At 44.0% G+C, this 461,373-nt stretch carries 391 protein-coding genes, 7 tRNA genes, 3 rRNA genes and 1 pseudogene; 143 read left to right on the top strand and 259 right to left on the bottom strand.

What is annotated here, in order from left to right; all coding sequences use genetic code 11:
- Positions 1–142: 142 nt before the first annotated feature.
- Positions 143–1,081: a malate dehydrogenase gene (gene mdh, locus ALT761_RS17335; RefSeq protein WP_129740136.1), complete on the bottom strand. Its 939-nt coding sequence runs from the start codon at positions 1,079–1,081 to the stop codon at positions 143–145.
- Positions 1,082–1,320: 239 nt separating this feature from the next.
- Between mdh and argR the strand changes: the two genes are divergently transcribed.
- Together argR and ALT761_RS17345 are read left to right on the top strand one after the other, a co-directional pair.
- Positions 1,321–1,785: a transcriptional regulator ArgR gene (argR, locus tag ALT761_RS17340; protein ID WP_013782583.1), complete on the top strand. Its 465-nt coding sequence runs from the start codon at positions 1,321–1,323 to the stop codon at positions 1,783–1,785.
- An 862-nt stretch (positions 1,786–2,647) separates the two neighbouring features.
- Complete coding sequence (locus ALT761_RS17345) at positions 2,648–5,248, top strand: TonB-dependent receptor (RefSeq protein WP_129740137.1); 2,601 nt, start codon at positions 2,648–2,650, stop codon at positions 5,246–5,248.
- Between the two features lie 176 nt (positions 5,249–5,424).
- Here the strand turns inward: ALT761_RS17345 and ALT761_RS17350 are convergent, their stop codons facing one another.
- Both ALT761_RS17350 and ALT761_RS17355 read right to left on the bottom strand, forming a co-directional pair.
- Positions 5,425–6,108 (bottom strand): type 1 glutamine amidotransferase domain-containing protein, encoded by a 684-nt coding sequence (locus ALT761_RS17350; RefSeq protein WP_129740138.1) that lies wholly within the window; start codon positions 6,106–6,108, stop codon positions 5,425–5,427.
- Between the two features lie 180 nt (positions 6,109–6,288).
- Positions 6,289–9,309, bottom strand: coding sequence for a TonB-dependent receptor (locus tag ALT761_RS17355; RefSeq protein ID WP_129740139.1), 3,021 nt, complete (start codon positions 9,307–9,309; stop codon positions 6,289–6,291).
- Between the two features lie 434 nt (positions 9,310–9,743).
- Between ALT761_RS17355 and ALT761_RS17360 the strand changes: the two genes are divergently transcribed.
- From ALT761_RS17360 to ALT761_RS17380, 5 genes are all read left to right on the top strand, one after another.
- Entirely contained in the window at positions 9,744–10,604 is an 861-nt protein-coding gene (locus ALT761_RS17360) for a PhnD/SsuA/transferrin family substrate-binding protein (RefSeq protein WP_232043487.1), read from the top strand.
- A complete protein-coding gene (locus tag ALT761_RS17365; RefSeq protein ID WP_129740141.1) occupies positions 10,597–11,544 on the top strand; it encodes a hypothetical protein in 948 nt (315 codons plus the stop codon). Before ALT761_RS17360 ends, ALT761_RS17365 begins: the two co-directional genes overlap by 8 nt.
- Positions 11,545–11,732: 188 nt before the next feature.
- The gene (gene udk / locus ALT761_RS17370) at positions 11,733–12,356 is read left to right on the top strand and encodes a uridine kinase (protein ID WP_126872864.1); all 624 of its coding nucleotides are present in this window, start codon (positions 11,733–11,735) and stop codon (positions 12,354–12,356) included.
- A gap of 12 nt (positions 12,357–12,368) precedes the next feature.
- Entirely contained in the window at positions 12,369–13,580 is a 1,212-nt protein-coding gene (locus tag ALT761_RS17375; protein WP_129740142.1) for a NupC/NupG family nucleoside CNT transporter, read from the top strand.
- A 184-nt stretch (positions 13,581–13,764) separates the two neighbouring features.
- Positions 13,765–14,604 (top strand): isopenicillin N synthase family dioxygenase, encoded by an 840-nt coding sequence (locus tag ALT761_RS17380; RefSeq protein WP_013782575.1) that lies wholly within the window; start codon positions 13,765–13,767, stop codon positions 14,602–14,604.
- Positions 14,605–14,728: 124 nt separating this feature from the next.
- Here ALT761_RS17380 and ALT761_RS17385 read toward each other — a convergent pair whose 3' ends face one another.
- Positions 14,729–15,898, bottom strand: coding sequence for a tetratricopeptide repeat protein (locus tag ALT761_RS17385; RefSeq protein WP_129740143.1), 1,170 nt, complete (start codon positions 15,896–15,898; stop codon positions 14,729–14,731).
- A 188-nt stretch (positions 15,899–16,086) separates the two neighbouring features.
- Between ALT761_RS17385 and ALT761_RS17390 the strand changes: the two genes are divergently transcribed.
- From ALT761_RS17390 to ALT761_RS17400, 3 genes are all read left to right on the top strand, one after another.
- Positions 16,087–16,593 carry a fasciclin domain-containing protein gene (locus tag ALT761_RS17390; protein WP_013782573.1) on the top strand — a complete coding sequence of 169 codons (507 nt, stop codon included), beginning with the start codon at positions 16,087–16,089 and terminating at the stop codon, positions 16,591–16,593.
- Between the two features lie 145 nt (positions 16,594–16,738).
- Entirely contained in the window at positions 16,739–17,155 is a 417-nt protein-coding gene (locus ALT761_RS17395; protein WP_013782572.1) for an MAPEG family protein, read from the top strand.
- A gap of 120 nt (positions 17,156–17,275) precedes the next feature.
- A complete protein-coding gene (locus tag ALT761_RS17400) occupies positions 17,276–18,235 on the top strand; it encodes a GGDEF domain-containing response regulator (protein WP_129740144.1) in 960 nt (319 codons plus the stop codon).
- 33 nt (positions 18,236–18,268) lie between these two features.
- Here ALT761_RS17400 and ALT761_RS17405 read toward each other — a convergent pair whose 3' ends face one another.
- The 4 genes from ALT761_RS17405 to ALT761_RS17420 form a co-directional block, all read right to left on the bottom strand.
- Entirely contained in the window at positions 18,269–18,952 is a 684-nt protein-coding gene (locus ALT761_RS17405; RefSeq protein ID WP_129740145.1) for a 3'-5' exonuclease, read from the bottom strand.
- A 2-nt stretch (positions 18,953–18,954) separates the two neighbouring features.
- Positions 18,955–20,784 carry a DUF294 nucleotidyltransferase-like domain-containing protein gene (locus tag ALT761_RS17410; protein WP_129740146.1) on the bottom strand — a complete coding sequence of 610 codons (1,830 nt, stop codon included), beginning with the start codon at positions 20,782–20,784 and terminating at the stop codon, positions 18,955–18,957.
- 128 nt (positions 20,785–20,912) lie between these two features.
- On the bottom strand, positions 20,913–22,619 hold the full coding sequence (locus ALT761_RS17415; RefSeq protein ID WP_129740147.1) for a sodium:solute symporter family protein: 1,707 nt from the start codon (positions 22,617–22,619) through the stop codon (positions 20,913–20,915).
- Positions 22,620–22,623: 4 nt separating this feature from the next.
- A complete protein-coding gene (locus ALT761_RS17420; RefSeq protein ID WP_013782567.1) occupies positions 22,624–22,890 on the bottom strand; it encodes a DUF4212 domain-containing protein in 267 nt (88 codons plus the stop codon).
- A gap of 257 nt (positions 22,891–23,147) precedes the next feature.
- Here ALT761_RS17420 and ALT761_RS17425 point away from each other — a divergent pair, with 257 nt between their 5' ends.
- The gene (locus ALT761_RS17425; protein WP_129740148.1) at positions 23,148–26,600 is read left to right on the top strand and encodes a PAS domain-containing hybrid sensor histidine kinase/response regulator; all 3,453 of its coding nucleotides are present in this window, start codon (positions 23,148–23,150) and stop codon (positions 26,598–26,600) included.
- Here the strand turns inward: ALT761_RS17425 and ALT761_RS17430 are convergent.
- Entirely contained in the window at positions 26,597–27,235 is a 639-nt protein-coding gene (locus ALT761_RS17430; RefSeq protein WP_013782565.1) for a mechanosensitive ion channel domain-containing protein, read from the bottom strand. The genes ALT761_RS17425 and ALT761_RS17430 overlap by 4 nt on opposite strands.
- Before the next feature lie 231 nt (positions 27,236–27,466).
- Between ALT761_RS17430 and rimK the strand changes: the two genes are divergently transcribed.
- Genes rimK through ALT761_RS17450 form a run of 4 tightly spaced genes read left to right on the top strand, consistent with a single transcriptional unit; the run spans position 27,467 to position 30,845 of the window.
- Positions 27,467–28,372 carry a 30S ribosomal protein S6--L-glutamate ligase gene (gene rimK / locus ALT761_RS17435; RefSeq protein ID WP_126872872.1) on the top strand — a complete coding sequence of 302 codons (906 nt, stop codon included), beginning with the start codon at positions 27,467–27,469 and terminating at the stop codon, positions 28,370–28,372.
- Positions 28,373–28,378: 6 nt separating this feature from the next.
- A complete protein-coding gene (locus ALT761_RS17440) occupies positions 28,379–29,401 on the top strand; it encodes a succinylglutamate desuccinylase/aspartoacylase family protein (protein ID WP_129740149.1) in 1,023 nt (340 codons plus the stop codon).
- A gap of 14 nt (positions 29,402–29,415) precedes the next feature.
- Positions 29,416–29,850, top strand: a complete 435-nt coding sequence (locus ALT761_RS17445; RefSeq protein ID WP_129740150.1) for an ATP-dependent zinc protease family protein — start codon at positions 29,416–29,418, stop codon at positions 29,848–29,850.
- An 11-nt stretch (positions 29,851–29,861) separates the two neighbouring features.
- Entirely contained in the window at positions 29,862–30,845 is a 984-nt protein-coding gene (locus tag ALT761_RS17450) for an amino acid ABC transporter substrate-binding protein (RefSeq protein ID WP_129740151.1), read from the top strand.
- Here ALT761_RS17450 and ALT761_RS17455 read toward each other — a convergent pair.
- Together ALT761_RS17455 and acs are read right to left on the bottom strand one after the other, a co-directional pair.
- Entirely contained in the window at positions 30,829–31,482 is a 654-nt protein-coding gene (locus ALT761_RS17455) for a response regulator transcription factor (RefSeq protein WP_013782560.1), read from the bottom strand. The genes ALT761_RS17450 and ALT761_RS17455 overlap by 17 nt on opposite strands.
- Before the next feature lie 11 nt (positions 31,483–31,493).
- Positions 31,494–33,443 carry an acetate--CoA ligase gene (gene acs / locus ALT761_RS17460; RefSeq protein ID WP_129740152.1) on the bottom strand — a complete coding sequence of 650 codons (1,950 nt, stop codon included), beginning with the start codon at positions 33,441–33,443 and terminating at the stop codon, positions 31,494–31,496.
- 253 nt (positions 33,444–33,696) lie between these two features.
- On the opposite strand from acs, the gene ALT761_RS17465 reads away from it, so the two are divergent.
- Positions 33,697–34,863, top strand: a complete 1,167-nt coding sequence (locus ALT761_RS17465) for a DcaP family trimeric outer membrane transporter (protein WP_129740153.1) — start codon at positions 33,697–33,699, stop codon at positions 34,861–34,863.
- 126 nt (positions 34,864–34,989) lie between these two features.
- Here the strand turns inward: ALT761_RS17465 and ALT761_RS17470 are convergent, their stop codons facing one another.
- The 3 genes from ALT761_RS17470 to ALT761_RS17480 form a co-directional block, all read right to left on the bottom strand.
- The gene (locus tag ALT761_RS17470; RefSeq protein ID WP_129740154.1) at positions 34,990–36,141 is read right to left on the bottom strand and encodes a Na/Pi symporter; all 1,152 of its coding nucleotides are present in this window, start codon (positions 36,139–36,141) and stop codon (positions 34,990–34,992) included.
- A gap of 218 nt (positions 36,142–36,359) precedes the next feature.
- Positions 36,360–37,412 carry an aldo/keto reductase gene (locus ALT761_RS17475; RefSeq protein WP_129740155.1) on the bottom strand — a complete coding sequence of 351 codons (1,053 nt, stop codon included), beginning with the start codon at positions 37,410–37,412 and terminating at the stop codon, positions 36,360–36,362.
- An 18-nt stretch (positions 37,413–37,430) separates the two neighbouring features.
- Entirely contained in the window at positions 37,431–38,510 is a 1,080-nt protein-coding gene (locus ALT761_RS17480) for a chemotaxis protein (protein ID WP_129740156.1), read from the bottom strand.
- 368 nt (positions 38,511–38,878) lie between these two features.
- Here ALT761_RS17480 and ALT761_RS17485 point away from each other — a divergent pair, with 368 nt between their 5' ends.
- From ALT761_RS17485 to ALT761_RS17510, 6 genes are all read left to right on the top strand, one after another.
- Positions 38,879–41,359, top strand: a complete 2,481-nt coding sequence (locus tag ALT761_RS17485; RefSeq protein WP_129740157.1) for a S8 family peptidase — start codon at positions 38,879–38,881, stop codon at positions 41,357–41,359.
- A gap of 92 nt (positions 41,360–41,451) precedes the next feature.
- A complete protein-coding gene (locus ALT761_RS17490) occupies positions 41,452–42,294 on the top strand; it encodes a DUF6689 family protein (RefSeq protein WP_129740158.1) in 843 nt (280 codons plus the stop codon).
- Positions 42,295–42,319: 25 nt separating this feature from the next.
- Positions 42,320–43,147 (top strand): FHA domain-containing protein, encoded by an 828-nt coding sequence (locus ALT761_RS17495; protein ID WP_129740159.1) that lies wholly within the window; start codon positions 42,320–42,322, stop codon positions 43,145–43,147.
- An 82-nt stretch (positions 43,148–43,229) separates the two neighbouring features.
- A complete protein-coding gene (locus ALT761_RS17500; protein WP_129740691.1) occupies positions 43,230–46,352 on the top strand; it encodes a serine/threonine-protein kinase in 3,123 nt (1,040 codons plus the stop codon).
- Positions 46,345–47,034 (top strand): sensor histidine kinase, encoded by a 690-nt coding sequence (locus tag ALT761_RS17505; RefSeq protein ID WP_129740160.1) that lies wholly within the window; start codon positions 46,345–46,347, stop codon positions 47,032–47,034. The genes ALT761_RS17500 and ALT761_RS17505 overlap by 8 nt, the downstream gene beginning before the upstream one ends.
- Positions 47,031–47,660 carry a response regulator gene (locus tag ALT761_RS17510; protein WP_129740161.1) on the top strand — a complete coding sequence of 210 codons (630 nt, stop codon included), beginning with the start codon at positions 47,031–47,033 and terminating at the stop codon, positions 47,658–47,660. Before ALT761_RS17505 ends, ALT761_RS17510 begins: the two co-directional genes overlap by 4 nt.
- Positions 47,661–47,669: 9 nt before the next feature.
- Here the strand turns inward: ALT761_RS17510 and ALT761_RS17515 are convergent, their stop codons facing one another.
- The 14 genes from ALT761_RS17515 to murB all read right to left on the bottom strand — a co-directional run bounded on the left by ALT761_RS17515 (position 47,670) and on the right by murB (position 60,508).
- A complete protein-coding gene (locus ALT761_RS17515; protein WP_129740162.1) occupies positions 47,670–50,123 on the bottom strand; it encodes a S8 family serine peptidase in 2,454 nt (817 codons plus the stop codon).
- Between the two features lie 237 nt (positions 50,124–50,360).
- Positions 50,361–50,882, bottom strand: coding sequence for a hypothetical protein (locus ALT761_RS17520; RefSeq protein WP_129740163.1), 522 nt, complete (start codon positions 50,880–50,882; stop codon positions 50,361–50,363).
- A 306-nt stretch (positions 50,883–51,188) separates the two neighbouring features.
- Positions 51,189–51,755 (bottom strand): ankyrin repeat domain-containing protein, encoded by a 567-nt coding sequence (locus ALT761_RS17525; RefSeq protein WP_129740164.1) that lies wholly within the window; start codon positions 51,753–51,755, stop codon positions 51,189–51,191.
- 150 nt (positions 51,756–51,905) lie between these two features.
- Entirely contained in the window at positions 51,906–53,468 is a 1,563-nt protein-coding gene (locus ALT761_RS17530) for a catalase (protein ID WP_129740692.1), read from the bottom strand.
- 48 nt (positions 53,469–53,516) lie between these two features.
- Positions 53,517–53,669, bottom strand: a complete 153-nt coding sequence (locus ALT761_RS20685; protein ID WP_172602914.1) for a hypothetical protein — start codon at positions 53,667–53,669, stop codon at positions 53,517–53,519.
- Between the two features lie 381 nt (positions 53,670–54,050).
- Positions 54,051–55,418 carry an alkaline phosphatase PhoX gene (locus tag ALT761_RS17535; RefSeq protein WP_129740165.1) on the bottom strand — a complete coding sequence of 456 codons (1,368 nt, stop codon included), beginning with the start codon at positions 55,416–55,418 and terminating at the stop codon, positions 54,051–54,053.
- Positions 55,419–56,068: 650 nt separating this feature from the next.
- The gene (gene tuf, locus ALT761_RS17540; protein ID WP_013782545.1) at positions 56,069–57,250 is read right to left on the bottom strand and encodes an elongation factor Tu; all 1,182 of its coding nucleotides are present in this window, start codon (positions 57,248–57,250) and stop codon (positions 56,069–56,071) included.
- A 67-nt stretch (positions 57,251–57,317) separates the two neighbouring features.
- A tRNA-Thr gene (locus ALT761_RS17545) sits at positions 57,318–57,393 on the bottom strand.
- A 7-nt stretch (positions 57,394–57,400) separates the two neighbouring features.
- Positions 57,401–57,475 (bottom strand) — tRNA-Gly (locus ALT761_RS17550).
- A 33-nt stretch (positions 57,476–57,508) separates the two neighbouring features.
- Positions 57,509–57,593 (bottom strand) — tRNA-Tyr (locus ALT761_RS17555).
- Positions 57,594–57,600: 7 nt separating this feature from the next.
- Positions 57,601–57,676, bottom strand: a tRNA-Thr gene (locus tag ALT761_RS17560).
- Between the two features lie 112 nt (positions 57,677–57,788).
- Complete coding sequence (locus ALT761_RS17565; RefSeq protein ID WP_232043489.1) at positions 57,789–58,529, bottom strand: type III pantothenate kinase; 741 nt, start codon at positions 58,527–58,529, stop codon at positions 57,789–57,791.
- Positions 58,516–59,505: a bifunctional biotin--[acetyl-CoA-carboxylase] ligase/biotin operon repressor BirA gene (birA, locus tag ALT761_RS17570; protein ID WP_129740167.1), complete on the bottom strand. Its 990-nt coding sequence runs from the start codon at positions 59,503–59,505 to the stop codon at positions 58,516–58,518. The genes ALT761_RS17565 and birA overlap by 14 nt, the downstream gene beginning before the upstream one ends.
- Before the next feature lie 10 nt (positions 59,506–59,515).
- On the bottom strand, positions 59,516–60,508 hold the full coding sequence (murB, locus tag ALT761_RS17575; RefSeq protein WP_129740168.1) for a UDP-N-acetylmuramate dehydrogenase: 993 nt from the start codon (positions 60,506–60,508) through the stop codon (positions 59,516–59,518).
- Between the two features lie 267 nt (positions 60,509–60,775).
- Between murB and ALT761_RS17580 the strand changes: the two genes are divergently transcribed.
- Positions 60,776–61,291, top strand: a complete 516-nt coding sequence (locus ALT761_RS17580; RefSeq protein WP_172602915.1) for an EF-hand domain-containing protein — start codon at positions 60,776–60,778, stop codon at positions 61,289–61,291.
- A 113-nt stretch (positions 61,292–61,404) separates the two neighbouring features.
- On the opposite strand, the gene rrf is transcribed toward ALT761_RS17580, so the two are convergent.
- From rrf to ALT761_RS17605, 5 genes are all read right to left on the bottom strand, one after another.
- Positions 61,405–61,520 (bottom strand): 5S ribosomal RNA (gene rrf, locus ALT761_RS17585).
- A 185-nt stretch (positions 61,521–61,705) separates the two neighbouring features.
- Positions 61,706–64,583, bottom strand: a 23S ribosomal RNA gene (locus ALT761_RS17590).
- Positions 64,584–65,032: 449 nt separating this feature from the next.
- Positions 65,033–65,108, bottom strand: a tRNA-Ala gene (locus ALT761_RS17595).
- Between the two features lie 57 nt (positions 65,109–65,165).
- Positions 65,166–65,242, bottom strand: a tRNA-Ile gene (locus ALT761_RS17600).
- Positions 65,243–65,449: 207 nt separating this feature from the next.
- A 16S ribosomal RNA gene (locus ALT761_RS17605) occupies positions 65,450–66,982 on the bottom strand.
- Together the 16S, 23S and 5S rRNA genes with 2 tRNA genes alongside form the textbook arrangement of a ribosomal RNA operon.
- A gap of 573 nt (positions 66,983–67,555) precedes the next feature.
- Here ALT761_RS17605 and ALT761_RS17610 point away from each other — a divergent pair.
- Together ALT761_RS17610 and ALT761_RS17615 are read left to right on the top strand one after the other, a co-directional pair.
- Entirely contained in the window at positions 67,556–68,281 is a 726-nt protein-coding gene (locus ALT761_RS17610) for a hypothetical protein (RefSeq protein ID WP_442858153.1), read from the top strand.
- Between the two features lie 118 nt (positions 68,282–68,399).
- A complete protein-coding gene (locus ALT761_RS17615) occupies positions 68,400–69,275 on the top strand; it encodes a hypothetical protein (protein WP_129740171.1) in 876 nt (291 codons plus the stop codon).
- Between the two features lie 79 nt (positions 69,276–69,354).
- Here the strand turns inward: ALT761_RS17615 and ALT761_RS17620 are convergent, their stop codons facing one another.
- The 3 genes from ALT761_RS17620 to ALT761_RS17630 are packed head-to-tail and all read right to left on the bottom strand — an operon-like array spanning position 69,355 to position 73,512.
- Positions 69,355–70,761 carry a TolC family protein gene (locus ALT761_RS17620; protein ID WP_129740172.1) on the bottom strand — a complete coding sequence of 469 codons (1,407 nt, stop codon included), beginning with the start codon at positions 70,759–70,761 and terminating at the stop codon, positions 69,355–69,357.
- Between the two features lie 8 nt (positions 70,762–70,769).
- Positions 70,770–71,813, bottom strand: a complete 1,044-nt coding sequence (locus ALT761_RS17625; protein WP_129740693.1) for an efflux RND transporter periplasmic adaptor subunit — start codon at positions 71,811–71,813, stop codon at positions 70,770–70,772.
- The gene (locus tag ALT761_RS17630) at positions 71,806–73,512 is read right to left on the bottom strand and encodes an ABC transporter transmembrane domain-containing protein (RefSeq protein ID WP_129740173.1); all 1,707 of its coding nucleotides are present in this window, start codon (positions 73,510–73,512) and stop codon (positions 71,806–71,808) included. Before ALT761_RS17630 ends, ALT761_RS17625 begins: the two co-directional genes overlap by 8 nt.
- Positions 73,513–73,621: 109 nt before the next feature.
- Here ALT761_RS17630 and ALT761_RS17635 point away from each other — a divergent pair, with 109 nt between their 5' ends.
- Complete coding sequence (locus ALT761_RS17635; protein WP_129740174.1) at positions 73,622–74,536, top strand: LysR family transcriptional regulator; 915 nt, start codon at positions 73,622–73,624, stop codon at positions 74,534–74,536.
- Between the two features lie 84 nt (positions 74,537–74,620).
- Here ALT761_RS17635 and ALT761_RS17640 read toward each other — a convergent pair whose 3' ends face one another.
- From ALT761_RS17640 to rnr, 47 genes and pseudogenes are all read right to left on the bottom strand, one after another.
- Complete coding sequence (locus ALT761_RS17640; RefSeq protein WP_129740175.1) at positions 74,621–77,002, bottom strand: Ig-like domain-containing protein; 2,382 nt, start codon at positions 77,000–77,002, stop codon at positions 74,621–74,623.
- 221 nt (positions 77,003–77,223) lie between these two features.
- A complete protein-coding gene (locus ALT761_RS17645; protein WP_129740176.1) occupies positions 77,224–78,411 on the bottom strand; it encodes a nucleotide sugar dehydrogenase in 1,188 nt (395 codons plus the stop codon).
- A gap of 299 nt (positions 78,412–78,710) precedes the next feature.
- Positions 78,711–79,790, bottom strand: a complete 1,080-nt coding sequence (gene rfbB / locus ALT761_RS17650; RefSeq protein WP_129740177.1) for a dTDP-glucose 4,6-dehydratase — start codon at positions 79,788–79,790, stop codon at positions 78,711–78,713.
- Between the two features lie 18 nt (positions 79,791–79,808).
- On the bottom strand, positions 79,809–80,669 hold the full coding sequence (rfbD, locus tag ALT761_RS17655; RefSeq protein WP_129740178.1) for a dTDP-4-dehydrorhamnose reductase: 861 nt from the start codon (positions 80,667–80,669) through the stop codon (positions 79,809–79,811).
- A 9-nt stretch (positions 80,670–80,678) separates the two neighbouring features.
- Positions 80,679–81,224 (bottom strand): dTDP-4-dehydrorhamnose 3,5-epimerase, encoded by a 546-nt coding sequence (gene rfbC / locus ALT761_RS17660; protein WP_129740179.1) that lies wholly within the window; start codon positions 81,222–81,224, stop codon positions 80,679–80,681.
- A 74-nt stretch (positions 81,225–81,298) separates the two neighbouring features.
- The gene (gene rfbA / locus ALT761_RS17665; protein ID WP_129740180.1) at positions 81,299–82,180 is read right to left on the bottom strand and encodes a glucose-1-phosphate thymidylyltransferase RfbA; all 882 of its coding nucleotides are present in this window, start codon (positions 82,178–82,180) and stop codon (positions 81,299–81,301) included.
- Positions 82,181–82,275: 95 nt separating this feature from the next.
- Complete coding sequence (locus ALT761_RS17670) at positions 82,276–83,121, bottom strand: FkbM family methyltransferase (RefSeq protein ID WP_232043490.1); 846 nt, start codon at positions 83,119–83,121, stop codon at positions 82,276–82,278.
- An 81-nt stretch (positions 83,122–83,202) separates the two neighbouring features.
- On the bottom strand, positions 83,203–83,889 hold the full coding sequence (locus tag ALT761_RS17675; RefSeq protein WP_129740182.1) for an HAD family hydrolase: 687 nt from the start codon (positions 83,887–83,889) through the stop codon (positions 83,203–83,205).
- Positions 83,873–85,489, bottom strand: a complete 1,617-nt coding sequence (locus ALT761_RS17680; RefSeq protein WP_129740183.1) for an aldolase catalytic domain-containing protein — start codon at positions 85,487–85,489, stop codon at positions 83,873–83,875. The genes ALT761_RS17675 and ALT761_RS17680 overlap by 17 nt, the downstream gene beginning before the upstream one ends.
- Before the next feature lie 10 nt (positions 85,490–85,499).
- Entirely contained in the window at positions 85,500–86,579 is a 1,080-nt protein-coding gene (locus ALT761_RS17685; RefSeq protein WP_129740184.1) for a hypothetical protein, read from the bottom strand.
- A complete protein-coding gene (locus ALT761_RS17690) occupies positions 86,576–87,283 on the bottom strand; it encodes an acylneuraminate cytidylyltransferase family protein (RefSeq protein WP_129740185.1) in 708 nt (235 codons plus the stop codon). The genes ALT761_RS17685 and ALT761_RS17690 overlap by 4 nt, the downstream gene beginning before the upstream one ends.
- A gap of 8 nt (positions 87,284–87,291) precedes the next feature.
- Positions 87,292–88,893, bottom strand: coding sequence for a capsular polysaccharide export protein, LipB/KpsS family (locus ALT761_RS17695; RefSeq protein ID WP_129740186.1), 1,602 nt, complete (start codon positions 88,891–88,893; stop codon positions 87,292–87,294).
- Complete coding sequence (locus ALT761_RS17700; RefSeq protein WP_129740187.1) at positions 88,883–89,263, bottom strand: hypothetical protein; 381 nt, start codon at positions 89,261–89,263, stop codon at positions 88,883–88,885. Before ALT761_RS17700 ends, ALT761_RS17695 begins: the two co-directional genes overlap by 11 nt.
- Positions 89,263–90,357, bottom strand: a complete 1,095-nt coding sequence (locus ALT761_RS17705) for a glycosyltransferase family 4 protein (RefSeq protein WP_129740188.1) — start codon at positions 90,355–90,357, stop codon at positions 89,263–89,265. The genes ALT761_RS17700 and ALT761_RS17705 overlap by 1 nt, the downstream gene beginning before the upstream one ends.
- Positions 90,350–91,570, bottom strand: coding sequence for a glycosyltransferase (locus ALT761_RS17710; RefSeq protein WP_129740189.1), 1,221 nt, complete (start codon positions 91,568–91,570; stop codon positions 90,350–90,352). Before ALT761_RS17710 ends, ALT761_RS17705 begins: the two co-directional genes overlap by 8 nt.
- A gap of 348 nt (positions 91,571–91,918) precedes the next feature.
- Positions 91,919–92,105, bottom strand: a pseudogene (locus ALT761_RS20965) (IS3 family transposase); the annotation flags it as partial.
- 420 nt (positions 92,106–92,525) lie between these two features.
- Entirely contained in the window at positions 92,526–95,510 is a 2,985-nt protein-coding gene (locus ALT761_RS17720; protein WP_129740191.1) for a polysaccharide pyruvyl transferase family protein, read from the bottom strand.
- Between the two features lie 55 nt (positions 95,511–95,565).
- The gene (locus ALT761_RS17725; protein WP_172602916.1) at positions 95,566–96,531 is read right to left on the bottom strand and encodes a beta-1,6-N-acetylglucosaminyltransferase; all 966 of its coding nucleotides are present in this window, start codon (positions 96,529–96,531) and stop codon (positions 95,566–95,568) included.
- 56 nt (positions 96,532–96,587) lie between these two features.
- The gene (locus ALT761_RS17730) at positions 96,588–97,544 is read right to left on the bottom strand and encodes a hypothetical protein (protein ID WP_129740193.1); all 957 of its coding nucleotides are present in this window, start codon (positions 97,542–97,544) and stop codon (positions 96,588–96,590) included.
- A 30-nt stretch (positions 97,545–97,574) separates the two neighbouring features.
- The gene (locus ALT761_RS17735) at positions 97,575–100,280 is read right to left on the bottom strand and encodes a glycosyltransferase (RefSeq protein ID WP_129740194.1); all 2,706 of its coding nucleotides are present in this window, start codon (positions 100,278–100,280) and stop codon (positions 97,575–97,577) included.
- Between the two features lie 215 nt (positions 100,281–100,495).
- Positions 100,496–101,839, bottom strand: a complete 1,344-nt coding sequence (locus tag ALT761_RS17740; RefSeq protein WP_129740195.1) for a hypothetical protein — start codon at positions 101,837–101,839, stop codon at positions 100,496–100,498.
- A 122-nt stretch (positions 101,840–101,961) separates the two neighbouring features.
- Positions 101,962–103,272: a glycosyltransferase family 2 protein gene (locus tag ALT761_RS17745; RefSeq protein WP_129740196.1), complete on the bottom strand. Its 1,311-nt coding sequence runs from the start codon at positions 103,270–103,272 to the stop codon at positions 101,962–101,964.
- Positions 103,273–103,448: 176 nt separating this feature from the next.
- Positions 103,449–104,414 (bottom strand): hypothetical protein, encoded by a 966-nt coding sequence (locus tag ALT761_RS17750; protein WP_129740197.1) that lies wholly within the window; start codon positions 104,412–104,414, stop codon positions 103,449–103,451.
- A gap of 21 nt (positions 104,415–104,435) precedes the next feature.
- Complete coding sequence (locus ALT761_RS17755) at positions 104,436–106,718, bottom strand: glycosyltransferase family 2 protein (RefSeq protein WP_129740198.1); 2,283 nt, start codon at positions 106,716–106,718, stop codon at positions 104,436–104,438.
- Between the two features lie 210 nt (positions 106,719–106,928).
- Positions 106,929–108,335 carry a mannose-1-phosphate guanylyltransferase/mannose-6-phosphate isomerase gene (locus ALT761_RS17760; RefSeq protein ID WP_129740199.1) on the bottom strand — a complete coding sequence of 469 codons (1,407 nt, stop codon included), beginning with the start codon at positions 108,333–108,335 and terminating at the stop codon, positions 106,929–106,931.
- Positions 108,336–108,546: 211 nt separating this feature from the next.
- A complete protein-coding gene (rplQ, locus tag ALT761_RS17765; RefSeq protein ID WP_013786212.1) occupies positions 108,547–108,948 on the bottom strand; it encodes a 50S ribosomal protein L17 in 402 nt (133 codons plus the stop codon).
- A 41-nt stretch (positions 108,949–108,989) separates the two neighbouring features.
- Complete coding sequence (locus ALT761_RS17770; protein ID WP_041452624.1) at positions 108,990–109,979, bottom strand: DNA-directed RNA polymerase subunit alpha; 990 nt, start codon at positions 109,977–109,979, stop codon at positions 108,990–108,992.
- 19 nt (positions 109,980–109,998) lie between these two features.
- On the bottom strand, positions 109,999–110,619 hold the full coding sequence (gene rpsD / locus ALT761_RS17775; protein ID WP_013786214.1) for a 30S ribosomal protein S4: 621 nt from the start codon (positions 110,617–110,619) through the stop codon (positions 109,999–110,001).
- 24 nt (positions 110,620–110,643) lie between these two features.
- Complete coding sequence (gene rpsK / locus ALT761_RS17780; protein ID WP_013786215.1) at positions 110,644–111,036, bottom strand: 30S ribosomal protein S11; 393 nt, start codon at positions 111,034–111,036, stop codon at positions 110,644–110,646.
- Between the two features lie 14 nt (positions 111,037–111,050).
- Entirely contained in the window at positions 111,051–111,407 is a 357-nt protein-coding gene (gene rpsM, locus ALT761_RS17785) for a 30S ribosomal protein S13 (RefSeq protein ID WP_013786216.1), read from the bottom strand.
- 174 nt (positions 111,408–111,581) lie between these two features.
- Positions 111,582–111,695, bottom strand: a complete 114-nt coding sequence (rpmJ, locus tag ALT761_RS17790) for a 50S ribosomal protein L36 (protein WP_013786217.1) — start codon at positions 111,693–111,695, stop codon at positions 111,582–111,584.
- A 37-nt stretch (positions 111,696–111,732) separates the two neighbouring features.
- A complete protein-coding gene (gene secY / locus ALT761_RS17795) occupies positions 111,733–113,052 on the bottom strand; it encodes a preprotein translocase subunit SecY (RefSeq protein WP_013786218.1) in 1,320 nt (439 codons plus the stop codon).
- A gap of 5 nt (positions 113,053–113,057) precedes the next feature.
- Positions 113,058–113,492, bottom strand: coding sequence for a 50S ribosomal protein L15 (gene rplO, locus ALT761_RS17800; protein WP_013786219.1), 435 nt, complete (start codon positions 113,490–113,492; stop codon positions 113,058–113,060).
- Positions 113,493–113,495: 3 nt separating this feature from the next.
- Positions 113,496–113,675: a 50S ribosomal protein L30 gene (rpmD, locus tag ALT761_RS17805; protein ID WP_013786220.1), complete on the bottom strand. Its 180-nt coding sequence runs from the start codon at positions 113,673–113,675 to the stop codon at positions 113,496–113,498.
- 6 nt (positions 113,676–113,681) lie between these two features.
- A complete protein-coding gene (rpsE, locus tag ALT761_RS17810) occupies positions 113,682–114,182 on the bottom strand; it encodes a 30S ribosomal protein S5 (RefSeq protein ID WP_013786221.1) in 501 nt (166 codons plus the stop codon).
- Positions 114,183–114,191: 9 nt separating this feature from the next.
- Positions 114,192–114,545: a 50S ribosomal protein L18 gene (gene rplR, locus ALT761_RS17815; protein WP_041453128.1), complete on the bottom strand. Its 354-nt coding sequence runs from the start codon at positions 114,543–114,545 to the stop codon at positions 114,192–114,194.
- A 12-nt stretch (positions 114,546–114,557) separates the two neighbouring features.
- Entirely contained in the window at positions 114,558–115,091 is a 534-nt protein-coding gene (rplF, locus tag ALT761_RS17820) for a 50S ribosomal protein L6 (protein ID WP_129740200.1), read from the bottom strand.
- Positions 115,092–115,104: 13 nt separating this feature from the next.
- On the bottom strand, positions 115,105–115,497 hold the full coding sequence (rpsH, locus tag ALT761_RS17825) for a 30S ribosomal protein S8 (RefSeq protein WP_013786224.1): 393 nt from the start codon (positions 115,495–115,497) through the stop codon (positions 115,105–115,107).
- Between the two features lie 13 nt (positions 115,498–115,510).
- Positions 115,511–115,816, bottom strand: a complete 306-nt coding sequence (rpsN, locus tag ALT761_RS17830) for a 30S ribosomal protein S14 (RefSeq protein WP_013786225.1) — start codon at positions 115,814–115,816, stop codon at positions 115,511–115,513.
- 11 nt (positions 115,817–115,827) lie between these two features.
- Complete coding sequence (gene rplE, locus ALT761_RS17835) at positions 115,828–116,367, bottom strand: 50S ribosomal protein L5 (RefSeq protein WP_013786226.1); 540 nt, start codon at positions 116,365–116,367, stop codon at positions 115,828–115,830.
- A 17-nt stretch (positions 116,368–116,384) separates the two neighbouring features.
- Positions 116,385–116,699, bottom strand: a complete 315-nt coding sequence (rplX, locus tag ALT761_RS17840) for a 50S ribosomal protein L24 (RefSeq protein WP_013786227.1) — start codon at positions 116,697–116,699, stop codon at positions 116,385–116,387.
- A 12-nt stretch (positions 116,700–116,711) separates the two neighbouring features.
- Positions 116,712–117,080 carry a 50S ribosomal protein L14 gene (gene rplN, locus ALT761_RS17845; protein WP_013786228.1) on the bottom strand — a complete coding sequence of 123 codons (369 nt, stop codon included), beginning with the start codon at positions 117,078–117,080 and terminating at the stop codon, positions 116,712–116,714.
- Between the two features lie 345 nt (positions 117,081–117,425).
- The gene (locus tag ALT761_RS17850) at positions 117,426–119,513 is read right to left on the bottom strand and encodes a PAS domain-containing hybrid sensor histidine kinase/response regulator (protein ID WP_129740201.1); all 2,088 of its coding nucleotides are present in this window, start codon (positions 119,511–119,513) and stop codon (positions 117,426–117,428) included.
- Between the two features lie 144 nt (positions 119,514–119,657).
- Complete coding sequence (locus ALT761_RS17855) at positions 119,658–121,034, bottom strand: DUF4397 domain-containing protein (RefSeq protein WP_013786230.1); 1,377 nt, start codon at positions 121,032–121,034, stop codon at positions 119,658–119,660.
- Positions 121,035–121,263: 229 nt separating this feature from the next.
- The gene (locus ALT761_RS17860; RefSeq protein ID WP_129740694.1) at positions 121,264–122,952 is read right to left on the bottom strand and encodes a S8 family serine peptidase; all 1,689 of its coding nucleotides are present in this window, start codon (positions 122,950–122,952) and stop codon (positions 121,264–121,266) included.
- A 549-nt stretch (positions 122,953–123,501) separates the two neighbouring features.
- On the bottom strand, positions 123,502–124,239 hold the full coding sequence (gene rlmB, locus ALT761_RS17865) for a 23S rRNA (guanosine(2251)-2'-O)-methyltransferase RlmB (protein ID WP_013786232.1): 738 nt from the start codon (positions 124,237–124,239) through the stop codon (positions 123,502–123,504).
- Positions 124,239–126,551 carry a ribonuclease R gene (gene rnr, locus ALT761_RS17870; protein ID WP_129740695.1) on the bottom strand — a complete coding sequence of 771 codons (2,313 nt, stop codon included), beginning with the start codon at positions 126,549–126,551 and terminating at the stop codon, positions 124,239–124,241. The genes rlmB and rnr overlap by 1 nt, the downstream gene beginning before the upstream one ends.
- A gap of 212 nt (positions 126,552–126,763) precedes the next feature.
- On the opposite strand from rnr, the gene ALT761_RS17875 reads away from it, so the two are divergent.
- Positions 126,764–128,449 carry an alkaline phosphatase D family protein gene (locus ALT761_RS17875; RefSeq protein ID WP_129740202.1) on the top strand — a complete coding sequence of 562 codons (1,686 nt, stop codon included), beginning with the start codon at positions 126,764–126,766 and terminating at the stop codon, positions 128,447–128,449.
- Between the two features lie 169 nt (positions 128,450–128,618).
- Here ALT761_RS17875 and ALT761_RS17880 read toward each other — a convergent pair whose 3' ends face one another.
- The 3 genes from ALT761_RS17880 to ALT761_RS17890 form a co-directional block, all read right to left on the bottom strand.
- The gene (locus tag ALT761_RS17880; protein WP_129740203.1) at positions 128,619–130,952 is read right to left on the bottom strand and encodes a TonB-dependent receptor; all 2,334 of its coding nucleotides are present in this window, start codon (positions 130,950–130,952) and stop codon (positions 128,619–128,621) included.
- 459 nt (positions 130,953–131,411) lie between these two features.
- Entirely contained in the window at positions 131,412–132,056 is a 645-nt protein-coding gene (locus ALT761_RS17885) for a tetratricopeptide repeat protein (RefSeq protein WP_129740204.1), read from the bottom strand.
- 266 nt (positions 132,057–132,322) lie between these two features.
- Entirely contained in the window at positions 132,323–132,574 is a 252-nt protein-coding gene (locus ALT761_RS17890; RefSeq protein WP_126871752.1) for a TIGR02647 family protein, read from the bottom strand.
- Positions 132,575–132,821: 247 nt separating this feature from the next.
- On the opposite strand from ALT761_RS17890, the gene ubiD reads away from it, so the two are divergent.
- The 4 genes from ubiD (at position 132,822) to ALT761_RS17910 (ending at position 137,651) form a co-directional block, all read left to right on the top strand.
- Entirely contained in the window at positions 132,822–134,309 is a 1,488-nt protein-coding gene (ubiD, locus tag ALT761_RS17895) for a 4-hydroxy-3-polyprenylbenzoate decarboxylase (protein ID WP_129740205.1), read from the top strand.
- A 23-nt stretch (positions 134,310–134,332) separates the two neighbouring features.
- Positions 134,333–135,028, top strand: coding sequence for an NAD(P)H-flavin reductase (gene fre / locus ALT761_RS17900; RefSeq protein ID WP_129740206.1), 696 nt, complete (start codon positions 134,333–134,335; stop codon positions 135,026–135,028).
- Between the two features lie 199 nt (positions 135,029–135,227).
- On the top strand, positions 135,228–136,610 hold the full coding sequence (locus ALT761_RS17905; protein WP_129740207.1) for a M28 family peptidase: 1,383 nt from the start codon (positions 135,228–135,230) through the stop codon (positions 136,608–136,610).
- A gap of 57 nt (positions 136,611–136,667) precedes the next feature.
- Positions 136,668–137,651, top strand: a complete 984-nt coding sequence (locus ALT761_RS17910; protein ID WP_232043491.1) for a substrate-binding periplasmic protein — start codon at positions 136,668–136,670, stop codon at positions 137,649–137,651.
- A gap of 134 nt (positions 137,652–137,785) precedes the next feature.
- Here the strand turns inward: ALT761_RS17910 and ALT761_RS17915 are convergent, their stop codons facing one another.
- Complete coding sequence (locus tag ALT761_RS17915) at positions 137,786–138,820, bottom strand: energy transducer TonB (RefSeq protein ID WP_129740209.1); 1,035 nt, start codon at positions 138,818–138,820, stop codon at positions 137,786–137,788.
- A 270-nt stretch (positions 138,821–139,090) separates the two neighbouring features.
- Here ALT761_RS17915 and ALT761_RS17920 point away from each other — a divergent pair, with 270 nt between their 5' ends.
- From ALT761_RS17920 to ALT761_RS20690, 4 genes are all read left to right on the top strand, one after another.
- Positions 139,091–139,648, top strand: a complete 558-nt coding sequence (locus tag ALT761_RS17920; protein WP_013786244.1) for a GbsR/MarR family transcriptional regulator — start codon at positions 139,091–139,093, stop codon at positions 139,646–139,648.
- An 11-nt stretch (positions 139,649–139,659) separates the two neighbouring features.
- Positions 139,660–141,021, top strand: a complete 1,362-nt coding sequence (locus ALT761_RS17925; RefSeq protein ID WP_126871750.1) for a cytochrome ubiquinol oxidase subunit I — start codon at positions 139,660–139,662, stop codon at positions 141,019–141,021.
- 9 nt (positions 141,022–141,030) lie between these two features.
- On the top strand, positions 141,031–142,041 hold the full coding sequence (locus ALT761_RS17930; protein ID WP_129740210.1) for a cytochrome d ubiquinol oxidase subunit II: 1,011 nt from the start codon (positions 141,031–141,033) through the stop codon (positions 142,039–142,041).
- Between the two features lie 260 nt (positions 142,042–142,301).
- Positions 142,302–142,466, top strand: a complete 165-nt coding sequence (locus tag ALT761_RS20690) for a hypothetical protein (RefSeq protein ID WP_167347530.1) — start codon at positions 142,302–142,304, stop codon at positions 142,464–142,466.
- Positions 142,467–142,499: 33 nt separating this feature from the next.
- Here ALT761_RS20690 and ALT761_RS17935 read toward each other — a convergent pair whose 3' ends face one another.
- Both ALT761_RS17935 and ALT761_RS17940 read right to left on the bottom strand, forming a co-directional pair.
- Positions 142,500–144,095, bottom strand: coding sequence for a methyl-accepting chemotaxis protein (locus tag ALT761_RS17935; protein WP_129740211.1), 1,596 nt, complete (start codon positions 144,093–144,095; stop codon positions 142,500–142,502).
- 174 nt (positions 144,096–144,269) lie between these two features.
- On the bottom strand, positions 144,270–144,743 hold the full coding sequence (locus ALT761_RS17940; RefSeq protein WP_013786248.1) for an Lrp/AsnC family transcriptional regulator: 474 nt from the start codon (positions 144,741–144,743) through the stop codon (positions 144,270–144,272).
- Between the two features lie 119 nt (positions 144,744–144,862).
- On the opposite strand from ALT761_RS17940, the gene cysK reads away from it, so the two are divergent.
- Positions 144,863–145,819, top strand: coding sequence for a cysteine synthase A (gene cysK, locus ALT761_RS17945; protein WP_129740212.1), 957 nt, complete (start codon positions 144,863–144,865; stop codon positions 145,817–145,819).
- Between the two features lie 62 nt (positions 145,820–145,881).
- On the opposite strand, the gene ALT761_RS17950 is transcribed toward cysK, so the two are convergent.
- The 7 genes from ALT761_RS17950 to prlC form a co-directional block, all read right to left on the bottom strand.
- Entirely contained in the window at positions 145,882–146,649 is a 768-nt protein-coding gene (locus ALT761_RS17950; RefSeq protein ID WP_129740213.1) for a hypothetical protein, read from the bottom strand.
- A 136-nt stretch (positions 146,650–146,785) separates the two neighbouring features.
- The gene (cspE, locus tag ALT761_RS17955) at positions 146,786–146,995 is read right to left on the bottom strand and encodes a transcription antiterminator/RNA stability regulator CspE (protein ID WP_013786252.1); all 210 of its coding nucleotides are present in this window, start codon (positions 146,993–146,995) and stop codon (positions 146,786–146,788) included.
- A gap of 281 nt (positions 146,996–147,276) precedes the next feature.
- Positions 147,277–148,905 carry a ubiquinone biosynthesis regulatory protein kinase UbiB gene (ubiB, locus tag ALT761_RS17960; RefSeq protein WP_013786253.1) on the bottom strand — a complete coding sequence of 543 codons (1,629 nt, stop codon included), beginning with the start codon at positions 148,903–148,905 and terminating at the stop codon, positions 147,277–147,279.
- A gap of 9 nt (positions 148,906–148,914) precedes the next feature.
- Positions 148,915–149,550, bottom strand: a complete 636-nt coding sequence (locus ALT761_RS17965) for a ubiquinone biosynthesis accessory factor UbiJ (protein WP_129740214.1) — start codon at positions 149,548–149,550, stop codon at positions 148,915–148,917.
- Positions 149,550–150,335 (bottom strand): bifunctional demethylmenaquinone methyltransferase/2-methoxy-6-polyprenyl-1,4-benzoquinol methylase UbiE, encoded by a 786-nt coding sequence (gene ubiE / locus ALT761_RS17970; protein WP_013786255.1) that lies wholly within the window; start codon positions 150,333–150,335, stop codon positions 149,550–149,552. The genes ALT761_RS17965 and ubiE overlap by 1 nt, the downstream gene beginning before the upstream one ends.
- A gap of 74 nt (positions 150,336–150,409) precedes the next feature.
- On the bottom strand, positions 150,410–151,102 hold the full coding sequence (locus tag ALT761_RS17975; RefSeq protein ID WP_129740215.1) for a DNA-3-methyladenine glycosylase I: 693 nt from the start codon (positions 151,100–151,102) through the stop codon (positions 150,410–150,412).
- A gap of 21 nt (positions 151,103–151,123) precedes the next feature.
- Positions 151,124–153,160 carry an oligopeptidase A gene (gene prlC / locus ALT761_RS17980; RefSeq protein WP_129740216.1) on the bottom strand — a complete coding sequence of 679 codons (2,037 nt, stop codon included), beginning with the start codon at positions 153,158–153,160 and terminating at the stop codon, positions 151,124–151,126.
- Positions 153,161–153,478: 318 nt separating this feature from the next.
- Here prlC and ALT761_RS17985 point away from each other — a divergent pair, with 318 nt between their 5' ends.
- The 5 genes from ALT761_RS17985 to gorA all read left to right on the top strand — a co-directional run bounded on the left by ALT761_RS17985 (position 153,479) and on the right by gorA (position 159,531).
- Entirely contained in the window at positions 153,479–154,039 is a 561-nt protein-coding gene (locus tag ALT761_RS17985; protein ID WP_129740217.1) for a response regulator, read from the top strand.
- A gap of 83 nt (positions 154,040–154,122) precedes the next feature.
- On the top strand, positions 154,123–154,947 hold the full coding sequence (locus ALT761_RS17990; protein WP_129740218.1) for a phosphate/phosphite/phosphonate ABC transporter substrate-binding protein: 825 nt from the start codon (positions 154,123–154,125) through the stop codon (positions 154,945–154,947).
- Positions 154,944–156,644, top strand: a complete 1,701-nt coding sequence (locus ALT761_RS17995; RefSeq protein ID WP_129740219.1) for a sensor histidine kinase — start codon at positions 154,944–154,946, stop codon at positions 156,642–156,644. Before ALT761_RS17990 ends, ALT761_RS17995 begins: the two co-directional genes overlap by 4 nt.
- Positions 156,641–157,969 carry a response regulator gene (locus ALT761_RS18000; protein WP_129740220.1) on the top strand — a complete coding sequence of 443 codons (1,329 nt, stop codon included), beginning with the start codon at positions 156,641–156,643 and terminating at the stop codon, positions 157,967–157,969. The genes ALT761_RS17995 and ALT761_RS18000 overlap by 4 nt, the downstream gene beginning before the upstream one ends.
- A 212-nt stretch (positions 157,970–158,181) precedes the next feature.
- Complete coding sequence (gene gorA, locus ALT761_RS18005; protein ID WP_129740221.1) at positions 158,182–159,531, top strand: glutathione-disulfide reductase; 1,350 nt, start codon at positions 158,182–158,184, stop codon at positions 159,529–159,531.
- A gap of 108 nt (positions 159,532–159,639) precedes the next feature.
- Here gorA and ALT761_RS18010 read toward each other — a convergent pair whose 3' ends face one another.
- On the bottom strand, positions 159,640–161,766 hold the full coding sequence (locus ALT761_RS18010; protein ID WP_232043604.1) for a molybdopterin oxidoreductase family protein: 2,127 nt from the start codon (positions 161,764–161,766) through the stop codon (positions 159,640–159,642).
- Positions 161,767–162,156: 390 nt separating this feature from the next.
- Between ALT761_RS18010 and ALT761_RS18015 the strand changes: the two genes are divergently transcribed.
- Positions 162,157–165,492 carry an amidohydrolase family protein gene (locus ALT761_RS18015; RefSeq protein WP_129740223.1) on the top strand — a complete coding sequence of 1,112 codons (3,336 nt, stop codon included), beginning with the start codon at positions 162,157–162,159 and terminating at the stop codon, positions 165,490–165,492.
- Positions 165,493–165,824: 332 nt separating this feature from the next.
- Here ALT761_RS18015 and ALT761_RS18020 read toward each other — a convergent pair whose 3' ends face one another.
- Positions 165,825–167,369 (bottom strand): hydroxymethylglutaryl-CoA reductase, encoded by a 1,545-nt coding sequence (locus tag ALT761_RS18020; protein ID WP_129740224.1) that lies wholly within the window; start codon positions 167,367–167,369, stop codon positions 165,825–165,827.
- Between the two features lie 381 nt (positions 167,370–167,750).
- Between ALT761_RS18020 and ALT761_RS18025 the strand changes: the two genes are divergently transcribed.
- Genes ALT761_RS18025 through ALT761_RS18045 form a run of 5 tightly spaced genes read left to right on the top strand, consistent with a single transcriptional unit; the run spans position 167,751 to position 172,769 of the window.
- Entirely contained in the window at positions 167,751–169,001 is a 1,251-nt protein-coding gene (locus ALT761_RS18025) for an HlyD family secretion protein (RefSeq protein ID WP_232043492.1), read from the top strand.
- Positions 169,002–169,003: 2 nt separating this feature from the next.
- Positions 169,004–171,214 carry a peptidase domain-containing ABC transporter gene (locus ALT761_RS18030; protein WP_129740225.1) on the top strand — a complete coding sequence of 737 codons (2,211 nt, stop codon included), beginning with the start codon at positions 169,004–169,006 and terminating at the stop codon, positions 171,212–171,214.
- A complete protein-coding gene (locus tag ALT761_RS18035) occupies positions 171,214–171,525 on the top strand; it encodes a helix-turn-helix domain-containing protein (protein ID WP_013786267.1) in 312 nt (103 codons plus the stop codon). The genes ALT761_RS18030 and ALT761_RS18035 overlap by 1 nt, the downstream gene beginning before the upstream one ends.
- Positions 171,526–171,573: 48 nt before the next feature.
- Entirely contained in the window at positions 171,574–171,798 is a 225-nt protein-coding gene (locus ALT761_RS18040; RefSeq protein WP_129740226.1) for a hypothetical protein, read from the top strand.
- 53 nt (positions 171,799–171,851) lie between these two features.
- Positions 171,852–172,769, top strand: coding sequence for an ATP-grasp domain-containing protein (locus tag ALT761_RS18045; RefSeq protein ID WP_129740227.1), 918 nt, complete (start codon positions 171,852–171,854; stop codon positions 172,767–172,769).
- A 52-nt stretch (positions 172,770–172,821) separates the two neighbouring features.
- Here ALT761_RS18045 and hslU read toward each other — a convergent pair whose 3' ends face one another.
- The 4 genes from hslU to priA all read right to left on the bottom strand — a co-directional run bounded on the left by hslU (position 172,822) and on the right by priA (position 177,997).
- Positions 172,822–174,150 carry an HslU--HslV peptidase ATPase subunit gene (hslU, locus tag ALT761_RS18050; protein ID WP_129740228.1) on the bottom strand — a complete coding sequence of 443 codons (1,329 nt, stop codon included), beginning with the start codon at positions 174,148–174,150 and terminating at the stop codon, positions 172,822–172,824.
- A 79-nt stretch (positions 174,151–174,229) separates the two neighbouring features.
- The gene (hslV, locus tag ALT761_RS18055) at positions 174,230–174,754 is read right to left on the bottom strand and encodes an ATP-dependent protease subunit HslV (RefSeq protein ID WP_013786271.1); all 525 of its coding nucleotides are present in this window, start codon (positions 174,752–174,754) and stop codon (positions 174,230–174,232) included.
- A 339-nt stretch (positions 174,755–175,093) separates the two neighbouring features.
- Entirely contained in the window at positions 175,094–175,663 is a 570-nt protein-coding gene (locus tag ALT761_RS18060; protein ID WP_013786272.1) for an SPOR domain-containing protein, read from the bottom strand.
- Positions 175,664–175,792: 129 nt separating this feature from the next.
- On the bottom strand, positions 175,793–177,997 hold the full coding sequence (gene priA, locus ALT761_RS18065; protein WP_129740229.1) for a primosomal protein N': 2,205 nt from the start codon (positions 177,995–177,997) through the stop codon (positions 175,793–175,795).
- Positions 177,998–178,308: 311 nt separating this feature from the next.
- On the opposite strand from priA, the gene rpmE reads away from it, so the two are divergent.
- A complete protein-coding gene (gene rpmE / locus ALT761_RS18070) occupies positions 178,309–178,521 on the top strand; it encodes a 50S ribosomal protein L31 (protein ID WP_013786275.1) in 213 nt (70 codons plus the stop codon).
- A 220-nt stretch (positions 178,522–178,741) separates the two neighbouring features.
- Here rpmE and ALT761_RS18075 read toward each other — a convergent pair whose 3' ends face one another.
- Positions 178,742–179,056, bottom strand: a complete 315-nt coding sequence (locus ALT761_RS18075) for a hypothetical protein (protein WP_129740230.1) — start codon at positions 179,054–179,056, stop codon at positions 178,742–178,744.
- Positions 179,057–179,464: 408 nt separating this feature from the next.
- On the opposite strand from ALT761_RS18075, the gene ALT761_RS18080 reads away from it, so the two are divergent.
- The gene (locus tag ALT761_RS18080) at positions 179,465–180,706 is read left to right on the top strand and encodes a malic enzyme-like NAD(P)-binding protein (RefSeq protein ID WP_129740231.1); all 1,242 of its coding nucleotides are present in this window, start codon (positions 179,465–179,467) and stop codon (positions 180,704–180,706) included.
- Positions 180,707–180,787: 81 nt separating this feature from the next.
- On the opposite strand, the gene metJ is transcribed toward ALT761_RS18080, so the two are convergent.
- Positions 180,788–181,114 carry a met regulon transcriptional regulator MetJ gene (metJ, locus tag ALT761_RS18085; protein WP_013786278.1) on the bottom strand — a complete coding sequence of 109 codons (327 nt, stop codon included), beginning with the start codon at positions 181,112–181,114 and terminating at the stop codon, positions 180,788–180,790.
- Between the two features lie 151 nt (positions 181,115–181,265).
- Between metJ and metF the strand changes: the two genes are divergently transcribed.
- Both metF and ALT761_RS18095 read left to right on the top strand, forming a co-directional pair.
- Positions 181,266–182,150, top strand: coding sequence for a methylenetetrahydrofolate reductase (gene metF, locus ALT761_RS18090; protein ID WP_129740232.1), 885 nt, complete (start codon positions 181,266–181,268; stop codon positions 182,148–182,150).
- A gap of 159 nt (positions 182,151–182,309) precedes the next feature.
- Positions 182,310–183,194, top strand: coding sequence for a virulence factor BrkB family protein (locus ALT761_RS18095; RefSeq protein ID WP_129740233.1), 885 nt, complete (start codon positions 182,310–182,312; stop codon positions 183,192–183,194).
- A gap of 95 nt (positions 183,195–183,289) precedes the next feature.
- Here the strand turns inward: ALT761_RS18095 and ALT761_RS18100 are convergent, their stop codons facing one another.
- Positions 183,290–183,928 carry a DUF2959 domain-containing protein gene (locus ALT761_RS18100; protein WP_126871736.1) on the bottom strand — a complete coding sequence of 213 codons (639 nt, stop codon included), beginning with the start codon at positions 183,926–183,928 and terminating at the stop codon, positions 183,290–183,292.
- Positions 183,925–184,167 (bottom strand): hypothetical protein, encoded by a 243-nt coding sequence (locus ALT761_RS18105; protein WP_013786282.1) that lies wholly within the window; start codon positions 184,165–184,167, stop codon positions 183,925–183,927. Before ALT761_RS18105 ends, ALT761_RS18100 begins: the two co-directional genes overlap by 4 nt.
- 98 nt (positions 184,168–184,265) lie before the next feature.
- On the opposite strand from ALT761_RS18105, the gene pip reads away from it, so the two are divergent.
- The 3 genes from pip (at position 184,266) to ALT761_RS18120 (ending at position 186,669) form a co-directional block, all read left to right on the top strand.
- A complete protein-coding gene (gene pip, locus ALT761_RS18110; RefSeq protein WP_129740234.1) occupies positions 184,266–185,240 on the top strand; it encodes a prolyl aminopeptidase in 975 nt (324 codons plus the stop codon).
- Positions 185,240–185,677, top strand: coding sequence for a D-aminoacyl-tRNA deacylase (gene dtd, locus ALT761_RS18115; protein WP_129740235.1), 438 nt, complete (start codon positions 185,240–185,242; stop codon positions 185,675–185,677). Before pip ends, dtd begins: the two co-directional genes overlap by 1 nt.
- A gap of 83 nt (positions 185,678–185,760) precedes the next feature.
- Positions 185,761–186,669, top strand: coding sequence for a bifunctional GNAT family N-acetyltransferase/hotdog fold thioesterase (locus ALT761_RS18120; RefSeq protein ID WP_129740236.1), 909 nt, complete (start codon positions 185,761–185,763; stop codon positions 186,667–186,669).
- Between the two features lie 120 nt (positions 186,670–186,789).
- On the opposite strand, the gene rpoH is transcribed toward ALT761_RS18120, so the two are convergent.
- Positions 186,790–187,644 carry an RNA polymerase sigma factor RpoH gene (gene rpoH, locus ALT761_RS18125; protein ID WP_013786286.1) on the bottom strand — a complete coding sequence of 285 codons (855 nt, stop codon included), beginning with the start codon at positions 187,642–187,644 and terminating at the stop codon, positions 186,790–186,792.
- Between the two features lie 597 nt (positions 187,645–188,241).
- Here rpoH and ALT761_RS18130 point away from each other — a divergent pair.
- Positions 188,242–189,468: an EAL and HDOD domain-containing protein gene (locus tag ALT761_RS18130; protein WP_129740237.1), complete on the top strand. Its 1,227-nt coding sequence runs from the start codon at positions 188,242–188,244 to the stop codon at positions 189,466–189,468.
- Between the two features lie 141 nt (positions 189,469–189,609).
- Positions 189,610–190,851, top strand: a complete 1,242-nt coding sequence (locus ALT761_RS18135; RefSeq protein ID WP_129740238.1) for an EAL and HDOD domain-containing protein — start codon at positions 189,610–189,612, stop codon at positions 190,849–190,851.
- A 15-nt stretch (positions 190,852–190,866) separates the two neighbouring features.
- Here ALT761_RS18135 and ftsX read toward each other — a convergent pair whose 3' ends face one another.
- The 3 genes from ftsX to ftsY are packed head-to-tail and all read right to left on the bottom strand — an operon-like array spanning position 190,867 to position 194,196.
- Positions 190,867–191,847: a permease-like cell division protein FtsX gene (gene ftsX / locus ALT761_RS18140; protein WP_129740239.1), complete on the bottom strand. Its 981-nt coding sequence runs from the start codon at positions 191,845–191,847 to the stop codon at positions 190,867–190,869.
- A complete protein-coding gene (gene ftsE, locus ALT761_RS18145; RefSeq protein WP_129740240.1) occupies positions 191,844–192,533 on the bottom strand; it encodes a cell division ATP-binding protein FtsE in 690 nt (229 codons plus the stop codon). The genes ftsX and ftsE overlap by 4 nt, the downstream gene beginning before the upstream one ends.
- Before the next feature lie 46 nt (positions 192,534–192,579).
- A complete protein-coding gene (gene ftsY / locus ALT761_RS18150) occupies positions 192,580–194,196 on the bottom strand; it encodes a signal recognition particle-docking protein FtsY (protein ID WP_129740241.1) in 1,617 nt (538 codons plus the stop codon).
- A 66-nt stretch (positions 194,197–194,262) separates the two neighbouring features.
- Here ftsY and rsmD point away from each other — a divergent pair, with 66 nt between their 5' ends.
- Positions 194,263–194,919 carry a 16S rRNA (guanine(966)-N(2))-methyltransferase RsmD gene (gene rsmD, locus ALT761_RS18155; RefSeq protein ID WP_129740242.1) on the top strand — a complete coding sequence of 219 codons (657 nt, stop codon included), beginning with the start codon at positions 194,263–194,265 and terminating at the stop codon, positions 194,917–194,919.
- A 50-nt stretch (positions 194,920–194,969) separates the two neighbouring features.
- On the opposite strand, the gene ALT761_RS18160 is transcribed toward rsmD, so the two are convergent.
- Positions 194,970–195,551, bottom strand: coding sequence for a YjaG family protein (locus tag ALT761_RS18160; RefSeq protein WP_129740243.1), 582 nt, complete (start codon positions 195,549–195,551; stop codon positions 194,970–194,972).
- Positions 195,551–196,153, bottom strand: a complete 603-nt coding sequence (locus tag ALT761_RS18165) for a YhgN family NAAT transporter (RefSeq protein ID WP_013786294.1) — start codon at positions 196,151–196,153, stop codon at positions 195,551–195,553. The genes ALT761_RS18160 and ALT761_RS18165 overlap by 1 nt, the downstream gene beginning before the upstream one ends.
- A 316-nt stretch (positions 196,154–196,469) precedes the next feature.
- On the opposite strand from ALT761_RS18165, the gene ALT761_RS18170 reads away from it, so the two are divergent.
- Positions 196,470–196,652, top strand: coding sequence for a MerR family transcriptional regulator (locus ALT761_RS18170; protein WP_013786295.1), 183 nt, complete (start codon positions 196,470–196,472; stop codon positions 196,650–196,652).
- 80 nt (positions 196,653–196,732) lie between these two features.
- Here ALT761_RS18170 and pepB read toward each other — a convergent pair whose 3' ends face one another.
- The gene (gene pepB, locus ALT761_RS18175; RefSeq protein WP_129740244.1) at positions 196,733–198,034 is read right to left on the bottom strand and encodes an aminopeptidase PepB; all 1,302 of its coding nucleotides are present in this window, start codon (positions 198,032–198,034) and stop codon (positions 196,733–196,735) included.
- Between the two features lie 102 nt (positions 198,035–198,136).
- Between pepB and sfsA the strand changes: the two genes are divergently transcribed.
- The 7 genes from sfsA (at position 198,137) to panC (ending at position 204,273) form a co-directional block, all read left to right on the top strand.
- Complete coding sequence (gene sfsA, locus ALT761_RS18180; RefSeq protein ID WP_013786298.1) at positions 198,137–198,838, top strand: DNA/RNA nuclease SfsA; 702 nt, start codon at positions 198,137–198,139, stop codon at positions 198,836–198,838.
- Positions 198,839–199,055: 217 nt separating this feature from the next.
- Positions 199,056–199,505, top strand: a complete 450-nt coding sequence (gene dksA, locus ALT761_RS18185) for an RNA polymerase-binding protein DksA (protein ID WP_013786299.1) — start codon at positions 199,056–199,058, stop codon at positions 199,503–199,505.
- Between the two features lie 68 nt (positions 199,506–199,573).
- Positions 199,574–200,662 (top strand): tRNA glutamyl-Q(34) synthetase GluQRS, encoded by a 1,089-nt coding sequence (gluQRS, locus tag ALT761_RS18190; RefSeq protein WP_129740245.1) that lies wholly within the window; start codon positions 199,574–199,576, stop codon positions 200,660–200,662.
- A 98-nt stretch (positions 200,663–200,760) separates the two neighbouring features.
- Positions 200,761–202,077, top strand: coding sequence for a polynucleotide adenylyltransferase PcnB (gene pcnB / locus ALT761_RS18195; RefSeq protein ID WP_013786301.1), 1,317 nt, complete (start codon positions 200,761–200,763; stop codon positions 202,075–202,077).
- Complete coding sequence (folK, locus tag ALT761_RS18200) at positions 202,070–202,567, top strand: 2-amino-4-hydroxy-6-hydroxymethyldihydropteridine diphosphokinase (protein WP_013786302.1); 498 nt, start codon at positions 202,070–202,072, stop codon at positions 202,565–202,567. The genes pcnB and folK overlap by 8 nt, the downstream gene beginning before the upstream one ends.
- Before the next feature lie 50 nt (positions 202,568–202,617).
- Complete coding sequence (gene panB / locus ALT761_RS18205) at positions 202,618–203,412, top strand: 3-methyl-2-oxobutanoate hydroxymethyltransferase (RefSeq protein WP_129740246.1); 795 nt, start codon at positions 202,618–202,620, stop codon at positions 203,410–203,412.
- Positions 203,413–203,424: 12 nt separating this feature from the next.
- Positions 203,425–204,273 carry a pantoate--beta-alanine ligase gene (gene panC, locus ALT761_RS18210; protein ID WP_013786304.1) on the top strand — a complete coding sequence of 283 codons (849 nt, stop codon included), beginning with the start codon at positions 203,425–203,427 and terminating at the stop codon, positions 204,271–204,273.
- Positions 204,274–204,469: 196 nt separating this feature from the next.
- Here panC and panP read toward each other — a convergent pair whose 3' ends face one another.
- Positions 204,470–206,098, bottom strand: coding sequence for a pyridoxal-dependent aspartate 1-decarboxylase PanP (gene panP / locus ALT761_RS18215; protein WP_129740247.1), 1,629 nt, complete (start codon positions 206,096–206,098; stop codon positions 204,470–204,472).
- A gap of 276 nt (positions 206,099–206,374) precedes the next feature.
- On the opposite strand from panP, the gene ALT761_RS18220 reads away from it, so the two are divergent.
- On the top strand, positions 206,375–207,094 hold the full coding sequence (locus tag ALT761_RS18220) for an EAL domain-containing protein (RefSeq protein ID WP_129740248.1): 720 nt from the start codon (positions 206,375–206,377) through the stop codon (positions 207,092–207,094).
- Positions 207,095–207,118: 24 nt separating this feature from the next.
- On the opposite strand, the gene trmB is transcribed toward ALT761_RS18220, so the two are convergent.
- Genes trmB through ALT761_RS18235 form a run of 3 tightly spaced genes read right to left on the bottom strand, consistent with a single transcriptional unit; the run spans position 207,119 to position 209,534 of the window.
- On the bottom strand, positions 207,119–207,799 hold the full coding sequence (gene trmB / locus ALT761_RS18225) for a tRNA (guanine(46)-N(7))-methyltransferase TrmB (protein ID WP_126871724.1): 681 nt from the start codon (positions 207,797–207,799) through the stop codon (positions 207,119–207,121).
- On the bottom strand, positions 207,799–208,611 hold the full coding sequence (locus tag ALT761_RS18230; RefSeq protein ID WP_126871723.1) for an ABC transporter permease: 813 nt from the start codon (positions 208,609–208,611) through the stop codon (positions 207,799–207,801). Before ALT761_RS18230 ends, trmB begins: the two co-directional genes overlap by 1 nt.
- 2 nt (positions 208,612–208,613) lie before the next feature.
- Entirely contained in the window at positions 208,614–209,534 is a 921-nt protein-coding gene (locus ALT761_RS18235) for an ABC transporter ATP-binding protein (protein ID WP_129740249.1), read from the bottom strand.
- A gap of 253 nt (positions 209,535–209,787) precedes the next feature.
- On the opposite strand from ALT761_RS18235, the gene ALT761_RS18240 reads away from it, so the two are divergent.
- The 7 genes from ALT761_RS18240 to ALT761_RS18270 all read left to right on the top strand — a co-directional run bounded on the left by ALT761_RS18240 (position 209,788) and on the right by ALT761_RS18270 (position 218,660).
- Entirely contained in the window at positions 209,788–210,009 is a 222-nt protein-coding gene (locus ALT761_RS18240) for a hypothetical protein (protein WP_129740250.1), read from the top strand.
- A 339-nt stretch (positions 210,010–210,348) separates the two neighbouring features.
- A complete protein-coding gene (gene pdsR, locus ALT761_RS18245) occupies positions 210,349–211,038 on the top strand; it encodes a proteobacterial dedicated sortase system response regulator (protein ID WP_129740251.1) in 690 nt (229 codons plus the stop codon).
- A 12-nt stretch (positions 211,039–211,050) separates the two neighbouring features.
- Complete coding sequence (gene pdsS / locus ALT761_RS18250; protein ID WP_129740252.1) at positions 211,051–213,300, top strand: proteobacterial dedicated sortase system histidine kinase; 2,250 nt, start codon at positions 211,051–211,053, stop codon at positions 213,298–213,300.
- Positions 213,301–213,493: 193 nt separating this feature from the next.
- Positions 213,494–215,788 carry a TonB-dependent receptor gene (locus ALT761_RS18255; RefSeq protein WP_129740253.1) on the top strand — a complete coding sequence of 765 codons (2,295 nt, stop codon included), beginning with the start codon at positions 213,494–213,496 and terminating at the stop codon, positions 215,786–215,788.
- Between the two features lie 25 nt (positions 215,789–215,813).
- The gene (locus tag ALT761_RS18260) at positions 215,814–216,494 is read left to right on the top strand and encodes a Fe2+-dependent dioxygenase (protein ID WP_013786313.1); all 681 of its coding nucleotides are present in this window, start codon (positions 215,814–215,816) and stop codon (positions 216,492–216,494) included.
- Positions 216,495–216,696: 202 nt separating this feature from the next.
- Complete coding sequence (locus tag ALT761_RS18265) at positions 216,697–217,440, top strand: methylamine utilization protein (RefSeq protein ID WP_129740254.1); 744 nt, start codon at positions 216,697–216,699, stop codon at positions 217,438–217,440.
- Positions 217,440–218,660 (top strand): hypothetical protein, encoded by a 1,221-nt coding sequence (locus tag ALT761_RS18270; RefSeq protein ID WP_129740255.1) that lies wholly within the window; start codon positions 217,440–217,442, stop codon positions 218,658–218,660. The genes ALT761_RS18265 and ALT761_RS18270 overlap by 1 nt, the downstream gene beginning before the upstream one ends.
- A gap of 6 nt (positions 218,661–218,666) precedes the next feature.
- Here ALT761_RS18270 and ALT761_RS18275 read toward each other — a convergent pair whose 3' ends face one another.
- From ALT761_RS18275 to ALT761_RS18285, 3 genes are all read right to left on the bottom strand, one after another.
- Positions 218,667–219,770, bottom strand: coding sequence for a CNNM domain-containing protein (locus tag ALT761_RS18275; RefSeq protein WP_129740256.1), 1,104 nt, complete (start codon positions 219,768–219,770; stop codon positions 218,667–218,669).
- 158 nt (positions 219,771–219,928) lie between these two features.
- Entirely contained in the window at positions 219,929–221,131 is a 1,203-nt protein-coding gene (locus ALT761_RS18280; RefSeq protein ID WP_129740257.1) for an SO_0444 family Cu/Zn efflux transporter, read from the bottom strand.
- A 314-nt stretch (positions 221,132–221,445) separates the two neighbouring features.
- Positions 221,446–223,134, bottom strand: coding sequence for a carbon starvation CstA family protein (locus ALT761_RS18285; protein ID WP_129740258.1), 1,689 nt, complete (start codon positions 223,132–223,134; stop codon positions 221,446–221,448).
- Positions 223,135–223,471: 337 nt separating this feature from the next.
- On the opposite strand from ALT761_RS18285, the gene ALT761_RS18290 reads away from it, so the two are divergent.
- A complete protein-coding gene (locus ALT761_RS18290; RefSeq protein WP_129740259.1) occupies positions 223,472–223,990 on the top strand; it encodes a hypothetical protein in 519 nt (172 codons plus the stop codon).
- A gap of 239 nt (positions 223,991–224,229) precedes the next feature.
- Complete coding sequence (locus ALT761_RS18295; protein WP_129740260.1) at positions 224,230–225,798, top strand: sodium:solute symporter family transporter; 1,569 nt, start codon at positions 224,230–224,232, stop codon at positions 225,796–225,798.
- Between the two features lie 45 nt (positions 225,799–225,843).
- Here the strand turns inward: ALT761_RS18295 and ALT761_RS18300 are convergent, their stop codons facing one another.
- Entirely contained in the window at positions 225,844–226,905 is a 1,062-nt protein-coding gene (locus tag ALT761_RS18300) for an alpha/beta hydrolase (protein ID WP_232043493.1), read from the bottom strand.
- Positions 226,906–227,071: 166 nt separating this feature from the next.
- A complete protein-coding gene (locus ALT761_RS18305; RefSeq protein ID WP_129740262.1) occupies positions 227,072–228,256 on the bottom strand; it encodes a hydroxymethylglutaryl-CoA reductase in 1,185 nt (394 codons plus the stop codon).
- Positions 228,257–228,433: 177 nt separating this feature from the next.
- Between ALT761_RS18305 and ALT761_RS18310 the strand changes: the two genes are divergently transcribed.
- Positions 228,434–228,688 (top strand): hypothetical protein, encoded by a 255-nt coding sequence (locus ALT761_RS18310; protein WP_129740263.1) that lies wholly within the window; start codon positions 228,434–228,436, stop codon positions 228,686–228,688.
- 89 nt (positions 228,689–228,777) lie between these two features.
- Here ALT761_RS18310 and tuf (ALT761_RS18315) read toward each other — a convergent pair whose 3' ends face one another.
- The 10 genes from tuf (ALT761_RS18315) to rplK all read right to left on the bottom strand — a co-directional run bounded on the left by tuf (ALT761_RS18315) (position 228,778) and on the right by rplK (position 244,365).
- Complete coding sequence (tuf, locus tag ALT761_RS18315) at positions 228,778–229,959, bottom strand: elongation factor Tu (RefSeq protein ID WP_013782545.1); 1,182 nt, start codon at positions 229,957–229,959, stop codon at positions 228,778–228,780.
- A 63-nt stretch (positions 229,960–230,022) separates the two neighbouring features.
- Complete coding sequence (gene fusA / locus ALT761_RS18320; RefSeq protein WP_013786324.1) at positions 230,023–232,128, bottom strand: elongation factor G; 2,106 nt, start codon at positions 232,126–232,128, stop codon at positions 230,023–230,025.
- A gap of 27 nt (positions 232,129–232,155) precedes the next feature.
- Entirely contained in the window at positions 232,156–232,626 is a 471-nt protein-coding gene (gene rpsG, locus ALT761_RS18325) for a 30S ribosomal protein S7 (RefSeq protein ID WP_013786325.1), read from the bottom strand.
- Between the two features lie 74 nt (positions 232,627–232,700).
- The gene (rpsL, locus tag ALT761_RS18330) at positions 232,701–233,075 is read right to left on the bottom strand and encodes a 30S ribosomal protein S12 (protein WP_013786326.1); all 375 of its coding nucleotides are present in this window, start codon (positions 233,073–233,075) and stop codon (positions 232,701–232,703) included.
- Between the two features lie 307 nt (positions 233,076–233,382).
- Positions 233,383–237,549: a DNA-directed RNA polymerase subunit beta' gene (gene rpoC / locus ALT761_RS18335; protein ID WP_013786327.1), complete on the bottom strand. Its 4,167-nt coding sequence runs from the start codon at positions 237,547–237,549 to the stop codon at positions 233,383–233,385.
- A gap of 81 nt (positions 237,550–237,630) precedes the next feature.
- On the bottom strand, positions 237,631–241,659 hold the full coding sequence (gene rpoB / locus ALT761_RS18340) for a DNA-directed RNA polymerase subunit beta (RefSeq protein ID WP_013786328.1): 4,029 nt from the start codon (positions 241,657–241,659) through the stop codon (positions 237,631–237,633).
- 322 nt (positions 241,660–241,981) lie between these two features.
- Positions 241,982–242,356, bottom strand: a complete 375-nt coding sequence (gene rplL / locus ALT761_RS18345; RefSeq protein WP_013786329.1) for a 50S ribosomal protein L7/L12 — start codon at positions 242,354–242,356, stop codon at positions 241,982–241,984.
- Between the two features lie 59 nt (positions 242,357–242,415).
- Positions 242,416–242,934, bottom strand: coding sequence for a 50S ribosomal protein L10 (gene rplJ, locus ALT761_RS18350; RefSeq protein ID WP_013786330.1), 519 nt, complete (start codon positions 242,932–242,934; stop codon positions 242,416–242,418).
- Positions 242,935–243,236: 302 nt separating this feature from the next.
- Positions 243,237–243,932 carry a 50S ribosomal protein L1 gene (gene rplA, locus ALT761_RS18355; RefSeq protein ID WP_013786331.1) on the bottom strand — a complete coding sequence of 232 codons (696 nt, stop codon included), beginning with the start codon at positions 243,930–243,932 and terminating at the stop codon, positions 243,237–243,239.
- A gap of 4 nt (positions 243,933–243,936) precedes the next feature.
- Positions 243,937–244,365 carry a 50S ribosomal protein L11 gene (gene rplK, locus ALT761_RS18360; protein WP_013786332.1) on the bottom strand — a complete coding sequence of 143 codons (429 nt, stop codon included), beginning with the start codon at positions 244,363–244,365 and terminating at the stop codon, positions 243,937–243,939.
- Positions 244,366–244,612: 247 nt separating this feature from the next.
- On the opposite strand from rplK, the gene ALT761_RS20695 reads away from it, so the two are divergent.
- Positions 244,613–244,753, top strand: coding sequence for a hypothetical protein (locus ALT761_RS20695; RefSeq protein WP_013786333.1), 141 nt, complete (start codon positions 244,613–244,615; stop codon positions 244,751–244,753).
- Positions 244,754–245,085: 332 nt separating this feature from the next.
- Here ALT761_RS20695 and nusG read toward each other — a convergent pair whose 3' ends face one another.
- From nusG to ALT761_RS18390, 6 genes are all read right to left on the bottom strand, one after another.
- Positions 245,086–245,634 (bottom strand): transcription termination/antitermination protein NusG, encoded by a 549-nt coding sequence (gene nusG, locus ALT761_RS18365; protein ID WP_013786334.1) that lies wholly within the window; start codon positions 245,632–245,634, stop codon positions 245,086–245,088.
- 3 nt (positions 245,635–245,637) lie between these two features.
- Entirely contained in the window at positions 245,638–246,015 is a 378-nt protein-coding gene (gene secE, locus ALT761_RS18370; protein ID WP_057795659.1) for a preprotein translocase subunit SecE, read from the bottom strand.
- 58 nt (positions 246,016–246,073) lie between these two features.
- Positions 246,074–246,150: transfer RNA gene (locus ALT761_RS18375), tRNA-Trp, on the bottom strand.
- Between the two features lie 152 nt (positions 246,151–246,302).
- The gene (locus ALT761_RS18380; protein WP_172602917.1) at positions 246,303–247,499 is read right to left on the bottom strand and encodes a tetratricopeptide repeat protein; all 1,197 of its coding nucleotides are present in this window, start codon (positions 247,497–247,499) and stop codon (positions 246,303–246,305) included.
- A gap of 75 nt (positions 247,500–247,574) precedes the next feature.
- Positions 247,575–249,416, bottom strand: a complete 1,842-nt coding sequence (locus ALT761_RS18385) for an ABC transporter ATP-binding protein (RefSeq protein WP_129740265.1) — start codon at positions 249,414–249,416, stop codon at positions 247,575–247,577.
- Positions 249,417–249,504: 88 nt separating this feature from the next.
- On the bottom strand, positions 249,505–250,119 hold the full coding sequence (locus ALT761_RS18390; RefSeq protein ID WP_129740266.1) for an RraA family protein: 615 nt from the start codon (positions 250,117–250,119) through the stop codon (positions 249,505–249,507).
- 136 nt (positions 250,120–250,255) lie between these two features.
- Between ALT761_RS18390 and ALT761_RS18395 the strand changes: the two genes are divergently transcribed.
- On the top strand, positions 250,256–250,483 hold the full coding sequence (locus tag ALT761_RS18395; RefSeq protein ID WP_129740267.1) for a hypothetical protein: 228 nt from the start codon (positions 250,256–250,258) through the stop codon (positions 250,481–250,483).
- Positions 250,484–250,501: 18 nt separating this feature from the next.
- The gene (locus ALT761_RS18400; protein ID WP_129740268.1) at positions 250,502–252,562 is read left to right on the top strand and encodes a M13 family metallopeptidase; all 2,061 of its coding nucleotides are present in this window, start codon (positions 250,502–250,504) and stop codon (positions 252,560–252,562) included.
- A 152-nt stretch (positions 252,563–252,714) separates the two neighbouring features.
- Here ALT761_RS18400 and ALT761_RS18405 read toward each other — a convergent pair whose 3' ends face one another.
- The 6 genes from ALT761_RS18405 to ALT761_RS18430 all read right to left on the bottom strand — a co-directional run bounded on the left by ALT761_RS18405 (position 252,715) and on the right by ALT761_RS18430 (position 258,154).
- Positions 252,715–253,116 (bottom strand): ACT domain-containing protein, encoded by a 402-nt coding sequence (locus ALT761_RS18405; protein ID WP_129740269.1) that lies wholly within the window; start codon positions 253,114–253,116, stop codon positions 252,715–252,717.
- Between the two features lie 89 nt (positions 253,117–253,205).
- On the bottom strand, positions 253,206–254,588 hold the full coding sequence (dbpA, locus tag ALT761_RS18410; RefSeq protein WP_129740270.1) for an ATP-dependent RNA helicase DbpA: 1,383 nt from the start codon (positions 254,586–254,588) through the stop codon (positions 253,206–253,208).
- Complete coding sequence (locus ALT761_RS18415; protein WP_232043494.1) at positions 254,585–255,916, bottom strand: substrate-binding periplasmic protein; 1,332 nt, start codon at positions 255,914–255,916, stop codon at positions 254,585–254,587. Before ALT761_RS18415 ends, dbpA begins: the two co-directional genes overlap by 4 nt.
- Positions 255,917–255,936: 20 nt before the next feature.
- Complete coding sequence (gene pyrC / locus ALT761_RS18420) at positions 255,937–256,986, bottom strand: dihydroorotase (RefSeq protein ID WP_129740272.1); 1,050 nt, start codon at positions 256,984–256,986, stop codon at positions 255,937–255,939.
- 28 nt (positions 256,987–257,014) lie between these two features.
- Positions 257,015–257,572 (bottom strand): PhnA domain-containing protein, encoded by a 558-nt coding sequence (locus ALT761_RS18425; RefSeq protein WP_013786343.1) that lies wholly within the window; start codon positions 257,570–257,572, stop codon positions 257,015–257,017.
- A gap of 84 nt (positions 257,573–257,656) precedes the next feature.
- A complete protein-coding gene (locus ALT761_RS18430; protein WP_129740697.1) occupies positions 257,657–258,154 on the bottom strand; it encodes a lipocalin family protein in 498 nt (165 codons plus the stop codon).
- 179 nt (positions 258,155–258,333) lie between these two features.
- On the opposite strand from ALT761_RS18430, the gene ALT761_RS18435 reads away from it, so the two are divergent.
- From ALT761_RS18435 to ALT761_RS18445, 3 genes are all read left to right on the top strand, one after another.
- Positions 258,334–259,284, top strand: coding sequence for an aldo/keto reductase (locus tag ALT761_RS18435; RefSeq protein ID WP_129740273.1), 951 nt, complete (start codon positions 258,334–258,336; stop codon positions 259,282–259,284).
- 49 nt (positions 259,285–259,333) lie between these two features.
- Positions 259,334–259,717 (top strand): SMU1112c/YaeR family gloxylase I-like metalloprotein, encoded by a 384-nt coding sequence (gene gloA2, locus ALT761_RS18440; RefSeq protein WP_129740274.1) that lies wholly within the window; start codon positions 259,334–259,336, stop codon positions 259,715–259,717.
- A gap of 523 nt (positions 259,718–260,240) precedes the next feature.
- Positions 260,241–260,429, top strand: a complete 189-nt coding sequence (locus ALT761_RS18445) for a CPXCG motif-containing cysteine-rich protein (RefSeq protein WP_129740275.1) — start codon at positions 260,241–260,243, stop codon at positions 260,427–260,429.
- A gap of 74 nt (positions 260,430–260,503) precedes the next feature.
- Here ALT761_RS18445 and folE read toward each other — a convergent pair whose 3' ends face one another.
- Positions 260,504–261,187: a GTP cyclohydrolase I FolE gene (folE, locus tag ALT761_RS18450; RefSeq protein ID WP_126873286.1), complete on the bottom strand. Its 684-nt coding sequence runs from the start codon at positions 261,185–261,187 to the stop codon at positions 260,504–260,506.
- A gap of 471 nt (positions 261,188–261,658) precedes the next feature.
- On the opposite strand from folE, the gene ALT761_RS18455 reads away from it, so the two are divergent.
- Both ALT761_RS18455 and ALT761_RS18460 read left to right on the top strand, forming a co-directional pair.
- Positions 261,659–262,723: an agmatine deiminase family protein gene (locus ALT761_RS18455; protein ID WP_129740276.1), complete on the top strand. Its 1,065-nt coding sequence runs from the start codon at positions 261,659–261,661 to the stop codon at positions 262,721–262,723.
- The gene (locus tag ALT761_RS18460) at positions 262,710–263,603 is read left to right on the top strand and encodes a carbon-nitrogen hydrolase (RefSeq protein ID WP_129740277.1); all 894 of its coding nucleotides are present in this window, start codon (positions 262,710–262,712) and stop codon (positions 263,601–263,603) included. Before ALT761_RS18455 ends, ALT761_RS18460 begins: the two co-directional genes overlap by 14 nt.
- A 101-nt stretch (positions 263,604–263,704) precedes the next feature.
- Here ALT761_RS18460 and pdeM read toward each other — a convergent pair whose 3' ends face one another.
- Both pdeM and ALT761_RS18470 read right to left on the bottom strand, forming a co-directional pair.
- Positions 263,705–264,439 carry a ligase-associated DNA damage response endonuclease PdeM gene (gene pdeM / locus ALT761_RS18465; protein WP_129740278.1) on the bottom strand — a complete coding sequence of 245 codons (735 nt, stop codon included), beginning with the start codon at positions 264,437–264,439 and terminating at the stop codon, positions 263,705–263,707.
- Between the two features lie 425 nt (positions 264,440–264,864).
- Complete coding sequence (locus tag ALT761_RS18470; RefSeq protein ID WP_129740279.1) at positions 264,865–267,378, bottom strand: ligase-associated DNA damage response DEXH box helicase; 2,514 nt, start codon at positions 267,376–267,378, stop codon at positions 264,865–264,867.
- Between the two features lie 231 nt (positions 267,379–267,609).
- Here ALT761_RS18470 and ALT761_RS18475 point away from each other — a divergent pair, with 231 nt between their 5' ends.
- From ALT761_RS18475 to ALT761_RS18485, 3 genes are all read left to right on the top strand, one after another.
- Positions 267,610–268,689, top strand: a complete 1,080-nt coding sequence (locus tag ALT761_RS18475; RefSeq protein ID WP_232043495.1) for a ligase-associated DNA damage response exonuclease — start codon at positions 267,610–267,612, stop codon at positions 268,687–268,689.
- Between the two features lie 2 nt (positions 268,690–268,691).
- The gene (locus ALT761_RS18480; RefSeq protein ID WP_129740280.1) at positions 268,692–270,293 is read left to right on the top strand and encodes a cisplatin damage response ATP-dependent DNA ligase; all 1,602 of its coding nucleotides are present in this window, start codon (positions 268,692–268,694) and stop codon (positions 270,291–270,293) included.
- A 155-nt stretch (positions 270,294–270,448) separates the two neighbouring features.
- Positions 270,449–271,246 carry a hypothetical protein gene (locus ALT761_RS18485; protein ID WP_129740281.1) on the top strand — a complete coding sequence of 266 codons (798 nt, stop codon included), beginning with the start codon at positions 270,449–270,451 and terminating at the stop codon, positions 271,244–271,246.
- A 107-nt stretch (positions 271,247–271,353) separates the two neighbouring features.
- On the opposite strand, the gene ALT761_RS18490 is transcribed toward ALT761_RS18485, so the two are convergent.
- On the bottom strand, positions 271,354–272,319 hold the full coding sequence (locus ALT761_RS18490; RefSeq protein ID WP_126873290.1) for a carbohydrate kinase family protein: 966 nt from the start codon (positions 272,317–272,319) through the stop codon (positions 271,354–271,356).
- A gap of 339 nt (positions 272,320–272,658) precedes the next feature.
- Between ALT761_RS18490 and ALT761_RS18495 the strand changes: the two genes are divergently transcribed.
- Both ALT761_RS18495 and ALT761_RS18500 read left to right on the top strand, forming a co-directional pair.
- Positions 272,659–273,882 (top strand): ROK family transcriptional regulator, encoded by a 1,224-nt coding sequence (locus tag ALT761_RS18495; RefSeq protein ID WP_129740282.1) that lies wholly within the window; start codon positions 272,659–272,661, stop codon positions 273,880–273,882.
- A gap of 31 nt (positions 273,883–273,913) precedes the next feature.
- Entirely contained in the window at positions 273,914–274,864 is a 951-nt protein-coding gene (locus tag ALT761_RS18500; RefSeq protein WP_129740283.1) for a homocysteine S-methyltransferase family protein, read from the top strand.
- 39 nt (positions 274,865–274,903) lie between these two features.
- Here the strand turns inward: ALT761_RS18500 and ALT761_RS18505 are convergent, their stop codons facing one another.
- From ALT761_RS18505 to ubiG, 5 genes are all read right to left on the bottom strand, one after another.
- Positions 274,904–275,563, bottom strand: a complete 660-nt coding sequence (locus ALT761_RS18505; RefSeq protein ID WP_129740284.1) for a glutathione S-transferase family protein — start codon at positions 275,561–275,563, stop codon at positions 274,904–274,906.
- Positions 275,563–276,180 (bottom strand): glutathione S-transferase family protein, encoded by a 618-nt coding sequence (locus ALT761_RS18510; RefSeq protein ID WP_129740285.1) that lies wholly within the window; start codon positions 276,178–276,180, stop codon positions 275,563–275,565. The genes ALT761_RS18505 and ALT761_RS18510 overlap by 1 nt, the downstream gene beginning before the upstream one ends.
- Before the next feature lie 113 nt (positions 276,181–276,293).
- Positions 276,294–277,286, bottom strand: a complete 993-nt coding sequence (locus ALT761_RS18515; RefSeq protein WP_129740286.1) for a lipase chaperone family protein — start codon at positions 277,284–277,286, stop codon at positions 276,294–276,296.
- A complete protein-coding gene (locus ALT761_RS18520) occupies positions 277,286–278,227 on the bottom strand; it encodes an esterase/lipase family protein (RefSeq protein ID WP_442858131.1) in 942 nt (313 codons plus the stop codon). The genes ALT761_RS18515 and ALT761_RS18520 overlap by 1 nt, the downstream gene beginning before the upstream one ends.
- Positions 278,228–278,543: 316 nt before the next feature.
- Positions 278,544–279,353, bottom strand: a complete 810-nt coding sequence (gene ubiG / locus ALT761_RS18525) for a bifunctional 2-polyprenyl-6-hydroxyphenol methylase/3-demethylubiquinol 3-O-methyltransferase UbiG (RefSeq protein ID WP_129740287.1) — start codon at positions 279,351–279,353, stop codon at positions 278,544–278,546.
- Between the two features lie 167 nt (positions 279,354–279,520).
- Between ubiG and ALT761_RS18530 the strand changes: the two genes are divergently transcribed.
- Entirely contained in the window at positions 279,521–279,880 is a 360-nt protein-coding gene (locus ALT761_RS18530; RefSeq protein ID WP_041452628.1) for a DUF2237 family protein, read from the top strand.
- Positions 279,881–279,955: 75 nt separating this feature from the next.
- On the opposite strand, the gene ALT761_RS18535 is transcribed toward ALT761_RS18530, so the two are convergent.
- The 14 genes from ALT761_RS18535 to ALT761_RS18600 all read right to left on the bottom strand — a co-directional run bounded on the left by ALT761_RS18535 (position 279,956) and on the right by ALT761_RS18600 (position 296,745).
- On the bottom strand, positions 279,956–281,386 hold the full coding sequence (locus tag ALT761_RS18535; protein WP_129740288.1) for an aldehyde dehydrogenase family protein: 1,431 nt from the start codon (positions 281,384–281,386) through the stop codon (positions 279,956–279,958).
- Positions 281,387–281,395: 9 nt separating this feature from the next.
- Positions 281,396–283,036 (bottom strand): acetolactate synthase large subunit, encoded by a 1,641-nt coding sequence (locus ALT761_RS18540; protein ID WP_013786366.1) that lies wholly within the window; start codon positions 283,034–283,036, stop codon positions 281,396–281,398.
- 131 nt (positions 283,037–283,167) lie between these two features.
- A complete protein-coding gene (locus tag ALT761_RS18545) occupies positions 283,168–283,581 on the bottom strand; it encodes a DUF4112 domain-containing protein (RefSeq protein ID WP_129740289.1) in 414 nt (137 codons plus the stop codon).
- 36 nt (positions 283,582–283,617) lie between these two features.
- Positions 283,618–284,697, bottom strand: coding sequence for a ferrochelatase (gene hemH / locus ALT761_RS18550; protein ID WP_129740290.1), 1,080 nt, complete (start codon positions 284,695–284,697; stop codon positions 283,618–283,620).
- A gap of 157 nt (positions 284,698–284,854) precedes the next feature.
- Positions 284,855–286,456, bottom strand: a complete 1,602-nt coding sequence (locus ALT761_RS18555; RefSeq protein ID WP_013786369.1) for an AbgT family transporter — start codon at positions 286,454–286,456, stop codon at positions 284,855–284,857.
- Between the two features lie 287 nt (positions 286,457–286,743).
- Entirely contained in the window at positions 286,744–287,625 is an 882-nt protein-coding gene (gene hflC / locus ALT761_RS18560) for a protease modulator HflC (protein WP_013786370.1), read from the bottom strand.
- 5 nt (positions 287,626–287,630) lie between these two features.
- Complete coding sequence (hflK, locus tag ALT761_RS18565; RefSeq protein ID WP_013786371.1) at positions 287,631–288,782, bottom strand: FtsH protease activity modulator HflK; 1,152 nt, start codon at positions 288,780–288,782, stop codon at positions 287,631–287,633.
- A 71-nt stretch (positions 288,783–288,853) separates the two neighbouring features.
- Positions 288,854–290,143, bottom strand: coding sequence for a ribosome rescue GTPase HflX (gene hflX, locus ALT761_RS18570; protein ID WP_126873300.1), 1,290 nt, complete (start codon positions 290,141–290,143; stop codon positions 288,854–288,856).
- 17 nt (positions 290,144–290,160) lie between these two features.
- Positions 290,161–290,412: an RNA chaperone Hfq gene (hfq, locus tag ALT761_RS18575; protein ID WP_013786373.1), complete on the bottom strand. Its 252-nt coding sequence runs from the start codon at positions 290,410–290,412 to the stop codon at positions 290,161–290,163.
- A 74-nt stretch (positions 290,413–290,486) separates the two neighbouring features.
- Complete coding sequence (gene miaA / locus ALT761_RS18580) at positions 290,487–291,446, bottom strand: tRNA (adenosine(37)-N6)-dimethylallyltransferase MiaA (protein ID WP_129740291.1); 960 nt, start codon at positions 291,444–291,446, stop codon at positions 290,487–290,489.
- Entirely contained in the window at positions 291,439–293,208 is a 1,770-nt protein-coding gene (gene mutL / locus ALT761_RS18585) for a DNA mismatch repair endonuclease MutL (RefSeq protein ID WP_129740292.1), read from the bottom strand. The genes miaA and mutL overlap by 8 nt, the downstream gene beginning before the upstream one ends.
- Before the next feature lie 35 nt (positions 293,209–293,243).
- Positions 293,244–294,623: an N-acetylmuramoyl-L-alanine amidase gene (locus tag ALT761_RS18590; RefSeq protein ID WP_129740293.1), complete on the bottom strand. Its 1,380-nt coding sequence runs from the start codon at positions 294,621–294,623 to the stop codon at positions 293,244–293,246.
- 65 nt (positions 294,624–294,688) lie between these two features.
- Positions 294,689–295,171 carry a tRNA (adenosine(37)-N6)-threonylcarbamoyltransferase complex ATPase subunit type 1 TsaE gene (gene tsaE, locus ALT761_RS18595; protein ID WP_129740294.1) on the bottom strand — a complete coding sequence of 161 codons (483 nt, stop codon included), beginning with the start codon at positions 295,169–295,171 and terminating at the stop codon, positions 294,689–294,691.
- A 74-nt stretch (positions 295,172–295,245) separates the two neighbouring features.
- A complete protein-coding gene (locus ALT761_RS18600) occupies positions 295,246–296,745 on the bottom strand; it encodes an NAD(P)H-hydrate dehydratase (RefSeq protein WP_129740295.1) in 1,500 nt (499 codons plus the stop codon).
- A gap of 6 nt (positions 296,746–296,751) precedes the next feature.
- On the opposite strand from ALT761_RS18600, the gene queG reads away from it, so the two are divergent.
- Positions 296,752–297,903 (top strand): tRNA epoxyqueuosine(34) reductase QueG, encoded by a 1,152-nt coding sequence (gene queG / locus ALT761_RS18605; RefSeq protein ID WP_129740296.1) that lies wholly within the window; start codon positions 296,752–296,754, stop codon positions 297,901–297,903.
- A gap of 46 nt (positions 297,904–297,949) precedes the next feature.
- Here queG and ALT761_RS18610 read toward each other — a convergent pair whose 3' ends face one another.
- The 3 genes from ALT761_RS18610 to nudC form a co-directional block, all read right to left on the bottom strand.
- Complete coding sequence (locus ALT761_RS18610; RefSeq protein WP_129740297.1) at positions 297,950–298,480, bottom strand: hypothetical protein; 531 nt, start codon at positions 298,478–298,480, stop codon at positions 297,950–297,952.
- Between the two features lie 56 nt (positions 298,481–298,536).
- Positions 298,537–299,628: a uroporphyrinogen decarboxylase gene (hemE, locus tag ALT761_RS18615; RefSeq protein ID WP_013786381.1), complete on the bottom strand. Its 1,092-nt coding sequence runs from the start codon at positions 299,626–299,628 to the stop codon at positions 298,537–298,539.
- A gap of 243 nt (positions 299,629–299,871) precedes the next feature.
- Positions 299,872–300,705, bottom strand: a complete 834-nt coding sequence (nudC, locus tag ALT761_RS18620; RefSeq protein WP_129740298.1) for an NAD(+) diphosphatase — start codon at positions 300,703–300,705, stop codon at positions 299,872–299,874.
- Between the two features lie 170 nt (positions 300,706–300,875).
- Here nudC and rsd point away from each other — a divergent pair, with 170 nt between their 5' ends.
- The 5 genes from rsd to ALT761_RS18645 all read left to right on the top strand — a co-directional run bounded on the left by rsd (position 300,876) and on the right by ALT761_RS18645 (position 304,053).
- Complete coding sequence (gene rsd / locus ALT761_RS18625) at positions 300,876–301,322, top strand: sigma D regulator (RefSeq protein ID WP_013786383.1); 447 nt, start codon at positions 300,876–300,878, stop codon at positions 301,320–301,322.
- A 74-nt stretch (positions 301,323–301,396) separates the two neighbouring features.
- Positions 301,397–301,870 (top strand): transcriptional repressor, encoded by a 474-nt coding sequence (locus tag ALT761_RS18630; protein ID WP_013786384.1) that lies wholly within the window; start codon positions 301,397–301,399, stop codon positions 301,868–301,870.
- A complete protein-coding gene (locus ALT761_RS18635) occupies positions 301,860–302,324 on the top strand; it encodes a chemotaxis protein CheX (protein WP_013786385.1) in 465 nt (154 codons plus the stop codon). The genes ALT761_RS18630 and ALT761_RS18635 overlap by 11 nt, the downstream gene beginning before the upstream one ends.
- A complete protein-coding gene (locus ALT761_RS18640) occupies positions 302,314–302,760 on the top strand; it encodes a secondary thiamine-phosphate synthase enzyme YjbQ (protein ID WP_129740299.1) in 447 nt (148 codons plus the stop codon). Before ALT761_RS18635 ends, ALT761_RS18640 begins: the two co-directional genes overlap by 11 nt.
- Before the next feature lie 90 nt (positions 302,761–302,850).
- Positions 302,851–304,053 carry an OmpA family protein gene (locus ALT761_RS18645; RefSeq protein WP_129740300.1) on the top strand — a complete coding sequence of 401 codons (1,203 nt, stop codon included), beginning with the start codon at positions 302,851–302,853 and terminating at the stop codon, positions 304,051–304,053.
- Between the two features lie 117 nt (positions 304,054–304,170).
- On the opposite strand, the gene dnaB is transcribed toward ALT761_RS18645, so the two are convergent.
- The 5 genes from dnaB to ALT761_RS18670 all read right to left on the bottom strand — a co-directional run bounded on the left by dnaB (position 304,171) and on the right by ALT761_RS18670 (position 308,634).
- A complete protein-coding gene (gene dnaB, locus ALT761_RS18650) occupies positions 304,171–305,556 on the bottom strand; it encodes a replicative DNA helicase (RefSeq protein ID WP_013786388.1) in 1,386 nt (461 codons plus the stop codon).
- Positions 305,557–305,745: 189 nt separating this feature from the next.
- Positions 305,746–306,216, bottom strand: coding sequence for a hypothetical protein (locus ALT761_RS18655; protein WP_129740301.1), 471 nt, complete (start codon positions 306,214–306,216; stop codon positions 305,746–305,748).
- 282 nt (positions 306,217–306,498) lie between these two features.
- The gene (locus tag ALT761_RS18660) at positions 306,499–307,479 is read right to left on the bottom strand and encodes a DUF4097 family beta strand repeat-containing protein (RefSeq protein WP_232043496.1); all 981 of its coding nucleotides are present in this window, start codon (positions 307,477–307,479) and stop codon (positions 306,499–306,501) included.
- Between the two features lie 11 nt (positions 307,480–307,490).
- Entirely contained in the window at positions 307,491–308,066 is a 576-nt protein-coding gene (locus ALT761_RS18665) for a hypothetical protein (protein ID WP_129740303.1), read from the bottom strand.
- Positions 308,059–308,634, bottom strand: a complete 576-nt coding sequence (locus ALT761_RS18670) for an RNA polymerase sigma factor (RefSeq protein ID WP_129740304.1) — start codon at positions 308,632–308,634, stop codon at positions 308,059–308,061. The genes ALT761_RS18665 and ALT761_RS18670 overlap by 8 nt, the downstream gene beginning before the upstream one ends.
- 132 nt (positions 308,635–308,766) lie before the next feature.
- Here ALT761_RS18670 and ALT761_RS18675 point away from each other — a divergent pair, with 132 nt between their 5' ends.
- Positions 308,767–309,420, top strand: a complete 654-nt coding sequence (locus ALT761_RS18675) for an MOSC domain-containing protein (protein ID WP_129740305.1) — start codon at positions 308,767–308,769, stop codon at positions 309,418–309,420.
- Between the two features lie 20 nt (positions 309,421–309,440).
- On the opposite strand, the gene ALT761_RS18680 is transcribed toward ALT761_RS18675, so the two are convergent.
- The 5 genes from ALT761_RS18680 to ALT761_RS18700 all read right to left on the bottom strand — a co-directional run bounded on the left by ALT761_RS18680 (position 309,441) and on the right by ALT761_RS18700 (position 313,221).
- On the bottom strand, positions 309,441–310,523 hold the full coding sequence (locus ALT761_RS18680; protein WP_129740306.1) for an MBL fold metallo-hydrolase: 1,083 nt from the start codon (positions 310,521–310,523) through the stop codon (positions 309,441–309,443).
- Positions 310,524–310,675: 152 nt separating this feature from the next.
- A complete protein-coding gene (gene rplI, locus ALT761_RS18685; RefSeq protein WP_013786396.1) occupies positions 310,676–311,128 on the bottom strand; it encodes a 50S ribosomal protein L9 in 453 nt (150 codons plus the stop codon).
- Positions 311,129–311,154: 26 nt separating this feature from the next.
- Positions 311,155–311,382: a 30S ribosomal protein S18 gene (gene rpsR, locus ALT761_RS18690; RefSeq protein WP_013786397.1), complete on the bottom strand. Its 228-nt coding sequence runs from the start codon at positions 311,380–311,382 to the stop codon at positions 311,155–311,157.
- 11 nt (positions 311,383–311,393) lie between these two features.
- Positions 311,394–311,792, bottom strand: a complete 399-nt coding sequence (gene rpsF, locus ALT761_RS18695; protein ID WP_129740307.1) for a 30S ribosomal protein S6 — start codon at positions 311,790–311,792, stop codon at positions 311,394–311,396.
- 256 nt (positions 311,793–312,048) lie between these two features.
- Positions 312,049–313,221 carry a sensor histidine kinase gene (locus ALT761_RS18700; protein WP_129740308.1) on the bottom strand — a complete coding sequence of 391 codons (1,173 nt, stop codon included), beginning with the start codon at positions 313,219–313,221 and terminating at the stop codon, positions 312,049–312,051.
- Between the two features lie 327 nt (positions 313,222–313,548).
- Here ALT761_RS18700 and ALT761_RS18705 point away from each other — a divergent pair, with 327 nt between their 5' ends.
- Positions 313,549–313,836 (top strand): YebG family protein, encoded by a 288-nt coding sequence (locus ALT761_RS18705; RefSeq protein WP_129740309.1) that lies wholly within the window; start codon positions 313,549–313,551, stop codon positions 313,834–313,836.
- Positions 313,837–313,924: 88 nt separating this feature from the next.
- Here the strand turns inward: ALT761_RS18705 and ALT761_RS18710 are convergent, their stop codons facing one another.
- The 12 genes from ALT761_RS18710 to ALT761_RS18765 all read right to left on the bottom strand — a co-directional run bounded on the left by ALT761_RS18710 (position 313,925) and on the right by ALT761_RS18765 (position 329,833).
- Complete coding sequence (locus ALT761_RS18710) at positions 313,925–315,505, bottom strand: methyl-accepting chemotaxis protein (protein ID WP_129740310.1); 1,581 nt, start codon at positions 315,503–315,505, stop codon at positions 313,925–313,927.
- A gap of 149 nt (positions 315,506–315,654) precedes the next feature.
- Positions 315,655–317,160, bottom strand: coding sequence for a sensor histidine kinase (locus ALT761_RS18715; protein ID WP_129740311.1), 1,506 nt, complete (start codon positions 317,158–317,160; stop codon positions 315,655–315,657).
- A gap of 59 nt (positions 317,161–317,219) precedes the next feature.
- Positions 317,220–318,302: a methyl-accepting chemotaxis protein gene (locus ALT761_RS18720; protein WP_129740312.1), complete on the bottom strand. Its 1,083-nt coding sequence runs from the start codon at positions 318,300–318,302 to the stop codon at positions 317,220–317,222.
- Between the two features lie 79 nt (positions 318,303–318,381).
- The gene (locus ALT761_RS18725) at positions 318,382–319,383 is read right to left on the bottom strand and encodes a LacI family DNA-binding transcriptional regulator (protein WP_129740313.1); all 1,002 of its coding nucleotides are present in this window, start codon (positions 319,381–319,383) and stop codon (positions 318,382–318,384) included.
- A 56-nt stretch (positions 319,384–319,439) separates the two neighbouring features.
- Positions 319,440–320,786: a glycoside-pentoside-hexuronide (GPH):cation symporter gene (locus ALT761_RS18730; protein WP_129740314.1), complete on the bottom strand. Its 1,347-nt coding sequence runs from the start codon at positions 320,784–320,786 to the stop codon at positions 319,440–319,442.
- 52 nt (positions 320,787–320,838) lie between these two features.
- Positions 320,839–322,194, bottom strand: coding sequence for a GH1 family beta-glucosidase (locus tag ALT761_RS18735; protein WP_129740315.1), 1,356 nt, complete (start codon positions 322,192–322,194; stop codon positions 320,839–320,841).
- 346 nt (positions 322,195–322,540) lie between these two features.
- A complete protein-coding gene (locus ALT761_RS18740) occupies positions 322,541–323,269 on the bottom strand; it encodes a HugZ family pyridoxamine 5'-phosphate oxidase (RefSeq protein WP_129740316.1) in 729 nt (242 codons plus the stop codon).
- 21 nt (positions 323,270–323,290) lie between these two features.
- Positions 323,291–324,109 (bottom strand): ATP-binding cassette domain-containing protein, encoded by an 819-nt coding sequence (locus ALT761_RS18745; protein WP_129740317.1) that lies wholly within the window; start codon positions 324,107–324,109, stop codon positions 323,291–323,293.
- Positions 324,096–325,349 (bottom strand): FecCD family ABC transporter permease, encoded by a 1,254-nt coding sequence (locus ALT761_RS18750; RefSeq protein ID WP_442858132.1) that lies wholly within the window; start codon positions 325,347–325,349, stop codon positions 324,096–324,098. Before ALT761_RS18750 ends, ALT761_RS18745 begins: the two co-directional genes overlap by 14 nt.
- Entirely contained in the window at positions 325,346–326,551 is a 1,206-nt protein-coding gene (locus tag ALT761_RS18755) for a heme/hemin ABC transporter substrate-binding protein (RefSeq protein ID WP_129740318.1), read from the bottom strand. Before ALT761_RS18755 ends, ALT761_RS18750 begins: the two co-directional genes overlap by 4 nt.
- 3 nt (positions 326,552–326,554) lie before the next feature.
- Positions 326,555–327,709: an HmuY family protein gene (locus ALT761_RS18760; RefSeq protein ID WP_129740319.1), complete on the bottom strand. Its 1,155-nt coding sequence runs from the start codon at positions 327,707–327,709 to the stop codon at positions 326,555–326,557.
- Between the two features lie 180 nt (positions 327,710–327,889).
- Positions 327,890–329,833, bottom strand: coding sequence for a TonB-dependent receptor plug domain-containing protein (locus tag ALT761_RS18765; RefSeq protein WP_129740320.1), 1,944 nt, complete (start codon positions 329,831–329,833; stop codon positions 327,890–327,892).
- Between the two features lie 338 nt (positions 329,834–330,171).
- Between ALT761_RS18765 and ALT761_RS18770 the strand changes: the two genes are divergently transcribed.
- Positions 330,172–331,416, top strand: a complete 1,245-nt coding sequence (locus tag ALT761_RS18770) for a sugar MFS transporter (protein WP_129740321.1) — start codon at positions 330,172–330,174, stop codon at positions 331,414–331,416.
- 13 nt (positions 331,417–331,429) lie between these two features.
- Positions 331,430–333,988, top strand: coding sequence for a glycoside hydrolase family 3 protein (locus ALT761_RS18775; RefSeq protein ID WP_129740322.1), 2,559 nt, complete (start codon positions 331,430–331,432; stop codon positions 333,986–333,988).
- Between the two features lie 171 nt (positions 333,989–334,159).
- Here ALT761_RS18775 and ALT761_RS18780 read toward each other — a convergent pair whose 3' ends face one another.
- From ALT761_RS18780 to ALT761_RS18805, 6 genes are all read right to left on the bottom strand, one after another.
- Positions 334,160–334,513 (bottom strand): hypothetical protein, encoded by a 354-nt coding sequence (locus ALT761_RS18780; RefSeq protein WP_129740323.1) that lies wholly within the window; start codon positions 334,511–334,513, stop codon positions 334,160–334,162.
- 3 nt (positions 334,514–334,516) lie between these two features.
- Positions 334,517–335,866: a sulfite oxidase gene (locus tag ALT761_RS18785; protein ID WP_172602948.1), complete on the bottom strand. Its 1,350-nt coding sequence runs from the start codon at positions 335,864–335,866 to the stop codon at positions 334,517–334,519.
- A 94-nt stretch (positions 335,867–335,960) separates the two neighbouring features.
- Entirely contained in the window at positions 335,961–336,962 is a 1,002-nt protein-coding gene (locus tag ALT761_RS18790; protein WP_129740325.1) for a YeiH family protein, read from the bottom strand.
- Between the two features lie 5 nt (positions 336,963–336,967).
- Complete coding sequence (locus ALT761_RS18795; RefSeq protein WP_129740326.1) at positions 336,968–337,960, bottom strand: TauD/TfdA family dioxygenase; 993 nt, start codon at positions 337,958–337,960, stop codon at positions 336,968–336,970.
- A gap of 9 nt (positions 337,961–337,969) precedes the next feature.
- Positions 337,970–338,932, bottom strand: a complete 963-nt coding sequence (locus ALT761_RS18800; RefSeq protein ID WP_129740327.1) for an aldo/keto reductase — start codon at positions 338,930–338,932, stop codon at positions 337,970–337,972.
- 403 nt (positions 338,933–339,335) lie between these two features.
- Positions 339,336–340,085 (bottom strand): GntR family transcriptional regulator, encoded by a 750-nt coding sequence (locus ALT761_RS18805; protein WP_013786422.1) that lies wholly within the window; start codon positions 340,083–340,085, stop codon positions 339,336–339,338.
- A 101-nt stretch (positions 340,086–340,186) separates the two neighbouring features.
- On the opposite strand from ALT761_RS18805, the gene ALT761_RS18810 reads away from it, so the two are divergent.
- The 3 genes from ALT761_RS18810 to ALT761_RS18820 all read left to right on the top strand — a co-directional run bounded on the left by ALT761_RS18810 (position 340,187) and on the right by ALT761_RS18820 (position 344,951).
- Positions 340,187–340,948, top strand: coding sequence for a sulfite exporter TauE/SafE family protein (locus ALT761_RS18810; protein WP_129740328.1), 762 nt, complete (start codon positions 340,187–340,189; stop codon positions 340,946–340,948).
- Positions 340,949–341,110: 162 nt separating this feature from the next.
- Positions 341,111–343,213, top strand: a complete 2,103-nt coding sequence (locus ALT761_RS18815) for a glycoside hydrolase family 31 protein (RefSeq protein WP_129740329.1) — start codon at positions 341,111–341,113, stop codon at positions 343,211–343,213.
- A 16-nt stretch (positions 343,214–343,229) separates the two neighbouring features.
- The gene (locus ALT761_RS18820) at positions 343,230–344,951 is read left to right on the top strand and encodes a solute:sodium symporter family transporter (protein WP_129740330.1); all 1,722 of its coding nucleotides are present in this window, start codon (positions 343,230–343,232) and stop codon (positions 344,949–344,951) included.
- A 28-nt stretch (positions 344,952–344,979) separates the two neighbouring features.
- Here the strand turns inward: ALT761_RS18820 and ALT761_RS18825 are convergent, their stop codons facing one another.
- Complete coding sequence (locus ALT761_RS18825; protein WP_129740331.1) at positions 344,980–345,930, bottom strand: cation diffusion facilitator family transporter; 951 nt, start codon at positions 345,928–345,930, stop codon at positions 344,980–344,982.
- 488 nt (positions 345,931–346,418) lie between these two features.
- On the opposite strand from ALT761_RS18825, the gene ALT761_RS18830 reads away from it, so the two are divergent.
- From ALT761_RS18830 to ALT761_RS18850, 5 genes are all read left to right on the top strand, one after another.
- Positions 346,419–346,928 (top strand): hypothetical protein, encoded by a 510-nt coding sequence (locus ALT761_RS18830; protein WP_129740332.1) that lies wholly within the window; start codon positions 346,419–346,421, stop codon positions 346,926–346,928.
- 62 nt (positions 346,929–346,990) lie between these two features.
- Positions 346,991–347,767 (top strand): fimbrial biogenesis chaperone, encoded by a 777-nt coding sequence (locus ALT761_RS18835; RefSeq protein ID WP_129740333.1) that lies wholly within the window; start codon positions 346,991–346,993, stop codon positions 347,765–347,767.
- Between the two features lie 110 nt (positions 347,768–347,877).
- Positions 347,878–351,018: a carboxypeptidase-like regulatory domain-containing protein gene (locus ALT761_RS18840; protein ID WP_129740334.1), complete on the top strand. Its 3,141-nt coding sequence runs from the start codon at positions 347,878–347,880 to the stop codon at positions 351,016–351,018.
- A 406-nt stretch (positions 351,019–351,424) separates the two neighbouring features.
- Positions 351,425–354,097, top strand: coding sequence for a glycoside hydrolase family 16 protein (locus ALT761_RS18845; RefSeq protein ID WP_129740335.1), 2,673 nt, complete (start codon positions 351,425–351,427; stop codon positions 354,095–354,097).
- Between the two features lie 66 nt (positions 354,098–354,163).
- On the top strand, positions 354,164–357,145 hold the full coding sequence (locus ALT761_RS18850) for a TonB-dependent receptor (protein WP_129740336.1): 2,982 nt from the start codon (positions 354,164–354,166) through the stop codon (positions 357,143–357,145).
- Positions 357,146–357,309: 164 nt separating this feature from the next.
- Here the strand turns inward: ALT761_RS18850 and ALT761_RS18855 are convergent, their stop codons facing one another.
- The gene (locus ALT761_RS18855) at positions 357,310–358,629 is read right to left on the bottom strand and encodes an alpha/beta hydrolase family protein (protein ID WP_129740337.1); all 1,320 of its coding nucleotides are present in this window, start codon (positions 358,627–358,629) and stop codon (positions 357,310–357,312) included.
- A 537-nt stretch (positions 358,630–359,166) separates the two neighbouring features.
- Here ALT761_RS18855 and ALT761_RS18860 point away from each other — a divergent pair.
- Entirely contained in the window at positions 359,167–361,539 is a 2,373-nt protein-coding gene (locus ALT761_RS18860) for a TonB-dependent receptor (protein ID WP_129740338.1), read from the top strand.
- A 116-nt stretch (positions 361,540–361,655) separates the two neighbouring features.
- On the opposite strand, the gene ALT761_RS18865 is transcribed toward ALT761_RS18860, so the two are convergent.
- The 6 genes from ALT761_RS18865 to ALT761_RS18890 all read right to left on the bottom strand — a co-directional run bounded on the left by ALT761_RS18865 (position 361,656) and on the right by ALT761_RS18890 (position 369,138).
- Positions 361,656–363,467, bottom strand: coding sequence for an ATP-binding cassette domain-containing protein (locus ALT761_RS18865; RefSeq protein ID WP_232043497.1), 1,812 nt, complete (start codon positions 363,465–363,467; stop codon positions 361,656–361,658).
- Entirely contained in the window at positions 363,464–365,104 is a 1,641-nt protein-coding gene (locus ALT761_RS18870) for an ABC transporter ATP-binding protein/permease (protein WP_129740339.1), read from the bottom strand. The genes ALT761_RS18865 and ALT761_RS18870 overlap by 4 nt, the downstream gene beginning before the upstream one ends.
- 128 nt (positions 365,105–365,232) lie before the next feature.
- Positions 365,233–365,346 (bottom strand): cytochrome bd-I oxidase subunit CydX, encoded by a 114-nt coding sequence (gene cydX, locus ALT761_RS18875; RefSeq protein WP_013786436.1) that lies wholly within the window; start codon positions 365,344–365,346, stop codon positions 365,233–365,235.
- A 10-nt stretch (positions 365,347–365,356) separates the two neighbouring features.
- Positions 365,357–366,493 (bottom strand): cytochrome d ubiquinol oxidase subunit II, encoded by a 1,137-nt coding sequence (gene cydB / locus ALT761_RS18880; RefSeq protein WP_129740340.1) that lies wholly within the window; start codon positions 366,491–366,493, stop codon positions 365,357–365,359.
- Complete coding sequence (locus ALT761_RS18885; protein ID WP_129740341.1) at positions 366,490–368,070, bottom strand: cytochrome ubiquinol oxidase subunit I; 1,581 nt, start codon at positions 368,068–368,070, stop codon at positions 366,490–366,492. Before ALT761_RS18885 ends, cydB begins: the two co-directional genes overlap by 4 nt.
- 450 nt (positions 368,071–368,520) lie before the next feature.
- The gene (locus tag ALT761_RS18890; protein WP_129740342.1) at positions 368,521–369,138 is read right to left on the bottom strand and encodes a Tll0287-like domain-containing protein; all 618 of its coding nucleotides are present in this window, start codon (positions 369,136–369,138) and stop codon (positions 368,521–368,523) included.
- A 222-nt stretch (positions 369,139–369,360) separates the two neighbouring features.
- On the opposite strand from ALT761_RS18890, the gene ALT761_RS18895 reads away from it, so the two are divergent.
- The 3 genes from ALT761_RS18895 to ALT761_RS18905 all read left to right on the top strand — a co-directional run bounded on the left by ALT761_RS18895 (position 369,361) and on the right by ALT761_RS18905 (position 373,306).
- Positions 369,361–370,626, top strand: coding sequence for a sigma-54 interaction domain-containing protein (locus tag ALT761_RS18895; RefSeq protein WP_129740702.1), 1,266 nt, complete (start codon positions 369,361–369,363; stop codon positions 370,624–370,626).
- A gap of 80 nt (positions 370,627–370,706) precedes the next feature.
- Positions 370,707–371,135, top strand: coding sequence for a hypothetical protein (locus ALT761_RS18900; protein WP_232043499.1), 429 nt, complete (start codon positions 370,707–370,709; stop codon positions 371,133–371,135).
- A 77-nt stretch (positions 371,136–371,212) separates the two neighbouring features.
- Positions 371,213–373,306 (top strand): TonB-dependent receptor, encoded by a 2,094-nt coding sequence (locus ALT761_RS18905; protein ID WP_129740343.1) that lies wholly within the window; start codon positions 371,213–371,215, stop codon positions 373,304–373,306.
- 139 nt (positions 373,307–373,445) lie between these two features.
- Here ALT761_RS18905 and ALT761_RS18910 read toward each other — a convergent pair whose 3' ends face one another.
- Positions 373,446–374,216, bottom strand: coding sequence for a sulfite exporter TauE/SafE family protein (locus ALT761_RS18910; protein WP_129740344.1), 771 nt, complete (start codon positions 374,214–374,216; stop codon positions 373,446–373,448).
- 255 nt (positions 374,217–374,471) lie between these two features.
- On the opposite strand from ALT761_RS18910, the gene ALT761_RS18915 reads away from it, so the two are divergent.
- Together ALT761_RS18915 and ALT761_RS18920 are read left to right on the top strand one after the other, a co-directional pair.
- Entirely contained in the window at positions 374,472–376,301 is a 1,830-nt protein-coding gene (locus tag ALT761_RS18915; RefSeq protein WP_129740345.1) for an Lnb N-terminal periplasmic domain-containing protein, read from the top strand.
- 22 nt (positions 376,302–376,323) lie between these two features.
- Positions 376,324–376,770: a DUF3015 family protein gene (locus tag ALT761_RS18920; RefSeq protein ID WP_129740346.1), complete on the top strand. Its 447-nt coding sequence runs from the start codon at positions 376,324–376,326 to the stop codon at positions 376,768–376,770.
- 121 nt (positions 376,771–376,891) lie between these two features.
- On the opposite strand, the gene efpL is transcribed toward ALT761_RS18920, so the two are convergent.
- Entirely contained in the window at positions 376,892–377,458 is a 567-nt protein-coding gene (efpL, locus tag ALT761_RS18925) for an elongation factor P-like protein EfpL (protein WP_013786447.1), read from the bottom strand.
- 146 nt (positions 377,459–377,604) lie between these two features.
- Here efpL and ALT761_RS18930 point away from each other — a divergent pair, with 146 nt between their 5' ends.
- A complete protein-coding gene (locus tag ALT761_RS18930; protein ID WP_129740347.1) occupies positions 377,605–378,462 on the top strand; it encodes an alpha/beta hydrolase in 858 nt (285 codons plus the stop codon).
- A 9-nt stretch (positions 378,463–378,471) separates the two neighbouring features.
- Here ALT761_RS18930 and ALT761_RS18935 read toward each other — a convergent pair whose 3' ends face one another.
- From ALT761_RS18935 to ALT761_RS18960, 6 genes are all read right to left on the bottom strand, one after another.
- A complete protein-coding gene (locus ALT761_RS18935; RefSeq protein WP_129740348.1) occupies positions 378,472–378,885 on the bottom strand; it encodes an MmcQ/YjbR family DNA-binding protein in 414 nt (137 codons plus the stop codon).
- A gap of 26 nt (positions 378,886–378,911) precedes the next feature.
- Entirely contained in the window at positions 378,912–379,418 is a 507-nt protein-coding gene (locus ALT761_RS18940) for an AAA family ATPase (protein WP_129740349.1), read from the bottom strand.
- Between the two features lie 23 nt (positions 379,419–379,441).
- A complete protein-coding gene (locus tag ALT761_RS18945; protein WP_129740350.1) occupies positions 379,442–380,035 on the bottom strand; it encodes a GNAT family N-acetyltransferase in 594 nt (197 codons plus the stop codon).
- A gap of 48 nt (positions 380,036–380,083) precedes the next feature.
- Positions 380,084–380,284, bottom strand: coding sequence for a hypothetical protein (locus ALT761_RS18950; protein ID WP_129740351.1), 201 nt, complete (start codon positions 380,282–380,284; stop codon positions 380,084–380,086).
- A 79-nt stretch (positions 380,285–380,363) separates the two neighbouring features.
- The gene (locus ALT761_RS18955; RefSeq protein WP_129740352.1) at positions 380,364–381,503 is read right to left on the bottom strand and encodes an FG-GAP repeat domain-containing protein; all 1,140 of its coding nucleotides are present in this window, start codon (positions 381,501–381,503) and stop codon (positions 380,364–380,366) included.
- A 71-nt stretch (positions 381,504–381,574) separates the two neighbouring features.
- Complete coding sequence (locus ALT761_RS18960) at positions 381,575–383,485, bottom strand: DUF885 domain-containing protein (RefSeq protein WP_129740353.1); 1,911 nt, start codon at positions 383,483–383,485, stop codon at positions 381,575–381,577.
- Positions 383,486–383,884: 399 nt separating this feature from the next.
- Between ALT761_RS18960 and ALT761_RS18965 the strand changes: the two genes are divergently transcribed.
- The 3 genes from ALT761_RS18965 to ALT761_RS18975 all read left to right on the top strand — a co-directional run bounded on the left by ALT761_RS18965 (position 383,885) and on the right by ALT761_RS18975 (position 385,613).
- A complete protein-coding gene (locus ALT761_RS18965) occupies positions 383,885–384,121 on the top strand; it encodes a hypothetical protein (RefSeq protein ID WP_129740354.1) in 237 nt (78 codons plus the stop codon).
- 88 nt (positions 384,122–384,209) lie between these two features.
- The gene (locus tag ALT761_RS18970) at positions 384,210–384,599 is read left to right on the top strand and encodes a YybH family protein (protein WP_013786455.1); all 390 of its coding nucleotides are present in this window, start codon (positions 384,210–384,212) and stop codon (positions 384,597–384,599) included.
- A 183-nt stretch (positions 384,600–384,782) separates the two neighbouring features.
- Positions 384,783–385,613 (top strand): 5'-nucleotidase, lipoprotein e(P4) family, encoded by an 831-nt coding sequence (locus ALT761_RS18975; RefSeq protein WP_129740355.1) that lies wholly within the window; start codon positions 384,783–384,785, stop codon positions 385,611–385,613.
- 54 nt (positions 385,614–385,667) lie between these two features.
- Here ALT761_RS18975 and ALT761_RS18980 read toward each other — a convergent pair whose 3' ends face one another.
- The 4 genes from ALT761_RS18980 to ALT761_RS18995 all read right to left on the bottom strand — a co-directional run bounded on the left by ALT761_RS18980 (position 385,668) and on the right by ALT761_RS18995 (position 391,582).
- Positions 385,668–387,128: a hypothetical protein gene (locus ALT761_RS18980; protein WP_232043500.1), complete on the bottom strand. Its 1,461-nt coding sequence runs from the start codon at positions 387,126–387,128 to the stop codon at positions 385,668–385,670.
- 83 nt (positions 387,129–387,211) lie between these two features.
- Positions 387,212–388,075 carry an outer membrane lipoprotein-sorting protein gene (locus ALT761_RS18985; RefSeq protein ID WP_442858133.1) on the bottom strand — a complete coding sequence of 288 codons (864 nt, stop codon included), beginning with the start codon at positions 388,073–388,075 and terminating at the stop codon, positions 387,212–387,214.
- Between the two features lies 1 nt (position 388,076).
- A complete protein-coding gene (locus ALT761_RS18990; protein ID WP_129740356.1) occupies positions 388,077–390,662 on the bottom strand; it encodes an efflux RND transporter permease subunit in 2,586 nt (861 codons plus the stop codon).
- Between the two features lie 671 nt (positions 390,663–391,333).
- Positions 391,334–391,582, bottom strand: coding sequence for a hypothetical protein (locus ALT761_RS18995; protein WP_129740357.1), 249 nt, complete (start codon positions 391,580–391,582; stop codon positions 391,334–391,336).
- Positions 391,583–391,991: 409 nt separating this feature from the next.
- Between ALT761_RS18995 and ALT761_RS19000 the strand changes: the two genes are divergently transcribed.
- On the top strand, positions 391,992–392,771 hold the full coding sequence (locus ALT761_RS19000) for a siderophore-interacting protein (RefSeq protein ID WP_129740358.1): 780 nt from the start codon (positions 391,992–391,994) through the stop codon (positions 392,769–392,771).
- A 217-nt stretch (positions 392,772–392,988) separates the two neighbouring features.
- Positions 392,989–393,180, top strand: a complete 192-nt coding sequence (locus ALT761_RS19005; protein ID WP_126874026.1) for a CsbD family protein — start codon at positions 392,989–392,991, stop codon at positions 393,178–393,180.
- A 107-nt stretch (positions 393,181–393,287) separates the two neighbouring features.
- Here ALT761_RS19005 and ALT761_RS19010 read toward each other — a convergent pair whose 3' ends face one another.
- The 3 genes from ALT761_RS19010 to ALT761_RS19020 are packed head-to-tail and all read right to left on the bottom strand — an operon-like array spanning position 393,288 to position 395,138.
- Positions 393,288–393,815, bottom strand: a complete 528-nt coding sequence (locus tag ALT761_RS19010) for a CC0125/CC1285 family lipoprotein (RefSeq protein WP_129740359.1) — start codon at positions 393,813–393,815, stop codon at positions 393,288–393,290.
- The gene (locus ALT761_RS19015) at positions 393,805–394,653 is read right to left on the bottom strand and encodes an anti-sigma factor (protein WP_129740360.1); all 849 of its coding nucleotides are present in this window, start codon (positions 394,651–394,653) and stop codon (positions 393,805–393,807) included. The genes ALT761_RS19010 and ALT761_RS19015 overlap by 11 nt, the downstream gene beginning before the upstream one ends.
- Entirely contained in the window at positions 394,650–395,138 is a 489-nt protein-coding gene (locus tag ALT761_RS19020; RefSeq protein ID WP_013786467.1) for an RNA polymerase sigma factor, read from the bottom strand. Before ALT761_RS19020 ends, ALT761_RS19015 begins: the two co-directional genes overlap by 4 nt.
- A gap of 252 nt (positions 395,139–395,390) precedes the next feature.
- Here ALT761_RS19020 and ALT761_RS19025 point away from each other — a divergent pair, with 252 nt between their 5' ends.
- On the top strand, positions 395,391–396,746 hold the full coding sequence (locus ALT761_RS19025; RefSeq protein ID WP_129740361.1) for a S8 family serine peptidase: 1,356 nt from the start codon (positions 395,391–395,393) through the stop codon (positions 396,744–396,746).
- A 29-nt stretch (positions 396,747–396,775) separates the two neighbouring features.
- Here the strand turns inward: ALT761_RS19025 and ALT761_RS19030 are convergent, their stop codons facing one another.
- The 4 genes from ALT761_RS19030 to arfB all read right to left on the bottom strand — a co-directional run bounded on the left by ALT761_RS19030 (position 396,776) and on the right by arfB (position 400,005).
- Positions 396,776–397,780, bottom strand: coding sequence for a hypothetical protein (locus ALT761_RS19030; protein WP_129740362.1), 1,005 nt, complete (start codon positions 397,778–397,780; stop codon positions 396,776–396,778).
- A 161-nt stretch (positions 397,781–397,941) separates the two neighbouring features.
- A complete protein-coding gene (locus tag ALT761_RS19035; RefSeq protein ID WP_129740363.1) occupies positions 397,942–398,589 on the bottom strand; it encodes a hypothetical protein in 648 nt (215 codons plus the stop codon).
- A 174-nt stretch (positions 398,590–398,763) separates the two neighbouring features.
- Positions 398,764–399,441: a hypothetical protein gene (locus tag ALT761_RS19040; RefSeq protein WP_129740364.1), complete on the bottom strand. Its 678-nt coding sequence runs from the start codon at positions 399,439–399,441 to the stop codon at positions 398,764–398,766.
- Positions 399,442–399,591: 150 nt separating this feature from the next.
- Positions 399,592–400,005, bottom strand: a complete 414-nt coding sequence (gene arfB, locus ALT761_RS19045; RefSeq protein ID WP_126874021.1) for an alternative ribosome rescue aminoacyl-tRNA hydrolase ArfB — start codon at positions 400,003–400,005, stop codon at positions 399,592–399,594.
- 138 nt (positions 400,006–400,143) lie between these two features.
- Between arfB and ALT761_RS19050 the strand changes: the two genes are divergently transcribed.
- Entirely contained in the window at positions 400,144–401,100 is a 957-nt protein-coding gene (locus ALT761_RS19050) for an alpha/beta fold hydrolase (protein ID WP_129740365.1), read from the top strand.
- A gap of 42 nt (positions 401,101–401,142) precedes the next feature.
- Here ALT761_RS19050 and ALT761_RS19055 read toward each other — a convergent pair whose 3' ends face one another.
- From ALT761_RS19055 to ALT761_RS19070, 4 genes are all read right to left on the bottom strand, one after another.
- Complete coding sequence (locus tag ALT761_RS19055; protein WP_129740366.1) at positions 401,143–401,568, bottom strand: hypothetical protein; 426 nt, start codon at positions 401,566–401,568, stop codon at positions 401,143–401,145.
- 92 nt (positions 401,569–401,660) lie between these two features.
- Positions 401,661–402,104 carry a hypothetical protein gene (locus ALT761_RS19060; RefSeq protein WP_129740367.1) on the bottom strand — a complete coding sequence of 148 codons (444 nt, stop codon included), beginning with the start codon at positions 402,102–402,104 and terminating at the stop codon, positions 401,661–401,663.
- Positions 402,105–402,288: 184 nt separating this feature from the next.
- Positions 402,289–402,852 carry a CBS domain-containing protein gene (locus tag ALT761_RS19065; protein ID WP_129740368.1) on the bottom strand — a complete coding sequence of 188 codons (564 nt, stop codon included), beginning with the start codon at positions 402,850–402,852 and terminating at the stop codon, positions 402,289–402,291.
- A gap of 52 nt (positions 402,853–402,904) precedes the next feature.
- On the bottom strand, positions 402,905–403,171 hold the full coding sequence (locus ALT761_RS19070; protein ID WP_129740369.1) for a hypothetical protein: 267 nt from the start codon (positions 403,169–403,171) through the stop codon (positions 402,905–402,907).
- Between the two features lie 289 nt (positions 403,172–403,460).
- Here ALT761_RS19070 and ALT761_RS19075 point away from each other — a divergent pair, with 289 nt between their 5' ends.
- Both ALT761_RS19075 and ALT761_RS19080 read left to right on the top strand, forming a co-directional pair.
- Entirely contained in the window at positions 403,461–403,988 is a 528-nt protein-coding gene (locus ALT761_RS19075; protein WP_041452631.1) for a cytochrome b, read from the top strand.
- 22 nt (positions 403,989–404,010) lie between these two features.
- Positions 404,011–404,589, top strand: coding sequence for a YceI family protein (locus ALT761_RS19080; RefSeq protein WP_013786479.1), 579 nt, complete (start codon positions 404,011–404,013; stop codon positions 404,587–404,589).
- A gap of 96 nt (positions 404,590–404,685) precedes the next feature.
- Here the strand turns inward: ALT761_RS19080 and ALT761_RS19085 are convergent, their stop codons facing one another.
- Both ALT761_RS19085 and ALT761_RS19090 read right to left on the bottom strand, forming a co-directional pair.
- Positions 404,686–405,978: an NAD(P)/FAD-dependent oxidoreductase gene (locus ALT761_RS19085; protein ID WP_126874017.1), complete on the bottom strand. Its 1,293-nt coding sequence runs from the start codon at positions 405,976–405,978 to the stop codon at positions 404,686–404,688.
- Between the two features lie 245 nt (positions 405,979–406,223).
- Entirely contained in the window at positions 406,224–408,272 is a 2,049-nt protein-coding gene (locus ALT761_RS19090) for a TonB-dependent receptor (protein ID WP_442858154.1), read from the bottom strand.
- Between the two features lie 301 nt (positions 408,273–408,573).
- Between ALT761_RS19090 and ALT761_RS19095 the strand changes: the two genes are divergently transcribed.
- Positions 408,574–409,017: a DUF2721 domain-containing protein gene (locus tag ALT761_RS19095; protein WP_013786482.1), complete on the top strand. Its 444-nt coding sequence runs from the start codon at positions 408,574–408,576 to the stop codon at positions 409,015–409,017.
- A 126-nt stretch (positions 409,018–409,143) separates the two neighbouring features.
- Here the strand turns inward: ALT761_RS19095 and ALT761_RS19100 are convergent, their stop codons facing one another.
- Positions 409,144–410,151 carry a 5'-methylthioadenosine/S-adenosylhomocysteine nucleosidase gene (locus ALT761_RS19100; protein WP_013786483.1) on the bottom strand — a complete coding sequence of 336 codons (1,008 nt, stop codon included), beginning with the start codon at positions 410,149–410,151 and terminating at the stop codon, positions 409,144–409,146.
- Positions 410,152–410,512: 361 nt separating this feature from the next.
- Between ALT761_RS19100 and ALT761_RS19105 the strand changes: the two genes are divergently transcribed.
- Positions 410,513–411,397, top strand: a complete 885-nt coding sequence (locus ALT761_RS19105) for a LysR family transcriptional regulator (protein ID WP_013786484.1) — start codon at positions 410,513–410,515, stop codon at positions 411,395–411,397.
- 75 nt (positions 411,398–411,472) lie between these two features.
- Here ALT761_RS19105 and ALT761_RS19110 read toward each other — a convergent pair whose 3' ends face one another.
- Positions 411,473–412,795, bottom strand: coding sequence for a porin (locus tag ALT761_RS19110; RefSeq protein ID WP_129740371.1), 1,323 nt, complete (start codon positions 412,793–412,795; stop codon positions 411,473–411,475).
- A gap of 335 nt (positions 412,796–413,130) precedes the next feature.
- On the opposite strand from ALT761_RS19110, the gene ALT761_RS19115 reads away from it, so the two are divergent.
- Positions 413,131–414,129 carry an NADP-dependent oxidoreductase gene (locus ALT761_RS19115; RefSeq protein WP_013786487.1) on the top strand — a complete coding sequence of 333 codons (999 nt, stop codon included), beginning with the start codon at positions 413,131–413,133 and terminating at the stop codon, positions 414,127–414,129.
- 22 nt (positions 414,130–414,151) lie between these two features.
- Here ALT761_RS19115 and ALT761_RS19120 read toward each other — a convergent pair whose 3' ends face one another.
- From ALT761_RS19120 to ALT761_RS19130, 3 genes are read right to left on the bottom strand one after another with little or no spacing between them, the layout of a single operon-like run.
- Positions 414,152–415,240 carry a GGDEF domain-containing protein gene (locus ALT761_RS19120; protein ID WP_129740372.1) on the bottom strand — a complete coding sequence of 363 codons (1,089 nt, stop codon included), beginning with the start codon at positions 415,238–415,240 and terminating at the stop codon, positions 414,152–414,154.
- 47 nt (positions 415,241–415,287) lie between these two features.
- The gene (locus ALT761_RS19125) at positions 415,288–417,189 is read right to left on the bottom strand and encodes an ATP-binding protein (protein ID WP_129740373.1); all 1,902 of its coding nucleotides are present in this window, start codon (positions 417,187–417,189) and stop codon (positions 415,288–415,290) included.
- Between the two features lie 19 nt (positions 417,190–417,208).
- Entirely contained in the window at positions 417,209–418,231 is a 1,023-nt protein-coding gene (locus ALT761_RS19130) for an ABC transporter substrate-binding protein (RefSeq protein WP_129740374.1), read from the bottom strand.
- A gap of 408 nt (positions 418,232–418,639) precedes the next feature.
- On the opposite strand from ALT761_RS19130, the gene ALT761_RS19135 reads away from it, so the two are divergent.
- Entirely contained in the window at positions 418,640–419,155 is a 516-nt protein-coding gene (locus tag ALT761_RS19135) for a cupin domain-containing protein (RefSeq protein WP_126874037.1), read from the top strand.
- Positions 419,156–419,206: 51 nt separating this feature from the next.
- Here the strand turns inward: ALT761_RS19135 and ALT761_RS19140 are convergent, their stop codons facing one another.
- The 3 genes from ALT761_RS19140 to ALT761_RS19150 form a co-directional block, all read right to left on the bottom strand.
- The gene (locus tag ALT761_RS19140) at positions 419,207–420,199 is read right to left on the bottom strand and encodes an LLM class flavin-dependent oxidoreductase (protein ID WP_129740375.1); all 993 of its coding nucleotides are present in this window, start codon (positions 420,197–420,199) and stop codon (positions 419,207–419,209) included.
- 128 nt (positions 420,200–420,327) lie between these two features.
- Positions 420,328–421,563 (bottom strand): ABC transporter permease, encoded by a 1,236-nt coding sequence (locus ALT761_RS19145; protein WP_129740376.1) that lies wholly within the window; start codon positions 421,561–421,563, stop codon positions 420,328–420,330.
- Positions 421,563–422,321 (bottom strand): ABC transporter ATP-binding protein, encoded by a 759-nt coding sequence (locus tag ALT761_RS19150; RefSeq protein ID WP_129740377.1) that lies wholly within the window; start codon positions 422,319–422,321, stop codon positions 421,563–421,565. Before ALT761_RS19150 ends, ALT761_RS19145 begins: the two co-directional genes overlap by 1 nt.
- A gap of 204 nt (positions 422,322–422,525) precedes the next feature.
- On the opposite strand from ALT761_RS19150, the gene ALT761_RS19155 reads away from it, so the two are divergent.
- The 3 genes from ALT761_RS19155 to ALT761_RS19165 are packed head-to-tail and all read left to right on the top strand — an operon-like array spanning position 422,526 to position 424,343.
- Entirely contained in the window at positions 422,526–423,113 is a 588-nt protein-coding gene (locus ALT761_RS19155) for a DUF3299 domain-containing protein (RefSeq protein WP_129740378.1), read from the top strand.
- Between the two features lie 3 nt (positions 423,114–423,116).
- Positions 423,117–423,572, top strand: a complete 456-nt coding sequence (locus ALT761_RS19160; RefSeq protein WP_129740379.1) for a hypothetical protein — start codon at positions 423,117–423,119, stop codon at positions 423,570–423,572.
- Between the two features lie 15 nt (positions 423,573–423,587).
- Positions 423,588–424,343, top strand: coding sequence for a DUF3299 domain-containing protein (locus ALT761_RS19165; protein ID WP_129740380.1), 756 nt, complete (start codon positions 423,588–423,590; stop codon positions 424,341–424,343).
- 120 nt (positions 424,344–424,463) lie between these two features.
- Here ALT761_RS19165 and ALT761_RS19170 read toward each other — a convergent pair whose 3' ends face one another.
- From ALT761_RS19170 to ALT761_RS19180, 3 genes are read right to left on the bottom strand one after another with little or no spacing between them, the layout of a single operon-like run.
- Positions 424,464–425,591: a CobW family GTP-binding protein gene (locus tag ALT761_RS19170; RefSeq protein ID WP_129740381.1), complete on the bottom strand. Its 1,128-nt coding sequence runs from the start codon at positions 425,589–425,591 to the stop codon at positions 424,464–424,466.
- 21 nt (positions 425,592–425,612) lie between these two features.
- A complete protein-coding gene (locus tag ALT761_RS19175) occupies positions 425,613–426,032 on the bottom strand; it encodes a MerC domain-containing protein (protein ID WP_126874006.1) in 420 nt (139 codons plus the stop codon).
- 40 nt (positions 426,033–426,072) lie between these two features.
- Entirely contained in the window at positions 426,073–426,675 is a 603-nt protein-coding gene (locus ALT761_RS19180) for a ZrgA family zinc uptake protein (protein ID WP_129740382.1), read from the bottom strand.
- Positions 426,676–426,913: 238 nt separating this feature from the next.
- On the opposite strand from ALT761_RS19180, the gene ALT761_RS19185 reads away from it, so the two are divergent.
- From ALT761_RS19185 to ALT761_RS19195, 3 genes are all read left to right on the top strand, one after another.
- On the top strand, positions 426,914–429,382 hold the full coding sequence (locus tag ALT761_RS19185) for a TonB-dependent receptor (protein ID WP_129740383.1): 2,469 nt from the start codon (positions 426,914–426,916) through the stop codon (positions 429,380–429,382).
- Positions 429,383–429,701: 319 nt separating this feature from the next.
- Positions 429,702–431,207, top strand: a complete 1,506-nt coding sequence (locus ALT761_RS19190; protein WP_232043501.1) for a S10 family peptidase — start codon at positions 429,702–429,704, stop codon at positions 431,205–431,207.
- Positions 431,208–431,390: 183 nt separating this feature from the next.
- Positions 431,391–432,071, top strand: a complete 681-nt coding sequence (locus ALT761_RS19195) for a spermidine synthase (RefSeq protein ID WP_129740385.1) — start codon at positions 431,391–431,393, stop codon at positions 432,069–432,071.
- Between the two features lie 9 nt (positions 432,072–432,080).
- Here ALT761_RS19195 and ALT761_RS19200 read toward each other — a convergent pair whose 3' ends face one another.
- The 4 genes from ALT761_RS19200 to glmU all read right to left on the bottom strand — a co-directional run bounded on the left by ALT761_RS19200 (position 432,081) and on the right by glmU (position 436,999).
- Complete coding sequence (locus ALT761_RS19200) at positions 432,081–432,740, bottom strand: hypothetical protein (protein ID WP_129740386.1); 660 nt, start codon at positions 432,738–432,740, stop codon at positions 432,081–432,083.
- A gap of 28 nt (positions 432,741–432,768) precedes the next feature.
- Positions 432,769–434,601, bottom strand: coding sequence for a glutamine--fructose-6-phosphate transaminase (isomerizing) (gene glmS / locus ALT761_RS19205; RefSeq protein WP_129740387.1), 1,833 nt, complete (start codon positions 434,599–434,601; stop codon positions 432,769–432,771).
- A 2-nt stretch (positions 434,602–434,603) separates the two neighbouring features.
- Complete coding sequence (locus ALT761_RS19210; protein ID WP_129740388.1) at positions 434,604–435,383, bottom strand: DeoR/GlpR family DNA-binding transcription regulator; 780 nt, start codon at positions 435,381–435,383, stop codon at positions 434,604–434,606.
- 257 nt (positions 435,384–435,640) lie between these two features.
- Positions 435,641–436,999 (bottom strand): bifunctional UDP-N-acetylglucosamine diphosphorylase/glucosamine-1-phosphate N-acetyltransferase GlmU, encoded by a 1,359-nt coding sequence (gene glmU, locus ALT761_RS19215; protein WP_129740389.1) that lies wholly within the window; start codon positions 436,997–436,999, stop codon positions 435,641–435,643.
- A gap of 200 nt (positions 437,000–437,199) precedes the next feature.
- On the opposite strand from glmU, the gene ALT761_RS19220 reads away from it, so the two are divergent.
- Positions 437,200–438,621, top strand: coding sequence for a sensor domain-containing diguanylate cyclase (locus ALT761_RS19220; RefSeq protein ID WP_129740390.1), 1,422 nt, complete (start codon positions 437,200–437,202; stop codon positions 438,619–438,621).
- A 155-nt stretch (positions 438,622–438,776) separates the two neighbouring features.
- Here ALT761_RS19220 and ALT761_RS19225 read toward each other — a convergent pair whose 3' ends face one another.
- From ALT761_RS19225 to ALT761_RS19235, 3 genes are read right to left on the bottom strand one after another with little or no spacing between them, the layout of a single operon-like run.
- On the bottom strand, positions 438,777–439,667 hold the full coding sequence (locus ALT761_RS19225) for a DMT family transporter (protein ID WP_129740391.1): 891 nt from the start codon (positions 439,665–439,667) through the stop codon (positions 438,777–438,779).
- On the bottom strand, positions 439,658–440,137 hold the full coding sequence (locus ALT761_RS19230; RefSeq protein WP_129740392.1) for a methylated-DNA--[protein]-cysteine S-methyltransferase: 480 nt from the start codon (positions 440,135–440,137) through the stop codon (positions 439,658–439,660). The genes ALT761_RS19225 and ALT761_RS19230 overlap by 10 nt, the downstream gene beginning before the upstream one ends.
- Positions 440,138–440,175: 38 nt before the next feature.
- Positions 440,176–441,588, bottom strand: a complete 1,413-nt coding sequence (locus ALT761_RS19235; protein WP_129740393.1) for a DNA-3-methyladenine glycosylase 2 family protein — start codon at positions 441,586–441,588, stop codon at positions 440,176–440,178.
- A gap of 206 nt (positions 441,589–441,794) precedes the next feature.
- Here ALT761_RS19235 and ALT761_RS19240 point away from each other — a divergent pair, with 206 nt between their 5' ends.
- On the top strand, positions 441,795–442,943 hold the full coding sequence (locus tag ALT761_RS19240; protein WP_129740394.1) for a serine hydrolase domain-containing protein: 1,149 nt from the start codon (positions 441,795–441,797) through the stop codon (positions 442,941–442,943).
- Between the two features lie 83 nt (positions 442,944–443,026).
- Here ALT761_RS19240 and speA read toward each other — a convergent pair whose 3' ends face one another.
- From speA to ALT761_RS19265, 5 genes are all read right to left on the bottom strand, one after another.
- Positions 443,027–444,937, bottom strand: a complete 1,911-nt coding sequence (gene speA / locus ALT761_RS19245; RefSeq protein ID WP_013786515.1) for a biosynthetic arginine decarboxylase — start codon at positions 444,935–444,937, stop codon at positions 443,027–443,029.
- Positions 444,938–445,062: 125 nt separating this feature from the next.
- Positions 445,063–445,503 carry an arginine decarboxylase gene (locus ALT761_RS19250; RefSeq protein ID WP_129740395.1) on the bottom strand — a complete coding sequence of 147 codons (441 nt, stop codon included), beginning with the start codon at positions 445,501–445,503 and terminating at the stop codon, positions 445,063–445,065.
- 241 nt (positions 445,504–445,744) lie between these two features.
- The gene (locus ALT761_RS19255) at positions 445,745–447,133 is read right to left on the bottom strand and encodes an NAD(P)(+) transhydrogenase (Re/Si-specific) subunit beta (protein ID WP_013786517.1); all 1,389 of its coding nucleotides are present in this window, start codon (positions 447,131–447,133) and stop codon (positions 445,745–445,747) included.
- Positions 447,134–447,144: 11 nt separating this feature from the next.
- The gene (locus ALT761_RS19260; protein WP_129740396.1) at positions 447,145–447,429 is read right to left on the bottom strand and encodes an NAD(P) transhydrogenase subunit alpha; all 285 of its coding nucleotides are present in this window, start codon (positions 447,427–447,429) and stop codon (positions 447,145–447,147) included.
- A 2-nt stretch (positions 447,430–447,431) separates the two neighbouring features.
- Complete coding sequence (locus ALT761_RS19265) at positions 447,432–448,589, bottom strand: NAD(P) transhydrogenase subunit alpha (protein WP_129740397.1); 1,158 nt, start codon at positions 448,587–448,589, stop codon at positions 447,432–447,434.
- A gap of 441 nt (positions 448,590–449,030) precedes the next feature.
- Here ALT761_RS19265 and ALT761_RS19270 point away from each other — a divergent pair, with 441 nt between their 5' ends.
- Together ALT761_RS19270 and ALT761_RS19275 are read left to right on the top strand one after the other, a co-directional pair.
- Positions 449,031–449,207, top strand: coding sequence for a DUF6435 family protein (locus tag ALT761_RS19270; protein WP_129740398.1), 177 nt, complete (start codon positions 449,031–449,033; stop codon positions 449,205–449,207).
- Between the two features lie 109 nt (positions 449,208–449,316).
- Positions 449,317–450,015, top strand: a complete 699-nt coding sequence (locus ALT761_RS19275; RefSeq protein ID WP_129740399.1) for a hypothetical protein — start codon at positions 449,317–449,319, stop codon at positions 450,013–450,015.
- A gap of 56 nt (positions 450,016–450,071) precedes the next feature.
- Here the strand turns inward: ALT761_RS19275 and ppiC are convergent, their stop codons facing one another.
- Positions 450,072–450,350 carry a peptidylprolyl isomerase PpiC gene (ppiC, locus tag ALT761_RS19280; RefSeq protein ID WP_129740400.1) on the bottom strand — a complete coding sequence of 93 codons (279 nt, stop codon included), beginning with the start codon at positions 450,348–450,350 and terminating at the stop codon, positions 450,072–450,074.
- A gap of 233 nt (positions 450,351–450,583) precedes the next feature.
- On the opposite strand from ppiC, the gene ALT761_RS20840 reads away from it, so the two are divergent.
- From ALT761_RS20840 to ALT761_RS19295, 3 genes are all read left to right on the top strand, one after another.
- Positions 450,584–450,907, top strand: coding sequence for a hypothetical protein (locus tag ALT761_RS20840; protein ID WP_129740401.1), 324 nt, complete (start codon positions 450,584–450,586; stop codon positions 450,905–450,907).
- A gap of 151 nt (positions 450,908–451,058) precedes the next feature.
- Positions 451,059–452,261, top strand: a complete 1,203-nt coding sequence (zigA, locus tag ALT761_RS19290) for a zinc metallochaperone GTPase ZigA (RefSeq protein WP_129740402.1) — start codon at positions 451,059–451,061, stop codon at positions 452,259–452,261.
- A complete protein-coding gene (locus ALT761_RS19295; RefSeq protein ID WP_129740403.1) occupies positions 452,261–452,950 on the top strand; it encodes a DUF1826 domain-containing protein in 690 nt (229 codons plus the stop codon). The genes zigA and ALT761_RS19295 overlap by 1 nt, the downstream gene beginning before the upstream one ends.
- Positions 452,951–453,078: 128 nt before the next feature.
- On the opposite strand, the gene ALT761_RS19300 is transcribed toward ALT761_RS19295, so the two are convergent.
- The 4 genes from ALT761_RS19300 to ALT761_RS19315 form a co-directional block, all read right to left on the bottom strand.
- Positions 453,079–454,812, bottom strand: coding sequence for a putative bifunctional diguanylate cyclase/phosphodiesterase (locus ALT761_RS19300; RefSeq protein ID WP_172602922.1), 1,734 nt, complete (start codon positions 454,810–454,812; stop codon positions 453,079–453,081).
- Positions 454,813–455,418: 606 nt separating this feature from the next.
- Positions 455,419–457,059: a chaperonin GroEL gene (gene groL, locus ALT761_RS19305; RefSeq protein ID WP_129740405.1), complete on the bottom strand. Its 1,641-nt coding sequence runs from the start codon at positions 457,057–457,059 to the stop codon at positions 455,419–455,421.
- Positions 457,060–457,099: 40 nt separating this feature from the next.
- The gene (locus ALT761_RS19310; RefSeq protein WP_013786601.1) at positions 457,100–457,390 is read right to left on the bottom strand and encodes a co-chaperone GroES; all 291 of its coding nucleotides are present in this window, start codon (positions 457,388–457,390) and stop codon (positions 457,100–457,102) included.
- Positions 457,391–457,609: 219 nt separating this feature from the next.
- Positions 457,610–458,161, bottom strand: coding sequence for an FxsA family protein (locus ALT761_RS19315; RefSeq protein WP_129740406.1), 552 nt, complete (start codon positions 458,159–458,161; stop codon positions 457,610–457,612).
- A 202-nt stretch (positions 458,162–458,363) separates the two neighbouring features.
- Between ALT761_RS19315 and ALT761_RS19320 the strand changes: the two genes are divergently transcribed.
- Positions 458,364–460,274 carry a protein-disulfide reductase DsbD gene (locus ALT761_RS19320; RefSeq protein WP_129740407.1) on the top strand — a complete coding sequence of 637 codons (1,911 nt, stop codon included), beginning with the start codon at positions 458,364–458,366 and terminating at the stop codon, positions 460,272–460,274.
- Positions 460,275–460,323: 49 nt separating this feature from the next.
- Positions 460,324–461,166, top strand: a complete 843-nt coding sequence (locus ALT761_RS19325) for a M23 family metallopeptidase (protein ID WP_129740408.1) — start codon at positions 460,324–460,326, stop codon at positions 461,164–461,166.
- Positions 461,167–461,373 lie beyond the last annotated feature (207 nt).

Consider the following 461,373-nt stretch of genomic DNA (forward strand, 5'->3'; position numbering starts at 1 on the left):
AGGCAGGATTAGTAAGCTCGTAACAAACTGTCAGCAGCATGGATGCTGCTGCCAAGCCTCCATGGATGGATACTCGGCGTGTTTGTGTAGAGCTTACTAATCCTGCCTTATACATGGGAGCAGCGCTCCCATATTCTTAGCCTTAGCCAGTTACGAAATCTACGCCTAGCTTGATGTCGCCACGAAGGCCTTCAAGCATATCGTTTTTCGCTTTTTCTTCAAATGCGCTAAGCTCGCCGTATGGCAAAATTTCTTCAACACCGTTTGCGCCAAGGCGAACAGGGTGAGCGAAGAATGCAGCATCGTCGCTGTCGTCAGTTTGAACGTAAGTGTATTCAACCACGTTCTCACCTTGCATTGCTGCAACCAATGATAAGCAGAAACGTGCAGCTGCTTGACCCATAGATAGGGTTGCAGAACCGCCGCCAGCTTTAGCTTCAACAACTTCAGTACCTGCATTTTGGATACGAGTTGTTAGGCTTGAAACTTCATCATCAGAGAACTCAACACCTTCAACTTGCGAAAGCAAAGGAAGGATAGTTGTGCCTGAGTGACCACCGATTACCGGTACGTGTACAGAAGCAACGTCTACGTCTTTAAGCTCAGCAACAAAAGTCTCAGCGCGAATTACGTCAAGGGTAGTAACACCGAACAATTTGTTCTTGTTATAAACACCTTTCGCTTTAAGCGTTTCAGCAGCAATTGCCACTGTTGTGTTAACTGGGTTAGTAATAATACCAACACAAGCATCTGGACAATTGTCAGCAACACCTTCAATAAGGTTCTTAACAATACCAGCGTTAATGTTGAACAAGTCTGAACGATCCATGCCCGGCTTACGCGGAACACCAGCAGGGATAAGAACAACGTCTGTACCTGTTAATGCACCAGCTAGGTCATCTTTACCGTGACCGGTTACTTTTACTGCAGTTGGGATGTGGCTCAAATCAACAGCTACACCAGGAACAACTGGCGCTACATCGTAAAGCGCTAGCTCAGAACCAGCTGGCAATTGTGTTTTTAACAACAAAGACAGCGCTTGGCCAATACCACCGGCAGCACCTAACACGGCTACTTTCATACCATTTCTCCTATGGGATTACTCACGTATTTAAACGGAACGTCACACTAATGCAACGCGGGGGAAAACTCAATCATCTGATGGTCTTAATACGGCCATTTAAGGCAATTTTACGTCGATATTCACTATCATGCATGATTATGCAATTAAATTGCGCAAAGGTCACCTGTAAGGCACAATATATGATAAATCGTTAATGATCATTTAACTTATTACCGCTAACTAATGTGCAGGACGCTATGGCCAACGCAAAACAAGAGCAACTGATTAAAGCCTTTAAAGAAATTTTAAAAGCGGAAAGCTATGGATCCCAAGGTGAAATAGTGGATGCCCTTAAAACTCAAGGTCATGACAATATCAGTCAATCTAAAATTTCCCGCATGCTAAGTAAGTTTGGCGCGGTACGTACCCGCAATGCCCGCGGCGATATGGTGTACTGCCTGCCGCCAGAACTGGGTATGCCTACCGCGAAAAGCCCGTTAAAGCAGCTTGTTCTCGACATTGTGCATAATAATGTGATGGTGATTATTCGTACCAGCCCAGGTGCAGCGCAACTTATTGCTCGCTTACTTGACTCATTAAGCAAAAAAGATGGTGTGTTAGGTACCATTGCTGGTGACGACACTATTTTTATCGCCCCTGCCGATGTGACACTTATTGAAGAGTTGCGTCAACGTGTAGAAGATTTATTCGAGAACGTATAGCCCGCCCCTTTTCTATTTTCCGTCGTATAAACGACTAAAAGTCGATCATCGGCTAGCATCAAGCACAGTAGTTTTCTGAGCGAACTTTTTTAAGCGCAAAAAAAAAACCGCCATAAAAGTATGGCGGTAAAGAATTTGTACCAGGGAGATACAAAACAACTTGGTAGCTGTGCATTTAAATTACCATAGACTTAGAAAAGAGTAAGAAAAGAAAAGTAAAGAATTCGAAAACTAAAAATAAAATAAGAAAAAGAGATAAACCCCAACAAAAAACAACCAAAATCAAATTTAATGATTAATAATTAAATTAGTAAAATCTCACCTACCTCTATTAAAAAATTTTTCTTAATCAGTACATACATTCTAAGAACCACAACAATACCACTGTTATTAATTCTAATTAAAAACGCTATTTCATGTTGTCATATATATTCAAACGACTTGCCACACTTTTAGTTCATACGGTTTTTAACTACGCTGTAACCGCATAAAAACCTCGCTACACCTGCACCGTTTGTACACTATAACTGCGCTAAGCCTACACCAAACCTGCACACTATTTACACTCTTGCCTTACTCTTAATTTCTATTTTATCTAATCCCTATTTGTACTTTTCAATCAACATCAAATGAGAATAATATAATATTTATTTTACCAATGTATAGAACCGTAAAGGTTTCATCACCCTGCGTATAAATAAAGTAAATTAGGTCTAAATAGAACAAATTATACACTTTGTAAATTGCCAAATAGCACGACGAAGTGCTTAATTCTCCCGACAGAAAACATCTGATCAAAATAAAAACTAATAAACGTCTTTGTAATTACAACTTGTAATCACCTTCGACAAGGGGAATTAAAATGTTTGACACCAATAAACTCAGCACTGCTGTGAAGCGCGGATTATTACTGGCAGGATCCGCTAGCTTGTTAGCCGCGCCAATGGCCTTTGCACAATCAGATGACGAAAATTCAGCTGAACCTGTAGAAAAAATTCAAGTTACTGGCTCTCGGATTAAACGAGTGGATTTAGAGTCAGTATCTCCCGTTACTGTTATTACTGCTGAATCTATCGCGTTATCTGGTGATACATCAGTTGCCCAAGTGTTACGTAACTCTTCAATTAACACCTTTGGTTCGTTTCGTGGTCAATCTGGTTATGGTAGCGGTGCATCAGCTTCTAGTGAAGTAAACTTGCGTGGTCTGGGTGCAGGCGCAACGCTAGTTCTAATGGACGGCCGTCGCCTACCAGGTTTAGGATACGACGGTGGCTCATCTTCTGACATGTCGATGATCCCGATGTCGATTGTTGAGCGCATTGAAATTCTTCGCGATGGCGCATCGGCCATTTACGGTTCAGATGCCGTTGCAGGTGTAATTAACATTATTACCAAAAAACAGTTCGATGGCGTGAATGTAGGTTATAGCTTTGAAGATCCTGGTGCTGATGGTGGCAACTCTAGCAAGTATAATTTTTCTGCTGGTGTCACAAGCGACAAAGGCAGCATTGTCTTCATTGCTGAGCATGAAAACACCCAAGAAGTTAGTGATGTCGCTGTATCAGGTGACTATGCATTAGATAGCTATTCAACCTACAGCCCTGTTGCCAATTTCTATGATGCAGATGCAGGTGCGTTTCTTTATAACGAAGATTTGTGCGGTGATGTTGCTGACACATCAATTGAATCTGATCGTTGTGGTTATTATTACGGAAATACTACTTGGCTCTATGGTGCATCTGAGAAAAACTCTTTAATGACTAAAATCGAGTACGAGTTAGCAGAAAACTTGCAACTTATTACACGCTTCTCAGCGCTACAGACATCTACAGACACCCGTTATGCTGCTACCCCAGTATCTACATCTTCGCTGACTATCGACGCCGATAATGCAATGAACCCTTATGCCCAAGATGGTTCTGTCTATTTCCGTACCTCTAGCTTAGGAACGCGTGACACTAAAACTGAAAAAACCACCTTTGAAATGGTGACGGGCCTTGAAGGCTATACCGAAATTGGTGGCAATGAATGGGATTGGCAAGTTTATTACCAACGAACGTCTGCTAAAGAAGAGGTATTCAATTACAACTTAGTTAACGACACGGTTGTACAAGATTTAATTGATACTGAACAGTTGGATTTATTTAACGTTCAAGGCTTAAGTAGCGACGATTGGGCTAGCTATAACGCCGAGCTTTTAGCAAGCGCTGATCACACTGGCACCTACCAGTCTACACAGATGCGTGACATTATTGACGGCAGCATTTCTGGCGAAGTTTTCTCGAATAACTTCATGACAGTGAGTGCTGTTTTTGGCGCTGAGTACTCTTACCTTGATTTTGAGCAGATATCTGACCCTGAATCGGGTTTGGGTATTATTTCAGGCGGTTCGGGTGGTGACGACGTGTATGCGACTCGTGAGCGACAGTCTTACTATACTGAGTTTGCCATCGAACTACCCCATGAAGTGGAAGTATCTGCTGCACTTCGTTATGACGGGTACGAGCTTGAAGGTGATACGGGTGCAAGTATTTCAACCTCTGAGTTCTCAGATACCGTACCTAAGCTAGGTATTAGCTGGCGTCCGTCTGATTCACTTTTGCTTCGTGCTAGCTGGGGAGAAGCTTTCCGCACACCGACAATGAGTGAAATGTTCGCGACCATCTCTTACGGCTTCCCAAGCGCATACGATACCTATTACTGCGATACATTAGGTAACCCTGGTAGCGACGACAGTTACTGCTCATCAGGTCAGCAACACTTAACCTATTACGGTGGTAATCCAGACCTCAGTCCAGAAAACTCAGAGTCGCTTACACTAGGTGTGGTTTACGATGTCACTGAAGATTTATCATTAGAAGTGTCCTACTACCAATATGACTATGAAAATAAAATCGAAGATATTGATGTAGATGACCTAATTGCCGCTGACTTAGATGGTACATCTAGCAGTATCGTTCGTGATAGCGATGGTAAAATTACATCAATTACCTCTGGCTACACAAACTACTCAGAAGTAAAAACCAACGGTTTTGATATTACCGCGAACTACGATCTAGCCACTGAAATTGGTGATTTTGGTGTCAACCTTGAGTATTCGCATGTATTTAGTTACGAAGAAGAAGGCACTGAGTGGGCGGGCGAATTATTCTATCCTGATAACCGCGCTAACTTGACGGTAGATTGGACCGACGGTGATAAGTGGACTGCATCTTGGAGAACGCTATTCATCGGCGCCAATGGTGAAACCTATTACGATTACTACGATTATGCCGACAACTATTTTAAGCATAATGTGACGGTTTCATATCATGTGAACGATAATGTTAAAGTTTCTGCCGGAATTGCCAACATTACCGATGAACTTGAAGAGTATGCACCGGGCGAATGGCGCGGATATGATGACTCTTTGTATGACCCATTAGGTCGTACTATGAGCTTCAACGTTCAAGCGAGCTTCTAACATTTAACTTATAAAAAACGCCGCATTTCCTATGCTCTATCTCTAATCTGTTTGAGATAAAACACAGCCTGCGGCGTTTTCTTATTTACGTAAACATTAACGCTTTATAAACCCCTTATACCAGCTGTCAATTAGACAACACGGGCAAAGTGAGTAGTGTAAGTGCTTGAAGTACTCTACGAAAGTACCTTAATAAGCGCTTCTGCTGCAGGTCCAGATGATGCTGGATTCTGTCCGGTTACCAACAGACCATCAACACACACTTTAACGCCAAAGTCCTCTGTACTTTCATACTTACCACCTTTACTGATAAGCGCGTCTTCCACTAAATAAGGCACAACGTCGGTTAACCCCATTGCGTCTTCTTCACTGTTTGAAAAGCCAGTAACGGTTTTGCCGTTAATAAAAAATTCACCATCGGCGCGTTTTACTTCTTTAAGTATGATGGGAGCATGGCACACAGCACCTACAGGCTTCTGTGCTTTCACCATGTCTTCGATTAGCATTGTGGAGTGAGTATTGTCAGATAAGTCCCATAGCGGACCGTGGCCGCCCGGATAGAACACGGCATCAAATTCATCTGCACGAACATCTTCCAATACAATAGTGGAGGACATTGCGCTTCTTGCAACCTCATCTTTCGTGTAACGGATAGCATCGTCGGTCATGGCATCATCTGCCAAGCTGTTTGGGTCGATTGGCACTTGACCGCCCATAGGCGAAGCTAAGGTGATGGTATATCCCGCATCTTTGAACGCATAGTACGGTGAAGCGAACTCTTCCAGCCACATTCCTGTTTTCTTGCCTGTATCACCTAACAATTCATGTGAGGTCATTACCATTAATATATGTTTCGACATAAGTTCTCCATGTGAACAATTCATTTAGTTATTCGTTCGTATGGCAGTAATAGTTAGATCAGAAAAAGGCAGGGAATGCGATGAGAAACATTAGGAGAAGTTGATTTGCAAGAAAAAAAAATGCCACTTCCAAAATTGGAAAGTGGCATTTAACACTACAACTGGTTTTTAAACTGTTGCTTAGAAGCGGTAGTCAATACCTACACGCATTTCCCAAAGTGATGCATCACCCTGACGACTTTCAGGAGATGATGTACCTAGCGCAGCAGTATTGAAGTTAACTTCTTCCAAAATACCCCATTCATCGTTGATGAAGTTGGTGAAGTTATTCATAACGAAGTAAACCTGAGCAGAGTGATCTTCACGGAACGCAGGAATATTTTGTCTAACTGCGATATCCATTTTGAACCACCAAGGGCTAGTTTGGTCGTTACGCTCTGCACCAATTGGTAATACGTTGTTACCTTCAAGATACGGCGTATAGCCATATACAGAGTTACCACTGATGGTGTAACTAAACGGACGACCAGACTGCGCTACTGCATAAGCAGAGAAGATAGTGCTGTAACCGTCGATAAGTTCAGTTGTGTAACGAAGGTCAGCAGTAAAGCGGTGTTCAATGTTCCAATCAGACAGTGAAGATACTTCTTCGTTAATGTCAGTAAATGCTCTGTACTGGAAGTTAGAGAATGCTACTGAACTCGTCATTGGTTGTACGTCTTCAGCGTGGCTGTAGTTATAACCACCGGTGAAAGTAATACCATTGTCCCAAGACTTATTCATGGTCGCTGTTAGTGAGTAAGACACTGAGTCTTCATCAGAGTTAGTCAGCTCAAGTGAACCGTAACCTACTGAATCATAGTCAGGGTAACCTTCATCAGTGGTACCTACGCGCTCAAGACCCACATATTTAATCATGGCTTGTTTCTGCGTCACACTTAAAAGGAAATCTAAGTTGAATACGTAGTCTTCATCATTGATGTGAGTCATACCCGCAGAGATTTTCCATTCGCGAGGCATTACGAAACCTGGATCTAGGTTGTTACTTTCAAAGTTACTACCTGCACCAGAAGTCATTGCTTCGTCTAAGTCAGAAGGTACTGAATAACCAGGACCAGCTGTTACGCCGTCTTCTGTGTTAACCCAAGTAATACTGCCGTCGAACAAGTCAGCGTATTCACCATCAACTTCACCACCAACAACGTTCGTATTTTGATAGTTGTTTGTCATCCATACGTTCGGGTTACCACCTGAGAACAAGCCAACGCCACCACGTAATTCAGTTGAGTCACTTACCGTGTAGTTAAGGCCAACGCGTGGTTGTAGTAAGCTAAGGCCGTCTAGGTTAGCAGTGTTGCTGTAACCGTTTTGTGCTACAAAATCAGCATTTTCAACTGGTCTGTCTGAAGTAGTGATCCAGTCGTAACGTAAACCAGCAACCACTTTCAAATCATCAGTTAAGTAGAACTCATCTTGTGCGTAAGTAGAGTGTGACGTGTAACCCCACTCTGCAGCACGGTCTAACAATTCACCAGAATAAGCATGACCATATTCAATTTCAGCGTTTGTGCCTGCAACAAAGTCATCTAGGCTTTCAAAAGTAATAGAGGTTTCAGAATGCTGAACGAAAAGGTTGTAGATATCTAGTTTGTCACTCTCGTAACCGAAAGTTAACGCATGGCCATTGTCGAAGTAATAGTTACCACGGAACATTAGGCTTAACGCTTCGTAATCAAGTTCATTCGCTTGACGGCTGTCATCAGAACCTAAGAAAACGGTTAAGTCATCATCAGAAGCATCTGTATCATTACCAAGTTCGATTTTGATTTCACCGAAATCGTTGCCGCCTGGAGTACCGTCACCGTACATAGAACGCTGAAGGTTATCTAGCTCGATAGATGAAACGCGAATTTCAGTCGAGAATTTGTCTGTCCAGTCTGAGTAAAGTACACCAACAAACGATTGAAGCTCTGCGCCACGCTCGTAAATGTGGCTAGATAGTTCAAACTCATCTGCGTCGCCGTCAGATTCTGAGAAGTTGTTACCATCGTTATAGTTGTACGTAAACGCAAAACGGTGATTTTCGTTGATGTTCCAGTCTAACTTAACAAGAAGCTTTTCATCTTCATTAGGCATGCTAAGAGGCGTTGTACCGGCATCAAAGTTATATAATGACTGAGATACAGACTGAATTTGTTCAAGCTGGGCTTGTGTAAGCGCTACTTCATTAATTGCGCCAGAACCGATAGCACCACGGTCAAATGTGTTTGCGCCTTCTAGTTTTTCGTAAGCAGCAAAAATAAACAACTTATCTTTGATTAGTGGGGCACCCACTGTGAAGCCGTAACGTTTTTCAGTGTAACTACCAAGGTTGATATCATCACCTTCAAGAGAGTCACCACGTAGGCTGTCGCTACCATAGTCGTAGAACGCTGAACCGTGAACTTCGTTTGTACCTGTTTTACTTACCGCACTGATGTTACACGCAGAGAAACCGCCGTAGATTACATCAAAAGGAGCAATTTCTACTGATACGCCTTCGATAGCGTCAAAAGAGAAAGGCATTCTTTCTGTAGGGTAACCGTTCGAGTTAAGACCGAAAAGGTCATTCATGCGAACGCCATCAACAGTTAAGCTGTTAAAACGCGGGCTTTTACCAACACACTGGATACCACCGCTACCGCCTTCATCTACGTAGATACGAGGGTCAATACGAACGATATCAGTGATATCACGGTTAATCGCTGGCGCTTGTTGAAGTGTCGCCAAATCAAAGTTTGCTGAAGGGCCAGTTTGACCGAATGCCAAGCTACCTACTTGAGAAGCCGTTACTACGATATTTTCGTAATCAGCTGCAGATTCAAGTGTTCTTTGGATAGTTGCCGCTTCACCAAGCTCTAGGTAAATATCGCTGATCGTTTGATCTGCAAATTCATCTGAGTCGATTTCAACAGTGTAAGGACCACCTACACGTAAACCACGAAGGTTAAATGTACCAGCACTATTTACTGTGACTGATTTAACCGCACCAGTTGGTACGTGAGTTACTTTAACTACGGTTCCAACAGCAGGGTTGCCGTTTGGACCGACGATTTGGCCATTCATATCTGAAGACGTTACTTGAGCCATTGCAGTCGTGGTTAGACCCACTGTTAGTGCAACTGCTGCAGCAACGCGGCTGAGCTTAGCTGATGAGTACATGTGTGTTTCCCTTTTTGTTTAAAATTCTTTTTTTTAGCGCAGAGGGAATTTATTCCCCTCTACGACCTCTGATATTGACTAAAAGACTTCTTTGAGTGGATGAAATTGTTATAGACCTTCGTGTCATATTTATTACAGTTTTGTATATTTCGTCAATTCCGTGACGTGATTTCATCGCAATTTTTGCACCACACACCTGACCATTTGGTCAAGTTATTTTACTTATCAAAACCAAGGTCGTCTGACTTGTTCTTGTGGTTTATATTGATGACATATCATGGACTAATAAACAGCGTTTAACAAAATTCAGTCTGATTTGTAAAAAACGCTTATTTTTCATAACCATAACCAATTAAAATAAATTTACCTATTGCAATAAATAACCTTAGCTGATGAAATCAGTACATAAATCACTAACTCATTTGGTTATTTTTTTGCCAATAGTCAGAATTATTGCTACCGGAAGGTGGATCATACTCCTTATTGCCGCACTTGTTTGCGGTAGTGCCGGCTATTTTTCAAAGAAAATAGAATTTATTCCGGTACCTCCTCAAACTGGTCGAACTTTAACCTGCCAAACCGAGTTACAAAATAATTTAGATACCTTTTCAGTGTATGTCACAGATGGGTCTATCGCGAATATGGCGTTAGAACGTTTATGCGACAATAAAATCATCAAAAGACAATTTGGCCAAGTCAGGGTCATCGTCGGGCAAAGCGACTATGATACCTTTCGATATATAAACCATGGAGTGGTTGATTTAGCGCTAATTAAACGTAATGTAGTCGATGCTTTCGGTGCAGATCAAATTTATGGTTTAACCCTAATAGCCTCGCACCCCAATTACAGCGCTTTCTTTATATCTCAGCGTGAAAAGCCCCTGCTTGAAAAAGAGTACTTGCTTGGCAAACGAATTGGCCTGCTCGATTACCCTTCCAGCCGCTCAGGACATATAGTTCCAAAAACCATACTTCAAAACCTTGGGCTAACTGAGAATAACGTGGACATTGTGTACTTCAATTCCCACAAAGATCTGCGCAGAGCATTGCTTGCTGGTGAAGTCGATATTATTTCATCGTACTGGGCCGAAGAAGATGAGCAAATTTTGTCTAAGAACTACGCAACGCCTCTACTAAAAAGTGTTAGCGGCATGCAATGGTTTTTGAAGATGCAAATGCAAAACACCGATTTACTCTGCGCCATGCAGTCTGTAGTGAAAGACATAGCCGACTCTCACGCACGTCCCTATTACAAAACCCTAGTTCTCGTGAATGGATGTAGTGAAGATGAGTAATATGATGTCAACTGTTCGCCCGTTTACCCTAATCTGTGCACTTATACTCTTTGCGGCACTTCAAATCATCAGTACGTTTGGCCAGATTATAGGTATTCAGTTTGCTCGTCATCATGCGAAAGACAACGTAGAAAGAAGAATAATATTGGACAGTGCGTTCCTTGATGTTGGGAATGCAACACTAAATACCCCCGTAAATACTTATGCGGTGGGTCGCTATATCGAAACTATTAACGAAGATTTAGCCGCTGACAACTATCCGATTAGAGTCACCTCAATTCAAGGGGTGAATGCTGATGTAACCTATCCTGAATATAGCTTATCCCATACTTTTGTATTCGAAAACGCAGAGCAAAAAATTATGCTAATCATGCAATCGCTCCCTATGTATCAAAACCTTAAGTTTAGTTGGTGGGCTTTAGTAATATCAGTATTGCTTGCGCCTGCGTTTGCTATCCCTAGACAGCGAAAAGCTAAGCACGTTGTCAGTGAAGAATTAGTTGTCCCACCTAAGCCCAAACTTGTTATTAATTTACGCGATAAGACGTTGGGCAATAGCGTAAATGACACCGTTGTTATATTGCAAAACAAGCCTCTTTGCTTTTATACGGCGCTCGTTAAATATTGCACAGAGAACCCAGAGCACCCTCTTCCCCCTCATAAAGATGTTCCTATTGAACTTATTGCGCTTGCGAATAAAGCCTTCGCACGATTGATTGAATTAGGGCACACAAAACGTAAAAGGCCAGACTTTAACGCTAACTTAGATAAAACGTTAAGCGAAATCAGAGCATCACTTGATGAGGTATTTACCTTGTACCCTGAGGAAAAAGAACGCTATTACCCTCCACGTGCCCAGGGTGAAGGTTCTCGTTCAAAACAGCATTCTTATGCGCTTACCCATTTATCCCCTGACGATGTAGAAATTATCGGAAACTAGCTACTTTTTAATCAATTATGACAGTGACATGAAAATAAATTTAGGAATGAAAACGCACTCAAATTAAGCGAATGTTATTGATTCGGCTAGCAAATAGCGATCCATTTGACCAATTGGTATGAATATAACATTGATTCGTAGAGGCTAAACGCGTATCTTTGCTCCAATAAAATCAGCTTTCTAGAATTATGCAATCGCCTTTAATTATTGCCATTTCTGGAGCTTCAGGCTCTGGAAAGTCACTGTTTACCGAAAATTTGTTTAACGGCTTCTCTGCTCAAGGAAGGCCTGTGCAAGTGCTTCGCGAAGATCACTATTATCGCGCTCAAGACCACTTGCCCATGGAAGCACGAGAAAAAAACAACTACGACCACCCCAATGCATTTGAGCATGAATTGCTTAAAGCGCATTTGCAGGCACTGCGAGAAGGTCAGCCTATTGACTATCCTCATTACTGCTTTAAAACGCATACTCGCCTGCCTGACACAGAACGTTTGAACCCGGCGCCAGTCATTATTCTTGAAGGAATTATGCTGCTTGCTCGTGCAGATCTTCTGCCACTTTACGATGTTAAAATCTTTGTCGATACCCCACTCGATATTTGTCTTATGCGCCGCATGATACGAGATATTAAAGAGCGTGGGCGCACTATCGAGTCAGTTGCCAAACAGTACGAAGAGACTGTAAAACCGATGTATCACCAATTTATCGAGCCAAGCCGGTTCACTGCTGATGTAGTAGTTACACAAGGTGGTAAAAACCAAATTGCTCTAGATGTGATCAAATCTCACATACAGCAAGCGCTTCTATAAAGGATTGATATTATGGTGAGTTTACTGGGCATTGCAGTCCTTTTAGGTATTGCATTCGCGCTTTCGTCGGCGAAACGCAGCATTAGTTTGCGTACTGTCGGTGGCGCCTTTGCTATGCAAGCTTTAATCGGCGCATTTGTTCTGTATTCTGAGCCAGGCAAAGAAGTTCTGTTAGCAGCAACAGGGTTTGTTTCCAACATCATTGCCTACAGTCAAGATGGAATTAACTTTCTCTTTGGTCCTATTGGCGATAAATCCATTGCATTTATATTCGCCTTTAATGTGTTGCCCGTTATCGTTTTCTTTTCATCACTTATTGCTGTGCTATATCATTTAAAAGTGATGGGCTTAATTATTAAAGTGATTGGTGGCTTCCTTCAAAAGGTATTGAGAACTAGTCGTCCTGAATCTATGTCAGCGGCAGCAAACATATTTGTAGGGCAGACCGAAGCCCCATTAGTCGTTCGCCCTTTCATACCTCATATGACGCGTTCTGAGCTATTTGCCGTGATGGTTGGTGGTCTTGCCTCTATTGCAGGTTCAGTCATGGCGGGTTATGCGGGTATGGGCGTAGATTTAAAATACTTACTCGCAGCAAGCTTTATGGCAGCGCCTGGCGGTATGTTGATGGCAAAAATCATCTTGCCAGAAACCGAAGAACCTAAAGACGGCTTAAGCGAAATAGATTCGGAAGACACTGGCTACGCCAACGTCTTTGATGCGGCTGCTAGCGGTGCAGCATCTGGGATGACACTCGCATTAAATGTGGGCGCTATGCTACTTGCCTTCATCGCCCTAATTGCCATGTTCAACGGCTTAGTGGGTTGGACAGGTGGTTTGTTAGGGTATGAAAATGTCACCTTTGAAGGGATCATGGGTTACATACTTCAACCCTTAGCATGGGCAATTGGTGTTCCGTGGGAAGAAGCACAAATAGCAGGAAGCTTTATAGGTCAGAAAATGGTAGTTAACGAATTTGTGGCTTACCTAAATTACCTTGACGTACGTTCAGAGTTATCTGAATCAACGCAAGCTATTGTCACTTTTGCACTTTGCGGTTTTGCGAACTTGTCCTCTATTGCTATTTTGATGGGTGGTATTGGTGCTATGGCACCTACTCGCCGAAAAGAAATTGCTCAGTTGGGCCTTAAAGCAGTTATTGCAGCAACGTTATCAAACTTGATGAGCGCAGCGCTCGCAGGCTTTTACTTAACACTTGGCTAAACGACAAGGTTAATTACTAGATTAATTTTTAGGCTAAGATTCCGCCTAAATGTAGACTAAATGGTCTACATTGATTACATTAGGCATCTTAGATGAGGTTGATTGATTTAAGTCAACTACCACAGCTTTTTTGGCGGCCCGTCTACCTTTATAATGCCGCAATCAAAATAAACGGGATAATGTTATGCAATTAGTTGCTGTTGATTACACGGCGGAAAACGCCCAAGAAGAATTCGTTAAGTCACTACGAGAGACGGGCTTTGGGGTATTGAAAAACCACCCAATTCAACAGTCACTCGTGCAAGGCATATACGATAGCTGGCAAGGATTTTTCGATAGCGAAGAAAAAAATGACTACCTTTACAACAAAGGTAAGCAAGATGGATTCTTCCCTCAAAGTGTTTCAGAGGTAGCTAAAGGCTTCACGAAAAAAGATATTAAAGAGTACTTCCATTACTACCCATGGGGACAATGTCCTGACGAACTTCGTCCGTTGCTGTCGCAGTACTATTCAGAAGCTAACACGCTTGCTTCTGAACTATTAGGCTGGATTGAGAAACATTCTCCAGAAGAAGTCAGCAATAAGTACAGCCAACCGTTAGGCGACATGATCAAAGATTCAGATCAGACGCTACTACGTGTACTTCACTATCCACCATTAAGTGGCGAAGAAGAAGTAGATGCTATTCGCGCAGCGGCTCACGAAGATATTAATCTTATTACTATTCTTCCTGCTTCTAACGAGCCAGGGTTACAAGTAAAAGCGCAAGATGGCAGTTGGTTAGACGTACCTTGCGATTTTGGTAGCCTGATTGTGAATATCGGCGATATGCTTCAAGAAGCTTCAGGTCACTACTTCCCATCAACGACACACCGTGTTGTGAATCCAGATGGCGCAGACATGACCAAGTCGCGTATTTCATTGCCACTATTCTTACACCCTCGTCCGGATGTAAAGCTTTCAGAACGTCATACTGCGGGTACTTACCTGCAAGAGCGTTTGAAAGAGCTAGGTGTTATCTAAAGAGCGCTATTCTCTTAAAAAAAAGCCACGTTTTAACGTGGCTTCTTTGTTGGTGTAATTTATTGATACGCTCGCCGCATTTACGTGGCCACTACTCATTTTGTAAGTAGTTATTCATTATTAATTAGTAGTTCAGAGCAATCGTGGAAAGCTTACTCATGTACCGGTTCTCATCTTGTGAATTGGGTGCAAGTTGAATTGCGCGTTTGATGTAACGCTCAGCGTTACTGATATCTCCTATCTCGTAATACACTTTAGCCAACCCAAAAAACACTTCGTGTCTGGTATTATCTAAGCGAAGCGCGCGTTGGTAATGTTCCAATGCATCTGCTAACTCCCCTTCGTCCAAAGCTTGCTCCCCAAGAATGAAATGATAAAAAGGATTTTCTTTTCGTTGCGCTTCTACCTTTGCTTTAATTTGTGCTGATTTATCAAATAACCCTTGGTGGTAATACAAAATAGACAAGTTGTCCCACGCGGTCAGATTGTTCTCATCTAGATTTAACGCAAACTGATAACTTTGCTCTGCGGCTTCAAATGCGTCGACCATACGGTAAAGCACACCTAAATTGACCCAACTTTGTTGTAACTCTGGCGATAATACTGCAGCAGCCCTAAAGTAGCTGTATGCCCGCGTATAACTGTTGGCAATTAGCGCATCGGCGCCTTTGTTGTTATAGAACATAGACAGCACGAGGCGCTTGGTAACCGGCACCCGTGGAAAGTGTGTTCTGATCATTTGTGGGTCAAAATCAACATCTGCACTACTTGGTCCGATGTTGGTCACTAATGGATCTTTCGGGACATTGATAGTTAAGTTTACGTGACCATTTAAAAAACTGAAGCCGTCACGCCTTGTCCAATACTCGGGTATATCTACTTCATAGAATGTGGCATCGTAGCCTGCGTGCTGAGCCATAGCGTAAGTCATGATAGATAAAGAAAGGCAGTTGGCAGAACGATTATAAAATGTCTCACTGGCAACCGAGTTCGCATTGCTGCGGTACAATAGTCCCATTTCAGAATGGTCAAAGATTGACGAGATCAGACCTTTTACGTTGGTTGTTTTTCCTCCCGACTCAAAAACAGCCTCATCGACAAATAACTGAGCATCTTCTTCTAGTGCAAATACCTCCTCTTCCGTTTCAATTGGAAAAGACGCATAACTTGGAAATAGATGGTCGTGTAATGCAGGATAAGGATTCTTGGCAACAACGGGCGTAGTGCTAGCACAACCTAGCATAGCTGAACCGATAAAAACGAGTAGTGCAGTAATAAGATGTCGAAGTAACATAATGCAGCCCTCCCCTATTAACACCTTGGCGAAGTATAGCGCAGCACTCAATAATTTAACATTATTTTTACATATTCATATCTTCCTACTTTTCCCATTACGTAAACTTAATCATCCAAATTGAGGTGGTAGCGTAACAACTTGCGCAACATCAATTAATTTTCTATCTCAATTTAAGGAAAAATTTTATGCGTAAGTTAATCCCATTGGTAATGATGAGTTTGATGAGTCTTTCTGCTTTTGCTGGCCATCATATGGAGTCCGAGAAAACTGATATTGTTGATACTGCTGCTAGTCAAGAAACATTCTCAACATTGGTGACTGCTGTAAAAGCCGCCGACCTAGTAGACACACTAAAAGGTGACGGTCCTTTCACTGTATTCGCTCCTACCAACAAAGCCTTCTCTAAATTACCTGAAGGTACCGTAGAGATGTTATTGAAGCCTGAAAATAAGGCGCTATTAACACAAGTACTTACTTACCATGTAGTATCCGGCAAAGTCATGGCGGAAGATGTTATGTCACTGACCAGTGCAACTACTGTTGAAGGCAGTGATGTGAAGGTGGTTACCGCCATGGGCAAAGTGATGATTGATGATGCAACAGTAACGAAAGCTGATGTAAAAACATCAAATGGTGTGATTCACGTTATCGATACTGTACTGCTTCCTGCTGAAGTTAAAAAAGCGTTATAGTCCAATCATAGTAAGTAGCGGGTTTCCGCTACTTCCCCCTTCCATGTAAGACACTCCGTGCAAACTCATTAGCACTGATATTTTTTGTAATCCAGAACCTTCTTCTAGCCCGTATACCAATTAACTAGCTTACAAGGATGAAGTCATGTTCATTGTTTACACTTACACTATCGCAGGGCTTGCGGTAATCATTTTAACGGTATTAGTTCAAAATATCGTTGCTGCAGTAGCGCATCGCAAACAGTCGTCTTATGTACCAGGAAAAGTCGCAGAAGACTTAAGTCATGACAGTTTTGTATTTAGAAGCCATAGAACGTTTCACAACTCACTTGAGAACGTAAACCAGTTTATTATTCCAGCCATACTTTGCATGTTTATTGGTGTTACGCCTTTTTATCTGGCGATCTTAGTTTGGGTGTATGGCTTATGTAGAATTGTTCATATGGCACTATACTATGCGGTAGCGACAGAGCGTAACCCAAGTCCGAGAACCTATTTTTATATGATAGGGCTGGTAACTAACCTAATTCTGTACGTGCTTCTTTTTATATCGTTAATTTAAATGAGTTAGAATGTTAATTATTAAACTTATGTTTAATGCATTTTTTACACTCGCCGCGGTACTCTGGGTATAACTTTTACAAATTGTTGGAAACAGCTGCGTTGTAGGTAAAGGACTAACATGTTTATTGAGCAAGTAAATAAACGAACATTATCAGACTGCCATTTATTAATTGTAGATGATCAAGCAAGCTCTCGAATGATTTTGGAAGGGCTTCTTGATGAGATGGTAAGTTGTACATCTGTTTCTTCCGGTGCAGCAGCGCTTGCTTACTGTGAAGAAAACACGCCTGACCTTATCTTGATGGATGTTTATATGCCAGACATGGATGGCCATCAAGTTGCAAAAGCCTTGCGTGAAAACCCGAGCAAGTCTGATATTCCAATTATCTTCGTTACCGCAACAACATCTGACGAAGCCCAATCAAAATGCTGGAATTCTGGCTGTGTTGATTTTGTGACCAAACCTATTAATGCATGCACGTTACAAAATCGCGTGAAAGCGCACCTCAATCATAAGCTCAAAAATGATCTGTTAGAAAATCTCATTTATATCGATAAGCTAACAGGCGCCTATAATAGACATTATTTAGAAGACTACCTTCCGCGCTTGATGAAAGATGGCAAGCGGAGTCAAAACCCCCTTTCTCTTGTACTTTTCGACGTTGATTATTTTAAACGCTATAACGACCGATATGGGCATATGGAAGGCGATAGCTGCTTATGGAGGCTTAGCAAGGCAATTAACGATAGCTTGTTGCGTCCCATGGACAAATTGGTCCGTGTGGGCGGTGAAGAGTTTTTAGTTATTCTACCTAGCACTGATGAAAAAGGCGCAAAATTAGTCGCCAATCGACTTTTGGAAACCGTGTTTAATTTAAACATTCCCCACGCTGATTCAAACCTTGCAAGAGTGACAATTAGCGCTGGGGTAGCAACTAAAAATCCAGACGACAACAAAACCATCGACTTCACTATGCTGCAAGCTGATAAAAGCCTTTATGCTGCGAAAGGGCAAGGTAGAAACTGTGTCGTAAGTAGCGTGGAAAAGGCTCACAATGTTATGGAGCCGGAAATTTAAGTGGTATGTTAATGCTTGGCTTAGGGTAATTTATTAAGGCTTAACCACCCCAAGTGTTTTCTTACCAAGCGCTTTAGTATGTGATAAGTCTGCCAAGCAACTTTGTTGTGTTAGCCCTAATGACGCTAACTGTGCATAACATAGGAGTAGCGCTGCCATGGCATCTTCTAAGGCATTATGTTGAGGCACCGCCGGTAAACCGGCTCGTAGTAAGCATGCACCTAAGGATGCACTATTTGAGGGAACGACTTCGTGCTCTTTTTTCAATTCATACAAAGCAAGTTGTAAAGTGTCGATGTAATAAACCTCTTGTGCCGGTAAATTTAATCGCCTAAATACCGCATCTAGCACCGCCAAATCTAAATTCGCATTATGGATAACTAAAACCTTCGAGGGCAACTGTGCGATAAATTCAGTCAGCACATCTTCTATTTTTTCGCCCTTTGCAATATTGTCCTGAATAAGTCCATGGATAACGGGGCTTTGCCCTAAAGACGCCTTGGTTTTCACAACGCTATAAGCGCTAGTTTCTAAAGCAATGCTACTATTACGCCCACATACCCAGCCAAAAGAGGTAATTTCTGACTCATTGGCGTTTAAGGAGGTCAGCTCTAAATCAATAGACATAAGGGTAGTGTCTTGTAAGGTCGCGTTTTTGAACCTATCGAATGATGATGGACCGCGCCCAGATAACCAGTTACTTAGCCATTGCAACATACCTATGCCATGCCACCGGAAAAATTCATGATAATTGCTTTTTGGGCTCTTTCGATAGCTTGAAACGATGCCTTTAGTTGATGCTTTTCTATAGAAGATAAAGACGACACTGACACACTATTATCTGCCACGTTATGCTGAAGTTGGTGCCGCCAGCGTAATCGATTTAAAAATATCCAAATATCCCGCAAATTCGCTGCATCTTTGGTAGAAAGCTCAGAATTTTCGGGCAACAGAGATAGCCTTGCGAGAGTGCCAGGTACTGATATCCCTCCTGCTAGGGCATAAATACGCGCAATATTGTTGATCAGTGCCACCGCACGTACTTTTAAATCGATCGTATCTTTCAGCTTCCCTCCCTTCTCATAAGTAAATTTTTGGAACATAGAAAGCGGTACAGAGACTTCATTTGCATGACGGGACAATGCCGCAAGAAATAAACTTTGTTTAAGCAGGGGCATTCTTTGACGTTGTAGCGTTTTAAACAAGCCCACATCACCCGCAGCGCAGCGTGCATCAAGAAAGATATTAAAGTGCATAATGGAATCTTTGGTAGGCGCATTTACCCATTTCCGCGCTTGTTCAACCGCTTGCTCTAACGTTAACCTCAGCCCGGGATTGCTCGCCATAATATTGCCACTGCATAGCTTAATACCACATTTTGCTAATCCCTTGCAGACATAGTCAGCCATGGCGGCAAAGTAATCGGCTTGTGCTTGCGTGGGCAATTTAGCTAATAGCAACGCGTTGTCTTGATCCGATCCCATTGTCTGATCTTCTCTCGCTTGTGAGCCATAGACTAGCCACGAAAACATCATGCCGGCTTTACCATGTTCTTGCTGAAAGAAGCCAATGAGTTTTCGCGTCATAATATCAGTGGCCTGAGATAGCACTTTACCTGCAATATCATAATCGCCTGCGTGTTTAGCATGTGCAGAAAAGTAATGTGGAAGCTGCCACGCTAAACGTGTTAATTCGTACAAATTGCTCGCTTTCGACAGTTCGCCAATAATAAATAGAACGCTGCCTCGTTGATGGCGAACAATATCACTGGCCGTCACCATCCCCACGGGTTCATGACTGTCTTTATCTAAAATAGGCAGATGATGAATGTTTTTTTCGGTCATTAATGCCATGGCGTCGAATAACGTTAGGTTACTGGCAACGTTCGCTGGCGACGAGGTCATAACACTGCTAACAGGGTTCGTCAGCGCAACACCAGCGGCAACCACTCGGGAACGTAAATCTCTGTCGGTAACGATGCCCACTAGCTGCCCTGCTTCAGTAATGAGAAGAGACGACACCCGGTTATCGGTCATCAGTTGAGCCGCTTGTTGAATGGGCGTATTTACATCGGTGCCAATGGGTGCTTTTTCTGTTAAATCACAAAGTGGTTTGTACAACCACATAGATTTTGACTCTGTTATAGCCTGATTTTGTAGTGCATCATGTCGCAATCCATTAAAAAAAGTATTAATGCTATCGAAACGAAGAAGCGCTTTAAACGGTGCTTCATCGAAGCTGTACACTAAACCTGGGCTCTCTACCGTCACCGACATTGGATAGTCTCTACCATCCAAAACACGCTGGAAGCCAAAGTAGTCCCCTTCACTAACATAACGGGGGGCGTCTTGCTCGGTACTTACCGAAAACTGGCCGCTTTGAATGAGATAAATTCGGCGAGATTGTCCAACTAAGGTCTTTAGGTTTTCTTTTGTTACGTAAAGCAATTCTGCCGAGGTAAGTAAATCAGTTAATGAATCCACATCAAGCGTATCAAAGGGCGCAGATGCAGCAACAAACTCTGCGACTTGCTGGGCAATAGCTGTCATACACAATGCTCCTGAAACGATAAAAACCAACCCGCTTTTAGAGTTTCCTCTTTGAACGGGTTGGCTTAATAAAGGCTCAGTTAATTACTGAGCGTCAGCTTCTTGTTTTAACAATTAACTTCTAGCCGTTAGTGTGCAGATGCCTCGCCCGCCCCTTTCGGATAGCGAATGCTTTCTACTAACTCTTGAATTTCTTCCGGCGCCTCATCGGTAAACTTAAACACGATAAAAGCAACAAGGAAGTTAACTATCATACCTAACGTACCTATGCCCTCTGGCGAAATACCAAACCACCAGTTTTCAGGTACATTTGCCGCAGGATTAACAAACTTGAAGTAAATGATATAGGCAGCAGTGAACGCAATACCTGCAATCATGCCTGCAATAGCGCCTTTATCATTCATACGTTTGCTAAAGATACCCATAATAATGGCAGGGAAGAAACTGGATGCCGCCAGACCGAACGCGAAGGCGACCACCTGCGCCACAAAGCCTGGTGGATTAATCCCAAAGTAACCTGCAATAACAATGGCTACCCCTGCGGCCAGTCGCGCATAAAAGAGCTCAGACTTATCGGTTATATTGGGCGCAAAGTTACGCTTCAATAAGTCATGAGACACCGATGTAGAGATAACAAGCAGTAAGCCTGCGGAGGTAGACAGCGCTGCAGCCACACCACCAGCGGCCACTAATGCAATGACCCATGCTGGTAAATTTGCTATCTCAGGGTTAGCTAATACCATGATGTCACGGTCAACTTTCATTTCGTTGCGCTCATCACCAGAGTAAAACATCACCCCATCACCGTTCTTATCGTTGAACTCGATAAGCCCAGTTTGCTCCCAGTTTTTAATCCACGACGGAGCTTGTTCGTAACTTGTACCAGTTAGTTCAGGCCCGTTAATGGTTTCAATCATATTGACGCGAGCAAAAGCTGCAAGAGACGGTGCCGTAGTGTAAAGAATAGCAATAAATGCTAATGCATAACCTGCCGACTTACGCGCATCATGTACTTTCGGTACAGTGAAAAAGCGAACGATAACGTGAGGCAATCCAGCCGTACCTACCATTAATGCAAAAGTAATAAAGAACACATCGATGGTACTCTTAGTCCCGGACGTATATTCATGAAACCCGAGTTCCACCGACAGACTGTCGAGTTTCTGCAGTATATGCATCCCCGACCCATCTGCGAGCGTGGCGCCGAACCCCGTTTGTGGAAGAATGTGGCCAGTTACCATGATAGAGATAAATACCGCTGGCACAATATAGGCAAAAATCATTACGCAAAACTGCGCAACTTGGGTATAGGTAATGCCTTTCATGCCACCTAGTACCGTGTAGAAAAACACGATAACCATGCCAATAACTACACCCGTCACAATATCGACTTCTAGGAAACGACTAAATACTACGCCCACACCTCGCATTTGTCCTGCCACATAGGTAAAGCAAACGAAGATGGCGCAGAAAACTGCAACGGTTCTTGCGGTTTGGGAATAGTAGCGGTCACCAATAAAATCCGGTACAGTAAATTTACCGAATTTACGTAGGTAGGGTGCTAGACACAAGGCAAGCAATACATAGCCTCCAGTCCATCCCATTAGGTAAACTGCGCCGTCGTATCCCATAAAGGAAATAAGGCCGGCCATTGAAATAAATGATGCTGCCGACATCCAGTCTGCAGCGGTAGCCATACCGTTTAGCACGGGAGGTACACCGCCACCAGCAACGTAGAAGTCGTTAGTAGAACCCGCTCTAGCCCATACAGCTATGGCGATATATAGCGCAAATGTTGCGCCTACAATAATAAATGTTAGTAGTTGAACGTCCATGGTATTACTCCTCGTTTACGCCATAACGTTTATCCATCGCCTTCATCTTTGACATATAAACAAAAATTAGAGCGACGAATACATAAATGGAACCTTGTTGCGCAAACCAGAAACCCAGTTTAAATCCAAAAAAGTGGATATTGTCTAGCACATCGACAAACAAAATGCCGGCGCCAAACGACACCGCAAACCAAACGATTAAAAGCTTGGCAAGGAGAGACAAGTTCTCCTTCCAATATGCTTTTTTGTCGTCATCATTTCTAAATGCCATTGTTCCGTCCTCATGTCAGGTTAATCAATTGTTTTATTTTTACATTTTCCTAACGCCCAGCTTTGCTAACATTATTGCCAAGCTTTTTCATTTAGACCGAACAGGCCTCAGAGCGGCAAAAGTCAAGCACTTAGGAGCACGATGTATACTCTAGACCTCACTATTCAAATTCAAAATGAGACCATGGTCGTAGGTAGACCATGGTCGAAATGATTATAATGCACACAGACTTGTTAACTTTAAGTTAAAGGGGATTCATGACGTTCGGTTGGGTTACGCTTGCGGTACTGTATCTATTTTTGCTTTTTTCTTTGGCGAGTTGGGGCGATAAGAACTCGCCTCGAGCACGCGCGTTAACCTCGCATCCAGCCATCTACTCGCTGGCACTCGCCATATATTGCACGGCGTGGACATTTTTCGGCATGGTCGGTCAGGCTAGTCGCGACACATGGATTTATCTACCTATTATGTTGGGGCCCATCTTGGTCTATGCGCTTGGCTATCGATTTATTTATAAAATGACCTTAGTGAGCAAAAAGCAACATATCACCACAATTTCCGACTTTATCGCGTCTCGTTATGGTAAGCGCCAAACCGTAGCGCTGTTAGTGACCGTTATCGCCCTGCTGGCCACCATTCCCTATATTGCTTTGCAATTAAAAGCGATTGGCTCCACTTTTCAGCTATTAACCCAACAGCCCAATAGTAATTTTATCGTGATTGCTGCCACCACCTTTATTGCCGCATTTGCGATTTATTTTGGCACTAAGCATGCCGATGTAACCGAGTATCGCCGAGGGTTAATGCTCGCTATCGCCTTTGAATCTACGATTAAATTACTGGCATTAGTCTTGGTTGCCTTTGTGGGCTACAGCGCTTGGCGACAAACCGAGACAGGCCCTTTTCTAGAATCCTTTGTGAATACAGCCGCACTCTCTCAATTTAGCTCGTTCAACTTTATCGCTCAAACGATCATGGCCGCGGCTGCCATTGTATGTCTGCCTCGCCAATTTCATGTGGCGGTCATTGATAACCTAAGCCTTTCGCACTTAAAAACGGCCCGTTGGTTGTTCCCACTTTATCTTGCGATTATTTCTGCGGTTATTCCTATTATTGCTATTGCGGGTAAAGCTATTTTTGCTGGTGCCAACGTTGAACCAGACTCCTACGTACTCTCCCTTGCCATGTTCTCCGGCTCAGCTTTACTACAGGTTATTGTATTTGTAGGCGGGTTATCGGCCGCTACTGCAATGATTATTGTGGCAACCCTAACCCTAAGTACCATGTTAACCAATGACGTTATTTTGCCTCGTTATTTAGCATTTCGAGGGAACCCTTCTGAGAAGAAAGATTTCTCGGCGCAAATACGCCTTATCCGACGCGTTGTTATTGCTTTCATTTTACTTATGGCATTTTTATATCATCAACAAATGACCAGTAGCCGCTCGCTACACTCAATTGGGCTTATTGCGTTTTCATTAGTCATCCAGTTAATGCCGGCGATCCTCGGTGGATTATATTGGAAACGTGCCCATGCCCATGGTGTTTACGCAGGCTTGTTAGTGGGAATAATACTTTGGGTACTGTGGTTGGTGTTTCCGCTCGTAGGAAAACAAACCTCGCAATTTGCCAACAACGAACTTATCAGCCAAGGCGCGATGATAAGCCTTGGCGCTAATACCGTGATGTATATTATTTTCTCTTGGTTCGCCCCGCACCGGCTCATCGACAGAATTCAAGCCGAGGCCTTTGTGTCTCCTGCTGTGGTTAAAAACAGTGTGATTAAAGGTCCTAATAGCAATGTGACGGTATCTGACCTCACTACGCTACTATCAACCTTCATGGGTACAGGTCGATGCGAACAGCTTATTGAGCAATATCAGCATCACAATAGTTGCACGCTGAACCACCAAGCTTCTCCCGATGAAGACTTTCTTGCGTTTTGTGAGCGTGCGCTAGGCGGTGTTATAGGTGCATCCAGCGCCAAAGTGTTATTAGACAGCGCACTGCGTGGCAAGAAAATGGACTTCACGGAAGTGATCAACTTTTTCGATGACACCACGCAAGCTATGCAATTTAATATGACTGCGCTTTTGACCTCGCTGGAGAACATGGATCAAGGCATTAGCGTAGTCGATAAACATTTAAATTTAGTTGCTTGGAATAAGCGATACGCAGCGCTATACACCTACCCTGAAGATTTTCTTGCTGTAGGCATACCCATAGAGAAACTTATCCGCTTCAATGCTTCACAAGGAGAATTTGGCAAACTGGACGTAGAAGCGGAAGTAGAAAAGCGCCTAGAGCACTTACGCTCTGGTACCCCGCACCGATTTAAACGGCAGCGAAAAGATGGCCGCGTAATAGAAATGGTAGGCAATCCCCTACCTGGCGGAGGCTTTGTAACCAGTTTTAATGACATCACCGATCATATTGAGATTCAACAAGCCCTTGAAGAATCAAACATCGACTTAGAAGCCAGAATTAAGCGGCGAACCGAAGAGGTGCATACTATTAACGCCGAGCTACGCCTTGAAATAGAGCGGCGCTCTGGTGCAGAAACTGAACTTATACGGGCTAGAAAGGCGGCTGAAGATGCGAATGCCAGTAAAACTCGCTTTCTGGCACTTGCCAGCCATGATGTACTTCAGCCTCTTAATGCCGCCAAGTTATATATCTCGGCACTAGAGGAACAAGAACTATCGAATGGTGTGCATGAAATCATTCAAAAGCTGCATCACTCCGTGACCTCAAGTGAAGCCCTTATCGGTACGCTTTTAGATATTTCACGCCTTGACCAAGGTGAAATGAAACCAGACATTGAGCCCGTGGATGTGCAGGCTCTTCTCAGCCCGCTTATTGACGATATAAGAATGCGGGCACGGGAAAAAGGCCTTTCACTGCGGGTATGGGTTAAACCACTTTGGGTAATGGCCGATAAGACTTACTTATATAGAATTATGCAAAACCTGCTGTCAAATGCAGTGAAATACACCCAAAGCGGCAAAGTTGTATTGGTTATAAAACCCGTAGGATCAGTCGTCTCTTTTCGTGTTTACGACACGGGTATCGGCATTTCGGAAGATAAAAAAGATAACATCTTTAGTGATTTCTATCGCATTAATCAAAGTGCAGAGCACGGTATTGGTCTAGGGCTAGGCGTTGTTCGTAGATTAAGCCAGCAGTTGGGTAGCGATATAACGGTATCCTCGTCACTTCAAAAAGGTAGCTGCTTTACCTTTACCCTGCCAAAAGCTCAACCTGGTTCTTCAATAAGTACGACAGCCAAGCCTAAAAACACAACTTTCACTGGATTGCAGGTACTTTGCGTAGATGATCAACGGGAGAACTTAGATGCCATGCAAACGCTGCTAGCTCGCTGGGGCGTTAAGGTGATGTTGGCGGGGTCTTGGGATGAAGCGCTTGCCCTGATTGAGCAAACATCACCTCAGATATTATTGATGGACTATCAATTAAGCCACGATGAAACGCAAAACGGCTTAGCCTTAATAGATAAAATTAGATACCAGCTTGATGCCATATTACCCGCTGCGCTTATCACAGCCACGCCGGATGAAGATTTAGTGGTTAAGTGTAAGGATCAAGGGGTTAACTATTTATCTAAGCCGCTAAAACCCGCAAAACTTAGGGCACTATTACAAAGCATGACTCGCCATATTCGCGAGTCACACTATACCGATAGCGACTAAATTTGGGGGGCGCTTTTCACCCGGCTCTTTTTCGTCGGTTTATCGGATTGTTCTTCCGTTTTAGTCGCTGCCGTTGTCGGGGTTACTTTACCCATGGTGCCCCACGCTGATTTAGGATTTATAAGCACAGGACGAGTTAAAATTAGGTTATTGGGGTACATGAGGGTTTCGCGCTCAGAAGTAACCAGCCGAGTACTAAATGGCCCTAAGTCGGCAATATAGCCCTCTATAAAATTATCGCCATCGAGGATACGAATAAAATTTCCTCGGCGATACGCAACGTTCGTCAACAGTATGAAATAAGCGGTAATATTGCTTATCAATGACCAACTGGCGAAAAGCGCTACCCCTGTTACCGTGATAATAGAGGTTGATAATACCAATAGGCCTGAGAAGTCTATTCCCCACGCTAGAAGCAGCAAGGCTAACGATACGGTCGCCACAATAACTCGTGCGGCAAATAATCCCTTAATTGCGCTGGTAGACTTTAATTTGGTTTTCTCAATATTGGTTTCAAGTTTGGGAAGAATTTTTCGTGAAGCCGCCAAATAAAACAGTAAAACCAACCCACTCCAAATAAGGTTTGATTGGTAGCTCGTAAGCCAAACCACTACCTCTTGCCACCACTGCACCATAGTAAAAAACTCATTATATCCTCATGTTACCCCATGCTACCGCGTAACGTTTTTGAGTTCATCCAGATATTACTGTCGCCACCACAATAATAATTCGTAAGACCATTAATAAAAGGTGCTTTATGATGCGCGCCAATTCGCTGCAGTCCGACTAAACTGGCTATGCACCCAAAAAGGTGCTAATGATTAAGCAGCACTTTTTTGAAAATTTATAACAACAGGCAATTTACAATGCGCATAGCGATTTTATCCCGGAACCCTCGTCTCTATTCAACTTCTCGCTTAGTAGAGGCTGGACGTGCTCGCGGTCACGAAGTAGATGTTATCGATACCATGCATTGCTATATGGATATCACCAGTTCTCGTCCATCGGTGCGTTACAAAGGTAAAAGACTTCCTTATTACGATGCGGTTATTCCTCGCATTGGCGCTTCTGTTACCTTTTACGGTACTTCGGTTGTACGCCAATTCGAAATGATGGGCACTTACAGTGTTAATGAGTCTGTGGCGATAAGCCGCTCTAGAGACAAGTTACGTTCTCTACAACTGTTATCACGTAAAGGCATTGGCATGCCGCGAACTGGCTTTGCTCACCACCCTGATAAGATAGAAGACGTGATAAAAACTGTGGGCGGCGCGCCAGTGGTCATTAAACTACTTGAAGGTACTCAAGGTATTGGTGTGGTATTAGCCGACACCCATAAAGCGGCTGAATCAATTATTGAAGCCTTCATGGGGTTAAATGCCAGTATCCTAGTGCAAGAGTTTATTAAAGAGGCCGGTGGCTCTGATATTCGATGCTTCGTAGTAGGCGGTAAAGTGGTTGCCGCAATGAAACGACAAGCGGCACCGGGTGAGTTTCGCTCTAACCTTCATAGAGGCGGTCAAGCCAGCTTGGTAAGACTAAGCCCAGCTGAACGCAAAACTGCCGTAGACGCTGCTAAAACGATGGGTTTGAACTGCTGTGGCGTAGATATTTTGCGTTCAAATAATGGGCCTGTAGTGATGGAAGTAAACTCTTCACCAGGCTTAGAAGGCATTGAAAAAGCCACTAATAAAGATGTGGCCGGTATGATCATTGAATTTATTGAAAAAAGTGCAGAGCCGCACAAAACCAAAACACGAGGTAAAGGCTAAGTGGCAGTGGATAATTTAGTCATTGGTGGGCAGAGTATCGCGCCAGGCGAATCAGTGAAAATTGAGCTGGAGATGCCCCCGTTATACACCGCGACAAACATGAGCATTCCCGTGTATGTTACCCGTGGTAAACGCCCTGGCCCAACGATGTTTGTTAGCGCCGCTATCCATGGTGATGAACTCAATGGTATCGAAATTGTAGGCAGACTCATTCGCTCACGGGCCATTGAACGGTTAAGAGGTACCCTAATCGCGGTGCCTATGGTGAACGTGTACGGGGTGTTAAACCAGTCTCGCTATTTGCCTGACCGCCGTGATCTAAATCGCAGTTTTCCTGGCAGTAAGAAAGGTTCGCTTGCAGGTCGACTAGCCAACTTGTTCTTAAAGGAAATTGTGCAAAAGTGCGATGTAGGCATAGACCTTCACACTGGCGCAATCCACCGTAGTAATTTGCCGCAAATTCGCGCCGACTTAGACGACCCTGAAGTACTAGAGATGGCAAAGGCGTTTGGCGTTCCCGTATTATTAAACGCTGAGCTGCGGGAAGGTTCGTTACGTGAAACCGCCAGCGAGAGTGGCGTTAAAATTTTGCTCTATGAAGCAGGGCAAGCCCTGCGATACGATGAGTTCTCTATTCGCGCAGGACTTCGCGGTATTATTAATACCATGCGTCATTTGGGTATGCTTAACAAGAGTCGCAGTAAAGGCCATAGTATTGAGCGGTTTATTGCGCGGCAAAGTGGCTGGATACGAGCGACAGAAAGCGGTTTTGTTACTCATTTAGCCCAACTAGGCGATCATGTGAATAAAGGAGATAAACTGGCGACTATTGCCGACCCATTTGGGGGGTATTTGGCCAGTATTGAAAGTCCAGCCGAGGGCGTAGTGGTAGGTAAACAAAACATACCACTGACTCAAGAAGGAGAAGCGGTATATCACATTGCCTATTTCTCACAACCCGATACAGTGGCAGAACACGTTGAGTTATTGCAAGACAACCTGCTACCAGGTGAAACGGAATATACTTGATTGAAGGCGAATACATGACAAATAAGAAAGTAGTGGGTGCGGTTGAGTTATGCGACCTTCCTGCATTTACCATCACAGATTTAAATGTTCGGGTTGATACCGGCGCAGCAACCTCCTCTTTGCATGTAGATAACATTGAAGAGTTTGATGTAGATGATGAATTGTGGATACGCTTCGATATTCACCCCGATATTCATAATGTGGATAGAGTGGTAAGAAGAGAAGTAAAAGTTGAAGGAAAAAAACGGGTAAAAAGCTCAACGGCCACAAGAGAGAAGCGTTATGTGATAGTAACGCCTATAATCATGGATAGTGTGCAATGGGATATTCAGTTAACCCTAACAGACCGCTCTGAAATGACGTATCTTATGTTGCTTGGCAGAGAAGCCATGAGTGGCCATTTTTTGGTTGATCCCGAGCATGACTTTTTACTTACAGGGAAGGATTAACCGTCGATACAATGATAGGACATACGATCAGCCGAACATTGCTCTCGTCAGCTTTCATATTGCTGAGCGGCTTATTCACTCCACTGGTTTTTGCAGGCGAGGTTACTGACTCGCCTAGTCTAGAAAAAGACGCTAAAGCAGCGTTGCCTCATAAAGTGCTGCGTCTTCCTAATGTGCATCCTGGTCGAGATCCCGTTTACGCATACGCCAAAACATTGCTGTCAAAAGTAATGGAAGTGACAGAAGATAAGTATGGCACCTTTGAGTTACAAGTCAGTAAACAGGAAATTGCGCAAGAGCGCCAATTAAGAAGCCTAGAACACGACATGTTAGATATCACATGGAGCGTGTCTTCTATCGACAGAGAAAAACAACATCGCGCAATACGCATTCCTATCATGGGCGGATTTTTTGGCAAGCGCATCATGCTTATTCGCGCCGATGATAGTCGCTTCGATGCACCGCTATCGCTTGAAAGTCTAAAATCAATGCGCGCGGTACAGGGTTATGACTGGCCTGACACTCGTATTTTTCGCCACAATGAAATTCCCGTGCTTGAAACTACTTATCAAGCCTCTTTTCGAATTGTGTCTGAAGGTTTTGCCGATATGTTTCCGCGCAGTGTAATGGAAATACAACATGAATTGGACAAGCAACCTGACAGCACATTGAAAATTGAGCCACACCTGCTGGTGTCTTATGACAGCCCTTTATTTTACTTCGTTGCATCAGATCAGGAGGCCTTGGCTAACCGAATCAATGAAGGGCTTACTGTCTTGCTGGAATCTGGAGAATTTCAGGCATTCTTAAAGGCGCAGCCTGTTTACCAAGACAGCATGACGCTGATGCGTGGACGCACTGAGATTGAAATTGAGAACCCTTTGTTAAGCGAGCAAAGTAAGGCAGCGCTTAAGCATTACCTTACTTATTATGAATCCGATTTGCTTATTGAACCGATTGAAGTGCCGCTAGAAAAGACTAATGATCACTTGTAGCGGGCGGCTCTAGCTCTAGTTGAGATGCAATTAATACCGCTTGAGTACGATTATTTATGCCAAGCTTTTTGAAAATCGCAGTAACGTGGGCTTTTACCGTAGCTTCGGCAATATCCAAATTATAACCAATTTGCTTGTTAAGTAACCCATCTCGCATAAAGCACAGTACTTTGTATTGAGACGGTGTTAGTGAAGCTACATTATCTGCAAGCTCAGAAAACTCCTCATCAATCTCATCGACACTATCGCTTAAATTAGGTGGTAGCCATACATCCCCATCTAAAATAGCTTGTACCGCATTAGCAATATCACCAGAGCTGGCAGTTTTAGGGATAAATCCCAGCGCCCCGGCACTCATGATTTTTGATATAAGTTGGGTATCTTCCGTGCCAGACACTACTGCTACAGGTACGTCAGGAAACAGTTTACGAATGTGAATTAACCCGAAAAGGTCGTTGCTGCCCGGCATATGTAAATCAAGCAGCAACAGGTCGATATCCTCGCGATTGAGAATATCGACTGTCGATGTTAAATCACCAGCTTCTGATAGCGTCAGCGCTGGTAAAGACAATGACAAAGCGCCTCTTAAGGCATCCCGATACAACGGATGATCATCGGCAATTAACAGGGTTGTCATTGCATTATCCTTTATGATTTATTTAATCGCTCCTCAATGAGTGTATCAACAACTGACGGATCCGCCAATGTAGATATATCACCAAGTTGCTCATGTTCGTTCGCAGCAATTTTACGCAAAATACGACGCATAATTTTACCTGAACGGGTTTTAGGTAAGCCAGCCGACCACTGTATTTTATCAGGTGTCGCAATGGGGCTAAGCTCTTGTCTCACCCAGTTTTTAAGCTCTGTGGTTAGCGCATCATCAACGGCAACACCGTCAATTGGAGTAACGTAGACGTAAATGCCCTGCCCTTTAATATCATGAGGGAAGCCCACTACAGCCGCTTCAGCTACTTTTGGATGCGCCACTAGTGCGCTCTCAATTTCAGCAGTACCTAAACGGTGACCGGATACATTTAACACATCATCGACGCGCCCTGTAATCCAGTAATAACCATCTTCATCACGTCTTGCGCCATCACCGGTAAAGTATACACCTTTGTAAGCACTAAAGTAGGTACTGATAAAGCGCTGATGGTCGCCATATACAGTTCTAGCTTGGCTTGGCCAGCTATCCTTAATCACAAGGTTACCTTCGGCTGCGCCTTCAAGTTCGTTGCCTTCAGCATCGAAAAGCGCAGGCTGAATACCAAAGAATGGCCGCGTGGCAGAACCAGGCTTAAGTGCTGTGGCACCAGGTAATGGCGTTATCATATGGCCACCAGTTTCAGTCTGCCACCATGTATCCATGATAGGACAACGGCTTTGGCCAATTACACGGTAATACCATTCCCACGCTTCAGGGTTAATTGGTTCACCAACTGTACCGAGTAAACGTAACGATGATAGATCGCAGCCTTCTGCTGGCTTGTCACCGTGAGCCATTAATGCACGAATAGCCGTTGGTGCCGTATAGAGGCTATTCACTTTGTATTTTTCTACTACTTGCGCGATACGACGCACATCAGGATAAGTAGGAACCCCTTCAAAAAACACCTGAGAAGCGCCGTTGATCATAGGGCCATACACCATGTAGCTGTGTCCTGTGATCCAACCGACATCCGCAGTACACCAGTAAACATCATTTTCTTGATAATCAAAGGCATATTTGAACGTCATGGCAGTATAAAGCAAATAGCCACCGGTAGTATGCACTACGCCTTTAGGCGTGCCAGTTGAACCCGATGTATACAGGATAAACAGTGGGTCTTCCGCGTTCATCACTTCAGGCTCACACGTTGTGGCGCACTCAGCCACCAGCTCATCCCACCATACATCGTGACTTTCGTTCCACGCTACATCTTCACCTGTTACTTTCTTAACGATGACATGAGTAATGGATGGGCAAGCACCTTTTGACAAGGCCTTATCTACATTGGCTTTTAGAGGTACAGAGCGACCCGCTCGGCGGCCTTCATCTGCCGTAATAACCACTTTGGCATCGCTATCATTAATACGATCAGCAATCGCGTTCGGCGAGAACCCCCCAAAAATAACAGAGTGAATAGCACCAATTCGGGCGCACGCCAACATAGCGTAAGCAGCGTCGGGCACCATTGGCATATAAATAGCGACTCTGTCGCCTTTAGTCACACCTAGAGATTTAAGAGCGTTAGCTAATTTACAAACTTCATCGTGCACTTCTTGAAAAGTAATATCTTGGCTGTCTTCAGGGGAGTCACCTTCCCAGTGAATAGCCACTTTATCAGCGCTGTCTGCTAGGTGACGGTCGATACAGTTGTAACTGGCATTTAATTCACCGTCTTCAAACCATTTTATAGACACATCATTGTCACCAAAATGGGTATTTTTCACTTTGGTCGGCTTTTTAAACCATTCAAGTAAGTTTGCATGTTCAGCCCAAAATGCTTCAGGGTGTGCTACAGAACTAGCATACATCTCAGCGTACTGAGCATCCGTTAAATGGGTGTTACTTTTAATCGCGTCAGGAACAGAAAAAATCTTACTGGCAGTCATAAAAAATTGCCTCCAATATCAATAATGTGAAATGCTTTCATATACTAAACACTGTAATGATTAGACTATAAAGTAAAAATGCGACTTTGGTCTTACGGTTTATGGACTTTAGTCCTAGGAATTCGACTACTCACCAATTACGACTATAGTCGTATGCGACCATTAGCTTATTTCAATTTGCACCAAGGTCGGCAAATCTATAGAAGTTAACTTTGAATTTACATTTATTTAACCACACTTTAGGGCAAATATAATGAAAGCCATAATAAAAAACTCAGTGCTAGCCGTATCGTTAGCACTTGCAGCGTCTAACGCAACACTCGTTAGCGCCGCTGACTTGGGCGATACCAGCGTTAAATTCACCGGCTACATAAAAGCCGACGCGATGGTGAGCAACTACTCTGAAGGCACGCTAGGTTCCGGTAGTATTGGTCGAGATTTTTACATTCCCTCGCTTACGCCGGTTTCAGGCGGCGATGAAGGCACCCAATTTGATGCACATATTCGTCAATCTCGTTTTAGATTTAGCACCAACACGCCAACAGCGGAAGGTGACGAAATCAAAGGAGTATTAGAATTAGATTTTATCGTCACTAGCGGTGGTGATGAACGCATTAGTAACTCTTACACGCCCCGTGTTCGCCACGCCTATATTCAGTATAAAGAATGGTTAGTGGGTCAAACATGGACCACATTTATGGATGTAGGTTCCCTACCAGAATCTCTTGATTTCATTGGTACGACAGACGGCATTACATTCGGTAGACAAGTCATGGTGCGATACACCAACGGCGGTTTACAATTGGCGTTAGAGAATCCTGAAACTACGGTAACACCCAACGGTGGTGGTAGCCGAATTGTGGCTGACGATAACGCCGTTCCTGATTTCGTCGCCGCCTACACCGCTAAACAAGACTGGGGCTACGTGAAAATAGCAGGTCTGGTACGTCAACTTTCATATGATGATGGCAGTGGAATTGACGCCGATGAAACCAGTTATGGTGTCGCCTTGTCAGGAAAATACAAGTTGTCGAGCGGCGATGATATTCGCTTTATGGTGAATACAGGCCAAGGGATGGGTAGATATTCCGCATTGAATGCCGCAAATGGCGCAGTCATCACCGCCGATGGCGATTTGGAGGCTATCGATTCAACGGGTTACGCTATTGCCTATCGTCACCTTTGGAACGACAGAATGCGAAGCAGCTTCATGTTTTCAGCGTTAGATATTGATAACGACACTACTCTTACCGGCCTTAGTGTGACAGAAAGCAGCTACAGCGCGCGTGCTAACTTACTGTATTCGCCTACCAAAGCCCTTACCTTTGGTGCAGAGTACGCGTTTGCACATCGCGAAATTGAAGAAGGTTTGGAAGGTGATATGAACCGTTTACAAGTTTCTGCAAAATACGCGTTTTAATTCGTAGAGAACACTTCGTGTTAAAAGAAAACCGCGCTAAGCAATAGCGCGGTTTTTTTATAGGTTTAGTTTCGCTTTAGAACGCGACTAGCACGCAATATCAGATAGAAACAGAGGTCAATAAAATCAAACTGACATAAAAATGATACCTAGCGGCATGCAGAAAAATAGCCCACCAATATACGCTACCCCGTAAAATTTCTTCTCGGCGACAATAACCGACAGTTTATAAGACAAATCTAACGGAATATTGCGCAACATTGGCGTACCGTAAATTAACACTACGCTAAAAACGTTATATAACAGATGCACAAGGGCAATTTGTAATGCAAACGCGGCATTCACACCCACCACACCAAGCGCTGCAATTAACGCGGTAATACAGGTGCCAATATTAGCGCCAAGGGTAAAGGGATAAATATCTTTTGCCTTTAGAATACCGCTGCCCACTAACGGTACAACTAAAGAGGTGGTAGTAGAAGAAGATTGCACCAGCACTGTCATTAGTGCACCAGAAGAAATACCCGATATAGGCCCTTTACCGATGCTTTTATGCAGAATATCTTTTGCTTTACCTACCATAAGGGATTTCATGATTTTCCCCATGTAGGTAATTGAGGTAACAATAAGCCCAATACCGAGAATGATCTTAACGATACCGGGGTACACTGAAGGCAAACCGCTAACCATGCCTGTTACCACGTTAAGTGCTGGCTGGGTAAGTGCTTTGATAGGATTAAACCCGTCAACGCCCATTGTGCCACCCGTATTGAGCATAGACACTACAAAGGCGCTAGAGTGCTCTAAAATGCCGAAGGCCATTTCTAGAGGCAAGAATATAATCACCGACATCACATTGAAGAAATCGTGAATAGTCGCGGCGTTAAATGCTCGTTGGAATTCATCTTTTTTAGCGACATGCCCAAGGCTAACAAGGGTGTTGGTGATGCTGGTGCCAATATTAGCCCCCATCATCATAGGCACGGCGATGGTGATAGGTAATCCACCTGCCACCATACCAACAATAATAGAGGTTACCGTACTTGAAGATTGAATGAGCGCGGTAGCTACCATGCCGATAATCAGCCCCATGATGGGATTACTAGCAAAAGTGAATAGCGTTTTTGCGTGATCGCCGGCAGCAAGTTTAAAGCCGCTTCCTATCATGCTAACGGCCAACAGCATTAAATACACTAGTGCAATAAGCAATAGCCAACGGCGCCAGTTGCCATGCTGGGTTTCGGTTTCACAAACAAGGGGCGAATCTGATAGGGACATAAAAGGTGACAGTCAATAAATAACAGTGAATTTATACTATGACGAAGTTGTGACAGATAAATGACCAACGTCGACAGTATAAAATCACCGCAATTTATAACCTTACTGCAATTCTAGGCTAAGACAGGCTGTGTTTAGGGCTGGCACCAAGTCGTTGTGACTTGGCCCGTAATATTAGAAACTTACGCTCTAACGTTTGCACCTTTTGTTACCAGTATCTAATAACCTAACGGATGGCGGCGAACCACCTCGCCTATTTGTTTCAATGTGCTTTCATCTAGGTTAAGTGAAAATGCAGACAAGTTTTCAGCTAACTGTTCGGTGGTCGTCGCGCCAATAATGGTAGAAGTCACACCTGGCACTTGTTTACACCACGCTAAAGCCAATTGCGACGGGGTAATCTTTGCTCGCTTGGCAATTTCAACATAACGAGCGGTGGCTTCACGGGCGGGCTCTTTATCTCTGAATAATCCTTGGCGCTGAACCAGTGTCCACCTGGAACCTTTGGGTCTATCACCATTCATGTACTTACCACTTAGCATACCTGTAGCCAATGGCGACCAAGGTAAATAGGCAATATCTTCAAGTACACAGGTTTCAATCAAATACGGCCAATCTTTCAAATGCAGCAAACTAAATTCGTTTTGAATTGAAACTGGAAAAGGAATATTCATTTCTTTGCATAGCGTTAAAAACGTATGAATGCCCCAAGGTGTATCATCAGATAATCCCCAATGACGAATTTTCCCAGCATCGAGTGCTTTTTTAATGCCGGATAAAATATCTCGCATACCCTCAATTTCTTGCTGCTTATTGATCTTTGTAGGGTTAGCACGGTCAGGCCAATGCTTTCCAAAATGCGGGGTAACGCGATTAGGCCAGTGTAATTGATAGACATCTACATAATCGGTATTTAACCGGCTTAACGAATTATCCAGCGCCACCTCAACCGCATGAGATGTAATGGGGCCACCGTCACGGATGTAACTTAAGCCACTGCCGGCAACCTTTGTCATAATTATTAGAGAATCACGGGCGGCTGGATTTCTTGCTAACCAGTTACCCAAGATGCGCTCGGTATCGCCGTAGGTTTTATCGTTCGGTGGAACAGGGTACATTTCGGCGGTATCGATGAAGTTCACACCATGATCAATTGCCATTGCTAATTGCTCATCGGCGTCTTGCTGCGTGTTTTGAATGCCCCATGTCATGGTGCCAAGGCAAATATCCGATACCGATAAGTCGCTACCGCCTAATTTGTTAAATTGCATATTTACGTTCACCTACCTTCAACTTGTCTCTGATTTTCTCTGCTTTTGTGCTAATTCTGCTTCCACAACAGCGAGTCGTTCTTCAATTGCTTGACGAGACTCTACCATTTCATTGGCAAGTTCAGCCAACGATTTGAACTCAGCAAAACCGAGTTTCCTCGGATCCATCCGCTGATATTGGCGCTTACACCGATAGAAGAACATAACGAAATTAGAGAAAGCCCGATGAAATGTTGCAAAGCTCTTCACTAGAATTAAAATTAAAAGCACTGAGGTGAGCACCGCAATACTAATACTGTATATTTTTACTTTTTGCTCTTGGTTTTCAATAATAGGCTGTAAAGCGTTGTCAATTAATGTGAGCTGTTGCTCCACACTGTGAGCTTGTCGCCGAAAGCGCCCTACCAAACCCTCATTATGAGTAAGACCTAGTGTTTGATGGGCTATAGCAAGCGCCCCCACGGCTTCTTTATACACGCTAAGTAGTTCGTCTACCTGTTCTGATTTACCCGCGTTCCGCGCTTGTGCCAGTAGCTCTATACTTTGAACCGCAAGGGTGGCGAAATAGTTATTATGGGTTAGTTGAAAATCGCGAATGGCTAATCTTGCGCCGTCAAGTTGAATGAGCGCATTAGACCCAACATCAAAATACGACTGACTGAGCAATTCCCCCTCAGTATCAATCATTTGCCCTAGCAAGCCAGATGTTGGGGTAAGCCCTATCTTGGTTTGTAGCGCAACGACTTGCTGGAAAAGTTGTTGGTATTCATCCAAGCCTTCGGCTAAATTCCCTAACTGCGACATGGGCATATCATAATCGCTAATTAAAGGCGTAAGCTGATTAAGCCGAGTGCTAAAACTCTCAGAACGCTCGATAAATAACTGAAAGTACTCCTGCTGATGGCGCATCAAAAAGTCTTTCTCGTGGCGCCGCATTTGCAATAAATCTTGCCCCATACGAAGCAATAGGTCTCGCTGCTGGTTTAATTCAATAAGCCGCTGCGTAAAATAATGCTGACTGACTACCAGCATGCCCATTCCAACAACACAAATCAGTGTCATGAGAACAAGCCTAGATTTTATAGAGTCAAACTTCATTCTTGGTATTTCTCCTAGACAATGTTTCCCATCAACGTCAGGGCATATCAAAAGCAAATGCGTTTATTGAAGATAGCCTAAAACCTGCTATTTAGCGCACCCGCTATATGGGCATCTATACCGAGATTTTCATTAGTGCTTTCATTACTACTTCCGCCCGCACTTACCTCTGTACTTTCACCTGCAACTAATCAGTCACCGCAGTCAATATCAATGCTCGCTGACATATAGGGTGAAACCCCTATGTTCGAACAAAAAGCAAACCGACATTATAAGGATGTGCTTTGCTGCAGAGGATATCTGAACAAGATGACAGTCTTAACACGGGAATATCCACATAAATATGCAGTCTCATTTAGGAGAGAATAATGAAAAAGTTTGCCCTATCTACCTTAGCTGCGGCTATGCTCGCAAGCCCAGCGGCTCACACATTAGCTGATGCCTACATTGGCGCTCAGCTTACTGAAACACTCACCACTCTTGATGTTACAGACTCACTTATGGCGGTCGTGACTTACGATCAGCTAGACCCTTTAGCCGAATCTCAATTACAACAACTCTTAAATCTCGGCATTTCAGAAGGTGTTCAATTTAAATCATTGCCAATCGTTGGTGTTATCGCCACGAAGGCACAGATAGATGCTATTGCAAAAATGAACGGCGTCCGCTCTGTATTTGCGAACCGCAAAATGAAGTTATATAACGCAGATGCTCGTGAGATTACCGGTGTTTCAGACCTTCAAAGCAATGGTTTTATTCAGCGCAACGGAATGGAATTCACCGGTAAAGGCTCCACTGTAATGGTGATAGACTCGGGTATTGATGCCTCGCACCAAGATCACTTTTTCGGTGATACCGTAGTCGAAAATGTACAAGCCCTTACCCATGCTTCTGCAATTGGCATTACCGGTGTGACTGATGGATTCACCTTGAAAGGCCAAATTAACACTGACCTCAACTCAGGTCACGGAACCCATGTGGCAGGTACTATTGCGGGTAGCGGCAACATGTCCGATGGCAAATATATAGGCGCCGCGCCTGATGCCGATTTAATTGGGTATGGTTCCGGTGGGGCTGTTCTTTTACTCGATACCATTGGCGGTTTCGACTTCGCTATTAGTAATGTTTACAGCTACGACAACCCAATCAAAGTCATTAGTAACTCTTGGGGTTCTAGCGGTAAATACGAGCCATTAGGGCCCGTGTCTTTAGCTACATACAAGGCTCACAAGCTAGGCATGATAAGCGTTTTCGCTGCTGGTAACGATGGCCCAGGCGAAGATTCACATAATCCATATGCGCAAATTCCTTGGGGCATATCAGTAGGTGCAGGTGACAAATTTGGCGGCTTGGCAGACTTTTCTTCGCGAGGACTAAACAGTGAGTCCGGTGATTTCACTATGCCTGATGGCACCGAATGGACTTATAACAACGAAGTTTCCGTCGTCGCCCCAGGTGTCGATATAGTTTCTACCCGAGCAACAACGAATTTAGCGGCGAATGGTGGCGAAGCAGATATTGATGCTATTGAAGCACAGAACCTGCCGTTCTATACCATGATTTCGGGCACGTCGATGGCAACGCCTCATGTGTCAGGCATCATTGCACTATTGCTAGAAGCAAACCCGTCTTTGGATAACGCTTCAATCAAACAAATTTTGCAAGAAACAGCCACAAATATGCCAGGTTACGAGCGTTGGGAAGTAGGAGCGGGTTACGTTAATGCTCGTTCAGCAGTAGCCGCTGCGCTCGACTATGATATGTCTCACAGCTTAACCGTAAATAATTTACCTTCCAAAACCTTCAAGGCCAATGCATTGGTATCAACCAGTGAGCGTACAGAAGTGTTCGACTTGTTCTACGCGCCAGTAGGAGAGCCTGAAGTAAAGACCTTTGAGGTAGGCGAAAGCGAAGTGCTCGTTAAGGCCTCCGCAAGCACCCTAGCAAATTTAACTAAACTGGTATTAGTCGCGCCCGACGGTACCGAGTACTTTGGAAACTTAACCACACCAGTATTGAGCACTACCATGCGTGTTTCAGCTCCCGCAATGCCGGGGACCTGGGGAATCTATGTCTACGGTTTAACATCTCTTTCAGGTGTTCAAGCGGATCCGCTAGGCATTACTAATGGCCCAGGCATTCCTGAAACCTTTGAGGTGACTGTATCGTTTGAAGAAAGCGGTGGCTATGAAGGCATTGATGATATCGAAGGCCACGCACAGCAAAACGCAATTGAATTTGCAATTAGTGAGCGATTAATGGATGCCCTCAACAACCGTGGATTTTATCCAGATGCAGGCTTAAAGCGCAAAGACTTTGCCCGCTACGCAGTAATGGGCGGCGCAGTAAGACAATACCGTGACCTATTAAACGAAGATGTCCCTAACATCGGTGCCGTTCCAGGTTTTGATAAAGCATTTATTGAGTCGGTTATGGTAAGTGGCGGCGCATTAAAAGACAACTTACGCACGCAATCACCTGTACTTTATAGTGAAGACGGCAGTGCCAACCCGTTTGGCGTAATGAGTAAGTTAGATACGGCTTATGCTATGGTGCAAATGCTAGGGTTAGAGTCGGTTGCCACCAGTTTCGACCCTGATGCCGACATTATTGTCGATTATAGCGGTGAACAAATCGTCCTCGCCGATCAAGACCAAATTCCAGCAGAGTTAAAAGGCTACGTTCAACTCGCTATTACAATGTCGCTAATAAATGTCTCCTTTGGGACTGAACAGAGCCCTTTTAGTGTTACCCCAACGCTGACAGCAAGTTTTGACCCCGAGGCGACGGTAACCCGCGCGCACTACGCTGTACTTTCATCAAGATTGTTTACTCAATATTATGAGTAATAACAGCTAAATGAGAAAAAGAGCCGTTATAGTAGTTGATAACGGCTCCTTTTAGGGTTAATTTTTAAACAAGTTTAATAGAGATTGGTATTATGAAAATATCTCACATGAAGTTTAAGCTCTTAATCAGCGTTGTTACTCTTGCGGTAATGATGTTTTCTACCGCCCACGCTCAAGTCGTTCTACCCAATTTACTTACCGTCGATAACAACCGCATCCAAGCAAAATTATCACTGACTACCGCGATTGAAGTAGACCTGACCATCGAATTTGAAAATAGTATTGGCCTTCATGCTAGCAACTTTGACATTACGGCCGAACTTCTCGACCCAAGTGACTTAGTTATTACTGACCGCCTACCTTCATTATTGACCAGCGCGACATCTGGCTTTCCGGTATTGGTATCAATATCTCCCAAAGCAGATTCGGGTTTTGGTTTTGAAGGTGTTGCCATGGTAGAGCTTTATACCAAGGCGCTTCACTACACTCCTAGCATTCCATTTCGACTCTTTACCTCGCATGCAGATGGCACTTTTGAAGACATCACCACCTTAACGTCGTCAGGTAGCCTTCGTGCCAGAGGTAGCACGGGCCAGTTCTCTGATTTTATTATTTTACTTGATACTCGCGTGCCAAATACAGTCATTGGCGATAAAGTCAGTAATATCAGTCAAACCGTTAATAACAATAGAAGCGATATCTCTTTGGTACTTCAAGGAGTACTAGATAGCGGAATCAACGATATTCAAAATGCGCTCGCGATAGATGACGATGCCGCGGCTTTAACTGCAGTGGATAGCCTAATTTCGGTTGTTGATAATGCGTCTGGCAGTGATATTCCTGATGTATGGCTTGCTGACGGTAGCGTGGTAAACGCAAAAGGGATATTGCTCACGCAATTGCAAACTCTACGTTTTAGTTTACGTACACTGTAAAGCGCAGGTTATACGGAGCCTCGTCATGCCATTGCAAATTGCTGTATCTCAACCTAATGGCAGCGTAGCAGAGCACGTACTTTTTGAGGGTAGACAGTATCGAATAGGTCGTGCTCGAAATGCAGACATTGTTATCACGCACCCTCAAATCTCTCGCTTGCATGCCGAATTACAATCCACTAACGACAGCTTATGGCAATTAAATGATACCAGTTCAACGGGCTGTTTCAGTGGTGGTGTGCCCGTTAAAAACATTGCGATCAATAAACCTCAGCATTTGTTTTTTGGCCCAATTTCATGCCAACTCACACCGGTTGAACATAGCAAAGTCATTCAGTTAGATAGTCAACGCGTATGGCGAGAGCGCCAGCTAAAACGCTATCAACACCAACTTCAAGACTGTAGTGACAGTAGTACATTAATTCATATCGCTCGCGAATGTTTAATTCAATCGTTAGCCTGCGAGCGCGCCTCACTCATGTTATTTAATGAGGAAGATAAAGCATTGTTTGGCTTGGGTCACGAACCTTGGATGAATGCGGAAAACTTCACCGGAAGCCGCACTATTATTCAACGTACGATGGAAACAAATTCAGTGCTGGCGGTAGGCAATATTGTTGCTGATGACTCGCTAAACGCACAACAAAGCATTATCCGTAATGGTATTCAAGCTGCTATCAGCGTACCTGTTTGTATAGACGATAAACCGGTAGGTGTTTTATATGCTGATTCACTGGTGGGAAGACGCTATTTCACCGAAACTGACATCGAGTTTGCCAAGTCTCTCGCGAATTTATTATCTCTTCGTTTGTTATTCCACGCCATTGAGCATAAACTTTCTCTAATTAACTAGAATAATATTGGTTTCACTCGTTGCGATAAGCCCAGCAAAACGTGCGAGATGAAGCCTATGCTGTAGAAATTGTAGTGTGGAGATGCGTTTGACTGGGCCGGGTAATATAGCTTCAACGCCTGAACATTTTCAAACTGAGGCTTTGCTATCAGGGCCTAGACTTGCCTCCGGAACCATACTTTCTGATAGGTTCCGCATAATTCAACAGCTAGGAGCAGGCACTCAAGCCAGTGTTTATGCCGCCAAAGACGAGTTACTTGCGGTTGACGTAGCATTAAAACTCATTCCTGGTGCCGCTACAGACCCAGGCAGTATGCAGGTTCTTCGTAATGAAGTTGTTATTGCTCGACAACTTCAACACCCTAATATTATTCGTGTTCACGATGTATTTGCCGACGACTATTACGCCTTTTTCACTATGGAGTACATAGAAGGAGAGCCATTATTCGAGCGCCTTCAACGCTCTATTTCTCGCGCCACATATCAAAAATGGTCGCACCAATTACTTGATGCTATTGCCACCTGCCAAAGTGTTGATATCAAACACGGTGACATAAAGCCCGACAATATCCTTATAAATGCAGATGATGATTTATTACTCATTGATTTCGGCATAGGCCAATTGGAAAAAAATGGCGAGCAAACGAGCGGCCATTTAGCTTACTCGGCCCCAGAGGTGATTCGCTCAGGAAAGGCTGGGGAATTTTCTGATACCTACAGTGCCGGTAAAGTGCTTAACGATATGCTCAGTTGTGTGGCGTTATCGTCATTTTCGTTATCTGACACCCTGTGGCTTCGAAAGCAAACTCAGTTTATTAGCAACCTTACCCATCAAATTCCAGAAGAGCGCCCTACCCTAACACAAGCGTTGACCCAAGCTAATACGCCTGTTTCATCGTCAAAATTCGTAGCCGCATTCACAATATTTTTGCTTGTGTTAGCAACGATTGCCGTTGTGGTGAATAAAACAAAACCTAATCCGGATGGATTCGGTAGTGAAACCTTACAACTCGCTATCATTCACGATAACAACTATCCACTATTAGGCACCATTAGTGACTTACTTCGCTACCCTCTTTCAACCCACCCTGATATTGCTCTTGTCAGCGAAAACGAAAGCACTAGGCTAATTCAAAATTTAGCACTGTCCCCTATGGATAATGACAATGATAGAGTAGATTTCAGTGCAATCCTTGGTACCGATAGTCTTTTGTTACTTGATGCAACTCCCACTAGCAATCAGTCTTACTTGCTTCACGCCAGCGTACTTAGCATGCCAGCCAATACGCAGATATTTACGATAAGCCATTCTATAACTACCAGCAGCTTGGCTAACGATTTAGATGCCTTTGCTGACAAACTCGTTGAAGCATTGTTTTCTCATTTAAAAACCGAGGTAGGCACCCCAGACTTACGTTACTTAAATGCGTTACATAAGGCGTGGGAGGCGGGTCCGCCCCTCGCTCGTGAAGATGCTATTGAGGCGATGATTACCAGCACCCCAGATTACCCTGGGGGGTGGGTAGCTAATGCTGAACTAGCATTAAATAATAACGATATTTTGGCCGCCAGAGAGTCTCTCGATACCTTAATGGCAATGCCCAATATCGGTAATTATTGGCGTTTGCAGGGAGAGCTACTTCGGGCCCAATTAGAGGATAACCTTTCGTTGGCCCAACAATCCATTGATGCATTAATTAGCGATTACCCTAATCGTGCCAACTTACTTGCCATGCGAGCTGATATCCATCAGTGGGCTAACGAGCCACTATTGGCCATGGATGATTACCAAGCCGCGTTGCTATTACGCCCTAATGATGGGCAACTTTGGTTTGAACTTGCGCGTTTACAAATAATGGGGGGCAACATTGATACAGCCATTAATGAAACCCTAACTCAAGCGCTAATTGCCTTTAGAAAAGTCAAAAATAAAGTGGGTGAAAGCTTAGTACTTAATGCTTTTGGAATCGCTCACTTGCGTATTGCAGAGCATGCTATCGCAGCATCGTATTTTCAAGATGCACTATCACTTAGGGATGCTACATCCCAACCTTCTGAACGAGCCAAAACACTTGCCAACTTAGCGATTGCAGCATCACTTACTCGCAAAACCGAACTAGCCGAATCTTCGTTAAAAGAGGCTTTGTCGCTTATAACGGATATTGGTGATCTGGAACAAGAAGCCCACATCAATGACACGCTAGGGTTTCTCTATGAAGAGCAAGGTGAGTTCGAAAAAGCACTTTTGCACTATAAACGTGGTTTAGATATTCGGGTACAAATCGATGATAAAGTGCTAAAGCCAGAAAGCATGAGTAACGTAGCTTATATGCACTTTTTAATTGGCGATCTGTCCCTTGCTGATATTTATTGGCAACAGGCCAAAACGTTATTTGAGAGAAACAACGACCAGTCTCATCTGCTTCGTACGTATCAAAACCTTGCACAGTTAAGTTTAGTAAAGGGCGACAATAACGCCGCCACCCGCTATCTTTCTGAAGTCGATGGTAAGCTGAACCAGCAAAACGACCAAGAAAAAATGGTAAACCACCTGCTGTTTAGTTACTTCCATTTTGCTAATGGGAAGTTAATTGAAGCGCTTTCCCAAATCGAACAAGCCAAGCAATTAGCTGAACGTGCATCTGACACTCGGGCACTAATTGAGGTGAGTTTATGGCACGGCGAAGTCTGTCTTCGCACCGCAGATTGGCAATGCGTAAAAGAGGTACTTTCGAGTATCGACAGTGAAGCTGCCAAAGAAAGGCGCGATCAGCATGCTGTCATGCAGTGGTTACTATTAGCATCACAGCATCAACAACAACCGATAAATACAACCGGCTTTAGCCCGTCCTTCGACACGTCCCATATTCCCGTAGTCACAGAACTTAAAATTTTGTTGGATATTCAACATCGATTGAATCTTGAGCCTGACAGTGAAGTAATGCAGACTATTAATACGCTTATTAAGCCAACTTATTACCAGCCTTATCTGCATTGGCTATATCTTGAAGTTAAGGCTGGCAACACTGAGCTAGCCAAAACTTTAGCGCAACAATTAGCTGTACGTCCTAATTACTGGCGCAACCATGTTTACTACTCAGTACTTCCAGAATACGAAGCAAAATTACAACCCCTGCGTTCACAATGGCTTGAGCAGCTTTCTGAAACGCAAGCATTAGAATATAGGCAGGCCTACCTTGAGTGATATTGAACAGCAGCTGGCTTCAATTCGAGCGCTTCAAGATTCTTTAAAAAACAGACTCGATGACGAGCAAGCTACACTCCAACTGCTCGCTAAACGTTTATGGGCGCAACAAGAATCTGAAAAGGCAAAGTTATCCCGCGAATTGCACGATGGTATCGGCCAGCTTTTAACTGGGCTAACTCGACGCTTGCAGGCCTTGTCATCAGATTCACCTGAGCTTGAAAATTTGCATGGCCTGGCAGAAATGGCGTTAAATGATGTGCGCCAATTATCGAGGTTGATGAGCCCTACCATTTTAGATGATTTGGGTTTAAAACCTGCGTTAAACTGGCTTTGCCGCAACTTGCTGAGCTCTGAAGGTATCGAGTATGAGTGCACCATCGGTATTCCAGCAGACATTGCTAAAGATGTGAGCATTTTACTCTTTCGCATTGCACAAGAAACCTTGGTTAATACCATAAAACATAGCCACGCGAGCAAAGTAACGCTAATTCTTGCCTTTCACAATAATGTTATTCGATTAGATATTGTGGACAATGGTGACGGATTTGATAAAACAATCGTAGAGCCTGGTGTGGGCTTATCGAGCATTCGAGATCGGGCAAAGGCGTTTAACGCACAATTGGTGTTAACGTCAGCTATAGGTCAAGGCACAAGAACAACAGTAACGGTACCCGTATGACAATTCGTGTAGTGCTCGCAGACGACCATGTATTAATGCGCCAAGGCGTATCCCAAATGTTAAATGCCACCGCTAACATAAGTGTTATTGGTGAGTGCGACGATGGTGTTGAATTGGTTTCAGCGGTGGTTAAACTCTCACCCGACGTTATTCTAATGGACATTTCAATGCCTCGCATGAGCGGTCTAGTGGCCATTGATAAAATACTCTCACAGCGAAGCGATGCTAAAGTACTCGTATTATCTATGCATAATGAAGTTGAGTATGTAGAAGCGATGCGCGATGCGGGCGCTAAAGGCTACGTATTGAAAGAGTCTTCTGGGGATGTACTTGTAGAGGCAATTAAAAAAGTCGCTGCTGGGCAAACGGTTTTCCCCGACAGTGTGAGTGATGGTGAAGATGAACAAACCCAACGATACATAAGCCCATTAAGTGTGCTAACTCGCCGAGAAAGAGAAGTGTTTTTTTTAGTAGCAGCAGGAAATACCAGTAAAAAAATAGGCGAGCTATTAAACATGAGCCTAAAAACCGCGGAAAATCATAGAAGTAATATTTATAAAAAGCTTAATTTAAGCAGTTCGGCTGAGCTAATAAGAATGGCCGGCAAAGCCGGCCTTCTTGAATAAACTTATCGTTTATAATTGATGAAGCTGAGTGACAACAAAGGCAGTTTCGCCTCGCGATACTTCATCGGTAGGGTTAAAGTAAGCCACTAAAGTAGGCTCTAAATCAAAAGGCCCCTGCTCTACTTCCACCTGAACTTGCATTAACCCCATTGCCAAAGCTTGTTGCACGTAGCCTCGCATTTCAGGTGCGATAAGCTCACTATCGGCAACCGGCACAGATTGGTCGAATACCACGGCGAACAGTGTTTCTGTGGTATCGAAAGACTGCGCCTCCTCTTCTAGCCCTAGTGCCTGAACAAATGAATAAGCCATGGCTTCTTTAGTTACCGTTTGGCTAGCGCCGAATTGCTCACTACCGCCGGTAAGCATTAATGGTCCGTTAGACATATTTAAATCACCCAATGAAGCACCTTCTGAAGTTACTGCATTTACTGTTGCGGCTACTGATGCATCTACATCAAAAAATTTCGCCGTGTTACCCAAAAGCGATTGACGCACACTGTTGCTTAACGTGAGTACATCTGCAAATTCAGCACGAGTAAGTGCATCATCTGGTTTAAAACCATCTGTAGTGGCATCCATAAGCTCATTGGCTACCACGTATTCAGCGTAAGGCTGCGCTGGGTGGCCTTCAACATCGTCAATGCCCACATACCCAGAGGTTTCTAGTAATCGAATATTCACGTCTGTGGTAGAAGGAATACCAATGCCATTCGTTACGCCCAACGGGTCAACAGATACACCACTGACGCTTCCAATACCGCTGCTATAGAGTTTCCACTCACCTGCCATGCCAGGTGCTGCAGTACCTACTGAAGAGCCCAAAAGCGGCAAACCAATACCTGACCCGTAACGATTGCCCGCGGGATCTTCCAATACGAAGGCCGTTGCCGTCTCAATGGTGGCACTTGCCAATACCATAGACACGTCTGGACCAACATCGAAGGTTTCTACCGGAGGCTCACCAACAGGAAGGTAAGTGGTTGGCAGAGTAAAGCTTTCGCCTTCCGATACATTGGCAAAGCTGTTAAATTTTCGGTCTAGTTTTAACGTATCACCATATATTTCTACGCCGTTAACAATCGCATTCACTGCGGCATAAGCATTCGCGTAACCCGCACCTACTTCCCACTCAGCCAAGCCCGCCATTGGTGTAGCGGTTTGTTGAATAATTGATTTCACGTCTTCCCACTGCAAACTAGGATCAGCTTCTAGCATTAATGCCACTATGCCTGAAACATGCGGCGCCGCCATTGAAGTACCACTTGATACGGTATAGAAAGGTAAATGGGCAGGCTCTATCATCGCAGCGTCATCGGAAGCGCTAAGTGCACCTAAACTAGATGTTGATGCTCTGGCAGAAATAACGTCTACGCCAGGTGCTGTAATGGTAGGGCGATCTTCCCAAGTAAATACTTCACCATCGACAACCACTTGGCCTCCTTTCCCATCAACGCCACGAGAGCTAAAGTCGGCCAAATTGCCTTCCTTATCGCCAGCCGCTACTGTGATAACCCAAGGCGCTTTTTTAAAGTTACCTGTAATTGTCGATTCACCAGAGCCAGAGTTACCCGCTGAGAACACCGTAATAATACCGTTGTCAGCCAGTGCTTTTGTTGCAATGTTCGTAGGATCATCTGGATTGAAGTCTGTACCTACATCGCCCGTATTACCAAACGAATTGGAAATAACACGAATGTTGTAGTCGTACTGGTGAGTAAGGGCATAATCGAAACCACCAAGGGTGTCCAATATGAATAGAGCAGCACCCGAGCCGTAACCAATGATATCAGCACCTGGAGCCACACCGGCATGCAGGCCGCTACTCTTAGCACCATTACCGCCCACAGTACCTGCTACGTGAGTACCGTGCCCACCGCCGATATCTGAGTTAGGCGCATTTTCGATATAAGAGATGGGTAAAATACTGCTAAAACTATTTAAATTAACTTGGGCTAGTACGTTTTGTACCACGTGGTCAGGATAAGCAATGTCGGAATGTGTTCCATCTACGCCTGAATCATTAACGACTACGCCAATGCCGTTGCCAGAATATGGTACACCGTTATTACGCAAATCTCGGTCTGCTCGTAATGCTTGCACGCCAGTAATCTGGGTAGATTCATAATTTTCTAGTACCAGTGGATCGTTGTTCCACACAGATACGACATCGTCGCGGCTATAAAGGGCTTCAACCTGTGCTTTTGTGGCCATAATGCCAACAATAGGCAAGCTCTTAAGACTAACACCCGATGTGATACCCAATACGTCAAGTGCGTTTAATTGGTCTAGTGAAAGAGGTCCATTTCCTTCAAACGTGACAATAACTTGCTGTAGCTCTGTTGGTACCGCTAGCAATTTATCTGCAAGCGTAGTATCGAAAGTTTTTGCGTTAACCATGCTTGCTGGTAAAGCGCATGCTACCGCAACTGCTATTACGTTTTTCTTATTTAAAATTTTCATAGTACACCTCGTTGTTTTTACCCTTTGAGTATTTCGTAAGCGAGGCGAACACACTATGAGGGGTTCCCCCTATAACCATAAGTCTAATAAAACTAGCTAGCCAACCGCCGAGCTGAGCATAAAAAAGCCCCCACAATAGTGTGAGGGCCGTGGAGGCACCAACATACGAGAAACTTGTAGATTGGCGGAAACGTATTGATGCGCTACAACGTTATTATCAACACCATGCGCGTTTTACTATTTTCTTGTTTTTATAAAAAGAACCATCAACAACAATGGAACAAACATGTGTATCGGAGGCTCGCTTACTGATACAGAGCCATCTTGTGACGGCGCTCTAGTTAAACTAAATAACCCGTTAGCACATAAGTTATCGGTAGTAGTATAAAAACAGGTTTCATCCGCCCCCATACCGCCTTGTCCAGTAGCAAGTACATAATCTCCGTTGAAAAACGTGAATACAAAACCTTCTGGATCATCGTCGCCGAAAATTAGGTCGTCTAGATCAACTATTTCGATATCGGTTAAATGATCTTCATCAAGTAGGAAGGTATCCCCATCATATTCAAAATTGAAACCAAAGCTTTCCCACGCATAGGCACTGTATTCAGAGGCCGAGTCATCAAAAGAGATAGATCCAGAAACAAACGCTTGTGACGAACCGTTGGTTAACGTTAATTCATCAAAGTCGAAGGTAATTAACGCGCCCCATGTAGGTGAGGCAATGGTAAGCAAAATTAACGTAAATAATGTTCTCATAAGGTTTCCAATTTCTAAATCTAGGGCCTATTTCTATTGTTCTATTTTTACTTTTATCTTTAGCGGAGATAAATGCTTCTAGGCTTATCTACTAATACTTAGTATCTAATCATCACTTAACTCGAACCATAGGGGATTGCCCCTACTTTTAATCCATTATTGTAAGTCGGATACCAATCTCGTTAGGCTGCATTTCTATAAGGAAGTAATGGTTTGGCGGGTATCAACAGCAGTGCGTGTGCCTGAAATAGAAAAACGGGGCAATGCCCCGTTTACGTTCTTAAAATACATCTTTTTACTTCACTATTACCGATTCACGTTTGACTCATTTAACGACTTCGCCAAATTATAATTGCCTTGCGATAACGCAATATCGGCCACTGAGTTACCTGCCAAGTCTTTGTGCTGCGGGTTAGCGCCTTGCTCAATTAACTCATTCACTAAAGACTGCCTATCAAACAAACTAGCGAACATAAGTGCCGTTTGGCCTTGAGAGTTAGTTTCATCAATATTGCATTGTGCAAACATCAGTTTTCTAGCCACACTCAAATGCCCTTTGAAGATAGCCCCCATTAGTGCGGTGTTACCTTTGTTATCTTCCTGGCAGGCATTGATATTTTCCTTGCCAAGTAAATAACTAACCGCATCGTTATGACCATGGTAAGCGGCAAGAATAAGTGCGGTGTAACCTTTTTCATCAGCTACGTTTCCATCAAGACCGGCCTGGTAAAAGGCTTGAAGCAATTCAACATTGCCCTCACGCGCAGCATCAAAATAGTGCGCTTTGAGGTCATCAATACTGGATTGCGCATGACATAGACTCACGCTAAGCATTAAAGTAAAAACCAAAAGTGTGCGTTTAACGATGTGCATTGTGGGTCTCCTATGTCGTCGTTAGAAATGATAAATATGAGTAGTTGATATGAAAAAAGGCTACTAGGTAAATTAGGTGGTTCAAACGAAGTATGTGATAACGATAACTGCCCTACCTAAATAGGTAGGGCGAGTTGATACTGGTGTTACTTATTGCATAAGGGCAGTTAAGCTTTCCGCTACTTTCTTAGCTTTAGCTGCGCGGGCTGCTTGCTCGTCCATTAGTGCTTTTGCTTCTGCACGTACTTGCGAGATAGAAACCTTAGCTAGCTTAGCAACGCCGGTACCGTATTCTTTATCAGCGTTGTACATGAATGCACTGATGATAACGCGAATCTCTTCTTCAGGTACCGATGCTAATGCACCACCCATGTTGTTGATTAAGTTCTTACGACCTTGCTTATCAAGGTTGCGGTAGAACTCACCCGCTTGTTTGAAGTTCTGTTCCTTGTAGAAAGGAATTTGCTGTGTCATACCTGCAAGCGGCTTGCTTGAGTAACGGTATGCTGGATCTTCATTCAAGTCTAAGCGACGGCTAGGCTGATAGTTAACATCACGGTTAGTTGATGTAGTACGAAGCTGGCCATGTTGTTCGTGGTTATTAATCTCAACATTTTTAGGCGCGTTTACCGGAATACGGTAAGCGTTAACACCTAAACGGTAGCGCTGGGTATCAGCATAAGAGAACAAACGACCTTGTAGCATTCTATCTTCTGACGGCTCGATACCTGGAATTAGATTACTTGGTGCAAATGCAGCTTGCTCAGTTTCTTCAAAGAAGTTGTCAGGTACACGGTTTAACACCATGCGACCAATTTTGCGTGAAGCAACTAACTTCTCAGGCCAGATTTTTGTGGTATCTAACGGGTTGAAGTCAAAATCATCTAACTGCTCTGGCTCAAGTTCTTGCAAATACAAATCCCATGAAGCGGTTTCGCCTTTCTCACTGATGCGAGTGTAAACGTCAGTAGTGTGTGGCTGGAAATCCATACCTTGCTGTTTCATAGCTTCTTCAGCAGTGAAGTTCTTAATAGGTTGGTTCGCTTTCCACGTAAATTTCACGTATTTAACGTTGCCTTCATCATCAACAAATTTGAAAGCGTGAACACCTGAACCATCCATATTTAGGTAGCTTGCTGGCGTACCATAGTCAGAAAACAGCATGGTTAGTGTGTGCGTAGACTCTGGAACATGCGAGAAGAAATCGAATACACGCTTAGCATCTTGCTTGTTCGTTACCGGAGATGGTTTAAATGCGTGAACCATATCTGGGAATTTAATTGCATCACGGATAAAGAACACAGGGAAGTTGTTACCGACTAAATCCCAGTTTCCTTGCTCAGTGTAAAACTTCACAGCGAAACCACGAGGATCACGAAGTGTTTCAGGCGAAAGGTGGCCGTGTACTACCGATGAAAAGCGCACGAATACTTCGGTCTTTTTACCTTCACCTTGGAAAGGTGCAGCAACTGTATCGTCAGATAAATCTTCGTAGTTTTCATAGTAACCATGAATACCAACACCACGGGCGTGAACTACACGCTCTGGAATACGCTCACGGTCAAACGCCGCTAGCTTCTCAATTAGGTGAGAATCTTGTAAAAGCACAGGGCCCCAAGGACCAGCAGTTTGCGAGTTTTGGTTGTCTCCAACTGGTGCGCCATTTTGACGGGTAAGGGTATCCGCTTGAGCACTTAAGCCCATGCTTAACATACCTACGGTTACACAACTTATAATACTACGGGTAAACGATCGCTTCATTTATGCTGCTCCTGAAATACGAGTTTGAGTGGTCGGGTTTTTCTGAGCGACACAAACTTGGTCGCCATAATAGTTATTTGCATAGTTGCAAACCGATTGTGTTGGTTTAGCAACGAATTTGTGCGGTGTAAGTTTTTTTAAAATTGTGCTCACATCAGCTCTCCTTGTTAGATGCGAGGATTATTACTGTTCTGTGAAAACTATTAAAACGACATAAACTGATTAAGTTAATTGAATTTATAGATGTGACTAAAGAATAGAAAACTGATTGAGGTTTTCGATTGGCATTTTAGACTGGGTGAGCTTGGGAAAATTTGCGATTTGTTCGATAGTTTAATCAACGAGTCAATTTTTAACTTAACACCAAAAGGTTAGTATCTTTGATACTTATTTCAGAGTGACAATGATGGGAGACGAGAGAATACACAAAGGGGTTAAAGGCAGAAGCAAAGGTAGGAAGATAGACAGAAAGGTAATGTACTTCACATACATAAAGCACATTACCGATAATCAGTTACTTGAACATGGTGCTAGTTAAAGCGCCATCCAGGGGCCTGTAATGGCCAAGGTCTTACTGGGAGAGTACATATTCACGAACAATACACTACCGTCGTTAGTGAAGCACGCGCCAGCAAGTTCGGTTTGCGCGTGTAGTTTGGCAACGTTATAAATATCCCCCTCTGGTGTAACCCCGCGAAGGTGATTATCTACAATTTCAGTGTACTGATCTTCGCATACAATCAAATGGCCATTAGGGCTAACAGTCAGGTTATCGCCGAAGTTAAATAAGTTAGCGTCATCACTTTCAACGAATAATTGTAATCTGCCACCTGGAGCCTGAGAGTTTGAAGCAGAGTCGGTTTTAGCGCCTTGTGGCTGATAACGCATTATCTGACCTAATTGCTTAGCTCCGCCGTTGGTGCAACAAAAATACAGCTCGTTGTTGCCCCAATGCAGCCCTTCACCTCGAGCAAACAACGTTGCGCCCGCCTTATAACCTTGAACACGCAAGTCATCATTAGGGCTTTCTGGCGTATGTAAATCGACCCAATCTACATTTAACCATTCTTCCAACTTCATACGCGCCTTATCCCAGTTACGAGAGTCGAACTGAGGCACACCTTTTATGCGTAAAGCCTGTAACTTACCGCCTTTATCCAGCTGGCCTTTAACATTAGGAATAAAGCGATAAAACAAACTATCGCCTCTGTCTTCCGTTAAATAGACAATACCCGTTTCTGGGTCGACACAAGCCGCTTCATGATTAAACCGTCCCATAGCCTTAAGCGGTTTAGCCTCTACTAACGTCTCAGCATCAGCAGGTACTTCAAAGATATAGCCATGCTCTTTCGAAATAACACCGTTAGGTTTATTAACCGATTCTTCGCATGTTAACCACGTTCCCCAAGGCGTAATACCGCCAGCACAGTTACGAATAGTACCGACTAAGCTAACAAACTCTTTTTCAACAACCTTGGTATCAAGATTATAAACCAGCGTGGTGGTGCCCCCTGGCAGCGCGACACCATTTTCAAAATGATCATAAGCAAGCTCAGTAGTATGAGTTTGAATAGATTCAGGCTGGATAGATAGATGAGCGGCCTGTAACTCGTGATTTCGTACTAAAGCAACCTTATTGTTACCTAGCGAGAAACATCCCATACCGTCAGCTCTATCGGGCACATTTAATCCATCGCTCATGGCATCACCCAGTTCAGAGATAACCTGGTAACTAAAACCCTGAGGTAAATCGAGAAGTTTCTTAGGATCAGGCACAAGCGGCCCATAGCCTTTGGTGGTTGGCGTTAACACACCCGCATTCGCTTTACCCAACGCACTTGATGCCAACCCAGCAAATGCCAAGGTACCCGCCCCTTTAAAAAACTGCCTTCTATTAATCATTATTATCACTCTTTGTACTAATACTTACGCACCTGATTTACGTGTACCCGATTAAACCAAATACTGCCTGCATCTATCATCACACACTATTGTTACATTATAACGTTTGTTACCTTTTCTCTATGACAATTACCGATGTTTTTATAGAAGACACCTCCCCTAGTAAACCAGTGGAGTTAAACCGGTCGATGAAATTAGAAGAAAGTTACAACAAAATTTACTTTTGTTGGTGAAATCACATGGCAATAAACCTAGAGATAAGGGATGGGTTCAGAGTGGTATAACTAAAATGAGTCAGCTTTTGAGTGCACCTTAGGCTTCATATCAAACTTCTCATTGTGAAATAGAGCTTTGAACGCTTTGGAAACTCTCTACAGTATGGATGCTTTAGCGAAGGTCCCATGGATGGGTTTACGCCGTGTTTCTGATGGGATTAATCACTATCTGAGTACGATGGTACGTTTAGAAGGAAGGGCTTTGTGCGCCTCGGAAACTCTCTACAGCATGGATGCTGTAGCGAAGGCCCCATGGATGGGTTTACGCCGGGTTTACGAGGCGCGCAAAGCCCTTCCCCACCAGGTACACCAAATTACACGCACAAAAAAGGCGCTCAAATGAGCGCCTTTTTTTTATGCTTTGGTTTGCTTAGATTAAAGAATCTTAGCTACAACACCAGCACCTACAGTACGGCCACCTTCACGGATAGCGAAGCGTAAACCTTCGTCCATCGCGATTGGTGCAATAAGTTCTACTACGAACTTAAGGTTGTCACCAGGCATTACCATCTCTACGCCTTCTGGAAGCTCTACAGCACCAGTTACGTCAGTTGTACGGAAGTAGAACTGTGGACGATAGCCTTTGAAGAATGGAGTATGACGGCCACCTTCGTCTTTGCTTAGTACGTATACTTCAGCTTCGAATTTAGTGTGCGGGTTGATTGAACCAGGCTTAGCTAGTACTTGACCACGTTCAACGTCTTCACGCTTAGTACCACGTAGAAGAACACCAACGTTCTCACCAGCGCGACCTTCGTCAAGAAGTTTACGGAACATTTCAACACCAGTACAAGTCGTCTTAGTCGTATCTTTGATACCAACGATTTCTACTTCTTCACCAACTTTAACAATACCTTGCTCTACACGACCCGTTACTACTGTACCACGGCCTGAGATTGAGAATACGTCTTCGATTGGAAGAATGAACGGCTTATCGATAGCACGCTCTGGCTCTGGGATGTATGAATCAAGAGCTTCACCAAGTTCGATGATTTTCTTTTCCCATTCTGCATCGCCTTCAAGGGCTTTAAGTGCAGAACCTTGGATAACTGGAAGGTCATCGCCTGGGAATTCATATTCGCTAAGAAGTTCACGAACTTCCATTTCTACTAGCTCTAGAAGCTCTTCATCATCAACCATGTCACATTTGTTCATGAATACGATGATGTAAGGAACACCAACCTGACGACCAAGTAGGATGTGCTCACGAGTCTGAGGCATAGGGCCATCAGTCGCAGCTACTACTAGGATCGCGCCGTCCATCTGTGCAGCACCGGTGATCATGTTTTTAACGTAATCAGCGTGTCCTGGGCAGTCTACGTGAGCGTAGTGACGAGTAGGAGTGTCATACTCTACGTGAGATGTAGAGATGGTAATACCACGAGCTTTTTCTTCAGGCGCGTTATCGATTTGATCGAAAGCCTGAGCTGAACCACCGTATGTCTTAGAAAGAACAGTAGTGATTGCCGCAGTTAGAGTAGTTTTTCCGTGGTCAACGTGGCCAATAGTACCAACGTTTACATGGGGTTTCGTACGTTCAAACTTTTCTTTTGCCATTTCTATTATCCCAGCAAAGTTACTTTAAAAATTTATGAAATTCTATAAACATGAGCTGGGGAGAAACTGGTGCTGATAGGCAGATTTGAACTGCCGACCTCACCCTTACCAAGGGTGCGCTCTACCAACTGAGCTATATCAGCACTGATTTGGAGCGAGCAGTGGGAATCGAACCCACATCATCAGCTTGGAAGGCTGAGGTAATAGCCATTATACGATGCTCGCAAATCCTAATTCTCTGGCCACCTCATAAAAAAGTGGTGGAGGGGGCAGGATTCGAACCTGCGAAGGCTGAGCCGTCAGATTTACAGTCTGATCCCGTTGACCGCTTGGGTACCCCTCCAGATTGATGGTGCCGACTGCCGGAGTCGAACTGGCGACCTACTGATTACAAGTCAGTTGCTCTACCAACTGAGCTAAGTCGGCACTACATCAAGTGGGTGCGCATTCTAGAGTAATGAATTACTCAGTGCAAGTGTTGTTTTGAAAAATTTTACTTTTTCTTTTTTGACCGATAAAAACTTATCAATCAAACCAGTTACGTAAGAAGCTCGCTTCTTGCGTAGCGGGCCAAACCTTGCACCACCAAATGAGCGGGACGAATCCTAACATCGCTTTCAAGGAATGCAAACATTTTTTTGTCTCCACCCCCTAAAATTATATCAAAATCGGTTTGTTTGCTGGATAAGTAATCAACAGCGCTCAAATAAACACCATACACTGCTGCATAGCACCCTGTTGCAACACATTCTTCGGTATCGTTGCCTAGGCTGAGACTGGTCGGAATTTCGTCATTTGCATACACTTTCTTAGTGGAATTAAGTAATGCTTGTTTCATTACTTGAAAGCCTGGTGTGATCCAACCGCCTAAATGTTGACCATTCACCACAAAATCAACTGTAATTGCTGTGCCCACATCCATCACAAAAAATGCTTTTTGTGTTTTTTCTGCAGCACAAACCATGGCAAGCCATCGATCGACCCCCATTTTTTTTTCGTTTTCGTAACTATTTTTTATGCCGAAGGCTTCTCGTTCTGTATTTTTCTCTTCAACGGCAATATTTCTTTGTTCGCAGGCGGCGAAAATTTGTTCGACCGCATCGGCTTTTCGTACTGAGGCTAAATATAAGTGGGAAATATTTTGCTGTTCATCGATAAAAGAAAGTAAATCGGATAACTTTTCTGTGGCCGTTGGCTCGTTTTCAGCATCAGATAACAAACAATATTTAAATCGAGTATTACCAACGTCCACTAAAACGATATTTTTATCGGTTACCACGTAAGCTAACCTCTCCACCGTGGAATCGAGTAATGCCATCTTGCGTTTCAACCAACAACGCACCGCTGGCATCTACGCCTCTATCAATACCTGAAAAACGTTTTTCGCCCATTTGTAGCACAATTCTTTTATCTGCATACAAGTCTAGCGCTTCCCAATGGGGTGCGAACGGGCCGAAACCTTGCTGGGTAAACTTAGGTAACAATGTCCAAAGTGATTTTATTATGGCTGCCGCTAAACTATTTCTATCTGGCGTGTGTCCTAAATAAGAGGTTAAGTCACTATGAGGTTGTCCAACGTCATATTGGCTATCAGGTACACACACATTTAAACCTATTCCAATGACAGAATGCGCAGTAGCACCAATTTGGCCTTCAACTTCTATAAGAATGCCAGCGAGCTTTTTACCTTGAAGGTAAATGTCGTTAGGCCACTTCAGTTCGGTATCATCTACGCCAAAGTCTTTCAATGCTTCACATACTGCCAAACCCACCATTAATGACAAACCTGCCATGCTTTGGTAACCATCTGGAAAAGACCAGTACATAGAAAACGTTAAGCTACCGCCAACAGGCGCCAACCAAGTTCTACCATGACGACCACGACCCGCCGTTTGTATTTCAGCAAATATTGCATCACCATCGGCTAATTCATGACGGGCATTTGCGATTCGCTTTTTCATTTCAGTATTAGTGGAAGGTAAAACCGATTCAACATCTATCATGGCGCGCTTAGAATTACCTAAGTGCTTCTTAATACTCTCTGCATTTAACAAAGAAAAACCTCGCTCTAAACGGTAACCCTTACCTTTAACTTTAAAAACATCTAATCCCCAGTCTGAAAGCTGAGAAATATGGCCAGCAACAGCGGTACGGGAAAGGCCAACTTGTTGCGCTATGGTTTCACCTGAATGGAAGTGTCCATCAGACAACAAGGCCAAAATATGTTTTCTTACTGATTTCGATGCCTGTCTCATAATTGCTGTCTCATAATTGAATGAGTCCTTCCTTGCCGACTAAACGCACTTCTGGCTCGAGCGTTATTTTAAATTCACTTTCTACCGAATTCATTATCTCTTTAGCTAGGGCAATTAGGTCATTACCCTGCGCGTTTCCTATATTAGTTAATACTAGCGGCTGTGTGGGATGACACCTAACGCCATTAAGCGCCTTTCCTTTAAAACCCATCTGATCGATAAGCCATGCAGCAGGTACTTTTACCTGATTTTCTGACACCGGGTAACTCGGTATATCAAGATAATGACATTTCAGTTCTTCAAAATGCGCTAATGCAATAACAGGGTTCTTAAAGAAACTACCTGCATTTCCAAGCTGCTTAGGATCAGGAAGCTTGGCTTTTCGCACTTTTATTACCTTATTAAAAATATCTTTCGCACTAGGGGAGTCTATAGCCGACAATTCACCATAACTCGCCACAACGTCGTACGCCTTGGGAAGTGTAAAATTCACTTTGGTGATAAGCGCTTTACCATATAAGGCGTGTTTAAAAATACTATCGCGGTAACCAAACTGACAATCAGCCCCCTTAATAAGAAAGGGCTCTTTTGTTTCAAGTAGTATCGCTTCTATAGAATCTATGAAGGAATGTACCTCTACACCGTAAGCCCCAATATTTTGAATAGGTGATGCGCCTACGGAACCTGGGATCAACGCTAAATTTTCCAGCCCGAACCATTCATTTTGCATACACAGCGACACAAACTCATGCCAATCTTCCCCCGCCCCAACACTAATATGATGATGTGATTCGGTGTCGTAGTGGCTAATACCCTTAATTTTATTTACTAGCACCACACCTTCGAAGTCATCCAAAAATACAGAGTTACTTCCGCCGCCTAAAATATATGTATTAACTTCTGGATTGTAGGCTTGTAAAAATGAGTCTATAGAGTCGAATTCGACGATAGATGTGCAATTCGAAGCTAAAGAAAAAGTATGATATTGCTGTAATGAGGGCATAGCACTTTATTGAAGAATAATAATGCGCTAATGGTAGGTGAAGCTGATGTTAATTAAAAGCGGTTTAGAGGGATTGGTTGAGGTGAAAGTCCCCTGTATATATTTCACACACTGCAGAGTTCTTAACCAGTGCCCGTCGACTTCTTTCTGTTATTAGTCAAAAAATCAGAAAGTTAGGTGGTGGCATAAAATATGAATCTTTACTTGTTACACTGAAACGTTTTGTCTCTTTCTAAGCAGAACGCACTAAAGTAAATGGAGTTTATTATGAAAAAGCTTTCACTTTCTATGTTAATGAGCACACTAATTACGAGTTCGGTAATGGCCTCGTCCAACGGTAAGATAGAAACTAGTTTTACAGGTTTAGATTCTGATGGTGACGAATTACTCACATCAAGTGAATTGGAAGGAACATCATTAGCGCCTTATCTAGAAAATATAGACACAAACGGTGACTCTGCTATAAACCTTTCTGAATTTAACAAATACGTAAAAGCAAACACCAGCAAGTTCAGTGAGGATGTTATCGCGACAGTTGACGAAAATAGTGTAGAAGACGCCGTTAGCGTAGAAAAGGTAGATGACGTAGAAAACAGTGCCATGGTATCAGCAGTTGTTGTTAATTTTGAAAAAGCGGACTTAAATGAAAATGGTACATTGTCATCTGCTGAAGTATCAAAAGCCAATATAGACGGAAACTTCACTAAAATGGATAAAGATGGGGATGGGGCACTCACCAAAACAGAACTTGAACATTATCTGAAAATGAAAGGTAAGCAGTAAGTATCTTTGTTTTCATACAATGAGTAATGCAGATTTAGAACCTGCCTAGCTTCACTTTCTTACACGCATAAAAAAAGGGCTATCCGTTAGGATAGCCCTTTCTTCGAATGGGAGCTTGGCAGTGTGCTACTCTCACATGGGGAAACCCCACACTACCATCGCCGCTAATACGTTTCACTTCTGAGTTCGGAATGGGATCAGGTGGTACCGTATCGCTATGGCTGCCAAGCAAAAACTTTTGCAAACGTTTGTTTGCGTAATACCGACTTATTCAGTCCATATTACTTTAATAATTAACAATTTAGGAATTCTGATATTCACGTAATCAATCTTTTGAGCACTGAGTACTACTACTCTAGTTGCTATTAGCTTTGTCTTACAACACTCAAGATTATAAAGCCTCTTGGGCGTTGTATGGTTAAGCCTCTCGGGCAATTAGTACAGGTTAGCTTAACGCCTTACAACGCTTCCACATCCTGCCTATCAACGTCATCGTCTATAACAACCCTTCCGGACTTTAAAAGTCAGGGATGACTCATCTTTGGGCCGGCTTCCCGCTTAGATGCTTTCAGCGGTTATCCGTTCCGAACGTAGCTACCGGGCAATGCCATTGGCATGACAACCCGAACACCAGCGGTTCGTCCACTCCGGTCCTCTCGTACTAGGAGCAGCTCCCATCAATCATCCAACGCCCACACCAGATAGGGACCGAACTGTCTCACGACGTTCTAAACCCAGCTCGCGTACCACTTTAAATGGCGAACAGCCATACCCTTGGGACCGACTTCAGCCCCAGGATGTGATGAGCCGACATCGAGGTGCCAAACACCGCCGTCGATATGAACTCTTGGGCGGTATCAGCCTGTTATCCCCGGAGTACCTTTTATCCGTTGAGCGATGGCCCTTCCATACAGAACCACCGGATCACTATGACCTACTTTCGTACCTGCTCGACGTGTCTGTCTCGCAGTTAAGCTAGCTTATGCCATTGCACTAACCTCACGATGTCCGACCGTGATTAGCTAACCTTCGTGCTCCTCCGTTACTATTTGGGAGGAGACCGCCCCAGTCAAACTACCCACCAGACACTGTCCATAATCCCGATAAGGGACCAATGTTAGAACATCAAACATACAAGGGTGGTATTTCAAGGACGGCTCCACACAATCTAGCGACTGTGCTTCGAAGCCTCCCACCTATCCTACACATGTAGGTTCAATGTTCAGTGCCAAGCTGTAGTAAAGGTTCACGGGGTCTTTCCGTCTAGGTGCGGGTACACAGCATCTTCACTGCGATTTCAATTTCACTGAGTCTCGGGTGGAGACAGCGTGGCCATGGTTACACCATTCGTGCAGGTCGGAACTTACCCGACAAGGAATTTCGCTACCTTAGGACCGTTATAGTTACGGCCGCCGTTTACCGGGGCTTCGATCAAGAGCTTCTCCGAAGATAACCCCATCAATTAACCTTCCGGCACCGGGCAGGTGTCACACCCTATACGTCCTCTTGCGAGTTAGCAGAGTGCTGTGTTTTTAATAAACAGTCCCAGCCACCTGGTCACTGCGGCCCTCATCTGCTCAAGGAGCAAGTCCTATCACAAACAAGGGCGTACCTTCTCCCGAAGTTACGGTACAATTTTGCCGAGTTCCTTCACCCGAGTTCTCTCAAGCGCCTTAGTATTCTCTACCTGACCACCTGTGTCGGTTTGGGGTACGGTTCATATAATCATAAGTTTAGAAGCTTTTCCTGGAAGCAGGGCATCAACAACTTCACTACCGTAGTAGCTCGTCTCGCATCTCAGCTTTAAGCGTCCGGATTTACCTAAACGCTCGGCCTACTTGCTTTCACTTGGACAACCAACGCCAAGCTTGCTTAGCCTTCTCCGTCCCTCCATCACTGATTATATAAGTACGGAAATATTAATCCGTTTCCCATCGACTACGCATTTCTGCCTCGCCTTAGGGGCCGACTTACCCTGCCCTGATTAGCATGGGACAGGAAACCTTGGTCTTCCGGCGTGGGAGTTTTTCACTCCCATTATCGTTACTCATGTCAGCATTCGCACTTGTGATATGTCCAGCAGACTTCTCAATCCACCTTCATCCACTTACACAACGCTCCCCTACCATACGTGTAAACACGTATCCGCAGCTTCGGTATATTGCTTAGCCCCGTTACATCTTCCGCGCAGGCCGACTCGACTAGTGAGCTATTACGCTTTCTTTAAAGGGTGGCTGCTTCTAAGCCAACCTCCTAGCTGTCTATGCCTTCCCACATCGTTTCCCACTTAGCAATATTTTGGGACCTTAGCTGGCGGTCTGGGTTGTTTCCCTCTTCACGACGGACGTTAGCACCCGCCGTGTGTCTCCCGGATAGTTCTCATTGGTATTCGGAGTTTGCAAAGGGTTGGTAAGTCGGGATGACCCCCTAGCCTTAACAGTGCTCTACCCCCAATGGAATTCGTCCGAGGCTCTACCTAAATAGATTTCGGGGAGAACCAGCTATCTCCCGGTTTGATTGGCCTTTCACCCCCAGCCACAAGTCATCCCCTAACTTTTCAACGTTAGTGGGTTCGGTCCTCCAGTTGATGTTACTCAACCTTCAACCTGCCCATGGCTAGATCACCGGGTTTCGGGTCTATACCTAGCAACTAAACGCGCAGTTAACACTCGCTTTCGCTACGGCTCCGCTATTCGCTTAACCTTGCTACTAAATATAAGTCGCTGACCCATTATACAAAAGGTACGCAGTCACAGAACAAGTCTGCTCCCACTGCTTGTACGTATACGGTTTCAGGTTCTATTTCACTCCCCTCACAGGGGTTCTTTTCGCCTTTCCCTCACGGTACTGGTTCACTATCGGTCAGTTAGGAGTATTTAGCCTTGGAGGATGGTCCCCCCATATTCAGTCAAGATAACACGTGTCCCGACCTACTCGATTTCACAAAAACAAACACTTCGTGTACAGGGCTATCACCTTGTATCGCGCCACTTCCCAGAGGCTTCCACTACGTTCATAATTGCTTAAGGGCTAATCCCCGTTCGCTCGCCGCTACTAGGGGAATCTCGGTTGATTTCTTTTCCTAAGGGTACTTAGATGTTTCAGTTCCCCTCGTTCGCCTCGTTACACTATATATTCATGTAACGATACCTATAAATAGGTGGGTTTCCCCATTCGGACATCTGTGGCTCAAATGCATTTTGTCGGCTCACCACAGCTTTTCGCAGACTTACACGTCCTTCATCGCCTCTAACTGCCAAGGCATCCACCGTATACGCTTAGTCACTTAACCATACAACCCCAAATGGCCTTCTTCATTGGTTTTTATCTTTCACCAAGCTTCCTCGCTCACTCAGTTACATACTGGAAGTATGCGCCTTCGTTCGCTCGTTGCGTGGCTCAGCTAAAACCCAATGTCTCGGCCATTGCACTAATGAACACCGAAGTGTTATTGATACAATGAACAAGAAAGAAAGACTCTCCCGCCTTTTGATATCAGGACTGGATGAGATCTAACTCAGTTGTATGCATGACAAGCTAATCGTGAAATTGCCTTGCTATCAAATAAAGATTGATAACAAGCAATTCAAGTCAAGTAGAGTAGTAAGTACGTCTTTCGACTTCTCAATTACTCAAATTTTGATTGATTTACTAATTAAATATCAGCTTTCCAAATTGTTAAAGAACATTCGCGGTAATCAATACCACTTTTAAATACACTTGTGTAAATGCACTTAAAAGTGGTGGAGCTAAGCAGGATCGAACTGCTGACCTCCTGCGTGCAAGGCAGGCGCTCTCCCAGCTGAGCTATAGCCCCATATGTAAAACTAGTTATCTGAGATTTAACTAGTGACATTTCCTATTTAATAGGAAATGGTAGGCTTGGGCAGACTTGAACTGCCGACCTCACCCTTATCAGGGGTGCGCTCTAACCAGCTGAGCTACAAGCCTATGCTTGGTATTTATCGCTCAACTGCCTCGCTACGAAATAAGCTTAATCATAATCATTGATTATAAACTGAAACAAATTTCTGGCGGCGTTGCCTGACCGACAAATCCGCTGCGTAATAGTGTTTGTATTACATTTAGCGTTCTTCATTTAATAACAAAACAATCTGTGTAGGCACTACACTAACAATGTCACCATCGACATTTTGGTAAGGAGGTGATCCAACCCCAGGTTCCCCTAGGGTTACCTTGTTACGACTTCACCCCAGTCATGAAACACAAAGTGGTAATCGTTCTCCCGAAGGTTAAACTAACTACTTCTTTTGCATCCCACTCCCATGGTGTGACGGGCGGTGTGTACAAGGCCCGGGAACGTATTCACCGCAGTATTCTGACCTGCGATTACTAGCGATTCCGACTTCATGGAGTCGAGTTGCAGACTCCAATCCGGACTACGACATACTTTAAGGGGTCCGCTCCACATCACTGTCTCGCATCCCTCTGTATATGCCATTGTAGCACGTGTGTAGCCCTACACGTAAGGGCCATGATGACTTGACGTCGTCCCCACCTTCCTCCGGTTTGTCACCGGCAGTCTCCTTAGAGTGCCCAACTAAATGCTGGCAACTAAGGACAAGGGTTGCGCTCGTTGCGGGACTTAACCCAACATCTCACGACACGAGCTGACGACAGCCATGCAGCACCTGTGTTTGAGTTCCCGAAGGCACGAAACTATCTCTAGTAACTTCTCAACATGTCAAGTGTAGGTAAGGTTCTTCGCGTTGCATCGAATTAAACCACATGCTCCACCGCTTGTGCGGGCCCCCGTCAATTCATTTGAGTTTTAACCTTGCGGCCGTACTCCCCAGGCGGTCTACTTATCGCGTTAGCTTCGCTACTCACGGCTTAAAGCCACAAACAGCTAGTAGACAGCGTTTACGGTGTGGACTACCAGGGTATCTAATCCTGTTCGCTACCCACACTTTCGCACATGAGCGTCAGTCTTTGGCCAGGGAGTCGCCTTCGCCACTGATGTTCCTCCAGATATCTACGCATTTCACCGCTACACCTGGAATTCCACTCCCCTCTCCAAGACTCTAGTCTGCCAGTTCTAAATGACCGTCCCAGGTTGAGCCCGGGGCTTTCACATCTAGCTTAACAAACCGCCTGCGTGCGCTTTACGCCCAGTAATTCCGATTAACGCTCGCACCCTCCGTATTACCGCGGCTGCTGGCACGGAGTTAGCCGGTGCTTCTTCTGTTGTTAACGTCACGGCTAGCAGGTATTAACTACTAACTTTTCCTCACAACTGAAAGTGCTTTACAACCCGAAGGCCTTCTTCACACACGCGGCATGGCTGCATCAGGGTTTCCCCCATTGTGCAATATTCCCCACTGCTGCCTCCCGTAGGAGTCTGGGCCGTGTCTCAGTCCCAGTGTGGCTGATCTTCCTCTCAGAACAGCTAGAGATCGTTGCCTTGGTGAGCCTTTACCTCACCAACTAGCTAATCTCACTTGGGCCTCTCTTTGCGCCGGAGCCTAAGCCCCGTTTGGTCCGAAGACATTATGCGGTATTAGCAGTCGTTTCCAACTGTTATCCCCCTCGCAAAGGCAAGTTCCCAAGCATTACTCACCCGTCCGCCACTCGACATCATCTAGCAAGCTAGACATGTTTCCGTTCGACTTGCATGTGTTAGGCCTGCCGCCAGCGTTCAATCTGAGCCATGATCAAACTCTTCAATTAAATATATCGAATATGAATCGTCGTTGTGTGACACTCTTAATGAGTGCCCACACAGATTGTCTTGTTATAAATTGTTAAAGAACGTTGCGACCTTGTCGCAATTCACTAGAAGCCTTGGCTTCTTCGTGACTCACCCTGTTCGAGTGAGGTGCGCATTATACGCTTGAAGCTTTCAGTGTCAACACTTTTTGAAAATTTATTTTTTAAAGCGTTTTCTTTAAAACCCCGTCACACTTGGCCTTAAAGGTAAGTAGTGACTTGCTTTGTCAGTGTAAGTTGTTTCACTTTCCTGTCGAAGCGGATGCGCATTCTAGAGATTTCTGAGCCTGCGTCAACCCTTGTTTTAAGAAAAGTGTAATAAACTGAACCATTCGGTTAATTTTCACTCAGATGAGATAATAAGTAGACAATATGGACTAATTACTAATAGGATGGGACTATAATTCCTATAAAGTAGTAGTCCGTTAGTGGTAATAGACTACGCAATAAATATAAGGTGGATATATGTTTCGTATTACTTCATTGCTTTCATCGGCAGTGCTGGTACTTGCAGTAAGTACACCAGCGATAGGTATGAGCGCAAAGGATGGAACTGTTTCACCGGAAGAAGCTACCTCTAATCAATCTAATTATTTTCAAACCTCGTTCTTAAAACGTCAGGTCGATCAAAACATGTCTGTTGGACGTGCTATTAGTTCTATAGCAAGTCATTACCCTCAAGATGTAGTCTCTATTGTTGATATCGCATTAGATACATATCCTGATCAGTATCGTGAAATTATCTTTGCTGCTATTTCGTCTCAGCCTTCTTCTACTGAAGAAATAGTACAGTTGGCTATAGAGAAAGAAGTAAGTTCATGCCCTAACATCGTTCAGTTGGCGATAATGGCAGAACCTACTTATGTCGACTTCGTTGTTCATGCTGCTGCTGTTGCAACGCCTGAAGAACTGAGCGAGATTGTTCGCGTTGCCGTGCTAACCCAACCTGATGCAGCAGACAGTATTGTTCAGACTTTGTCTCAAGAACACCCAAACAAAATTGTCGATATCATGACGAGCGCACTTAATGCAGTGCCTTTTGTTGGTGAATATGTAGTAGATGCACTGTTAGCTGTGTTTCCGAACGATGCAAAAACAGTAGTAGAAACGGCCGTTAGAGAGTCGTCTCAGCAACGTGAGCAAGTTATTCGTATATTAGCCACTGCGCAACATGCGGGTGTTCAAGACGATAAGCTAAAAGAATATGCTTTGGCTGCCGGGTTATCTGAAGAAGACTTTAATTCAGCTATCAATAACTAATTCAGCAAAACTAAACAATCTTTCAATCTTACGTAAATAATGCGTAAAGATAAGACCCTTCGTCACTTTTGTAAGTCAGAGTAGGTAATTCCATATTTACTCTGACTAACGATAAGCCATGACGCAAAACAATGACGCCTTCTCCCCTTCTAAACAACCCATCGTTTGTTTAACCAGCCTATCTCATTCTGGGTCTACGGTATTCTCAATGGCATTAGCGTGTCATGAAAACCTCATATCGCTTGGAGAAATATATCAAGTTTTACGTATGGGCCCGACCTATTGGCTAAACAAGCAAGCGCATCTTTGTAGTTGCGGCGTCCCCGCTGATAAGTGCGAATTTTGGCAACCTGTATTATCACAAATGCGAAGCTTAGATATCTTAAACCCCGCAAAGCCAAATTATTATCCAGATGCTTACGCCACTGTGCTCTCTCAATTTTCTAAATTATATGGTAACGACTATCAACCCATAGATACCTCTAAGGGTGTAAAACATCTAACGTTGCTGGCTGGTTCTGAGACTATTGATGTTAGAGCGCTATTTTTGATAAGAGATGTTCGCTCTTACGCAAGCTCGCAGGCACGGTTAGCCCGGTCGCAGCCTCGCAAAGGATTAAAGAAGGTAAAGGGCCACTATTGGTATCAGATGATGCGATGGCTAAGTGACAATAAGAAAAGAGAATCTCTCTTAAACGAACTCGCTTTGCCCTTCGAAGTGGTAGGTTACGAACCGTTTTGTTTCAACCCCAGTGAAACTCTAGACAACATTTACGACTTTTTAGCGTTGCCAACAACGCCACGTAACGAAAACCTAGGGAAATCGACACATCATGTGTTGTTCGGCAATCCCATGCGAAATTGTGAAACACGTAAAGCTGAGATTCGATATGACGACCGGTGGTTTAGTGAAACCAACTACATGTTAGCAGCTGCACTTATACCTACCTTAATGCAATATAACCAAGCGCGAGTATATTCATCAGGTCAATAAGCGCCCTCATCAAGTTGAAAGCCAGCTTTAAAAGTAAAATAGAACCATAAGATTAAACACCTTTTGGCCGCCTACTGAACTAGTGATTAACCGTGTGCAATGCAGCAACGACACGATAAAGCATAAGCTCAGCATTCAACAAATCGACATTGGTTTCAATCGCTTTCATTTGCGCCTTTATCTCATTGGATGCCCTAGCGTTTAGCGTAAACATATCACTGTCGCCCGCGTCGAAACGTTGAAGCTCCATACTTGATAGTAGCTTGGCGAGTTCTGCATTTTGTTGCTGTAAACTAGCGATCTCTTTTGCTTGCACCCAATACTCATAAGCTTTTTCGAATGCTTGCTCGATGGATTGCTTACTAGATACATACTTGTGTTCAAGCTCCCGTCCTTTCGACACGAGCTTAACTTGCTCAGCTTTTGCCTTTCTATTACCTAGCGGATAGGAAAACGCCAAGGCCACTTTGCTCTCTGTACCGTCAAGTGAATTAGGTCCACTCCCGATATCTCGTGCCAAAGACGCTTTCAGGTCAAGTTTTGGCAGCAACGCATTTTTAGCCAAGACTTGCTTGTTCTGAACCACCGTTCTACTCATGCGCAATAAAGCTAACTGAGGATGTTGAGTAATTTGTTTGCGTAGCTGACTTATTTGCGAAGTACTTACGCTAAAAGGCCAATGAATATCTGCCGATAATTTAGTTTCTGTTATTAGTATCATTTCACCTTGAGTATCCCGCCAATAGTAAGACAAGGTTCGGGCATGTGCGTTGCGTTTTTGCTTTAGCTTAGCCACTAATAAACGCTGTTCTAAAATATTCGCTTTGAACTCGGTAAGCGTGGCTCGCGCTAAATCGCCTTTTTCAACCCGAGTAGACAATGCACGTTCACGTTCAGCAGCGCGGCTCAATAGTGATTCCACCGATATCACTTGCAACGCGCTCTCATACCATAATAAATACTCGGTTAACCCTTTGTGTAAAAAGCTATTCAGCAAGTCTTGCGCTTCGGCTTCCCATTGCTGTGCAGCTAACCTTGCATTTCTTACCCCTACTCTTCGTTTATCTACTTCTCGGTTCTTTAATAACGAAAGTGAAATTCCTACGCTGGCCTCCCCGCCAGAGAGGGTTTCATATTCTTGTTCGTAAACAGGAAAGTCACCATCAGACACACGGTACTCTGTATAAACTGAAGCGTTCAAAGACTGAAGTGGCTTTATTGCGCGTTGCTGCAGCGCTAGGCCATCGTAGTAACCACTTACTCTGCTGGACGTTTGTTGCTCTATAAAAGGGTCGAACTCGCTTAGCGCAATATCGATATCTGCACCGCTTTGAATTTCACCTTCAGCAATGGCCTGAGTATATGGATGGTGATATTGCATTGACTCGATAAGCTCAGTTACCGTAGGCAAAGCGGCAGCTACTGCACAGCTCATCACAGAAATATTCAATGCAAAGGCAAAAGTAACGATGTGTAGTTTTCTCATGCTACCCCTTACCAACTCGACGTTTTAGTTTGAGAAGATTCGGACTCAGCAGTTTGCTGGGGAGGAAAGTTATTCAGTTGTCGCCACAGCTCATAGCCTAACTTCACTTCCTCTAACAATACCCACGCTTTAACACGGCTTCCTAAACGCGTAGCGCTTTCTTTAGGCCATGGTACATCATCCGCGTCAGGCATTATCCATATCTGAAACGTACCAGCGGTACTTGCCACTGGCTCAACGTAAACCACTTCGCCACCGAAAGTACCTATAGAACTACCAGGCCACCCGCTAAATTGAAACACAGGCCAGCCTTCAAACTGTAAACGCGCCTTGGCGCCCTTTTTGACTAGCGGCGCATCTAGCCCTGTTACCGTTATACGTATACTACGTTTGGCGTTCAAAGGGATAAACTGCCCTAACACCGCTCCTGCTTTTACAAACGTTGAGACTCCACCAGAGTAAAGCCTAATAATAGTGCCATCTACTGGCGCCACTTTTGTTTGAATAGACTGGCGCGATAAACTCATGCTTACATCATTGATGGCAGATAGAGAGCTTGCCGCCTTAGCTTTTAATTCCTGCACCTTTATTTGCGCTGCTTCTACATCTTTGCGAGATACTAGCCCCTGCTCTTGTAACCCCATTTGACGTGCTAAATTATTTTCAGCGTTAGCTACTGCAGTTTCATTAGCTTGATGCCCAGCTTTTGCCGCCGCTAGTTGAGATTGCAATTTTTCTAATCGGCCAGCGTCGGTATCAATTAACGTGACGATAGGGTCACCTGCCTTTACTTGCATACCTTCTCGCACATGCCATTGCTTTATTTGCCCGTCAACTAAGGCACTAATCGCTTGCGTTCTATCGACTGGGTCTAAAGAGTCGACCATTCCTGTGCCGTAAGCCGTTTGCATCCAAGGTGTAAACCACAGAATAAGCGAAGCACACACCACCATCGCTAACACTAATCCGCACACCACTTTGTGAAGTTTCGGAATATGTAGTGAAGATAAAGAACTGACATTATCTAAAAATCGCTTTTCTGCACTATTCATCATTCGCTCCTTCCTGCGACACGTTTTGGCTAAGAACGCTTTCTTTTGCAGGTTCAGCTGCCACTACCTCGGCACTGTCTTTTAGATAAATAACACCGTCCAGACAATGGGCTTCAGGTGTATTGGTAAAATAAAGTACCGTACAACTAAGTTCAGACAAACGGTTTAACAACCGTAGCCGCAGTGCTAACGGAATAGCGTCGAAATGTTGATTAATGATAAGCACTTTGGGCTCTTCAATAATGACTGCGGCCAGTTTTAACAATAAGAATTCTAGCGGCTGCAATGGCGCACCTAATACCGAAACCTTAGAATCTACCCCGCTAGGCAGTGCATCGATAACGGTATCTAATTCAACCACCGCCAGAGCAGCTCTAATTTCAGCGAAACTCGCTCTTGGGTTTGCCAGTCGTAAATACTCTTCGATGGTACATTCAACGATAAGAGAGCGATCTAGCGTATTAACTGCTTGGCGTAATTCATAAGTATCGAAATCATACAAGCTTAAGTCACCAAGCAGTAGCTCACCTTTTTGCGGCTTTTCGTAGCGCTTCATTAGCCCAATAAGTTGCTTTTGAACCCAACTCTTATTCGTAGTAATGAAGTACTTACCACCCGCTTCAATTTGCAAATCTATTAAACAGGTATCGCTACCATGGGTGAGGTGTAACTTATTAAAAATTAACTGCGAAGAGTTTGGCACCCGATCTGCTTTTTCGTTAACGACTTCTTGCGGAATAACCAGGGCAGAACCTATCTTTTCAGCGGCGCCATACAATTCATAGTAAAGCTTTAAATATTGCGTAAAACGCGACAACCCGAAGAATACCGCAGACATTATTAATTCTGCCGCCACCAACTGACCGATAGATAACTGGCCTTGTACCACCAGCACACCGCCAATACCTAACAGTGCCGCACTGGCAAACGCATAAAGCAGTAAAAACATTACCACTTGGGAAAAGGTGTAATGAAAGTGGTTTTTATGTTTGGTGATGTAATTATTAATGAAGGTATCGGTACTTCTACCCGCATATTCAACATGGTCAGCCGATTTAAAAAACTCATGGGCCGCAGCAATGTCGTTTAACCATTTGGCCGAATCGTACTTTGCATGAGAAAGCTCGATAGCAGAGCGTTTGGCCCCCGTACCCCATATTTTCCATATGGCATACATCACCAATATAAGTACTAAGTTAAACGCAAATAACATGGGGTGATAAAATGATACTAGCGTAAAGCCCACCAGCATTTGCAATACCAACGCGAACCCATCCACCATAAGTGAAGGCACATTCTTCTGAAAGGTCATAATGTCGAAGTAACGCTGAGTAATATTGGTATTTTGTCTGCCTTCAAAAAAACGATGCTCCGCCATAATGGTTTTTAAACTGATCATAGCGGTAAGGCGTGCATAAACTTTGCGTTCGTAATATTCCATAATGCGCATTCGAAGCGCACTAAAAATACCCGATACGAAGAGTGTTAGAAACAGCACAATAGCAAGTATGACAACCGAGCGAACAGAGCCAATATTAGCAATACTATTAATCAATGTTTGTACCGCAATAGGCACAGCTAATGTCATTAAACTAATAGCAACACCATAAGCTATGGCAACCCAGAAAAAACCTGACTCTGGCTTCAAAATAGCAAACAAGGTTTTCCTCGTTGCGTGTAAATTAATGACTTTTCCCATAATTCCTTCAATAGCGCCGAGTGATACTTCGCATTTTATCTAGTGTAATTCAAATAAAAGAATACTAAACCTGTTATATTCTTATTAGTTCATCGTAAAAACCTTATTTATGCATCACCTCAACTATCATCATCTTTACTATTTCTATTTAGTGGCTCGCGAAGGCAGTATTGCGCAAGCCGCTAAATTACTTCACGTTACTCCTCAAACCGTTAGTGGGCAACTAAGTACTTTTGAAAATCAAATTGGTTACCCGCTTTTCGATAGGGTTAATAAACGCCTATATTTGAATGATAAAGGAAAAGTAAGCTTCCAATATGCCAGTGAGATCTTTCATAAAGGCCATCAGCTAGCAGAAATACTAAACGCCGGTGATGAAGTAAATACTAAAGAATTTGTGATTGGTATTACTAATGGTATACCTAAAGTGCTTTTTTATGACTTCGTTCATGACACTATGCGCAATTTTGCTAACGTTAAATATGTTATTAAAGAAGATAGCTTCGATGGATTACTTAAAGAACTCGCAATTAATGCAATTGATTTCATTGTGGCCGATAGGGGGATTGCTCCGGGCTCACAGGTGAATGCTAACAGTCACTTTCTTGGAGAAAGCGCGCTAAGCTTTTTTGCCAAAGCGCCCCTCTCCAACAGTCAGACATTCCCTGATTGTTTAAATCATATGCCATTGCTGATTCAGGGTAATACATCCGGTATTCACCACGCGTTAATGAGTTGGCTAGAAACAGAGCAACTTTACCCAAAGATAGTAGCAGAGTTTGATGATACCGCATTGCTAAAGCTATTTGGTAGCGAGGACTTCGGCGTGTTTTGCGCGCCGTCGGCCATATCAAATCATGTGGAAGCACAATACGGTGTGTATTGTATTGGGCAGGCTCACTCGCTGAATGAAAGGTACTATGCGATTACGGGGAAAAGTCGAGTAGATTTTACTATTACTGAATCTATTATTAAGGCGGCACGCATTATCTTAGGTTACTCACAAAAGCTTACAGATGCTTAGTTGGAATGAACTTTGAGATTTTCAATACAAAAGAAAGCCGAGCATGTGCTCGGCTTGAGTCATAGTTCCGATAACAACAATACGTTATTGATCAAGCTCTAGTGATGAAACTGACCTATTGTTTTGTGAGTCTGGGGTATTAAGACCATTAATTTCCGTATTTCCCCAAATCTCTGGATAAGCTTCCTCTAGGTTTAGTGGCATAAAGAAGTTAAGCCTTGGAACTGTACCAACTGGCTCAACGCTGTAGCCGTCGCTGTAGTCGATAGTACCTACTTGATATTCAATGGTAGCCATTAACCCTGAATCTGTCACACCAAGTAGTTCCCACTTAAAACGACGCTGAAAGACAAACGCACTGTTCTCTCTAAGACCATCTAGCGTTAAAAGGTCCCCCTCTTGCTGCCACTGAAAGTTATAGAGCGCACTGTCATCCACAAAACGAGAAACAGGTAAATCTGGCTCAGAATAATCTATCTCGGCAAAAACCCTACCGGCAGTACCATCACTATCAAAGTAGTAACTCCACAAATCTTCCGCTAGTGGCAAATCATTAACAAAAAGCGAAGCGCTCAAGGTAGAAGCCCAAACCATTGGTGGCGTAGACGTTACATCAAAACTCTCAGGTAAACTGAAGTCGATACTATGCATATCAGCCGCATACTTTATTACGTTTCCGGCCTCTTCATATTCATACACAGCAATTAAGTAGTCATTCTGCTTTTTAAATGGCGTGACTTTAACTGATTTACCGTTTACAGATAAGCTAATTGTACCGCTGTCGAAAGACCAACTGCCCTGAGTACCAAACAAACGAGAATTGACCGTGTTGTCATCGTTAAAAGTAAGGTAATCGCTTACCATACCTTCTAGAGTAATCGGGTTACCTTCAGGGTCGTTTAAGCTGTACTCAAACTCACTGTTGTAAGCGACTACCCAAGGCGATGCCAACACATCTTCACGAGAAAGCGAAATGGCTTCAGAAGTATCGCTGTAAATAGAGGTATAAGTTTGAGGATACTCTGTAACAAACTTAGGCGCGCCATAACTCTCATCAACCGCTGGCGTTATCGTTAGCTCTATAACTTGTGATACGTAGGCAATCGCATTGCCACCATTTTCGTACACTAATTCGAAACTCTCAGAAACTGGGCTTTTTTCTATTCTCCATTGTGCAGAGTAACCTTCTTCATCTGCTGCAAGAATTTGCAATACTGTTTCTTCATCGAAGTATTCAAGGTAGTTCGATGGGCTTGGCGGAAATTCAAGGCTTGGGGTTGCATCGGTGTTCACCACTACAAGTACCCCATCATCTACCGACCAACTAACACTATCTGAAAAAATGTTGTAGTAGTTTTCGGCTGACGATTTGCTTCCCGTTCCATCGTCATTGAAGGTATAAACCGCCGAACCTTTAGTCGCTAGGTACGCTCCTGCGTTATAGGTTGCAAAGGTTTTACCTGCTATCGATGATTCACTGTAGCTTTGTTGAAGCGTGTCATCTTCTAACGTTTCAACACGGGCTGTGTTAATTGCATCGGCGTACGTATCGGCATAAGTACCGTCTTCGTTTATCAGCCCTAAATCATTTAAATAGGCACGAATGGTAGTGAGAATATTTTCTTCACTGTCGGCAAAGAATGAAACCGTATCCGTACCATCAGGTAACGAAAAATCTTCATTGTCAGCAAGTACCTTTATAAAGCTTGCAAGGCCTAACACTTTCTCAAAATCGGCTTCAGCGACGTATACGTCAAAGCTTGCTTCCCCGCCGTCGTTTACATACTCAGTGTACATAATAGAAAGCGCGGTGCTTACATGGGTGATTTTACTTTCTAAGAGCAGTACATCTGAAAGCTCGTTAGTATCGTTCTCACTTGCAAGCGCTCTTAAATCTAAGAAATTACCCACCCGCGACACTAAACTTACGTGGCTTTGATCACCCGCCCCGTTAGCGTTAAGCACTAAGTAACCAGGGTTTTCACTTACAAGAATTGGAAGTGAATATCTGCCATTGCTATCAGTAGTTGCAGTCGCTAGAACGTCACCATTATTGTTAGTAGCAGTAACCTCTCCATTATTTAAAGGCGCATCGGTCGCAATACCAGTGATTGTGACAGACTGTTGGTTAGTGATCGTAACCGTTGAACTTGATGACAATTCACCATCGGTAACTTCATACGAAAAGCTCACATCGCCCATTGCTTGCGCTGAAGGCGTATAAACCAATGTATTGTTTGTAATAGTGACTTCGCCGACATCAGGCATGCCGACTGCAGAAATAGTAAGCGCATCACCATTTGGATCGCTGTCATTCGCTAACACGTCAACAGTAACTGCTGAATCGTTCAACGTGGATGCAGCATCAGCAGTTAGAATGGGAGCCTGGTTTTTTTCGTCTGAACCACCGCCGCAGGCAGAAAGAAAAGTTGCACTAACAACAAGCGCAATAATGCTATGTTTCATTACTCAACGTCCTTATCAATTTTTATTGTTTTTTTAACAATACCATTTAATTTCCAACGCATAATAGCTTATGAAAATTCGAAATGCATTACTAAGTAAATGGAATGTAAATGAATGGCACTGATAGAGATATAAGTAAAAAGCGTAAGGTACTGTTTAAATTGGAAATAAAAAAACCAGCTTAAAAGCTGGTTTTTTTCATGTTCGAAAGCTAATCAGTGTTAGTCAGCGCCGAATAAATCGCGGCTGTACACTTTATCTAATACGTCTTCAATGTCTTCTGTTACACGGTTAGCAACAATTACATCAGAAATAGACTTAAACTCTTCTAAATCTTTAATTACACGCGAATGGAAGAAATCGTCTTCGGTAATTACTGGCTCGTAAACCACTACCTCAATACCCTTCGCTTTAATACGCTTCATGATGCCTTGAATGGCACTCGCTCTGAAGTTATCAGACCCAGACTTCATGATTAAGCGGAATATACCCACAACCTTGGGCTGACGACTTACAATAGAATCGGCGATAAAGTCTTTACGGGTGCGGTTTGCATCAACAATAGCCTGAATCATGTTGTTAGGCACTTCACTGTAGTTTGCCAACAACTGCTTAGTGTCTTTAGGTAAGCAGTAACCACCATAGCCAAAGCTTGGGTTGTTGTAGTGATCGCCAATACGTGGGTCTAATCCAACACCTTCTATGATTTGCTTTGAATTCAAACCACTACGCTCTGCATAGCTATCTAGTTCGTTGAAGTAAGCAACACGCATAGCTAAGTAAGTGTTAGCGAAAAGCTTGATAGCTTCAGCTTCGGTGCTATGAGTGAAAAGTACATTGATGTCTTCTTTAATAGCACCCTGCTCTAGCAAGCCTGCAAATGTTTTGGCACGCTCACTTAGCTCACCCACAATAATACGGCTTGGGTACAAGTTGTCGTAAAGGGCTTTACCTTCACGTAAGAACTCTGGTGAGAAAATAATATTTTCAGTGCCGTGACGCTCTTTTGCCTCAACAGTAAAACCTACTGGAACGGTAGACTTAACCACCATTACCGCATTAGGGTTTACTCGCATAACTTCTTTAATTACCGCATCTACTGAACTAGTATTAAAGTAATTGGTTTGTGCATCGTAGTCTGTAGGCGTTGCGATAATAACAAACTCGGCATCTTTATAAGCAAGTTCAGTATCTAACGTTGCTTTAAGATTTAGCGGTTTGTTAGTCAAATATTCTGTAATTTCTTTATCTTCAATAGGAGACTTTTTGTCGTTTAGAAGATCCACTTTCGCTGGTACTACATCAACCGCAATAACTTCGTTGTGCTGTGCCAATAAAACTGCGTTCGATAAACCTACATAGCCTGTGCCTGCAACGGCTATCTTTAAACTTTTCGACGTATTATCCATTTACTATATCTCCAATTCTTTTAGGTATAACAATACAAATAAGATTCAATCTGAACATTGTGCATGAGTTTTTTGAAATAATCATGAAAATGCATCATAAAGGTGCCTAGTGAGCTCAAATACTAAATTTCTCTTTACTCTACACACACGTTTTTGTGAAAAATCGTAATTTAGCGATAAAGAAGCAATATACGCGCCTAATATTTAATTTGTATTTATTAGTGATTAATAACCACGAAACCCTACTATCATTACATAGCAGGGTTCCTAAGGCACTTCATTAAGTGGGGTACTAACCTTTAATCGCCAGCACCTAATCGCTCACCTTGGTAGCTACCATCTAAAACAGCTTTCCACCAACCTTCGTTGTTTAAGTACCATTCAACGGTTTTGCGAATACCGCTTTCAAATGTTTCTTGTGGTGACCAACCTAACTCACGTTCAATTTTAGATGCATCAATCGCGTATCGCATATCGTGACCAGGGCGGTCTGCAACATAAGTGATTTGCTCTGAATACTTGCTGTCTTTAGGTTGAACATCATCTAAAATGTCGCAAATTGTATTCACTACTTCAATATTTTGCTTTTCGTTATGGCCGCCTATGTTATAGGTTTCGCCAATTTTCCCTTCAAGGGCCACGAGCACTAATGCGCGGGCATGATCTTCCACATACAACCAATCGCGAATTTGATTACCTTTACCATAAACCGGTAGTGGCTTGCCTGCTAAGGCATTTAGAATAACTAACGGAATTAGCTTTTCAGGAAAGTGATATGGGCCATAATTGTTCGAACAGTTGGTTACCAATGTAGGTAGCTTGTAAGTACGTAACCATGAACGCACTAGTTGATCGGAAGACGCTTTACTTGCAGAATAAGGAGAGCTTGGTGCATATGGCGTAGTTTCAGTGAATAACGGCAGTTCAGTGCCCTCTTCTACTTCATCTGGATGTGGAAGGTCGCCATACACTTCATCAGTTGAAATATGATGGAATTTAAAACCTTCTTTTTTAACATCATCAAGCGTTGACCAATATGCACGTGCTTGCTCAAGCAAGGTATAAGTACCTACAACATTGGTTTGAATGAACTCACCAGGGCCGTCAATTGAACGATCTACATGAGATTCTGCCGCTAAGTGCATAATGATATCGGGTTGATGGGTATTAAGAACGGCTTTTACGCCGTCGGCATCACAAATATCGACTTGTTCGAACGCATAGCGCTCGTTATCTGATACAGACAAAAGCGACTCTAAGTTACCCGCGTAAGTAAGCTTATCTACGTTTACGACTTTATGTTCTGTATCATTAATAAGATGGCGAACTACTGCCGAGCCAATAAACCCCGCACCACCTGTGACTAAAATTGTTTTCATACGTGTGTTACTCAATAATTATGCTTTTAACTCATCCATCATGGCAGACAATTGAGTACGCCAATGTGTAAGATTAAGTGATGAAAAAGTATCTCGTGTGCTGGTTTTATCTAGCACGCTATAGTGCGGTCGTGAAGCCGGAGTGGGGTACTGAGAAGAAGGTATAGGCAATACTGGAATAGCCGAAGACAACAAACCTTTTTCAATACCAAGCTCTTGAATGGCTAGCGCGAAATCGTACCAGCTAGCTACGCCTTCATCAGTCCAGTGATATACACCTTGGGTTTTATTTTGCGCTGCACTTACGCACACTTCTGCCAACCCTTTAGCCCACGTAGGCGTGCCAATTTGGTCATCAATAACCGACAACTGAGGCTTATCTGCCATTAAACGCAGCATGGTTTTCACAAAGTTATTGCCATGTGATGAATACACCCACGCAGTACGAACTAAGCAACTTGCGTTAGGCAGTAATTCCAGCAAGGCTTTTTCGCCATCTGCTTTAGTTTTACCGTAAACCCCTTGGGGCTCAATAGTGTCATCAGTGAGGTAAGGCGAACCTTTGTGGCCGTTAAATACGTAATCTGTAGATACATGTACTAAAAATGCACCTGACTGCTTACAGTACTTCGCTAAATTTTCAACGGCAGTAGCGTTGATCGCGTGGCATAAGTCGAAGTCTTCTTCAGCTTTATCTACCGCAGTATAAGCCGCCGCGTTAATAATAACGCTTGGCGCTAGTTTGCTTAGCGTTTCAGATAGAACAGATTCGTTGGTAATGTCAGTATCTTCAGGGCCTAAACAAATGGTGTCTTCACCTAAAATACGCACCAACTCAAATGACAATTGGCCAGCATTGCCAATAACTACAATACTCATGTTTAATCCTTAAAACGTAGGGGCATCGACAAACGCTACGCCGTTTTCATCTTTTCCAGATAAAGACGGCTTTTCACCGTTAACTAAAGGCCAATCGATGTTTAGAGTTGGGTCGTTAAACTTAACCGACACTTCTGACGCTGGGTGATAGTAGTCAGTACACTTATATACAAACTCAGCAGACTCACTGGTTACATAAAAACCGTGAGCAAAACCTGCAGGTACCCATAGTTGGCGTTTATTTTCAGCCGACAGTAAAACGCCTACCCACTGTCCATACGTAGGTGAATCTTTACGCATATCAACAGCAACATCATATACTTCGCCGCTGACTACGCGAACCAATTTACCTTGAGTTTGTTCTAGCTGGTAATGCAACCCACGAAGAATTCCTTGGCTGGATTTTGAATGGTTGTCTTGCACAAATTCAACGTCTGCACATTCTTTCTTAAACCAGTCAGTTCGGAAGGTTTCAAGGAAGAAGCCGCGTTCGTCGCCAAATACTTTTGGCTCAATGATTTTAACGTCTGGGATGTCTGTTTTAATTACTTGCATTTACTTTCCGTACAAACTGGCAATTTAGATAAGAAGAAAGGTGGCATTGCCACCTTTGGAAAGCCGATTTCAGGCTAGATTTTTACTCGGTCGTTAATTACTTTAAGTAAATAATCACCGTACCCGCTTTTCTTCAGCGGTGCCGCTAATTTTTCAAGCTGCTCTGCATCTATATAGCCCATTCTAAAAGCGACTTCTTCAGGGCAGCATACTTTCAAGCCTTGACGTTTTTCTATAGCCGCAACAAAGTTTGCAGCATCTAACAATGAATCAAGCGTGCCTGTGTCTAACCAAGCTGAGCCTCGGCCCATTAATTCAACCTTCAAGCTGCCGTCTTGCAGATAAAGATTGTTAAGGTCGGTTATTTCAAGTTCACCACGATGTGAAGGCTTCACTTCTTTCGCGAAATCAACAACGCGGTTGTCGTAATAATACAAGCCAGTAACCGCATAGTTAGATTTAGCAACAGCTGGCTTTTCTTCAATTGAAAGTGCGTTCCAATTATCGTCGAATTCCACTACACCGTAACGTTCTGGGTCGTTTACGTGGTATCCAAATACGGTAGCACCGTGCTCTTGCTTATATGCATTTTGCAGCGAGAGCTTTAAATCGTGGCCGTAATAAATGTTGTCTCCCAACACTAACGAACAACTGTCATTTCCAATGAACTGTTCACCAATAAGGAAAGCTTGCGCTAGGCCGTCGGGCGATGGTTGTACCGCGTATTGGATATTCATGCCTAAAGCGGAACCGTCACCAATAAGGTCGATAAAACGTTGCTGCTCTTCTGGCGTGGTGATAACAAGTACATCACGAATGCCCGACATCATTAACGTAGTTAACGGATAAAAAATCATAGGCTTGTCGTACACAGGCATAAGCTGCTTACTTACTACCTTAGTTAACGGATGTAAACGTGTGCCAGATCCGCCAGCTAATATTATTCCTTTTCTCATAAAATACGATAACCCCTGCAAGTGTTATTTAAAGTGCAACGCGAGCGCTATTTAACTCATTAAGAGTTCTAGCTCGATAGTAAATACATCAATATTCAAAAATCACCATAATCCGGCTTTACTTTGCGGCCAAAGGGATGAGGAGCCATATTCGGTATGGACTGAAGAACTATTTTTTTTATCGCTGCGGCGGTTTTTGGTGCTATAGAGCTCAATGAGTTAACAACATCTAACGCAACAAGCGGATACCCTAACATGACTAATATAAAAATTAAGTGACAAGACTTTCTTACGCTACTTTGCTCTAATAAAGAATCAGTGAGGAATTTTCTCTTTACTAATAGAAAATCTCCAAACGCAGCAACTCCGTCGTGGTATTTTGCATTTCCTTTGTCAGAGGTGTTCCAAGATACGACACCGGTATCGACAACCATAAAACCTAAGTCATCAAGATATTTGAGAACATCAAAGTAAAGTGGCGCTGAGGAATAAATATCTAAGAATGAAAGCTCAATTTGAACTGCAGTAACATTTAAAAGCGTTTTTTCACCACCTTTTAATACATCTAACTCAGCACCTTGAGTGTCAATTTTTACAAAATCGATGTTATTTTCAATATCGATTAAATTATCAAGCATATCGGTATCGATCTGAATAACCTCGTCTATATCGAAACGTTCTGGATGCCGATAATGCTTTATAGTTTCAAAGTTTGGTTTGTAAAATGACGAACATTCTCTCTTCTTTGTTAAGAAGAAGTTTTTTTTACACTTACTAGCCCCGACTAATACTCTGTGATGATGATGCTCTCTATAATCAGAAAAATCATTTTCATCTAGGTTGATATCGAAGGTATGAAGTGAAACGGTTTTCTTCAATGATTGAGTTAAAAAAGATGCACGATTGAAAGAACCCACATCAATTATCTCAACTGTGCTCACTAGGTCCTTTTTCAGCATAGCTTCGCATATTGCTCGACGATACTTTAAAGGTAAAAATTTAATGGCCCCCACAGCAAGTCCTCATTTTGGGATACCTATGCTCGAGTTTTTGTGCGATAGTTCTGACCAATCTGAAATACATTCAAAGCCACACTCGCTCGCCTTTTTCTTAAGTTCTTCTCGCACATTGCTAAAAGGCAAATATCCAAGAAAATCTATACCATTGTTAATTGCAGCATCAAGGTCTGACAAGGCATCACCAACCATCAATGGCGTTTTAAAGTGGCTTGACTCAATAATTTTACTAACATTGTCAGACTTTGATGTCGGAGAGCCATATATAGCATCAAATTGCTTGGATAAACCTCGCTTCTCAAACACCCATCGAAGTTCACCCTCTTCCGAGCCACTGGCAATAAACTTAGGTACCTTTATATCATTAAGCAAATCTATGCAATGTGGGGTTATTGTTGAGCTCATATATAACTGTTTGGTTTTATTCGCATATAAATCCAAAATTTCCTGATATAGCTCTTGTTCTTTACCCTGCTCAACTTTAATTAGATTCTCGACAAAGAACTCCACATGATAGAAGCGGGACTTCCCAAAATTCTTTGCAAAAAACAAGCAGCATTGCTCAACGATATCTTGCTTAATAGAGAGAGAATCTAAAGATTCCCTCATTGCATCTATTTTAAGCTTGTTAGAGTCGAAGATTACGCCGTCGCAATCAAATATGATTACATCATATTTAGACAGTTGGTTCATAAATTGAGCCTTTAGCTATGGCATAAGAAGACGGGGTTAACGCTCTAACTTTAGTTGAGCTACATGTTACATGCATTAATTTAAATAACTCATTCACTTCGGCTTGTCTTGGGTCAAACTTCTCATAACCATCAAAACCAACAAGTGATATCGACTTAGGCTTCATTGCAAGTGCTGCAGCCAAAGCATAACAAGCAGTCAGATCATATGGCACAACACAATTTTCGTCGTTCGACTGGAAAATTCCATCTTTGACAATTACCCCATAATCTAATAAACGATTATTTGACTGAACAAAACTCAAGTCTTCTTCGCTAAACCTATGGATTGGTAAAATAACAGAAGTATTGAAGCTACTATATAATTGCTTTTGTGAAAGAAACTTACTGTTATGCGATATCACGTATGAATCTACATACTCGTTCAGTAAGGGTAATGCGTTTACTGCTAAGACGTAAGGCTTATGCTCCTCAATATAGTTTTTAATACCCGTTTCGTATGTTTCAAGACTTGGTCCATTCGCGACAACTAAAATCTCCTTTCCTTCCGCAAGCCCAATTAAATCTGAGCTACCGGAGACTTTTTCATCAACACTATTGATGCTCAAAGCCTTACTATATAGAGACTCATCAAATGAAGCTGTATCGTCAAATTCTTTCAAGAAATCGATGGCTCCTACGACCTCATCCACACCATAGTGTGAGTCAGATAACAGCTTTTGTATGTATGTTGGGTGCACGTTGTTTTGCGCCCCGATGAAATAAAGTAAGTTAGTGCCCCACCCATATTGCTTTTGCATCGGTTCAAAGTAGCGAATAACCAGTTCGTAAATTGGGTTACATTGATAATCTGCAATCCCTTTGAATTTCAACTCAGATATCAATCTTTCAGTTTGGGTATTACCAGCTCCCCGTCCCATTCCCGTTATTGTGGAATCGATCCACTCTACACCATTTCGAATTGATGTAATGCTGTTTGTTAGCCCCAAAGACATGTTGTCGTGAGTGTGTATCCCTAGATCGCCGTTCCACTCTTTTCGCAATGCGGTGATGATCCTAACAACTTCGTCTCCATCCATATTCCCAAGAGAATCAGCAAAATAGAGAGCGTCGACAGTATCCCAGGAACTAATCTCTGCTGCCAGCTCTGAAATTAACTCTGATGCTTTCCCCCCAGATTGCATCAAATTAAACCCGACAATATATCCCATGCTCTTTAATTTCTGAGTAATTTCTTTACATCCATATACTTCAGAGAAATGAGCCGCAACGCGGACTAAGCCGACCTTGCTATCACTTTTGGGTACGAATAAATTATCTATTGCTTCGTTAACGCTCAACCCTGAAGCAAGGATTGTTTTAGCGTCAACCATTACACCGTAAGTAGGTCCCGAAGGCAGCTCAATAGTTTTCAAAAAGGATTCTGTCGTGTAGGCAAACGCACCAAAATAGCCGTTTTTCTTAAAATTGCGTAAACCCAACTCAACATACTCAATGCCTGATTCAGCAACAGCATGTAGATACGCATTCACGACTTCCGGTGAAAAGTCCCAAGAGTTGTAGTACCCGCCGTCTCTCAATGTACAATCTAAAATCTTCATAATTTACCAACTAATCTTTTTTAATATAAATCGCAGCAATTCCAGCTGAAATTTCTCTTTCGTCTACGCTACCTAGTTCACTCATATTAGTAATCTCATCAAACTCTAAGCTAACGTCTAAAGCTAACTCACTATTTTCGACTGTCAAGCCATCTAATTTCATTTCAATTTCTATGAAGTTTTCATCAAAAACAAAATCAACCTTACATAGGTCATTAATAGTAGCGATTCCTCTGCGTTTTATTACTGGAGATACTAATTGCATTACAGCTCTAGTTGCATCTCCCGGCACCAAAATTGAAAACTCACAGTTTTGACTGTTTAACCAAATACCAAACTCTTCCGGAGGATAACAACTAAGGTTACCCGAGATAACTTCAGCAACGGTCGAATCAAAACCAGTTGAATTCTTGCCCCGTCTAAACTGTACTTCGTCTTTAACAAATGGAAGTATCCCTTCATTAAACTGAACTTGTTTGTAACTTGTACTATCTGAGATGTGCCCAAATGCAATTTCTTTTAAACCAATGGCTAAGTTACGCCCCTTTTCATCTTTCGTTAATTTCTCACAATAGATATTGAGGTCTATTTTCACTTTCTCAGCGATGTAACTATTAGGAATAGGGAGTTCAAAAAAATACTCCGTACTAGCTGACAACGTTACATTTAGAATTTCACGATCTTCCATTGTTAAAACCAGAGGGGCAGGAAGGTGCCCATCTGGCATTACAAATAGTACTTTTAATATAGAATCCTTTTCGATTGGTTTTTCCAATTGAAAAGTAATAGTAGCTCTCCCTGCTTCACCAATCCATCGCCCCCATTTTTCCATTGGAAGCCAAGAATTACTAACACCAGAAAACTTGTAACCTTTGTTCTGAGCGCACTTTTCCAGTGTCGCAGTCGGAACAAAGTACTTCTCAGCAACTGCCTCTTGCGAAGAGTAAAACGTACGGTTGCCAGAATAAGTGCGCTCTGAAAAACCACAACCTGAACAAACAGACAATAAGTTCCTATCGAACTCAATGGTATTTAACTTAACTTTACCGCAGTTTAAACAACGATTCTGTTGCGAAGCAGAAAGGCTCATATCTGATTCCTAAATTTGAAAATTTGTTCTGCTAAAATAAAATCTTCCGGCCAATCAATATCGAAACCCGACATCTTATCAACTTCGTACATATAAGGGTTTTCACCGATCCTATCGTTAATAGCAATCATCAAGTTCTTTTCAATAACAAACGCAGCACTATTTGCGAAGTATAAGGGGGGTAAATCTTGAGTTTGGGGCCATTTATTTTGAGCGCGATCGTGAGAAATACACTGTCCTTTGCTATCCCAAGTAAAAGTTTGTTCCTTGGTTACCGTAAACAGGCTATCACAATCTCCATTTACCACTTCTGAATTATATTTTTCAATCATACGGTCCATTTGTTCCGAACCGAAGAATGGGCTGGTTACATGCGTCCAAATACACACGCCTTGAGGCATAATCTGCGAAACATATTCAACAAACTCATCCAGTCTGTCGGAGGTTGCAAATTTCGCCGGACGCTCCTCAATAATCATTTCTTTTGAGATGCTTGCTTTCACACCGTTTGCAATTTCAAGTACAACTTCATCATCAGTAGAGACTATTATGGTGTCAATATACTTACTTTCTCCTAACTGTCTTAACTTTAAGGCTAACAATCCCCCTTCAACATCAGCAAAATCTTTTGTATTTTTGCCCTTTATTCTTTGGCTTCCTCTTCTGCATGGAACCAATACGTTATAAGAAATGTTATTAAGCATCTTAATACCTATGCCAAAATGGGATTAGTTAGAAACGAGGGGTTAGACTCGTCAAAAATATCAATGTTTGAAATTGCTCTGTACACTGGGTCAAGGCTAAGAAGGTTGTTCGTAAAGCAACTGATTAAACTTGGCCATTTGGGAGAGTTTATGTCAACTTGCGCCATTCCAGGGATAAAGGGAGTATTCAGTTTTGTGTATATATTTTCAAAAAAAGCGAAATCGATCGCTTTTTCTAAAACTGTTTCCGATATCTCTGGTTCAAGGCATGCCTTCTCTAACTCACCAAAGTATTCTGCTGTGCTTGTGCAATGAGGTGTTATTCCAAGACGACTATATCTGGCTTCACCTGCTACTACAGTTTTAAGGCCTTGTAGCAGCATTTCATATCCGGGAGTTCCCTGTACAGTACTCCCAACTTCACAAAACTTTGCTACTTCTCTATTGTTTATGTGTTTGGAAACGATACCGAAATTTGATATATCCTTGAACTTGTCATAGAGATAGGTAATCCATGAATCTCGAACATACGTCAAGTCTTTAGGATGAACCTTGACTAAAACATTAATCGATTCATGTTCCGCAAAATGGCTAATTGTCTCTTCAAGCCATGTTGAAAAGTCATCAAACAACATAGGCCCATTAGCATGAACCGCATCCGTCAGAGCATGAGAAAGTAACACAATAGTTTTCTCTCTGGGGCTCTTAATTCCTGTAGAACGGAAAAACTCTTCCTTACTCATTTCAATGTGAAACTGATTAAAGTCGGCGTAACTTCTTGACTTCGTCAACCTATCGATAAGACCTTGGCTGTATTCATCGATCGCACTTTTCAATTCACTTTTTTTACTTAAATAAAACTTTTGATAATCAGACTCGAAGTCTTTTGACTTAACAACTCTTAAATCATCGAGAGTCCTCAGAATACGAACAGAACCAAAGACTAAAGGCCAATGAAACAGGACACACCCGCCATTTTTTAAAACTGCTTCAGCAATAAAATAGTACGGGTTGTATTCTACATGCCCTAAAACAGCGATCTTAATATTGTTTTTCTCTACAATTTTACGGGCAATTTTTCTAAAGGTATAACATTCACCAAATACTTGAATAAATTCTTCATTCAACTCAGTTTCTGTTGGCTTGAGAACAGATCGTAGATAATGATCATATGCAATTCTCAGGAGATCTCTGTCATCTTGCTCAAGGTGATTATGATCGCCGAAAATAAGGTGCTTAACTGATAACTCGTTCTCTGACAGCAACGCTTTGATCTTCAATAGTTTCTCTTGAAAACCATTATCAATATTGCTAAGCGTATCTAAATGGTAAAATTCATTAACACCAAACGCGTTTGCTATCGCTTCATTAGCAATTGGCTGGTAAGAAATAAGAGGGGTTTCCCAGTTCTTAGTCGCTGAAACCAGGCTGCATTTATATTTCTCTTGTACAACTTTCGAAAGGTGGAAATTGAAGAATATATAGTCCATGTTATCGTGCATTGCATCAACAAAGAGGGACCAATCCTGTCCAGCTTTTGTCTTGTCCGACCAAAAAGCCTGAACCGAATCCAAACATTCCTCAAATTTAGTTGAACCATCAAGCTTCATTACTACCTCTCAGCAATTCAATTATTGAGCGCTGCGTATTTGCGAAGTGCGCGCTATCTTTATTCTTACTTGGTGTCTGTGACTCTCGGATATCAATTACTTCACTAAACTTGCGCAAAGATTCGTTTATGACTTCCCCATTATCTTCATCTCGCAAATACAAAAATGAGTTTTGACTTATAAGAATCTGACTAGGAATTGCAACAATCATCACAGAAAAGCGATCACCTCGATTACAAACAGTTCGCCTCTCTACAAGTTGGCCATCAATATAAAGGCCCACTTTTATTTTTCGGTTTACATCAGATTGGTCAAAAACCTTGAAAGCTAAACCACCACAATTGGCAGCATAAACCGTAGAAATCAACATCAGCTTTCTCCAACAATAATGCTTAACTCGTGCATCGCGCGCTCAACAATGCTTTCCCATGTCTGACGTTTAGAAAACTCAGACATGCTCTCTAATAAGCGATTCACAGATTCTGATGGCATAGATTCTAATTTATGAAGCTGCTGAAAGAGCTCGTCCGAGGAGAATGGGTCGAAATAAAAACCTAGTCCGCCCGAGGCCTCCACCAAACTGGAACTTAATGAACAGATCACTGGAGTACCCAAGGCTATAGATTCTAAAACGGGCATTCCGAAGCCCTCATAGAATGAGGGGTATATTGTTGCGCTTGCGTTCCGTATCAATAGAGACTTTTCAGATTCTGTAATTTCATTTATGTAAGAAATCTTTTCCGCAAACTTGCTTATATCAATGCCTTTATCGTGCGCGATTTGAGTTATTGTTTTACCCCATCCGAACTTACCTGCGATAATAAAATCGTAGCTTTCGAGAACCTCTGGGTATTGCTTTATCATCTCGAATATTAATTGATGGTTTTTTCTTGGTTCTACTGTTCCCAATATCAGCAAATAAGGCCTAAACGGTTCGTTAATGGTAGGCTCAGATACGTTGCCCAGGTAACTCGCACAACCAATTGTCACCGAATCCACATCCAGAGAATGAAAGTATGTGTCCACCTGATACTTAGTTGAATCAGAAACCGTAAAAATCAGATCATTTTGAGCAAGAGATTTGTGTATTACTGGTGATAGTTTTTTAACCATCCCTCGCTCATGAAATTCACTGCATAACAAAATGCCTAAATCATGAACTACTTCTACTTCATACTTAAATTGTTTGTCTTTACTTCTTGGAGAAAAATAGATTGCCACTATATTATCATTCGCGATTTTTGCGTAATCTAAGTAATCACCATTTTGGAGAGCTGTTTGAATCGCATCTTCATTCAAAGGTGTATCAGCCAAATCAAAATATCTGTCGTCAACGAATCCCAATAATGAAACAGGCTTAAGCTTCAATTCTTCAACAAATGAAATAGTGTAATTTTTCACGCCAGCAGATGTGACATCTAAAATCGGTTCAAGGTTGATATAAATTTCAGAAATATTACCCATAAATTTTCACCAACCGTTTAGTTGAAAGTTCACCAACTGCGCGATCCGAATACAGATGGCCGATGATTTCCTGACAAACTTTCATTTTACTCTCCAATTCGTCAGGTTCAGCTAATATTGACCTTTCCAAAGCTTGGTATACATCAGACAAGCCAACTTCGTACCAAGTTAAATTTTCAATCTTATGAAAACAAACTTTATCTTCGATATTTATCGGAATTTCTCTTGATTTAATTTCAAAGGCAGATTTGATATTTACGCAGTCACTCATCGCAGTATTCGATACAGAAACCGGGATGCATCCTCGAGCCATTGATTCTTGCAGTGGTAAATTCTGACCTTCACCATGAGATAAGCAGAAATAAAAGTCAGCCAAGTCGTATAATCGCTTAAGCTCTAACTCGTCAAGTCTTTCATTTATGATTATTATATTCTCGAGCAGTGTATCCACGCCCTTCCGGCTTCTTTTCCAAATTAAGTTTAATACTGAGGTCAATAATTTTAAGTCAGTATTACATTTGATTATCAAATATGCGTTTTTATATTTTGCAGAAAAGCTAGAAAAAGACTCTATAATCTTTGAAATATTTTTTCTATGATCATGCGGGTTAAAAACCGTCAAATATATTTTTTTATTTTTTATATCTGGAATATTAAAGTACAGAGGTTTTATCTCTGCTAGCTTATTCGTTCCAGTACTGAAATAATATGCAATAGAGTTCAGAAAACCTAAATTGTCAAAGCTCTTATTAAGTTTATTTTGGAGCGAAATATCTTCTTCATCATCCCAATAAGGGAGCCCTATCGGGCAAGGTATAAAGAGAACATTTGAAAGACCATAGTCTTCAAAAACTTTTTTCAAATGGCTGCTTGCAACCCATATCTCATCTGCCATTTTAAGCATGTTAACTTGATTGTAAAAAATCCCGTCGAATTCATTAGAGTCTTTCTGAAGTTGATTAAACTCCCAGGAAATTACCGCAATGTTGTAAGCCCCGTTAACAGGTCTGAATGCACGAAACTTCCTCATCATCAAATGTACTTCGACGTCTTTAAGTTTTGGTATGAATTCAGGGCGGGGAACAAACTTCATTTTGCAATCTGTTGCAGAGAGACACCTTTCAAAACTCTTAGCAACTACACCGTAAGAAAAATCAATATGACCAATTTCCTTATCAGGTGATGTTTTCATTGTACTAAATAATACGTCCATCTAGTTTGTCACTTATTGTTACTCATATGAGAAAGAGGATCATGGAATGTGGCGGCATTCCTTTATATACACCAATTAAATTATCTTCCTTGTGTAGTTAAATACTACTTATAGAAGCTTTTTACAACCGATTAAGGATAACAAACCTTCGACTAATATAGAACCACTCGTGATAGTTTGAATTTAATGTCAAATGACAGAAGCTTACGATTGAAGGAAACTACGAATAAGCTCTTCAACTGAGAACTGAGTCAGGTTTTGAATCTCACTGGTAAATTCGGAGGTGCATTTGTTTATGTTTTACTGCTGTAACTTCGGCTAATTGTCGATAATAGTTTTCCTCAAATTCCAAGCGGCGTTTTCGTGGATAACTTCAGTTTTGTATAAGCCGTTTATGGTTTCAACCAAAGCATTGTCATAAGAATCTACCACACTGCATACATGACGTACTGAAGCTAGCTTCAGATAATTTTTCTGAATACCAGATAGACGCATATCATATACCGCGATCACTGTGATGGATAACTCCTTTTCGCTTTCCAACTAGCCCATAATGCATGCTCAAGCGCATCAGGGATCCGTCAGATTGGCATTGATTTCATTACGCGTCATCCAATGAATTTTCGTGAGAATACATCGAAGACGAAAGCCTCGTCGGTGACCTGCCATGCAATCTAACTATTGGAACTGTATACATCTTTTTTCGAGTTTATTCTTTAACATCCTGAAACGATACTTCGGCGTTCATTCATGTAATATTGACATCGTTAAAACACATGCGATGCTTGCTCGTATTTACTCATGTTAGTACCCTTTTTGACTTCGCGAAAAAATCAAAGGGAGAGTTAGCATGGGTGGGTATAAGGACAAAGTCGTACCACGCCCCTAGGACCAATCAAGCTTCGCTCTTAATAAAGCCATAAAATGAAGGATTATCAACGTCAATTGAACTGACTCACAGCTTATTTTTCAAAGATTCAATATACCTATAAACAGCTGTCTCACTTGACATCAAGTTGAGAAAGTAACTTAAGTCGTCTTTAGCCTTGGCTTCAGCAAATACCCTTCCACTCATTACAGACATCTTACGACGCTGACGAAGCAATTCTACTCTCCAAAAGGGTAAGTTAACCTTTTTGGGGTCAATTCTTTTGCTTGGAAAGCTGCGCCCTTCCTTTTCATCATCTTGCGTTCTAACTACTAATCCATGTCTTCTATGTGAAATACCACCGAACTGAGTCTGTATAATCTCATTTAAGGATAAATTCTCGGTAGTTAGCTCACCGCTTGTACCGCCACTTTCAAAAAGATCTGTTAATTCAGGGTTCCTTGATACAACAATGTTAGTTCCTCTCCACTCGTCGTTAAACTTTGGCAGCCACGCATCTCCAAAAACGATATCGGCAGTTTCAGCGAAAATGTCGTCGCAATAGTTACACGCATTAGGTTGGAAGAATGCATGCCCCCAATTTCCGCCTAACAGGCTTGTTGGCTGCGCGGATTTCTCCTCATTATCTTTGGAAGTAACCGAAAAGTGGTAGTTGCCTACTTTGGTATTCGGAATCTTTTTCCTAAAGTCTACTTTCTGTACTTCAGAAGGGACAACTCCTAGCTGCCAAGCATTAGATTCTGCAAAAAAACGAGTCTTCATATGGCCACACACAATACCAATAAAGTATTTTAGCGAGTTTTTGAGACCCTCATCGTTTTCACAAAGTAATCGTGCAGACTTTATGAAGCATGGCACTCCAACAATTGCATAGCGTTTATCACTGTTCGAACTAACTTCTTTAAGCACGTTAGCTAACGTAGTTGGGTAATAGTTGCTTTTACGGTTACTATCAAGTTCGTTTTGCGTTTTTGATATGCGGTATTCAAATAAATCGCCGTCACAGGCAGCTTTGCCAACATGTACAACACCATCAATTAAACCTTTCTCTAAGAGCTTCTTGGTCAACCAAGATGTTAGACCGCCCGAACTACTTCCAATCAAACTTTCTTCGTCCGATTGTCGGCCCGCAAATAGTGCATTGTACCTTCCAACAACCTCGTTGAATGGAAGTAAGTTGGCACGTTCATAAGGTGCATCCAGCTGATCTTCACTCAAAGATTTGTCACTAAAGGGGCAAATTGCATTTATTTTGCTCTTCACGTCAGCTGGTAACGCAGACACATCATCTAAAGATACTGTGGGCGCACCAAGCTTACTTTCCTCTAGTCTTAAAGCGCTATCAGTCGCATAGGAGCATCCTCCGCAACCTATACACATATCTGACTTTAAAACGTCCTCAATATTAAACTCTGTTTTGCTTTGCTTAGAAGGGAACTCTCTTACATCTATAGTAATTGGACTTTCTGAGGCAAACCTCTTTATATGCTGAGCTTCGCTTATTTGCGAGGCGTTAATCTGCGATAACTTTTTTTCTGATGTGTAAGTAAATTTGGCTATCAACTCGTCTGGTATACCAAGCGCTTCAACTAGAAACGTTAAAGAGTGGCGCCTCATTTCATTAAGTTTCTGGTTAACTTTTTCCCAAGATATTGGCGCCAACATCGAACTCTCCGTTACTTGGGAGGAGGAAGTGACTAGCCTTTCTTGCAATCCAAACATATTTAACAAAGAGGTAAACCTGGCCATACCCCTTGCCGGGTTTGCATAAGCCAAAAATGGTTTGTTAAACAAAATAGAGAACGCAACACCATGAAAAGAGTCGGTAACGATGTACTTAGCCATATAGAATGAAGCAAGCCACCCTTCAACAGACTGGTCGCCGTCTGAAGAATTAAGCGCATTTACCCTTTCAAAAAGTTTGCCATTTACGGAAAGCGCATTCAATCCCAATGTATTTGACAAGTTTCTAATCACAAGCTCTTTGTCATCGTTTATGTCTAGTACATAATTGAGCAAGTAATCTTTGCTAGTTCTGCGTTCATCAAGATTGAATTTGTTAGCATAGTGCTGTGCATCTAGCAACATTGTGGGGTCTAAGACGTGAGTGGCATTACTGCTTAGCTCTTCAGCACACATTGTAACGGCAGCGTCTTCGCGTACTCCTACAGCATCGAACCGTTTTAAAAGCCTAGACGCCATAGCCTGCCGGCTTTCGTCATATTCCCATTTATCTGAGCCGAAAGATGCAGCATAGCTAAGTCTTTTTATCTCGCTATTTTCAGGTAAGAACTCAAAGAAGAAGTCATTAAGAATCTCTTTAGCATACTGAGGGCGCCATACCTGATCGCTGCCCACAACCAATGCATCAAAATCGTATTCATTGATATCGCTTTCGAGTTCATGAGAATGAAAAAAAGGCTTTGTTATTAAGGGAAAATACGTGTCTAAAAACTTTTTGTTCGCTACAGAAAGAGACAGCCCTACGGACTTAACGTATTTCTGCTTTGAAGGTTTTGCATGCGCGTGGTGAAACCGCCTATTTACAAATACCGCTTTCTGCCCCAACGTTTCTATTACTTCCATCAAAGCATAAGCTTGCAGATTTCCACCGTAGTTCTTATTCATTGGCAAGGTCAAAATCCCCACATTCAGAGGTTTTGTATTAGCTCTGCTCTTCTTTTCTTGTGGGGTATTAACTTCAGCAATAATAGATGCGATGACTTTTTGTAAATTTTGAAAGCAAACTAAGAGCTCTACGTTTTGAAAGAGTTTCTTGTGGGTATTAAACTCACCATTAAGTCTGAATTTCGTCGAGCTAGCTCGCTGAAGCAAATCAACGTGGACAGTGTTACTATTTGCTGCGTATATATTGAATGCGAAATGCACATTTTTATATTTAAAGTCTACAACGGCACATTTAGCTTGGTATATCCAAGCTTTTTTGAAAACTAAATGAATAAACTGCTCTTGTTTTGGTAAATTGCTAAGATACTCTTCAGCGTGCTGCTTAATTGTCTCCAACTTAATTGGAGTGCTACTTTCTTTCATAATCTTATGTGCCTTGAATATTAAACCTTGCGACCTTGAATTATTGGTGCATCCCCTAACTCATCTCTGATATTTTTTCCGAAACTATACTTAGGTCACTTTCGCTTACTGAGGGGTGCAACTTACGGGCAAAGCATGCACCTGAACTTAATATGGTTTTTATATCATTTCGAGCGATACTGATAGGAGAGCCTAGTCCATATCGCAAGTTGTCTTTCGATAACTCCTTTTTGAAAGGGTTCTGCTCCGAAAATAATGCACTTGGATATAAGGTTTCATCTGGCTCGAAGGTTGTTTGTAAATGCTCAAAAATCTCAGTGAATAAGGAGCTAGATACTAACCATTCAACTTGTTTGCGATGCAGAACCATCCATGTCCGTCCGACTGTGTAAGCGTGCTTGGTCCAAAATGCTTTTCGGAAGTTTATTTCATCTTCGGTCAGACTTCGTATGAATAAACGTTTATTGCCTATTTCTTCGCAATACAGTGCACGTCTTTCCATTACCCTGCTTATTGGGTTTAGATTTCCGGTGTGCAATTCTCTATCAACTTCACTATCGCACACAATTTGTAATCTAGAGTACTTTCTTTCTACACGAGAAAATTCTTCACTTTGCTTAAGCCAATAGTGTGGTTTGTTTGGCTTAAACCCAAAGCAAAAAGAGGTTTTATTATTTTCTTTTTGTTCGAACTTCAAACGCTCAAAGAATTGACGCTGTGAAATTAGAGGTATATCCACGCCACTCAAATTAACAAAGTAATCCCAACCAGAAACTGCTAGCGCCTTTTCTATACTTTTCTTCATCTGGTAAATTTGAGAGGGGCCACACCAGGTGACAGGCATACTTTTAGAAGTGCTAAAGCCACAGATACCGCTGTGAAAGCTTTGACTCAATGACTCTAAGCTACTAACGTCGCCATCGTACGTCACATTGATGTGATTACCAAAATGAGAAAGGTGGCTAACTAGCCACCTTAAACGGTCTACATTACCGTGATGCTGTATGTCATAGTAAATCAATGCAATTCCCCTTCAGAAAAGAAAGTGAAGGTCTAAGGTTACGACAGAAATTACAGCTATGCATTTAATGACATCTTATCTTCTATTGAGATTAATGTAGATATGAAGTTTTCAGCTAAGACGCTATTGCTATTTGGAAGGAGATAAACCTTTTTGCTGTCGGAAGCTTTTGCGAAATACATTTCATTTTTATAAGCAAACTTATTTTCGAAAAAGTTAATTGTCCAAGACTCATCAAGCGTGTTTTCGGCAAGCCCATTTTTAACCACTGCAAACGCTTCAGTAACAGAATCATCTTTTTCACTTTTCAGCTTCAAATAGGCATCTCTAACTCTCGTTCGAGGATGTTGTCCAGTACGCTCTTTAAACCTATGATTTAGTAAGCGAATGATTTCTATATCAGCGAGATTCATAGACCTGTTAACTGCAGCAGCTTGCACAGTTAGCTCGACATCTAGGAGTTTACTACACATAGCCTGAGCAATATCTAAGCCTTCTGAAAGCATAGCATCATAATCAAAAACATGGATATGATTTGCTATTATGCTCCAATTATCTATTACACTTGAAGCATTTAGAATTTTAGATTGGAATGGCTTCAGAGCATGATTCAGGAAAAACTCAGACCATGTTTTACTTTCGCCTTGTTTAACCGATTCTTGCCAAGCTGAAACCAATAACTTCGAATACGCTCTCTTAAAGAAGATAACTTCAACAGTGAATTTTTCAGTAAATTTAGATAGGAAGCTAATATCTTCTCTCGTCAAGTCTTCAAAATTTTCACTTGATACTAACACTCTGTCTTCGTCTGTTTCGAAAAACTCTACAATAGTATCTGTATCTCTCTGTTTTATCTTTTCAACTAGCTTGTGGTGCCCCCACTGTGGCCCTATCAAGCTATCTGAATACAGAACGCCTTGGAGCTTCAAAGCATCACTCTGTTCAAACAAGTTTTTTTGTATATAGGTACTTCCCGTTTTATGCGGACCTATATGAATAAATAGCTTTTTCATTTACTTCCTATAAATTTTCTTCAACGCACACTAAATTGAAGTGAATATGCCTACTGACTCAAATATCTTTTTAAATCTCGCCACTCCACTAGTAAACGAGTAATTCTCTTGTGCGAGAAGTTTGCTGTTTTCGCTAAAACGTTTCCACAACGCCTCATCATCGTACAGTTTAATAATTGCTTGGACCCACGCTTCTGAATCGTTTGCGATGAGAGTATTAATACCATTCGTTAAGCCAGTTCCTTCCGCTGCAACATCCGTCAGAACCGTTGGCGTAGCATAGGCTAATGCATCTAGCACTTTACCTTTTATTCCCGCTCCAGATAGCAGCGGAGCAATGAAGATACGGTGTTCGTTATATACTTTATCTAACGACTCGGCGAACCCAACTATATCGACATTCTCACAAGCAAATTTTTCAAATTCTTTTGGTATTTTACTGCCATATACTGTAAATGTAATATCAGGTCTCACCGATTTTAACTTAGGCATTACCTGTTCAACCATAAATTCTACAGCTTCAACATTTGGCTTGTGGCCATAGCCACCTAAAAATGCAATTCCGCTTCTATCTAAGAAGCCTTTGCCTGAAGGCTTAGGATCGACTACCCATGGGGTTATGTGCATGTTGCATGTTTTAGCTAAATGGCTCGAGATTACCGCTTGTTCGGTAGTGTTATAAGTTAAGATAGCATCAACCGCTTCACACACAGCCAACTCTTCATCACGAGTTAATAATGCTTCATCCATTGCCTCTTCATCGCTTTTAAGAAGAGCTGCTCTCATTTCTCTTAGGAAATGAAGGTCGGCATTGTTAAATAAAATAGGTTTATTCTCTGCCTTTATACGTTCTATGTAATTCTTCGCTACTTCATAACGCGTAATGTAGACCGCATCCATTTCCTCTAATCTACGGTCTAGAACATCATCCAATGAGTAATAAAAAGGAACGTAGAGCACCTCTACTCCCATATTCTGTAGTTTTTTGGTATGAAGTCCCATAATTGCAAGATTTTGAGGCACAAAAGTAACTTTGAAACCAAGCGCCAGCATCATTTCAATTTCTTTTAATGCTGCGTGACTTCCAGCATCCACTCCTTCCATTGGTGTTGCATAATCAATTACTAGAACTCTTTGCTCAATATTTCGGTCTTTTTCTAAATGTAAGTTTGATAAAGAAGGTTTTGTTCCGTGTTTGTAGGAGTTGAACCAAGTTCTCCGAAAAATGGCTTCGTTAACTTTTTGATATTGCTTTAAACCTTTCGACACATCTATACCATGTGACTGGCCTTCGAAGTGAATTACTTCTGAGTGCGGAACGTAAAGCACTTTATACCCAGCTTCTCTCACTTTGAATGACAGATCAGTATCTTCGTAGTAACAAGGCGCATATTCTTCGCTAAATCGGCCTACTTTTTCCCAAACATCACGGGAAATGCATAGTGCAGCTCCGGTAACGTAATCAACTTGTCGAACATAGTTCCATGAACAATCGTAGGGATTAGCATTTCTTCCAGCGTTCCAAGGTTCACCGTTAGACCAGACAATTCCTCCAGCTTCTTGGAGAGTGCCGTCAAGGTTTAATAATTTTGAGCCCGTCATCCCTACGTTCGCATCAGCTTCGTGCTGGCTGATAAGTTCGTCTAACCACAAACTTTTTACTTCGGTATCGTTGTTTAGAAATACAATATATTCGCCTGATGCGATCTCTGTAGCTTTGTTACAACTTCTAAGGAAACGTAAATTCTCAGTGTTTCTAGAAACTTTGAGATTAGTTATGATTTCTTCAGCTCGGCTAGTTTCATCTGTAGAACAGTCATCAGCCAGAATGACTTCATAAGGTGTTTTGTTGAAGGCTAGTAATATTGAAGCGATGCAGTGATAAGTAAGTGAAAACTTATTATATGCTGGAACAATAATTGACACTTTAGGGTTTTCAAAGCTAGGCAAGGTTAGATTAGAAAAGTTTTTTCGCCCTTCATAGCCTTCCACTAACACACTGTGCGCCGTGCTTAAGCTCTCAATATCTATTGTTCTTTCTTTATCGCGCAACTGAAGCGTTAATGATTCGTATCTAGAGTCTGCGCTTGGTGGCTTACTGATATAATGAGGAATACTTCTGCTATGGTTCAAGTATTCCCATGGGGTGAGCACGGGGTCGCCCTGAATTTCTAGCTTGCCACAGAAGGCTGGCTCTCCATATATGAAAGCCACAATGGTATGCTTTACATTATCTAAAAACTTTGCGGGAACGTATATATAACCATAGCTTGTGTTTTTGGAGCTATCGCATTCAAAATGACCAATTATCTCACTCCCTACTCTAAAAGCTAGGGTGAATCCCCCTTGAGTCACTTGCTTGTTTCGAATGATAAAAGATAACTTGTTGCCGACAAGACTTTCAAGCGAAACAGCCGCCCTACTAAGGGTATTTGACACTTTGAATTTAGAGGTAGCTATTTTTTTATCACTGGCTTTATCTTTGATTACAATAGCACTTTCTTTTCGCAAAAGTTCATTATTAAGGACTAGACTAAAACCGTGCACACCTTTATTAATATTATTGACACTTAAGTCTTCTCGGAATTCATTGGCAACTCCAGTTCCTAGTAACTGACCAGCTTCATCGCATGCTACGATCTCTAGTGGGTGTTCATCACCTAAGTCCGCAGCCCAACCTCTTAAGATACCACCTTCAAAACTATCTATGTGGCCTGCCAAATTTTTATTTGTCATCGTATTCCTTACAAATTATTTGTTCTGTACTGCAAGAGGCTCTGCGTAATAGAAAAACGGAGCTATTTATTATTCACCAAGCACGAAAACACAATAGTGTATTCATATGTACTGTTTTCTTCAATAAATAACGTGAAACCGCACTTACAGTGGCTCTCGCTTATCTAAACTGAATATCAAAGTGGAGAAATCAATTTGATTTACTGCTACTGACTCTACGGGCTAAGCTTTTTCGTAATTTTTGCTTTAATTTTTTTGATTACAGGGCCATGAGGACGCTCTTTCAGCGCAGCGTTTACAATGTTCTCAGCCTCTGCATATTCGCCTCTACGGTACATTAGGTCTGCAATATCGCGCAGAAACTCGGCTTTCTCGTAGTTCGGCATCCTCTCAATTTGCCCTTGGGAGAACCACTCTGAACTTTTTCCTTCAAATTCTAAATTAAAAAATTCAGCTAGTTTAAATATCTCAAAATGAACTGACCTTTCACTTAGTTTAATCGCGATCATCTTTTTTAACTCATCAAAGAGTTCTGGCTCTCTTTCTGACATCTTTTTAAGCAGCTTGAATATTTGGATGTTCAATTGCATTGCGCTCAGAGGTGACGATTTACCTTTCTCTGTTTTTGACAGGCTACGCACCTTGGAAAGTACCGCCTCAACTTGATATTTGAAATTTGATTCTGTTGTTTGTTCCAAACGATAGTACAAATCCTTTGAAACACGACTCTCTATGTCATGCTGTTCAACATCCGTATCAGCTATTCTCTGCAAAAAAATATCAACCTTGTCATTGATATCTTCAAACTCATCTGATAACACGAAATTCAACATCCGTTTTAGCTCTAATGCGCTTAAGGGATAACTTCGATTAAAAAACTTATTTTCTATAATGAAATTTTTTTCGACTTGTTTATGGTCAAGTCCTAGTGACATTAGAAAAAGCTTTTGAATTGGTAACGTCTTTAAAGTAGCTTCGCAGTAGCTTATTAGTGCTATCTTATTATGGCCATACTTTTCCAACCACCTAGCATGGGCTTCACTAGTTAGGAAACCGTTTGGTTTCTCTAATTGCGCTTTGCAGTAACTGGCTATATCCGTCGTTAAGAAATGCCTTTTTACTAACTGAATGTAATTCGAATATAAAGCCTCTAAAGGGGCTCGGTAGAAAGCGACAAGTTTGAACTTTAAGTCACCGAGTAAAACCGTCAGCTTATCTGGAGAATAGAAAATCGACTCCGCAGAAAGTAGAAGTACGCAATTATTGTCTTTTGCCTCTTTGACATAATCACTGAGAATATTAGCAGCGTCATCTAGCCTATTTTCTATTAAGGCCAGCCCTAATGCAGAGTGGCCACCGGATATACCATTTTTATCCAAAGCGTGTTCAGGATAGTGAAATCCATGCTCTCTCAGGGTTTCTCTGTTATCGAGGCAAAACTTTTGGATTGCGGTCGAGCCAGTTTTTGGAGCGCCAATATGAAAAATAACATCTTCATTCGTTACAGAGGAGAATCTCGGTAACTCAATATATGATTTGCGTGTGAAAATTGACTTCATGTTATTTTTGTAGTTTATAGTTAGACATTTTTTCGAGCTTTTCCCTTCACTAAGTATTGTGATAGATCTAGACCAGTAGACCGCCAATGGAAAATTAGTCGGGCCGACCTACCCCAATTTTATCAGGTAACTATTGATTCGATTTCTTTTAAAAACTCACTTCTATCTACACCATCAAGCCAAGCTTCGCGCTTGTGAGACTCTTTGCCTATCTTCTTTTTAAGCGCTCTGTTTTTTTCTAGCTGCACAGGATTTTTAAAAGTCGGAGCGTCATCAGAAATTAGACCGGTGTTAATTGCAGGATACACCCAGTGCTTTTCCGTACTGCCGTTATATCCCCGTCGAATGAATCTTTCAGTCCACTCTACATGCCCTGCACCGTAACCACTAAACCTTGGGTCCAGGTATCCTATATTCTCCATCGCATCTTTACTGCAAGCTGTACATTGCCCTGTAACCAACTTACACAAGTATGGTGAAGTACTTGACCCTGTGCCAGAAACAACTGCCTCTTCTTTTTTGATTATTCGTTTATGCGCATAATTGATGTGACCCCATAAGAGTGCTGCAATCACCCACTCTTTTTGCCAGTTTTCTTTATTTGGCCGACAGTCGTCCTCTAACAGAATTAAAACATCAACTTTTTTGACTTCATTAAGGTAATACAGGGCTCTGTTTTTATTTCGAACAACGCCTTTATTCGCGCAATTCGTATGAGGAACCTTATTTTTTTCACACCACTCTACTGTATCGTCTTTACTGCCGTCGTCAGCAACAACAAGTTGATAATCACCTGTTGTGAACGCTTTGATGGCTTCGACCGTTTTTGCTAAATGGTCCTTTCTATTATAGGTGATAACTCCGATCCCGACATTGAGCGTAGTAATATATTCATCTGCTATTGATTCAAACAATTCAGATATAACAGGCCCGTCTGAACGAAGCATTTTAGCTCTTGCAATTAACCAAAAGCTTGTACTCTTATTAACACCTCTAAAAAGTATCGCTAAATCTCTAAAAATCTCAGGCGCAAAATTTTCATTCATAATGAATTCATTAACTGGAAAATCTGCATGATTCAATATCAATGTAGCTAGTAAGGTGACGTCTGTATACGATGCACAATTAGCAACTAGTGATTTTGCTGTATCTAAAGAAATTCTTATTCTGATTTGGTTATCAAGGTCCATGCTTTTTAAGCCAAGGAGCCTTGAGAGTTCTTTATTACCCTTTTCTATTTCTTGTTTAACGAAGGCAAGTTCAGAACCCTTTAGGGTAGAGTTCTCTTCTTTTACGAGACTTTGAGCACATATGCCCGTGTTCTCCTTTTTGTCATTAACCTTTTCACGTACGAATCCAAGGTAACGTTTCATCCGTTGTTTTCCTGCAACAACCACACTTCGGAGGGCGATTCTTTGTAAAAAGTTTTTCATTTCAAAGTAAATTTCATAACTGGTATCAGCAAGCTTACTTGCTCTAAAATTGGAATATCGAAGCTAGAGCAATAACAACTCTATATTGCTTTTTTCTAGTATGCGACAACCTTGTATGGTATGTAAAAAGGCCATTAAGTAGCTAATATAGGCTAACAAACACGCTTATATTTAAATTAGCCAACGGTACCTTCAAACAATAGGACATGAGTTTTTTTCTCAACGACTTTAATACTCTGACCCGCACTAAAACTGCTCGGGTATCTATATGTCTTTCCAATAAAACCATTTCTATGAATGTTCCGCTCAGCAGCAACAGGTCTATAGTCGGCGATTCTTATCTCATCTACAATATCACCGTCTAGGATCACATCAGCTTTAAGTGCCTCTTCACTCTCAAAACAACAAGCCCATACATTGAATAACTTCCCTTTATCTTTAGGTGCTATGTGAAGTTCTCCGAAACGGACGATAGGCAACTCTTTTCTAAAGAGACTTTGGTGCAAATCAAATCGTCTTAAAGCATATTCGTATAGCTCATAATCCTGTGCATTTTCTTGTCTAATTAATGAGAGCTCATCTTCACTCAATACATATTCGCTTGAAGACTTTGCTGCGTTCTTGTTTATATCGAGTTCTTTAATATCAGTGCCATAGTAATAATTAAACAGTTCTAATGACTCGCTATAGCGCTCGGTGATTCCGATAAAACCTATTGCATCGTTCCAAATACCACTCAACGCCTTCGATTGCATGTTTGCAAAGCGATTTTCCTTGATAAAGCTTTCAAAACTTCCAGTATAACCATGAAGTCTTGAAAAATGTTCGTAGTGAGAACGAACTTGTTGGGCTGGGTTACGAACAAAAGTAACGACACTCTTAGTATTAAAAAACGGGGCATATTTGGGATAAATAACATGCCCAGACAAAAACTTAGCGTTCTGTTTAAAACTTTGCGCGGCTAAATATCTGTCCCTTAGCTCATATTCATATTTTACTATATCAGGATGGGTCTCTTGATTCCCTTGACCATAATCATAGTAAGTGGCTTCGGAACCAAAGTACTCCTCTGCTGCTACGCGAAAGCTAGAGCCAGCGGTTTTGGGGATGTGGATAAAAAATAATGGAAAATTGTTTTTCATAATACTTCTAAAATTCAGTTACTATTTAAGCGAAAAATTTTCATGGGTATTGGACAAATTTGGGTTATAAGCTGAGTCATTGCACAATAGCTTGTTCCACTTATCCTTCATGTAATCACTTTCTTTGTTAAATCGCGTCACCTTCTCTGGCGTATTTTCTTCACCGCGGCTTATCGACTCGTGATGGTAAAGTTCAGCCCACGGGGTAAATAGGTTTCTATAGCCTGCAGTATGTACCTTCAAGCAAAAATCCACGTCATTAAAGGCCACTGTCAAATCTTGTTCATTTAGTCCGTCTACTTCTTCAAACACAGACTTGCGGACTAGTAAGCATGCTGCTGTAACTGCTGACATATTTTGAACAAGATGCAAACGGGTGAAATACCCCGGTTCGCTCTTATGGAAATATTTGTGAGAGTGACCGGCTACTCCGCCTATACCAAGTACTACGCCCGCATGCTGGATAGTATCGTTAGGGTAATAAAGCTTCGCACCTACACAGCCAATTTCGGGCCTAAGGGCATGCGACACCATTTCTGACAACCAGTCTTCGTTTATAACTTCGATATCGTTGTTAACTAGCCCAACTACTTCACCTTCGGCCTGCGAGACTGCAAAGTTGTTAATAGCAGAATAGTTAAAAGGCTTATCCCATTTTAAAACTCTGAAATTAGCTTTAGTATTAGTGTATTCATTGAAAAGGCCTAAGGTTTTTTCACAGGTCGTTTGATTGTCTACAACAATAATTTCGAAGTTCTTATATGACGTTTTGTCATAAATAGACTCTAAACACTGCTTTAAAATGTCGTAACCATCTCTTGTCGGAATGACTAAGCTAACCAGCGGTTGCTCATCTGGCAACGCCCAATTAACTTTATACGTATTTGGATATTTGCCTTTATCAACTGTAGCATTTTGGCCCGAATGTTCGAGGAAGTGTCTTATTGCTTCAATGCCAGCATCTGTCGTGTACGATTTAGCAGAAGCATTCGAGGCTGTCGAGTTCTCAATAACACGCCAGTGATAAAGAATGAAAGGTAAATGCACAACTTCATCATGATTAAGTCCGGCGGTCGCTCGTAAAAGTAAATCGTGGTCTTGCGAACCTTCTACACCCACCCTAAATCCACCTATCTTTTTAAGCACACTTGTTTTGTAAACTACCGGGTGACATATGTAGTTTTGGCTTAGAAGTAAATCTGGGTTCCAATCAGGTTTAAAGTGCGGCTGATGGCGATTGCCCTGCTCGTCTATTTTATCTTCGTCGCCATAAAGCACTTTCGCGTTTGCGTTATCTGTTATAGCTTTCGCAAAGAAGGATAACGTGTGAGCAGGTAGCGTGTCGTCATGGTCGAGCAGCAAAGTATAATCGCTAGTAACCATGCTTAAAGCGGCGTTACTTGATTTGGATATATGCCCGTTTTCACTTAGCAGATTCAACTTTATGTTGGCGTGCTTTTGTGCGTACGACTTCAATGTGCTGATAGTATCGGCGTTGGTCGACGCATCATCGGCAATACATAGTTCCCAATTTTTGTGAGTTTGTTGCAGAACAGAATCGATACACTCTCTTAAATAAATAGGGTCAGTGTTGTAAGTAGGAAGGATAATAGAAAATTTCACTTCTAACTGTTCTGGGGTGAAGGTTTGCTGCATTTTCTGTAACGCGCGCGGCTCGTCAAACTCTACCCAAAAGGGATAGCTTTTTTCCATGACTCCTGTGGTAAAAGTCTTGTTATATTCTTCGTATACTGTCTCTATTAACTTTCCACCGTTAAGCTTGCGGTTTGTATCAAGATATTCTTCTACATCATCGACATGACTGAGCAGCTTATACAATCGCTGCTTCATGTGTCGCATGGCAATGAAAGACGGCACTTTCGATATCATGAACGTGTTCAGAGTAAACTCAGTTTCTGCTTCACAAGGGTCGAAGCGAAGCATAGTATTGTTATTTTCAAGATAGAAAAGGCGGTTTACAAATTTGGTGCTGTGCCATGGTACGTCAACAGAGGTTAGCTCGCCTTTCTGTAAGTTGGAATACAACTTTCCCACGTGCGACTGATGGTTTTTTTCAGTTATTTTTACGCGAAGAAGATACCATCCTTTCGCAAAGCTTCGTGAAGGTATGCGGCGAGCAGGATGAATAATAAACTGTGGATCATCACCGGTTGACAACCAGCTAGAGCCATTACTTTCGGTCGTGGTTTCATTCAACTGGTGGTGAGGGACAATGATTAACTTTTTGGCTAGCCGATATGCTAATCGTTTTAGATTAGATGGCTTTAGTACTTTTGATAACAAAATGCGTAAACACCCTATTCCTATGCAATGCTAAACTGCTTTCCTTAATATTGCATGGTTCAGCTACTGAGCATGCAAACCAGCTATTACAGCTAATAATAACCTATTTCAAATAGTGGCAACACAGGATATTCGTCATTTTAACTTCTAGACGGTACCCCTGATAAGAAAAAAGCACCTTGCGGTGCCTTTTTGAAATCTTATTCTTAATTATTTGGCAACGCGCCCATATCTATCAGAAAAACGAACAATATCGTCTTCACCAAGATAAGCACCCGACTGAACTTCGATAAGCTCTAGGGGGATCTTTCCTGGGTTTTCAAGTGCATGAACCGCACCAATTGGAATGTAGACCGACTCGTTTTCTGTAACTAGCTGTGTTTCTTCATCAATAGTTACGTTTGCACTGCCCGATACTACTATCCAGTGCTCAGCGCGATGGTGGTGCATTTGGACCGACAGCTTTTCGCCAGGCTTAACAGTAATACGCTTAACTTGGAAACGGGCACCATTATCAATTGAATCGTAACTTCCCCAAGGACGGAAAACTTCACGATGGAATTGAAATTCTGGGCGTTTTTCAGCTTTAAGTTTATTGACTACATTCTTGATGCTCTGTGCATCGTCTTTGTGAGCGACCATCACCGCATCTTTGGTTTCAACTACAATCACGTCTTCTAAACCAATAACTGATACTAAGCGCTGCTCAGCATTCACGTAACTATTTTTTGTATTCTCTAGAATGGTATCACCAACAGAAACGTTACCATTTGAGTCTTTTTCAGCAGTTTCCCATAATGACGTCCAGCTGCCTACATCACTCCACTGTGCATCAAGCGGAACCATAGCAGCACTGTCAGTTTTTTCCATTACAGCGTAATCGATAGAGTCATCTGGGCAGTTAGCAAAGATGTCATGATCAACACGTATAAAATCTAGGTCTGGGGTTTCAGTATCGATGGCGCGTATACAGACATCTAGCATTTCAGGGCTGTATTTCTTAAGCTCTTCTAAATACCTGCTAGCTTTGAACATAAACATGCCACTATTCCAATAATAGTCGCCAGAATCTACATACTCTTTTGCAGTTTCAAGCGCGGGCTTTTCAACAAACTCAGCAACTTCATAACCATCACCAAGTGTACTCCCGGCTTTAATGTAGCCGTAACCCGTATGTGGTTGATCTGGCACTATACCAAACGTCACTAACTTACCTTGATCAGCTAATTTTTCTGCTTTTTCGATTGCAGTATGAAATGCAGGCTCATCTTTAATTAAGTGATCAGCTGCTAGTACGAGTAAAATAGGGTCTTCGCCATTCATCGTTGCATGCAACGCCGCTAGTGCAATAGCAGGTGCAGTATTACGACCTACTGGCTCTAGTAAAATACCGCCATGGTGAATGTCTTTTTGACGTAGTTGCTCTGCAACTAGAAATCGGTGTGCATCATTACATATGAAAATGGGACTTTGGGCTTTAGTCCCATTCAACCGAACAATAGTGTCTTGCAACATGGTGTTATCGGATGTGAGTGACAAAAACTGTTTAGGCAACGCCGCTCTTGATTTTGGCCATAAGCGGCTCCCGGTGCCGCCTGCAAGTACTACTGGTTTCATGCTCATTTCCTTAATGGGTGAGAGAACTCTCACGTCCTGATACTTTATTATTTGCCTAAGTATACAAAGTATTTTTTTAGTATGAAACGGTACTACCTACAATTAACCGGATTAATTATTAGTTGATGTAGATATTAATTTTAAAAAACAAAAAACCCGGCCTAAGCCGGGTTTTTTAATAATTCTGATAACTCAGAATTAAGAGTATTTATTACTCTTCAGTTGCTTCTACTGCTTCTTCTTCAGCTTCAACAACTGGACGGTCTACTAGTTCAACGTATGCCATAGGGGCATTGTCGCCAGCACGGAGTCCGCATTTAAGAATGCGAGTGTATCCACCTGGACGAGCTTCGTAACGAGGACCAAGCTCGTTGAATAGTTTACCAACAACTTCTTTATCACCAGTGCGGGCGAAAGCTAAACGGCGGTTTGCAACGCTGTCTTGCTTAGCCATAGTGATAAGAGGCTCAATAACGCGACGTAATTCTTTCGCTTTTGGTAACGTCGTTTTGATCACTTCGTGCTTGACCAAAGAGCCGGCCATGTTCTTGAACATAGCTTGACGATGGCTGCTGTTGCGATTCAACTGACGACCACTCTTACGATGGCGCATAGTTTTATCCTTCTCTACAAATCAGTTTATTAAAAACCTGATTAATCTTTTTCAGCGATGCTCTCAGGCGGCCAGTTTTCTAGGCGCATACCTAGAGAAAGTCCACGAGATGCTAGAACATCTTTGATTTCAGTTAGCGATTTTTTACCAAGGTTTGGCGTTTTAAGTAGCTCAACCTCAGTACGCTGAACCAGGTCACCAATGTACTGGATAGCTTCTGCTTTTAAACAGTTAGCAGAACGTACAGTTAGCTCTAGGTCATCAACTGGGCGAAGTAGAATCGGATCAAATTCCGGCTTCTCTTCTTTCGCTTCTGGCTCAGACACATCACGTAAATCTACGAATGCATCAAGCTGTTCAGCTAGGATAGTCGCAGAACGGCGGATCGCTTCTTCAGGATCTAAAGTACCGTTCGTTTCCATATCGATAATCAATTTGTCTAGGTCTGTGCGTTGTTCAACACGGGCAGACTCTACACTATAAGCTATACGCTCTACTGGGCTGTATGAAGCATCAACTAATAAACGACCAATTGGACGATCATCTTCTTCAGAGGAGCGACGGGTAGAAGCTGGTACATAACCGCGACCCATTTCTACTTTAATGCGCATGCTGATTTCAGCTTCGCCAGTTAAAGTACAAACTAAGTGGTCAGGGTTAACAATTTCTACGTCGCCATCATGCTGAATGTCACCAGCAACAACAGGGCCAGCGCCAGATTTCACTAGAGTTAGGGTTGCCTCAGTTTTACCTTCAAGGCGAACCGCTAAACCTTTAAGATTTAGCAAGATTTCAATTACGTCTTCTTGCACACCTTCTTTGGTGCTGTACTCGTGAAGAACGCCATCAATTTCTACTTCAGTAACTGCGCATCCTGGCATGGATGACAACAAGATACGACGTAGGGCGTTACCTAGAGTGTGGCCAAAGCCGCGCTCTAGTGGTTCCAAAGTTACTTTGGCACGAGTAGGAGAAACGTTTTCGATCTCAACTAATCTCGGTTTAAGGAATTCAGTCACAGAACCCACAATGCTTCCTCTTTAGTTAGCTTTACTTAGAGTAAAGTTCAACGATCAACTGTTCGTTAATTTCCGCAGACAAATCAGTTCTTTCTGGTAGGCGCTTAAAAGTACCTTCCATTTTAGTGCTGTCTACTTCAATCCAAGTTGGCTTCTCGCGTTGGTCAGCCAGTTCCAAAGCAGCTACGATACGAGCTTGCTTCTTAGCTTTTTCACGAACAGAAACCACGTCTTCGGCAGAAACGTTGAATGATGGAATGTTCACAACTTGACCATTTACCATGATCGCCTTGTGGCTAACTAGCTGACGTGCTTCTGCACGTGTGCTAGCAAATCCCATACGATAAACTACGTTATCAAGACGCTTTTCTAAAAGTTGTAACAAGTTTTCACCTGTGTTCCCTTTTAGACGTGCAGCTTCTTTATAGTAGTTACGGAATTGCTTTTCAAGAACGCCATACATACGACGAACTTTTTGTTTTTCACGCAGCTGAACACCGTAGTCAGACAAACGGCCACGACGGGCTCCATGCTGACCAGGCGCTGTATCGATTTTACATTTAGAATCGATTGCGCGAACGCCGCTCTTAAGGAACAAATCAGTTCCTTCGCGACGGCTAAGTTTGAGTTTTGGACCCAAATATCTTGCCATGATCTTTCTCCAACTGTCCGTCGATTAAACGCGACGTTTTTTCGGTGGACGACAACCGTTGTGAGGAATTGGTGTCACATCGGTAATATTTGTGATCTTATAACCAGTAGCGTTAAGAGCACGGATCGCAGACTCACGGCCTGGACCTGGACCTTTTACAAACACTTCTAGGTTTTTAAGACCGTATTCTTGTGCAGCAACACCTGCACGCTCTGCAGCAACCTGTGCAGCAAATGGGGTAGATTTACGTGAACCACGGAAACCTGAACCACCAGATGTCGCCCATGCTAATGCATTGCCTTGACGGTCTGTAATAGTCACAATTGTGTTGTTGAAAGACGCATGGATATGAGCCATACCGTCTGCAACCTGACGTTTAGCGCGCTTACGCGTACTACGAGCTGGTGCTTTAGCCATAACTTATTCCCCGTTTACTTCTTAATTGGCTTACGAGGACCTTTACGGGTACGCGCATTTGTTTTAGTGCGCTGACCACGTAGAGGCAAGCTACGACGGTGGCGAATACCACGGAAGCAACCCAGGTCCATCAAACGTTTGATGCTCATAGAGACTTCACGGCGTAAATCACCTTCAACGGTAAATTTAGCCACTTCGTCACGAAGCTTATCAATAGTCGCTTCGTCTAGCTCTTTGATCTTTGTATCTTCTGCAACACCAGCACCTACACAAATGCTTTTAGCACGTGTAGGACCAACGCCATAGATCGCTTGGATAGCGATTACAGCATGCTTGTGCTCAGGAATGTTAATGCCAGCGATACGGGCCATTAACAGCACTCCTCTAATTTATTGTTGACGACCTAAAAAGCCCGATAGGATACTTACCCGTCAACTAAATTGCAAATATTTAGGTTCTGAACACTTTAAACAAAACCAGCAGAACCTGATAAGTATAAGTCAGGCCCTGCTTATTAGCTTTGCGAGTATTCAGTACCGCGTAGATTAACCTTGCCTTTGCTTATGCTTCGGCTCTGTACAAATTACGCGCACAACACCGTTGCGTTTGATAACTTTACAGTTACGGCAAATCTTTTTAACTGATGCACGAACTTTCATTACATCACTCCCCTATCTTATAAATTAAGGGGCTAACTTAACGGCCGTAGCCTTTAAGATTAGCTTTCTTCAGAACAGACTCATATTGACTACTCATCAAATGTGTCTGCACCTGTGCCATAAAGTCCATGATAACCACCACAATAATTAGAAGCGACGTACCACCGAAGTAGAACGGAACATTCCAGGCAATTAGCATGAATTCAGGCACCAAACAAATAAAGGTTATGTACAGCGCGCCTGCCAGAGTCAGACGAGTCATTACCTTATCGATATAACGCGATGTTTGTTCACCAGGACGAATACCTGGTACAAACGCACCAGACTTCTTCAAGTTATCCGCTGTTTCACGCGGGTTGAAAACCAACGCCGTGTAGAAGAAGCAGAAGAAGATTATCGCTGTTGCGTATAACATCACATACAGGGGCTGACCTGGAGATAGCATAAGTGCTACGTCCTGCAACCACGCCGTAGATTCATTCTGTCCGAACCATCCTGCGATAGTACCCGGAAACAAAATGATGCTGGAAGCAAAGATGGGTGGAATTACACCAGCCATGTTGACTTTCAGTGGTAAATGCGTGCTTTGCGCGGCAAAAACCTGACGGCCTTGCTGACGCTTTGCATAGTTTACCACAATTCTGCGCTGTCCGCGCTCTACAAATACCACAAGGTATGTAAGCGCAATAACAATCACAGCCATCAACAACAAGAACAACAGGTTAATGTCGCCTTGTCTTGCTTGTTCTGCCGTCTGACCTATCGCTGTTGGTAGACCGGCAACAATACCAGCAAATATCAATATAGAAATACCGTTACCGATACCTCGTTCAGTAATTTGCTCACCTAACCACATTAGGAACATCGTTCCTGTGACCAAGCTCACTACTGCCGTAAAGTAGAATCCGAAGCCAGGGTTCAATACCAGTCCATTAATTAGGTTCGGCAGACCCGTCGATATTCCAATTGATTGGAAGATAGCCAATACCAACGTTAGATAACGTGTGTACTGACTAATTTTACGACGACCTGCTTCGCCTTCTTTTTTAAGCTCTATCATCGGTGGATGAACCACCGAGAGCAACTGCATAATAATTGATGCAGTAATGTATGGCATGATGCCCAAAGCCAGAACGGATGCACGCTCAAGCGCACCACCGGAGAACATGTTAAACATTTCTACAATGGTACCTTTCTGTTGCTCGAACAAGTCAGCAAGTACAGCTGGATCGATGCCCGGAATAGGAACATAAGAACCTAATCTGAATACAACAATCGCACCGAGTACGAACAACAATCTTGCTTTAAGCTCACTCAAGCCGCTTTTCGCGCCTGAATCCAATCCTGGTTTAGCCATCTAGCTTATTCCTCTACTTTACCGCCAGCAGCTTCAATCGCTTCTTTAGCGCCTTTAGTAACCTTTAAACCGCTTACTGTAACAGCGCGTGATACTTCACCGCTCTTGATAACTTTAACGAACTGAATCTCTTTTTTCACAAGACCAGCTGCTTTTAAAGTTTCTAGAGATGCTGTATCACCATCAACCTTTGCGATTTCTGCAAGAGTTACTTCGTCAGTAACAAAGCTCTTACGTGATGTGAAACCGAATTTAGGAAGACGACGCTGAAGTGGCATCTGACCACCTTCAAATCCTGGCTTAACACGGCCACCTGAACGGCTTTTTTGACCTTTGTGACCTGCGCCACCTGTTTTACCTAGACCTGAACCGATACCACGACCAGTACGCTTACCAGAATGTTTAGCTCCTGGAGCAGGAGCAATAGTATTTAAACGCATAACTTACTCCTCGACTATTTCGACCATGTAATTAACACGGTGAATCATGCCGCGTACACTTGGCGTATCTTCCAGTTCACGAACATGGTTGATTTTACGAAGGCCTAAACCTTTAAGCGTAGCTCTGTGCTTTGGCAGACGGCCAATCGCACTTTTAGTTTGCTTTACTTTAATCGTTGCCATGTCTGATTACCCCAAAATTTCTGATACAGACAATCCACGTTTCGCAGCAACTTTCGCTGGAGAATTCATCTCTGTCAGCGCGTTGATTGTTGCACGAACAACGTTGATTGGGTTCGTAGAACCGTAACATTTTGAAAGTACGTTCTGTACACCAGCTACTTCAAGTACTGCACGCATTGCACCGCCGGCGATGATACCGGTACCTTCTGATGCTGGTTGCATGTAGACTTTAGAGCCAGAGTGACGACCTTTAATTGGGTGCTGTAACGTGTGGCCGTTAAGGTCAACGTCAACCATGTTGCGACGTGCCTTTTCCATAGCTTTCTGGATTGCAGCAGGCACTTCACGTGCTTTACCGTAACCGAAACCTACGCGACCATTACCGTCACCCACTACTGTCAATGCAGTAAAACTAAAGATACGACCACCTTTAACCACTTTAGATACGCGGTTAACAGCAATCAATTTCTCTAATAGTTCACCGTTCTGAACTTCTTGTTTAGCCATTATAAACTCCTAGAACTGAAGGCCAGCTTCGCGAGCTGCATCAGCTAATGCCTTAACGCGACCGTGGTATTTAAAACCACTACGATCGAAAGCCACTTTTTCAATGCCTTTCTCTTTAGCGCGTTCTGCAATTGCTTTACCGACTATCGCCGCTGCTTCAGCGTTACCTGTTGACTTAAGATCTTTTGCAAGTTCTTTATCTACAGTAGAAGCCGCTGCTAATACTTCAGAACCGCTAGGAGCGATTAACTGAGCATAGATGTGGCGAGGTGTACGGTTAATTACCAAGCGATGCGCGGCCAGTTCACGAATTTTTGCTCGTGCGCGTGTAGCGCGACGAATGCGAGCTGTTTTCTTATCCATCGTATCACCCACCTACTTTTTCTTAGCTTCTTTACGACGTACATGTTCGTCAGCGTAACGTACACCTTTGCCTTTGTAAGGCTCTGGTGGACGGTAAGCGCGAATGTTCGCCGCAACCTGTCCTACAACCTGCTTATCGGCGCCTTTCACGACGATTTCAGTTTGCGTAGGCGTTTCAACGGTAATGCCTTCAGGCATCTCGTATACTACTGGGTGAGAGAAACCAAGCGTCAGGTTTAGTTTGCTACCTTGTGCTTGCGCACGGTAACCAACACCATTTAACTGAAGCTTTTTCTCAAAACCTTGTGAAACACCTTGAACCATTGCGTTAAGAAGAGAGCGTACAGTACCAGCCTGTGCCCAGCTGTCAGCGAAACCTTCACGAGGAAGTGCTTTCAATTGGTTCTCTTCTTGTACAACTTCTACAGCGTCGTTAAAAACGCGGGTCAAAGTGCCTTTACTACCTTTTGCGGTAATTTCTTGGCCAGCGATAGAAATATCTACACCTGAAACCAAGTCTACTGGGGCTTTTGCTACTCGTGACATTTCAACTCCTCCGTTATGCTACATAACCGATGATCTCACCGCCCATGCCAGCGTTACGCGCTGCACGGTCAGTCATCACACCTTTAGAAGTCGACACGATCGCGACACCCAATCCACCCATTACTTTAGGAAGCTCATCTTTTTTCTTATAGATTCGCAGACCTGGGCGGCTTACACGCTCAATAGTGTCAATTACTTGCTTGCCTTCGAAGTACTTAAGCGTAACTTCTAAAACAGGCTTAACGTCACCAGATGCAGCGAAGTCAGTAATATAACCTTCAGACTTTAATACTTCACAAATTGCTACGCGAAGTTTAGAAGAAGGCATAACTACAGAAACTTTCTCTGCCATTTGGCCGTTACGGATGCGGGTAAACATATCCGCGATAGGATCTTGCATGCTCATTATCAGCTACTCCTTACCAGCTGGCTTTTTTAAGGCCAGGGACTTCGCCGCGCATCGCTGCTTCACGCAGTTTGATACGGCTAAGACCGAATTTGCGAAGGTAACCATGTGGACGACCAGTTACGCGGCAGCGATTACGCTGACGTGAAGAACTTGAGTCACGTGGCAGTTGTTGTAGCTTAAGAACAGCGTCCCAACGCTCTTCTTCAGATACGTTAACATCGCTGATAGTCGCTTTAAGTGCGGCACGTTTTTCTGCGTACTTAGCTACTAGCTTAGCGCGCTTTACTTCACGGGCCTTCATTGATTCTTTTGCCATAACCCTACACCCTACTTTTTAAATGGGAAGTTGAACGCGTCCAGCAGAGCACGTGCTTCTTCATTTGAGTCCGCACTGGTAGTGATAGTAATATCCATACCACGAACTTTATCCACTTTATCGAAATCGATTTCAGGGAAAATGATTTGCTCACGCACGCCCATGCTGTAGTTACCACGACCGTCGAATGACTTAGGGTTCAAACCACGGAAGTCGCGAACACGTGGGATAGCGATTGAAATCAAACGCTCAAGGAATTCCCACATACGCTCGCCGCGTAAGGTTACTTTACAGCCAATCGGATAACCTTCACGGATTTTAAAGCCCGCTACTGATCTTCTAGCAACTGTAACAATCGGCTTCTGACCGGCGATAGCCGCCATGTCAGCTTGAGCATTCTCAAGCACCTTCTTGTCAGCAATTGCTTCACCTAAACCCATGTTTAGAGTGATTTTTTCAATCCGAGGGACTTGCATGACGCTTTTGTACCCGAACTGCTTAGCAAGTTCAGCTACTACTGTTTCTTTATAGAAATCATGCAGTTTCGCCATCGTACTCTCCAATATAATTAAACAAGTTCGCCGTTAGATTTGAAGAAACGAACTTTCTTCTCATCTTCGAAACGGAAACCAACGCGATCTGCTTTGCCCGTTGCCGGGTTAACAATCGCAACATTAGAAACGTGAATAGAAGCTTCTTTCTCAACAATTCCACCAGCTACACCCAATTGTGGGTTTGGCTTAGTGTGCTTCTTGATAAGATTAACACCTTCTATAATTACACGGTTATCAGCAATAAGCACTTTAAGGACTTTGCCTTGTTTGCCTTTGTCTTTACCCGCTAATACGACTACTTCATCATCACGACGAATTTTATTAGCCATTATCGTGACTCCTTATAGTACCTCTGGGGCCAATGAGATGATTTTCATGAAGTTTTCACTTCTCAACTCACGGGTTACCGGTCCAAAGATACGCGTACCAATTGGTTGCTTGTTTGCGTTAAGCAAAACAGCTGCGTTGCCGTCAAAACGAATGGATGAACCATCTGCACGACGAACGCCTTTTCTAGTACGCACCACCACTGCATTCAGTACGTCACCTTTTTTAACTTTACCGCGAGGAATTGCTTCCTTCACAGTAACTTTGATGATGTCACCGATACCTGCATAACGGCGATGCGAGCCACCAAGAACCTTAATACACTGAACCCTGCGAGCGCCGCTGTTGTCTGCAACGTCCAGGTTAGTTTGCATTTGGATCATGTTAGTGCTCCGCTCTATTATGAGACTCTGCCGAGTCGTTATTGCTGCTAAACCCAACAAACATTGTTGAATTTATATACATACCCCCATAAAAAGGGCGCGAAACTATAACAGAAATTTTGAGCTAGAGATAGCGTTAAATTGGATTATTTTTAATCGATGGGGAATTTGAGTGAATTGTTTCTGAAATGCGAGGGGGTCGCACGACGCATAACTTGAATAGCGCCAGAAGCAGGTGCATATTATACGCATGATTTTATAGTTTGTCTTGTGATTTTATATCCCCCGTAATACATCCATAAAAAAGCCCCAGCATTGCCGGGGCAGATAGCCAAAAGTTGGCTATCAAGCAGGATCTTTAAACTTCTCCTGTTTATAAGACAAGTGATAGTTAATACAGTCCCCTAACCGCGAAACGCCTACAGGTTTTGATATGAAGTCATTCATTCCTGCTCGCAAACACTTTTCCTTTTCGCCACTCAGCGCATTGGCAGTAAGTGCAATGATAGGAACGGTTTCACCTAGTGCTCTAATTTCTTTCGTGGCAGCTAACCCGTCCATCACTGGCATGTGGCAATCCATAAAGATAAGGTCGTATGGCTTTTTCCGCGCAATAGCACTTTTTACCTTAGCGAGGCCTAACGCACCATCATTGGCGAGCTCTACCGACACACCAATTTCTTTTAATTGCTCTTTAATGACTATCTGATTTATTTCGTTATCTTCAACCACTAACACACGCGATTCTGACAGCACTCTTTTGCAAAGCGGTGTGACCTTGTTTGCTGCGATAGCTTTTTCTTTCATTACACCGGCATTTGCACAATCTAGGGTCATGGTAACGATAAATCGAGCCCCTTCCCCTATCGCGCTAGATACTTCTACGTTGCCGTCATAATGCTCAACAATATTATTCACAATGGCTAAGCCTAAACCTGTACCGCCAAAGCGTCGCTGTGTCGACTCTTCGGCCTGAAGGAATGGCGAAAAGATGACTTTTTGCTGCTCATCACTAATACCAATACCCGTATCGGTAACAATTAGCTTAACCCTAAAGCGCCCTGCACCATACTTGGTACATCGCGTACTAATTTTAATTGAGCCTTTATCAGTGAACTTCACCGCGTTGTTCATAAGGTTCATCAGTATCTGACTTAATCTTAACGAATCAGCGAGAAATAACGTATCTGAAACCGCCGCCGTTTCGGTGATAAATTCAATCCCTTTTTTATCGGCTAAACGCCTAAACATAGGTATTTGTTGCTCAATTAACTCTTTTAAATTAACAGGCTCAACATCATAGGTCATATGCCCTGAATCAATTTTTGAAAAGTCTAAAATATCATTCACAATATTGAGCAAGGATTCTGCGCTGCGCATAGCTACATGGGTATACTCTTTTTGCTTTTCATTAAGCGATGTACTGCAAAGGGTCTCGAGCATGCCTTGCACACCATGAATTGGGGTTCGTATTTCATGGCTCATGTTTGCTAGAAACTCACTTCGCGCTTTAAGGGCTTGCTCTGCGATCGCGGTTTTTTGTTTCAAAGATTGGGTGGTGTTAAATCGCTCAGTTATATCTCGAGTTGCACCGATAATTTTAAGGCAGGTTCCATTTTTCATAATGGGGTGTGCACGACTCTCCAACCACCGTTTTTCCCCGCCATCGGTAATAACTTCGAACTCGTAAGCCCAGTCATTGCCGTTTATGGCAATTTCTTCCATTTTAGATTCGTAAACATTCCGTACTTTTTTATTCGCTATAAAGTTAAGTGCATGGGATGGGGTGATGTCTTGCTTTTCGTTCATTTGTAACATGCGCTTCAAAGACGCAGACCACTTGAGTGCACCTGTTTCTACATCAAGCTCCCACGTGCCAACACCCGCCAATTCAGTAATCTGGTTTAAAAGCGCGTTTTGTTCTTCTAAGGCATTTTTCTGAGAAATGATTTCACTCAACGCTTGTTCACGTGCCACCTCTGCCCCTATCCAGTCGGCAAGCAGCAGTAAATAGTCATAATCTAAGGCTGTGAAACTGTCGCTCTTCGACGTAGTAGAAGAGAAGTTGAGTGTGCCATATAGCGCAGCATTCACATGTATAGGAGTAGCTAAGTAGCTTTTTAATGTGTAGAGCGCATAACACGGGTGGCTGTTGCCTGGCATTACGTCAATGTCGTTATAGGCCACGATACCATTTGCATTCACGGTATCAGCGCAATACGTATCAGATAATGGAAACTCAGCGCCGCTTACAATTTCATTCAACGGTGAAATGGCCTGCACCACCGTGTAGGTGCCATTTTGCACAAAGCTAACAATGCCGGTTTCAAGGCCTAATACCTCAGTGCCAATTTCTAGCAAACGGGCCACTTTTTCGCTGAAGGATAACCCGCCATCGGTAGTAATTTTGTGAAGATCTTTAATTACACTCATGAGGATTTACGCCCACCTTTAAAAAGCCCTTAAAACAAAAAAAGACCATTACAGGGAAGTAATAGTCTTTTCTAAAGGTAACTGAAACTCTCGGTATTTAAAGCATACCAGCATTAGCAATTAGTATAATTTTCACATAAGTGATTAATACAAAATGTTAATTTCATAGCCAGTTGCGGTATCTGCGGGTTCTACCGTAACAATATAGTTCTCTTCTTCGTTAAATCCGAATAAGGCTGTACGGTCTAGCAGAATTTGTTCTTCGTTATCATCTTCGTAAACGGCAATGATTTCGTAGTAATCAGACGGTAATACTTCACTGTCAGTCTCGCCAAACTCTAAATTTTGTAGGTCGTATTCTGCAGTATCGATAGTTTCATCGTTACGTACTAGGTAGAAATCCACATCATCAAAGTCTTCAACAAGATTAATGAAGTTCACTGTTTTATCGTACGCTTGAGGCAGTCCACTTTCTACGAATGTTACCGCGCCAAGTGCGCCCGCTTTTTCGTAGATTAGAATTGCTTTACTTTCACCTTGGTTCAACGTGATAAGCTTATTGCTTAGCGTTGTGGCTTCACCAGAGGTATCCGTTACTGTTACGCGGTAATCGCCATACCCAATTTCAGTGAATTCAGATAATTCCCCGGCATCCAGTGAAAATGCAACATCCTCTTCGTCGGTGTTGCCACCAAAAGTCACATCAAGTGCAGTGGTAATATTTGTCGAGTTATAAATACGGTACTGTGAGTCTGCTTCAACATCGGTTAACGCCGTCACTGATGATGAATTCAAAATAGTGTCTACAACCAAACCTGATTGAATTGCGCCACTTACATCACGCATGGTGAGTAGGTATTCAGTTTCGTATGCAAAGTCTATTGTCTGTGATTCAAATAGAACTTCAGTACTTCCTGGCTCTGTTAGATAAATGGTGTACTCATCTTCATCAAAGTAGTCGCTGTCATCATCTGGATCCCAGTAGTCAAACTCAATCATTTCAGAGGCCGTTACCGTACCTAAGAAATTTGCCGCTTCAAACGGGTCGCCAGACTCGGCTAAATAGAAGTCGTAAGAACCTTCATCAATGGTTACAGACAAGGCGAATAACCTGAAGTGATCTTCTAGCGTTTCACGGGTATAGCTGTAATCGCTAATAATGGGTGAATCAAAATCACCACTCATTACGATAAGACGCTTGTCACCATTTTTAAGGTTAACGGTGTAAGTATCAATAAGTACTTCTTGGTCATCTGAGTCGGTGCGAATGAACTCAAGTTCAATTTCACCGTTGTCCATTGAGTACATCGCAGTAGTATCACCAAATTGCGCAGAGCCAAAGCTATCTCCATCGACTTCTCGCATTTCTACATTCGCACCATTTGGCGAAGCATTATAGAATTGTATATAAGCATACGAGTAATCGGAGCTGCTGTCAGAGCCACCACAAGCAGCTAACCCTGATATTGCCACCAGACCGATAGCTACGTTTCGTAACCAAGCCGGAAATTGAAATTGCATATACTGAACGTCCTTACTAAATTCGTGATTGTTTGAAGGGAGTTACACTGCCCAGAAAGGCGTGAACTATACTGCCGTATGGCACTACAAAGCTTGTTATAGTTCACACCTTTACGCTGCCTTTACAAAGCTGACAATTCACTACAAAAGTATTTTGTCTTTCTATACAAAAAAGCCCCTATTACCTGTTTATAAGGTAATAGGGGCGAGCTTTTTATTTGTAAGTTAACTATTCATAGGAATACGATAACGTTACGCCACTGTAAGTTGTGTAAGCACGAATTCCGATGTGCCAGGTACCCGCTGCGGGTGCTTGGAACGTACACACTTCGTTATTACCATTCTCATAAGGACGGCAATCAAAGTCACTGGTTTCGGGCTGTGACCCAAATTTCATATACAAATCGGCATCGCCACTACCACCTGACGTTTGTACCGTCATGGTCGTTACACCTTCAGGAATAGTCCACGTATAACGATTCCAATTGCTTTGTGATGCAGATAGTCCGGTAAGTTGACCTGACACCGGCTCAACAGTTGGGTCGGTACCGGGATCTGAACCGCCACTGCCGCCGCAACCATTGGTATTCAAGTAACTGTAGGCATCTTCAAGTTGCATCAGGCCAAAACCATACAAATTGTCTCGCCCATTTGCTCCCTTGTCTTCAGCCGCTGATGTTAACGCATTTCGGATCTGCGTGTTTGAGCACTGAGGGAAGTAACTCCATACTAAGGCCGCGCCACCTGCTACGTGAGGGGTAGCCATTGAAGTTCCACTTAAAGACGCATATGTGTCTGTAGGGTATGTTGAATAAACGGCACTACCCGGAGCGGCTATTTCAACTTGGTCATTGTACTGACTGTAGCTTGCTCTGTTTTCATTTGAATCAACAGCGGCAACCGACATGACTGCATCGTACGAAGCAGGATATGACTTCGCGCTCGTACCTGCATTACCGGCCGCAGCTACTAGCAACAAGCCATCGTCGGTAAAGCTTTGCATGGCGTTTTGCTCGGTTGTAGACGCGCTGCCGCCACCTAAACTCATGTTAACCACGTTAGCCCCGGCACTTTGACACTGTGAAATGGCATCAATAAGATCAGAGGCGTAGGTCCAATCACCACTGTCATTGAATATCTTAACGATATGCAAATTCACGCCAGGGTAAACACCAACAACCCCTTCGCTATTGTCATAAGCGGCAATGGTGCCCGCCACATGCGTACCATGACCATTGCCATCGTTATACCAATTCCCCACGGCACTATTATTCGCCTGACCGGTTACTCCGTTGTTAGTGCCAGGTAAGTCTGGATGCCCTAGGTTGTATCCCGTGTCGATAACACATACACGCCGAGCGGTAGTATCTGCTTGCGAAAGCTGATTAGCTTGTACCATGGTGTAACCGTAAGGCGTGGTTTGCGCCATAGGTGTGCGCTTCACATCTACTTCAATACTTTCTACATTTGCGTTGTTACGCAGTTTATTGAGGGCACTTCGGCTTAAAGACGCCGCCATCATGCGATGCTTTCCAAGCTCTTTACGAACCTCTCCCCCCACCTTCTGTATTTCACTGCGGGCTGATTGCACTTCAAAAGGTCGCTTCACAATAGATTTTGTGGCCTGAACTAGTTCAGCCGAGCCAGATTTGCTGCTATTGGCATTGCTAATAACATCTGTCGTTAATGTTTCTTTGAATTTTATAATATAGCGCTGTTCTTCTTGTGCAGACTCGCCTTTCAAAACAAGTCGTTTACCGAGTAAAGATTGAAGCGATGCTTTTTGCTCTTCCACTTTTACTGGTGCATTGGTTGTGTTTGTTGCTGTCGTGTTTTTTGTGATTGCTGCAGTTGCAGCGTGACTTACTAACCCTACAGAAACTGCAAGGGCGATGGCTGATATACTTGTGTGTTTCATATTCACTTTTATTTCCTGTTATCTGTCTTGTCGTGTTTCAACGCTTTACAGCGCTTTTGAAACTTCGTTGTTATTAATAGACATTCAGGGCAAACGCTACTTCCTACGAAAGCACTCCATGCTCAAATTCGCAAACGGCCCACCTGCCTTTTGATGTGGCATTGGGTAAAACATCAAATGCGCACCATTTAACTATTAAACATAGAATCAATGAGTTAAGTATTACGAAATGTTCCTCACGTTGAAAATATATACGTAAGTTGTAGATTGAATTGTGCTTAAGTAGCGTTGGAATTTTGGTAAATGCAGAGATGGCGCGAGGTTCGAATGTAAAGCGTCAATTTGTAAGAAAATATTAATTTATAATTTAAATTACCTTAAATATTTACTTGTTAATTTCACGCTTTTCCTAACGCTTTTCAGAAACGAAAAAGCCGCTAACGGATACGTTAACGGCTTCTGTGTTTTGCGAATCAGTCTTTTGCAAATATGTCTGTAGCTAATGTAAGTTTGTAGCTAATAGTTATATACCAACTCAATAAAAGCTAGTTAGCCACGTTGACGCACTATCTCGTACAAGCACACACCAGTGGCAACCGATACATTCAGGCTACTTACACTACCTGCCATCGGTAACTTCACTAATTCATCACAGGTCTCTTTGGTAAGCCTGCGCATGCCTTTACCTTCAGCGCCCATCACTAGTGCGGTTGGGCCATCTAGTTTTATATCGTAAAGGGTTTTGTCGGTTTCGCCCGCCGTGCCCACAATCCATAAACCTTTATCTTGAAGGTGCTTTAACGTACGCGCCAAGTTAGTTACTTGAATAAGTGGGATAACTTCCGCTGCTCCGCACGCGACTTTGCGCACGGTGCCGTTAAGGCTGGCCGATTTATCTTTCGGTACTACCACTGCATGCACACCCGCGCCATCGGCGGTACGCAAACAGGCGCCTAAATTATGCGGATCGGTGATACCGTCAAGCACAAGCAATAATGGCTTGCTTTCTTTGTCTAAGATTCTATCTAAGTCAGCTTCATCCATTACACGAGCGGGTTTCGCTCTAGCGACCACGCCTTGGTGCTGTTCGCCGTTAACTTTGTCGTCTAGTGCTTTACGCTGACAAAACTGTACTGATATACCAAATCGACGTGCTTGATTAACAATATTAGTCAAACGCTCGTCGTTACGGCCTTTTAATACCATCACTTCCATTACACGCTCTGGTTCTTGTTCTAAAACCGACTGCATTGCATGTAAACCATATAACCATTCTTGCTGTGCCATTAACGCTTATCCCCTTTCTTCGAACGCGATGGTGCCCCTTTGCCTTTTGGCGCGCCCTTTTTAGGGCCTCGCTTAGCATTTCTAGGCGGCTTCTTCGCACTGGCTACTTTAACCTTCTTGCCGCCGGGGCCGCGCAGCATAGACTTATCCAGCAATAAATCAATTTTTCTTTCATCTAGGTTAACCGCAGCCACTTTTACTTCTACAGTATCGCCTAGTCTAAATTGACGATGACCCGACTCACCCGCCAGTATTTGTTTAACTTGGTCGTAGTGATAGAAATCGTCATCGAGTGAGGTAATGTGCACTAGGCCGTCAATGTGATATTCGGTTAAGCGAACAAACAAGCCAAAGTTTGTCACTGAGCTCACTACGCCTTCGAAGGTATCGCCAACATGGTCAAGCATGAATTCACATTTAAGCCAGTCAGCAACATCACGGGTTGCATCGTCGGCACGACGTTCGGTCATCGAGCATTGTTCGCCTAGCTGTTCGATTTCTTCAACCGTGTAATTCTTCGCACCTGAAACCGTATTGTTGCCTTTTTGCTTGGCAATAATTCCTTTTAATGCGCGGTGAACCACTAAGTCTGGGTAACGACGAATAGGCGACGTAAAGTGCGCATAGGCTTCAAGGGCTAAGCCAAAGTGACCTAGGTTATCGCCATCGTAAATAGCCTGCTTCATTGAGCGAAGCAACATGGTTTGAATCAGCTCTTCGTCAGGGCGACCACGGGTTTTTAATACCACGTCGGTGAAATCTGCCGGTAAGGCTTCATCGGTAATTTTGTGCGGCACGCCTATTTCAGCTAAGTAGCTTGTGAAAGCTGTCAGCCTATCCGCATCGGGTTTATCGTGTACACGATATAGCGTAGGCGCTTCATTTTCAGACAGTGTTAGTGCAGCACTAACGTTAGCTAAAATCATGCACTCTTCAATAAGTTTGTGGGCATCGTTACGGATAAGCGGCACGATGTTTTCAATTTTACGCTGGGCGTTAAATACAAACTTACTTTCTTGGGTTTCAAACTCAATTGCACCACGGTGCTGACGTGCTTTTTTCAACGAGCGATATAAATCGTGAAGATGACGCAAATGCGGCACTTGTGCTTCATATCGTTGATGAAGATCTTTGTCGCCTTGCAGTATTTGCCATACCTTGGTGTAAGTTAAACGAGCGTGAGAATTCATTACGGCTTCATAGAATTGGTAAGTATCTAACTTACCTTGAGCGGTAATGGTCATCTCGCACACCATACACAAGCGATCAACTTCTGGGTTCAGTGAACACAAGCCGTTAGACAGCACTTCCGGTAGCATAGGAATAACTTGCTCAGGGAAATACACCGAGTTGCCGCGCTGCTGGGCTTCATCGTCTAACGCTGTGCCGTTTCGTACGTAGTAACTTACATCGGCAATGGCTACCCATAGTTGCCAACCACCATCATCTAACGGTTCACAATATACGGCATCATCAAAATCGCGAGCGTCTTCACCGTCTATGGTAACAAGTGGAAGCTGACGTAAATCGATTCGCCCTTCTTTTGCTTCATCTGGCACTTGCTCGGTAAGGCTTTTAACCTGTTTGGTAACGCCTTTTGGCCATTGGTGCGGAATATCAAAGGTGCGAAGCGCCATCTCTATTTCCATACCAGGCGCCATATGTTCACCTAGTACTTCAACAATTTTACCCACTGGGCTCATTTTACGACGTGGGCGCTGCGTAAGCTCAACCACCACTATTTGCCCCATACGGGCGCCGTGTACGTGTTCAGGAGGGATAACAATTTCATACTGTAGACGACTGTCATCTGGCACAACCATGCCAAACCCTTGCTCTACAAAGTAGCGACCAACAATAGGCTCTGAACGCGGCTCTACCACCTGCGTAATAAAGGCTTCTTTACGACCGCGGCGGTCAGTGCCACTTACTCGTGCTTCTACAATATCGTCATGCAAAAACAGTTTCATTTGGCCTGCACTAATGAACAGGTCTCCGCTTTTATCTTCCGGGCGTAAAAAGCCGAAGCCATCACGGTGGCCAATGACTTTACCGCGGAACAACTCATCTTGATCTTGAAGAATGTACTTCTTTTGACGGGTGAACTGAACTTGCCCTTCTCGCTCCATGGCGCGAAGGCGGCGTTGAATGCCAATGCGAGCATCTTCTTCTTCGGCATTTACTGCCGTACATATTTCAAGAAAAGACATAGGTCTGTCTTCTTCTTTCAATAAACTCATCAAAAACTCCCGGCTTGCTACCGGATTTTCGTACTTTTCTTTCTCGCGCTGATAATGCGGATCATCACTCATAGAGTTGTTCTGTCGCCTCGTTAGTTTATTCATTTTTCAAACACTGTTGCCCATGTTCTACGCATAGCAATTTTAAAGCGTTCGATTTACGCACAGTATAACAGCAATCTGCACAAAACATTACGTTATAAAACTGCCATGCCAGTGTCATACACTTTCGATATATCTTTAGTTCTCAATCACTAAAAAAATAACCCTTACGGACATGCCTTATGGACAGACGTTCTTTTATTAAATTAAGTTCTATTACCGGTGCCAGTGTTGCCATTGCAACAGGTTTAGCCGGCTGTGTTTCTACTAAAAAGCCACAAGATAGTGCCAGCTTCACTCATGGCATTGCTAGCGGCGATCCTCTGCATAATAGCGTTATTCTTTGGACCCGAGCTTTGCCCGACAAAAACGCAGCAAACGCTAACATTTTATGGGAAGTATCTACTTCAAAAGATTTTAGTACGCTTGTTGCCAGTGATATTGCCCAGGCCCAGCAATCACGAGACTATACTGTTAAAGTTGATGTTTCCGGTTTGAAACCTGCCACCCGCTATTACTATCGCTTTAAAAGCGCAAATAGTATCAGCGATGTAGGTACAACATTAACCTTACCGAAAGAAAACGTAAGCCAGGTAACGTTCGGAGTGTTTTCATGTTCTAACTACCCTGCGGGCTTTTTTACGCCTTATGCTGATGCTGCGTCACAGCAGAATATTGATTTTGTATTACATCTAGGCGACTACATTTACGAATATGATGGCGAAGGCTATGCCACCGAACATGCTAAAGAGTTAGGCCGCATGTTTGCCAAAGACAACGATACCGAGTTGTATACTCTTGAAGATTACCGTAAACGCTACGCGCTCTATCGTACTGACCAAGGTTTATTAGATTTACACCGTGCTAAGCCTTTTATTGTGGTGTGGGACGATCATGAGATCACTAACGACACCTACAAAGATGGTGCTGAAAATCATCAGGAAGATGAGGGGGATTTTTATGCGCGCAGAGCCGCGGCGGTGCAAGCCTATTATGAGTGGCTCCCGATTCGACCTACCTTTGGTGAAAGCAGATTAGAAATATATCGACAGTTTACCTTTGGCGACTTGGTTGACCTATACATGCTAGATACTCGTGTTTTAGCGCGAGATAAGCAGTTAGCCTATAGTGACTTTCGCGACCCTGATGCTCCCGATTCCGAGGCTTTTGATTTACCCGGATTTACCAAGGCGATTAGTGCGCCAGAACGAGGCTTATTGGGCAGTGCGCAACGCACTTGGCTTAATACGGCCATGAACGATAGCAAGGCGAAGTGGCAAGTATTAGGGCAGCAGCTTTTAATTGGCCGCATGATGTTTCCTGCCTCTATCTTCAATGGTGTCCCTTTTGAAAAAATTCCTGCTCATGTGCACGCCCTTGCAAATAGCAAACGCAGAAAGCTAGCCGGAGAAACCATTTCAGCACAAGAAGAAAAGCTGCTAGCCGCTGCCATGCCGTACAACCTTGATGCATGGGATGGCTATCCGGTTGAAAGGGAGCAATTGCTAACTGCAGTGCAACAATTAAATAAACCAGTGATCGCATTAGCGGGCGACACGCACAATGCGTGGCATAACACCTTAACCTTGCAAGATGGCACAGCGGTGGCAACGGAGCTTGCCACATCCAGTGTTTCCTCGCCGGGTATGGAGCATTATTTAAAAATGGATGCTGACACGGCGTCAACCATGGCGGAAGATCTTCCTGTACTTATCGATGATTTAGCATATTGCAATTTGCATCAGCGGGGATATTTAACGGTATCTTTTACTGAAAAACAGGCGGTTGCCACGTGGCGTTATGTAGATACGATTAAATCCATGTCGGCCAGCGCAGTAAATAGTCATGAGTTTGTCATTGAGGGCTGACGAAGGCCTGATTAGTGGCTGAGTAGTGGCTAAGTGAAAAAGTAAGTAGTGGCTGGATTAAGACGAGTAAAGCGCTAGCCGCGTTACTTGCCACCTAGCACCAAGACAAAAAAATCCCGTTATCGCCAAAAGCGAAACGGGATTTTTTATTATTTAAAAGCTACCGATATTAGTAGCTATAGTAGAAGCGCACGCCTGCAATACGCGGCATACCGCGAACATAAGTAGGAATACCTAAACCACCACCGGTATTACCTGCATCAATCACATACTCTTTATCGAAGGCATTTTCTAAATACACTTCATACGCAAAGCTGCTTGCTTCTTGCGAAAACTGTACAGAGATATCTGTCAATGAATGAGTATCTTGCGACAAACCAGGGTAGTTACTGCTTTCAAAGAATACTTCAGACTGGAAGCTCGTTAGCCAGTTTACATTTACAAGCCAGTTTTGAACTTCAAATTCCTTGTTGATATTTATCGCCCCGCTTACCTCTGGCGCTAGGCGGAATTTATTTCCAGCATACTGGAATGGGCTACCATCGGCAGTATTGTCAGCAAACTCTGCGTCTAAGAAACCGATGCTACCGGTTATCGATAACGTATCGCTGTAATGATAAGTTCCCATACCTTCAATACCGGACATGGTTGAATCACCCACGGTTACGGTAATGGATTGTAAAGTTTCAGGATCGGTATAAGACTGCTGATAATCGCTGTATTCATAGGTAAAAACCGCACCGGAGAAGGTGAAATTGTTACTTTGATATTTAACGCCTAAATCGTAGCTATCAACAATTTCAGCTTTAGTCGTCGATACGCCAGAGAAGTCGGCATTAACTACAGGTGAGCGACGGCCTCGGGCGTAGTTCGCATAGAAATTCCAGTTATCGTTCATGTCATAACTTACAGCAAAACGAGGTAGCGTATCGTCAAAGTCGCCTTCCCCCTCAAATTCAAATGTGCCTGAATCTAATGTATAGGTGTTTTTGGTATAACGTGATTCATCAATATAACGTACACCCGCGGTCACATTTACCTTGTCAGTCACAAAGTAAGACACCTCAGCCACATAAGACGTGATATCTAATTCTGCCTCAAAAATATAAGGGCCTTGAATAATAGTAGAGGGAAAATCTGCATTTGAAATTGGCGTGCCATCGGCATTAAACAATGAAGACACCAACATAGCGCGCAAAGCTTCAATTTCTTCAAGCGAGGCATCGGTAGCAATGTTTTGATTTAGCGGAATATTCGAAGACGCTTCTAATTGTGCTTTTACTGCATCGAACGTACCGCGTACAAACGGGTCTACCATAACGTAATACGGCAGTATCGAATCATCTTGGCTTACAGAGGCGCCCACAAAAGCCACCAGCTTTTCGCCCGCATCATAAACCAAGCGCATAGAGCCACCGCTTAGTGTTGCATCGTTATCGAAGTAGGCATCTTGAATTCTAAGGGCCGAACCATCGGCATCAAACCCTTCACTCACTTCTACGTCTTTATAATACGCATCGCCATGAAACATTAAGCTGTTACTAATATCGTAATCTAATGAAATATCGTAGGCCTGCAGTGTACGCTCAATACCAAGCTCACTGCCCATACTAAATTCAGCGGCTGTAAACGGGCTGGTATCGCCGCCATTAGGCGCAATCGAGCCTGATTTAAATGCAATACCTGGCTGGTCGTTATATTCCATTGAAGCACGGGCTATTATTTCAAAGTTGTCGTAGCTGGCTTTCCATGTACCACGTAGGGCTTGTACTGAAATGCCTTGCAGATCTTCACTGTTACAGGGCACTGCATTACCTAAATGATCAATCATGTCGGCGTTGCCATAGTAGCTGTCTTCAGAGCAGGCATTGTTTTCTATAATACCGTCCATCTGACGATATAAGCCGGCAATACGCACGCTATGATTATCATTAATAGGTGTATTGAACATGAACTCGGCTTCTTTGCCCGACTCAGTGTCGTAACCTAGCTGAACCGTTGCTTCCTTTTCATTGGTAGGCAAGTGAGAGTGAATACTGATAGCACCGTTAGCCGCGGCAACACCAAATAGTGTGGGCTGCGGGCCTTTTAATACTTCGACACGAGCAATATCGTAAAGCGCCACACTTGATACCGTTTTCTTACTGATATCGAAGCCATCTTGATATACCGAGATACGTGGAGTAGCCGAAACGGAAGAGCCGTCGTCTGTAACGCCACGAATATTAAATGAAGGTAGGCTTACCGCTTGTTCTTGAATTTGAACGTTTGGCAAAACGCGAGAAAGCTCATCAAGTTCCATAATGTTTGTGCGCTCTAAAAAGTCGCCTGAAATAACATCCATGGTTACCGGAACATCCATTATCGATTGCTCACGCATTTGAGCAGTAACGGTAATTTCTTCAATGTAGTCTTTCTCATCTGCTGGTGAATCTGTATTAGCAAATGTTGGGGCAGCCAATGCGCTAAAAATAGCGGTGGCTAATAGGGTTTTTGAAAACATGTGTGTCCCTTAATGAATATCTCGTTAGTGTGTTCTGCGCTTAATTATGTGTATTTTCATGATTTATTGCAGTAGTGGTCAGAGCTCTGCAAAGCAGATGAATCTAATCTTGTTATAAGACGAAATGATGAAGCGAAGGTGACAGGTAAGAGGCAGTTTTATGACAACATGTTTCAAAACCCAATAATTATCATAGACGTATATAACTACACATAACTGTGATGGATTGGGGTAAGAAGCGCTTGTTAGCCTGCTGGGCGTTTTTTCTTGCGATCTTAATTTATTAAAGTCGCACTATATTACAGTTTAAATGAATTGCGGTTTAAATGAATTGCGGCCGAAGTGAATTTGCTCAAGTATTGTTGCGGTGGGGGAAGTTTTCGAACGTGCCATATGATTTTTAGCAAACGTGCTTAATGGCGAGCGAACCTGCTACCAGCGATTGCTAGCCTAAATGGACTAACTGTCTAATGGGCGTTTTGCTGCGCGTACTGCTTTAGGATGCATTAGCTGTTCAAGTTTGCTTAAATAACTGGCTATTTTTTGATGTTGCGCCTTGTCGTTAGTGACTGAGTTATGTAACCAATGATAGGCATCTTGATAGTCGTAAGGGCTGCCGTAACCGTCAAGAAATAGCTCAACTAACTGCAATTGCGCCTTTAAACTTTTTAGCGCTGCGGCTTCTCGCAAATACACTACCGCTCTTTCTTTATTTTGTTGTACTAAAGTACCGTTCGCATAGTAACGACCTAATTGTTCTAACGCAGCAGGGAAACCTTGGTTCGCCGCATCTTCAATATGGGTCATGCCTCTGGCAGGTTCAGCATCAACGCATACCCCCCACGCTAACATGTCCCCCCATAAGAACTGATAAGCAGGCACTTTAAGTATATCCGCACGGGCTTCTATATCTTGCACCAGCTGGCATCTATCGGCGACTACTTTATCTAAGTGAGTATTGGCATTAATCATATCGATAAGCGCATTTTGATCGTATAACTGTACCGCACGAATTTCATCAATGGTTTCCCCTTCAGCCAACACCAAGGCGCTGAAAAGTGTAGAAAGCAATAAACAAATTGTGGGCAGTGAATACAGTTTCATATCAATGGCTTCTTTATTTAGACGTTGGTGATTTGAGTTAATGTCTTAAGTTAAAATCTGGGGTTAATGTCTTCAAACCATGCTTCTAAAGCGGTTAGGTATAAAAGCCGAGAAACAAATAACGGTATGAATATGACGATATTTGCATCTAGACCTTAATGGCTATGTTTAATTATCGGCCATTAAAGCGAATACTTAATGCTAGTTTAACGGGGCTTGTTTAACGGGGCAGGTTAAACAGCAGCCCCGCTACAAGCGTGTATTCTTTAATGGCTACTTTTGCGGTTACACAGCGCTGATTGCAGATGACGAGAATGATCGGCCAAATCTATTCCTAAATCGGTAAGATAACCGCCATCGGGCTGAGTAATCAGACCCTTTGTATAAAGTCTTGATGCGGCATTCACCATTGATTGGCTGGCATCGTGATGTATCTTTAGGCCTTGTAATAAACTGTCTGTAGGAAACTTAACTAACAAGTTAAGTTCGTCGAGCATGTCCTGGTCAAATATTGTCATACACTCACCTTAGGCAAAAAAGGGTATTATTGTTATTCACTCTTTTATATAGACAGTTCAACTACTTGAAGTTCAACCGCACTAACGCTATCAGACTACCATTTACGTAGGGTGTCCAGATTATTTTATCAACATACGCCGCTAAAACCTGATAAGCCACCCTTTTAGCCCACTGAACTGATCGGACTTTGTGTCGAAATAGTATATTCTTGTTCCTAACTTTAGTCTGCGGATACCCCCTGTTCAAATGAAGTACAAAGATTTACGTGACTTTATTCACCAGTTGGAAGCCAAAGGTGAATTGGTTCGCATTAGCCAGCCAATCGATACCGATTTAGAAATGACCGAAATAGCTGACCGTACATTACGTGCCGGTGGCCCTGCGCTATTATTTGAAAACCCTAAAAACCATAGCATGCCTGTATTGGCCAACTTATTTGGCACTCCAGAACGTGTGGCAATGGGAATGGGGCAAGAGTCGGTTGCGGCACTTCGAGAAGTGGGCGAATTGCTGGCCTATTTAAAAGAACCCGAACCACCTAAAGGACTAAAGGATTTATGGCAAAAACTGCCTGTTTTTAAACAGGTACTGAATATGCCAGCCAAGGTCGTAAAAAAAGCACCTTGCCAAGAAGTCGTACTAACCGGTGATGATGTCGATTTAGGTAAACTGCCTATCCAGCGTTGCTGGCCCGGTGATGCCGCGCCGCTTATTACGTGGGGGTTAAGTGTGACTAAAGGCCCGCATAAAAACCGCCAGAACCTAGGTATCTATCGCCAGCAGGTTATCGGTAAGAACAAGCTTATTATGCGTTGGTTGTCTCACCGTGGTGGTGCTCTCGATTTTCGTGAATGGTGCCAAACTCACCCAGGAAAACCCTATCCGGTAAGCGTTGCACTAGGCGCCGACCCAGCCACTATCTTAGGCGCAGTCACGCCAGTACCGGACACCCTTTCCGAGTACGCCTTTGCTGGCTTGTTGCGAGGCGATAAAACTGAAGTGGTTAAATCGATAAGTAACGACCTGCAAGTGCCTGCAAGCGCTGAAATTGTTCTGGAAGGTTACATTGCACAAGACGAAGTCGCGCCCGAAGGGCCTTACGGCGATCATACGGGTTACTACAACGAAGTTGATGACTTCCCAGTGTTTACGGTAACCCATATTACTCATCGTAAAGATCCTATTTACCATTCAACGTATACCGGTCGCCCGCCTGATGAGCCAGCTATTTTAGGCGTAGCATTAAACGAAGTATTCGTGCCTATTTTGCAAAAACAGTTTCCAGAAATTGTAGACTTTTACCTACCGCCAGAAGGGTGTTCTTACCGCATGGCTGTGGTTACCATGAAAAAACAATATCCGGGTCATGCTAAGCGCGTAATGATGGGTGTTTGGTCGTTTTTACGACAGTTCATGTACACCAAGTTTGTGATAGTGTGCGATGACGACGTAAACGCCCGCGACTGGAACGATGTGATTTGGGCCATTACCACGCGTATGGATCCGGCACGCGATACGGTTATGATTGAAAATACTCCCATCGACTATTTAGATTTTGCTTCACCAGTGTCTGGCCTTGGGTCGAAGATGGGGATGGACGCCACCAATAAAATGCCCGGCGAAACCGACCGTGAATGGGGCGAACCCATTGTGATGGACGAAGAGGTGAAAAAACGGGTGGATGATATCTGGGATGAACTTGGTATCATGGACTTACCAACGGCGAAACGCTAACAGCAAACGTAAGAAGAGATTACATGTCAGAAATTAAATGTAAGGTTGCCAGCATCACGCCGTTAACCGACGTAGTATACAAAATTGAATTAACACCTCCCGCGCCAGTTGCCTTTCAAGCAGGCCAGTACGCACTTATTGATATGGGCGAAAAAGACAAGCGCCCCTTCTCTATTGCCAATGCAGCCTATGATAATTCACGCATTGAACTTCACATTGGCGCAGAGCCTGGCAATACTTTCGCCGGCGAAGTATTAAGTCGTATGAAAGAAGAAGGCGAAATTAGTCTTAGCGTAAATAACGGTGAGGCCTTTTTGCAATCAAACGGCTTGCCGATGGTATTAATCGCTGGCGGCACAGGCTTTTCCTACACCTACTCTATCTTACAGCAGCATCTGAACAGCGGTGATAAAACGCCTATTACCCTTTATTGGGGAGGCCGTCATGCCGGTGATTTATATCTATCAGAAGCGCTAAATGCACTCGCAACCAAGCACGATAACTTTACCTTTGTACCTGTAGTGGAATTTGCCGAAGACGACTGGCAAGGTAGAACAGGATGGGTTCACCATGCAGTATTAGCCGACCATACAGACTTCGAACACATGCAAGTGTATGTAGCAGGGCGTTTTGAAATGGCTAAAACTGTACGTGAAGACTTTACCGTTCGCGGCTTAAAAGTAGAAAACCTATTTGGCGATGCCTTCGCGTTTATTTAAAATATTGTACGTGCTTGCTTCTTAGTTAGCATAAAAGCACCTAGCTGTTGATACACTCGGTGCATACAAGGAGGGCACGCTACCAAGCAGGCCCTTTCTATTTTAGGCTGTTATCGACCATTAACTTCTCCACACGTTAATCCCATTTGTTGCTTTCTCTCGTATCCAGTATGGTGATAAAAAAGAGATGGAGAAAACAATGATAAAAAGCATTCCTACATTCGTAAAAATTTCAGCGTTAGCAGTATTACCACTTTCCTTGACCTTTACAGCGCAAGCGCAAAATGAACAACAACAAGCCTTATACAAAATAGCCGAAGACATTTCCCCAAAGCGCATTGAAAGCGATATCACCACCCTTGTGAATTTTGGAACCCGACATACCTTATCGGAAACCGAATCAGATACCCGAGGCATAGGGGCCGCAAGGCGCTGGATTAAGTCTGAGTTTGAAAAGATATCAGCCGAATGTGGTGGTTGCTTAGACGTGTATTTTCAGTCTGAAACCATTAGCGGTGAAAAACGTATACCCGACCCTGTCGAGGTAGTAAGCGTTATTGCTATTCAACACGGCAGTACCGATCCAGAACGTTACGTGATGATGTCTGGTGATATAGATTCTCGCGTATCTGATGTGATGGATTTCACATCAGACTCACCTGGCGCAAACGATAATGCATCGGGCGTAGCTGGAACACTGGAAGCCGCACGCATACTATCGAAATATAAATTTAACGGTAGCATTGTGTACGCCGCACTAGCAGGGGAAGAACAAGGCCTGTTTGGTGGGCGTATAATGGCAAACCAAGTTCAAAAAGATGGCTGGCGGTTAAAAGCAGTATTGAACAACGACATGATTGGCAATATAGAGGGCGTTAATGGGGTTATCAACAACACCACGGCGCGTATATTTGCTGAAGGCACTCGCGTAACCGAAACCACAGATGAAGCTCGCACCCGCCGCCTCACAGGTGGAGAAGTCGATTCACCAAGCAGAAACTTAGCAAGATACATTGATAAAATTGCCGACCAATACATTGAAAATCTAGATACCATGGTCATTTATCGATTAGATCGCTTTGGTCGTGGCGGGCACCATCGCCCCTTCAACGATTTAGGTTTCCCCGGTATTCGTATTATGGAAACCAATGAAAACTACACTCGCCAGCATCAGGATCTTCGAGAAGAAGATGGTATCAAGTATGGCGATACCTTAGACGGTGTGAATTTTGATTACGCAGCCAAGCTAACTGGTTTAAACGCAGTATCGCTAGCGGCTATGGCTTGGGCGCCCAACCCGCCAGCTAATCTAAAAATTAAAGGTGCCGTTCAGCCTTCTACCACATTAATGTGGGATATAGCAGATACAGCGCAAAACCCTCAACTGTCGGGCTATAAAGTTTACTGGCGTCATACCGATGCACCGCAATGGGAATTTAGTAAGTTTGTTGGTAAGGTGAACGAAGCCACGTTAGAAAACGTAGTAATTGACAACTACTTTTTCGGGGTTGCCAGTGTGAACAACGATGGCATTGAAAGCCCAGTTGTATTCCCAGGCGCTGCAGGCAGTTTTGGCCAGTAACGGTTATACTGTTAATAGGTAATAGCGCCTATAGATAATAATAATGTTGTTTTGGAGATGTCGCCCGTGTTGGTGAGAGTCATCGCTTTATTAAGTTTTATCACCGTGGTGGCGCCGTTAAAGGCAAACAGTGTCACACTTGCCGCAGCGCCATTTGAAACTTACGTAAGCGATGAGGGCGAACCTTCAAGACTCACGTCTATCGTTGAAGCGGCGTTCTCGCGAATGCAAACCGACCTGGAGCTTCAGGTTATGCGCGATGCTTTCTTAGGTAGCGCAGTACGTTCAGGTAAGGTGGATGGCGAGTTCGCCTATATAGATTTGGGTGAAAGAAAAGACGCGGTTACCCTTTCAGCCCCCTACCTTCCCATCTATTTATATGCCACGGGTAAAAAATACGATGTTGAAGAGATTAAGCTGATACCGCATTTAAAAGACAGTCGCGTAGCGATAGAAAACCGCTTTGCTAATACGCCAAAGTTCCGCATGCTAAAAGAAATCAAGTGGTCACGTAATCCCAGCACGTACGACGCTTTTAAGCAGCTAGCCGATGACAGAGCGCCGTATTTAATTACTACCCGCTTGTTGATTGAAGAGTTTAATTTACTTCTTGATAAAGACGGTGAAGAGCTTTTACACGTATCTTCAGCATCGTTGATGAACGCTGGTTTTTCCTTAGCACTTGGCACAAGTACGCCTAACGCTAAGGCCACTATTGAAGCGTTTGAACAAACCATTCAGGTTATGCAACAAGATGGCAGTTACAATAAAATTCTGGGGCTACCTTGGCTATCCAAAGACATTAACAACGACGGTATCGCCGACTATATTGGTCAAACTAGTGTAAGCCTTGTACCCACAGATACACTTACCGCCTACCCACTCGATAAATCGTTACCTGGTGATAAAAGTGTTTACGTTATTGATGGTGTTATCGTTGAAACGAAAGCTGAGGCGATGGCAATGCTTGATGGCGTTAAGGTCGAGCGAGAAAGTTTGCTCGACCCTGATGTTTATAAAACCATGATAAGACGCTGGTAGTTACTTACCTGCGCTTTTTTCCGCTTTTTATTGCGCTTTTTAGCAGCAGATTTTAGCAGAGCCTTTTGCTAGCACTGTAGAAGAGCGCCCTTATAGTCAATCATTTTGCGAAACAGCTCTCGCTTTCTTAATTTTCAACTAGTGATTTCAAGAATATCAAATGTTGAGCCAGCATCACCTCTGATTAACAAGATACAATCGGAAGTTTGCGCCGGAAACTCTATTTTGTTCTCCCAACCTTCTATATATTTTTGTTGATAATCGTTGCATCTAAGCTCCACTGAATCAACATTCCCTTGAGACACTTTAACTTTAAATATTGAGGAATCATACGTTTGAGACCACGCGCCTAAATGACTCAGCTGACCTTTAGTGATGTTTGCTGATCCAGTCGCTTTAGCAGCCTTCAGTGCATCTGCAAATTGTTGATAGGTTTCTTCAGATAAATTAAGGCCACTAACACTTCCCATTCGCGAAAGGGTTTCGGCGGCGCCATTAAAATTTCCGAAATAAAGCTGTGACTCAAAAAGATTCACCGTCGACTTAGCCAATATTGCTATAGGCAAGTGTTCGTATAAATCTACTGTAATTTGGGATTGGCGCATATATTCTAAAAATTCTTCATTTTTATAATAATAGATAGACTTTAACCACGCCGCCAAAGCATGTTCGTTTAAATTTTTAGTATGGTCTTCTACCAAATTGTCTATGGATTTTTTTATGTTAAGCATATCTGCGGTAGGACTAGAAAGCGCATCTATGGTAGCTTGGTATTCTTTTGCAAAGGCAGGCGTCACACTACCTTCGCTATGGCCAGCCTCTGAGTATGTGTGTTTAACAAACAGAGTTTGAGCACTTGCTACTGGCATATTGTTAACGAGCGCAGGAGAATATTGAAGGTTTCTTATGTATTTAGTGACTTTTTTGACATATCTGTCTTTACCTGAATAATCAAAAACAACGATATCTTTCGTTGTGCCGTCTTTGTCTATTATAAATGAAACTCTTGTCCAACCTTCCATGCCTCCGCGCGAGGTAAAGGTCTCTTCCACTTTATTAGCATTTTTTATTATTTTGGCGGCTTTAACTTCTTTGCTGTTACCATTGGCAAAAGAGAAGCCGCTGGACACGATCAATAACACGCATAATAGCGCAGAAAATATTTTCACAATTTATCCCTAATTTTTAGCGTGTTAAAAGTAATAAACCTCAACATCGCGTTTCCTGTTTAATTCTATATTGTTTATAGCACCTATCTTTTAAACTTAACAATAAATCGAAACGTCACGAGACAACTTATCAACGAACATAAGATTCACCATGCCCATTTATGTCGTTTTCGAGTTCCTCCTAACATAATTTTCATCTGATACTTGTTGATCTCAATCAAACTTCGGCATAAACTTTCAGTAATTTCTGAAAGTTCAGCAGGTATAGACATGAAAATGACACCACTTATTACTTCCGCGGTTATGCATTTCGGCGAAATGGGCAGTCGTTGGGGCTTTAACCGTACTGTGGGCCAAATTTTGGCGCTGATTGTACTTGCTGATGAACCCATCTCAGCGCAAGAAATCGCCGACGCGCTAAATATATCTCGCGGCAACACCAGCATGGGATTAAAGGAGCTACAGTCGTGGCGCTTGGTAAAACAGCACCTTGTCCCTGGCGAACGAAAAGAGTTCTTTATTGCCGGCGGTGACATTTGGACCCTAGCAAACCGCGTATTCGAAGAGCGCCGCAAACGCGAAATAGACCCTACCATGAGTTTATTGCGAGATTTATTACTCGATACGCCCGCCAACAAAACTGAAGCTAACGCACAAGATAAGCTGAATGAAATTCATGACTTATTAGAGTCGGTAACCGCATGGTCACAAGAGCTTCAAAACCTAGGCCCAGATAAACTTAACACCTTGATGAAACTCGGCTCGGGTGTTGGCCGTATGTTAGAACTGAAAGACAAAATTCTTCCGGGAAAAAATTCCGTTAATTAAGGAGACTATCTGTGGATGCGTTCTTGCTGTCTCGTTTACAATTTGCATTAAATATTAGTTTTCATATTCTGTTTCCTACTATCACCATGGCAATGGGATGGTTCCTTTTCTACTTCAAATTTCGCTCAAATGTAACCGGCCACCCTGTTTGGATGCGTATGTACCGCTTCTGGGTGCGCGTATTCGCACTAAGCTTTGCACTTGGTGTAGTAAGTGGCGTGACCATGTCTTTCCAATTTGGTACCAACTGGCCCGGCTTCATGGAGCGGGTGGGTAATGTGGCAGGCCCCCTATTGGGCTACGAAGTCCTTACTGCGTTTTTCTTAGAAGCTACCTTCCTTGGTATTATGCTGTTTGGTATTCGCCGAGTCCCTAATTGGTTACACACCCTTTCAACATTGATTGTGGCAGTGGGCACTACCATGTCAGCCTTTTGGATTTTGGCGCTTAACAGCTGGATGCAAACGCCTCAGGGGCATGAAGTTATAGATGGCGTTGTGTATGCGGTAAATTGGAGCGAAATTATTTTTAACCCTTCGTTCCCGTATCGCTTTGTACACATGATGCTAGCTTCGGGTTTGACGGCCAGTTTCTTAATTGCCGGTTTGTCGGCCTACCGTATGTTGAAAGGTGATGACAAGCTAGCGCCAAAGCTTGCTCTTAAAACCGCAACCTATACCGCGGCAGTGCTTATTCCTTTGCAGATTTTTGCGGGCGATATGCATGGATTAAATACCCTTGAGCATCAACCACAAAAAGTTGCCGCAATGGAAGGCTTGTGGGATACCACAGAGGGGGCGCCCTTACTGTTGTTTGCTATTCCCGACGAAGAAAGCAGGGAAAATCACTTTGAAATACCGGTACCCAACGGCGCGAGCCTAATTTTAACCCATAAAATGGATGGCAAAATTCAAGGCCTGAACGACTTTGAAGGCGAGCATCCGCCAGTAGCACCTGTATTCTTCGGGTTTCGGGTGATGGTAGGCATGGGCTTTTTAATGTTGGCGGTTTCGTGGCTTGGTAGCAGTTATTTACTTAGAGGGAAATCTTTCCCACTCTGGCTCAAGCGAGTATTCGCTGGCATGGCATTCAGCGGCTGGATTGCAACCTTAGCCGGTTGGTATGTGACTGAAATTGGGAGGCAGCCTTATCTCGTCAGTGGTGTTTTACGTACTCAAGAAGCGGTAACAACACTTCCTCCCGCGAATATCGCTTTCTCGTTCACCATGTACGCCACGATTTATACTATTTTGCTGTTCGCTTATATGGGAACGCTCATGTTGATGTGTCGCCGCGCCGTTGAAATTGAAGAGATTTCTACGGAAGAGCGCGAAATGGCAAAAGCTAGCAAAATGTCGCCGGCTAACACTTAAGGAGCAGCTATGTTATTCGAAAATGTATCAGCAGAAACATTAGGGAATATTTACGTTGGCCTGCTTGGGCTGGCAGTATTGCTGTACGCTATTTTAGATGGTTACGATTTAGGGGTAGGTGTTTTAATACCGCCCCGAGAAGAAAAGTTTCGTGACGATATGATTGCTTCTATTGGGCCCTATTGGGACGCCAATGAAACGTGGTTGGTATTGGCCGTTGGGCTTCTGCTGATTGCTTTTCCCGAAGCACACAGTGAGGTGCTTCAAAGCCTTTATATTCCCGCAACTATAATGCTATTAGGGCTCATTTTACGTGGCGTCTCTTTTGATTTTAGGGCGAAGGTCGTTCAAGTGCATAAGCGTAAGTGGGATCTCACCTTTAAGTACGGTTCATTACTTACCACGCTGGCGCAAGGTTATATGCTAGGCATTTATGTAACCGGCTTGCGTACCGACTTATGGGCACAAGGCTTTGCCTTACTGTCTGCTATTGGTGTAACGGCTGCGTATGCGTTTATTGGCTCTTGCTGGTTAATATTAAAAGCAGAGAACAACTTACAAGCCAAAGCCTATTATTGGGCGCGCAGAGGATTGTTTGCGCTTTCTATAGGAATAGTAGCGGTTAGCCTAGCAAACTTAACCTTGCATGATGATGTGCGTGACTTGTGGTTATCATCCACTATTGGCTATGTATTGATGGCTATTCCTGTTGCCTGCTTTTTATTACTTAGCTTATGTGGCGTGCTATTGAAAAAGCTACCTGATGCAGGCGGGAAAGGTGAATGGATGCCTTTTGCTATAGCACTAACGGTGTTTGTGCTTTGCTTCACCGCTTTTGGAGTAAGTTACTACCCGTTTGTCATACCAGGACACCTTACGGTACAAGATGCACTTAGCGACGCCAACTCACTTCGCTTCTTATTAGTGGGTGTCGTTATTGTAGTACCTTGCATTCTTGCTTACACCGCGATGGTATACAAAATATTTTCAGGTAAATCGGAAAAGCTTAGCTATTATTAGCGCCTTCCTACTAGTTAACCCTTGAAAACAATAATAGGCTCCTAACCACCTGGTTTCGGAGCCTTTTTTCACCCGAAACATATTCAGCTCCTTGCAACTTCACTAGATCACTTTTTTTCTAATTTAGACCTCACACACTTGTAAACAAATAATTACACCAAAAATGAAACAAAATTCTTATATATTTCTTTTGTGACAGTGTTGACATAATAATTAAATATACGTATGCTTATTTTGGGCAGAATTAAAAGGAGACCATTATGAACAATGTAGTTAAATCATTTTCAAGGTTCTTCAGGCGTGCTCACCCCTATACAGTGGCTTACTATATAGGTCGGAAAAATGCTCAAAATATTTTAGGATGTAAGATCCAAAAGAAATCCAAGATTTTTGCTAGCAAGCAAACTGAAGAACAACAGCATTAGTAACGAAGGGCCCCTAACAGGGCCCTTCTTGCATTAGCCTATTTTAAATTGGTTCACATTAGCACTTAATCCATTTGCAAGTGCAGACAAATCTTCAGCCGCATCGTTTACCTGACTGTTGTTCTGAGACAGTCTATCTCCCAAATTCTTAAATTGATTAACACCATTTTTCGCTTCATTGGCCTGCAACTGTGAATGTTTCGCCAATACGGCCGCTTCTTCACTAACACTCACTAACGCCAAAATGCTTTGCGTTCCTGCTTCAAGGGTTGAGACCAAATCATTAGCTAACCCCACTGAGTCATGTGCCTTGTTTTGATTTGAGCTCATAGTAGATACTGCAGAGGTAATTGAAACCACAATTTTCTCAAGCATGGTATTAATTTCAACCGTGGACTGGTGGGTTCTTACTGCTAGTGTTCTCACTTCATCCGCAACTACCGCGAAACCTCTGCCAGAATCCCCTGCCCTTGCCGCTTCAATAGCAGCATTTAATGCCAGTAGGTTTGTTTGATCGGCAATTTCTGCAATGGTCTTTACTACACTTGAAACGTTGTTCCCTTCAACTTGAAGGGTTTCTAGCATACTCGCCGTTTGCTCAATATCATTGGCCAAGTCAGAAATAGCGTCGGCGGTCTCTTTTACTTGTACACGACCTGCATCCACCTGTTTTGCGCTGTCTTGGGCTGCACTTGCTGCAGTTTGTGAACGCTGAAGGCTTTCCACCATGTCTGACTCTAACGAGTCCATAATGTTTACAAGGCCGGTAATATCGGTGAGTAAACTATCCACCGACGAACTTGACTGTTCTGTAGTTGTAGAGAGAGAATTCACCGCGCCCTCTATGCCAGAAACGGCGCCTTTCACTTCTTTCATACCCGCCTGAAACACAAATACCAAACCATGAATACTGTTGGTCATTCTACAAAGTTCATGGGTGCTTTGTTCTGGAAGGCGCGCTACTAAGTTCCTACTTTTCGCTAAACTATCGAGCTTCTCAGCCATGCCTTCTATCGGCTGCGCAATTTGTTTTTTAGCACTATGGTAACCAGCCATGGCAACAGCAGCTAGAATAAGTACGAGAAAGTAAATAGTGAATTGACTGGTTTGTAACTGACTTCCTATCGCCTGAGAACGCTCACCGGCTTTGCTTGCCACCTGATTTCTTACTTCAATTAATGCGTTGTCAAAAACAGAGGCTAATTCATTAACTAACTGTAAATCGTCACGGGCACGATCCCAATCAACCCGCGAGGCAGACATAGTTGCTTGAAGTGAATCCATACTTGAAACTAGCGAATTGAACTGGGATTTAAGGGTATCACCGGCCATATAGCCTAATGCTTTGAATCCAGCATCAACGTTTTGCTCTAATTCTTGTTTTTGTTCATCAAAGGCATTGCCCGATAACGTTGTGCCATAAAGTGAGAAGCCAATTAACACTAATTGCTTACTGTTACTTTGCACACTATCCAATGTACTTAACGCGGGTAAGGTTTCACTCACAAAAGTATCGACTTGATGCGTGACCTGCTTGTTGTTCAATGTTAACACCACGGCAGCAATTAAGGTTGCGAGTAATATTCCTGCATAACCCGTTAAAATTCTTACTTTTATAGTGTTTAACATTGCATACTGCCTTCGGGGAAAAAATTAACGTAAAGTATTACTGTAGACACTTTGAAGCATAAACCAATAAAAAACTTATAATAGTGTCTTTAGCAACCCATAAGTAACCTAGACCCGAGATCTGCCTTTTTACTTTCGTAAATCACAAAAAACGTAAGCATTATTAGGTAATTATTAAAGGTGAGTAAGCGGAAGTGCAGTGGTATATTTAAGCTGCTCCATGGCAAAACTAGAAGTGACATCGTTAAGATCAATCCCATTAACGAGTCTTTTATAAAAATGATCGAACGCAGCCATATCGGTTACCACCACTTTAAGCAAATAGTCGTACTCTCCAGACATGCGATAAAATTCTACCACTTCTTCAAACGATGAAGCATGCTTGGCGAAATCTGTTAACCACTTCCCGTCGTGACGTGCGGCTTTAATTTGCACAAATACCGTCATTGCCAAGCCTAATTTGTGCGCCTGTAATAATGCTACGCGACGGGAGATAACGCCTTGGGCTTCAAGCCGCTGTATACGTCGCCAGCAAGGCGTTGCCGTTAAGCCCACTTTCTCCGCAATATCTGCAACCGGCACGTCGGCATTTTGCTGCAACAGCAACAATATAGCCTTATCCACCCCATCAAGAGCAATATTTTTCATTATCTTCCTCTAAATTAGAATTATTTACCAAATCCAGCCTATCAAATGGGGAGTAATGAGTAAATTTCTCTTTTTCTAGCTGTCATTATTGAGTAAGACTGACTTATAGGTTTTTTGAAATGCTTGATTACGCGATAAATGCCATGCCTGGTGTGGTTGACGATATAACCCACACCATAGGAAACACACCATTAATACGCTTGAGTAAATTTGCTGCACGTCATAACGTAGATGCAACGCTTTTAGCCAAGGTGGAATTTTTCAATCCTGCAGGGTCGATAAAAGACAGACCGGCAATGGCCATGCTTACTGCGCTAATGGAAAGCGCTGCCTTTAATGAGAAAACCGAGATAATTGAAGCATCATCAGGAAACAACGGTGTGGCCTGTGCTTGGCTTTGCGCGATTTACGGCATTAAGCTGACAGTATGTATTCCAGAACATATGTCAATCGAGCGCCAAAAGCTAATACGCCACTATGGCGCACAGGTAGTGACTACACCGAAAGACCTTGGAACAAAAGGAGCTATAGAACGAGCCGCTGCACTTATCGAGCAAAACCCAAACGCAGTGGGTCTGTCCCAATTTTCAAACCAAGCTAACCCTAACGCTCATGCCCAATCTACCGCTCAAGAACTGCTGCGCGATACTAATGGGCATATTGATATTGTGGTTGCGGGTGTAGGTACTGGCGGTACGCTAACTGGCTTAGCCACAAGCCTGCGAACTCATATTCCTCATTTGAAAGTAGTCGCTGTAGAACCAGCAAGTTGTCCGGTGTTAAGCAAAGGGCATGGTGGCGTGCACAATATTCAGGGGTTAAGTTCAGGCCATGTGCCTGACGTGCTTGATGTAAGCCAGATAAATCAGATAATTACGGTAGAAGACGATGAAGCTATAGCCTACGCTCAGCAAATTGCTAGAGTAGAAGGCTTAGCGGTAGGGATATCTTCCGGAGCCGCTCTGTTTGCTGCCGCTCAATTAGCTCAACAGCCTAGCAATAAGGGAAAAAACATCGTTGTCATTCTTGCCGACGGCGCTGAGCGTTACTTTTCTACCCCGTTATTCGCCGACTAACTGCGAATAACGGCGAGTAACGGCGTAATTATTGGCAACCAACAAAGGTTGCCATTTATGCGTTAACGCCACCAAGGTTGGTTAAAGTCGACATCTTCAGGTGCTATTACAAATTCGTATGGCGGTTCGAAGGCTTCCCAAAAGCGTTCAGCCAAGGCGGCATCGACTACTTTGAACTTACCTGCGCTCGCGTATTCTTTCATTAGCGTTAAGTATGCTTCCACTGGCATGGAAGGATTAGACTGCTCGAATATCACTGCCCCGCCATAGGTGTTATACAGGTGTTTTTCTATCTGCCAGCGCTCTACTTGGGTTGATGCAATCTCATCAATACTGGCAGTGTCTTCAGCGCTAGTACTTTCATTCAACTCACTATCTTCTTGCTGAGCATCTTTCTTAGCAGCTACTTTCTTATTATTTTTTTCATATTCTGACCCAAACTTTTGCTTAAAAGCTTGCACCAAGGACTCGTCCACCTTGATATTGTTTTTGCTAGCATAGTCGCTGAGCACGGCTTCTATAATTTGGTTTGCTAGGTTAATAGCTCTCATCTGAGTAACAAGCTGCGTAACGTTGTCTGGCGCTTGCTTTCGAATTTTTGAAATAGTGTCTTGGTCGGGAGTAATGTCAGCTAAGGTAATCGGTTCACCAAAAAGCATGGCAATAGCATTAGCTTGGTTACTACTGGTTTGGTTACTAGTGGCGCTGCTGGCATTTTGGGTGCCTTGGGAAGTATTTTGTACATTACTGGATGATTGCGCGAATGGCGAAGAAGATATAAACGTGGTAGATAGAACAAAAGCGAAAAAAACACTATTCATCCTTAACATTAGCTAATCCTTTCATTAAGTTTATTACTGAAACAGTAAAGCACTTAATAGCGGGAAAACCAACTATATTAACGAATGTAGTGTTTATAAAAGAAAGAAAAACGGCGGTCTTTTCAGACCGCCGTTTTTGAATTTCTTAGATGGCGTGCACGTTAGCAGCTTGAAGACCTTTTTGACCTTCTTCTACTTCAAATTCCACGCGCTGACCTTCTGGAAGAGTTTTGTAACCGTCAGAAACGATAGCACGGAAATGAACGAATACGTCCTTACCGCCGTTATCTTGAGTTAGAAAACCATAACCTTTATCAGCGTTAAACCACTTAACGGTGCCTGTAACTTTAGACATGTCGTATAGACCTCAAATATCATATTAAATTGCGCAATAAGCGCGTATAGCGAGTGTCTTTAATAGGCGGAGTTGGTCTTACTTACGAATGGGCAACAACTTACTACAAATCACAAGGTAACTTGAGCGGTTTTACATATAGCAAATAATTTCATATCTCGTCTATTCAAAGACATTTGGCTTAAAGCCAAAGCAACTATAACACTCTTCGAACTGATTAATATACAATTTATTCACTAAAAAATGCATTTCATAAAAATTTCACCCGAGCGTAACAGTCGCTACCGGTTCTTACGCCATGCCAATACCCAACAAAGGGATCCTACACTGGCAGAAAGCGCTGGAAAGCACCAATTTAAATCGTACAGTGGTAAAATAGCAGACAATAAAATAAAGGTAGCACCCGTTACGCCCCACTGAATGGATTGTGCGCTCTTTTTCTGCTGTTCTAGTAAAGCAAGTTGTGCACGTTGTTGTTGCAAAGGAAGCCGTTTAACTTGTTGTAGGCTGTCGTAAAGTAAATCCGGCATTTCAGGTAGCTTTTCAGACCAAAACGGCAGGTTTGCTTTTACCTTACCCAGCATGGCTTTCACGCCAATTTGCTCGCGCATCCAATTTTCTAAAAATGGCTTTGCGGTTTTCCATAAATCTAATTGCGGATAAAGCTGACGCCCCAATCCTTCAACATAAAGCAGCGTTTTTTGAAGCAGAACTAGCTGAGGTTGCACCACCATATTAAATCGACGGGCAGTATTAAATAATTGCAGTAACACATTACCGAACGATATTTCCGCAAGGGGCTTTTGAAAGATGGGCTCGCAGACCGTGCGAATCGCCATTTCAAACTCATCAATATTGGTGTCGTTCGGCACCCAACCAGAGTCGGCGTGAAGTTGCGCTACCTTGCGATAATCTCGGTTAAAAAACGCAATAAAATTTTCTGCTAAATAACGCTTATCTTCCCGGTTTAACGTGCCCACAATGCCAAAGTCGATAGCAATGTATTTAGGGTTTTCTGGATGCTCGGTAGAAACAAAAATATTACCCGGGTGCATATCAGCATGAAAGAAGCTGTCGCGGAATACTTGGGTAAAGAAGACCTCTACGCCGCGCTCCGCCAGCTTTTTCATATTAGTGTTTTGTGCTAGCAAGGCATCTATATTTGAAATAGGTAGCCCGTATATGCGCTCCATCACCATTACATTGCTGTGACAATAGTCGCTGTATATTTTAGGTATGTATAATGAATCTGAGCCTTCAAAATTCCGCCCTAATTGAATGCCACTTGCCGATTCACGTAGTAAGTCCAGTTCATCCACTATAGTTTTACGATATTCCACCACCACTTCAACAGGGCGAAGGCGTTTGCCATCTGGCAGCCATTTTTGCAGCACTGACGCTAAACTAAAAAGCAGCTCCATGTCGGCCACAATTGTTTCACGAATATCGGGGCGTAAAACCTTAACCACCACATCTTCATTATTCGCTTTTAATTTTGCAGCATGCACTTGCGCAATAGAGGCTGACGCCAGAGGCGCTTCATCAAACTCACTAAATAATTCAGATAGATGGGTTAGACCAAGGGAGGTTTTAATAATCTGTTGTGCCGCTTCTGACGAAAACGGAGGCACTTTGTCTTGCAGACGAGCAAGTTCATTAGCAATAGCAGGATGGAGCAAGTCTCTGCGGGTCGATAGCATTTGGCCAAACTTGATAAAAACCGGGCCAAGGCTTTGCAGTGCGAGCGTAATGCGCTCACCGGCAGTCTTATCTTTGTGTTTATTGCGGATCCAAAAGATGCTGTGACGCATAAGGCGTGCGTACCATGGTAGCCATTTCGCAGGGATAAGGTCGTCTAACCCATGCTCTAACAACACCTTATTTATCTTATACAACCTAACAATGCGCATGCTTGTCTCTTAAATTGATTTTTGTTCTAGCTGAAGTAAGCGGGCATCTAATCGCGCTACATTGTCACGTAGTGCGTTCACTTCATCACTAAAATGTAATACCGCTAATTTGGGCGCTGCTATTTGCTTTTCTTCTATCAAGGCATTGCTAGCGACTTTATTAAACTCAGACAGGGCCCCCGTAGCTTTACGCTTAATAGCACTAAACCAGCTCATCGTTTGATGGGCAACCACATCGTTGGTTTTGGCAGCCAGAAGTTCTTCTACATCTATATCTAGCTGCTGAAATAATCCGCTAACCTGCTGAGCCACGGCAAGTTCGCCCTCAACCTGTAATTTTTTTTGTTGAATAAGACGGGTTAGCTGATTGGTGTGCTTTAATTCAGGCAGGGTATCTAAGGATGTTTTAATACAGCAGTCTTTATGATTTAGCGTAGCTATTGTGTCTTCGAACGACTCATGTAGGGTCAGCACGTCTACCTGCTCAGAAAATACAAGCACTACAGCAAATGGCAAGGGATCTACATAAGCAATAAGCCGCGCGCCTTTCAGCGAAGCCATTCTGGCAACGCTGTCTGGATCTAACGCTAAAATTTTATTCGCAGCCGTTTCAATAACGGCACTTACCAATGCTGACGTGGGCATTAAAACTTATAGCCTCGGTGCAGTGCTACAATTCCACCGGTTAAGTTTTGGTAGTCACACTGGTCAAACCCCGCGGTTTCGAACATACCTTTCAGGGTTTCTTGATCAGGGTGCATACGAATACTTTCTGCCAAGTATTGATAACTCTCGGCATCGTTGGCCACTAGCTGCCCCATTTTTGGCAATATATGGAACGAATACGTGTCGTAAAGCTTACTTAACTGCTCTGACGTTGGCTTTGAAAACTCCAACACCAACAGTCGGCCGCCTGGCTTTAACACACGGTAAATTGAATTAAGTGCATTTTGCTTCTCGGTCACGTTTCGAAGACCAAAAGCCATGGTCACTACATCGAAATGGTTATCAGGAAAAGGCAACGCCTCTGCATCTGCTTGAACGTAATCAATATTGCTAACTAGTCCGCGATCTCTTAGTTTATCGCGGCCAACTTTAAGCATTGATAAGTTAATGTCGGCCAAGGTTACGTTGCCCGTAGGGCCAACAAGACGAGAGAATTTTGCGGTTAAATCGCCAGTACCACCAGCGATATCAAGCACTTTTTGCCCTGCACGCACACCTGAACAATCAATGGCAAAGCGCTTCCATAAACGGTGCACACCCATCGACATTAAATCGTTCATGACATCGTATTTAGCGGCAACAGAATCGAATACATTGGCTACTAAGGACGCTTTTTGATTTTTCTCAACCTGCTTAAAGCCGAAATGAGTAGTAGGTGCATCCGATGCCTCAGTGGGCGATGTGTTGTTATGGTTGTCGCTCATGGCATTCCTGCATTAGTGATTCATAGTAAAGGCTGAAGTGTATCGGATTGTAGCGCCTAGCAACAGTATTTACCTTATGCTAAATACTGGTTTGTGCCCCAACTAAACGCAATAATAACGCTTATTTCTTGTAACGTGCGGCCACTTTCTTGATGCCACTGTGCAAAAGCCGCATTTGCAGCGCTTAAGCTTTTCTTGCTAGTGAGGCCACCATCGATAATATCGTTCTTTCTTAAGTAGTCTTCAACATCTCGTGAAAACAAGAAGGTATCTACGCCTAACGCCCGCAGCATGTAGGGGCCGGTGTTCCCGCCGAGTCTCGACCCACGTTTCTTTAACGTGGTCCACAATTCGGTAATATTACTGGCGTCGAACTTAGCCACAAACTGACCGAAGCTGCCGTGCTCACGGCTAATATCTTTAATGAACATGGCATTATCGCGAACGGTCATTACTTTTTTGTAATTACGCACTATGCGTTTATCAGACGCTTTTTGTTCTAACATCTCATCAGGCATCAGCAGCACTTTTTCGATATCAAAACCAAAGAACACGGTTTCAAACTCAGGCCACTTTTTCTCGATAACGCGCCACACAAAGCCTGACTGAAACACTTGCTTCGTCATGGCTGCTAAAAACCGATCGTCCGGTATTTTGGCAACGAGCTCAGAGGAAAGCGGCGCTGAAAGCATGCTTTCAAGCGCCTTTTCACCACCTTTTCGCTTACATGCCCGCTGGTAAATGGTGGAGAAAGATTCTATTCCCATGGTTATCTACCCTAATGCTAATTAGCCACGAATGCCGCTATGGCGAAGTAAGGCATCTACGTTTGGCTCCCTGCCTCTAAAGGCAACGAATAAATCCATAGGCGCACGGCTACCACCCATTTCAAGTATATTTTCCAAAAATGCTTTACCCGTGTCTTGGTTAAAAATACCGTCTTCTTCAAACTTACTGTAAGCGTCGGCAGATAACACTTCTGCCCATTTATAGCTGTAATACCCTGCTGCATAACCACCAGCAAAAATATGCCCAAAGCTATGCTGAAAACGGTTAAATGCTGGAGGTGTATTAACAGCGACTTCAGCGCGCACGCTGTTAAGAATGGCTTGTACATCAACATTGTCGCCAGATTCACTATGCAGTAAGAAATCAAACAAACTGAATTCCAGCTGACGCACCATTTGCATAGCGGCTTGGTAATCTCTAGCGGCTAACATTCTATCTAGCAAATCAGCGGGTAAGGGTTCGCCCGTCTCAAAGTGACCCGAGATAAAGTTAAGTGCATCTTCTTCCCAGCACCAGTTTTCTAAAAACTGACTAGGCAGCTCTACAGCATCCCACGGCACGCCGTTAATTCCTGATACACCAGCCACCGACATTTTAGTTAGCATGTGGTGTATACCGTGTCCGAATTCATGAAAAAGGGTAACCACTTCATCGTGAGTGAATAAGGCAGGCTTATCCCCGACGGGTGCATTGAAGTTACAAGTAAGGTATGCAACGGGTAACTGTAATTCGCCGTCTAATTTTTCGCGGCGAACACGGCACTCGTCCATCCATGCGCCACCTCGTTTTTTGGCACGCGCATATAAATCTAGGTAAAAGCTACCGCGCAAGGCATCGGCGCTGTCTGTAATAGTGAAATAGCGTACATCTTTATGCCATGTATCAATACCTGGCTGCTCGATAATTTTCAAGCCATATAGTCTGTGTACTACTTCAAACAAACCCGATAATACTTTGTCTTCCGGAAAGTACGGACGCAGCATTTCATCTGAAATGGTGTACTTTTCCTGTTTCAGCTTCTCGCTATAATAAGGTAAGTCCCACGCGTTAAGCTCTGTTACCCCGTGGGTATCTTTCGCGTATGCTCGTACTTCTTCTAACTCTTTTTCAGCCTGTGGCTTTGATTTGGCAGCTAAATCACGTAAAAATCCGGTAACTTGGTCAGTCGATTCGGCCATTTTGGTGGCAAGGGAGCGTTCAGAATAACTGCTAAAACCGAGCAGCTGCGCAATTTCACTGCGAAGAGCCAGTGTTTGTTGAATGATGTCGGTGTTGTCCCACTTGCCTGCATTCGGGCCTTGATCTGACGCCTTTGTTGCATAAGCGCGATACATTTCTTCTCTTAACGCTGCATTATCTGCATAAAGCATAACCGGTAAGTAAGAAGGAATATCTAATGTGAATAGCCAGCCTTGTAAGTCTTTTTGATGTGCCGCTTGTGCAGCTGCATCTTTTGCAGATTCTGGCATACCCGCTAGCATAGATTCATCGGTCACGTGTTTGCTCCACCCCATGGTGGCGTCCATCACATTATTTGAAAATGTAGATGACAGTTCGCTTAACTTCGCTTGAATATCTGCATAGCGTTTCTTTTCCTCGCTTGGCAGTGCCACCCCACTTAAGGTGAAATCGCGAATAGCATTATCAATAACTTTCTGACGCTGCTCATCAAGGTTGGCATATTCGTTTGAGTCTTTTATCGCCACGTATGCATTATACAAGCCTTCGTGCTGACCTACCCAAGTGCCATATTCTGATAGCAAAGGTAAGCAAGCATCATGAGCTTCTCGCAGTTCGTCGCTACTCACCACTGAATTCATGTGAGAAACCGGTGACCACATCTTACTTAAATTGTCGTCTACCTCTTCTAAGCGCAATACTAAGTTCGCATAAGAGTAATCCTTAGATGCAACCACCTCATCAATTTCAAGCTTACATTTTGCTATCGCTTTTTCGATGGCTGGCTTTATCTGCGCGGGCTCAATAGATGAAAATAAGGGCAAACCATCTACCAATTCAATTGCTGGGGTCGTCATAATCCGTCTACTCTTTTCAGTTCGTATAGCAAGTTATGTTGGGGTTGTTCGCAATAAAAACAAGCGCTGTAATTGCTCTAGATAACAGTGATATTTTTGCGTTCTATACTAGGATTACTATAAATGCCAAGCGTGCAGATCAAATTTTGAGTAATTCTTTCTTTTTATTTGCTACATGAAAAGTTTGTAACTCACTAATTCAGCAGCTAAAAACGCTTTAATAGAGTGTCGCAAATGTCACATTCACTACTTTTGTCTAAATTGTGAACACCCCTATTCAGTGCTATAACGTTACAAGTTGGCATTAGGAATTGAGCAATGAAGACATTAACATCAGGTGAAATCGCAACCTACTGCGATGTAAACCTTCGCACCGTGATTCGGTGGATAGAAAGCGGAAAACTCAAAGGGTTTAAGCTGCCCGGTCGTGGCAACAATCGCGTGCTAGTATCTGACTTTGTTTCCTTTCTTGAACACCACAACATTCCTATCCCAGACGATCTCCAAAGTGAGATATCACCTTCAATTCTTATTGTTGATGATGAAATGCCAGTGGCAAAGTCAATTCAAAGAGTGGCACGCCGTGGGGGATTCGAAAGCCATATTGCTACGGGTGGGTTTCAAGCTGGCATTATGTTGAGCCAGTATAACTCTAAGTTGATGACCCTCGATTTAAGTATGCCTGGCATGGATGGTTACAGCGTTATCCAGTTTGTTAGAGAACAGCCTAAGTATAAAAATTTAAAAATTTTAGTCATTTCTGCACTTGACGATATCAGTCTAGACCGAGCTATCGAACTAGGTGCAAATGCAGCACTTTCAAAACCATTTACTAATAGCGAACTAATCGAAACCATCGAAAAGTTCATGATTGAGTAAGTTCATTATAAGTGTACTTGGCCAGTTTTTTATTAGGGCCTTTTAAATGAGTGAGTTTGGGGTGAATCATAGTGGAAAAGTCAATGTTTCAAGCTGCACGTCGTATATTTGCTTTTTTAGCACTCGCATTGTTCGCCTCTTTTGGTGCATGCAATACGTTAACGCTTGGCATAGTGCCACAACAGTCTGCGAAGAAGCTTGCTGAAACCTGGCAGCCGCTTATCAACTATATCTCTGAACATGCCGACATTGATGTGGTGTTTAAAACAGCGAAAGATATTCCAACCTTCGAACAAAGGCTGGCCGAGGGTGAGTACGATATTGCCTACATGAACCCTTACCACTTTGTGGTATTTAATGACTCGGTTGGCTATCGCGCGTTGGCTCGTCAAAAAGGTAAGCGAATTAAAGGCATTGTTGTTGTGAATGCCAACAGCACTATTACGTCACTTGACGATCTAAATGGTAAACAAATAGCCTTTCCCTCTCCTGCCGCATTTGCTGCCACTATTATTCCTAGTGCGTATTTGAAACAGCAGGGCGTTATTTTTACGCCACGCTATGTGCATTCTCATGACTCGGTGTACCTCAATGTACAAAGAGGCTTTTTTAACGCGGGTGGCGGTATAATAAGAACCTTCAATGGTGTTGATGACAATACACGCAGTGCTCTTCGTGTTTTATGGGAAAGTGACGGGTATACCCCTCATGCAGTAGCAACCCACCCTCGAATAACTGACACTCAAAGAGAGGCACTATTGAATGCGTTGCTTACTCTGTCAGAGGATAAAGACAATCATCAGCTATTGAAAAATATTGGCTTTAAAGGCTTTATGTCGTCAGCAGATGAAGATTGGGACGACGTACGAGCCTTGGGCATTACCTCATTGGCAAGGCCGCTATTGTGAAAAAAGAAGCGTTGCTCTCGTTATCGCTACGAACCAAAACTATTGTTGGGGTAGCACTTATTGCTGCCATTTTGTTTTTAATTCTTATCACAACCGTATTTAAACTATTAAATGACTTAGTCGACACCAGTGTTGATACGTCTGCTCAAACTACTACCAACCTGTTTGTGTCCACCGCAAAAAATGCTTTTTTAAGCTACGACCTCGCTTCGCTAGAGGCAGATGCAACTGAAATGCTTTCAAACCCTAATATCAGTTATGTTCGAGTTCTCGATAACAACAACAATGTATATGTTGAAAAAGGTGAGCCAGAGGCGCTCAATCACCCCTTCCAGCTAGACAGCGATGTAATGAGTGCGATAGATGGTATATACGATACCGCTGCTGATATTAAAGTTGGCGAGACCTTATATGGCAGAGTGGAAATAGGCCTTGATGTTGACTCTATTAACCAGTCGGTAAATCGGGTACGTACTTGGACATTAACACTCGCCGCCATAGAACTTGCCCTTATTGCATTGTGCTCATTCTTGCTTGGGTCGTACTTAATGTCACAGTTAAAGCAGCTACGTGCAGGTGCTAGGCATTTAGGGGCGGCGGTTAAAGATAAAAATTACCAAGATATCTCTGTAAAAGTGCGCGGCAAAGATGAACTCAGCGAACTGGCTGAAGCCTTTAATCAATTGGTTGAGCTTTTAAAAGAAGAAAATACGCATCGCGAGCGCGTTGAAGGTGAACTTAAAGAACTAAATAGCTTGTTGGAGGTGAAAGTAAAACAGCGTACCTCGTTGTTAAATCAAAAAAACTTCCAGCTTGAAGAAGCAAATAAAGACCTAAAAGAAGCACAGGTTCAATTGTTACAAGCAGAAAAAATGGCATCAGTTGGCCAATTGGCCGCGGGTGTAGCGCACGAAATCAATAACCCGATAGGGTTTGTGAATAGTAATATGCATACACTCAGTGAGTATGTAGCAACCTACCAAATGATTTTCCAACAGCTTAATGATGTGCTTTTAAAAGATACCGATACTCATCAGGATGAAGCGATAAAACAGCTGCGCAATATTATACAGCAGCAAGATATGGAATTTATCAACAGCGACATCTCTGAACTCATCACCGATTCGAAGGACGGCCTAATTCGGGTTGCCGAAATAGTTAAAGGGCTAAAACTGTTCTCGCGCGTAGACAGTGATGAAATGCAATCTTACAACTTAAATGATTGTGTTCGCACCACCCTAGCGATGGTGAACAATCAGCTAAAATACATATGCAGCGTAGAAACCCATTTAGGGTCAATTCCCCATATCATGATGAACATGGGTAAAATTTCGCAAGTGGTGACAAACCTGCTTATTAATGCTGGCCAAGCAATTGAAAGCACGGGCGTACAGGGCACTATTACCATTACGACGCGGGAATTAGATGGCTACATCGAGCTTAGCGTACAAGACACTGGATGCGGTATTGAGTCGAGTCATCTAGATAAATTATTTAATCCGTTCTTCACTACTAAACCAGAAGGGCAAGGCACCGGACTTGGACTTTCTATTTCTTTCGGCATTGCTCAAGAGCACGGCGGCACTCTCCATGCATCAAGTAAAGATGGGGAAGGAAGCTGTTTCACGTTATGCCTACCAATACATAACCCGTTAGATGACAACGCCGAAGATTCTTTTCAGGACGATTCACTATGAATGATACCACTGACCAAAACGCCGACGTGTACACTGTTTTATTTGTCGACGATGAACCTAATATTCTTCGCGCCATTAAGCGCGCGCTCTTTTCTTTGAAAGTTAATTTATTGCTGGCTGACAGTGGCGCAAAAGCATTAGAGATCATGAAAGAAAATGAGGTTCATGTGATCATTTCCGACATGAAAATGCCACAAATGTCTGGCGCTGAATTACTGCAACAAGTCGCAGAGTTGTACCCTGAAAGTTATCGGTTGGTGCTAACCGGTTATGCCGATATAGAATCTACTATTAAAGCGGTTAACGAGGGAAAAATTCATCGTTATTTACAAAAGCCCTGGGACAATAAAGAGCTTATATCTGCCATTGAAGATGGGTTAGAACGGGTAAAATTAAAAAATGAAAATACTCGGTTGCAAAAATTAACACGTCTGCAAAACCGTAAATTAAAAGAAGTGAACACATCGCTTGAGCAAATGGTTCATAAGCGTACGCGCCAAATTAAAGCAGCGTTGAACAAGATTGAAAAACATAATCTTGCAATGGAACAGGTACTGTTTAATGTTATTAGCATTAACCCCAACATAGACGGCAAATTTGCTATTGAAGTAAGTGAGCTTGCCACTAAGCTAGCCAAATACCTTCAACTAAGTCCTGAGGACGTTAAGCGAGTGCGCTACGCAGGGCTCATTTGTGAACTTGGCTTGCTAGGGCTAAATACCGACGATTTTCTAGCCCCGTTCTCGAAGCTTAAGTATCAACAACAACAGAACTACTTAGATCAAACTAAACAAGCTGCGCTAATGCTCGCGCCAGCCACTGAATTACAGCCAGTGTCAGACATGATTGAATTTCAATTCGAGCATTATAACGGTGCTGGCCCCCGTAATGTGGTGGCGAAAGAAATTCCCATAGGTGCCCGTATAGTCTCAATAGCTAGAGATTACTGGCGCTTAGTCACTGGCCGAATGAGCGGTGAAGAAATGACACCGCGGGATGCCAAAGCCGAAATGAAAAAACATACCAACACGCGGTACGACGGTGAGATTTTATCCTTCTTACTTGCAGATGACGATGTGAGCACATCAAAATACATTTACAACACGATGAAAGCCTCGCAGCTAAAAGCGGGCATGGTGTTAGCTAAAAATTTATATAATGATAGCCATATTCTTATACTGCCTGAAGGGCATATTTTCACCGACGCCACTATTCAAAAGCTAACTCAATTTGAAGAAGAGCGACGTCGTGCATTCAGTATTTTGATTGAGCCAGATACGCCGTTAGATGAAACCGAAGAAGGGGCTGCGCCTCAAGACACCTGATCTTAAGTGTAGCTGTGGAGGTACCCATAAAACCGGAATAAAGAAGCACTAAGGCAATTAGCGCTTCTTTGTTTTTTGTAACAGATACCCAAGATAATGAAATCTTCTACCTTGCACCGCGGTCTCTTAAACGCGTATACAGTGTGTATTCCTTCGATTTCGTGTCACAATAAATGACAATTTTAGGCCTAACGGATAATAAGGCGGTTAACATGAAACATTTTGATTATATCTGCATAGGCGGCGGGAGTGGCGGCATTGCGTCTGCAAACCGTGCCGCCAAGCATGGTAAAAAAGCAGCCATTATTGAAGCTAAAGATATTGGCGGCACCTGCGTTAACGTAGGCTGTGTGCCTAAAAAAGCCATGTGGTACGGCGCACAAGTTGCCGAAGCTATTCACCGCTATGCACCAGAATATGGTTTTGATATCACTGTAAATCACTTCAGTTGGGATAGCCTAATTGCCAGCCGCCAAGCTTATATCGAACGCATTCATGCATCCTATGATCGTGCACTTACGGCCAACGACGTAACCCTTATTCGTGGTTTTGCTAAGTTTGTAGATAACAACACTATTGAAGTGGATGGTGAAACCTATACCGCAGACCATATTACCATTGCCACTGGTGGCCGCCCTGTCATTCCTGATATTCCTGGCGCTCAGCACGGTATTAACTCAGATGGCTTCTTTGCACTGAAAGAACAACCTAAGAAAGCGGTTGTTGTAGGTGCAGGTTACATTGGCGTTGAGCTAGCTGGCGTACTGCACAGTTTGGGTACAGAGACTCACTTAGTGGTTCGCAAACAAGCGCCACTTCGCCACTTCGACCCTATCATCCATGAAACTCTAGTCGATATGATTCATGCTGAAGGCTGCACATTACACAACCACGCCAGCGTTGAAAAAGTAGAACGCGGTGAAGGTAAGCACCTTTCAATTCACCTTACAAATGGTGAAGTCCTTGAAGCAGACTGCCTAATTTGGGCCATTGGCCGCGAACCATCCACCGATGTGATAGCGATTGAAAATACCGATGTTGAGCTTTCTGAAAATGGCACGGTGAAGGTGGATAAATATCAAAACACCACGGCCAAGAACATTTATGCTGTGGGTGATATTACTGGTGAAGCCGAATTGACGCCTGTGGCAGTAAAAGCAGGACGCTTACTAAGCGAACGTTTATTCAATGGCCAAGAAGACGCGCACATGGATTACACCATGATCCCCACCGTCGTGTTTAGCCACCCGCCTATTGGCACCATGGGTTTAACTGAACCTGAAGCCATTGCAGAATATGGTGAGGATAAGGTTAAAGTGTACTCATCAAGTTTCGCCTCTATGTACACTGCAGTAACTCGTCATCGTCAAATGACCAAGATGAAATTGGTGTGTGCAGGCGAAGATGAAAAAGTGGTTGGCCTTCACGGTATTGGCCATGGTATGGATGAAATTCTACAAGGCTTTGCGGTAGCCATCAAAATGGGCGCGACCAAAGCCGATTTTGATGCATGTGTGGCCATTCACCCTACGAGTGCTGAAGAATACGTTACGATGACCTAGGTCGTCCAACTGCGCTTAGGTTAGCCAAGCTTAGTAAAACGCTAGCGCACTTTTAACGTACTTATAGAATGTAAGGCGATAATCAATTTTTTGATTATCGCCTTTCTTTTACATTCTTTCTAACGAAACAGGCACACCGTTTAACACACTATTACCCGACAAAGTATCTACCTGCATTTCGTCTGTCAGTATATTGGTATTAACGCCAGGGTATTGGCTAGCGACACCCAGCTTTATTCCCTTCTTATTATGCCCCCAACCATGGGGAATAGAGACCACGCCGGGCATAATAGAATCAGTAATTTCTGCCTCTACGAATAGCTCTCCCACTCTTGACGTGACTTTAACCCTATCGCCTTCGTTCACATCATATTTAGCGGCATCTATGGGGTGTAACTGTAGCGTACAGCGATTGTTTCCCTTCACCATTCTAGGGCTATTATGTAACCAAGAATTGTTCGTTTTAATATGGCGCCTGCCAATCAATACTATTTGATTTTCGTTACGCTTCTGGTCGAAAAAATGCGTCTTTACGCGGGCAATATCTGACATAAAGTAATTAAAATTTAAGTCTATTTTTTTATTCTCATGAAAAATAGCGTCAGGCAGTGCAGGTTGCAACGGCCCAAGGTCGATGCCATGTGGATGCGCTTTCAGTTTATCTAGCGACAAGTTATAGCCTTCATTACCAATGCCGTTAGCATTTTCCTTGGCACTGATATTTGCACTAGCATGGGCCCCGTATTGACCGCTTTTTAATAAATCGTCTATCACACCTTTTGGCTGTTTTTGCCATAGTGTTTGATAGTGCGCGGTACTTTTGCCATTTAATTTATCTAGGCGCTCTGCCAGCGATAGATATATTTGCCAATCTGTTAATTGATCATTGTCTATGTCTACCACTGCCTCAGAATAGGTAGCGTAGTTTCTTACCGCAAAGTTGTGAAAAACCACATCATAGTGATCCCGCTCTAATGGCGTAACGGGAGGTAATATAATATCTGCATGCCGAGAAGTTTCAGAAATGTAGAAGTCCACAGACACAATAAAATCGAGTTGTGAAAACGCACGCTCCAGCTGCTCGGTATTAGGTGTCGTTACCACTGGATTTCCAGCACCTATGACCATGGCTTTAATTTGGCCTTCACCAGGCGTTAATATTTCTTCTGCTAAACACGCCACAGGGTATTCTCCAGCAAAAGCGGGTAGACCCCTTACCCGCGAACTATAGCCTGACATGCTGCCCCTGCTTGATACCGGTAAAATATCGGCAGCAGGCTGGGTAAACATCATCCCCCCTTGTCTATCTAAGTTTCCGGTCAACATGTTAAACAGCATGATGAGATATTGAGTAAGTGTGCCAAATGCTTGCACACTCGCGCCCATGCGTCCGTAACATACAGCCGATTCAGCTTCGCAAAAATCGGTAACCAATTGGATTACCTGTGACGCTTCAATACCGGTTTGTTCGCTAACATTTTCGGGAGAAAAGTCTCTTAAGTAGCCTTCAACTTCAAGCAATTCTTCGGCGTAAGGTAAGAGCGCTTCTGCATTGTGCAATTGCTTATCAAAGACTACATGCAACATAGCAAGTAATAGCAATACATCACTGCCGGGGCGAATAAAGTGATGCTCGCAGCTTAAATCAGCAGTGTCTGTTCGTTTAGGGTCGATGACCACAACTTTACCGCCGCGTTTTTGTACGTCTTTCAAGCGCTTTTTAACGTTGGGCACTGTCATGATGCTGCCATTGGAAGCAAGGGGGTTGCCACCGATAATCACAAAGTGTTGGGTGTGATCGATATCTGGAATAGGAATTTGCGACATATGCCCAAACAGCCTACGACTGACAATATGATGAGGGAGTTGATCCACCGAGGTGGCAGAGTATCTATTGTGTGACTCAAGTGCGCGATAAAAATAAGGGCCGAACAAAATAGCCCCCATGTTGTGGGCATTCGGATTACCAAGATAGACGCCAACGGCATCTTTTCCATGCGTAGACTGTGTATGGTGAAGTTTTTCAGCAACGTAATCAAAGGCCTCACTCCACGGTATTTCCTGCCACTCGTCACCTACCTTTTTGACCGGTCGTTTTAACCTATCCGGATCATCATATAAATCTTTCAGCGCACTGGCTTTGGGGCATATGTGGCCGGCACTAAAAGGGTTATCTTTATCTCCCTTGATGGATAGTATGCGCTTGCCCTGTGTGGCAACTTCAATGCCGCACATCGCTTCGCAAAGCGTACAGGTTGAATAATGGAGTTTTTGTTTTGGGCTAACCCCGCCTTGCTTTGAATTGGCACCGCTTTTCTTTGAATTGGCCACGTTTTGCTCTGAATTTACCATGTACAGCACCCACACTAAACTTTGTTAACAGCTTGTTGCAAAATTAGCGTTTATCCATCCTATAGACAAGCATCATCGTGAGTGATGGATAAATAGACGGGTGGGTGGTAAAACTGTAGTTTGGTCGTTAGATTTATGCGTAAAATCTCATAAGTCAGGTAGCACCCCACCATTTTAGGTTAAAGTTAACGACAAATTTACAATTAGGTGAGACGCTCACAGGCATACTCATCAATAGACAGAAAACGCATTTCAAGCAATTGGAAACTCATTATGATAAAAACAACAAAAAGCTTATTAGCCGTCACACTTGTGAGCGCCTTGGGCTTAAGCACCACCTACTCTACGCATGCAGCTGACGACATTAAAAAAGATGCAACGATTAATGAAGAAAAATGGGATGTAAGTAACCCCCCGTTTGCACTTAATGAAGTTACAATCAACACCACCGAAACCACTTGGTCTAGCTTAGATATAGCCCCGAATGGCAAGTACATGGTGTTCGATATGCTAGGTGATATTTACAAAGTAAATATTGATGGCGGCGATGCCACACCCATCACGCAAGATTTCGCATGGAACATACACCCCAGTATTTCACCGGATGGTTCAAAGATTGCGTTTATTTCTGACCGCGATGGCATTAATAATCTTTGGATAATGGACAGCAATGGTGAAAATCTGCGCCAAGTGACCAAAGAAAAGAACAACCTTATTCACTCTCCTAAATGGAGCCCCGATGGTGAATACTTGCTGGTATCCAAAGGCATTATGTCTAGCCGCAGCATTCCTGCAGGTGAAATTTGGATGTATCACAATACCGGCGGTGACGGCTTGCAAATTAAAGCCCGTAATCATGGTAAAAAAGACCAGCAAAACATAGCTGACCCCGTTTTTTCTCACGACGGCAAATATATTTACTTCACAGAGAACACAGTGCCTGGGAGTCGTTTCGACTATAACCGCGACCCACTAGGTGGCATATTCGCCATTACCCGCTTTGACCGTGAGAACGGCGACGAAAGCCGTTATATTAGTGGCACCGGCGGGGCCGTGGTGCCTACGCCATCACCGGATGGTAAATACGTTGCGTTTGTTCGCCGGGTAAAAGAAAAAACCGCTCTGTTTTTAAAAGATATTAAAACCGGTGAAGAAACACCGCTTACCACAGAACTTGAACGTGACATGCAAGAAGGTTTTGGCTCTGAAGGTTACTTCGCCTACTTCGACTGGATGCCAGATTCATCAGCCATTGTGTATTGGACAGGTGGTACTTTCCATAGCATCAATATCGACGATAAGACTATCTCAGATATTAACATTAACGTAGAAGCTACCCTTCAATATGCGGATGCACTTCGCTTTGATGTAGATGTGGCACCGGATGAATTTGATGTAAACATGATTCGCTGGTCGCAAATGTCGCCTGACGGTAAAACACTCTTGTTTCAAGCATTAGGAAAGCTTTACGTAAAAGACGTAAAGTCGGGCAAGATGAAACGCCTGACTAAGCAAAATGACCATGGCGAATATTACCCGCGTTTTTCTAACGACGGAAAAGCCATTGTTTACACCACTTGGAATGATGATGAATTAGGGTCAGTACGCATTGTTTCTGCCCGTGGCGGTAAAGGTAAAGTGATTACCAAGCAACCTGGACATTATATAGAACCATCGTTCTCAAGTGATCGTGAAAAGGTGGTGTACCGCAAGTTTACTGGCGGCTATTTACTTGACCCTAAATACTCGGTAGACCCTGGTATTTATGTAGCAGACCTTGATAGAAAAACCGAAAAGAAAGTGTCTGATGGGGGTATTAACCCACACTTTGCAGGCGACAATTCACGGGTGTATTTCACCGAATCGGTAGGCGGCACGCCGTATCGAGAAACACAACTTTCAAGTGTTAACTTGCAAGGAAACGATAAGCGAACGCATTTATACGGCGCTGATGATGTAAGTGAGTACAAACTTTCACATGATAAAAAATGGGTAGCTTTCGTTTACCAATTTAAAACTTTCGTCACCCCGTTTGTGGAAAATGGTAAGAAAATAACTATTGGCCCTAACATGACTTCACTGCCGGTTACTCAGCTTTCATCTAAAGCCGGTGAGTACTTAACATGGTCGCCGGATAATGAAACGGTGAGCTGGTTTAATGGCCCCACTTTCTACAGTCGCTCGCTTAAAGAAGCTTTTGCGTTTGTAGATGGCGCGCCAGAAACCCTGCCCGACCCTGTGGCCGATGGTATTAATTTATCGTTCACTACCGAAGCCGATAAACCAAGCGGTTACAAAGCCTTAATTGGTGGAAAGGTCGTGACCATGCGTGATGCCGACAACACCCAAGAAGTGATTGAAGACGGCGTTATTATCATTAAAGATAATCGTATTGAAGCTGTGGGCAAGCGCGGAGATATTGCTATTCCTGAAGGCGCTATGCAAATAGATGCCAGTGGCAAAACCATTATTCCAGGGTTAGTTGATACTCATGCTCATGGCGCACAAGGCAGGAATGAGATTATTCCAGATAAAAACTGGAGCCAATACTCGAATGTGGCCTTCGGTGTTACCACCATTCATGACCCATCAAACGATACCACAGAGATTTTTGCCGCCTCTGAACTTCAGCGTAAAGGCGACATAGTGGCACCGCGTATTTACTCTACCGGTACTATTTTGTACGGCGCAGAAGGCCTAGGCTACAAAGCCATCATCAACAACTACGAAGATGCGTACTTCCACGTAGAACGCTTAAAAGATAGCGGCGCAATTTCGGTGAAAAGCTACAACCAGCCACGACGCGATCAACGCCAACAAGTGTTATGGGCATCGAAAAACCAAGACATGATGGTAGTGCCTGAGGGTGGCGGTAAGTTACAACAAAATCTAACCATGTTGGTTGATGGCCATACAGGGCTAGAACACAGCTTGCCTATAGAGCGCGGTTATAGTGATGTAACCCAGTTATGGAAAGCCACCGAGTTTGGTTACACACCTACATTTGTGGTTTCTTACGGCGGTATGATGGGTGAAGAGTATTGGTACGACCGTACCGAAGTTTGGAAGAACCCACGGTTACTTCGCTATACCCCAGCCACCATGTTACATGGCCGTTCTATTAGACGCCCTACCGCGCCTGATAATCAATACAACCACCAAAACGTAGCTAGCTACGCCAAAGAGCTTCGCGATAATGGGGTTAGTGTACATATTGGCGCTCATGGGCAACGTGAAGGCTTAGCGGCCCACTGGGAACTGTGGATAATGCAACAAGGCGGTTTCACCGCATGGGAAGCATTACGCGGCGGTACTATCGATGGCGCGAAACACCTAGGTATGGGTAACGACATCGGCAGTATTGAAAAAGGTAAATTGGCTGATTTAGTCGTGATTGACGGCGATGTATTAGCAGACTTACGCCGCAGTGAATATGTGGAATTCACCGTACTTAACGGCCGTGTATATGAAGCTGCCACCATGAACGAAGTGGGCAGTAAAACCAAGCGCTCCCCTTTCTTCTTCGAAGAAAACAACGCCACCTTTATGCCAAGAACCACCGCGGAAGCGATTGACGCGAAAGCACATCACTTCCATTGGAAACACTAATAATCTAGTGAGTTACTAGCACTTATCAAGCCGGCGTAAATCGCCGGCTTTTTTATGCTTACAGAGCCCTCTAATTTCCCATCTCCCCCATCTTCCCCTTAAGCCAACCACGGATTTAGCTCTGAGGGTAGGAAGCACCATGATAGACCTTCCACCGCATGGATGCGGTGGCAGAGCCCCCATGGATGGGCTTATTGGGAGCTAAGGTTGTAAAAGAAGTGTGGGGCACACAATAAGCAGGCCCTCCCCGGCAGGGATGCCGGGGCGGAGCCTCCAGGGATGGATTTACGGCGTGCCTGTGTTTGTGTGCCCCACACTTCGTATTGTCCCCGTCAGCGGTTGCGTCCGTATTGTTCGTGGGACGACACCCAATCCGATGAGCTAATGGCTGAGGCTAAAGAGATTTCTCCCGCTAAGGCTACCGAGGCAACGATTTCGGCGAATTTATACACCTTGTTTTTGCCATAGCAATCGATAAGTTCTAAGCACTCACGCTGAGTGCCCATTCCAGTGCCACCACCGTAGGTGGCCACTATTAATGAAGGAATGGTGATAGACACATACAAATCGCCTTCATCAGTAAGCTCTGAATACATAATAGCAGCCGATGATTCCGCTACGTTCGCAACATCTTGCCCCGTAGCAATAAACATGGCGGTAATACCATTAGGCGAGTGCAAACCCGTATTGTTCACCCCAGATAGGAATGACCCGACACCCGCCACCCTACCGTGATAATCAATTTGCTTAGGCTCTACTCGCATAATTTGCAGTAAATGCTCGCGCTTTATCGTGGCCTCTGCGGTGACTCGTTTACCACGAGTACGCATAATATTTATTTGTGAGGCTTTTTTATCGGTGGCAAAGTTAGACTCTAAATAGAAGTTCTCGACCCCTTCGTAATTATCTAGAATCCACCCGCACGCCGCAAAAGTAGCCCGCCCCACCATGTTTTGCCCTGCCGCATCACCGGTTAAATAGTTGAAACGCAAAAACGCAAATTTGTTTGATAAGAAGTGGTCAATATAAGTGAGTTTGGCAATGCTCGACGTTGCTTCAGCCTCTTCGCGAATTTTGCTGATGTTTTGGTTTACCCAAGTAACAAAATCTCTTGCCCCACGGGCATCGCTAAAAATGAAAACCGGAGCTCGCTGCATAGCATCATCTACCACCGTAGCCTTTACCCCACCACTCATATTAAGCAGCTTCATACCCCGATTATACGAGGCAACCAAGGTGCCTTCTGTTGTGGCCATTGGCACAACAAAATCGCCCTTCGCATGTTCGCCATCAATAGTTAGTGGCCCTGCAATACCAATGGGCACCTGAGCTACACCAATAAAATGCTCAATATTACCTTTCAATTTATCTGGATCGACCGAGTACTTGCCAACATGATCAATTTTGGCGCCAGTAAAACTTTCAAAGTATGACTGACGCTGCTTAATGATTTTATCACCATAATCGTCGTGATCGTCACGGGGAATATGCAACTTGCGATTGGTAGGAGAAGTCACATTATCTTCTACTTCGAACTTAAGCTTTCCAAAAGGTGACGCCGAAAAACAAATACCTATTTTGCGTTTTTCAGGGCTGACTTCTTCATTCAGTTCTAGGTGTACGGTAATGACTTGCCGTAATGAAAACGGCATACCACCCGTATCATTGAGGGCATCGAAACTAATGTCGCTGTCGTTGCTGCTTTGAATAGAAATTTTATGGCTTGGGACTTTCTCACCATCAAATGAAATCCATTTAAGCTCTTTTAGTGTGGCATCTTTTAAACGGTTTTTAAGGGCGAAAGAAACGCCATTATCAGTTTTGGTTAAGCTTCCATGGGTATATAGCTGTTTAAGCAAAATACTTGGTACAAACATGTGAGTTCCTATTCCGTTTGGGTAAAGCCACTGCGTGAATTAAGTACACTACTTTTTATAGTACATCCTTTGTACAGTATCACTAACCTTTAGTATTTCCATCCACTTTTACGCACATTTAAATTTGAGCCATTTCATTAAAATTTCATCAAATTCTGCGCCAAGCCCTTATGTATAAAGGGCCCTAGACTGCATGACTTCTGTCTATTCGATAATTCTCGATCATTTCTTCTAACGTTAAAAGCGTCAAGGCACTACCCAAGACCACTTTCGGTATTCAGGTTTTCGCTGTTTAAAAAGCATCGATTGCTGATTAAGCGCTATGTCCATAGGGAAATGGCAACTGAATACCATTTTTTTAATTTCATGGGATGAACTGTTATGAGAAAAGGACTATTCCGTCATCAGGCAATGCAGCCTACCTCGCCATTTCAAGGCGATCTATTGATGACGCCTCGACCATCCCATATGGGGATAACGGCGATACTACTTTTATGGATAGTGGGTGTGGGTATATATCTCACAACGGGTAGCTATGCCCGAAAAGCCACTGTCGAAGGATGGTTAGAGCCTTCACATGGTGTACTAAGGTTGTACGCCGACGCCCGTAAAGGCCGCATATCACAAGTGTATGTCAGCGAGGGCCAAAAAGTTAAAAAAGGCGAGCCATTATTGTCGATTGAATACGGGGTTCAGCAGCCACAAGGCGAAACCGTAGAATTAAAACTGCAACAAGAGCTTCTCGCTAAGAGAAAGCGAATAAGCGACTCGTTGGCGCGCACCATTAGTATTCATAAAAGCAACAATGCACAGTTAGTAAAGCAACTTCAGCACGCGCAAAAAGATGCTGAAACAATACGCCATATTTTAGCTATTTCTTATCAACAGTGGCAGTTAGCGCACAATCAATTTACGTCACTTGAAGTGCTACGCAATGCTGGCCATGTAAGTAACGCAGATTTCGATAGTTATAAGCTTGAGCTTTTAAGTAGCCAGCAACAATGGAAACAAGCTGAGCGAAATAATCTGAAAAGCGAAGCTGAAGTAAGCCGACTGACACATGAAATTGCCGGTTCACCCCAGATTCAAGCCAATGAGCGCACCGTACATGAAAACCAACTGAGTGATATCAACCAACAGTTACTGACGTTAAATCGTGATCGCCAGCGAATTCTTTATGCAACGCAAAATGGTGTGGTTTCGAGCCTGCAAGCTAGTGCTGGGTTAATGGTCGATCAAAACAGACCACTACTCAGCTTACTTCCAGAAAATTCTCCGATAGAAGCACGATTGTTAGTACCCGTGCGCGCCGCCGGCTTTATCGCTAACGGGCAACAGCTCGCTATTCGATACGACGCTTTTCCTTATCAGAAATTTGGTTTGCAAGAAGGGCAGATAACTAGCATCTCCGAAACTATTTTACTGCCAGGTGAATGGGCGAACGCGCCTTTAACCGTGAGCGAACCGGCTTATTTGGTTACCGCTCGAGTAAATAGCGACGCCATTATTGCCTATGGAAACCCGGTCATGCTTAAGGCTGGAATGACGTTTTCAGCAGACGTAGCACTTAGCCAGCGTAGCTTACTGGAATGGATTTTAGAGCCGCTACTAAGCGTCACGAAAAGGTTGTAATTATGACTATTGCTCACGGATTTACCTCACCTGTACTCAGCGCTTTGTCGCCTAAAAATAAAGTGCCGGTTGTGCTTCAAACTGAAGCTGCTGAATGTGGCTTGGCCTGTGTGAGTATGGTGGCGCAGTATTATGGCGACAAACGGGATATGACCCACCTTCGCCAGCACATTAGCGTTTCACTTCGCGGTGTCACACTTAAAGATATTATGGATATTGCGCAGCAAATGGCATTTCAATGTCGCGCACTAAAAATTGAGCCACAGGATTTATCTCAACTAACCCTGCCAGCAATTCTGCATTGGGATATGCGTCATTTTGTTGTGCTGACTAAGGTAAAGCAAGAGCGATTGACCATACACGACCCAAGTATTGGCAAACGCAATTTCACCTTTGATGAGGCGAGTAAACACCTAACGGGGATAGCGTTAGAAATTACGCCTAAAGACAATTTTTCGCCACCACCCGCAAAGCCCTTACTAAAGCTAAGAAACTTCTTTACTCGCACGGTAGGGTTTAAACGTAATTTAGCGACCTTGCTGGCGCTGTCTGCATTACTTCAACTGTTCGCTTTAGCGTCTCCTTATTACGTGCAAACCGTGGTTGATGATGTGTTATTGCAAGGGAACCAAGCATTATTAACCGCGCTTGCTATTGGGTTTACTTTTTTGCTACTGATAAGCATCTTCACCAGAGTGTTGCGGCGCTTTCTGATCCTTGCTGTATCAAGCCGGCTTCAACTTCAAATGTCGGCTTCCGTCTTCCAACATTTACTCTCTCTACCGCTGGATTTTTTCGCCAAAAGACACGTGGGTGATGTGGTGTCTCGCTTTGGCTCCCTCGCCCATATTCGTGAGTTCCTCACTACGGGGCTTGTGACTGCATTTCTCGATGGCGTATTGGCCATTATCACGCTCGTCGTGATGGCCCTTTATTCCGTTAAACTTACATTGTGTGTGGTGCTAGTAGTGGCAATATATCTACTTTTCCGCATCGCATTAATACCTGTCACTAAGCGACTCACAACAGAGAAAATTGCGTTAGGCGCCACCGAGCAAAGCCACTTTATGGAAAGTGTTCGGGGTATGCTGCCTATTCGTGTCTACCATCAAGAATCCCAGCGCCATAGTCAGTGGCAAAACAAGTTAGTCGCCACTTTGAACAAAGACATAAGTCTGGGAAAACTCAATATTGGAAGCGATGCGGTAAACCAGGTTTTATTTGGTATTGAAAACATCGTTGTAATCTTTATTGCGGCATCTTTGGTAATGGATAATATGCTGACGGTAGGAATGATGCTTGCCTTCATTGCATACAAAACCAAATTCACTGCCGCAGTAGACGGCCTAGTGTCGAAATTTATCGAATTGCGAATGCTGGCCGTACACTTTTCTCGTTTGAGCGATATTGTACTAACAGAGCCTGCTGACACCACAGTACTGTCACAACAATCTAGCCCCTATACAAACGTACCTTCAGTCTCAGGTGCGACCTCTTCCCATGCAATCGCCTCCAATACCCCAGTCATTCACTTAAAGGCCCACAACCTTAGTTATCGCTATGGTGAGGGGTGTAAATGTATTTTTGAAAACCTCAACTTATCGGTTAACGCAGGGGAAATAATTGCCATCGTTGGTGCAAGCGGCAGTGGAAAAAGCACCCTACTTAAATGCCTGATGGGCCTGTATGCACCCTTTGATGGAACGGTTAGTCACAATACAATTTCATCAAATCATTCCCCAGTCATTGCGTCTGTATTGCAAGAAGACATGTGCCTTTCTGGCTCTATGGCTGAAAACATTAGTTGTTTCGATGAGATACCGAATCAAGAAAAGGTTATACGTGCCGCCCAATTAGCCTGTATCCATGACGAAATTTGTGCCATGCCTATGCAATATCACTCGTTGGTCGGTGATATGGGAAGTAGCTTAAGTGGTGGTCAGAAACAACGGCTACTGCTTGCGCGAGCGCTATACAGAGAGCCCGACATCTTGTTTCTTGATGAGGCGAGTAGCCATTTAGATATTCACAACGAGCACATTATCAATACCCATTTAAAGGCGCTCAATATTACCCGAATCATGGTTGCCCATCGCCCTCAAACGATTGCCCTTGCAGATACCGTTTATCAGTTGGTAGACGGCACTCTACAGCACTGCCCAGCTTCTGAAGTAGTAGAAGAAAATAATATTACCCCACTAGGAGATTCATAATGATAACGCCCGAAGTTAGAGAATCTACACCCTTGCTCACCGATATTGAGCGTCAACAAATCGTTAAGCATGTAGATAACTTAAACAGTAATGCCCTTCCTATCGACACCCTGTCAAAACGCGAGCTTCAGGTTGCGCGAAAGATCATGGAGGGCTTGTCGAATAAAGCGATAGCAGCAGAGCTATTTATTAGCGAACGCACCGTTAAGTTCCACTGCGCCAACATCTACAAAAAACTGAAAATAAGCAGCCGCACCGCGCTCATCGCAAGTTGCTTTCGATCGATTTACCACCCCCTAAGGTTGGCCTAACCGCTAATCTTTTTAACTACACCAAAACGCTTATATAAGGAGCGAAAAATGCAACATAACACGCATAGCTATACACAAGGAAATACACAAGAAAATACACAGAACGGCTCTGGCCTTCACCTTAAAGCCCAAGAACTACTGCAAGTCACTGGCGGGAAATCTGGGGTCTCTGCAGACGCAGACAAAGACCCCATTCACTTTGTTAAACAACCTGTCTACATCACCCTAGCGATTGGTGAGGACGGCGGACAATTACCCGATTTATTGTCATAGCAGATTAAGGAGGTTAAGCAGTCCTCCTTTTACCACTTAAAAAGGATATTTCAATGCAGATTGCATTAATAGGGAGCGAGACTGACCCACAAATTCTACATGTGGCTGAAGCCTTAATTGCCGATAAAAACGACCCCTGTATTATTAATACCAACTATTTTGGTGAGCACTGGCAGCTCAGCTACGACCCAGATTTTAATGATGGCCTATTGCATTTTAACCAGCCGACCCGCAGCGGGCTGTTTCGAATTCCTCTGTCAGACATCACATCTGCCTATTGGCATCAATATATTCCCCCCTCGGTGAAACCCTCTAATAGTGTGTCTTCACAATGGTTAGATCAGGAATATGCCAGCACCTTATTATGCTGGTTTTTATTCAGTGGAACTAAGTGGGTTAATGGTATTGACGCCATTCGCGCCCATCACTGCAAACCGATTCAATTGCGAATGGCAAAAAAGCTAGGCGCTAAGGTGCCATATACCTATATAGGTAACGCTAGTGATGTAGCTTTACAGTTTTGTGCGAACATAGGCGAGGTGGTCTATAAGCCCGTCAAAGGCGGCGAAACAGCGAAGTTTGTGCAACAGAGCAATGATACTCGCAGCTTAGTGCAGGCTTTGTTAAATGAGCGTCCTGTCACTTTTCAGGCATTTATTGAAGGGACGAATATTCGAAGTTACGTACTTGGTGATGAAGTCGTCAGTGTACAAATAGACTCTCACAATCTCGATTTCAGAGACGATGCAAACGCACGTCCTTTGCTAACCCCTCTTCCTAAACCAATGCAGGATTTATCACGAAAGATATGTACCGGCTTAGGCATGCATTGGTGCGCTATCGATTGGCGCAAAAATACCAAGGGTGAATACTATTTCTTAGAAGCCAACCCTTGCCCTTTCTTCTTGTTTGTTGAAAACGAGACTGGTGTTGATATCACCGGCCGGTTAGTGAAATTATTAACCACATAAAAAAGAGCGCATTTAAATAAATGCGCTCTTTTGTGTTACTAGCCTTAGGGCGTTATAGAATGAAGCGCGATAGATCTTCGTTTTCTACAAGCGACTCTAAGTGGCTGTTTACGTAGTCTTCGTCAATCACAAAAGACTCACCGCTTTTTTCAGACGCATCAAACGAGATATCTTCCATTAGGCGTTCAAGCACCGTGTGCAAACGGCGTGCACCAATGTTCTCAGTGCGTTCGTTCACTCGCCATGCAGCTTCAGCAATACGCTGAATGCCTGATTCCACGAAATCGATATTTACGCCTTCGGTCAACATAAGCGCTTTGTATTGCTCGGTAAGCGACGCATTTGGCTCGGTAAGAATACGTTTGAAGTCACCCACTTCTAAGGCAGATAATTCAACGCGAATAGGCAAACGACCTTGAAGCTCAGGAATAAGATCTGACGGCTTGCTCATTTGGAACGCACCAGAGGCGATAAACAAAATATGGTCTGTTTTAATCATACCGTGTTTAGTCGACACCGTTGAACCTTCTACCAGAGGTAGCAAGTCACGCTGAACGCCTTCACGAGATACATCACCTGAATTGTTACCTTCACGCTTACAGATTTTGTCAATTTCATCAACAAACACAATGCCGTGTTGCTCAACCGACTCAATCGCTTTTTCTTTTAAATCTTCTTGATTCACCAAACGTGCGGCTTCTTCTTCCACCAGCATTTTCAGTGCATCTTTAATTTTTAGCTTCTTCTTTTTCTTTTGCGAACCTGACAAATTTTGGAACATGCCTTGAAGCTGATTGGTCATTTCTTCCATCCCTGGAGGCGCCATTATTTCTACGCCTACTTGTGGAAGTGCCACATCAATTTCAATTTCTTTGTCGTCTAAGTCGCCTTGACGAAGCTTTTTACGGAACGCTTGGCGCGTGCCTCTGTCTTCAACGTCTTCTTTCTTACCCCATGCATCTTCAGGAGGTGGAATAAGCACATCAAGAATGCGCTCTTCCGCCGCTTCTTCAGCACGGAATTTCACCTTTTTCATTTCCGTTTCTTTGGTCATCTTCACGGCAATGTCAGCAAGGTCGCGAATAATGGTTTCTACTTCTTTACCCACATAGCCGACTTCGGTGAACTTTGTCGCTTCAACTTTTATGAAAGGCGCATTGGCTAGTTTTGCTAAGCGGCGGGCAATTTCAGTTTTACCCACACCTGTTGGCCCAATCATAAGAATATTTTTAGGCGTCACTTCTTGGCGCAAATCAGGCTCAAGCTGCATACGGCGCCAGCGGTTTCGAAGTGCAATTGATACCGCACGTTTAGCATCTTGCTGACCAATAATGTGTCGGTCTAGCTCATGAACAATTTCTCTAGGTGTCATTTCAGACATGCATAAACCCTTATCTGTTTTGGTGCCACTGCATTAATAGCAGGCACAAGTGGCTGTTAATGATGAATTAAACAGCCACTTAGTAATCGAGTACGTCTACCGTTTGACTATGGTTAGTGAATACGCAGATATCACCGGCTATGGTCAAACTTTTCTCCGCAATTTCTTTTGCGGTAAGTTCGGTGTTTTCTAGCAAGGCAATGGCAGAAGCTTGAGCATAGTTGCCGCCTGAGCCAATAGCGATTAGGTCATTTTCTGGCTGTACGACATCGCCGTTACCGGTAATGATGAATGACGCGGTTTCATCGGCTACGGCCAATAAGGCTTCTAATTTGCGCAGCATGCGATCGGTTCGCCAATCTTTGGCAAGTTCAACCGCCGCCTTGGTCAGGTGGCCTTGATGGGCTTCAAGTTTTGCTTCAAAGCGTTCAAACAAGGTGAAGGCATCGGCGGTACCGCCTGCAAAACCAGCTAATACTTTATCGTGGTACAAGCGGCGCACTTTACGTGCATTACCTTTCATTACGGTATTGCCTAGTGACACCTGACCATCGCCAGCCATCACAACTTGATTTCCACGTCTTACAGATACAATCGTTGTCACGTTTAATCCCCGTTTAAGGTGGGCGCTATCGCAGACTCGGGCGATAACTGAAAAAAGACTTTGTTATGAAATGGGGGAAGGGTTTTCGTTTTCAAGGGGAGCAGATAAAACGGTCAGCTAAAAGGGCCTGTTAAAGTAAAGCAATAAAGACGTATGCAGTAAACGGGCACGTATTAATGCGTTAAGCGCTGCAAAGTAGTATGAGGTGGCTATTATGAGATGGTTGTAGTATGAGGTGATTGTAGTATGAGATGAATATAAGGCATCCACCACATCATGCGGTGAATGCCCTTATTAATGAATAATGAGTAATAGGTAGTGAATAAAAAGCGATTACGCTTATAAATTCCAGTACCAAATTTGGCAGGTCGCAATATTCACTTTACGAAGGCTGTGCTTGGCTTTTTCGGCATCTCGTTTCGATTCGAATGGCCCTAATATAACCCTGAACCATTCGCCGTTGCTGCCAGAACTCTGGCGAATAAGTGCTTCTAAACCTTGAAAGGCAATTTTCGCTTTCATTTCTTCAGCTTGAGCGCGGGTTCTGAACGACGCGCACTGCATAAGATAACGTTTGTCCGATTTTTCCTGTTCGGCAACGTCTACTTCCACTTCATACCCTGGCAGAGTACGAATATATTCCCACTCTTCTTTAGGCAATTCAGGCAAAGCTTCTTGGGTAGGCGCAACAGGGCGTACAACTTCGGTATCTACCTCAGAACTGGCGTTATCTTTAATAGACCATAAGAAAACCGCAAAGCCGATAAGCAATATCACCACAATAACAAGGCGAACAATAGGGAATGAGGCCGTGGGGCCACTCTTCACCTGTGATTTACCGCGCTTTTTATTTTCGGGCTTCTTTTTTTGTGGTGCTTTACCACGAGATACATAATCGCGTTGAGCCATATTCGGCAGTTTTCCTACTACTTATCGTTATTTTAGATGGGTAATGCCATGAGACGAAGACATAGTGCACAACCCTGAAACACTTGTATACATCAGTGTTAAGATTTTACCGTAATAGAAACCTGTGCGCTAACTGAAATCGGTGGGGTCGATATCTACCGACCAACGTACTTTTGCCGCCTGCGGTAAACCTTGTAAATACGGCAGAGCTAGCCGCAATGCGTTATGTAACGGCGCTCTTTTTTCATGACTACACACCAGCATAAAGCGAAAACGCCCTTGTCGTTTTTCAATTAAACAGGGAAACGGCCCACTCATTTGCGGCACTAAGCCCTTAGAATTTGCGTTTGCAGTATGTGAGTTTGAAAGGACGCCCCTAGCCTGTTGCAGGAATGCATAGGCCGATGAGCTCTCGGTTGCCTCTGCCCGAATTACAAATTGACTAATATAAGGAGGCAATGCAGACGCTTTTCGCTCCATCAATGCATGACGAGCAAAGTGGGCATAGCCGTTGTTCACTAAATCTTGTAATAAAGGATGGTGAGGATTGTGGGTTTGCAGCCACATTTCTCCGGGTTTGCTGGCACGCCCTGCTCGCCCTGCAAGCTGCGTAACGAGCTGCGCTAGCTTTTCAGGAGCTCGAAAGTCAGCACTAAATAGCGCCCCATCACAATCTAACACCACCACCAATGTAACGTGAGGAAAATGGTGCCCTTTCGATAAAATTTGCGTGCCTACCAGTATTTGGTGTTCTTGGCGGTTAATAGCGTCGAGGGTTTGATGTAGCTTGTCTTTTCCTCTTACCGTATCACTGTCTATGCGCACGTGCTTGGCATCGGGGAACAGCTTCATTAAGCCTTCTTCTACCTGCTCGGTGCCCGTCCCCGCCGTTACCATTTCATGGCTGTGGCAAGCTTCACACTCTTTGGGCATTGAACGAGTAGCACCACAGTGGTGGCATTGCAGCCTGTTTTGCCCTTTATGCACGGTATAGGGTCTGTCACAACGCTTACACATTGCCGTGGTGCCACAGTGATGACACAAAAGCGCGGGAGCATAACCTCGTCTATTCACAAAAACCAGAATCTGATTCCCTGCATTTACATGCTGGCGCATAATTGTCAGCAAGCCTTCTGAGATGCCGTAATGAATAGGTTGGTCTCTTGCATCTAGCAAATACTGCTTGGTACTTTGCGCCCCTGCGGCACGCCGTGTTAGTTGCAAATGCGCAAAGCGGCCGTTTAACGCGTTATTAAGCGTTTCAAGCGCTGGGGTAGCACTGCCGAGCAACAAAGGAATGCTGTGCTCTTTGGCTCGCATGGCCGCTAAATCGCGCGCGTGATACCTAAGCCCGTCTTGTTGTTTAAACGATTCATCATGCTCTTCATCTACGATGATCATGCCGGGGTTTTTAATGGGGGTAAAAATCGCTGAGCGAGTACCAATGATAATACCGAGTTCGCCTGCCCTTGCCCGCTGCCATACCGATAATCGCGCGGCGTCCGTCAATTGAGAGTGCAATACGCCTACAGGAATATTGAAGCGCTTTTCGAAACGCGAAACGGTTTGCGGCGTTAAACCAATTTCAGGCACTAAAATAAGCACTTGTTTACCGGCTTTAAGCAAAGGTTCAATTGATTGCAGATACACCTCGGTTTTACCGCTACCTGTCACCCCTTCAAGCAAGCTAATCGCAAAGGTGCCATGTTGCTGGTTTAATGCCGCTATCGCGACCCCTTGCTCTTTATCAGGTACGGGCTTTTCGCCAATTTCGAAGGTATCCAACCACGCTTGTGCAGTAAGTTCAGGGGTAATTTCTACGAGCTCAATAAGTGCTTTCTCTAATAACGCTTTCACTACTGCGGGTGAAAAAGTCTTACGCGCTTCGCTAGCAATAATTGATGTGGTTTGAACCGCTTCTAAGCAACTCATTTGCTTTGGAGCACGGCTTAAACTTTTAACATCGGTATCAGCACCTTCTGGTGTGACTTGAATATACTGCGCGGGTGATGGCGTGGCTGGCTCACCTTTTCGAAGCGGTACAGGAAGCATGGCGTGTATCACTTCCCCGGGCGCATGGTGGTAATACTGCCATAACCAATGCGCCATTTTTCTTAGCGATTCGTCGATAACAGGTGCGCTATCTACTACCTCAATGATGGCTTTTATTTTACTGGTATCATCTATGTCTACACCGGATTCAACCACAATGCCTACCAGTTGACGTGGTCCGAAAGGCACTTTTACCCGCACACCCGGTTGTAAAGTATCGGTATGAGAATAGGTAAATAGCTGGCGAAGCGGCACAGGTACAGCCACCTGAATGAATACCATTAAAATTGATGCCCCAAAATTGATGAACGTAAAGTGATTAAACGTAAATTCAGAACCGCTAATGATCTGGCATTTAAACATAATGTCAAATAAGGGAAGGGAATTTATTTTAGCCCGTGAGCTTGATTAATCCCGCCCCTGTTTACTTCGCATACAAAAAGTGCTTGATCACTTTAGTTGCTTCCTTTATTATGCGCCGCTCTTTTGCGGCTGATTGCAATTTCTGCGGTTGGTCATTGAATTTAAAGTTGCGTATGGTGTTTGGCTTCGGGCCAAATAGCGATACGGCCTCATATTGAAGGTAATCCAAAATGAAAGATGGTATCCACCCAGAATACGCTGAAATGACAGCAACATGTTCTTGCGGCAACGTAATGAAAATCCGTTCTACTCTAGGTAAAGATATTAACCTAGACGTATGTTCTGCATGTCACCCATTCTACACTGGTAAGCAACGTAACGTTGATACCGGTGGTCGTGTTGACCGCTTCAAGAAACGTTTCGGTGCTTTGGGCGCTAAATAAGCTCAGTACTCAGAAACACTATGTTTCTTTAAAAAAAGCGCCTATCGGCGCTTTTTTTGTATCTGGAGTTGTAAGTGGGTTTTGTATTTTTTCGTATCTGCGTTTTGCATCCTCACTTCATTCTGTGTTCAACCCATACCGTGCTCGCCCCTTATAGAGCAGCTAGAGCAGCGAAGTGGAATGCTCGGCTAATGCAATGCTTTGTTGGTGAAATGCTCTTTTAGTGAAAAGCTCGGCGTTTTAAATGCCGTTCCCAGTTGCCGTTACTTTGTGCAGAGCATGCTTGCTCGCTGTCATAGCGAACTCCTTTAATGCGTACCTTCAATTCGGAGCATACGTTATCAAGTTCATGTTCGAATGCTTGGTTCCAGTTAGTCGAAAGTGCTTCACTTTTTTGCTTTTCGGTTTTAAACACCGCAATAATTTCTGGTCTGCGCCAGTGACCCTCATGCGTAAGCCATTCAAAGCCAACCGACTCAGATTTTGCCCACTCACACACCGCAGTTAACGCTTCAATCAGTTTCTTTTCAGACATGGTAAATTACGCTTTCTTTCTTCATGTTTACCATTATACCTATTCCGCCAATCAGCGCCTTAAGCTGCCGGTAAAATGACTTTTTTCAAACATAATCCGATTGTTATTTGTTACCAAGCCTGAAGTTATTCCTGCATTTATGCCTGAACTTATCCCTGTACCAGCACCCATAAAATAGAAATAATGTATTAATTCCTTAAGTGTCATTAATACTGTGAATGGCAAATATTCGACGATGTCACTGGTCATACGAGCAAGTCTGTCCTAGATTGACAGATATAAAGGGCAGATCAGATATGTACTCAAATGACCCTGTGATAGAGTCGAAGACATTCTACTGCTAGAACGCAGATTGCCCCTACGGTAACGAAGATTGCCTAACCCCTACATCGAAGGATATGTTTACTAATGTCAGATTTCAGACAACGTGCACTAGATTACCATGCCAAACCCACGCCAGGTAAAATCAGCGTAGAGCTTTCAAAGCCAGCCGATAGTGTGGATGATCTTGCTCTGGCTTACAGTCCAGGGGTCGCTGAGCCGGTACGAGAAATTGCTGAAGATCCTGATAATGCTTACAAATATACTGCAAAAGGCAACATGGTAGCGGTCATCAGTAATGGAACTGCTATTTTAGGTTTGGGTAATTTAGGGCCGTTAGCTTCTAAACCAGTTATGGAAGGTAAAGCACTGCTGTTTAAACGCTTTGCAGGGCTTGATGCTATCGATATTGAAGTAAAGCATCGTACAACAGAAGAATTTATTAATACCGTTGCTAATATTGCAGATACCTTTGGCGGTATTAACCTTGAAGATATTAAAGCCCCTGAATGCTTTGAAATAGAACAAGAATTGATTAAGCGCTGCAGTATTCCCGTATTCCATGACGACCAACATGGTACTGCTATTGTTACCGCCGCAGGCATGTTGAACGCCATTGAAATTCAGGGTAAAAATATTGAGAGCGCTAAAATAGTCTGTATGGGTGCAGGTGCGGCAGCCGTTGCCTGTATGGAATTACTGATTAAATGTGGTGCGCAGCGTGAACGCATTTACATGCTAGACAGAAAAGGGGTTATTCACACTCGCCGTGAAGACCTTACCGAGCACAAGCGCTTGTTCGCTAATAACACTGATAAACGTACCTTAGAAGATGTAATGGAAGGCGCGGATATTTTTGTAGGTGTATCTGGGCCTGATGTATTACCACCAGAAACGCTAGCGTTAATGAGCCCCAACCCAATTGTTTTTGCATGCTCTAATCCCGACCCTGAAATTAAGCCTGAATTGGCCCACGAGGTTCGAAGTGATTTGATTATGGCGACAGGGCGTTCTGATTATCCTAATCAGGTAAACAATGTTCTGTGCTTTCCGTTCATTTTCCGTGGTGCATTAGATGTTCGCGCAACGGCCATTAACGACGAGATGAAAGTGGCTGCAGTAGAAGCACTTCGCGCTATTACAAAAGAGCCTGTGCCAGAATCGGTATTAGCGGCCAGCAATAGCAAAAGCCTCACCTTTGGCAAAGAATACATTATCCCTAAGCCAATGGACCCTCGCCTTTGTGAACGCATTGCTACTGCCGTGTCTAAAGCGGCGATTGAATCTGGCGTTGCAAGACTTCCAGAAATACCTAGCCGCGCAGAGTAAAGGCAATATAAACGAAGAATGTAGCGCGCAGCTTAATCTTCAAATTATTATAAAAAACGGCAATTTTCATTGCCGTTTTTTTTAATCTTCTTGTTCGTTCTCAATAGAAACGTCTATACCCATATCTTCCATTATGCGCCTTGCTTCTGCTGGTACACGATTAGGGTTATCTTTTCTTAAATCTTCATCATCCGGTAACGGCTGACCAGTGAAGGCATGAAGGAATGCTTCACATAACAACTCTGAATTCGTCGCATGACGTAAATTATTTATTTGCCGACGTGTACGTTCATCGGTTAATGCCTTTAGCACATTAATAGGAATAGAAACGGTGACTTTCTTTACCTGTTCACTCTTTTTACCGTGCTCTGCGTAGGGATGAATATACTTACCGTTCCACTCTGCCATAATGCTAACTCTGTCTGATCTTATTTATGTTATGAAGAGAAATTCTAAACAAGTTGACGAAAAGGTCAATTGAGCAGTGTAAACCTCTTGACGTCTAGACGTAAATTCTTTATTTTGGACGTCTAAACGTCTATAAAAGAGCAATTTTATCATGGTTTCTTACGCACAAGGTGTCGATGCACTGAATCAGTCCCTCTCGGAACTGCGTGACATTGATGTGTCATTTGAGTTTTTTCCGCCTAAATCAGAGAAAATGGAACAAACCTTGTGGAAGTCCGTTGAACGTTTGGCGCCCTTAAAGCCAAGTTACATGTCGGTTACTTATGGTGCTAACAGTGGTGAGCGCGACCGTACTCATGATGTGGTAAAGCGTATTCAACAGCAAACAGGGGTTGCAGCTGTACCTCACCTTACATGTGTTGATGCAAGCCGTGATGAGCTTAAACAAATTGCTCAAGACTACTGGGATTCTGGTATTCGTCGTATTGTTGCCTTGCGTGGTGATCTACCGCCTGGTGTGAAAGATACCGAGATGTATGCTTCAGATTTAGTAGCATTACTAAAGGATGTAGCCGATTTCGATATATCAGTGGCCGCTTATCCTGAAAAACATCCAGAAGCGCCTAATGCCCAATTCGACTTATTGAACCTTAAGCGCAAAGCAGAAGCCGGTGCGAGCGAAGCGATTTCACAGTTCTTCTTCGACACCAGTGTATTTTTGCGTTTTCGTGACCGTGCGGCAGCAGCGGGGATCGACCTAGACCTAGTACCTGGCATACTACCAGTCACTAACTATCAAACCTTGGTAAAGTTTGCCGGTTTCACTAACGTGCACGTACCTGGGTTCTTACACAAAATGTTTGATGGCCTCGACGATGACGACCAAGCTACTCGAAACCTTATTGGTGCTAACATCGCCATGGATCAAGTTAAGGTACTCGCCAAAGAAGGCGTGAAGCATTTTCACTTTTACACCCTTAACCGTAGTGAATTGAGCTACGCTATTTGCCACATGCTAGGTGTTCGAGCAGGTTAATTTCGATTAAACCTTTGCTCCTATAGGGCAGACCAGTATACCATTTGCTTATTATTAGGTATTTGAACGACTCGTTTGCCTTACTGTCACTTTTCTCGGCTGTTTAAAAGCCAAGGTAGGTGGCGAATAGCCAAGGCGAGTAATTACTAGGAGTAAAGTGTGAATTGGGATCGGGTAAAAGCCATCTATCATAAGCTCGCACCACAAGTTGTCGATCTTTTCACTATCTTCATCAAGCGCTGCCGTGAAGACAATATTACCATTTCCGCAGGCCACCTAGCCTACGTGACGCTACTTTCTCTTGTTCCTTTTATCATGGTGACATTCACCATCATGTCAGCGTTTCCTGCATTTGCTTCAGTGCGAGGCAAATTAGAATACTTTATCTTTAATAACTTTGTGCCTACCGCCAGCGATACGGTTCATGAGTATATGTCTGACTTTGTTGGCAATGCGTCTGAAATGGGCGCAATTGGTATTCTATCGCTACTGGTAGTGGCACTGATGTTGATATCCAACGTTGATAAAACCCTTAACCGTATTTGGCGTACCCAAAGCGATCGCCCTATTGTGTATACCTTTGCCATTTATTGGATGGTGATTACCTTAGGGCCTATGCTTATTGGCTCAAGCGTTATTATTAGTTCTTATTTAGCAGGGCTTGCTGCTTTTGCGGAAGAATATACGCCAGGGTTAGGCACGTTTTTACTTACTCTTGTACCTAGCTTCGCAGCCATGCTGGCTTTTTTCATATTGTACATGATAGTACCCAACCGACGAGTTTTTGCGCGACATGCTATTTCAGGGGCAGTACTCGCTACGGTAGCGTTTGAATTAACCAAGTCAGGGTTTGCACTGTATATTACTAACTTCCCTTCTTACGAGCTGATATACGGTGCGCTAGCCGTGGTGCCTATCTTGTTTTTGTGGGTCTATATTTCATGGATACTAGTGCTATTAGGCGCTGAGTTTACGTGTAGCTTGGGCCAAGCGTTTGAAAACCGAAAAGCGGAAGACGAGCCAAGGCAAATTCCAGAGGAATAAAAAAAAGGTGTTGTAGGAAACTACAACACCTTTTTAGTATGGTAACGGCTTGTTACTGGTAGTAACAAGCCAGTGACGCTTCAGTCAGACACTCATTAGTTAGACATAGCGGCAATAAACGCATCAGATTCAGCAATCGCTGAATTCATTTGTTCGATAAGTTGGTCAACATCGTTTTGAATCGTTGAGAGCTCACCTTGCAACGCACCAATCGCGCTAGCGTTCAAATTATGCTTTAAGTATAAAACATTGTCTTGAAACGCACTTAATACCGGTGCCATTCTGCTTTCTGCTTTACGCATGGTTTTAATAAGCGCGCTGTATCTGCGCTCTGTATCACGCAACTTCTCAGTGCTTTCGCGTTTTAACGACGCATTTTGATACTTTTCTAGCTCATCTTCCCATTCGTCAAAAAGTGCTTCTGCAACACTTTCAACTTTATCGATACGATCAGTTACATCATTGGCAGCAGAAAGGCTGTTTTCATACTCGCTGTTAAGCTTGTTATAAACATCTTCTAACTCGCCACCTTCAAAGGCAACCACGGCACTAAAAGCTTCCAGCGCAGAACTAAACTCTTCCTGTGCGTCTTCTTGCGACTCTTTTGCGTTTTCAACACGGTCCACAAGGATATCCCGTTTCTCAACGCCTACTTTCTCCCACGCCGCGTAATACGCAGATTGGCAGCCAGTTAGTACCAACATAGCAATAATAGCGGTTGCTATTAGCCTCATAACATCTCTCTCCCTCGATAGCGGGCCGCGCTAATAATACAAATAATGTGCAAAATAACGCCAAGCGGCCAAAATACAATTGCTAATACTACGGTTGCGGCAAGCGCATAGCTCACTCCAACCACAATAAAATAAAAAAGTGCGCCAAGTATTCGCCCTTGTACTAAATGCCCTAACCCTGGAATAAAAAAGTTACAAATTGCAGCAATCACATTGCCGCCAGATCCTTGCCCTGACATATAAACTTCCTCGCAATTGTTATCAGAATATGATTATGTAGTATTTCATAAGAATAAACTAAACTAAAACAGGCACCCGCACAACGCGCGGAAATAAAATGAAACGACTTTACCCAGATGTTACCTGCTATCAGAATGGATTTATCGAGGTGGGATGTGGGCACTCTCTATATTACGAGCAGAGCGGCAACCCTGAAGGTATTCCAGTACTCTTTATTCATGGTGGTCCAGGTGCTGGTTTACCGCCAAATTATAAATGTTTCTTCGACAGTAACCGATACCGTATTATCGGTTTCGAGCAAAGGGGATGTGGTCGTTCAACGCCATTAGCCAGCATCAAAAACAACGATACATGGCTAAATGTAGAAGATATTGAAATATTAAGGCGCCAGCTCAACGTATCGAGTTGGTTAGTTTTTGGGGGCTCATGGGGTTCAACCTTAGCGCTTCTTTATGCTTTTAGGTATGCTGATCATGTCAGCGGCCTTATTCTTCGCGGCGTATTTTTAGCACGCCAACAAGACCGAGACTGGTTTTTGTCGCCACAAGGGGGTGCCGCTCAGCTTTTTCCAGAATATTATCGCCAGTTCGTTAAAGGGATAGACGGTTCGCTAAGTACCGCTGCTATTTGTACGCATTATCTCAATACATTGAAAGCTGATAACGAGGTACAACGCCATGCGGCGTTAAAGCGCTGGTATCAATGGGAGGAGCGACTTTCTCGTGTATCCTTACCTCCAGGCACGGGCGATTCCACCAGTCAATATCCCCTATCGCTTGTCACCAGCTTAGCCACTCTCGAATGCCATTTCTTAACGAATAAATGCTTTATTGATGAAGACTATATTCTTGATAATATAGACAAAATACGCGATATTCCTGGCACTATTATTCATGGTCGCTATGACATGATATGTAAAACTGAAGCGGCGGAATCATTACATAAGTCGTGGCCAGGAAGCCAACTTCAAATCATTCCTGATGCTGGCCATAGCACGTCTGAGCCAGGCATTGCTTATGCGTTGTGCCGCGCCACCAGAGATATGGCAAGATTTTTAAAGGAGCAAAAGTAATGATTGGGTTGGTTCAGCGAGTATCTGAAGCTAGCGTGTCAGTGAACAATGAAATCATCGGTGAAATTGAGCAAGGTATGCTAGTGCTACTTGGCGTTGAAAAAGACGATGGCCCGGAAGAAATTGAAAAGCTTGCTAATAAGCTATGCCGCTACCGTATTTTTTCCGACAGTGAGGGAAAAATGAATTTAAACGTTGAGCAAATTGGTGGCAAAATTCTTGTCGTATCGCAATTTACGCTAGTTGCCGACACACAAAAAGGCAATCGCCCAGGTTTTTCTAGGGGGGCGACACCTGAACATGGCAACGCTATTTACCTGCAATTTATAGAATCCCTTAAACAAAAGGGCATTCCCGTGGAAACTGGGCAATTTGGTGCTGAAATGAAAGTTGCCTTAGTGAATGACGGACCCGCCACCTTCCAGTTTCAGGTATAATGAACATACCAGAATTAATCTTGTGCGGTTTACATGCGTAAGGTTAAATAGATTTTCACTCTTTCATACAAGGCCTCTCTATTGTGTATAAGGTTGTAACTCCTAAAAGCGATACTGAATTCGAAGCCTATTTTCATTTTCGCTGGGCTCACCTTCGCCAGCCATGGAACTTTCCTCCTGGTTCAGAGAAAGATGAATATGAACAAGTGGCAGAGCACCGCACCATAGTGAACGGTAAAGGCGACATTGTTGCCTGTGGCCGTGTGCATTTAAATACCGCTGAAGAAGCACAAATTCGTCATATCGCCGTACACCCTGATCATCTGCGTAAGGGGCTTGGACAGATGATAATGGACGCCTTAGAGAACGTGGCGAAAGAATTGGGTGCTATACGCGCGGTGACAAACAGCCGAGAAGTTTCTATCGACTTTTTCAGCGCATGTGGGTTTGTGGTTGAACGTGAAGCGCCTAACGAATTAGGCATGCTAAGACGCCAGCAGATGGTGAAAAAGCTAACTGAAAATAACACCTTGGTGCTGCACCCCAAGTGGTGTAAATCATTACAGCAAACCTGGACTGATACCATTCCCATTACAGAACATATGGGCATTAAACTATATCAATACACAGGCAGGACATTAGAAACCCGCGCGTCACTTAATAAGAATATTAATGTTCACGGCACTATGTTTGCCGGCAGTATTTTTTCGTTAGCCACGTTAACTGGCTGGGGAATGATTTACTTACAACTGAAAGAGCGTGGGCTAACAGGCGATATTGTATTGGGTGACGGCGATATTCACTATCATAAGCCCATTACTATGAAACCTCGTGCAATCTGTAATATAGAAACCTTATCGGGCAAATTTAAGCCTTTGGAAAAAGGTGAAAAAGCGCGGTTTGCTTTGAACGTAGATATCTTAGATGGCGATAATGCCGTGGCAGAGTTTGAAGGGGTGTTTTGGGTGCTTCCAGAGCAAACTGAAGCATAACGGGCGAAGGTGTATTATTAACCGCTTCTTACTTTTATAAATAACACATACAAAAAAAGCGCCAGTAGGCGCTTTTTTTAATTATGTTTATTTAGGTTGCTCTCGTTTAGCTGCTTTCAGCTAAGCGACCATGGCAGCCTGTAGTTTTTTCATCGCGTTCTTTTCAATTTGACGAACACGCTCAGCAGATACTTCGTACTTATCAGCAAGATCTTGAAGTGTAATTTTACTGTCAGCTAACCAACGAGTCTCGATAATATCTTGGCTTCTGTCATCTAACGTTTTAATGGCTGAATACAAACGCTTGCTCGCATTAGTGTCCCAGTCGTTGTTAATAACGTCCATTTCAACATCAGTTGATTTATCTTCAAGAAATTGAACAGGCGCAAAATTGCCCGTTTCGTCTTCGTCAGCAGAAAGATCGAATGCTTGATCTTGACTGCTCATTCGCGCTTCCATTTGAAGCACTTCTTTCGTACTCACACCCAGCTCGCTCGCTACCGTTTGCACCTCTTCGTGGGTAAACCAACCAAGACGCTTTTTCGCTTTACGCAAATTGAAGAACAATTTACGTTGCGCTTTCGTGGTAGCAACTTTAACAATGCGCCAGTTTTTAAGTACGAATTCATGAATTTCAGCTTTGATCCAATGCACGGCAAAAGAAACCAAACGAACGCCCACTGTTGGGTCGAAACGCTTAACCGCCTTCATTAAACCAATATTACCTTCTTGAATAAGGTCGGCTTGTGGCAAACCATATCCTGAATAAGATTTTGCTATATGCACAACAAAGCGTAGATGAGACATAACCAGCTTACGTGCTGCTTCTAAATCTTCATCTTCACGAAGACGCACCGCTAATGCGCGCTCTTCTTCTGCAGTTAGCATATCAATACGACTTACAGCTTGTACGTAGCCTTCAATGCTACCGCTGTGAGGAACTGATAGTGCTAGGGATTGCAATTTATTGCTCATTATTCACCTCATTCTTTGCAACTTGATATTAGCAAAGTAACATCAGCCGCGCGAGACTTAATTGCGATGAGAAACTAAACCAGTTATTGGTATGTAGTACCCATCTTCTAAAGATCAAGACCACAAATGCAAAAAACAGTTCAATTAGTGTCTATCTCTTTCCAAATCATTCATACATTGTAAAACGTATTTATAATTACGCTACAAGGCATGATAAATATCACCGAAAGCTCCAAAGAAAAATAAGTACTAGCCCGCAGGGAGCAACTTATCGAAGCAGATATTCACGATATATACCTATTATACATTCAAAATGTATATAAAACATGCCGTTCATCTTTCAAAAAGTTATATCAAACTTAAATTAGGGCGTATTCTTGTTATACATCAACTGAGTATTTTACCCGCTCTTAAATACGCAGACTATTACAATTTTTCGATTGCTAGCATCGCTTTTTTACTTACAATGAGATATAAAATTTATGCCTTCAGAGCGCTCGGCACTATAATAAATAACAAAAATAAATAACAAAATTTTCATTTTCTTTTTAACGACTTCAATCGCGTTTTTACGCGGCGAGAGCAAAGAGGCACTCGATGTTCGCATACGTAGCAAGACAACCCATATTCGACGTAAACAGGAATGTTTACGCTTACGAATTACTTTTTCGGATAGGGGAAGATAATTGCTTTCCAGATATTCCGCCCGATGAGGCGACCTCTAAAATTCTAACGTCTACGCATTTAAGCTTGGGTATTGAAGAAATCACAGGTGATAAAAAAGCATTCATTAATTTCCATCGCGATACCTTGATGTACCGATTCCCTACCTCGTTAGATGCAAGCAAAGTGGTTATTGAGATTGTTGAAACCGTTGAAGTAGATGATGCGCTTATTGCTGCGTGCAAGCACATTCGTGGGTTAGGTTACCCCATTGCACTTGATGATTACGATATGGAAGAGAAGTGGGACGCTTTTGTTCCGTTTACCAGTATTGTTAAAATTGATATTACTGAGATTGCCCACGAAACCATTCCTTCATTAGTTAAGCGCTTCAAATCGCATAACATTGAACTTGTGGCGGAAAAAATTGAAACCTACGAAGAGTTTCATAAGTTCAAAGAAATGGGCTTCGACTATTTTCAAGGTTACTTCTTAGCGAAACCAGAAATTGTACGTCATCGCAAATTAGGCCCAAGTGCCCTTACCATGATGGAGCTGCTCACGTTAAGTAGCCAACCCAAACTAAATTTTGATGAAGTAAATCGCATTATTGAGCGCGATCCTTCCCTAACCTATTTGCTATTACGCTTCATTAATAACCCGCTTATTAATAAACGAAATAAAATAACTTCCCTTAGGCATGCGCTAAACTTTATGGGCGAAGTTGAGGTTAAAAAGTTTATCGCCTTACTTGCATTAGCTAACTTAAATGACGGCCAGCCTCAAGAATTGATGCAAATGGCCCTTGTGCGGGCAAAATTTTGTGAGCTTGTGTTTATCTCTTTCAAAGAAAGAGAAAATCCACTTACCGGCTTTTTAACCGGTCTTTTGTCTATGCTTGATGCCATGATGGAACAACACATCGACGAATTGGTAAGCAAGGTACCCATTAGCGATAATGTAAAAGATGCGCTTTGTGGTGAGCCTGGTGTGCTGAAAGACTGTCTTACGTTAGCTAAGTATTTTGAAAGAGCGAACTGGTCTGGTATTAAAAAGTTTTCCGGCAAGTACAACATTCAGCAAACTTTGCTTCACGGTTATTATAATGAAGCGATGAAATGGGCACACCACGTACATGTTTCAGCGCAGGTAGATAAATAACGCTGAGGAATATCCATCCATTAAAATAAGTTACAAAATGTAATGTGCAAATTAACGCGATTTCCGTAAATGCATGTTATGGTAGTGTAAATTGCAATAATATTCGTTGATAATTGTTCAACGTGACAGTAGGGAACTCGTATGTTCGCGTTTATCGCTCGCCAACCGATTTTGGATAAAACAAAGGATGTATTTGCTTACGAACTTTTGTTTCGAGATGGCAAGGCTGGCGCGTACCCCGAGCACTCTCCTGAAAAATCCCAATATATTTCTGAGCACTTTCATCCCCTAGGGCTAGATGATATTAGCGGTGAAAAAACCTCGTTTATCAACTTTTCATCTGAAACCATCATTTCTCGCTTCCCTACCACACTGAACCCAGAGTCGGTTGTGGTTGAATTGGCAGATAACCCTTTTGCTCAAACGGGCTTGTTAGAAGCTTGCCAACACATTAAACGCCTTGGGTTTCGTATTGCTATTGACGACCCTATGATGCTAAGCGCCAAGCATGAAATTCTGCCTCTTGTTGACATTGTAAAAGTAGATCTTTCGCAAATTCGTTTTGAAAATATAGAGAAGAATATTCCTCGATACCTTGATGCCAACGTGAAGCTAGTGGCTGAACAAGTTGATACGCAAGACCAATTCGCGACCAGCATGGATTTAGGGTTCGATTTTTTCCAAGGATATTTCTTTGCTCAGCCGGAAGCCCGCATACTTCGCCAATTGCCGGCTTCTAAAATGAACATCGTCGACCTTATCGGCGAGTGCTCAAACGATAATTTTGATATTGATAAGGTGAGCCAAATTGTTGAGCGTGATGCCGCATTAAGCTACCTGCTACTTAAATTTATCAATAACCCACTAATTAATAAGCGCCATAGAATAACCTCACTTAAACATGCCCTTAATTATATGGGTGAAGTGGAGGTGAAGAAGTTTATTGCGCTACTCAGCCTAACCAACTTAGGGGATGATAAGCCGTTAGAGATTATTCATATGTCTTTGGTTAGGGCCAAGTTTTTCGATTTATTGTCGGCAAAGCGTGGCTTAAAAGCGAACCCACCGGTAGGCTTTTTAGTTGGGTTATTTTCATTATTAGACGCGTTATTAGATCAGTCTATTGATGATGTACTTAAACAACTCCCGCTGTCAGAAGAATTAAATGACGCTATCTTAGGAAAGACGCCTGAATTCAACAGCTACATGAGCCTAGTACGCGCTTTTGAAGGTGCGCTGTGGATGAATGTGATTAAGCAGGCGAAAGTATTGGATATTGACCAAAAGCAGCTTCATATCCTTTATAACCAAGCTATTGTTTGGGGTAACGGTGTGAGAAGCGCCATTTCTACGCACTTCCCAAGTGCTCCCGTTCAAAGCTAGGCAGTGCAATAGCGCTTATTTTGGTTCAATTTGTCTCACATGACGTTGCACTGAAATAAGCGAGCCAAGCAACCCTAATGTAATAGATAATCCCAGCATCGTTAATAATGCGGTACCTGTCAGGCCAGTGATATTGAAGTCTTTTTGGTACATGGCAGCAAAGGTCTCAATACTGCTATCCATCCACCATAGAATGATGATAACGGCAAACCATGCCATCAGCCCACCTAGTAAGCCATACCAAAAACCGGTATATAAAAATGGACGGTGAATAAAAGCATCCGTTGCCCCTACCAGCTTCATCACTACTATTTCATCGTGCTTATTAAGAATGTTCAGTCGAATCGTGTTGCCAATAATCAGTACCACAGCGAAGAACAACAAAATGCCAATAAAGGTGACAAGGTCGCTGGCAATAGCAATAACGGCATACAAGCGCTCCAGCCATTCTATATCTAATTTACCTATATCAACTTCACGCTGCTGCTTTAGCTTATCAAGCAATGTTTTAGCCGCATTCGGCGTGGCATGCTTATCAATCGGTGTCACTAACACAACATCAGGCAAAGGGTTGCTTTGCAGGTACGCAATAGCATCGCCTAGCCCTGATAAATGCTGAAACTCTTTTAGCGCATCATCAGCAGGTATGAACACCACAGAATCAATTTCTTCCCATGTGTTTAACCTAGCGACCAATTGCTGTGAACTGGCGGCGGAAATATCAGGTTTCAGAAATAATGAAATTTCTGATGCTTGCTCCCACCCTGCGGTAATTTTCTCGGTATTTTTAACCATAATATAAAGGGTGCTGGGTAGAGTAATACTTAACCCCAAAACCCCAATGGTCATAAGCGATGCAGCAGGCTGACGCCATAGTTCACCTAAACTTGAAAGGGCTTGCCTTACATGGCTTACGAAGAACATCACGATAGATTGTACTAGCCCGACTTTCCTAGACGACGCCCCTTGGCTTCTACCTTTAAATAGAATACTCATTGCCAGTTCCCATTTAAGTCATCGGTTAAGCCGTCGGTAATCATTTGACCATCTTTCAACGTCAGTGTGCGATATTTCATTCGGGCGATTAGCCCTAAATCATGGGTAGCGATGAACACAGATACACCGGCTTGGTTAAAATCTTCAAACAAGCGAATAATTTCCATCGAAAGCTTCGGGTCGAGGTTTCCGGTAGGTTCATCGGCAAGAAGTAAGGGGGGCTTGTTCACTACAGCGCGGGCTATACCAACACGCTGCTGTTCGCCGCCCGATAACATAATAGGTAAGTTACGGCTTTTATCTCGCAGGCCGACCATTTCTAGTGCAGCATCGACACGCTTGCCAATTTCTTTGTGGGTATACCCCTCTATCACAAGAGGAAGCGCCACATTGTCGAAAACTGACTTATCCATCAACAATTGATGGCTTTGAAAGATCATGCCTATATCGCGACGAATGTAGGCAATATCTCTTCGGGTAATAGCATTTAGATCATGACCATTAATCAGTACACGACCGACGGTTGGGCGTTCCATAATACTGATAAGTTTAAGCAGCGTACTTTTTCCAGCACCAGAATGGCCAGTAAGAAAAGCCATTTCTCCAGGGGCGATGTGAAAGTCGACCTTACTCAGCGCCCGTTGTCCGCCGGGGTAGGTTTTGCTTACTTGCTCAAACTTTATCATGCATGTTTCCTACTACCCTATTCCCGTAATTAGCTATTAATGCTGTCTACTCGCCGCTGTCAATTTCACTAAATAGCGCATCAATAAATTCTTGGCCGTCGAACTGGCGTAAGTCATCAATACCTTCACCAACCCCTATATATCTGATAGGTATACCAAATTTATCAGCAATTGAGAAGATAACGCCACCTTTTGCGGTACCGTCTAGTTTGGTAAGGGTAATACCGGTTAACCCAACAGCCTGATTGAATAACTTCGCTTGGCTAATAGCATTTTGCCCTGTGCCCGCATCGAGAGTAAGCATAACTTCGTGAGGCGCGTTAGGGTTCAGTTTTTTCATCACACGAACCACTTTCTTGAGCTCTTCCATCAAGTTGTCTTTATTCTGCAAACGACCTGCGGTATCGGCGATAAGAATATCTGTTTTGCGCGATTTCGCGGCTTCTAGCGCATCGTAAAGTACTGACGCACTATCCGCTCCCGTATGCTGCGCGATAACTGGGATACTATTTCGCTCACCCCATACCTGCAATTGCTCTACAGCCGCAGCCCTAAAGGTATCACCCGCTGCAAGCATCACTTTTTTGCCTTGCTGCTGGAACTGTTTAGCTAATTTACCGATGGTGGTAGTTTTACCTACCCCATTCACGCCAACCATTAGAATAACGAATGGACCTTCATCGCTATTGTGGGCGTTAATGGCATCGCTCAGCGGTTCATTTACCTTTGAAAGCATGCCCGCCATTTGCTGTTTCAAGATATCCAGTAAGGCCTCAGCGTCTTTGAGATCTTTGCGGCTTGCGCTATCCGTTAGGTGGGTGATGATTTTTTGCGTGGTATCCATTCCCACATCAGCAACCAATAACTGGGTTTCTAAATCTTCGTATAATTCATCATCTATCGCCTTGCCTTTGAAAAGGCTAACTAGCCCGCTACCTAAATTTGCTTTAGTGCGAGACAAACTTTCTTTAAGGCGCGAAAAGAGTGATTTTTTCTCTTTCGGAGCTGGCGCTTCCTCAATAACAGGCTCGCTAACAACTTCAGTAACTTCTGCTTCTGCTTCTGCTTCTGCTTCTGCTTCTGCTTCTGCTTCTGAAACGCTAGCGGTTTGAATAGAAGATTCAACAACAGGTGCTTCGTTTTCTTGCTTTGATGCAAGCTCCTGAACTGGCTCTGGGATTGACTCCTCGGCATCTTCGTTGTGAGTGACTGACGCTGATAAGGTAGCTTCATCGGCGCTTTCAACTGCATCTACCGTTTCTGGTACCACACTTACCGGCGCAGTGTCTTCTTTCTCGACAGGGACTGTCACCGGCTTGTCTGCTACTGGTGCTGTACTTTCTACTGAATCGCTCTCAGATAGCCCTGTTGAAACGCTCTCGGTTTCCGATAATTCGCTCTGGGCTTCTGATACCTCGCTCTGGGCTTCTGATAGATCGCTCTTGGCTTCTGATAGATCGCTCTGGGCAGTTTCCGATAAGTCGCTTTTGGCAGTGTCATTTGCCACTGGCTCGACAGTGCTAGATGACTGCTCGGCGTCTGAAGTTTGTGATTCATCAGGTAAAACTGCGCTTTGATCAACTGACTTTTGATCTTGGTTTTCCTGTGCTTTTTGCTTATTTGCTTTTTTGTTCTTACCGAACCAGCCAAAAAGTTTCGACATTGTTAAGACAAATCCTTATAAATACTGGGCAATTTCGGCTACACTTGCCGAATATTGAATAACCCCATGATACCATTGTCAGCGACTATGAAGCGAGTTTCTCGCCCACTCAGGGCATCTTCAACTGCAAAAAAATCACATTCTACCCACGCAAAAGCGAAAGGCGGACATATTCGCATTATTAGCGGTCAATGGCGGGGAAGAAAGCTACCGGTTCTCGACGCAGAAGGTTTACGCCCTACCACCGACCGAAATAAAGAAACCTTGTTCAATTGGCTTATGCCTTATTTGAATGACGCAAAGTGCTTAGATGTATTTGCAGGGTCTGGGGGCTTGGGGTTAGAAGCGCTATCGCGCTATGCCCTTTCTTGTGACTTTATTGAATTAGATAAATCGGCAAGTACACAGTTGAAAAAGAATTTGGCGTTGTTAAGCGCTAGTAGTACACAAAATGCCAACGTCCATCAGGGCGATGCCTTAGCAATTCTACCCACTTTTTCAGGTAAAAGTTTCGACATTATGTTTGTCGACCCGCCTTTTAACAAAGGACTGGTTGAACCAACCTTATCGGCTATTGCAAGCAATAACTTATTGTCTAACGACGGGGTACTATACGTAGAGCACGAATCAACCCTTGCCCCTATTACCTTGCCGAACCACTGGCAAATTATAAAAGAAAAGCGCACATCGGCGCTTTGCTATTATTTGATAAAGGCAGAGTAGTAAAACGCTTTGTCTCGCGATAAACGCGTTAAGCCCTTACCACGAAAACGTTACGCCAAATCGAGCCCTATATTCGAAATACCTTCTTCTAGCGCAATCGCTTTAAGCGCATCAGCCGTGCTAGCAGGAGACTTTCCTGCTTCAACACAATCAAGTAACGCTTCTTGCACTGCAACTTCAAACACCATTAGTGGGTGTTCTTTTACGGTTTCGTCATCAGCTTCTCCGCTTTCTAACAAGTATGCCTCTACACTACCTTGAGAAAGCTTGCTAACGACCACCGCACCTTGTGGGTCATCGCCTGCAATAAGGTTAAGCACCGCGGCCAACCCAATGGCGGCATCAATAGCCGGATACACGCCATAGGTATCAAAATCGCTAGTATCGGGCGTCGCCACTTCCACTTTTTCAAGTTGTACTGCAAGATTGAACTTACTTTTAGGTGCTTTAACCGACTCCCATACAAGATTGAGACAATTACGAATACCTTCTTTATCACCAAATTCGGTAACCTCACAGAACAGCTCGTAATTAGGGATCATTCGTTCAAGCAAGGCTGCGCTAAACGCAACTGCTTTGTATCCTTCAAGCATGCGCACACGCCCAAATGTATTAAGTTTTTGCTTTGCCATTAATTAGCTCCGGTGGCATGCATAAAGTATTGAGTAGCACCATCAAGAAGCATTTGAATGGCTATCATGACGAGGATCATCCCCATTAATCGTTCCATAGCAATTAGACCACGTTCGCCTAATAGCTTATGAAACACATTTGAAAACATCAAAATTACTGCACTTATTAACCATGCGGCGCCAAGCGCAAGTGCCCAGTCAGACATACGATCTGGGTTTTGGTTTGCCAGAAGAATGAGAGCCGCTAATGTTGAGGGCCCTGCAATCATTGGAATAGCCAGCGGCACCAAGAACGGCTCTTCGCCAACGGCGAGCCCACTAGGGTTACCAGCTGACGGAAAAATCATTTTAAGCGCAATCAAAAATAAGATAATACCACCAGCAATGCTGACCGTTTCTTGTTCAACATTGAGGAAATTTAATACCGACTGGCCACTAAATAGGAATAAAAATAAAATTCCTAAAGCAAACAGTAACTCTCTGATAAGAATCATTTGCCGTCTTCGGGGTTCTATTGACTTTAAAACCGACATGAACACAGGCAAATTACCAAGAGGATCCATGATCAAGAATAACATGACGGCTGCTGACCAAGTATCCATTTTTTCTTATTCTCCAATAACTTGCTGAGTATCACCGACTGCAAGAATACTTTTTATATCTATCATTTTCTGCATTGTACAAAAAAGCATTCGTAATTTGTCAATTTTAGGCTTAAATATTAACTATAACGCTTTGAAACCGTTGCGGACAAAAATACATCTAGTGCAAAGCTTTAAAATTGAGCTATTCTCATATTTCTGTATTGAGTCATTTTATTATTAATGTACCTCAATAATTGAGCGCACCGAGGTATCGCAGCGGTAGCGGCGCTTACAACGAGAGTAAATTTAAAAAATAACGTTGGGAACCAGCAGAATGAGTTTGATGACTGTAAAAGAAGTAGCGGCCTATTTAGGTGTTCAGGAAGTAAGAGTAGAACGCTTAGAAAGAGAAAGTCTATTGGTGGCAAAAGAAAAAGACACTGACGGTAATGCCTTGTTTGATAGCGCAGATGTAGAGCGCTACAAAGTGCTTGCTGAGCGCTTGGGCGGTATTTAATTACCCGCAAATATTTATCTGAACAGATAAACTGAATTAAGTGATGTCGCCACCTTAGGGTGGCGTCATCCGTTTACGACTTATTTAAAGTCTTGAAGCATTCTTGCAATGCTTCGAATTCCTTTGGCTGTTGCACCTACTGGCATTTCTGCTGTTGCACCGCCATGATAAGCCGCCGCTAAATCTAAGTGCACCCAACCTTTTCCTTCGGGGTTTACAAACCGAGATAAAAAGCCTGCCGCGTTAGAGGCACCGCCGCCACCGCCGCCTTTCATTGGTCGGCTGTTTGCGGTATCTGCAAAGGCAGATGGGCAACGATCGGCATGAAACGATTCAATCGGCAGAGGCCAAAAACGTTCGTTTTCAGCGTTTGCTGCCGCTAGCATTTGTGAACGCGCGCTGTCATCCATTGAAAATACTGCGTGGTAATCAGAACCTAACGCCACCACGGCGGCCCCTGTTAATGTGGCTGCATCAATAATTAATGGCGCGCCCGTTTCCGTTGCTGCCATTAACCCATCAGCCAATACCAAACGCCCTTCCGCATCGGTATTAACCACTTCAACGGTCACGCCGTTTTTATAGGTAAGTACATCTCCCAATTTATAAGCATGCCCACTGATTAGGTTTTCTGCACAGCATAAAATGAGCTTCAAACGCTTACTAATACCTTGGCTAATGGCCAAGCCTAATGCACCGGTTACGGTAGCGGCACCGCCCATATCGCATTTCATATCAAGCATACCTTCACTTGATTTAATGCTGTAACCACCACTGTCGAAGGTTATACCTTTCCCTACCAGAACCGCTTCAACAGGGGCATCAGGATCACCGGTTGGATTGTAGTCTAGCTCTAACATCACAGGCGGGCGTTCACTGCCTCTGCCCACGTTATAAATACCTGTCCAACCAGCATCTTTTAATTCTTCACCCACTGTCATGGTATAAGACACATGCTCTTTACCTAATTCAGACAACCAAACTGCTGCACGCTGAGCTAGGGTTTCAGGGCTTAAATCTTCAGGCGTATCGTTCACTAACTGACGGGTAAATAGTAAAGCAGCGTAGTTTTGCTCTAGCCACTGCTTGTCGTCGTTGTCTGCCCATTTGATAGTTGAAGGATTGCGCGCTCGGGTAAAACTTAACGCGAAAGCCCATTGTTGCTCTTTGGTCCACTCGCCTGTTAAGGCCACTTCGGGAATATTTAACCCATCAAGCTTACGCGCCACTTGCTGAATGGTACGTTCATTCTTTCCACCCTGGCTGCTATCACCATCAGATAGATGGATTACTGCACCATTTTCAGCAAAAGAGAGCTTAGTATTTTCTCCCCACGCACTATTGGCTTTATCTGAGGATAAGCTTACGGTAAATTCTGCCATTACGTTTTAATCCTTATATATTTTTGCGTTTCATTGCTGGGGTAGATGTTTAGTTCTAGCAACGCAATGCATGTAAATTCATGTCGTTATAGGCCAATTGTTATGTTTTTTTCGCCATCACTACTACGTGGCACCTTAATTAAACGCTATAAACGGTTTCTTGCCGACGTAGAACTTGAAGACGGCTCAATAGTGACTGCACATTGCCCTAATACGGGGGCGATGACAGGATGCGCCGAACCCGGCTACACCGTCTATTTGAGCGAGTCAGACAATCCTAAGCGAAAGTTAAAATATACTTGGGAGCTTGCCCAAACCTTCGAAGGCGATTTCATTGGCATTAATACTCACAATGCTAATAAATTGGTGGCAGAGGCACTAAATAACAAGGTCTTGTCTGCATTTTCTGATATTAATCATTGGAAAGCTGAAGTAACACCGCCTGGCGGTAATAGTCGTTTCGACTTTGCCTGCGGTCAAGATGACGCTCTTGAGTATGTTGAAGTGAAATCTGTCACTCTGGCGCGGGGAAACCAAGGATATTTTCCTGATGCGGTAACCGCCAGAGGTGCAAAACATTGTTTAGAACTTGCAGAACTCTCTCAACAAGGTATAAGTACCTGCTTATTATTTTGTGTTCAGCATACGGGCGTGCATTCTGTACAAGTAGCGCGAGATATTGATCCTGTTTACGCCGACGCCGTAAATACCGCGGTCGCATCAGGAGTTAAGTTCCTCGCAGCAAGCTGTTCAATTGATGAACAAAAAATAGTTATAAATCAAACACTACCAGTAAACGTGTGAAAAATAGGTTGATTTTTTTCATTTCGCCTTCATATTTGCGCCTTGTTTTACTGGAAGAACGTGAAATACGTAAACTAGTAACAGTGCTGACTTATAATCAATATCATCAGCATAATAATTACATAGACACGAGCAATTGCTTGTAATGAACGGCTTTGATTTAGTTAATCGATTCATTCAGGACAAGATGGATGTCGTAGTGTAGGAGATGTGGCAGATGCCAACAGGAAAAGAGACAAAATCCCTAGGGCTATTAGCACTAGCAGGATTGCAGCCGTACCAGGCTACCGCTGACGAAGAGTACATGGGCGAGCCGCAAATGGAGCACTTCCGTTTACTGCTTAAAGCATGGCGCAACCAACTTCGTGAAGAAGTTGACCGCACCGTTACGCACATGAAAGACGAAGCAGCAAACTTTCCAGACCCGGTAGACCGCGCTGCGCAAGAAGAAGAGTTCAGTCTTGAATTACGAACTCGCGACCGCGAACGTAAATTGATCAAGAAGATTGAGAAGACGCTTAAGCGTATTGAAGAAGATGACTTTGGTTTTTGTGACCAATGTGGCATTGAAATCGGTATTCGTCGCTTAGAAGCTCGTCCTACCGCCGATTTATGTATCGACTGTAAGACCATGGCAGAAATCAAAGAAAAGCAACTACAGGGTTAATAAACCTTCGTAGTAAGTTACACGCCTCTTAGTGTTTACTATAGGGGTGTGTAACAGTATTTCTATTAATGCCTTCTAAAATCGACTCCTCACCTCTATATGTCGGCCGCTTCGCGCCTTCGCCGTCAGGGCAACTTCATTTCGGCTCTTTAGTTACCGCGCTCGCTAGCTACCTCGATGCACGTTATTTTAACGGGCAATGGTTAGTTAGAATGGAAGACATTGACGCACCTCGATGTTTACCTGGTGTCGATAGCGATATTTTGCATACTCTTGAATGCCATGGCCTTCACTGGGATGGTCCCGTTTTATATCAACAACAGCAGCATGCAAGGTATCAGGCAAAACTTGATAGCCTGCTAGCAGACAACTCAGCCTACTTTTGTGCCTGTACTCGCAAGCAAATAAAAGCAAATGGCGGGCACGATAATCACTATTGTCGAGAACTAGGCCTAACCGCTCAGGCAGTGTCCGAATCAGCGCCAAATACCCGAGGCTTAGCAATTCGTTTAAAACTCGATTGCCACTTAAGTGCCTTCGATGACGGTATTATGGGCAGGGTCGATAAAACAGGGGCAATATCTAAAGCCCATTCAACATCCACTGATTTAACTTCATCTAGCTTTGCCGAAGCGGAACAACACAGAGACAAAAGCAGTAGCAGAAGCGAAGATGGCTCAATAAGCGCTGGCGAAGTATCACCATTAAGCGCAGCACCAGAAGATGTTGTGATTAAACGCAGCGATGGGCTTTTCGCCTATAACTTTGTAGTAGCATTAGACGATGAATATCAGGGTGTAACAGACATTATTAGAGGCAGCGACCTTTTAAATGTCACCCCGCTCCAACGCGCTATTTATCGTTCATTAGGCTGCAATGTGCCACAATATGGGCATATTCCGGTTGCGGCTGTGACGCCAGGGCGAAAGTTGAGTAAACAAAATCATGCTGCCCCCATTAACAACAAGAATGTGCTGGAAAATATCGTTAATGGCCTGTCTTTTTTAGGCCAAGGTGACTATCACGCGAACGAATTTGAAAATGCCACACAACTGCTTACTATGGCAATATCGCGCTGGGATAGGAAATTAGTACCTAAAATAGCCGAAATTATTGTGGGCGAGCACGAATCCACTTATTATAGCCATCCTTTATAACCTTCGGAGACTTCACCATCATTCATCGTGTTTTCAATTCTGTTAAGCGAGCCTTTACTAAGGAACATACCGCTGACAATGTACTAGAGCCTCGTGTTATGACTCGTGGGGAGCACGGCATCTCTCGCGAAGACGTGAGCCCTAATGCGTTGAAAGTCATGTATCGCCTTAACGGAGCAGGCTTCGAGTCCTATTTGGTCGGAGGTTGTGTTCGCGATATTTTGATGGGACATGAGCCAAAGGACTTTGATGTGGCCACCAATGCCACACCGGAACAAATTAAGGGGCTATTTAGAAATTGCCGTTTAATTGGCCGTCGTTTCAGACTCGCTCACATTGTATTTGGTCGTGAAGTAATAGAAGTAGCCACTTTTCGTGGCCATCACAGCGAAGAGCCTGAGGCCAAAGAAGTACCGAAGAACAAAGCAGTGTCGAAACGAGATGCCCATGGGCAACTGGTCAGAGATAATGTTTTTGGCAGTATTGAAGAAGATGCCGAGCGCCGCGATTTCACATTTAATGCCATGTACTACAGTGTGGCTGATTTCACGGTAAAAGACTTTGCGAATGGTCTAGAGGCAATTGAAAAGCGTGAAGTACGTTTAATTGGCGACCCTGAAGTTCGTTATCGTGAAGATCCAGTTCGAATGCTTCGCGCCGTGCGTTTCGCGACTAAGCTTTCAATGCGTATAAGCGACGACACTGCTGCACCAATCAAGCAGCTCGCGAGCTTGCTAAATAATATTCCGGCCGCTCGACTATTCGAAGAAACCTTAAAGCTGTTCTTATCTGGTCAAGGTGAGAAAACCTTTTTGATGCTGCGAGAATACGGCTTAATTGCACCTTTATTCCCGCAACTTGCGCCGTTTATCGAAGACGAAAACAGCCGTGAAATGCAGTTTGTACGAAAAGTACTGCAAAACACTGATGAAAGAATTAATAACGATCAACGGGTAACACCCGCATTTTTGTATGCAGCATTACTTTGGTATCCGTTAGAAGAACGCGCGCAAATTATGCAGGCAGAGTCTGGCCTAAGCGCCCACGATGCTTTCAACCTTGCATCAACTGAAGTGATTGCGAAGCAAACCCAGCGCATTATGATCCCTAAGCGTTTTTCCACAGTCATTCGAGACATTTGGATTTTACAGCAACGCCTTCCTAAGCGCTTTGGCCGTCGTGCCTTTCAGCTGTTAACCCACCCTAAATTTCGTGCCGGTTACGATTTTCTATTAGTTCGCGGGCAAGTTGAAGGCGGAGCCCTATTGGAGCTAGCCCAGTGGTGGACGCATTTTCAGCACGGCGAACCTGGTAAGCAAAAGAAAATGTTAAACGACTTACGTCGCCAAGAAGGTGATGGCCCTAAACCAAGAAAGCGTAAACGCCGTCCAGCATCGAGAAATACTGATGCATAAAGAGCACGTTTATATTGGTATTGGCAGCAACCTAGGCGACCCTGTTCAACATGTTGAAGACGCCTTTATTGCGCTGGGTCTACTTGAAGGTACTCGCGTGCTTACGTGCTCATCACTGTATTCTAGTAAGCCTATGGGTCCGCAAGACCAACCGGATTACATTAACGCGGTATCGCTAATTGAAACTACGCTAGCGCCAGATAAATTGCTAAGTGCATTACAGCGCACCGAACACGATTTTGGCCGAGAACGTAAAGGGCAGCGATGGGGCGCAAGAACGCTCGATTTGGACATTTTACTTTACGGTAGCCAAACAATTTCTACGCCTGATCTTACCGTGCCACATATTGGCATGTCTGAACGTGAGTTTGTGCTAGTTCCTCTCTTTGAAATAGCTCAAACTATGGTCATGCCTGACGGAAAACCCATCTCTCACTGGGTTGCTAAATGCTCACTTGATGGCCTTAAACGCCTGCGCGCTTCCATTTAGCTTCAAAATCCGTATAGTTCGCCACATTACTCTTTCCCTGGAAGGTTGCTATGAAGAAAATTACTGTTTCTGGTTTGCTTAAGAAGAAGCAAGCCGGCGAAAAAATTACCTCACTAACAGCTTACGATGCCAGCTTTGCTAAAATGTTTGATGAGCAAGGTATTGATGCCTTACTAATTGGCGATTCGCTAGGTATGGTGCTTCAGGGAGAAAGCGACACCTTACCGGTGACCATTGAAGATATTGAGTACCATACGCGCAGCGTAAGGAAAGGTACCGAACGTGCCTTCGTGTTAGCAGACATGCCGTTTATGTCCTACGCGACACCAGAACAAACTTTTTTGAATGCAGCTAAGCTCATGGCAGCAGGTGCAAGCATGATTAAAATGGAAGGCGGTAGCTGGTTATGCGAAACCATTCAGGGTTTGAATTTGCGTGGCGTGCCTGTATGTGGTCATTTAGGGCTCACGCCACAGTCGGTCCACGTTTTTGGCGGATTTAAAATACAGGGCCGTGAAGCCGACAAAGCAGAAAAACTGCTAGCAGAAGCGAAAGCGCTTGAAGCTGCAGGTATTCAGCTACTCGTGCTAGAGTGCGTACCGTCTTCATTAGGCAAAGCCGTAAGCGAAGCATTGACTATACCGGTAATTGGTATTGGCGCTGGAAATGATACAGATGGCCAGATACTGGTAATGCATGACATGTTTGGTATTAGTGCCAACTACATGCCTAAGTTTTCAAAAAACTACCTTGCCGAGACGGGCGATATGCGCAAGGCGGTTCAGCAGTATATTGCAGAAGTACAAAGTGGTGCCTTCCCGTCCCCTGAGCACAGCTTTGAGTAACGAGGTTTAAATATGAAGGTTGTTGACGACATTGCGTCATTACGAAAACTAACTACTGAATGGAAATTCAGTGGTAGCACTGTTGGGTTTGTTCCCACAATGGGAAACCTACACAACGGGCACTTAAAACTCGTTAAACGCGCCAAGGCACATAATTCCCGAGTGGTAGTGAGTATTTTTGTTAACCCTATGCAATTTGGTGCTAATGAAGATTTAGATGCATACCCACGTACCATTGAAGAAGACAAAGCCAAGCTTATTGAAGCGGGTGTTGATGCAGTATTTTTACCCAGCGTTAGCGATATGTATCCAGGCGGGGTTGAACACCAAACGGTAGTAGAAGTACCCGACATTTCGGATATTCTATGTGGTGCAAGTCGTCCAGGGCATTTTCGCGGTGTAGCCACGGTAGTGAGCAAATTATTTAATATGGTTCACCCCCATGATGCTTTTTTCGGGGAAAAAGACTTTCAACAATTGCAGGTTATTCGCACCATGGTGCGCGACCTTTCTATGGGCGTAACCATTCATGGCATTCCCACCGAGCGTGATGTATCTGGCTTGGCCTTAAGCTCGCGTAACGGTTATTTAACTGATGAGCAACGTCATACTGCGGCTACTATTTACAGTGAAATGACATCACTGAAAGCCCGTATAGAAGCAGGCGAAAGAAATTATGTCGCATTAGCGGCAGACCTCGCAGACATCCTAACCGACTCAGGCTTTAAAAATGACTATGTGCATATTGTTAATGCTCAAAGTCTAAAGCCTGCGAAAGAAACCGATGCACACTTAGTTATTTTAGTGGCGGCGTTTCTGGGTAACACCCGTCTTATCGACAACCTCCAAATTCACGTTTAGGTATCGGTGTAGGCATAGGTATAAGCTTGTGTAAACTCAGATATAGGCGCTGGTATTGATAACACGCTTTACACCATACGTTATCAATTACCACCACAAAAAAAGCCCCCGTATTCACATGCGGGGGCTTTTTTGTATCTGTTTTTATCTGCTAGTAATGCGTCTTTCTAATAACCTAAATAGTCAACCCGATTTATCAGGCAACAGGTATCGTCTCTATCATCTTCACCAACTCTTTATAAAGTTTAGTGCCGGTAGCGATGACGTGCTGCTCGTTAAGTATATTACGTAAATCCTGTGTGCTGGTAAGTGGGTTCGCTAGCACCACCCTAAATACAGTAATACAGTTAGTGGGGTATTCTGGCGCTTCTAAGCGCGTACGAGAGACAAAAGACTTCCCTGCCTCCCGTTGCTGCTTCTGTACAATTACAGTTAGCCTATCAAGCTTTTCGTTAATCTTATCTTTAGTGGCTTCATCCGCATATTTAAGCTTTTCTTGCAGGCCAGCGGGACAAACTCGATACGTTAGCAATGAGAGTGTAGGTGACGTAGTCAGTTCAAAGTCAGGGTGCTTTGCAATCATATCTGCAAAGGTGCCTGCTTTTTCGATGCTTCTGTCGATTAATAGCTCATAGCCCCTGCGCCCAAAGATATGCATGGCAGAATATACCATCATGGCCATGCCGTTACGCGAACCTTCAAGCGTAGTCGCACCTAAATCTTTAGAGCCTGCACGCAGAATGTATTGTGCATGATGGCGCACTGCATTGGCATCTTCAGGGTTTTTAAACAACGCCATACCTGCGCCCATTGGCACATACATTTGTTTATGGGCATCAATTGTGACCGAGTCAGCACGCTCAATGCCTTTTAAGCGATGTTTATATTGCGATGAGAACAAGGTTGCCCCACCCCACGCGGCATCCACATGGAACCAGCATCCTAATTCTTTGGCTACGTCAGCCAATTCGTTAAGCGGGTCGACATGCCCTGTTTCCGTAGTACCACCAACGCCAACAATGGCCAGTAACTTATTGCCTTCTTCCTGATAACGTTTACCCGCGGCGAGTGCTTTTTCAGGGTCGAGAGTTTGATTCGGCGCAGGTAATGATAATAATTGATCGCGACCTAACCCTAACGCATCCACCGCTTTTGATAAGGAGTAGTGCCCACGCTTACTACACATAACGCCAAGATGATTAATATCGTGGAAACGATAAGCCGCAGCAAGCCCTGCTTTTGCTACACCGGCAAACCCCTCTTGCGGGCCCAAAATTTTATTTCTAGCGACCCACAAAGCGGTAATATTGGCAATAGTTCCACCAGAACAAAAGGCGCCTAAAGAGCGTTTGGCGCTGTGTAAGTGACTATCGTAGAAGTCTTTCGATTCGTCATAAACGAGATTATGCATCATGCCTAGCACTTGACGCTCAAGTGGCGTGAAGGCCTTTGAGGTTTCTATTTTCACTAGGTTCTGATTAAGCCCCACCATCAACTTAGACAGGGGCAAATGAAAATAGGGAAGCGCGGAGGTCATATGACCGATAAACGTAGGCGAATAGGTATTTACCGAATGGGCAACCAATTTATCGAGTAAGCTTTCAGCATGGGTTGAAACAAACTCTGGCGATTCAGGTACTTTTGAATCTGAGAAGTCTTTCTCAATTTCTTCTAGCGAGGTTTTTTTGGTAACAACGTGCTGCGACAAAAAATCTAAGATATTGTCAGATAAATGCTGTTCAATTTGAGCCATCTTTGAGTCTTTGTGTTCAGGCTTGGTAAAGACCCTAAACAAGTGCTCTAGACTAACTTGCGCTTCACCCACTCAACCGACCTCACTTTGAAATGACTCTTTTTCAAGAAAATACAACCCAACTTCGTTGCCTACGCTGAAAGCAATCATAATACTTTCAGGGTCACGAACTTTACCTCAGATTGCCCACTACGCCAAGCGTATCCCGATGATTTGACCGTGTATCAGTACAAGATATTTTGTGGTGATAATTCACTATCAATACAGTGAAGTAATCTAAACTTCTCAAATTATGACGGGTAGTGCTATATTTTGCCTATACATACGAATAAAAATAAAGGCTGTAATGTGCCAATAAGAGCCGTAAGTAAAACCGTGTCTATTAATGATATCGTACCCTACTTTCAACCTATCATGGATTTAAGGTCGAAGCGTGTGTGGCGTTACGAGTGCTTAGCGCGTTTAATTACTGCCGAAGACAAAACCTTTTTGCCTAGCGAATTTCTCTACCTAATTGAACGAGAACAACACGTTAAAGCGCTTACCGAAGCCATGTTCTGCCAAAGTGCCCGTTACTTCCGCCATGTACAAGTACCTTGGAGTATTAATATAAGCGCGCGAGATTTACTAAACGACAACCTGGCTGACACGCTACTTTCCCATTTAACAAATTACCCAAACCCAGAAAGAGTCAGCATTGAGATAAGTGCAGCCAGTGCATTAACCCACCCAGCGTTAATGCAAGCGTTTGTTGAGAGAAGCGCTGAGGCAGGGCTTGGCGTTTTCTTAGATAATGTGGGTGAAAACCCCGGCAACATTAATGCAATATTAAATATGCCGATTAAGGGCATTAAGTTAGCCGGTGGCTTGATAAGCCACTATGAACAAGACGAGGCGGTGCAGGATTACGTCGATAATTTGCTTGAACTTTGCCAAGTGCGCGCTATTAGCGTGGTAGCAGAACATATTGAAACAGATTTACTGCTTGAAAGTGTAAACAAACTGCCCATTCAGTACGCGCAAGGCTATGTCTTTAGTCCTCCGCAACCGAATACCCCCCATCACTAGGCGCGGGTGCTGTTCTCTACTATTCTACGCCCCGCCATCGGCCTCTTCTGAATAGCAATTAAGCGACCAGCAGTGTTGGCCGCTAGCGCGATATTTGCGTTCAAATGGGGTCATGGCATTATCAGATGTAATTTCAGTTAAATTCGACACCAAGCCGTAATGCGTAGCAGCTTGAGCAAACTCCATTAAGTAAACCAACCAATTACTACGCACTTCAATATTCGGGGTGATCGCCATTAAATCGGCCATGGCAGCACTACCGTGCCAGCGCTTTTGCACCTGGGTTTTCTTCGGATAAGGGTTTGGATAGAACAAGCAATGCTGGCTTACCTTCCAATTTGCCCTATTAACCAAACGCCAAAAGTCATTCACATCGGCGCGAATAACCCGATAATTATCTTGCCCCGCTGAATAATGCTGATGTTTGTCCACCCGCTGCGCCGATTTATCTAAGCCAATAACACGGCAATCAGGGTTCGCTTTAGCAATATTTGCTGTGCTTTCACCCACGCCACAGCAAGAGTCTAAAATAATATCGCCGGTAAACCCGTCAAGCCATTCGGTTGCTTCATTGAAGGCGAGCTGCGTATGCTCGCCAATGGGGCGCTGATTTTCAGACGACTTATAACGCTTTACTAAATCATCGAGCTTTTCGTGCACACCTTCTTGATTCGTTGTGATGCTTCGGGAGTTGCCGCTAGCCATTAGCTACGTATTCCTTTGCCTGTTTTCAGTAGGTAATAAGCAACAGCGAACAGCACAATATTAAAGCCCACTAATAGTGCTAACGATAAGGTAACGTCAACATCTGAAACACCTAAGAACCCGTAGCGGAAACCATTCACCATATACACAACAGGGTTGGCCTTGCTCACCCACTGCCAAAACTCTGGTAATAAGCTAAGTGAATAGAATACGCCGCCAAGGTAGGTTAACGGCGTTAATACGAAGGTGGGTACAACACTAATATCATCGAAAGTTTTTGCAAAAATGGCGTTAATTAACCCTGCCGTTGAAAACAATGACGAGGTCAGTAGTACGGTAAGAATAATGATACCGATATGATGTATTTGCACATCAACGAAGAACAGCGATACCAAGGTAACAATAATGCCAATTAGCACAGCCCTTGCTACACCGCCACCAACGAAGCCTAGAATGATCACCGACGTGGGCACCGGAGAAACCAATAACTCTTCAATGTTTCGCTGAAATTTCGCACTGAAAAAAGACGACGAAACATTTGCGTATGAGTTGGTGATAACCGACATCATGATCAAACCTGGAACAATAAACTCCATGTAAGAAAAGCCGCCCATTTCGCCTATTCGGTTACCGATGAGGCTGCCGAAAATCACGAAATACAAACTCATGGTAATAGCGGGCGGCACTAAGGTTTGGATCCAAATGCGTAAAAAGCGAGTGCACTCTTTTATCCAAATAGTGGTTAGCGCCACATAGTTTTGCTTGAACCAGCCAATCTTTTCTTCCGACTGTGTGTTTGCTTGTGAATTCATGTTCAACCCTCTGCCTTTGCCGTTTCAACCAAACGCACAAACAGCTCTTCTAATCGGTTTGATTTATTACGCATACTCAGTACTTGTACCCCTTGCTCGGTCAACTGAGCAAAAACAGGGTTTAACCCTTCTGCCTTTTCCACATCGACTTCCAAAGTATGGTCGTCGAGTAAACGGCTTTCGTAACCTGTCAAAAGCGGCTTTTGCTGACCAAGGTTAATGTCCAGCACGAAGGTTTCTGTGTTCAACTTCGACAATAAAGCCTTCATGCTGGTGTTTTCCACAATGGTGCCTTTGTTAATAATGGCAATATTGCGGCACAGCATTTCTGCTTCTTCTAGGTAGTGTGTCGTTAAGATAATGGTAATACCTTGGCGGTTAATCTCTTCTAAGAAGCCCCACATTGAACGACGGATTTCTATATCGACACCAGCGGTTGGCTCATCAAGTATTAATAAACGAGGCTCGTGCATAAGGGCGCGAGCAATCATTAGTCTACGTTTCATGCCACCTGATAATTCGCGAGCTCTGGCATCGCGTTTTTCCCATAAATCGAGCTGAGCCAAATACTTCTGTGCCCGTTCTTTCGCAATACTTCGGGGCACGCCATAATAACCCGCTTGGTTGAGCACAATTTGCATCACGGTTTCGAACTGATTGAAGTTGAATTCCTGTGGCACTAGGCCAATACATGCTTTGGCTTGCTCTTTTTGGGTATGAAGGTCGTAACCAAAAACCGATACCTTGCCATCGGTTTGATTAACCAAAGAACTGATAATACCGATAGTGGTAGATTTACCCGCGCCATTCGGCCCAAGTAAAGCGAAAAAGTCCCCTTTATCGACAGTGAGATCTACGCCTTTAAGTGCCTGTACGCCACCTTTATACGTTTTGGTTAAGCCTGATATATCCAACGCTTTCATGTGCTACCCGTAAGTTGCTCGTAATTTGATGCCTCCGTAAATGGAGTGCTTTGTAAATCGAGAGCCCTTTAATTCGAGGACCCTGTAAATCGAATAATTTATTAAATCAGTTTGCCGCAAGTTGAAGTAGCTACCATCTGCCATAATACACCGACAACAGTAATAATATGACGGTATACCTACCGTACGCGTGTTTTAAGCATAGTGCTGGCAAATGCTAGTAATTCAACCCTTCCTGCAATAAGGGTATTCAATGCCCATTCCACTCATGCTATCACTAATTCAAAGACGAAATATAAAAGGGGGTAATTATGTCACACTTATTATCCTGTCTGCCTGCCACTCTCCTGAGCTTGCCGATTATTTTACTGTTTTTGTCGATTTGTTCATTGAAGCCCAATACATTCTTTTATCGATATTGAATATTTCTGCTCTGTCTTTTACTGACTGTTTTACAGACTATTCGGAGAGCTAAGGACTTTCGCGGCCAAGCAAAAATAAGAAGTGAAATAGATAAAGAAGATGTAACCGACAGTGGAAGGTATAAAAAAGCACTGTACCTAATTGGGGGTTAGGCACAGTGCAAGGGGTTGGCGTACCAAAGTGAGTGATACTTGAGTTAATCTGTCTTCCCAAGCACAGGTATAGTTAACCAAGCAGACAAGGCAATATCAGGGCACAATAATGGAAAAGCTATTTTGTTTAATGGCAAATATGGCGAAAAGCGGGCGACTTTATGGAATTTGCGTCGAACTCAGGCACGCGCGCTTTTGCCAAGGTATAGTAGTGCCAAGAATGATTGAGAGTAGATCCCATGCCTAAAACAATTGCGCTAGTAGAAGATGATGCCGCTATAAGAGAAAACTACCTTGTTGCCCTAAGGGCACAAGGCTACAAAGTTAATGCATTTGAAGATCGCCCCTCGGCTACTCAGGCGTTTAACGAAGCATTGCCAGATTTAGCCATCATTGATATTGGTCTAAAAGAAGAAATGGAGGGCGGTTTTTTGCTATGTCAGCAACTGCGAGGTTTGTCGCCCACCTTGCCTATAATCTTTTTTACCGCCAGAGACAACGACGTAGATACCATTAGCGGGCTTCGCATGGGTGCTGACGATTACTTAACTAAAGATATCAGCATGGCACACCTACTTGCTCGTATCGCCGCGCTTTTCAGACGAAGCGATTTAATGTCGGCCCCTGTCGAGCAAAAAGACGAACTTCGTATAGGCGAATTAAAAGTGGATGCCTCTCGTATGACAGTAAGTTGGAGCGGCGAACCTGTCGCCCTGACAGTGACAGAGTTTTGGATGCTACACGCGCTGATTAAACATCCAGGCCACGTTAAAAGCAGACAACAACTAATGGATGAGTCGCGCATGGTGGTAGACGACACCACCATTACTTCACATATAAAACGTATGCGCAAAAAATTCATTCAATTAGACCCGCAATTCGACCACATAGATACCGTTTACGGTATGGGATATCGATGGCAATTGTAGGGTATTGCTAGCATGCGATTAAGGTTCTCCATACGCTTACAGCTGCTTGTGTTGTCGCTGTTCTTCTTTGCCATTCCCTACCTTGGCTATAATTACGTATGGGAGCTAGAGCAATACCTTCGCACAGGTCAAGAACAAACCATGATAGGTACGGCCAGGGCGGTAGCAACAGCGCTACATGAGCGCCCTGCCTTATTCGACAGTGAGTCGGCCTATTTAAAAGACGTACGCCCGGGCACTGATTTATACGCCCCGCCCATTCCTTATCCTATCCAACTTGATGGTGAACTAAACGATTGGCAACAAGTTGACGACTTGCTTACCCACTATGGCGCTAATGAAATTGTTGAGCGCTTTACTAACCTTCACACTAACGACGAAAACCAGGGCGCCGCCAGCGAAGATAAGGACGCCGCTAGCGAAAACGAGGGCACCGCTAGCACAGATAAAGCGATTAGCCTCTCTTTCGAGCATATGGTAGGCCGATATGATCAGTTTCTGTATGCCATGTTTAACGTCACCGACGACGCCTTGTTGTGGCGACAGGCAAATAGTTTAAGTGTGGAGCGGGGTGACCATTTACTTATTGGTATGCAAACCCCAGCAGGTCACTTAGCACGATACGTAGTAGCCCCTTACGAAAGTGGCTGGGTAAATGCGTTTAAATTAGCTGAGTCTGGCACAACAAATCGCGCGGTGGAAAATGCGTTAAGTATTCAAGGTCGCTGGCAAGAAACCGCTACTGGCTACAATATTGAACTTCGCTTTCCCCTTTCCATGACCTCTGGCGCACTCGCCTTCGCCATTGTCGATGTGGACGACCCTCTAACTAGGCAAAAACGCTACGCCATTGGCACCGCTAACACCAACAACATTGATGAACTAGGTACGGTGGTAACCCCGTCACCTGAAATTGAGCGCATATTAGCAGGGCTAAAATATGCCGACTCACGCGTATGGGTGATAGATAATCACAAGCGGGTATTGGCGCGAGCAGGCGATATACAAACGGCCTCAGGGCTAAATACTGCCAAAAGAGAAGCAAGCGAAAACCCGGTATGGCGCTGGGTAGAAACCCATTGGCTACTGCCCTTGTATTACCATATTCTCACTAAGCCACCGGCCGATTTTGTGGATGAACTAGAGGATGCTTATGCGTTGGCGGGCCGAGACATTGGCTTAGCCCTTAATGGTCAACCGGATTCATTATGGCGCTTAACGCCAGATAACAAAGCCGTGGTAGTGTCTGCTGCTTACCCTATCTTTATTGAGGGCGCGGTAATGGGCGCAGTGGTGGTGGAGCAAACCACTAACGGTATACGCACATTAAGAAACCGGGCCTTAGAGCAGCTATTCCACGTTATTTTGGCAGTAATGTTACTGGGCACGCTAGGTTTATTGCTTTTCGCTAGCAGAATATCCAATCGTATCAGGCGGCTTCGAGACAACACCGAGGCAATTATTGATGCTAACGGTAAAATTGTAGGCAAACTGCCTATTGCCAAAGAGGGTGATGAAATTGGCGATCTGTCGCGAGCGTTTTCTGATGTTTTATTGCGACTACAGCAATATAACTCCTATTTAGAGAACATGGCTTCTCGGCTTTCCCATGAACTTAGAACCCCAATAGCCGTAGTGAAATCATCCCTTGATGCGTTATCTCAGGTTAGCGCTCAGGCGAATACGCAACAAGATGTTTTCGTTCAACGTGCCCAATCCGGTATAAGCCGGTTAAGTTCTATTTTGAATGCCATGAGTGAAGCCACACGATTAGAACAAGCCATTGCGCAGGAAGATGTGACAACGTTCAATATGATTGACGTAATTAAAGGCTGCGTGGGTGGGTATCAACATGCTTATACAGACAGGCAGTTTTCACTATCTTGTTCACAAGACACAGCGATGCTAAAGGGCGCCCCCGACCTTATCGCGCAAATGTTTGATAAAATTATTTCTAACGCGGTCGATTTTAGTCAACCCGACGACATCATAGATGTAGCCGTTTATACCAAAGACAAAAGAATTATCCTCACTGTGAGCAACCCTGGGCCCCTATTGCCCGAAGGCATGAAAAAACAACTCGTACAATCGATGGTATCGGTTCGCCCTGAGTCTGAGGCGCAATCAGCAGGTTCACCGCATCTAGGTTTGGGGCTCTATATCGCTGACATTATTGTCGCTTTTCATCAAGGTACGCTCACCCTGGCCAATCGAGATGACAAACGCGGAGTGATTGTTTCCGTTAACTTCCCAAAGATCTGATGCGCTACGCTATTTGAGGTGGTTTGAAAACCACCTTCCCTTTGGTGTGATATCCCCTTTTACGCAGCCCTTTAAGTTTTTCTAAAAACCCTCTAAATAAATAACGCATGAGAATTATTCTCATTAGTATTTACATTCATTTACTACTTGAATACACTTCGATGCCTAAACACACACAGGGAAAACACACACAATGAAAAATAAAACGTTAACGATGGGCGCACAAACCATTGCTGCGGCCTTAGCTTTCGGACACGGTGCTGCTTTTGCACAAACACAAGAAACTGAAATCTGTAAAGATAAAACAGAAGCGGAATGTAAAGCGCAACAAGACGAAATTGAGCTAATTCGCATCCATGGTGTTCAGCAATCTATCTATCGCTATGACAAGTCTGGCGATCCTCGTCGTTTAGCCGACCTTGTTGATACACCACAAACCATTAGTGTTCTTACACAAGACCAAATTCAAGAAAGTGGTAAAACTGACCTTAAAGATATTCTTGCTGCGCAAGCCGGTGTAACTCTTGGTACAGGTGAGAATGGTAATGCTTTTGGTGATCGCTATGTAATACGTGGCCACGAAGCACGCAGCGATGTTTTTGTTGATGGCTTGCGTGACCCAGGTATGACTACTCGTGAAAGTTTCGCCACCGAGCGTGTTGAAATTACTAAAGGCCCAAGTTCAACATTTGCGGGCCGCGGCTCATCAGGCGGTGCGGTAAACAGCATTACGAAAAAAGCCTCTACTAGCTATAACTTTGGTCGTGTTGATGCCGCCATTGGTACCGATGAGCACACGCGCTTAACGGTAGATTTGAATAAGACCTTAACGGAAAACAGTGCAATTCGTGTTAATGCACTCACGTCTCAAGAAGACAAGCCAGGTCGCGAAGGCATTGAACGTGGACGTGATGGTGTTCAGCTTTCTTACGTACTAAACCCTAACGACAGATTGTCTTTCATTGGTGATGTTTATTACCTTAATGCAGAAGATAAACCTGACTTAGGGAGCTACTACGACCGTGATGCGGGTTATCCGTTAGAAGATATTCCTGTTTATGCACAAGATGACGACTTCCAAAACTCAGAAGTCACCACTTTTACCTTCCGTACCGAATACGAAATTAGCGACAATGTTCGTTTTTATAACGCGACTCGTGCAGGTAACACTGAAAACGAATACGTAACGACCGGGATGAGTGCAACAACCCGTGATGATTCTGATGAAACAGCACCAGGTGTAGATACACTTCGACTTAGCACGCACCAAGGCTGGCAAGAAGTAGATTACTTCACGACTCAATTTAACCTTTTCTGGGACACGTCATTTGCAGGCTTAGATCACCGTTTAGTATTTGGTTTTGAGTACAGCGATGAATCGGTTGATAACGGTGTTTTTGATATTGAAAACTTAAATACTAACTGTGCAATTGGTGGTCGTCGTGGCGTATCACAAAGCTATTGTATCCTTGATGGTGATGGAAACCTTATCGATAACATCGGCTCATTAATGGACAGAACCATTGAACGTGGTGATGAAGATGCCCTTTTCGATATTGAAACCTATGCCATTTACGCCATGGATACCTTTGCGTTAACCGATAAGTTAGACGTGTTCTTTGGCCTACGTATGGATAGCTACGACTATAGCAACCAAACAAGTAGCGACCTTTATGAGTTTTCTGATGAGTTGTTTAACGGACACTTAGGTTTAGTATATGACATTACTGAACATGGGAATGTTTACGCCTCTTACAGCACAGCAACAAACATTAATGGCGGCGAGTCTGACCTTGGTGCAAACTGTGGTTACGGTGGACTATGTGGTACGCCTGAACAAGCTGCGCAAGCTGATCCAGAGCATGTTGAAAACATCGAAATTGGCACAAAATGGATGCTATTTGATGAGAAGTTGATGGCAAATGCATCAATTTTCCGTATCACGAAAAGCGATGTACATGAAAGTATCGGTGAAGATGACTACTCAACTATTGGTACATTAAACACGGGTGAAAACCGAGTTGAAGGTGTTGAATTTGGTGTTAGCGGTGATATTACTGAGAAGTTTAGTGTTCAAGCCTCTGCCGCCTTCATGGACTCAGAAGTACTAGACTCATTCACAGAATCTAACATTGGTCTTGCATTAAGTAACTTTGCTGACGAAAGCTTCTACTTACAACTGCGTTATCAACCCAATGAAAAGTTCGCTTTTGGTGGTGACTATACGTACAAGTCTGAAATGTTTGGTGGCCAACCTGACACTGCGGCAGGTTACAATGCCGATACGGGTGAATACTCAATTGTCGTTCCTGACTATCAAGTATTTAACTTGTTTGCGAACTACTACGCATCTGAAAAACTAACGTTCCGTGTTAATATCGGCAACTTGTTTGATGAAGAATACTGGACTGCAGCTTATCGCTCTGGTGCCTTCATGTACATTGGTGACGGCCGTAACGTAACCGGTACGGTAAACTACGAGTTCTAAGTTAGTTTAAAGAGAAACACAAAAAATGATCATTATTGATAACCTACTAGACGCCGACCAAGTAGAGCAATATCGGGCTGCTTTAGCCGATGTACCATTTAACGATGGAAAAGCAACCGCAATGGGCATGGCAGCAGGGGTTAAAAATAATGGTCAAGCTGACGCGCAGCACGCTACGGTTCAAGCCCTTGCCAACAACTTGTTGGCAAGCCTCGGCAACCACCCGCAAGTAGTCTCTGCTGCGCTACCTCAGCGCATTTTCCCTCCTTGTTTCAATCGTTACAGTGAATCACAAACCTACGGCTATCATGTAGATGCGGCAATCATGCGCATTCCCAATACCCCCGATGTTTTGCGTAGCGATATGTCGATGACGGTGTTTCTATCTAGCCCAAGCGATTACGAAGGCGGAGAGTTGGTTATTCAGACGGGGTTCGGCGAGCAGAAAGTTAAAGGTAACCTAGGTAGCGCAGTACTCTACCCTTCCTCAAGCTTACATAAAGTTACTCCGGTAACTCGCGGCGAGAGAATTGCTGCTATTACGTGGATGCAAAGCATGATTAGCGACCAAACCATTCGTGAAAGCTTATATGAGCTAGACCAAAGCATTCAGTCTTTGGTGCAAGGCGGTAAAGCCAACAGAGAAGAACTCGATAAACTTCATCACGTATACCACAACCTCATTAGAAAATTCTCTATCGTTTAAACTGGACAAAACCTTACCCGTCGCGCAAGGTTATTCTTGTAAGTATGTTTTGACTGTGTTGCTGTTACCAGCAGTATATTGTTAAACGTTTTCCCAGCTCATTGGCATGAGACGCTTAGAATACTGTGAAATAAACCAGCTTTACCTCCGGTCTCTGTATGACTGAAAAACGGCTTTTAGCAAAAGATAGGGTTACTCTTAGATGAATGAACTAATGTGTGGTACGTGCTTTTTTACACCTAACATTTGCTGGTTTAAGCGCGTGGCGCAAAACGTCAATAAGCTTGCTGTGCTAGCCGCTCTTGCTTCTGGAGCTTTTATTGCAATGCTGGCGCCATTTAATGCCCTTGCAGATAATGTAACCGCATCAATAACCCTATTAGACGCCGAACAGTCACCGGTTAAAGACGGCGTTGTTGTTTTCAAGCCATTGTTTGATATTTCTGTCTTAGCCCCCCAAGAATCTGAATCATTACAACCAGCTGCGATGAAACAAATCAATAAGCAGTTTGAGCCACATGTTTTGGTAGTGCAAAAGAACACAGAAGTCATCTTCCCGAATGCAGACAATGTATTTCATCATGTTTATTCTTTTTCACCCACCAAGCAGTTTGAGCTAAAGCTCTACAAAGAATTTACTGCCGAACCATTGTTCTTCGAGCAAGCTGGAATTGTGGATATTGGCTGCAACATTCACGATTGGATGCTAGGTTACATCGTTATTGCCGATAGCCCTTATTTTATAAAAACCGCAGATGACGGAAATGCTGACATCTCACTTCCCGCTGGTAAATACAGTGTTGAGTTTTGGCACCCTAACGCGCCAAACGAACAACCCTTTATTGAAACTGAAGTTGAGTTAACCAGTGATAAAAACTTCACGCTAACGTTATCGAAAGTGATAGCAAGCGATGATGATTTTGATGATGGCTTCGGTGATTATTAATGCTGATCCGTTGTATTTTAGTTGTTTTTTGCTTTATTAGTTTTCACGCTGTTTCAGATACAAGGTTGTTGCTTAGAGGTAGCATTCTTTCAGCAGATAATGCTGACACATTTCAAATAAATGGCGCCTCCCACCAGCGCTTTGAAAATAATGCAGTCGCGTTATCTCAAGCGGTGTTAGCGTATAATAAAGTGATAAGCGATGATTGGCAGCTTCATGCTGTGGCCAATGGATATAGCGATGGAGAACAAAAAGTCGGGGTTAACCAACTTTATACTCAATATCGACCACTCACTGCATCCACCATTAAACCAGAGGTTAAGCTTGGTTTTTTCTACCCTGCAATTTCTGCCGAAAACACCGACATGGGGTGGCTGTCACCGCACTTTTTATCTAATTCAGCCATTAACAGCTGGATTGGCGAAGAGCTTAGAACGTTTGGTGTAGAGGCAAGCTTAAGACAAAACGGAAGGCAAGTTAGACGGGACTGGTCATGGAAAGTAATAGGGAGCTTATTTAAGGGTAACGACACCACAGGTACCTTGTTATCATGGCGCGGCTTTGCGCTGCACGACAGGCAATCGCTGAACAATGATAGAGTAAAATTCACTCCTATTCCTGGCGTGGTATCTGAAGAGGGGATCGGCGCTCCAGCATGGACAGACCCCTTTCGTGAAATTGATACGAAAACAGGTTATTACGTGGGGGCGCATTTAGCCCATAAGCGCCGTTCAGAGCTACGTTATTATTATTACGACAATCGCGCCAACCCACTCATTTTCGACCCTGACAGAATATATGCATGGCGCACGCGATTTCACGCATTTACCCTTCGTCATATGCGTAACCGCAATGTAACCTTTTTCGGGCAAGGGCTGATAGGTGACACTTTGATGGGGGAAAACATTGTGAATAACGACTTCTACGCGGCCTACATTGCTGCAACGTACACCCATGAAGCACATCAACTTTCTACACGTTTAGATTGGTATCAAGTGATAGATAACGACAGCACCATAGATGACCCCAACAGTAGCAGAGGGGAAGCCATTACCGTTAATTACACTTATGCAATGAGCTCGAAAATAGCATTATCAGCCGAGTGGCAAGTGAATCGAGGCCGCCAAGAAAATCTACGATTTTTAAACGCTACATCGGTATCTAGTGAAGCCTTCCACGAAAACCTGCTTCAGCTTGCCGTTACCTACCGCATCGACTGAACAGCACTAATCAGCATTACCATTAGATTTAGACTTATCGTGCGACTTATCGAGCGACTCATCGGGCACGTTTTTGACCATCATTCGCTCTTTGCGGCGCGTCATCATTTTCGCCAATCTGCGCATACTTACCGTTGTATCTTTCTCATCAATAATATCTACGCCTAGCAAGCGCTCTAGCAAATCTTCAAGAGTAATCACCCCTTCCAACCCGCCATACTCATCTACCACTAAAAGCATATGAACATGTTTATCGATAAAATGGTCGAAGGTTATCGACAGTGGCATAGAGCCTAATATGGTCACCATGTCTTTAGCATATTCTGACAATGGTTTATCGGTATTCCCGCGAGCTTGCGCCACAAGCAAATCTGAACGCATGACATAACCGGTGATGTTTTCCGAATCTTTGTCTTCATAAACCGGAATTCGTGAATACTCTATATGCGCGTGCTTATGGAAAAACACCTCGACGGTCATCGACTCTGCTACCGAAAACAATACAGTGCGGTGTGTTATGGCATCTTTTACTTTTAATTCGTGCAAACTTAGCAAGCTTTGTAAGAATACTGCCTCGTGGTTAGCCAACTGCCCTTCTTGACCTGATAGCTCGGCCATGGCGTGAAGCTCACCGCGACTCAACCCGCGAAGCGGGCTGTCATCTTTAAACCCACGGGTAAGTAATTCAGACATCACCACAAAGGGTTTAAGAATAACAATGAGATACTTTAGGAAATAAGCTGTCACGGGCGCTAATCCACGCCAATAGGTTGCACCGACGGTTTTAGGAATTATTTCAGAAAAAACCAAGATAAGCAGCGTTAATACCGCTGAAATCACACCTAAATATGCTTCGCCAAACACACTAGCAGCCTGTGCACCCGCACCAGCAGCACCCATGGTATGCGCAATGGTATTTAGCGTTAAAATTGCCGATAGCGGAGTATTGATATTATCGGTTTGCTTTCGCAGCAAGATACCGCTAGGCCGATTCTCTTTTTCTAAAACAGAGATGTAGGCTGAGGACACACTTAATATGACTGCTTCAGCAATTGAGCATAAAAAAGAGAAGCCCAAGGCAATCAATACATAAACGATGAGTAAAAACATGAGTCCTTTCCGATAATCGGAGTATGAAGCAAACGACCATTATGCAAGCCTTAACTGGACTTACAAGGGCGCAGGTGAATTAAATACGAATACCGTGCAATTTACTCGTAAAAACAGATATCCATATACTGAATTACCTATTCATTTTTCCGTTTACGTTAACCGCAACAGTCTTGATGATTTTCTTCACGGTGTGCCAACCTAGCGCTAACTTTTTTAACGCCTAATCGAGCCATTAGTGCAGCAAGTAAAATGGCGCACGCAGCATAGAGCGCTTGAATATTAGCACCATGACTATGTAGTTGGCTTTCCATGTGAATTAGACCCTCTAACGACCATGCTGACACCGCATAATTAAGCAAATAGCCAAACCCAACACTGGCAGAGATAACGCTAAACAAATATAAACAAAGGGTTCTAAAACCCATTTCTTGCTTAATCATGCCCATGGTAGAAACATTAGTAGCCGGCCCAGCCATGAGAAATACCAACACCGCACCAGGTGACAATCCGGCAGCTAAGAACCCCACTGCAAGCGGCGTAGATGCCGTGGCACAAATATACATAGGAATACCAATGACGGCCATGACTAACATAGCAATAACCCCATCGCCCCACTGAGTGAGAAAGTCCGTTGGCACCCAAGTTTTAATGGCCGCGGCTAAGGCTAAGCCCACAAGTAGCCATACCACAATATCTTCTAGCAACTTACCCGAGGCATAACGAAGCACTTGGGTAAGTTTGTTACTTTGTTTTACTGGCTCAGATGTAGCGGGCGTGTCGTCGCAACAACTTGTGGTTGGCTTTTCACTAGCGCAACAACTCGTTTGCGCTTTATCCAGCGATGCAGCATCTACGTGTTCTGTGTCTGCAGGCGTCTCACTTGAACAGCAAGATACATTGTCCGAGTGTTTATGAGGGTGCTGATGAGAGCCTTTATGAGACTTAGCGCCATCAAACCATCTCACCATAAGACCAGCATAGATTGCGCTAGCAATAGCGGCTATTGGCCTGACGATGGCGTACAGGGGGCCTAGTAATGCGTAAGAAACAGAAACACTGTCTACCCCAGTTTCAGGCGTAGAAACTAAAAATGAAATTGTCGATGGTTTAGAGGCGCCACTTCTACGCAGCCCTATCGCAGCGGGAATAACACCGCAAGAGCACAAAGGCAATGGAGCACCTATTACCGCGGCTTTCGTGATGGAGGCTGTTGAGCTGCTTCCCATGTGGCGCTCTAAAAAGCTAACCGGCACCAATTCGTGCATAATACCCGCCACCAGCAGGCCAAGTAACAGCCACGGAGCAGACTCCATAAATAGGCTGATAAAATTTTGCACTAATAGCATTAGGTCAGTCATACCACTCCAAACGAACCGCGTTGAACATTTATATTTTTCACTTGCTGATTTACTTTGCCGACTTGCTATCCGACTTCCGACTTCCAGCTTAATGTGTCAATTTACTTGGCTGCAAATCTACCAAATCAGGCGAATACGTATGATAGCAAATTTACGCGCCTACCGTGAATGAACGAGAAGTAATCCACCTCATCGAATAACCCGATTGCCTACAAAAAAGCCGACGCAGAGAATAACGCTCTACGTCGGCTTTATATAAAACTAGCACTCAACAATGTTGTGATAGCGGCTAGCTACTATTTTTACCGTTGTTGCTATTCCTTCTCGCCCACTTCGTCTTGATGTCCGCTACGAAGTTTAGCCACAACAGACCATGCTTCGAGCATCACCAACACAGACACCACTAGCACCACAGCATCTAGGAAAACTAATAGGTAATTTTCCGCAAGATAATATTCTTTAAGTTTTATTAGCCCAGCAAAGAAAGCCATGACCAAAACGAATACCATGGGTATTAATGTGTAACGGGCTGGTCTTCCCATCTTAATCAGCATGACTGAAATAACCAACAAGGTAAGACTAGCCAGTATTTGGTTTGTAGAGCCAAACAGCGGCCAGATGATCATACCGCCACTACCTGAAGAACCACCCGCACCAAAGGCAAGCAGTAAGCAACAAGCAACCGCTAAGAAGGTGGCTACTACCCCATTTTTAAGTGCTGACAATTTATAAATATCGCCCCACTCTTGAATAATGTAGCGCTGAAGGCGAACACCAGAATCCATAGTTGTGCCCGCGAACAACACGACCATTACCGCCAGTATGGTTGATGAGAAAGCTTCAGGCAGCCCCCACCCTTGATGGATAAGCGCCGCGCCGCCACTAATAAAGGCACCTACGCTACCTGCACCTAAGTGACTGTAGACCTCATGCCACTCTTCTGGAGAGGCTGCAAACGCCACACCACTAACCGCAACAATGGTAATCAACGCCAAAGAACCTTCACCAATCGCCCCTAAATAACCCACGAAGCGTACATCAGTTTCCTTGTCTAACTGCTTAGAGCTGGTACCTGAGGCCACAATACCGTGAAAGCCTGACACTGCGCCGCAGGCTATAGTCACGAACAATAAGGGAATTAAGCTGGGAGAGTCCATGGCCGTCTGTGTATTGAAGGCTGGCGCTGTAATGTCGGGCATAGCAAAGAAGACCGCACCATAAAGTAAAAATAGGCCAACCAATAGCTGCATTCCATTAATAAAGTCTCGTGGTTGAAGCAGCATCCACACGGGCAATAAAGACGCAATAGCAGCGTAAATAAACAAGATAACGATCCAGTTCGCTTTGTCAGCTAAACCGAACATGGTTTCAGGCAAGCTAATCGGGATATAGCTACCGGCATAAACCGAGGCATAAAGCACCACGATACCCACAAGGCAAAGAGGAATTAAACCAAAGTTACGTTTTAATAGCTGGCCAATAACAAGCGCTACGGCAATGGCTGTCCAGGCTGGGAAAACCGCATTAGGCTGAGAGACAAACGAGTTTGCTATCACCACGCCAAAAACGGCGTTAACCATTAACAGTACTAGAAAGATAACAATCATAAACAATGAACGAGAACGCTTGCCTATTACACTTTCAGACAAGGCTCCCATCGATTTACCTTTGTGACGCGCACTGGCCCACAAGGCCCCCATATCATGCACACCTGCAAACAATATGGTGCCGAAGATAACCCAGAGTACGGCGGGTACCCAGCCCCAGTACACGGCGATAGCTGGCCCTACAATTGGTGCAGCCCCTGCTACTGATGTAAAATGATGCCCCCAGAGCACCACTTTATTAGTAGGTACAAAATCTTTACCATCCTGTAACTCATGAGCAGGCGTGGTGAAGTTATCGTCTAGTTTGAATATTTTCGTGGCAATAAATTTCGAATAAACGAACCACCCGAGGAGCATGCCCACGATCCCGAGTAATACTATGGCTATTGACTGCATATTATTGTCCTGTGTCGATGTTGCACTGCATTATTCAATTTCTATTTTGAACGCATCTACAACGCTTTTCTGTCGTTAAAAAACGCTTATCTAAACATTAAAACATTATTTACTTTTTCACGTCGCCATATTAGACCAAAGTCTATTGTGGTAGCAGCTTTTTTACACTGCTCGTACCATGCTAGCTTTATGGCTTTTACCAATCATTTACAACAAAAATAGCAGGCAAAACAAAAATAACTGATAAATGTAGTTTTAATCTTACTTTCACCCTTCAAATACGTCTCAGTCTCGTTTATAAAGGCTCATCTATCAATAAATCTATTAATAAGTAGTTATGGCATCACCAAAATTTCATATGGCCGTCCGTAAGTATCACCGATGGTTAGGCTTTTTCTTAGCAGGCATAATGGCAATTTATGCTATCAGTGGCGTGTTACTCATTTTTCGCCCCACCGATTTCCTGAAATTCGATAAAACTGAAGTCCGTCAGTTGTCTCTAGACTTAAGCGGAAAACAGGTAGCATCAAAAATTAAGGTGAAAGGTTTAAAGGTGGTTGAAGAGAATGACACCCAAGTTGTGTTAAATATGGGTACCTATGACAAGGCAGACGGTGTCGCTACTATTACCCGTAAAGACTACCCTCTTGTGCTGGCAAAAATGGTTAAGCTTCACAAGGCGACGAATAACAGCCCATTATTTTGGTTGAACATTAGCTTCGGCGTTGCGCTTTTGTTTTTCGTCATCTCTGCATTTTTGATGTTTATGCCTAAGCTGCCTATGTATAAAAACGGGCTTAAAATAGCGGGATTAGGTGCAGTAGTGGCTGTACTTGTGGTGATGTTCGGCTCATAACTTTACGTGTTCGAACCGCCGTGGTGTGGTTCGAACACTTTTTAGCACATGCTTGAACCCTGTGGTAACGTATCTGAATAGTAACGAACTCGTACGCTCACTATCAGGGAAAGATTTATGCCGCGCCAGTACAGCCTCCTTTTCACCGAAAGCACGCTTGTAATAGGTGCGCTCGCTTCAGCTTTACTCGAGTTACAACGCACTGCAAATGCAGCAGCGCATATGCACAGTGAGCGTCTATGAATTTCATCGATTTCACGGTAGTGGCTATCTACCTCATGGGTTTATTAATCATGGGGTTTGTGTTTCGAAAACAAGTGAGTAAAAAAGATTACTTTCTTGCTAATCGACAGCTGGGCTGGAAACCGCTATCCCTTTCTATTATGGCCACGCAGCTATCTGCAGTTAGCTTTATTTCGGCCCCTGCTTTTGTGGGGTTAAGAGAAGATGGTGGCCTTATTTGGTTGTCATACGAGCTTGCCCTTCCCCTTGCCATGCTAGCCCTACTCTATTTTATCTTACCGACTTTGTATCGTTCTGGCGTGGTCAGTGTTTATGACTTTTTAGAGCAACGCTTTGGCCGCTCTTCTCGGGTACTCATTAGCGTGGTGTTTCAAATAAGTCGCTCTTTTGCCACCGCTATTATGATTTATGCTATTTCGATTATCTTGCAAAGTACGATGGGCTTAGCGTTCTGGCAGAGCGTGTTGTTAATTGGGGTTATAACCCTCATTTATTCCTTACAAGGTGGCATGAAAGCAGTTGTGTATGGTGACGCTGTGCAAATGGTATTAATAGTCGCAGGGGCATTGGTGTGTTTAGGCTTTGGGCTATACCACATAGGCGGTTGGACAAGCTTTCTTGAGCAGGTTCAGCCCGAACGACTCTCTACACTAAACGCATCATCTTACGGTTTTGATGGTGAAGGCTTCGGCCTGCTGCCCATGATTTTTGGTGGCATCGTGTTATACGCTTCGTATTACGGCTGCGACCAATCAGAAGCCCAGCGTTCGCTGTCGGCCAAGAGCCTAGCCGATTTGAAGAAAATTATCATGGCTGCCAGCTTCTTACGTTTCCCTATCACGTTAATTTACTGCTTTGCAGGGTTAATCATTGGCACATTAGCACTGACGACCCCAGAATTTCTTGCTCAAATTCCTGAGGATCAACCCGATTGGCTGATGCCTATCTTCATTGTTAATTACCTTCCAAACGGCATTCTAGGGTTATTGTTGGTGGCTATTTTAGCCGCAGCCATGTCCTCTTTAAGTTCAGCAATTAATAGCTTAGCGGCGGTATCTGTTGAAGATTATTGTCAGGTTGTAGGCAAAACATTGTCACCAGAAAGTACCCTTCAAGTTGCTAAGTACACTGGCATGTTTTGGGGCTTGCTTACATTGGGTTTGTCCTTTGTGGTAGATGATATAGCCCCTACTATTATAGAGGCCATCAACAAGATTGGCTCAGTCTGCTTTGGTCCTATTTTGGCTACATTTTTCTTAGGCGTGTGTACAAAACACCTTTTGGCAAAGCAGGTAAATACTGGGCTTATTGCGGGTGTATTGGTAAATATTTATTTGTGGCTCGCTCAGCCAGATGTTTTTTGGTTTTGGTGGAACGTGACTGGCTTTTTGACCGCGCTTAGTGTTTCTCTTGGAGTGTACTGGCTTAGTCACAAAAAGTTTAAACAACCCTTTATCAGAACCCGCCAAGATGTACTCACCAAAACCAATATGGCGGCCCTAATTACTTGGTGTGTTGTGCTTATTGGTATATGTATCGCCTTACCTGTGATGCTTATTCAATGACAAGCAATGTCGATTATTTATATTGCCAACGGTCGTCATCGGCGGTTAGTTGCAATTTTTAGTACACACACTAAGTAGAAACTGCTTAAGCTCTTGGTATACAGCGAGAGACTCTGGGGTTTCATAAGCGACAACGTAATCGGCATGGGATAACCCTTCGAAAACTTCCAATTGTGTTCGAACTTTCGCATCACGTAACTTACGATTTACTCGAACCGTATCGCTTAGAAACATATCTCGCGTGCCTGATATTAAAAACGTAGGCGGGAAGCCATCAAAGTTTCCATAAAGCGGGGAAATAGAGGGATGGGTTAACCTTTCGTTTCCAGCATATAGATTAGCCGCTGCTTCCAAAAATCCTTGGTATGTCACCAAAATACGATCAGCTCCTTCATTGGTATAAAGGGTATCGCCGGTTTTCGTCAAATCTGCCCAAGGGGTGCCCGCATACACCGCTGAAGGCAATGGTTGTTTATCTGCAATAAGCGTTTGCACGGCAGCAAGCACTAAGCCTGCTCCTGCAGACGTACCACCTATCAATAGGTTCTGTGCGCCAAGTTCTGTAGCCAAGCTGCTATAAACCGACACGACATCGTTAAGTGCAGCTGGAAATGGAGCATGAGGTGGCATTCTATAATCGATACTAATCACTGTAATACCCACTCTGTAGGCGATTAATAAGCTTTCTTCTATGCTAGGCAACCCAGAAAAAAACACGTAAGCGCCCCCGTGTGCGTCAATAAACACCTTGTCTTTAAATTCAGGTGCAATTGTCTTTGGCGTAAGTCGCCTGACCGGTACGCCGTTAATTTTTTCCAAAGACACATCAACATCAAACTGCTTGCGCATTTTTTTGATTTTCTTTTTCTGATCTGCATTTCTTATTTGGATCAATTCACGCCACTGCTCTATAGATTGAGGCGTGTTGTTAACGACTTCATCAACTGACGGCATGGGGTATTGAGAAATCGCGCTTTTAAGTTCCTCGCTTGCAGCACTTGGCAGAGGAACCGTTTTAGCTGGCACGGTTAACGAAGATTCATAAGACAATTTGGCCGTATCAGTGTTGTGGGTAGAAGCCCCAGATGTAGAAGTCGAAAAGGTCATTGATACCACCAAAATGAAAAACGCGAAGTAAAAGGTAAGTAGGTGCATGCGTCAAACGCTTTTATATTATCAGGGTTGTTATAACCGATAACCACACCCGTATACTGATACTTTTCAACAATAATCACTATTATTCAAGTTACGCGAATAGTTTGCACGTAAAAAGCTATGGGCGATTGCGACCATATTCATCATGACTGGATACCCACTCATCTGTCACCACCGCCGCACCTAGCGATAGCTCGCCGCACAACACGGTAGCAGCAATAATTTCGGCTAACTTATTCACGCCGCCGTTACCATAACACCCTAGCGTTTCTAAGCACTCTCGCTGCGTAGCTAACCCAGTACCACCGCCATAAGATGCTACGACGAGTGAAGGGATGGTAATAGAAAAATAATAATCGCCATTCGGGGTAATTTCACTGTAGGTATACCCTGCTGATGATTCGGCTACATTTGCGACATCTTGGCCGCAGGCTATAAACAGTGCAGTAATGCCATTGGCAAATTGAGCTCCATTACTCACGCTGCCTGCCACAAATGCCCCCATGTTAGACAACTGGCGCTGCTTGAATAAGGCATCCGGTGAGCAATGCATTAATGATTTCATTAAATCAGCAGGGATAGTGGTCTCGGCCACCACACGCTTACCTCGGGTATGTAGCGAATTCACAAAGGAGTGTTTTTTGTCGGTATCTAAATTACCCGATAGGGCAAAGTGTTCAAGCCCAGCTATTTGTTGCGCTTGCATCCATTGGCAAGCATGTCGCGTGGCCTTGCTAACCATGTTCTGCCCTGCCGCATCGCCACAGGTAAAGTTAAAACGTAACCAACGCATTTTAGATACGGCATACTGCTCGATATCACGCAGCTTACCTACCGAAGTCGTTTCTTCTGCTTTGGCTTTAATTAGTTCGAAGTTGTCAGTGACCCATTTTCCGAATGCTAGTGCCGCGCGCGCATCCTCAAATACAAATACCGGCGCCCGCTGCATGGCATCATCAATAACCGTAGTTTTAACGCCACCCGATTCAGCAGTTAGCCGCATACCCCGGTTGTAACTGGCAACTAGCGTCCCTTCGGTAGTTGCCATTGGAACATAAAACTCCCCTTGAGCATCTACACCCTTAATGACCAGCGGGCCTGCTAACCCAATAGGCACTTGGGCGACACCGGTGAAGTGTTCTATATTGCCCGGCAAAGTATCTGGCTTAATTGAGAAGGTACCTACATGATTCATTTCAGCGCCAGTTTTATCTTTCACAAACTCCCGACGTGTTGCCGCCATTTCAGCGGTATAATCGTTGGAGCTCTGGTCATTGAATTTGCTTCGTGGGATCTTAGCCATATCACTTACTTGTTAACAAAATATTAACTAAGTATGAGAACGTTTTGTACTTATAAGCAAATTACATCTATGTATCTTTGCATATAGTTTTCTTCAATAGTATTTGCTTGGCGTTTGCAAGAAAGAGTAGCCCCCATCTGAAACCCTCCACAGCATGGATGCTGCTGCGGAGGCTCCATGGATGGGTTTACGCCGCGACCTCTACCCTACCAACAACAGCCTGCTGTGTTGACAGAAGCGCCAGTAGAAGCCGATATGAAGCCCTCAGCAGAATGGTTGCTGGAAACGAAGGCTCCATGGGTGGGTTATCTCTTACTATTCCAACAGTACATGCTGGCGTTTACAAGAGAGGGAGTAGCCCCCATCAGAAACCTTCCACAGCATGGATGCTGTGGCAGAGGCCCCATGGATGGGTTTACGCCGGGTTTCTGATGGGGGCTACTCCCTGTCCAAACATAAACGCAAGACACAAAAAAGGCGCTCAAATGAGCGCCTTTCTTTTATGCTTTGGTTTGCTTAGATTAAAGAATCTTAGCTACAACACCAGCACCTACAGTACGGCCACCTTCACGGATAGCGAAGCGTAAACCTTCGTCCATCGCGATTGGTGCAATAAGTTCTACTACGAACTTAAGGTTGTCACCAGGCATTACCATCTCTACGCCTTCTGGAAGCTCTACAGCACCAGTTACGTCAGTTGTACGGAAGTAGAACTGTGGACGATAGCCTTTGAAGAATGGAGTATGACGTCCACCTTCGTCTTTGCTTAGTACGTATACTTCAGCTTCGAATTTAGTGTGTGGGTTGATTGAACCAGGCTTAGCTAGTACTTGGCCACGTTCAACGTCTTCACGCTTAGTACCACGTAGAAGAACACCAACGTTCTCACCAGCGCGACCTTCGTCAAGAAGTTTACGGAACATTTCAACACCAGTACAAGTCGTCTTAGTCGTATCTTTGATACCAACGATTTCTACTTCTTCACCAACTTTAACAATACCTTGCTCTACACGACCCGTTACTACTGTACCACGGCCTGAGATTGAGAATACGTCTTCGATTGGAAGAATGAACGGCTTATCGATAGCACGCTCTGGCTCTGGGATGTATGAATCAAGAGCTTCACCAAGTTCGATGATTTTCTTTTCCCATTCTGCATCGCCTTCAAGGGCTTTAAGTGCAGAACCTTGGATAACTGGAAGGTCATCGCCTGGGAATTCATATTCGCTAAGAAGTTCACGAACTTCCATTTCTACTAGCTCTAGAAGCTCTTCATCATCAACCATGTCACATTTGTTCATGAATACGATGATGTAAGGAACGCCAACCTGACGACCAAGTAGGATGTGCTCACGAGTCTGAGGCATAGGGCCATCAGTCGCAGCTACTACTAGGATCGCGCCGTCCATCTGAGCAGCACCGGTGATCATGTTTTTAACGTAATCAGCGTGTCCTGGGCAGTCTACGTGAGCGTAGTGACGAGTAGGAGTGTCATACTCTACGTGTGAAGTAGAGATGGTGATACCACGAGCTTTTTCTTCAGGCGCGTTATCGATTTGATCGAAAGCCTGAGCTGAACCACCGTATGTCTTTGAAAGAACAGTAGTGATAGCTGCAGTAAGGGTAGTTTTTCCGTGGTCAACGTGGCCGATTGTACCCACGTTTACATGGGGTTTCGTACGTTCAAACTTTTCTTTTGCCATTTTTCTCGTTTCCTAAGTTAAAAGTCCGACCCAATACGGGACCGGACCGAACCTTCATTTAGATTAAATTCTAGATTCAATAATAGCCTGCGCCACATTTTTCGGCGCCTCAGAATAATTGAAGAACTCCATAGAGTATGATGCGCGACCCTGCGTTTGTGAACGCAAGTCAGTAGCATACCCGAACATTTCTGAAAGCGGCACCTTAGCACGTACTATTTTAATACCTGCTACGCCTTCTTCCATACCTTCGATCATGCCGCGACGACGATTTAGGTCACCAACCACATCACCCATCCAGTCTTCTGGAGTAGTTACTTCAACTTTCATCATGGGTTCAAGCAACACCGGATTTGCTTCTGCGGCGCCTTTTTTGAAACCCATAGAGCCGGCGATCTTAAACGCCATTTCAGAAGAGTCAACATCATGGTACGAACCGTCGAACAAAGTAACCTTTACATCTAGTACCGGATACCCTGCTACAACACCACTTTGCAACTGCTCCTGAATTCCTTTATCAACCGCTGGTATGAACTCTTTTGGTACCACACCACCGGTGATGTCATTAACAAATTCGTAGCCTGCGCCTTCTTCTGCTTGTGGCTCAATACGAAGCCACACATGACCAAATTGGCCACGGCCGCCAGACTGACGTACGAATTTACCTTCAACTTCAACTTTCTTACGAATGGTCTCACGATAAGCAACCTGAGGTTTACCTACGTTACATTCAACCTTAAATTCGCGTTTCATACGATCAACAATGATATCAAGGTGAAGCTCACCCATACCAGAGATAATCGTTTGGCCAGACTCTTCATCAGTCTTAACCTTAAATGATGGGTCTTCAGCAGCTAGTTTACCTAGCGCGAGTCCCATCTTCTCTTGGTCAGCCTGAGAGCGTGGCTCAACAGCGATAGAAATTACTGGATCAGGAAATTCCATACGCTCAAGTGTAATGACATTATTCGGATCGCAAAGCGTATCACCTGTGGTCACATCTTTAAGACCAATGGCTGCGGCAATATCGCCAGCACGAACTTCTTTAATTTCTTCACGGTCTTTAGCGTGCATTTGAACAATACGCCCAAAACGCTCGCGTTTACCTTTCACTGGGTTGTAAACCGTATCACCAGTATTAACAACGCCAGAGTAACAACGGAAGAAAGTTAGCGTTCCTACGAATGGGTCGGTAGCGATTTTAAATGCAAGGGCCGAGAACGGCTCGCTGTCGTCTGCATGACGCTCAGCTTCAGTTTCATTTTTGTCGTCTAAAACACCCGTAATAGCTTTTACTTCACTTGGTGACGGTAAGTATTCTACTACCGCGTCTAGTACTGCCTGAACACCTTTGTTTTTGAAGGCACTGCCACAGGTGGCAAGAACAATTTCGTTGTTCAGTGTACGGGTACGTAAACCAAGTCGGATTTCAGCTTCAGTTAGCTCTTCGCCTTCTAAATACTTATCCATAAGCTCGTCAGAGGCTTCAGCAGCAGCTTCAATCATCTCTGTACGATACTTTTGTGCGTTGTCTAAATATTGCGCTGGAATATCTTCATAGGTAAACGTCATACCCATGTCTTCGGCATTCCAGTTTATGGCTTTCATCTTAATAAGATCGATTACGCCATGGAACTCTTCTTCAGCGCCCATGTTCAATTGAATAGGAACACAGTTTGCGCCTAAGCGTTTACGGATTTGACCCACAACACGCTCAAAATCGGCGCCAGCTCGGTCCATCTTATTGATGAACACGAGACGTGGCACCTCATATTTGTCAGCCTGTCGCCAGACTGTCTCTGATTGAGGTTCAACCCCAGAAGACCCGCAAAAAACCACTACAGCCCCGTCCAGTACCCGTAATGAACGTTCTACCTCAATGGTAAAGTCCACGTGTCCTGGCGTGTCTATAATGTTTATACGATGCTGATCGAACTGCTTTTCCATGCCTGACCAGAAACAAGTGGTTGCAGCAGACGTGATAGTAATACCACGCTCCTGCTCTTGTTCCATCCAGTCCATGGTTGCAGCACCATCATGCACTTCACCGATTTTATGAGACAACCCTGTATAAAACAGGACTCTCTCTGTGGTCGTGGTTTTACCCGCGTCCACATGAGCCACAATACCAATATTGCGGTAACGCTCAATCGAGGTCTTACGAGGCATACATCTCTCTCAGTTATATTACGTTTATTACCAACGGTAATGAGCAAACGCTTTGTTTGCTTCGGCCATACGGTGAACGTCTTCACGTTTCTTAACCGCAGAACCTTTGTTTTCTGATGCATCAATCATTTCAGCAGCCAGGCGTTGAGCCATTGACTTCTCGCCACGTTTACGAGCAGCATCTACCAACCAACGCATACCTAGGGCATTACGACGAACTGGACGAACTTCTACTGGTACTTGATAAGTTGAACCACCTACACGACGAGATTTAACCTCTACAGTAGGACGGATGTTATCAAGTGCTTCTTCGAATACATCTAGGTGAGCTTTGCTGGTTTTTTCAGCAACAATATCGAGCGCACCGTAAACGATTTTTTCAGCGACTGACTTCTTGCCGTCAAGCATTACGACATTCATGAATTTTGCAAGCAGTTGTGAGCTAAATTTTGGCTCTGGTAGGATTTTACGTTGACCTACGACTCTTCTTCTTGGCATTTCTATTCTCCGTATGAATTCAGGAATTACCCAAAACTCTTAAACTTCAGTTTGGCCTTACTAACGGAGAACCGTTAAGACTTAGGCTTCTTCGCACCGTACTTAGAACGGGCTTGCTTACGATCGTTTACACCTGCGCAGTCTAATGTACCGCGAACTGTGTGATAACGAACACCTGGTAGATCTTTAACACGACCACCACGGATAAGTACTACACTGTGCTCTTGTAAGTTGTGACCTTCACCACCGATGTATGAAGAAACTTCAAAACCGTTAGTTAGACGTACACGACATACTTTACGTAGTGCAGAGTTTGGTTTCTTAGGCGTAGTAGTATATACACGAGTACATACACCGCGTCTTTGAGGACAAGCTTGCAATGCAGCTACGTTGCTTTTTTCAACGGGCTTTTTGCGCGGCTTGCGGACTAACTGGTTAACTGTTGCCATTAACTAGCTCCTGATTAAAAACTACAAAAACCCAATCACTCTGATTGGGTCCATTAAAGCGACTTTTCAAACGTCACTCATACAATGTTAATACTGTGCTTGTCAGCATTAACTGAGCTCTGATACAAAAAACCGCGCCCATTTTCTTCTGCCTTTTAGAGGTCATCCAAAATCGGGTCGCGGAATATTAATGATCATAGCTCGGCGTGTCAAGCTGTACAAAGGTTAAGCAGCCATTTAACTGCAATCTGTCAGCTTAACATGCCAAAATGTTAGGAGTACGTTAACGTACTCCTACGATCATGCCTTATTCGGCTGAGTCGTCACCGGCGTTAAGCGCTTCGGTTAGTGCCTGTTCTGCATCTGCAGCAGAAACTGACATTTCTTCGATTTCTTCTTTACGACGTTGTGCGCGACGTTCATGGTAAGCGAAACCTGTACCCGCTGGAATCAATCGACCCACGATTACGTTTTCTTTCAGACCGCGAAGGTCATCTTCTTTACCTTGAACTGCAGCTTCGGTAAGAACACGTGTTGTTTCTTGGAACGATGCAGCTGAGATGAATGACTCAGTAGATAGCGACGCTTTAGTGATACCAAGCAGTTGTGTTTCATACTGCGCTGGGATCTTACCGTGTTTTTCAACTTCACGGTTGGTCACTTTCACGTTAGACACTTCAACTTGTTCGCCTTCAAGGAACTGAGTATCACCTGAATGGGTAATAACGCACTTACGCAACATCTGACGAATAACAACTTCGATGTGCTTATCGTTAATTTTTACACCCTGTAGACGGTAAACTTCCTGAACTTCGTTCACGATGTAGTTTGCTACAGCAGAGATACCACGTAGACGCAAGATGTCATGCGGTGACTCAGGGCCATCTGCAATAACTTCACCACGTTCCACTTTCTCACCTTCGAACACGTTAAGCTGACGCCATTTTGGAATCATCTCTTCGTATGCATCACCCTCTGGCGGCGTGATAACCAAACGTTTCTTACCTTTGGTTTCTTTACCGAAACCAATAGTACCTGAAACTTCAGCAAGGATAGCTGGCTCTTTAGGCTTACGTGCTTCAAACAAGTCGGCTACGCGAGGTAGACCACCCGTGATATCACGTGTCTTCGAGCTTTCTTGAGGTATACGTGCTAACACGTCACCTTCGTTAGCAACCTTACCTTCTTTCGCTTCGATAGTCGTAAAGCTTGGCAGGCGAATCTCTTGAAGACCGAACTCATCACTTTCTAGGATAAGTTTAGGTTCTTTAGAGTTACTCTTCGCAAGATCTTTAACTACGATACGCGTAAGACCAGTTAATTCGTCTTGTTGCATCTCGGTGTTAGAGTCGTCGATGTCGGCGAAGCTAATCTTAGCTGCACGTTCAGTAACGATTGGGTGACTATGCGGATCCCAGTTAGCAACAACGTCGCCAGCTGCAATAGTTGCACCGTCATCCACGCTAAGTACAGCACCGTAAGGTACTTTATAGCGCTCTTTCTCACGACCTTGTTCATCGATAACAGTAAGTTCTGTTGAACGAGAAACAATAACCACTTTGCCGTCTGAGTTACGTACTGATTTTTCATTGTGTAGCTTAAGGCTACCCGCAGTTTTAACCTGAACGCTGTTCTCAGCAGAAGCTCGTGATGCCGCACCACCGATGTGGAACGTACGCATGGTAAGCTGTGTACCTGGTTCACCGATTGACTGTGCGGCAATAACACCCACAGACTCACCGCTTCCAACCATATGTCCGCGAGCAAGGTCACGACCATAACAGTTTGCACACACACCGAAGTCGTTATCACAGGTGATAACCGAGCGTACTTGAATTTGGTCAACAGAGTTAGCTTCAAGCATGTCTACTAGCGCTTCGTCTAGTAACACATTACGCTCAACCAATACTTCTGTAGTACCTGGTTTAACTACATCTTCTGCAACTACACGACCTAGTACACGCTCACGAAGTGGTTCTACAACGTCACCACCTTCAATTAGCGGTGTCATCTGAACACCACCGAAGGTGCCACAGTCGTCGTTAGTAATAACCAAATCTTGTGCAACATCTACTAGACGACGAGTTAGGTAACCCGAGTTCGCAGTCTTAAGTGCTGTATCGGCTAGACCTTTACGCGCACCGTGAGTAGAGATGAAGTACTGAAGTACGTTAAGACCTTCACGGAAGTTAGCCGTGATTGGCGTTTCGATGATTGAGCCATCTGGCTTAGCCATCAGACCACGCATACCCGCTAGCTGACGAATCTGAGCGGCACTACCACGAGCACCAGAGTCGGCCATCATATAAACAGAGTTAAATGAGGTTTGCTCTTCTTCTTCGCCATCGCGGTTAATTACGATGTCAGTCTTAAGGTTATCCATCATGGCCTTGGCAACTTTTTCGTTGGCATTTGACCAGATATCGATAACTTTGTTGTAGCGCTCACCGGCGGTTACAAGACCATTTTGGAACTGTTCCTGGATCTCGATAACTTCCGCTTCTGCAGCGTCGATAATATCTTTCTTCGCAGCTGGGATTACCATGTCATCGATACCAACAGATGCACCCGCAATCATTGCGTAGTGGAAACCGGTATACATGATTTGGTCAGCAGCGATTACTGTGTCTTTAAGACCCAGTGTACGGTAACAAGCGTTAAGCAAACGTGAAATCTGCTTTTTGCCCATTGCCTGGTTGATAATTTCAAACGGCAAACCTTTAGGTAGCATCAATGAGAAAATTGCACGACCAACAGTAGTATCTGTTAGCGTTACTTTCTCAGTCTTCACACCATCTTCGTCAATGTCGTATTCAGTGATACGTACTTTAACGCGTGAGTGAAGTTCTGCGTTACCTGTGCGGTATGCTTTTTCTGCTTCATTCGGGCTGGTAAATACCATTGCCTCACCCAAACCGTTCACTTTGTCACGGGTTAGGTAATAAAGACCTAATACAACGTCCTGTGAAGGAACGATGATAGGTTCACCATTTGCAGGTGACAGAATGTTGTTGGTCGACATCATCAACGCACGTGCTTCAAGCTGAGCTTCAATAGTCAGCGGCACGTGTACAGCCATTTGGTCACCATCGAAATCGGCGTTGTAGGCCGCACATACTAGTGGGTGAAGCTGAATCGCTTTACCTTCGATAAGGGTTGGTTCAAATGCCTGGATACCCAAACGGTGAAGTGTTGGTGCACGGTTAAGCATAACAGGGTGTTCACGGATAACGTCATCTAGTACGTCCCATACCTCTGGTGCTTCACGTTCAACCAGCTTCTTCGCTGCTTTGATAGTTGTTGCTAGACCACGACCTTCAAGTTTTCCATAGATAAACGGCTTGAATAACTCAAGTGCCATTTTCTTAGGAAGACCACATTGGTGAAGACGTAATGTAGGACCAACGGTAATTACAGAACGACCAGAGTAGTCAACACGCTTACCAAGTAAGTTCTGACGGAAACGACCTTGCTTACCTTTAATCATATCGGCAAGTGATTTAAGAGGACGTTTGTTAGAACCTGTGATAGCGCGACCACGACGACCGTTATCTAGTAATGCATCTACCGCTTCCTGAAGCATACGTTTTTCGTTACGTACGATAATGTCAGGCGCCGCAAGGTCTAGAAGACGCTTAAGACGGTTGTTACGGTTGATAACACGACGGTATAAATCGTTCAGGTCAGACGTTGCAAATCGACCACCATCCAGTGGTACCAACGGACGAAGATCCGGCGGAAGTACTGGAAGTACAGTCAAGATCATCCACTCTGGCTTGTTGCCAGACTGTTGGAATGATTCAAGCAACTTAAGACGCTTGGTGATTTTCTTACGCTTAGTTTCAGAGTTGATTGAAGGCAACTCTTCACGCATAGAAGCTACGTCAGCATCTACATCTAACACTTTTAAAAGGTCAAATACGGCTTCAGCACCCATTTTTGCGTCAAACTCGTCACCGTGCTCTTCAAGTGCATCCAAGTAATCTTCTTCGTTAAGAAGTTGGCTGCGCTCAAGGGTAGTCATACCCGGCTCGGTTACTACGTAAGATTCAAAATATAGTACACGTTCAATATCACGAAGTGTCATATCAAGCATTAAGCCGATACGAGACGGAAGTGATTTAAGGAACCAAATGTGTGCAACTGGGCTTGCCAGTTCAATGTGACCCATACGCTCACGACGTACTTTAGTTAGGGTTACTTCAACACCACATTTTTCACAGATAACACCACGGTGCTTCAGACGCTTATACTTACCACAAAGACATTCGTAGTCTTTAACTGGTCCGAAAATACGCGCACAAAACAGGCCGTCACGTTCTGGTTTGAACGTACGGTAGTTAATTGTTTCTGGCTTCTTAACTTCACCAAAAGACCATGAACGAATCATGTCAGGTGAAGCAAGACCGATTCGAATATTATCGAATTCTTCAGTCTTGTTTTGTTGCTTTAGAAACTTTAATAAGTCTTTCACATTACTCTCCCAGCGGAGTCAGTCTCTAGAACCCGGCGCAAGCGCCGGGCCATCTCTTGTCATAACGTGGCGATTGCCGTGTTACTTCTCTTCCAACTCGATGTTGATACCCAACGAGCGGATTTCTTTAAGTAATACGTTGAATGACTCTGGCATGCCAGGTTCCATTCTGTGGTCACCATCGACGATGTTCTTGTACATCTTAGTACGGCCGTTAACATCATCCGACTTAACAGTAAGCATTTCCTGAAGGGTATATGCTGCACCGTAAGCTTCAAGGGCCCACACTTCCATCTCTCCGAAGCGCTGACCACCGAACTGAGCTTTACCACCCAGCGGCTGTTGTGTAACAAGGCTGTACGAACCAGTTGAACGAGCGTGCATTTTGTCGTCAACCAAGTGGTTCAGTTTCAGCATGTACATGTAACCAACCGTAACAGGACGCTCAAACTCGCGACCAGTACGACCGTCGAACAACGAAATCTGACCGCTTTCAGGAATGTCAGCTAACTTCAACATTTCCTTAATTTCAGATTCACGTGCACCGTCGAATACAGGTGTTGCAATTGGAACACCCTTACGTAGGTTGTTTGCAAGACGTGTAATTTCGTGGTCGGTGAAGTTATCGATGTCCACTTCTTGGTGATTTTCGCCAAGCTCATAAATTTCTTTCAAGAAATTACGAAGCTTCTGCATCTCTTCATGCTCTTTTAGCATGCGATCGATTTTCACACCAAGACCGTGAGCAGCCATACCCATATGTGTTTCTAGGATCTGACCGATGTTCATCCGCGATGGTACACCTAGTGGGTTCAATACGATGTCTACCGGCGTACCGTTAGCATCATATGGCATGTCTTCCACAGGCTGAATCGTTGAAATTACACCTTTGTTACCGTGACGACCGGCCATTTTATCACCAGGCTGGATGTGACGCTTAACAGCTAGGTAAACCTTAACAATCTTAAGGACACCAGGTGCTAGGTCATCGCCTTGTGTGATCTTGCGACGCTTAGTTTCAAACTTCTTATCGAAGTCTTCTTTGATTTCTGCGTGCTGATCAGCAATTTGGTCGATCTCAAGCTGTACGTCTTCGTCGTTTAATGCAATTTCAAACCACTTCTCACGCGGTAGGCTGTCAAGCTTAGCTTGTTCAACACCAGAGCGTAATAATGCGTTTTGTGCACGAGCAAAGATACCGTCTGCAAGAATTTCAAATTCGTCAGTAAGGTCTTTCTTAACCTGACGAAGTTGCATGTCTTCAATTTCAAGCGCACGTTTGTCTTTCTCTACGCCGTCACGGGTAAAGACTTGAACGTCGATAACCGTACCGTGAACAGAGTTAGGCACACGTAGTGACGTATCTTTTACGTCAGACGCTTTTTCACCGAAGATTGCTCTTAATAGTTTTTCTTCTGGCGTAAGTTGAGTTTCACCTTTAGGTGTTACTTTACCTACCAGAATGTCGCCGCCTTTCACTTCCGCACCAATGTAAACAACACCTGATTCATCAAGTTTGCTTAGTGCAGATTCGCCAACATTCGGAATATCAGAAGAAATCTCTTCTGGCCCAAGCTTAGTATCACGAGCAATACAGCTTAGTTCTTGAATGTGGATAGTGGTGAAACGGTCTTCCTGAGCTACACGCTCAGAGATAAGGATTGAATCCTCGAAGTTATAACCGTTCCAAGGCATGAACGCGATACGCATGTTCTGACCAAGCGCAAGATCGCCCAAGTCAGTAGATGGACCGTCAGCCAATACATCGCCAGCAACAATCGGGTCGCCTACACTACAAGTAGGACGCTGATTGATACAGGTGTTCTGGTTAGAACGTGTGTATTTAGTCAGGTTGTAGATGTCGATACCTGCTTCACCAGGAAGCATTTCATCTTCTTCTACTTTTATAACGATACGGCTAGCGTCAACATAGTCAACTCTACCACCACGCTTAGCAACTACAGTAACACCTGAGTCAACAGCAATGGTTCTTTCCATACCGGTACCAACAAGCGGCTTATCAGCACGTAATGTAGGTACAGCCTGACGTTGCATGTTCGCACCCATCAATGCGCGGTTAGCATCATCGTGTTCTAGGAACGGAATGATACTCGCAGCGATTGAAACGATTTGCTGTGGAGAAACGTCCATGTACTTGATGTCTTCTTTCGGCATCAAGGTGGTTTCACCACGGTGACGACATGGAATAAGGTCGTCTACTAGCTCACCGTTTGCGGTTAAAACAATGTTTGCCTGTGCAATTGCGAATTGACCTTCTTCAATTGCAGACAAGTAATCGATTTCTTCACTTACCACACCATCAACAATGCGACGGAACGGCGTTTCAAGGAAACCAAAGTCATTGGTACGCGCGAAGCTTGCCAATGAGTTGATCAAACCGATGTTTGGACCTTCAGGCGTCTCGATAGGACACAGACGACCGTAGTGCGTAGGGTGTACGTCACGTACTTCGAAGCCTGCACGCTCACGCGTAAGACCGCCCGGGCCTAATGCAGAAATACGACGCTTATGCGTTACTTCTGATAACGGGTTGTTTTGGTCCATGAACTGAGAAAGCTGTGATGAACCGAAGAACTCTTTAACCGCAGCCGAAATAGGCTTAGCGTTAATAAGGTCTTGCGGCATAATGCTATCAAGGTCGCCTAAGCTTAGACGCTCTTTAACAGCACGCTCAACACGTACTAAACCAACACGGAATTGGTTTTCAGCCATTTCACCCACAGAACGGATACGGCGGTTACCCAAGTGGTCGATATCGTCCACTTCATCTTTACCGTCACGAATCTCGATAAGTTGCTTCATTACTGAAACAATATCGTCTTTATCTAGGGTGCCTGAACCAATCAATTCTTCACGGCCTAAACGGCGGTTGAACTTCATACGACCTACAGAAGATAGGTCATAACGCTCATCTGAGAAGAAAAGGTTTTGGAATAAGGTTTCTGCTGCGTCTTTTGTTGGTGGCTCACCAGGACGCATCATGCGGTAAATTTCAACAAGCGCTTCTAGGCGGTTTGTTGAAGAGTCGATACGCAATGTGTCAGAAATGTATGAACCATGGTCCAATTCATTAATGTACAAAGTTTCGAACTCTTTAATACCAGCTTGGCTTAGTGCCGCTAAGTTCTCAAGCGTTAACTCTTCGTTAGCGCTAACGATAACTTCGCCAGTATCTTCATTTACGTATGTTGCCGCGAATACGCGACCAATTAGGTAATCTGCTGGAACTTCAAGTTCAGATAAACCCGCTTTTTCAAGCGCACGGGTATGACGTGCAGATACACGACGACCGGTTTCAACAACAACATTACCTTCACCGTCAATGATATCAAATGCTGCGGTTTCGCCACGAAGACGATCTGGCACCACTTCCATCATTAACTTGTCTTTATCGATACGTACACTGACTTTCTCGAAGAACGTATCCAAGATTTCTTCTGATGTCATTTCAAGCGCGCGTAAGATGATTGTTGCTGGCAACTTACGACGACGATCAATACGAACAAACAGGTTATCTTTTGGATCGAACTCGAAGTCAAGCCAAGAACCACGGTAAGGAATTACACGTGCATTATAAAGCACTTTACCTGACGAGTGAGTTTTGCCTTTATCGTGATCGAAGAACACACCAGGTGAACGGTGTAGCTGTGACACGATAACACGCTCTGTACCATTGATAACGAACGTACCGTTCTGAGTCATCAATGGGATTTCGCCCATGTACACTTCTTGTTCTTTAATGTCTTTTACGGTACCTGGCGCAGCGTCTTTATCAAACAATACTAACCGTAGTTTTACTCTTAATGGAGCAGAGAATGTGACGCCACGAATTTGACATTCTTTAACGTCGAATACTGGCTCTCCCAAACGGTAGCTAACATATTGAAGCTCCGAGTTACCTGAGTAGCTTTTTATCGGAAAAACGGAACGAAATGCTGCTTCCAAGCCGTATTGAGCATCGGCGTCGATCTCAATAAACTTTTTGAAAGAATCAAGCTGAATTGAAAGAAGGTATGGAATTTCCAATACCTGTGGGCGTTTGCCAAAATCCTTACGGATACGTTTCTTTTCGCTATAAGAGTAAACCATGGGTTCCTCAGCCTGCTGATTTATGACCCAACCTGCTGCATTATGCATCGCGACGAGTGCTTCAAGCTATGAGCTTCGTGTTGAATTGCGCATAAGCAACAAACTTCCACAACCCTTTTTCGGGGCAATTCCACAGCATACAACAAAATTTAACCAATTATTAGTTAACTTGTTGGTTTTATGCTTTTATGTGTAATTTCCGAGGTGCGCATTTAGTAGTGTAGTCAAGGGTTAGAATCTACACACTGTACAGCGCAAAAAGGCTGGTGGTTTAAAAAACCACCAGCCTTGCCGTCTCAGGCAAATAATCTAAACAAATAGATTACTTAACTTCAACTTCAGCGCCAGCTTCAGTTAGCTGTGCTTTAAGTTCTTCAGCTTCTTCTTTGCTTACGCCTTCTTTGATAGCTTTAGGAGCAGATTCAACTACTTCTTTAGCTTCTTTAAGACCTAGGCCAGTCGCTGCGCGAACTGCTTTGATTACTGCAACTTTGTTTGCGCCGAATGAAGTCATTACAACGTCAAACTCAGTCTTTTCTTCAACTGCTGCTGCTTCGCCCGCTGCTGGACCAGCTACAGCTACTGCTGCAGATGCGTCAACACCGAATTTTTCTTCAGCTGCTTCGATAAGCTCAACCAATTCCATAACTGGCATTTCAGCAATCGCGTTTAAGATATCTTCTTTAGTTAGAGCCATGTGGTCTAAACTCCTGGGTTTTTAAAATGTTAAAAAAATCAATATGCCAAAAACGGGAATTACTTCTCGTCTTTGATCGCCGCCAATACGCGCACAAACTTGGTAGGTACTTCGTTGATAGTTCGAACGAATTTCCCAACCGGTGCTTTGAAGGTTGCAAGAAGTTTTGCAAGCGCTTCGTCGCGAGTAGGAAGTGAAGCAACTGCGTCCAATTTATCTGGACCAAGAAGACCACTACCAATAGATAGAGCTGTTACGTTCAACTTATCGTTTTGCTTCGCAAAGTCTTTGAAAAGACGTGCTGCACCACCAGGTGCCTCAACTGAGAAGCCGTAGATAAGAGGACCAGTAAGGGCGCTATCTAAGTCTGCAAATTTACTGTCTGCCAATGCACGCTTAGCTAGAGTGTTACGTATAACCTTAAGGTATACGCCTTGCTCACGAGCTTTTACGCGAAGGTCAGTAAGTTCTGCAACTTCCATCCCACGGTATTCAGCGACGGCAACGGATAGAGCGCGAGACGCAACTTCAGAAACTTCTGCTACGATCTCTTTTTTTGCTGCTAAACCTAGTGCCACTGAGTTCACCTCTTTGTATCTGACTTTGTATACAGTTACCTGTTTACGCCATCAGGGTTCACAGATTGATATCAACATAATTGATGATACCGCTCTACGGTGTTTGTTACCCCAGAGAGTCTGAGTCAAACCACCGTCTGCGCAGGTTGTTGTATTAAGCGATATGTTTAATGTGAAAGTTCTCTTACCTCAATCACCACATCGCACCTGCGGTCTTGGACGGGAGTTGCCAATCAGCACTGCTGTATTGACGACTCCAACCCATTACCTTTACAGAGAAGCCGAGTTGCCCCGGCAGACTATTAAAGACCTACTGAAGCTTTATCTAGAGATACGCCAGCGCCCATAGTGGTGCTTAGGCTGATCTTCTGGATGTAAGTACCTTTGGCAGAAGAAGGCTTAGCTTTCTTCAATGCTTCTAGTAATGCTTCAAGGTTCTCTTGAATTTGGTTTGTTTCGAACGCAATCTTACCAATGCTAGCATGGATGATACCGTTCTTATCGTTACGGTAGCGAACCTGACCAGCTTTAGCGTTCTTAACAGCAGTAGCAACGTCTGGCGTTACTGTACCCGTTTTAGGGTTAGGCATTAGGCCACGTGGACCTAAGATTTGACCTAGTTGACCAACAACACGCATAGCGTCTGGGCTGGCAACAACAACGTCAAAGTTCATTTCGCCTTTCTTCACTTGCTCAGCAAGGTCTTCCATACCAACGATATCAGCACCAGCTTCTTTAGCGGCTTCAGCGTTAGCACCTTGAGTAAATACTGCAACGCGAACGTCTTTACCAGTACCGTTAGGTAGTACAGTAGCACCACGAACGTTTTGGTCAGATTTCTTAGCGTCGATACCAAGATTTACTGCAACATCAACGCTTTCAGCGAATTTAGCTGTCGCTAATTCTTTAAGCAAAGCAACTGCTTCGTTGATTTCGTATTCTTTAGTCGCGTCTGTTTTTTCGCGGATAATGCGAGCGCGTTTAGATAATTTAGCCATTCGATTAGTCCTCTACGTTCAAGCCCATTGAGCGAGCAGAACCCGCGATAGTGCGAACCGCTGCATCTAGGTCAGCTGCAGTTAAGTCTGGTTCTTTAGTTTTGGCGATTTCTTCCAACTGAGCGCGAGTAACAGTACCCACTTTTTCAGTGTTAGGACGGCCAGAACCGCTCTTGATGCCCGCTGCTTTCTTAAGCAGGTAAGACGCAGGAGGAGTCTTCGTTTCGAATGTGAAAGAACGATCTTCATAAACCGTAATTTCTACAGGTACCGGAGCACCTTTCTCAAGGCTATCTGTTTTTGCGTTAAACGCTTTACAGAATTCCATGATGTTCACACCGTGTTGACCTAGTGCAGGACCAACTGGTGGACTTGGGTTAGCAGCGCCTGCTGCAACCTGAAGCTTAATAATACCGCTTACTTTTTTAGCCATTTTAAATGCTCTCTTGTTTGGGTATAGCGCCTTGCAAGTACAGAGATTACCTGCTCAATCGGCTTCCCGTTTCCGTTTAAAAGGGCGCGCATTATATAAGGTGTTCAAATGGTATGCAAGCATAAATGTGACTAAAAAACGATCTCATGGCCAGTTTTATTAAATATTCAGGGTTGTCAAAATTAACTCAGCTTTAGCGTAAGTTGCACCAAGCCTTAATTGTAACAAATAAGGCTTATTTAATACTATGAGAGAACTAATCGAATTAAACAAAGAAGAAGTGTCCCAAGTGTCTGGGGCGTTGTGGGGAGTTGGAGGGGGTGTGGCTTCAGGTGCAATTGTCAACGTACTTTCAGACGCCGAAGATGCAGCAACAACAGATGAATAAAAAAAAGGAACATGCCACTAAATTTCTAGTCTGGATGATTTGCCTTATCATAGTCAACTGCATTTTAAAGCGCGCTTTATATGTCGGATTTTGGGACTCTTTTAGTAGTAGCAAAAAAATATCCCAAAACACGAGCCTAATTCTGCAATTTCTATTTTCATTTTTTGCTTTTTTGAGCATGTTTGTATGGGTGAATTAAAAATCTGTTTTTTACAAAAAAAGAAGTAATGATGTTTTACCTATTACTATCCGAATAATACAAAAGCTCCTCATACAAAAAAGCCCCTATTAAGGGGCTTTTTTATATGAATTTAGAGATAGATAAAAAAGACCTAGCCTTTTTCTACCTGTCCGAATTCTAAATCTACCGGTGTAGAACGACCGAAGATAAGTACCGACACTTTTACGCGGCTCTTTTCGTAGTCTACTTCTTCTACCACACCATTGAAGTCTGCAAATGGACCGTCTGTAACGCGAACCACTTCGCCTGGCTCGAACAATGTCTTCGGCTTAGGCTTATCAACTGACTCTTCAAGACGGTTAAGAATGGCGTCTGCTTCTTTTTGGGTAATTGGCATTGGGCGGTCAGAAGTACCCCCGATGAAACCAAGTACACGAGGAACGCTTTTCACTAAGTGCCAAGATTCTTCGTTCATTGCCATTTCTACCAATACGTAACCTGGGTAGAACTTACGCTCAGATTTACGCTTTTGGCCAGCACGCATTTCCACAACTTCTTCAGTCGGAACTAGAATCTGACCGAAGTGCTCTTCCATGCCGTGCATCTTGATATATTCAAGTAGCGTTTTTTGAACGCGACCTTCGTACTGAGAATATGCTTGTACTACGTACCATCTTTTTTTAATTTCTTCTTCAGACATACGTTATGCTCCTATTCCAGTAATGTATCCAACAACACGAACGATAATGCCGTCTAATCCCCAAAGGATTAATGCCATTACCAACGTAGCCGCTAGTACGATGATAGTAGTTTGGTTTGCTTCTTGACGGGTCGGCCATACTACTTTGCGAACTTCTGTGCGCGACTCTTTAGCAAAGCTAAGGAAAGTGCTGCCTTTAACCGTTGATGCTGCGATGAAGCCAGCAATAACCACTACCACTACTGCGGTAACTGCACGGTATAATACTGAAATTTCACCGAACACTGTGTTGGCCGTAACCAATCCAGCAAGTAGGGCAAATACCACTACCCATTTAAACATGTCCAATGCATTGGACTGATTTTCCGTCTTTTCGCTCATGTCACGATCCTAGCACTACAGCGTCGTTTTGCTCGCGCTAATACGCGAACTTGTAATTTGGCAGGGGTGGAGGGACTCGAACCCCCAACCATCGGTTTTGGAGACCGCTGTTCTACCAATTCGAACTACACCCCTGTGGTGTTTAACTCACAAATTTTACTTACACTACCCTTGGGAATTCAGCGTCATTTCAATGGAAAGTGCGGTATCGCAAGGGAGGGACGCGTATTATACTCAAGATAACAAGCGGCACAAGGTTTTTGTTAACTGGTCCTTTAGCAATCCATTTATTCTAATGTTTTTAGCATTAACAATTTTGCGTGATAGCGAGCTTCATCTTCTTGTGTCCATGCAAACTCACTCGCTTTTATTAACGCGTTTCTTGCTTTTCCAAAATCATTTTGTTTGTAATATGACTCGGCCAGCCCTAAATGCGCATCCTCAAGATAGGGAGCTATCGATAGCGCTTTTTTAAACATATCGTTTGCTCTCCTATACTTGTTCAGTGATAACAACTCCTGCCCTTTCACAATCCAACGATAAGGATTACGATCACCCGACTCTTTTAGTAAACTTTCAATTCGTACAGCCTTTTCGTACTGGTTATTTCGACGTAGCATTAATGCATAGTTACCCAATACATTTAAGTTTTCACTTTCCGCCTGAATAGCAACTTCATATAACCGTACTGAATTTTTGGAGTAACCCATTCGGTTCAATAATACCGCCATTGCGTTTATATTTTCTGGATCAGAAGGTGCGTATTCCATTGATAACGTCATGTTGCCATACGCACTAGCAAACTCCCCTTTCAACATTTCACTAACTGCCAAATTTCTATAGAACATCGCGGTAACAGCTTCTCGGGATATTGGTTCTGCGGCGAAATCACTTTTATCGGGAAAATAATCAACAACAATGGAGCCCCTTCTCAAGACTATAACGTCACCGCTACGCTTCTCTTTTGGTGCTAATAAACGTACCCGTACATGGGAATAGAGTAAGAGGGTATCGTCAACTTTTCGATAAACCGGCGGTGTATTGATAGTTTGAAAGGCAACATCAACGTCAGCAAGGTCGGCTAATGCAGCGGTATAAATAGCTAAGCTCAGGCAGTTACCTGCTAGCCTTTCAGCGGTTTTTTCAGCAGTTAGTGTATTACCATTGTAGCTAAAACTATCCGTTTGTTTTTCGATATATTGATACAGACGTTTATGGGGTTGCACCTCCATGCGTTCAGGTTCATTGAACCAAGAATAGAAGTGTTTTCGCTGCACCTCTGAAAGCTTGTAAACGGGTAGCACTCTTTCCGTGTTTAAGGCTACACCAGAATCAATTGTGTAAAGCTGCTTCCATGCAACCCTGTTGGCAGGCTCCGACGATAGCATTTCGTTACGAATAGACGCATCAACGCTATATTGACTCGTACACCCAGAGAGTATCGTCAAAATAGCGACTAATCTCATTGTAATACCAATACTCATTTCGATGTGCCTCACTGAATTAACCTTTTTATCCATTGTATATATTTTAGGTCAAACAGTGAGCTTTTTTAGTGTTTATTCCACGCCGATAAAGCCGCCTGTTTGATGTGCCCATAACTTGGCGTAAATACCATTGTGTGCAATTAATTCCGCATGTGTCCCCTGCTCTACTATTTGGCCTTTTTCTAACACTAGTAATCGGTCCATTTGCGCTATCGTTGAAAGCCTATGCGCGATAGCCAATACGGTTTTGCCTTCCATCACTTTATCTAGACTTGTTTGAATAGCGGCTTCAGCTTCTGAGTCTAAGGCAGAAGTGGCTTCATCTAAAATTAGTACAGGTGCATCTTTCAATAGCACGCGTGCTATTGCAATACGTTGTCGTTGGCCACCGGACAGCTTCACACCTCGTTCTCCCACATGGGCGTCGTAGCCAGTTCTTCCTTGGCTGTCTGTAAGGGTAAGAATAAACTCATGAGCTTCTGATAGCTTGGCGGCGTTTATCATTTCTTCTTCGCTGGCGTTGGTACGCCCGTAAAGAATGTTGTCACGTACTGACCTGTGCATAAGCGAGGTATCTTGTGTCACCATGCTAATTTTAGCTCGCAAGGTTTCTTGTCCAACTTGGGTTATATCTTGCCCATCAATAATGATGCGCCCCGATTGGGTATCGTAAAACCGCATCAGCAAATTAACTAATGTGGATTTACCCGAACCTGAACGCCCTACCAAACCCACTTTTTCGCCCGGATGAATAGCGAGCTCTAAGCTAGAAAATACGTCGATGGGTTGGTTATCTGCTCCCGCGTAGGCAAAGTCCACGTTATCAAACTTAATACCACCACCCTGCACACTTAGCGCTGTGGCTTTAGGCTTATCTTTCACTGCGATAGGTTGGGCTAGCGTATTCATACCGTCTTGCACCGTGCCTAGGTTTTCAAACAGGCCCGATACTTCCCACATGATCCAATGCGACATTCCATTTAGGCGAAGAGACAAACTAATCGCAATGGCAATATCGCCAGGTGTGGCCAAATTTTCCATCCATAAATACACAGACAGTGCGCCAATGGTAAACACCAATATGGCATTCGACATTTCAACGCAAAACTCTAGTACCGTCACTAAACGCATTTGTGGATAAACAGTTTTTAAGAAGCCATCCATGCTTTCTCTGGCGTAGTCAGCTTCCCGGCGGCTATGAGAAAATAACTTTACGGTCGTGATATTAGTGTAACTATCTACAATTCGACCCGTCATCATAGAGCGCGCGTCGGCCTGCTTTTGTGACACTTCTTTAAGCTTGGGTACCAACATGCGCAAGATGAACATGTACACAAAAAACCACACCACAAGCGGCACCGCTAAGCGCCAATCGGTACTGAAAACCAGTACCACCATAGAAATAAAGTAGACGCTAATGTACACCAGTAAATCGAGGACTTTGGTTACAGTTTCACGGACCGATAGCGCGGTTTGCATGACTTTTGTAGCAACGCGACCCGCAAATTCATCGTGGAAAAAGGTTAAGCTTTGGCCGAGTAAATAGCGGTGGGCTTGCCAGCGAATACGCATGGGGAAATTTCCCATAAGCGACTGACGTGAAAACAATGAACGTAAGAGGATAAAGCCTGGAATCAGCACTAGCACGGTAACGGCCATGCCAATTAAGGTCCATTTTTGCTCGGCTAAAAAAGTTTCTCGGTTTTGTTCTGAAAACCAATCTACTAATTGGCCCAAGAAACCAAACAGCGCCACTTCTAACACCGCAACAATGGCACTTAAAATAGAGACGGTGGCAATAACCCCCCACATTCCTTGGGTGTAGTACTTACAAAAGGCAACAATACCTGTTGGAGGTTGCCCTGGTGGGGCTTTTGGGAAAGGCTGTGTTAATCGTTCAAAAAATGAAAACATGCAACAAAACTCGTGTCGTTCTACATCAACTTCGTTTAATTACGTCATTCTACACGATATGTTCAATGCTCGGGTTTAAAACATCGGCTTACTCATCGTTGTAGCCTAAGTTTGACAAAATACTCTCTACCTTTTCGCTATGCTGCGCTTGCCACTGTTCAAGTGTCATGGCTGCATCTTTTTCACCACGGGCAAAGGCTATATTAAAAGCTTCTTGTGCTTGCGCTTGCGGAATTACCACAATACCTTCTTCGTCAGCCACGATGATGTCACCGGCATTCACTGTTACGCCACCACATTGAATAGGCTGATTAAGGGGCGATATACACTTTTTAGCACCCGGCTTAGGGACTACACCGCGAGCAAAGACAGGGAATTGATTTTCTCGAGTTTCAGCCAAGTCTCTTATGACACCGTCAATAACAAACCCTTTAATACCTCTAGCCTTAGCAATTGCACACACATTACCGCCCGCCACCGCGAATTTATCATCCGCCTCAACCACGATGATATCGCCAGCATTAGCACGATAAATGGCCGCATGAAGCATAAGGTGATCTCCTGCCTCGCATTTTACTGTAAAGGCAGGCCCAGCGATTCGGGGGATCGGTTCCCACAATGGCTTAATTTTATAATCCATAAACTGCTTGCGAGGCAATGCGTCGGCGTACTCGCAAGGTGACACGGTATCGAATTGAATCAATGTTAATTCCTTCAATATTAAGTGAAGTGCAAAGGTGATTTTGCCTGCCCAATGTAGTCAATATATCGAAATTAGACACAGAAGTTGTTACAAGCTATGTATTTTCACTATAAGCGCTTTTTCTAATGGAAGGAGCGTGATAAATATTAACGTAAGAGAATACTGCCTTTCGTGCCTTAATTTTAAGTCTATGATTTATGAAGGCGACGACTTTTTAAAAGCGGTGATTTTAACCATCATACATTTGCCAGCGCTCCACATTGCATTACCAAAAGGCAATAGAGAGCATAAGTCAGTATTCAGCCAACGAGATATGAACTTAACGACACAATTTAATCACGACTTGGTTCACACCAGCTTATAGAAATAGGAATTACAATCAATGTTGAAAAGCGTAGTTAGCTTAAGCGTTGCATTAGCACTCACTGCATGTAGCCCACAAAATACACAACCTGAAAGCCAAGCGCCAACCGCGGTAACGCAACAAAAAGAATTAAAGTCTGGCGTGAACAAAGAAAACATGGATTTAACGGCCGATCCAGGCAACGACTTCTTCCAATACGTGAATGGCACGTGGGTGGATAACCTTGAGATCCCAGCCGATAAATCGAGTTATGGCGCTTTCACCATTTTGCGTGATGAATCTCAAGATCATGTGATGAAGATTATTAAAAGTTCTGCCGAAGGCGACTTTGCAGATGGCACCGATGAACAAAAAGTGGGCGACTTCTATCGTGCTTACATGGATACGGATACGCTTAATGAGTTGGGTATAAGCCCAATTAATGCCGACATCGAAAAAATTGAAGCTATCACAAATTACGATGAATTAGCGGCATACTTTGCCTATGCCATTCGGTACGGCTATGTGACCCCATTCAACGTTGGCCAAAATGCTGATTTCAAATCGCCAGAGTCTTATATGATTTATACATGGCAGTCTGGCCTTGGTCTGCCTGAGCGCGATTACTACTTTAAAGACGACGCCAAATCACAAGAAATTCGCGATGCCTACGTTAAACATATTGAAACTATGTTTACCCTCGCTGAATTTGATGCGCCATCAGATAACGCACAAATGTTGTTTGATATGGAAAGCCGTATTGCCGAGCTTCATATGAAGAAAGAAGAAGTACGTAATTGGGCGGCTAACTACAATAAAGTGCCTGTGTCAGAACTAAGCACTCTTATGCCCAACTTCCCGTGGTCACTTTTTCTTAATGAAATGGAATTGGACGACGTAGACAACATTGTATTTTTACAAACTGATTTCATGAAGCAAATGGATACGTTCATCACTGAAACCTCTTTGGAAGATTGGAAGGTATTCCTAAAATGGGGCTTACTTAATGCCTCAGCCAGCCGTTTAAGTGAAGATTTCGACACCGCTAATTTCAATTTTTACAGCAAAACACTCCGTGGTGTAGAAGAGCCTGAGCCACGTTGGCGCAGGGCTGTTAGCCTTTCTAATGCCCATGTAGGCGAAGTTATTGGTAAAGTTTATGTGAAACAATACTTCCCACCTGAAGCGAAAGAGCGTATGACCGACATGGTGAGTAATCTTTTACTTGCCTACAAGGACAGTATTGAAAAGCTAGATTGGATGACAGATGAAACCCGTGAGCAGGCGTTAGATAAGCTGTCTAAATTCACGGTTAAAATTGGTTACCCCGATACGTGGAAAGACTATTCTCAGCTGGTAGTGAAAGGCAGCGATTTATTTGGCAACTTAAAGCGTTCAGCCGATGTTGCCTACGAAGAAATGCTTAAGAAACAAGGCGGTCCAGTATGGAAGCATGAGTGGGGTATGACGCCTCAAACCGTTAATGCTTACTATAACCCAACGGCGAATGAAATTGTTTTCCCAGCAGCTATACTTCAGCCGCCATTTTTCGATATGAATGCTGAAGACGCGGTAAACTACGGTGGTATTGGTGCCGTTATCGGACACGAAATTGGTCATGGTTTTGATGATGCAGGTTCGACGTTTGATGGCGATGGCGCGTTACGAAACTGGTGGACAGATACTGACCGTCAGGAATTTGAAGCGAGAACGGCGAAACTTGTCGAGCAATTCAATGAATTCGAAGCCCTGCCAGAACTCTTCGTTAATGGTGAATATACCCTGGGTGAAAACATTGGCGACTTGGGCGGCATTAGTATTGCGCTTAAAGCCTATCACTTAACCTTGGAGGGTGAAGAAGCCCCTGTGATTGACGGTTACACTGGCGATCAGCGCGTATTTATTGGTTACGGCCAAGTATGGGCGAGCAAGTATCGTGATGAAGCCTTACGCAACCAAATTCAGACCGACACCCACTCTCCAACCAAATTCCGTACTAACGGTGCACTGCGCAACGTGCCTGAATTTTACGAGGCGTTTGATGTTACCGAGGAAAATGATTTGTATTTACCGCCAGAAGAGCGCGTAAAAATTTGGTAATAGGTATTGGCTAATGTCATTAACGAGGCGACAATTCATTGTCGCCTTTTTTATATCTGCGTTAAATATGCGAATCGCGCTTAAACCGTACGGAAATTGATAGCCTCTATTCGCTAGCCACGTTTATGTGCTTTAAACAGAATGCGTGAGACTTATGAAGGGTTGGCCAATTCAAGCAATACCGCAATGGCTTCGTCGGCTCGGCCAGCCGGAACGAAAATATGGTCATGATAATAACCGGCTACCACATTCGCGCTAATATTAGCCTTCGTAAGTGCAGCGGACATTACTGCGGTCATACCTACTGCATCTAAGCTTGAATGGACATTACATGTAATACACTTAAAGGTGCTATCTACTGCAAAACCTTCGTTACTTGCAAAAGATGATTCCAGAATAAGAGTTGTACCTTCATCTTCTTTATACACCATTAATGCATTGGCCAATTGAGTTGGCGAAACAGCGTACGGCACGCTCACAAATACAAACGCTTCAGCGCTTAGCTCTGGCTGTAGTGTTTGTAATAAAGTATTTAAATCTGTTTCGCCTGACATCTAATCGCCTTTATTTTGCCTATCCAACTCGTGAAATATACTTGCGTAGCTATTGTGCTATGCGCTTAAGCTGTTATAGGTGATATCACCTATAACTTACGTGCTCTCACACGTTTGCCTTTAATCTTGCCTTCGCGGAAGTGATTCATAGCACGCTTTACACTACGCAATTTAACCGCAATAAAGCTTTGGCTATTTTGCACAGCAATTTTACCTACATCATCACCTGGTATGCCTGCATCTTTAGTCAGCGCACCAACTAAGTCACCAGGACGAAGCTTTTGCTTTTTACCCGCACTCAGTGAAATACAGCTAAATTCAGGTTCGATGATGCGGTTTTTATGGAAACGTAAGCCTTGTGCGCCTTTTAGCGGAATATCAGTGCCTTGAAGCACTTCAATTTTACGCAAGAAATGCTCTTCCTCGTCGCCCACTAACGTTATTGCTGTCCCTTCAGCGCCCGCACGAGCAGTACGCCCAATACGGTGAATATGCGTTTCCGGCTCTTCGCTCACGGTGTAGTTGATCACACACGGAATATCATCAATATCAAGCCCACGTGCAGCTACATCGGTAGCAACCAGTACTTGTAGTGCATCACTAGCAAACTGGTTAAGAACTGCCGTACGCTCGTACTGCTCCATTTCGCCCTGTAAACCTGCAGCACTAAAGCCATCTTCAAGTAACGACGCGACCACTTCAGTCACCTGTACCCGGCGGTTACAAAAAACGATAGCTGTTTTAGGCTGAGAATCGGTCAGAATTGCTTTGAGCGTTTGTATTCGTGTGTGCGGAAGTATGTTGTAACCGATTTGAGTAATCGACGGTTTGTTCGACTCATCACTTTCAACCTTACAAATTACAGGTTCGGTTAAATACTGATCGGCAATACGCTCAATTTCTTCTGTATAGGTAGCAGAAAATAGTAAGGTTTGTACGCCCTTCTTCATTGGCGAAAAAATGACTTTCAAGTCATCTTCAAAGCCCATATCTAGCATTCGGTCGGCTTCATCAAGCACGCGTAGACGTACATCTTTAAGCATCAGCCTGCGTTTCTCTACGTGCTCCATTACACGCCCTGGTGTACCCACTACAACATGAGCGCCATGTTTAAGCGACTGAATCTGTGGCCCCATAGGTTGACCGCCGCAGATGGTCATCACTTTAATATTACCAATTTGCTTTGCGGCATTTCTATACTGCACGGCCACTTGGTCTGCCAACTCTCGCGTAGGGCACAATACCAGTACTTGAGTAGCAAATAATGTAGGGTCAATCTTTTCAAGCGCTGGTATTACGAAGCAAAGCGTTTTACCACTGCCTGTTTGCGCTTGCCCGATAACATCGCTTCCCGCTAATGCATGAGGTAAAGACTGTGCTTGAATGGGCGATAAGGTAAAAATACCTTGTGCATCTAACGCTTTTGTAATCGCTGGATTTATTTCCAACTGCTTTATTGTTTCAATTGTCATTTCTGTTTTTTCCAAAGATGCACAACACCATTTTCAATATGGTGGGCAACATTGTGATTATTATGAACGGCTTCACTCCATTGTTGAGAAGTTTGCCTAAATTTCTTACTTTTCTTAATTTTCGCTGACGTGAGTTTAAGCATTTCTACTAACACCAACGACGTATCGAGTTTAGATAATGCCAAGTAGGCTGAAGACACTTTATATGGTGCGACTTGTTTTATATCGTTACACCGTGCCTTATCAACACAACCAAAATCTATAGCACCTTGAGAAGCAAAGATGACATCCACCTTGTTGCTTAAAAGCGCATTTACTATTTCCTTCCAGCTACCGTATGCCACCGTGTGGAAGCCCCGTTCGCTAGCCACCTCAAAACGGTAGTCATTCTTTAACGTACCCACTCGCATTGTTGAAGGAACGGCATCGATAGTGCGGTATGAGCGTTTATCTATACCAAACAAACCGTGCAGATTACGGGATATAGGTGAAATCCAATGAAATACAGGCTCTCTTTCGGCAGTGAGGACGATAGAAAAAACCAATACATTTGGCTTGGAAATCGCTTCTTTCGCGATACGCTGCCAAGGCGCGTAGAGTATGGGAGAAGCAATACCCGCATCATCCAATACATCTCTAACGAAATCTGCGGCAATACCTTCTAACTCGTTATGCTCACCCACTTCACTGAAAAGCGGAACCAAATCTGAAATGATCCACAAATCACTGGCATCAACGTTCAACTCGCCAACAAAACTCAGAATACCGAATGAAAACACATGCTGTGATGCGCCGAGTTTCTCATCCACGCTATGCTGTAATGCTTTATAGTCAGCAGACACTTTATATTCACTCGCCGCTAAGGAAAGAGATTCTGCTAACCCTTTGTTTTCTTCGCTATTCGTTAAGGCTAAGTAGCTTAGACTAACGTTCCCGTTCCCTGCCCCTGTATTATCACTGCACACCGACACCGCTTTTTCGCATGCAAATGCCGCAATGGCAGTTACCCAATAATACTGATTCTCATTTTCTTGGGTTCTTCGCACTCCAGCATATAGACGGGGCGAAGGCACGAGTCCTTCAAACTGACCAGAGACTAACTCCAAGGCTTTTGAATCGGTAGTTGCACCGACAACTGAAGATTCGGGTGAATCAAACTGTGTTTGATAACCCGCTAATAAGGCAATCTCTTGGACTAAACGCTGCTGATAATAACTTAGCCATTCAGACTGCGTACTGGCGTCTTCAACAGAAGACACCTGTATTACCGCGTTTTCTGCCCGAACGACTGAATGCGCTACTGAAGTTATCAATAGCACAAGTAGCATAAGACATTTCGTTAGTCTGGCTAACGAGTTTGGAAAGTATCTTGTAGTTTCCATTGAAGCGTCTGCCCTGCATAGAAAGGCACCATATCGGTACCATCAGCCAACGTGACCTGTTCAGGTACTGTCCACGCTTCTTTTACTAACGTCATTGTTGTGTTGTTTCTTGGTAGTCCGTAAAAGTCTGCGCCGTAGTTACTGGCGAACCCTTCTAGCTTGTCTAATGCGCCCAACTGCTCGAAGACTTCTGCATAAAGCTCGATGGCAGACCATGCGCTATAGCAACCGGCACAACCACACGCGTTTTCTTTTTTGTGTTTGGCATGAGGTGCTGAATCGGTACCTAAGAAAAATTTAGTATTGCCGCTGGCTACCACATCTTGCAGAGCTTTTTGATGTGTATTTCGCTTTAATACTGGTAGGCAGTAATTGTGTGGTCGAACGCCACCAACCAGTAAATCATTGCGATTTAACAATAAATGCTGTGGCGTAATTGTCGCGCCCACGTTGGCGCTAGCATCTACCACAAAAGCTGCTGCGTCTGCGGTAGTAATATGCTCAAACACTACTTTTAAGTTCGGAAAAGCCGCCACGATAGGTGACAAATGCGTATCGATGAACACTTTTTCACGGTCGAAGATATCAATATGCGATTCGGTAACTTCACCATGGATAAGTAGTAATAGCCCGTGAGCCTCCATGGCTTCAAAAACAGGGTATAACGCCTCGATACCTTTTACAGCAGCATCTGAATTGGTGGTTGCGCCAGCTGGGTATAGCTTGCACGCTGTTACGCCAGCGGCCTTCGCATCAGCAATATCTTGTACTGATGTGGTGTTAGTCAAAAAGAGAGTCATTAGAGGTTCAAAGCTGCTACCCGTAGGACGAGCCGCTTCTATCCGCTGTTTGTAAGCTACCGCCATACTTGCATTCACCACAGGTGGAACCAAGTTAGGCATTACGATGGCGCGCTGAAAACAACGGGCTGTAGCGGGAACAGTTTCTGCTAACATTTCGTTGTCACGAAAATGTAAGTGCCAATCATCGGGGGTTCTAATCGTTAGCGTTTGCATAACCGAAAGCTCTCTTCTTTAAGACCAATTAAGATTTTTTTGTATATGCCGCAATAATAACAATGCGGGTACCATTCACTTTACCTTCAATATGCAAAGGGTTATCGCTTAGGCTAATGCCTCTTACTGGTGTGCCGCGCTTCGCTGTGAAGTTAGCCCCTTTCACAGTAAGGTCTTTAACTAGGTGCACATTATCGCCAGCTTGCAGCGCAGTACCGTTACAATCAAGCGTAGCTTCCTGCTCGATAAGTCCCGCTTCAGCCCACTGCTTAACATCGTCTTCTAAATAGGCCATGTCTAACAAATCTTGTGCCCAGCTTTCGCCGCTTATTTTATTAAGCATACGATAAGCCACCACTTGAACGGCGGGTGTGGGTGACCACATGGCGTCGTTAAGACAACGCCAGTGGTTGGTGTCTATGTCGGCTTCACTGTTAAGTTGCATGCGGCAGGTTTGGCAAGTAAGTACCGCGCAGCCAGCAGTTTCGTCTGGCGACTCAGGTACCATGTAAACGTCTAAATTTTCGGTGTTCTTACACAACTCGCAAGCGTTATCCGCTCGATTGAAAACAGCTTCTTGAAGCACGGCAAATGTCCCTACAATATTTTGCCGCAAAGTATACCACAATTCGGCTAAATAGGGGCTGGCAAAAACGCCTGCTAAACATGGTTAAGGCGTGTCGTGAGACACCCAAATCAATTTACTGGTATCGTAGCCGCTTTGTGTAGTTTGGGCTAAAAGGGCGTCGATAGTTTCTTGAGGTAAGGATTTTTCTCTTGCTAAGATCCACAAATAATCTCTATCAGGCCCTGTTATCATGGCATATTGATAGTCTTCTTTGTCTAATGCCATCACCACATAACTGGCATAGAAAGGACCAAAGAATGATACTTTTAAATGCGCAGTATCGGCAGTCGATACAAAATAAGCTTTACCTTCGGCCTCATCCCACTTTGCTTCTTCTTGCGAGTAACCTCGGTTGATAACCTTTACGCCACCATCGTCACGCATAGCGTAGGTAGCCGTAACATTGGATAGCCCCTCTTCAAAACTGTGATCGTAGCGCGCTACCTCGTACCACTGCCCTAAATAACGGTCTAACTCAAATCCTTCCACCGGCTTGACGCCATCTGGTACTGAAGTACATCCCACCAAAGTAAATAACATGGCCACACTGAACCATTTTTTACTATGCTGGCTAAACAATCGGCGAAAAATACCTTCATACGTATTCAATGTGTTAAACATCGACTAATCCCCTAGCTTCATCTATATATGGCTTACTTTAACAAAATAGCACGTTATCGTGACTGCCAACGCAGTTGCACATTTATTTGGAGTATAAGATGCAAAACTATTTCCCAGACGCAAGCAGACTTGTTTATGGCTGCATGGGCCTTGGTGGTGGCTGGAACAACGAATCAGCAACGAAAGAACATGTGTTACAAGCACACCAGGTAATAGAACAAGCATTGGCTCTTGATATTAATGTGTTCGATCATGCGGACATCTATACCTTTGGCAAAGCTGAAACCGTGTTTGGTAAGGTTCTAAAAGAAAACCCTTCGCTGAAAGAGCGCATGATTTTGCAATCTAAGTGTGCCATACGGTTCGAAGATGATTTAGGACCAAAGCGCTACGATTTCTCTGCAAAATGGATTGAATCATCGGTAGAAGGTATCTTGCAGCGTTTGAACATAGAGCAACTTGATATTTTATTGCTTCATCGCCCCGATCCCTTAATGGAGCTGGATGAAGTGGCTACCACGCTCTCTTCCTTACAACAACAAGGCAAGATAAAGCACGTGGGTGTATCAAACATGCATGGGCATCAAATGGCGTACCTACAATCGGCGCTTTCTAGCCCAATTGTGGCAAATCAGTTGGAGATGAGCTTAGCGTTTCGAGACTGGTTAGAAGACGGTGTTACCACCAATAGCCCGGCAAACCGTAACTCTGGTTATGCCCCAGGTACCCTTGAGTATTGCATGATGAACAAGGTGCAACTTCAAGCTTGGGGCAGCTTGGCACAAGGCAAGTATACGGGTGCCAGTACCCACAACGATACTGATGCTGCCACGGCTGGGCTGGTTAATTCTCTGGCCGCTGAATACCAGACTAGTCCTGAAGCTATCGTATTGGCTTGGTTAATGCGTCATCCTGCCAATATTCAGCCCGTACTAGGTACCATCAATATTGAACGTATAAAGGCCTGCCATAAAGCGTTAAAGGTTCACCTTAGCCGTGAACATTGGTACTTGTTGTTAGAAACTGCACGTGGCCAGGAAATGCCATAAGGCAGGGTGTGTGTCACATTCTGGTTTCATGTTTTAACGGAGCTTATTTATGTTAAAAGGAATTCATCACGTAGCGCTAATTTGTAGCGACTACCCGGTGTCTAAACATTTTTATACTGACATTCTTGGTCTTAGCGTTATTGCGGAAAATTATCGCGAAGCGAGAAAGTCATACAAGTGCGATTTGGCATTACCCGATGGCGGACAACTTGAACTGTTTTCATTTCCTGGTGCGCCAGAGAGGCCCTCAAGGCCCGAGGCGCAAGGGTTGCGTCACTTGGCGTTCAGGGTAGATGACATTGATGAGGTGATTGCGCATTTAACTGCAAATAAGGTGGAGTGCGAGCCCATTCGTGTAGATGAATACACAGGGAAACGGTTTACCTTTTTCGCAGACCCCGACGGTTTACCGCTTGAGCTCTATGAAATGTAGTTTTGTATGAACAGTTCAAATGCATCGTCTTTCGTGCATATCTTAATGTAACAGCGTACCGTTCAACTTAATCGTTTGCGCTTTCTACAGATTTTCGCTGAAGTCATCGAACTCATACCGTGTTTGCTTTCATCACGCTGTTTGCTTACCGAGTTTAAATGCACTTCTGCGACTTATTTCAAAAGATTGCCCCATCCTAAATAGCGTTGCGTTATGCCCAGCGAAGCAAGAATCTCTCTCGCTTCGTTTCAATGACTTTAGCTAGAGCGATAATCGCCCATTCAGCCCCTATTATTATTGGCAGCCAGTAACGGAAAATCTATTTTCTGTTACTCCGCCGCAACTTAGCGTGATTTTGGCGTATTGCACAGGCAACCTAATAATTTGCGACTATACTTTAGGTAGAGTAATCGATTTGCTCAAACGCGTCGTATCACTCTGCAACTATACGCTGTTATTCAACACTGAAGCTTAAAATATGCAGTCACCATATGGATATGGGTGAAGCTTAAAAGGACAATATATGAAGACCGAAACACCTCTAGAATACATGTGCCCCTATTGTGGCGCTTTCAATGAATTTTCTGAAGACACCATTCGCGATATGTATCAAGAGCAGGTTGAAACTTGTGGGTGTTGCAAAAAGAATTTAAGCCTTACCGCAGCAAATGGGGTAGAAGGTCGTATTAACCTTGTCATCAGCGAACTATAATAAAATCCATTCATAATAAAAAACCGCTATAAAAGCGGTTTTTTATTGGCCAAAGCAGTTAGCATTTTTCTTAACTAACTAAAAAATGCTCTTCGCAATTCCACATCAGACAAAAATTTTCCACCTAGCGCAGATGTCTTCGTATACGAATTAGTATCGCGTATACCTCTGGCTTTTACACAGTAATGCGTAGCATTAATGCTTACCGCTACATCTTCGGTAGAGGCTAATGTCTGAATGGCAACAAGCACTTGCTGTGTTAGCCGCTCTTGCACTTGAGGGCGCTGTGCAAAGAAACTCACTAAGCGGTTTAATTTCGATAACCCAATAATAGTATCTTTGGGGATGTAAGAAACGGTAGCGAGACCATCAATAGTCACAAAGTGATGTTCGCATGTGCTCGTTAAACTAATATCAGACACTTGAACAGGCTGATCAAGACGCATCTTATTTTCGATTTGGGTTATTTTAGGAAAATTACGATAATCTAAACCACCAAACACTTCGTTCACGTACATTTTCGCAATACGGGTTGGCGTGTCGTGCAAACTATCATCGTTAAGATCGAGCCCAAGCGTATTCATCACATCACGCATTGCAATTTCAATCTTCTGACGCTTTTGCTCGTCGGACAAACCGTTCGCCACCATAGGTGTTTCCAGCCCTTTTTCTTCAAGCGCTGCTCTAACACGTTGTGCCGATTCAGAAATTGATGGCTCTAGTGCGTCACGCACAATGACCGCTTCTTTTGCTAACATTAACCCTATCCGTAAATACTTCTTTACCCTTAAACGTAATCGACACGATTAAGGCTAACTTGATACCAAGATGCAAATGACAATACCGCCTGAAAGCCAACGCAAGACTACTGAATAGCATGATTACGGCCAAGGCATATAACTACGCTTTGGCAAAGGTTTGGCGACTTCTAATGGTTATATTTTAGCATTCTAGCGGCTATTGATCGAGCAAATGCTGAGATTAGCCTAATCTGAAAATGCTATTAAAGGCATGTTTTATTTTTATTGAGATAAAACGGTCATTAAAGTAAATGAGATCAAAAAATAAACGTTAAATAGCGCTACTACAAATCGCACCTTTTCTAACATGTCATCATTCTAATTGTGACACTGCTCGTGACAAGAAAAGAATTTCATCAAGTTTGCTATTGGTTGGCGTGAGTAGGATAGTTATAATCGATGCATTATTTATTTCTATCGAGAATAAACATGCAAGGTAGTCGTAAACTGGTTCCTGAATGGGAAACCGTTGATGCTGTAATGCTGGCGTGGCCGCATGCAGAAACCGACTGGGCGCCATGGCTAGAAGAAGCCCGTGAAACCTATTTGAACGTGATTGCAGCGGTCAACCGTTATCATGCTGGTGTGATATTGTTATGCGCCCCTGACGATGTTGATAATGTGCAATCGCGTTTAGGCGATCACTCACGTGTACTCATTCTGCCTGCGTCTTATAACGACACTTGGGTGCGTGACTACGGTTTTTTGACCTGTCGTGATTCAGAAGGTTTTGGGGCGCCAGTAGAATTTCGCTTCAATGGTTGGGGTGAAAAGTTTAATGCCAGTGAAGACAATATGGCCAACCAACGCTACCTTGCTTCATTGTGTAAATTGCCCCTTCGAAGCAGTCCAGTAGTAGCTGAGGGTGGCGCGTTAGAAATTGATGACCTAGGCCACTTGCTTAGCACCTCTCAGTGTCTATTAAACCCTAAGCGCAACGGTGATATGACTATCAATGATTACGCTGAAACCTTTAATGACATGTTAGGTTGCAACACGTTTACGGTGCTAGAACATGGTCACCTTGAAGGTGACGATACTGACGGGCATGTAGATACCCTTGTGCGTTTCACGCCCAATAAAGGCTTGGTTATCCAAGCGGCTGATAATCGCAAAACCGACAGTCATTATGCAGGGTTAAGTGCACTTTGCGATGAGTGCGCCAGTGCAATGCCAGAGCACGAACAATATCGATTGCCACTACCTAATATTGTTAACGACGAGGGCGAGCGTTTGCCCGCATCGTACGCCAACTTTTTGATCTGTAATCGTGCGGTGCTCTTACCTATTTATGGGCAACCTGAAGATGAAGCGGCGATTAGCCAAATGCAGCTGGCTTACCCCGACCACATTATTGAGCCTATAGATTGCTCGGTGTTGGTAAAGCAATTTGGCAGTTTGCATTGTATTTCCATGCAGGTACCCACAAATACGTTGAAAGAATCTGTTATTTCCACCTTCTCAAAAGGAGTGTCTGTACATGCAACGAACTAAGCTAAAGATAGGCTTGGTACAACAGTCTGTTGCTGATAACGACAAAGCAACTAACTGGAATAAAAGCGCTGAGCAAGTTGCAAAACTCGCCGCCGAAGGCTGTGAATGTATTTTGCTGCAAGAACTTCATAGCACCCTTTATTTTTGTCAGCAGGAAGATACCGACGCCTTTGATTTAGCCGAACCTATTCCAGGTCCTGCGACAGATTTCTTTGGTGAGCTGGCTGAAAAACACAATATTGTGTTGGTGACATCGCTATTTGAAAAGCGCGGTTCTGGTCTTTATCACAATACCGCAGTGGTATTTGATAGAAGCAAAGAGATTGCCGGTAAATATCGCAAAATGCATATTCCTGACGACCCAGGCTTTTACGAGAAGTTTTACTTCACACCGGGCGACATGGGCTTTACGCCAATTGAAACCAGCGTGGGTAAATTGGGCGTATTAGTTTGCTGGGATCAATGGTATCCAGAAGCGGCACGCTTAATGGCAATGGCGGGGGCTGACTTACTGTTTTATCCTACGGCAATTGGTTGGGATAGCACAGATACCGAAGAAGAACGTAGCCGTCAGCATGGCGCGTGGGAAACCATTCAGCGCTCACATGCGGTAGCAAACTCGGTGCCGGTCATTGTGGCAAACCGCACTGGCTTTGAAGCATCGCCAGTGGCGGGCGACCCAGGCATTCAGTTTTGGGGGCAAAGCTTTATTACGGGCCCGCAAGGTGAAATTCTAGCGAAAGCAGAAGCCGAAGGTGAAACTACCCTTTCGGTAGAGCTAGATTTAACCCGCACTGAAAAAGTAAAACGCATTTGGCCTTATTTCCGTGACCGTCGCATTGATGCTTACGAAGACCTAACTAAGCGCTGGCGCGATTAGGCTAGCGCCTTATGCCCTTGTACAAGGGCTTATCAAAGTTTAAAGCGGGCAACTAAAATGCCCGTTTTTTTATGGCGCTCAGTATTATGAGAATTTGCCGATCAAGCTTTAAAAATCGTACCGTCATACAACATATAGCAGGCACGGGATCTTTTAGATGCCAACGCTAGCATGACCTCTTCATCCACATCTAAGCCCCCTGTGAATTGCCCAAAAGCTGGCATGATAAATAAGTCTTCAGTAACCACGAAGCATTTACCGGAAAATCGACGACGGGAAATAGTCTTGCGTATTTTAGGATGATAATGGCCAATAACTTGCTGCTTGATTTGAACCTTGCCCTTCGTACTTAGCTCGATTCCGTGCATCTCTGGTTCATGGCGAAACACCACATTATTTTGCACTATTTCATGACATGGATTACCGGGAATTCCTTCGGGTAAGTCGGGGTCATGGTTCCCCTCCACCCAATCCCAGCAAGGAACGCTCTTTATGATATCGCATAAGAGGTTTCTGTCGACAGCGGTCATGCGAGACATGCTGTGTTTATCGTGGAAACTGTCACCTAAGCTAATCACCCGAGCAGGGTTATAATCGCTAATAATGTGCTGCAAACGCTTAAGCGTAGCAACAGAATCGACACTTGGCAGCGGATTACCATAACTGCGCAAGTAACTACCTTTTTCAAGGTGTAAATCTGATACCACCAGCCAATCAAGCGCAGGCAAATATGCCACACCTCTGGCATCTAGCAACCATAGCAGCTCCGCAAACTTCACAATACTAATACTATGCAACGCCACCTGTGAAGATAGCCACTGCTCACTTATTGCCACTTACTAACCTCTTTCATAATATTTAACGCCATCCCACCTCCAACCTCCCAAACGAACTCGCCTATCGCGGTGGAGTGGGGTTGAGTATGGAACCTTATGCAGCATGGACGCTGCATCAGAGCCCACATAGATGTATTTACGGCGCATTACATAAAACAACACACCAGTTACAAAACTACTTAGGAATTAACCTCTTGCGGTGGCGTGGGGTTGGGTATGGAACCTTATGCAGCATGGATGCTGCATCAAAGCCTACATGGATGTATTCAATTCATATTCACTCACTTTAACACCAATAGAATTAGACTGGGTGAGCAGTATTGGCACTAGAAACCTTCCGCAGCATGGATGCTGCGGCAGAGCCTACATGGATGTATTTACGGCGTGTTTCTGGGGCTAATACTGCTCGACCAAACTTAATATTCTCAAGACAACAAAGCCCGTACTTCATCTAGCATATTTTCTGCTTCAGCATATAAATCGGCTTGTTCGAGTATCGCTTGCGCCCCCGCCCCTTTTATTTGTTCACTTCGCATGTTCAGCACAATAGGGATTGCCATGGGCGATACTTTTTCTAAGTTTACTAACGTGGTTTTATCTACAAAGCGGATGAGCAAATTCGCCAAGCGCTGCAAGTCCAACAACTCCCGCTCAGCATCCGCCCGCGCTACTGCAAGAAGGATATGATCTGGGTCGTGCTCACGCAGCGTGTCGTAAATTAAATCCGTAGAAAACGTCACCTGTTTCATGGTTTTCTGACTAGCATGATAACGCTGTTCGGTTAAACCGCTCACTACCGCCACCTGCCTGAAAGACCGCTTTAACATGGGCGCTTGTAGCATCCAGTCTTCTAGCTCATCGCCTAATATATCCGGCTGAAACAGTTGCTGCAGTTGTTTATCGGTAATCTGTTTGACCGCACTTATCGATAAACCATAGTCGGTCACGCTGAAACTTAACGGCTTAACACCCATTTTTTCCATTCTACGGGTAACTAGCATGCCCAAGGTTTGGTTAGCTTTTCGCCCTTCAAAGGTGTAGTACAACGTATGGTTTACGTTACGAAAAGGAAACTGCTCTACCAGTACCTTTTCGGGCTCAGGAAGCAGTGAGAACTGTTGTTGTAAATTCAACCAGTCTCGTACTTGCACGGGCAATTTACGCCAACTCTTGGGGTTAGCTAATATTGCTCGAACCCCATCAGCCAGATACGTCGACAATGGCATTTGACCACCAGAATAACTAGGAATTTTAGGCTCTTTCGCTTTCGCAGGGCGAGCGTGAAGTTGCATATCCCGAATGGCTTCATATTTAAGCACTTCGCCGGCAAAATAAAAGGTGTCTCCGGGGGTAAGTTGCTGGGCAAAGTACTCTTCTACTTCCCCAATAATTTTGCCCTGATTACCACGGCGAATGCGTTTTACTTTTAACCTTCCCGCTTCAACAATAGTGCCTATGTTCTGCCGATGCCTTTGTATTACCCGCCTGTTGGCAGGTGAAAACGTACCGTCCTCGTTTTGCATTAGGCGCTGATATCGCTCGTAGGCATTAAGCGCACTACCGCCATCTAACGCGAACTGCCATAACTTTTCAAAATCTTGTTTATCGAGCCCTTGATAGGGCGATGCTAAAAGTATTTGCTCGTAAAGGGTATCTGGCGTGTCGGCATTACTGCAAAGGCAGTTCACAATAAACTGGGGAATAATATCCAATGCCCCGGGCTGTGGGGCATCGCCATCTAGCTCGCCTTTGTTAATTGCATCAATAGCGGCTTGGCATTCAAGGGCTTCAAAGCGATTAGCGGGCACCAGCAAAGCTTCGCTGGGTTCGTCTAACCTATGATTTGCTCGCCCTATTCGCTGTAGCAATCGGCTTACCCCTTTTGGGGCTCCAACTTGTATTACCTTGTCTACATCGCCCCAATCAATGCCTAGTTCTAGCGCCGAGGTACAGACTACTGCCCGTAACAATCCGCTAGACATCATGGCTTCTGTTTTACGCCGCTGCTCTTTACTTAAACTGCCATGATATAAGGCTATGGGTAAGCCAGCGGTGTTATGTTCCCATAGCATTTGAAAAATCAGTTCGGATTGGGCCCGGGTATTCACGAACACCAAAGTGGTTTTTGCGTCTTCAATGGCCTTATATATATCGGTAATGGCATAGCGCGCCATAAAACCACCGAATGGCATGCGGTTTTCAGATTGCAGCATGTCTACTTTTGGTTTTTCACCCGCTTTCACGCTGATGATATTAGCGGTGCCTTCTGTGCCAGCAAGCCATGCACCTAGCGTTTCTGGGTAAGCGACCGTGGCCGACAACCCTACCCGCTTCATGTCGGGTGACAATACTGAAAGCCGTGCTAGCGCTAATGACAAAAAATCTCCTCGCTTGTTTGCTACTAGGCTATGGGTTTCATCAATAATAACTCGCTTTAGTTTTCCAAATAGTTTGTCAGCATCAGCATAGCTCAGCATTAACATGAGCGATTCAGGGGTAGTAAGCAGCAAATTTGGCGGTTTTTTTCGTTGGCGCTGCCGTTTATGTGAAGGTGTATCGCCTGTACGGGTTTCTGCCGTTATCGGCAATTCCATTTCTTCAATAGGTTGCAATAAGTTGCGATGAATATCTTGGGTTAGTGCTTTAAGCGGCGAAATGTATAAGGTGTGAAGCCCTTGCTGTGGCGATTGAGCTAACTCGACTAAGCTTGGTAGAAAGCCGGATAAAGTTTTGCCAGCTCCGGTAGGGGCAATGAGCAACGTGGTGTTGTAGGTTTTCCGTTTACGACCACCAGTTTGCTTAATACTCTGTTCGAGTATTTTCCTCTGGTAATCTCGAAGCGCCCAGCCTTTATTGTTGAACCATTGGCTAAACGCCGGGGGCAAAATATCACTACCGGTTTCAATTACTTTGTGAGGTGATGCTTTGGTCTTAGGCATATTAACTGGCATATCTTTTGAAACTTTTGAAATAAAAGCTGCGCACAACGTTAACCCCTTGCCCGAACTTCTCCTGCGCCATAATTTTTTCGTTACCCTGCTGTTTCGATGGTAAGCAATAGTAGGTATACGTTCATTCGGCAGAAGAGTTTAATTTTCCACTACGCTCAACCAATTGCGTAAAACCACCGTAGTTATATGAAACGCTAACGAAGAGCATGTAGGTTTTATATGACGGCTGAAAATACAATACACCCTTCAAAGTGGATGAAGACAGACGACGCAGGTTTGTATTGTGTGCCGGGCAATTTTTATATCGACCCAATGCAGCCCGTTGAAACCGCGCTTGTTACCCACGGTCATGCTGACCATGCTAGAGCCGGGCACAAACGAGTATTCGCCCACCCCCAAACTATGGCCATTATGACCACCCGCTACGGTGATGATATGGCTGAGGAACAGATAGCTGTGCCCTACCGTGAAAGCGTAGAGTTTGATGAGGTCACTATTGATAGTCACAGCGACGCTAGTGGACAGGGTCGACGCAAGATAAAAGTCACTTTTTACCCTGCTGGCCATATTTTAGGGTCGTCACAATTGCTCATTGAATATGCGGGTTATCGGCTAGTGATATCTGGCGACTACAAACGTAGGCATGACCCTACATGCCCGCCGTTTGAGGTAGTGCCTTGCGATGTACTCATTACCGAAGCGACTTTTGGCTTACCGGTATTTGCCCACCCGCCAATTGAACAAGAAATCCAAAAGCTGCTGCACTCCCTTGAGGTGTTTCCAACACGCTGCCATCTAGTTGGCACTTATGCGCTAGGAAAATGCCAGCGGGTTATTTTAGCGCTTCGAGAAGCCGGCTATGCCAAACCTATTTATCTTCACGGTGCGCTACTGAAGCTATGTGACTTATATGAACGAGAAGGTATTGATTTAGGAAAAATCACTCCGGTTAGCGAGGTGGAGGATAAAGCGTTATTGGCGGGTGAAATCGTGTTGGCTCCCCCTTCAGCCTTAGCCGACAGGTGGTCGAGAAGCTTACCCCACGTTCGTGCTGTGTTGGCCTCGGGCTGGATGCAAATTCGCGCTAGAGCTAAGCAGCGCAACGCTGAGTTGCCACTTATTATTTCAGATCACTGCGATTGGCCCGAGTTATTACAAACCCTTACCGAAGTCAATCCTAGTGAGGTATGGGTGACCCACGGTCGTGAAGATGCCTTAATGTATCAAGCACAAAAGATGGGGTTTAAAGCACGAGCGCTATCGCTGGTAGGTTACGATGAAGCGGCGCAGGAGGAATAGCAATGCAGGCATTTAGTGACTTACTTGAGCAGCTTTACTATACCGCTGGAACCAAAGCCAAAGCACAGCTAATTCTGCATTACCTTGCTACTACGCCAGACCCCGATCGTGGCTGGGCTATTGCCGCTATGGCAGGCACGCTTAAGTTTGATTTTTTTAAGCGCAATACGGTAAAAAAACTGATTACCGAACGGGTAGACCCAGAACTATTTGCAATGAGCTACGATTATGTGGGCGAAGTTAGTGAAACAGTGGCCCACTTATGGCCTGAATATATTCCTGACCAGTCATTACCTAGCTTATCTGAAGTGGTAGAAACCTTTGCAACTATAAGTAAGCACAACGTATCTTCTACGCTAGCAAACTACCTTACTATGATGACCCCCTCGCAGCGCTGGTCATTGTTGAAGCTTGGCACCCGTGGGCTTCGTATTGGCGTATCAGCTCGCTCTATCAAACAAATTTTGGCGGAATATGGCAATAAAGACATCACCGAAATAGAGAAACTGTGGCATGGCGTCGCACCGCCTTATACCGACCTTCTCGCATGGCTTGAAGGTAACGGACCTAAACCGGATATTAGCAACGCGGTTACCTTTCATCCTGTCATGCTATCTCACCCCATCGCGCAAGATGATGTCGATGACTTTGCTCCAGAGCAATGGCAAATAGAGCATAAGTTTGACGGCATTCGGGTGCAGTTAGTGTGCAACACCACGAAAGAAGAGCCTGAAAAGGCGCTATTCTCTCGCACTGGAGATGACATCAGCCACGCTTTCCCCGACCTACTCGATAGTGTCAGCGGCAATATGGTGCTAGACGGTGAACTGTTGGTGATGCATAACGCCGAAGTAGATACGTTTAATGCCCTACAACAAAGGCTTAATAAGAAAAAGCCTACTGCTGCATTAATGGAAACAAACCCTGCGGGGCTAATTGTTTACGATGCACTGGTGCTAGACGGTAAGCAATTAACCGACGCCCCTCTGACTACCCGACGTGAAGCGCTAGAAACGTGGTTTGACAAAAATGGCATTCAGGAACACGACAATGATTCACGACTGCATTTATCTGAGTGCTTATCTGCCGATTCACCAAAAGGGCTTCGTACGCTACATAAAAACGTGTGTAAAAACCGTGCTGTAGAAGGGCTCATGATAAAACGTTTAAGCAGCCCTTATGTGCCAGGTAGACCAAAGGGACAATGGTATAAATGGAAACGCGACCCACTGGTGGTCGATGCGGTAATGATGTATGCCCAGCGAGGCCACGGTAAGCGCTCAAGTTTTTATTCCGACTACACCTTTGGCGCCTGGCAAGATGAACAGTTACTTCCCATTGGAAAAGCTTATTCGGGTTTTACTGACGAAGAGCTAAAAAAATTAGATAACTGGGTAAGAAGAAACGCTATAGGGCGTTTCGGTCCCGTTCGAGAAGTAAAAAAAGAGCTGGTACTGGAAGTGGCTTTCGATGCTGTTCACCCGTCCAAGCGACATAAATCAGGCGTAGCACTACGGTTTCCTCGCATTCATCGCATTCGCTGGGATAAGCCTGCCGATGAGGCAGATACGCTTATGAACGTGAAAGCGCTTATTGAATCATAAGTTGAATTGAACATTTTTTTTACAAACTCTAATTTTAGCTTACACTTAATGTATATTAACTTTTTCTGTTTCATCTAACTTACTGTTAGAAAAGAAATTGTAGAATATTTTTTAATGTGCGCGTGCCTAGATTAGTGCCTCGCCAAGGACAAAATATGATGTTGTTTTCGCGATCGTTCAAACATTGCCTGATTGGTTTTCTTCTCCTTTTTTCCACCTCAGGTAACGCTGGCTTAATTACTAATATTGCGACTGAGACTATCAACTATAGTATTTTATCTCAAAATCCTTGGGGTAACTTCCGATGGACAACGAGCTACGATATTAGTTTTGTCGATCAAGATTTACTGATTGATGTTGACGTTTACTTAAGGGGTGCCGATCCTGGCAGTGCACTTCGAGACTTTTGGGAAGAGGGCATTGAGTCCATTTGGAGCAATGCTTTTGACTTATCTGACGGCACTTATTTTTACGACACTGTATTTAATGTGGATTGGCTAAACACCAGTGTGGGCGCTGACCATACTGTTAATGTGATTGTAGGTAATGGTAATGTGAATTTGACCCAATGGTATACGGGTAGGCCATCAGGTTACTCGTATAGTCGTCAAGGGGTAATAGCCGCTCACGAGTTTGGTCACATGATTGGCTTATTTGATGAATATAGCGGCGGCGCACTAAATCCAGAAGGGCTGATTAGAAACAACAGCATAATGGGCCGGAATCTATCCTCACCTCGAATAGATCACTTCGATGCATTCTTAGAATGGGCGCAAATTAATTCGGGGGTCGCTTCTCTAGCGTTAGTTGCCGACAGTGGCGTAGACAATTATTTCGTTTCTGAGCCAAATTCATTAGCCATTTTGCTACTTTCGATTTGTATGGCTCTTTCCATCAAAACTAAGTCTAGACGAAACAGTATAGAGGTAAGAGGCCCTAGTCTCTTCGCATAAATTGTATCGCTATGTATTCGCAGTAATAAAAAAGCAAGGCATACTCGCCTTGCTTTCATTAATACACCTAAACTCATATCAATACAGGTTATGCGCCAATATATTGCCTATTTCGCAATATGCTTCATAGTAGGCAATGCACTAAACGCACCGTATTGCGTTACCGTGTATGCACCACAGCGAATAGCAAATTCAGTGGCTTCGCTTACGTTTTCAAAGCTACTTGCCCACTTGTCGAATTCTGCGCTGTTAGCCACTTTGGTAGATAAGAAATACAAAAATCCGCCAATGAATGAATCGCCTGCTGCAGTGGTATCTTTCACGCTTACTTTTGGCGAGGCCAAGGTACCGCTGAAATCTTTTGTTATGTACTGAATAGGTTCCCCGCCATCAGTCACTAATACCACTTTAACGCCGCTATCTAGCCACTGTTGTACATGAGCCTGAGCATTTTCTTCACCGTAAAGCTCTGCTAACTCTTCGCGGCTTGCTTTTAAGATACTCACTTTCTTAGCCACGTCGTCAATTCGGCCTGGGGCATTAGCGGTGTCATCCCAAAACGCTGGACGGTAGTTAATATCTAAACAGACAAGCATATTTTCTTGCTTGGCTTTATTTAGAATATAGTCGGTGCCAGGTAACAACTCTGGACCTGAAATAGACCCAGAGCAAAAATGCAGCACGCTAGTATCATCACAAGCAACCTTGGCTAAGTCTTCTTCACCAATGTGCTTATGTGCAGCATTATCAACATAGAAGTCGAAAGAACGTTCACCGTCTTTATCTAGGTTAACAAATGCTAGTGCCGTATTGGCGTCTTTCGTACTCCAAACATAATCAGTATTTACCTTGTGATAGCTAAGCATGTCTTGAAGAAAACGGCCAAAGGTATCATCACCTACTTTAGACACCATAGCGCCTTGCCCACCAAGCTTAGCAACAGCAACCGCTACATTCGCCGGCGCACCACCAGCATAAGGCTGAAATGAATTCATTGCTGGCATTTCACTTTGGTCCGCCGCACCCGCACTTAACATATCGATAAGTACTTCGCCTAAACATAAAATTTTCATAAACACCTCTGGCTGAAGCTAACAGCGATAACTTCGTATTTATACCGCTGTAGTCATGGATAATAAGCGTAGCCGAAGGACCTTCCGTCGGGCACGTTAAATTATAGTTAATTAATTGGGGCACAGTATTAACTAGCAAAACAAATAAATCAACCTTGTTGATTTAATATTTTATCATCATTAAAGACTGACTATTGAATATGTAATCTATCGGCTTGATTGGTAGAGAGAAACTGCTCTTGGTTAATTATGTTAAATATATTGAATTAGTATCTATCCATGACTTAGTGGTGCTGTTTGTTATAACATTCATTTCATAATGATTCAGGTACACTGTAAATGACAAAATCCCACGAGCACTCGGTTTCATCACAGAGCGCATCAGAAATAGACTCGCACCACGGTGCAACTGCCTTACTAGATAACCGTACTCAAAATGAACGGGATATCCTCACCCTGATTCGTCATGATGGCGCTATTCCGAAAGCAGATATTGCTCAACGTACGGGTTTATCTGCACAGTCGGCCACGGTCATTATTAAGAAACTAGAGTCCGAAGCCCTTGTTAAGCGACTGCCGCCAGTTCGCGGTGGTGTGGGGCAGCCTAAAGTTCCTTTTGGCTTGAATGCAGATGGTGCATTTGGGTTAGGCTTAAAAATTGGCCGCCGCAGTTTTGATATGACCTTGCTAGATTTGGCTGGCAATGTGAAAGCTTCGCTTCACGAAAAAGTAGCCTACCCCACCGTTGATCATTTATTGTCATTTACTCAGCGCGGTGTGTCTGTACTAACACAACAACTCAGTAACGAGCAACGCACTCGTATTCGCGGACTAGGCATCGCCATGCCGTTTGAAATTTGGAATTGGGTAGAAGAAGCTGGGGCCCCTGCTGCTGCGTTAGAAGCATGGAAAAACCTTGATATTCAGACTGCGCTATTTGAACTACTAGACTTACCCATCTATGTGAGTAACGATGCGACGGCGGCGTGCAGTGCAGAAATGGCCTTTGGTAATCCACATCGATTTAACCACTTCCTCTATGTTTTTGTTGGCACTTTTCTTGGCGGTGGCTTGGTTATTAACAATCAGCTATTTACAGGAAAATCGGGTAATGCCGGTGCAATTGGTTCCTTGCCTTTCTTGTCTAACGCCCATAACCAACAGCAACAACTCATCACCCAATCATCACTATACTTGCTAGAAAAGCAGCTGAATGATGCGGGGCTTGATGGTAATAAATTGTATGAAGCTCCTGAACACTGGTCTGGCTTAAAAACTAATTCAGAATTTATGCGCATCGTTCAAGTGTGGATGGAACAGGCCGCCCAGGGGATTGCCTTTGCCACACACTGCGCATTTAGCATGCTCGACCTCGATGGCATTATCATCGACGGTGCCATGCCGCAGAATATAAAACATGAATTGGTTACCTGCGTGCAAAACGCGTTAAAAGATGCTGATCTTCGGGGCATTACTCAAGGTAGTATTAGTGCCGGTAACGTAGGGAGTAAAGCGCAGTCTATCGGCAGCGCTAATTTGTCACTTATCGCGAACTACTATTAGTTTATATATGTTAAATAAAAGCAGGGGTAACGTGGTTACAACTACACTCACAGGCAAGACCGCTAGCGCTTCATCAACTACCGCATCGTCAAACGTTGTAATTCTTGATGGTGGGTTAGGCAGAGAATTAGAACGAGTTGGGGCTCCCTTCCGGCAACCTGAATGGTCTGCTTTGTCTTTAATGGAAGCGCCCGATTTAGTAGCCCAAGTGCATCAAAACTTCGTGGATGCGGGTGCAAAAATTATTACCACCAACACTTACGCGTTAGTGCCTTTTCATATAGGGCAAAAACAGTTTGATGAGCAAGCATTTTCACTTGCCGAGCGCGCGGCCAGTATTGCCAATACTGTGGCTAAAAAGAATGACATTTCAGTTGCGGGCTGCATTCCTCCTGCTTTTGGCTCTTACAAACCTGAGCTATTCTGTGCCGAGCAACTCTCTTCTATTTTACTGCCTTTGATTGAAGCACAAGCGCCCTACGTCGATTTTTGGCTTGTAGAAACCGTTTCTTCGGTAGAAGAAGCCAACGCGGTAACCTCTTTAATAAAAGCACACTCATCTAAACCAATTTGGCTTTCTTACTCGCTCAGTAATCGTCACGACTTTTCAAACCCAGTGACCTTACGCTCTGGTGAGTCACTGAATGCTATACTGCCCACACTAGACAACTTGGATGCCGTGTTGTTTAACTGCTCCCAGCCTGAAGAAATGGAAGCAGCCATTACGTTCACACACTTGCATAATACCGATATGAACATCGGTGTTTATGCCAATAGCTTTTCAGAGCATGTTAGAAAGCATGATGCTAACGAAATGCTGTCTACGTTGCGTGAAGATGTCACCCCTGAGAAATACCTAGCGTACGCACAAACGTGGGTGAACGCTGGCGCTACAATTGTAGGTGGATGTTGCGGCATAGGCCCTGACCATATAAAAGCCTTGGCGCAAGGGTTAGCTAACCATTCAAAAATAGCAGACTGATTTGCAATCAACCACCTGCTATTTTGCCCCTACCAGCGACTAACGCGTGACCACGTTTTTAGCGCCTTTTATTAACGCTTCCTTATCGATTTTATTGGGCACTTCAACACCACGGCGCGCCGCAGGGCGTGCCTCGATACTGTTTTTCCAGCGAGTTAAGTTATCTAGCCCTTCAATGCTCACGCCCGACCATTCGTAGGTTCGAACCCAGCACCAGTTCGCCATATCGGCAATACTGTAATCACCGGCTAAATATTCGTTGTCTTCTAGTCGCCCATCTAGCACTGTAAACAATCGGCGTACTTCATTTTGATAGCGGTCGATAGCAATGGGAATTTTCTCTTCTAAATAGCGATGGAACACATTCGCCTGTCCCATCATTGGCCCAATCCCGCCCATTTGAAACATAACCCATTGCATTACTTGGCTTCGGCCTTTGGCATCTGTTGGTAAAAACTTACCTGTCTTTTCAGCTAAATAAAGCATGATGGCGCCAGATTCGAAAACCACATGGTCGCCTTCGCTTTTGTCCACAATAACGGGAATCCTGCCATTTGGGTTCATGGCGAGGAACTCAGCGTTTTTTTGCTCGCCTTTCATTAAGTTTACCCCGTGCACGGTATAGTCGAGTTCCATTTCTTCTAGTGCTACTGAGGCTTTCCAGCCATTGGGTGTTGCTGCGGTGTATAAATCAATCATTAGGCTTTTGCACTCGCTCTGCTGCTAACATTGTCGTACCAACGCTGAAGATTCGTTTGTTCATCTTTAATTCGAATATCGACCACCCGTGCAAAATCGATGGCACATAGCGCTGTAATATCTGCAATAGAAAAGGTGTCTCCCGCTATAAACTCGTTTAGTTCGAGTCGGCGTTCGAGAATATTAAAGTACTTCGAAGCATTGATACCGGCTTCTTTGCCGTATTCTGGCACAGGTACCATTCTGTCTTTGAAGTAACCTGTGGTGTGTTGAAAGCACATGCCTACTTGTAACATTAGCGCCATTTCAACTTGCCGCTGCCACATCGAGATGGTGGCTCTTTCAATAGGCGTAGAGCCTAACAAGGAAGGTTCAGGATGAATGGCTTCAAAGTAAGTACAAATCGCGTCGGTTTCAGCAATGCAGGTACCGTCGTCCAACTCTAAAATAGGAATTTTACCTAGTGGGTTTTTCGCACGCATTTCAGCGCTTAAATTTTCACCCTTTTGAATATCTACTTGTACATACTCTACTTGTGACTCATCTATCCCTTTTTCAGCAAGGAACATGCGAACACGTCGAGGATTAGGCGCTGTTTTGGTCTCGTAAATTTTCATAGGCAATATTGTATTGTTGGAATGTTAACAGCCAGACTAGTGCTGCTTGCGCGTGGGTTCAAATCATATTCCATTGGGGTACAACTATTAAAAGGTTGAATGGTTATACCTGTTCACGAATTTGTATCGACTAACACACGCAGCCGCTTTTGTTCGGTACTCGAGAAGTGAGTGTGCCTGTACGTTGACAAGGCATCTTGCCGTGCATCCTCTTTCATCCCACTAGCGCTTATATGTTGCTGGTATTTGCGGTAGGCATCTATACGTTGTTGCCATAGTGCCCGCGCCTCCCATAAAGCCGAAAAACGCTCGGCGGCATGATGGCCGAATTCAGCGGCAATAGCCTGGTAACGAGACTCTGAATCTGCATACCTTTGCTTAATTTGGTTAATTTTTTCCATGTTTAAGGTAGGTTGAAACGCCGCTTTTTCATGTTCATCTAGTGCATTTAACTGACCAAATATCTCATTTCGTTTTTGTTCTCTTGAGAGCTCACGATCTTGAGCAATAGCAAGGCGAGCAAGAGCCCTTGCGTCAATGGCCGCATCGGCAGAAAACAAGTACTCATACTCTTCTTGAGAAAAGTAACTAAGACGCAGCGTATCTCTTGTTGCTAGCTTTTGTTCAACGTCACTTAACGAAATACCAGTATAAGTGATGTCGGTGACGGTGCTCTCGTTTGATACGGTGAGCACCTTGTCAATTTCAGCATCGGTATTTGCCAATGCTACTTTATATTCAACATATCGCGTGAATACATCAGCGGCGTACATAGCCGATCTAGCCTCATACATGTCTGAAGCATTCACACTAAACCTTGCAGTAACTTCGTTATCTGAAGCGCCCTTATTAGTAAATATAAAGCGATCGAAATTGTCCTTTACGCCAAAATATAAGGTGAAAATTGGTAGGTCAGAGCCTACACTTTTGACTGGCTGAATCGATTCTTTAATTTCTATTGCTGCCGAATCTTGGCTAGGTAATGCCAACGTTCTGGCTTGACGATTTTCACGTACCTCATCATCAATGTGGTGACGCTTGCTTATTGTAAATACAGCTACAAGAAAGAGGGCGACGCCCCCTCCTATTAATACCCGCCGGTTCATTATAAGCCTTGGTTTTTCAGACGGTTGGCTTGGTCAATAAATACATCCACTGGATTGGTTTCAAACCAATGGGTGATGCCAAAGCTTTGGTTAACTTCATCAAGGTGATTCATCTTGTAGTTATCTTTAAGCACTTTACCTAAATGAGAGCTACAAGAAGACACCAGCCCATCATTGGTTTCACCAAATGCTATTCCAGTGATGGCAAGAAAAGGGTCGACCACGTCCAGCGCATTTGTGTAAGTTCTACCACCACTCCAAGAATAATAGTACACACCATTCTCACCTAACTGTTTGCCGTCATTGCGGCAGTAGGCCGAGGGCATGCCTTCGGGGTAGCGTGCGTTGAACGCAATTGAACCAGAAGTTGATAGCGAGGTTAGCGCAGCCACAGAGTCGGTAGGTTTATCTCGAGGGTCTGAGCCTGAAGCAAGTTCGATAAGATTAGCAAAAGCGTCGGTGATCAACCCCACAGTTCCTTCTTGTACAGACCCTTCCGTAAGCCCACTTTTCAATACATCTGCCACAGCGCTTCCCCAGTTCACACCAGCTACCGATGTAACTGACGCCACTTTACTTGGCGCTACGCTCGCGGCATACCTTGCTGTTGGGCCCCCATGGCTATGGCCAATTAGGTTAACCTTCTGGGCTCCAGAAAGTGCAAGTACGTCATCAATATAGTTAAGTAACTGCTCTCCTCTCACTTCAGTAGAGTTAGAAGGAGACACTTCTGCGATATAAACTACTGCGCCGTTTCGAGATAGTTTTTGAGGCACCTTGTAAAAGTAATCTACAAACAGGATGTCATCAAAACCGAAGAGACCGTGAACCAGTACAATAGGATATTGTGTTTTAGCAGTATTGCCTGCCCAAGATTGAGCTGGCAATACTGCGACAAGCAAAAACAGCATGAGCGTTGTTATTTTCGTTCTTAGTTTCATTGCATGTTCCCTGAATTATAAACATTAGTGGTCTGAGGCCAGACCTGAGTTATTTTTATGTTAATTTAATGTAAATAACAAGATAAATAAGAGAACGACGCCCTATGCAATTACTTAGAGGCTTTACACATAGTCAGGGTTATTAAGAAAAGAAAAACGTAAAACGCTTTATATTCAGAAGGCTACCCTGAAAATAGGGTATAAGCCTTTATACTATTTAATAAACGAATAAAGAGAATAGGGAGAGGTTATAGCTAGGGAAAATGTTAACCGCCCTATGCAATCGAGAGTCATATGCGCCAGCTATTAGGCTTAATTACTTCCGATGGTAAACCTGTAGGTAATTGACGCTTAGGCTGGGAGTAAGCTTCCATACTTTAGTGAATGGATTTAATGCCATGCCGGTCTCATGATTAAGCGTAAACCCTTCACCTACCCATTGGTTGAGTTCAGTGGGTTTAACAAATTTTTGCCAGTCGTGAGTACCGACAGGTAAATATCGCATGACATATTCAGCGCCTACAATCGCAATAATATAACTTTTAATGGTTCGATTTAACGTGGCAAGCACTAATAAGCCGCCGGGCTTCACTAAGCTTGCACACTCTTTTATTAGCTGCGCTTGATCAGGTACATGTTCAACGACTTCCGCATTAATCACTATATCAAATTGACGCTCTTGGCTTACTAAATCGGACGAAAGCCCATGCATGTAGTTCACTTCCACATTGCTTTGCTTTGCATGCCGCTTTGCTACTTCAATACTCATAGCACTTGCATCTATGCCGGTAACATCCGCCCCCTTCAACGCCAGCGGTTCACTGATTAGTCCTCCCCCGCAACCAATATCTACGATTGAGAGCCCAGAGAACGGCTTGGTTTTATCCATAGGGTTCGTTTGGAAGTTTGTTTTAGACGCCTTTTGAACAACGCGCTGCGCTTGCTCGCTTTTCATAAAGTGGCTGGTTATTTGAGATTCAATGACAGATAACCGTGCACGATTGAAATCTAATGCCGTTTTATAATTTCCATTGGGATCCCACCAGCTTTCAGCCAGCGCATCAAAGCGGTCGATTTCCTGTTTTGAAAAATTAATGGGCGCTGATTTTTGGCTTTTATCTAACATGCACTAACACCAGTTTATAAAAAGGTAAGTCATTCAAATCTATCTACGCTAGCTTCCCGTAAGAAAACCCTATGGGGTATTGTGCTGCCCACGGCTAACAGATGCCTGAGTTTTATGAATAATAGGTATACAATCAATGCTTATACGCGCAAAAAGAGGTATTCGTTTTGGCCAATGCTAAAAATGTCTATGGAAGACCACTACAACTATGTTGTGGTAACACAGGTTACACCCGGGAAGGCTTTTGCTACGTGCCCGATGCAGATGTAGGAAACCACAGTGTGTGTGCGGTAGTTACCGATGAATTTCTACAATTTTCATTACGTCAAGGCAACGACTTGATTACACCTTGGCCTAGTATGGACTTTGCTGGCTTACTGGCGGGCGACAGGTGGTGCTTATGTGCCGCCAGATGGTTGCAAGCTTATGAAGCAGGCGTTGCTCCCAAAGTGCGATTAGAAGCGACTCATGAACGGGCGCTAGATATTATCCCTCTGGCCACCCTTGAAGCTTTTGCTGCAGAATAAAAAACGGGTGACTTCCATTGGAAGTACCCGCCTTTGAACTGTCTAGTCTATTTGAACGCTAGGTCGTTTTAAGCCCTAAGGCGTTCGAATAACCATAAGTCGTGTTTCAGTCATGTCTTCTATGGCATAACGAATGCCTTCACGGCCAAGCCCTGAATCTTTTACGCCGCCATAGGGCATGTTATCTACACGCCAGCTAGGAACGTCGCCGATGACTACACCACCTACTTCAAGCACATCCCATGCTTTATGTGCTTTATAGATATCACGAGTGAAGATACCGGCTTGCAGCCCATAACGACTGTTATTCACTTCCTCTAATGCACTGTCGTAATCGTCGAACGGCTGTAATATAGATAGCGGCCCAAATGCTTCCTCAGCACTTGCATCACAATCTTTTGATACGTTTTCCATTACCGTCGCTTGCAACATGGCACCGTCTCTTTCGCCGCCGCATAGCACACTTGCGCCAGCCTCTTTGGCATCTTTAATCCAACCTTCCAAACGCTTGGCCTCACCTTCTGAAATCATGGGGCCAATGAAAGTATCTTCATCGCTAGGATCGCCAGACACTAATGCTTCAACTCGTTCTACATAGCGAGACTTAAATTCATCGTAAATAGCAGAATGCACTAATAAGCGCTGCACAGAAATGCAGCTTTGCCCTGATTGGTAGTAGGCCCCAACGATAATTCGGTCGATAGCGTCACTAATGTCAGCGTCTTCATCTACTATACAAGCGGCGTTACCACCAAGTTCCAACACCACAGGTTTTTTGCCAGCTTTCGCTTTTAACGCCCAGCCCACATCAGGCGAGCCAGTAAAGCTTAGTAGCTTCAATCGCTCATCGGTGGTAAATAAATCGGCGCCATCGCGGCTACAAGGAAGAATTGAAAATGCGCCTTTTGGCATTAGCTCGCATTCTGCTAACACTTCACCAATAATCAACGCACCAATAGGCGTGCGAGAAGCAGGCTTAAGTACAAACGTGCAACCCGCGGCAATAGCCGGTGCCACTTTGTGCGCAGCTAGGTTCAGCGGGAAGTTAAACGGTGAGATAAACGAACAAGGGCCAATAGGCACTTTTTTCGTCATACCTTGGTATCCTTTGGCGCGGGCAGAAATTTCTAAATTAACCACTTCACCATTAATTCTTACCGATTCTTCTGCCGCAATTTTAAACGTATCAATTAACCGGCCTACTTCGCCTTTAGCGTCCTTAATAGGCTTACCCGCCTCAATACACAACGCCTTACCTAATTCATCTGCACGCTCTGTAAAGCGCTTAACGCAATACTCTAATATTGCTTGGCGCTCGTAAGGTGCGAGCGCTGTCATTGCAGGTTGTGCCTTTTCAGCAGCGGCTATAGCTTTATCAATCACTTGTGCATCGGCTAACGCCACTTTTGTGGCCACTTCACCCGTGTATTTATTGGTAACGTCTAAATCGGTATTAGCAAAACAAGGTTCGCTTGCAAGGTAATAGGGATAGCTGTCTTTTAACATGTTCACTCCTTATAATTTTGCGCTTAGTTCGGCAATCGTATGGTTAAGTGTTTCGTCATTCATGCTGTAGTCTACGGGGCAGTCGATAACGTGAACGCCAGGCGTATTTAAACAACTTTCTACCATAGGGATTAGCAACTCGGTACTGTCTACGCGCCAACCATGGGCACCGTAGCTTTTTGCGTACTTCACAAAATCTGGATTACCGTAATCCAAACCGAACTCGTCAAATTGCATATTGGCTTGTTTCCATTTAATCATTCCATACGCATCGTCACGCAGTATGATCACAATAAGGTCAAGTTTGAGACGAACCGCCGTTTCAATCTCTTGACTGTTCATCATGAAACCGCCGTCTCCGCACACACTCATTACCGGCACATCCGGCTTCACTAGTTTTGCAGCTATTGCCGAGGGTAAACCTGCACCCATTGACGCCAGCGCATTGTCTAGCAGCAAGGTATTAGGATGATAAGCGGGATAATTTCGCGCAAACCAAATTTTATATACACCGTTATCTAAGGTGACTATGCCATCATCTGGCATAACTTTTCGAATATCGCGCACAAATCGTTCTGGTAATATCGGGAATCGGTTGTCGTTTTCCGCTTCCGCTCTGTGTTTTTCATAGGCATCGTGTACGTCCTTATAGAAATCGAGTTTCCAACCCTCTTGCGGCGTAATGCCTTCTTTTATTTGCCAAATACTATTGGCAATGTCTCCTACTACCTCAAGTTGTGGAAAGTACACGGGGTCGACAGCAGCTGACTCAAAGTTCATGTGAATGACTTTTTTGCCATTGTCATGCATAAAGAAAGGGGGCTTTTCCACCACGTCATGCCCAACATTAATAATAAGGTCGGCTCTTTCTATCGCTCTATGAACAAAGTCGTTATCTGATAAAGCAGTATTCCCCGCAAACCTTGGGTCGCTTTCGTTCAGCACCCCTTTACCCATCTGTGTGGTCACAAAGGGTATGCAGGTTTTATCAACAAATTCCCGCAACATTTTTGCGGTTAGTTTTCTATTTGCTCCCGCGCCAATTAGCAATAACGGAGAGGTGGCCTCTTCAATCATTGAAATGGCTGATGAAATCGCTTTGTATTCTGCAATAGGCCGTCTTGACGTACTTGGTGTTAATAAGGGTACTGAGGTGTGCTCATCAGCAATATCTTCAGGAAGCTCTATATGAACAGCGCCTGGGCGCTCTTCCGATGCTAACCGAAATGCTTCGCGAACGACTGAGGGAATACGATCGCCGCTGACCACTTGCGTGGTAAATTTAGTGATGGGGCGCATCATATCGACAATATCGATAACCTGAAATCGGCCTTGTTTGCTGGTTTTAATGGGCTTTTGCCCTGTGATCATTAACATGGGCATAGCCCCAAGTTGCGCATACGCAGCAGGGGTAACTAGATTGGTCGCACCTGGGCCAAGGGTAGATAGGCACACGCCAACTTTACCGGTTAGTCTTCCGTAAGTGGCTGCCATAAAACCCGCACCTTGTTCATGGCGGGTAAGTACAAGTTTAATTGAGGAGGTTCTTAACGACTCAAGCAAGTCGAGGTTTTCTTCGCCAGGAATGCCAAAGATGTATTCTACACCTTCAGCCTCCAACGCTTTTACGAAAAGGTCAGACGCTTTCATTAATCCTACACTCCATTTTACGTTAGTATTCACGCGGCAAACGCGTATTAGTAAAGGTTGCTACGCAAAGAGTATAGATAACGATTAATGTGGTTTTGTGAAACTATTCAACAACACCTACCTATTGGCGCTTATTGCTGGTCTAGTTTCTTTTCCCATTCCGTTAACTTTTTCTGAGTTTGGGCATCTACGCCGGCTTTATTTTCGCTTATCCACCACTTTTCCATTAAGCGCACGTTCTTTTGATTCGCTTTATAAAATACATCAACAATATCGCCAATGAAGGGGACAAAGCCTAGACCAAAATCGATAGCGGAATTCTTTACCATTTGCGCAACCAATGCACTAGGCATTCCCAATGACTTCCCCAACCACACAATACGTAAAGAAACGAGCAGCATTAGTGCATCACCCGCGCCTGGAATAAGGCCAACGATAGAGTCGAGGCCTATCCGAATAGGAATAATCGGTAACTTAACAGCCGTATCAAGTAAATTTGCTAACTTTTGTGCTTTTAACAGTGCCTTTGGGGCTTTACTATCCATGCTTAGCTACCTTATTAACGTAATAACATTTACTGGCTATTTGTCAGCGCCTAACGCGCGAGCTAAGCCAGCTCGTAATGCAGTATCTTTATTCACAGTCCAACCATGTAGATTTTCTTTTACCAAATCGAACAACATATCAATATGTGCTTCGTCGCTGTTTAATGCTGGAATATATTCGTACTTTTCACCACCCGCTTCCATGAAGTATTCACGATTTTCTTCGCCAATTTCTTCGATAGTTTCCAAGCAGTCTGCAGAAAAACCGGGGCACATCACTTGTATCGACTTCACCCCATTGCCAGGCAACGACTTCATCGTTTCGTCAGTATAGGGTTTTAACCACTCAGCTTTACCAAAACGAGACTGGAAGGTGGTCATGTACTGCTCATGAGTTAGCCCAAGTTCTTCGGCCAACAAGCGCGATGTTTTATGGCATTCGCAGTGATAGGGGTCGCCATTTAATAAGTAGCGCTTTGGAATACCGTGGTAAGAAAGAATAAGCTTATCCGCTTTACCGTGTTCTTCCCAGTATGCACGTACTTTATTTGCCAGAGCTTTAATGTAATCAGGCCTGTCGTTGTAATGATTCACAAAACGTAGTTCTGGTAACCAGCGGCGTTTAGTAAAGTCTTTAGCAATAGCATCAAAAGTAGACGCCGTAGTAGAGGCGCTATACTGAGGGTACAAAGGCAAGACTACTAACTTTCTTACGCCCTGCGACAACATGCGTTCAATAGTGTCACTAATAGCAGGGTTACCGTAACGCATTGCAAAATCGACAACGACATCATCGCCATATTCTGCTTTGCAGCGCGCCTCTATTGCCTTTGCTTGCGATTTGGTAATCGTTAGCAACGGTGAACCTTCTTCCGTCCAAACAGTTTTATAAGCTTCAGCTGAACGCTTAGGGCGAGTATTTAATATGATGAGGTTTAAAATAAACCACCAAAGCGCACGAGGGATCTCTACTACCCGCGGGTCTGAAAGAAACTCTTTTAGATAGGGGCGCAGGGCCGCCGCAGTTGGGCTTTCTGGTGTACCTAAATTAGTAACCAACACGCCTATTTTGTCTGATTGACTGTGAGTAAAACCCTGATTGCTTTTGAACTTCATCAATTATTCCGCGCTAAAAAAACACTATAACTAGTATACTGAATTTACGGCAATTTTGGGCGAATAGACCACAAATTTAGCACGATTGATGCAATTAAATTTAGCGATTAAAAAAGGTGGCCTTAGCCACCTTTTTAGTCTTAATATTTTCAACCAGTTAAGGCTGATAGTAGGTGGCTGCACCCGGCCCTACAGGCATACCCAATACAAAGACCCACAGATAAAACAATATGGTCCAACCCACGATAAACACCATGGAATAAGGCAGCATCATCGCAATTAAGGTGCCCATACCGAGATCTTTTTTATACCTTGCTGCCATGGCTAAGATAAGACCGAAGTAGCTCATCATTGGCGCAATAACATTCGTTACTGAATCTCCGATACGATACGCCGCCTGAATAACCTCTGGTGAATAGCCTATCAACATCAGCATAGGCACAAAAATAGGCGCAGTTACTGCCCACTGCGCCGAGGCGCTACCTAACGATAAGTTAACCACACCACACATTAAGATGAACAAAATAAACACTGACGGGCCATCTAGACCAGCCGCTTGAAGAAGCGCTGCGCCTTTAACGGCTAACACTGTGCCCAAATTAGTCCATTTAAAGAACGCCACAAACTGCGCAGCAAAAAAGACTAGGGTAATATACAACCCCATTGCGCCCATACTTTTTGCCATTGCATCAATCACATCACGATCGTTTTTCATCGAGCCTGTAACACGACCATAAACAAAGCCAGGCACAGCAAAAGAAACAAAGATAAAGGCAACTATGCCTTTTAAGAAAGGCGAACCCGCTACCGCGCCGGTTTCAGGGTGACGCAGAATACCGTTTTCAGGCACAATAGTCAGCGCCAAAATACCGCATACCACTACAAAGGCGATACCCGCCCAACGAAGTCCTTTCTTCTCAATAGCAGAAGGAGCATCCATTGATTGCTTACTTAAATCTACAGAAGCTTCTGATTCGTCGAACTTACCGAGTCGAGGTTCTACTACTTTTTCGGTCACCAGAGCACCCATAGTGGCCACCACAAAGGTACTGATAAACATGAAATACCAGTTAACTTCTGGGCCTACCACGTAATCAGGATCAATCATGTGAGCAGCGGCTTCGGTAATGCCTGAGAGCAAGGGGTCTACCGTACCAAGTAACAAGTTAGCACTGTAACCTGCGGATACACCGGCGAAGGCGGCTGCAAGACCCGCAAGAGGGTGGCGACCTAACGAATGAAATATCATAGCAGCAAGCGGTATTAACACGACATACCCAAGCTCTGAGGCGGTATTTGAAATAATACCTGCAAACACGACAGCAAAAGTAACCGTACGCTTTGAAGCATTCATTACTAATGAGCGCATGGTGGCTGACAACAAGCCTGAGTGCTCAGCAACTGATACACCAAGTAATGCAACTAATACGGTGCCAAGTGGGGCAAAGCCGGTAAAGTTAGTTACTAGGCCAGTAACAATACGCTGCAAGCCTTCCGCGCTCATTAACGAGATAACTTCAATCATGCCATCAGCTTCTCGACCTTTTGCACCTTCCGGGCGAGGGTCAACTACCGCTAAATCGAAATAGCCAAGAATACCACTTAACACCACGATAAAGCAGGCTAACATCGCGAATAAAGTCACGGGGTGTGGCAGTAAATTTCCAAGAAATTCCACAGTAGCGAGGAATCGGGAGAATAAACCACCCTGTCCGCCCTGGTTTTGGGCAGATTTATCTTTTGTATTTTCCGGAATCAAAACATTCCCTCTGTCGTTTTTATTACCCAGTCATTACCCACTAAGCTGCAGTGATGTCTGCCATGTAGTTCAATAATGCTGCGTTTTATAATAATAAATTCGCGCTTATTTTAACGTATTTTGAGCAATTTTGGCAGTAGGTGGGTAAATTGAACAATTTAAAACCTTTGTAAAGCGCCGAAAAAATTCAGTAAAAAGTATAGCTTTCAGATAATTACGCACTTTACAGCAGGCACAAAAAAGCCAGTCTAAAGACTGGCTTTTTAACAGAAAAACGATGTTAGGTATTAATTACCTTTAGATGCGTTCATGTAGCGGAAAAAGTCGCTATCAGGCGCGATCACCATCACATCCTGCTTATTATTGAAGCTGGCTTTGTATGCATCCATACTTCTTAAGAAGCTGTAAAAATCAGCATTTTTAGAATAAACATCTGCATAGATTTCTGCTGCTAAGGCATCACCTTCACCTTTAAGCTGACGAGCATTACGTTCAGCATCAGCAAGCATTACCGTTACCTTTGCGTCTATATCAGCGCGGATAACTTCAGCTTGCTCTTGACCTTCTGAACGGTGTTCTCTTGCTACTGCAGCACGCTCAGCACGCATACGTTGGAAGATTGAGTTACTCACTTCCGTAGGCAGGTTGATTTGCTTAACACGTACATCAACAATTTCGATACCAAGCTCATCAGAAGACGTTGAAGCCTGCTCCATTGCTTGGTTCATTAATGCTGAACGCTCACCAGATACAATCTGTGCAATAGTACGCGTACCAAATTCAGAACGTAATCCGTTATTCACTTTTTGTTTCAATAGCGCTTCGGCTTGCAACTTATTACCACCTGTTGAAAGGTAATAACGGGCAAAGTCATCAATGCGCCACTTCACGTATGAATCAACTATTAAGTCTTTCTTTTCGCTGGTAACGAAACGGTCAGGCGTGTCATCCAATGTTTGTACACGTGCGTCTAGGTGGCGCACAGAGTCAATGAATGGCAATTTGAAATGAAGACCAGGTTCGAATACTTTTGTATCGCCTGTGGCATCATCTCGTTGAACCTTACCAAATTGAATAACAATGGCACGTTCGCCTTCCGTTACTACGAACAAAGAGCCCGAAGCAAGAACCACTAGAAGTACTAATACTGCAATAGCTAAATTCTTCATCATGATTATCTCCCCTCTCTGTAGCTGTCACCACGCACACCAGAGGTGGATGATGAATTACGGCTGTTTTGGCCTTCGTCAGCCACTGGCATTTGTAAGCCTTCTAAGGTGCTGCGTGAACGAGGCGTTGAACTGCCTTGCTGGCGTTCCATGATCTTATCTAAAGGAAGATACATCATGTTGTTGCCACCTTTACTATCCACAAGGATTTTACTGGTACTACCCAATACTTCTTCCATTGTCTCTATGTAAATACGCTCCCGTGTTACCACAGGCGCTTTTTCGTATTGAGGCAATAACGCTTCAAAGCGAGCAACTTCACCCTGCGCTTCAAGCGTTACACGCTCTTTATATGCCTGCGCTTCTTCGTTCATACGATTAACTTGACCACGAGCACGAGGTTCAATCTCACGTGCGTAGGCTTCGGCTTCTCGAATGAAACGCTGTTCATCTTCCTGTGCTGAAATTGCATCATCAAATGCGTCTTTCACTTGCTCAGGTGGGCGTGCATCACGGAAGTTCATGTCGATAATCGACACCCCCATGTTGTACGGTTCAATAATAGCTTGAAGCTCTTCCCAAACACGTTGGCGAGCCACTTCACGACCGTCGGTAAGCACATCATCCATTGTTGAATGACCTACCACGTAGCGAATTGCACTGTCTAAAGACTGGCTTAAGCTCGTTTCTGGGCTTTCAACAGCAAACGTCCAGCGGTACGGATCTACAACGCGAAATTGCATTTCCATCTGTACGCTAACCACGTTCTCGTCTTCCGTTAGCATAGAGCCTGACGATGATTGGTCGCGAATAGATTGCACATCAACAGGAATAACTCTGTCGATAAACGTTGGTGCCCAACGTAATCCAGGTTCAACTTGCTTAGCGTACTCACCGAAACGTAATACTACGCCTCGCTCAGCTTCACGAATGGTGTAAAAACCGCTTACAGCCCAAATGATCACTACCAAGCCAATTAAAATACCAGCACCGATACCGCCCAAGCTCTTACCTGAGCCTCCGCTACCGCCGCCAGATTTTCCGAACTTACCGAATAAGTTCTTGAATACATCATCTAAATCGGGTGGACCTTGATCACGTCCGCCGCGATTTTTCCACGGGTCGTTATTATTGCCACCCGGCTCATTCCAAGCCATGCTGATACTCCATAGATTACAGTTTTATTTTTGAAATTCGCATGCATTGCCGTGCTAAAAATTAGCAGCGGTTAATGTCGCACAACATACTCTGATATTCCGTTTTCTAAACGCTTTTCAAGTCTGTTCCAATCTGCCATTGGCATTCGAACATCTACCACCCAATCACCTTGATTGTCGTATTCTTCACTAGATATACAATTTAATTCAAATAGTACACCACGCAGACTACTTTGTGCTGGGGGTATTTTAAGCGTGTAGTTAACCATACTTTTACTCAAGCACTCTGTTAACGCTTGCCCAAGCAATTCGGTGCCTTCGCCAGTTTGTGCTGATAGCCATACACGGGTAGGAACACCTTCCTCGTTTCTTTCAATACGAGGTTTTATGTCATCTAGTTTATCAATCTTATTACATATTAGTAATTGTTGAATCTCATTAGCGTCGATTTCTTCCAACACATCGTTAACTTCATCGATGGTTTCACGATATTTCGCGTCTGCAATATCCACCACATGGAGCAAAAGATCTGCTTCTTGAGTTTCCTGAAGCGTGGCTTTAAATGCCGCCACAAGGTCGTGTGGGAGATGCCTAATAAAGCCTACCGTATCGGCTAAAATAGCAGGACCTACATCTTTCAAATCTATTTTTCTAAGCGTAGGGTCTAACGTAGCAAACAATTGGTCTGCCGCATATACGTGCGCATCGGTAATAGTATTGAAAAGGGTAGACTTACCAGCATTGGTATAGCCCACTAAGGATACTGTGGGAATTTCAGCACGCTTTCTAGACCTACGTCCTTGTTCGCGCTGCTTTTGTACTTTTTCTAAACGACGAAGAATAGCTTTTATGCGCCCACGAAGTAATCGGCGGTCAGTTTCAAGCTGAGTTTCACCCGGCCCACGTAAACCTATTCCACCTTTTTGGCGCTCTAAGTGAGTCCAACCTCGTATAAGGCGGGTAGAGATGTGACGCAATTGAGCGAGTTCAACCTGAAGCTTACCTTCATGTGTTCTTGCTCTTTGCGCAAATATATCGAGAATAAGCCCGGTTCTATCTAGCACTCTACATTGACAAACCGCTTCTAAGTTTCGCTCTTGCGAGGGCGACAAACTATGGTTAAAGATGACGACATTAGCGTCGTGCGCTTTAACTGCTGCTGCGATTTCTTCCGCTTTACCCGAACCCACAAAGAATTTAGCTTGGGGTGCACTTCGTGAAGTTGTGATAACTTCTACCGCGTTTACACCCGCAGAAGACACAAGCAATTCGAGCTCGGCTAAATCTTCTTTGCTGTTTTCATCAGTAAAATTAACATGAACTAGTACAGCCTGTTCACCGGCTTCATAACGGTCAAACAAGCGCGTTACCTTTTAATTTATTCAGCTTTAGTATTTTCAGATTCTCCTGTAGCACTCGGCATAGTAATAGCGCGAGCGGGAACAACGGTGGAAATAGCGTGCTTATACACCATTTGGCTTACTGTATTTTTAAGTAGAATCACGAACTGATCAAATGATTCAACTTGTCCCTGTAATTTAATGCCGTTTACCAGATAAATAGATACTGGAATACGCTCCTTGCGTAATGCATTTAAGAATGGGTCTTGTAAAGACTGCCCTTTAGCCATTTGATATCCTTAGTTTTTATTATTAGTGGCCCTTACTCATGGCCACTGCACGTCTAATGTATACCACACTCAACTTATTCAAGTGTGACTTTCGCTGTAATTTTAGTCAAATTATCTTTACAAAATGTGTCTAGCCAAGTGAGATTTTCCCACCCCCTAAGCCACGTAAGCTGCCGCTTAGCAAGTTGCCTAGTAGCGATAATGCCCCTTCCGCGCATTTGCTCGTAGGACAATTGGCCCTCTAAGTATTGCCACATTTGCCTATAGCCAACTGAACGAATTGACGGTAAATCTTCGTGAAGATCGCCCCGCTCAAACAGTCGTCTAACTTCTTGTTCAAATCCATCTTCTAGCATCATGTCAAATCGCTGAGCAATTCGCTCATGCAAGACGCTTCTATCTTCTGGAGCAATAGCAAATTGGCTAATATCGTAGGGGCAAGGACTGCCTTTCTCGTTTTGCCAGTCTGTTAGCGTTTTGCCCGTTCCACGAAATACTTCTAAAGCTCTGGTTAATCTTTGAGGGTCGTTAGGGTGAATTCTGTCACCACTAATGGGATCCACTCGGCAAAGTTCGTCGTGCAATTTTTGCCAACCGGAAGCTTCTGCTTCACTGGCTATTTCGCTGCGTATCTTTTCATCTGACTTAGGTAGTGGCGAAATTCCATTTATCAAGGCATTAAAGTACATCATTGTACCCCCAGCCAATATTGGTACCCTATTTCGACTATGAATCTCTTCTATAAGCCTAACCGCATCGTTACAAAACTGTGAAACAGAGTAACTTTCTGCTGGGTCAATAATATCAATAAGATGATGAGGAACTAACGATTTCTCAGCAGCCGTAGGTTTCGCCGTACCTATATCCATATTAGTGTAGACCAAAGCTGAATCGACGCTGATAATTTCACAGTCCATTTTTTCAGCCAGCGACAGTGACAAACCCGTCTTACCTGACGCCGTCGGCCCCATTATGGAAATAACAGGTAATTGAGACTCATGCTGAGACGATGCAGATTTTATGCCATCAACCATGGTTATTTCCCCATGTTGAAATCAGGCCTTCTAACGAGCGCACTTTACCAAATCGCTCTATACATTCCCATTGTTTCACGTCGTTTTTCTCATCCAACCAGTGCCACAATTGTGCGCATAATATTTCGTCCAAATCTTGGTCGTCAGATAAAACTAATTCATAGCGCTTATCATCATCTGCAACGTCACTCTCTAACAGCCTTTCAAACCAACGTATCCAAGGGAAGTGCCTTGTTCCTGCGGGTACCTGCTGCAATCTGTACTTGCCAGCCACTTGATTAATTTCAAAGTTGAGCGCGTTAAGCACCTCAATTTTTTCAGGCTCTACGTGGGCAACTTCAAGCGCCACTGGCATTAGCAAAGGTTGTGAATGTTCAGCCGTTTCAAATACATCTTGTAAATACACGTTCGCGAAAGATTTTACATCCAGCAGGTAAACATTTTCATTGCGTACGTAAATTCTACAATATGAGTTTAGTGCAATATGCTGACTTTGCTCACGCTCTGTTGACGATAGCGTGTCGCTATTTGGCGTCATCAAACGATTAAAATTAGATTGATAAGCGGCGGTTGGCGCTTTCGATTGTCTATGCCCCGATAAACCCGATAAAGAAGCGCCACCTGAGGCACCTAAACCCGATTGCGATGACGAGGCCGGAGAATGACTTAAAGGACGTATATAGTCATGACTTTGCTGCGGTGGATTAAATTTCACTGGTTCATCAAAGCGCTCAGCATCACCGTGGTGTTGAGTTTCACTCTCATTGGTAATTGAGTGCAATGCATCACATACTGTCTTACAAATAAAATCATGTACCAAGCGCCCTTGCTGAAAGCGAACTTCGTGCTTTGCCGGATGTACGTTCACGTCCACGTCTTTGGGATCGAGTGTCAGATAAACAACAAAAGAAGGCTGCTCTAGTACGCCCCATACACTTTCGTAAGCTTGCCTAATAGCGTGCATAATTAACTTATCGCGCATACCGCGCCCATTTACAAAGCTAAACTGGCAATCGTTACTGCTGCGCAGCATTACTTCGCTGCCTAGCCACGCATTCATGGTAATCCCTTCGTATTCCACATTGATATGTACAGCGTTATCAATGAATTTTTGCCCTACTACAGCGGCAATACGAGGGGCTAGTGAGCCATGTTTATCGGCAATATAGCGCTTAGTCGTCTTGCCGTTATGTTTCAGAATAAAACTAGCATGGGGGTAACTAAGGGCTATGCGCTTCACCACATCTTCAATGTGTTGAAACTCTGTTTTTTCGGCGCGCAGAAACTTGCGCCTTGCCGGCGTATTGTAAAAAAGGTCAGCTACATCAATGGTGGTTCCTTTGGGATGAGCAGCTGGCTGAATATTAACGGCCATTTCCCGACCTTCGCAGTAGGCCTGCCACGCTTCGTTTTGTGATTCGGTTTTAGAGGTTAGCGTTAAACGGCTAACCGAACTGATACTCGCGAGCGCTTCCCCACGAAAGCCTAAAGATAAGATTCGCTCTAAATCATCTAATGTTGATATTTTACTAGTGGCGTGACGGCTTAACGCAAGCTGTAATTCGTCTTTAGCAATGCCACCGCCGTTGTCTTTTAAACGAATGCGCTTATGGCCACCTTTCTCAATATCTATTTCTATTTTATCGGCGCCTGCATCTAGGCTATTTTCTAGTAACTCTTTAACCACAGACGCAGGGCGTTCAACCACTTCCCCTGCGGCAATCTGGTTGGCCAATTGTGGCGATAATAATTGTATAGACAAAAGAAACTCGTAGGTAGAATTTGATTAACGCGATGTCAGGATCTTGGAATAGTAAGTACTTGCCCTATTCTGACCACATCACTATTTAAATTATTGGCAGCTTTTAAGCGGCTAACGTTCACATTGTAGCGCTGAGCAAGGAGCGAAAGCGACTCTCCACTTCTTACAGTATGGGTTCGACTATCAGCACGTTCAAGTGCCCATAATGTACCATCTGGGGGAACTTGCTTAAAATAGCGTTTTGCTGCGGTAAACATGGCTTTCGCCAGCTTTTCTCTGTGTTTACCCCAGTTAAGGTTTTTCTCTTCTTGCGGGTTTGAAATGAACCCGACTTCAACCAAAATAGATGGAATATCTGGCGCTGTGAGTACAGCAAAACTGGCTGCTTGAGGTGCACGCTTATGCAAAGAAGTCACCTGCTTCATTTCCTCAATCACTTTGTTTCCTAAGTCATGACTGGTGGCCATACTGTGATCCATCGATAAACCAAGAATGGTTTCCGCCAGATAACGCTCGTTCGATTTATCACTGATCACTTCCGCAGCACCACCAAGTAATTCAGAGTGACGTTCTGATTTTTCTAGCCAGCGACCTAGTTCTGTATCGGCACGGCGCATCGACAGCACCCACACAGAGCCCCCTTTAGGTTGTGGTTGGCTAAATGCGTCGGCGTGAATAGATATTAATAAATCGGCTTTTTGCTTGCGAGCGAGTTCTGGGCGCTTGTTTGGCGATACATAGTAATCACCGCTGCGAGTCATTATGGCCCGCATACCACGCTCACCATTAATCATGGCTTCAAGTTTTTTGGCTATGCTTAATGTAATGTGCTTTTCATATGTACCGGCGGGCCCTATGGAACCTGGATCTTCACCACCGTGGCCCGCATCAATGGCAACAATAATGTCTCGGTTTCTATGGCTACTCGAACCATCCAATACGACAGAAGACGTCGAAGCATTTGACGGTGACTTGTTAGATGCGGAAGTACTTGAACTGCTTGGGCTCGCAGCTGGCGCACCACTGTCTTTCAAATCAATAACTAGCCTGTGACCGTAAGATTTGGTGGGTGTCATTGCAAATAAAGACGGCGATGCTGCACGATTTAATTCTATAACCACCCGCGCAGATTGTTTATTTTTCGGTGTAGAGTAGCGCACCTTGCGCACTAAATCGCCAGAATCAGTCTGTAGGGATAAGGTCTTGCTATCACTCGTATTTGATAAATCGATAACTAGGCGATGTGGATTTTTAAGGGGGAAGTAAGTGAATTCAGGCGCAGACGACATATCGAGTACAATTCGCGTGTTGTCTGGTAAGGGCCAAATTCTTAACCCATCAATTTGATTTTGTGCAGCATGGACAGTTTGTACTACAACCCAAATGCACATAACCGATAGAATTTTACGTACCATGCTTCGCCTTTATTTTGCTTGTTGCTACAAGCTTATAGTCGTTATTGTTTATCAAAGCTCATTATTTATAGCGTTTTACAACCTTGCAGTATCTTTGCGCCTTTCACGCTTGTCGCTTCTACACTGAACTGACGACCAGTTGGCACAATATTTATACTAATCACTATGTCTGGTGATGCCAAGTATTCAGCGCCATTTTCTGACCATTCTATAAGGGTAATGTTTCCTGTGCCGAAATAATCTCGAATACCCATGAACTCAAGCTCTTCTGGGTCGGCTAAACGATACAAGTCAAAATGATAAATTGAGACATTCTCTAATTCGTAAGGTTCCACCAAGGTATAGGTAGGGCTTTTGACATTTCCGTCGTGCCCTAATGCTTGAATGAAATACCGGCTGAAGGTGGTCTTTCCTGCGCCCAAATCGCCGTTTAAAAATATCACGGCATCTATTGGCTGCTGAGCCGCTACGGCATTCGCCAAATCCTTTGCCATTGATGACGTATCTTCAGGCGTTGCAGCAAAAAATGAAGAGTGTGGGTAAGACATCTTTTTAACGTTCCACATGTTCAAACTAAAAGGCTGAAATTGGCATTAAGCCTACACAGCCCATACCAATAGATTTACTGATTAATTAACGCACGTACGGCATCAAATAGATCGCTGGCTATCATACCACGTTGTCCATAAAGCTGGGCAATATCATCGCCCGCTTTAGCATGCAGCACCACACCGTACTTAGCAGCAATATCAACACTAAGGCCTTGCGCCATTAGCGCACCTAATATGCCGCTTAGTACATCACCACTGCCCGCGGTTGCCATACCAGGGTTACCATGGCGACAAACCCACGTTTTCTTTTCGTTGTCGATAAGCGTACCGGCCCCTTTTAAAACACATACTGCATGGTAGCGCTGCGAACATTGCCTAGCGTAATTGAATCGGTCGCTTTCTACATCATCAACCGACACGCCCAGCAATCGGCCAGCTTCTCCCGCATGAGGAGTGAGTACGCAGTGTTCCAGTGTATATGCAGTTGACTGCTTGCATAAAAGATTTAGTGCATCAGCATCAATGACTATAGGTTTGTTTTCACTTTGGCAGTGTTTTAATACAGCGGTAAATACACTTTCTGACCACTCATCCTGACCAAGTCCAGGGCCAATGACTACGCATGACGACCAGGCTAAAGCCTCATCCAAATGGCTTGATGTTACCATCAATTCAGGGCGGCCTGCACTAACTTGAATAGTAGACGCCTCGTGGGTATAAACTCGTACCATTCCGGCACCACTTCGTAGAGCTGCTTCACCGGCTAGCCTTATAGCTCCGGCCGTTCCCCGATTCCCTCCCACACACAACAACCTTCCATAGGTGCCTTTATGGCTGTGCACATCGCGGGGGCCCATACCCTTGAAATGATCAATATTCAATAAAGTCGCGCTGGCTTTTGCTAGTGTTTGAAAGGCCTTTCCTACCCCCAAATCTGCATACACTAATTTACCGCAAGACTGTTTACCTGCACCGGTAACCAAACCCGGTTTGATACCCACAAAAGTAACCGTGACATCCGCTTGTACGCAGCGTCCTAAACTTTGGCCTGTGTTTGCATCTAACCCTGAAGGTACATCAATACTGACCACGGGGGTTGATGAATCATTGATGGCATCGATAACGTCGGCGAACTCATTGCGAATGTAGCTGTTAATTCCTGTACCTAATAGCGCATCGATTACTACGTCTGCTTTTTCAATCAAGGCAACATCGAAAGGTTTTATACTGCCACCAGCATCTACCCACTGTTTTTGTGCAGTGCCCGCGTCGCCGTCTAACACACGGTCTGGCTCAATCGCGCAAACATGCACTTTTTTACCCGCTTTTTTTGCATTTAATGCGGTAATGTAACCGTCGCCAGCATTGTTACCTTGGCCTAGTAGAATTAAATACACATCAGAATTAGCGAACAAACACTGGCACTGTTCAAATACAGCACCCCCGGCGCGCTGCATTAACGTGAACATGTCACAGCCCGACTGAGCAGCCGCTTCGGCTTCATTTTCTCTGACCTGATCGGCCCGAAACAGTTTGTATGATAAACTTGAGGTGAGTTGAGTATCTAGCATAAGTACATGTCCACTATTAATTCTATCGACCTAATTCAATTAACCCAAGATATCAAGGCTTGGGGCCGCACGCTAGGCTTTCAACAAGTTGGTATTAGTGATATTGATTTACATCAGCATGAAGCCCATTTAACGCAATGGTTAGAGAACGGCTATCACGGCGACATGGCTTTTATGGCTAACCATGGCATGAAGCGCGCCCGCCCCGATGAACTTGTGCCAGGCACACTGCGCGTAATTAGTGTGCGTATGAACTACCTTCCGCCTGATGCCTCTTTCGCAAAACATCTAAGTCAACCAGACACAGGTTATATCAGTCGTTATGCACTTGGTCGCGATTATCATAAGGTGCTGCGAAAGCGATTGAAGCAACTGGGTGAAAAAATCACCGGCGCGCTGAGCAACACTGAATACCGCCCTTTTGTCGATTCGGCGCCTGTTTTAGAGCACGCTATTGCAGAAAAAGCAGGAATAGGTTGGACTGGTAAGCACAGCTTGACCATTAATAAAGAGGCAGGGTCTTGGTTCTTTTTAGGTGAGCTTTTTATTAACTTACCCTTACCGATTGATTCACCCCTAGAAGAAGGCTGCGGTACGTGTACGGCATGTTTGACTATATGTCCAACCAACGCCATCGTCGCCCCCTACAAAGTAGATGCTAGACGTTGTATTTCCTATCTTACTATTGAATCAGATAAAGATATTCCCGAGGATCTTCGCCCTTTAATGGGTAATCGAATTTATGGTTGCGACGATTGCCAGCTTATTTGCCCATGGAATCGTTATGCTGATATTACTGAAGAAGAAGACTTTCACCCCAGAAAGGTTTTGCATGGACAGAGCCTAACAACGCTCTTTTCATGGGACGAAGCTACCTTTTTGAACAACACAGAAGGGTCGCCTATTCGACGGATTGGATTTGAAAAATGGCAACGTAATATTGCCGTCGCATTGGGAAATGCCAACTACAGCGACAAAACTGTTAATGCCCTTCAGACAAACCTTGGAAAAGTGAGCGATAAAGTGGACCGACACATTTCGTGGGCATTAGCACAACAAGAAAATAAAAAAGCGGGTTTAGCATTAGAAGAGAAAGCAAACAGACAACAAAAAAGATTAACCCGAGCAGTAGAGAAAGGGTTACCACGAGACGCTTAACAAAACCAAAGTACTCGTTAAATAAAGCCTGGTTTATTAGATCTGACTAGGTCGTTGCATCGCTGATAAGCACGGGCCTAGAAGAAAACTTAACACCAATTTGGGGGTTTCCCTCTTCGATATTGCTCACTTCAAGCATTTCACCAAAATGCCACCACGACTGCGCTTTTAAGTCGTTAAGCATTCGTTTGAACCCCGCATGACTGCCAGAGTATTCCCCAGTAAACTCACATTCTGTTTGCGTGCATTCAAACGTATTCAGGGTAAGTTTTTGCCCACTCGGGTGAAACGCTAAAAATTCCGTTATTTCGTTTTGAACCTGAAGGTCTGAAAGTGCCTCATTCGTAGTAAGTGTGTGAGCACCTTCAGAGGTCTGTACGTGTGCTTCACCAGACATTTGAGGGGTAGCTTTAATCACCCTGAGGTTACTACTTGCAGTGGTGCGCGAACGCTCCAGCACAGTATTCAAACGCTCTTTTTCCACGTTGGAACTAGCCAACTTACCGTGGTAAAAGCCGAACTGATAACCTGTCACGGCAATAAAGAGGATGAGTACAATAACAACCCAGGGTTTCATGATTTCCTTACCAGCTTGCTGGCGAGTCGTAGCTAATTATTTAGCTACGAATATGACTACTTATGATAAGGCGCACTGAGTTCGTGAACTGAATTCACAAACACACCTGCATTTTCTGGTGGTACATCTAAGTGAATACCATGACCTAGATTGAATACATGGCCAGATCCTTCGCCATAGCCCGATAAGATAGTGCCAACTTCTTCACGAATTCTTTCAGGCGAGGCATAAAGCATGGAAGGGTCCATATTGCCTTGTAACGCTACCTTGTCGCCAATGCGCGCACGGGCTTCTGCGATATCAATAGTCCAATCAAGGCCTACTGCATCGCAACCAGTAGCCGCAATTGACTCTAACCACATGCCGCCGTTTTTAGTAAACAAAGTAACCGGTACTTTTCTGCCATCGGCTTCACGGGTAAGTCCATCAACAATACGCGCCATATATTGCAATGAAAAGTCTTTATAATCACGTGGTGACAACACACCGCCCCAAGTATCGAAAATCATGACTGATTGCGCACCTGCAGCTATTTGGGCATTAAGGTATTCCGTGACGGAATCGGCCAGCTTCTCTAATAGAGCATGCAATATAGCGGGTTCAGCAAACGCCATTTTTTTGATTTTAGTAAAGGCCTTACTCGAGCCACCTTCTACCATATAAGTAGCGAGCGTCCATGGGCTGCCAGAAAAACCAATTAACGGCACGTCGCCATTTAGTTCACGACGGATGGTGCGCACTGCATTCATTACATACTGCAGCTCGCCTTCTGGGTCTGGCAAACCGATTTTATCTACGTCGGCTTTGCACGTAATCGGCTTTTTAAAACGCGGGCCTTCGCCGGTTTCGAAATAAAGCTCTAAGCCCATTGCATCAGGAATCGTTAGAATGTCTGAAAATAAAATAGCAGCATCTAAGGGAAAACGACGAAGCGGCTGTAAAGTAACCTCACAGGCAAGCTCGGCATTTTTGCACAAAGACATAAAGTCGCCAGCAACGGCACGGGTTGCTTTGTATTCAGGTAAATAGCGGCCAGCTTGTCGCATCATCCATACAGGTGTGACATCGACAGGTTGCTTTGATAACGCCCGTAGGTAACGATCATTCTTTAAAGCGGGTTTAGCAGCACTGGTAGCTTTTTGCGACATATATTCACCTGAAATTAGAAAAATAAAACGGCGAAATTATACCAGCATTCGTTTCATTTTGTGCTAAAAAGCTGTCTTAATTTGGCAACTTGCGATACTTACACCTAATAATACGACGAACAATACTTGAAAAAGGGGCTTGCACTACTAGTAAGTGTTTGCTACTAATATATACAGCTACGACAAAGAAGCCCGCAAAGGGACCGTGCTAAACTCATTGAAACCCTGCTTCGGCAGGGTTTTTTATTTGTCTGCTAATTGCGACAGGGTTTTGGCGATGAGTTGCCCTGCAATCGAAAATGGCGGTGGAATGGTTGGCAGTGCATCCACACTAAACCACTGAGCATCATCAATTTCATTTTCCTGGCACCGAATTTCACCACTTTCATATTCAGCAATAAAGCCAACCATTATAGAATGCGGGAATGGCCAGGGCTGGCTATCGATGTAACGTAAGTTCTTTACTTTTACCCCCACCTCTTCAAATACTTCCCGATGGACGGCTTCTTCTAAGCTTTCGCCGCTTTCGACAAATCCAGCAAGAGTAGAATACATATTTGCCTCTTTGTGCCTAACCCCTTTTGCCAATAGCAACTTTTCATTGTTGTGTATTGAAACAATAATGCAAGGCGATACACGGGGGTAACTTCTGTGATGGCAGCGATGGCATTGCACGGCCATTTCCCAATTTACTCTTTCGGTATGCGAACCACATTGGCCACAAAATTGATGCGTTCTTAAAAAATGGACATATTGCCAGGCCCTACCTACGACTGAAAAACCGATATCTTGTTGCTCGAACAATAAATGGCGTAATGACACCGAGTCCCATTGCTCATCTTCTATTGTTTCAGCACCGAGATCGACGACAAAGACGGGGGGACTTTTCTGAACAGATTCATGTAGTGGGGGGAGTTGATGAACCTCTTCGCGGTAATTTTCGAGAAAGGTAAATTCATTAATATGCGCTAAAGGAACATTTATTTCGCCTTTACGAATGACAATCCGACCTTTGGTAAAAATGATCCACTGTCCAATCTCAGTCTCGATTTCACTATTGCTGCGCTTTATCATCATAAAACTGTTATCCACCCATTAAAGATATACAAGATAAGATAACATATATTTAATTACGACAACTCAGTGGGTTCAATTTGTGTCGTATAGGCTGAGTGTTATACTAGGGTAGAATGCTGGAAAATAGCAGGTGCTGAATTAAAGAAAGCGCTGATTGAAAGGATCATGAAATGTTACAGCAGTTAGAAAAGGTAAAAGTTAAATGGGGTGGCAAAAGTGACACTGTCGATAATTGGCTGTTAGCCAGACAGTCACTGCTTGTGTCCTATTGCCATTTAGCCGGTTTAGACCAGCAAGGCGAGTCATTACCTGAAGCAAATGACATCGCTAATTTTTGTGAAAACCTAATGGATTACCTTTCCGCTGGGCACTTCGAGGTCTTTGATATGTTGGTTGACGATGAAGCAGAGGGTAAAGCGTTAAAGCAGCGTCTTTACCCAAAACTTACGCAAACCACCGACTCAGCCTTACAATTTAATGATAAATTCGCAGAGGCATTTACTATTGAACAAGCGGCCGTTTTTGACAGTGAGCTTGCGAATATTGGTGAAACTCTTGAAGAGCGCTTTGCTTTAGAGGACCAATTAATTGCACACATGTACGCCAACGTAGAGTAAATAAAGCGGGTAAACATCTGTCATTAATGACGTCATTACCAATATAATTAGTAAAATAGCCACGGTAGCAATAAATGAATAAAGCCACGCTTATCCACAAAGCTCGCGCATACTGCGAGCAAAGAGGCGCTAGATTTACCCCTCTTCGAGAGAAAGTGTACGAAATATTAGTCGCTAAGCATGGCCCAATGGGGGCCTATGAATTGCTAGATGCGCTAAAAGAGACTGAATCCGGTGCAAAACCTGCCACCGTTTACCGAGCCCTCGATTTTTTACTCGATTTCGGTTTTATTCATCGCCTTGAGTCGACCAATGCATTCGTAGCCTGTTATCATTTTGGTTGCAACCACCCTGTACAGTTTCTTATTTGCGACAGTTGTGGTGACGTTGCAGAGATACAGTCTGAAGGTTTGAAAGAAACATTAGATAGTCAGGCAGAGGCCAACGGCTTCAAAGTATCGAAACAAACAATAGAGGCGCATGGTCTTTGTGCTGATTGTCAACAAACGGAAAATACCGTTGCAAAGGAGCACACTCATGAATGCTGAGTTCGTTAATCCGTTTATTTCTGGTTTACTCAATGTATTAGAAACCATGGCGCAAACCAAACTTACGCCTGGTAAACCCAAACGCAAGCAAGGCGATGTAGCTAAAGGCGATGTGTCTGGGTTGATTGGCATGGTAGGCCCAAGTGTGCGTGGCTCTATGTCTATTACCTTTGAAGAATCTCTTGCCCTTACCATTATGGAACGCATGGTTGGCGAACGCCCTGAAAAACTCGATGCAGAAGTTGGCGATATGGTTGGCGAAGTCACTAACATGATATGCGGAGCGGCAAAACGCGATCTTGCAGATCGCGGATTTGAGTTTGGAATGGCGACACCTATTGTTGTGTCTGGTAAGCAGCACACCATTAGTCATCAGGTCAGCGGCGCGAAAATCATCCTTCCGTTCATGTGCGATGAAGGATTGGCGCATTTAGAGATCTGCTTTGACAAATAATTCCTGGTACTCTGAAAAAATTACACTACCTGAATTTCCTCGTGGCTTTCATCTAGTAACAGAGTATATAATTAGCGCTTTACCCATGCTGCAACATATTGAGGTAGGTCTTCTTCATTTATGGCTTAAGCACACCAGTGCTAGTCTTACAATAAATGAAAATGCAGATCCGACTGTTAGGTCGGATATGGAGGCCTTCTTTAACTATAGTGTAAAAGAAAACTTGCCCTTTTTCAGGCATACTTACGAAGGTAGTGATGATATGCCGGCTCACTTGAAATCAAGTCTGCTGGGGTGTCAGATTTCAATACCGGTGGAGAAAGGGAGGCTACAACTTGGTACTTGGCAGGGCATTATGCTAGGCGAGCACCGAGATATTGGCGGCCAACGAACGATTATTGCCACATTACAAGGGCTTGCGACATCGCCTATATAACAAAATGGCATATTAATTGCTTAGTACAACTAAGCACAAGCTAGAATTATCATAAATCGATAATCACTCAACGTTTAACAGGATGTGACTATGAAAAAACACTTTAAACTAGCGGCACTTTCGCTTGCCGTACTTTCATCAACTGCCTTTGCACAAGATTCTTCTGAGCCAGAATATAAGAGTTGGTTCGGTGCTTCAGGCATGTATTACAACACTGACGTAGCTCGCCCTTTCGCTGATGGTGTTGTTGACGATAATGGTCAGGGTGTATCACTTGAGTATGGTTTTCGCTTCACTCAAAGCTGGGCCGCTCGCGTAGAATTTACTGCGTTACAACTTGATTATACAACAAACGCGAATACTTCCGCTGACGATGAAGGTGAGATGACCGGCGTTGATGTAATGTACTTTATGCCAGATGACCAATGGTACCTATTTGGTGGTGTTAAGCGCCAAGCAGTACTTGAATCAACTACACTTGGAAACATCGGTATTGGTAAGCACTGGGATCTATTCGAAAATGCTAAAGTAATTACTGAAATCGCAACTTATCACGACTTTGGTGAAGATTATAACGATTACAGCGTAAAAGTTGGTATCGCTATTCCTTTCGGCAAATCATCTACATCTTCTGCACCTAAAGATGCTGATAACGATGGCGTAATTGACAGCGTTGACCAATGTCCTATGACACCAGCAGGTGTTCGTGTTGACGCAACTGGCTGTAGCGTTGACAACGACAACGATGGCGTGCTTAACAGTGTAGACCAGTGCCCTAACACTCCAGCAGGTACTGCTGTTGATGCTAAAGGTTGTGCACTTAAAGATGCTGACAACGACGGTGTTGTAGATTCGAAAGACATGTGCCCAGACACAGCTGCAGGCGTTAAAGTTGACGCTAAAGGTTGTACAGTGTTTGACGAAGAAACAGTAGAGATTACACTACGCGTTCTTTTCGACAACGAGAGCTCTGTTGTTAAAGCGCCTCGTGACCCAGAAATCTCTGAATTTGCTGAATTCATGAAGCAGTACACTAACACTACTGCGGTAATTGAAGGTCACACTTCTGCACCAGGTTCTGAAGCATACAACATGGATCTTTCAGAAGACCGTGCTGCATCTTTCAAAGAAGTAATGGTAGACATGTACGATATCGACGCTAGCCGTTTAGAAACTGTTGGTTACGGTGAGACTCGTTTACTAGATACAGCTAAAAATGCCGAAGCACATCGTGTTAACCGTCGCATCTCTGTGACTGTTAAAGATACTGTTAAGGTTCCTGAAGAGAAGTAAGCTTCTTTCAGACACAAAAAAGGCGCCTGATTGGCGCCTTTTTTATTGCTCGTTATTTCTGCTCACTTCAACACTTAGCTTTATCACCGCGAATTGATAGCAAACGCTTATATGTGCTTAATATTCGTCAGGCATTGCTGGACCGGCATAATTGTCAAAACGAGAGAACTGACCTTGGAAGGTAAGACGACTGGTTCCGATAGGACCATTACGCTGTTTACCTATAATAATCTCTGCTACGCCCTTCTCTTCACTGTTCTCATGATAAACCTCATCACGATAGATAAACATAATAAGGTCGGCATCCTGCTCGATAGAGCCCGACTCACGCAAGTCTGAGTTTACTGGGCGTTTATCTGCTCGTTGCTCTAGACTTCGGTTAAGCTGCGATAGGGCAACTACTGGCACTTCTAATTCTTTTGCCAATGCTTTGAGTGAGCGAGAAATTTCAGCAATTTCCAAGGTTCTGTTGTCACTGAGTGAGGGCACACGCATAAGTTGAAGGTAATCAATCATGATCAAGCTTATACCACCACGTTCGCGAGCGAGTTTACGCGCTCGGCTTCTCACATCCATGGGGGTAAGGCCAGATGAATCATCAACAAATAATCTGTCTTTGTCTTTGAGCATCGCCATGGTGTTGGAAATGCGTGCCCAATCTTCGTCATCCAACTGAGCGGTACGAATTTTGGTTTGATCCACTCGACTAAGCGATGCCAGCATACGCATCATGATTTGTTCAGAAGGCATCTCTAAACTAAACACTAATACCGGTTTTTCCTCGGACATCATGGCATTTTCAACCAAGTTCATCGCAAAGGTGGTTTTACCCATTGAGGGACGAGCCGCCACGATAATTAAGTCTGAAGGCTGTAGACCACTGGTCTTTTTATCTAAGTCGGTGAAACCTGTAGTAACACCGGTCACTTCTTTATTGGTTTTCACCAAGACTTCAAGACGGTCGATGGTTTTACCCAGCACCGCTTCTACATCCCGGGGACCTTCATTTTCACCGGTGCGACGCTCTGCAATTTCAAATACTTTGCTTTCAGCTAAGTCGAGGATGTCTGCGCTGTCACGGCCTTCGGGATTATACCCGACTTCTGCAATTTCATGAGCTACACCAATAAGCTCCCGTGTAATTGCACGTTCACTTATAATCTGTGCATATGACACCACGTTCGCAGAACTTGGCGTATTTTTAGCGAGTTCACCGAGATAAGCGAAACCACCAGCGTTTTCAAGTTCATCGTGCTTTTCAAGCTCTTCTGAAACGGTGATGAGGTCGACCGGTGCGCTTCTATTTAGCAAACGCGTAATGGCGCTATAAATGGTTTGATGCGAGCGGTTGTAAAAGTCGGTATCAGTAACAAGCTCCGCTACTTTGTCCCAACTTTCTGGATCAATAAGCATACTGCCAAGAACAGACTGTTCGGCCTCAATACTATGAGGAGGAACTTTCAACTTCTCTACATTATTATCGCCTTTTGGAGGGGATACCACTTACACTACCTACTCTGTTTACTTGAAGCACGGCCCACTATTATGCGCTTTTGCGCATCGTTGAACAATGGAGGATGAGATCATAAATGAAGGTTAATAATAATTATTAACCACTAGCGGAATGCAAACCTTCGTGAAGCGCTTATCTTGTAAGGGCTACTCCAACAACTTCACCACAAGATGGTTAACTTAGAGGGTTTTTTCAATGCGAAAAAAGGTGCCATCGAAAACGGTATAAGCAACCTTATGCTCTTGAAACAACAATATTGAACCTAACGCCTGAGGGCCATTTGCACAAGAAAGCTCTACCTGCGTAATTTTACCGTCATCGAAACCTAACGCGTTTCCCGCTATTTTAAAGCTAGCAACTAGTTCGTCGGAATCGACTTTCTTCTCGGTATACGTAGGAGACTCACATGCCTGTTGATTCAGTTGCGCACTATCTGAATGGTAAACCAATGAACTACCTAATACCTCTTTAGCTTCTGTGGCGCTTTGTGCTGAGATTCCTGGCTGGTACGCTTTAGTTACCACCCAAGTACCTTCAAAGAAGGCCGGATCTTGTACTGCGCATCCTAATGTTAATACGCTAATGCTTATCGCGCCGGCTATTAGGCCGTGAAAGCGCCAAAAGCGTTTTAAATGGCTAAGAATATTCAAAGCTCTTTCCCTAATTATTGATTATTTAGCGCTATTTGCGGATATTGACTTAGCTATTTCGACGTGGGGAGAAACGTTACGTTCACTAGCGTGGGGTAAATAGACACAAAACTGCGGCGGACAGATTAGTTGCGTATTAATTATGCGCAATTTGCGCGTGACGCCATGTCACAATCTGATACAAACGTGATAACAACCTGCCCTAACTTAATCTATATATAGGGGCGTTAGTGCTTTTTTCAAGCAAAAACGCCAATGCTTAAATTTCCTCAACCCTTGTCACTACTGCGAATCTAAGGTAATACGCCCATTTACCGTTGAGATATCAACATTCGCAGAACCACCATTGTTGATAAATCGCAGCCAGCTGCTGGGGCCGTATTTTGGCTTTTTAACTGCATCGCTACTTATGTTATTAATGATTTTGCCACCTGCATGCGTCTCAATGTCAAATTGTGCAGATACTTTAGGTTGAAGGGTAAAGTTTAATTGGCCTCCGACTGAGCTAGCTTTTAATTGCCCGTTGTCATTCAAGTGCAAGCGCGCATTTGTGGCACCATTCACAGTGGTCACACTAAGAGAATCTATTTTCTCTAGGGTTAAATCAATGCCTCCATTAACGGTTTCCACCACTACGTCAGGGCTAGATGTACTTAACCTCAGGTCACCATTAACGGCAACCAAAGACACACCATCCTTTCCTGAATGAACAGCTTCCACATCGCCATTCACTGTTTCTACATCAAGTTTGCCTTTAACATTGTTCAACGCAATGTCACCGTTTACCGACTCTACTTTAACGCGATTACCAATGTCGGTGAGCTCTACATCTCCGTTTACCACTTCAACATTTACACTTTGGACGATGTCATTTATTTGCACATCAGCATTAATCGCGGTGTAGTTTACATCGCTAGATTTAGGCACAAAAATTACCAGGTCATCCCCTTCATCTTTGTTTTTCCACCAGTGCTTGCCGCTACGCTTCACTTCAACATGAATAACGATAACATTGCCACGTTGTTCAAAGACAAACTCGTCGGTGTTGTCACCCAGTTCACCGGTAACGTGTACTTGAGGTTTATCCCAACCTTTGATTTGAGCGTCACCATTGACGTGCTCTATATCAATTTTAACGCTATTTGGGACATCTAGTGTTCGGTCTATTTTCTCGCCCGCATATGCAGTAAAGGCCAGCATTGTGCTACTTAAAAGTACACCATGAAAGAGTACACTAGCTAAGGTTTTGCGAATGATAGTCATAATAAAACTCCTTAAATTTGTTGCCATTTGGGCGCGTGCACTCGCTCAATTAATGTGATTTGCTGTTGATATACGTGTTTTAGCATCTTTAACAGTGCTCGATTGTTGGGATCATCTTTTAATGCTGCTTTTATCACAACAGCAGCGTCGTCTAATTCTTTTAATTGCGCTTGCCAGTTTTCACTTAATTCTGGTGCACTGTCGTAACTCGCTAGCAAAGTGGTCATCTGTTCATCTTGCTGCTCACTCAGTGCATCAACTAACGCATAACCTGCGAGCTTAGGTTGCTCACCACTCGTTTCACCGTTAGTAAAAACAGGCGAGAAAAACCAAATAACACTGACCAGCATGGCACTCGCTGCCATGGCCAACCATGGTGTGGTAGATAAGCGAGCAACTGTGCCGCGCTTCTCTTGGCCTAAGGGTTGCTTATTTAGCCCATTTTCGTGTCGCCCATTTACATCGGCTTTGCCGCTTACTTGGCTGTGTAGTGACAATTCAATACCGCGCCATAAATCTCTTTCAGGCTCACGGGTTTTAGGTAGGCGTTGAATCTCAGCCTCTAAGGCTTTATCAAACTTATTCATCTTCACACCCCATCCAGGTTTTTAGCAGTTGTTTAGCGCGGTGAAATTGCGCTTTACTGGTGCCTACTGCCATGTCTAACATTTGTGCAATTTCTTCATGCCTATAGCCTTCAATGGCGTGCAGTACGAATACCATTCGAGCTCTTTGTGGCAATCTAACCACTAACGCTTCTAAATCGACTTGGCCGCTGTCTGCCTCTGCGGGCATTTCCATCGCTGGACTGGTTTCAATATTAAACATACGTTGAACCCAGTTGCGCTGTTTACGCAAATACGACACGGTCACATTGGCTGACACACTATGTAACCAAGTAGAAAACTGACTTTGTCCGTCGAACCTATCAAGCTTTGACCACAATTGAATAAACACTTCTTGCGTAGCGTCTTCTGCAAGGCCGCGATCGCCAGTTAACCGGAAACACAGTGCGTAAACCCGCCCCACATGGTTATGATACAAGGTTTTGTAGGCCACTTTATCACCCTGCTTAGCTGCTAGAATAACCGAAGCTTCGCTCTGGCTTTTATCGTCAGTAGTCAGGTCAGTAACCTGTGCTAAAGTACGCTCCATCACAATCTCATTGTTTTCCTGTAAACCGCTTTTTTCGACATTTTCGGCTTACCATCTTGTTATTGTTAAAAGGTTAGTCGTACCCTATGTGATAAAGGTTTAAATTAGCAAAACTTATTTTTTGGAGTTTGTATGTCTTCCCCCTTAAAAGTTGACGCGTTATTCGCAGGGCAGCCCCAACCACTTGGCCCACGAGGTGCGCCGAGTAGTATTATAAAAAGCGCAGTTTCACAGCTAACCGTCCACCTTGATTGTACCGACGAAGATCAACAATCAAACAAGAAACTTCATGGCGGCCCCGAAAAGGTTTTGCATCAATTTAGCCCCCTTCATTACTTTACACTACGTAAGCATTTTCCAGACGGTGAGTTTGAGCCTGGCAGTATTGGTGAAAATATCAGCGTGGATGGTATGGATGATGCCACGGTTTATATTGGCGACGTATGGAAGTTCGGTGAGGTTGTACTGCAAGTCAGTGCGCCGCGAGCACCCTGCAGTAAAATATCCCAACGTTTTAATATTAAAAACCTAGACAGGTTTGTTGGCGAGCGAGGGATAACGGGTTGGTATTACCGCGTGCTTAACACAGGCGTTATAAATGTGGGTGATAAAGTGGAACTCGTACGCAGGGAAAGCAACACTGTTAACGTCCAAACATTAATGCATTGCGCCCACATTAAAACGGATACAACACTGGCTAGAAAGCTCTCAGAACTGGAGATAATTGATGAAGAGTGGCGCTTAAAATGCTTTAAAATAGCCAACAAAGGGGACCATGCTGGCTAGTGCATTCGGCATCAGACAGACTAGAACATCACTTCCTCGTCTTCGTTTAACAAGTACAAGGGAATATCGTTGTTGAGCTTATCATTCATATGCAATAACCTAAACAAGGCCGAATGTGATGTTTTATCCCCCATTCTCCAACTTCTATTGCCATATCCCCATGGCACCACGACACGGCAGCCTAAATCCTTAGCCGCTGTTAGTGCATCTTCTGGCGTAGTATGAACTTCTCGATACCACTTCGGATCATTTTCACTGAAATAGGAAGCAATAGGTAACAAACACACATCTATGTTTCCAAAACGTTCCGCTATACTTTTGAAGTGTGGCGAATAACCTGTATCACCAGCAAAAAATAATGTTTTTCCCTGAGTTTCTAACACCCAACCACCCCACAGGGCAGCATTATTGTCCTCATAAAGAAACGGAACAATTGTCCGACTACTAAAATGATGAGCAGGCACAAAATGGATTGTAGTCTCTCCAATGACTTTCTTTGCATACCAAGCCATTTCATTTATGCGGTAATTGTTTTGGTCGAATTGCTTGGCAACGCCAAGTGGGACAAAGTATGTTGGAGTATTGCCAATAGTTTCTATGTCAGATTTGTTGAAGTGATCGTAATGGACGTGAGAATAAAGTACCGCATCCGTAGCTTGCATCACAACATCATCGGGCTCTTCAGGGATATTCCTATAAAAACCCTCTGTTACTTTAAACCCCCAATTAATAGGCCAGTCAAATTGCCCAAATACGGGGTCGATAAGGATATTTTGTTTTGTTGCGGTTTGAATGATGAAACTCGCATGACCAAGCCATTTAATATTAAAACCAGTATCTAGCGTGACCTGAGGATTATCACCTTGGTACTGACAGTCTTGCATAAGCGAATCACAAAGTATATCGATATGGGCAGGATAGCAGTCTTCTTGACAGGTTACAGGGTATGCCTTTACGTCACTGTAAAGATTTACAAACCGATCTTGGTAACCTTCTTTTTCGCTGTACTTCACCACCGTATCAGATGACGCAATAAGAGAAACATGATTAGAAGCACTACATCCAGCTACGATAAGCGCCAAAAAGAAAATTCCAAATTTCATATTAACCTCACAGTTTTTCAACAAGCTATGTTAACTCATTAAGAAAATGTGCATAGGTCAGTTTAAGAAATAAACGTAAGCAGGTATGAATAATTTAATATCAGACATAAAAAAACCGCTCATAAGAGCGGTTTTTTCGTATACGTCAGCGCTTATGCTTCAGCAATGATAATCACTTTAATAGAAGTGGTTACATCAGAATGAAGTTGTAAGTCGATGTCATATTCGCCAGTGTCGCGAAGTGTGCCAGTAGGAAGTTTAACTTCCGCTTTAGCTACTTCAACACCAGCTGCTGTGATTGCATCAGCAATGTCACGTGTACCGATAGAACCGAAAAGTTTACCTTCGTCGCCAGCTGGCGCCGCAAGAGTTACTTCTGCAAGTTCATTTAGTTTTTCAGCACGTGCATTAGCAGCATCAAGCTGCTCAGCGATTTTCGCTTCAAGTTCAGCACGACGTGCTTCAAACTTTTCAACGTTCGCTTTAGTTGCAGGAACTGCTTTACCCTGTGGAAACAGGAAATTACGAGCGTAACCAGCTTTAACAGCTACTTGGTCGCCCAGACCGCCAAGATTGGCGACTTTATCTAGTAGGATGATGTTCATCTTAACTACCCCTTAATTACGCCAAATTACTTGTGTGAATCAGTGTACGGAAGCAACGCAAGAAAACGTGCGCGCTTAATCGCAGAAGACAGCTGACGCTGATATTTTGCGCTTGTACCAGTGATACGGCTAGGGACAATCTTACCGCTCTCTGTGATATAATTCTTAAGAGTAGCGATATCTTTATAATCGATTTCAGTCACACCATCTGCAGTGAAACGGCAGAATTTACGACGTCTGAAAAAACGAGCCATGGGTGATCTCCTTAAGCGTTATCTTCAGTGGATTCAGGTCTTCTTTCTGCGCGCTCTGTACGAGGTGCAGAATCGTCACGACGCTCACGACGCTCTTCTTTAGTCATAGGAGAAGGCTCGGTTACAGCGTTTTTAGTGCGCATTACCATGTTACGTAAGATAACGTCGTTGTAGCGGAAAGCATTTTCCAGCTCGTCAACAGCTTCAGCAGTCGCTTCAGCATTGATCAATACATAGTGGGCTTTGTGCAGCTTTTCAATTGGGTATGCCAATTGACGACGGCCCCAATCTTCTAAACGATGAATCTGACCATCGTCTTGCTTAAGAATAGTGGTATAACGTTCGATCATACCAGGTACTTGTTCACTCTGATCAGGGTGAACCATAAATACGATTTCGTAATGACGCATTATTGCTCCTTACGGTTGTAGCCTCGACAGTACAGCCAGACTGTATAGAGACAAGGAACCTAGTTAGGGTGGCTGTAAGGGCGCGGATTATACGCACATACCTGCTTTTGTACAAGCATTAATCACCGGCAAATTTTATGTTTGCGCATGTTTTGATGATATAGGGATAAATACGCTTAATAATGAAGTTGGCAGCGGGGGCCCGTCGGCGTTTTGAAGCGCTTAAAAGGCTAAGCACGATGCTTAACCTTATTGTTTACAATACGGCTTTAAAAGAAAACACCGTTTCATTTTCATCTGAGTGCACCATCAGGCTACCTTTATGTGCTTCAGCAATTTGCGAGGCGATAAACAAACCTAAACCCAAGCCACCGGTTTTTTTGTTGTTTTCATTTCGCCAAAATGGATGAAATAGCTTATCGATAACATCAGCGCTTATTGGGGTGCCCCCATTAGACACGCTAACTGTGAGTGTTTCTTGTTCGATACTGGCTACCACTTTGATAGGCTGCGCGCTATCGCCGTGTATTATCGCGTTAATCAGCAGGTTAGACAGTAACTGGCTGATACGCTCTGGGTCACAAGAAAAGGTGCCCTCTATATTGATATTCGCACGTATGTCTCGGTCTGAATGCAAGCTCGATAGTTCACTTACCGTATGTGCTAAAACGCTTTCTAAATCGTTCACTGGCTTAACGCTTAGTTGAACCCCCTTACCCATTTGCCCGTGCGTAAAATCCATCACGTCACTAATGAGTCGCGTCATGCGTTTAGCGCTGTTGTCCATACGAGATAGCACTTTTTGGGAAGTGGCATCACTGGCATGCTCAACAAGAAAGTCGACACCCATTTTTAGCGCTGACAAAGGCGTTCTTAAATCATGCCCCAAAATGGCAATATATTGCTCACGCAATTTAGCGGCAGCTTGCTCGCTGAGAAGATTGGTTTCAGCCGTGGCTAGACGGTCATCTACTTCCATCTGCCTTGAAATCAGCTCGGCGAAAGACTTTATTTGATTTTCAATTTTATCGGTTTTTAACACCGCAGGAAGTGGATCTAAACCACAAAGCGTACCGAAAAAGTCACCATTTTTGTTGTAAATGGGGTAAGAAAAGTAACTTTCGAAGCCATACATGATGGGTATTTCACTTTCTCGATAAACGGTATCTTCTTTAGCGTGCTCAATCACAATCGGTTTCGTAGATTTTCTTACTTGGCTACAAAACGTAGTTTTAATATCTAACTCATCGCCAGGTATCAAGTTAAAATTTACTTGGTCTAACACTGAGCACATTGTCCAATTGTCTTCAGTGACTCTTGCTACACAAATAAAGCGAAGTCCCGTGACATCTGACAACATTTTCATTATGTGTGGAACAGCTTCTATCGATTGAATAGTGCGAATATCTCGCTCAATGGAAGAATTCATTACATCCTCTTCGTATCTAAATCATCTATATCACGCCGATTTTCGGCACTCGATTTCACGCCCTAAAGAGACAATGTCACGCCTTTTGGTAAATTTGCTGTTATTCGAAGTTGCACTACTGGGTGAAGAATCATTGAAAGCTGCAACTAAAAGAAACGAAGCATACATTTTTGAATGTGGGCGTGGCGATGTTAACGCTGTTTTTTCAGCTTATTTAGTCACTATACTTAAGTTGAAAAAAAATAATATCAAAAACGTTAAATACTGTTTATTTATCCAGTTAAATATTGTACAGTTTTATGGTCTATTCATCTAAGGGGACCTACCATGGCCATTACCACACAGTATGTTGTTACGCACAAAGGGGTAGAAAAATTGGTAACTACCGATAAAAAAGAAGCAGATCAGTACGATAAGATGCTCGACGCTGCCGACAACCTTGCTGAATACATTCAAGCAAAAGGCTTAGGCATTGAAGATAGCCTTGTTGAAGAACTCACTATCATGTTGTCTAAGAATAAAGACAAAGTGAGCAAGATTTTTAAAGGTGCGACAGCCCAGAGTGTACTAGAAGATGAGAGTGCCGACGTAGTAAAGCTTAAAGCCAACGGATAGGCGTAGTAGAAATATTTAGCGTGCTTTTACGTGGAGCTAACGTATATAGAAAGAGACTAAAAGCACGCTACAAAACAAACAGCACAGATTATCCTGTGCGTTTATTGGTGTTAAAACGAGCTATTAACCCATTAACTTGATTTACAGTGTCACGAAGATCTCGCCCCACTTTGAGCGAGGCTTCTGATGACTTCTGCGTTTCTTCCGCACTATCAGCAACATCTACAAGTTGCTGATTAATATGCTCAGCCACAGTACTTTGTTCCTCTACAGCAGAAGACATTTCAACGGTGGCTGAGGCGATACCACTTACCGCATTATTGATTTCTTGTAATGCGCCTCGGGTTTCCTCAACTATTGCACTGCCGTGTTCAGCAGACACTAATCCTTCCGAAGACACCTTTACGGCCCGTTCTGTTCTATCAACAAGCTCTTGGATGATGTTGTGGATTTTATCGGTGGACTCGCGGGTTTTCGAAGCCAACGTACGCACTTCATCCGCAACAACCGCAAAGCCGCGGCCTTGTTCACCAGCACGGGCAGCTTCTATGGCGGCATTAAGTGCTAGCAGGTTGGTTTGATCGGCAATGCTAGAAATGATGCTAGCGGCTTCGCCTATATCACTGGTGGATTGAGCAAGCTCGGTAACCGTATCGGAAATCGACTCCACTGCACCTTTTAATGACAGTATAGCCTGCATCGCTTCTTCAGCTTTGTCGTTGCCCATTTGTACGTTATTCGCCGCCGTTTTAGCGCTAACAGCATTACTTTCAACCCGTTCAGCCACTTCTTGAATAGCTTGACTCATTTGCGTTACTGCTGTGGCAATTTGTTGGGTAGCAAGGTTTTGCTGAATAATCGTTTTACTGGTTAACTCGGCTTGGCTGTGGGTTGAAACCGCAATATTTTCTAATCCCTCAGATGCGTCTTTGATGCGGGTTAACGCTGTGCGTGTGCGCGCGAGTTCACAGCCTAACGCCAACTTAGCCTGAGCAATATAATCAACATCGGCATAATACGTTTGTGCCACAAGTGCATTACTATAACTTGCAGGGCTTAATGAAAGAAACTCCCGCCAGTAGCTCCGGCTTTTTGCCGATTGCCACACCATCATAATGAGTAATGCAATGAAAGTAACACCTAAAGGGAGTAAGCCAGCAGTAAAGCCAATCGCTATCAACAATAATAAACTTACTACTATCATGGGTAACATGGGTGAAAGTGTCTGACCAAGCTTTGCAGCGAAGGGAATTGGCGATTTTCCAGCAGATAGTCTGGCATATATGCTAGATGCGCGAGCTATCTTTTCATCGGCGGCATGAACTCTAACTGACTCATACCCCACGGCTTTACCTCCCTCGTATACGGGAGTAACGAATGCTGACACCCAATAGTGATCGCCATTTTCTCTTCTATTTTTGACTAATCCAGCCCAGCTTTGACCCGATTCTAAAGTTCGCCACATTTCTTTAAACACACTAGACGGCATATCCGGATGACGAATAATGTTGTGGTTTTTTCCTATCAAGTCTTCTCGTTTATACCCACTTGCTTCTACAAATTCGTCATTGCAATGTTGTATAACACCACGCTTGTCAGTAGAAGAGATAAGGCGGTAATGAGAAGGAAATTTGTATTCGCGCTGGGTAACAGACTGGCTTTTCTTCACTAATAAGATCCATTGCTATAGTGGTATCAACGTAAATAGGAAAGTCCTATTTCTTGGTAACTCACTAAAAGCGTAGACCATTATGGTCAGGATTAATACTAAAGTATAAAAAGAATGCGGTAGTATCTAGAATTTTAAAGCCAACAAGGTCACGCTAGGGGTAGACGCACCTTGATAGTGGTGCCCTTATCGATTTCACTGGTCACTTCGAACTGGCCGCCGTGTTCTTCGATGATAGTCAGTGAAATAGACATGCCAAGACCGGTGCCATCACCTGGCGGTTTGGTGGTGAAAAAGGGGGTAAACATCTTGCCGATGACTTCCTTTGACATACCTTTGCCTTCATCTCGCAAAGTAATGATCGCCTCCTTTTCTAGTGCTTCAACATGAAACTCAATGCATTTTCCTTCATCTGTGGCGTAGATGGCGTTAGTCAGTAAGTTGACGAGTACTTGTTGTATTTGCCCAGCGTTGCCTAGTATTTTTATATCGTTTTCAGGAGGCGTAAATACGACTTTATTTTTATACTTGTGCAGATTATTCGTAATTCGTAAGGCCGAATTAATTGCTTCGGTAATATTGATGGCCACGCGCTTGCCACCGCTGGGATAGGAAAACCCTCTTAGTGCTTTCACAATATCAATAATTCTTTCAATACCCTCTGAAGACTCCTCAAACATTTCTGAGATAGCTTCGGCACTCTCTTTTAATGAATACGTGTTTTCAAGTGCCAAGTAACGGGCCTCTATCTCTCCACCCGCATCTTCACAAAGTACCTTTATTTCCGACAAAGCACTCTGGTAATCCTTAAAGATATCGCCAGCCACTGAGGTATTGCTGCGGACATAACCGATAGGATTATTAATCTCATGAGCAATACCTGCCGCTAACTGCCCGAGCATGGCCATTTTATCTGCAGTTATTAGCTTTTCTTGCAGATAGCGTTGGTCTTTTTCCATCGAGGACAGGGCGGCTTTGTGGTGCTTAATTTCGTGTTTAGAACTTCGGTAGCCTATGCCAAATTGTAGATAGTGCTTATTTGCGTCAAGCACATACAGCATTTCTTCATCTAGTTCGCTGTTTTTAGTCAGTAGTGCAAGCCAAGCCTGCTCGCCGTTGCCTAAGTTCTGCATGAAGTGTAAGACGTAAGCTTCTTCATGATTATCTGGCCTTTCTACGGTATTTACACACCATTGGCTGTAATCTTCTGTAACCGAAAGTGGGAGCTCATCTAAAATAACCTTGGCAAAATCGCTGGCCTCAACCCAGCCGTTTTCTATTTGCCAAATTTTAAGATCATCTCCCTGCGTCACCTTTCCAGCTTTAGTAATAAAAGCCAAACCACAATAGGCATCGCTGAATTCAACCGCTGATTCAATCGCGGAAAAGATGAAGCTAGCTCCGCTATCGGAAGATTTGAGGTGGGAAGCAGAGCGATTTAGAAAGATTAACTCTCGCTCTCTTTTTTTCGATTCATGTAATGCTTTACGCAAGGCTTGCGTTGCCGAATAGGCATCGCTTGAGTAGCTTTCTAAAAACCACTCAGCGTTTGCCCTCGCTACTTTTTGGCGCTTAAGTTGTCGCTCAAGTGTTTTCACTTGAGCTTTTAAGCCAGCAACCTCGTCGGGGCTAGGGGGTATGGAAGCATCGCTCAATATATAAGCCTTTTAATCTATACCTCTACAAGCGCATTCAAATCATATGAAATAACTGGTTAGCTCGCTATCTTACCTAATAGCAGCATCACTTTTTCGCTAGAACGTTCCATTTCAATCACTTTCGCTTCTAGTGTTGATGCGTCACCTTCTATTTTTGCATTGATAGCAGCCACACCCGCACGATGTACCGCCGCATGCGGTGTTTCTAACTCTCTAAATGATGACGACTTGCCAATAGCAGTGCCCTGATTTTCACTATACCACTGACCTAAACGGCAACTGGCGTGGTCAGCAAAATCACTTGATTTTTTATCGCTGTAACCAAATAGAACCGCGTATACATCTGACTTCCATACTACGTGGTCTAGCTTTACCGTTTGTATAAACGTGCTTAACGACCCCTCATTAATAGTCGTTTTCATACTATCGCAATGAGAAACCATGGTTTCATAACTGCTATTAAGGGTACTGATCCCCTCTTCTAGCTCTTCGTTATTGCCTCTTAATTCGTTAACGCCTGAAACCGCTTTTGCCGTAGACTGAATAATATCATTTACTAGCTCAGACACTTCTGTCGCTGATTTATTTGTTTCAGTGGCTAGTGCTCGCACTTCATCGGCTACCACACTGAATCCGCGACCCGCATCACCCGCACGCGCAGCTTCAATAGCAGCATTCAGTGCCAGTAGGTTAGTTTGATCCGATATGCTGGTAATGGTAGATACAAATTTGTTGATGTTATCGGCTGTGCTTGATAACCCAGAAATACGCTCGCTCATACTCACCATTTGAGTATTCAACCCACTCATATCTTTAACAATTTTGGTAAGTACTTGAGAAGATTGTTCAAACAATTCATTAATATCTGATATTGATTGGTTTTCGGCGTTTATTTTTTGATAAGACCCTAATACGGTTTCTCGTATGCCTTTTACTTGGTTCAGAGAGTTAACCAAACAACGTGTTACCACATCGTCTTCGTTTTGCTTGGCGGCGTCGCTTAACTCGATAACTTGTCGATGAAGTTCTGCATTTTCAGACTCTAAGGCTGATATTTTATCAAGGGCAACTTGATAGCGGCTTTCAAGTTGAGAGGCCTGAGACTCTTTTTCTAAGTATTTGCTTCGAGAAACGAACATAGTTGACCAAATTTTTATTTGTGTGAAATTTTAGCATAACAGAAAAAAGCGTAACGTCACCATTCGTCGTTGGTTGAAGTTACTCAAATTTTCTGGTGGTTCCTCGAATAATCAATTTAGGTGACAAAATATGTTCCATTGTCATTTTCCTATCGCCATAAGCCTGGTTTAAAATCCAGCGTGATGCCATAGCACCAATCTCCCGCACAGGGTAGTTCACGGTAGTTAACTTAGGGGTAAGGTAACTCGCAAAATCGACGTTATCGAACCCAATGACAGAGATCTCTTCCGGTACGCGCTTGCCATGTTTTCTAAGTGAGTTAATGGCACCTGATGCCATTTCATCATTCGCACAAGCGATAGCACTAAAATTCACGTTGCGGCTAAACAATTCATCCACACATTTTTCACCAGAGAAGGCTTGGAAATTACCTTCAGCCACGGAGTCTTCATCGAAATGAATATTGGCTTCTTCTAATGCTTTTTTGTGCCCAAGTAAACGATTAAAACCATCCGCTTTAAACAATGCGCCCGCAGCGTAAGCAATTTGAGTATGACCCAAATCGATAAGGTGTTTAGTCGCTAGATAAGCGCCAAGCACATTGTCTAGGCTAATACACTTTTCACCAATAGCTTCTATATAACGGTTAACTACAACAATAGGAACATCTTGGCTGGCAAGGTCGATAAGGTACTCATCGCTGACCGCCTCAACATGCAGAATAAGTGCATCGCAACGGCGACTCAGCAAGGCTTCAATTTCTTTTTTCTCTAAGGCTTCATCACTGTGCCCAGTCACCACAAACATATGTTTGTTGGCTTGCCTAAGCACTTTTTCAGAACCGGCCATCATGGCGCCAAAGAATGAGCCGTGTAATTCAGGAACCACATACCCTACGGTATGGGTTTTATTTGAGGCAAGGGAAGCCGCAATGACATTGTGTCGATAGCCAAGCTTCTCCATCGCATCAAGCACTTGCTGACGCGTTTTCTCTTTAACGGTATCTGTGTTGTTGATAACCCGAGATACTGTAGCTGACGACACGCCGGCTAGCTCACTTACTTGTTTAATCGTTACCATAGAGCATTAACAGTGCATATGTGCGCTGTGTATATCCTTGCTTTGCGTAGTTATTATTACGATGCGTGATGCGCGTCGTCTGTGGTCAATCCAAGACGCTGCTGAATTGCCATCATTTTTTGGTTATCTAATGTATACCAGCGCATAATAATCGCAACACCTATCGATGCAATTGCCGGCCCGATACAGAATAACGCCACAATTCCTTTTGCCACATCAGGTGAAAATGCGTCTGGTTGATAGTTAACTGATGCGAGTAACCACCCCGCAAGTGCGCCGCCCAAGGCCAGCCCAACTTTAATGAAAAAGACCACGGTTGAATACGTTAACCCCGTCATACGAAGCCCCGTTTTATCTTCGCCATAGTCCACCACATCAGCAATTTTTGCCCACAGTAGCGGCGTAGCCATTTGCAATATAAGGCCCCAAAGGAAATGTAGCGCAATGGCTGTAAACCACGCTTGATAAGGCACAAAATAATTCACGATACACACTGCAGCGCTAGCTAACTGAAGCCAGGTGTAAACTTTGATTTTACAAAATCGCTTAGCTACTGGGTTGGCCAACGCACAGCCTATAATGCTTCCCACCATACCGGCGGTAACAAATAATGTGGCCGACTCTGGTCGCTGCAATACGTACTTCACATAGTAGAGCGCTAGCGTGTTCCGCATCACCATGCCGGTGAGTAATACGATCGCAACCATACAAAGCACTCGGCACTGATCATTTTTCCAAATGGCTGCTAGCTGGGTTTTATAGGGCGCAGGCGTTTCATTGGCAGGTTTCACCCGCTCTTTAGTACCGGCAAAGCAAAGCAGAAAAAGTACCATCCCCACTATACTCATCACTATCATGGCGCGCTGATAGCCAAGTGCCTCGTTGCCGTTCCCTAAATAATCAACCAATGGCAACATAAATGATGTCACCAGCAGGCCACCGCCCATGGCAAATACAAATCGATAAGATTGGATAGATACGCGTTCTGAGGCATCGGCACTTAGCACGCCGCCCAATGCAGAATAAGGAATATTGATGGCCGTATACATTATCATTAACAGTGCATAGGTGATAAATGCATAGTACAGCTTACCTTCTTCGGTAAGCCATTCAGGCGAGGTAAACGCAAGCACGCTACACAGCGCAAAAGGTAAAGCCAACCATAATAAATAGGGACGGTATGCGCCCCACCGCGTTCTTGTTCTGTCGGCCAAAGATCCCATTAAAGGGTCAGTAACCGCATCAAATACGCGAACCAGTAAGAACATGCTCCCTACCGCTGCAGCCGGTATACCCACAACGTCGGTGTAATAGAATGTCAAAAACAGCATGACGGTTTGAAAAATGAAATTACTTGCCGTATCGCCTAACCCGTAGGCAATCTTTTCCTTTGCACTTACCATTGGCTTCACCGTTATCTTTATTATTTTATGCTTTTAATCAATTGCGCACCTATCAAGCTGCGTTTAACGCTTTTCGTCTTTCTTCTAGCAATTGTTGTAGTCTTAGTGCACTGGCTTTTAGCGTTCGTTTTTGCGTATCGTAATCAACGTAAATAATACCGAAGCGTTTCTCGTAACCCAGCGCCCATTCAAAATTATCTAACAAGCTCCAAACAAAATAGCCTGTTATATTAACCCCTGCTTCCATTGCATCAGCTACCGCCTGCAAGTGAGTGGTTAGATATCGAATACGCTGCTCATCGTTTACGGCCCCATCTTTTGTTAACGTATCATCACTGGCCAAGCCATTTTCAGTGATAATAAGCGGTGGTAGTGGGTAGTCATTATGCAACTGTAGCAGTAAATCAGTTAACCCTTGCGGGTAAACTTCCCAGCCCATTGCGGTAGTTTCACTTCCCTCTGGGGCTGGCAACTGACAAGGATCTTCAGAGCCATCATCGGTAACTTTAGCGCGAGTGTAGTAATTCACACCTAAGTAATCTATTTTCTCAGAAATGATATCCATATCGCCATCGAGAATATCTGGTCGGTGAGCCGCTGGAATGTCATCGATAAGAGCAGGGTAACAACCATGCATTAACGGTTTAATGTACCAGTCGTTGTGATGATCATGCGCTAATTTTGTGGCACGAATATCTTTTTCATCATTAGAGTTTGGGTAAAACGGGGTAAAGTTAAGTACCACGCCAGACTCAATATTGGGTACATTTTCACGCAGAACGCGCATACCTAAACCATGGGCCAGCAACAAATGGTGTATCGCTTTTTTACCAAACTCTTTACCCACTTTCCCTGGAGCATGAATGCCTACTTCATACCCTAAATAAGCACTACAAAAGGGTTCGTTTAAGGTGGCATATGAGAAAACCTTATCACCAAAAGCTTTACTCACCACATCCACATATTCGGCAAAGGCATAGGCCGTTTTTCTATTTAACCAGCCTCCTTCATCTTCTAAATACTGAGGTAAATCCCAGTGATATAGAGTGACGTATGGCTTTATGTTGTTTTGCTTTAGCTTGGCTAGCAAGGCAAGGTAGAAATCGAGCCCTTGTTGATTAACCGAACCATCTTTTTTAATAATTCGTGGCCAGCTAATGGAAAATCGATAAGCGTCTACATTTAGCGAGTCAATAATGCCTAAATCTTCTTCCAAACGGTTTACATGATCACATGCCACTAGGCCATGACTGCCATCGGCAATCTTTCCAGGTGTATTGCAAAACGTATCCCAAATGCTTGGCTCTCTGTTGTCTGCATCGCCCTCTATTTGAAATGACGATGTCGCAACCCCCATAGTGAAATTTGATTGCATAAAGGGAGAGCCAGGTTGGGCTAAAATTTTCATGTGTACAAAACCTTATTCGAATGTGTGTATCAGCGCCTGTCTATAACAGACGATAAAAAATGCTTATCACAGGCACTAACAATACTTAGATTGTGCGAATCCAAGGTGTATTAGCGCTTTATATAAGATGCGCTATTGGCAACTTATGTACAAAGCCGGTTATATGGAACAAAGTGTAGCATTTTATGTAAGCGCTTTCATATAGAGATAAGGAGTAACAGGGAAGAATTTTACATTTTATTCACAGAAGGACACCCAGCTAAGCACTTCGCTGGGTTTCCAATAAAAGTAGAATGTCTAGCACTTGCGCGACAAAGGAACACGACGTTTTAATAGCGCGAATCTTTTAGCTCGCTTTGGGTATGTTCAATGCCGTGCGTGCATCGTTAGTCAGTTTGACAAGGGCTTTTCGAACATCGGTGGAGCTTGCACAAATGGATTCAAATGGAATGAACCAGGTCGCTTCCTCGCTACCACAATGCATACCTTCTGGAAATGCACTGTGCATAATAGGATGCTCAATATTCACGCCGATTTTATGCTGTAAAATTAACTGCATGGCATCTTGATGATCTTCATTCATATGCGTGATCATACCGTCTGGCGACTTATGCCACTCTTGCTCTTCAACCTGCCAGTATGCTTTATCTATCCAGTGGATTTTCCCGAACCCGCCGATAAATCGCACTCGCTCAGCGCGGATAACATAAAAGTTAAAGTCATGGGTTTGTTCATAACCCTTAGCCTGTGGAAACAATCTTAGATACTGTGCTTTCACATCCGCTTTGTTAGCGAGTTCAGCGTTGCCCATAATAGTCACACGACCATTGGCTTGAGAATCATCTTCAGCAGCATCGAATATGGTTAAACTGACTTTATCGTTCGCTTTAATATTACGAGTGTGCAGGGCAATATCACTAATGTAGATAATGGCATCACCGGCGGGCGTAAGGTAATAAGGAACAACCGAGCCAAAGGGATATCCTGGCATTGACGTTGAATGGGTTCCTAGCACACCACTGTGGTGAGTTCGGCTTAATTGTTTTGCTGAAAATGCAATATCTTGCATGCTCATAAGAAACTCCGTCTTTTTAAATTAATGTGTAACAAACACATCGTGCTCTTGGTTACGAATAAGGTTTAATTGGGTGTGATAGCAGCGTGCTAGTGTTTCTATGGTTAGCGCATTTTCAGGCCTATCATCGGCTATACACCCCTGCTCAGCCAGTAAAATCATTCTGCTGCAATAAGGTGAAATCAAATTAAGATCGTGACTCACACAAATTATGCAAAGCCCCTGTTTACTAAGACTGACCAATTGCTGCATCACCAACTTTTGATGACGTAGGTCTAGTGCAGAGGTTGGCTCATCAAGCAGCAACAACTTTCCAACTAAGCTGTCCTTTGGGTTTACCGGTAGTAACTGCAATATTGCTTTGCTTAAAAATACCCTTTGTCGCTCTCCTCCTGACAAGGTTTGAATATTTCGCGACAACAAGTGAGTAATGTCAAACTGCTCGGCAACCTTGCCGATAATGTGATTGCGATTCTCAGGCGACTCAATAATGTGATGACGCGCTAACTGCAATATTTCATCTACTACAAAGCCAAAAGGGGTAGACGCACTTTGCGCCATGACCGCGCGATAGTTTGCAAGCTTTCGCAAACCTATTTCACTTAGAGGCACACCGTTAAATAAAAGCGTGCCTTTATCAAGCGGCGCTAGGCCGCCTAGCACAGTAAGCAGGGATGATTTCCCGCAGCCGTTTTCTCCCGCAAGGGCAATAAATTCACCCGCATTAAAGATAAGATTAAGGCTGCACAATAGCTGTCGTTTTCCCCTGATAACATCGACATTAATAAGGGTGAGTAGGGTTTCATGTCTCTGCGTTTGAACTTGATTAAAACGAGCCATTAAATACCCCTTTTTGCTGCCATAACAGATACAAGAAGAAAGGTGCCCCTATGGCGGATGTAACAATACCTATAGGAATTTCCATTGGAGTGAATAATGTTCGAGCCAACGTATCGGCAACCGTCAACAACAGTGCCCCCATTAATGCACAAGCTGGGATGAGTACGTTGTGATTAACGCCAAATAATGTGCGACACATGTGCGGCACAACTAAACCCACAAAGCCGATAATGCCACATAGGGCTGTTGCTAAGGCGACAGCAAATGCCACCAACCACAATATAACGTGTTTATATCGCGCTACATTCAGGCCCATATAAGCCGCTTCGTTTTCACCTAAGGCTAATAAATTAAGCGCATTACGAGACATCATTAAACCTGTAATAGCGATAATACCGGCCGCCGCTACCAGCGCGCATAAGGTCCAACTAGCGCCTGCTAAACTGCCCATAGTCCAATAGGTGATTTGGCGAAGTGCATCGTCGCTTGCCACATAGCTAATAGCACCAATAATGGTGCCGGTGAAAGCATTTATTGCTACCCCTGCAAGTATTAGCGTAGCCACCGAGACACCTTGCGTACTATTAGCAAAACGTAACACGGTCCATACGGACAATAACGCTCCGCCAAATGCCCAAAGTGCTACCCAAACAGAGGCAAGCGCGGGTACGAGTGGCGGCACTATAGCCATGCTGACTGCTGCTGCAGCCGCGGCGCCACCGGCAATACCGATTAAACCTGGATCCGCCAATGGGTTTCTCACCAAGCCCTGCATAGCACAACCTGACACTGCCAATAGCGCCCCAATAAATAAGGTCATAATAACCCGTGGTAGTCGCAGTTCAGTAAGTACGTACCAATGCGTACTATTAAATGTAGTTGAAACGCCAAGTGGCGTTGCCTCGCGATTAACGCCGCTTTCCTCAATAGAAGCCCCTTGAGAAAAAAACGGCCCTGTTAACTGAGAGAGTTCATGCCACAACAACTCCCCTACATTAATCGATAAGCTGCCACTCACAACGCCTATGTAAGCGCTTAGTAGCAACAGTGCACCAAGAAGTGTTAGGCCATGCCGATTGCGCCTTGCTCTTGTTGAAAGTAGGCCTACCATGACGGCTGATACATTATTTTTCTGCGTCTTTTCAGGCAGCGGGTTATTTGTCACCGGGGGCTTTGTCGGCGACCCTTTGACCAGCGGCGAACTAGTGGCAGAGCCGTGGGTTGAGGTAGACACTGTCACTCGAATCTTCCCATATCCTGAGTGTCTGTCTTTGTGCTGTTATCTACGCCCGTACTTTCTGCAATAGGGCTTTTAGCAATACTTTCTTGAATAGCCTGCTCTTGAATAACACCATTTTGAATTGCAGACTGGGAGCTAATCGGTTCTTGCATTGGGGTATCTGCCGCTTTGATAGATAAAGCACGCAAGCCATGTTCAGCAACGGCTTTTAGCGCAATCGCAAAACGGGGGGACAATCCTAGACCAATACTGCTATCCATTGCTTTTACCAAACAATGTTGGCCCGCAAATGTTGCGGCAATAGCATGGTGTGAACACAGAGAATTCAGAGCATTTTCGCCATGCAACATATGGCCTGCTGCAAACACGACATCGGGATTTCGCATAAGCACTGACTCGGCATCCATCAGTTTGTAGCCATTGAGGTCGCTTGCAATATTGGTCATACCCAAGGTATCAAACAGTGCTTGCGGTACAGTTTTGGCCCCTGCCACGGTAATGCCTCTATCATTATTCGCTACCACGAAAAGCGCATTAATGGTGTTGGGGTAACCTGTACTCGCGTAAGACGCTATTGCTTCGGAATATTGCACTTGCTGAACGTCCACTTGACGATGTAAGTCAGTAACAAGCTGCTCGGCTTTCTCTACCGCCGACACTCTGTGACCAATATCAAGTATCATCTCGCTTAAACCGTCTATGTCTTTTGAGACATGATAAACGTGTACATCAACCCCTGCTTTGGCAACTTGCTCTAACATGGGTTCTGGGCCTGTAGCACTTGCCCCTAATAGCAGAGAAGGTTGCTGGGCAAGCACGCCTTCTGTACTCAGTTGACGAAAATAGCCTAGTTTTGGAACCTCAGTCGCCGCGCCGGGAAACATACTTGTGCTGTCTGTTGCCACCACCCAATCCCCCCGCCCTAGCGCGTAAATAATTTCCGTTACACTACCGCCCGCAGCAATAATTCGGGGCGTTTCAGATTGCTGAAGGTTGTCAGCCATCGGTGGTGAAGTGGCTGTGGGTACTGTGGATGCTGAGAGTGCTGAGAGTGCTGAAAGTACGGAAAGCTCTGAAGGTGCTGAGAACGTAGCGGCAGCATACGCGCCGCCACTACCTAAACACCAAAATACACTTATCACGCTTAACATATGTAGCACCTTTTTCGTGCTGATTAAGCTGGGTAATTTGGTTTTCTCCATTAATTACTCCTCGGCAACGGGATCGGCGCGGAAGCTATAAGCGCCTGACGTACCGTCTTCATCGTAGTAGCTAGTAATTTGGAATTTAAATACGCTATCACCTGCCGATATCAGGTATACCCCGAACTGTGAGTACAATAAGTGGCTAGTGCTGTCATAGTAGTACCAGTTGTTAGCGGTAAACGCATAGTCACTGACGGTTTCAGCACTGAAACCATAAAATGCAGCGGCTTCAGTATCTATGCCTGCATAAGTCTCAGCATCGGTGCGAAGTACGGTTGCATCATCGGCAATAGACAGGGCAAATTCGCCCGCTTCATCTGCACAAGGGATAGTGATATCCCATGCATCGGTTTCTGTTACTTCTTGCTGCAAATCGAAATCGATGTAGATTGGCGAAGTACACCCTACTGCATTAACGCTTAGCGATACCTCTTCTGCAAACGTGGTTTGCCCATCGAGTACACTTTGATGCATGACGCCCAATGTAATTTCGCCGATACCACGCCCTTCAGTCACAATGTCAGTCACATGGAATTTGGTATAGTTTTCATCTGATGAAACCACGTAGTAAGTATCGCTAGCCGCGGTCACTACATGGGTAGTAGTATCATAATTATAAAAAGTATCGCCAATAACGGCAGACTCGGTATCGGTAGAAAAAGCGTCGGAATCTGGCATGTCGCTCGTCGTTACGGCTAAATAGTCATCAAGTTCGCTGTCAGCGGTAGCATTTAGAAATAGATCTGCCACAGCTGCGCCATTTTCGTCGTAAAAATCACTATTGTTGTCAGTAAAGTAGATGCTTACCGGGGTCTCTTGTGCTGTGTTTAAAAATACCGAAGTACGTTTAAAGCCGATATCCCAAGTGGTGTCGCTCGCGGCTTCTTCTTCGGTAAGAGTAACCTGGGTTTGTGTATCTAAATCAAAATACACGGCAACCGGTTCAGATGTACTACCTGTGCTGTACGGCCCATAAATTGTAGCCACTTCATTACTGGTTTCGCCTTCATCACCCGAGCCGTCATCTACTTCATCACCACTATCTTCACCACTTTGATCAGGTGTTTCAACAATTGGATCGCTACTATCAGAACCACCGCAAGCGGCAAGCCCCAATGTCATAGCAAGTAATAATGCTAAGTAAGTTTTATTCATGTGTATGTTCCTTGTTAAGTTGTTTTTTTAGCCGTTGTTATTAATCGATTAAACGGCGCCTATACTTATTTCTCTTATTGGTTTCTTTTATTTTTTAGGTCTTTCTGTCTTTAGGTATTTGTTCTTAATGTCTTTATCCTTAAAGCTCTTGTTCTTAAAGACTGGGTCTTCACAGAAGAATTAGTATTGGTAACTCACGCCCAAATAAACCCGGCGAGCTGAAATAGGACGAGCATCAAAAGCCCCCACCGCGAGTGAATCTGGTGAGCGATGTTCATCGGTAAGGTTTTCAACCCCCAAGCGGGTTTGCCAATGGCGAGAAAAGTCATGCTGCACCACGGCATTTAAGGTGGTGTAGCTGTCTTTAGCGGTCACGGTGTAACCAGAGGTGGGAGAGACGTCGTTTTCATGCACGCCATACAATTGAACGCTGGTATCACTTTTATCAAATTGGTAGGTCACTGAGGCTTTCACTAAATGAGTAGGCCGTTCGGGCAAGCGCTCAGAATCACCATCTTCGGCATGTAAGTAGCTATAGTTAAGTTGCCACTGCCAGTTATCGTTTTGCGCGCTTACGCTCAAATCAGCACCGTAAAGCGTGGCTTCATCGAGGTTTTCGTACATAGAGATATCAAGTCCGGCCTCTTGTGATGCTTCTACATCTACCGCGGTGGTAATAAAGTCTTCTGCTTCTGTGTAATGAAAATCGATATCCGCCTGATACCACCATCGACTTTGTTTCGGAGTTAATCGCCCATTCAATCCTACATTGGCACTTAGCGCCGTTTCTGGCACAAGGTCTTCATTGCCCAATACCATGTAGCCTAAGTTGCTGTGATCGAACACGTAGTAACGCTCTTTTAAATTAGGTACTCGATAACTTGTACCACCGCCGCCACGCACTTGTAGTGTGGTTTCATCAAGTTTCCAGTTTTGACTACCACTGAGCTTTGCCGCCGTATGCCAACCAAAATCAGAGTCATTTTGTACTCGAAAGCCCAGCAAGGCTTGGGTGTCGTTTTGCTGCCAATTGGCCTGCAGGTAAGCTTCGGTGCTTTCTCGGCTAACGTCGTCAACTTCTACTGTTCCCGTTGCCACATTTTGCTGATCTAAGTTATCAGCATGGGCTACCAAGCCCCCTACCCACTCAACCTCGCCCAAAGATAGAATTTTCTGGGCTTCAATTTCCGCTAATTGAATATCGGTTTGGCGCAGTCCATTGGTATTACCGCTTTGTTCATCGTGAGACAAATAGCGCCCATTAATATGCCAATTCTGCTGTTGAGCAAATTTTATATCGTGCTGCCACTGGGTAACGCTAGACACATAACTAATAATGCTAGCTTGCCCTGGAATAGAGGACTGGGGTTTGTCTTTCTGTTCATCTAGCCATTGGCCTTTGTAGCTAACATCAAGTTCTCTGATCTGGGTTGTTAAGGAAAATTGCACAAAAGATTTATCTACCGCACCACCATCTTGAGACACGGTATCAGGGTCATAATCGAAGCCGGGGTTCGTAATATGCTGTGCGGTCAATCCTAGCTGCCAGTGCTTTATCGCTCTAGCCGCACTAACCTTAGCCGTGTGCCCTAGGGTATCGCTGTCGAGCCCATCATCACTATAGTGAGAAAGTTCATAGTCGGCGGATAACTGTGAGCCTTCTGGCACATCAGTAATAATGTTAATAACGCCCCCCATGGCTGAACTACCGTAAAGAACCGATGCTGCGCCGCGTACAATTTCAATCTGTCGAATGTTGGCAACGCTAATCTGATCTAAGTCGACTGAAGAGCCTGTAGGAGAGATAACTGGCTGTCCGTTAATTAACACCAACACATGGTCGCCGTTAAACCCATTCAGCTGTACGTTGTAGCCGTCTTTTTGGCTGCGCCGAACTACCACACCGGGCATCACCTCCAACACTTGCCTTAGCGTTCCCTTGCTAAGCCTGGAAATTTCCGCTTTATCTACCACATCGATTTTTACCGGTGATGCACCTAAAAGCTTGGGTGTACGTGTTCCCGTTACCACTACGCGTTCAACCGGCGCCTCGGCGTCGGCTAGGGCGTATGTTGGCAGTAGCGTGCTCGCTAATAGCAAAGTGACAGTGTAAGTATGAGTCATTTAATTAACTTTTTAATCAATAATGCAAATGATAACAATTTGCATTTGATCTTATTTATTTGAAGAGAAAAAGCAAGCGCTAATGGTAAATAATATTAACTATGCAACGTCAAACTATTAAAAAGGCGGGAGAACACAGCAGGTATTTGTAATATTTAAATAAAAATGTAAACGCATACAATCAAATAATGTAAGCGCTTGCATTTTCATTTTCGCACCCTATACTGACCAACAAAGTGTTAACAAATACCGAACCAATTCGTTAACGCAAAGTAACCAACAAGCCAAATGCGAACACGAAATTTCGTTTACTAACAAGTGAATTCAGGGCGTTACCTATGAATCAAACTATAAAAACTACGGCTGGATCTACAACCACCAGTCAACTTGCACTCGCTACGTTAACGTCGTTATTTTTTATGTGGGGTTTTATTACTGCACTTAACGACATTCTAATACCCCATTTGAAAGCGTTATTCTCGCTTTCTTATACTCAAGCTATGCTGGTGCAATCGTGCTTCTTTGGCGCCTACTTTCTTATTTCTATTCCAGCCGGAAAGTTAGTCAGTGCGACTGGTTATCAAAAAGGCATTGGTGTGGGGTTAATCACAGCAGCAGTGGGCTGCGTGCTGTTTATTCCTTCCGCGCTTTTTACCCAGTACTGGATGTTCTTAGGCGCATTGTTTGTATTAGCTTCAGGTATCACTATTTTGCAAGTGGCTGCAAACCCGTTGGTTACCATTATGGGTAACCCAGATACCGCCTCTAGTCGACTCACCATGACCCAAGGGTTTAACTCGTTGGGTACTACAGTCGCGCCAATTATTGGTGGCATCGTATTATTTGGTGCCCATGAAGGAATGGAAAACGCAGCAGTAGATGCAAATGCGGTAGTCCTTCCCTATTTAACATTAGCCGCTGTATTAGTGGCCATGGCTGTGGTTATGGTTAAAGTGAAGCTTCCCTCACCTACGCACAGTGAAATGGATGTCGCTACCACGACAGATACCGGTTTATTAAAACATCGCCACCTGTCATTGGGTGCCCTAGGTTTATTTTTGTATGTAGGTGCTGAAGTTGCGATTGGCAGCTTTTTAGTCAACTACTTTGGGCTAGACAGCATTAAAGGCATGAGCGAAAGCCAAGCATCTAAGTACATCGCCTATTATTGGGGTGGCGCTATGGTAGGGCGTTTCATTGGTGCCGCGGTAATGCAGAAAGTGGCCGCGGGTAAACTGCTCGCCGTCAATTCATTTGCCTCATGCACACTTATAATTGTTTCGGTATGCAGCAGCGGTAATATCGCCATGTGGTCAATTTTAGCGGTAGGGCTTTGCAACTCTATTATGTTCCCCACCATTTTCAGCTTGGCATTAAAGGGCCTAGGCCAAAAAACAGCACAAGCCTCTGGTATGTTGTGTTTAGCCATAGTTGGCGGTGCTATTGTACCGCTGCTGCAAGGTGTTATTGCTGACAACGTGGGTGTTCAACTTTCTTTCTTATTGCCGGTTATTTGCTATTTATATATTGCTTATTACGGGCTTCGTGGTGCTACCGTTAACTTGGCTGCTAGCCACAAATAAACAAGGGATTTTTATGAAACTAAGTACATATTCATTAATTGCCGCAGCATTGGTCATGGCGGGTTGTCAGCCAGCCAAGGACGATGCTAGCGCCAAGGCTAACGCTGAGCAAACCGTTAACAATACAGTACCCGACTTTTGGCCTGAAATTACCTTTAGTACAGAAAATAGCGAAGCGGTAGAAGAAAAAGTAGACGCTATTTTAGCGACTATGACCCTTGAGCAAAAAGTGGCGCAAACTATACAGCCTGAAATTCGCGATGTTACCCTTGAAGACATGCGTACCTACGGGTTTGGTTCGTACTTAAATGGCGGTGGTGCATTTCCCAATAATGATAAACATGCCACACCTCAAGATTGGATTGCCATTGCGGATGCCATGTATCAAGCATCAATAGACGATTCTATTGATGGCAGTACCATTCCTACCATGTGGGGAACCGATGCGGTACATGGTCACAACAATGTTATTGGCGCTACCTTATTTCCACACAACATTGGCTTGGGTGCGATGAACGACCCAGCCATTATCACTCAAATTGCCGAAGCGACTGCCAAAGAAGTACGTGCGACTGGCATTGATTGGATATTCGCGCCAACTGTTGCGGTAGCCCGTGATGATCGCTGGGGTAGAACTTATGAAAGCTATTCAGAAGACCCTGCCATTGTAGGCGCTTATGCCAAAGCTATTGTATCTGGCATGCAAGGCGATATTGCCAGTGGCAGCATTGACGATAGTCATGTTATCTCAACAGTTAAACACTTTATTGGTGATGGCGGTACGCAAGGTGGTGACGATCAAGGTAACAACATTGCCGACGAAGAAACCTTATTTCGCATTCACGCACAAGGCTACGTTGAAGGCTTAAATGCTGGCTCACAATCGGTTATGGCATCGTTCAACAGCTGGCATGGCAAGAAAATTCACGGCAGCAAATATTTACTTACTGATGTGCTAAAAGACAAAATGGGTTTTGACGGCTTCATCGTGGGTGACTGGAACGGTCATGGTCAAATTGAAGGCTGTACTAACGAAAGCTGCCCTCAGGCTATGAATGCTGGGCTTGATGTCTTTATGGTGCCTACCAGTGCTTGGAAACCTTTGTATGAAAACACCATTGCACAGGTTAAATCTGGGGTTATACCACAGTCTCGTTTAGACGATGCGGTACGCCGCGTATTGCGGGTTAAGGTGCGCATGGGCTTGTTTGAGCAACCTTCTCCGGCTAACCGTGCGTTATCAGGCAATAGCGAGATTATCGGTGCGCAAGCTCATCGCGATATTGCTCGCGCTGCGGTTCGTAAGTCTTTAGTGATGCTTAAAAACCAAGATAAATTACTACCACTAGCACCTGATATGAACGTAGTGGTAGCGGGTGATGCTGCCCATAATATTGGCAAGCAATCAGGCGGCTGGACTATAACGTGGCAAGGCACGGGTAACCAAAATAGTGATTTCCCAGGCGCCACCTCTATTTTTGAGGGTATTGAGCAAGCGGTTAACTCAGCTGGCGGAACCGCTACGCTATTTGAAGGAACAGCGTTTGATGCACAAGGTTCAACAGACAGCAAACCTGATGTGGCGATTATCGTATTTGGTGAAAACCCTTATGCTGAAGGCAATGGCGATATTTCAAATGTTGAATATCAACGTGGCGACAAGTCAGATCTTGCGCTGTTGAAATCCTTCCAAGCCCAAGGTATTCCTGTGGTATCGGTTTTCATTACCGGTCGCCCATTGTGGGTAAACCCAGAAATTAACGCCAGTGATGCATTTGTAGTAGCCTGGTTACCTGGCTCTGAAGGCCAAGGTGTTGCCGATGTATTGTTCACCAAGCAAAATGGTGACATTAACTACCCTATGCACGGTAAATTGTCATTTTCATGGCCAGCAACGCCGACCCAAATTGTGAATAAAGATGATGGCAATACTGCACAATTTGCTTACGGTTATGGTTTAGCATTCGGCGAGTCTGATCCTATCGAAGCGCCGCTGTCTGAATCAACTGGCGTTGATGCGAACGCACCGTTACCTGCTCATGATATTTACGTACTTTCTACACAAAAGCCCTGGCAGTTAATAATTAAAGACGCCTCGGGTGATACTACTGTAGCAAGCAATACGGTGGAATCTGAAGGCGCAAGTGTACGTACCACTGACCGCATGGTGCAAGAAGATAGCCTATCGCTAACGTTTACTGACCAAGCGACTGTAGGCTTCTATTCACCCTTCCCTGAAGATATGCGTGATTACAGTGAAGATGGATCGGCACTTATGCTTGATGTGAAATTAGCAGAAGGCCTAGATAACCTTAGTGTGTCTATTGGTTGTAGTAGCAGTGATTGCGGTGTGTCGTTGCCGTTAAATAGCTTCGCGGCGAATTCAAACGAATGGCAAACGCTTGTTATTCCTTCACGCTGTTTCGTAGAAGCAGGCGCGTCATTTGCTGAGCTTTTCTCACCATTTGCGCTTAACGCTAACGCCTCGGCGTCACTATTGGTGTCTAATGTACGCTTCGAAGCGAATGCTTCTAGCGATGATGCGGCAGTGTCAGACATTGCGTGCCCATAGTGCATGATTGCAGGGCTAACGGGCTAGTGCTTACCTTGGCCTATCTTGGCTTAAGTTAGCTCTACGTAAGCCTAAAATAAGCAATTACAGTACAAGCATTAAAAACGGGAGCCTAGGCTCCCGTTTTTTATATTTGTCATCTAGGTGTTTTAGTTGTTAACTGCGATAAGATTAGTCGGATTCTTTCGGCATTAAATGGGCCGGAATGGGGGCACGGCGGCTTTGTGTTTTGGGCCCATACCATGTAGTTAGATAATCTAAAATGACCGGTTCAGCATCACCTAGGGGCCATAACTTTTGCGTGCTTTGCATCCAACGTATCGTCTCAAGCCAGCGTTCCCGACTCATTTGATTTTGCGAAATAAGCTTTGCGGAATGACAAGCCGTACAATGTGCAGCCACCATGTTATGCCCCGTGGCATCAATAAGCCCTGTCGCAGGATTCAACTTATGTTCGTTAGCTAGCGTTGCTAGTGATGTTATACATAACACCGATAGCATTAGCGCGCTTGTCAGCCTGTTCATTGGCTACACCACCTTTACCGCAACACGATGACACGCATTGTTAAGGTAGCCTTTAGGGTTCCAACCAGGCAGTACCATTGGCTGAGAGCGGCCATTTGCATCTTCAGCTCGCGCCCAAATTTCGTAATATCCAGCTTGTTTAAAACCAATATCGGTATTGAAATGCTGCCACGCATGGCGGTTCACTGGCTTAGTTAGGGTGCTTTGTTGCCACGTTTGTCCAAAGTCAATGGAAGTAAAAACCTTGGCTATCGAGGCTTCGCCGCTCCATGCATGCCCCCGTACCGCCAAGGCTTTGCCTTGGCTATGCTCGGCACCTGACTTAGGATGGGTAATTAAGGATTTCACCGGCATAGCTTCAATAATGCACATTTCGTCTTCTGGCACGCTCGTCCCCGGTGCAACAGGCTTGCACGGCACGCGATAAGCATTGCCTCCCATTTTCGCGCCATCGTGAACCCTGTCTCTAATAACAATTTTAGACAGCCACTTACCCGAGGTAGAAGCAGGCCAACCGCCAAACATTAACCGCATAGGAAAGCCGTTCATTAGCGGTAGCGGTTCGCCATTCATTTCAAAAGCAATTAATGATTCATCTTCTAGCGCTTTGCTTATAGGTACGCCACGGGAAATAGCCGCTTTGCCGGGTGTGCGGCTTAAATGTAAATCTTCACCGTAATAACCAATGTAGACCGCATCATCTTTGATACCTACTGCGTTGAGTACGTCTTTTAAACGTACCCCTGTCCATGACGGGCAGCCTACCGCGCCGGTAGTCCATTGATTCCCGCTGGCCGCAGGCGAATATTCAGCACGGCCATTACCACCACACTCAAGGGTAAGTTGATAGGTGTAATGTTTAAAATTGGCTTTAAGCTCACTTAACGTGAAAGTGCGTGATGTTGCTGCCGACTCACCTTCAATAGTGAGTGTCCACGCGTTTTCATCAAAATCAGTAGGGGTTATTTCAGGCACAATACCGTTATTACGCACAAATAATTTAGACGCAGGCGTAACCTTATCGTCAAGTAAATGCGCGGGTGTTTCGGCGTTAATGGGCCTGTCGTTTAGCACCACTAAACCATCTTTACCTTCAATGCTAAAAGGCGTTTCTGTTTGTGCTAATGCAGCGGGAATAAGCCCTGCAGGCATAAACCGCCCATAAACAATTTCCGCGCCTAGTAACAACGAGAGGGTTTTGAATCCTGATAAGAAACCTCGTCGTGTTAAGCCATCGGTTTTACGCCCGAATACGTGTTCGTCTGCGGCGATAGGATTTTCGGCGTATAAGGCATGGATGCCGATTTCGTTCGCTAATGGCTGTTGGTCTGATGATTCAGAATGCGTGCTCACATCCTGCTTAGATTTGTTTGAGATAGGCACGCATTGCCTCCTTTACGAGTGCATTTTTGTCGAAAAATTAACTCAAGAACTAGCTCAAGAACAGCTAACTCAAAAACAGATAACCTAAAATGAGTAAAGCTATCCAGAGGGTTTCCGTCACGATAAGTACAATAGGTAACATGCCCACTTCAGCCAGCTTACCTAAGTTTGATTTCATACCAATGGCTGTGATTGATACCACAAGGAAAAATCGTGATATCTGTGAACCTGAATCGATAACCACTTCAGGTAGAGTAACAAAACTATTTAATAGCATAAGAGCCACAAAACCCACTAAAAACAAGGGTAGCTTAGGCATCTCGCCATCTAAATCCTGCACGCTACTGTGCGCACGTTTTACTATCACCATCATGATCATAACAACAGGCAACAACATGGCAACGCGAACTAACTTAGTTAACGTTGCCATATCGCCCGCGTCTTCAGACACTGAATATCCAGCGCCTACTACTTGCGCCACATCGTGAATAGTGCCGCCTAGAAAAATACCGGCTTCGGTATCGTTCATGTTTAGCTGACCCGCGATAATCGGGTAAACAATCATAGCGATAGTCGACATGGCCGTTACACCAATTACCGTAAGCAAGGTATCCCGCTCATGGTTTTTACCAGCAGGCAAAATAGTCGATATCGCTAATGCCGCAGAGGCCCCGCAAATAGCTACCGAGCCGCCAGTTAATGCGCCAAAGCGCTTTTGCATTCCTACGCTTTTTGCCATTACCACGCCCAACACTATGGTTGAGAAAATGGCAAAAGCCAGCATGGCTGCGGTTTGCCAACCTAGCACCACTAAATCGCCCAAGGCGATACGCAAACCAAGTAACACAACACCCGCACGCAACAAGGTGCTGGCAGTGAAATCAATGCCGCATTTGCACACCCCATCGGCCTGATACAAAAATGAGATTGCCATACCCAGTAGTAGCGCGAACAGCATGGCGGGCGCGCCATAATGCTCACTTAAAAATAGCGCTGCCATACCAGTTATTGTGGCAATACCAAATCCAGGCCAAATCGATTTACACTTTGCGGCAAACTCGGTCATAATAATTAACGCTCAGACGCTACAAGAGCGACAAGTACTTGGCGTTTTCTTTCCCCTGAATAGGGGCGGCGGCCATGCATAGCACGATAGTTATCAACCAACGCAACATCGCCATCTTGCCATTCAAGGTCGAAAGTAAATTGCTGCGATAGTTCAGCAATGCGCTCTAGTCCTTCTTTAGGAATTGCACTTCCATCACCAAACGTAATGGCTGAAGACGGGTTTTCACGCACCCCTTTCCATCCCATGTAAGCAGCAATAAGTTGGTTATAAAAAGACTGTGAACCATCACCTAATTCAATCACTGCCGGTAGCACTGGCGTGATAGCACGTAAGCTGCCATCTTCCATCCACTCCCAGCTGTAACCGAGCTCTTTTAATTTGGCTTCGCCTTCTGCTGTACTCTCTACACTCAAGGTGCTTTTCCAGCTGCGGCCTTGACCGGAATTAGCATCATCTGCCGCTGGCATAGTCGTAGTGTACTTTAAGCCTTTTTCAGCAAAATCATTGGCTAGCGCTGGGTTTTCAGCCTTTAGTGCTTCAAATAACTTATCTGAGCGACACAATGGCGTAGCGCCACCATTATCAGCGGCTGACTGGCAGTAAAAGAAGAGCTTACTGGGTGAAATTGGCGTTTGTGCCATTTCGTGATGTAAGAAAATTTCCACATCTTTAGGTGCTTCGTTAGCGGTGAAAACACGTTCAGTAAAGTTGATACGAACCGCGTTAGACAACGACTCTTTGTAGGTAAAGTTTGCGTAACCGAAACCGGCCGAAAAAATATCAAAGGTTTCCGCCGAATTTAAAGGAAACCCTCTAAACAACAACGCACCCGAAATGGCGAGTTGTGCTTCTAACTCAGCCTGGTTCTGTTGAATAAACGTCACCGTTTCTTCTACGGTTTTACAGCCATCGTTATTCACCACAATTTGCGGAAAAACTTGACCATTGTAGCTGTGTTGGGTTGGCACATTGGCATATTCGATTGCGTTGCTCATAGTACTCTCCTAGTCGTAAATAGGGTGGAAACGATTAAAGGCAGCTTCACAGAAGTGACCGGGATCGTTAAAGCGTCGGTTCATGTTAAGCGCTGAAATAGCCTGCATTTCTTCGTCGGTAAGTTCGAAATCGAACAACGCTAAGTTCTCACGCATTCTTTCCGGCTTCGACGTTTTAGGGATGATGGCATTGCCACGTTGTACACCCCAGCGAAGCACTACTTGCGCAGGGGTTCTGCCATGGGCAGTTGCTGCTTTTTTCACTACGTCTTGCTCTAGTACCGACTCCGTTTTATCTGCCATTTCTAGCTCAAGATATGACAGTGCACCAAGTGGTGAGAATGCGGTAACGTTCATGTCGTAGTCTTTCGCTAAACGAATCAATCGTTCTTGCGTAAGGTAAGGATGAGACTCAATCTGCAACATGGCAGGCTTGATACGAGCGTAGCTCATTAGGTCGTGAAGTAGCCCAGTGTTGTAATTACACACACCAATACGGCTTACTTTCTTGCTATCCACCAAACCTTCCATGGCTTCCCATGTTTTATAAAGTGGAACAGGTGCCAATTCCATGGTTGGGTTGTCTAGCGTGGTATCGTAAAACCACTCAGGCGGATAACGGGTTTCTATCGGCACAAATTTTTGCGCTATAGGGAAATGAATCAGATATAAATCGAGATAATCGAGTTGTAAATCGCTCAATGTTTTTTCAAGTGCTAGCGGCACATGCTCTGGCGCGTGGAAGGTATTCCATAGTTTGGACGTGATCCAAAGCTCTTCACGGGTACAAAGGCCATCTTTAATAGCACGCTGAATACCTTCGCCCACCTCTTTCTCATTGCCATAATCAGAAGCGCAGTCTAAATGGCGATAGCCCGCTTTAATTGCTTCATATGCAGTATCAGCACAGATAGCCGTATCCACTTTCCAGAAACCAAACCCAACTTCAGGGATTTTTTCCAACGCGTTCATATCTTTAATCCTGTTTAATAAAAAAGACTTTAGTCTTGTATAAGACATAAGTTATTATAGGAGGAATGCCATGTCAACAAAGTGTTAACAAAATTAATTGAGCACTCACTTTTTGATACTCGCGAAGTGCTTTTTGTGTTTATAACGAAGAGACGTTATTGAATAACGGTCTACCGAAGACCTTATTTTGAGGTATAGCTTTGTAGGCAAAGCTTTGCAGGCAATGCGTCATAGGGCATAGCCTTAAAGGGCACTGGTTTTAGAGGGCACTGGTTTAAAAGGCATAGCTATTAAAGCGTAGAATGTTGACAGGAGCTGCATTAACAGTAGCAGTAGTATGAACAGAGTATGCCGATTTTAAGCGGTTAGGCGCTAATCGTGCAGAAGGGTTGCTAGCCCTGTTTTAATCGAGTTCCACTTGGTAATGATAGTGATCGCTTCTACATTTGCTTTCACGATATTCAATCAGTTTACCGTCTATAGACTCTGTCACCCGCGTTACCAGTAGCAGCGGCTCGCCGGCCTTTATTTGTAATAGCTTGGCATCGTTATCTGAGGCTAGCACCGCTTTAATACCGTCTCGGGTTTTAAAGACGGTTTGATTAAAGTCTGTTTGATAGAAGTGGTACAAGGTATGGGGAATATCTTTGCGTTCGTGCATACCGGCAAAGTATTTAGCAGGCAGAAAAATCGTTTCCAGCATGCAAAACTCGTTATCTAAAATGCGGCGACGCTCAAGTTTTGTTACTCGCTCTTTACCGGATAGATTTAACGCGGTTTGTACGTTTTTATCTGGGGATATGAGTTCTATGCCAAGCAACTCGGCTTTAGGTAGGTCTGCCCCTTTGCCATCAGCTTGCAGCGGGAAAAATCGAAACAGGGCATCTTGTGCAGTATGCTCGGAAACGAAGGTACCTACACCTTGGCGACGTGTTACAATTTTCGTGTCGGTAAGCAAGGTTAACGCTTTACGAACTGTGCCTTGGCTAACATTAAATTCATCAGCCAGTCTGAACTCGCTTGGCAACATTTCACCAGGCTGCCACCGACGCTCCACAATGAGCTGCTTAATATACTCGGCAACTTGCTGATAGAGCGGCTGGAACGCAAGACTGGGACCACTTAATTTGTGGTCGAACTGAGATGAAGACATGAAACCCTAACCTAATGCTTAATTTTTGTTGTTATATCATACACAAGAGTTATAGCGCATTTTTGATTTAAATCACACATAACTACAGGTGTAGATGCAAAATGTTACTTGAAACCCTAGTCCCTATGTTCATTCTATTGGGCTTTGCAACTGTACTGCAAACCTTAAGTGGGTTTGGCTTTGGGCTAATGGTGGTATCTAGTTTTACCTTGTTTAATTTACTTCCCCTTACCGCCACCACTTTTTTAATTAGCGTTTTAGGGTTAGTTAATTCAACCAGTATTGTCTTGAAGAACGTCCACCTTATCCACCGCAAGGCCTTCACGCTTGTGTTGATTGGCGGCATCCCTTTTATCGCTGTGGGCTATGCTCTGCTTGAATACCTTTCCGCTGGATTGTCGGTTTGGTTAAATATTCTGCTTGGGCTGGCAATATTAACCTGCTGTTTGCTACTTATTGTGAAAAGAAGCCAATCTGCTGCCTCAGGCAAAGGGTGGGACTTTTTGGTGTCTGGTGCATTGGGCGGCATATTAGGCGGGTTATTTTCTACTTTTGGGCCACCCGTTGTATTTCAGTGTTATCGTCAAAGCTGGTCTTTGAACGAAGTGCGATACACCCTGCTTGCAATCTTTAGTGTTACCGCGCTTATCCGTTTAGCCATGGTGCCTTTTGGGACACTGCCCGATCATACTACGGTTGTATCTACCCTCTTTGCTATCCCCCTGATATTAATATTTACGCGCATTGGTAGGCTGCTAGCTGCGCGAGTTGAACCAAGCGTGGTAAGATTACTGGCCATTAGTACATTAGCGCTTAGTGGGCTAACCTTGATTCTTCAAAACGTTCCCCACGTGTTTAACTAAATACAGGCTAGGAAGTATCAACTAATAGCAATAACGCCATTCACCGTTCCTCATACAATCCACACTTGTAATATTTTGCACTGAAAAGTGTAATTGCTCGTTGACAGCCAAGTTACATTTCATTAACTTATGTCTTATATAAGACACGAAGAGTGAAGTGATATGAGTAATGCATTTTCGGTAACCGAGCCAGACTGGAACAGCATAAAGGCGGCGGACATTACCGCGAGCCCTTATCTAGTAGACGATCATCACCTAGCGGTGCCTACCCAATATGGCAGTTTACTATTTTCTATCAGCCAATTCGGCTTACGTATTCAGTCGGGCGGTGAAAATGCGACCCTAGTTGATGGTTTTGACTATGGCATGCTTATTACTGCGCCAGATACTCAGCAACTGGTTTTCACAGGCGATGAGCAACACTGCACCATTAATGCAGGAGAGTATCGCTTAGAACTGTTTTCTGCTCCGCTTCATTTCAAACTTTATCGAAACGATATTGTAGTACAAGAGTCGGCTACCGACGGTCACTTCGTACGCCAACATCGCTTACCGCCTTTCGCAAAAACCGATGCGGGCTGGATTGTTTGCCTAGAACTTGGCGACGATGAATCCATATACGGCTTAGGTGAAAAGTGGGGCAAGCTAGATAAACGCGGCCAGTTGGTTCGTTCATATAATCATGATGCACTTGGCGTAAACACTGAAAAGTCTTATAAAAATACCCCTTACGCTTGGAGCCCTGAAGGCTGGAACCTTTTTGTTCACACGCCAACGCCGGTTACGCACGGAGTGGGCTATGCACCTTGGTCGCAGCGCGCATACGTTTGCGTGGTAGAAGACACCTTGCTAGATATGTTTTTGTATCATTGTGATAGCCCAGCGCAAAGTATTCATACTTACAGCAGCTTAACCGGCTTTGCCCCTGTTCCACCAAAGTGGAGCCTAGGCGTTATTCTTTCCAAGGCCTACTATAAAGACTCACAAGAGCTATTAGCTGTTGCCCGCGAAGTGCGTGAAAAGAACATGCCTTGCGACGTCATTACCCTAGATGGCCGGGCGTGGCAAGACACCGATACCCGTTTTGCATTTGAATGGGACCCAACTCGCTATGCCGATCCTAGGCCGGTTCTTGATGAACTAAAAGCAATGGACTTTAAAATTTGCGTATGGGAATACCCCATGATTTCAGTGAAAAACCCACTGTACGCAAAAGCCGCTGAAAAAGGCTGGTTAATTAAAGACAAACGCACAGGTGAAGCTTATCGCTACGAATGGGATTTAAGCCCCTTCGGTGAAGTACTTACGCCACTACCTGATTCAGGTATTTTAGATTTCACCCACCCAGACGCTTACGAATTTTGGAAAGAATCACACAAGCCTCTGTTCGAACTGGGTGTTGATATGATTAAAGCCGACTTTGGTGAGCAGTTAGAAGATGACAACATGCTCTCTTACAGCGGCGATTCAGGTGACCGGCTGCATAACGTATACAGCATGCTATATAACCGCTGCGTGTACGAAGCGGCTGAGAAATATTGTAAAACAGGGCCGTTTTTGTTCAGTCGTTCAGCATGGACCGGCAGCCAACGTTTTCCAGCCCAGTGGGGCGGCGATCCTCAAGCAGATTGGCATGGTTTAGCTGCTAGTATTCGCGGTAGCCTTTCATGGGGTATGTCGGGTGGTCCATTCTTCGCCACCGACATCGGCGGTTTCTATAAAGATACCCGTGACGCTGAACTCTACGTTCGCTGGGCACAGGCATCAGTGTTTTCTGCTCATATGCGTCTGCATGGCATTGGTCCTCGCGAACCTTGGTCATACGGTGAAGCAGCCTCTGATGCCGTATTCGACGCACTCAAACTACGTTACCGTTTACTGCCTTATTTAGAAAAAGCTACGCAACAAGCCAGTGAAACTGGCTTACCAGTGCAGCGTTCTATGGCACTCGCTTTCCCTAACGATCCACTTGCTCGCCAGTTTGAACAGCAATTCATGTGCGGCGAAAGCTTGTTAGTGGTGCCTTGTATTGTGCCTGGCGGTAAAGTGAAGTTCTATTTACCTGAGGGTGAATGGGTACGTTTTAATGCCGATAGCGCTTCACCAACAAACGATGACCCTTACCAAGGCGGTAAGTACTACGAGCAAATTCTAGGTTTGAATGAGCTGGCAGTATTTGTTCGCAAAGGTGAGCAAGTAGTTTTAGGCCCTGAGGTAGAGCATACCGAAATGGATATGTCTGCTACCACTATGTGGCCGCAATAGTCGTCGGAGTATTAGCATGAATGTGACGCTTACCTTACTGACCTGTATGGCCTTTATGGCCGTGGTCGCCATTATTTCGTACATGAAAACGAAAGGCGAAGTAAATACACAAGACGGCTATTTCTTAGCAGGTCGGGGGTTAACCGGCACTTTCATTGCAGGCTCGATGATCTTAACCAACCTCTCGGCAGAGCAGCTCATTGGGCTTAACGGCTCTGCGTTTGGGTACAATTTAAGTGCTATGGCATGGGAAGTTACCGCGGGTATTTCCACCATTATCATGGCGCTAATATTTTTGCCCCGCTACTTAGCGGGCGCTTTCTCTACCCTACCCGAGTTTTTACGTGACCGTTTCGATGACAACGTAAGAAGAATGACGGTAGTGTTATTTATGGTGGGTTACACCTTAATTACTATTCCTTCGGTGCTCTATTCAGGCTCTATTGCGGTACTTCGTTTATTCGACGTGCCTGGGTTATTGAATTTAAGTTATGAAGCCAGCCTTATTGTCACCATTATTATGGTGGGCAGTATCGGTGCCTTGTACGCCATATTCGGCGGTTTAAAAGCAGTGGCAGTGTCAGATACCATTAACGGTGTGGGCCTTCTTATTGTTGGGTTATTGGTGCCTATTTTAGGCTTAATTGCATTGGGTGATGGCAGCTTCGCGGCCGGCCTAACCACCATTGCAACAACCGAAACTGAAAAGCTTAATGCCATAGGTGGGGCGGATGATCCCGTGCCCTTCGGGACTATCTTTACCGGTATGATATTGGCCAACCTATTTTATTGGGGTACCAACCAATACGTGATTCAACGCACACTTGGTGCTAAGAACTTAATTGAAGGCCAAAAGGGCGTGTTGTTTTCCGGGTATTTTAAAGTACTCGTGCCCTTTATGATGATGTTACCTGGGGTTATTGCCTATCACTTGTATCAAAACGAAAACCTGCAAACTATCGACTTAGCCTACCCACACCTAGTGAAAGAAGTGCTACCACAATACTTGTCTGGTTTTTTCTTAGCCGTATTGTTAGGTGCCGTATTTAGTTCATTTAACTCACTATTAAATAGTGCGGCCACGCTGTTTTGTTTAGACGTATACAAACCCTTTAAGAAAGATAAGGTGAGTGATTCTCAGCTTATCCGTGTAGCCAAAATTACCAGTTTAGTTATTGCCGTGGTGTCCTTCATTACTGCACCACTGTTAATGCTGGCACCAGAAGGGTTGTGGCAAATTATCCGTATCTTTACCGGTTTTTATAATATTCCCGTTATTACCATTGTACTAGTTGGTTTATTTACTAAGAACGTGCCTGCCCTTGCTGCAAAAGTCGCCATTATCTTCCACGTAATTGCCTACGCATTATTGAAATTTGTGTGGCAAGTAGAGATTAACTTTATCCATATTTACGCTATTTTGTTTGCTATCGAGCTAGGTATTATGTTGGCCATCGGTCACTTCTATCCAATGGCGAAGCCATGGCGCTTTGTACCTAAAGCAGAGGTGGATATGACACCGTGGCGCTACGCTATTCCTTGCGCAATTGTACTGGTTGGTTTAATTGTGACCTTGTATTTAATGTTCTCACCGGTAGGTTTCGTGGGCGGCATTAGCAACGCCTTTATTCCCTCATTGGTGGGACTATGGAGCACCTGCTTTGTCGCCATCGGCATAACCCTTAAGTGGTGGCGTGCCAGATACGAACTAGGGTTAAAACGCTTAGCACACCAATAATACAAACAGGCGGCCTTGGCCGCCTTTTTTATTTCAGATGAACATGTTTATGGTGATGCGGATGAACATGTAAATTGTCACTCTCATCTCGACAAGGCTCACCAGGCAATTCAAATTCGATGGTGGTATGAGCCAAATTAAACGGTGCTAATCGATGTGACACCTCTTGCTTTAGAGACAGAAGTTTAGTGTTATCAATACTGCAATTAATTACCACGTGCGCTGTTAGCACATGCTGCTCGCCATCAAGAGACCAAAAGTGAACATGATGTAGCTCTTCAACATACTCCATGCTTAATAAGACATCAGAAATAGCCTGCTTCTGTGTATCATCAGGCGACCCTTGCAAAAACAACTTCATGGTTTGTACTACATATCTCAGCACGTTGAATAAGATAAATAGGGTAAATAAAATAGATAGGATTGGGTCGAGAATAGGCCAATCTACAAAATGTAAAACGATAGCTACAATGAGCACTGCTACCCAGCCCATAGTGTCTTCAATAAGGTGCCAGTTGAGCACCTTTTCATTCATTGAATGGCCGCCACTTAACTTATAAGCCGCATATCCGTTCACCAAAATGCCCATTATTGCCAAGCCCATCATGCCCTCTGTCATCGGCATTTCAGGGTTCGCCATCCGAGGGATAGCTTCTGATAAAACCCACGCTGAGCCTGCAACCAGAATGAGCCCGTTGATCATTGCACCCAAAAGGCTCAATCGCTTAAAACCATATGAGTATTTGTCGGTAGCCGATTTATTACCCAGTTTACTTAAGCACCATGCAAGGCCAATAGACAAGGTATCACCCAAATCGTGTACCGCATCGGCCATAATGGCAACACTGTTAGTTAACCACCCACCAATAAACTCAATAATGGTAAAGCAGAAGTTTAACCAGAATGCCCAGCCTATACGGGTGCTATCGGTTTCTGCATGGCTATGTCCGTGAGCATGTCCGTGAGAATGGTGGTGCATTATTTGTCACTCCTTTAATAGCATGTCCACTGCATACTGAAATTATAAACCGCTTCTTTGAAAACACGATACTTGTTAAAAAAACATGCAGTTCAACTGTCACAATAATAAATTTCCGTCGGCATTCAAGCGCGCAATAAAATGCTAAAAACGTCTATCTACCCCACACAAATAAATATTTTTTTAAAAAAATTTGAAAATTTTAAAATTTATGCTTGTATACAAAAGTATAACTTTAAAAAGTACTTTAAAAAAAACTTAAATATAATCAATACGTTGAATATTTGTTTTTTTCCTTCTCTATAATAGTTATTAAATTCAATAAGTAAGCATAATGTTTAACGCCTTTTAAAAGGGTAAAGACTGTGGTTATATATTTTCGCTGTCAATTGGGTTCGAATAATAACTTCAAAGCAACTCACTGATTTTAGAACAATTGTAATCTATTTCGTTAGGCAGCCCCGACTAAAGGTATGAGAGGAAACAAAATGAAAAAAAGAATAATGACAATAGCGCTACTTTCTACTATTTCTGCGTCAACACTTGCAGCAAGTGAAACATTTCAAGCGAATGTCGACGCGATGTCCGATGCTACTATCGCAGAAACTGCTACGCTTCACTTCGGTGCAATGCAACCGACAGTAGGCTCTGTGTGTACAATGGATGATACGGGCGCTGTATCAGGCGATTGCGATGTTTCAAATGCAAACATTGCTATTGGTCTAATTACAGTTTCAGGATTAGCTTCAAATGTTCCTGTGAATGTGACAGTGACAGGTGCATCTGGTACCAATGTTACTTTTGAAGCGAACTACGACATCAATGCAGCTGTGGCAACACACGACAATATCGCAGACGGCACATTGACTGCGGTTACTACAGACGCATCAGGTACTGATCTTACTATCGATGTATATGGTGACATGACAGTTGATTCGGCGTTATCGCCAGGCGACTCTTATACAGCTAACTATATAGTTGACGTTACGTTCCAGTAATCGTTTGAGGCGAGCGAGCTGCGTTCGCCTATTCTTTTCTATACTCGAAATCAAAAGTAAATATGATACTGATACGGCTGTTAACACCCATTCGCCTTTCTATTTTTCTTGTTATCTCTGTTGCTCTATTTTTTTCCAATGTGGCTAATGCAGATGTTTCGCTATCTAAATTTCGCATTTATTTTGATTCTAAATCCCGCTCAGACTCTATCCAAATACGTAACACAAGCTCAACGCCAATGTCTTACCGGGCAGAGTTATCCATTAATGCGATGACTGAAGAGGGGTTAGTGTACGCGGTCACAGAAGACCCGCTTACTGCATCAACGTTTATCAGATATTCTCCAAAACGCGGCAATATTCTACCCGGAGAACGTCAAGCGCTGCGCTTCGCGTTACGAAAGCCTGCTGGACTTGCTGATGGCGAGTACCGCGCTAATCTTCGCTTAGTCACAGAAATAGCGCCTGGTACGAACGGGAATGTAAACCTTGCCAGCAAACTTGCATACAATATTCCGATTATAGTGCGTCATGGACGCATTACCGCTGAAGCTTCAATGGTGAATCCTTCCACCATTATTTATAACGGGAAGCCACACGTACAAGTTTGGCTAAAACGTTCAGGCAATCGTTCGCTATTCGGGAACTTCATAATAGAGGATGCGGGAGGGGAAGAGATCGGTGTACTGAATAACGTAGCAGTCTATCGCCCTCTTGAACGTCGAAAAGTACTGATTCCCCTGCAAAACGCCAAAAAAGGGCCTGTTGTTATTCGTTTTACTGAAATTGATAAATTTGGTGGCGATATAGCGCTATCTATTGAACACGTTATAAAATAGCAGTCCGCTAGCGCGTCATGAGGATTCTATCCTTCATCTTCTTGTGTCTTACGGTGTTCGTCTCATGGGCGGAGCCCTGTCCTCCCATTTCTTCAACGGCTCGGGTGGCATTGGACGAAGACCAATTATTGATCAGTGTATTACGCCTTAACGGTCGTCCCCTATGGGATGGCTTTGACGTTTACCCTGTTGGTGAACGGTACCTCGTCCCCGCATCTCTGTTCGCTGACGCGCTTTCCCTAGACTGGGAAATATCAATGACTCAAGGAATTATACAATCGCAAGGCAATGACGATTTCTGCAGCTTCAACTATGCATTCAATCAAACCTTGCCCACGCTTAGTAATACGCCGCCTGATGCGCTTCTTTGGGCAGCCGATGATTTTGATATCTATATTGATACACGCATGATTGCGGCTTTATTGCAGATTGAACAAACGTTTAATTATACGTTGCTTCAGCTCAATCTTACTGGGCGTCTTCCCCTACATTCATCTTCAAACGCAAGCGCTGATAATCCGCAGCTACACTTTAAGCCTAACGTAGTGCCTGTAAGTAAAGTGGTTGAAGATCAATATCAGTTCTTCACTTCGCCATTAGTTACCTACCGTCTATCAAAACAAGATAGTGCGACCAGCGATAATCGCTTTTCCGCCAATATAAACGCAGGGTTCGATTTCTTATATCATTCAGCAAACCTTCGTGTGAGCAGAGTTGAAGACACGAGTGTTCATTACCTGCGATTTGGCAAAACCTTAAACGAAAACTACCAAGGTTCTGATAACGCCTTAGACAACTTTGCCTATGAGTTTGGCGATATACAGCTGCAAAGAGATGAACTCGTTACACGCTCTGGGCAGTCACTCGGCTTGATTTTACATAATGGGGATACTCGGCAGCGGCGCAGTTTTTCAAGCACTAGTATTGAAGAGTTCGTATTACCCGGCTGGCGGATACAACTTTTCAGAAATGGACAGTTTGTCGATGAGCAATTCAGTAACGAGGAGAACAAGGTACTTTTCGAAGATATTGAAACCTTCTATGGCGCAAACTTATTTGAGTTGAAGCTGTATGGGCCTGAAGGTCAGCAAGAAGTTCGAACTAAAACCGTCAATGTGGGTAATAACCAGCTAAGGCAGGGCAAGTTCGATTTTTTATTTGGGCTTACCGACAATCAATTTCGCTTATTGGATGGTCAAGTATCTACAACAGGAATAGGAAAAGCTACTGTCGCCAGGCTCGGCTACGGTCTCACCGATAGTGCGACACTATCTGCTAGCGTTCAACGCCTTTGGTTGGAAGATGAAATTGCCTCGTATGTCACAGCCGGTATTAATACCCAACTTTTCGGATCGGCACTCAAATTTGAGGTGTCAGATCAGGATACGGGTGGTTATGGTATGTTTTTAGGTTGGAACGGCAGGTTCAGCAATAACCTCAACTTGAATTTTTCTACCCGTTACTTTAACAATTTTTATAGTGATGCATACTCACAAGACGATGATATTAAGCACATTTCCTCGTTACGTTTGAACGGTAAAACTGAGTGGCTGGGCCGCTTCGGCTGGAACGCCAGTATGACCCACAGAGCCTATGAATTCGATGAACCCCAAAGTGCTGTTAACGTGAATTTGAATGACAACTTTCTGGGAGGGACTTTTGCTTCAGGGGTCAGCGTCTCTAATAATAGTAGCGATGCAGTCACTGGCCGATTGTATTACGCCAAAGACGTTAATGGATGGAACCTTTCTAGTGCCTGGAATTTTATTCCTTCAGATCGCTTTTCAACCGACAATTTCTATGTGTCGATGCGATGGCCACAATCGCTCACCCAACATCGAGAAACTCGCTTACGTTATAAAAGAGATAATGACAGTGCCTTGGAAATTAGACACCAACACAACTGGCGCTTTGAGTCGTTAAATATTGGGTTGGCAGCCAGCTTAATGGAGGGCGGAGATTGGTCAGTAAACCTTTCCTTAACCGGCAATACGAATGTTAACCCGTATACGCAGAGTTTGAATTTTGAACGCTCAGCGGGGGCAACCGCTGGACGCATAGATGCATTTGCCTACCTAGACGACAATAGAAATTTACGTAAAGACCCTGACGAAATGCCTATAGAAGGCGTTACGTTTACGGGAAGCTCACTATGGCGTGATAAAAGTACCGATGCAAATGGAATGGTTAGGCTCAATACTGGGGCCAGAGCACAAAACCTCACCTTAAAACCCGATTCGCTTCCTGACCCGTATATGTTGCCTGCCTCTGGCAAAGTACAAATACTGACCCACGCCGGCGGGGTTAATGAAACTCAATTCCCAGTACATACCTTTAATGATGTTGAGGGCACTATTTACGTAGTTGGTGATTCGTCTAGCCGTGGAGCAGGTTATGTTGACATAGCACTTATCGACAACACCGAACAAACAGTCGTTAAAACGCGAACAGAGAGCGATGGCTATTTTTATGTTAACGCTATTCCCCCTGGTGAGTATCGCATTGAAATAGATAAGGATTACCTCATTCAGAAAGGCTTAACGATTCAAACCAGTACGCTTTCATTTACCGCCCCAGCACAAGGCGATTCGGTTTTTATAGATGATATTTTGCTTGCGCGAGAAGCATCTTCATCTAACGAAAACTTTGCATACCATTCTGCAACCGTTGAGCCTGTTTCAAGCCCAGATATCATCCACAAATATGAAATACAAATTGGTATATTTAGGCATTCTCGCTCTATTTTTGAAGTGATGAAGCATTTGCCTATAGCACCTGAGTCTATTCAATTTCATCGCAATCATAGTGCAGCATTAACCTATGTAACGGTAGGCAGGTTTGACCTATTTAGCGAAGCCAAAATGATATTACAAAAACTCAATCAACACCCAGCCTTTAGTCACGCATTCATAAGCCCATCAGCGCGATATACCGGTGAACATTGGCGATTAGAGTCTGTATTAAAGGACATACAAGAACTTATTCAGAACTCACTTCATCAAATAGAATCCAGTTCCGCCGAACGCTATTGCCAGCTTGCAGCTTATCAAGCACTTAGCTCAATTAATCCCATGATTTTTATCGAGCACCCTGAACTGATGTTATTACCTAATAACAATGTATCCCCTTCGTTTTACCGCCTTGTCGCTCCTGCGGGTCCGACATCAGTTTGTGATGATCATTATTACGATGCAGAATACCGTAGCGGCTCATTTTCAGTCACTCGTGAAAGCTTACTAACAAAACAATAAAGGCGTTAATCGAAACTGCTAAACTCCAAGTTTTCTGATGCAATATTTCTAAGCAGTTTTTGCCTAAAAACCTTTTGGACAATCAGTTAACATTTTATTTTTATTCGCCAGATGACAAGGTTAAATTTTTGTACTAAATGCAGTAATTTAGCTCTACACTAAATAAAACTCATAAATTACAAAAAGTTAAGATTACACCTCGGGTAGATATATCCACATCAAGTAAACTAAATGTTAAAAATATCAAAGAGTGTTGTTGATCTTTCAATTAACGTGCATTAATCTTATGTAAGCGCTTTCAAACAGAAAAATAACAAACTTAAATGGAAGCGCTTACAAAACATAACTCGACGTGGTCAACGCGGCGTTTTAGATACCCATTTACTTAGCATTAGGGCTGAAGATAATGACTAAAAATGTAACTCAACTTTCTCGGATTGCTGCCGCGTTAACGGTCACAACTTTGATTGGCTGTGGCGGTGGAGCAACCACTTCTACAGATATAGACGCCGTTGACACTAGCGCCCCTGCAACAGGCTGGGAACTAGTGTGGAGCGACGAATTCGAAGACGCGACCATTAACGATAACAACTGGACACATGAAGTTAACTGCGATGGCGGTGGCAATAATGAAGCTCAGTGCTATACCGACAGCGACGAAAACGCATTCATTAGTGATGGTGCATTAAGCATTGTTGCATTACCTGCTGAAGAAGGTGCACAAAAGCCTTATACCTCAGCCCGCTTAATTACTCGTTACAAAGCAGATTTTAAATATGGCCGCATTGAAATGCGCGCCAAAATGCCATCGGGTCAAGGTAGTTGGCCTGCATTTTGGATGATGCCTACCGACGAAGTGTATGGTGGCTGGCCGCGTTCGGGTGAAATCGATATTTTTGAAGCGGTTAACCTTAAAGCTTTAGATGCAGATGGCAATCCGGAAGCACATATTCACGGTACCCTTCATTATGGCCAAGAATGGCCAAACAACGATAGCTCGGGCCAGTCCTATTCATTGCCTAATGGCGCCAACCCAGCAGATGATTTTCATACCTACGCGGTAGAGTGGCAAGAAGGCGAAATTCGTTGGTATATGGACGATTACTTGTATGCTACCCAGCGTCGTTCTGAAGTTCGTTACAACAGTAATGGTGAAGCCACTGGCTTATCACATCGTGGTTGGTACACCGAATACTTCGAACAAGGTACGGGTGAGCTAGTTACTCATTGGGATAACGCCCCATTCGATCAAGAATTCTACCTAATTCTAAACCTAGCAGTAGGCGGAAGCTGGCCTGAAGCGGTCAACGAAACGGGCATTGATGCAGAAGCATTTGAAAATGGCCAGAGCTTTGATATCGACTATGTTCGGGTTTATGAATGTGCCTCAAACCCAGATACAGGTGCTGGATGTGAAACTGTCCGTCCAGGCTACGACTCTCTTGACGATGCGCTTGTAGAAGGTGCCGCTCCAATTCCATCACCACCTTCAACAGGCATTGCAGAAAACCTGACTATTTTTGACGGTACCACCAACCCTAATTGGCCAGCATGGGATTGCTGCGGTGGTTCAACACCTGCGTTAGTAGAAGATAGTGCTGAAGGTCAGGTATATGAATTCAGCTTTGGTGCAGAACCTACTGTCATGGGCTTTATTAGCCGCGAGCTATTTATTACCGACCCAGCAGGTCAAGCATCACCCTTCGATGCCTCGCCTATGGAAGAAAACGGTAGCGTAAAATTCGACCTGAAGATGATGTCAGCGCCAAACGATACTGCCGCGAATTGGTCGTTTAAAATTGAAAGTGGCGAAGGCACTACTGCAGCTACCTTGCCGCTGGCGGATGGTTATGTTGGCCCTAATGACACGGCTGGCGATACACCCGAGCAAGGCGTATGGGAGTCATATGAGTTTCCATTAAGTGCACTAGCAGATGCGGGTCTAGATACCAGCGCTATTGACGTAATTATGGTATTCCCTGATTGGGGTGCAGGCGATGGCGCCGTTTATCGTTTAGCAAATGTTGAAATTTCACAAGAGTCTGCGTACCCAGAGTTGGTGATATTCGAAGACGAAATGAATCCTGACTGGCCGATGTGGGATTGCTGTGGCGGTTCAACTCCTACAGAAGAAATCGACAATGACGAACATGGTTTAACAGCCGAGTTTCGTATTGGCGCAGAACCTACTGTTATGGGCTTTATCACCCGTTCAGCGTCAGGTGGTGGCGACACGCCATTTGATGCATCTGCCTTAGCAGATGGCGGATTACTGCAATTCGATATGCGTGTTGTTAGCATGCCGAATGACGCAAGTGCCAGCTGGTTATTTAAAGTTGAGTCTAGCGACGGTGCCACTGCGGTTGAGTTACCTATCTCTGATAGCGTTGAAGGACAAGTACCCGCTGCCGGTGAATGGCAAACTTATACCTTTCCTATTGCTGACCTACAGGCTGCGGGCTTAGACCTAAGTGCCATCGATGTGATTATGGTATTTCCAGCCTGGGGCGCAGGTGAAGGCGCGGTATATCGCTTAGATAACGTGAAGTTTTACCACCCAGATGGTGACACTCCTGCTGCAACCGAACTAACTATATTCGCTGATACTGCGGCTGACCAATGGTCAATTTGGGATTGCTGCGGCGGTTCGACACCCACAGAAGAAGTGGATGATGCTGACCACGGCACAGTAGCTGAATTTCGCATTGGTGCAACACCTACCGTAATGGGCTTTCTTGCCGATGACGATGTGTATTTTGATGCCTCTTCATTACTTTCAACAGGCGTAGTGCGCTTTGAAATGAAAGTAAGCTCGGCGCCTAACGATGCATCAGCTCCTTGGCTATTTAAGATTGAATCAGGCGATGCCTCAACCGCTGTTGAGCTAGCTATTTCAGAGAGTCTAGAAGGTGCAGATCCAGTAACCGGCGAATGGCAAACCTATACCTTCCCACTTCAAACCTTGTATGACGCAGGTTTAGACATCAGCGCTATCGATGTTTTAATGGTGTTCCCCGCGTGGAGCCAAGGTGAAGGTGCGGTATACCGTATAGATAATGCTGAAATTGCAGCGCAATAACAAAGCTTCTGCCGCTTGCACACTCAAGCGGCAGCAATAAATTGATAAAGATTTAGTAGGTCAATTATGAAAAATACAACATTTAAAAAGACCCAGCTCGCCACATCAATGGCTTTGTTGTTGGGTTCAACTTTGGCATTTTCTACTTCTGCGCAAGAAGTAGAAAGACCAGAAACGCAAACGTCAGAAACTGCAGCCTCTGACAATAGCGTACCAAGTGAAGTTGAAGTTATTCAGGTGAGTGGTATTCGCGGCAGCATGATTCGTTCCATGGATCTAAAACGCAGCTCAAGCGGCGTTGTAGATGCCATTTCGGCAGAAGAGCTAGGTAAGTTTCCGGATACTAACCTTGCAGAATCGTTACAGCGTATTACCGGTGTGACTATCAGCCGTTCTAACGGTGAAGGTAGCCAAATTACCGTTCGTGGTTTTGGCCCAGAATTTAACTTGGTGACACTTAACGGTCGTCAAATGCCAGGTACCGGTTTCACCCGTTCATTTAACTTAGAGAACTTGTCATCTGAAGGGGTGAGTACTCTTGAGCTACACAAGACAGCACGTGCTGAAAACCCAAGTGGTGGGTTAGGTGCTACGGTAAATATCATTACCATGAAGCCTCTTTCTCGCCCTGGTCAACAAGCCTCGTTTTCGGCGAAGGGCATTTACGACACCTCTAATGTTGAAGGCGATGATGTAACACCAGAAATTGCTGGTGTTTACAGCAACACCTTCGTTGACGATATGTTTGGCTTCGGTGTGTCTTTCTCTCATCAAGAACGTGATTTCCAACAACAGGCCGCCAGCGTACAAGGTTGGGTGTTGCAAGAAAACGCAGACTTACCAGATTTAGATGCTGCTAACGTTGTTGATAATCGCACTAATATCACTGATGCAGCCTTCTTTGCAAAAGACATGAATTACAGCATTAATGATATACAGCGCGAACGCTCAAATGGTCAAGTTACCTTCCAATTCCGCCCTGTAGATAATTTCACTGCTACTGTTGATTACACCGCTACTCGCGCCACAACTGGCACAAACACGGTTGGCTGGGGTATATGGAATAACTTTGGCTCTAACATTAATGCCTACGAATTAGATGCCAACGGTACTGCGATTTATGCTGATATTAGCGGCGACGATGCATCATTCACTGCAAGCAGAAATACAACACGGGTTGATGCTCGCTCTTTAGGGGTAAATTTAGATTGGGAATTGAATGACGACTGGTTTTTCACCCTTGATTACCACGATTCATACAATGAAACCGACAATGGCTACGATGAAGGGTTAGGTAGTGCAGGCCAAATTATTTTAGGTTCTGATCAACTTATTTCTAAAGTATATGACTACCGTGAAGGTGAAATTCCGCAAGTTTATGTTAACTGGAATAACGGTACCAACGAAATTAACCCAGGTGAAATTGACTCTAACTTTAGCCAATTTATCTATTCTCCAGGCCGTTCTGACATCGAGCAACTTCAGTTAGACGGAACCTGGTTTAACTCAGCCTTTGATATTCCATTGGTAAAAATTGATTTCGGATATGCGCGAACTGAACAAACCTTAACAGGGTTCACCGCATGGAGTGGCTTGCGTGGCGGGCCGGGCTTCAGCCCTTCTTATACTGAAATATTCCCAGACGATATGTTCGTCAGGAACGACACCAGTGGCTTCCTAGACGCATTCTCTGGTGGCGGCGCTAGCATGAATCCTGGGTACTATTACACCTTTGACTTTGATGAAGCCGTTGCTCGTCAGCTAGCTTACCTTACCGCTGACGTGGTAGGTGAAAGTAACGCTTACTCGATTGACCCTTATTTCAGTGGCGATCCGTCAGTAAGTAATGTTGAAGAGACCACCGACTCTATTTATGTACAATCAGAGTGGGAATTCGAAGTTAGCGATTACTATGTTCAAGTAAACGCTGGCCTGCGTTATGAAGAAACGGAAGTACCTAGCGCCGCAGAAGTTCGCGTGCCAACTCAAGTTAACTGGGTAGCAGCGTCAGAGTGGATAACCCAATTTGAGGCTGACTTACAGCTTCAAGACTTTACGGGTGAGTACGATGTATTGCTACCGATGTTGGATATTAAAGTAGACGTCACCGACGACGTAGTCGCCCGTTTCTCATGGGGTAAATCAATTACTCGTGCGCCTATCGGTCTACTACAAGGTGGCCGTTCATTCAGTGGAAGCCCTAAAATTGGTTCTCGTACGGCAACAGAAGGCAATACAAGCTTGTTACCTTACGAATCAACTAACTTAGACCTTTCTTTTGAATGGTACTACGACGAAGCCAGTTACGCGTCTGTCGGTTTATTTAGAAAGTCAGTTAAAAACTATATTTCGTATTCAGCATCTGAAGAAACCTTCGAAGGCTTGAACGATATTTATCAAGGTCCTCGTTGGAACGAAGCAGTATCAGCGTTAGAAGCAGCAGGCGTGCAAGCAACTGACAGTGCTATCTATGGATACTTTGTAGATAACGGCTATGCAGATGCCGATGGCGTAGTAACTCCTAACGCAGATGACCCCTTAATTACATGGCGTGTAACCAAACCTCGTAACCTAAGCGATACACGAACGGTAGAGGGTATTGAACTCGCGGTTCAACATACATTTGGTGATACTGGCTTTGGTGTAGGTGCAAACGCAACCTTAGTAGATGGCGATGTGAAGTATGACCCTTACGATTTAAGCTCTGAGCAAAATCCGCTTGTGGGTATTAGTGATTCAGCTAACTTCCAAGTGTTTTATGAAAAAGAAGGCTTATCTGTGAAGGTGACGTATGCATGGCGTTCTGACTACATAGTTGGTATTGGTCAAGACCAAGGCTCTGCAGATAACCCAGCAACCCAGTTCGATACTTATGGACAGGTTGATGCCAGCGTAAACTACGATGTGAACGAAAACCTAACCGTGTTCCTTGAAGGTGTAAATATTAACGATGAAACTGAACAAGGTTACGGACGTTTTGAAGAGCAGTTCTTATTTGCTCGTCAATATGGTCCTCGCTACACTTTAGGTGCACGCTACACCTTCTAATCCTTTACGCCTGAAGGCTGAATTAAGAAGTTATAGTTTAGAAGTCATAGTTAAAAGCACTAGCTAAAAAATAAAAGCGGCGTAGAAATAAACCTCTACGCCGCTTTTTTATTGTTAATTTTTTACGTGGCTACGCAAGAGCCGGCGTATAAACTTCGAAAGTACTATTGCCCCGCAGCCAGTTGCTCTAATCTCAAGCCTTTTGCAGTGCGATGAGGGAAGCCTTCCCAATAAGTATGTTCTGCCTTCGGCTTACCATCTTCATCCATAGCCCACACGCCGTCATTTGATACTGGTACTAGGTCTAAATAAGCTTGCATTCCACTATCGTTTTTAAGGTATTTACCTAACCATGCGGTAACAAAGTGCTGTGCAATATTGTTCATCCGTGCGTTATTCCATACCGCGTCGATATAATGTGAACTCACATCAAAACCTAGTGCTTCATCAAATACGAAAGACTCTTCAGGGGCTGGCATGACTGCACCCGCATTATGATTTGCGTTGTCATAAGTAAGTAACGTGCGGTCTACGTTTTTTGCCCCTTCCCAAATGGCTCGCACGCCGTTTTTATACCCTGACACATCATCTTGTGAACCGGCCACCAGCATCATAGGAATAGCCACACTGTCTAAATCAAACATACGGTAATTCATACCCCAAGGCGCAAAACCAATAATCGTTTTTACACGAGAGTCGACCTTGTCTCTAATGCCAGTTTGATGGCGAGCCAAGGTACCAAAGGGCGCACTCAGTTTGCTATTTACCGCTTGTTCGGTAATGCCAGCACCCGCGTTAATTACCGCACCATATCCCCCCATAGAATAGCCAATAATACCTGTGTTACTGGCATCGGCTAATTGGTATAAGAATGAACCTTCCTCTTTTGCCATGGTTTCAATTTGCGATAGCACGAATAACTGATCGACAGAGCGATTCACTAACGTAGATGCAAAGGCCGCTTGTGTACGATAGGTAGAGTCGGTGTGATCAATCGACACCACTACATAGCCTTTCGAGGCAATGTTTTCCGCTAAATGTGCTAATAAAAAACGGTTACCAGGATACCCATGAGATACCAATACTAATGGGAACGCCTTTTTAGTTTCTAAAGGCGCAGCATCCCTTACCGCTTTGCCATGCAATTCAACTTGCTGTTTGCCATCGCGAATAAACGCATTTAGCACTGTATCGCCAGTACTGCCTTTTTGTGCTGGATACCAAACCTCTAGGGTTAGTGGGCGGTCATAAGTAGGAAGAGTGCTTGGTTTAGGTTGGCTAGCATCAAGCGCTAGAATATCAATCTGCTTGGGGTTGACCACCTCAAGTTTACGAACCCCAATATCATACTCGCCATAGGCCGAAAGCGCTGGCGCATCAGGGCGTTGGGTATCAATTCTATTCTCTGCGTACCCGCTTGTAGCGCTACCTATGCACAACACAATACATAGACCTTTAAACAAAATTTGTTTATTCATTCCCATACCTAACTTCCTTCCAAACATTTTGATATTCCTAGTTAAATCAATAATTATGCTCACATAACTGTGACACTTTAGGGATAGCATTAAAAGCACATTAACTGAATTACCCGATAAATTTAGACTTACCTACTTTCATGAGTTTTCAGCGCCTCAATTTAACGGTCTAATGCAAGACAAACCAGCGCATTTATTGTTATAAACTTGTATAAATAAAATATATAGCGACTATTCACGAACTAAAACCACCTAACAAACTCAAGATTAAACACAATAAAAACAAACACTTAGTTTGCACCGACCGAATCTAAGCTCACTTTACACCTCTCGAACCCATAATTAACAAAAAGATTGCAATTGATTTACTTTTTGGTTAAATTTTGACTATCTTCTGTCTTATATAAGACAAATGAGCAAGGCAATAAGATAAATAAGCATTACGCGTTAACTACAACGTAAGCGAAATTAAAGAAAAGACCGTCGGACACACGGCAGATAAAACTGGATAAAACCCATAAAAAAGAATTCGTGGAGAACACCATGTTACTAAGACCTAGCACGCTACATTCAAGTATTACTCGGGCATTAGCCATTGGTACTTGTATGACCATTGGCTTTGCAGCCAGCGCCCAAGAAGCAGAAACTGCCGAGCCCAAAGGCTTGGAAAAAATAACCGTTACATCACAAAAACGAGTGGAAAGCCTAAATGAAGTGCCTGTTGCGGTTTCGGTTTTACGCGAAGACCAAATTAATGCTGCATTTTCTAACAACATTGAAGGTCTACAAGCATTAGTACCATCGGTCAGTTTCCGTAAAGGTAACACCACACGGAACTCCGCCATTACCGTTCGTGGTATTGGAACTATTTCATTTAGTGTGGCTGCTGAGCCGAGTGTTTCTACTGTTGTAGACGGCGTAGTATTAGGTCGTGCTGGGCAAGCGTTTGTTGATTTATACGATCTTGAGCGTATTGAGGTATTACGTGGCCCACAGGGTACATTATTTGGTAAGAATGCGTCGGCGGGTGTGGTAAATATCACAACCAAGCGCCCTACTGATGAGTTTGAAGGAACAGCCGAAATAAGCCTGTTTCAAGACAATGAATACCGCTTAAAAACGAGTGTGTCAGGTGCATTAAACGATAATGTAAACGGTAGTCTAACGGTGCTTAAATCGCAGTTCGATGGCTACATTAAAAACGTTTATAACAACGAAATGACCAACGGCTACGACAAAGAAGGCGTTCGTGCCATGCTTGATATGGAAGCGGGCAACGACACCGACATTCTTTTCATTTTTGAAAACGTGAAATCTGATGATAGCTGCTGTGCCGATTTAGAACTTTCACCAAGTTACCGTCACCCTGATTCTGAAGCACTACCAAACAGTACTGGTGATGGCGATTTAGATTTAGAACAGCGCCTTATTGATCATGACTTTGAAACTCGCACATTAGATGAAACCACAGGTTTCTCAATGCAAGTTGACACCATGTTTGGTGACCATCAGTTTACTTCAATCACGGCGTACCGTGATTGGGACAATACAGAGTTCCGTGAAGGTGATTTCACCTCAACAGCCGGCACCCGTCCTTTCCCTGTGTTTGGCGAACCGTTCCAATTACACGATATTGGCGCACAAAACTGGAAACAAACGTCTCAAGAATTCCGTATTGCTTCGCCTGTGGGTGAGGCATTCGATTACCAAGTGGGCGCGTTCTGGTGGACACAAAAATCTGAACGTAACTTTACCCGTGATGCAAGTTGTCAAAATAACGCCGGCCAGTTCCCTGCGGCTATCAGTACTTACTTAACGGATACCTTAGGTATAGCTGACCCAACTGACGATCAAGTGAATCAGTTCATTGCTGATGAAGGTCTTAGCTGTAATTCAAACGATATTGTAAGTGCAACGGCATACATGGAAACCCAGTTTGATAACTGGGCACTATTTGCTGATGGTAAATACCATATTAATGACGATTTACGTCTGCTATTTGGTATTCGTTATACCGATGATGAAGTAAGCTACTCTCATAACCGAAGCAGTAATGACCAATACAGCCGTACTGGTGTAGGTGTACGTAGCTTCGACACTGACTACAGCGGTAAGACTGACGAAACTAATGTTTCAGGCAAGTTGGGTGTGCAGTATGACTTAACTGATAACAGCATGACGTATTTCACCTTCTCACAAGGCTACAAAGGCCCTGCGTTTAACGTGTTCTACAACATGTCAGACAAAGATACCTTGCCTATTGGTGAAGAAACATCGGATGCTTACGAGCTAGGTTATAAGTACGCCAGTCGCAGCGTAATTTTTAACGCCGCTATTTTCAGAACGGATATCGATGGTTTCCAAGCAAATAACTCAGAGTTACTTGATTCAGTTACTATCACTCGCTTAACCAATGCAGGGTCGGTCACCACACAAGGTTTCGAGTTTGATTTCATGTGGCAAGCTACAGACAACCTATCGTTGACTGGTGGTTTATCGAAAGTAGATGCTGAAGTTGATAAGTTCTTATGCCTCGGAGCCGATTGTGGCGGTAGTTCAGGCGCTGACTTACCTTTCTCTCCAGACCTAAAATACTCAGTAACTGGTGAGTATATTTGGGAGATGGACAGCGTGGACATTATCTTAAACGGTTCTTACGTTTACACTGACGACATGTTCGTAGGTGCACCAGGTGCGTTTGCAGCGGAAAACGACCCTGCTGTGTTACCTGACTATGCCATCCTTAATGCAAGCTTAGCGTTTTCGTTCCAAGATGATGACTACCGCATCAGCCTTATTGGTAAGAACTTGACCGACGAAAGCTATGTAACCACTTACAGTGGCGATAACTTCCGTTATCAAATCCCGCGTGATGCAGACCGTTACTTCGGTGTACAACTTCGCGCTAGATTCTAAAGACAAATTATACATGTGTGTTTAAGGCGTCGTTAAGGCGCCTTTTTTTGTTATCTTTTCAAGCTTCCTGCGCTTTGTAATCAAGCGCGCATTCATTTCACGCCCTGCCATATAACTTACCGCGGCTTAAAACCAAGTACCGTATTGCGCTCATGGTGTTGTAGCTCTGCTAGCGCCTGTTGCTGTTGCTCATTAGGTGTTAGCGACGAATAAACCGGCGAAGTCGCCTGTAATTCATCGTCATCATGGGTGTTTTGATGGGCGTGATTTAGTTGGGTATCAGTATGATGGCTGGAGTTAGTTTTACTCTGATTGCCTTTTTCATCAAGCGTAAAGGTTGCACTAGGTTGTAGAGCCACCGGAACAACATGAGTAGCAACAATGACGAGCCGCGAACGAGCACTCTCATTAATAACCTCGGCGACTCGCTGCTGTGCTTCGTAGTCTAGCCCTTCAAAAGGTTCATCAATTAATAACACATCGGGCGTCGCTAATAGGGCTCTGGCCAATGCTAAGCGTTTACTTTCACCACCAGATAAAGCCCTTCCCCCTTTACCAATCCATTCAGCCAACGCAGAAAGGTGCTGTAAACCAACACGCGCTAAAACTTCGCGCATAGACTCTTCACTTATTCCAGTCGCAGCAGGGTCTAGGTTGAGTTTAATGGTACCGGCCAATATGATGGGTTGCTGTTCAACGTAAAGCCATTTATCTAGCATCCCTTGGGAAGTAGCAACATTGTCTATTGAGCGGCGCCCTTCAAAAGGAAGTAGCCCGCATATTGCTTGCAGAGCGCTCGACTTACCGCAGCCAGAATAGCCTTTGATCACGCTAAGCCCTAACGCATGAAACTGCATGTTGACCGCAGGTAGGTTTCTATCTTGTGCCACAAAGCTTTCTAATGAAAGTGATGCGCTGGGTTTATGCGCACTTAATAAGGGTAAAGGCTGAGTGTGCATTGCCTGTAGCTCTGCATTGCTATGTTGCCACTTTGCGAACTTAACCACACTACTAAAAGTGGCGTTTGCCCAGTCTGGCGCGGCTAACAGAACCATAGGCGTGATAAGCGCAAGCGGAACGAAATAGGCCGCCGAGTTAGCACTAACAACAACCAGAACAACCAAACTAAATACACCACCTTGGAAAAGCCACATGGCTCTGGACACTAGCGCCTGTTCTTTTAACTGTGCATCTTGTGCATGCTGGGTACTCGGTGCATTAAACAAGCCTTTTGCCGTTTTTGATTTGAGGTGCCATAAGCTACTTGCTTGAAAAAACGTTGCGCTTTGTTGCCGAAATTCAAGCTCTTCCTGCGACGTTTTAGCCACAATTTTAAGCCCGTAAATCGTGGTGATAATGCTGACTACCAACCACAACCCAGCTAGAACGATGAAAAAGCCATAACCCGGCACATCCATGAAATACCCTGTGAGCAACATGCCTGTCATTAGCAGCGTCACCGAGGCGAGTGGCGAAACCCATGCAATAAAAGCTGATGCCAGTTGCTCCGTATGGTTCGCGAGCGCTTCAACTGTCCATGCTTTGCTTTCAAGGCGTTTTGCCGCTAATTGCTCAAACACAGCTAACCGTGCTTTGGCAATTCGAGTCAATAAATCGTTATGTCCAAGCCACATGGTGGTATAACCAGAAGCTATTCGAAGTAGTGCGAGCCCTCGAATCACCACCGCTGGGATCACATAGTTAAATCCTAAAGGTGCTATTGCGCTAATGGCAATAAACCACGATGAAATGATAAGAATACTCAAGCCCGCTATTCCATGAAGCAGGGCCAAGCCCAAAGCGCCATACGCGGCCATTGACGTCTTCCCAGTTATTAGCGTCTGCCCGGTTATTGGCGAAGACTCATCTGATGAAGATTTACCTAGCGTAGATGCAACAGGTTTTATAGATTTGGGGGTAGATTTCATTTCACGGTTACCTCGCCATCGGCAATACGCCAATGGGTGTCAAACCAGTGCGCAGGCAATAGTTTATGCGACGCCCAAATAACGGTCTTATCTTGTGTGACGCGAGCAATAAGTTGTGAAAGGCGGTGGTGCTGCTCATCGGGGATATGCGCAGTGGGCTCATCTAACAACCAAATATCAGGGTTTCTTAACAGACCGCGAGCTAACGCAAGCCGCTGCGCTTCGCCACCAGAGAGGCTGGGATACTCGGTCATCAAGGTATCTAGGCCATTAGGCAGCGACGAAAGCCAATCAGCTAGCTCAACTGAATTTAGCACCTCGCACAACGCACTATCGCTATAGTAGGCATCCAGTAAAAGGTTGTCTCTCACACTACCAGGTAAAACAACTGGGGTTTGACTCACCCATACACAGCTGCCGTCAAAGCTTTGGGAAGCTTTACGATGACCCGCTAGGGCCTCAAGCAATACCGTTTTACCGCTACCAGAAACGCCGTTTAGGCGAATATGCTCTCCTAAAGCAACCTTCAGGTGTTCGGCTTTAAGCAAGTTAGATACTCGAAAATCTTGCGCATCAAACCCCACAAACGGTTTGTTCTTCATTTCGCCTTTAGTCGCTTCTCTGTCCTGGGCAGGCGCATTGTCGTTCAACGTAGTAAACAAGGGAAATAAACACTCGCTGGCCGCTTCAGCTTCAGCTTTTTGATGATATACCTGCCCCAGCTTTTTCATTTCGCTCAGAATCAGTGGCACTGTAAGCAACACCCAAAGCCCTTGCTGCAAGGAAATATCCGGGCCTAAGCTAAGTTCACCTAAAAGTGAAAATCCAATAAATACCGCAACTAAGGCTACCGATAAGGTGGCAAAAAAATCCAATACTGACGATGATAAAAATGCGACACCTACCACCCGCATAGTGCGCTTGTTAAGTTGTTCGCTGGCGTTATTAAGTAACCGCTTTTGCGTGTTGTGTGCACGATAACTCGCCATTAGAGGCAGTGCATTGAGTCTATCGGTAAACAACCCGCCAAGCCGCTCAAGTGCCACAAAATGCTTGCGATGTAAGCTGGCGGCACCTTTCCCGACAATGACCATAAACAAAGGAACAATCGGGAGGGCTACAGCTAACCCCATACCTATGACAGGGTTTACGTAAAAAATAACCACTAGCGCCATCAATGGGACAAGCACAGCAACATATTGCTGTACGCGGTAATCGAAAGCCCAATTGGCGATAGCGCGAACATGCTTCACCCAAAGTGTTTGCCAGTAAAAAAGTGAATGTTGACGAATGAGGGCGTGCTGTTGCTCGGCGAAGATAAGTTGTAAGTTTTGCTCCATAGCCTGCATTAACTGGCTTTTGTATGACAACGTTAGCGTGTTCACTAACCCTTGAACTATCCAACAAATAAACAGCGCTATGCATAAACCTTTAATATGAAATAGGCTTGCTCTATGGGTATCGACCACCCATTCGTGCATGGCATGAGCAAAAAAATAGAAAGCGACAATCAGTGAAAAAAGAGACAGACACTTGACTAAAGTAATTATTAAAACCCGTCTGCGCACGCCAAGCTTGTGCGTGTTATCGAGTTGATTAAACTTAGCTTGAAATGTCTGCCTGTCTAACTTTTTCATTGACTTTATCGCACTGCCTATCTTTTAAAATAGCGGGTTAAAATAACGGTTAAAGTAAAGACAACGAGCGTTGAAAACACAAGCTCGTTGCCTTTTACGTTTTATATTACGCTATGAATATTAATCAGTTATTCGGCGTCTTCTGGGCGGTCCATGTCTTCGGTAGACTCGAGCCACATGGCATTTAAAATACCGAATGAACACGCTAGCAGTACGCCGAGGATCCAAGTGAAATACCACATATGCTACTCCTTAATAAATAGTGTGAGATTGATCTAAGTCGCTATTTTTGACTCGCCCACGCATTACATAATAGCCATAGGCGGTATAACACAAGATGATAGGCACAAAGATACAAGCCACAATGAACATGATATTTAGAGTTAAATGACTAGAGGTGGCATCCCATACCGTAAGACTAGCTTCTGGCATAGTGATACTGGGCATTAAGAACGGGAACATTGAGAAGCCCGCAGTTAAAATAACGCCAGCAATCAGTAGTGCACTTGAAACAAATGCCATCCCTGCATTCCCTTTACGAGAAAACATGGCACATGCAAGCCCTGCTACCACACCTAATACAGGCGCAATCATCATCCATGGATATCGTGAGTAGTTCGTCATCCATGCACCCGCTTCAATAGCGACTTCTTTTTTCATTGGATTCGATGTGGCTAAGGTATCTACGGTAGAGGTAATAACAAAACCATCTAACCCGAAGGCTACCCACGCACCGGCAATCAAAAACAAGGCTACTGCTACTAGGCTTAATATAAACGACGTTACACGTGCTCTAGATTCAATGAAACCATCCGTTTTCATTTGTAACCAGGTAGCGCCGTGATTCAGTAAGATAGCCACTGACAATAACCCAGATACAAGCGCAAATGGAGTAAGCAAACCAAAGAAAGAGCCGGTGTACGTTGATTTAAGTGTGTTGTCGAATTCAAACGGCACACCTAATAACAAGTTACCAAAGGCCACGCCAAAGATAAGCGCAGGAATGAAACCGCCAGCAAACAATGCCCAATCCCATGCTTTTCGCCACTGAGCATTTGGCAGTTTACTGCGATAATCAAATCCAATTGGACGCATCCAAAGCGCAATTAGCGTTAGTGCTAGGGCTAAGTAAAAGCCTGAGAAAGCAGTAGCATAAATCATCGGCCAGGCTGCAAAAATGGCACCACCTGCCGTAATAAACCACACTTGATTTCCATCCCAATGCGGCCCAATGGTATTAATCATTACGCGACGTTCTTTGTCAGTTTTACCAATAATGGTCAGCAGTGAACCTACACCTAAGTCGAACCCATCTGTTACTGCGAAACCAATCAATAGCACACCAATAAGGCACCACCAGGCTACGCGAAGAAATTCATAATCAATCATGCGTTTGCTCCTTTTGCATCAAAGTCGATTAGGTCGTCATCTTCATCACTATGATTATCTTCAGGCGGTACTGGCCCTTTTTTGGCGAACTTCTTCATCAAGTAAAACGCAACAATGAACATTACAGTGTAAAACGCTGAGTAGGCGACTAACGTAGTAACAATGTCAGAAATAGACAAATTAGACGTTGATGCATGCACTGGCAGAATCTCTGCAATAGACCAAGGCTGGCGACCAAACTCAGCCACAAACCAACCGGCTTCACACGCAACCCAAGGCAGCGGCAAGCTATACAATGATGCTTTCAACAACCAGCGAGGCTGCGTAATTTTATGTTGAGTGCTGTAATAGAAGGCAGCCAAGAACACGGCTAGCATAATAAAGCCTGATACCACCATTAATCGGAAACTCCAAAATAAGGGGGCGACTTTAGGAATACTGTAATCTACTGCTTTTTGTAAGGCCGCTTCAGAAGGCTGTGTGACATCATCCGTAAATGGCTCTAATAACATGGCATAGCCCATATTATCTTTGTGTGCTTCAAACACGGCTCTTTCGTCTGCTGAAGCCGTTCCATCTCGAACACTATCGAGCAAACCGTACGCTTTAATACCATCAAGAATACGTAAACGGTTTTCGGCTTTAATATCTTTTAGGCCTTTCACTTCCTCGGTAAGTGAACGAGTAGCAATAATGCCCATTGCCCAAGGAATTTGAAGTGCGTATTCGGTTTCCTCTTTTTCATCATTAGGAATACCAAATACGGTAAAAGGCGCAGGTGCTGGGTGGGTCTCATATTCCGCTTCAACCGCAGCCAATTTCACTTTTTGCACTTCACCTAATTCGTAACCACTTTCGTCACCAAGCACAATCACTGACAAGGTAGCCGCTAGGCCGAAGCTAGCCGCAATAGCGAAAGAACGACGGGCAAATGCGATATGCTTATGGTTAAGTAGGTAATAACTAGAAATGGCCAATACAAACATGGCACCTGTTACGTAGCCCGCTGAGACGGTATGCACAAACTTAACTTGCGCGACAGGGTTGAAGATAACCTCGGCAAAACTTGTCATTTCCATGCGCATGGCTTCAAAGTTAAATTCTGCGCCTACAGGGTATTGCATCCAACCATTGGCAATGAGTATCCATAGTGCTGAGAAGTTAGAACCAATAGCCACCAACCAAGTGGTCATTAAGTGTCTTCCCTTCGACATTTTATCCCAGCCGAAGAAGAACAACCCAACGAAAGTCGATTCTAGGAAGAACGCCATTAAACCCTCTATCGCCAGCGGCGCCCCAAAAATATCCCCTACATAGTGAGAATAGTAGGACCAATTCATACCGAACTGAAACTCCATAGTGAGGCCGGTGGCCACACCAATGGCAAAGTTAATACCAAACAACTTGCCCCAAAACTGAGTCATTTGTTTGTAAATTTCTTTGCCTGTCATCACATAAACGGATTCCATAATGGCAAGCATGAAACTCAACCCTAAGGTTAAGGGCACAAATATAAAGTGGAACATCGCAGTTAGCGCAAATTGCCACCGCGATAGTTCGACTAGCGTATCGCTCATGGGTATTCTCCCTAGTTAAAAACAGTACGGCAAGCCGCTAAAATTCTATATAAATCATAAACCTTAACTAAAAGGCCGCACCGTAAGACTTATACTTCCTGTATGAGGTTTAGCAAGCTTTACGCCAGCTAAGGCCCTACAGCTCCTAACCTTATGTATCCCCTACTGTGCCGCGTAATTATTCCACTAAGTCGTACTAGCCGCGTTGATCCATCTCAAACAAGATGAGAGGAAATTGCGCCAAAAATGACAATCACCGCCATTTTTGACAGAAGGGAATTAAATGAAGTAACGGATCAAAAAATCTGAAAGTGGAGGGTTTGCAAAAAGCACTTGAAAGGAATTAGGTGAATAGAAATAAGTAAAGAGAGTAAGAAGAAATAGGCGAGAGGCGATAGAGATGCAACTGAGCCAGTAAAGGCCCGTTGCATCTTCTAAATAAAGAAATGGCTATTCGGGTGAATAGGTAAGCGTGAAAGCCCCTCTTAAACTGCCCGGCGCAAAACCCGTGGCGGTATCTTCAGGGTATTTATCCTTAATAATATCTAACACTGCTGGGGCCACGTTATTGCCATGACAGGCTGTACATACTTGCCCCGTAACAATCGCTGACATATAGCGCAATTCACCTGTTTCTTCATTCCATTGTGATGCCTCTAGCGGCATAGGCAATTGCTTAGATAAGGCATCTGCAAACTCGTGCAATTGAGCTTCTTCCCATTTATCAGGTTTGTTGTCTTGATTGCGCACCTGCAGCGCGGTACGCCCTACCGTCCAACCATCCTTTTTGAGTGCTTCTGCAATAGGCCCAGCAGCCACATAACACTCTTCTACCCCTGCTTCCAAACCACCTTTTGAAATAGCTTGCTGAAGCCTCGATTTTAACGCGCCCCCTAGTGCTTTGGCATTGCTACGTGCTTGATTTAGCTTATCTTCGGGGCCTGCTAATGTCGCAGTTTTTAGGACATGTTCAGACGCAATTTTATCTTGAGGAAACTGAGCTTCGGCGAACAATGCAGTTGATACGAGTAATCCACTTATCGCACTAACCGTTAATAACGTTTTCATAGTTTTTCCTGATGCGAGAAGGTTATCCCCTCGTATTATTTGGTCATTATGTGGCGTGATGCTACCCACGTATTCGTTTAGAGACCTACAAAGGTCGTGCCAATGTGATACCTTAAACCTAGATTAATTACCTTATGGGTGTAGGTTGTATCTATACCGCACGCGCACCCACCCCGTATCGCTAGGTGAAGCTGTTACATGAATATCTCGATTGTTCAGGCAATGATAGATGCCATCGATAAACCCGCTATTTTCATTAATCATCAGTATGTAATAGAAGCGGTTAATCAGCCTTATCGCAATACCTACCCTGTGGATATTATTCCGGGTAAAAGTCAGTGTTTTAAGGTGTCACACGGTAATACTAAGCCTTGTGATCAATGCGGTGAAAGCTGCCCTATTCAGCAATGCAAAGACACCGGCCGGACTGCAAGTGTGGTTCACATTCACACCACAAAAAGCGGTCAAAGCTATTGTGATATTCTCATGCGGCCGGTTCACGACGCTAATGGCGACCTGCTTGGTTACTTAGAGATATTAGATAAACTCGCGTTTGCATCAAATTACCCTACCAAGGGTAAAATGATAGGTGAGTCTCCCGCCTTTAAAGCCATGCTGAATAAAATTAACCGGGCCGCAAAATCTGATATAGCCGTGTTGCTTCAAGGTGAAACGGGCACAGGTAAAGAGCTGGTTTCTCATGCCCTGCACACCAGTAGCCACCGCGCCGAAAAACCTTTTGTGGTAATAGAGTGTACGGGGTTAGCTGATACGCTTTTTGAATCGGAGTTATTCGGCTACGAGAAAGGCGCTTTTACTGGCGCACAATCAAACAAAAAAGGATTAGTTGATGCCGCCCAAGGCGGAACGCTATTTTTTGATGAAGTTGGCGATGTGCCTCTTACCATGCAGGTGAAGTTACTGCGACTGCTTGAAACTCAAACCTACCGCCCAGTTGGAAGCGTACAAGTAAAAAAAGCCGATTTCCGTTTAGTATGCGCTACCCATAAAGACTTAAAATCCTTAGTGGAAAAAGGTGAATTCAGACAAGATCTTTACTACCGTATTGCAGGTTTCCCCATACACCTTCCGCCACTTCGTGAGCGTCAAAGTGACATTGCATTGCTGTGCAGCCACATGTTGCATGAACTGCCTTCGAAAAAGCGTTTACACAAATCCACTATTGAAATGCTAACCAACTATACCTACCCAGGTAATATTCGAGAGCTTAAAAATATTGTGGAACAGGCATACTTGTTGGCAGATGAAAATGTGATTTACCCAACCGATTTGCCCGAGCTAGTTAGCGAACTCACTGTCCACACAAATGAAAGAGTGCTCACTCTGGAAGCTGCTGAAGCTAAGTACCTTGAAAAGGTAGTGGCAAAGCACGAAGGCAGTATAGACACTCTTGCCAATGCACTTGGCGTCAGCCAGCGGACGTTATATCGTAAGCTTCAATCGCTAGGGTTAAAGGTTAAGGGTTAAATAGCTCGCAGTAAAAACCCTTTCAACATCCTATTTTTAACGTATTATTAGATAAGTTCCGGTAGAAATAGAATACTGCTTTGCCATTGAAGTCATTATTTACACTGCTAGTATGCCTAACCCTGCTATTGCAAAATGCGATGGCATTGGGGCTTGCGGCTGTTTCAATGGAAAAGGCCCAGCAATTTACTACCCAGTTTAACGACAGCAACAACGATATAGAGCTTATCTGTACCGGCAGTACCATGCGCTGGATATCATTAAGCGCTACTGAACATGCCGGTGAGTTTGTTTATGTTAGTGTCGATATTAGCAAAATACCGGTAAAACATGTCGACTGTACCAATAGCTTACTTTCTGATTTACCCAACGCGGTAAAGTCGCCTGAGTTTTCACTTCCCTTAATAACCTTTGTTAGTTATAACAACCTTGCTACTGCCATTGCACAGCGGCCCTATACGGCATACGCCTACGCGGCTCCGCTGTCACGCGCTCCACCCCTTTCATAGTTTTCCCATAACACTTTATTTATAACGCGCTTTTATCAGCTTTATCGCTGATGTTGTTTAATTAAAATGGATTAATTATGAAAAAAACAGCCATTGCACTAGCAGTATGTACTGCTGGTTTTTCCCCTTTTTTGTATGCTCAAGACACCGCTTCAACAGAAGTAATTACCGTTATTGGCGAGCCGCTCACCCTCACTAATAATGCGCCGGTTTCGGCCTCTACCAATACCGAAGCTGACTATGGCGATCAACTCGCCGCCCTTCCTGGCGTAACTATTTCACGAAACGGCCCCGTAACCGGGTTAATTCAATACCGTGGCCTTTATGGTGATAGAGTCGGCGTGACTATTGATGGTGTAGATATTGCGGGCGCAGGCCCTAACGCTATGGATTCCCCGCTTTCACATGTGTTACCTGAACCCGGCCTTCAGGCCGTGCTGTATCGCGGAATAGTACCGGTAAGTGCAGGGGTTGAAACCTTAGGCGGTAAACTAGACATTCGTGCCGACGCTCAGCACTTGTTTGCACAAGCTAATGGCCTGCAGTTTAATGCCAGCGCCGGTGCGTTTTCTCCCGGCGATGCACAGCAGTACCAAGCCAATGCATTTTATGGCACAGACAATGGCTTTTTTAGCGGCGCATTTACCCACCAGCAACGTGACGAGCGCGAGGCTGCCTCTAACGATGCAGGCTCAAACATAACTATCCCTAATTCTCAGTACCAAAGAAACGGCGGTAAACTTCGTGCAGGCTATAGTTGGGGCAAGCATAGCCTAGATGTCAGCTACCAAACACTGAACACTAACAACAGTGGTACTGCAGCCCTTGCCATGGATATTACGTTTATAGATGCGGCGTGGTATCGCTTAGGTTATCAATACCAAGCCGATGATGAGCGTATGCTAAAAGTCAGCGTGTTTGGAAATAGCAACCAACACGCCATGGATAACGCATCCCAGCGCGCAATTTCGATGGCCAGCATGGCCAGACAAAACGACGCCGACTCTGTCGGTCAGGGTGTAGAGGCGACCTATGTTACCCCTGCCCTTGATGGTGAACTTGAAGTAGGTTTTAGCCATTTACACAGTCGAAATAATTCTGTTATCACCAACCCGAATAACAGCGCATTTTATATCAATAACTTTAGCGATATTACCCGCGATACTTACAGTGGTTTTACCGAATGGCATAGAACAACCGACACCGCTGATTACCTGCTGGGCCTTCGTTATACCCAAATTGATATGGACGCTGATGCAATAGGCTCTAACATGGTAATGATGAACGATGCGGTGGCCACATTAGCGTCTAATTTCAACAATGCCGAACGTAGTGAAACCTACAATATGCTAGATGCGGCAGCGACTATTCAAATACCCGTAAACGACACTGTGACGGTCTTTACGGGCATTTCGCAAAAGAACCGCGCGCCTAATTATTATGAACGTTACACCTGGTTACCATTAGGCATTACAGGCGGCATGGCGGACGGGTTCAATTACATTGGTAACCTTGAACTCGATAACGAAACCGCGCGTCAAATTGAGTTTGGTGTTACTTACAGCAAAAACAACTGGACCGTTTCGCCACGGCTTTATTACCAAGATATAGAAGACTACATTGCTGGTACACCGAGCAGTAATGCAGCTGCGGTTATGTTCTCGACTATGATGGGGTCTGATACACCGTTTCAATGGACGAATACCGACGCTGTTATTAAAGGACTAGATGTGACGATTAACGGTAAGCTATCTGACAACCTGCTTCTAACGTCTACAGCAAGTTTGAGCCATGGTAATAGAGACGATATTGACGACGCGTTATTTCGCATTGCACCTGAGCAACTAACTACCCGTATCGAATGGCAAAGCGAACTTATGCAATCGCCGCTTATGTTGTCGGTTACGTCTCATTTAGTGGGTGCACAGAATCATACCTCTGCCCTACAAGATGAAAGCAGTACATCCGGCTACGGACTTATACATTTGGGCGCACGCTGGCAACTCACTCAAGCCTTTAGCGTGTCGGCACAGCTTCAAAATGCACTTGATAAGTACTATACCGCTCATACCGCGGGTGTTAACCGCGTATCAGACGCCGATATTGCGGTAGGAGATAAACTGCCCGGGACTGGCAGGGAGTGGCAGGTCTCTGCGAGCTATCGCTTTTAGCGACCACTATTCGCTGGCCCATTCCCAAAGCGAGCTAACATGTAAATTACGATAAAAAAGGTAAAGTGATAGGCGAAGATATTCGCCTATTACGCTTTCGTTGATTAATTCATAGGCAAACAGCATCGAACAAGCTGACCTACACTAAATCAGACACTGCCTGCACAATTAAGCGAATTGCTAATAAGGTAACGATAACCTTAAACAGCACGAGAAATTTATCGGCTGGAATCTTCTTGAGTACTTTTAGCCCCACGTAAGTCCCCACTGCGCCACTTATAATCATGGCAAAAATTAACCCTAGCCATTGGAAAAAGGAGAATCCTACAAAGGTAAACACAAACGCTTTTAACCCATGTTGAAAGGTAAGGCACGAGGCCATGGTGGCGGTTATCTGCATTTTATTGTAGTTATTTCGATGCACAAATGCGGCGACTAACGGCCCAGTAGCCCCCACAAACATAGAGATTAACGTGGTGGCCAGCCCCGCTAGACTTCGCCCAGTGGGTTGCATTTCCTGCGCTTTTGGTTTGCTTCCCCACACCAAAAATAAGATAAAACCCGCTACAGCAAATTGAATTACGACTAAAGGTAATTGCACGACTATAAACGTAGCCAGCACCGCCCCCAACAACGCCCCAAACGAAAAGAACTTCACCATAGACCAATCAACATAACGAAAGGTCATTAGTGCTCGGTTGCCGTTTGAACCTAACTGTACCAACCCATGCACAGGGATAAGTGCAGATACTGGCAAGCTTCCCGCCATTACCGCAATAAGCAACACGCCACCGCCTATACCAAAGGTGGCGGTTATCAAGGACGTCATCGTAGAGGTTGCTATTAGCACTGCGGCGGTAGTTAACGAGATAGCACCATCAGCGGTTAGCCAATAAGTAACGAGATCCAATGACAGCCCTCCTTTTTTAATTTATTGATTTTTAATTTCCCTCAAGCACAAACGAGGTGAAAGAAAATGGTTTTCACCTCGCCTATTTGAAGCGAAATTTAAGGCACCTAGTAGCAATTAGTAACAAATTATCTGTAATTGGAACTTGTATATACCCTGCAGCGAAGGCATATTCTGCAATCTTCATTGCGCAACGAAACGGTTTACCTTACGTCGTTGTCGCGAATTTAAATGGATTTAGTCTAGGAAGTTGCGTTGTATTCCTTTTTCACCCGCTGTTGCATAGTATTTTTGTGTACCGTAACGCTAGTTTACGCTAACGATGCGTCTCAAAATTTAAATAACCTAGCATCACACAAGGTGTGGAAGCAGCTATTGCATGCTGAGCAAACCGCAGTAACGCTACACCACAATGGCAGTAGCTTCTATTTAGCAGAAAATGGCTTTGAAAATCCACTTTCGGAACTTGAAGCGACTATTCATGCCTTCTCACAAAACCCAAAAAGCCAGTGTCAATTTCCCGCACGTAAACGTTTTATAGAAAAACAGTTGCCCACACTTAGCTTTCCTGACGTGGCATGCCCAAAGTATGAAGAATACTTAGATGTTTTTTCTACCCACAGCGCCAGCCTTATTTTTGCTTCAGGCTACTTGGGTAACCCCGCGTCGATGTTTGGTCATGTATTTTTAAAGTTTAATGGTGAATCAGAAGACGGCTTACTCGATAACACTTTTTCTTATGGGGCTAAAGTACCCGATAACGAAAACAAGTTGGTTTACATCACTAAAGGCATATTGGGCGGCTATCAAGGTAAGTTCTCTAATCAGCAATACCACCATCATCATTTAACCTATAGCGAAACCGAGCTTCGCGATATGTGGGAATATAAACTTGCCCTATCCCAAGACGATATTCAATTTCTACTTGCCCATTTATGGGAGCTAGAAAATGCCACAATGACCTATTATTTCTTTGAGCAAAACTGTGCCTACCAATTAGCAAAGTTACTCAGCTTAGTTTTCGATGAATCTTTGATTGCCCCCAATAAGGTGTGGGTGATGCCATTTGATTTGGTGGTAATGATGCAGCGCCATCAGGGCAGCCGCCCCATGTTTAATGACGTTATCTACCATGGTTCACGTCAGCAAACACTTTATGACCGCTGGCAACAATTAACCAGCAAGGAACAGCAAACCTTACTGCAAATTCTAGAAAGTACGCCTAAAGACACGCAACAGCAACTTGCTGCTTTAGGTGACGCATCGGCGATACGGGTTATCGATACCCTTTACGACTACTTTGCGTTTATTGAACAAAAAGAAGACGACCTCACCGTTACACAACAAGCACAAAAGCGGCAGGCCATGATAAAGCGGTTTGCGATGGCGCCGGGTAAACCAAACTGGAAAAACGTAGATAGACGCCCTCCTCATGAGGCACAAGATACCACACGTATTGGCCTTGGTTTATACAACACACCAGCAGGCAACTTAGCGGGGGAGCTGAACTTTCGGGCCAATTACTACGACCTACTCACGCTAAATGCGGGGCGAATTCCCTACTCTGAACTCACTACCTTTAATCTTCGTCTTCGCTACCTAGAGGGTGAAGGACTAGCAGTAAAAGAATTTACGCCGGTGCGAATTATTAACTTAAATGCATCTGAATCAGGATTACCACTTGATAGCAATTGGGCCTGGAAACTGGCCTTTGGCTACAAAGAACAAACTAATAACTGCACCCACTGCGGCGCAGGTTATATCGACAGTTTTATTGGGAAGTCTTGGGCGTTTCGTCACAACCTTGTAGGTTACGCGGCGCTCAGTACTTCTATCACCAGCTCTAATCTGAATGGCGGCTTTATCGCTGTGGGTTCAGAAGTGGGAGGCGTAGCACATGCTACGCCTGAAATAGCGATGTCACTAGCAGTAGGACAACAATGGTTTGTTAACCAGCCATCGAAGGATCAACATTACGTCTCTATTACCGCGCGATATGTAATTAATCAGCGTTGGGACGTGAGAGCAAATATTGATAACAAGCATGGTACTGACTTCGGCTTGCTCATTTCACATTATTACTAATAACAATCAGAGGAATATAAACATGTTTAAAAAACTAACACTTGCCGCTCTTCTTACGACTACCGCTTTTGCTGGGAATGTATCAGCTGACGACAACATCAACCCGTGGAAGCACTGTGGTATTGGTGCTGTTATCTTTGATGACAATGGCACAGCTGCTGCAATTTCAAACATTATTTGGGATTTAGGGACAACTGCGGTTTCTTCAAAAGTATCATCTGCTGATTCTTGTGAAGGTAAAATGGCTACTGCGGCCGTATTCATTCAAAATAACTTTAACAACGTTATTGAAGAAGCCAGCCAAGGTTCAGGCGCACACCTAACGGCAATGCTTGATATTTTAGAAGTAAACGAAGCGGCACGTGCTGATGTTGTTACTGCTGTTCGTGCTGAAATGGCACTATCAGTTGCAGCAAACGAAGCAACTAGCCCAGAAGCTTTCTACAACGCTGTTGTAGCAAACATCTAGTTATATAGGCAGTGGCGAAATGACCGCTTGCGGGAATGCCACTGTCGCATAGCGGTGATATAGCAATAATAAACGAGGGCGCAATGCGCCCTCGTTTTTTTAAATCGTACTTAAATAAATATTAGGCGCGACTTTGGAATTTACGCTCTTCGGTATTTACCTTTATCCACTCGCCAGTACTGATGTACTCAGGTACTTGAACCACTAGTCCTGTCGATAACGTAGCAGGCTTAGTCCGCGAGGTTGCTGACGCACCTTTAATAGAAGGGTCGGTTTCAGTTACCTCGAGTTCTACACTCATTGGCAAATCTAGCGCCACTGGCACGTCGCTTACAATTAACACCTGAATAGACTCAGTCTTTTCGTTAATAAACAGAGCTTCGTCAGCAATGCTTTCTTTGTTTAGGTGGTACGGCGTGTAATCTTCGTTATCGAGGAATACATACTCGTCGCCATCTATATAAGAAAACATCACAGGGCGACGCACTAAATCAGCCATTTCTAACATGTCTGAATCTTTGAAGGTTTCATCAAACTTAGCGCCGCTAACCACGTCGTACATACGCATGCGATAAATACTCCCACCCGCACGGCCCTGAGGTACTGAACGTTCGATATCTCTCACAATACACGTTTTACCACCATAAACGATGGTGTGATTCTTTTTAATTTCACTTGCCTTTGGCATGGTCTTACCCTGTTATTAATGGCCTTTAACGATTGGCGGGCCATGTTAAATTATCGCCCTATCTTCCGGTAATTGAGTGTTATAGTCAAAGCTATAAGCCGCCACCAAATGAATTTATCTATACGTGAATACAAAAGGACTTCACCATGCTAAAAGCAATATCTTTTATATTACTTCTTGCAATAGCTTTTTCTATTAACGCTGAAGATACTAATTCGTTTACACATTCCTACTCAGTGACCTCTACTGTCATGAATGAAGATAGGCTTTATCATGTATACCTTCCACCTTCATATGATGAGAACAAGCAACATAGGTTTCCCGTGGTGTATGTGCTTGATGGTGATATTCATCGCACCAGAGCAATTGCCGGCATGCTCGAAGGTTTAAGTACACTCACGTTGGAGCGACAAGTTCAACAAGCTATTGTTGTAGCGATACCCAATAGTACTAACGCCATACGGGAGCGAGATCTAACGCCTACCGATGTTGACTGGGAATTGAATGGCCGTTTACTGGAAAAGTTCGAAGGTATTGGCAACGCCGCCAACTATTTAGACTTCTTTAAAAGCGAATTAATTCCGCAAATAGATAGCCAATTTAGAACCTCTGATAAGCGAGTACTAGTAGGAGAATCTTTCGGGGGGCTGTTTGCTGCATACACACTGCTAAATAAGTCAGAGGCATTCACTCATTACCTAATTATTGATGCTACTTACTTGTGGGATAACAACTACTTAAATCGCACACTTGCTAGCAATTTAGTGCAACAGAAAATACCAGCAGGTAACGTGTACTTTACCTTTGCTAACAACACCGCATTTGGCGAGATTGGCGAAACAAACTTAGCGTGGGGATATCAGTTTTTCGATAAATTGAATGCCATTCAGTCCGACGAACTAACACTGCAGAAACGTTACTTTGACGATGAGTCTCATGGCACAGTTGCACTACCTAGTTGGTATTCCGGGTTTAAAGCGCTTCTCAAAACTCAATCTGAATGAAGTGAAGCACTACTTTAAGGCCACTCCTTGGTTTAACCCTAGTTCCTTTTGATTTTTCTTAGTAAGTCCTAACGACACTAATTTGTACGACTCGTGTAAGTAGTAGCTGAGCTCTTCGTTGAGATCTTCTACATTTTGTTCAATGTTTATTTTAATTTGAGTTTCATCGCCGCCAAATTGCTGGATCCATTTCATGCCCCGAGACGCAAAATAAGGCGCGGGGCGATACCCGGGTTTTTCACTCAAAAAATGGTAATTGAGCTCTGAGGCTTTGAAAATAAAAGCGGGTTCACCGTTTTTGCCTAAACCGCCTATGGCAAATACTTTACCGCCCACCTTCCATACATGGGAGTTATTCCATTGCATTACATAAGTTGTAGCCTTTAAGCCACCACAAAACTGATTAAACTCGTCGTAGGTCACTGTACTTCGCTATATTTCACTGTCTTTTACTGCCTTTCACTGTGGCTGTTTGAGGTGTACATGGTTTTGGTTCCCTCAAAACTATCGTACAAGGCTTGATGACTTTGCTTGGAAAAGGTATCTGTTCTATTTTCATAGTCCTTTATCCAGTCTATCAACATACTTAAATTAGCATCTTGTGCTTGCTTAGACGCATACTTATGAGGTTCCCATGGGCGAGCCTTAGCATTTTCTACACAAAGGTTAATGGGTAGATTTAAGAAGATGAGCTCATCGGCATGAGGCAAGACTTCAGCGAGCAAATCGGAATAGCACCCCTCAATAACCCACGATGTATTTTTAGATAAGAAGGTTTCAATAAGCACCTTTGATTCGCTGATAGGCAAACGACTAGGTGGGCTAGTGATCGCATTTGAGGGCGCCCAGGCCACCGAGTCTAAATCTAAATGCGCGATGTGGTGCCCCTTTACCAAATTCTTAGCCAAGGTAGACTTTCCTGAACCTGAGTTTCCAAAAACGACTATTTTTGACATGACTTACCTTCTTGCTAACGGCGCTATTGCCGGTAACTCGCCAACTTATACGTTAAGTTATTTTTTACCGCCGCCCATTCAGAATCAATTATAGAAAATACCACTGTGTCTCTAAACGAACCATCTGGTAACCTTTGATGCTGCCTGAGTACACCATCTTGTTTTGCGCCAAGACGAGCAATTGCCTTTCGCGATCCAATATTATGCCAGTGAGTTCTAAACTCAACAGCAATAACATCAAGCACTTCAAAGGCGTGTTTCAATAGGGCTAGTTTACATTCTGTATTAACCGATGATCGCTGATGACTTTTTGCATACCAGGTATAACCAATTTCTACTCGCTTGTTTGCATAATCTAGATTGCAAAAACGGGTACTGCCGATCACTTTCCCACTTAGTTTTTCAACCACCACGAAGGGTTGGGACAAGTCATCTTTTTGCTGCTGCAATGCCAGAGAAATATACGCGTTAATAGACTCAGGTTTTGGCACCGAGGTAAACCAAAGATCCCATAGTTTTCCGTCGCACACTGCCTCTGCCAAATCATCAGCATGTTCTTGCTGCAAAGGCACCAGCACGACTGATCCGGCATCAAGCTCATTTTCTGGTAAAAACATTGTATATCCTGCTTCCTTGTAAAATTAGCGGAACTAGCTTCAGCATTATTATTTAGGTCTTTTCGCCACGCCATGAAAATGCGTAGGGCCACCAGGCATCGTTGGGTCCATTTGAAAATCTAAATCGATAATCTCCCCCCCCTGCTTACCAAGTGAATTCAGGTGCTTTTCAACATCTTCGACAGTAAGCCCCGTCAAAAAAACCCTTTTCTTAGCATCTGCCGAATTTACAATTTTATATTCCCACATAAATATCCCTTTTATTAACGCACAAATATTATTTCGGAAGTTGGTGATTACTTAAAAGTTACACTGAATAATTCAGCGCCTACAATTCAATACCACTAACATACACAGCAGCCCGTTTACTGTCACCATCTCCAATGACAAAATCACCTTTACCATCTTGATTTATATCGAGAATGGCAAGGCTCCAGGGGTTTGGAATTTGAGGGTGCTTGAAACTTATAGGCTTAAATGACGACTTAGTTCCCAATATTGCAAGCACTTCACCTGACCAACTGCTGATTAACGCATCATCAATTCCGTCATCATTTATATCGCCCGTGGCAATTTGTTTAGCGCCTGCTGAAGCGTTAATTTCTGATTTAGCGACTTTTAGAAAATTACCGCGCCCATCGCCCAGCATAATGGTAATCACACTGCCATTTGTCGCTACGATAACATCATGGTTTCCATCGCCATTCATATCAGCAAGCTCAATAACAAAGGGCGATTCCGATAGGGCTAACTTGCTTAAAGAAAAGGCCATTTGCCTATCGCCAGTATTCAGCAATACGCCAATATCTCGCTGATTTGGAGTAACCATATCTTCAAATCCATCGTTATTGATGTCGCCAACAGCAAATCCTCGGTATGGGTCTCCGCCTGCGTTAATAACCTTACCAGGCGTTTTAAATCTTCCTGCACTTAAGCCTTTTAGTACCAGAAGCCCATTGTGGCTTCTGTTATCTACAATTAAATCTGACGTTTCATCACCATCAATGTCACTTAATTTCACAACGTGGGGATGAGGCTTTACGTTAATATTTAAGGGGGAATGCGAAGGCTCGACAAAGGTTCCATCCCCCTTGCCAAAGAGCACAGTAATATTCGAAGTTTCATGATTGGCAACAACCACATCAATGTTCCCGTCTGCGTTTATATCTGATAACGCTAACCCAGAAGGGCTATTCCCAGCAGGAAAGCTCCCTCCGCGATTTAGGGTGCCCTTCCCGTCTGAAAGGTAGGTAATGATATTATTGTCGGATGCGTTAGCGATTATCACATCTTGGTTGTCATCAGCGTTAATATCCGACGCGACAATCGTTGGTTGCCCAGCACCCACCTCAATAATGGACGATGTGTATTTTATGCTATCTATTTCAATAGTCTCTGCTGACGCGTAAACGTCAACTAAGCCAATAGATATCAAAAGGAAATAACTTGTAGAAGTTAATACATTCATGTTTCACCTACAGATATTTATACCGCCGGACCCCGATCGCAGAGAAGAAGCAGGGCATTGTCCTTCTGCTATTATTGTTTAGTGTTGATGTATTGCTCTACCCGCTTTTCTAAAGCATCTAAAGGCAATGCGCCAGCACCCAGTACGCTTGAATGGAAATCGCGAATATCGAAGTTATTCCCTAACTTCGCTTGCGCTTTTTCACGTAATTCCAGTATTTTTAACATCCCCATTTTGTAAGAAAGTGCCTGACCAGGGTTCACGAAATAACGCTCTACTTCCGTTTCAATATCTTGTGGTGATAAAGGGGTGTTGGTAACAAAGTATTCTATGGCTTGTTCTCGCGACCAGCGTTTGTAGTGAATACCGGTATCTGTCACTAGGCGAACCGCTCGCCAAAGCTCATTCTGTAAACGGCCAAAATTATGGAGCGGATTTTTGTAAAACCCCATCTCAAACGCTAATTGCTCAGCATATAAGGCCCAGCCTTCAATATAAGCCCCTACGCCTAAATACTTTCGAAAGCGCGGCAGCCCTTCTAGTTCTTGTGCCTGAGCAATTTGAAAATGATGGCCGGGCACGCCTTCATGATAAGTTATCGCTTTGAACACATACTTTTGAACCCCTGTCATATCAGCCAAATTAGCATAGTAAATACCAGGACGGCTTCCATCTAAACTGGGACGATTATAAAACGCAATAGACGTAGAGTTCTCACGCCAAGGCTCTACTCTACGTACTTCTAAATCGGCTTTTGGCAGAGTATGGAAATATTGATCGGCAACGGCAAAGATTTCACTGGTTTGCGCTTTTGCATCAGCCAAAAACGCCGCTCGACCTTCGTCATTATTAGCATAAAAGTTATTGGGGTCGGTGCGTATAAATTCAAAAAACGCTTGTAGTTTTCCCGTAAACTCAACCTCATCCATTATCTGCTGCATCTGTTGATGAATGCGTGCGACTTCGTTTAAACCAATCACATGAATTTCTTCTGGTGACAACGCTAATGTGGTTTCAGCTTTTACTCGATTCGCGTAATACGCATCGCCGTTAGGCAACGACCAAACACCATCATTGTTAGCTTGTAATGGCTTTTGTTGTTCAAGTGTTGCAAGTAAACTGCTGTAGCCTCTTTTAAACGGTCCTTTTAGGGCGTTACTAGCCTCTTCAAGCAATGCATTTTCTTTTGATTCTTCCAAATGCAGTGCGGCTAACTTTTCTTTGAAGTCTGCATACAAGGGGTGAAGCTTGCTACTACTCGTAACCGGGGCATCTAAAGGTGCGCCGGTTAACATAGCACTTACGTCGCTAATCATTGAATCAAACGAAAATGCAGGCGGCAACACTCCAAAGGCTGCCCGGTCTTTCATTCTCGTCACAATATCTGCCATGAGCGATTCAAAACCCACAAGCCTATTTATATACGCTTGTGCACCAGCTTCATTCACAATACGGTGGTTATTTTTAAGCAATGTGATGGCTGAGGTGTATTGGCCTCTGAATTGATCGACCACATAACTTTGCTTACGAAAGGCTGCATTTTCAATGTCATTGGTGAGCTCTCGTTTGAACAAATCAAAATTCAATTTGCCTTCGTCGCTTAAGTCACTGCGGTCGAATTCGGCAGTTAATTTAGCCAGATCGGCCTTTGTGTTTTCTAACTGCTTTTGAGCAAACGCATCAGACGTGTCACTCCACGTAGATTGCGCGCCATTGTTGATACCTAGGTAAGATTGGAAATTTGGGCTTTGTGCCACCAATCTATCAAAACGCGCCTCTATAAACGCGACAAGCCGCTTATCTTCTTGCTGTTTAACGCTTTCTGGCTTATCAACACTAGCCTGCTGTGCATGCTTCGGCGCATCTTCAGATGCGGGATTGCAGCCACTTAATAAAGTAGTACTTAAGCCTACTGCACATACAGCAAATGCCACCGCACTTTTAGAAAGGGCTTTTGTAACGCTACATTTTCTTACCCGCATTCGTTTCTCTCCCAAAGCATCTATATTTATTATTTTGTGTTTTCATCTACGACATTAAAACAAACCGATTCGAATGGGTAACAATTTTACATATTGATAAAACTTGGAAGCGGAGCGCGCCCTTCCAGACATTCACAGACTTACCGATTATTACCGATTATTACCGCACGAACTCAGTATAGATGGTGTGCAAGGGCAATCGGAACCCTCCACAGCATGGATGCTGTGGCGAAGTAGCCAGCTATGTTGAGTTTCAGCGTGAGGGTGGAGCGCATACCTTATGACCCTCTGCCGCAGGATGCGGCAGCGGAGCCCCTTGGAACCTATACGGGCTTACCGATTACTACCGTACGAACTCAGTATAGATGGTGTGCAAGGGCAATCGGAACCCTCCACAGCATGGATGCTGTGGCGGAGCGCCCATGGATGGGTTTACCGCGCGTTTCGATTGCCCTAGCACATCATCTGTTAAGCGAAGAGAATCTACCCCACAAAGTCGTTGACTTTTTATTCGGCAAATTAAATACTGCGGTTATGACATTACGCACATTGCTGTTTTCAGCACCGCGCCAAGGTTTGGCGTTAAACTCAATTATCCTCCTCGCTATTATTATTAATAATTGGCGGGAAAGTTAGTGCGTACGTAAAACATCACTAAAACCCGCCGCCAAGGCGGGTTTTTCTTAAGTCTGTCTTCGCGGTAAAAACAAACGAGACGACAGCCATGAACAACATCACTCAGTTATTAGCCCGTTTGCATAACGCGGTAAACGAAAACGATCCAGCTTCTGTTAGTGCCTGCTATGGCGATAATGCCAAGGTGGTATCTACACCGCTAAAAGGCACGGCCCAGCACGACTGTGTTAGCGCACTACAAACTTTCCAACGCAAATATATGCCAGAGCATATCGTTACCACCGGCGATGAAATTGTAATTGAAGCGGGTGATGTAGCCTTAGTAATCGCTAAGCTTTACCTAGTGCCAAAAGCCGCTCCCCACACATTACCTTGCGACGGAAAACGAGCGGTGTATGTGATGCAGCGAAACGACAGCGGTGAATGGCGATGCATTATCGATAACTTCTTTGGCACCGATTTACTCGACTTTGCCTGAGACTTTGCCTGAGACTTTGCAAAAGCATTAGGCCCGGCGCTAGTTAGTTTTATCAGTAATACGACAAAGTGAAGCTCGGGCAAGTTACCTTTATTTTGAAGCCGGAACGTTTTGTGTCAAAGTAACGCATCAAAATTTTCATTGGCGAAGATAAACCGTTACCGCCAAGCAAGGACTATAGACATGTTTACCACTGCTTCGACTTCTCTTAAGACCGCACTGCGACCTATTGCAGTGTCTTGTTTGGCGCTAAGCGCGCTATCAGCCTGTGTTACTACCCCACAGGCTGACACCAGCGTAGCGGACGCTGCGCCAGAAGCGTCTTTTTCTTTATCTAACGCTGTGAAATACCAACGCCAGAGTAAAGAGTATCCACTTCTTAGCGCCTATGTTTATAAGCAAGCTACCGCCGCACTGCCTGCAACCTTTGAAAATCAACAAACGCCTGCCGTAATCGTGCTAGATGTAGATGAGACCGTGCTTGATAACAGCCTGTATCAAGAAGAGCGTGAGTCAAAAGGCTTGGGGTATTCAAGCGAAAGCTGGAACGCATGGATAAAAAGGGAAGAAGCCACGTTGGTTCCAGGTGTAGATAAGTTTCTAACAACCGTGATTGAAAGAGGTGGAAAAATTGCCCTTATTACTAATCGCGATAAAACCTTAGACAGCCACACGTGGAATAACTTGCTCGCTGTGGGCTTGCCGCTTACACCAAGCAACACCTGTATTATGGGCAGATTACCTGCCGACAAAGAGGCCGTTGATCATAAGTACATTGTGAACGATAAAGACCGTCGTCGTAATGCCGTAAAGCAAGGCTCGCCAGCTTGCTCGCTCACGAATGACACGGCAAGTGAGGGTTGGAATAAACCGCATAATATTATTATGCAAATTGGCGATAATATTGAAGATTTTCAAGGGGTAACGCAGGAAGATGCTTATCTGCCAGCGATACTGCCTGAAGTCGGCACTAGCTTGTTTATTTTGCCTAACCCTATGTATGGTTCCTGGTAATTCACTTTTTGCTACTGCTACCGCATTTTTGCTGTAGCAGTGCTCTTCCCCCGCTTAATAAAAATACCTAAACGCAAAATAGACGTTACTGGCATCTTCGAATTGAGCAAAGAAAGTATGCGTTTCTTCGCCGCTAAATAGGTTTACTCCGCCTCGAACCTGCCACTTATCAGTCGGCGAATAGCTGGCGCTAGCTTTCAAATAACCATCATTATCCGTAGGTGAATAAAATAGAAAGCTATTGATAGTGAGGGTTTGTCGCCACGCCTGCCACGTAAGGCGAGTAGTTACCCAATGGCGATACGCTTCTTGCTCATATTCTGGGTAGAGTGAATGAGTCAATAGTGAATCATGATGCTGAATGGCTTCGGTATACCACTGCACAGCGCCGGTTACATTAGCCATCACTTCTTGGCTGTAACCCAGTAAGAAGCGGCTCTGGGAATTACTCACAGAGGGATCAGTACCTTCACTATCTTCCACACTCCGATAATACGCATACTCTGCATTTGCAATCCCTTTCCCCATCGGCATAACGACGCTGGCGCCAATAGCATTTAAGCGGCTATAACGCGGTGCACCCAATTCATCTACGGCGCTGGGTTGCTTGGTATAACCTCGATATCCGTATAACGCAGCCTCAATACTCCCAATCGAGCTGCTAAATGTGCGATGCGCCCGCAACGCCACTTCACTACCACTTGGCGTATTCTGATTACTGACGGTATACGCTGGCGCGATATTTTCATTGGCTTGGGGGCTAAAAAAGGAAAAGACTTCTCCTGTAATACCGATATCAGGTTCAAATTCTGGTGTCACCACAACATCTATATTTATGGCCTCCCAATACCCAGATAACTTAATAGAAGCACTGGGCGCTTTTAAATACTCATCATCACGGCCAGAAAAAAATGACTGATAATCTTTTGGGAAAAGATCGTTTAGAAAGACATAATCGCCTGTTCCCCAAGTGAGTACTTGCTGCCCAATTTTCAGGTCAAAAGCATTGCCCCATTGGCCCAAAGCAGCCAGATTGCCTTGCCATGCTAGCTCACGTATCTGAAATTCTCGTTGATGTTTAACGCCGTCGTACCACGCATCGCCCCGAAAACTAAGTTTCGATGCTGCTAGCGCATAATCAGCGCGTAGTTGCACTCTTGCATCTCGTAAGGTGCTGCTAGCATCAATGGCAGCGTCAGTAGCTACTCGGTTTCCTGCCGCTAGCTCGACAAATCCACTTAAGGTGTAAGCGGTAGCGCTTTTGTCCTGCTCGCCCCAGTCTTCGCTATCCCAATTATCGTCACTCCAACCTTCGTTGCCCCAGCGGTTATCATCCCACCCTTCATTTTCCAACCTATCGTCACTAACAGGCTCTGGGTGGTCGATTTGTTCAGTTTTAGCGGGTACATCTTGTGCAATGTCATTCTGGAGTGCTTGTGAATACACCGGAGTTGAAACACTTATTCCCAGCAGAACTATTGCAAGTAGCGAGAGTCCACTTGATGTCTTTCTCAATAGCGCTATTCCCGGTAGCCCGACCTCAAAAAGTGCGCAAACAAAGTATTTCCCTGAAAAAAGCTGTGCTGCCCGCATCACGATTACTCCACAAACTCTCGTGGTGGCACTCGCAAGCTACGCTCACTAAACACGCTGTCTGGCAACGCAATATCGTACTGAATACCGCGAAATTCCATTAAGGTATAACCCCCTGATGCTAAATCAGACACCTTGCTTCGTACTACCGTTGGGTAGCCTTGAACTGTGTCTACTGATACCGCTTCAACTCGGCGATAATTGTTATCCTCTTTGAAAAAGTTGATTAGCGTGGGCAAGTAGGTTTGCTTGTCTATCTCTACGACATAATGAGAGAACTCTACGCTATCGGCGCTTTTAGGCGTTGCGCGTAACACATAGTGGGTATCGGTGGTATTTTGCATAGTGAAGTTGTCTTCTGACACTGCACGGCCCGACACATCTTCATAAAAAAAGTGTGAACCGACAAACGAGGTGCGTTTATCGCCAGCGGCAATCCGCTTTACTAAATCAAGGGCCGGTAAATACAACCAACGATCATCATCGGTATCAATGTTGGTGTGCTTTTCAACTCTAAACACCGTGCCTTTTACTTCGGTTGGGCGGCTGAAAAACACCAGCATTTTCTGGTCGCCGCTTTCAGTACCTTCATTGTTTAGCACGTCTTTACGCAAAATCGTGAACTGACGCATTTGTTTACGCCCTTGACTATCTACGATGATCATTCGCGCCATTGATTTACCGTCATTGCCTGCGTAATAGGCGGCCTTTTCTGACTTCGCAATAATACTCGCCACGTCTTCTTGCGCATTCGCGGTAACGGGAGTCACCGCGGCAAAAGAAAAGCAAAGTAGCAACATACTCGTTAACCAAACGCGAACACTCGAGTTGGAGGTCTTAGTGTTGATGTGAAGCATTGAATTACGCATATTAAGCTCCTTTAAAAACCCAACGTTTTAAAAATACCATGGCCGCGGGTAAGACCAACAAAGTCACCAAGGCAGAAACCGCCATGATACTCGCCAAGAAAACACCCACCGTTATGTAAGGCACTAACGGCGCTAGCAGTAAAGGGGTGAAGCCCAGTGCTATCACCAACGCATTGCGCGTTATTGCACTGGCAGGCTCATCGAACATAGCGTCTAAGGTATCTGGCACACTACCCGTTTCCTTATAGATTTCACGCGCCCTAGCAAGAAAGTGGATAGCGAAATCCACAGATAACCCCAAGGTAAGCGCCGACAGCACGGCAATAGGCATGTCGTAGTCTTTACCCACAATGCCAATAAGCCCGTAAATAAAGGTAATCGTGATGGTAAGGGGAAGCATAGCGAGCACGCCAAAAACTAAAGAACGGAACAGTAGTACCATCATCACAAATACAATGACAAAGGCGCTAAGCAAGCTTTCCAACATGCCTGTTACCATATTTTCTTGCCACACCACATTTAAGTAGGCTTTACCTGCCCAGTCGTAGCTTAGCCCTTCTGGTAGTGGCTTATTAGCAAAGTAATCTTCAACAAGCGAAATGACATTCGTCATATCTTGGTTGTCACCGCTGGTTAGCTGTAGCCAAATCAGCGTTTGGCGATAATCCGGCGTGATAAAATGCCACAGGTCTTGCGGACGGTGGGAAGACTGATATTGCATTAAGGTTTGCGCCACGCCCCGATTGTTGGCGGGCAATGCGTAGTCTGTTTCATTGCCGGAGCGTAACTCACGATTCACCACTTTGACTACATCAACCAAAGACTGTGATTTACCAATTAAAGGTTGAGTATCTAGGTATGCTTGTAACTTCTCAATATGCGCAAGTACTGCGGGCTGTTGGAAGGTATTGGCATTCCCATTCGCGGAATCAACGACTTGCAATAAACTGTCTAACGCAGTTAGTTCATCATCGTCGAGATTGCTAAATAGCGCATCATCAATACGCATGGCAAGTTCCGACATTTTGTTAGCATCGTCGCTCTGGTTTATCGACACCTGAGTTTGCTCAACCCATTCATCTAAACTTGATGGTAAATTTGCCTCATTTAATACCTTGCTTGCATCAATGCTTTTATTGGTATCGGTAATGACCAAATAAGCATTGTACGTGCCCGCAAACTCTGCATTTAACGCCCTGTCTGCCACCCTTATTTCATGGTCTTGTTTAAACCAACGCACAGGGTTGTCGTTGATATTAATTTGCGTAATCCCCCACGCTGATACAAGGGTAATTGCACCAAATACAGCAATAATTAGTGCTCGGTAGTTCAGCGCAATGTAGCGTAGTTTATTAACGGTACGTTTTAGTAACGTGCTTTTGCCTTCATTATTATCTGCTTCTTCATTTTGATGCAGCGCGACTTGAAGTTTGCTTAATACTGCAGGCGACATACGGGAAATATAAGCAGGGATAAACGTAAGGGTAATCAAAAATGCTAATAAAATGCCAAAGCCAATATAAGCACCAAAGATCTGCACGGGCGGTATCGGGGTTAGCATTAAAGAGAAAAAGCCTGCTGATGAGGTGAGTGAAGTAAACAGCATGGGCTTAAACAGGTGCTCAACCACATGAGTGATCACCTTACCTGCATTTTCGCCTGGCTTATAACGGTCGGAAAATTCAGACAATATGTGTACTGAGTCGACTACCGCGATTGGCATCAGAAAAATGGCAATCATGGATGACATGATGTGCACAGTGAATCCCATGCCAATGAGAGCCCCCATGGTAATGATAACGGTAGCCATCGCCACTATCATGGGCGCAGTAATAAGCGACCAATTTCTGAAAAATAGGAACAGAAGAATAAAAATCATGGCACCAGCCGCAGGTGCAGCAATGGCCATTTGCACAAACATTTCTACCCCAAACTGATCTTCAGCAACAGGTAAACCTGTGATGTGCCATTGGCCTGCCGTGTCAACATTCGTTAAATAAGCACGAATATCTTGGGCAATGCGATAACTTTCATTCTTGTCGGCAATAGGGATATAAATAGCAGCAGCGTTACCTGAAGACGCAGCCAGCGTGTCGTACAGTAACGGCAGCCTTTCGATAGATTTTTGTAGTTCAGCACTTGCGCTTGCGGTTTCAGGTGGGCTGGCCATTAACCATGAAAACTCAAGACTCCCGTCACTACCCTGCTTAATGTTATCTACCGTTGAAAACGACATGACGTCTTGGCTAATAACACCCTCTATGGCCAATACATGGTCAGTCACTTGGTGAATGGCTGCTAAGGTGTCTGGCGTGTATATGCCGCTTGTGGCCTCGTCGCTTTTGGCACCCTTTTCCGGCATCACCAAACCAACCACTATCGCATCGTGCATGGAAAAGGTTTGCTTTACCTCATTATGAAAGGTACGAGCACGATGAGATTCCGCCAACATGTTTTCAGGATCGGTATCAATCTGAATTAACCGCATTTGAAAAGCGGCAAATGCCGTTATCACGGCGAGAAAAAAATAAACCCATCGCCCTTTGTGCGTGCTTACATGCAAAAGCATATCAATTGCTAATTTCATATCAAAAACCTTAATATATTAGATTTTTATTATATTGCATATTGAACAGTAAACAAGCACATTTTCAAGCAAGGTAACACTGATTGTTATTGTGTATGTGCATTCGGTAAGAAACGACACGGCAGTAGGAAAAAATTTCCCACCCTTTTTTTTAAACATACGCCCAATTAATGCCAAACGTTTTAAATTTAGAATAAAATAGATTTATATCAATAATTTACTATTATATTTAAACGACGCTAAGTTTTGGCACAAGTTTGGCATTAATTAGACTAACGGATAACAACAGACGTAAACATGATGCTAGGAAGGCATACCGTTACCACGAAGGTAACCATGACATTACAGACTTTATCTGCGCAGGCTGACAACATTGGACGTAAAAGGAAATTCGTCGGCCAGGGATGCAAGGATTGATAGCAAGGTTAACGTCGCTCTGTTGTTTATCGGAAAGTTAAATACGTTTAACGCCAACACGGATGTTGAAAAAGGATGCGTCTTGATGACGAGCAAGGTTGACATTGATGTCGACAAAGCAATCACCACGGAGTGGTTGATTTGCTTAAAGGAGTTGTTGACGTGAATGACCGATTATCTGTTTTTGCGCCAGTTGAGTGTGATGGCGACTTGGATTAAGTCGTAAAGGCCTGCAGGATGCAGAGTTGCAAACGCTATTTTCGCGATTGCTGCTGGATGCCCACATCACTGGCACAGACATTGATGTCCATGTGCAACAAAGGATTGTAACTTATTTGGCTCTGTTGACCCGGCATTACGCCTTCAGCAATAGCCATATTGAGGAACACTAGTAATGTCATCGATATTATTAGTGTGCTGTCACCCGACAGCATGCCTCTCCCCTCTAAGGCCCTTCCCGGCCTTTTATATACCTCTGATTTTAGCCCGCCTTTGGCGGGCATTTTTTTGCCTGTCAGTTTATATTTTTACCCTTTATTTTAGAGTCTTACCTTTATTTTAAACCACTAAACCTATGATAAAAGAGGCTCTGAAAATCAATATTTTAAAAACTTTTTATTTATTTTTATATTTTGCTGAACTTTTCTTTATTTCACCGCTCTTACTAATACATGGAGTCATTTAGTGTGTTGGCTTTGTGAAGTGTAAATGTGTTTTCCAAGTTATGTTGTGTTTTTCTTAAGGGGCTCTTTAGCCCCTTTCTTTTTGCCTATAATAAATATCCTCTCTTTCGTAATACGGCCTACTTTTCTAAAAACCAGAATTATTAGCTAGATTTCATCCCACTCTTAGAAATGGAAATGAGAACTATTATCAAATAAGCTATATCCACTGTCGTATTTGGAGAAAATCATGTCTAAACCCGCACCTCGTGTTGTTGAAGTTATCGAGTCTTTCCGTATAACACCAAACATGCAACGTATTGTCCTTGGCGGCACTACATTAGAAGACTTTCCAGAAACTCGCCCTGGTGCTTACGTTAAGTTACTTTTTGATTTAAATGGTGACCCTGTCGTTCAGCCTGCCAAAGATAAACCCGTTGCTATGCGTACCTACACGATAAACAGCTTCGATAGACAAAAAGCACAAATGTCCATTGATATGGTAGTGCATGCAAAAGATGGAGTAACTGGCCCCGCCGCCGCATGGGCGCTAAGCGCAAAAGAAGGTGACAAGCTAACTATTGCAGGCCCTGGTAGCAGTAAAGCGTTAGCAGAGAATTATGACTGGGTACTTTTCGCAGGCGACATGACAGCGCTGCCCAGTATTAGAAACTATCTACAAGCACTTCCTAGCCATACTAAAGGCATTGCAGTTATAGCTATTGAACATGAAACCGATGCTACCACGTTAGAAAAGCCTGAAGGCGTATCGATTCAGTGGGTATCTAAAAAAGATGCAACATTGTCTGACGCCTTACAGCGTATTGACTGGCAACAAGGAACCCCTGCTGTATGGGTTGCCTGTGAATTTTCTCAAATGAGAAAAATTCGTTCGTGGCTTAAGGACGAAAAACAGGTGCCTCACAGCCAAGTGTACATTAGCAGCTATTGGCGTGAAGGGCGCAGTGAAGACCAGCATAAGATAGATAAGCGTCAAGATGTTGAAGCCTTTGCGAAGCAACTTGCTTAATGAGTATTGAAGCTATCATTTTATTGTGCCGCATAATCATAAAACCCTGTATGACTTTCAGCGCCATGTAAATAATGCAGAGCGCTGGCAATAGCCCTTTGTTCATAAACCACAAAAAACTATATTATTCATAATGTTAGTGTTTGGAATGGGGATTGCTACTTATTAAGTGCGGTTCACAATAACCACTCGGTTATTCTTTTTAAAGGAGCAACATATGAACAATGATCGTATCGAAGGCAACTGGAAAGAAATGAAAGGTAAGGTACAACAGCAATGGGGTAAACTTACCGATGATGACCTAGACGTAATAGATGGTCGTCGTGAAGAATTAGTAGGTAAAATTCAGCAAGCATACGGCAAGAGCCGTGAAGAAGCCGAAAAAGAAGTGGATAACCATTTCAACTAGGCACTTCGCCTAAGCCTTAACGGCTTGCAGCACAAAAAAAGCCCCATTCGGGGCTTTTTTTATACATAACACAACCTAACCGTTAGGGCTAAGCACCTTGTAAGTGCTTAAGGTGAAGATTCCGTATCAGGTTTTAAGTTGTTGCTAATTTCTCTTGCATCAAAACTCGCAGACGACGTAGGTCGAGTACCTTTTCCCATTTCAATACTCAAAATACTTTCGATTTCGCTCTTTTGCGAACCACCTACGAAAATGCCAGATTCAAACTGGGTTGTAGGATGATAAGACGTTCTACAAGTAATAACGCCACATTCAGTTACTCGCGCATAGCGTTGGCTGAAGCCAACCTGAGGTGATGTTTGTACGCGCTCTTTATCTACCATGGTTTCCCGATCGGTTACTACAAACCAATCATACCCTTTCAGTAAAGTCAGTTCCGCTGAACGGTACATGGCATAATCCATAGCCTTACTCTTATCAGACCCTCTACCTTTGAAATGAACACGGTATTGGGTTTCACTTAATTTGCTTTCGGTATACCCGAAACCGCCATTAGATGCCTGTCGATAATCGGGTTGGCTCGCGCACCCCGCCATTACCATCACTGCTAGAAACGCTATAAGTTTAGTTTTCATTAACAACTCCTTCGGCAGTCTTAGACTGCCACCCATGATTAATAGCTTGCTGCTCTTGCTCTGCGTTTAACGGTGCGGACACCATTAACAAATCTAATTCTTTATCAAGTACTTTGTTAGCACTTGCCGTTTGATACTCACTCTTATCGCGACCCGCTGTTATCAGCTTACTTGCATGAAGTTGCCAAATGCCTTGGGCATTTTTACATGCAATCATGATATTCAACTCATCTTCACCTTGTATCTGCGCCTGCCTACACATCTGGGATTCATTATTCATAAATGATAGTTGTGGCACTATTTCCATGCCCGCATCGGTTACCATCATCTCACCCGTTAAATTATTATCGAGGGCTGTAGATACATTCGCCCAATGGTTATTCGTTGACGAAGTGCCAGCAGGTTCTAGGGGGTCTGTATACTCTGATTGCATCAAGGTTAGCCCTGTCACTAACGCCACTCCAGCCGCTAACGATAAAGGGACTTTCCACTTCCCACTACGTTTAGCGTCTTGGGCTTTGCGATTAAACGAAGTAACGTTGCTTGGCATGCTCTCACTTGCCTGGCTTGCACATACATGGTCTGAGTCGAAATCCGCTTGCTTAAGATAGGATTCTGAGGTCGCATCATCTGCAAGTAATGCCACTACGCTATTAGGTAAAGGTTTTTGCGTTGCAGCATCAGCCGCTGCTTTCACCATCATGTCTACCTGCGCTAAAGACGCTAAGCGGTCTGACAGTGCAAGATCACTGGCAATAGCAGTTCTAACATATTCCATGTCGTCATCGCTAAGTTCTGCGTCTAAAAATGCACAAAGCATTTCGTCAGATATTGTCATAACACCACCTCTTGTTGTGGGTTTAGCATATTACTGAGTTTGCTTCTTGCCCTAGCAAGTCTGCTCATAATAGTCCCAGCAGGCACCTCAAGTACCTCTGAAGCATCTGCGTAGCTCATTCCTTGTATAGCAATAAGTGACAAGGTCTCTCGTTGTTCTGGGGGTAATTCCCCCATGGCTTTACTTACTTGCTTTAGCGTAATGCCACCTGAAAGGGCTTCATCCAAATGCGCCTCATCTTTAGCCTGCAATTCAGGGCTAACCGCCGCACTTGTTCTTACTTTTTGCGCACGATACTCATCTATCCATAAATTGCGGCAAACTCGAAATGCCCATGCCATTAATGTGGCATCTTGTGGCAAAGGTTTAGTCAGTAGCTTCTCAATCGTATTTTGCAGTAAATCATCAGCATCATGTATATTGCCGGTAAGTGAAAACGCAAATTTTCTTAATGATGGAACGAGTTCAGTCACTTCTTCTTTCATACAACTTCCTATGAAATCATGCTTTATACCTAGTTAACGTTTGATGCCGTGATTTATTCCCAAGGAAAGGGAATTTTTTACATCAACAAACGTTAATTAAGTACGAGAAAAGGGTTATCCCATCATTAAGGGCACGTTTTATGCCAGCTTTATTTATGGATAGGTTGACCGAGTCCTTCGCGATGAGTAACAAGCACGCTGGGCCCGGTGATGCCTGTATGGGTTTAGCCGCAAAGCAAGTGAGGTAAAATTATGAAGTGCAGATCGCTTTGTCAGCGCGTAGTAGGCGGCTTAATATTTACAATGGGCAGCGTGTTAAGCTTAAATGCCAGCGCCCAGTTAACTATTGGCCGTCAAATAATCGAACCCGTCAGGCCTATCATTGATAGCGTGCCCGTTGATGTAGGCTCCGTGCGAGATGTGCTTGAAACTCAGGTAACACAAGGTGTTGAAAGTAGGTTTGACACCTTAGCTAACATACCTGCCCCGCAATTTTCTGTTCCATCGCCCCTAAGCCTTACCTCGCCTTCAGGCACTCTTGTACTAAAAGAAGTAAAAGCCCCTGATGGATTTTTAGCATTGGAAAGAGAATGGTTAGTTGTCGGTAGCGAGGCTGACAAAACTCACTTTTCTCACCCCGACATCACCATTGAATCGTCTCGCCATTTAGCCGCTATAGACCAATGGATTTACCGTTTAAAGGTTAATACTAGCCTCGATGAACTGTCTCAAATAAGAAACAGCTTACCGGAAACACTAAAAACGCAAGTAGGTCGTAATCATATTTATTTAGCGCAAGGCATGGGCACAGCAGAAAGCGCGAAAATCAAAAACAACAACCAAGACATGTTAGCTAGCATTACAACTACTGATAAACCAGGCGTTTGCCAAATACCTGTTCGTATTGGAATGATAGATACCAGCATTGCGCAAAACCACAAAGCACTGGAACACCTTGTTATTGAACAACAGCCTTTTCTTCCACAAGTTTTACCAACTACCCAAGTACACGGTACGTCAGTAGCCAGCTTATTGGCAGATAATATGCGTGCAGGAAGTCACCTCTATAACGCTAGCGTCTTTTATACGCGAAACAGTATTAGTCAGGGCGCGACCTTATTATCATTAATTGATGGTCTCAACTATTTAGTCGCCAAACAGGTTGATGTTATTAATATGAGTTTAGCGGGGCCAGAAAACTCGGTACTGGCCAACGTTATACAAAAAATCAGTGAGCAAGGGGTGCAAATTATTGCAGCAGTTGGAAACGAAGGACCAGCCTCTCCGCCTTTATTTCCCGCGGCATACCCGTCAACTATTGCGGTAACAGCAGTAGACAATAACCACGCTATCTATCGATGGGCCAATCAAGGTAACTATGTTGATTTTGCGGCCAGCGGTGTTTCAGTAGAAGTCGCACATCCAGATGGTACGACTAGCCGTGAGACCGGCACATCGATGGCAACGCCTTTTGTTTCAGCCCGCTATGCCTGTCTATTTCGCGCTAGTTCAAATCCAGCCCAAGCGTTAGTCACATTGCGCGACCAAGCTATAGATGCTGGAGCACCGGGACGAGACCCGGTTTTTGGCGTAGGTATTCTCCATTAGTTAAATCAACAGTGAGTGCTATTGTGCTATCAAAAATGAAATCTAACACCAATTTCACCAATGGTTTCTTGATAGTCTGCCGACACTAAGGTTGAACCATAGTCTTTGTATTGCGTGCTTAGAATAAAATCTACGTTCTCCATAGCAGCATATTCTATGCTCGCTTTGAAAACATGCCTATCATCCTCTCGTCGCCTGCCGCCTTGTTGTTCAAACTCACTGAAAGGTGCCCCTGAAGCAGCAGGCTCGCTGCTTAGGCTACCTTGACCATAGTGTCTGTTTTCCATTTCATAACCGAGCTTGATATCGAGTGCGCTACCCCACAAGCTGGCGGGGTAAGTATAACTGGCGTCAATACCATAGCTGGAATAGTCGAACGCTTGGTTCAAGGCATCTTCATTTTGATATTTCGCGCCCAATTGCATAAAGCTTTGATTTTTAAAAAACCAGAAACCGTCAATGCGGCCAGATAACGCATCGGCGTCGCGCTCTGGCACCGATTCAAACGACTTATCGATGGTGTCGACACTTAATCGCCAGTAACCTTGCGTGAACGCACTGTTGGCCAATGAAACACCGCTTTGTTGGTAAGTGAGAAAAGTATTGTTATCAAGGTCAGCAATTGCGTAATAGTGATGAACGCCAACTTTAGACCAAGACAATTGGTAACTCGCCTCGCCCGACAAGGTAGTGATAGCTAGGTCAAAATTCGACAGTGCGTTGTAGCGCGTTTCACTATGCTGTGCTGACGCACTGAATTGCCATTTATCGGTAGGCATTAACGCTAGCTTAAGCTTCGCATTCCCTTTGATTGCTGAGTCGGATGTGTCGGTATTCGTATCAAGTTCACTAACGTTCACATTTGAGTCGTGATGAGCACCGATATAGGCTTCTCCAGTCACTTTTATCAACTTGTGTCCGTCAGTTTCTGCGCTGTTTTCTGACTGACTCGCCATGGCAATTTTGCCAATTAAGCTTAATGCAATAGATAGACTTAATACGCTTAATAATGATGTGGAGGTTTTAAGGCTCATGCAGGTGTCCTACTAAATCGAATGCTCACGGAATTAATACATGGAAGTAAGGGCGGGGCTGGGAGTAGCGCCCCCCTTGTTTATATAACCTTCATAGTTATTGGAATAACCAGAGGTGGCGGCGGTTCAAGATTCGTCTATTACCTTGAACCGCGTGACTTTTACTGGTTCAAAATGCCAGCAATACTTCCGCTCACCGTGTTTTCAACGGTGGTTGAAACCGTATTTTCGATTTGCCCACTTACTTGGCCAGATACCTGGCTAGCCACGCTTTCTTCAACCTGCGATTGCGCTACCGCTTCAACTGATTGGGTAAGTGTTGAGGAGACTATGGCATTGACATCCGCCGCCTGCGATACACTGCTATCAACGGCGCCTGATACCATATCTGTGGCTGCTGAAGCGGTAATATCTAAGGCGCCTGCAGCATTAGAAGCAATGGTTTGCGTCGCCGCACCGCTGCCTACAAGAGCACTTTGCGCACTGGTAAGTTGAGTAAGCATTTCGCCGCTTGCCGCATCAGATGTTTCTGATGTGTCGTTAGTAGTGGCAGTAGCATCAGCCTGGTCTGCGTTTTGCGTTTCGCTGCTAGCTTCAGTTTCTGTAACACTATTCGACTGTGCATCTACGTTTGAAGAAGCTGAAGTTTGTGAGGACATTGACTGAGTAGCACTTGCTTGCTCACCAGATACATTGGTTGAAGCTTGGGTGCTATTGAACACTGAAACAGATGTATCGACAGCCTGAGCTAGCGCTACGTTTGAAGTAAGACCTAGTGCAACAATTAAAGCAGTATGTAGTTTGTTCATTCGTTTATTTCCTGTTTTTCATCAAAGACACTTAAATAACGAATGAACCTCCGAGTTTATTCCCAACAAACAATAAAAAATTTTCCACAAACAAAAACACCCCGCTTTAGGCGGGGTGTTTCATTTAAATCAAAAATCTAAAAAAGCTATACAAAACAGCGCAATGAAGGCATTTTAATCTCCAGAGGCATTGAGTCCAGCTTCCCACCAAGGTGATGAATAATCGATATCTTCTTGGGGAAGTACATTAGAGTAACGCATTCTTACCGACTCCCAAAAAGCCGCTTTGAAAACAGGATCGTAAATGACAAACTCGCCTTGTGAGCGATATTGCTCGAACAAATCCTTATAGGCACCAACGGGGGTAAGCGGATTACTTTGCTGGAAAACAACGTCTCCACCAAAGGTTTCATACAGTGACTTAGACACTTTCCAACTCTTAGCCATGCCTTCTGCCATGGCTAAACGATAACGTTCAACTTCTTCATCTGAATATTCAGCATTGTGGCTTAAATCGACTGTCCAAGTTTTTATAACCGCGTAAGCAGACTCAACTTCACTATTTGAAGGCTCAATATTGTTCTCGTCGGCAAAGTCAGCAATAACAGATTCGCTAATTTTAGTGCCTAACGCGCGCTGAGCTAAAAGTTTACGGATCTCAACTTCAGATTTGTCACTAAGAATTGACTGGAAGCGATCTACATCACTTTGGCTAGGTTGTAGTTCGCTATTTGAAATAGTTTTACCGAAGAGTTTCGCGATAATTTCGTTGGCCGCTTGTGGCGTATTTATCCCAAGCGAAACAACGATGGCAGCGAACAGTACCATAGGTATAATGTCAGACCGTGTCATTGAAGAAATTCCCTAATATCCATAACAGCTTGAGCGCAAAACGTATTCTTTAATCGTATATTTTTCGTATTTAACTCATTAATACGTAGAATGTTCCATTCATTTCACGAAACGACGTCGCTGAAGAGGTATACTTTAGGCTAAAGCCGCTTAAATATCCACTTTTTTCCGCATAGACTTTCTCACACTTTGTTGCTTTTTAGCCTCGCCGCGTCTCGCTTTTACCGCACGACTCATGCGGGTTGCCTTCCTTGGTTTTTGTTTTTTGGTGGCACTGACTATCCACGCTTTCAAACGCACAATAGCATCTTCCCGGTTCTGTTCTTGGGTTCGAGAATTTTGCGCTTTTAGCACAAACACGCCATCGTTAGAAATTCGGCTGTCTTTTGTATTTAGCAGCGTGTCTTTAACCTCTTGCGGCAAAGATGAGGCTGGTATATCAAGGCGCAGATGGATAGCACTGCTCACTTTATTGACATTTTGCCCACCAGCACCCTGTGCTCTGATGGCTTGCATTTCAATGTCGCTATCTTCTAGCGTAATAGTAGGGGTAATCGTAATCATAGCTTAACGGTTATATTCTTCACTTGTGGGTTATTTGACAGTTTATGCTTTGTACCCAGCCTCATGGAAAAAGGCTTACATTGACTGTTTATTCATTTCTTATTAGTTTACTAATTACGCTAATAAAGGAAACATATTGTGGTGGTTATTTATTTTATTGTCGCACTTATCTTCTGCCTGTTACTGGCGTCATGGCTTTTCACTCAACATATCGATAAAAAAATCGAAAAAAACTTCCGTCCACCAGGCCAATTTTTAAATGTGCAGCATGAAAAAATTCACTACACCAAACAAGGGCAAGGCCCTACCCTTGTTCTTATTCATGGACTTGCGGGTAATGCGCTTAATTTTACAGCCTTAGCGAATCAGTTAGCTAAGCACTATACCGTATACAGTATTGACCGCCCTGGAAGTGGCTTTTCTACTCGTCATCGTAACATACCAGCAGATTTCAACGTCCAAAGCGCCACTATTTTAGATTGGATGTCGCAGTTAAACATAGATGAAGCTTTTGTTGCTGGGCACTCTATGGGAGGCGCTATTGCTTTACGCATGGCACTAGACGCACCGGATAAAATTAAATCTGTCTCGCTGCTTTGCCCCTTAACCGTGCCCTTAACGAAAGGACCGGGTCCATTAACTATGCTGTACATTCCTTATCAAGGGTTGCGCAGGGTTATCAGTCGTACATTGGCCGCACCGCTGCGTATACTTTTTGGAAAGAAACAAGTCGCTCAAATCTTTTTCCCAGAGCGGGTACCCTCGAACTTTGGAATTGAAAGCGGTGGGGCGCTAGCGCTGCATTCAGAGAGTTTTTATCAAGCTAGCTGTGATATGGTAGCGTCAACGGAAAGCTTGTATAAACAGTTTGAACATTACGAAAAAATTTCCTGTCCGGTGGGTATTTTATATGGTGAACAAGACGCTATCTTATCCCCCGATGCGCATATGTCATTTATTGCTACATCGCTTCCCAACAGCATGGCAGAAATTATCCCCAATGCGGGTCATATGATAATTAATACTCAGCCTGAAGCCTGCTTCAATTTCATCAATAAAGTGAACAAATTAGACGCTCAGGGCAAGCTCGCTTAATCACGTTAAGCATTTCATCTAATAGCGCACAAATTATTGCCTTTAATGCGTAACCACTCTAGCGGTAGAGTTCGCGTTAGCACGTCGTAAATGTGACAGACTTGGTCTTAGCTCAACGGTTTGCTTTAGCTCTCGTAAGTAATCAGTGACTCTTTCAATACCATCTGATGTAAAACACAAGTTTTTAGGCGTGGTTTTTATTTCACTTTGGTATTGCTGAAACCATGTTTGCATGGACGCACTGTCCCCTTCTGACAACGCAATGAGTAAATGATACATACGGATGAAAGAGAGCTGTCTACGATACTCTGTCGTGCCATGCTCGAACCCAAGTAGCGTCGTTTGCGATAGGGATGTTTCAGAAACGCCAAGTAAATCAGCAGCCTCTGCTTGATTCAAGCCAACTTCTTGGTAAGCCCAAGTGAAAGCTTTTATAACAACACTGGGTGGATAGGTGCTATGGATCATAGTTTGGCCTCGATTTCAGTCGTTTAAAACATCTTACTTATCGAGAATATTGCGAAAATCATTCCAACTTGCCGAGCAGCCTACCACTACTATCAATGTTGTTTGGTTTTCACAAAGTGAGCGCGCTCAGCATCTTCATCAAGGATGTAACCCAGATTAGTTAACCATACCTTTGCTTCTTCGTAGGTATCAAAGAAAGAAAAATCTACACCGGTTTGGCGGTATACCACGTCAAGTTGATTTCGTGTGGTTGATTTTACTAATGATGATTCAAGTACTAACGCTAGATGCGTTAACCCGAGGTGACGTACTGCGGATATACGTTCAGCCAGAAGGCTCTCGGCATCGGGGGTCAGCAAGGACTCCCCTTCAAGAACGACAATATCGCCCCAGTTACTGCCATGCATATCGATAGACTTATCTCGGTAATCAAGCACTAAGCCATCAACACACTCTCTATTCCAGGGGCCGTAAGCTTGGGTAAGCATAACGTTACCGCACCGAGTAACTATAAATGAGCCATGTACTGGGTTCATAATGCTCCGCTCTTCAATGCTCCACAATCAAACTATAGACAATGATCTCTAAATTCGAAATGTAGTAAGCCATCGCGCCCTCAATATTGTGAGGGCATGATGGTAAAGTGGAGCGATTACAAGCGCGATGCAGGCATAGTCAAAAGCCTCTGCCGTGGCATTTAACAGGGGTAAACGGAGTAAGCTATGCAGCTAACACCCGAATCAACTGTGAAAACGTAGGCTTATCTTGAACATCAAGAGGCGCCCTTAATTCACGGGCAATATCACTAACGCTAATAACACCGCGCACCTCGTGAGAATCTCTGTCGAGGACCAGACAATGATGCTGCCCATAGTCTTTAAGGGTCTCTACCACATCCCCGACTGACGATTTTGTCAATTCTGTGAAATCAAATGACATTAGTGACGTTTTAGCCTGCATGAAATCACGCACCACTAACCCATCTCTAGGCACTTTTAATTCAGCAATTTTCTGCACAATATGCTGTTCGCTTACGTCTTGTGACGTAACAATGCCGGTGAATGCATTATTGGCATCTACCACCAGCATCATACGAACATGAGATTGACGCATAATTTTTTCAACGCGTGCAGCAGGTGCATTTTCGTCAATCACGTGTGGCATGTATTGTTTGAAATCTGTGAATACCGCCATCGCTGATGATGTAACAGACACTTTATTTTCAACAACAGGCCAAGCTAGACGATCGGCGGCATCAGTTTTATGAAGTTGTAAGGTATGCATTACCTTCCCCTTAAAATAGTAAACAAATTAGATAGATGGATGAATATTTTGTTTAACTAAAATGGGGTGGCGCGCGAATGGGGTGCGCTGCATAGTCTGCATCGCTTAGAAGGGTGTAAACAAAAAAGCGAGTATTGGGAACATTGCTACTCGCGAAGAAAGCACTTAAAAAGTAGGCGCCATCATCAAGCTCGTCTTTATCGCTGGCTTGATCTAGATTTGAAGAGGCTAAATATTGAATGCTAATGTCATTCGATACTTGTGAAATCTCTTTGCTCAATACATTACCAGCACCATTTTCAGGTACTAGAAACGACATTGTGAGTAGCAATAGCAAAAGATTCAAAAGAAGAACTCCAGCAACATTTAAAAAAGGGGTTAACTCACCCTTACTTAATACTATATGGCTTTTTTATTCACTATCACTTAAGCCCGCCTCAATTTTTAGACGATTTATCGCTTTTTTTCTAATTACTAAATTTAAGTGATGTTACACCCTACGCATTCATTCTAATAAATAGAACGCACTGTTATAAGCTTTGCAATATTCACTCTTGAATTGTTTCAGTAGACTGATTTTAAAATTTGGTTCTATTGCTCATTCATTTATGAAAAAACGCTGGCCTCTTTGGCTCATCTTAATTCACTGGCTCACCTTTCTGGTTGTGGTAGGTATGTTTGCCTCAGGGCTATGGATGGTAGATTTAACCTACTATAGTGATTGGTACAAAACCGCGCCCCATTGGCACAAAAGTGTAGGGCTACTGTTGTTTACTGTGACTTTAGTTAGGCTGGTTTCGCGCATCTCTACCCAGCGACCACCGACCTTTGGCAACAAGTTTGACAACTTAGCCAGTAAATTAGGACACCGCGCCATTTACCTTGTTCTTTTAGCCCTTTTTACCTCGGGCTATCTTATTTCAACTGCCGATGGCAGAGCTATAGATGTATTCAACTGGTTTGCGGTACCAGGGTTTGGTGAGTTTATTGAAAATCAAGAAGACCTGGCTGGCGAGGTGCATTTCTACCTGGCTTGGACATTAATCGTGCTGACTTCTTTACATGGGCTGGCAGCATTGAAACACCATTTCATTGATAAAGACGACACGCTGAAGCAGATGTTGAGGCTTCGCTAAACACTGATATTAAGGAGATTTTATGAAGAAGTTAACACTTGCACTAGTGACGGCCGCAGCACTCAATACAGCGGTAAGTTCAGCTCACGCCGCTGATTATATTATTGACTCCAAAGGTGCTCATGCATCAGTTAATTTCAAAATTCAGCATTTAGGTTACTCATGGCTAACCGGTCGCTTTAACGACTTTAAAGGCACATTTAGCTACGATGAAAATAACCCTGCTACAGCGTCTGTCTCAGTGACTATCGAGACCGATAGCATAGATTCAAACCATTCAGAACGAGATAAGCATTTAAGAGGCGACGACTTTTTAAATGCAGATGACTTCCCAGAAGCTAAATTCGTTAGCACAAAAGTGGCTGACAAAGGCAACGGCATGTTAGACATCATGGGTAACCTTACGCTGCATGGTGTGACTAAGCCCGTGACTATTGAAGCCAAAAAGATTGGTGAAGGTAGCGATCCGTGGGGCGGTTATCGAGCTGGTTTTTCAGGCACTACTTCTATTGCGCTAAAAGACTACGGCATTGACTATGACTTAGGTCCCGCGTCACAAACCGTTGAGCTTTCTCTTCACGTTGAAGGTATTAAACAGTAACGTTCTACACTTATAAAATAACAAAGCCCGCTGATGCGGGCTTTTTACGTTTACAGGCTAGATATACTTACCCAGACATGAATTATGTCTTGTAAATCAATGTAGCTTTAATTTAGGGCTAATCGCATAACTCAGCTTCTTAAGTAGCAGCTTTAGTGCCCCTCTTAGCTTTCCGTGTACAGCAAATTGGTGCATGTTGTATAAAGAGATATAAACTATCTTGGCTAAACGCCCTTCAATGAACATACTTGAATTTGATAACGACCCCATCAAGCTACCCACGGTGCTGTAGTTACTTAAATGCACTAGCGAGCCATAATCTTTATAGACATAGCCTTTTAATTCTTTACCCCGCTGCAATGCAATAATATTGTTTGCCGCCGTGTCTGCCATTTGATGCGCAGACTGCGCTCTAGGTGGTACCCATTTACCGTTTTCTTGTTTGAAGCCACAACAGTCACCAATAACCCAAATGTTACTGTCGCCAGTGCTTTGTAAGTGCTTATTAACAAGAATTTGATTTGCGCGATTGGTCTCAAAAATACCCATTTCGGTGACGAAATCCGGCGCTTTCACCCCTGCCGCCCATACCATTAAATCAGCATCCACGCGGCTACCATCTTTCGTGATAAGGCCATTTTCATCAGCCTCTGCCACCATGGTGCTTTCTTTGATGTCTACACCGAGTTTATGCAGCGCCTTACGAGCAGAATTGGCGATACGCTCAGGTAGCGCAGGTAATATCCGCTCTCCCGCTTCTACAATAGTTATCTTTAAACGGGACGCTGACATACCCGGCATGCCGTAGGTTTTCGATAAGTTAGCAACATGATGAAGCTGAGCGGCTAATTCAGTACCCGTCGCGCCCGCGCCCACAATAGCCACTTTCATAAAGCTATTTTCATCTTCTTGCTGATTAATACGAATTAGCTGATTCAACAACCCTTTGTGAAAGCGTTCAGCTTGAACCAATGAATCAAGAAAGTAACAATTTTGCGCAACGCCTGGCGTTCCAAAGTCATTACTGACACTACCAATCGCCAATACCAATTGGTCGTAAGGTATTTTACGTTCGGGTAATATCGACACTCCCTCATCATCGAATAATGGCGCAAGCGTGATAGTTTTGGCCTCTGCATCAATGGCACACATGCTCCCTAACTGAAAGCGATAGTGGTGTGCCGCAGCATGAATAGCGTAATCAACGCCATCAGAGTGCTTGTCTATAACGCCAGCAGCCACTTCGTGAAGCAAGGGCTTCCAAATGTGAGTGCGACTTCTGTCAACTAGGGTTATTTCTGCTTCGTTCTTTCTCCCGAGGGTGCGGCTTAAGCGGCTTACAAGTTCAAGACCTCCAGCGCCACCACCGACAACAACTATTTTTTGCATGGGTTTACCTATAATTTAATCATTCCACCTATCTCATCTTTCATAATCCAAAATTATTGAAATGAGATACCTGGCGCGACTAAAGGTATTCGCTGCATATGTGGGGTTAACAGTACGCCTGAACGCATTTTCTCGCAAGCCTGACAGGTTGGTTCTAGCAAGGCGTACGATAAAAAAGGCAAAAAAAACGGTAACCGTGAGATACACGCTACCGCTTTTTATACCAGAGTAGATAATGGTTTTAACTAATACTGATAATCAACGCTGAACATTACGTTTCTTGGCCGCCCAGGGAAGTATCTATCGGCGGTAAAGGACGTGTAATCGGCCCGTTCAGCGTAGGCGGTATCGAGCAAGTTATTTACTCTTGCGTACACTGAAAGTTCAGGCGAAATTGCCCAAGAGGCTCGTAAGTTCAATAAATCATGACCTTCGTACTCGTTGAGGTTTTCAGCATCGGTATAATACTCATCAACATGCTGCCACTCGAGTTCAGCCCGAGTGCTTTGGGTAAAGCTGTACCCTACACGAGCATTGAAGGTCAGGTTTGGCGCCGTATCGATATCGTTGCCCTTAATATCGACTTCGCCCACAATTTCACTGTGCTCATAGGTGTGTTTGGCATAGCTGCCTGCAAACGCGAAATCAAACCCTTGGCTGATTTGATAGTTTAGGGTTAGCTCTACCCCTCTGTGCCAGGTTTCTCCATTGCTTACATTGAAAAAATCACTATCACGATAGATCACATTGTCTTTGGTTAAGCTATAAGCAGACACCACATAGCTAAATGCTTTGTGTTGCCCTTTAACACCCACTTCTACATTGGTGGCGGTGACCGAGTCTAAGTCGGCAATTTGTTGATCGCGCTGTAACCTATAAAGCTCTGTCGCTTGCGGGGCACGATAACCTCTAGATAACCCTGCATACCATTGGGTTGTTTCACTACTTTGAAAACTTACCGAGAGTTTAGGGCTAAAGTTACTGTAATCGTTGGTGCCACTTTCAGGCCTTGCGTACCGACATCCACCAAAACCACATTCGGTGCCATCGTCGCGGGTACGACCCGATAGCATATTGTTGGTGTAATCATAGTCCATATATTCATAACGCCCCCCTAAAGAAACCGCCCACGACGCTTGTTGCCAATTTAACGCAATGAACGGAGCATAAAGGGTAGCGTCTACCTGATAATCGTAATGAAGCCCCGCCGGTACGGTTTCCACTAAGAATGCAGAGCCAATCGTAGCGCCATCTTGTGCCTGCACCAAACTACCTTGGGTATATTCAGCGTCTAAACCGGCATCAAAACTTAACGCGTTGTTCACCACATGGTGATACTGGGAAAGTACACCAAACCCTTCTTGCTCATTTTCTTCAAGCGGTGTACCAGGTAAAAAGTGCATGCGAAATTCCATGCTTTGATCGCGATAATACGGCGTAATAGACAATGCGTTGTCGCCGCTTAACGCCACATCTGCTTTGCTCCATACTCGCAAACTTTTCGCTTTTCGAAAGGCTTCAGGGTTGTCGTTACCTTGGGCGATATCTTCATCTTTATAGCTTTCAAACCCGGTAATGTAACCGGCGGTTTCTTGATCTAAATGGGTGTACGTCAACCCACTGATTACTTTTAGGTTATCAACTTCGTATCGATGCCTGAGATTAACCTTTTCTTGATCTACACTTTCTTCGTCTCGATACCCGCCGTCGCGGGTAATACTTGCGTTAATGCCTATACCAGACTCACCAAAGTCTTTACCTTGCCGCAGTTTCAGCCTGCTATAACCATAAGAACCATAATCAATTCCATATAAGGCAGTGTCTTGGGTAACATCGGGGGTAATAACATTAATCACGCCGTGAATAGCGTTAGAGCCATACAAGGGGGAAGCCGGACCTTTTAACACCTCTATGCGCTCTGCCATTTCACCATGCGCTTCAAACAGCTCGTTAATATTGCAAAAACCTGCCGCGCGTAAGGGAATGTTATCTTCAGCGGCCAATATACCGCCACATGCCCCAGCACCGGTAAGCACTGGCGAGCGTAAAGCAGGTAGGTATTCCTGCCCATTACCTCGCTGAACACCAGCGCCTGCAATAAAATTCAACACTTCTTGTATATGGCTTGGTGAAACAAAGTTTATGTCATCGCTTGAAACCGTAGACACCACATACCCTGAATTTGCGGTGGAATTAGCAATTCTACTTCCCGTTGTTACCACGCGTTCTATTGCTTTAAAGGGCGCTTTTACTTGTTCTTCTTGCTTTTCTCGTTCCAGCTGCTCTTCTGACATTTGAGCGTTGGTCACAGAAGAAAAAGCCACGATAGTTACTGTGCTAAGGCTATTCAAAAGCAACCTGAATATGGGGCTCATTGCTTATCCTTTCGATAGAATTGGGGGAGAAATTAACATACCTATAAAGTAGGTGTATTCGAGCATAAAATAAGGCACAGTTCGAGGATAAATGTGTTGCCGCGCTGCTTATGCCCCTCAATGCTTCAACTCATAGCTCAAGTGCTCGCGAATGCGCTAACTTACGTATACGCCATGTAAAGACGAATACATTACAGTAATGTCGTACCGGAGAAATTTTTTGGATACTTTAATACCTAGTCTATCTCAGCTTATTGAATTTGCAGTAGCCCCCGTATTTTTACTTACGGGTATAGCAGGCTTTTTAAATGTTATGTCGTCTCGCCTAGGCAGAATATCAGACAGGGTAAGAGTAGCGGAAAGACAAATACATACCCTATCAGACCCACATATTGTCGACCGTTCAAAGCGAGAAATAAAAGTACTTTGGCGCAGAGTTAAAGTGATTAACTGGGCTATCGGCCTTTGTGTAGCATCAGGCTTAATGGTATGTACTGTAATTGTGGCTTTGTTTGCGGGTTCGTTATGGTTCGTCGATTTAAAAACACCTGTCATTTCGCTATTTATATTAGCAATGATGTTTCTAATTTGTGCGCTTGTGGTGTTTCTTGTGGAAGTGAAACTGGCTACCACCACCATCAATATGGTACGTACTATTCGCTAAAAAGCGAAAGAGAAAACAAAAAAGCGAGGCAAACTCGATAATGTAATAAGTCTGCCTCGCCCTTTGTATTTGAAAGGATGTTATTTATCCTCGGCTGCTAATCTATTTAGCCTTCTGAATAGCTATCTATTCAGCTAACTCGTCTAGCACAGCGAATAATACATTTGCGCCTACGCGAGACACTTCTTTATCATACAAATTTTCTGTATTCACGCCTTCTTGGCCACCCGCTAAGTCACTGATAGCGCGAATAATAACCCAGTCCACATTGTTGATTGTGCACACTTGGCCAATCGCAGTAGATTCCATTTCGGTGACTTCAGCAGTAAACACATCTCTAACCCATTTACGATACTCTCGGTTATCCATAAACACCGAGCCGGTAACACCATTTCCACCTACATGAAGCTTGGCATCACGTTCATCCAAAATACGTTGAATTGGCATTTCAGCCATTGCTGTTTTCGCCGCGGCTAGTAGCTTTGGTGAGGCAGTGAAATAAGGCGTATCTTGTGGCTTATCCATACCGTCTTTTACAATCAATACTTCATCTGGGTGGATAAAGTGAAAAGGCTTATATTTAGGATAATGAGGGTCGGCTGCTAAACGAGCAGGCTGCTCTTCCATAAATTTTTCGTAATAGGCGGGTAACACGTATTCACCAGGATTTTCTGGGTCTTCGTTGGTATATACACTTTCGTCATGGTAGTACCAACGCTCGGGTACGATAACATCCCCCGGCTGCCATTTTGGATTCACCGCGCCCGCAATGCCCATATAGACCACTTGCTTAACAGGGAAATAATCGAGTGCCATTTGCGTAGACATTGCCGCGTTTGCAATGCTCATCCCAGTAGCGAAAACCAATATTGGCTCGTCATGATAGGTGCCAATTCGGTAAGTAATGCCTTTAATTGTGGTAGTAGTATGAATTTGTGCATCTGGATCGGACGCAATCCTACCTAAAATACCTTCCATTTCTGGCGCGTATGCAACCACAACCGCAGTAAATTCATCACCCGTGAAAGTAGCAGGCCCATATTGAGGTGTCGTGTTAGTTGAAGTTGTAGTACACCCTGATATCACCACAACAAATGACATACACAGCAGAAGCGAAATAACGCGAAGTTTCATAATCACCATTCTTATTTGATTTTTAGTGGAAGAAGTGGAGAGCGATAGCATGCTCGCTCTTCGCTGTTTTATTCTTAACGTACCAGTTTTCAGTGTTAAAGAAAGTGTTATATCCGCATTTTACAAATATTAAAAACACTGGATACACCCCCCTAACAAATGACATTCTGCAAAGACTATCTTATTTCGCTTTTTAAACTAATTCTTTATCCTCAATAGAATAAAACGCGCTTAGTTGCAGTTTCATAAGCTGAATATGGATGTGTAGTTACCCTTATTGGATTACATTTATAGGAGATAAAAGGACTTAAAAAAGCAACGCGAGACCAACTGACTCGTATCGATGAGGATACAAATACCAATGAACATGAAACTACTTCGCTCTCTGCAAATTTTTGTTGAGGTCGCTGAAAGCGGTAGCATGAGTATTGCAGCCCGAAACCTGCACATGACCGTTTCGGCCATTAGCCAACAACTGAGAAAACTTGAACAAGACATTGGGCTGAGTTTATTTAACCGTAATACTCGAAACTTGAGCCTTACCGAGGCTGGAAGGATCTATTACGACACCAGCAAAAAGATGTTAGATACCGCGGTTGAAGCACAAGAGCGTATTGAAACGCTTCAAGATGCGCCTTCAGGTAAAGTCAATATTATTGCCCCAGAAGGTTTTGGTGGAGGCTTATTAAGTCAGCCCTTGCAGAAGTTATGTGAGGATTTTCCAAAAATAAATGTATCACTGACGCTAACCGACCAACCTACAGATATTATTGTTTCCGGTGCCGACTTACTGCTTGGCTTCACCCCAGTGTCTGATACTAACTTCAGCAGTTTAGAGTTGGCCACATGGCGACGAATTCTTTGTGTATCGGCTGACCACCCTTTGGCAAAATCGCCTCTAGAGTCGCCCGAAATTCTTCAAGAGTATTCTTATATTTCTCACCGTCATATAGAAGAATATGTAATGAAGCACGACAAATTTGATAAAGTGCCGCTAACGTCGAGCCGTATTGAGCTTGATTCAATGCAGACCTTAATTCAGCTTACCCGTGATGGGCTTGGATATGCAGTGTTGCCTGAACCAGAGGTGCGCCACTTACTTAGTGAGGGTTCAATGAAGCAGCTATTCACTGACTGGTCGTTACCTGATTACACCGTATATGCGGTTACGCCAAAGCGGGAATTGGTTCCTGCTAAAATAAGCGCAGCCATTACATGCTTGCAAGATTGGTTCTCTGAAATTTAGATTTTACGAATTGATCGCTTTGTGAAGCATAAAAAAAGGGCATCATCATGATGCCCTTTTTCTTGTTAAGCTTGCTTAGAAGCTTGTATTAACCTGCAAACTAAATACGTTCGCTTTAGCATGCTCAGTGGCCGTAAGGTCACTGACAATAGTACCAATGGTTCGCTGCTGGCTAACTGCCGCTTCACGACCCTTAATGTAAGCATAAGCCATATCAATGCTGGTGCTCTCAGTAAGTGCGTATGTAGCACCTACGGTGTACCAATGACGATCGGTATCTGGAATACTCAACGAACGGTGTTCGTAGCTAACAGCGCCATCATCATATGCGTAGCCAGCACGAAGCGTGACCTTGTCACTATAAAGATAGGTTCCACCCACGCTTAAGCGGAGTGAATCTTCAAAATCTTCTTCTTTAAGTAGTAAATCGTCACCGCTATCAAGCTCAGCATTCAACTTATCAAATGCGCTCCACTCAGTGAATACAACGCTGGCTTGCACTGACCACTCATCGTTAAGCTGTTGGTTAATTGCCACTTCAGTGATTGCTGCTAAATCTAAATCTAGTGAACCGCCTTGGTTGTATAACTCTGCCACTGCAGGAATGATAGCGCCTAGGTCTGATTCGATTTCACCTTCAAGGTTTAACTCTGTTTCTGCACGGTAGCTAAACGCCAACTTAGTAGTTTCAGTAGCTTGCCACAACGCGCCAACATTCCAACCGAAAGCTACATCGTCACCAGACATTTTAACGATAGTTGCGTTACCTAGTGCATCGCTGCCCAGTAATGCACCAAATGCTTGAGGAATAGCAGTACCAATTTCAGCTTCCGCGTAAGTCACGTTAAGACCAAAACCTAAGCTTAATGTGTCGTTTACTTTGTAAGCCACAACAGGGTTTAGCGTAAATGAAGTTACTTCAGCGTCGTCAGCAAAGTGCAAACCGTTATAGCTATCGCTGTAGTCGGTAGCAAGACCGTAGTTAGAGAACGCGCCAATACCCCAAGATACCTTGTCATTCACAGGTGCTGTGTAGAAAAAAGAAGGCACTGCTGCCGAGGTAGCAATATCTTCTTCACTCGCATCATAAGTATTAGCAAACAGCACTTCACCGCTTTCGTTGTATACAGCAACATCCATATCACCACGAATATCAACTTGTGGATTGATGTAGCTTACCTGCGCACTGAACTGGGCAGTTTTAAATTCAGTAATAGCAGCAGGGTTAGTAGCAAGAATTGATGCATTTTCAGGTGTTGCCGCTTGGCCCGCCATCGCACGGCCAAAGCCATTTGCGCTATGCTCGTTTACTTGGAAACCAGCAGCTAGCACAGAAGAAGATGCCATAGAGGCTAATGCTAAGCATACAGAGGCGCGTAAAGAAAAATGTTGCTTCATAAAAATACTCTTATAGAACAGGAAATATGCAGTGGCGCATTCTACGATTACGGTATGTTTTGTTCAATGCAAGTTAACGCCATTCACGCTGTTTTATCGCATTTTTTACAATTTTAGCGGCACAATTAAAGAAGATGTAAACACTTTGAAAATAATAGATTGCAAAAATTGACATTATTTGTGAACAGGTGAGTTTGCCTATCACTATATTCAATTGGATGAGACTTGATTAATCACGCTATTTTTGACCTTTCTAGTGATTACGCTTGTATAAGCAGTTTCTAGCCCCACAACAGTGGTACAAGATAATTTCAACAGCCTAAGGAGAGATTCACATGTCTAGCAATAAAGAAATTCTATTGGTCAATCGCCCAAACGATAGAAAAATAGGCTCCCATTTGTTCGAAACTCGTGAGCAAGATATTCCTTCCCCGGGTAAAGGTGAAATACTGATTAAACAAACTTACATGTCGCTCGACCCAGCAATGCTAGGGTGGATGAGTGAAGATCGTGAAAGTTACATTCCGCCTGTTGAGCTTGGTGAAGTCATGCGCTCAAGCGGTGTGGGTGAAGTAATTGAGTCGAACAACCCTGATTTTTCTGTTGGCGACAAAGTCATGGGAATGACCGGCTGGCGAGAATACTTGGTCAGTAATGGTGAAGGCTTCAACAAGCTACAGCCCGGTATTACCGAAGAGATGGCCCTTTGCGTATTCGCTTTACCTGGTTTAACTGCTACCACAGGCTTATATAACTTTGGTGAGCCTAAAGAAGGTGAAACCTTAGTTGTCACTGGCGCTGCGGGTTCGGTGGGCTCAATTGTAGGTCAGCTAGCAAAAGCTGACGGCCTTCGCGTTATTGGTGTAGTGGGTAGTGACGAAAAAGCAGATTGGATTGTCAACGAGCTCGGCTTCGACGGAGCAGTAAACTATAAAACTGACGATTTAGAAGCAAAATTAACTGAGCTCACCCCCGATAAAATTGACGTATTCTTTGAAAACACCGGCGGCCCTATTCAGCACCATATTTTCAATCGTATGAATACGCATGGCCGTATTGTGGTTTGCGGCATGATTGCCGACTATCAATCTGAAAACCCGGCTCCCGGCCCAAATTGGATACCGTTAATTAAAAAGCGCATTAACGTTCGAGGGTTTGCGATGCCTGATCATTGGGGCGAAGTACCTCAACTTGTTGCAAAGCTATCGCCCTACGTACAACAAGGAAAGATTCAATATCGTTCTCACATGGTTGAGGGTATCGAATCAGCGGTAGAGGGTTTACAGATGCTATTTTCTGGCGACAATAAAGGGAAAATGATCGTTAAACTTTAAGCTTATCGCTTATGTTTCTGCGTTAACTATCGACGTTAATTTCACTTAGCGTCGATAGTAAATAAGTCCCTTTCCCCGCAGCCTTTGCTTGATAAAGCTCATTATCAGCTTGGTTGATTAAGCCTTCTAGAGTTTGCTTTTTCACATTATTAACGACCACAGCACCAATAGAGCATGAGACGGTTTTCGCTGATGCATTTGGTGCATGCGGTAAGGCTTTTTCATCCCAAGTGTCGAGTATTTGTTGGCAACTCTGTTCTACTTGCCTTGCAGAAACCCCACTGACGATAACCATAAACTCTTCGCCGCCATAACGACCCAGAATATCGGTTTGCCGTTGAAACACAACGCGCATCACATCAGCCTGCGCCACAATGGCATCATCACCTTGCTGGTGACCATAGGCATCGTTGTATTTCTTAAAGTCATCTAAATCGAGCATAAAAACAGCGAAAGAAAGGTTCTGCCTTTTACTGAGCGACAGTAATTTCTCGCCTTCTTTCATCAACGCACGTCTATTAAGAAGATTGGTTAACGGATCTTCACGGCTTAAGGTGTTCAACTTCTTATTTGTTGATTTTAAAAGAATAACTATTCTGTCTAAACGATATTTTGCGTAAGCACATATAAATAACGACCCAATCACAAATGACGTTGAAATCATGACGCGGTCGCCATAAACAGGCGCGATTGCCATTAATCCAATAAACCCAGCGATACTTATAGCCGATGCTGCCAACGCCAGCTTGTAGGTAACCCCTAATGCAAATACACAATAGAATGCATATAAAATGGTGCCCTCGTAAGGAAAAGCAAATTCGTATACCCTCCAACTTTGATAAATAAGTACATAATTTGCAAAGGTTAACATCACCATCAGCCCTGCAAAAATCCAGCTTCTGGCAGCATAAAAGAATCGAGAGAACGAAAGGGCGATAACCGCAAAGATAACTGGAATTTGATACAAAAGGCGGTTTTGAAGATAAAACTCGTACAAAGGGGAAGGTAACAACACCATATCCGCCAAGATGAAAGAGGCAAGCAACAAAGCACCGATTATAAGAGCAACTCGAAGTCTTAAAATCTCTTTATGCTTTGTTTCCACTTCCACCTATTTCTCCAGACACGGGTAATATCTTTCAGTAAGTATAGACGCTTCTATAGGGCTAGCTTAAGTAGACTACCTTTTAATGCCTCAATGGTAATAGGTTTAGTGACTACGTCGTTCATACCGTCTTGTTTAAAGGCATCATGGCGTTCTTTAAAGGCTTCTGCTGTAAGCCCAATAATAGGAATTTGGCTTACGTCACTCGGTAAACTTCGAATACGCCTAGTGGCTTCAACACCATCCATCACTGGCATATGAATATCCATAAAGATAACGTCGAAGGTCTCTTCTTCAACTTTAACGGCCGCTTTTAAACCGTTGTCGACATGAGTAACCGTGCACCCAAGCTGTTCTAGTAGCGCCTGAGCCACCACGGCATTTATCGCATTGTCTTCTGCCAGTAGTACGCTAATACCCGGTTTAAGGATTGTATTTTTATCTAGGTTACTTTGCGCTTCTTGTAGTGACGCGCTATCAATAGTGCGGGCGCTAACCATGGCAGACATCGTGAAACACGACCCTTCACCCACTCGGCTTGCAACTTTGACATCGCCACCTAGTATCTGTGAGAGCTCTTTAGCAATGGACAAACCTAAACCTGTGCCGCCATAACGACGTGAAATAGAAGAATCAGATTGAGTAAACTTATCGAAAATATGTTCAAGCCTATCGGGTTCTATACCAATGCCTGTGTCTTTTACAGAAATGACTAAACGATTTTCTTCTACCGATGGACCGGCTACCTTTTTAAGGCTTGCTGTAACCGTTACCGTGCCTTCGTGCGTAAATTTGATGGCGTTACTGGCTAGGTTAATCACTATCTGGCGCAGTTTAGTCACATCACTCGTGACCATTACCGAGTCCAAATTCTTACTTTTATATTCTAACCGCGTGTGGTTTGCACTCGCATTGATACCTAGCAAGGTAATAAGATCATTCAGCATGCTATCTAAATTAAATTCGGTCACATCAACTTCTGACATGCCAGACTCAATTTTAGATAAATCGAGTACATCGTTTATCACATTGGCAAGAATGGTAGCTGAAGAACGTAAATCTGAAGCATATTGCTTTTGCTTGTCATCTAACGGCGTGTCTAGCAATAAAGTAGCAAGCCCTTGAATACCGTTTAACGGCGTGCGAATTTCGTGGCTCATAACGGCAAGAAAGTCCGTTTTGGCTTTATTGGCAGCTTGTGCCCGTTCCACGTAATTTTCGATGTCTGCTGACATGGCCTCTACATCTTGGGCTAATTCACTCAGCTCATCTTTGCCGCTTACATCAATGCTAACCCGCTTGTGATTACCGGCAATACTGCTCGTTGCATCTTTAATTTTGCCAATTGGGGATACCACAAAATACTGAGTAATTTTCCCTATGAATAAACTCACTAAAATAACCGTAAACAAGGTAATAGCGATGGTTAGCCAGGCTATTTTTGATAATGATGATTCGAGCTCATCGGTAGATTGGCTAACCGTAAGCTTCCAGTTCCAAGGGTCGAACTTGCTACAGGCAAAAAGTACATCTTGGTCTCTCCACTCAGATTCACCAAATGCAATATCGGTAGCATTAATAGTGGTGATGGTGGCGTTGGCAGTATTGATGGGTGCCCATTCTTCATAGGTGCTAAATAGCTCAGCACCCGTTGTCTTATCACTTACCGCAAAATGCTTACCGGTTGATTGATGAAGCTCTGCTAGCTCGTCAAACACCTCTTTTTGATAGGCATCTCGAAATACAGGTACATTTTCCAAACCCGAATTCACCAGCAATTCGTGCCGCTCTCGCACAAATTCAATAAAGGTTAGTGATAAGGTTTGAGTAAGTAACTGATATTCTCGCTCTCTCACTGAGTCATAAGCCGTCAAATAGGCCCAATAGCCCGTTAGCGCCATCCCTGTAAACAGAATGGGGATATATATAGCTAAAAGTTTCGACTTAATTCGCATAGATATCTGGTACTACTCTTTATTGATAAATGTGATCTTTCGATAACTTTAAATACGACGACGGAATAGGAATATGCATCTTGATGGCAGTGGATACATTCACCCCTATTGTGTATTTCTCCATCCTAGTGACTGGCATGGAATTGGCCTTCTCGCCACTTAAGATCCTTTTGGCCCGTAAGGCACCTGATTTTCCGATACTTTCTTCATCGGCTACCACGCCAAGTAACGCACCTTGTTGAACTGACTCTATACTTTCGGCAAAAATCGGTAATAGTTTAGTTTCTTTGTAAATAACATTGATGAGCTGGTCAGCTTGAAGCAAAGGTCCGGTAGAAAGCCAATAGGTATCAACGCCGGATGTTTCTGTTTTTTCCTTAAGCGCTTCCACAACACCATCACGCATAGCATCTAACCCTGAAGTGCCTTCGACATAGGCTGTACTCACCGTTACAAACTTCACGTTATCATACTGACTCTCAAGTGCTAATAGGCTTTCTACAGAGCTTTTTGAAGAGGGATAATCAGAATGCACCAATCCAATAGTGATAGGCTCTTCCAGTTCAGAGGCTTTCAGAAGGCCATCAAGCATATCCAATTTTACTTTGGCATCTAATACGTGGGTCTCACCAGTTATGTTTGACGTACTATGTTCACCAAGCGACGTGACTATGCCCTCTTTAACTGGATCTGACACTGTCATAAATAAAGTAGGTATCTCAGCTGCCGCCGGAAAATTATAAACCGCTCTGGTGGCAAGGGTAGCAATCGCCACTAACAAATCAGGCGCTTCTTGCTCGGTAATCGTTTGCACAATAGATCTCGCCTGTTCTTCTAAGCCCTGAGCGTTATGTACTTCTATCTCTATTTCATGTTCAGGCATTATGAGTGTGAGCTCGTCGAGAAAAGCATCTTTCGTATTAGCTACAATGGGCAAAGGAGCCGTTTCAATTATGACCACACGTAGTGGTTTAGCTTCAACCTGAGCGTGAAATACAAAACAAAGGAGTATACTCATGATGAGTAGTGACGTTTTTTTCATCTTTATTTAGCCCAACTGTTAAGCTAGTGAGTAGGTGATTAATTTGAAATATCATAGTGTTAATCGACTTCGCTGCATAGCCGAAGTTCGTATAATATAGGCTTAAAATACCCATAAGTTTGATTGTAGATAGTTTATGCTAGGTTGAGCGTTAAAAAGAGCGCTAACGTACTGCGCCTTCTATGATTTGGAGCCCATTTTTGATTTAATGGCTATATAAGATGCCCAACCGTTACGAGTAAACCTACTAAGGATAATAACCATATTATGAGGCGAATAAAATCTCTTATGCCTAGTACTACCCAGAATATATGTAGTAGCAATAAAATGGCAACATTAGGTATATGTCTAAGCATGTATCTGGCAAGCTTTTCGCCTTTAGCTAGTACCGAAATGACGAATGAGAAAATGACACACAAGACTATGAATACGTTAACGAAAGAACAAGTCATTGAACAGCTCAATCTCTCTCATCACTTTGAAGGTGGCTATTTTCGCCAAAGCTTTAAAGCAGATCACAGAGATAAAGTAACAACAGCACGTGGTGAACGCACCACCATGACCGCTATTTATTATATGCTTACGAACGACAACAGTGTTGACCATTTTCATACTAAGTATTCCGATGGCATCGAGTTTTATCATATGGGCTCGCCCATTACTTACCACATGATTTACCCAGATGGCCATTACGAAAAAGTGGTAGTAGGGCCTGATATTGCCAATGGCCAGCAGTTACAGCTTGCTGTACCTGGGGGCACTTATAAAGCGGCCGAGTTAACCGATGGCGACTATGGTTTGGTGAGCGAAGCGGTATCCCCTGGGTGGGAACCTGAAGATATGATTGAAGTTTTTCAGCATGAGTTGCTAGAAAAATTCCCGCAGCACAAGGCGCTTATTGAGCGTCTTGCGAATAAGAAATAACGTCCGTTGCTATAGGTAAAAAGCCTGCTCTTAGCAGGCTTTTCTAACTCTCTACCCCTCTATTTCGGCCAAAAGCGCCACGCTTTTTAGTCGTGCCTCTAGGTTATGAATTGGCATTGAAACAATTAACTCGTCCACTTCTGTAGCCTCAACAAATTTAGCTAACTGCGTACTCACCGTCGCTTTAGAGCCCACCAATGCATAACGTAATACATGAGACAACATAGCGTAATCAGCTTCACTGCAAATTTTGGATAAGTCATCTACGGGTTTAGCAAAAGGTTTATTTAGCCCGCGTCTCATATTCATAAACTGCTGTTGAACCGACGTGAAAAGATACTGCGCTTCTTCATCGGTATCGGCCACTACCGCCATTACCCCCGCCATCACATAGGGCGACTCTTGGGTTTCTGATGGTTTAAACATAGAACGATACACATGCAAGGCATCGAACAGTTGGTCTGGTGCAAAGTGCGACGCAAAAGAATAAGGCAAGCCTACCGACGCGGCCAATTGCGCACTGTATAAACTAGAACCTAGTAACCATAACGGAATATGTGTGTTGGCACCCGGCACCGCAATAATTTTCTGCCCTGGCGCTGGCGTACCTAAATAATGTTGAAGCTCTTTTATATCATCAGGGTAGGTGTCTATATGTGCGTTGCTATTAAGGTTGCGGCGCAATGCCTTAGCGGTAGCCATGTCGGTACCTGGGGCTCGGCCAAGCCCTAAATCAATACGCCCAGGATATAAGGTTTCCAATGTGCCGAATTGCTCGGCGATAACCAATGGTGCGTGATTTGGTAGCATTACACCACCTGCACCCACACGAATATGGTTAGTTGCGCCGGCAATGTTACCTAACATAACCGCGGTAGCAGAGCTCGCCACACCATGCATACCGTGATGTTCTGCCAACCACACTCGTTGATACCCACTACGCTCTGCTTGCTTAGCTAACTCTCGCGAGTTACTTAATGCATCGCTTATGCTTTGCCCTTCGGAAATAGGGGCAAGATCGAGTAGTGAAAGGGGTAATGACATGGCTAACCTCGTAAACGTTTTTTGCAGTGTATCGCAAACTCAATATACGCCGAAAGGCTTTGCCATGGTTCACCCGATATACGCGATATCGGGCATTGCTTAGCAGACCCTGTACTTTGCAGACCCAGCTACCTGGCAGATAAGGAGCTATGCAGCGCGTTTTTATACGCTTCAAATGCAGGAATTGCCGAGGTAACAATGGCTGCCAAAGTAATCACACTTACCACTTTTAACGTCTCTATTGTCAGCAAATTTGCACTTAAAAATAGACCATACTGAGACGCTAACCAATCACTCGATAAGGTTAGCGTTACGCTAAGCAGCCCAATCGCCGCCACAATCGCTAACAATACTAAAATTAACGCTTCTACTAACACCAAGGTAAAAATAACCCCAGGCCCTGCACCTAACACCCGCAGTACGGCAATTTCGTTTTTGCGTTGCTGCATGGAAGCTAACAACATAGTCGATAAGCCAAACAATGAAGATATAAGCACTAAAATGCTAATTACTCGCAGTAGGTTTTCTACCGTACCCATCATTTGCCAAAGCTCGGTTAGCGCCACGCCAGGCAGTATGGCCATGAGCCTATCTGTTTTGTAGTTGTTGATATCGCGCTGAAGTTTGAAGGTCGCAAACTTTGAGGTTAGCCCAAGCATGACCGCTGTTACACTGTCTGGCGTGGTATTAACCGAGGTTGCATCGTTGAGCAATTGGTTTTGCTTTGAAGCCGATAAATGAATAGCTTCAATGGCGTTTAAGCTTACGTGCACGGTTTTATCTACTGGCGTGCCAGTGGCTGAAAGTATGCCGGTGATAGTGAAAGGGGTATTATCATGATTGGTAAAACTGGTGTTACCAATACCGTGAGAAATCACCACACTGTCTCCCACTTTATAACCTAGCTCTTTGGCCACATCGACGCCTATCACCGCTTCAAATAAGCTGGCGAAAGCTTTACCGTTTTGAAAACTGAGCGCTTGCTTGTTACCGAATTTGAAATGCTGAAAATAGTTATCGTTGGTGCCCATTACCCGAAAGCCGCGATGAGAATCTCCTAAAGAGATAGGAATTGCCCACGCTACTAATTGACTTTCCTGCAGTGCTTCATAGCTTGCATAGTTGATGTTACTGGTGGGGCTTCCCATCCTGAACACTGAATACAACAAGAGATTGAGCTGGCCACTTGGTGCGCCAACGATAAGATCAACATCTGAAATAGTTCGGTTAAAGCTCTCTTTTGCCTGCTGGCGAATATGCTCAACGCTTAGCAATACACTGATACTAATCAGCAACGAAAGAAACGTTAATATCACTGATTTTTTGCGACTACCTAAACTACTCCACGCTAACGACACTAACATTACTTGGCCTCCGCTGGCTGTTTTAGCGAGGACTGTTTTAGCGAGGACATCTCTACACTGGTTTCAAAAAACTTTTTCAAATACATATCGTGACTTACAAATATCAGTGTTGTGTTCTGCTGCTTACACATATCGATAAGAATGGTCATAAAGGCGTCTCGTGCGGCGGCATCTAAGGCAGATGTGGGTTCATCTACAAGTAATATTTCTGGTTTGTTGATTAATGCACGGGCAATGGCTACCCGCTGCTGCTGCCCTACACTCAGTGAATTAGCGGGCTGATGAAGAATAGTAGCGGGCAAATTAAGCCCTTTCAGCAACGCTTCGGCCGCATCGGCTACATTGGTTTTGCCTGCCTTTGCAAAATATGTAGCCAGCTCAATATTCTTAAGCACGCTTAGGTAGGGAATCAAATTGAATTGCTGAAAAACCACGCCAATGTGCTGCGCGCGAAACTTATCCCGCTGCCTGGCAGGCAAGGCGGAAAATGGCTTGCCCAGTAACGATAACTCGCCGCTTTGTGGCGTTAGCACCCCTGCTAACAGATTAAGCAAGGTGGTTTTGCCAGAGCCTGAATGACCATGTAAGAAAACACGATCACCATAATTCACCTTCCACGTAGGTATATGCAGCCCACTGCTGTTTGAATCTGCATAGTGATATTTAACGTCATTAAGCGCAATAGCATTGCCGTGGTTAGGCACTGCCTTTTTGGCGTGTGCTTCATTTTTCAAAGGTTGCTCTGGTGCTGCTGACAATGTGAATCATCTCCTTTTTGCATTACGCGATGCTTGCGTAAGAGTGGATGTAGCTGACACTAACGCTTTTAGGTCGCCATTCAAGCCAAAACTAAGCCTACTTTGCTGTAAGGGTACGCTTAGCCAGACTTCAAATGTACAACCCCGCCATGTTATGTTATAACGTTTTACACTAACTGTTATAATAATTCTTGGCTAAATAAAATGATAAAGTTCTTCTTACGCGCCCGTATTGGTATTTTTGTCGCGATAGCAGGCATGCTTTTTTATCCTACAACATATGCTGAAGATATCGAAGCATATGACTACCAAGAGGTGGAATGGACGCAGTTAATGCCTGAAGAAGATTTGGCAGCGTTGCTTAATCCGCCAGATTATCTAGCCGGCATTGAAGATGGCTCTCAAGAAGATTCTGTGGAAGCCTTTGGTAATCAAGAATTTGATAACGAAGCTACCAACCGCTTTCAACAAGCGCTGACATCAACGCAAGTCGTTAAAACCTTTGAGAATAAACCCATCCGTATTCCTGGCTTTATTGTTCCGCTTGAAAGCAGCGAATCGCAAATGGTCACAGAGTTTTTTATCGTACCCTACTTCGGTGCATGCATTCATATGCCTCCACCGCCGCCAAATCAAATTATTTACGTGAGTATTGAGCAAGGTGTTGAACTAGAAAGTTTGTACGATCCTTTCTGGTTCGAAGGCACCTTGGCTATCGACACCACTGAAAATGCGATGGGCACCGCGGCGTACCGTTTAGAGCACGTCAATGTGAAACCATACGAGGGATAATTGATGACACGATTTAATAAACTATTATCTGCCCTGCTAGCCTCTTTAACGGTTGTTTCTGCCGCACATGCTTGCGACCTACATGGCGGCGGTAATTTGGGCTTTGGTTTTAATCGGTTACACCCCCTTGCTCAGCAACATTATCAGGCGTCGGCGTTCAAAACCCTGTCGGTTAAACACGCTAAACAGGTAGACGTTATTGTTGATGAAGCCGCCACAGCGAAAATATCTTACGTGATACCGCTACGCTATCGTGATGTAAACGTTAGTTTTATAGGTAGTGATGGCGTAGAAATAGTGGGAGATAGCGCTGTGTTACTGGAACAAGACTCTGGAGTTTATAACTTAACGTTTACGGTAAAGCGACCAGGCCAATCGCACATCTCTATCCAAATAAATGGATTAAGTGATGGGAAGCCTTTTTCACTGAGTCAGAAAATTGAACTACGCTCAGCATAAAAAGTGGATAAAGGAGTGAGTAAAGTCGCTGCTAAAGAAAACGAGCTGGCTGCAGTTAATGCTAAGCGCAAACCATTGAAGATAGTACTACTTCTTTTCGTTTTCTTAGTGGCTGGCAGTGTATTCGCCAGGCTAGTTCAACTATATTGGCCCAGCATAAAACATCAGTTATACACTAGCGAAGCACTTTATCAGACCAGCAACCCTGAGTTACAGGCCTTATTCAGCCAAGAAGTTGAACAAAAAAGTGTAGTGCGCTTAGGTTGGCAAGACTTACTGCCAGAACAAGAAGAAGCCACCTTACGTCGATATCAATCAGGGAACGACACAAGTGACTTATCGCCTACCCAAATCGGCACCGTTCAGTCTATAACGAATCAATTGCTATTATCTATTCAAGCCAGTAGCGATGAAAATTACATTTCAGCCCTTCACTCAACCAATATAGTACACACCATTTTAGGCAAAGCGATTTCTATTTCCGGCTTTATTGTACCGATAGAAGTGAATGAAGATCGCACACTACAAAGCTTTTTCGTGGTGCCTTACTACGGCGCTTGTATTCACTTTCCCCCTCCACCACCCAATCAAATTATTTTTGTACAACTGCCCGATGGATTTGCCCATCACAATTTAGCCGATGCATTTACGTTAACGGGTATTTTAGAACAGGGTTTGTTTGAAGACCCCCTTGGAACCTCAGCGTATATCCTTAACGTGTACGACATTGAGGCTTACCATGGTCAGCCTGATGACTTTCGAGCTCACTAGGTTTATCAAGAACAATAGATGCTATTTTTCACAAACGCTGACAGGTTTGCGTTAGCTATTCTCCTAAGCATTTAAAGTGAATTTAGTGAGCATTTCGTAAACATTTAATGCAGAGTGCATTTAGTTTTCATCTAGCTGACATGCAACTAATTGCTGCTCCCACAGCTCGCTAATGTCGCCGGCGTTCGATTTAGAAGTATCTGCTTCACAAGCATCCAATTCATTAAAAATTACTTCTATACGGCTTTCTAAACAATCATCCAATTCTTTTTCTGATATTGCATCGTCTACAATGTTGTAGCTAAAAATACCTTCATGGGTGATCATTATTGCTTTAAGCCTTTCCACCTTTAGCTTGCCTAACCATTCATGTAACGCGTTTCGGTTAAAGACAATATAAGGTGAAAAACGCCACCCCATACTTTGAAAGCCTTCTCCGCTATTTTCAATTTTAACAAAGCCGGTTTCAGGTAGGGGCGCTTCGTTAATATTACTAGCTTGATTGTGCTCATGGTGGTGATGATCTTGATAAGCGCTACCAGTGTTTACATGAGTGTGATATTCGTCACCATGAGAATGACGAGGTATAGGTTGCTTCATTGCTTTAACCACATCAGAAGCCCCCTCTAGCAACGATGGCGCTAACTTCCCATGCTGTGCAAAAACAATATCCGGCATGGGGTCGCGGCGGTTAGCAACGTAATCAATGAGCAGCTGTTTAGATTCATCTTGGTATAAATCTTCTTTGTTACCTACGACAATATCCGCAACATCAATTTGCTGGTTGAAAGTCTCATGAAGTGTATAGCGTATATCTGTGAGCTTTCGGGCATCTACCAAGGTGATATTCTTTTGAATATTAAGCACCTCTTGATAATGATCGGCTGACAACACTTCTAAGACTTCCCTTGGGTGCCCTAGCCCCGTAGGCTCTATGAGTAAACGATGGGGTCGAGCGCGTGCAAGTAACTGATTAAGCGCAATTTGCATAGACAACCCTGAAGCACAGCACATACAGCCGCCGGGTACTTCACGCACAAACACACCGCTTTGTTCGGTATGTACGCCCTTAAAAAAGCCACCATCAATACCAATTTCACCAAACTCATTAACTAAAACAGCCCACCGCTCATGCTCTGGCTTAGCCTCTAGTAAGGATAAAATGGCGCTTGTTTTCCCTACGCCTAAAAAACCACTGATAATATTGGTTGGAATAGCACTTAACTTTTCAAGCTTGCCTGATGTCATACACACCCTTCCTGGACGCCGTTATTTATGTGTAATGATGTGCGGGTAATCGGTTTCATTATCTGTTTGGCGCCGTAGTCTTAGGTTTCGAATATGGCTAAATGCAATAAAGCTAGACCCTATTACCGTTAACACCACTTCACCGTATTCGCCCAACACATCGTGCCCTAACACTGCGGCTAAAATAAGCAATGATAGCCCCACACCACCCACCAAAAGCATGGTGTGATTTCGGTGGTAAAGGTAGCCCATCATGAGTGCAATAACACTGATGGGCACTACGAAGAACAGCAACGTTTTATGAAACAACTCGTCATCTAAAGCTAATATGCCCGCTAGCGGCGGGAGAAGAAGTAATAAAACAGGAAATAATAAGCAGTGCACCACGCATAGCATAGACAGTGCTATGGCAGCTTTATCGCTTATTTTTTGAAAATTCATTCAGTATGGTTCCTTATTTTTAACCTACCAGATTTTTAGCTTACCAGCGTAACGTTGGCTGACCGGCAGATAACTCAGAAAGACCTTGTCCACGTTCAGTGATCCACTGAGCTTGGATAGCACTTAGCGATGGCATCAATTCAAATAGGGTAACGGTAATGCCAGACACCGCATCATCACAGTGAAATTGATATTCAACTTCAATATTTTGATGATTTTCTTCTTCGTGCCCTTCATCCTCGTCATGTTCCTGGTGCAAAGCATGCTCGTTCTTGTGCGCCTCGTCGTGATCACCCGAGTGCGCTTCGTGAGCATCTTCATGGTCGCTTTTATGATGGTCTTCATGCGCTTCTAATGTGTGCTCAACACCCACTAACTCGCACTTACCCTCTACATCAATCACGTTGGTATTTAAGGTGAACCTTTCGGCAAGCAAATTTTGATTATTTAGTTGCTCGGTCGTTTCAGGCTCGTGTTCAAAACCCAGAGCATCTGCGGCAGGTAATACAAGCTGAAGGTGAAGCATGCTGCCCTCTTGAGAAACTAAAAGCTCGCCTTGCCCGTGCACATGCTGCTGTGCATTTACGGCAAATCCTACACTAGAAAAAAAGAGTAAAGAGACTGCTAAACAGGGCTTTTTCATGAATCTACCTTTTTATAAATTTTTTCAATGGTGAGCGACTTTATTGTTTACCGAAGTGGAGTGTATACACTTAAGCGCCTTTTCGGGAAACGTTGATCACAACGAGTAAGTGGTTGTACTTTAAATTTGGACGCTTCTCGATCTTGAACTAATTCTTCATTTTCTTTGATTGCATTTTGATACATTATAACATAACAATAAATAGGATTAAAATTATAACTTAGTTTTGGGGTTAAGAATGGTTAGGGTTACCAAGGTAGCAGCATTAGTAAGCGCATTATTGTCGACCAGCGCTTTAGCACAGAATATAGAGGGCACTGTGCTGAATAAAAATGGAAGAGCCGTAGTAGGTGCAAAGGTAGAAGTAGAAGGAACAAACCAACGTACGGTAACCAACAGCGAAGGTAAGTTCTCGCTTCGTGACGTTAGCAACGGCAAAGCCGAGTTGCATATTTCAGCACCGAACTTTGCGCATCTTCATCAAGATATTACGCTGGCTGAAGGCGAGCCGCTGCAACTTTCACTTACGTTAAATCGTTCTCCAATTGAAGTGGTGGACGTACTTGCTACGCCCATTCATTTGTCAGTGATGGAGTCTGCATCACCAGTGAGTGTGTTAGCGGGCGATACTCTTCGTCGCCAACAAACATCCACCCTAGGCGATAGTTTAGAAAAAGTGGCCGGTGTACACACTAGCTTCCACGCAAAAGTAGCCAGTACACCGGTTATTCGTGGATTAAGTGGCCCTAGAGTACTTATTGCGCAAAATGGCTTGGACGTGAGTGATGTTTCACGAGTAGGCCCTGATCATTCGGTGGCATCAGAGGCTTCAACGGCTCAGCAAATCGAAGTACTTCGTGGCCCTGCAACCTTGTTCTACGGTAGCGGCGCGGTTGGCGGTGTTGTGAATGTAGTAGATGGTCGCATACCAACTGATAGTACAACGCGAGGCGAATGGTTACTTGAAACCAACTCGGTTGATGATCAACAGCTTGGCTCTTTCAATGTAACCACAGGGAATGAGTCTTTCGCCTTTTATGCTGATGGCTATTGGCGCGAATCTAACGACTATGATGTTCCTGTTTCACCTGAAGTAGAGCACGACGATCATGGCGAAGAAGAGCATGATGAAGAGCAGTCAAGAGTTGTAGAGAACAGTAACGAAGCGTCGAATGGCTTTACCGTTGGCACCAGTTATTTGTTCGATAAAGGCTATGTAGGGCTTTCAGTTGAGCAATTTAATCGTGAATACGGCATTCCTGGCCATACCCATGGCGAAGAAGAGCATGATGACGACCACGAGGAAGAACTTGATGAAACGCATCATGAGGATGAATCTGTTTTTGCCGACCTTGAGCAAACCCGTGTTCAACTTCAAGGTGAATACAATATTGCAGGCAGTTGGGTAAAACAAATTCAGCTACGTGGCGGATTTACCGACTACGAACACGCTGAAATTGAAGAAGGTGAAGCAGGCACCTTGTTTGAAAATGAAACCCATGAGTTAAAACTCGATGTTTTACACGCTCCTATAAATGACTGGAATGGCGCGTTGAGCTTTCATTATAAAAACAGCGATGCATCAGCCCAAGGAGAAGAAGCCTTTACTCCCCCTTCGGTGACTGAAACCATTGCGATGGCTATCATGGAAGAAAAGCGCTTTGATGATGTACTCATTCAACTCGGTGCCCGTATAGAACATGTATCGTTGGAAGCGGATAACGTTTTATTACCTTCTTTAGATACCCATGATCATGATGAAGAACACGATGATGATCATGAAGATGAGGGCCACGACGACGAGCATGAGGACGAGCATGAAGACACCTTAGTATTCCCTATCGATGAATCATTTACTGCATTAAGCATCTCGGCGGGTTTGGTATGGGACTTCGCACCAGGTTACAACGTGGGAATTTCAGTATCTCGTTCAGAACGCGCACCATCAGCCTCTGAGCTACTTTCATTTGGCCCCCATATTGGCACCAGTACTTATGAAGTTGGGGCTTTATTTGCCCTTCATGAAGAGGAAGGCGAAGCGCATATCGAGCTTGGTGAAGGCAGTATTGAACTTGAAACTGCGAATAATATCGACCTTACCTTACGTAAAACCGAAGGTAACTTAGGGTTTGTATTAAATGCGTTTTATAACCAAATCGACAACTATTACTACCAAACCAATACCGGCCTTTTTGCTGAAAGCGGACACGACCATGGCGAAGAAGAGGGTGATGATCACGACGAGCACACTGATGAACTGCCAGTCTATATTTTCAAAACTGATGATGTGATATTACATGGTTTTGAAGCACAAGTTGCTTGGCAAACTACAGATGAATTCAAAACCACAGTATTTGCCGACTACGTGAGAGCACGTTTGCAAGATGGAGGCGACTTACCTCGCACTCCACCGCTTCGAGTTGGTACGCAGTTTAGTTACCAAACTGAACGATTAAGTGCTCACCTAGATATTACACGTTACGAAGAGCAAGACCGTATTAGTGAAGGTGAAACCGCAACCGATGGCTATACCCTAGTAGATGCCAGCGTGTCATACGACTTAGATGTACTTAATCAAGATATTTTAGTGTATTTGAAAGGCACAAACCTGACCGATACCGAAGCCAGAGTACATACTTCATTCTTAAAAGATATAGCTCCAAGACCTGGCCGCAGCTTTGCGCTTGGTGTGAGGGGGTATTTCTAAAGGAAGTCGTTAAAATTTGACGCTTAGAATGGCAGTGTAAGCACTGCCATTCTTATTTTACTGATGTATTTAATTGCTTTTTTTCGTAGCACGAGCATTTGGGATTTCGCGCATTTCCTAGCTACACTCGCTTATGCCATCACTTTCTATTCAGCTGGAAGGCACACAGGCATAAGTCGGAAATATTGGCTATTTTATCGTGCAAATATCACTATACCTCTGCGGCAAGGTATAGTGAGGTATGTGGCATTTATTAAATGAATAACAACGACAAGAAAACGCGATGAACTCAATAAATTCAATAATCAAAAGCAAAGCTATGTGGTTTGTTTTAGTGGCATTGTTCGCTATTACCGCTAATGCAGCAGAAGAAACACATAAACGCACTATCGATATCGATAGTAGTGTAGTAACCGAGCATGAAACTAAAATATTAGGTAAGCGCGTGAAATACAGCGCTACAACAGGCACGCAACCGGTGTGGAATAGTAAGGATGACGCGGTCGCTACCTTGTTTTACACCTACTATCAGCGCACCGATATAAAAGACAATGGGTCTCGCCCGCTTGTCATCTCTTTTAACGGCGGCCCGGGTTCAGCATCAGTATGGATGCACGTGGCGTATACTGGCCCTCGAATTTTAAATATTGATGATGAAGGCTACCCCGTACAGCCTTATGGCGTGCAGACCAACCCATATTCAATATTGGATGTGGCAGACATCGTGTTTGTTAACCCCGTTAATACTGGGTACAGTCGTGTACTTAAGAATGAAGAAGGTGAAATGCCTTCAAAGGACGCACAGAAGAGCATGTTTTTTGGCGTCAACGCTGATATCAGCTATCTTGCAGATTGGGTAAATACCTTTGTTACTCGCCATAACCGCTGGCGTTCGCCTAAATACCTCATTGGTGAAAGCTATGGTACGACGCGGGTTTCGGGTTTAGCCCTTGAATTACAAAACCGCCAATGGATGTATTTAAATGGCGTAATATTAGTATCACCTACCGATATCGGTATTGAACGCAATGGCCCAGTAAAAGCCGCGAATCGCCTACCGTATTTCGCTGCAACCGCCTGGTATCACAAAAAGTTAGACCCTGAACTCCAAAATAAAGACTTAACCGAACTGCTTCCTGAAGTAGAAGATTTCACCATCAACACACTTATTCCAGCGCTGGCGAAAGGTGGCTTTATTGGTGCTGAGGAAAAACGCGATGTGCTTGCAAAAATGGCACGTTATTCAGGGTTATCGAAAGATGCGATTTCACAAAACAACCTTGATGTAACTACCGCTTATTTTTGGAAATCGTTACTTCGTGATGAAGGTAAAACACTCGGCCGCTTAGATAGCCGCTATTTGGGTATAGATGCTAAGCAAGCGGGTGATAGACCCGATTACTGGGCCGAACTAACGTCGTGGCTACATTCGTTTACTCCCGCCATTAATTACTACTTGCGAGAAGAGTTAAATTACAAAACTGACACCAAATACAATATGTTTGGCGATGTTCACCCGTGGGACAGAAGTGGCAATAAATCTGGCGAAAACCTACGTCTTGCCATGGCACAAAACCCATACCTAAATGTGATGATTCAAGCAGGTTATTACGACGGCGCCACCAACTATTTTGATGCTAAATATACTATGTGGCAGCTTGATCAAAGCGGCATTATGCAAGACCGTTTAAGCTTTAAAGGCTATAGAAGCGGGCATATGATGTACTTGCGACGAGACGATTTAAAACAGTCTAATCAAGACTTACGTGAGTTTATCAAAAACAGCACCCCTAAAAAGGGTGAACCCGCTATGTATCGCCGATAAAAGGCGATAAAAAGAATATGGGGTCAGTGTATTTTTAAGGTTAACAAACACTGCCCCTATTTACTCAATTTTCACTTTGCGCCTTTAAAGGCGCTAACTCCATCAATGCTCGGCAAATGTGCTATTCTGCGCGCCTAGATTCAGTTCAAGCAAAAAATTGCGGTCAAAAGGAAAAGCCTTCACATGGTTCCATGGGTTAAATTAGGTACAGCTCAAATTCCAAATAATGGTGGTGAATTAACGTTTTCTCAGCGAGATGAAGAATTCAGTATTCGCCTATCCGGTATTCGTGGCGAGTTGATGAATAGCCGTGTATACAACTCAGAAAAAGAGCTGTCTCAAATGGGCTGTGAGCATCTTAAATCCACACCTAATGCGCACGTTTTGGTAGGCGGTTTAGGAATGGGATACACCCTTGCAGCGGCGCTAAAAGCAGTGACGCCTAGTTCGCAAGTCACCGTGGCTGAGTTAATTCCTGAGGTGGTTGAATGGAACAAAGGCCCACTGGGTAACTGCGCTAAAAACCCACTTCAAGACCCTAGAACGAATGTTAAAGTAGGTGATGTAAAACACCTTTTAAATACTAAAACACCCACCTACGACGCCATATTATTGGATGTAGACAATGGCCCTGAAGGGTTAACCCATTCTGACAATAACTGGATTTATTCAATAGAAGGGTTAGAAGATATCTACCAAGTGCTAAAACCCAATGGCATGCTAGCCATATGGTCTGCTGGGCCCGATTACTTGTTTTCCGTTCGCTTAAAAAATGCAGGCTACGTAGTGAGTACTCGTATTGCCAGAGCACGCAAGGGTAAAGGAAGTAAACACACCATTTTCTTGGCTAAAAAGCCCGGTTAGCTCGCCCTTTTAACTAATTCCGGCCCCATTATTTTTGATTTTACTCATTTGAATAAGTAAGCCGCCACGTGTCATTACACTGGCCCCATTAAGTAAAATAAGGGGCCAAGCGACGGCAAACGGCATGGTAAACGCGAACGCGAGTGTAGTGACATCTTTAATTAGAATACTGCGAAATAAGGTTGGCGATAGCGCGCCTATAATGCGACTGCGCCTTAGCACCATTATTTGGTGTAGCGTGCCTTGTACTAATAGCACGGTTACTGCCAACATTAAGCTGTTAGCTCCAAGCTTGGCAATATTAGGGTAAGGACGAAAGCCTATAGAACAGAGCCCTATCACCAAAGCAACGGCACACAAACTGACTATAAAACCCGTTGAGATTGACCGCCTGTCTCGCCAAATCTGATAAAGGATTGCCAATATCAGAAGAAGCGCACCAAAGCGAGTCCACACGAGATAATGACTAAGCGGCTCTATCGCAATACCGAAAATAAAATTGGCATAAAACGCAAAAAAGCTTGAGGCAAACTGGTTTACCGACAAGCTTTGGGTAGCGGGCTGATGACTTTTGCGAAGCGCCTCTATATTAGCGATTTGCTTTGCCAACCCGTACCACGTCAGCAAAAAAGCGACTGCGCTCACGGTACCTAAAATATGGTACAACAAAAGAGACTCCTCAGCCGCTTATAGAGAACTACTCCACAGTAACCGACTTCGCCAAGTTACGAGGCTGGTCCACATCCGTGCCTTTAATTAACGCTACGTAGTACGACAACAACTGTAGCGGCAAGGTATAGATGATAGGAGCAATAGGCGCTTCACAGTGCGGTACGTTGATTACACGCATGGTGTCATCACCTTTGAACGCGGCGTCTTTATCAGCGAACACATACATAATGCCGCCACGAGCGCGTACTTCTTCTACATTCGATTTAAGCTTTTCTAGCAATTCGTTATTAGGCGCAACCACAATAACCGGCATTTCATCATCGATAAGTGCCAGTGGACCATGCTTTAATTCACCTGATGCATAGGCTTCTGCGTGAATATACGAAATCTCTTTTAGCTTAAGCGCGCCTTCCATCGCAATCGGGTATTGATCGCCACGGCCTAAGAATAAACTGTGTTGTTTATCGGCAAATTCTTCGGCTAAATCTTCAATACCTTGAGTAATGGTAAGAGTTTCCTCTAGCTTGGCTGGCAAGCTTTGAAGTGCACTAATAATATCTTGCGTGTCACTCTCTGCCATACCGTTTTTCTCACCTAACGCTAGGGTTAGCATTAAGAATGCAGTTAACTGGGTAGTGAAGGCTTTGGTTGATGCCACGCCAATTTCGGCGCCTGCACGGGTCATAAACGCTAAGTCAGATTCGCGTACCAACGAAGAACCCGGTACGTTACAAATGGTTAAGCTGGCCGTATAACCAAGCTCTTTTGCTAAACGTAGTGCCGCCAAGGTATCAGCGGTTTCGCCCGACTGAGAAATAGTAATAAGCAGGCTGTTCGGGTGCACTACCGATTTACGGTAACGAAACTCAGAGGCAATTTCGATATTGCACGACACATTGGCGTATTGTTCTAACCAGTAGCGTGCTGTCATACCTGAATGATAGCTGGTACCACAGGCTACAATTTGCACATGTTTAATTTTACTAAAAATATCATCGGCACCGTTTCCAAACACATCTGCCGCTAATCCATTTTCGGTTAGTCTGTCTTTTAGTGTATTGCGCACAACTACCGGCTGCTCGTGGATTTCTTTGAGCATATAATGGCGGTAAGCGCCTTTATCGCCGGCGTCGTGTTCAACGTTAGATTCAATAATTTCACGTTCAACGGCATTACCGTCTTTGTCATAAATAGCAATGGTGCGGCGAGTAATATCGGCAACATCGCCCTCTTCTAAAAAGATGAAACGGCGAGTTACTGGCAATAAAGCCATTTGGTCAGATGCAACAAAGTTTTCGCCAAGCCCTAAACCAATCACTAACGGGCTACCAGAGCGCGCTACAACCATACGACCCACATCTTCTTTGTCGATAACTACAGTACCGTAAGCGCCGTGGAATGTTTTAACGGAGGTTTGAACCGCTTCTAACAAATCTTTACCGGCATCTAATGCTTCATGAACCGTGTGGGCGATGGTTTCGGTGTCTGTGTCGCTGCTAAATACATAGCCTTTTGCTGAAAGCTGTTCGCGTAGGGTTTGGTAGTTTTCAATAATACCGTTGTGCACTACCGCAACGCGGTCGCTAGAGAAATGTGGGTGGGCATTGGCTACAGTAACACCGCCATGGGTAGCCCAGCGAGTATGCGCAATACCAGTAGTCCCTAGCGCTTCATCGTTAGCAATAATATCGACGAGCTCTTGCACCTTACCGGTACTTCTTATGCGATTTAGTGTGCCATCTTGTTGCAACAAGGCCACGCCTGAAGAGTCGTAACCACGATATTCAAGTCGCTTTAAGCCTTCTAATAGAATTTCAACAACATTACGCTCACCAACAGCACCGACAATTCCACACATAATTACTCTCCGTTTTGCGCAGCGACCAGCACCGTTACGCCTTGTTGTTCAATTAGATATTTATCCTCGTCACTAATGCCATTATCAGTCACAAGGGTAGAGATATTTTCCCAGCCCAATTCTAAATTAGGCATTTTGTTCGAAAGTTTATTTGACGTTGCCATTACCACAACCTCATGGGCAGCACGTGCCATGGCACGAGTAAGCCCTGTTAATTCATTAAAGGTAGTCGTTCCGCGACTTACATCAATACCTGCCGCCCCAATAAACGCCATATCAAAACTATATGCCGATACTAATTGTTCGGCCATTGCACCTTGGAATGAACGAGATGCCGAGTCCCAGGTACCACCTGTCATTAAAATAGTGGGTTCGTTGTTGCTTTTGGTCAGCTGACTCGCTGCATCTAAGGCATTGGTCATCACTACCAGATTGGGTATGTCACGAAGGCAAGGTAAAAGCGCTGCGATAGTACTGCCGCAATCTAATACTATTTTTGAGCCTTGTTGAATGCGACTAGCCGCAAGCTTACCTATATTCTGTTTTATCGATGAAGGTAAATTCACTACATTGGTTTCGCCTTGAGAAGCAGGCAATGGCGCGGCACCGCCAAATTGGCGAATAAGCTTTTTTTGGTCTGCCAAGGCGGCTAAATCTTTTCGGATGGTCACTTCAGATGTGCTGAACTGGGCCGCGAGAAATTCAACTTGCGCGTAGCCGTGAGTATTTACCCATTTAATAATGCCAGCGCGGCGCTGATCTACAGAACGACTCGTTTTCAAACTCAACCCCGACATGACGAAAAGCACAGTGCTTTTTCTACACCATTTCTAGACTATTTCTGAATCATAACTTTCAAAACGAAAGCTGTGATTTACAAAGTGAAAGAAATGTAAGCTATTCGACTTTATTTCGCAAGTTTTTTGCACAATTTTAATAAAGAGGCGAACGAAGGTAGAAACGAGCGGGCATAAAAAAAGGACAACCTTAGTTGTCCTTCCATAAAGTGGTAAAAAGCCCTAAAGCTATTACATACTCGCTATTTTTTAGTCGGGCGGGGCCAGTTCGCGATATTACGCTGCTTGCCTCGTGCTACGGCTAATGCCGCACTCTCTACTTCGGTGGTAATCACTGAGCCAGCACCTACCGTGGCATTGTCACCAATAGTTACCGGAGCCACTAACGAAGAATTAGAGCCCACGAAGGCATTCTGACCTATAACGGTTTTAGATTTATTCACGCCGTCATAGTTACAAGTAATAGTGCCAGCACCAATATTAGCATTAGCGCCTACTTCTGCATCACCTAGGTAGGTAAGGTGATTCACCTTAGCCCCTTCACCTAGTATGGTTTTTTTCATTTCTACGAAGTTACCCACTTTAGATTTTGCGTGCATAACAGCGCCAGGGCGCAAGCGTCCAAATGGCCCTACCGTGCAGCTTTCACCTACGATGGCTTCTTCGATAATAGAGTTTGCTTCAATAACCGCGTTGTCGGCAATTTCACAATTTTTCAAAACGCAGTTTGGCCCAATCGTCACGTTATTACCTAAAATAACGTTACCTTCTACTACCGCATTGATATCAATGGTCACGTCCTGCCCTGTGGTTAGCGTGCCTCTTAGGTCGAAACGTAGAGGGTCGGCCAATGCTACGCCATTGGTCATTAATTCGTTCGCTTGGCGAAGTTGTAATGCGCGTTCTAAATGTGCTAATTGAATGCGGTTATTTACGCCTTCAACCTCAACCACTTCTTGGGGTTGTGCTGATTGAATACGCTTGCCTTCATTAGCTGCCATTTCAATGACATCAGTAAGGTAATATTCACCTTGTGCGTTGCTATTGCTTAACGCACCCAACCAACGTTTTAAATCGCTTCCGGACATCATCATCATGCCCGTATTGATTTCACAAATTTGCTTTTGCGCATCGGTGGCATCTTTGTGCTCAACAATGGCGGTAATGTTGTCGTCTTGACGAATAATTCGGCCCATACCTGTTGGGTCGTCTAATTCAACGGTTAGCAGGGCTAGATCACACTCGGCTTTTACGGCTTTTAGTTGAGCCAAGGTTTCTTGACGTATAAGAGGGGCATCGCCAACTAGCACAAGCACATCTTCATCATCATTAATGTGAGGCGCGGCTTGTTGCACCGCATGACCGGTGCCTAACTGCTCTTCTTGCAAACACCAGTTTAAGTTTTCGCCCGTTAGTGTGGCCTTTAGCTTGTCGCCTCCATGACCATAAACTAAATGGATACTATCAGCCTCTAAGGCTTGAACGGTGTTGATAATACGTTGCACCATGGGCACTCCGCCCACTTTGTGAAGTACTTTTGGTAACGAAGACTTCATGCGTGTGCCTTTACCCGCGGCTAAAACTACCACTGAAAATGCCATGCTATTCCTTTACGTAAATCTAGAAGACGAATTTTGCGCTTAGTGTATCTAAGCCGTGATTATATGTCAGCGATTGATTTTTTAAGGGTTATTCTTAAGTCTAGATCTACGTTGAACAACCTAGCAGTTCATTAAATCAACGGGTATACTTTACCTTTCAACTGAATTGGATAGTAGCAGCAAAGGAGCTTGCGTAGTCAGTGAATACTTTTCGAACACTTCACCGAAGTATATTGGTGCTGTTTGCGGTCGTGGTTTTAGCGATTGTTACCCTAGTACATTTTAGTATTTCTAAAATTGTAGCGGAGCAAAGCAGAGCGCAGCAACAGTCACTATCGCCAGCGGTGTCTCTTATTGTCGAGCAGTTATTAAAGCCACTTCATACGTCTGAAGCATTAGGGCATTCCACTGAATTAGTCACCCTAATGGAAGGTGATGAGGTTGACGAGGCCGCAATATTTAAAACCCTGAACCGACTTGAAAGAGAATTCGGTTTATCTTTTTTTATTGCCAGCGAAAATGCCAAACGCCAATTTAACTCCGATGGCACCACCATCGATTTAATTGAAGGCGAAGTCAGTTGGTATTTTAAGTACCGTGACGGGCCACAAGATGCAGTAGCAGATATTGGTAAATGGGAAGACACCCATTTTTACATCGACCTTAAAGTTTTTGATGAAGATGGCCGGTTTCTGGGCTTCTTTGGCGTAGGAAAGAGCTTACGCAGTTTCATTAATGTCTTCGATTCTTACAAAGAGCAGTACGGCTACGACTTTCTTTTTGTAGATGAAAAGGGGGACATCATGCTGTCTTCCGATCCTTCTCTTGTCGCATCGTATTCTGATTTTACCAACCTTTCAGAACTGCCTTGGTATGCTAGCCTTCCAATCACGGTGCAAGACGAGCAAGCCCTTAATAACAAGTTGGTCACTATCAATCAAAAAGACTTTCTGATTGCCGAAGTTAAATTGAACCAGTTTGGATGGACGGTATTTTTACTAAGTCCTTTAGAAGATAGGCAAACAGAAATATCGCAAGCCTTCATCTTCAGTGTTGTAACATTGTTAGTGGTTGTTTTCTCACTCTTTTTGCTTATATATAATTTACTTTATTATTTCAGACGAGACATGCAGCCCGACTTAATTGTGCGTCATGCTAATCGTTTGCCCGACCGCACTAACTTAGAACTTATCTACCAATCGTTATTAAAAGAACAGCGTTCTATTAGCGTGATTTTAATCAGCGTAGACGACTTTGGGCACATTATTGATGCCCATGGCCGAAATGCGGGCGATGATGTGTTAGATAAGGTTGTGGCGTATCTTTCTGATCACTTACGTGAGCAAGATGTGCTAGGTCGCTGGAGCAGTGAAGAGTTTATTGTGTTGCTGCCTCAAACAGGCCCGCATGAAGCCTTCGATACTGCACAAAACTTACGTCATGGCATTGCCACATTAACGCCGCTAAGTGAGTCGCCGCAGCTTCAATTAACCGCCTCTCTGGGTGTATCGTTCACTGCTACCACTCGTAGCATGAATGAAGTTACTGCCCATGCAGAAGATGCCTTGTATCAGGCGAAAAGAGATGGCCACAATTTAGTGCGTATGCAGCTTATCGAATAGGTAAGCTGCTAAATTTTGATTTAAAATTTAACGTACAGATTTCAATATATAACGCTTAGCATCACCACATGTATTAGCTGTACTTAATTGTATTAAGCTGTATTTGATACGCTGAGGTGATGCTTACGCTCTTGTTAACTGGGCAAACAAATTGCTTATGCCGTTTTAGCTGCCCTGCTACGTTTTATTATGCCTATCACACCAGTGGTGAGTGCCACACCCGCTAATATCATTACCCCACCAATAATGGTTTGTAACGACAAGTGTTCTTGCAAAAACAATACACCCCAAATAATGCCAAATAGCGGCACCATGTAAGCCACAGAAATCGCTTTTGCTGGGCCCACATTGGCAATCAATTTGAAATACAGAATGTAAGCAATAGCGGTACCTAGAATGGCCAGCGCTACAGCATTTAGCCATGCATTAGCACTTGGCATCGTAGCTGGTAATGTACTTAACGCGAACGGCGCTAACATAATAGATGCCATCGCTTGGCTTCCTGTCGCCACCACTAAAGGCCGCACGCCTTGCAGCCATCGTTTCATCATGCTGGCCGCAATGCCGTAGCAGGTAGTAGCAAGTAAAGCGGTTAGAATAGGCACAAAGCTAATATCACCTTCCCCTAGCTTTTGCTGGCTAATGACCGTTACTCCTAAAAACCCGAGCGCTAAGCCTGCTATTGCAGTAGGAGTAAGTTTATCGCCCAGCCATAGCCACGCAACCAGCGCGCCAAACATTGGCGCAGTAGCGTTTAAAATGGCATTAACCCCAGCCTCTAAATGCAAACTACTGTAGTTGAACAACACGAAGGGCACGGCCGTATTCGCTAGCCCTACCAGGGCAATGGGAAACCAATGCTTGAAAATTTGGCTCACGCCCCCGGTCATCATCAAAATAGGCAGTAACACACTGGTAGCCAGTACGGTACGAATGGCAACCAATACATAAATACCAAACTCAGGCGCCGCCACCCGCATAAAGATAAATGAACCGCCCCAAATAGACGCTAACAATAACAGTGCAGCAATATTTCTTAAGCCCATAATACGCCTTGCGCTCCTTCTAATTTTAATAAGTATTGCTTGCGTTCAAGCCCACCTGCATATCCCGTTAAGGTTTTATTGCTTCCAATAACCCGGTGACAGGGTACCACTATCGCTATAGGGTTACGCCCGTTGGCCATGCCCACTGCACGAACCGCTTTAGGATTATTTAGCTTATTGGCAATATCTGCATAACTGGCGGTTTCACCATACGGTATATCACATAGTGCCTTCCATACCCCTTGCTGAAACGCAGTGCCTTTGGCATCAAAAGGTAAGTCGAACTGGGTGAGGCTACCATTAAAATAAGCCGCTAGCTGCGCTTTGGCCGCTTCAGTGAAATCATTACTGGTAGTGTCACCGTCAACGTTAACGCTATCTACAAAGGCAATCGCACTAATTCCTTTGCTAGTCGCCGCTATTTCAATAAGCCCTTGTGGTGACTCAAGATAGCTTTTGCATACTGTCATGACTTCTTCCTACTGATAGATTTATACCTAACAACACGTTAACCATTACTCAACTGCCACAGCTGTAGTGTTAAGTAACTTTGCCATGGCGCCGCCTTTTGCGGCAACACCGGATATTTCTCGGCCATTTTTCTTACAATAAGGTCGCCAGCCAAGTACACATCAGGGTTACGTTCACCTCGCATCTTAAGGTAATCTAAGGTCCATTGACCAACCCCTTTGATTGACAATATTTCATCATGAGTAGGCTGGTTACCATTACAAAACAACGCCGCAAAATCACGAAGTGCAAGCTTACGGGCGTTAGGCATACGCAAAAAAGTTAACTCACTATTGGCAACCGCTTCGGGTTCAGGAAAACAATAACGTTGGTTTTGCTCGACGGGTTCCTCAGTGCCTACCGCCCCTAAATGCTGTGCAAGCAGCCCAGCTTGGTTAATCGCGGCTTTCACACTGACTTGCTGCCCAACAATCGCTCTGCACCCACTTTCAAACACAGTCCATGTACCAGGAAGTCGCAACCCTTTAGTAAGAAGATTATCAGGCAAACCCGCTGCTAATAGCGATTTTTCTATTAACTCTGGGGCTGCATGTAAATCGAGCAGCTGCTTGATTTGTTCAACCGTTTTATACACGTAAGCCAAATTTGGCAAACGCATTTTTACATCGAAGCCATTTGCGCTCTCGTTAAAAGTCGCGCTAATAAACCCCAATTCACCCTTTACGCTGATATAACGGCAGTAGGTATCTTCAGACACCTTTTCTACGCCACGAATAGCGCGCAAAGCAAGAAATTCACGTACTTGCTGCCAGTGGTAAGGTGGCCTGAAGTGCAACCTAAGAGATATTTCAGGCAAAGCAGTATGGCGTTTGCTTCGTAATTCGGTAGGCGTTTTTTTGCAATAGGTTTGCACTGCTCGCTGAAGCTGCCTTGTAGAAGCATATCCGGCGCTAAACGCGATGTCAGTAAGCTTCATGGTAGATTGCTGTAGTAGCTGCTTAGCAAACAGCACCCTTTGTAAATCTTGATATTGTTTGGGCGACAACCCCGTATGCGACACCATGAGTTTATTTAAGTAACGCTCACTAATACCCAACCGGCTTGAAATGGTGGAGATAGACTGCACGGGTATATCACTTAATAGCGTTAGCGCTCTTGTTACCGTTGTGCCTACCCCTAACCACGCAAAAGAAGACGGTGCACTGTCGGGCCTGCATCGTAAACAGGGACGAAAGCCATCGCTCATGGCTTTAGCAGCGTGGTTATAGTAAGCCACGTTCTTTTCATCTGGCAATTTCGCAGGGCAAATTGGCCGACAGAAAATGCCCGTGGTTTTCACCGCCACAAAGAAACGGCCATCAAAGCGGGCATCTCTACTTACCCTAGCTTTAGCGTAAGTTTCGCGGTGCTCATTGTCTACGTGCGCTGAATCTTTTATGTCAGTATTCATACCATGGCTCTAATTGATGTGCGGGTTTAAACTGTCACTTCGCTATTAAGATTGAATTGTATCCTGTTCCCCTTGCAAGGGTGCGACAAAATCGGAACTGGCAGTAAAATATCAGTAGAGTTGATAATCGCCACTAGCGAACGCATAATGGCGTAAGAATAATAGTGCCCGCCACCTTTGGGGTGCGCCCTTACTGAGCCCAATTCATGTTGCAAACCACGCGCAATTTAGTAACGCGCCTGATTAGAATTAGCCTATTCTTTTTCACGCTTCTCGTGACACTTCCCGCTTTAAGCGCCGATTGGCTTTCTGATTATGCCAACTATGTGCAGCGCGAGGCCGCAAAATATAATGTGCCCGGCTATACCTTTGTTTATTACGAGCAAGGCAAGGCGCCACAAGTGTATGTTTATGGCAGAACGCATAAAGGTGGAAAGCGCATTACTGAAGACACGGTCTTTCGCCTAGCTTCGGTATCAAAAACTTTCACTGCACTACTCTCTGCCAAACTTGTTGAGCAACAACGTTTGCGTTGGGACACCCCCATTTCCACCCTATTGCCTGATATTCCTTTCAATGTGGACGGTATGGAAACATTGCAGCTTCAGCATATTGTGGGGCAATCTAGCGGTTTTATGCCTAATGCCTACGACAACTTAATTGAAGCTGATTATTCTCTGCAGCGGGTGTTAACCTCATTGAGTAAACTCGAGCCCTTGTGCGTGCCTGGCGAGTGTTACACCTACCAAAATGCACTTTTTGGTGCGCTCGAATATTACCTTACCAACAACTATTCGTCTTATTCTCGGGAAATACAAACTCAGCTCTTTACGCCACTGGGCATGAATACCGCTAGCGTAGGAAAAGGCGGATTACTTGCTTCTGGGTCTTGGGCTCGCCCGCATATTGCTATTGCCAGAGACAGATGGCGTGAGGGTGCAGTTGAAAGTAACTACTACCGTTTTTCACCCGCTGCAGGTGTAAACGCAAGCATTACTGATATGACCATTTACTTGCAAGCGTTGCTGGGCGAATTCCCTACAGTGATCTCACCTGACATGATTGAGGAAGTCACCACACCACGGGTTAAAACCCAGCGCGAAACTAGGCGTAGAGGTTGGCGCAAAATGCTAAAAGACGCCCATTACGGACTAGGCTGGCGGGTTTATGATTTTGACGGCAAGCGCATTAACTACCATGGAGGCTGGGTAAAAGGGTATCGTGCTGATGTGGCGTTTGCGCCCGATTATAAAACCGGATATGTGATGCTGATGAATGCCGAATCGAATATGATCAATTCCACAACGGCTGAGTTTTGGAAGCGTTATTTTAAACACGCTGAGGCTAAGGAATAGGCTGGCACTTAAAACCCGTTTTCTATTACGAGTACGAATTTTAAGCGCCACTAGGTGTTTGTTCTTACGTTAACCCGCCAAAATTACGGCTTTAAGTAGGTATAACCGCTTAAGCAATTTTCGTAAAAATCGGTCCAGCGAACACCTTCTTTCGGATTAATTTTCCCACCTGACACTTGTCTGTCGATAAGACGTTTCACATCAGACGCCATAGCCCGCGGGTTGTATTGCATAATGTTGAGAACATCTTCAACTGAAGAGCCTTTCACCACTTCTTCAATGTAAAAATCTTCTGGATCGTCATCGTAGCTAAAGATGTGAACTTCGTTCAAGCGACCAAACAAGTTGTGCATGTCACCCATTACATCTTGATATGCGCCAGTTAAGAACAAGCCGATATAATAAGGCTCATCTTTCTTAAGCGGGTGCATTGGCAATACATCAGTAATTTCACGGCCTATCGAAAACTGATCAATTTTGCCGTCACTGTCACAGGTAATATCAACCAATGAGCAGTTCACCGTAGGCTTTTCGTTCATACGCGTAAGCGGCACCACGGGAAGCAGTTGGTCGATGGCCCATGTATCCGCAGCCGACTGAAATACCGAGAAGTTACACAAGTATTGCGAAGACAAGCTGTAATCTAACTCTTGCAGTTCTTCAGGTACGTATTCTTCTTTGCGATACCATACTTGCAAACGCGCCATGATATCCCAGTAAAGGGTTTCAATTTTCGCCAATTCTTCCAACGACAATACGCGTAATTTAAAGGCACCGAGTGCTTGTTCTTTATATTGCGACGCATCGTTATACACTTCGTGCATATTGGTTTGATTCTCGAAATCGTCTGACAACTCACGCATATTTTTCAAAAATACGTGTTCGTTCTCATTTTCAGACGTGTCGATTTGTGCCGCATTCGACTTAATTTCGCCTACTATCTCTGTTACTACACAACTGTGGTGTGCAGTGATAGCTCGGCCACTTTCACTCACTAAATTTGGATGCGGTACGCCTTCTAGGTCGCACATCTCTTTCATGCCGTAAACCACATCGGCAACGTATTCTTGCATGCTGTAGTTACGAGAAGACTCGTTAGTAGAGTTACTACCATCGTAATCAATACCTAAGCCGCCACCTACATCAACATAATCTAGTGGGAAGCCCATCTTGTGCAAATCGGCATAAATACGCGCGCCTTCGGTCATAGCCTCTTTTACTGCACGAATATCGGTAAGCTGACTACCAATGTGGAAATGCAATAATTTAAGGCAATGAGACATACCTTGTTCTTCAAGATAACGGGCAGTTTTAATGATTTCTGTAATGGTAAGGCCAAACTTAGCGCGTTCGCCGCCAGAGCTTTCCCATTTACCACGGCCTTTCACCGTCATTTTAGCGCGTACGCCGATGATAGGGTCTATGTTCAGTTCTTTAGACACTTTTACTAACAGTAGTAATTCACTGTACTTTTCAACCACAACGACTATTTTGCGACCAAGCTTTCTACCTAATAATGCTAGGCGCATAAACTCGTCGTCTTTATAACCGTTAAGGATGGTCAAAGAATCTTCGTTGGTGTTCATGGCAAGTACGGTAAGTAGCTCGGCTTTTGAGCCCGCTTCTAAACCATAGTTAAAAGGTGCACCTGCCTCTACAATTTCTTCTACCACTTCACGCATCTGGTTTACTTTGACCGGATACACGCCTTGGTAAAGTCCTTTATACTCAGCTTCTTCAATAGAGCTGCGAAAGGCTTTGTTCAGACTAGCGACCTGAGAACGTAAGATGTCGTGAAAACGAACCACTACAGGGAATTGAACCCCTTCTTTTCGAATCTCTTCAACAACCGATTTAAAATCGATGCGAATACTGGGATCATCAGGAACTGGAGTCACATGCACGTTACCATTTTCACCAACTTGAAAATAGCCGCCCCCCCATTGAGACACGCCATAGACGCGCTCTGCTTCTTCAATGCTCCAATCTGACAATGTAGTCACCTTTTAAAAACTATGCTGAACGCTGCTGTTCAGAAATTAATGCGAAATAGGGCGGTATTATAGACAACGTATAGTGTGGCGCTACGTAAAATATCGATTGTCTCGACTAATTTTGTTTATCGACAGATTTGCTCATCGAGATCGTGGCGTGTAGCCCACTCAATGATGTGCGCTTTTGCTTCATCGTCAAATATAGGGTCTATAGTTTTAAGGAACGCACCCGTGTTCTTGGTACGCTTTAATTTGAAATTTTGCTCATTAAAGAACTTAGCGGCGATATGTTCGACATTTGTTGTCTCGTCCTCAAGCCACACTTCGCTTCTTTGATTACGCCTATCGAGTTGAATAGGGGCTTTCATTCGAGCAAAAGCCACAGAGTCTGGCACTTCCCATGTACGCATATCTACTATGATATCAAAAGCTCGACATCTCCTAGCGTTGAGCGTATCGCCTAGTGCTGCTAGATACTGAATATTAGTGCTCATATCCCAGCGCCCGCGCAGTGTTACCAAAATAAGATCTTGAAACACTTCAATGTGATAATGCTGTTTTGACATCTGACTAACTGCAATCCCTTTAAAAAACTCGACAAAAGTAGCATGTGCAATGGTAAAGGTGATTATTGTCGTTGTACAAGAAATGTCTCATCTTTTTAGCAGAAAAAAATGGTGCAGGCTGATAGGTGAATTTAATGGGAAATAATAAAAATACAAAGAAACAAAAACTTAGGTATAAGAACTTTCACTGAGATAGAAAAAGTGGCAGGCAGTTTTATACCTGCCACTGATATTTTATACCTTAATCGTCACCAAACTCTCTCACGATGCTGTTAATTGTTTCTTTTGCATCGCCCAATACCATACGGGTATTGTCTTTAAAGAAGAGCGGGTTATCTACCCCTGCAAAACCAGCATTAGCAGAGCGCTTAAGCACAAATACGGTTTTAGCGCGATACGCTTCAATAACCGGCATGCCGTAAATTGGGCTACCTTTCATTTCTTTTGCGGCAGGGTTCACTACATCGTTAGCCCCAATAACAATCACCACGTCGTAGTTTTCCATACGCGGGTTAACATCATCCATTTCATACAGTTGGTCGTATGGAACATCGGCTTCTGCTAGCAGTACATTCATATGGCCCGGCATACGCCCCGCTACCGCGTGAATGGCATAGTCTACCGTGCATCCGTTCTCTTCCAATAGTGACTGCATTTCGCGTACTGCGTGCTGCGCTTGTGCTACTGCCATACCATAACCAGGTACTACCAATACCGACTGCGCCGCTTCTAATACATAAAATGCATCTTGTGCAGACAATATCTTAATTTCGCCTTCAATTTTTTCTCCCGCTTCCACCGGCTTCGAAAACCCAGACAACAACACATTCATTAGTGAACGGTTCATCGCCTTACACATAATGTTAGTAAGAATAAGACCTGAAGCACCTACCAGTAGGCCAGTAACAATTAAAATAGTGTTGCCGGTTGCCAAACCTGCCGCCGTAGCCGCTACCCCTGAATAACTATTCAACAAGGCAATAACCACTGGCATATCGGCGCCACCAATTGAGATGGTTGCCCACAGGCCGAAGCTTAGCGCCAGTGCAATCGCGCAGTACAGCCATAGAGTATTTTGAGGTTCAGTGGTAAATAAGTACCCTACCACCAGCATCGCAATTAGATGCAGTACGCTAAGCTCGCGAAGACCAGTAAAAATCACGGCTTTAGATGACATTTTGCCTGACAACTTACCCCAAGCTACCACGGAGCCAGAGAAAGTTACGCCCCCCACTAAAATCGTGAAGAACAAGGTAATGTACGTAAACGCAGTAGCAGTTTGAAGTGCCACCATGCTCATGCCAGACAATGTAGCCCAACCCAGCAATAATGAGGCTGCTCCACCAAATCCGTTAAACAACGAGACCATTTCTGGCATGGCTGTCATTTCAACCGATTTGGCTTTCCACGCCCCAAAGGCACCACCAATAACAACACCTAAAATAATCCATTGGTACGTGATTATTTGTTGGTCGAGCAAGGTCACTACTACGGCAATCAACATACCTACAGCAGAGACAAAGTTACCTCGTTTTGCTGTATCTGGATGGCTAAGCAATTTTAGCCCTAAAATAAATAACGCTGCGGCTACAACGTACGCAAGATTGATTATGGTTTCGATATCATTCACTTGCATACTCCTTATTTTTTATCTTTCTTTTTGAACATACTTAGCATGCGATCGGTTACTAGGTAACCACCCACAACGTTAATGCTGGCAAGCGCTACCGCCGCCGTTCCTAATACCGTGGTCAACACATCGTTGTCGCCACCAGACGCTGCCAATGCGCCCACTAACGTAATACCTGAAATAGCATTAGAGCCCGACATTAATGGCGTGTGTAAAGTTGCAGGTACTTTGCGAATTAACTCAAACCCAAGAAAACCAGCAAGCAGCACAATAAACAGTAAATAGATAATCTCCATGATTACGCTCCTTTGTAGGCGTTGGTTAACATGTCGTTGGTAATTGCGCCGTTATGAGCAATAACACAGCCACTTAAAATATCGTCTTCTAGATTTAAACCAAACGCGTTGGTTTCGGTGTCGTAGAATTCATCGACCAAGTTATAAATATTATTCGCGTACATATCAGTGGCTGCGCGGGCAACCGCTTGGCTCCAGTTACCTGTGCCTATCACTGTTACACCATTCACTTGGGCTACTTCACCGGCCACAGAACCTTCAACGTTACCGCCAGATTGGGCTGCCATATCGACCACCACGCTACCAGGCTTCATTAGTGCCAAAGTCTCTTTGCTAATTAGCACTGGCGGTTTGCGACCAAACAGCTGTGCCGTGGTAATAACAATGTCTGAATCAGCAATAGCATCACGCTGTGCGTCTTGCTGCTTCGCTTTTTGTTCATCGGTGAGCTCTTTGGCGTAGCCATCTTTAGTTTGCCCCGTTTCGCCAATATCGATTTTAAGAAACTTACCGCCTAGAGATTCCACTTGCTCAGCAACAACGGGGCGCGTGTCGTAGGCAAGTACGTTCGCCCCTAATCGTTTCGCCGTTGCAATAGCTTGCAAGCCAGCCACACCAGCACCAATAATGAACACTTTGGCAGGCTTTATTGTTCCCGACGGTGTCATCATCATAGGTAATATAGAAGGTAAGTAGTTCGCGGCTTGCATTACCATTACATAACCGGCAAGGCTCGCTTGTGAACTTAGCGCATCCATTTTTTGGGCTCGAGATGAGCGAGGGATCATTTCAACTGAAATAGCCGTTAAGCCTTTGTTTGCTATTGACTCAACCAGCGGTTGCTCAAAGAAAGGGTCAAGATGGCCAACCACAATGGCCCCTTTTTTCATCACCGACAGTTGAGATTCAGCCGGTTTATTTACGCTAACAAGCATATCGGCTGTTGATAATGCACTATTCACATCATCAATAATAATTCCACCTACATCTATATATTCTTTATCGGCATATCCCGATAACAAACCAGCCCCACTTTCAATGTGAAGCTCAGCCCCTTTTTTTACCAAGCGTTGAACACTTGATGGGGTTACTGCACAGCGCTTCTCCACATTGGATAGTGGCATCGGTATTTTTGATTCGTTTAATACTATGATTTTCACACGCTTCTCCTCACGTCCAGGCTCCACGAGAATGACATCCTTTATAGATGAACAAGCCATTTTATTCACTTATGCTTAACATGCCTTTTGGAAATCAAAACTGTTTTCATCCCTCATTTACGCTAAAACACTTTTTTAAAAGCCATAAAAGTCGCCTTTATCATCGTCACTTTTATTACTCAGCGAAGAAACTTACGGTATTTGCACATGCTCAACTAGTATTATTTTGCTACGAGTCATAACTATAATTTATATAAGGTTGGCATAGCGGGAATTAATGCGGTTTGGCAAGAATATTAATTTTATGAATTAACAAGTATTGAATTTAGTATTGATAGGCAGCGAAGATAAATTTCCATTACAAATATTTAAAACATGTCAGGTGATCACGCTACACTCAGCGTATGTAAAAAGCCTATTCGTTTATAAAGAGAACCTACTATGTTCGGCATGTTTAATTCCAACCCTACAAAAAAAATGCGTAAGCAATATAACGCTCTATTAGAGAAAGCCATGGTGGCACAACGCAATGGCGATATGAAAAGCTACGCTAAAATAACAGAAGAGTCGGAAACCCTGTGGAGTGAAATACAGGCAATAGAGAAAGGTGCCAAATAAAAATAGGTTCGCTATCGACCGAGCACTCTTACAGGTTACAATAGCAACATTATTTTACGGTGTTGCATAATGCGAATCATGTGATGCCTTGCTGTTGCGGATTTGCGTTATGAGTAAGTGTTTTTTGTTTTGTTTAGGAACTTTGGTTAGTCTAGCCATGTTCCAGCCTTCTGCGCATGCAATGAATGCTGGGCAGTACTACTATTTCATTTCTGATAGTTGCGTTCCCAAAGGCCCGCAGGCCCCAGAAGAGCGTGGCGTAGTTACCCCGGATGTTTTGCTGTTTGAAGTGCTACCTGCCGGTATCAGCGATTACATGATAAACATGAATACCGCGGCGTTGATTAATTACAATGAAGAAGGCCAAGACTACCTGACAGGCTTAGAAGAAGAGCAAGTCTACACCGCAGGCCAAGTAGCGCAAAACGCGAATTTTACTCAACATGATTTTATGCTGCAGCGCGAAGCCATTGGGCTAAAAGCATTAATTAACATTCTTAATGTGTTTTCTCAGCATCAGGCTGATAAAGGCTATTTTTATAAAAAGCTGCTCTCAATCACCAATCCCAACACTCGATTTAAAGCCGTAACGCGCGTGCGCCTTACCGATGTGGATCAAAAAAATAAAATGCAATTAACGGAGTACGCGTCACGCTACTACGTATTAGACAGCCAAGGTACAGCGTCTAGTACCCCATTTATTGAAGTAGACCACGGCAAAGCATTGCGTGAAGATATTCACAGTTTTGACAGCCCGTACCGCATTTATACCAAACATGGCGTTTGCGGCGAGCGTTGGGTGCCCTAGCTATATTGATAGTAGTTGCGTTGATAGTAGCTACGATAGCACTAATTTCAATGCCACTAGTTTCTATATAGGGTTTTTATTAAATGGTAGCCAAAGCGGGTTTTAACTGGCCCATGTACCTTTAGCACTTCTTTTTTAAACACCACATCATCAAACGCTTTTACCATTTGGCCGCGGCGGAATTCACCTAAATCACCACCTCGCTTTCCCGAAGGGCACGTAGAATGGCGCTTAGCTAAGGTACTAAAATCTTTCCCTTTCTTAAGTTGCTCTAATATCGCAAAAGCTTCTTTTTCAGTTTTAACCAGAATGTGTAACGCGGATGCAGATGCCATCAAGATACCTATTAATTAATTTTATATGGCCAAGTATACCGCATTCACCACCTTGCGTTTGCACGGGCATAAAAGTTACTTCAATAGGTTAATAATAGCGGTTCAGGCTGCCACATATTCTCATTGGGCAAGCAAACTGCCAATACCACGCTAAAATTGTATTAAGACTATAATTTAGGTTAAGGCAGGAGAAGCATTGTGAGCCAGCAAATAATATTGCGATTTACGCGTATATGCGTTTAATTGTTTTCTTGTCATTTTTTGCATTCTTTTATGTGCCTTCAACTGCGCACGCTGACAAGTGCGGCGCAACAAGCTGCTTGATCACACGCCCCAATCCCGATGGCATTGAAATAAGAATACGCCCGGTGAATCCAGGTTCATATGCTTGCTTCATTCGCTGGGAAAACTACCAGTATATCGAAATCATTAATCTAGAATCTAAGCCTTACCTTTTAAAAGAAAAGTATGACTTAAGTGGCGTAAGATGGCGCTGCGATGATGCCAACACCTGTCCAAACTGGATGAAGTACGCCAGTTTGTGTCGTAATAAATAAGCACGGTTTTTTGCGCTATATCATCTCTTTCTGCTTCCTCGTTGCGCGGCACTTTTATTAATTAGACCACAAATTCACTATTCTCAAACCACTCGACTATGATATGTTATATTATAACATTATTAACCTTGCTATTTATGGGTGAACTCTTATGAACAATGCCAAGCTCCCCGTTACTGTACTGTCTGGTTTTTTGGGTGCAGGAAAAACAACAGTGCTCAGTCACATTCTTAACAACCGCGAAGGCAAACGTGTAGCCGTTATTGTTAATGACATGAGCGAAGTGAATATAGATGCTTCCATCGTTAAAAACGATGTTTCACTGAACCACAGCGAAGAAAAGCTGGTTGAAATGAGCAACGGCTGCATTTGCTGCACGTTGCGCGAAGACTTGCTTCTAGAGGTTAACCGCCTAGCGGCAGACGGCAGTTTTGACTACTTGCTTATTGAGTCTACCGGTATATCAGAACCCCTTCCCGTGGCAGAAACCTTCACCTTTGCCGATGAAGACGGTGTGTCGCTATCAGATACTGCTAGTTTAGATACCATGGTGACAGTGGTTGATGCGGTCAACTTCAGTAAAGACTACGAAGAAGCCAAGTATTTACAAGAAACCGGTGAATCCCTTGGTGAAGAAGACGAGCGCAGTGTCGCTGATTTGCTTGTTGATCAAGTTGAATTTGCCGATGTTATCCTAATCAGTAAAACTGATTTGGTAGACGAGGAACATGTTGCTAATTTAACCGCTATTTTAAAAAGCTTAAATACATCGGCAAAAATTATTCCTATAAATAAAGGCAATATCGATATTGATGAGGTACTTGGCACACAACTATTCAATTTCGAGAAAGCCCAGCTTGCCCCAGGCTGGCTTAAAGAAATGCGAGGTGAGCACACGCCAGAAACTGAAGAGTATGGCATTAGCAGTTTTAGCTATCATGCACGCCGTCCTTTCCACCCGCAAAAGTTTTATAACTTTTTGCATACCACCGAAAACTACGGAAAGTTACTGCGCTCTAAAGGTTACTTTTGGTTAGCCTCGCGACCTGAGTGTGCGGGACAATGGAGCCAAGCAGGTGGTATTGCTCATTATGGTTATGGTGGTATGTTTTGGAAAGCTCTGCCAAAGTCAGAGTGGCCTGAAGATGAAGAATATTTAGCCTCAATAGAAAAGCAATGGATGGAACCTTTCGGCGACATGCGCCAAGAGTTAGTCTTTATTGGGCAAAACCTTGATGAAGCCACAATTACCAAAACCTTAGATACTTGCTTACTCGACGATGAAAGCCTTATAAAGGGGGTGGATTATTGGCGAACTCTCCCCGATCCATTTCCTCGTTGGGAGGGTTTATAATGGCACAAGCGCTAGCTGCTAACCCCTTAACCGAAAGCCCCCCGACTACTGATAAGCGCCTCAAAAAGTCGAGTACGTCGTTAGAGCCTATTGTGCTTACTGATATATATAACGATGAGTGTAATATTGCGATTTGGCAACGCCACTTAGACGATACCTTTTTAACCTCGTTAGCTACCTTCGTAAAAGGCGGCGGCAAGCTCACAGCCGCAAGGCAGTTAAGTTCAGATTCAGCCGAGGCCTATATTCGCACCTTAGCCGACGGCCAACCTTTTGCGCCCCAATTACATGCCTATATAGCAGAGCTCGTCGACATGTTTATCTGCTTGTTTGAGGCTAATACCATTGGTTTTAGGTTATCAACATTAGACAAAGCCATGTGCCCTCGCTTTCATGTTGATAGAGTACCTTGCCGCTTAGTGACCACCTTTGTTGGGCCGGGCAGCCAGTGGCTAGAACACGATAACACCGACCGCACAATGCTAGGGCATAAAAGCGGCGCATTAACCGATGACCATTCGGGTTTATATCGTACAGCACAAGATATACAAACCTTGGAAACGGGTGATGTCGCAATTCTAAAGGGAGAGTTGTGGCAAGGTAATGAGAACGCTGGAATAGTGCATCGTTCACCGCCGGTATCAAGCAACCAACCGCGTGTTGTGATGACATTAGATTTGATTGATTAATTGATTGATTGATTGATTGATTGATTGAGAGCACGCCAGCTAATTGTGTTCCTGCTTAGGTGACAAGTGAGTTGGCTTAATAGCAATACGCTAAGCCAACTGACTAAAAGCACATACCGTTTGCGCTATTAAGCTAGCTCAGGAACACTGCATTTGTATTGCTTGTAGATATCGAACTCACTAGCTGGCACTGGCCTTTGGAATAAATATCCCTGCCCATATTGGCAGTTTAGCTTCTTTAGCATTGCGTAACACATATCAGTTTCAATGCCTTCAGCTACCACCTCCATATCCAGTTCGTGTCCCATGGCGATAATGGTGCTAGCAATAGTGTTATTTGCAGGCATAAAGCTCTTGTCTATTTTTAATACATCAAAAGGTAAATTCTTAAGGTAGCTTAGGCACGAATACCCCGTACCAAAGTCATCGAGTAACAGTTGAACACCCAACTCAGATAACCTGTACAGCGATGCAACGCAGGCTTGCTCTTCCATAATGGCAATATTCTCGGTTACCTCAATATGTATACACTCTGCGGGCAACGATAAGCTAGCCAATATATCTGCGAGCCTTTGCGCAAAATGCTGATCTTTAAGCTGATGTGATGACACATTAATTGCCATAGCATGATGCGTAGCGCCTGCATCATGCCACGCTTTGCATTGCTCACAGGCTTGTTGTAATACCCAATTTCCTATATCAATAATTTGCCCCGAATGCTCGGCAATAGGAATAAACTCATCAGGACCTATGGCTTCGTTATCTGGGTTAGTCCATCTTAATAGCGCTTCACTCCCAACTGTCACGCCATCCTCAAGCCTAACAATGGGTTGATAAACTAAGCTAAACTCATTGTTAGCAATAGCATGATGAAGCTGACTTACCAGTTTTAGTTTGCGGTTTTGTTTAATGGCCGATAATTTATCGAATGCTTGATACTGATTCTTGCCCGCCTCTTTAGCTTGGTACATTGCCGTATCGGCGTGCTTTAGCAACAAGGAGGAATTGGCGCCGTTTTGTGGGTAGCAGGCTACACCTATACTCGCAGTGATATAGTAGTCGTTATTGCCAAGCCGCACAGGTTTACTGATAGTTTCTAATATTCTATGGGCAATGAAATCAATGGTTTCAATTGATTCAAAACAGTCAGTTACCGCCACAAATTCATCACCACCAAAACGAACCACCACATCGGTAGCGCGAATTGCATCAGAAATTCGCTGCGCCATAGTGACTAAAAGTGTGTCGCCTAACGCGTGACCTAAGCTATCGTTAATGTCTTTAAAACGGTCCAGATCGATAAACATCACCGCGAAGGGCAAATTACTGCGCTCCGACATATTAATGGCTTTGTCTACAGTATGTTCAAGCAAGTTTCTGTTCGGCAAGCCTGTTAACGCGTCGGTATGCGCCATTTGTTTATTTCGTTTCTCGCTTTCAGCTAAGGCTTTCATCGCCTCTTCCCTGCTGGTAAGCCCCGATGACACAGCCCGAGAAATAAATGCAGCAAATAACAAAACCACTATTGATGATAAAATAATAATAGAGAGGGTAATGTTAGCCACGAAATTTACCGTTTTCTCGACGGGCATCTCAAAGTCAGAAGAGTTTGTTCTAAAGTCCCTAAGCGATTTTACAATCTGGTCTTGTAATGTTTTTCGACTAACATTACCCGCTTCATAATCGGCCAGCGCAGCCAATGAACTATTAGCACTTTGAACGTCGCGAGTACAAATATCAATAACCGACTCTGTGCCAATAATTTTCATGATAAAACGCTCTGTATTACCAATCATCGACAAACAATCTAAAGGCTGCTCACGAATGTTGAGAATGGTTTGACGAATATCATCTAATTTCACAGGGTGCACTTCTGAAAAAAGTTCTGCGGGCGCAGAAATTTGCTCGCTTAATTCAGACGTGTATTTGAAGTGCCTAACATTTAATTGATGAAAGAAATTACTGTGATTTAGGGTAAAAAAACACCAGACGAGAATTACCGCAAATACAAAAAATGTAAACGTTAAAACAGGTAACGCCTTCCTTATGCCACTGTTCTTCACATCCATTGTTCAGGTTGCTCTTTTAATATGTGCTCGCTGCAAGCAAGTCACTGTTACATGTATGTACGCTAGCGGCGAACGATTATTTTTCAGAGTTATACTATTGAATTTATAGCAGGTAATCGTGCTTAAGCAAACGTACAGTAAGTTTTAAAAATTTTGTTATAAGCCTATCTTCGATTTTAGATACGTAGTGCATGCAAACAAAGACCAACATCTGCGGTGGAAGTACATGCTAGAGATCAGCAAGACAAGACGTAGTGGGTCAATAGAGCAGGTGGGCGGGGTAGTAAGTAATTAACTCGCTTTATTTTGCGTATAAACAAGAAACCCTCCGAAATGGAGGGTTTCTTTTATATCTAGGTGCTTAAACAAGCACCCTTCAAGCAATTAAGCTTGGGTGGCTTACATCATGCCGCCCATTCCGCCCATGCCGCCCATATCAGGCATTGCAGGCGCTGCTTCGTCTTGAGGTATATCTGCAATCATGGCTTCAGTTGTAATCATAAGTGAAGCGATTGATGCTGCGAACTGTAGTGCAGAGCGTGTTACTTTAGTTGGGTCAAGAATACCCATCTCTAGCATGTCGCCATACGTGTCGTTGCCCGCATTATAACCGTAGTTTCCGTCGCCATTTTTCACTTCGTTAACTACCACAGATGCTTCTGCACCGGCGTTGCTAGCGATTTGACGTAAAGGCGCTTCCATTGCACGTAGTGCAAGCTTAATACCTACAGTTTGGTCTTCGTTTTCGCCAGTTAGGCTAGCAAGCTTAGCTGCTGCACGAACTAGCGCAACACCACCACCAGGTACTACACCTTCTTCAACCGCGGCGCGAGTTGCATGAAGTGCATCTTCAACGCGGTCTTTCTTCTCTTTCATTTCTACTTCGGTAGCTGCACCAACTTTAATTACTGCAACACCGCCAGAAAGCTTAGCTAAACGCTCTTGAAGCTTTTCTTTGTCGTAGTCTGAAGAAGAGTCTTCAATTTGACCTTTAATTTGAGCACAACGGCCTTCAATCGCTTCTTCGTCGCCGTTACCATCAACAATAGTAGTATTGTCTTTGTTGATAACAACGCGCTTAGCAGTACCAAGGTCTTCTAGCTCTACTTTTTCAAGGTCTAGACCAATCTCTTCAGAGATAACCGTACCACCAGTAAGCATAGCGATGTCTTGAAGCATTGCTTTACGACGGTCACCAAAGCCAGGTGCTTTAACAGCAGCAACTTTAACAATACCGCGCATGTTGTTGACTACTAGTGTAGCTAGGGCTTCGCCTTCAACATCTTCAGCAATAATCATCAGTGGCTTACCTGCTTTTGCTACGCCTTCAAGGGTAGGAAGCAACTCACGGATGTTAGAAATTTTCTTATCAACCAATAGGATGAAAGGGCTGTCTAGTTCAACAGTGCCGTTCTCTTGGTTGTTGATGAAGTAAGGAGATAGGTAACCGCGGTCGAACTGCATACCTTCAACAACGTCAAGTTCGTTTTGAAGTGCTTGACCTTCTTCAACAGTAATTACGCCTTCTTTACCTACTTTTTCCATTGCTTGAGCAATGATGTCGCCAACTTCTGCATCAGAGTTTGCAGAGATAGTACCAACCTGAGCAATTGACTTGCTGTCAGCACAATCAGTAGATAGGGCTTTAAGCTCTTCAACCGCAGCAATAACTGCTTTGTCGATACCACGCTTAAGATCCATTGGGTTCATGCCTGCAGCAACAGACTTGTGACCTTCAGTGATAATAGCTTGTGCTAAAACAGTTGCAGTAGTTGTACCGTCACCCGCTTCGTCATTCGCTTTAGACGCAACTTCTTTAACCATCTGCGCGCCCATGTTCTCAAACTTGTCTTCAAGTTCGATTTCTTTGGCTACAGATACACCATCTTTAGTGATGGTAGGAGCGCCGAAAGACTTATCTAGTACTACGTTACGGCCTTTAGGACCTAGTGTAACTTTCACTGCGTTTGCTAGCGTGTTTACGCCTTTAAGCATTTTTGTACGAGCGTCGTTACCAAAACGTACTTCTTTAGCTGCCATGATTAAATTCCTCTCTTAATTCGTTTAACGTTAGTTGTAATTACTCAACAATCGCAAGAATGTCGCTTTCGCTTAGGATCAGAACTTCTTCACCATCCAGCTTTTCAGTTTTAACGCCGTAGCCTTCGCTAAAAATAACGGTGTCGCCAACTTTAACGTCTAGCGCTTTAACATCGCCATTTTCTAGGATGCGGCCGTTACCTACAGCGATAATCTCGCCACGTGTAGATTTTTCTGCTGCTGAACCAGTCAGAACGATACCGCCTGCAGATTTGCTTTCTTGCTCTGCGCGTTTAAGGATTACGCGGTCGTGTAAAGGACGAATTGCCATTTTCAAGTCTCCTGAAAATTTCACTATTCAAGTTAATGATTGTCGACACACAATTATTTGTATGTCGTATGCTTGGGTTGCTCGTTACCGAGCAGTTAAAATCGTGTCTGCGAGGATAAATGGGGGAGTAGCCATGCAAGTTCAAGGGTTTTTGAGCAAAAAAATGTAAAAAAATTGATTTTAATGCTCAAAGCTTGCACTTAAGGCCAAAAGCACACATTACTTAAGGCGTTTGTCTGGGTCATTTTGGGTTTTGTCTGAAAATTCACCTTCAAACACGTCGCCATTATCTGAGCTACCCGGTTGACCAGACTGTTGCTGATTAAATGGATTTTCAAACGGGTTATACTGGGCACCGCCAGCTTGTTGATTAAAGCCGCCCGCTTGTTGATTAAAGCCGCCCGCTTGAGTCACTACCCGCAGTTTCATATGTTTACTTAGCTGCGAAGCAATAAGGTGGCGAGAACCTGGCAAGGCAAACATAAAGCCAAGAACGTCAGTGATTAGGCCTGGGGTAACCAATAAAATACCTGCGACTACCAGCATTAGGCCTTCCACCATCTCTTTACCTGGCAGTTCGTTGCGCTGCATTTTGGCCTGTGCGGTTTGTAATGTTGCTATACCTTCGCGCTTAACAAAATAAGCACCAATGAATGCCGTTAATATCACTAGCCCAATAGTATTCCAGCCACCAATTATGCCGCCCACTTGAACTAATAGGGCAATTTCTACTATGGGTAATATGGCAAACAATATAAATAAAAACCGCACAACATTTCCTCTTTCATCTAGTCATAGAATAGTATTGGGGTAAAGACCATAATAACAAGCGAAGGTGCAACGCTTTGGGTTAAATGGCAAACTCAAGCGACCGACGGTAGCTGTGTTAAACTGGGTTTGTGAAAGAATAGCGTATGCACCTCGGTCTTACTTTTTTATAGGCCAATAGCTTTAGGATAAAGAAAGTCGTTATATGAAGTACATCACCCGTTTGTTTTCTTTTGTCGCATGTTGTCTATTTTTAGCTTCGCTTGCGCTGCCTGGCTATTCGCAAACTAATGCACACACTAATACACAAAACACGGCACAAACTTCGCCTCAAACCTCCGCTCCGCCTTCAAATCAGAGCTTGGGTGGGTTCGACGATGTTTTCAGCAACCAAGAAGAATTCCTAAAAGTAGACCAAGCCTTTGTATTCGATTTCAATCAGGCAGACAACACCTTAAGCCTTTCCTTTACCATTGCCGATGGCTATTACCTTTATAAAAAGCAATTCAAGTTAGTGGCTAAGCAAGCCGCCATTGGGGAACCTCATTATCCCAAAGGCGTGATCATTGAAGATGAATACTTTGGCGAATCGGAAGTATTTTATGATGAAGTCACGATAACGGTTCCTATTACTCAAGCCACCAACGACGGTATTGTAAAAATTCGCTACCAAGGCTGCGCCGATGCGGGCCTTTGTTACGCACCGAATATTAAAACCGTCTATTTGAATGCCCTTGCCAGCAACGCTAACGCCAGCGTCACGAGTAGCAGCGCTGATCCCATGTCGACAGATGAACAGAGTCTCTCGCAAATGAACCCGAGCAGCTCGCAAGCGTCTCAATATTCTCTGGCCGATAAGCTCATTAACAAAGAAAACCTAGCCCTTACCTTGGTGCTATTCTTTGCATTAGGCATAGGCCTTGCTTTTACCCCCTGCGTGTTCCCTATGTACCCCATTGTGTCGGGTATTGTAATTGGCCAAGGTAAACAGGCAAAAGCCAGCAACGCATTTTGGCTTACATTTATCTACGTACAAGGCATGGCCATTACCTATTCTATATTAGGCTTAATTGTGGCGTCGGCGGGTATGCAGTTTCAGGCTGCACTTCAACATCCGCTCATTCTAGGCATTTTTATTGGTATTTTTGTTTTACTGGCGTTAGCCATGTTTGGCCGATACGAGCTTCAACTTCCTGCGAAATGGCAAACCCGCTTAACCAATTTAAGTAACAACCAAACGCCTGGCAGCATGGCGGGGGTATTCGCCATGGGTGCGTTGTCGGGGCTAATCGCCTCACCGTGTACTACGGCTCCGTTAACTGGCATTTTATTGTTTATTGCACAAAGCGGCGACTTAACCCTTGGTTTTGTTTCCCTATATGTGCTGAGCATAGGCATGGGCGTTCCCCTTATAATATTTGGCGTCACCGGTTCTAAATTGCTACCTAAAGCGGGTCAGTGGATGAACGTGGTGAAAGTATCGTTTGGATTTATGATGCTGTCGGTGGCCATTGTTTTTGTAGAACGTTTATGGCCAAAAGCATGGCCTAACGATTACATTAACTTACTTTGGGCAGCCTTAGGTTTAGCGGCATTCGGCTATTATTTTGTGGTCAATGAAGCGAGTAAAAAGGGCATTGCGAAATACGTGCGAACCTTAGTTATTGCGGCAGGCTTGTTCGCCAGTGCACTGCTAGCCTATAACACCCTGACCTCGTCTGAAGACACGGCCATTGTGCGCAGTCAGCCTGCTCACCCAACGTTTATTGTTGTTGAGAACTTAGATGATTTACGCCAACAAATTGCGGCAGCTAATTCACAAGGCAAAACGGTGATGGTGGACTTGTACGCCGATTGGTGCGTGGCCTGTAAAGAGTTTGAAAAATACACATTCCCTGATCCTAATGTAATTAATGCGCTTAATAATACCGTGTGGATGCAGATAGATTTAACCGATACCTCCGCCACCAACACAGCCTTTCAAGAAGCGTTTTCTATTCTTGGGCTGCCGACCATTTTATTTTTCGATGAAAGCGGTAATGAGCTAACGCAGTCTCGGGTAACCGGGTTTATGAAAGCGCCAGCCTTTGCTGAACACGTTGAGAATACGTTTTAACGTTATGACGGGTGAGTGACTACACTTCACCGTAATTCAAGGGTGAGCTATGTCCCGGGTGTCTCAGTTACCTCTCACACTATTTTTTGTATTTGCCCTGTGTGTGCCATTTAAAACGCTATTGGCGCAAGAGGTCATGAATCAAAACCCGTCCACCCAAGCGCCCAGTTGCTACGATGCCAATCGATTTTGTATCAGCATTTCACCGCCCACGAATGGGAAGTATGAAGTCTATGCTCAGCGAAAGGTGCCACTGCCCCTTGTGCTTACTCTTTCGGCAAGTGGGCTTACGTCTACTTTATCACCCAGTGGGCTTACGCCCAGGTCAACATCCAGCGTATTTTTAGACGATGACACTCCCGTTTTAATGGGAGTAATAAAAAGCCCTCGACGGTTTTGGCACTCTATGAAAGTAAGCTGGACTTCAGGAAAGCTGAACGCAGTGCATAATGACAAGGTGACTTATTTGCCGCCGCTACGCCCCGCAAGTAGTTACCCCATAGTGCAAGGCTTTGGCGGGGGCTATAGCCATACAGGTGCCTCTCGCTATGCTTTAGATTTTGCTGCCCCCGTTGGCACACCCGTGCTAGCGGCTCGCGATGGTGTGGTAATAGATACGAAAGATGATGGCCAATTAGGCGGCGCTTCTAAACGGTTTGCTAAGCACGCGAATTTTGTCGCCATCTTGCACGATGATGGCACTACGGGCGAGTATTATCATTTGAAATACAAAGGTGTGGTGGTAACGCGAGAGCAAACCGTAAAAGCCGGAGAGCTCATTGGTTATTCTGGTAATACAGGGTTTTCATCACTGCCCCATTTGCACTTCGCCGTGTACACAGCCAAGTACGAAGGAAAGTACATGTCGGTGCCATTTACGTTAAAAAAATGAACCCAAATGAACTTTACTAGTCACATTAGCATCACATAAGCAGCATATAAGCACTCTCTTATGCACCGCCACACACCTGTGATTAAGCACAGACTGGAAAGAGAACTTTGCGTCGAAAACACCTGATTAGACCAGTATTTTGCTGCGAAATCTTTCACTACCTCTATAATCAACGTCTAAATGAATAAACGACCGGATTAATTGCCT

The organism is Alteromonas sp. 76-1, from assembly GCF_900654235.1.
Lineage (GTDB): Bacteria > Pseudomonadota > Gammaproteobacteria > Enterobacterales > Alteromonadaceae > Alteromonas > Alteromonas naphthalenivorans.

Excerpts from the sequence above, each read along its gene's own strand:
- rpmD (WP_013786220.1), bottom strand. The coding sequence starts at position 113,675 with ATGGCAACGATTAAAGTAAAGCAAACTAAAAGTGCGATTGGCCGTCTG.
- acs (WP_129740152.1), bottom strand. The coding sequence starts at position 33,443 with ATGACTGCCAGTAAGATTTTTTCTGTTCCTGACGCGATTAAAAGTAAC.
- ALT761_RS19085 (WP_126874017.1), bottom strand. The coding sequence starts at position 405,978 with ATGCAAAAAATAGTTGTTGTCGGTGGTGGCGCTGGAGGTCTTGAACTT.
- ALT761_RS17535 (WP_129740165.1), bottom strand. The coding sequence starts at position 55,418 with ATGATTAATAGAAGGCAGTTTTTTAAAGGGGCGGGTACCTTGGCATTT.
- ALT761_RS19140 (WP_129740375.1), bottom strand. The coding sequence starts at position 420,199 with ATGTCATTACCCCTTTCACTACTCGATCTTGCCCCTATTTCCGAAGGG.
- miaA (WP_129740291.1), bottom strand. The coding sequence starts at position 291,446 with ATGGTTGATGGCATAAAATCTGCATCGTCTCAGCATGAGTCTCAATTA.
- ALT761_RS17615 (WP_129740171.1), top strand. The coding sequence starts at position 68,400 with ATGACGCAAAACAATGACGCCTTCTCCCCTTCTAAACAACCCATCGTT.
- ALT761_RS18665 (WP_129740303.1), bottom strand. The coding sequence starts at position 308,066 with ATGAATAAGTTTGATAAAGCCTTAGAGGCTGAGATTCAACGCCTACCT.
- ALT761_RS18270 (WP_129740255.1), top strand. The coding sequence starts at position 217,440 with ATGCTGATCCGTTGTATTTTAGTTGTTTTTTGCTTTATTAGTTTTCAC.
- cydB (WP_129740340.1), bottom strand. The coding sequence starts at position 366,493 with ATGATTGATTATGAATTTCTTCGCGTAGCCTGGTGGTGCCTTATTGGT.
- murB (WP_129740168.1), bottom strand. The coding sequence starts at position 60,508 with ATGCCCTCATTACAGCAATATCATACTTTTTCTTTAGCTTCGAATTGC.
- ALT761_RS18025 (WP_232043492.1), top strand. The coding sequence starts at position 167,751 with ATGAGAAAAGGACTATTCCGTCATCAGGCAATGCAGCCTACCTCGCCA.
- ftsY (WP_129740241.1), bottom strand. The coding sequence starts at position 194,196 with ATGTCGAAACTTTTTGGCTGGTTCGGTAAGAACAAAAAAGCAAATAAG.
- rplF (WP_129740200.1), bottom strand. The coding sequence starts at position 115,091 with ATGTCACGAGTAGCAAAAGCCCCAGTAGACTTGGTTTCAGGTGTAGAT.
- cydX (WP_013786436.1), bottom strand. The coding sequence starts at position 365,346 with ATGTGGTATTTCACTTGGATCCTCGGCGTACTGCTAGCGTGTTCATTC.
- ALT761_RS18045 (WP_129740227.1), top strand. The coding sequence starts at position 171,852 with ATGCAGATTGCATTAATAGGGAGCGAGACTGACCCACAAATTCTACAT.
- ALT761_RS18895 (WP_129740702.1), top strand. The coding sequence starts at position 369,361 with ATGATAGATGCCATCGATAAACCCGCTATTTTCATTAATCATCAGTAT.
- ALT761_RS19060 (WP_129740367.1), bottom strand. The coding sequence starts at position 402,104 with ATGAACCCAGTACATGGCTCATTTATAGTTACTCGGTGCGGTAACGTT.
- ALT761_RS18630 (WP_013786384.1), top strand. The coding sequence starts at position 301,397 with ATGAATAAAGCCACGCTTATCCACAAAGCTCGCGCATACTGCGAGCAA.
- ALT761_RS17935 (WP_129740211.1), bottom strand. The coding sequence starts at position 144,095 with ATGTTAAACACTATAAAAGTAAGAATTTTAACGGGTTATGCAGGAATA.
- ALT761_RS17405 (WP_129740145.1), bottom strand. The coding sequence starts at position 18,952 with ATGTTGCAATGGCTAAGTAACTGGTTATCTGGGCGCGGTCCATCATCA.
- ALT761_RS17400 (WP_129740144.1), top strand. The coding sequence starts at position 17,276 with ATGTTTATTGAGCAAGTAAATAAACGAACATTATCAGACTGCCATTTA.
- ALT761_RS18955 (WP_129740352.1), bottom strand. The coding sequence starts at position 381,503 with ATGAATGTATTAACTTCTACAAGTTATTTCCTTTTGATATCTATTGGC.
- ALT761_RS17385 (WP_129740143.1), bottom strand. The coding sequence starts at position 15,898 with ATGTTACTTCGACATCTTATTACTGCACTACTCGTTTTTATCGGTTCA.
- ALT761_RS18165 (WP_013786294.1), bottom strand. The coding sequence starts at position 196,153 with ATGGATACTTGGTCAGCAGCCGTCATGTTATTCTTGATCATGGATCCT.
- pdsS (WP_129740252.1), top strand. The coding sequence starts at position 211,051 with ATGCGATTAAGGTTCTCCATACGCTTACAGCTGCTTGTGTTGTCGCTG.
- ALT761_RS20690 (WP_167347530.1), top strand. The coding sequence starts at position 142,302 with ATGAACAATGTAGTTAAATCATTTTCAAGGTTCTTCAGGCGTGCTCAC.
- tuf (WP_013782545.1), bottom strand. The coding sequence starts at position 229,959 with ATGGCAAAAGAAAAGTTTGAACGTACGAAACCCCATGTAAACGTGGGT.
- ALT761_RS19320 (WP_129740407.1), top strand. The coding sequence starts at position 458,364 with ATGAAGTACATCACCCGTTTGTTTTCTTTTGTCGCATGTTGTCTATTT.
- trmB (WP_126871724.1), bottom strand. The coding sequence starts at position 207,799 with ATGGCTAGCGGCAACTCCCGAAGCATCACAACGAATCAAGAAGGTGTG.
- ALT761_RS18060 (WP_013786272.1), bottom strand. The coding sequence starts at position 175,663 with ATGGCTCAACGCGATTATGTATCTCGTGGTAAAGCACCACAAAAAAAG.
- ALT761_RS18490 (WP_126873290.1), bottom strand. The coding sequence starts at position 272,319 with ATGAAAATTTTATGTTTAGGCGAAGTACTTATCGATATGTTAAGTGCG.
- ALT761_RS18485 (WP_129740281.1), top strand. The coding sequence starts at position 270,449 with ATGATGTTGTTTTCGCGATCGTTCAAACATTGCCTGATTGGTTTTCTT.
- ALT761_RS17485 (WP_129740157.1), top strand. The coding sequence starts at position 38,879 with ATGAAAAAGTTTGCCCTATCTACCTTAGCTGCGGCTATGCTCGCAAGC.
- ALT761_RS17445 (WP_129740150.1), top strand. The coding sequence starts at position 29,416 with ATGACAAATAAGAAAGTAGTGGGTGCGGTTGAGTTATGCGACCTTCCT.
- rpmE (WP_013786275.1), top strand. The coding sequence starts at position 178,309 with ATGAAAGATGGTATCCACCCAGAATACGCTGAAATGACAGCAACATGT.
- queG (WP_129740296.1), top strand. The coding sequence starts at position 296,752 with ATGTCCACTATTAATTCTATCGACCTAATTCAATTAACCCAAGATATC.
- ALT761_RS18755 (WP_129740318.1), bottom strand. The coding sequence starts at position 326,551 with ATGGAGAAAACCAAATTACCCAGCTTAATCAGCACGAAAAAGGTGCTA.
- rplO (WP_013786219.1), bottom strand. The coding sequence starts at position 113,492 with ATGCGTTTAAATACTATTGCTCCTGCTCCAGGAGCTAAACATTCTGGT.
- ALT761_RS18590 (WP_129740293.1), bottom strand. The coding sequence starts at position 294,623 with ATGGTACGTAAAATTCTATCGGTTATGTGCATTTGGGTTGTAGTACAA.
- ALT761_RS17515 (WP_129740162.1), bottom strand. The coding sequence starts at position 50,123 with ATGAAAATTTTAAATAAGAAAAACGTAATAGCAGTTGCGGTAGCATGC.
- ALT761_RS17530 (WP_129740692.1), bottom strand. The coding sequence starts at position 53,468 with ATGTTAAGCATGGGCTTAAGTGCTCAAGCGGATACCCTTACCCGTCAA.
- ALT761_RS18385 (WP_129740265.1), bottom strand. The coding sequence starts at position 249,416 with ATGTTTTCATTTTTTGAACGATTAACACAGCCTTTCCCAAAAGCCCCA.
- argR (WP_013782583.1), top strand. The coding sequence starts at position 1,321 with ATGGCCAACGCAAAACAAGAGCAACTGATTAAAGCCTTTAAAGAAATT.
- ALT761_RS18235 (WP_129740249.1), bottom strand. The coding sequence starts at position 209,534 with ATGAAAGCGTTGGATATATCAGGCTTAACCAAAACGTATAAAGGTGGC.
- ALT761_RS18645 (WP_129740300.1), top strand. The coding sequence starts at position 302,851 with ATGAAAAAACACTTTAAACTAGCGGCACTTTCGCTTGCCGTACTTTCA.
- ALT761_RS18830 (WP_129740332.1), top strand. The coding sequence starts at position 346,419 with ATGAAAAAAAGAATAATGACAATAGCGCTACTTTCTACTATTTCTGCG.
- ALT761_RS19025 (WP_129740361.1), top strand. The coding sequence starts at position 395,391 with ATGAAGTGCAGATCGCTTTGTCAGCGCGTAGTAGGCGGCTTAATATTT.
- ALT761_RS17420 (WP_013782567.1), bottom strand. The coding sequence starts at position 22,890 with ATGGCATTTAGAAATGATGACGACAAAAAAGCATATTGGAAGGAGAAC.
- ALT761_RS17680 (WP_129740183.1), bottom strand. The coding sequence starts at position 85,489 with ATGAAGATTTTAGATTGTACATTGAGAGACGGCGGGTACTACAACTCT.
- ALT761_RS17490 (WP_129740158.1), top strand. The coding sequence starts at position 41,452 with ATGAAAATATCTCACATGAAGTTTAAGCTCTTAATCAGCGTTGTTACT.
- ALT761_RS17625 (WP_129740693.1), bottom strand. The coding sequence starts at position 71,813 with ATGAATAGTGCAGAAAAGCGATTTTTAGATAATGTCAGTTCTTTATCT.
- ALT761_RS17975 (WP_129740215.1), bottom strand. The coding sequence starts at position 151,102 with ATGGGAATAGAATCTTTCTCCACCATTTACCAGCGGGCATGTAAGCGA.
- hslU (WP_129740228.1), bottom strand. The coding sequence starts at position 174,150 with ATGTCTGAAATGACACCTAGAGAAATTGTTCATGAGCTAGACCGACAC.
- ALT761_RS18845 (WP_129740335.1), top strand. The coding sequence starts at position 351,425 with ATGACTAAAAATGTAACTCAACTTTCTCGGATTGCTGCCGCGTTAACG.
- ALT761_RS17985 (WP_129740217.1), top strand. The coding sequence starts at position 153,479 with ATGAAGACATTAACATCAGGTGAAATCGCAACCTACTGCGATGTAAAC.
- rplN (WP_013786228.1), bottom strand. The coding sequence starts at position 117,080 with ATGATCCAAATGCAAACTAACCTGGACGTTGCAGACAACAGCGGCGCT.
- ALT761_RS17380 (WP_013782575.1), top strand. The coding sequence starts at position 13,765 with ATGCAATTAGTTGCTGTTGATTACACGGCGGAAAACGCCCAAGAAGAA.
- ALT761_RS17415 (WP_129740147.1), bottom strand. The coding sequence starts at position 22,619 with ATGGACGTTCAACTACTAACATTTATTATTGTAGGCGCAACATTTGCG.
- ALT761_RS17965 (WP_129740214.1), bottom strand. The coding sequence starts at position 149,550 with ATGCCCACGTCAGCATTGGTAAGTGCCGTTATTGAAACGGCTGCGAAT.
- ALT761_RS18455 (WP_129740276.1), top strand. The coding sequence starts at position 261,659 with ATGCAAGGTAGTCGTAAACTGGTTCCTGAATGGGAAACCGTTGATGCT.
- rplK (WP_013786332.1), bottom strand. The coding sequence starts at position 244,365 with ATGGCTAAAAAAGTAAGCGGTATTATTAAGCTTCAGGTTGCAGCAGGC.
- ALT761_RS18135 (WP_129740238.1), top strand. The coding sequence starts at position 189,610 with ATGTTCGCGTTTATCGCTCGCCAACCGATTTTGGATAAAACAAAGGAT.
- udk (WP_126872864.1), top strand. The coding sequence starts at position 11,733 with ATGCAATCGCCTTTAATTATTGCCATTTCTGGAGCTTCAGGCTCTGGA.
- ALT761_RS19125 (WP_129740373.1), bottom strand. The coding sequence starts at position 417,189 with ATGCGAATTAAGTCGAAACTTTTAGCTATATATATCCCCATTCTGTTT.
- ALT761_RS19090 (WP_442858154.1), bottom strand. The coding sequence starts at position 408,272 with ATGTCAGAAGAGCAGCTGGAACGAGAAAAGCAAGAAGAACAAGTAAAA.
- groL (WP_129740405.1), bottom strand. The coding sequence starts at position 457,059 with ATGGCAGCTAAAGAAGTACGTTTTGGTAACGACGCTCGTACAAAAATG.
- ALT761_RS18430 (WP_129740697.1), bottom strand. The coding sequence starts at position 258,154 with ATGTTATTTACTTTGGTGGGATGTACTTCAGTACCAGATGGCGTCAAG.
- ALT761_RS17495 (WP_129740159.1), top strand. The coding sequence starts at position 42,320 with ATGCCATTGCAAATTGCTGTATCTCAACCTAATGGCAGCGTAGCAGAG.
- ALT761_RS18735 (WP_129740315.1), bottom strand. The coding sequence starts at position 322,194 with ATGAAAATTTTAGCCCAACCTGGCTCTCCCTTTATGCAATCAAATTTC.
- ALT761_RS17520 (WP_129740163.1), bottom strand. The coding sequence starts at position 50,882 with ATGAGAACATTATTTACGTTAATTTTGCTTACCATTGCCTCACCTACA.
- cysK (WP_129740212.1), top strand. The coding sequence starts at position 144,863 with ATGCTTGATTACGCGATAAATGCCATGCCTGGTGTGGTTGACGATATA.
- ALT761_RS19160 (WP_129740379.1), top strand. The coding sequence starts at position 423,117 with ATGACACGATTTAATAAACTATTATCTGCCCTGCTAGCCTCTTTAACG.
- ALT761_RS17430 (WP_013782565.1), bottom strand. The coding sequence starts at position 27,235 with ATGGTGCAGTGGTGGCAAGAGGTAGTGGTTTGGCTTACGAGCTACCAA.
- ALT761_RS18480 (WP_129740280.1), top strand. The coding sequence starts at position 268,692 with ATGCAGGCATTTAGTGACTTACTTGAGCAGCTTTACTATACCGCTGGA.
- ALT761_RS18170 (WP_013786295.1), top strand. The coding sequence starts at position 196,470 with ATGAGTTTGATGACTGTAAAAGAAGTAGCGGCCTATTTAGGTGTTCAG.
- ALT761_RS19030 (WP_129740362.1), bottom strand. The coding sequence starts at position 397,780 with ATGAGCCTTAAAACCTCCACATCATTATTAAGCGTATTAAGTCTATCT.
- prlC (WP_129740216.1), bottom strand. The coding sequence starts at position 153,160 with ATGACGACCCCAGCAATTGAATTGGTAGATGGTTTGCCCTTATTTTCA.
- ALT761_RS18295 (WP_129740260.1), top strand. The coding sequence starts at position 224,230 with ATGAATTTCATCGATTTCACGGTAGTGGCTATCTACCTCATGGGTTTA.
- ALT761_RS18730 (WP_129740314.1), bottom strand. The coding sequence starts at position 320,786 with ATGGTAAGTGCAAAGGAAAAGATTGCCTACGGGTTAGGCGATACGGCA.
- ppiC (WP_129740400.1), bottom strand. The coding sequence starts at position 450,350 with ATGGCATCTGCATCCGCGTTACACATTCTGGTTAAAACTGAAAAAGAA.
- ALT761_RS18930 (WP_129740347.1), top strand. The coding sequence starts at position 377,605 with ATGCTAAAAGCAATATCTTTTATATTACTTCTTGCAATAGCTTTTTCT.
- rpsM (WP_013786216.1), bottom strand. The coding sequence starts at position 111,407 with ATGGCCCGTATCGCTGGCATTAACATTCCTGAGCACAAGCATGCTGTA.
- ALT761_RS17860 (WP_129740694.1), bottom strand. The coding sequence starts at position 122,952 with ATGAAACACACAAGTATATCAGCCATCGCCCTTGCAGTTTCTGTAGGG.
- metF (WP_129740232.1), top strand. The coding sequence starts at position 181,266 with ATGGTTTCTTACGCACAAGGTGTCGATGCACTGAATCAGTCCCTCTCG.
- ALT761_RS19015 (WP_129740360.1), bottom strand. The coding sequence starts at position 394,653 with ATGACAATATCTGACGAAATGCTTTGTGCATTTTTAGACGCAGAACTT.
- ALT761_RS18800 (WP_129740327.1), bottom strand. The coding sequence starts at position 338,932 with ATGAACGCGTTGGAAAAAATCCCTGAAGTTGGGTTTGGTTTCTGGAAA.
- ALT761_RS17885 (WP_129740204.1), bottom strand. The coding sequence starts at position 132,056 with ATGAAACTGTATTCACTGCCCACAATTTGTTTATTGCTTTCTACACTT.
- ALT761_RS19020 (WP_013786467.1), bottom strand. The coding sequence starts at position 395,138 with ATGAAAGAAGAAGTGACTGAACTCGTTCCATCATTAAGAAAATTTGCG.
- ALT761_RS18470 (WP_129740279.1), bottom strand. The coding sequence starts at position 267,378 with ATGCCTAAGACCAAAGCATCACCTCACAAAGTAATTGAAACCGGTAGT.
- ALT761_RS18075 (WP_129740230.1), bottom strand. The coding sequence starts at position 179,056 with ATGTCTGAAAAGAAACTGATTGAAGCGTTAACTGCGGTGTGTGAGTGG.
- panB (WP_129740246.1), top strand. The coding sequence starts at position 202,618 with ATGAAGAAAATTACTGTTTCTGGTTTGCTTAAGAAGAAGCAAGCCGGC.
- ALT761_RS18130 (WP_129740237.1), top strand. The coding sequence starts at position 188,242 with ATGTTCGCATACGTAGCAAGACAACCCATATTCGACGTAAACAGGAAT.
- ALT761_RS18020 (WP_129740224.1), bottom strand. The coding sequence starts at position 167,369 with ATGTTTGTACCAAGTATTTTGCTTAAACAGCTATATACCCATGGAAGC.
- ALT761_RS19185 (WP_129740383.1), top strand. The coding sequence starts at position 426,914 with ATGGTTAGGGTTACCAAGGTAGCAGCATTAGTAAGCGCATTATTGTCG.
- zigA (WP_129740402.1), top strand. The coding sequence starts at position 451,059 with ATGAACAATGCCAAGCTCCCCGTTACTGTACTGTCTGGTTTTTTGGGT.
- panC (WP_013786304.1), top strand. The coding sequence starts at position 203,425 with ATGAAGGTTGTTGACGACATTGCGTCATTACGAAAACTAACTACTGAA.
- ALT761_RS19310 (WP_013786601.1), bottom strand. The coding sequence starts at position 457,390 with ATGGCAATTCGTCCTTTACACGACCGCGTAATCCTTAAACGCGCAGAG.
- sfsA (WP_013786298.1), top strand. The coding sequence starts at position 198,137 with ATGTTTTTTTCGCCATCACTACTACGTGGCACCTTAATTAAACGCTAT.
- rplI (WP_013786396.1), bottom strand. The coding sequence starts at position 311,128 with ATGAACATCATCCTACTAGATAAAGTCGCCAATCTTGGCGGTCTGGGC.
- ALT761_RS19070 (WP_129740369.1), bottom strand. The coding sequence starts at position 403,171 with ATGTCGTTTCTAGTACCTGAAAATGGTGCTGGTAATGTATTGAGCAAA.
- ALT761_RS18380 (WP_172602917.1), bottom strand. The coding sequence starts at position 247,499 with ATGAGTATTGGTATTACAATGAGATTAGTCGCTATTTTGACGATACTC.
- ALT761_RS17990 (WP_129740218.1), top strand. The coding sequence starts at position 154,123 with ATGTTTCAAGCTGCACGTCGTATATTTGCTTTTTTAGCACTCGCATTG.
- ALT761_RS18740 (WP_129740316.1), bottom strand. The coding sequence starts at position 323,269 with ATGAGCATGCAAGATATTGCATTTTCAGCAAAACAATTAAGCCGAACT.
- ALT761_RS19080 (WP_013786479.1), top strand. The coding sequence starts at position 404,011 with ATGAAGAAGTTAACACTTGCACTAGTGACGGCCGCAGCACTCAATACA.
- ALT761_RS17365 (WP_129740141.1), top strand. The coding sequence starts at position 10,597 with ATGAGTAATATGATGTCAACTGTTCGCCCGTTTACCCTAATCTGTGCA.
- ALT761_RS18545 (WP_129740289.1), bottom strand. The coding sequence starts at position 283,581 with ATGGATAGTAAAGCCCCAAAGGCACTGTTAAAAGCACAAAAGTTAGCA.
- folK (WP_013786302.1), top strand. The coding sequence starts at position 202,070 with ATGCATAAAGAGCACGTTTATATTGGTATTGGCAGCAACCTAGGCGAC.
- ALT761_RS17920 (WP_013786244.1), top strand. The coding sequence starts at position 139,091 with ATGAAAATGACACCACTTATTACTTCCGCGGTTATGCATTTCGGCGAA.
- ALT761_RS18265 (WP_129740254.1), top strand. The coding sequence starts at position 216,697 with ATGAATGAACTAATGTGTGGTACGTGCTTTTTTACACCTAACATTTGC.
- rlmB (WP_013786232.1), bottom strand. The coding sequence starts at position 124,239 with ATGGCACAGCAAGAATGGTTATATGGTTTACATGCAATGCAGTCGGTT.
- pyrC (WP_129740272.1), bottom strand. The coding sequence starts at position 256,986 with ATGCAAACGCTAACGATTAGAACCCCCGATGATTGGCACTTACATTTT.
- ALT761_RS18850 (WP_129740336.1), top strand. The coding sequence starts at position 354,164 with ATGAAAAATACAACATTTAAAAAGACCCAGCTCGCCACATCAATGGCT.
- ALT761_RS18475 (WP_232043495.1), top strand. The coding sequence starts at position 267,610 with ATGACGGCTGAAAATACAATACACCCTTCAAAGTGGATGAAGACAGAC.
- ALT761_RS18720 (WP_129740312.1), bottom strand. The coding sequence starts at position 318,302 with ATGTTCGTTTCTCGAAGCAAATACTTAGAAAAAGAGTCTCAGGCCTCT.
- ALT761_RS18765 (WP_129740320.1), bottom strand. The coding sequence starts at position 329,833 with ATGACTCATACTTACACTGTCACTTTGCTATTAGCGAGCACGCTACTG.
- ALT761_RS17675 (WP_129740182.1), bottom strand. The coding sequence starts at position 83,889 with ATGAACCAACTGTCTAAATATGATGTAATCATATTTGATTGCGACGGC.
- rpsK (WP_013786215.1), bottom strand. The coding sequence starts at position 111,036 with ATGGCTAAAGCACCAGCTCGTAGTACGCGTAAGCGCGCTAAACGTCAG.
- pip (WP_129740234.1), top strand. The coding sequence starts at position 184,266 with ATGAAACGACTTTACCCAGATGTTACCTGCTATCAGAATGGATTTATC.
- ALT761_RS18290 (WP_129740259.1), top strand. The coding sequence starts at position 223,472 with ATGGCATCACCAAAATTTCATATGGCCGTCCGTAAGTATCACCGATGG.
- ALT761_RS19010 (WP_129740359.1), bottom strand. The coding sequence starts at position 393,815 with ATGAAAACTAAACTTATAGCGTTTCTAGCAGTGATGGTAATGGCGGGG.
- ALT761_RS19100 (WP_013786483.1), bottom strand. The coding sequence starts at position 410,151 with ATGAAACTTCGCGTTATTTCGCTTCTGCTGTGTATGTCATTTGTTGTG.
- ALT761_RS17710 (WP_129740189.1), bottom strand. The coding sequence starts at position 91,570 with ATGGACGTATTATTTAGTACAATGAAAACATCACCTGATAAGGAAATT.
- ALT761_RS17875 (WP_129740202.1), top strand. The coding sequence starts at position 126,764 with ATGGACAGACGTTCTTTTATTAAATTAAGTTCTATTACCGGTGCCAGT.
- ALT761_RS19270 (WP_129740398.1), top strand. The coding sequence starts at position 449,031 with ATGTTCGGCATGTTTAATTCCAACCCTACAAAAAAAATGCGTAAGCAA.
- ALT761_RS17355 (WP_129740139.1), bottom strand. The coding sequence starts at position 9,309 with ATGTACTCATCAGCTAAGCTCAGCCGCGTTGCTGCAGCAGTTGCACTA.
- rfbD (WP_129740178.1), bottom strand. The coding sequence starts at position 80,669 with ATGAGTATTGTAGTTATTGGCAATGCTGGCCAATTGTCATTTGAGTTG.
- gorA (WP_129740221.1), top strand. The coding sequence starts at position 158,182 with ATGAAACATTTTGATTATATCTGCATAGGCGGCGGGAGTGGCGGCATT.
- ALT761_RS17905 (WP_129740207.1), top strand. The coding sequence starts at position 135,228 with ATGATAAAAAGCATTCCTACATTCGTAAAAATTTCAGCGTTAGCAGTA.
- ALT761_RS18160 (WP_129740243.1), bottom strand. The coding sequence starts at position 195,551 with ATGGCAAAGCAAAAACTTAATACATTTGGGCGTGTGCGCATGCTTGAA.
- hflK (WP_013786371.1), bottom strand. The coding sequence starts at position 288,782 with ATGGCTTGGAATGAGCCGGGTGGCAATAATAACGACCCGTGGAAAAAT.
- ALT761_RS19190 (WP_232043501.1), top strand. The coding sequence starts at position 429,702 with ATGTGGTTTGTTTTAGTGGCATTGTTCGCTATTACCGCTAATGCAGCA.
- ALT761_RS18965 (WP_129740354.1), top strand. The coding sequence starts at position 383,885 with ATGGATGCTGTGGCGGAGCGCCCATGGATGGGTTTACCGCGCGTTTCG.
- ALT761_RS17480 (WP_129740156.1), bottom strand. The coding sequence starts at position 38,510 with ATGAAGTTTGACTCTATAAAATCTAGGCTTGTTCTCATGACACTGATT.
- ALT761_RS18660 (WP_232043496.1), bottom strand. The coding sequence starts at position 307,479 with ATGACTATCATTCGCAAAACCTTAGCTAGTGTACTCTTTCATGGTGTA.
- rplL (WP_013786329.1), bottom strand. The coding sequence starts at position 242,356 with ATGGCTCTAACTAAAGAAGATATCTTAAACGCGATTGCTGAAATGCCA.
- ALT761_RS17410 (WP_129740146.1), bottom strand. The coding sequence starts at position 20,784 with ATGACAGCTATTGCCCAGCAAGTCGCAGAGTTTGTTGCTGCATCTGCG.
- ALT761_RS17450 (WP_129740151.1), top strand. The coding sequence starts at position 29,862 with ATGATAGGACATACGATCAGCCGAACATTGCTCTCGTCAGCTTTCATA.
- ALT761_RS18305 (WP_129740262.1), bottom strand. The coding sequence starts at position 228,256 with ATGGCTAAGATCCCACGAAGCAAATTCAATGACCAGAGCTCCAACGAT.
- ALT761_RS18810 (WP_129740328.1), top strand. The coding sequence starts at position 340,187 with ATGTTACTTGAAACCCTAGTCCCTATGTTCATTCTATTGGGCTTTGCA.
- hfq (WP_013786373.1), bottom strand. The coding sequence starts at position 290,412 with ATGGCTAAAGGGCAGTCTTTACAAGACCCATTCTTAAATGCATTACGC.
- ALT761_RS19075 (WP_041452631.1), top strand. The coding sequence starts at position 403,461 with ATGAAAAAACGCTGGCCTCTTTGGCTCATCTTAATTCACTGGCTCACC.
- ftsX (WP_129740239.1), bottom strand. The coding sequence starts at position 191,847 with ATGAGTATTCTATTTAAAGGTAGAAGCCAAGGGGCGTCGTCTAGGAAA.
- glmU (WP_129740389.1), bottom strand. The coding sequence starts at position 436,999 with ATGGCATTTTCAGTGGTAGTTTTAGCCGCGGGTAAAGGCACACGCATG.
- rfbA (WP_129740180.1), bottom strand. The coding sequence starts at position 82,180 with ATGAGAAAAGGAATAATATTAGCTGGCGGATCTGGCACACGTTTACAT.
- rfbC (WP_129740179.1), bottom strand. The coding sequence starts at position 81,224 with ATGCAAGTAATTAAAACAGACATCCCAGACGTTAAAATCATTGAGCCA.
- ALT761_RS17705 (WP_129740188.1), bottom strand. The coding sequence starts at position 90,357 with ATGGGTAATATTTCTGAAATTTATATCAACCTTGAACCGATTTTAGAT.
- efpL (WP_013786447.1), bottom strand. The coding sequence starts at position 377,458 with ATGCCAAAGGCAAGTGAAATTAAAAAGAATCACACCATCGTTTATGGT.
- pdsR (WP_129740251.1), top strand. The coding sequence starts at position 210,349 with ATGCCTAAAACAATTGCGCTAGTAGAAGATGATGCCGCTATAAGAGAA.
- rpoH (WP_013786286.1), bottom strand. The coding sequence starts at position 187,644 with ATGAGCAATAAATTGCAATCCCTAGCACTATCAGTTCCTCACAGCGGT.
- ALT761_RS18515 (WP_129740286.1), bottom strand. The coding sequence starts at position 277,286 with ATGAACCGGCGGGTATTAATAGGAGGGGGCGTCGCCCTCTTTCTTGTA.
- metJ (WP_013786278.1), bottom strand. The coding sequence starts at position 181,114 with ATGGCAGAGTGGAACGGTAAGTATATTCATCCCTACGCAGAGCACGGT.
- ALT761_RS18985 (WP_442858133.1), bottom strand. The coding sequence starts at position 388,075 with ATGCGTAATTCAATGCTTCACATCAACACTAAGACCTCCAACTCGAGT.
- ALT761_RS18950 (WP_129740351.1), bottom strand. The coding sequence starts at position 380,284 with ATGTGGGAATATAAAATTGTAAATTCGGCAGATGCTAAGAAAAGGGTT.
- ALT761_RS19250 (WP_129740395.1), bottom strand. The coding sequence starts at position 445,503 with ATGTCAAAACAGCATTATCACATTGAAGTGTTTCAAGATCTTATTTTG.
- ALT761_RS18460 (WP_129740277.1), top strand. The coding sequence starts at position 262,710 with ATGCAACGAACTAAGCTAAAGATAGGCTTGGTACAACAGTCTGTTGCT.
- ALT761_RS19105 (WP_013786484.1), top strand. The coding sequence starts at position 410,513 with ATGAACATGAAACTACTTCGCTCTCTGCAAATTTTTGTTGAGGTCGCT.
- ALT761_RS19175 (WP_126874006.1), bottom strand. The coding sequence starts at position 426,032 with ATGAATTTTCAAAAAATAAGCGATAAAGCTGCCATAGCACTGTCTATG.
- ALT761_RS19145 (WP_129740376.1), bottom strand. The coding sequence starts at position 421,563 with ATGTTAGTGTCGTTAGCGTGGAGTAGTTTAGGTAGTCGCAAAAAATCA.
- dbpA (WP_129740270.1), bottom strand. The coding sequence starts at position 254,588 with ATGACAATTGAAACAATAAAGCAGTTGGAAATAAATCCAGCGATTACA.
- ALT761_RS18230 (WP_126871723.1), bottom strand. The coding sequence starts at position 208,611 with ATGAATTCACAAGCAAACACACAGTCGGAAGAAAAGATTGGCTGGTTC.
- ALT761_RS19115 (WP_013786487.1), top strand. The coding sequence starts at position 413,131 with ATGTCTAGCAATAAAGAAATTCTATTGGTCAATCGCCCAAACGATAGA.
- rsd (WP_013786383.1), top strand. The coding sequence starts at position 300,876 with ATGTTACAGCAGTTAGAAAAGGTAAAAGTTAAATGGGGTGGCAAAAGT.
- ALT761_RS17345 (WP_129740137.1), top strand. The coding sequence starts at position 2,648 with ATGTTTGACACCAATAAACTCAGCACTGCTGTGAAGCGCGGATTATTA.
- ALT761_RS18030 (WP_129740225.1), top strand. The coding sequence starts at position 169,004 with ATGACTATTGCTCACGGATTTACCTCACCTGTACTCAGCGCTTTGTCG.
- ALT761_RS17465 (WP_129740153.1), top strand. The coding sequence starts at position 33,697 with ATGAAAGCCATAATAAAAAACTCAGTGCTAGCCGTATCGTTAGCACTT.
- ALT761_RS18610 (WP_129740297.1), bottom strand. The coding sequence starts at position 298,480 with ATGAAACCCTGGGTTGTTATTGTACTCATCCTCTTTATTGCCGTGACA.
- rpsL (WP_013786326.1), bottom strand. The coding sequence starts at position 233,075 with ATGGCAACAGTTAACCAGTTAGTCCGCAAGCCGCGCAAAAAGCCCGTT.
- ALT761_RS18700 (WP_129740308.1), bottom strand. The coding sequence starts at position 313,221 with ATGAATTCTTCCATTGAGCGAGATATTCGCACTATTCAATCGATAGAA.
- rplA (WP_013786331.1), bottom strand. The coding sequence starts at position 243,932 with ATGGCTAAATTATCTAAACGCGCTCGCATTATCCGCGAAAAAACAGAC.
- ALT761_RS18300 (WP_232043493.1), bottom strand. The coding sequence starts at position 226,905 with ATGACCTTTTCGACTTCTACATCTGGGGCTTCTACCCACAACACTGAT.
- ALT761_RS17580 (WP_172602915.1), top strand. The coding sequence starts at position 60,776 with ATGAAAAAGCTTTCACTTTCTATGTTAATGAGCACACTAATTACGAGT.
- ALT761_RS17470 (WP_129740154.1), bottom strand. The coding sequence starts at position 36,141 with ATGTCCCTATCAGATTCGCCCCTTGTTTGTGAAACCGAAACCCAGCAT.
- ALT761_RS17500 (WP_129740691.1), top strand. The coding sequence starts at position 43,230 with ATGCGTTTGACTGGGCCGGGTAATATAGCTTCAACGCCTGAACATTTT.
- ALT761_RS18995 (WP_129740357.1), bottom strand. The coding sequence starts at position 391,582 with ATGCCCGCCAAAGGCGGGCTAAAATCAGAGGTATATAAAAGGCCGGGA.
- ALT761_RS18415 (WP_232043494.1), bottom strand. The coding sequence starts at position 255,916 with ATGCTACTTGTGCTATTGATAACTTCAGTAGCGCATTCAGTCGTTCGG.
- rpoB (WP_013786328.1), bottom strand. The coding sequence starts at position 241,659 with ATGGTTTACTCTTATAGCGAAAAGAAACGTATCCGTAAGGATTTTGGC.
- ALT761_RS18255 (WP_129740253.1), top strand. The coding sequence starts at position 213,494 with ATGAAAAATAAAACGTTAACGATGGGCGCACAAACCATTGCTGCGGCC.
- nudC (WP_129740298.1), bottom strand. The coding sequence starts at position 300,705 with ATGATGATAAAGCGCAGCAATAGTGAAATCGAGACTGAGATTGGACAG.
- ALT761_RS17910 (WP_232043491.1), top strand. The coding sequence starts at position 136,668 with ATGTCGCCCGTGTTGGTGAGAGTCATCGCTTTATTAAGTTTTATCACC.
- gluQRS (WP_129740245.1), top strand. The coding sequence starts at position 199,574 with ATGCCTTCTAAAATCGACTCCTCACCTCTATATGTCGGCCGCTTCGCG.
- ALT761_RS18990 (WP_129740356.1), bottom strand. The coding sequence starts at position 390,662 with ATGAAATTAGCAATTGATATGCTTTTGCATGTAAGCACGCACAAAGGG.
- ALT761_RS19035 (WP_129740363.1), bottom strand. The coding sequence starts at position 398,589 with ATGAACAAACTACATACTGCTTTAATTGTTGCACTAGGTCTTACTTCA.
- ALT761_RS18825 (WP_129740331.1), bottom strand. The coding sequence starts at position 345,930 with ATGCACCACCATTCTCACGGACATGCTCACGGACATAGCCATGCAGAA.
- ALT761_RS17720 (WP_129740191.1), bottom strand. The coding sequence starts at position 95,510 with ATGAAAGAAAGTAGCACTCCAATTAAGTTGGAGACAATTAAGCAGCAC.
- ALT761_RS18405 (WP_129740269.1), bottom strand. The coding sequence starts at position 253,116 with ATGTCAGGCGAAACAGATTTAAATACTTTATTACAAACACTACAGCCA.
- ALT761_RS17425 (WP_129740148.1), top strand. The coding sequence starts at position 23,148 with ATGACGTTCGGTTGGGTTACGCTTGCGGTACTGTATCTATTTTTGCTT.
- pepB (WP_129740244.1), bottom strand. The coding sequence starts at position 198,034 with ATGGCAGAATTTACCGTAAGCTTATCCTCAGATAAAGCCAATAGTGCG.
- ALT761_RS18790 (WP_129740325.1), bottom strand. The coding sequence starts at position 336,962 with ATGACCGAGTTTGCCGCAAAGTGTAAATCGATTTGGCCTGGATTTGGT.
- ALT761_RS19000 (WP_129740358.1), top strand. The coding sequence starts at position 391,992 with ATGTCTAAACCCGCACCTCGTGTTGTTGAAGTTATCGAGTCTTTCCGT.
- arfB (WP_126874021.1), bottom strand. The coding sequence starts at position 400,005 with ATGATTACGATTACCCCTACTATTACGCTAGAAGATAGCGACATTGAA.
- ALT761_RS19230 (WP_129740392.1), bottom strand. The coding sequence starts at position 440,137 with ATGACAGTATGCAAAAGCTATCTTGAGTCACCACAAGGGCTTATTGAA.
- ALT761_RS17690 (WP_129740185.1), bottom strand. The coding sequence starts at position 87,283 with ATGCTTAATAACATTTCTTATAACGTATTGGTTCCATGCAGAAGAGGA.
- ALT761_RS18445 (WP_129740275.1), top strand. The coding sequence starts at position 260,241 with ATGAAGACCGAAACACCTCTAGAATACATGTGCCCCTATTGTGGCGCT.
- fre (WP_129740206.1), top strand. The coding sequence starts at position 134,333 with ATGTCAGAAATTAAATGTAAGGTTGCCAGCATCACGCCGTTAACCGAC.
- ALT761_RS19275 (WP_129740399.1), top strand. The coding sequence starts at position 449,317 with ATGAGTAAGTGTTTTTTGTTTTGTTTAGGAACTTTGGTTAGTCTAGCC.
- ALT761_RS19195 (WP_129740385.1), top strand. The coding sequence starts at position 431,391 with ATGGTTCCATGGGTTAAATTAGGTACAGCTCAAATTCCAAATAATGGT.
- ALT761_RS18970 (WP_013786455.1), top strand. The coding sequence starts at position 384,210 with ATGAACAACATCACTCAGTTATTAGCCCGTTTGCATAACGCGGTAAAC.
- ALT761_RS17940 (WP_013786248.1), bottom strand. The coding sequence starts at position 144,743 with ATGAAAAATATTGCTCTTGATGGGGTGGATAAGGCTATATTGTTGCTG.
- ALT761_RS17455 (WP_013782560.1), bottom strand. The coding sequence starts at position 31,482 with ATGACAACCCTGTTAATTGCCGATGATCATCCGTTGTATCGGGATGCC.
- ALT761_RS18040 (WP_129740226.1), top strand. The coding sequence starts at position 171,574 with ATGCAACATAACACGCATAGCTATACACAAGGAAATACACAAGAAAAT.
- ALT761_RS19155 (WP_129740378.1), top strand. The coding sequence starts at position 422,526 with ATGATAAAGTTCTTCTTACGCGCCCGTATTGGTATTTTTGTCGCGATA.
- glmS (WP_129740387.1), bottom strand. The coding sequence starts at position 434,601 with ATGTGTGGAATTGTCGGTGCTGTTGGTGAGCGTAATGTTGTTGAAATT.
- ALT761_RS19065 (WP_129740368.1), bottom strand. The coding sequence starts at position 402,852 with ATGCATACCTTACAACTTCATAAAACTGATGCCGCCGATCGTCTAGCT.
- ALT761_RS18870 (WP_129740339.1), bottom strand. The coding sequence starts at position 365,104 with ATGAAAAAGTTAGACAGGCAGACATTTCAAGCTAAGTTTAATCAACTC.
- ALT761_RS18905 (WP_129740343.1), top strand. The coding sequence starts at position 371,213 with ATGAAAAAAACAGCCATTGCACTAGCAGTATGTACTGCTGGTTTTTCC.
- ALT761_RS17395 (WP_013782572.1), top strand. The coding sequence starts at position 16,739 with ATGTTCATTGTTTACACTTACACTATCGCAGGGCTTGCGGTAATCATT.
- ALT761_RS18540 (WP_013786366.1), bottom strand. The coding sequence starts at position 283,036 with ATGAAAGCGTCTGACCTTTTCGTAAAAGCGTTGGAGGCTGAAGGTGTA.
- ALT761_RS18780 (WP_129740323.1), bottom strand. The coding sequence starts at position 334,513 with ATGAACAGGCTGACAAGCGCGCTAATGCTATCGGTGTTATGTATAACA.
- mdh (WP_129740136.1), bottom strand. The coding sequence starts at position 1,081 with ATGAAAGTAGCCGTGTTAGGTGCTGCCGGTGGTATTGGCCAAGCGCTG.
- ALT761_RS18795 (WP_129740326.1), bottom strand. The coding sequence starts at position 337,960 with ATGAGCAACGCAATCGAATATGCCAATGTGCCAACCCAACACAGCTAC.
- ALT761_RS18960 (WP_129740353.1), bottom strand. The coding sequence starts at position 383,485 with ATGCGGGTAAGAAAATGTAGCGTTACAAAAGCCCTTTCTAAAAGTGCG.
- rplQ (WP_013786212.1), bottom strand. The coding sequence starts at position 108,948 with ATGCGCCATCGTAAGAGTGGTCGTCAGTTGAATCGCAACAGCAGCCAT.
- dksA (WP_013786299.1), top strand. The coding sequence starts at position 199,056 with ATGCCAACAGGAAAAGAGACAAAATCCCTAGGGCTATTAGCACTAGCA.
- nusG (WP_013786334.1), bottom strand. The coding sequence starts at position 245,634 with ATGTCTGAAGAAGAAATTAAAAAAAGATGGTACGTAGTACAAGCATAT.
- ALT761_RS18105 (WP_013786282.1), bottom strand. The coding sequence starts at position 184,167 with ATGTCAGGGCAAGGATCTGGCGGCAATGTGATTGCTGCAATTTGTAAC.
- ALT761_RS18855 (WP_129740337.1), bottom strand. The coding sequence starts at position 358,629 with ATGGGAATGAATAAACAAATTTTGTTTAAAGGTCTATGTATTGTGTTG.
- ALT761_RS17350 (WP_129740138.1), bottom strand. The coding sequence starts at position 6,108 with ATGTCGAAACATATATTAATGGTAATGACCTCACATGAATTGTTAGGT.
- ALT761_RS18285 (WP_129740258.1), bottom strand. The coding sequence starts at position 223,134 with ATGCAGTCAATAGCCATAGTATTACTCGGGATCGTGGGCATGCTCCTC.
- ALT761_RS18745 (WP_129740317.1), bottom strand. The coding sequence starts at position 324,109 with ATGGCTCGTTTTAATCAAGTTCAAACGCAGAGACATGAAACCCTACTC.
- rfbB (WP_129740177.1), bottom strand. The coding sequence starts at position 79,790 with ATGAAAACAATTTTAGTCACAGGTGGTGCGGGGTTTATTGGCTCGGCA.
- ALT761_RS17855 (WP_013786230.1), bottom strand. The coding sequence starts at position 121,034 with ATGCAATTTCAATTTCCGGCTTGGTTACGAAACGTAGCTATCGGTCTG.
- ubiB (WP_013786253.1), bottom strand. The coding sequence starts at position 148,905 with ATGCGCATTGTTAGGTTGTATAAGATAAATAAGGTGTTGTTAGAGCAT.
- ALT761_RS17700 (WP_129740187.1), bottom strand. The coding sequence starts at position 89,263 with ATGTTGATTTCTACGGTTTATGCTGCCAATTGTGGTGGTTTAGCTTTC.
- ALT761_RS18805 (WP_013786422.1), bottom strand. The coding sequence starts at position 340,085 with ATGTCTTCATCTCAGTTCGACCACAAATTAAGTGGTCCCAGTCTTGCG.
- folE (WP_126873286.1), bottom strand. The coding sequence starts at position 261,187 with ATGTTAGCAAAAGAAGCGGTCATTGTGCGTGACGCACTAGAGCCATCA.
- rnr (WP_129740695.1), bottom strand. The coding sequence starts at position 126,551 with ATGAGTGATGATCCGCATTATCAGCGCGAGAAAGAAAAGTACGAAAAT.
- ALT761_RS18975 (WP_129740355.1), top strand. The coding sequence starts at position 384,783 with ATGTTTACCACTGCTTCGACTTCTCTTAAGACCGCACTGCGACCTATT.
- ALT761_RS18280 (WP_129740257.1), bottom strand. The coding sequence starts at position 221,131 with ATGACTGACCTAATGCTATTAGTGCAAAATTTTATCAGCCTATTTATG.
- ALT761_RS18820 (WP_129740330.1), top strand. The coding sequence starts at position 343,230 with ATGAATGTGACGCTTACCTTACTGACCTGTATGGCCTTTATGGCCGTG.
- ALT761_RS18635 (WP_013786385.1), top strand. The coding sequence starts at position 301,860 with ATGAATGCTGAGTTCGTTAATCCGTTTATTTCTGGTTTACTCAATGTA.
- rpsD (WP_013786214.1), bottom strand. The coding sequence starts at position 110,619 with ATGGCAAGATATTTGGGTCCAAAACTCAAACTTAGCCGTCGCGAAGGA.
- ALT761_RS19135 (WP_126874037.1), top strand. The coding sequence starts at position 418,640 with ATGACACACAAGACTATGAATACGTTAACGAAAGAACAAGTCATTGAA.
- ALT761_RS18760 (WP_129740319.1), bottom strand. The coding sequence starts at position 327,709 with ATGAATAAAACTTACTTAGCATTATTACTTGCTATGACATTGGGGCTT.
- rpsN (WP_013786225.1), bottom strand. The coding sequence starts at position 115,816 with ATGGCAAAAGAATCAATGAAGGCCCGTGAAGTAAAGCGCGCTAAGCTA.
- ALT761_RS18400 (WP_129740268.1), top strand. The coding sequence starts at position 250,502 with ATGTTGAAAAGCGTAGTTAGCTTAAGCGTTGCATTAGCACTCACTGCA.
- ALT761_RS19325 (WP_129740408.1), top strand. The coding sequence starts at position 460,324 with ATGTCCCGGGTGTCTCAGTTACCTCTCACACTATTTTTTGTATTTGCC.
- ubiD (WP_129740205.1), top strand. The coding sequence starts at position 132,822 with ATGAAGTACAAAGATTTACGTGACTTTATTCACCAGTTGGAAGCCAAA.
- secE (WP_057795659.1), bottom strand. The coding sequence starts at position 246,015 with ATGAGCGAAAAGACGGAAAATCAGTCCAATGCATTGGACATGTTTAAA.
- ALT761_RS18010 (WP_232043604.1), bottom strand. The coding sequence starts at position 161,766 with ATGTGCGGCATTGAAGTTGCCACACAGGGCAAGCGCATACTATCCATC.
- ALT761_RS17390 (WP_013782573.1), top strand. The coding sequence starts at position 16,087 with ATGCGTAAGTTAATCCCATTGGTAATGATGAGTTTGATGAGTCTTTCT.
- ALT761_RS19260 (WP_129740396.1), bottom strand. The coding sequence starts at position 447,429 with ATGGAGATTATCTATTTACTGTTTATTGTGCTGCTTGCTGGTTTTCTT.
- ALT761_RS17685 (WP_129740184.1), bottom strand. The coding sequence starts at position 86,579 with ATGAGCCTTTCTGCTTCGCAACAGAATCGTTGTTTAAACTGCGGTAAA.
- ALT761_RS19055 (WP_129740366.1), bottom strand. The coding sequence starts at position 401,568 with ATGATCCATAGCACCTATCCACCCAGTGTTGTTATAAAAGCTTTCACT.
- ALT761_RS18945 (WP_129740350.1), bottom strand. The coding sequence starts at position 380,035 with ATGTTTTTACCAGAAAATGAGCTTGATGCCGGATCAGTCGTGCTGGTG.
- rpsF (WP_129740307.1), bottom strand. The coding sequence starts at position 311,792 with ATGCGTCATTACGAAATCGTATTTATGGTTCACCCTGATCAGAGTGAA.
- ALT761_RS17630 (WP_129740173.1), bottom strand. The coding sequence starts at position 73,512 with ATGGGAAAAGTCATTAATTTACACGCAACGAGGAAAACCTTGTTTGCT.
- ALT761_RS17375 (WP_129740142.1), top strand. The coding sequence starts at position 12,369 with ATGGTGAGTTTACTGGGCATTGCAGTCCTTTTAGGTATTGCATTCGCG.
- ftsE (WP_129740240.1), bottom strand. The coding sequence starts at position 192,533 with ATGATAAAGTTTGAGCAAGTAAGCAAAACCTACCCCGGCGGACAACGG.
- ALT761_RS20695 (WP_013786333.1), top strand. The coding sequence starts at position 244,613 with ATGAGAGAACTAATCGAATTAAACAAAGAAGAAGTGTCCCAAGTGTCT.
- ALT761_RS17760 (WP_129740199.1), bottom strand. The coding sequence starts at position 108,335 with ATGAAACCAGTAGTACTTGCAGGCGGCACCGGGAGCCGCTTATGGCCA.
- ubiG (WP_129740287.1), bottom strand. The coding sequence starts at position 279,353 with ATGTTAGATAAAAGCCAAAAATCAGCGCCCATTAATTTTTCAAAACAG.
- ALT761_RS18860 (WP_129740338.1), top strand. The coding sequence starts at position 359,167 with ATGTTACTAAGACCTAGCACGCTACATTCAAGTATTACTCGGGCATTA.
- priA (WP_129740229.1), bottom strand. The coding sequence starts at position 177,997 with ATGGTATTCATTCAGGTGGCTGTACCTGTGCCGCTTCGCCAGCTATTT.
- ALT761_RS18815 (WP_129740329.1), top strand. The coding sequence starts at position 341,111 with ATGAGTAATGCATTTTCGGTAACCGAGCCAGACTGGAACAGCATAAAG.
- ALT761_RS18260 (WP_013786313.1), top strand. The coding sequence starts at position 215,814 with ATGATCATTATTGATAACCTACTAGACGCCGACCAAGTAGAGCAATAT.
- ALT761_RS17645 (WP_129740176.1), bottom strand. The coding sequence starts at position 78,411 with ATGGATAATACGTCGAAAAGTTTAAAGATAGCCGTTGCAGGCACAGGC.
- hemH (WP_129740290.1), bottom strand. The coding sequence starts at position 284,697 with ATGAAGTTCAAAAGCAATCAGGGTTTTACTCACAGTCAATCAGACAAA.
- ALT761_RS17730 (WP_129740193.1), bottom strand. The coding sequence starts at position 97,544 with ATGAAAAAGCTATTTATTCATATAGGTCCGCATAAAACGGGAAGTACC.
- ALT761_RS18495 (WP_129740282.1), top strand. The coding sequence starts at position 272,659 with ATGACAAAATCCCACGAGCACTCGGTTTCATCACAGAGCGCATCAGAA.
- ALT761_RS17850 (WP_129740201.1), bottom strand. The coding sequence starts at position 119,513 with ATGAGTGTAATTAAAGATCTTCACAAAATTACTACCGATGGCGGGTTA.
- ALT761_RS18310 (WP_129740263.1), top strand. The coding sequence starts at position 228,434 with ATGGATGGGTTTACGCCGCGACCTCTACCCTACCAACAACAGCCTGCT.
- rsmD (WP_129740242.1), top strand. The coding sequence starts at position 194,263 with ATGATACCATTGTCAGCGACTATGAAGCGAGTTTCTCGCCCACTCAGG.
- ALT761_RS19130 (WP_129740374.1), bottom strand. The coding sequence starts at position 418,231 with ATGAAAAAAACGTCACTACTCATCATGAGTATACTCCTTTGTTTTGTA.
- ALT761_RS18835 (WP_129740333.1), top strand. The coding sequence starts at position 346,991 with ATGATACTGATACGGCTGTTAACACCCATTCGCCTTTCTATTTTTCTT.
- ALT761_RS19005 (WP_126874026.1), top strand. The coding sequence starts at position 392,989 with ATGAACAATGATCGTATCGAAGGCAACTGGAAAGAAATGAAAGGTAAG.
- ALT761_RS18885 (WP_129740341.1), bottom strand. The coding sequence starts at position 368,070 with ATGAGCGATACGCTAGTCGAACTATCGCGGTGGCAATTTGCGCTAACT.
- ALT761_RS19180 (WP_129740382.1), bottom strand. The coding sequence starts at position 426,675 with ATGAAAAAGCCCTGTTTAGCAGTCTCTTTACTCTTTTTTTCTAGTGTA.
- pcnB (WP_013786301.1), top strand. The coding sequence starts at position 200,761 with ATGACTCGTGGGGAGCACGGCATCTCTCGCGAAGACGTGAGCCCTAAT.
- ALT761_RS18675 (WP_129740305.1), top strand. The coding sequence starts at position 308,767 with ATGTCTTCCCCCTTAAAAGTTGACGCGTTATTCGCAGGGCAGCCCCAA.
- ALT761_RS18000 (WP_129740220.1), top strand. The coding sequence starts at position 156,641 with ATGAATGATACCACTGACCAAAACGCCGACGTGTACACTGTTTTATTT.
- ALT761_RS19240 (WP_129740394.1), top strand. The coding sequence starts at position 441,795 with ATGTTGCAAACCACGCGCAATTTAGTAACGCGCCTGATTAGAATTAGC.
- ALT761_RS18920 (WP_129740346.1), top strand. The coding sequence starts at position 376,324 with ATGTTTAAAAAACTAACACTTGCCGCTCTTCTTACGACTACCGCTTTT.
- ALT761_RS17950 (WP_129740213.1), bottom strand. The coding sequence starts at position 146,649 with ATGTTAAGGATGAATAGTGTTTTTTTCGCTTTTGTTCTATCTACCACG.
- fusA (WP_013786324.1), bottom strand. The coding sequence starts at position 232,128 with ATGCCTCGTAAGACCTCGATTGAGCGTTACCGCAATATTGGTATTGTG.
- ALT761_RS17610 (WP_442858153.1), top strand. The coding sequence starts at position 67,556 with ATGAGCGCAAAGGATGGAACTGTTTCACCGGAAGAAGCTACCTCTAAT.
- birA (WP_129740167.1), bottom strand. The coding sequence starts at position 59,505 with ATGAGACAGGCATCGAAATCAGTAAGAAAACATATTTTGGCCTTGTTG.
- rpsG (WP_013786325.1), bottom strand. The coding sequence starts at position 232,626 with ATGCCAAGAAGAAGAGTCGTAGGTCAACGTAAAATCCTACCAGAGCCA.
- rimK (WP_126872872.1), top strand. The coding sequence starts at position 27,467 with ATGCGCATAGCGATTTTATCCCGGAACCCTCGTCTCTATTCAACTTCT.
- ALT761_RS18680 (WP_129740306.1), bottom strand. The coding sequence starts at position 310,523 with ATGAAATTTGGAATTTTCTTTTTGGCGCTTATCGTAGCTGGATGTAGT.
- ALT761_RS18035 (WP_013786267.1), top strand. The coding sequence starts at position 171,214 with ATGATAACGCCCGAAGTTAGAGAATCTACACCCTTGCTCACCGATATT.
- rplX (WP_013786227.1), bottom strand. The coding sequence starts at position 116,699 with ATGGCTAATAAAATTCGTCGTGATGATGAAGTAGTCGTATTAGCGGGT.
- ALT761_RS17740 (WP_129740195.1), bottom strand. The coding sequence starts at position 101,839 with ATGAAGTCAATTTTCACACGCAAATCATATATTGAGTTACCGAGATTC.
- ALT761_RS18520 (WP_442858131.1), bottom strand. The coding sequence starts at position 278,227 with ATGAAACTAAGAACGAAAATAACAACGCTCATGCTGTTTTTGCTTGTC.
- ALT761_RS18510 (WP_129740285.1), bottom strand. The coding sequence starts at position 276,180 with ATGAAAATTTACGAGACCAAAACAGCGCCTAATCCTCGACGTGTTCGC.
- ALT761_RS17525 (WP_129740164.1), bottom strand. The coding sequence starts at position 51,755 with ATGCACATCGTTAAACGCACACTTTTGGTTTTTACTTTAATGCTTAGC.
- rpsH (WP_013786224.1), bottom strand. The coding sequence starts at position 115,497 with ATGAGCATGCAAGATCCTATCGCGGATATGTTTACCCGCATCCGTAAC.
- ALT761_RS19235 (WP_129740393.1), bottom strand. The coding sequence starts at position 441,588 with ATGAATACTGACATAAAAGATTCAGCGCACGTAGACAATGAGCACCGC.
- rplR (WP_041453128.1), bottom strand. The coding sequence starts at position 114,545 with ATGGATAAGAAAACAGCTCGCATTCGTCGCGCTACACGCGCACGAGCA.
- ALT761_RS18080 (WP_129740231.1), top strand. The coding sequence starts at position 179,465 with ATGTCAGATTTCAGACAACGTGCACTAGATTACCATGCCAAACCCACG.
- ALT761_RS18940 (WP_129740349.1), bottom strand. The coding sequence starts at position 379,418 with ATGTCAAAAATAGTCGTTTTTGGAAACTCAGGTTCAGGAAAGTCTACC.
- ALT761_RS17695 (WP_129740186.1), bottom strand. The coding sequence starts at position 88,893 with ATGAAGCTTGATGGTTCAACTAAATTTGAGGAATGTTTGGATTCGGTT.
- ALT761_RS18670 (WP_129740304.1), bottom strand. The coding sequence starts at position 308,634 with ATGGAGCGTACTTTAGCACAGGTTACTGACCTGACTACTGACGATAAA.
- ALT761_RS17635 (WP_129740174.1), top strand. The coding sequence starts at position 73,622 with ATGCATCACCTCAACTATCATCATCTTTACTATTTCTATTTAGTGGCT.
- tuf (WP_013782545.1), bottom strand. The coding sequence starts at position 57,250 with ATGGCAAAAGAAAAGTTTGAACGTACGAAACCCCATGTAAACGTTGGT.
- ALT761_RS18505 (WP_129740284.1), bottom strand. The coding sequence starts at position 275,563 with ATGATTGATTTATACACCGCAGCAACACCCAATGGCTGGAAAGCCTCA.
- hemE (WP_013786381.1), bottom strand. The coding sequence starts at position 299,628 with ATGTCGCAAAAAGCTACCAGTGCTGCTAAACCCGCTTTAAAGAATGAT.
- ALT761_RS18705 (WP_129740309.1), top strand. The coding sequence starts at position 313,549 with ATGGCCATTACCACACAGTATGTTGTTACGCACAAAGGGGTAGAAAAA.
- ALT761_RS17620 (WP_129740172.1), bottom strand. The coding sequence starts at position 70,761 with ATGAGAAAACTACACATCGTTACTTTTGCCTTTGCATTGAATATTTCT.
- hflC (WP_013786370.1), bottom strand. The coding sequence starts at position 287,625 with ATGAAGAATTTAGCTATTGCAGTATTAGTACTTCTAGTGGTTCTTGCT.
- ubiE (WP_013786255.1), bottom strand. The coding sequence starts at position 150,335 with ATGAGCGACAACCATAACAACACATCGCCCACTGAGGCATCGGATGCA.
- ALT761_RS18890 (WP_129740342.1), bottom strand. The coding sequence starts at position 369,138 with ATGAAAACGTTATTAACGGTTAGTGCGATAAGTGGATTACTCGTATCA.
- ALT761_RS18100 (WP_126871736.1), bottom strand. The coding sequence starts at position 183,928 with ATGAGGCTAATAGCAACCGCTATTATTGCTATGTTGGTACTAACTGGC.
- ALT761_RS19110 (WP_129740371.1), bottom strand. The coding sequence starts at position 412,795 with ATGAAGCAACATTTTTCTTTACGCGCCTCTGTATGCTTAGCATTAGCC.
- ALT761_RS18865 (WP_232043497.1), bottom strand. The coding sequence starts at position 363,467 with ATGAAATCTACCCCCAAATCTATAAAACCTGTTGCATCTACGCTAGGT.
- gloA2 (WP_129740274.1), top strand. The coding sequence starts at position 259,334 with ATGTTAAAAGGAATTCATCACGTAGCGCTAATTTGTAGCGACTACCCG.
- ALT761_RS18015 (WP_129740223.1), top strand. The coding sequence starts at position 162,157 with ATGATAAAAACAACAAAAAGCTTATTAGCCGTCACACTTGTGAGCGCC.
- ALT761_RS17735 (WP_129740194.1), bottom strand. The coding sequence starts at position 100,280 with ATGACAAATAAAAATTTGGCAGGCCACATAGATAGTTTTGAAGGTGGT.
- ALT761_RS20840 (WP_129740401.1), top strand. The coding sequence starts at position 450,584 with ATGCGTTTAATTGTTTTCTTGTCATTTTTTGCATTCTTTTATGTGCCT.
- ALT761_RS17475 (WP_129740155.1), bottom strand. The coding sequence starts at position 37,412 with ATGCAATTTAACAAATTAGGCGGTAGCGACTTATCGGTATCGGATATT.
- ALT761_RS18775 (WP_129740322.1), top strand. The coding sequence starts at position 331,430 with ATGAAACTAAGTACATATTCATTAATTGCCGCAGCATTGGTCATGGCG.
- ALT761_RS19295 (WP_129740403.1), top strand. The coding sequence starts at position 452,261 with ATGGCACAAGCGCTAGCTGCTAACCCCTTAACCGAAAGCCCCCCGACT.
- ALT761_RS18600 (WP_129740295.1), bottom strand. The coding sequence starts at position 296,745 with ATGCTAGATACTCAACTCACCTCAAGTTTATCATACAAACTGTTTCGG.
- ALT761_RS19040 (WP_129740364.1), bottom strand. The coding sequence starts at position 399,441 with ATGACACGGTCTGACATTATACCTATGGTACTGTTCGCTGCCATCGTT.
- ALT761_RS17930 (WP_129740210.1), top strand. The coding sequence starts at position 141,031 with ATGTTATTCGAAAATGTATCAGCAGAAACATTAGGGAATATTTACGTT.
- ALT761_RS17745 (WP_129740196.1), bottom strand. The coding sequence starts at position 103,272 with ATGAAAAACTTTTTACAAAGAATCGCCCTCCGAAGTGTGGTTGTTGCA.
- ALT761_RS17890 (WP_126871752.1), bottom strand. The coding sequence starts at position 132,574 with ATGACAATATTTGACCAGGACATGCTCGACGAACTTAACTTGTTAGTT.
- cspE (WP_013786252.1), bottom strand. The coding sequence starts at position 146,995 with ATGTCTAAAGTTACAGGCACCGTTAAGTGGTTTAACGCTGATAAAGGT.
- rpsE (WP_013786221.1), bottom strand. The coding sequence starts at position 114,182 with ATGGCTAAACAAGAAGTTCAGAACGGTGAACTATTAGAGAAATTGATT.
- rplE (WP_013786226.1), bottom strand. The coding sequence starts at position 116,367 with ATGGCGAAACTGCATGATTTCTATAAAGAAACAGTAGTAGCTGAACTT.
- ALT761_RS18770 (WP_129740321.1), top strand. The coding sequence starts at position 330,172 with ATGAATCAAACTATAAAAACTACGGCTGGATCTACAACCACCAGTCAA.
- ALT761_RS18240 (WP_129740250.1), top strand. The coding sequence starts at position 209,788 with ATGCCCATTCCACTCATGCTATCACTAATTCAAAGACGAAATATAAAA.
- ALT761_RS18725 (WP_129740313.1), bottom strand. The coding sequence starts at position 319,383 with ATGGTAACGATTAAACAAGTAAGTGAGCTAGCCGGCGTGTCGTCAGCT.
- ALT761_RS19170 (WP_129740381.1), bottom strand. The coding sequence starts at position 425,591 with ATGACATCAGGCAAGCTTGAAAAGTTAAGTGCTATTCCAACCAATATT.
- rpsR (WP_013786397.1), bottom strand. The coding sequence starts at position 311,382 with ATGGCTCGTTTTTTCAGACGTCGTAAATTCTGCCGTTTCACTGCAGAT.
- ALT761_RS19225 (WP_129740391.1), bottom strand. The coding sequence starts at position 439,667 with ATGGGCTTAAGAAATATTGCTGCACTGTTATTGTTAGCGTCTATTTGG.
- tsaE (WP_129740294.1), bottom strand. The coding sequence starts at position 295,171 with ATGTCTTACCCACACTCTTCATTTTTTGCTGCAACGCCTGAAGATACG.
- dtd (WP_129740235.1), top strand. The coding sequence starts at position 185,240 with ATGATTGGGTTGGTTCAGCGAGTATCTGAAGCTAGCGTGTCAGTGAAC.
- ALT761_RS17510 (WP_129740161.1), top strand. The coding sequence starts at position 47,031 with ATGACAATTCGTGTAGTGCTCGCAGACGACCATGTATTAATGCGCCAA.
- ALT761_RS18535 (WP_129740288.1), bottom strand. The coding sequence starts at position 281,386 with ATGTTAAAAGACAGCTATCCCTATTACCTTGCAAGCGAACCTTGTTTT.
- secY (WP_013786218.1), bottom strand. The coding sequence starts at position 113,052 with ATGGCTAAACCAGGATTGGATTCAGGCGCGAAAAGCGGCTTGAGTGAG.
- ALT761_RS17880 (WP_129740203.1), bottom strand. The coding sequence starts at position 130,952 with ATGTTTTCAAAAACCCTATTAGCCACCGCTATTTTTAGCGCATTGGCT.
- ALT761_RS18435 (WP_129740273.1), top strand. The coding sequence starts at position 258,334 with ATGCAAAACTATTTCCCAGACGCAAGCAGACTTGTTTATGGCTGCATG.
- ALT761_RS17640 (WP_129740175.1), bottom strand. The coding sequence starts at position 77,002 with ATGAAACATAGCATTATTGCGCTTGTTGTTAGTGCAACTTTTCTTTCT.
- ALT761_RS18275 (WP_129740256.1), bottom strand. The coding sequence starts at position 219,770 with ATGTTTTTACTCATCGTTTATGTATTGATTGCCTTGGGCTTCTCTTTT.
- rpmJ (WP_013786217.1), bottom strand. The coding sequence starts at position 111,695 with ATGAAAGTTCGTGCATCAGTTAAAAAGATTTGCCGTAACTGTAAAGTT.
- ALT761_RS17750 (WP_129740197.1), bottom strand. The coding sequence starts at position 104,414 with ATGAAAAACAATTTTCCATTATTTTTTATCCACATCCCCAAAACCGCT.